Raw genomic sequence first — 443,442 nt, 5'->3', positions numbered from 1 at the left:
CGGCGGCGGTGGCGCTCTTCGACCTCGCTTGGCGTCAGGAAGCTGTAGGGCGACCATTCCAGCACATGCGCGATGACGATGCTGTTGTTCTCGGCCCTTGCGCGCGCCATCGCGAAGTCCAGCGCGCGCCGCGCCGTTTCGCTGCCGTCATAGCCGACGACGATCTTGCGTGTCATGTGTCCCTCATCTGTTGGTTCTTGTCCTCGGGTCCATAGCCGAAAGGATAGGCAGGCTAGGGCTAACGGGCCAGAAAAAAGGTCACAGTCCCGTGAATTCAGCACCGCCCTGTTCAGCGCGGGACCGTCTCGGGTCACTTTTGGTCTTTTCAAGCGCGCGACGGGACGTCATATTTCGCGCCATGACTCGGATGCGCCATATCGCCTCGGCCCCTGCGGCACCCAAGGGTGCGCGATTCGCCGTGCGACTCCGGGGTCTGCTGCTTCTTACGCTGCGCTGAGCGGGTCCGCCGGGCCGCCGCTCAGTCAGGTCCTGGCCCGGTATCCCCCACAGACAGAACCGACCTGCGAAAGACAGCACAATGACCCAAGAGAACCGCGTCCTCATCTTCGACACCACCCTGCGCGATGGCGAGCAATCGCCCGGCGCCACCATGTCCCACGCCGAAAAGCTGGAAATCGCCCAGATGCTGGACGAGATGGGCGTGGACATCATCGAGGCGGGCTTTCCCATCGCCTCCGAGGGTGACTTTGCCGCCGTGTCCGAGATCGCGAAACAGGCGCAGAGCGCCCAGATCTGCGGTCTGGCCCGTGCGCAATTCCCCGATATCGACCGCTGCTGGGAGGCCGTGAAACATGCGCGCCGCCCGCGCATCCATACCTTCATCGGCACCTCGCCGCTGCATCGCGCGATCCCCAATCTGGACATGGACCAGATGGCCGAACGCATCCATGCGACCGTCAGCCATGCGCGCAACCTGTGCGACAACGTGCAATGGTCGCCCATGGACGCGACGCGGACGGAACACGACTACCTGTGCCGCGTGGTGGAAATCGCCATCAAGGCGGGTGCCACGACGATCAACATTCCCGACACGGTGGGCTATACCGCGCCCCGCGAAAGCGCCGACCTGATCCGCATGCTGCTGGAGCGTGTGCCGGGCGCCGATCAGATCATCTTCGCCACGCATTGCCACAACGATCTGGGCATGGCGACCGCCAACGCGCTGGCCGCCGTCGAGGCGGGCGCCCGCCAGATCGAATGCACGATCAACGGTCTGGGCGAACGCGCCGGCAACACCGCGCTGGAAGAGGTCGTGATGGCCATGCGCGTGCGCCATGACATCATGCCCTATGACACCGGCATCGACACGACGAAGATCATCGGCATCTCGCGCCGCGTGGCCGCGGTCTCGGGCTTTCCGGTGCAATACAACAAGGCCATCGTGGGCAAGAACGCGTTCCTGCACGAGTCGGGCATCCATCAGGACGGCGTGCTGAAGAACGTCGAGACCTTCGAGATCATGCGCCCCGCCGATATCGGTCTGAACGAAACGAACATCGCCATGGGCAAGCATTCGGGCCGCGCCGCCCTGCGCGCCAAGCTGCGCGATCTGGGCTACGAGGTCGGGGACAACCAGCTCAAGGATGTGTTCGTCCGCTTCAAGGCGCTCGCCGACCGCAAGAAAGAGGTCTATGATGAGGATATCGTCGCCCTCATGCAGGACAGTGCGGCGAATACCGGCGACGATCACCTTCAGGTCAAGCATCTGCGGGTGATCTGCGGCAGCGACGGGCAATCCGCCGACCTGACCCTGATCGTCGGGGGCGAGGAAAAGACTGTTCACGCCACGGGCGACGGGCCGGTCGATGCCTGCTTCAACGCGGTCAAGCAGATCTTCCCGCATCAGGCGCGGCTGAAGCTGTATCAGGTCCACGCCGTGACAGAAGGCACCGATGCGCAGGCCACCGTCAGCGTGCGGATGGAAGAGGACGGCCGCATCGTGAACGGGCAGGCCGCCGACACGGATACGATCCTTGCCTCGGTCAAGGCCTATGTCGGGGCGCTGAACCACCTGATCATGCGCCGCACCCAGGCCGGGACGGACGGCAAGCAGATCAGCATGTATTCGCACTGACCCGGGGGCGGGGGCGTCCTGCCCCCGCCTTCCGCGCCTTGGCGACGGCCTTCGCGCAAGATCGCGCCATAGCGTCAGCCGCGCGCCATCAGGGCTTTTCCCAAGCGGGCTTGGCCTCTATACGGGGCCACGCCGCCACAGGCGATTCAGGGCGACGGCCCTGGCGGAAAGCATTCAAACGGGCATGCCGGGCCAACCGGCGCGAAAAGGATACGGGGCATGGCATTCGGCGGGCTGTTTTCGACCGACATCGCAATCGACCTGGGAACGGCGAACACGCTGGTCTATGTCAAGGGCAAGGGGATCATCCTCAACGAGCCCTCGGTCGTCGCCTACCACGTCAAGGACGGCAAGCGCGTCGTTCTGGCCGTGGGCGAGGATGCGAAACTGATGCTGGGCCGCACGCCGGGCAGCATCGAGGCCATCCGCCCCATGCGCGAAGGCGTCATCGCCGATTTCGACAGCGCCGAGCAGATGATCAAGCACTTCATCAAGAAGGTGTTCAAGCGCACGACGTTTTCCAAGCCCAAGATCATCGTCTGCGTTCCCCACGGCGCGACGCCCGTTGAAAAGCGCGCGATCCGCCAGTCGGTCCTGTCCGCAGGCGCCCGCAAGGCCGGCCTGATCGCCGAGCCGATCGCTGCCGCCATCGGCGCGGGGATGCCCATCACCGAACCCACCGGCTCAATGGTCGTCGATATCGGCGGCGGCACGACCGAAGTCGCAGTGCTGTCGCTTGGCGACGTGGTCTATGCGCGTTCGGTCCGCATCGGCGGCGACCGGATGGACGAGGCGATCATCAACTATCTGCGCCGCAATCAGAACATGCTGATCGGCGAATCGACGGCCGAGCGGATCAAGACCTCGATCGGCACCGCGCGCATGCCCGATGACGGGCGCGGCGCCACGCTGATGGTGCGCGGCCGCGACCTCTTGAATGGCATCCCCAAGGAGATCGAGATCAGCCAGGCCATGGTCGCCGAAGCGCTGGCCGAGCCCGTGCAGGCCATCTGCGAGGCCGTGATGGTCGCGCTGGAAGCCACGCCCCCCGATCTGGCCGCCGACATCGTCGATCGCGGCGTGATGCTGACCGGCGGCGGTGCCATGCTGGGCGAGCTGGATCTGGCGCTGCGCGAGCAGACCGGCCTGTCGATCAGCCTGGCCGACCAGCCGATGAGCTGCGTCGCGCTTGGCACCGGCAAGGCGCTGGAATTCGAAAAGCAGTTGCGCCACGTCATCGACTTCGACAGCTGACCGCCCGTTCCGGGGCAGGGCCATGGCGCATAAGGGACCAGATTACGCAACCCCCGTCCGGCGCATCCTGATCGCCGTGCTGGCGCTTGTGCTTCTGGTCCTGTTCCTGTTCTGGCGCATCGACAGCCCGCGCGCCGAACAGATGCGGGTCGCCATGATCGACCGCATCGTGCCGCGCTTCGAATGGGCGCTGGTGCCGGTCACGCGCGTCAGCCAGATGATCGGCGGCTTTCAGAGCTATGCGCGACTTTACGAGCAGAACCAGGAACTGCGCCGCGAATTGCAGCGCATGTCCGCCTGGAAAGAGGCTGCCGTCCAGCTTGAGCAGGAGAATTCCAAGCTTCTGGCGCTGAACAATGTGCGCATCGACCCCTCGCTGACCGGGCTGACGGGGATGGTGCTGATGGATAGCGGCACGGCGTTCCGGCAATCCGTCCTGCTGAATGTGGGCGCACAGGATGGCGTGGTCGAGGGTTGGGCCACGATGGACGGGCTGGGGCTGGCGGGCCGGATCGCGGGGGTCGGGCGCTCGACCAGCCGGGTGGTGCTGCTGACCGACCCGTCCTCGCGCATTCCGGTGACGGTGCAGCCCAGTGGCGAACGCGCGCTGCTGACGGGCGACAACACGCCCTTGCCGCTGCTGGAATTCATCGAGAACCTGGACAATGTGCGTCCGGGCGACCGGGTCGTGACCTCGGGCGATGGCGGGGTGTTTCCCTCGGGCCTTCTGGTCGGTCAGGTGGCGCAGGGCAGCGACGGGCGGATGCGGCTGTTGATGGCCGCCGATTACGGGCGGTTGGAATTCCTGCGCGTCCTGCGAAGCCACCCGGCCGAGGCCGTGGCCGATGTCGACGCGATCATCCGAGGCGACCGCGCACCGATCGGCCCCGAAATGCCCGCCCCCGACCCCGAGCCGGCATCAGCGGATGCCGCGCCATGATGCAATTGCCGCGCCGCGACTTCGTGACCGGCAGCCTGTTGTTCCTGCTGGCGGTGCTGGTGCTGCTGTTCCTGCGGATGCTGCCCCTGTCGGCCGGGCCGGGCTGGCCGGGGCCGGACCTGCTGCTGGCGCTGTCACTGGTCTGGGTGCTGCGCCGCCCCGACCAGCTTGCCGCGCCGGTCATCGTGCTGGCCGTCCTGATCGAGGACGTGCTGCTGATGCGCCCGCTCGGCCTGTGGCCGATGATCGTGCTTCTGGGCACCGAGGCCGCACGAATACGAGAGCACCGTTGGCGCGACCAGGGTTTTCTGGTTGAGTGGTTGCGCGCGGCTGCGCTGATCGCGGCGATGATCCTGGGATACCGGCTGGTGCAGATCCTGTTCATGCTGCCGGTGCCCGCCCTGGGTCAGGCGATGCTGCAGGTCGTGGCGACGATCGCCGCCTATCCGCTGGTGGTGCTGGCCGCGCGCTGGTTGCTGGGGCTGCGCCGCCCCGGCCGCCCCGATTGAGACGAGGCCGCCGATGAAGAAATCCCCGCGCGAGATCCAGGACAGCAGCCGCACCATCACCCGGCGCGGGCTGATGCTGGGCGGAATCCAGATCGCCACGGCAGGGGCCTTGGCGATGCAGATGCGATCCATGCAGCTGGACCACGCCGAGGAATTCCGGATGCTGGCCGACGGCAACTCGATCAAGATCCGGCTTCTGCCGCCCGCGCGCGGCCTGATCCTCGACCGCAACGGCATCGTGATCGCCGGGAACGAACAGAATTACCGCGTCACCCTGACCCGCGAGGAGGCGGGCGGCGATGTCGAGCCGATCCTGAGACGGCTTGCGCAGATCATCCCGCTCAGCGATGCAAGGATCGAGGAGCTTCTGGAAGAATTTTCCCGCCGCAGCGCGATCACGCCCATCGTGCTGGCCGACCGCCTGTCATGGGAGGAATTCAGCGCCATCGCCGTGAACGCGCCGTCTCTGCCCGGCGTCACGCCGGAATCGGCCCTGTCGCGCGCCTATCCGCGCCGGGGCGATTTCGCGCATGTGATGGGCTATGTCGGTCCGGTCAGCGATTACGACCTGTCGCGGATCGAACAGCCCGACCCGGTGCTGCGCCTGCCCGATTTCCAGTTGGGCAAGATCGGCGTCGAAGGCCGCCTTGAGGAGGTCCTTCGCGGCAAGGCCGGCGCCCGCCGGGTCGAGGTGAACAGCACTGGCCGAGAGATGCGCGAACTTTCGCGCCAAGAGGGTGAACAGGGCGCAACCCTGCAACTGACCGTGGATGCCGCGCTTCAGAACTATGCCGCGCAGCGCATGGGCGAGGAAAGCGCCGCCGCCGTGGTCATGGATTGCGAGACGGGCGAACTGGCCGCGATCTGTTCGTCGCCCAGTTTCGACCCGAACCTGTTCGTGCGCGGGATTTCCAGCCGCGATTACCGGGCATTGATGGATCACGACCACCGCCCGCTGGCCGACAAGACGGTGCAGGGCGTCTATCCGCCGGGCTCGACCTTCAAGATGGTCACGCTGATGGCGGGGCTTGAGGCAGGCGTGATCAATGCCGGCACGCGCTTCTTCTGCCCCGGCCATACCGAGCTGGGCGGGCGTCGCTTTCACTGCTGGCGCCGGGGCGGGCATGGCTCGGTCGATGCGGTCCAGGGCCTCGAGGAAAGCTGCGACGTCTATTATTACGAACTGGCGCAGCGCGTGGGGATCGACCGCATCGCGGAAATGGCGCGGAAGATGGGGCTGGGCGTGCGCCACGACCTGCCCATGTCTGCGGTGGCCGAGGGGATCGCCCCCGACCGCGAATGGAAGATGCGTCGCCACGGCCAGCCCTGGCAGATCGGCGACAGCCTCAACGCCTCGATCGGGCAGGGCTATGTGCTGTCCTCGCCGCTGCAACTGGCGGTGATGACGGCCCGCATCGCCAGCGGCCGTGCTGTCGAACCGCGCCTCATTCGCGCCATCGACGGCGTCCGCCAGCCCGTCCCCGAATGGCCCCCGCTGGAGGGCGTCAGCGCCAACACACTGCGCGTCACGCGGCTGGGCATGGATGCGGTCATGTATGGCAGCCGCGGCACCGCGCGGGCCAGCCGGATCACCCGCGACGAATGGCGCATGGCGGGCAAGACCGGCACCAGTCAGGTCCGCAACATCACCGCCGCCGAACGCGCGCGGGGCGTCATCTCGAACGAACAGCTGCCCTGGAACCGCCGCGACCATGCGCTGTTCGTGGCCTATGCCCCGTTCGAGGCGCCCAAATACGCCATCTCGCTGGTGGTGGAACATGGCGGCGGCGGCTCGACCGCGGCGGCGCCTCTGGCGCGCGACATCCTGCTGTTCGCGCTGAATGGCGGGCTGCCGCCCCTGGACGCCGTGCCCTCTGACCAGCGCGCCGCGATGGAGGCCCGCCATCAGGCCATGGACCTCTTCATCCCCGAGCCTCCCCGCAACGCCCGCACGAGGGTCTGAGCCATGGCCTATCTCGATTACAAGGTCGCCCAGATCCCGACCGGCTGGCGCAAGATCCTGCATATCAGCTGGCCGCTGGTCCTGTTGGTCACGGCGGTCTGCTGCATCGGCTTCGTGATGCTCTATTCCGTCGCAGGGGGGCGTGTGGACCTCTGGGCCGAGCAACAGATGTATCGCTTCGCGGTGGGCATGGTCCTGATGATCGGGCTGGCCTTCGTGCCGATGTGGTTCTGGCGGGGCATCTCGGTGGCGGCCTATGTGGTCTGCTTCCTGATGCTGGTCGCCGTGGACCTGTTCGGCGTGATCGGCATGGGCGCACGGCGCTGGATCGACCTTGGCCCGATCCGCATCCAGCCGTCCGAGCTGATGAAGATCGCGCTCGTCCTGCTGCTGGCGGCCTATTACGACTGGCTGGACATCCGCCGCGTCTCAAGGCCCCTCTGGGTGATCATCCCGGCGATGCTGATCCTTGCGCCGACCGGGCTGGTGCTGATCCAGCCAGATCTGGGCACCTCGATCATGCTGGTCGCGGGGGGCGCGATCGTGATGTTCGCGGCGGGCGTGTCGCTGTGGTACTTCGCCATCATCGCGGGGGCAGGGGTGGGGCTGGTGACGGCGGTCCTGAAAAGTCGCGGCACCGAATGGCAACTGCTCAAGGACTACCAGTTCCGCCGGATCGACACCTTCCTCGATCCCTATGCCGATCCACTGGGCGCGGGCTACAACATCATCCAGAGCCAGATCGCCTTCGGCTCGGGGGGGTGGTCGGGGCGAGGCTTCATGCAGGGCTCGCAATCGCGGCTGAACTTTCTGCCCGAGAAGCATACCGATTTCATCTTCACCGTGCTGGCCGAGGAATTCGGCTTTGTCGGCGCGATCTCGCTTCTGACGCTCTACATGCTGATCCTGGGCTTCTGCCTCTATTCGGCGCTGTCGAACCGAGACCGCTTCGCCAGCCTGATCACGATCGGCATTTCGGGGACCTTCTTCCTGTATTTCGCCATCAACATGGCCACGGTGATGGGGCTTCTGCCCGCCAAGGGCTCGCCCCTGCCGCTGGTCAGCTACGGAGGAACCTCGCTGATGATCCTGATGCTCGGCTTCGGACTGGTCCAGTCCGCCCATGTCCACAGGCCGCGATGATGCGCGTCCGTTTCTCTGCCCGTCCGCAGGCCTGGGATGAATGGGCGCCCGCCCTGCGCGCGGCCTGCCCCGAGATGGTGCTGGAACGCGGCGGAGACCCCGCGGCCTTCGACGCGATCATCTACGCGCCCGGCGGCGACATCGAGGACTTCGCCCCCTACCGGAACACCCGACTGGTCCAGAGCCTCTGGGCCGGGGTCGAACGCATCGTGACGAACCAGACCCTGACGCAGCCGCTTGCGCGGATGGTCGATCCGGGCCTTGCGGCGGGCATGGCGGAATACTGCACCGGCTGGACGATGCGCGCGCATCTGGGCATGGACCGCTACGCCCAGGACGGCATCTGGCGCAATGGCCAGATCCCCCCGCTGGCAGCCGAACGGCCCGTGACGATCCTCGGCATGGGCGAACTGGGCCGCGCCACGGCCCGCCATCTGCGCGCGATCGGCTTCCCCGTCACCGGCTTCAGCCGCAGCGGCCACCCGGTCGAGGGCGTGGCCGTCACCTCCGACCTGCCCACGGCGCTCGCGCAGGCGCAGATCCTGATCGCGCTTCTGCCCGACACGCCCGACACGCGCAACCTGATGGACGCGGCCAGCCTTGGCCTGCTGCCCAAAGGCGCTTGGCTCATCAATCCCGGGCGCGGCACGCTGATCGACGATCACGCGCTCCTCGACGCGCTGGATGCGGGGCACCTGGCCCATGCCGTGCTGGACGTCTTCCGGACCGAGCCGCTGCCCCCCGATCACCCCTTCTGGCATCATGCCGGCGTGACCGTCACCCCCCATATCGCGGCCGAAACAAGGCCCGAAACTGCAGCCCCGGTTGTCGCGGCCAATCTGCGCGCCGCTATGTCAGGCGGACCGATTTCCTGCCTCGTGGACCGTAGCCGAGGATACTGAGGCCCCCGCCCCTTTGCCTTGGTTCAAGTATCCCGGGGGGAATCCCCGGAACGGGGATGGGGGGCAGAGCCCCCCTCTGGCGCGGCCGCACGCGCCGCCGCCAGTTCGGCCGCCCGCGCGATACGGTCCGCCATCTTTTTCTCGCGCCGCCGTTGATAGGCACGAAAGACCGGCACGGTCAGGTAATGCGTCGCTACCGACACCGCCAGACCAAGGATCACCCCGCCCACCCAATAGGGCAGGAAGATCTGTTCGTTGAATTCCCACAACCGGTTCCAATGGGCGGTCTCGGGGCCAAAGATCGACTTGATATTGTGCCACAATTCACCGCTGGCATGGGTGAATTCGCGAAAGATCAGATGGGCCGAGGGCTCGCCCGGCAGGCCCAGGATGCGCCGCCCCAGCCCCACCGCCGCCAGCGCGATAAAGGGAAACGTGACCGGATTGCCGACAAAGGTGGCCAGAAGCGCGGCCAGCACATTGCCCCGGATGATCCAGGCCAGGGCCGCCGCTGACAGGAAGTGAAACCCGAAAAGCGGCGTGAAGGACACAAAGACCCCCGCCGCGACGCCGCGCGCGATGCGGTGCGGCTGGTCGGGCAGACGGCGCAGGCGGTGCAGCACATAAGTCCCGGCCCGGCGCCAGCCGCCGCGCGGATAGACGAACTCGCTGGCAATCTGGCCATAACTCCGAGGCTTCTTGCGCTTGAACACGGACCACCCGTTTCTTGGGACGGACGGCCCGTCGGGGCCGCCTTCAGGGTTTCAGCGCCGGGTCGCGGATCCGCGCCACTTGCGCCACGTCGCTGTCCGCTTCCAGCGCGGTCAGCAGCTTGTGCAGATGTTCGTGATCGCGCAGCTCGACCTCGACCTCGATGCGGTAGAAGTCGGGCTTGCGATCGATGAACTCGAGGTTCGAGATATTCGCCCCCTGCCCGCCGATCAAGCTGCAGATGCGCCCAAGAACCCCGGCATCGTGCCGGATGGTCAGGCTCAGCACCGTGGAATAGGCCGCCGGATGGCGCCCCTCGCGCCATTGCAGATCGACCCAACGCTGCGGATTATCCTCGAATTCGGCCAGGACGGGGCAGTCGATGGCGTGGATCACCACGCCTGCACCGCGATAGGTGATGCCGACGATTCGTTCGCCCGGCAGCGGGTTGCAGCATGGCGCGCGCTTGAAGTTCGCATCCGCCTCCAGCCCCGCGATGGGGCGGCGCGAATCGATCTCGTCATCGTGATCGGCCAGTTCCGGGTAGAGCAGCTCCAGCACTTCCTTGGCCGAGTTCTCGGCGCTGCCGATCCGGGCCAGCAGATCCTCGGCCGAGGGCAGGCCCATCTGCCGCGCCGCCGTCCGCAGCGCCTTGTCGGTGACCTTGCGGCCCACATGCTCGAAGCTGACGCGCACCAGTTCGCGCCCCAGCCGCATGAAGCGGTCGCGGTCCTCCTCGCGCAGGGACCGCCGGATCGCGGCCTTGGCGCGGCCCGTGACCACGATGTCCAGCCAGGTCGATTGCGGCCGCTGCCCCGAGGCCGAGATGATGTCCACCGACTGGCCGTTCTTCAGCCGCGTCCACAGCGGCACGCGGATGCCGTCCACCTTGGCGCCGACGCAGGAATTGCCCAGCCGCGTATGGATCGCATAGGCGAAATCGACCGGGGTCGCGCCCTTGGGCAATTGCAGCACGTCGCCCTTGGGCGTGAAGCAGAAGACCTGATCCTGATACATCTCGAGCTTCACATGCTCGAGGAATTCGTTGTGATCCTCGCTGTCGAAGCGGTCGGTCAGTTGCGCGATCCAGGCGGCGGGGTCCACGGCAAAGGGGTTCCGCGCCCGGACCCCGTCGCGATAGGACCAATGCGCGGCAACCCCGGCCTCGGCCACCTCATGCATCTGGCGGGTGCGGATCTGCACCTCGACCCGCTTGCCGTCGCGGCCCGACACGGTCGTGTGGATCGAGCGGTAGCCGTTCGACTTGGGCTGGCTGATGTAATCCTTGAACCGCCCCGGCACGGCGCGCCAGCGATGGTGGATCACCCCAAGTGCGCGGTAGCAGTCCATCTCGGATGCGGTGATGATGCGGAAACCGTAGATGTCGGACAGGCGCGAGAAGGCAAGCTGCTTTTCCTGCATCTTGCGCCAGACGCTGAAGGGCTTTTTCGCGCGCCCGAAAACGGTCGCGTCGATCCCCTCGCGTTCCAGTTCGACCCGGATATCGGCGGTGATCTGGCCGATGATGTCGCCGCTGTCGCGCTGCATGCCGACGAAGCGGCGGATGATGGAATTGCGCGCCTCGGGGTTGATGACCTTGAAGGCCAGGTCCTCAAGCTCTTCGCGCATCCATTGCATGCCCATCCGCCCCGCAAGGGGGGCGTAGATGTCCATCGTCTCGCGCGCCTTCTTGACCTGCTTTTCAGGACGCATCGACCGGATCGTGCGCATGTTGTGCAGCCGGTCGGCCAGCTTGACCAGGATCACGCGCAGGTCGCGCGACATGGCCATGAACAGCTTGCGGAAATTCTCGGCCTGCTTGGACTGGGCGCTGGACAATTCCAGATTGGTCAGCTTGGTGACGCCATCGACCAGATCGGCGATCTCCTCGCCGAACATCGCCGCGACCTCGGTCTTGGTCGAGCGCGTGTCCTCGATCGTGTCATGCAACAGGGCGGTGATGATCGTGGCATCGTCCAGCCGCATCTCGGTCAGGATGGCGGCGACGGCAATGGGATGAGTGAAATAGGGCTCGCCCGAGTGACGGAACTGCCCTTCGTGCATCCGCATGCCGTATTCATAGGCATCACGGATCAGGGCGGCATTGCTGCGCGGATTGTAGTTCCGCACCAACGCCAGAAGGTCTTCGACGTCGATCATCTTGCTGCCGAAGACCTCTGCTTGCTGTGGTTGTCCCGGTGCCGTCAGCCGCGCTGGTTGGCTTCCAGCATCATGCGAAGCATGCGCTCTTCGGACTCCTCGTCGGCGGGACGGGGGCGATCCACCTCGGCGCCCAGAAGCAGCGCCATCGCGTCTTCCTCGGGCTCGTCCACCTCGATCTGGGTCTGGGTGGATTCGATCATCCGCTCGCGCAGATCATCGACGGGCTGGGTTTCCTCGGCGATCTCGCGAAGCGCGACGACGGGGTTCTTGTCGTTGTCGCGGTCCACGGTGGCAGGGCTGCCCGCCGCGATCTCGCGCGAGCGATGCGCGGCCAGCATCACCAGATCAAACCGGTTGGGAACCTTGTCGACGCAGTCTTCAACCGTAACGCGGGCCATGAATCACCTGTGCAGTTGCGAATCGGATATTCCGGGCGAAACCGGACTAGTGGTCAGCAACGGGGGGAATGTCAAGCAAAAGCCCCCAAATCGCCCGGATCAAGGGGACGCATCCCGGCCAGCCCCTCGGGGCCGAGCGCCGCCAGCATCTGCGACACGCTGGACCCGGTCAGCGGGTGGCGCCAGTCGGGCGCGATCTCGGCCAGGGGGCCGAGGACGAAGCCGCGATCCTGCATCCGGGGATGGGGCAGGATCAGCCTGTCCGGCGCGGTGCGGCCCTGATCCTCGGGGGCAAGGCCGATCCAGTGGCGCAAAGTCGCCTCGTCAGGCAGGACCAGCCCGTCCAGCGCGATCAGGTCCAGATCCAGCACCCGCGCCGACCACCGCCCGGTCGAACGGTCGCGCCCGGCCACGGCCTCGATCGCGTGCAGCCGCGCCAGCAGCGCCTCGGCCGTCAGGCTGGTGCGGATCAGCGCCGCCGCATTGGCGAAATCGGGGCCGGACCCCGGCGGATAGGCGGGCGTCCGCCAGAAGCGGCTGAGCGCCGTGATTGAAATATCGGGTTCGGCATGCAGAATGCCTACGGTCTCGTGCAGCGTAACCACCGGGCCCTGCGCCGACGAGGGGAGGTTCGCGCCCAGGGCGACTATACCAGAAGACAGGTTAACCATTCTCTCCTTCCCGTCCTACAAACCGTGGCCGGGGCATTCGGTCGGGTCCCTCACCCCGACCGCCCCAGGGCTGCCCAACAGCAAGGCTTATTGAAGGCAACACCGCATGTTCTACAAGGATGACCGCCTGGCGATCTTCATAGATGGCGCAAACCTCTATGCAGCGTCCAAGGCTCTTGGCTTTGATATTGATTACAAGCTCTTGAGACAAGAGTTCGACCGCCGTGGCAAGCTGATGCGCGCCTATTACTACACCGCGCTGGTCGATGGCGAGGATTATTCCCCGATCCGCCCGCTTGTCGACTGGCTGCATTACAACGGCTATTGCGTCGTTACCAAGCCCGCGCGCGAATACACGGACGCGCTTGGCCGCCGTAAGGTCAAGGGCAACATGGATATCGAACTGGCCGTGGCCGCCATGGAGCTGGCACCGCGGCTGGATCATGCGGTGCTGTTCTCGGGCGACGGCGATTTCCGGCCGCTGGTCGAGGCGCTGCAGCGGCAGGGGGTGCGGGTCTCGGTCTGCTCGACCATCCGCAGCCAGCCGCCGATGATCGCGGACGACCTGCGCCGTCAGGCCGACAACTTCATCGAGCTGGACGCGCTGCGCGAGATCATCGGCCGCCCTCCGCGCGAGCCCGCCCCGCAAGAGGGCTGAGACAAGACCGCCGCCCCCGGCAACAGGGGCGGCGGATCATGGTGCGGACGGCGGGAATCGAACCCGCACTTCCTTGCGGAAAACAGATTTTCGTACCACTTCGGCTTTCGCCGCCGGGCGCGGATGCGGCCCGTTCGTGGTCTGGACTATCCCTTCGCCATGGCCCGAAGGCTTTAGGCGCCGCCCGTCTAGTCTCTACACCTTCCCCGTTTCCGGGGCTTGGCTCGGGATCGGCACGGGCGCCAAGGCCCAGAGCTTTCCCCGAATTTGAGCGGTTCTGCACCGGGGGTTTCCCCGACCGGGCACTCCAATCGTCAAAGTCTGCTGCGTCTACCGGTTTCGCCACGTCCGCATCGCCTGCCTCATGCCACAGACAAGCGCACGATGCGACAGGAAATTGGCGATCCGGCGCAAGGGCTTGGCGGTCTTAGCCGAAGCTGCGTGTCGGGCGGTCAAAGACCTTGCGGCCCATCAGGCTGCCCACCAGATCGACCATCAGCTTGGCCGTGCGGCCTCTTTCGTCCAGAAACGGGTTCAGCTCGACGAGATCCAGCGAGGTGACAAGCCCGGATTCATGCAGCAATTCCATGACCAGATGCGCCTCGCGGAAGGTCGCGCCGCCGGGCACCGTGGTCCCCACCGCTGGCGCGATCGAAGGGTCCAGGAAGTCCACGTCAAGGCTGACATGCAGCAGCCCGTCCGCCGCCCGCACCCGATCAAGGAAGGCCCGCAGCGGCGCGGTGATGCCCTGTTCGTCCAGGACGCGCATGTCGTTCACGGTGATCTCGGTCGGCTGCATCGCGGCCAGCTCGGCCGGGTCCACGCTGCGGATGCCGAACATGCAGATGTTCTCGCCCGGTATGGGCGCGGGAAAGGGCGGAAAGGGCGCAAAGCCCGGCAGCCCGCTGGCATAGGCCATGGGCGTGCCGTGCAGATTGCCCGATGTGGTCGTCTCGACCGTGTGGAAATCGCTATGCGCGTCCAGCCAGATCACGAAAAGCGGCCTGTCGGCGCGCGCGGCGTGCCGGGCGACCCCGGTCAGGGTTCCCATGGCCAGCGCGTGATCGCCGCCCATGATGATCGGCATGGCCGAGGCCATCGCGTCCTCGGTCGCGCGGGCCAGCGCCTCGGTCCAGGCGATCATTTCGGGCAGGTGATGGACGGCGGGATTGGCGCAGGTCTGGACGCCCACGGGGCCGGGGACGACATCGCCGCGATCCTCGACCTGATGGCCAAGCGCGGACAGGGTTCCGGCAAGGCCCGCCACGCGATAGGCGGCAGGCCCCATGAGGCAGCCGGGGCGGCGCTGGCCTTCATCGACGGGGGCGCCGATCAGGATGCAATGGGTCATCCGGGTCTCCTTTTTGGTTGGCCCGGATGAAAGCGGCCCGGCGGCGGAATGTCCACCGCCGGGGATGGGGTCAGAACTCGGTCGTCAGGCCAAGCCACAGGCGACGGCCTTCGCCGACCGTGTTGTTGGTGGCCATGTCGATGTCGCGGTCCAGCAGGTTATAAACCGCCGCATTGACCGTCGCGCGATCCGACAGGCGGTAATTCGCGCCCAGATCCACCGTCAGGTAGGACCCGTATTCATAGGCGATGACATCCCCGGCCTCGTTGGTGGCATAGGGTCGGCCATTGGTGCCGATCCGCGCGCCCGCCGCGACCTCGCGGCCGTGGTAATTGGCGGCGCCCCACAGGTCCAGCCCGGTGACGGGCGTCTGCCAATCCACCGTGACGCTGGCCGAATGACGCGGCGTCCGCGCCAGAGGCAAGCCCGCAAAGGCGCCGCTGCGCTGTTCGGAATCCACCAGGCTGTACGAGGCCCGGACCGTCACATCCGACGAAGCGTCCCAGTCGGCGGTCAGTTCCACGCCCTGAAGCCGCGCCTCGCCCACGTTGAACCATTCCCACCGGTTATAGCCCTGACCGCCCACGGTGATGCGTTCACCGGTATTGGTGCTTTCGATCTTGTTCTCGAAATCGGTGCGGAAGGCCGTGGCGCCCAGGCTGAAGCCCTGACCCTCATACAGGGCGGCCAGTTCGAAGTTGGTGCTGGTCTCGGGGTCGAGGTCGGGATTCGAGACGATCACCCCCGCGCCGCGCTGCGTGGTGTAGAAATAGCCCGGCACGATCGACCGCACGTCGGGCGCCCGGAACCCGGTCGATACGCCGCCCTTCAGCACCAGATCCGGCGTGGCGTTCCACACGCCGTAAAGGCGCGGCGTGACATGGGAGCCGAATTCCTGGTGGCGGTTCAGGCGCGCGCCCAGGGTCAGGGCGAAGGCGTCGTTGGGCTTCCATTCGTCCTCGGCAAAGATCGCCCATTGCGAGGTGGCAAAGCGATAGGTCACGCCGTCGCCAAGGCCGGGGTTCTGGTCGCGCACCTCGGCCCGGTCGTGCTGCGCGCCAAGGCTCAGCATGTGGCGGCCCTGCCATTCCAGCGGCGTGGTCAGCTTGGCATCGGTGACGGTGTTCGTGACCTTGGGCGCGCGTGTGGCGGGCGACAGACCCACGGCGCCATTGCCCGACGAGGTCACGCGCTGCCCCGTCTCGCGCTGGACCGAAGCCTCAAGCCGCGTCTCGCCCATCCGTCCCGCATAGCTCAGCCGGGCATGGTCGCGCTTGTTTTCCTGCAGGCTGTCATTCTGGCGGGTGCCCCGAAAATCGGTCTCGGGGATGGTGCGGCCGACGCGGCCCAGATCCTCGATCCGGCTGCGCCCGCCCTGCAGGCTGATCTCGTGATCCGTGGCGGGGGTCCAGGTCAGCCGCGCGGACAGGTCGTTCATGTCACGCTCGCGCAGGCCGTCGATCACGCGGGCCTCGCCGCGGTCCAGCTTGCGGCCCCAGACCTGCAGACCCAGCATGTCGGCGATGACCGGGCCGTTGGCATAGAAGGACAGCTGACGGCTCGAACCGTCCTCGTCGCGCTCGGGGATCGTGGTCTCGGCCGTGACCGAGCCGCCCCACCGATCCGCGACGGGCCTGGTGATGATGTTGACCACACCGCCCATCGCGTCCGAGCCGTAAAGCGATGACATCGGCCCGCGCACGATCTCGATCCGCTCGATGGCGGCGGCGGGGGGGATGAAGCTCTGCTCGATCCCCGCGCTGCCATTCGTGCGGCTTTCGCGGGTGGATTGGCGTTTCCCGTCCACCAGGATCAGCGTGTATTGCCCGCCAAGGCCGCGGATGGTGATGTCCTGCTCGTTCGCGGTGCCGGTCGTGGCGACGCCCTGCACGCCGCGCAGCGCGTCGGTCAGGCTGGTGATGTTCCGGCGCTGCAACTCGTCGCCCGATATTACGGTGATGCTGGCGGGGGCGTCCGCGACGTTCTGTTCGAAGCCCGAAGCGGTGATGACGATCTCGTCCAGCAGGAAGGGCTGGCCCTCCTGCGCGGCGGCCAGCGCGGGCGTCAGCGCGACCGTCGCGGCAAGCGTCGTGCGGGTGAGAATGCGGCAAGAGGCCTGGCGCCGGGACGGCGCGGCCAGGGCATGGGCGAAGGGCATGCGATAGGCTCCGGATTATGGGATTTGCATGCCTGGGGCAGGGGCCGAGGGAACAGACCGCATACCTGGGTAATACGCTCGGGATTAAGCCTGCGTTTTAGGGGGAACAACCTGCGCGGCCGAAGCCCGTGGCGGGCTGTTGCGCAAAGGTCACATTCTTGTGCCCAGGCCCAGGGGGGTGCGGGGGGCAGGATGCCCCCCGCCCTGTCGCGGGACGCAAGCGGCGCAAGGCCGCAATCCTCAGCGGCGCACGCCCTTGAAGCGCTCGGCCCAGGTTTCGCGATCCTCGTCGCTGATCTTGGCGAACAGCAGGTCGGGCACGGTGAAGGCATGGCCGGGGCGCAGCGCGGACAGGGCGTCCTGCATGTCGCCGGGCCATTCGGCGCCGGTTGCGCCCATCGCCTCGAGCAGCCGGGCCGAGGCAAAGGGGATGAAGGGCGCCGACAGAACCGCGTAAAGCCGGATCAGGTTCAGCCCCATGCGGACCTGCATCGCGGCCTTGTCGGGATCGGTCTTGAACACCGTCCAGGGCGCAGCCGATTGCAGGTATTCATTGCCCAGAACCCAGATCGCGCGCAGTTCGGATGCGGCCTTGCGGACCTCCATCGCCTGCATGTTGGCGTCATAGGCGGCCAGCCGCGCGGTCAGGGCCGCGATCAGCGCCGCCTCGTCGGCGCCGTAGGCGGGGCCCTCGGGGACGGTTTCGCCGAATTTGGACCGGCAGAACTTGGTGATGCGGCTGACGAAATTGCCCAGAACGTCGGCCAGGTCCTTGTTCACCGATTGCTGGAAATTCTCCCAGGTGAACTCGCTGTCGCCCGACTCGGGGGCGTGGGACAGCAGCCACCAGCGCCAGTAATCCGCCGGCAGGATCTCCAGCGCGTGGTCCATGAAGACGCCGCGGCCCTGCGAGGTGCTGAACTGCCCGCCGTCATAGGTCAGGTAGTTGAACGACTTGATGTAATCGACCATCTTCCACGGCTCGCCCGATCCGATCAGCGTGGCGGGGAAGCTAAGCGTATGGAAAGGCACGTTATCCTTGCCCATGAACTGGGTGTAGGTCACGTCCTCGGCGCCTTCGTCCAGGCGCCACCAGCGGCGCCAGGCGGCGTCATCGGCGCCGGTCGCGTCGGCCCATTCGGCGGTCGCGCCGATATATTCGATGGGGGCGTCGAACCAGACATAGAAGACCTTGCCCTCCATCCCCGGCCATTCGGCATCGCCGCGCTTGACGGGCACGCCCCAGTCCAGATCGCGGGTGATGCCGCGATCCTGCAAGCCGTCGCCGTCGTTCAGCCATTTCTTCGCGATCGAGGTCGTCAGGATCGGCCAGTCGGTCTTGGCGTCGATCCAGGCGGCGATCTCGCCCTTGAGGGCGGATTGGCGCAGATAGAGGTGCTTGGTCTCGCGCACTTCCAGATCGGTCGAGCCCGAAATCGCGCTGCGCGGGTCGATCAGGTCGGTCGGGTCAAGCTGCTTGGTGCAGTTCTCGCACTGGTCGCCGCGGGCCTTGTCATAGCCGCAATTGGGGCAGGTGCCCTCGATGTATCGGTCGGGCAGAAAGCGGTTGTCGGCGTGGGAAAAGACCTGTTTCTCAACCACTTCGCGGATATAGCCCTGATCGGCCAGACGGCCCGCGAAATGCTGGGTCAGGGCGCGGTTGCGGTCGCTGGAAGAGCGTCCGTAATGGTCGAAGGACAGGCCGAAGCCGGCGGCCAGCTGGGCCTGTTCGGCATGCATCCGGGCGCAGTAATCGGCCACGGCTTCGCCGGTCTTGGCGGCGGCCAGTTCGGCGGGCGTGCCGTGTTCGTCGGTGGCGCAGATGAACATGACCTCGTGGCCGCGCGCGCGCAGGTAGCGGGCATAGAGATCCGCCGGAAGCTGGGAGCCGACGAGGTTCCCCAGATGCTTGATGCCGTTGATATAGGGCAGGGCAGAGGTGATCAGGTGGCGGGCCATGGCATGCGTCCTTTGGGGGTCGCGCTTCTCTAGCCCTGTTGCGCGGTGATGAAAAGTGCGGCGCGCGTTGCAGGGGCTGTGCACGCAACGCCCCGGCGCGCGGCGGCGCACGAAAGCCCATGTTTTGCCGGGAAAACCGGCCTCACCTTGCGTCCACTGGGCGTGCACGGGATGTGCACCGGACGTACACCGCTTGCGCGCGTTGCGTGATGTTTCTGCGACGAGGGGCTTGAGGGTTGCGCGGCGCCGGTGCAGCGTGGCGCCGCGACCAGAGGAAAGCCCCGCCATGACACGACCCACGCTGCCCGCCGCGACCCTGATCCTGGGCCTGCTGGTGCCGTTGGCCTGGCTGTCGCTGGGCCTTGCGAGCGGGCAGGATCAGGACGAGCTTTACGGCGAAAGCGGCCCGGTCGAGATGTTCTCGGCCCTATATCTGCTGCTGGCCGGGGTGGCGCTGATGATCCTGCCGGACCGGGCAGCGCGCTGGCATCAGGTGCTGCTGCTGGTCGCGGCCGCCCTGCGAGAGATGGACTGGGACAAGAGCTTCACCGAAAACGGCATCCTGTCGCTGCGCCATTATTCCGGCGCGGCGCCGCTGGTCGAAAAGATCCTTGGCGCGGTCGTCGTGCTGGCCGTGCTGGCGGCCGGGCTGCGGCTGCTCCGGCGCGATCTGGTCCCGTGGCTGGGTGGATTGCGGCGAGGATCGGGCATCGCCTGGCTGTGGCTGGGCGCGATCGTGATGCTGGTTCTGGCCAAGGCGGGCGACGGTCTGGACCGCAAGCTGGCCGGGTTCGGGATCAGCTTGCCCGAGGGCGCGATGGTTCTGATCGCGCGGGGCGAGGAAGTGCTGGAACTGGTCGCATCCGTCCTGATCCTGACCGCCATTGCCGTTCTGGTCGCCCCGGCGCCGCCGCCGCGCTGATCAGCAATCGCTGTCTTTGTCGATCATGCCGGGCTTGTCGCGGTTCTCGCAGGGGGCCGCATCGGGGCGGTTGCCGCCGGGAATCGCGGGACTGGCATCACCTGCGGCGTGATCGGGGGCCTTTGGGTGGCGTTCGGTCCGGGCCGAGGCGCGCACCTGCTGGGTGGGGGTCAGACGGGATTTGTCGGTGGTCATCGCTTGGTCCTCCTGTCCGTGGTCAACCGGCGGGGCGGGGCGATGTTCCAGGCCTGCGGGAAGCGCAAAGGCCGCCCTTGCGGGGCGGCCTTGTTGCATCCGGATAGTGGTGCGGATCAGCGGCGGCGGTCGCGGCGGCTGCTCATCGGCTGGAAGGCGACGCCGACATGGGCCTCGCAATAAGGTTTGCCGGGCTGGCTGGGCAGGCCGCAGAACCAGAACTTGTCGGTGGCCGGATCGCCGATCGGCCATTTGCAGGTGCGTTCGGTCAGTTCCATCAGGGTCAGCTTGCGGGCGCGTTTCTCGACCTCGCGGACCGAGGCGAGGGCCTCGGGGCTGATCTCGTTGGCCGAAGGTTGCGGCGGCAGGGGCTGGCCCGCCGGCACGATGGGACGGCGCGGCACCGGGGTGAAAGGTGCGGGTTCGGCGGCGCGGGGCTCGGGCTTGGGCTCGGGGCGCGGCTCGGCGCGGGCCTCGACCTTGGGCTCGGGGCGCGGCTCGGGCTTGGGTTCGGGGCGCGGTTCGGCGCGAGGCGCCGCAGCTTCGGCGCGCGCGGGCGATTCGGCGCGGGCGGCGGGCTGCTTCTGCGGCTCGGGCGCGGGTTCGGGCTGGGGGTCGTCATTGCGGTTCGACAGGCCCAGGCGATGGACCTTGCCGATCACCGCGTTGCGGGTGACGCCGCCCAGTTCCTTGGCGATGGCGCTTGCCGACTGCCCCTCGGACCACATGCGCTTGAGCGTCTCGACACGTTCATCCGTCCAGGACATGGCTGCCTTTCCGGGCGGGTCTTGCCTGCCGCCCCATCTTGAAACCTGCGATTGGTCCCGCCAGAAACGGGATGCCGAGATTTAGCCGCCGACGCGCAGAAATTCAAGGACCGCCAGATGACAGCCCCAAGCACCGAGAAAAGCCCCCGCGCCCTGCCCCCCGCCGCGCGCGAGATGGGGGTGCGCCGCTTCGGGCGCATGAACTGGCTGGGGCTGTGGACCCTGGCCCGGCGCGAGGTCATGCGCTTCATGGCGGTCTGGCAGCAGACGGTCTTTGCGCCCCTGATGACGGCGGGGCTGTTCGTGCTGGTCTTTGCGCTGGCTTTGGGCGGCGAGCGGCAGGTGATGGGCCTGCCCTATCTGGTCTTTCTGGGGCCGGGCATCCTGATGATGACGGTGATCCAGAACGCCTTTGCCAACAGTTCCAGTTCCATCGTGGCGGCCAAGGTGCAGGGCAATATCGTGGACACGCTGATGCCGCCCCTGTCGGCGGGCGAGTTGCTGGCGGGCTATCTGGCGGGCTCGGTCGTGCGGGCGGGGCTGGTCGCGGCGGTGATCGGCACGGGGATGGTGGCGGTGACGGGGCGGGGCATCGCGCATCCGCTCTGGGCGCTGGCGTTCGTCGTGATGGCGGCCTTGCTGATGGGGGCCCTGGGGATTCTGGCCGGGATCATGGCGCAGAAATTCGACCAGATGGCCGCGATCAGCAACTTCATCGTCACGCCGCTGAGCTTTCTGTCGGGCACCTTCTATTCGGTGCAGGCCCTGCCCGAGCCGTTCAACACGATCTCGCACTGGAACCCGATCTTCTATCTGATCGACGGGGCGCGTTACGGCGTGACCGGGGTCAGCGATTCGCCCCCCTTGCGTGGGCTGATCGTCTGCGCTGCGGTGCTGGCGGTGGTGCTGTATCTGGCCTGGCGCTGGCTGAAGACGGGCTATCGGATGAAGCCCTAGCGGCGGCGCTGCCGGTCGCGCCAGACCAGCAGGCCCGCCCCCGCGACAAGCATGGCCGCGCCGATCAGGCTGACCCCGTCGGGCAGGACGCCAAAGACCCAGAGGTCGAACCCCGCCGCCCAGACCAGCGTCAGATAGAAGAACGGCGCGACGAAGCTGGCATCCGCCCGCCGCATCGCCGCAAGGTTCAGCGCCTGCCCGCCCGCCATGATCAGCCCAAGCGCCGCCAGCGCGGCCCATTGCGCGGGGTTGGGCGCGGCCCAGATCGTCAGCGCCGCCACCGTCGCGATCACCGCGCCCATGCCGTTGTTCACAATGAGGATCTGCAAACGCCCCTCGCGCGCGGTGAGGCGCTTGATGAAGATCGCCTCGAGCCCCATCGCGGCGGCGGCGCCAAGGGCCAGGAACGCGGCGGGCTGGATCGCGCCGGTCGGGCGCAGCAGGATCGCGGCGCCGATCAGGGCGATCACGGCGGCGCCCCAGCGGACGGGGCCGACGCGTTCGCCCAGCAGGGGGATGGCCAGCATCATGGTGAAGACCGGCGACAGGAAGCTGATCGCGGTCGCATCGGGCAGGGGCATCTGTGCGACGGCGGCGAACATCAGCGTGATCCCGCCCCAGCCGCAGAGCGTGCGCGCCAGATGCGTTCCCCAGGCGGGCCGCGTCAGGACCGGCCGCATCACCGCCAAGGCCAGCGCGATCCCGGCCAGCGCAAAGCCGAACCGCCCGAAGCTGACCATCAGCGGCGGCAGCGCGGGGCCAAGCGCGCCCGTCCCGATCGCCTTGGCGATCAGCGAGGTCGCGGCAAAAAGTGCGGTCGCGGCCACCATCAGGGCGGCGGTCACGCGGCGGTCGGGCTGATGTTCACCGGATGTTTCCATGCGCGCAGACTTGGCCGCGCCGCCCGGCAGGGTCAACCGCCCGGCAGAGGCAATTACCGCTTGCGTGTCGCGCCCGTCACGCGCATCTTCGCAGCCATGAACAAGCGACGCGCCCGTATCATCCGACGCTGATGCGACCCCTCGACGGTCCGCATCCCCGCTTGCCTGCCCCTTTCCCATCGCTGCAAAGGCCCTGCCCATGACCACGCCCGCGATTCCGCATGTCCTGCCGACCTATAACCGCGCCAACCTGGCCTTTGAACGAGGCGAGGGCGCATGGGCGATCACCGCCGACGGCACGCGCTATCTGGATCTGGGCGCGGGGATCGCGGTGAACGCGCTTGGCCATGCCCATCCGGCGCTGGTCCGGGCGCTGACCGAACAGGCGGGGCGGATCTGGCATGTCTCGAACCTCTACCAGATCCCCGAGCAAGAGCGTCTGGCCGACCTGCTGGTCGAACACACCTTTGCCGACACGGTCTTTTTCACCAATTCCGGGACCGAGGCCGCGGAACTGGCCATCAAGATGGTCCGCAAATACTGGGACCACGCGGGCGATCCCGACCGGACCGAGATCCTGACCTTCGAGGGTGCCTTTCACGGCCGCTCGACCGGCGCCATCGCAGCGGCGGGATCGGAAAAGATGACCAAGGGCTTCGGCCCGCTGATGCCGGGCTTCCGCACGCTGCCCTTCGGCGATCACGACGCCCCGCGCGCCGCCGCCAGCAACCGCACCGCCGCGATCATGGTCGAGCCGGTGCAGGGCGAGGGCGGCATCCGCGTGCTGCCCGATGCCTGCCTCAAGGGCCTGCGCGAGATCTGCGACGCGACCGGCGCGCTGCTGGTCCTTGACGAGGTTCAATGCGGCATGGGCCGGACGGGGCGGCTTTTTGCGCATGAACATGCGGGCATCGCCCCCGACATCATGATGGTCGCCAAGGGCATCGGCGGGGGCTTCCCGCTTGGCGCGGTGCTGGCCACGGCGGATGCGGCTGCGGGTATGACCGCCGGCACGCATGGCTCGACCTATGGCGGCAACCCGCTGGCCTGCGCGGTGGGCGAGGCGGTCATGCGGATCGTCGCAGACCCCGCCTTTCTGGCCGAGGTGAACCGCAAGGCCGCGCTCTTCCGCCAGAAACTCGAAGGCCTGGTCGCGGCCCATCCCGAAACCTTTGAATCCGTGCGCGGCCAGGGCCTGATGCTGGGCCTCAAATGCCGGACCGCCCCTGCCGATCTCGTGCGCGCGGCCTATGACCAGCACCTGCTGACCGTGCCCGCCGCCGATAACACGCTGCGCCTCCTGCCGCCCCTCAACATCGAGGACGCAGAGATCGCCGAGGCCGTCGAACGCCTCGACCGCGCCGCCGCCAGCCTCGCCGCCTGAAGACGGGGGCGCCGCCCGCGCCCCCTGCCTCTTTCTTCTTCAGAAAAATATCCCGGGGAGTCGCGCGTCAGCGCGACGGGGCAGAGCCCCCCTTTTCCCGACCTTCCGCCCCTTGACCCCGGCCTCCGGGCAGGGCTTGCTGTCACAAAACGCTGAAAGCCGGAACGATGACGCATTTTCTCGATATCCACACCACCGACCGCGCTGCCCTGCGCGCCATCATCGACAATGCCCGCGCGATGAAGACCGCCCGTCAGGGCCGCCCGCGCGGCATGCCCGATGACGAACAGCCGCTGGCAGGCCGGATGGTGGCGCTGATCTTCGAGAAACCCTCGACCCGCACCCGCGTCAGCTTCGATGTGGGCGTGCGGCAGATGGGGGGCCAGACGATGGTGCTGTCGGGTTCGGAAATGCAGCTGGGTCACGGCGAGACGATCGCGGACACCGCCCGCGTCCTGTCGCGCTATGTCGATCTGATCATGATCCGCACCTTCGAAGAGGCCACGCTGCACGAGATGGCCGAATATGCCAGCGTGCCGGTGATCAACGGGCTGACGAACCGCACCCATCCCTGCCAGATCATGGCCGATGTGATGACCTTCGAGGAACATCGCGGCGACATCGCGGGCCGCAAGGTCGTCTGGTCGGGCGACGGCAACAACGTCTTTGCCAGCTTCGCCCATGCGGCGGGGCAGTTCGGCTTCGACCTGACCTTCACCGGCCCGCGCCCTCTGGACCCCGAACAGGAATGGCTGGACTACGCCGCAGCCCAGGGCCGTCCCGTCACCATCGAGCGCGATCCCGAACGCGCGGTGATCGGCGCCGATCTGGTCGTGACCGATACCTGGGTCAGCATGCACGACCCGCAATCGGCCAAGGAGCGCCGCCACAACCAGCTGCGCGGCTACCAGATCAACGAGGCACTGATGGCGCGCGCCAAGCCCGATGCGCTGTTCATGCATTGCCTTCCCGCCCATCGCGAGGACGAGGTGACCAGCGCGGTCATGGACGGGCCGAACTCGGTCATCTGGGACGAGGCCGAAAACCGCCTGCACGCGCAGAAGGCGATCATGCGGCATTGCCTGGGCGTCTAGGCCGCCCCGGCGCCGTGTGCCTGGGACCAGAACGGCGTCAGCACCCCGGTGTCGTCAGCGTCTCGCAGGCGTTCGCATGCGGCATGGAACAGGGCCTGCCGCCCTGACAGCGTGTCCGAGACCTGCCTGATGCGCGACTGGAACGGGTCGGCGCGGGGGCGGAAGTCGCGGGCGGCCTCGGCCTCGATGGCGGCGATGGCGGTTTCGGCCTCGGCGCCAAGGCCCCCCGCGCCGCCGCTGCGCGCGCGCAGGAAGCCTGACAGCCAGCCGGGCAGGGCGTCATAGCCCACGATATCGGTCTGGGGCGCGGGGACGCACCATTTGCGCGCGAAGTCCAGCACGAAGCGGCTGCGCCGGTCCAGCCAAGCCTCCAGCGCGCCGGGGGCGACGGGGCGGAACCGCGCCTCGATCACGCGATAGGCGCGGGCCAGCAGCGCCGGATCGTGGCGGAAATAGATCTGCGTCAGCGGCACGTCATGGGCCTTGAGGATGTCGCCGTGGCGGCCCAGTTCCTCGAGCGCCCACCACGAGGTCAGGATCATCAGCGGGTCGCGCAGCATGATCAGCCGGTGGATGCCGGGGCCGGGCGCATAGGTCGGGTCGGTCAGGTCGAAATCATGCGATTTGACCATCCTCAGGCCGGGGTGTCCCGCGCCCTGTTCCTGCGGCAGCGGCGTCAGGCGGCAGGGAAAGGCGCGGCAGCAGCCGGGCTCTTGGTACCATTCGCAAAAGCGGAAGCCCGGCCCAAAGACCCGCGACAGCCGCGATTCAAGGAAATGCAGCCCCGAGCGCGGCAGCGACTTGGTTTCCAAGAGCAGCGGCATGTCGCGCCCGGCCTGCCAGCCGGGCAGGGCCTCGGCCAGCCGCGCCAGATGAGGGGCGGATGCGGCATGGCGCCCGGTGGGCGGGTGGGGCAAGCGGGCGCGGGCGCGGCCAAGGGCCTCGGCGGCGAGGCGGTCTGCATCGGGGGGCGTCGCGCCATCCGCCAGCAGCGCGGCGGCGCGGCGGGCAAGAACGCCTGCGCCGCCCTCGTCACGCGCCAGCAGGGCGGCCTCGGCCAGGGCATCCAGCGCGCCCGAACTCAGCGCCGCCGCCGCCCGGTCGCGCGGGCAGCCCCAGCCGATGGCCAGTGTCAGCAGGCGGCGGGCCTTGTCCTGCGCCCCGTGCCGCGCCTGCGCCACCGCCAGAGCCAGTGCCAGATGCGCGCGGTCGGGTGCGTCTTGCAGCAGCGCGGTCAGCATGTCCGGGCGCTGATCCTGCAGCGTCGCCTCTGGCAGGCGCCATTCGGCAAGGCTGGGCCAGTCGCCGCGCGCCAGAGCCGCCCGGATCAGGTCGAACTGCCCCGGATCAGCGGTCATGCCTTGCCTCCGTCGCCGGAGGGGTCACAGCCGGATCAAGGACCAGTAGGCCGCGCAGCAGGTCGATCTGCCCCTCGGCGCGCAAGAGCTGGTCGCGCATCGCGGCCACGCGCATCGCGGCATCGTCGCGCGCGGTGTCGCGTTCGGACTGGGCCTTGGCCAGAGCCTCGCGCAGCCGGGTCAGTTCGGCCTGCGCCTGAGCTTGGGCCTCGTCGCGCGCGGTGTCGCGTTCGGACTGGGCTTTGGCCAGGGCCTCGCGCAGCCGGGTCAGTTCGGCCTGCGCCTGAGCTTGGGCCTCGTCGCGCGCGGTGTCGCGTTCGGACTGGGCCTTGGCCAGAGCCTCGCGCAGCCGGGTCAGTTCGGCTTGGGCCTGAGCTTGGGCCTGCGCCTGCGCCTCGGCCTGAGGGGCGGAGGCGGGTCGTTGGGCCAGTGTGGCGCGGGCCGCAGCCAGCGCCTGCCGCAAGCGATGGATGGCCGGTTTCGTGGCCAGCAGCCAGGGGCGGTCGGGGTCGTCCTGCGGGCCTTCGGACGGGATCAGGGTGAAGCCCCCGGCGGTCAGCATCTGCGCCAGGTCCGACAGGGGGGCCGCGCCCTCGTGCAGGGGCTCGCGGCCCTCGCGCAGCAGCAGCGCGTCCAGCCGTGCCAGCGCGCCGGTCTGCGCCAGCCGCCGCAGCAGCGCCAGCGCCCGGCCCGGCGCTTCGAGGCACAGCACCACCGCGCGGCCTTCGGGGCCTGCGGCCTCGTCGATTGCGTCGGGCAAGGGATCGGGCAGGGGCAGGCTGGCGATATCGCGCGCCGTCACCGGGTCGCGCCCCAGAAGGCGCAGGCCGGGAAACAGGCGCAGCAGCGCGGGCGCGGGGGCGCCAAGCCCGTCCAGCGGCGCGAAGCTGGTGCGGTGCAGCACCTGCGGGCCTGCTGCGGCGGCCATCACGGCCTGTTCCAGCAGCACCAGCCCTGCGGGGGCGGGGCGGCCGGACAGCGCCGCCACGGCCTGCGGGTCGGCCAGAACAAGGCGCAGGCTGTCATCGGGGCCAAGCCGGTCCAGCAGCCCCGCCTCGCCCATGCCGCCCGAGACGACGACATGGGTGATGTCCAGCGCCTGCGCGCCCCTGTCACGGGTCAGGTGTGCGCGAAGATGGTCAAGAGCGTGGTTCGGCATGGCCCGGCTTTCTGGCGAGATCGTCATGGGGGATCGGTGGGGGCGCGATCAGGGGCGAAGGCGGCGACGCAGCCAGCGCAGGGGCGCCGTCACGCGATAGGAGTTCGAGCGGTAGAAGCGGTCAAGCTCGGCGCGGGTCGCGTCGCGGTCGCGGATGGCCTGATCGGCGCGGGCGCGGGCGCGGGCGACGGTGGCGCGGCTGTCCTCGGCGCTGGTCTCGGCCTTGTCGATCCGCGCGGCGATGGCGATGTTCTGGCGGGCCATGGCCTCCAGCTCCTCGCGCCCCGAGGCGCAGCGGGCTTCCAGCAGGGCGATGGTCGCGGCGTCGCGGCGTCGCGCGGCGGCTCTGTCGGCGGCGTGGTCGCGGGCGGTTTCGAGATCCAGCGGATCGGTCAGGGGCGCGGGCTGAAGGGCGCTGCGCTCGGCCATCAGCGCCTGTTCAAGCGCGCCAAGCGCCGGGTCGCGGTCGATCAGGTGGCGCGCCAGCAGGATCAGCAGCGCATCGGGCAGCGCGGGGGCGGGCAGGGGCAGGGGTTGCGCGGCCAGCCCCAGCATCGCGGTCAGCGCCTGCGGATGGGCCAGCGCCTCTTGCGCGATCAGCAGATGCGTGTTCGCGCGGTCGGCCCGGCGCGCGGCCAGCGCGGCCTCGGCGGTTGCTGCCAGGGCGGGCAGGGCGGCCTGCACCGGCATCTGGGCCAGCGACGCGGCCAGCGTCAGGACCGGCTGGCCGATGAGGACAAGGCGCCGCCCCTGCGGCAGGGCGGATTGAGACAGCGCGAGGCGCAGCGTCTCGGTCGCGGGGCTGTCATCGGCGCAAAGCACGGCTGCCGGGGGGGTGGGTGTGGCGGGGATGGGCGATGGCACGGGCGCGGCAACCTTTGCTGGCGCGGCCAGAGGCGCGCTGGTGTGAGTGGTCGGGCAGGCTTAGCAAAGACGGGCGCCTTGCGACAAGGCTTTGCGGCAAGGCTGTGTTGCGGGCGGGTGCGCCGGGGGGGGCTCTGGCCTTGGCGGCGGGGCGGGGATAAGGTCGGCGCGGCCTTCATCGGGGCCGGGTTCAGGGAGCGGCGAGGATGCGCGGCAGGATCAGGGTCTTTGTCTCGGGCCGTCACAAGGCGCGGATGCCGGTCAGCTATGCCGCGCTGGCGCCGCTGTTTGCCGACCGGATCGAGGTCGTGGACCGGCCCGATCAGGCGGATCTTTACCTTTTCGCGCATGTGCTGGATGTGGCCGAGGCGCCTTTGGCCGTGGTCGAGGACTGGCGCGCGCGGCGGGTGCCGGTGGTGCTGCTGTCCGAGGAGCCGTTCTGGGATACGATCTGGAACCGCCGCCCCACCGCGCCGCGCCGGGTGGTGGACGGGTTGCATGGCGCCCTGCCGGTGGTGCAGATCAACCACCAGACCAGCGATGTCTTTCGCTTTGGGCAGATCCCCTATTACCTGCTGACCCATCACCGTTTCGCCACGACCTATGCCGCGCGCTTTGCCCGCAATGCGCGGCTGTCGGCATCGGGGCTGCGCGCGCGCCTGAAGGCCGCGCCCCGCGATCTGTGCTTTCTGTTCGAGCGTCGCCCCGAGCCGTATCACAATGCGGGCTGGCCCGAGGCGGGGTTGTTCGGCCTCTGCGCCTGGCGGACGGCGCTGGCCGAGGCCTGCACCACGGGCCGGGTCGAACGTCTGGGCGCAAGCTGGCAGGGCGGGCCAAGCCGCTTTGGCCTGACGAACTGGTATGCCGACAAGATGGCGCGGCTGGACGGGCGCGCGCGGATCATGGGCGCGATCGAGAACACGCATCAGCCCGATTACCTGACCGAAAAGCTGTTCGACGCGCTGGCGAACCTGTCGCTGCCGCTCTACTGGGCGCAGCCCGGTCATCGGCTGGCCGAGTTCGACCTGCCCGAGGGGTCGTGGGTCAATCTGGCGGGATTGGAGCCGGGCGAGGCCGCGCAGCGTGTGGCCGATCTGATCCGCAAGCCCTTCAGCGACGAGCGGATCGAGGCGCTGCGCGAGGCGCAGGTGGTTCTGGCCGCCCGGCTGGGTCGCCCCGAGCCGTGGCTGGCCGAGCGCGCGCGCCTGGCCCATGCGCTGCCCCGCGCGCTGGAGGCGGTGCTGGAGGCGCCGCGCTCAGCGGATGCCGAGGCGGTCGAGCAGGGGGCCGCGTTCGGCGCGTAGGCTTTCGCGCAGGGCGGGCGGCGTGTGGTCCAGCCAGAAGCGCGCGGCATGGGCATGCAGCGCGGGCTGGTGCTCGGGCGGCAAATGCGCCTGGATCCAGTCGGCCAGACCCCAGACAAAGGCGTTGAGGGCCTCTGCCATGGCGGGCTTGCCGCCAAGGGCGATCTCGGTCGCAAGCGCGTCCAGAACCGGGAACAGGCGCAGCCTTTCGGCGGTGTGCCGGTTGGTCAGGCGGTTGCCCTTGGGGCGCACGACATGCACCACGCCGATCCGGTCGCTGGCCAGCACCCGGTCGGCCAGCAGAAAGCTGCGCCAGTGCAGTTCGACATCGTTATGCACCATCAGGGGCGTGCAGCCGATGCCCTTGTCGCGCAGAAAGGCGGTGCGGTAGATCTTGTTCCACGGGTAATTCGCCGTCTGCACCAGCAGCGCGGCCTGCGCCTCTGAAACAGGGTTCAGCGCGCCATGCGCCAGCCCCGCCTGCCGCCACAGCCTGTCGTCGAAGGGGCGCTGGCCCCAGAGCCGTTCCTGATCGCCGCGCGTGTCGTGATGCTGGAAGATGCAGAAATCGGCGCTGCGGGCTGCGGGGTCATGGGCCAGATCGCGCGCCAGATGCCCCAGATCGGGCAGCACCATGTCATCGGCATCCAGAAAGATCACATGCGGCGCCGTGACCAGCGTCAGGCCCAGATTGCGCGCGGCCCCGGCGCCAAGGGGCGTGGCGTGGCGCAGGATGCGAAGCCAGCCGGGGGGCATGGCCTCGGCCTCGGGTCCGGCGGCGCGCAGCAGGGCCGCGCGGCGAAGGGGCGGGGACGAGGCGTCGTCGATCACCACCACCTCGGTCACCGGACCCGACCGGGTCAGCGCCGCCAGCAGCGGGGCCAGCGTCGCCGCGTCGTTGTGGCAGGCGATGACGGCGGCCAGCGCCAAGGGGGCGGCTGCGCTCATGCGGTCAGGATCGCAAGATCGTGCAGGTGCAGGTCCAGCGCCCGGCAGGGCAGGAACAGCACCAGTTCGCGCCATGGCGCCTGCATCGGCAGGGCGTTCTGGCTGGGCAGGTGGATCAGGTCGTGATGGGTCGCGGCCTGGTCATGGGCCAGCCAGTGCCGGGGCAGGAAATGGTCGCGAAAGCCGCCATCGGGTTTGCCCGAGCGCAGGCAGGCGCGGATCAGCACCTCGTCGGGGGCGACGGCGCGGGCGGCAAGGCCCAGAAAGCGCAGGCCCGACAGGTCGGGCAGGTCCAGCGCCAGATGCAGCCCCAGCCATGCGCCGGGCGCCGTGGGGCGCAGCGCCAGTTCCAGCAACCGCCCGGAGGGCGAGCGCCAGTCGCCCGCCATCTGCATGGCCGGATCGGCATTCAGGGCCAGCCCCGCGCAGAAGGGGGTGTGTTTGTCGCTGGTCGCGCCCTGGGCCGGGGCATCCAGAAAGGCGTGGAAGGCGGCGGGATGGGCGAGGCTCATGCGGTGTTTCCTTGCGATGCGGCGGGGGCCGGTTCGGCGGGTGGCAGCCCGGCAAGGTCGCGGAACAGCGCCTCGTAGCGCAAGGCCTGTGTCATGAAGGACAGCATCCCTTCGGCATGGGCGCGGCAATCCAGCGCCATGCGCTGCGCGGCCTGCGGCCCGAGCGACAGAAGCGCGGCCATGGCGCGGGTCAGCCCCTCGACATCGCCCACGGCGGCGGTCTGGCCGGTCTTGCCGTCGATCACCAGATCGGGGATGGCGCCGGTGCGGAAGCCCGCCACCGGCACGCCGCAGGATATCGCCTCGGCTGTGGTGTTGGAAAAGGTTTCCTCAAGCGACGGCACCACGACCAGATCGGCGCAGGCATAGGCGCGGGCCAGCGTCGCGTTGTCGTGGATATAGCCAAGCGCCTTGCGCTCGAACGGGATCGAGGCGGTGGCGGGGGTGTCGTTGCCGACCAGCATGACAAAGGGCGCGGGGCCGGAATGGCGGCGGGCCAGACGTTTCATCGCCTCGGTGATCTCGCGGTAGCCCTTGACCTCGCTGGAGAACGAGGGGACGTAGCCGATGATGGGCCGGTCCTGCGGCAGGCCGAATTCGGCGCGGCAGGCGGCGCGGTCCTGCGGGCGGAAGATGTCGGTCTCGATCGAGTTGGGGATCAGTTCGATCCGGCAGTCGCGGAAGAACGGCGCGCGGCGCAGGATGTCCTGCGTGTGCCGCGACAGCGCCACAAGCGTCAGGTTGGCGAAGTCGTAGCCGCTGCGCTTCATCGCCAGCAGCGAGGCCGGATAATCGCCATGGCCATCCGCGATCTGCGGACAGGCGGCGCAGTCGCGCAGCCAGCCCTCGCAGCCGTGGAAATAGTGGCAGCCGCCGGTCAGGGGCTGCATGTCGCGCACGGTCATCACCACCGGCTTGCCGCTGCGTGTCAGCGCGGCGACATTGCCCGCCGACAGAAAGCGCGCGTGCCAGTGCAGGTTGATGATGTCATAGGGCTGGACCATCCGCAGCAATTCGGTGTCGGTGATGTGGTCGTCATTGACGGAAAAGATCGTCAGCCCTTGGCGCGGGGCGCGTTGCAGGCGGTCCCATTGCCGGCCATCGCCCGAGGGGTGCGGCACGACCGTCACATCGGGCTGGGCGCCCTCGTCGGGAACCTTGGCAAAGAGGCGCGGCCTGACCGAGGTCTGGCGCAGCCCGCGATGCAGCCGGTAGGCCGCATAGCCCGCCCCCTGCCGCGTGCTGGTCGAGATCAGCGCCACCTTCAGCGCGGGCGACGCGGTCAGCCGGTCGATCAGCGCGGTCAGCCCGTCGATGCGCGCCTGTGGCGAAAAGCGCGCCAGCCGGTCCAGCGCATAATCGCGGTTGTCGGCAAAGGCGCTGCCGTCGCGCCACAGGTCGATCATGGCGCGGGCCAGCGCATCGGCATCGCCATGCGGCACGATCCGGGCAAAGCGGGTCTCGGCGCCGATCACCTCGGGCAGACCGCCCGCATCGGTGGTGATGACCGGCAGCCCGGCCACGATGGCCTCGAGCGGCGCCACGCCGAAGGTTTCGGATTTCGGAGCAGGCCCCGCGCTGTAGGTCGAGGGATGCACGAACAGGTCGAAGCCCGCGTAGAAATCGGGCCGGGCCGAGAAATCGACGAAGGGTTCCAGCGTGACATGCGCCTCTAGCCCCAGCCGGGCGATCTGCGCCGTCAGGGCGGGCTTTTCGTGATCGCCCATGCCATAGACGATGGTGAGATGGGCGTCCGTGGTGGCCTCGGCCCGGAACCGGGCGAAGGCGTCGATCAGAGCGGCATGCCCCTTCCAGTCGATCAGCCGCCCCACGGCCAGCAGCCGCAGCGTCCGGTCGCGGTGGTAGAAGCCGCCGGTCTTGCGGTGCTGGAAGAAGCGGTCGTTTACGCTGTTGGGCAGCAGATGGATGCGGTCCTCGGGGATGCCGCGCGCGATCATATGGTCGCGCAGGTAATCCGACACGGCGGTGAAGGCCGCGTCGGGGCGCTGGGCGAAGACATTCAGCACGTGGTCGGTGTAATCGGGCTTGTCGCCCAGCATGAACACGTCGATCCCGTGGCACATGGCGATGGTGGGGATCGTGTGGCCAAGGCCGCGGATGCGGTCAGCCCATTTCCATTCGTTCAGCGCGAAATGCCCGATCACCACGTCGGGGCGCAGCCGTTCGAGGATGTGGCGATAGATCAGCCGCGCGACGGGTTCGGGATGGTCGGCCCAGTGGACCTGGATCGCCTTGGCGAAGGGGCGTTCCTCGGGCAGTTTCGCGTGTTCGAACAGGACGAAGTTGTCGGTATCGGGCAGCGCGTCGAGCTGGTTGACCAGATCGTAGATGAAGGTTTCCGAGGGTGCCGAGAACACCGTGACCACATGCAGGATCGTCCGGCGGGCGCCCTGTTTGCGGCGGTCGAGGATCGCGTCGATGCGCGTCAGGTGATCGGCCAGCGTGCCGTCCTTGGTCTCGACCTGGAGGCAGCCTGCGCCGATGCCCAGCAGATCGGCCAGCCGGACCAGATCGCGCAGGACCGGGCCTGCCGCCTCGGTGCGCGAGACGCGGAAATTCGCGCGCTGGCCCAGGCAATAGGCCACATAGGCGGCCAGCGCCCCGATCAGCGCCGGATCGCCCAGATGCCGCGACGCCAGATCGGCCAGCGCCCCGGCACGGGCCTTGTTGAAGCGGAACATGTAGATCGCCTCGGCCTCGGCTGGCGTCAGCGCGGGAAAGAGCAGCCGGTAGCTGTCGGCCATCTCTCGGATGAAAAGCTGGCGGTGCGTCTCGGACTGGCCCGAGGAGAGCCCGCCGTCGGACAGGGTGAACAGCGGGCGGTTCAGCGGCAGGAAGGACTCGCCCGCCAGAAAGGCGCGGCGCATCCAGATCGCGTCGCTGACGATGCGGCGATCCTCGTGATAGGGGCCGATGCGGTCCTGCACGGCGCGCGGTGTCAGGAAGGTATTGTGGCAGATGTTGAGATGGCCAAAGGCCAAACCCTCGCTGGCGGGCAGGGTCCGCAGGGGTTGGCCACCCGCAATGTAGTCGGTATGCACGATCCCGCCCGGCGCTTCGGCATGCCGGGCCAGCGCGGCCTCGATGAAATCGGGTTCGTAGAAATCGTCCGAGTTCAGCAGGCAGATGAAATCGCCCTGCGCCGCCGCGATGCCCTTGTTCATCGCGCTGTAGATGCCGCCATCGGGTTCCGAGACGACATAGGCCAGGTGGTCGGCATTGGCGCGCAGGATGTCCAGCGTGGCCGCGTCGCTGCCGCCGTCGATGATGATGTGCTCGACATGGGGCCAGGTCTGGGCGCGCACGGAATCGATGCAGCGTTGCAGCGTGTCGGGGTTGTTGAACAGCGCAGTCACCACCGTCACCAGCGGCTCGTCCGCCGGGTCATGGGGCGGGCGTGTCGGGTCGAGGCGGGTGCCGGTCTCAAGCCAGCGCGCGCCGGTCACGTCGGGCAGGCGGTCGAACAGGCCCGCCCGAAAGCCCGAGGCCTGCCCGTAGAACCAGCGGTCCGGTGCCAGCGCGCCTGCCGGGTCGCTGACGGGTGCGGGGCCTTGCAGTGCCGCCAGCCGGGCGCGCAGCCGGGTCAGCTGGCTGCGGCTGCGGTCATCGGCGCGCGGGTCGGGCAGGGTGCTGGTCACGTGGCGTCATCCGTTCTGGTCTGCGGCGCGGGTTCGGTCGCCCCCTCCATAGGCGGGGTTGCGCGGGTTGGGCAAGATCGCAACCCAGAGCGGTGGCAATACGCGCGGCATTGTGCTTGAAGATCGGCCTAGCACGCCAGAGGCCGGAGCCGACATGCAGAACCCGACGACCCCCGCCCCTTTTGACCTGATGCCCGACCTGATGCGCGGCGAGGCCGGGGGGCTGGCCATTGCTTGCGCCCTGGACGGGGTGCCGCCCGAGGATCTGGCCCGGACCGGGCTGCGGCCGGTGGCTCTGGCCGATCTGTTGGCCGGGACGGGACCGGGGGTGATCCTGATGGATCCGCCGGTGGTCGCGCTGGCGCGGACCTTGGTCGAGGCGGCGCCCGAGGCTGCGCTGGCCCTTTGGGTCGAGGCTGCGCGCGCATTGCTGGCGGGCTATCGCCCCCGGCGCGCGCGGCTGATGCTGCTGGATGTGGCGCGGATCGGGGATGAGGCCGTGGCTGCGCGTCTGGGGCTGCGGCTGCCCTTGCGGATGCCCGTGCGGATGCCGGACGTGTCGGCGGCGGCGCTGCTGGCGGCGGGGCGGCTGATCGGCGCGGATGCCGGGGCGCGCGCGCTGGCCGAGGAGCTGGAGGCCGCGATGATCGCGGCGCCCGCGCCCGAGGCGGTCTGGCTGGCCGCGCAGACCTGCGCCATGATCGAGGAAGTCACCCTGCTGCGCGCCCTTAACGTGGCGCAGGAGGCCGAGATCGAGCGTCTGGGTCGCGCGCGGCTTGCCGATGCGCTGGCCCGGCCCGCCACGCCGGCTGTTGCGCCTGCCGTCACGCCTGCCGCTGATCCCGCGCGGCTGAGGGCGTTGGAGGGGCGTGTTGCCGAACTGGAGGCCGAGTTGGCGGGGGTTTACGGGTCGCGGTCGTGGCGGATCACCGCGCCGCTGCGCGACGCCCGTCGCGCTCTGGGCCGCTGAGCGAGGTCGGATCTGGCCGAATGCGCGGCCCTGTCCTGTAAAGCGGGCCATCTCAGGCGGGGCATCTCAGGCGGGGCCATGCAAAACGCGGCGAGCCTTGGCCCACCGCGCGTTCATTCCGGGGTGGGGCGCCTCAGCCGATGGCGGCGGCGCGGACCTCGTCGTCGATTGCGCCCAGATATTGCGCGAAGTTGTCGCAGAACATCTGCACCAGCTTGCGGGCCTGCGCGTCATAGGCCGCCGCGTCGGCCCAGGTCTGGCGCGGGTCCAGCAGACGGTCCTCGACGCCCGGCACGCTGACGGGAACCTCGAAGCCGAAATTGGGGTCCTTGCGGAACTGCACGTCGTTCAGGCTGCCGTCCAGCGCCGCCGCCAGCAGGGCGCGGGTCGCGGCGATGGGCATGCGCTTGCCGGTCCCGAAGGCACCGCCGGTCCAGCCGGTATTGACCAGCCAGCAGGACGCGCCGTGCTGGGCGATCTTTTCCTGCAAGAGCTTGCCGTAAACCTCGGGGCGGCGGGGCATGAAGGGCGCGCCGAAGCAGGTCGAGAAGGTGGGGACGGGCTCGGTCACGCCGACCTCGGTGCCCGGCGTCTTGGACGTGAAGCCCGACAGGAAGTGATACATCGCCTGCGCGGGCGTCAGCCGCGCGATGGGCGGCAGGACGCCGTAAGCGTCGCAGGTCAGCATGATGACGTTCTTCGGATGCCCGCCGAGGCTGGTCGCCGAGGCGTTCGAGATCGCGTCCAGCGGATAGGCGCAGCGCATGTTGTCGGTGATCGAGTTGTCCTCGAAATCCAGCTCCAGCGTGTCGGCGTCGAAGACCATGTTCTCGATCACGGTGCCAAAGCGCGAGGTGGTCGCGTAGATCTCGGGCTCGGCCTTGGGCGAGAGGTTGATCGTCTTGGCGTAGCAGCCGCCCTCGAAGTTGAAGATGCCCTTGTCGGACCAGCCATGTTCGTCGTCACCGATCAGCACGCGCGAGGGATCGGCCGAAAGGGTCGTCTTGCCGGTGCCGGACAGGCCGAAGAACACCGCGCTGTCATCGGGGTTGCCCGGCGCGTGGTTGGCGCTGCAATGCATCGGCATGATGCCCTTTTCGGGCAGCAGGTAGTTCAGCAACGTGAATACCGATTTCTTGTTCTCGCCGGCATAGGCGGTGTTGGCGATCAGGATCAGCTTCTTGTCGAAGTTGAGCGCGATCACGGTTTCCGACCGGCAGCCGTGGCGGGCCGGATCGGCCTTGAAGCCGGGGCAGTTGATGATCGTGAAATCGGGGGTGAAGCTGGCCAGTTCCGACGCCTCGGGGCGGCGCAGCAGGTGACGGATGAACAGGCCGTGCCAGGCCAGTTCGGTCACGACGCGCACGTCCAGGCGGTTGTCGGCATCGGCGCCGCCGAAGAGATCCTGCACGAAATAGTCGCGGCCCTTCATGTGGGCCAGCATGTCGGCATGCAGCAGATCGAACGCCTCGGGGGACATCGGCTTGTTGTTGTCCCACCAGATCGAATTCTCGACCGAAGGCGTGCGGACGACGAACTTGTCCTTGGGCGAGCGGCCCGTATGGCTGCCCGTCGAGACGAGGAAGGCGCCGCCGAGGCCCAGACGACCCTCGCCGCGCGAGACGGCCTGGGTGATCAGGGCGGGTTCCAGCAGGTTGTAATAGACCTGGCCCAGCCCCTCGATGCCTTGATCCTCAAGCCGGCAATTGGGGTTCACGCGCGTCGTCATGTTCTCGGGGCTCCGTGGCTGTGAATTGGACCGCGACGTTTCGCGGCGCAGCAAGGCGGCTATAACACGGGCGAAAAGCGAGGAAACAAGTCAGCGCAAACGGTTAGCGCCAACATCGAATGTTATCGCAAACGAGCAGAAATCTGGCGGAAATTCGCGCGGAATTAACCAATCAAGGTGCAGATTGGGAAAGGGGTGATTCGCATGGTCCAGTTGCACGCAAGCACCGTGGCGCTGCAGGGGCGCGGGTTGATCATTCTGGGACCTTCGGGTTCGGGCAAGTCCAGCCTGGCGCTGGAACTGATGGCGGTGGGGGCCGTGCTGGTTGCCGATGACCGCACCGACCTGCGGGCGGAGGCGGGGCGGCTGATCGCCTCGGCCCCGGCCGGGATCGCCGGCCGGATCGAGGCGCGGGGGCTGGGCATCCTGGCCGCCGAGGCCGCGCCTGCGGCGGTGACGCTGGCCTGCGATCTGGGCGCGGCCGAGGATATGCGCCTGCCGCAATGGCGGCATGCGGAATGGCTGGGGGTGCGGGTTCCGCTTGTCTTGGGGCCGTATCGACCGCATCTTTGTGCTGCGCTGCGGCAGATGCTGCTGGCAGGGCGGCTGGACTGAGGGGCGCTGTTTGCCGAAAGGGATGCCATGACGGACGCCACCGAGAATGACACCGGCACGCAGAGGCTGGTTCTTGTCACCGGACCTTCGGGGGCCGGGCGCTCGACCGCGATCAACGTGCTCGAGGATCTGGGCTTCGAGGCGATCGACAACCTGCCGCTGTCGCTGATCCCGCGGCTGCTGGACGGCCCGGCGCGGCCCACGCCGCTGGCGCTTGGGCTGGATGTTCGGAACCGCGATTTCTCGGCCTCGAACGTGATCGAGCTGATCGACCGGCTGACCCGCGCGCCGGGTTTCCTGCCCGAGGTCCTGTATCTGGACTGTGCCGCCGACGTGCTGGTGCGCCGCTACAACGAGACGCGGCGCCGCCATCCGCTGTCGCCCGACCGTGCGCCCCTTGCGGGCGTTCTGGCCGAGATCGACCTGCTGGCGCCGATCCGGGCGCGGGCCGATGTGCTGGTCGATACCAGCGACCTGTCGCCCCATGACCTGCGGGCGGAACTGGGGCGCTTTTTCGACATGCGCGCGGTCTCGCGGCTGAGCGTGTCGCTGCATTCGTTCAGCTACAAGCGCGGCGTCCCGCGCGGGCTGGACCTGATGTTCGATTGCCGCTTTCTGTCGAACCCGCATTGGCAGGCCGATCTGCGGCCCCTGACCGGGCTCGACCCGCGCGTTCAGGCCCATGTCGAGGCCGATCCCCGATTCGCGGAATTCTTCGAACGGACGCGCGATCTGGTGCGCTTCTTGCTTCCTGCCCATATGGAAGAGGGCAAATCGCATCTCTCGGTGGGCTTTGGATGCACCGGCGGGCAACACCGTTCCGTCACTTTGGTTGAAAAGATGGCCGTTTCGCTTGCAGAGGCGGGGTGGCCGGTGTCAATAAGGCACAGGGAACTTGAGCGGCGGATCAACGCTGTGCCCCTTGAAGGCGATGCGGCGCCCAACGCCGAGGCAGGACCGGACAAGAGGCGGGCATGACGATGTCGCACGCAGGACGTGGTGGAACGCGTTGATTGGAATTGTGATCGTAGCGCATGGCGGGCTGGCCCGGGAATATCTCTCGGCGGTCGAGCATGTCGTCGGGCCCCAGGCGGGCATCGCCGCCGTCGCGATCGAGGATGATCACGACCGCGCCGCCAAGACGGCGGAAATCAAGGCCGCCGCGAATGCGGTCGATCAGGGCGAGGGTGTCGTCGTGGTGACGGACCTCTTCGGCGGCTCGCCCTCGAACCTGTCGCTGCCTGCCTGCGCCGTGCAGGACCGCGCGATCCTCTATGGTGCCAACCTGCCGATGCTGGTCAAGCTGGCCAAGTCGCGCCACCTGCCCGTGTCCGAGGCCGTGGCCTTCGCCAAGGAGGCCGGGCGGAAATACATCAACTCCTACAATGTCCCCCCTGAGGCGGCGTCCGATCTGGGGCGTATCGCACGATGAGCGACGTGATCACCCGCGAGCTGACCATCATCAACGTCAAGGGCCTGCACGCGCGGGCCAGCGCAAAATTCGTCGATCTGGTCGAACGCCATGACGCGCAGGCCCTGGTCTCGAAGGACGGGATGGAGGTTTCGGGCGATTCCATCATGGGATTGCTGATGCTGACCGCCCCGCGCGGCAGTAGCATCACGGTGACGACGCGCGGCCCCGAGGCTGCGGCGCTTGCCGACGCGCTGGAGGCGCTGGTGGGGGATTATTTCGGCGAAGGCATGTAGTGGCCGAACGCCGGTCCTACCATCACGGCAACCTGCGCCAGGCGCTGGTCGAGGCCACCGCCGCGCTGATCGAGGAACAGGGCCCGCAGGCCTTTACGCTGACCGAGGCCGCGCGCCGGGCGGGTGTGTCCGCCGCCGCGCCCTATCGCCACTTCAAGGGCCGCGAGGATCTGCTGGAAGAGGTCGCGCGGCAGGGTTTCGTCGAATTCGCCGGGCGGCTGGAGGCTGCCTTCGATGCGGGCAGGCCGCGCGCGCTGACGGCCTTTTTGCGGATGGGGCAGGCCTATCTGGATTTCGCCCGCGACCGGCCCGGCTATTACATGGCGATGTTCGAATCCGGCCTGTCGATCGCGGGTAATGCCGATCTGGCCGCCGCGTCCGAACGTGCGCAGCGCGTGCTGGTCGAGGGGGCCGAGGCCCTGGCCGAGCGCCTGCCAGAGGACAGGCGCCCCCCGGCGCGCATGGTCGCCAACCACATCTGGGCCTTGAGCCACGGCGTGGTCGAACTGTTCGGCCGCGGCAGGCCGGGCAGCCGCAGCCCGGTGTCTCCATCCGAGATGCTGGAAAGCGGCGCCATCGTCTATCTGCGCGGGCTGGGCCTGATCCCCGAGTGATTTTTCGCCACGATCCTCTTGACGCGAGCCATGGGGCCTTCCATCTATGTAAATGTGATTAACATTAACATCGGAGACAAGAGATGAGCATGGGCACGCAGGCGCTGCCTCCGGTTCCCGCCGGGACGCGCTTTTCGGACTTTCTTCTGCGGGGTCGGGACTGGCTGGACGGGCATGGCCGCAAGGCCTGGATCGCCGCCATGATCCTGGGTTTCATCGCCTTTTGGCCGATCGGCCTGGCCTTCCTGTTCTACATGATCTGGAGCAATCGCATGTTCGGATGCAGCAAGCGCAGCAAGGCGCCCCGCTATTACGCCCCTACCACCGGCAATTCGGCCTTTGACGCCTATCGCGAACAAACGCTGAAGCGGCTGGAGGACGAGCACCGCGAATTCATGGATTTCCTGGAAAAACTGCGCGAGGCCAAGGACAAGGCCGAGTTCGACCAGTTCATGGAAAAGCGCGACGCCAAGGCGGATGCCTGACAATCGCCGCGGGGCCGGGTCGCCGGCCCCGCACCAATGCTCCTAGCGCGTCGGAACCGGCGTCTCGCCTCGGTAATCGTAGAAGCCGCGACCGGTCTTGCGGCCCAGCCAGCCGGCCTCGACATATTTGGTCAGCAACGGGCAGGGGCGATATTTCGTGTCGGCCAGCCCGTCATGCAGGACGTTCATGATGGCAAGGCAGGTGTCCAGCCCGATGAAATCGGCCAGTTCCAGCGGCCCCATCGGGTGATTGGTCCCCAGCTTCATCGCAAGGTCGATGGACTGGACCGAGCCGACCCCTTCGTAAAGCGTATAGACCGCCTCGTTGATCATCGGCATCAGGATGCGGTTCACGATGAAGGCGGGGAAATCCTCGGCCGTGGCGGGAGTTTTGCCCAGTTTCTCGACCACCGCCAGCAGGGCCTGATAGGTCGCGTCGTCGGTGGCGATGCCGCGGATCAGTTCGACCAGCTGCATGACCGGCACCGGGTTCATGAAGTGGAAGCCCATGAATTTCTCGGGGCGGTCGGTGCGGCTGGCCAGACGCGTGATCGAGATCGAGGATGTATTCGAGGTCAGGATCGTCTCGGGCTTCAGATGCGGCAGAAGGTCGGCAAAGATCGCCTGCTTGACCGTCTCGCGTTCGGTCGCGGCCTCGATCACCAGGTCGGACTGGCCCAGATCGGCAAGCTGCGTCGTGGTGCGGATCCGGGCCATCGCAGCGGCCTTGTCAGCGGGGGTGATCTTCTCGCGGCTGACCTGCCGGTCGAGATTGCGGTCGATCAGCGCCACGGCCTTGTCCAGCGCTTCGGCGCTGATATCGGTGAGCAGCACGTCATAGCCCGACTGCGCGAAGACATGGGCGATGCCGTTGCCCATCTGTCCTGCACCGATCACCCCAACCGTTTGAATCGTCATTGATGCCCCCCCGGTGTCTGACTTGGCACGACGATAGGCGCCGTGCTGCGCTGCCGCAACGCAAAACCGCCCCCGTGACGCAAGGGTGCGTTGCGGGGGCGGCTGTTCCTGCATCCGGGCGGGAAGGGGGGCGCTGCCCCCCGTCGCTGCGCGACTCCCCCCGGGATATTTTCGTGAAGAAGAGCTCAGAGCTTCTCGGTCAGTTCGGGGATCGCGGTGAAGAGATCGCCCACCAGGCCGTAATCGGCGACCTGGAAGATCGGGGCTTCCTCGTCCTTGTTGATCGCCACGATGACCTTGCTGTCCTTCATCCCTGCAAGGTGCTGGATCGCGCCCGAGATGCCGACGGCGACATAAAGGTCGGGGGCGACGACCTTGCCGGTCTGGCCGACCTGCCAGTCGTTCGGGGCGTAGCCCGAATCGACGGCCGCGCGGCTGGCGCCGACGGCGGCGCCCAGTTTGTCCGCAAGGCTTTCGATGATGGCGAACTGCTCTTTCGAGCCGAGGGCGCGGCCGCCCGAGACGACGCGCTTGGCCGAGGTCAGCTCGGGCCGGTCGCTTTGCGCGACCTCGTCCGAGAGCCATTTCGACAGCGCCGGGTCGTCCGCCAGCGTTGCGTCGGAGACCGGGGCGGCGGCGCCTTCGCCGGCGGCATCGAAGCTGGCGGTGCGGATCGTCATGACCTTGATGCGGTCGCCCGATTTCACGGTCTGGATCGCGTTGCCGGCGTAGACCGGGCGGTCGAACGTATCCGCGTCGATCACCGCCGAGACATCCGAGATGACCATGACATCCAGAAGCGCCGCGACGCGGGGCATGACGTTCTTGGCATCGGTCGTCGCCGGGGCCGCGATGTGGCTGTAATCGCCCGACAGGCCCGCCAGCAGCGCCGCCGTCGGTTCGGCCAGGCGGTGGCCGTAGCGCGCATCCTCGGCGACCAGCACGCGGCTGACGCCCGCGATGGTGGCTGCCGCATCGGCTGCGCCGCGCGCTGAGGCGCCCGCGCAGAGCACTGTCACATCGCCGAGCGCCTTGACCGCGTTCACTGCCTTGGCCGTCGCGTCGCGGTTCAGTTCGCCATTCGTGACTTCGGCCAGAAGAAGAACAGCCATCACACCACCCCCGCTTCTTTCAGTTTCGACACAAGCTCATCGACCGAGCCGACCTTGATCCCGGCCTTGCGGCCCTCGGGTTCGCGCGTGCTGACCACGGTCAGGCGCGGGGTCGTGTCCACGCCGTAATCGGCGGCGGTCTTTTCATCGAGCGGCTTTTTCTTGGCCTTCATGATGTTGGGAAGGCTGGCATAGCGCGGCTCGTTCAGGCGCAGGTCGGCGGTGACGATGGCGGGCAGTTTCACCTCGATCGTCTGAAGGCCGCCATCAACCTCGCGCGTGACATGGGCCATGTCGCCCGCGATCTCCAGCTTGCTGGCGAAGGTCGCCTGACCCCAGCCCAGCAGCGCGGCCAGCATCTGGCCCGTCGCGTTCATGTCGTTGTCGATGGCCTGCTTGCCCGCGATCACCAGGCCCGGCTGTTCGGCGTCGATCACGGCCTTGAGGATCTTGGCGACGGCGAGGGGTTCGATGTCCTGATGCACGTCATCGGCGGCCACGACCAGGATCGCGCGGTCCGCGCCCATGGCCAGCGCCGTGCGCAGCGTTTCGGCGGCCTGCTTGACACCGATCGAGACGGCCACGATTTCCGAGGCCGCGCCCTTTTCCTTGAGCCGGATCGCCTCTTCGACCGCGATCTCGTCGAAGGGGTTCATCGACATCTTCACGTTCGCCAGATCGACACCGGAACCGTCCGCCTTCACGCGGGCCTTCACGTTGTAGTCGATCACGCGCTTGACTGGCACGAGAACCTTCATCGGCCTCTCTCCCTTGGTTGCGTCATCTGTCGAACGGGAAGGTAGAGGCGGAAATCGCCCGATAACAGGGCAAAAATGACGCAAGACGCAGCGTTTGCGACCAGCAGGGGGCCGGTCGCGGCGCTAACGGCTGGCGCCGGGCACCCAGAGGATATCGCCCTGGCCGTTGTCATTGGCCACGCGCGAGGCGACGAACAGCCAGTCGGACAGGCGGTTCAGATAGCGGATCGCCGCGCCGTTCACATCGCCGCCCGCCAGCAATTCCGTGGCGCGGCGTTCGGCCCGGCGCGCGACCGTGCGCGACAGGTGCAGATAGGCGGCCAAGGCCGAGCCGCCGGGCAGGATGAAGCTGCGCAAGGGTTCGAGATGGGCATTCATGGCGTCGATCTCGGTCTCGAGGCGCGTCACCTGTGCGTCGATGATCCGCAGCACCGGGTAGCCCGCCTGATCGTCCGCCGCCATGTTCGGCCGCGACAGGTCCGCGCCAAGGTCAAAGAGGTCGTTCTGGATCACCGCGATGCGCTGCGCCATCTCGCCCGTCGCGTGCTGGCGGCAGAGGCCGAGCGTCGCGTTCAGCTCGTCCACGGTGCCGTAGGCCTCGACGCGGGGGTCGTGCTTGGCCACGCGGCTGCCATCGGACAGGGCCGTGTCGCCCTTGTCGCCGGTGCGGGTATAGATGCGGTTCAGGACGACCATCAGCGCGCCCTCCACCACACGAAGAGCAGCAGGACCGCAATCGCCGCGGCCTGTGCGTAGAGGCGCCAGCGCATCATGCGGTTGCCGTGCTTGCGGTTGAACTCTCCGCCCTTGGCGAAGCCGCCGATGCCGGTGAGCAGGATCGCCATGACCACTCCGATCGAGATGATGGTCACGAGAAACAGGGGTTTGTCTGCCATGGGGGACCGCCTTTCGCGGGCCAACCTAGTTCCGCCGCGCGAACCAGTCCAGTGCGCGGGTCGGCAGAAGCCGCCTTGCGAGACCGGAAATCCGCGTCGGCGCCGTGACATAATAGCGCGGCGCGGGGTCGCGTGCGGTCAGGGCGGCCAGAATCCGGTCGCTGACGGCCGAGGGCGGCAGCTCGAATCGGTCCTTTCCCGGCGGGCCATAAAGGCGTTTCAGCAGGCTGGCGCGATACTGGTCGGCGCGGGGGCTGGCCTGCCAGTCCACCCATCGTTCGAAATGCGGGATCGCGTTCTCGCGGATGCGGCTGGTGATCGGGCCGGGCTCGATCAGGATGACGCGGACGGGGGTGCCGTGCATTTCAAGGCGCAGGACATCGGTCAGCCCCTCCAGCGCGAATTTCGTCGCGACATAGGGGCCGCGCCAGGGGATGCCCACGAGGCCCAGGACCGAGCTGATGTTGACGATCCGCCCGCCCCCCTGGCGGAAATGCGGGATCAGGTGGCGGGTCAGGTCATGGGTGCCGAACAGGTTCACCTCGAAGATGGCGCGCAGGGCGCCGCGCGGCATGTCCTCGACCGCGCCGGGCAGGGCGAAGGCCGCATTGTTGACCAGCGCGTCCAGAGGTCCGGCCTTCAGCACCGCCTCGGCGCAGGCGGCCACGCTGTCCTCGCAGGCCAGATCGAGGGGCAGGCACTCCATCCCCTCGGCCCGGCGGGCGGCGATGTCCTCGGGGCGGCGGCAGGTGGCTGTGACCTGCCAGCCCTCGGCTTGCAGGCGGCGCGCGGCATCCAGTCCGATGCCGGACGAGCAGCCCGTGATCAGCACCCGTCCGGGCTGCCTCATTGCGGTTGATCGCTGACGAATTGCGCCGAGACATAGCCCGTCTGGCCGCCCGGCGCGCGGACATTGACCCAGCCGTCCTGCGCGGGGGCCAGCGGCTCCAGCCGCGTGCCGCCGTCAAGGCCGGTCACCACGCTTGCGCTGCCATTGGGCGCGGAACGCATGTTCAGGCGGCTGGCCGTGACCCAGAGGGCGGGGCTGTCCGACGCGGCGGGGGCGGGCGTGTCGGCCTGCGGCGCGCGGCCCGCGAATTCGGGCGAGGCTTCCAGCGCGGGGCCGGGAAAGCGGGGTGCCTGTTCGGGCGTCTGCTGCGGCTGGGGCAGGGGCTCGGCGGCCTGCTGCGGCTGGGGCGCGGCTTCGGGTTGGGGCGTCGGTTCGGGCTGGGGTGTCGGTTCGGGCAGCCTGACCGCGACAGGCTCGGGCACGCTGCGTTCGGCGCGCAGGTCCTCGCCGCCCAAGAGCATCATCGCGGCATAGATCCCTGCCATCGTGGCCAGAAGAAGAAAGGACAATCTGAACATCACCGGCGCATTCCCCCGTCGTCGCGGCGACCTTAGCCGCCCCGTCCCCCAACGCCAAGCGCGCGGTCCCGTTCCGCGCCCGGCCATCGGCGCTTTTCGATCTGGACCGGGCGCGCGCCGCGCCCTATCCAAGGGCCATGTCAGACGATCCGATTTCCGACCCCGCCGAAGGTGCCGCCAAGGGCACGATGTCAGAGCCGCTCAGCCGCGCGATCGGCGAGCGTTACCTGACCTATGCGCTGTCCACGATCATGCACCGCGCGCTGCCCGACGCCCGCGACGGGCTGAAGCCGGTGCATCGCCGCATCCTTTACGCGATGCGCGAACTGCGGCTGGCGCCGAACGGGCCGTTCCGCAAATCGGCCAAGATCACCGGCGACGTGATGGGGAACTACCACCCCCACGGCGATGCGGCGATCTATGACGCGATGGCGCGTCTGGCGCAGGATTTCGCCATGCGCTACCCGCTGGTGGACGGCCAGGGGAACTTCGGCAACATCGACGGCGACAACCCCGCCGCCGCCCGCTACACCGAGGCCCGCCTTGCCGCCGCATCCGAGGCGCTGATGGACGGTCTGGCCGAGGATTCGGTCGATTACCGCGCCAATTACGACGGCACGCTGACCGAACCCGTGGTGCTGCCCTCGGCTTTCCCGAACCTCTTGGCCAATGGCGCCTCGGGGATCGCGGTGGGGATGGCCACGAACATCCCGCCCCACAACCTGCACGAGGTCGTGGATGCCTGCCTGCATCTGATCAAGTCGCCCGACGCCCGCGACGACACGCTGGCCGCGCTGATCAAGGGCCCCGACTTCCCCACCGGCGGCGTTCTGGTCGAGACCGCCGAAAGCATGGCCGAGACCTATCGCACCGGCCGCGGTGCCTTCCGTCTGCGCGCGCGCTGGTCGGTCGAGGATCTGGGCCGCGGCCAGTGGCAGGTCGTCGTCACCGAGATCCCCTATCAGGTGCAGAAATCCAAGCTGATCGAGCGGCTGGCCGAGCTGATCCAGATCCGCAAGATCCCGATTCTGGCCGATATCCGCGACGAATCCGCCGAGGATGTCCGCATCGTGCTGGAGCCGAAATCCCGCAGCGTGGACCCCGATCAGCTGATGGGTGCGCTGTTCAAGACCAGCGATCTGGAGATCCGTTTCAACCTGAACATGAACGTCCTGATCGACGGCCGCGTGCCCAAGGTCTGTTCCCTCAAGGAGGTTCTGCGCGCCTTTCTGGACCACCGCCGCGAGGTTCTGGTGCGGCGCTCGAACTACCGGCTGGGCAAGATCGCCGCCCGGCTCGAGGTGCTGGAAGGCTATCTGATCGCCTATCTGAACCTTGATCGCGTGATCGAGATCATCCGCACCGAGGATGACCCCAAGGCCGTGATGATGGCCGAATTCGCGCTGAACGAGGTGCAGGTCGAGGCGATCCTGAACATGCGCCTGCGCGCGCTGCGCAAGCTCGAGGAGATCGAGCTGCGCGCCGAACGCGACGCCCTGCTTGAGGAACGCACCGCGTTGGAGGCGATGCTGGCCGATGAGGGCGCGCAATGGGCGCGCATCACGGACGAGCTGAAAGGCGTGCGCGATGCTTTCGGCAAGTCCCACCCCGAGGGGCAGCGCCGCACCACCATCGCCGAGGCCGCCGAGACGCCCGCGATCGACCTCGATTCGATGATCGAGCGCGAGCCGCTGACCGTGATCCTGTCGAAGATGGGCTGGATCCGCGCGATGAAGGGCCACCAGCCGCTGGATGCCGAACTCAAGTTCAAGGATGGCGACGGGCCGGGCTTTGCCCTTCATGCCGAGACGACCGACAAGCTGATCGTCTTTGCCTCGAACGGGCGGTTCTACACGCTGCCCGCCGTGGGCCTGCCCGGCGGGCGCGGCATGGGCGAGCCCCTGCGCCTGATGATCGACCTGCCCAACGAGGCCGAGATCATCACCGTCTTTCCCTGGCGCGAGGGGGTCCGCTATCTGGTCGCCTCGAAGGCGGGTGACGGGTTCGTCGTGGGCGCCTCGGACATCCTCGCGCAGACGCGGTCGGGCAAGCAGGTGCTGAACGGCGATGCGCTTCTGTGTCGGCCTGTGAAGGGCGATCATGTCGCCGTCGTGGGTGACAACCGCAAGCTGCTGGTCTTCCCGCTGGACGAATTGCCCGAGATGGCGCGCGGCAAGGGCGTGCGGCTGCTCAAGTTCAAGGATGGCGGGCTGTCGGACGCGGTCTGCCTGAGCCTGGCCGAGGGGCTGTCCTGGCCGATGGGCGGGGGCAAGACCCGGCACGAACCCGACCTGACCGAATGGCTGGGCAAGCGCGCCACGGCGGGCCGCATGGCGCCGCGCGGCTTCCCGCGCGACAACCGCTTCGCATGACGTGAACAGGGGCGGGCCGACGGCTTTCGCCCCCTGTTTTCGCCCGCCCTTCACGCCATTGCCACAGTGCCGCCGGGGCCTTGCGCGAAGGGCACAACCTGCCCTTGATTTTTCCCCGGTGCCCTTATAGATCGCAGCGCACGTCAAATCCGGGGCCGTCTCAGCCATGCCCCGTGGTATCCAGGAGGCCCAGATGGCAAAGGCAAAGTTTGAACGGACGAAACCGCACGTCAACATCGGCACGATCGGTCACGTTGACCACGGCAAGACGACGCTGACGGCTGCGATCACGAAGTATTTCGGCGAGTTCCGCGCCTATGACCAGATCGACGGCGCGCCCGAAGAGAAGGCCCGCGGGATCACGATCTCGACCGCGCATGTGGAATACGAGTCCGAGTCGCGCCACTACGCGCACGTGGACTGCCCGGGCCACGCCGACTACGTGAAGAACATGATCACCGGTGCCGCCCAGATGGACGGCGCGATCCTGGTCGTGAACGCCGCCGACGGCCCGATGCCGCAAACGCGCGAGCACATCCTGCTGGGCCGTCAGGTCGGCATCCCCTACATGGTCGTCTACCTGAACAAGGTCGACCAGGTGGATGACGAAGAGCTGCTGGAACTGGTCGAGATGGAAGTGCGCGAGCTGCTGTCCAGCTACGACTACCCGGGCGACGACATTCCGATCATCAAGGGCTCGGCCCTGGCCGCGATGGAAGGCCGCGACAACGCCATCGGCGAGGACTCGATCCGCGCGCTGATCGCCGCCGTCGACAGCTACATCCCGACCCCCGAGCGTGCGATCGACCAGCCCTTCCTGATGCCGATCGAGGACGTGTTCTCGATCTCGGGCCGCGGCACGGTCGTGACCGGCCGTATCGAGCGCGGCGCCGTGAACGTCGGCGACGAACTGGAGATCGTGGGCATCCGCGACACCCGCAAGACCACCTGCACGGGCGTCGAGATGTTCCGCAAGCTGCTGGATCGCGGTGAGGCTGGCGACAACATCGGCGCGCTGCTGCGCGGCGTTGACCGTGACGGCGTCGAGCGTGGCCAGGTGCTGTGCAAGCCCGGCTCGGTGAAGCCGCACACGAAGTTCGAGGCCGAGGCCTACATCCTGACCAAGGAAGAGGGCGGCCGCCACACGCCGTTCTTCGCGAACTACCGTCCGCAGTTCTACTTCCGCACGACGGACGTGACGGGCACCGTGAAGCTGCCGGAAGGCACCGAGATGGTGATGCCGGGCGACAACCTGAAGTTCGAGGTCGAGCTGATCGCCCCGATCGCGATGGAAGAGAAACTGCGCTTCGCCATCCGCGAAGGCGGCCGCACCGTCGGCGCAGGCGTCGTCTCGAAGATCCTCGCCTGATCCTTGGCGACATCAGACAGAGGGGCCGTCCGCAAGGGCGGCCCTTTTTCAATGTGAGGAGGTGTCATGACGCGCCTGGATGCCATTCTGCGCGGGCAGCTCGGGCTGCCTGGATGGGTAAAGGCCGTAGCCACGATGTGGATGCTTTTCGCGATGGCCCCAATCTTTGCAACCTCATTTGGCTTTTGGCCCCTCGTATCGGCACAGGGCTATCCCGGTATCCTCGCCGTGATTTTGCTCTGCGGCATGATTTCCTTCGTGATGTTTCTGGCATTGATGCGGCCGGCGACGCCGAAAACCATGCCCGCTCGTCACCTCGCGGATTTCGGCCGCTTCATGGTGGCATTTCTCATGGCTCTCTTTGCCGGCTACTCTGCGGGCACAGGCACACTTCCGCTGGCCGCAGCCGTGCTGTCAGGGCATCGTGTCGAAGCGGTCGTTACGATTGAGGACGGCAGAGCAGGAAGCACGGCGCGCTGTCGGAACCCCGTGCGTGTTGCCGAAATGCGCCCCCTATTCAGCAGCATTTGCGATCTGTCGTCGCCGCTGCGAGAGCAACTGCAACCGGGGACGCTGGTCGTCGTTTCGGGCTGGGGCATGGGTTCGGCCATCCTTGCGGACGGGGTTCGTCTGGCCGAACGCTGATGGCTGCTATCACCGCTTGACGGATCGTCCGACATTTTGCATAAGCCGCCATCGCCGTCGATCCGCAAGAATCGACGGGTTTCGCACGGGCCGCCCGTCACAAGGGGCGGCCTTGCGATTTATACACGGTCCGATGCTGGCGCCGCGCGGTGCGATGTCAGCCTCTCGACTGGAACTCCCCGCAAGAGGGATGTGACGATGCAAAGTCAGAATATCCGCATCCGCCTGAAGGCGTTTGACTATCGCGTGCTGGACGCCAGCACCCAAGAGATCGTCAACACCGCCAAGCGCACCGGTGCGACCGTTCGCGGCCCGATCCCGCTGCCGAACAAGATCGAGAAATTCACCGTTCTGCGCGGCCCGCACATCGACAAGAAATCGCGTGACCAGTGGGAAATCCGTACCCACAAGCGTCTGCTGGACATCGTCGATCCCACGCCCCAGACCGTGGACGCCCTGATGAAGCTCGACCTCGCCGCCGGCGTGGATGTCGAGATCAAGGTGTAAGGAGGCCATCATGCTGCGTACTGGTGTAATCGCCAAGAAACTGGGCATGACGCGTCTGTTCCTCGAGGACGGCCGCCAGGTCCCCGTTACCGTTCTGCAACTGGACGGTCTGCAAGTCGTCGCTCAGCGCACTGCCGCTGTTGACGGCTATACCGCCGTTCAGCTGGGCGCCGGTGCCGCCAAGGCCAAGCGCACGACCGCCGCGATGCGCGGTCACTTTGCCAAGGCCTCGGTCGCGCCCAAGCGCAAGATCGCGGAATTCCGCGTGGCTGAAGAAAACCTGATCAATGTCGGTGAGGAAATCACGGCTGACCACTACTTCGCGGGTCAGTTCGTGGACATCGCCGGCACCTCGATCGGTAAGGGTTTCGCGGGCGCCATGAAGCGTCACAACTTTGGCGGTCTGCGCGCCTCGCACGGCGTGTCGATCAGCCACCGTTCGCACGGTTCGACCGGCCAGTGCCAGGACCCCGGCAAGGTGTTCAAGGGCAAGAAGATGGCGGGTCACCTGGGTGCCGTCCGCGTCACCACGCAGAACCTGCAGGTCGTCAAGACCGATGCCGACCGTGGCCTGATCATGGTCAAGGGCTCGGTTCCGGGCTCGAAAGGGGGCTGGGTCACGATCAAGGACGCGGTCAAGAAACCGACGCCCGAGAACGTGATCTATCCCGCCGCCCTGAAATCCGCCGCCGAGGAAGCCAAGCGTCTGGCCGAGGAAGCTGCCAATCAGGCCGCTGCCGAGGAAGAAGCCGCCCGCAAGGCCGCCGAGGAAGCCGCAGCCGCCGAGCAGGAGGCCGCGCTGAGCGAGGCCCAGGCTTCGGATGGTGCTGACGCCGCGCCCGAAGGAGACAAGTAATGAAACTCGATGTGATCAAGCTGGACTCCGGCAAGGCCGGGTCGATCGAGCTGGCCGACGAGATCTTCGGGCTGGAGCCGCGCGGCGACATCCTGCAGCGCGTCGTCCGCTGGCAGCGCGCCAAGGCGCAGGCCGGCACGCACTCGGTCCTGGGCAAGTCGGACGTCAGCTACTCGACCAAGAAGATCTATCGCCAGAAGGGCACCGGCGGCGCACGCCACGGTTCCAAGAAGGCCCCGATCTTCCGTCACGGCGGCGTCTACAAGGGCCCGACCCCGCGTTCGCACGCTTTCGACCTGCCCAAGAAGGTCCGTGCGCTTGGCCTGCGTCATGCGCTGTCGGCGAAAGCCACCGCGGGTGAACTGGTCATCGTCGAGGATCTTAACCTCGCCGACGCCAAGACCTCGGCCGTCGCCAAGGCCGTCAAGGAAAACGGCTGGAAGCGCGTTCTGGTCATCGACGGCGCCGAAGTGAACGAGGGCTTTGCCCGTGCCGCCCGCAACCTCGAAGGCGTGGACATCCTGCCGTCGATGGGCGCGAATGTGTATGACATCCTCAAGCGTGACACGCTGGTGATCACGAAGGCCGGTGTCGAAGCTCTGGAGGCTCGCCTGAAATGAGCGCGAAAGCTGAACATTACGACGTGATCGTCAAGCCGATCATCACCGAAAAGGCCACGATGACCTCGGAGAACAACGGTGTTGTCTTCCAGGTCGCCAAGGACGCCTCCAAGCCGCAGATCAAGGATGCGGTCGAGGCCCTGTTCGGTGTCAAGGTGAAGGCGGTCAACACCACCATCACCAAGGGCAAGACCAAGCGTTTCCGCGGTCAGCCCGGTCGCCGCAGCGACGTGAAGAAAGCCTATGTCACGCTGGAAGCGGGCAGCACTATCGACGTGACCACGGGTCTCTGATAGTAGGGCGCGAATCTGCGGCCCCGGTTCATCCGGGGCCGCTGATCTTTTGACTGAAACGGACCATTTCGGTTCAAAGCAACGGAAGACAGAAAGATGGCATTGAAGTCGTATAAACCGACGACGCCTGGCCAGCGCGGGCTGGTTCTGATCGACCGTTCGGAGCTTTGGAAAGGCCGCCCCGTCAAGTCCCTCACCGAGGGTCTGACGAAGAACGGGGGCCGGAACAACACCGGACGGATCACGATGCGCCGCAAGGGCGGGGGCGCCAAGCGCCTGTATCGCATCGTCGATTTCAAACGCACCAAGTTCGACATCGCGGCAGTCGTCGAGCGGATCGAATACGATCCCAACCGCACCGCCTTCATCGCGCTGGTGAAATACGAAGACGGCGAGCAGGCCTATATCCTGGCTCCGCAGCGTCTGGCCGTTGGCGACAAGGTCGTCGCCGGCGCCAAGGTTGACGTGAAGCCCGGCAACGCCATGCCCTTCAGCGGCATGCCGATCGGCACGATCGTCCACAACGTCGAACTGAAGCCCGGCAAGGGCGGCCAGATCGCGCGTTCGGCTGGCACCTATGCCCAGTTCGTCGGCCGCGACGGTGGCTACGCCCAGATCCGCCTGTCCTCGGGCGAGCTGCGCATGGTCCGTCAGGAATGCATGGCGACCATCGGCGCCGTGTCGAATGCCGACCATTCGAACCAGAACCTTGGTAAAGCGGGCCGCAACCGCCACAAGGGCATCCGCCCGAGCGTCCGCGGCGTCGCCATGAACCCGATCGACCACCCGCATGGTGGTGGTGAGGGCCGCACCTCGGGTGGCCGGACGCCGGTCACGCCCTGGGGCAAGGACACCAAGGGCAAGAAGACTCGCAGCAACAAGGCGACCGACAAGTACATCCTGCGGTCGCGTCACGCGAAGAAGAAGGGGCGTTAAGCCATGGCACGTTCTGTTTGGAAGGGCCCCTTTGTTGACGCCTATGTGCTCAAGAAGGCGGAAAAGGCTCGCGAGTCGGGCAAGTCCGACGTCATCAAGATCTGGTCGCGTCGTTCGACCATCCTGCCGCAATTCGTCGGCCTGACCTTCGGCGTCTATAACGGGCAGAAGCACATCCCCGTGAACGTCACCGAAGAGATGATCGGTCAGAAATTCGGTGAATATTCGCCCACGCGCACCTATTACGGTCACGCCGCGGACAAGAAAGCCAAGAGGAAGTAATCGTCATGGGTAAGGAAAACAATCCGCGCCGCGTGGCGGAGAACGAGGCCTTCGCCAAGACGAAGATGCTTCGCACCTCGCCGCAGAAGCTGAACCTCGTGGCTCAGCTGATCCGTGGCAAGAAGGTCGACAAGGCTCTGGCCGACCTGACCTTCTCGCACAAGCGCATCGCTGGCGACGTGAAGAAATGCCTTCAGTCGGCCATCGCGAATGCCGAGAACAACCACGGCCTTGACGTCGATAACCTGATCGTCGCCGAAGCCTGGGTCGGCAAGAACCTGGTGATGAAGCGTGGCCGTCCGCGGGCACGTGGCCGGTTCGGCAAGATCATGAAGCCGTTTTCGGAAATCACCATCAAGGTGCGCCAAGTCGAGGAGCAAGCGTAATGGGTCAGAAGGTCAATCCGATCGGCATGCGCCTCCAGGTCAACCGCACCTGGGACAGCCGCTGGTACGCCGACGACAAGGATTACGGTAACCTGCTGCTTGAAGACCTGAAGATCCGGGACTTCATCCACAAGGAAGCCAAGCAGGCCGGCGTCAGCCGCGTGATCATCGAGCGTCCGCACAAGAAGTGCCGCGTCACGATCCACGCAGCCCGTCCCGGCGTGATCATTGGCAAAAAAGGCGCCGATATCGAGACCCTGCGCAAGAAGCTGGCGAACTTCACCGACAGCGAGCTGCACCTGAACATCGTCGAAGTGCGCAAGCCCGAAGTCGATGCGCAGCTGGTGGCCGAGTCGATCGCACAGCAGCTTGAGCGCCGCGTGTCCTTCCGTCGTGCCATGAAGCGCGCCGTGCAGAACGCGATGCGCATGGGCGCCCTGGGCATCCGTGTGAACGTGGCAGGCCGCCTTGGCGGCGCCGAGATCGCGCGTACCGAATGGTATCGCGAAGGCCGTGTGCCGCTGCACACGCTGCGCGCGGATATCGATTATGCACTGTCCGAAGCCACGACCCCCTACGGGATCATCGGCGTGAAGGTGTGGATCTTCAAGGGCGAGATCATGGAACATGATCCGCAGGCCCGCGATCGTCGCGCCGCCGAGGCTCAGGAAGGCCCTGCGCCCCGTGGCCCGCGCCGCGACCGCGACGCTCGGTAAGGAGTAGAACAGATGCTGCAACCGAAACGGACGAAGTTCCGCAAACAGCACAAGGGCCGCATCCACGGCGAAGCCAAGGGCGGGTTCGACCTGAACTTTGGCTCGTTCGCCCTGAAGGCGACCGAACCCGAGCGTGTGACCGCGCGCCAGATCGAGGCGGCTCGCCGCGCGATCACGCGCCACATGAAACGTCAGGGCCGCGTCTGGATCCGGATCTTCCCGGATGTCCCGGTCTCGTCGAAGCCCACCGAGGTTCGGATGGGTAAAGGCAAGGGCTCGGTCGATTTCTGGGCCGCCCGCGTCCACCCGGGCCGGATCATGTTCGAGATCGACGGCGTCAATGACGTCATCGCCCGTGAGGCCCTGCGCCTTGGTGCGATGAAACTGCCGATCAAGACGCGCATCGTCGCCCGCGAAGACTGGTGATTTCCCGGCCTCGCAAGGGGCCAGGACGCTGACGGACCCCGCCGGGAAACCGGCGGGGTTTCGCATTGGGGCCACGCGCCCCTAAAGGGGTTGCCAAACGGGCTTTCGGCCTGTATGGGCAGGCCTTCATCACGAAACTCCACCGGAATCAGGGTGGCCCTGTGAAACAGGGGCTCTCCGGTGATGTTGAAAGGAAGACGCGTCATGGACGCCAAAGAACTGAAGTCGAAGACGCCCGACCAGCTGAAAGACCAGCTGGTTGCGCTGAAGAAAGAGGCCTTCAACCTGCGCTTCCAGCAGGCCACCGGGCAGCTTGAAAGCACCGCGCGCATGCGCGCCGTCCGCCGCGACGTTGCTCGCGTCAAGACGATCCTGAACCAGAAAGCGGCCGAAGCCGCGGCGTCGAACTGAGGAGGCCCGGTCCATGCCCAAACGTATCCTGCAAGGCCGTGTCGTCTCGGACAAGAACGAGCAGACCGTGACCGTCCTGGTCGAGCGCCGCTTCAAGCACCCGCTGCTGCAAAAGACGGTTCGCTCGTCCAAGAAATACCGCGCGCATGACGCGCAGAACCAGTTCAAGGTCGGTGACACCGTTCGCATCATCGAATGCGCGCCGATCTCGAAGACGAAACGCTGGACTGTCCTGACGGACGAAGCGGCTACCGCGTAAGTCCATCATCACAGATCAGAAATGATCGAAACCCTGGGGCTGCGACAGGCAGTCTCCAAAGGTCGGGAGAAACCAAATGATCCAGATGCAGACCAATCTGGATGTTGCTGACAACTCCGGCGCTCGCCGGGTTCAGTGCATCAAGGTCCTGGGTGGTTCGCACCGTCGCTATGCGTCGGTGGGCGACATCATCGTCGTGTCCGTCAAGGAAGCCATCCCGCGGGGCCGGGTCAAGAAAGGTGACGTCCGCAAGGCCGTCGTCGTCCGCACCGCGAAAGAGGTCACCCGTGAAGACGGCACCTCGATCCGCTTCGATCGCAACGCCGCCGTCATCCTGAACAACCAGGGCGAGCCGGTCGGCACCCGTATCTTCGGGCCGGTCGTGCGAGAGCTGCGTGCGAAGAACTTCATGAAGATCATCTCGCTTGCTCCGGAGGTGCTGTAATGGCTGCCAAGCTGAAAAAGGGCGACAAGGTCGTCGTGCTGGCCGGCAAGGACAAGGGCAAGCAGGGTGAGATCACGGCCGTGTTCCCGAAAGAGAACAAGGCTGTCGTGGACGGCATCAACATCGCCATCCGCCACCAGCGCCAGACCCAGACCAGCCAGGGCGGCCGCATGCCGAAGGCGATGCCGATCGACCTGTCGAACCTCGCGCTGATGGACAAGAACGGCAAAGCGACGCGCGTCGGCTTCCGCGAGGAAGACGGCAAGAAGGTCCGCTTCGCCAAGACCACGGGAGACGTGATCTGATGCTGGACGCAACCAAATACACGCCGCGTCTGCGCCAGCAGTTCCGCGACACGATCCGCGCCGCGCTCAAGGAAGAGTTCGGCTACAAGAACGACATGCAGATCCCGCGTCTGGACAAGATCGTCCTGAACATGGGCGTCGGCGAGGCCGTCAAGGACACCAAGAAGGTGAAGCAGGCGGCTGAAGAGCTGTCGCTGATCGCCGGTCAGAAGGCCGTCATCACGCATGCCAAGAAGTCGATCGCCGGCTTCCGCGTCCGTGAGGAGATGCCGCTTGGCTGCAAGGTCACGCTGCGCGGCGACCGCATGTACGAGTTCCTGGATCGCCTGATCAACATCGCGCTGCCGCGCGTCCGCGACTTCCGCGGCGTGAAGGCGACCTCGTTCGATGGCCGTGGCAACTACGCCATGGGCCTGAAAGAGCACATCGTGTTCCCGGAGATCAACTTCGACAAGGTCGACGAAGTTCTGGGGATGGACATCATCATCTGCACCAACGCGAAGACCGACGCGGAAGCGAAAGCGCTGTTGAAGCATTTCAACATGCCGTTCAGCGCCTGATCGCGGAGGGAAAGAAGATATGGCAAAGAAATCGATGGTCGAGCGCGAGAAGAAGCGCGAGCGCCTGGTCCAGAAATACGCGGCGAAGCGCGCTTCGCTGAAAGAAGTCATCAACGACCAGTCCCTGCCGATGGAAGAGCGGTTCAAGGCTTCGCTGAAGCTGGCCGAACTGCCGCGCAACTCGTCGGCGACGCGTCTGCACAACCGGTGCCAACTGACCGGTCGTCCGCATGCGTATTACCGCAAACTGAAACTGTCGCGGATCATGCTGCGCGAGCTCGGCTCGCAAGGTCAGATCCCCGGCCTGGTCAAGTCCAGCTGGTAAGGGGGCACACAAGATGATGAACGATCCTCTCGGCGATATGCTGACCCGCATCCGCAACGCTCAGATGCGCGGCAAATCGACCGTCCGCACCCCGGCCAGCAAGCTGCGCGCCTGGGTCCTGGATGTGCTGAAAAGCGAAGGCTACATCCGCGGCTATGACGAAGTGACGACCGAATCCGGCCATAAAGAGCTGGAAATCGGTCTGAAATACCACGACGGCACTCCGGTTATCCGCGAGCTGTCGCGTGTCTCGAAGCCTGGCCGCCGCGTTTACGCCGGCGCCAAGGAAATCCCGCAGGTCCGTCAGGGTCTGGGCGTCTCGATCGTCTCGACCCCCAAGGGCGTCATGTCGGATGCAGCGGCTCGCAACGCCAATGTTGGCGGCGAAGTCCTCTGCACCGTGTTCTAAGGAGGGCGGAATGTCTCGGATTGGTAAGAAGCCGGTCGAACTGCCCAAGGGCGTGACGGCCGAGATCAAGGGTCAGACCATCGAAGTGAAAGGGCCGAAAGGCACCCGCAGCTTCACGGCGACCGACGATGTGGACCTGGTCCTCGAAGAGGGCTCGGTTTCGGTGAAGCCGCGCGGCACGTCCAAGCGTGCCCGCCAGCAATGGGGCATGACCCGCTCGATGATCGAGAACCTGACCGTGGGCGTGTCCACCGGGTTCAAGAAAGAGCTGGAAATCCAGGGCGTCGGCTACCGTGCCAACATGCAGGGCAATGTCCTGAAGCTGGCTCTGGGCTATTCGCATGACGTGAACTTCGAGGTGCCCGAGGGCGTCACGATCACGGCCCCGAAGCAGACCGAAATCGTTGTGGAAGGCATCGACCAGCAGCTTGTTGGTCAGGTTGCAGCGAACATCCGCGAGTGGCGCCGCCCCGAGCCCTACAAGGGCAAGGGCATCCGCTACAAGGGCGAGTTCGTCTTCCGCAAGGAAGGCAAGAAGAAGTAAGGGGCGCGAGAAATGGCACTGAAAAAGCAAGAGCTGTTCCAGAAGCGCCGCCTGCGCGTTCGGAACAAGCTGAAAGCGATGTCGAACGGCCGTCCGCGGCTTTCGGTTCATCGTTCGTCGAAGAACATCTCGGTTCAGATCATCGACGATCTGAACGGCGTGACCGTGGCTTCGGCCAGCACGCTGGAGAAGGATTTCGGCCTGGTCGGCAAGAACAACGTCGAAGCCGCAGCCAAGATCGGCGCCGCGATTGCCGAGCGTGCGAAAGCCGCCGGCGTCGAGGAGGTCGTGTTCGACCGCGGCGGCTTCATCTTCCACGGCAAGGTGAAGGCTCTGGCCGACGCTGCCCGTGAAGGTGGCCTGAAGTTCTGATCTTGCGGGCGGCGTCTTCGGGCGCCGCCCCGATGATCCGGGGATGGCTCTTGCGGGTGTCCACCAGGATCGGATGAAACGGCCGCCCGACGGGCGCGCCACCATATGAAGGAATGCCTTATGGCAGAACGTGACAACCGCCGGGGCCGCCGCGAAGAGCGCGAGGAAACCCCGGAGTTCCAGGATCGCCTTGTCGCGATCAACCGCGTGTCGAAAACGGTCAAGGGTGGCAAGCGCTTCGGCTTTGCGGCTCTGGTTGTCGTGGGCGATCAGCGCGGCCGCGTCGGTTTCGGCAAGGGCAAGGCCAAAGAAGTGCCGGAAGCCATCCGCAAGGCGACCGAGCAGGCCAAGCGCAACATGATCCGCGTCCCGCTGCGCGACGGCCGCACGCTGCACCATGACATCGAAGGCCGCCACGGCGCGGGCAAGGTGATCATGCGCACCGCCGTTCCGGGTACCGGTATCATCGCAGGCGGCCCGATGCGCGCCGTGTTCGAGATGCTGGGCGTTCAGGACGTCGTCGCCAAGTCGCAGGGTTCGCAGAACCCCTACAACATGATCCGTGCGACGCTTGATGGCCTGAAGAAGGAATCGAGCCCCCGTTCGGTCGCGGCACGCCGCGGCAAGAAAGTGGCCGACATCCTGCCGCAGGACAACAAGCCGGCTCAAGAAGCCGTCGAAGCGTAAGGAGACAGGCGCATGGCAACCATCGTCGTCAAGCAGATCGGCAGCCCGATCCGCCGCCCCGCCATCCAGCGTGAGACGCTGAAAGGTCTGGGCCTGAACAAGATGAACCGCACCCGCGAGCTGGAGGACACGCCTTCGATCCGCGGCATGGTCGCCAAGATCCCGCATCTGGTGACGATCATCGAGGAAAAGGCCTGATCCATCGGGCCTGACCTGAAAACGCCCCGCAGCGATGCGGGGCGTTTTTCGTTTCCGATCCGGCTGAGGAATCAGTCTCGGTCGCGGCAGGCATAGACCGCACCGCCGACCGCCACCAGGCTGATCGCGGCGCCCGCAACCAGCGCCGGACTGCCCGCCGCCGTCGCCGCCGCCCCGCCAAGCGAGGTCAGCGCGCTGGACACCGCATTGCCGCTGCCGCTGAGGATCACGGCACCCGACCCGTCTGGCAGCGCCTCGAGCCCCGCCATCGCGCCGCGCCCCGCCGCCGATGTCAGCGACCCCGCGACCGACCGCGTGTGGTTTACCCGTTCGCAGAGCGAGGCCCTGCGCGCCTCGCACCGGCCCCAGGCGTCGCGTTCGCCCAGATCGTAGCCCATCACGGAATTCGTCGCCTCGTCGAAGCGCAGGCAGAAGGGGCGGCGCTGGTCGTCCGACAATTCCGGCGTCAGTGCGCGCATGACGACATAGCTGGGGCAGTCATGCGCGCCCCAACGCGTGGCCAGCCGCTCGCGCCGGCTGAAATTGCGCGACAGGCCCGGCTCGGCCGTGTCATAGCCCAGCACCGTGTCGCGGTCGTTGATCCGCGCGGTGCAAAGCGTCGGCTCGCCCGAGGCCGAGGTCGCGCCTAGCGCGGCAAGCGTCAGGGCGGCGGAGAAAAGGGTAAGGCGCATGGTGAACCCCTAGGGCAATCTGAGCGTCTGACTTACCGGCGCCCGCGGGCGGCTCAAGACACAAGACGGTGTGCGCGTCGCGGGACCCGGCTTGAAAGGCGGGCGCGCTTTGGGTATAGGCGGCCGGTGCGCCAAGGGGCGTGCAAGAACAAGCAAGAGAAGCCGCGTCCGCCCTGTTCGCTTCGGGGGCGTGTCCGGCAAAGGAGAAGCGATATGAAACTGCATGAAATCCGCGACAACGAAGGCGCGAATCGCAAGAAGAAACGCGTTGCGCGTGGTCCCGGCTCCGGCAAGGGCAAGACCGCCGGCCGTGGTATCAAGGGCCAGAAATCGCGTTCGGGCGTCGCGCTGAACGGTTACGAAGGCGGCCAGATGCCGCTGTATCGTCGTCTGCCCAAGCGCGGCTTTACCGCGCCGAACGCCAAGACCTTCGCCGTGGTGAACCTGGGCCAGATCCAGGGCTTCATCGACGCGGGCAAGATCGACGCCAAGGCCGAACTGACCGAAGACGCGCTGGTCGCTTCGGGTCTGGTGCGCCGCAAGCTGGACGGCATCCGTCTGCTGGCCAAGGGCGAGCTGAAGGCCGGTCTGACCATCACCGTCACCGGCGCGTCGAAAGCCGCCGTCGAAGCGGTCGAGAAGCTGGGCGGCAAGGTGCAACTGCCTGCCGAAGCAGCGGCGGCCGAATAAGCTGTTGAACGGGGCGCGACTGCCCCATAGATAGCATTCAGGTTTTCTGGCGCCGCCGGTCCCCGGAAATGGGTCGGCGGCGCTGTCATGACACGGGACGGACTTCATATGGCGTCAGCCGCAGAACAGATGGCCGCGAACCTCTCCTGGGGTCAGCTTGGCAGGGCCACGGAACTTCGCCAGCGGATCTGGTTCACGATCGGGCTTCTGATCATGTATCGGGTCGGGACCTACATCCCGGTTCCCGGCATCGACGGGGCCGCGCTGCGGACCTTCATGGAGCAGGCCCAGACCGGCATCGGCGGCATGTTGTCGATGTTCACCGGCGGCGCGCTTGGCCGGATGGGCGTCTTCGCCCTGGGGATCATGCCCTATATCTCGGCCTCGATCATCGTGCAGCTGCTGACCTCGATGGTTCCCTCGCTTGAACAGCTCAAGAAAGAGGGCGAGCAGGGCCGCAAGAAGATCAACCAATATACCCGCTATGGCACCGTGCTTCTGGCGCTGTTCCAGGCCTATGGTCTGGCGCGCAGCCTCGAGGCGGGCGGTCTGGCGCATGACCCCGGCCTGTTCTTTCAGGCCTCGGTCGTGATCACGCTGGTCGGCGGCACCATGTTCCTGATGTGGCTGGGCGAGCAGATCACCGCGCGCGGCGTCGGCAATGGCATTTCGCTGATCATCTTCGTCGGCATCCTGGCCGAGATCCCGGCCGCGCTGGCGACCTTCTTCCAGCAGGGCCGCACGGGCGTCATCTCGACGCCGGTGATCCTGTTCGTGATCTTCGGCCTGATCGGCATCATCGCTTTCGTGGTCTTCATGGAGCGCGCGCTTCGCAAGATCCGCATCCAGTATCCCCGGCGCCAGGTCGGCATGAAGGTCTATGACGGCCAGTCCAGCCATCTGCCGGTCAAGGTGAACCCGGCGGGCGTGATCCCGGCGATCTTTGCCAGCTCGCTTCTGCTGCTGCCGATCACGATCTCGACCTTCTCGGGCAACGAGACGGGTCCGGTCATGTCGCTGGTTCTGGCCTATTTCGGCCCCGGACAGCCGCTTTACCTGCTGTTCTTCGCAGCCATGATCATCTTCTTCACGTATTTCTATACGCAGAACGTGTCGTTCAAGACCGATGACGTGGCCGAGAACCTGAAGAACCAGGGCGGGTTCATTCCCGGCATCCGTCCGGGCAAGCGGACGCAGGATTACCTGGATTACGTCGTCAACCGCATCCTGGTGATCGGCTCGGCCTATCTGGCGGCGGTCTGTCTTCTGCCCGAGGTGCTGCGCGACCAGTTCTCGATCCCGGTCTATCTGGGGGGCACGTCGGTGCTGATCGTGGTCTCGGTCACGATGGACACGATCAACCAGGTCCAAAGCCATCTTCTGGCCCACCAATACGAGGGTCTGATTGAGAAATCCCAGCTGCGTGGTAAACGTAAGCCGGGAACCGCGAAGCCGCGGCGCGCACCGTCGCGCCGCTGAGCGGAAAACGACAGATCAGCCCGGAACGGGTAGCTGAGGGGGACAGCCATGACGATCAACATCATTCTTCTCGGGCCTCCGGGTGCGGGCAAGGGCACGCAGGCCAAGCGCCTTGTGGACGAGCGGGGCTTGGTCCAGCTGTCCACCGGCGACATGCTGCGCGCCGCCCGTTCCTCGGGGACCGAGATGGGCAAGCGCGTGGCCGAGGTCATGGACCGGGGCGAGCTTGTCACCGATGAGATCGTCATCGGTCTGATTCGCGAGCAGCTTGAAAAGGGCGGCAAGGGCTTCATTTTCGACGGCTTCCCCCGCACGTTGGCCCAGGCCGACGCGCTTGGCGCGCTGCTGGCCGAGACGGGCAACAGCCTGGACGCGGTGATCGAGCTGCGTGTCGATGACGAGGCCCTTGTCGGTCGTATCGTCAAGCGCGCCGAGCAATCGGCCGCTGCGGGCGAACCCGTGCGCCGTGACGACACGCCCGAGGTCTTTTCGGACCGTCTTCGTGAATACTACAAGAAGACTGCCCCTCTGATCGGTTATTACTATGCCAAGGGCGATCTGCGGTCGGTCGACGGGATGGCGGCGATGGACGAGGTCGCCTCGCAGATCGCTTCGATTCTGGACCATTCCTGACGGGCAGGGTTGACGTTCGGCCTGCCGGACATTAACGGTCAGCATCTCGCAAGAGAATCACCCGCATCACGCGAGTGGCCCATCGATTGGCCCGAAGGCTAGGCTTTCGGGCCTTGCGTTGTGAAAAAAGGTTCCGGCGTTACGGAACCGCAACTGAAAAGGATAACGCGTGGCACGTATTGCTGGCGTCAACATTCCGACGGGGAAACGCGTCCCCATCGCTCTGACCTACATCCACGGCATCGGTGACATGTTCGCCGAACAGATCTGCGAAGCGACCGGCATTGACCGCACGCGCCGCGTGAACGAGCTGTCGGATGCCGAAGTTCTGTCGATCCGCGAATACATCGACGCAAACCTGACCGTCGAAGGCGACCTGCGCCGCGAAGTCCAGATGAACATCAAGCGCATGATGGATCTGGGTTCGTATCGCGGTCTGCGTCACCGTCGCGGCCTGCCGGTTCGCGGCCAGCGCACCCACACCAATGCCCGCACCCGCAAGGGCCCGGCCAAGCCGATCGCCGGCAAGAAGAAGTAAGGGGGCAGCGACATGGCACGTGACAAGACCCGCATGAAGCGCAAGGAACGCAAGAACATCGCCGCTGGCGTTGCTCATGTGAATTCGAGCTTCAACAACACCAAGATCCTGATTTCGGACGTCCAGGGCAACGCGATTGCGTGGTCCTCGGCTGGGACGATGGGCTTCAAGGGTTCGCGCAAATCGACCCCCTATGCCGCGCAGATGGCCGCCGAAGACGCGGGCCGCAAGGCGCAGGAACACGGCGTCCGCACGCTGGAAGTCGAAGTTCAGGGCCCTGGCTCGGGCCGCGAATCGGCTCTGCGCGCTCTGGCCGCGGTTGGTTTCAACATCACGGCCATCCGTGACGTGACGCCCATCGCCCATAACGGCTGCCGCCCGCCCAAACGTCGGCGCGTCTGATTTCGGATCATCAATGACCGGTTCGCGCGTCCTTTCGCGCGGGCCGGATTTTCGCATTTAACCTCGGGCGTTTCCGGCCACGGTCATGGGTCGGGAACAGGTATGGAGGCAAACCCATGATCCACAAGAATTGGGCCGAACTGATCAAGCCGACCCAGTTGGTCGTCAAGCCGGGCGCCGATGCGACCCGGACCGCGACCCTGGTCGCCGAACCGCTCGAGCGGGGTTTCGGCCTGACGCTCGGGAATGCGCTGCGCCGTGTGCTGCTGTCGTCGCTGCAAGGCGCCGCCATCACCTCGGTCCAGATGGACAACGTCCTGCACGAATTCAGCAGCGTCGCCGGTGTCCGCGAGGACGTGACCGACATCGTGCTGAACCTCAAGGGCGTGACGCTGAAGATGGACGTCGAAGGCCCCAAGCGCCTGACGCTCTCGGCCAAGGGCCCGGGCGAGGTCAAGGCTGGCGACATCCAGGAAACCGCTGGCATCACGATTCTGAACCGCGAGCACGTCATCTGCCATCTGGATGACGGGGCTGAGCTGAACATGGAGCTGACCGTTCAGACGGGCAAGGGTTATGTCGCCGCCGACAAGAACCGCCCCGAGGATGCGCCCATCGGCCTGATCCCGATCGACGCCATCTTCTCGCCGGTCAAGCGCGTCAGCTACGAGGTCCAGCCCACCCGCGAGGGCCAGGTTCTGGATTACGACAAGCTGACCATGAAGATCGAGACGGACGGCTCGCTGACCCCTGAGGACGCCGTGGCCTATGCCGCGCGCATCGTTCAGGATCAGTTGTCGGTCTTCGTCAACTTCGACGAGCCCGAATCGGCGACCCGCCAGGACAGCGACGACGGTCTGGAATTCGATCCGCGCCTGCTGAAGAAGGTCGACGAGCTGGAGCTGTCGGTCCGTTCGGCCAACTGCCTGAAGAACGACAACATCGTCTATATCGGCGACCTGATCCAGAAGACCGAGGCCGAGATGCTGCGGACCCCGAACTTCGGCCGCAAGTCTCTGAACGAGATCAAGGAAGTGCTTTCGGGCATGGGCCTGCATCTCGGGATGGACGTGGTCGATTGGCCGCCGGAGAACATCGAGGATCTGGCCAAGCGTTTCGACGACCAGTTCTGATCTTTCGGCGGGGGCTTCGGTCCCCGCCACCCGGGCATCCCGCCCCAAGGAGAGCGGCCCGCACGCATGGGCTGCCGGACAAAGCAAAAGACGTCATAGGAGATTATCATGCGTCACGCCCGTGGCTACCGCCGCCTCAACCGCACCCACGAACACCGCAAGGCGCTGTTCGCCAACATGGCCGGCTCGCTGATCGAGCACGAGCAGATCAAGACGACCCTGCCCAAGGCCAAGGAACTGCGTCCGATCGTCGAGAAGCTGATCACGCTGGCCAAACGCGGCGATCTGCACGCCCGCCGTCAGGCCGACGCTCAGCTGAAGCAGGACATCCACGTCGCCAAGCTGTTCGAGGTTCTGGGCGAGCGTTACAAGGACCGTCAGGGCGGCTACGTTCGCATCCTGAAGGCCGGTTTCCGCTATGGCGACATGGCGCCGATGGCGATCATCGAGCTGGTTGACCGCGATCCCGAGGCGAAAGGCGCTGCCGACCGTGCGCGTCTGGACGCCGAGATGGCGGCCGACGACGAATAAGCGATCTGCCGCAACCGGCATTGCATGGCCCCGTCAGTTCGCTGGCGGGGCTTTTTCGCGTCTGAATGGGCCTTTTGCGCGTGAATCTTATTTGAGCATACATAAATACGGGCACTGATTAACGAACGCTGACGCTACGTCATGAAAGAATTGTTTTCTTGCGATGGCGCTTTGCTGTTAACGCGCTGGAAACAAAATTCAGCCATGCTATTTTCCAGGTTGACGCATTCGAAAGCAATTTGTCTAAAAAGCCATGTCCCCACGCGCCGATATCAACGCCGGACTGACGAAACTGGGCAGGTTTGCCCAGTCCGGTTATTTTGTCGGTCTGCATATTCGTTTCGCCGCGCCGCTGATGCAGTTTCAGACCTACGCGCAGGAATGGTCCGATTTCTATTCCCAGAACGGTTATGCGCTGCGTGACCCAACGATTGCCTGGGGCTTTTCGACGGTCGGGTCCTGCCGCTGGTCTGCCTTGCCCATCCCTGACCCGTTCAACATCCTGGCTGATGCCGCGAATCACGGCTTGACCTTTGGGGTGACGGTTTCGCATGGGCCGATCAGCTCGCGCACCATCGCCAGTTTCGCTCGCGCCGACCGCGAGTTCACGGATGCCGAGATCGCCGAGATCGAGGCGACAGTCAGGCTGCTCCATGATATTACCGAGCCGCCCGAGAGCCTGACCAAGGCTCAGAAAGAAGCCCTTCGCTGCATCGCGCAGGGCGACCGGCACGCAGCAGCGGCGGCCAAGCTTGGAATTACGGAAAGCGCATTCAAGGCAAGGTTGATTTCCGTGCGTGAGCGTCTGAACGCCCGCACCACTGCCGAGGCGCTGCAAAGGGCCAAGGAATACCGCTTGTTGTAGCCGACTTGCCCGGTCGTTCCGCGACGCGTGAAGGTCCCCTCTCACTCCAGGAGAAGCCTCGATGCAGATGACCACTCTCTCTTTTGCCAATTTGCACAACCATGGCGAGTTGTTCGCAAACCTTTTTCGCGCACGAAAGCAAAGTTTCATCGTCCAGAAGAACTGGGACCTGCCCGAGGTCGATGACATGGAGTTCGACCAGTATGACACGCCGCAAAGCCGCTGGATCGCGATTCACGACATGGGTACCGTTCTGGCCGGCATCCGCCTGACGCCCACCACCGCGCGCTGCGGCATCTACAGCTACATGATCCGCGACGCGCAAGAGGGGATCCTGGGTGGCTCGATCCCGCAGGATCTGCTTTACGCGCCCGCGCCGGTCGATCCCCATATCTGGGAATGTTCGCGCGTGTTCGTCAGTCACGCCATCCCGCAGGTCTATCGCCGCAAGGTGCATTTCAAGATGGTCGAGGCGATGACCTCGTCTGCGCGCGAACAGGGCGCCACGCGGCTGATCGCGCTGACCGGGGCGAACTGGCCGCGCTGGTATGGCCGCTGCGGGCTGACCGCCGAGGCGCTTGGCCCGATCCTTTGGATCGACGATGGCGAATTCCAGTGCGTCTCGATCGACCTGACCGACAAGATGCACTGATCGCGGGGGGTGTTCGGCGGGGCAGGGGGCGCCTAGACTGGCGCCATCATGCCCGATCTGTTCGACTCGCCCTCTGCCACCCCGCCCGAAGCGCCGCGTCCGCTGGCTGACCGCATCCGCCCCGCGCGCCTGTCCGAGGTGATCGGCCAGACGCGCATTCTGGGCGCGGATGGGCCGCTTGGGTCCATGCTGGCGGCGGGCAGCCTGTCCTCGCTGATTCTTTGGGGGCCGCCGGGCGTGGGCAAGACCACCATCGCGCGGCTTCTGGCCGACGAGACGGATCTGGCCTTTGTCCAGATCAGCGCGATCTTCACGGGCGTGCCAGAGCTGCGCAAGGTGTTCGAGGCCGCCCGCCTGCGCCGCCAGCAGGGCAAGGGCACGCTGCTTTTCGTCGATGAGATCCACCGTTTCAACAAGGCGCAGCAAGACGGCTTTCTGCCGCACATGGAGGACGGCACGATCCTTCTGGTCGGCGCCACGACCGAGAACCCGTCCTTTGAACTGAACGCCGCGCTTCTGTCGCGCGCGCAGGTCATCGTGTTGGAACGCCTGTCCTTGGCCGAGCTGGAATTGCTGGCGCAGCGGGCCGAGCGTGAGCTGGGCCGCAAGCTGCCCCTGACGCCCGAGGCGCGCGACGCGCTGCTGGGCATGGCCGATGGCGACGGTCGCGCCATCCTGAACCTGATCGAACAGGTGGCGGCGTGGAAGACCGCCGCGCCGCTGGACACTGACGCCATGGCGCAGCGCCTGATGCGGCGGGCGGCGAAATACGACAAGTCGGGGGACGAGCATTACAACCTGATCTCGGCGCTGCACAAATCGGTGCGGGGCAGCGATCCGGATGCCGCGCTCTACTGGTTCGCCCGGATGCTGGAGGGGGGCGAGGACCCGCGCTATCTGGCGCGCCGCATCACCCGCATGGCGGTCGAGGATATCGGCCTCGCGGATCCCGCCGCCGCGCGGCACTGTCTGGACGCCTGGGCCCTCTATGAGCGTCTGGGCAGCCCCGAGGGCGAGCTGGCGCTGGCGCAGGCGGTGATCTATCTGGCGCTGGCGCCGAAATCCAACGCGGGTTACGCCGCCTACAAGGGCGCACGGGCCGAGGCGCGCCGCACTGGCAGCCTGATGCCGCCCGCCCATATCCTGAACGCGCCGACCAAGCTGATGAAGGAACAGGGCTACGGCGCGGGCTATGCCTATGACCATGATGCCGAGGACGGGTTCAGTGGCCAGAACTATTTCCCCGACGGCATGAAGCGCCCGGTTCTCTATCTGCCGGTCGAGCGTGGGTTTGAACGGGAACTCAAGCGGCGGCTGGACTGGTTCGTCAGCCAGCGGCTCAAGCGGGGCGGTTGACTTTGGCCCCGCCGCGCCACAAACCCGGACGATGATGAACCCTTATCTTCAGGTCGCCGTCGGCGCGGCAATCGGCGGCATGTGCCGCCTTGCGTTCTATCGCTCGCTGCCCGCGCATTGGGTGGCGATGGGCGGTGCGACGCTTGCGGTGAACGTGATCGGCAGCTTCGTGATGGGGCTTGGCTTCGCGCTGGTCGTGCAACGGTTGGGGCAGGATTTCGCGCCCTTCCTGCTGGCCGGTCTGCTGGGCGGGTTCACCACCTTTTCCTCTTTTTCGCTGGATGTGGTCGCAATGTGGGAGCGGGGCGAGGCCGTCGCGGCGGTGGTCTATATCGCCGCCTCGGTCGTCCTGTCGATCCTCGCGCTGATCGCGGGTCTGGCTGTCGCAAGGAGCGTGCTGGCATGAGCGGCGTGCAGATGATCCGCGTGGGTCTGGACGAGGGCGAACAGCGCCTCGACCGTTGGTTGAAGAAGCGGTTTCCGCACCTGTCGCAGGGGGCCGTCGAAAAGATGTGCCGCACCGGGCAGCTTCGCGTGGACGGGGGCCGGGTCAAGGCCGCAACGCGCCTCGAGGCGGGACAGGAGGTCCGTGTGCCGCCCCTGCCCGAGGCCGCGCCCGCAGCGCCCCGGATCAGCCGGGGGCCGCGCATCCCCGAAAGCGATCAGGCCATGATCCAGGCGGCCGTCCTGTGGAAGGACGAGCATGTGATCGCGCTGAACAAGCCCCCGGGCCTGCCCAGCCAGGGCGGCAGCGGGCAGGGCAGCCGCCATGTGGACGGGCTGACCGGCGCGCTGATGTTCGGCTTCAAGGACCGGCCCAAGCTGGTGCATCGCCTGGACAAGGACACGTCGGGCGTGCTGCTGCTGGCGCGCACCGACCGCGTGGCCCGCGCCCTGTCCGAGGCGTTCCGCGCCAAGACCACGCGCAAGATCTATTGGGCCGTGGTTGCGGGCGTGCCGCATCCGCGCATGGGAACGGTGCGCTACGGTCTGGTCAAGGCGCCCGGCCACGGACGCGGCGGCGAGGGCGAGAAGATGATCGCCGTCCATCCCCGCGACATCGACACGACCGAGGGCGCCAAGCGCGCCACCACCGATTACGCCGTGCTTGACGCGCTTGGCTCGCGCGCCAGCTGGTGCGCGCTGGTGCCGATCACGGGCCGCACCCATCAGTTGCGCGCGCATATGGCCGAACTGGGCCATCCGATCGTGGGCGACGGCAAGTATGGCGGATCGGGGCAGGAAAACCTTGGCGATGGCTGGGGCGCGCAACTGGGCGGAGAGATCAGCCGCAAGCTGCATCTGCATGCGCGCTCGATCAGCTTCGATCACCCGATCACCAAGAAGCGCATCACCCTGACCGCGCCCCTGCCCGAGCATATGCAGCGGACGTGGAAAACGCTTGGCTGGCACGAGAACGACGTGCCCGACGATCCCTTTGCGGAGGTCGAATGAGGCTGGTCGTCTTCGACGTGGACGGGACGCTGGTGGACAGCCAGCATCACATCATCCGCGCGATGACCGACGGTTTCGCCGCCGCCGGGCTGGAGCCTCCGCCCCGGGACGAGGTTCTGGGCATCGTCGGCCTGTCGCTGCCGGTCGCTGTGGCGCAGCTTCTGCCTCTGGCCGATCTGCCGACGCAAGCGCGGGTGGTCGAGGCTTATCGCGCCTCTTACATGCAGGCGCGCAGCGAACGCGCGGCGCCGCTTTATCCCGGCGCGCTGGATTGTCTGGACCGTCTGTCGGCACGCGACGATCTGCTGCTGGCCGTGGCCACGGGCAAGTCGCGGCGGGGGCTGGATGCGGTGATCGCCGCGCATGGGTTGCAGGGCCGCTTTGTCAGCCTGCAGACGGCGGACGGGCATCCGTCGAAGCCGCATCCCTCGATGCTGCTTCAGGCCCTGGCCGAGGCCGGATGCGAGGCGCGCGCGGCGCTGATGGTCGGCGATACCAGTTTCGACATCCAGATGGCCCGCGCCGCCGGGATGCCTGGCTGGGGCGTGACCTGGGGCTATCACCCGGCGCAGGCGCTGAATGCTGCGGGCGCGGCGCTGATCGTCGAGGATTTCCACAACCTGACAGAGGCAATCGAGGATTGGGCTTCATGAGCGAATGGAAGGCGCGGCGCTTCTGGAAAGCGGTTTCGATCCGCGACACCGAGGGCGGGCACGAGGTCTATCTGGATGATCGTGCGCTGAGAACGCCGGGAAAGCTGCCGCTGATCCTGCCGACCGCCGCCCTGGCCGAAGCGCTGGCGCAGGAATGGCAGGCCCAGGGCGATCTGATCCAGCCTCAGACGATGCCGCTGACCCGCGCGGCGAATTCCGCGATCGAAAGGGTTTCGACCCAATTCGAAGCCGTTGCGGACATGCTTGCCCAATATGGAGGCACGGATCTGCTGTCTTATCGGGCAACCGAACCGGCCGCGCTGATCGCGCTGCAGGCTGATTCGTGGGATCCTCTGCTGGACTGGGCGCGCACCGAACTGGGCGTCGTTCTGAGGGTCACGCAAGGGGTGATTCCCGTCGCGCAGGACCCCGCCGACATGGCCCGTTTACGCGCGTTGCTGAGTGATTTTGACGCGTTCGGCCTGACGGCGCTGCATGATCTGGTCACCTTGCCCGGCTCGTTGATCCTGGGTCTGGCGGTCGTGCGTGGCCATCTGAATGCCGACCAATCCTTCGCTTTTTCCCGCATCGACGAGGAATTCCAGGCCGCGCGATGGGGCCGCGACGAGGAGGCCGACGAGGCCGCCGAGGCCCGCCGCCTGTCCATGATTTCAGCAGAGAGACTTTGGCACCTTTCGCGGGTCGGTTGAAAGCGTTTGCCAAAGCGTCACGAGTTCTTGACGCATGGCTTTGTATCGGCACAATAACGCCTATGGGACCGCCCTCCGGGGCGGTTTCGCACAAGAAGGGTCGGCAACGATCCGCTTTGCGCCTTTCGCGGCCAAGGCTTCGGGGCGCTCCAACACAGAGGTAGATATGACAAAAACGGTTTTCCTGGGGACGGTAGCCGCAGCGAGCCTGATCGCCGGCATGAGCCTGGCGCAAGAGGGCTCGACGCTTGCTCAGGTCAAGGAGCGGGATGAACTGAATTGCGGCGTGAACACCGGTCTCGTCGGCTTTGCCGCACCGGACGCCAACGGCAACTGGACCGGCTTTGACGTCGCTCTGTGCCGCGCTGTGGCTGCCGCCGTTCTGGGCGATGGCAACAAGGTGCGCTTCGTGCCGACCACCGGTCAGACCCGCTTCACCGCACTGGCCTCGGGCGAGGTTGACGTTCTGGCGCGCAACTCGACCTGGACCTTCTCGCGCGATACCGACCTTGCGCTGGATTTCCTGGGCGTCAACTACTACGACGGTCAGGGCTTCATGGTTCGCAAGGACCTGGGCGTGACCTCTGCCAAGGAACTGGACGGCGCCACCGTCTGCATCCAGACCGGCACCACGACCGAGCTGAACCTGGCCGATTACTTCCGCGCCAACGGCATGAACTACACGCCCGTCAACATCGACAGCAATGCCGAGGGCGAGCAGCAATACATGGCCGGCGCCTGTGACGCCTACACGACCGACGTGTCGGGCCTTGCCGCGACCCGCGCCGCCTTTGCCGATCCGGAAAACCACGTGATCCTGCCCGAGATCATCTCGAAGGAACCGCTTGGGCCGGCCGTTCGCCATGGCGACAACAACTGGGGTGACATCGTCCGCTGGACCCTGAACGCGCTGATCGCCGCCGAGGAATACGGCGTCACCTCGCGCAACATCGAGGAGCTGGTGCGTTCGTCCAACAACCCGGAAGTCCAGCGCCTGCTGGGTACCAGCGACGATCTGGGCGCCATGATCGGCCTCGACGCCGAATGGGCGCGTCGCGCGATCCTGGTCGGCGGCAACTACGGCGAAATCTTCGCCGCCAATATCGGCGAGCAGACCCCGATCGGTCTGGCGCGCGGGCTGAACGCCCAGTGGACCCAGGGCGGCCTGCTCTACGCGCCCCCGTTCCGCTGATTGCGGCATGACCGGGATCAGGGCCTTCGGGCCCTGGTCCCACGCCCGACAAGGGCGGTGATCTTCAAGAATTCGCCCGCAAGACACATACGGCGCAAAGCCGAGACGCGGGTCAACAGGGGTTTATTCAGATGACGGATGTCTCGGCGCCGGGCAACCCGCCGTTCCGGTTGAGCATGCTGATCTATGATCGGCGCTACCGCTCGCTGACCTTCCAGGTGATCGTTTTCATTCTTGTGATGGCGGGGCTCTGGTGGCTGGTGGACAACACCATCAAGAACCTTGCCCTGCTGGGCAAGAACTTCAACTTCGGCTTTCTGTTCCAGCGCGCGGGCTACGACATCCCGCAGACGCCCATCCCCTATACTTCGGACGACACGCATTTCCGCGCGGCCACCGTCGGACTGCTGAACACGCTGATCGTGGCCATCCTGGGCTGCATCGCGGCGACCTTCCTGGGCATCATCGTCGGCGTGGCCCGCCTGTCGAAGAACTGGCTGTTCGCCCGCCTGATGACCGTCTTCGTCGAGATCTTCCGCAACATGCCGCTGCTGCTGTGGATCCTGATCATCTATGCGATCTTCACCGAGATCCTGCCCACCCCCGCCGCCTATCGGGGCGAGGATGCGGCCTGGTCGATGATCTTCTTCGATCACGTGGCGCTGACCAACCGCTACACCGCACTGCCCACGATGGCGATGACCAATGATCCGGGCAGCCTGGACCTTGGCGCGCGCATCACCTTCAACTGGGCCACCATCACCTTTGCCTCGGTCCTGATCCTGGGCCTGTTCGTCCGCCGGATGATCCGCAACTGGGCACAATCCGTGCAGGACCGCACCGGCGACCGTCCGACGACATGGTGGATGAGCGTTGCGGTCATGACCGTGCCGTCGCTGCTGCTGATCTGGTATTTCGGCCTGCATCTGGTCGCGCCCGAACTGACCGGCTTCAACTTCACCGGCGGGCTGAATGTGTCCAATGCGCTGATCGCGCTGTGGCTGGCGCTGACGCTCTATACCGCCGCCTTCATCGCCGAGATCGTGCGCGCGGGCATCCTTGCCGTCAGCAAGGGCCAGACCGAGGCCGCCTATGCGCTTGGCCTGCGTCCGAACCGCACGATGAACCTGGTGATCCTGCCGCAGGCGCTGCGGGTGATCGTGCCGCCGCTGATCTCGCAATACCTGAACCTGACCAAGAACAGCTCGCTGGCGATCGCGGTCGGCTATATGGACCTGCGCGGCACGCTTGGCGGCACCACGCTGAACCAGACCGGCCGAGAGCTGGAAGCCATCGTCCTGATGATGCTGGTCTATCTGGTGCTGAGCCTGCTTATTTCCGGCGCGATGAACATCTTCAACGCCCGCGTCAAGCTGAAGGAGCGCTGAGATGAGCGAAACCGGCGCACAAACCGTCGCCTATGTCCGCGACACGATGCTGCCCCCGGCCCCCGCGCCCGAGGCACAATCCGGCGCGATCAAGTGGCTGCGCGAGAACCTGTTCTCGGGGCCCGTCAACACGATCCTGACGCTGCTGGGCATCGGCATCGTCTATTTCCTGTTCATGACCTTCTGGGACTGGTTCGCCCATTCCGTCTGGAACGCGGGCAGCCTGAACGAATGCCGCGAGATCATCGCCGCCACCTGGGGCGAGGGCGCGCGCGGGGCCTGCTGGGCCGTGATCCGCGAACGCTGGAACCAGTATGTGTTCGGCTTCTACCCGCAGGACCTGTATTGGCGCCCGACCATGACGATGGGCCTGATGATGGTGGCGCTGGCCCCGGTGCTTTTCGCGCCCGAGATCCGCATCCGCCGCGTCCTGCTGGTCATCACGGCCGCCGTCACGCTGGTCTCGATGATCGCGCTGTCGGCACCCACGGGCTGGCTGCTCTTTGCGGCGATCGTGCTGATCGGCGGGCTCTGGATCTCGGAACGCAACGTGCTGTGGCTGCTGCCCTTCTCGGTCCTGTTCCCGCTGCTCGGGGTCTGGCTTCTCTGGGGCGGCAGCCTCTGGGGTCCGATCTTCGTGCTGGTCGGCCCGGTCCTCGGCTACCTGGCCTATCGCGCGATGCTGCGCGTGCTGCCGGCGGCCTCGGTCATCGTGGCGATCATCGTCACGCTGCTCTTCTGGCTGACGCTGGCGGGCGAGGCGGCGCGCGACGCGGAAAACCTGCTGTCGCTGTCGATCCAGTCGGTCCGGTCGGACCGGTTCGGGGGCTTCCTTCTGTCGGTCACGATCGGCGTTTCGGGCATCGCGCTGTCGCTGCCCCTGGGCATCATGCTGGCGCTGGCGCGGCAATCGGACATGTTCCTGATCAAATCGCTCTCGGTCGTCTTCATCGAGTTCATCCGCGGCGTCCCGTTGATCACGCTGCTTTTCGTGGCATCGCTGCTTCTGAACTACTTCCTGCCGCCGGGCACGACCTTCGACATCATCCTGCGGGTCATCATCATGGTGACGCTGTTCGCCGCCGCCTACATGGCCGAGGTGATCCGCGGCGGCCTCGCCGCCCTGCCCAAAGGTCAGTACGAGGCCGCGGACGCCCTTGGCCTCGACTACTGGAAGGCGCAGCGCCTGATCGTGCTGCCGCAGGCGCTGAAGATCTCGATCCCCGGCATCGTCTCGACCTTCATCGGGATGTTCAAGGACACGACACTGGTGACGTTCGTTGGCCTCTACGATCCGCTCAAGTCTATGTCGGACGCGGTGCGCGCCTCGACCGACTGGAAGGGCATCTACTGGGAGCCCTACATCTTCGTCGGCGCCATCTTCTTTCTCATCTGCTTCGGCATGTCGCGTTACTCGATGTATCTCGAACGCCGCCTGCAACGCGACCACAGGTAAGGACCACCCATCATGGAAACCATCGAACGTCAGATCGACCGCAGCCACATGACGGTCAGCGACGAGGTCGCCATCGACATCCGCGCCATGAACAAGTGGTACGGCAGCTTCCACGTCCTGCGCGACATCAACCTGACCGTCCACCGGGGCGAACGGATCGTCATCGCGGGTCCCTCGGGTTCGGGCAAATCGACGCTGATCCGCTGCATCAACCGGCTCGAGGAACACCAGGCCGGCGACATCGTCGTGGACGGCGTGGCGCTGACCAGCGACATCAAGAACATCGACAAGGTCCGCTCCGAAGTCGGCATGGTGTTTCAGCACTTCAACCTGTTCCCGCATCTGACGGTGCTGGAAAACTGCACGCTTGCCCCGATCTGGGTCCGCAAGATCCCGCGCAAACAGGCCGAGGAAACGGCGATGCGCTTCCTCGAAAAGGTCAAGATCCCGGAACAGGCGCACAAATATCCGGGCCAGCTCTCGGGCGGCCAGCAGCAGCGCGTCGCCATCGCGCGCTCGCTCTGCATGCAGCCCCGGATCATGCTCTTCGACGAGCCCACCTCGGCCCTCGACCCCGAGATGATCAAGGAGGTCCTCGACACCATGATCCAGCTCGCCGAGGAAGGCATGACCATGCTCTGCGTCACGCACGAGATGGGCTTTGCCCAGGCCGTGGCCAACCGGGTGATCTTTATGGATCAGGGCCAGATCGTCGAGCAGAACAACCCGACCGACTTCTTCAACAACCCGCAATCGGAACGCACCAAGCTGTTCCTCAGTCAGATCCTCGGCCACTAGGACCAAGGGCGAAGATCAACGCCACGAAAAGACGGCCCCCGCCTGACCGCGGGGGCCGTTCTGCATTTTGCCTTGGTTCAAATATCCCGGGGGGTCCGGGGGGCTGGCCCCCCGGCCTCGCCCTCAGGCGCGCCCGTCGAAGCGGACGAAATCCATCACGCTGCCCTCGCCGGGCCTGATCTGCGACCAGTCCTCGATCTGAAAATCCACGACCAGCGTAGCCGCCGTGGGATAGCGCCGGAAATCCGGGTCCAGCGGCGGCCGCGATGGCAGCATCGCGGCGAATTCCGAAATCCCCGGATTATGCCCCAGCATCATCACCGTCTGGTGGCTGGCGGTGCGCAGCACGGCCATCATCCGCTCGGCTCCGGCATGATAGAGCGCGGGCTCAAGCCGCAGAACGGGGCGCGTGCCAAGAGCGGTTCGGACAACGCCCTCCCAGGTTTCGCGCGTGCGGGCAGAGGTCGAGCACAGAACCTCCTCCGGCTCATAACCCCGGCTGGCCAGCCAATCCCCAAGCGCGCGGGCCGATCGCTGGCCGCGGGCGTTCAGGGGGCGGTCATGGTCCTCCAGCGCGGGGTCGTCCCAAGCCGATTTGGCGTGGCGGGTCAGGATCAACCTGCGGTATCCAAGCGGAGTCATCTGGGCGCTGCCCCCTTCCCATGCGGTTCACCGCCAGCCTGCCACAGGGTCCGACGGGGCCGCAAGCCCCGCCATCGGGCCTAGAGCCCGGTATCGCCCTGACGCAATCCGCGCGGCTTGACGCGAGGCTCGGTCGATCGGATCAGCGAACCCGCGCCATGTTCGGTGAACAGCTCCAGCAGGCAGGCATTCGGCACGCGCCCGTCCAGGATCACGACGGCCCGGACGCCGTCCTCCAGCGCCTTCAGCGCGGTCTCGGTCTTGGGGATCATCCCGCCGGCGATCTGGCCATCCTCGATCATGGCGCGCACCTGGTCGGGGTGCAGCTGCGTCACCACTTCGCCCGAGGCGTCCTTGACGCCCGCCACATCGGTCAGCAGCAGCAACCGGTCCGCCTGTAGCGCGCCCGCGATGGCGCCCGCAGCGGTGTCGCCGTTCACATTGAAGGTCTCGTTATCCTCCATCCCCGTGGCGACGGGGGCGATGACCGGGATCATCCCGGCGCTGTAAAGGTCGCGGATGATCTGCACGTTCATCTCGATCGGGCGGCCGACGAAGCCCAGTTCGGGATCGTCCGCCTCGCAGACCATCATGTCGTCGTCCTTGCCGGAAATACCGACCGCGCGCCCGCCCGCATCGTTGATCGCCTGCACGATCCGCTTGTTGACCAGACCCGACAGGACCATCTCGACGACCTCGACGGTCTCCTTGGTGGTGACGCGCTTGCCACGGACGAAGCGGCTTTCGATGCCCAGCTTGCCAAGCAGGTCGTTGATCATCGGGCCGCCGCCATGGCAGACGACCGGGTTCATGCCGACCTGCTTCATCAGCACGATGTCGCGGGCGAATTCGGCCATCGCCTCGTCATCGCCCATCGCATTGCCGCCGAACTTGACGACGACGACCGCGCCCGAATAGCGCTGCAGATAGGGCAGGGCCTCCGACAGGGTGCGGGCGGTGGCGATCCAGTCACGGTTCATGGTCTGTCTTCTCATCCTCAAGGCCCCAAGCTGACGGGCGGACCCTAGGACGCGAGGCCCGATCAGTCCAGCCCGGCAATGATCGCGCGCAAGGTGGCGATGCCGTGGCCCTTTTCCGAAGAGGTGACGACAATCTCAGGATAGGCGGCGGGGTGTTTCTGCAGCGCCTCCTCGACCTGGGCCAGAACCGGTTTCAGCGCGCTCGGCCCCAGCTTGTCGGTCTTGGTCATCACGACCTGGAACGGCACGGCCGACTTGTCCAGAAGCTTCATGATCTCGTGATCGACATCCTTAACGCCGTGGCGCGAATCGATCAGGCAGAAGGCCCGGCGCAGCGTCGGCCGCCCGGCCAGGTAGTTCTTCAGCAGCGCCTGCCATTTCGCGACGACCGCGACCGGCGCCTTGGCGAAACCGTAGCCGGGCAGGTCCACCAGGTAGGATTTCTCGCCCAAGGTGAAATAGTTGATCTCTTGCGTGCGGCCCGGCGTGTTCGAGGCGCGGGCGATGCCCTTGCGGCCGGTCAGGGCGTTGATCAGGCTGGACTTGCCGACATTGCTGCGCCCGGCGAAACAGACCTCGGGGCGGTCGGCGGGGGGCAGGCCGTCCATCGCGACCACGCCCTTGAGGAAATCGACGGGGCCTGCAAACAGCAGGCGCGCGGCCTCGGCGGTCTCGGCGTCGGGTTCGGCGGCGATGGGAAAGGCGACCTTCATGGCGTGACCTCGTCTCCGATGCGGATCTCGCCCCCGGTCACGACCTCGGCGAAAATGCCGAAATCCGTATGTCCATAGAGGCGGTCCAGGGTTTCGACCATGTCGCCGTCGCGCTGGCCGGTTGTGGTGTCGGCGGATGTCGCGTCGCAGCGTCCGACATGGTCGGTCACGCGCAGCTCGACCCCGCCGATGCGGATGACACGGCCGATCCAGTCACGCTCGGCCCAGGGGCCCGCGCCTTCGATCCACAGGTTGCCGCGCCAGCGTTGCGTGCCAAGGCTGCGGCCCGTGCGGCTTTCCAGATCGGCCAGGCTGTCCAGCGACAGGATCGAGATCCACGGCCATTTCTGGTCGGTCCAGATCGCCGCTCCGCGCACCAGGCGCGTCGGCGCTGGCGCATGGGCAGGCCAGAGGGGGCGCAGCCAGTCGATCAGGGCGGGGCCGTCGGTTTCGGGATCAATGCTGATCTGTCCGGCCTGAGGGTGGCGCAGCACCAGCAGGCCATCCTGCCAGCCGCCCTCGATGGCTTGCAGCGGCAGCGAGGACACCCCGCGCATAAAACAGGTCTTGGGCAGCCAGCGATCCGGCTGCCCCTGGGTCTGGCTGGTGATGGCATGGCGTTCGCCGGCCTCGGTCAGCACGGCCCATTCCCGATCGCCCGGCAGGCGCCGCGCGGGCGCCAGCGTTACGGCGTCCAGCCCCTCTCCGCCGACCGACTTGATCGGATGGCGGCGGATCAGGGCCAGCCGCGCGGTCACTTGCCCTTGCCCTCGCGGGCCTTGGCGCGTGACGGGATCGAGGCGCGGATGTTGCCGAAGAAGTCCGGCCGGTGCCCGTGCATCGACATGATCGTGTATTGCTGGATGATCGTGATCACGTTGTTCGTCACCCAGTAGAGCACGAGGCCCGAGGCGAAGCCGCCCAGCATGAACATGAACACCCAGGGCATCCAGGCAAAGATGGTCTTTTGCACCGGATCGGTGGGGGCCGGGTTCAGCTTCTGCTGCATCCACATGCTGACGCCAAGCGCGATGGCCAGCGCGGGCAGGGTCAGCGAATGCAGCAACGTGCCTTGCGCGGGAACGCCGATGGGCAGCAGGCCGTAGAGGTTCAGCAGGCTCGACGGATCGGGCGCCGAAAGGTCCTGGATCCAGCCGAACCAGGGCGCGTGGCGCAGTTCGATCGTGACGAAGATCACCTTGTAGAGCGAGAAGAAGATCGGGATCTGCAAGAGGATCGGCAGGCAGCCCGCGGCGGGGTTCACCTTTTCGCGTTTGTAAAGCTCCATCACTTCTTTCTGGAACTTCATGCGATCGTCGCCGGTGCGGGCCTTGATCTCCTCCATCTGCGGCTGCAGTTCCTTCATCTTGGCCATCGAGATGTAGGATTTGCGCGCCAGCGGGAAGACCAGGGTCTTCAGCACGAAGGTCAGCGCGATGATCGCCCAGCCCATGTTGCCGATGATCCCGTGCAGCCAGTGCAGCAGCTGGAAGATCGGCTTGGTGAGGAAATAGAACCAGCCCCAGTCGATCGAGTCGACAAAGCGCTGGATGCCCTGCTCGCGCTCGTAGCCGCGGATGACCTCCCAGACCTTGGCGCCGGCGAACAGGTAGCTTTCGGCGGTCAGCTGCGTGCCGGGCGCGACCGTCTGCATCGGAAAGCGTGCTTCGGTCTGGTAGATGTCGGCGCCCTCGGCGTATTTCACGACGGCGGTGAAGGCCTGACCGGGCGCGGGGGCCAGCGTGGTCATCCAGTATTTGTCGGTGAATCCGACCCAGCCATTGTCGCTGACCTCGAAGACCTCGGCCCGGCCCTCGCGCGCTATCGGGTCCAGCTCGGCGATGTCGCGGTATTTCTTTTCGACGAGGCTGCCATCGACCATGCCGACGACACCCTCGTGCAGGATGAAGAAGTTCTGCGTGTCGGGAAGGCCGTGGCGCGCGATGATCCCGTAGGGCGCGGCCGAAAAGGCGGCGCTGCCGCTGTTCTCGAGGCTTTGGCCGACGGTGAACAGGTAATTCTCGTCCAGCGCGAAGGTGCGGCGGAAGATCTGGCCCGCGCCATTGTCCCAAGCCAGCGTCACGGGCTGGCCGGGGGCCAGCGTATCGCCCGATTCCAGCGTCCAGACCGTCGCCGGGCCGGGTACCAGTTCCGCCGAGACGCCCGGTCCGGGGGTCCATCCATAGACGGCATAATAGGGCTTGGTCAGGTTGACGCTGATACGGTCATCCGCCGTGGCAGACGAGGGCGACAGCAGACGCACCTCGGGCGAGCCTTCGTCCAGCGTCTCCTTGTAGCGGGTCAGCATCAGGTCGTCGATCCGCCCGCCCAGAAGCGAGATCGAGCCTTCCAGCGCCTCGGAGCGGATCGCGACGCGGCCAAGCGGCTCGGCGGGCTCGTCCGTGGCGGCCAGGTCCGCCGGGGCGGCCTCGCCCACCGGCACCGCAGGCGCCAGCGGCTGGTCGCCGATGCCCTGTTCAGCCAGAGGCTGGCCCGAGGGCTGGTCCGAGACGGGTTCGGGCGCAAAGACCGTGTACCAGACCAGGATCACCAGGAACGACAGGACCGTCGCCAGGATCAGATTTCTGTTGTTGTCTTCCATGCCGTCACCACTGTCATCGCGTCAGTCGCGCCGGTTCAACAGAAGCGACCCCCAAAGGTCAAGCAGATTTGCCGCGACGCGCAGTCACGCAAGGCTGCCGCGGCGGCCCCGAGGCCGGTTTCAGCCCAAGAGCCGCCCGATGCTGCGCCCGTTCGCGGCCTGGCGCGCCAGATAGGCGGCCACCTCCTCCAGCGGCATGGGGCGGGCGATGGCGTGGCCCTGCACCTCGTCGCAGCCCATCTGGGCGAGGAAGGTGTATTCCTCGCGCGTCTCGACCCCCTCGGCCAGGGCGGCGATGCCCAGGCGTTCGGCCAGCGCCAGGATGGCCAGGATCATGCGCTGCTGGGCGGGATCGATGTCACAGCCGGTGACGAAGCTGCGGTCGATCTTGATACGCTGCACGCCGAATTGTCGAATCGCGTCAAGGCTTGCATAGCCCGTGCCGAAATCGTCCAGATCGATGTGGCAGCCCGCGCGCGCCAGCGCCATCAGGTTGCGACGTGCTTCGGCATTGCTGGTGATCGGGCCGACGGTCTCGAGAACCTCGATCGTCAGGCGCTCGGGACGCAGGTCGTGGCGATCAAGCTCCCACAGGATGCCGGCGGCGAAATCCGGGTTGGCCAGTTCACAGTTCGAGATGTTCAGCGCGACGCAGGGCACGTCCCAGCCCGCCCGGTCCCATGCCTTGAGCGCGCGCAGCCCCTGATCGAGGATCGCCAGCGTCAGCGCGCCGTGATCTTCGACCGACATGCGTCCGAAAAACGCGCCGGGCAGCAGCAGACCGCGTTCGGGGTGGTTCCAGCGGGCCAACAGCTCGAATCCGCGCACCGCACCGGTGTTGCAGCAGACCTGCGGCTGGAAATAGGCCTGGATCTGACCGGCGGCGGCGGCTTCGGCAACGCTGGCGCCACGGCCGCCCGTTGTCAGCGCAGGATCATAGGGAAACAGCGTTACCCGGCCAAGCGCGTCGTCGGTCAGCGTCTCGAAACGCTGGCGGGCATTTTCGGTCATCTCAGCCAGATCGGGCAGGGGCGCACCCTCGGCATGGATCAGCACGCCGGTCAGCACCGGCAGGATGTCGCGCCCCGAAACCGCGATGGGCGTCTGCGCCTGATCCAGCAGTCGCCGCGCGACACCGATCGCATCCAGATCGTCGCGTCCCGACAGCAGCACCGCAAAGAGGCCGGGGGCGATGATTTGCACCGGGTCCTCGGGGCGGGTCGCCCGGCTCAGCGTCATCGAGAGCCGCACCACCAGATGCCCCATCGCGGCCTTGCCCAGATGGTCGGCAAGCGGTTCGGCATTTTCCAGCCTCAGAAGCAGCAGGCTGCGGCTGCCCTCGACCGGGGCGGCAGAGGCGGACCGGCCCAGCATGATCCGCAGTGGCGACAGAAGACGAGAAAATCTTTCGAACATGCCGGGCCTTTCACACAACCACCGGGGATCGTGTTTAGGCCGGAATGTTTGCCGTTCCGTTAATGTTCACCCGGATTCGGACGCAGGACCGGCGGTTTTACCGCCTCATTCGTCCTTTCACCGGGGAAAAGGCCCGAAAAATCGAACAAGCCGCTGTCCAGCAGATGCGAGGGGCGCACATTCATCAGCGCCCGGAACATCACCTGACGACGGCCCGGGCTGCGTGATTCCCACTCGTCCAGCATCCGCTTGACCTGCACGCGCTGAAGACCCTCCTGACTTCCGCAGAGATCGCAGGGAATGATCGGATAGTTCATCGCGCGCGAGAATCGCTCGCAATCGGCCTCGGCCACATAGGCCAGCGGGCGCAGCACGGTCAGGTCACCCTCTTCGTTCAGCAGCTTGGGCGGCATCGCGGCCAGCCTGCCACCGTGGAAGAGGTTCATGAAAAACGTTTCCAGAATGTCGTCGCGGTGATGCCCCAGAACGACCGCAGAACAGCCCTCTTCGCGGGCGATCCGGTAAAGGTTGCCGCGCCGCAGCCGCGAACACAGCGCGCAATAGGTCCGGCCTGCCGGCACCTTTTCCTTCACGATGGAATAGGTGTCCTGATATTCGATCCGGTGGGGCACGCCGCGCGCCGCCAGGAATTCGGGCAGGACCGTCGCCGGAAAGCCGGGCTGACCCTGATCCAGGTTGCAGGCCAGCAACTCGACGGGCAAGAGCCCGCGCCACTGCAATTCATGCAGTACGGCCAGCAGCGCATAGCTGTCCTTGCCGCCCGACAGGCAGACCAGCCAGCGATCGCCGGGCCGGATCATGCCGTAATCCTCGATCGCGGCGCGGGTCTCGCGCACGAGGCGCTTGCGCAGTTTGCGGAATTCGGTCGTGTCCGGGGCGCCTGCGAAAAGCGGATGGATCTCGGTCTCGTCGGAATCGTCCAGCATCACGGCGCTTTCTTCTGTTGGTGCGCGCAGGCGCGGTCATGGTCGGGATCGGCGCCCGGAACCGGGTCGTAGCCATGCCCGCCCCAGGGGTGGCAGCGGCAGATCCTGCGCGCGGTCAGCCAGCCGCCACGCAGCCCGCCATGCCGCGCCAGCGCGTCCAGCGCATAGGCCGAACAGGTCGGCTGGAACCGGCAGCCATGCCCCACCCAGGGCGAGGCGACCAGCCGGTAGGCCCGCACCGGCAGGGCCAGGGCGCGCGCCAGCGGCGTCATGCGTGGATCTTTCGCAGCGCCCGGCCCAGATCGTCGCAGAGCGCGTCAAAGGGGCGGGTCGCGGTAGCCTCGGGGCGGCCGACAAGGACGTAATCCCAGCCGGAACGGGCCAAGGCGGGCAGAACGTGGCGCGCGGCCTCGCGCAGGCGGCGCTTGGCACGGTTGCGGGCAACCGCATTCCCGATCTTCTTCGAGCAGGTGAACCCGATCCGCGGCGGCCCGTCATCATCCCGCGCGCGGGCCTGCAACAGGAAGCCCGGCATGCCCTGACGGCGTGCGCGGGCAGCGGCCAGAAAATCGGCGCGCTTGGTCAGGATGGGCGGCAGGCGGCGCTCGCGAACGCGAAATGCCGCCGTGCCGACATCCCCTGGCTGCGGATCAGCGATGGGATGGGGCAGAGGCGGCATGTCGACAGCCTTGTTCTGGCGGGTTATCCCCGCCGGGCGCAATGTCAGGCCGACAGGCGCTTGCGGCCCTTGGCGCGGCGGCGGTTCAGCACCAGACGGCCGCCTTTGGTGGCCATGCGGGCGCGAAAGCCGTGACGGCGCGCACGAACGAGGTTCGAAGGTTGGAAAGTGCGCTTCATGGTCGGTCTCCGGGTCGTAACTTGCGGGTGACGCGGGGACGGGAGGCGGTGCATACCGACACCCCGCGCAAACGCGCCGGTCATTCGAAGCCCGCCACCTAATGCAGAAGCCCCCCCCCGTCAACCCGAGTCTGGGCCATCGCGCCGAAAAGGCCGCGCGCCCGTTCCCGACGGTCACATTTTGGCGTTCATCCCTTGTGCGGGGGTGACAAGGAACCGTGGCATCATCACATTCGTTTGAACAGGATTGCCCGAACCGCTGGCTGACAACCGGGCGGCATGACAGCATAACCCCGGATCACATGCGACTGAACACGATCTCTGGCCGATTCGCTTTGCTGACGATGATGTTCGTCATCCTGGCAGAGCTTTTCATCCTGCTGCCCTCGCTGGCCGCGTTCCGGCTGGATCATCTGGAATCGCGCCTTGAACGGGCGCAGATCGCAAGCCTTGCGCTGCTGGCCACCGACGAATCGCTTGCCGCCGACCTTGAGGCCGAGCTGCTTCAGAATGCGGGCGTCTTCAACGTCGTCCTGCGGCGCAACGACATCCGCCAGCTTGTGCTGTCGTCGCCCATTCCGGGGCCTGTGACCGCCACCTATGACCTGCGCGACGACGGCGTGGTGCAATCCATCGACGACGCGCTGGCGACGCTGTTCCGGCGCGACAACCGGGTGATCCGGGTGATCGGCGCGCCGGTGAACCAGGCCGGCCAGCTGATCGAGATCACGATGGAGACCGCCCCCCTGCGCGAGGCGATGATCGATTATGCGCTTCGGCTGCTGGTCGTGTCGGCGGCCTTCTCGATCCTGACGGCGGCGCTTCTGTTCATTGCGGCGCAGCGCCTGATCCTGGTGCCGATCCGCCGTGTGATCAGCCATATGTCGGCCTATGCCAAGGCGCCCGAGGATGCGCGCCACATCATCACCCCCGATGCCCGTCTGGTCGAGCTGCACGAGGCCGAGACTGCGCTGCAATCCATGCAGAAGACCGTCACCTCGTCGCTGAAGCAGAAGGAACGGATGGCGCAGCTGGGGCAGGCGGTCGCCAAGATCAGCCACGACCTGCGCAACATCCTGACCACCGCGCAGATCTTCGCCGACAGGCTTGAGGACAGCGCCGACCCCAAGGTGCGCCGCGCCGCGCCCAAGCTGGTGAACTCGATCACCCGGGCGGTGAATCTCTGCGAGACGACGCTAGCCTTCGGCAAGGCCGAGGAACCCTCGCCCACGCTGTCGCGCTTCAACCTGGCGAAGCTTGCCGCCGAGGTGGTCGAGGCCGAGAGCCTGGCCGGAGAGGCCGCAGGCAAGGTCGAGTTCCTGACCGATATCCCGCCCAGCCTGACCATCCGCGCCGACCGCGACCAGCTTTACCGCGTGTTGTCGAACCTGGTGCGCAACGCGCGGCAGGCGATCGAGGGCGCGAACCAGACCGGCACGGTCGAGATCGGCGCGGGCGAGAATGACAGTGACTGGTGGATCAGGATCGGCGATACCGGACCGGGACTGCCCAGCAAGGCGCGCGAATACCTGTTCCAGCCCTTCACCGGCGGCGCGCGCAAAGGCGGCACGGGGCTTGGCCTCAGCATCGCGGCCGATCTGGTGCGCGGCCATGGCGGTCGGCTGGAACTGATCCGCAGCGACGAAGAGGGCAGCCAGTTCTGCATCCTGATCCCGCGCGACATGGCGATCCTGCCGCTCCGCAGTGAGTTGGCGCCGACCGGCTGAGCCTGGGTTTCCCCCGCCCGACGCTTTTTTCCGGGGCGGGTGATTTTTTGTGGTTTTTGCCCTTGCGCTCCTCCGGCGTGACCGTTAGTTCACCGCCTCAAGACGGACCCGTAGCTCAGCTGGATAGAGCACCAGACTACGAATCTGGGGGTCGGGCGTTCGAATCGCTCCGGGTCCGCCATTTCCCAACCATCGCAGTATAGTCGCGCCCTTGGGGCGCCGCGCATCAGCGCCCGATGCGTCGGTTCAACGCCGTTGCGATGCCGGGGATGAAGGGCACGATCAGAAAGATCCGCACGATGTGGAAGGCCGTGATCAGCGCCACGTCCAGGCCCAGATATTTCGCGGTCAACGCCATCTCGGTCACGCCTCCGGGGGCGGCGCCCAGGACCAGATTCTCCCAGTTGAGGCCAAGGATGCGGGCCAGCACGAAGGCCACGATGGTCGTCAGCGCCACGAACAGCAGGGTCGAGACGATGCTGGCCCCGATCATCCGCCCGGCCGAGGCAAAGAGGCTGCGCCGAAAGCTTGATCCCAGCCACGTCCCCAGCAGCACCTGCGCCGCGCCCAGAACCACCGGCGCAAAGGGGGCGGGCGTGATCCCCGCCGCTGTCAGCCCCGCCGATCCGGCCAGCGCGCCGAGGAAAAAGGGGTTCGAGATGCCCAGCCGCCGGAAGATCAGCGCGACGGCGACTGCCACGGCAAGCAGGATGACCGACCCCACGGGATCGAACGGCCCGACGATGCCCGGTCCACGGTCGGGCCAGCCCTCATAGGCATAGATCGCCAGCGGCACGACGACCACGATCGCGGCGATCCGCAGCGTCTGGGCGAAGATGATCGGGCCGACGGCCTGGCGCAGACGTTCCGCGATCACGGCGGCCTCGACCGGGCTGGTGGGGATCGTCGACAACAGCGCGGGCACCCCGCCCATCCCCGACATCCGCGCCAGCGCCATCGCCGCGACAGCCGCGCAGAGCCACGTCGCCAGCGCCATCCCGACCAGCAGCGGCGCCAGCGAGACCAGCACCGCCAGCGCGGCAGGCGAAAAGGCCAGACCCACCTGCGCCGCGACGATGATCTGGCCGACAGGCCGCGTGCGGACGGGCACCTCGAACCGGGTGAAACCGGCAAGATAGAGGATCGCGGTGAAGATCAGCGGCCCGATCATCCAGGGCAGGGGCGCACCCATCCGGCTGAGCAGCGCACCGCCAAGGATCGCCCAGAGATAGATCGCCAGAGGCTCGACCGCTTGTCTCGCACGCATGGTCATGGCTCCTCCTTCGCTCGACAGCATCGGCGCCCGATGTTTTTGCATCAAGTGCAAAAGCGGGCTGCGGCCATGCGCCGGCCTCGGGCGGCGGGCAACACCTGCCGGCTTTTGGCCGCGCTGCACGGGACGCATCCCGGCGCGGTCGGGCATTGACGATGCCGGCCGACCTGGCGTGAACCCATGGGCGCGATCGGGCGTTGTTGCCCCGCGTCCCCTGCTGCTAGGCTGGCGGCACGCCGATGTCATCGGACCAGAAGGGGGAAGGGGATGCAGTTTCTCGCCAAGGCCGCCACCGCCGTGGGTGGAGCCGTCGCGCTGATGCGCCGGATGGGCGCGCCGGATCAACAGGCCATGGGCCCGCGCCCGGAGATCCCCGAAGCGCGCAAGCAGGGCATCATGACGCTGAAGATGCCCGCCGCGCATGGCTGGGTCGACGGCCACGTTCCGACTGCCGCGCCGGGGCTGCGCGTCAACGCCTTTGCCACCGGGCTGGACCATCCCCGCTGGATCGAGGTCCTGCCCAATGGCGACGTGCTGGTCGCCGAATCCAAGGAACAGCCCGGCCCGCCGAAGAAGCTGATGGACCATGCCGCGCAGGCCGTGATGCGCCGCGCCCGCGCCATCGGCACCAGCGCCAACCGCGTGACGCTGCTGCGCGACGCCGATGGCGACGGTGTGGCCGAGTTCCGCACCCCCTTCGTCCAGAACCAGAACCAGCCCTTCGGCATGGCGCTGGTGGGCGAGCGCTTCTATCTGGGCAATACCGACGGCGTCCGGGTATTCGACCACAAGCCGGGCGAGACGGCGTTGCAGGGCGAGGGGCGGCGTCTGGTCTCGTTCAAGCCGCATGGCCACTGGACGCGCAGCCTGCTGGCCTCGCCGGACGGACGCAAGCTCTATGCGGGCGTGGGCTCGCTGAGCAACATCGCCGATGACGGGATGGAGGTCGAGGAAGGCCGCGCCGCAATCTGGGAACTGGACCTTGAGACGGGCGACGCGCGCATCTTCGCATCCGGCCTGCGCAACGCGGTCGGCATGGCATGGGAGCCTGTGACCGGCGCGCTCTGGACGGTGGTGAACGAACGCGACGGGCTGGGCGACGAGACGCCGCCCGATTACCTGACCTCGGTCCGGGACGGGGGCTTTTACGGCTGGCCCTATTGCTATTGGGGCGACACGGTCGATGATCGCGTACCGCAGAACGCCGAGATGGTCGCCCGCGCGATCCGGCCCGATTACGCGCTGGGCGGGCATACCGCGTCGCTGGGCCTCTGCTGGATGCCCGAGGGCACGCTGCCGGGCTTCGGCGAGGGCATGGTGATCGGCCAACACGGATCGTGGAACCGCTCGAAGCTCAGCGGCTACAAGCTGATCTTCGTGCCCTTCGCCCATGGCGCCCCAAGCGGCCCGCCGCGCGACATCCTGTCGGGCTTCCTGTCGGATGACGAAAAGCTGGCCTATGGCCGCCCGGTGGGCGTGGTCGTCGGCGCGGATGGGCGGTCGCTCTTGATGGCCGACGATGTGGGCGACGTGATCTGGCGGGTGACGGCGGCCTGAGGCGGCTTGAACCTGTCGCCCATTTCCGGCAGGTGCGGCGCCGACAGACGCGCCGCCTGTCGGACAGCCCCCGGTGGACCCGCATGACGACGACCGATCAGCCCAGTCTCGCAGAAAACGCCCGGCTTTCCGTGGCGCCCATGATGGACTGGACCGACAGCGCCTGCCGCCGGTTCCACCGGCTGCTGTGCCGCCACGCGCTGCTTTACACCGAGATGGTGACCGCCCCTGCCGTGATCCATGGCGACCGCGCGCGGCTGCTGGATTACGATGCCGCCGAGCATCCCGTCGCGCTGCAACTGGGCGGGTCCGACCCGGCCGAACTGCGCGAGGCGACCCGCATCGCCGCCGATTGGGGCTATGACGAGATCAACCTGAATGTCGGCTGCCCCAGTGACCGCGTGCAATCGGGCTGTTTCGGCGCAGTGCTGATGAAGACGCCCGAACTGGTGGCCGAATGCGTGGCGACGATGCAGGCGGTCAGCCCGGTCGAGGTGACGGTGAAATGCCGCATCGGCGTCGATGATCAGGACCCCCACGAGGTGCTGCCCGATTTCGTGGCGACGATGCGCGCGGCGGGGATCAGGCGCATGACGATCCATGCCCGCAAGGCGTGGCTGCAGGGCCTCAGCCCGCGCGAGAACCGCGAGGTGCCGCCGCTGGATTACGATCTGGTCCACGCCATGAAGCGCGCCTTTCCCGACATGCACCTGTCGATCAATGGCGGCATCGCGGATATGGACACGCTGCGCGACCAGTTGACCCATATGGACGGCGTGATGGTGGGCCGCGCAGCCTATCACCAGCCCTGGGCGATCCTTGGCGCGGCGGATGCGCTGTGGGGCGCGACGCCGCCCTTTGCCGACCCGGTCGAGGCCGCGCAGGCGATGCGGCCCATTATCCTTGATCATCTGGCGCAGGGCGGACGGCTGCACCACTTCACCCGGCACATGCTGGGGATCTTCCACGGCTTGCCCGGCGCGCGGGGCTGGAAGCGCACACTCTCCGAGGGCGCCTCGAAGGGCGGGATCGAGGTCTATGACGCCGCCCTCGCGCAGGTTCAGGCCGCCCGCATCGAGGCGCTGGCTTCCGCCGCGACGCCGGGCTAGTCACGCCCCATGAGCGAATTGATCCCTGCCGTCATCGGCCTTGCCGCGACCGGAGCCTTTGCGGGCATTCTGGCCGGCCTTCTGGGGGTCGGGGGCGGCATCGTGCTGGTCCCGGCCTATTTCTACGTCTTCACGCTGGCGGGCTTCGGCGGGGCGGGCGTCATGCAGATCGCGCTGGCAACGTCGCTGGCGACGATCATCGTGACCTCGGCGCGGTCGGTCATGGCCCATCACCGCAAGGGCGCGGTCGATTGGGACATCCTGCGCGGTTGGGCGCCCGGCATCGCGCTTGGCGCGGGCATCGGCGCGCTGACTGTGGGCGCCCTGCGGACCGAAACGCTGCAGATCATCTTTGGCGTCATGATCTCGGTCATCGCGATCTATATGGCGGTGTCGCGCCCGAATTGGCGGCTGGCCGATCAGATGCCGGGGGGCCTCTGGCGCTGGATCTTCTCGCCCTTCACGGGTTTCGTGTCGGTGCTGCTGGGGATTGGCGGCGGCAGCATCGGCGTGCCGCTGATGACGCTGCATGGCCGCCCGATCCACCGGGCGGTGGCGACGGCGGCGGGCTTTGGCGTGCTGATCGCGGTGCCCTCGGTCGCGCTGTTCCTGTTCATGCCGACGGCCAACGCGCTGCCCTATACGCTTGGCTCGGTGAACCTGCCCGCGTTCTTCCTGACCATCGCCATGACGCTGATCACCGCGCCGATGGGCGCGGCGCTGGCGCATCGCACCGACCCCAAGCGGCTGAAGCGCTATTTTGCGATCTTCCTGCTGCTGGTCGGCCTGAACATGCTGCGAAAGGCGCTGATGGGCTAGGCGCGTTCGGCGGCCTTTGCCTCGTTCCACAGGCGGTCCATTTCCGCAAGGTCGCTGTCCTCGGGGCGGCGGCCGGTGGCGGCCAGAGCGGCCTCGATGGACTGAAAGCGGCGGGTGAACTTGGCGTTGGCGCGGCGCAGGGCGGCTTCGGGATCGACCTTCAGATGCCGCGCAAGGTTCGCCATGACGAACAGAAGATCGCCGAACTCCTCCTCCATCGCCTCGGGTCCAAGGCTGTCGCGGGCCTCGACCAGTTCGGCGGCTTCCTCGGTGATCTTCTCCAGCACGTCGCCCGCATCGGGCCAGTCGAACCCCACCCGCGCGGCGCGGTTCTGCAATTTCAACGCCCGCGTCAGCGCGGGCAGGCCAAGCGCCACCCCGTCCAGCGTGCCGCGTTCGGCCTTGCCGGCGCGCTCGACGGCCTTGATCGCCTCCCAGTCCTTGACCTGCTGCTCGGCCGACTTGTCGCGGGATTCGTCGCCGAAGACATGGGGATGGCGAAAGATCAGCTTGTCGCTGATCGCGGCGGCACAATCGGCGAAATCGAACATCCCGGCCTCATGCGCCATCTGGGCGTGAAAGACGACCTGCAACAGCAGATCGCCCAGCTCTCCGGGCAGCTCGTCCCAGGCCTGACGCTGGATCGCGTCCTCGACCTCGTGCGCCTCTTCGATCGTGTAGGGCGCGATCGAGGCGAAGTCCTGCTCGATATCCCAGGGGCAGCCGGTCTTGGGGTCGCGCAGGGCGGCCATGATGCCCAAGAGGCGGGTGATCTCGGCTTCGGGGTCGCGTGCGGCGGCCATTGCAATTCCCATCGGCAAGAGGACAATGGCCCCCGACTGCCACACAGAAAGGCGCAAGTCCACATGCCCGTCCTGAACCGCATCGCCGATTTCGCCCCCGAGATGACGGCATGGCGCCGCCACCTGCACCAGCATCCGGAACTGGGCTTCGACTGCCACCAGACCGCCGCTTTCGTGGCCGAACGCCTGCGCGAATTCGGCGTGGACGAGATCCACGAGGGGATCGGCCAGACCGGCATCGTCGCGATCATCAACGGGCAGGCCCCTGGCCCGACGATCGGACTGCGCGCCGACATGGACGCCCTGCCCATGGACGAGGCGACGGGCGCCGAATGGGCCTCGACCGTGCCGGGGCGGATGCATGCCTGCGGCCATGACGGCCATACGACCATGCTTCTGGGCGCCGCGCGCTATCTGGCCGAGACGCGCAATTTCGCGGGCCGGGTCGCGCTGATCTTCCAACCCGCCGAGGAAGACGGCGGCGGCGGCGATGCGATGGTGCAGGACGGCATCATGGACCGCTTCGACATCGCCCGCGTCTTTGCGCTGCACAACAATCCCGGCCAGCCCGAGGGCAGTTTCCAGACCACGCCCGGCCCGATCATGGCGGCGGTGGACCGCTTCGACATCCACATCAAGGGACGCGGCGGGCATGGCGCGCTGCCGCATCTGACCGCCGATCCGGTCGTGGCCGCCGTGGCGGTGGTGCAGGCGATCCAGACGATCACCAGCCGCAACCACCACGCGCTGGAGGATCTGGTCGTCTCGGTCACGCAGATCCATACCGGCAGCGCCGACAACGTGGTGCCGGACAATGCCTGGATCTGCGGCACGGTCAGGACCTTCGCGCCGCATGTGCGCGACATGGTGCGCCGCCGCATGACCCAGATCTGCGACGGCGCCGGCATGGCCCACGAGGTCGAGATCGTCCTTGACTACCAGCAGGGCTATCCGGCGACGGTGAACGATGCCGACCAGACCGAATTCGCCGCCGAGACTGCGCGCGAGATCGCGGGCGAAGCGCGCGTCGATGCCGAAGCCGGGCGCGAGATGGGGGCCGAGGATTTCAGCTACATGTTGAACGCCCGCCCCGGCTGCTACCTGTTCCTGGGCCAGGGCGAGGGGCCGGGCGTCCACAACGCGGCCTATGATTTCAACGATGCCGTGGCGCCGGTCGGCGCCAGCTTCTTCGCGCGGCTCGTGGAACGCGGCCAGCCGCTGCACCCCGAGGATGCCTGACTTCGTCTGACGCGCGTTCACAAAGCCGTTTGCGGGCCTTGCCACGGGGCGGGGTGGCGCTTTCTTGCCAAGGGCGGGCGGCGCGGCTAGGTTGCGCGCCAATCCAGACAGGGGCGCCGCCATCGGGGCGCTGTCCCGACAGACGAAAGGATCGTGCATGTTCGTGACCCCCGCCTATGCCCAGGCCGCCGGAGGCGCTGGCGCCGGTGCTGCCTTTGCGCAGTTCATTCCCCTGATCCTGATCTTCGCGATCATGTACTTCCTGATGATCCGCCCGCAGCAGAAACGCCTGCGCGCGCATCGCGACATGGTCGGCGCGCTGAAAAAGGGCGATCATGTCGTCACCCAGGGCGGCATTCTGGGCAAGGTCACCACCGTGCGCGACGACGAGCTCGAGGTCGAGATCTCGCAGGGCGTCCGCATCCGCGTCGTGCGCAGCACCATCGCGCAGGTCGTCAGCAAGACCGAGCCTGTCGCCGCGAATTCCTGAAAGGCTTAAGCCCAAATGCTTCAGATCGACCGCTGGAAGCGCATCCTGATCCTCGGGATCTGCCTTCTCGGGCTGCTATACGCGATGCCCAACGCCTTTTACGCCCGCGTCGAGGCGCATAATGATGCCATGGCCCGGATCGAGGCCACCGGCGTCACCACGCCCGAATTGCAGGCGGCGGCGGAAGGCTGGCCGAACTGGCTGCCCTCCAGTCTGGTCAATCTGGGGCTTGACCTGCGCGGCGGCGCGCATCTCCTGGCCGAGGTTCAGGTCGAGCAGGTCTACAAGGGCCGCGTCGATGCGATCTGGCCGGAACTGCGCCGCGCGCTGGCCGCCGAACGCGAGACGGTCGGCGCCATCCGCCGCGTCGAGGCGCCCGAGGGCGTGCTGGCCGTCGAGATCGGCAACCCCGACCAGATGGCCCGCGCGCTGGACATCGCTCGCAGCTTTTCCACCCCCGTCACCACGCTGACCGGTGCGGGGCAGCAATCGCTGGCCATCGCCTCGGACGGGGCGGTCATGCGGATACAATTGTCGGATGCCGAAAAGGCGCTGACCGACGACCGCACCATACAGCAATCGCTGGAGATCATTCGCCGCCGCGTCGATGAGGTCGGCACCCGCGAGCCGACCATCATGCGTCAGGGCGAGGACCGCATCCTGATCCAGGTGCCCGGCATCGGCTCGGCCGATGAGCTGAAGGCGCTGATCGGCACGACGGCGCAACTGACCTTCAACCCGGTCCTCGGATCGACCTCGGACCCCGAGGCCGCGCCGGGCGTGGGCCAGATCATCGCGCCCTCGCTGGACAATCCCGGCCTCTACTACATCCTCGAGGACAGCCCCGTCGTCACCGGCGACGATCTGGTCGATGCCATGCCCGGCACCGACGAGAACGGCCAGCCCTCGGTCAATTTCCGCTTCAATCCGACCGGCGCGCGGGCCTTCGGGGCCTATACTTCGGCCAATATCGGCCAGCCCTTCGCCATCGTGCTGGACAACGAGGTCATCTCGGCCCCGGTCATCCGCTCGGCCATCACCACCGGGTCGGGGCAGATCTCCGGCTCGATGAATTTCGATCAGGCCAGCCAGCTTGCGATCCTGCTGCGCGCGGGCGCCCTGCCTGCGGAACTGGAGTTTCTTGAGGAACGCACCGTCGGCCCCGAACTGGGGCAGGACAGCATCGACGCGGGCAAGGTCGCGGCCAGCGTCGGTTTCGCGGCGGTGATCCTGTTGGTCGTCATGTCCTACGGCATCTTCGGCGTCTTCGCGTCGATCGCGCTGGCGGTGAACATGGCGATCCTGTTCGCGCTGCTGTCGGTCATCGGCGCCACGCTGACCCTGCCGGGCATCGCGGGCATCGTGCTGACCATCGGCATGGCGGTCGATGCCAATGTGCTGGTCTTTGAACGCATCCGCGAGGAATTGCGCACCGCCAAAGGCCCCGCCCGCGCCATCGAGCTGGGCTACGAAAAGGCGATGTCGGCCATCGTGGACGCCAACATCACCACCCTGATCGTCGCGGCGATCCTGTTCGTGTTGGGGTCCGGCCCGGTCAAGGGCTTCGCCGTCACGCTGAGCCTCGGGATCATCACGTCGGTCTTCACGGCGCTCTTCGTCACGCGCCTTCTGACCATCCTGTGGTTCGAGCGCGCGCGCCCGAAAACGATCGAGGTGTAACATGGCCTTCCGTCTCAAACTGGTCCCCTCGGAAACGCGCATCGACTTCTTCCGCTGGCAAAAGCTGACCTTCGGCCTGTCGGCCCTGATGATGATCGCCTCGGTGATCGTGCTGTTCGTGAACGGGCTGAATTTCGGCATCGACTTCCGCGGCGGCACCACCATCCGGACCGAGGCGACCCAGCCCGTCGATGTCGGCGCCTATCGCGCGGCCCTGTCGGGCATGGAACTGGGCGACGTGGCCATCACGCAGGTCTTCGATCCAAGCTTCCGCGATGACCAGCATGTCGCGCAGGTCCGCATCAGCGCGCAGGACGGCGTCGAATCCGTGACCCCCGAGACGATCCGCGCCATCGAGGCCGCGTTGCAGCAGGTCGAGCCCTCGATCACCTTCGCCGCGGTCGAATCGGTCGGGCCCAAGGTTTCGGGCGAGCTGATCCAGACCGCGATCTACGCGGTCCTCGCGGCGCTGGTGGCGATCTCGATCTACATCTGGCTGCGCTTCGAATGGCAGTTCTCGGTCGGCGCGATCGTGTCGCTGGTCCATGACGTGCTGATCACGATGGGCGTTTTCGCGCTGTTCCAGATCCGCTTCGATCTGGCGACGGTGGCGGCGCTCTTGACCATCGTGGGCTATTCGATCAACGACACCGTCGTCGTGTTCGACCGCCTGCGCGAGAACCTGATGAAGTACAAGAAGCGCGCCCTGCGCGAGCTGATGAACCTGTCCGTGAACGAGACGCTGTCGCGCACGGTCATGACCTCGGGGACCACGCTTCTGGCGCTGATCGCGCTTCTGGTTCTAGGCGGCGACGTGATCCGCGGCTTCGTCTTCGCGATCACCTTCGGCATCCTGATCGGGACCTATTCCTCGATCTACGTGGCCAAGAACTTCGTGCTGTGGCTGGGCGTCAAGCGCAACTGGGACAAGAACGACCCCGAGACCCAGGAAGGCCGCAAGAAGCGCGTGAAATCGCCCTTCGAGGGCGCCGAGGAGGTCTGATGGCCCTCAGCCCCAGCGATTTCGGCGGTGCCGCCATCATCGAGGGCTACGGCCCCGGCTTCTTCCGCGTCGCGGGTCAGGTGATCCAGGGCGCGGTTCTGGTCGAGGGCGATCAGGGCCAACCCTGGGACGGCCTGTCGGACGAGGCCGCGCTGATGGCTCTGGCGGGCCGCGTCGATGTGCTGTTTCTGGGCACCGGCGCCCAGCCCGCCTATCCGCCGCGCGGCCTCTTCGACCGCCTGGCCGAGGCGGGTATCCGCGCCGAGGCGATGCCCTCGCCCAACGCCGCGCGCACCTACAATGTCACCCGTTCCGAAGGCCGCCGCGTCGCCTGCGCGCTTCTGCCGCTGTGAGGCATCTGGCCGTCCATGACCTGACCGTCTCGCGCGGCGGGCTGCGGGCGGTCGAGGGCGTCAGCTTCACGCTGGACGCGGGCGAGGCGCTGATCCTGCGCGGCCCGAACGGCATCGGCAAGACGACGCTTCTGCGCTGCATCGCGGGGCTTCAGGCTCCCGTCGCGGGCCGGATCGACGCAGCCGAGGACAGCGTCGCCTATGCCGCCCATGCCGACGGGCTGAAACCCGCGCTGAGTGTGGCCGAGAACCTGACCTTCTGGTCGCGCGTCTTCGGCGGTAAGCCCGTCGAGCCCGCCTTGGCCGCGATGGACCTGACCGCGCTGGCCGACCGCCCGGCGGGCGCGCTGTCGGCAGGCCAGAAACGCCGTCTGGGTCTGGCGCGGCTGCTGGTGACGGGCCGCCCGCTCTGGGTGCTGGACGAGCCGACCGTGTCGCTGGACGCAGCCTCGGTCGCGGCCTTCGGCGTGGTGATCCGTGCGCATCTGGCGCTTGGCGGCGCGGCGCTGATGGCCACCCATATCGACCTTGGCCTGTCCGAGGCGCGGGTGCTGGACCTCACCCCCCTCCGCGCCCAACCCGGAGCCGTGGCCCGCCCCGCCAGCTTCAACGAGGCCTTCGGATGAGAGGGGGCGCGATATGCTGGCGCTTCTGACGCGCGATCTGCGGCTGGCTGTGCGCGCGGGCGGCGGCTTTGGCCTTGGCGTCGGGTTCTTCCTGATCCTGTCGGCTCTGGTCCCGTTCGGGGTCGGTCCCGACCGTGCCGCATTGGCGCCTGTCGCGCCCGGCATCCTGTGGGTCGGCGCGCTCTTGGCCTGCCTTCTGTCGCTGGACCGCATCTTTGCGCTGGACCACGAGGATGGCAGCCTCGACCTGCTGGCCACCGCCCCCCTGCCGCTGGAGGGCGCAGTGGCGGTCAAGGCGCTGGCGCATTGGATCACCACCGGCTTGCCGCTGGTTCTGGCCGCGCCGCTCTTTGGCGTGCTGCTGCAATTGCCGCCCGCCGCGATGCCCTGGCTGGTCCTGTCGCTGCTGATCGGCACGCCCGCCTTGTCGATGCTGGGCGCCTTCGGGGCGGCGCTGACGGTGGGCTTGCGCCGGGGGGGGCTGCTTTTGTCGCTCTTGGTGCTGCCGCTCTATATCCCTACGCTGATTTTCGGCGCCGAGATCACCCGCCGCGGCGCCGAGGGCGCGGCGGTGGTCACGCCGCTGGTCTTTCAGGCCGGGATCACGCTGGCGGTCCTGGCGCTGATACCTTTCGCCGCAGCCGCCGCGCTGAGGGTCAATCTGCGGTGAGCGGGCTTGAGCCGCCATTCCGCCTTGGTTAGGGGAACCTCATGTCGATCTGGGAATATGCCAACCCCGCCAAGTTCATGCGCACGACCGACCGGCTGCTGCCCTGGGTCGTGGGCGGCGCCGTCGTGCTGTCTGTCACGGGCGTCGTCTGGGGCTTTCTGACGCCCGACGATTTCCGGCAGGGCTCGACCGTCAAGATCGTGTTCCTGCACGTCCCGGCCGCGATGATGGCGATCAACATCTGGGTGATGATGCTGGTCGCCTCGCTGATCTGGATCATCCGCCGCCACCATGTCAGCGCGCTCGCCGCCAAGGCCGCCGCCCCCATCGGCGCCGTGATGACGCTGATCGCGCTGGCCACGGGGGCGCTGTGGGGCCAGCCGATGTGGGGGACCTGGTGGGAATGGGATCCGCGCCTGACCTCGTTCCTGATCCTGTTCCTGTTCTATCTGGGTTATATCGCGCTCTGGGCCGCGATCGACGATCCCGACAGCGCGGCCGACCTCACCGGGGTCCTGTGCCTTGTCGGCTCGGTCTTCGCGCTGCTGTCGCGCTATGCGGTCCTGTTCTGGAACCAGGGCCTGCATCAGGGCGCCAGCCTATCCGTCCAGTCGGGCGAGCGGATGAGCCACGTCTATCGTTACCCGCTTTATACCGCGATGGTGGGCTTCGGCCTGCTGTTCCTAGCGCTGTTGCTGATCCGCACGCGCACCGAAATCCGCAGGCGGCGCCTTGCCGCGCTGCAAGCCCGCGAGATGCGCGCATGATCGATCTGGGGAAATACGCGTTCGCCGTGGTGGCATCCTACGGCGTCTCGCTGGCGCTGCTGGGCGGGCTGATCTGGCAGACGGTCGCTGCCAATACCCGCGCGCGCCGGGCGCTGGAAGACCACGAGAAAGGGAAGAAGAATGGCTAGGCTCTCGCCGCTTGTCGTCCTGCCGCCCGCGATCTTCGCCGGGCTGGCCGCCATGTTCCTCTGGGGCATGAACCGCGAAAACCCCGGCGAGAACCCCTCGGCCCTGGCCGGACGCGAGGCACCCGCCGTGCCCGTCCAGACCCTGCCCGACAAGGTGCAGCTGACCGATGCGATGCTGCGCGAGCCGGGCGTCAAGCTGGTGAATTTCTGGGCCAGCTGGTGCCCGCCCTGCCGCGTCGAACACCCGGTCCTGATGGATCTGTCGCAAGAGCTTCCCGTCTATGGCGTGGCGCTGCGCGACAATCCCGACAATGCGCTGGCCTTTCTGGCCGAGGGCGGCGACCCCTACCACGCCATCGGAGACGATCCGCGCGGCCGCACCGCCATCGACTGGGGCGTGACCGCCCCGCCCGAGACCTTCATCGTCGACGGCAATGGCCGGATCCTCTACCGCTTTGCCGGTCCCATCGTCGGCGCCGACTACGAGAACCGCTTCCGCCCCGAACTGGACCGCGCCCTGGCGGCCGAGGCGCAGTAACCCGCCGCCCGCAAAACCGGGGGTTGTAAACCCTGTGCCCTGCCTTCAGGATTGCATGAAATGCAATCTCATGGGGGCAAGGATGAGACAGGTTCTGGTTCTGGCGCTGCTTCTGGGCAGCGCGGGCGTGGCGGCGGCGCAGCAGGCGACCGATGCGATCACCCCCGAAGGCGCCTCGGGCACCGAGGTCACGTCACGCGGCTTCGGCCCCCTGACCGAGGCCGCGCAAGAGGCCCTGGCCGACAAGGCCGCCGGCCGGGTGGCGCGCGGCACCGACTGGATGGTCAGCGCAGCGCATCCGCTGGCGGTCGAGGCAGGCGCGCGTGTCCTGCGCGAGGGCGGCAATGCCGCCGATGCGATGGTCGCCGTGCAGATCGTTCTGGGCCTGGTCGAGCCGCAAAGCTCGGGTCTTGGCGGCGGCGCCTTCCTCGTCTGGTATGACGCCGCGACGGGTGAGGTGACGACGCTGGACGGCCGCGAGACCGCCCCCCTGCGCGCCACGCCGACCCTGTTCCAGAACGACGAGGGCGAACCTCTCGGCTTCATGGAGGCCGTCGTGGGCGGCCGCTCGGTCGGCACGCCCGGCACGCCGCGCCTGCTGGAGGTCGCGCATCAGAAGTGGGGCCGCGCCGATTGGGCCAGCCTGTTCGATGACGGCATCCGTCTGGCGGATGAGGGCTTTTCCGTCTCGCCGCGTCTTGCCACGCTGGTCGCGGGCGAGGGCGACGCGCTGTCGCGCTATCCGGCAACGGTGGATTACTTCTTCCCCGAAGGCCAGCCCGTGGCCGAAGGCGCGATGCTGACGAACACCGCCTATGCCGACACGCTGCGCGCCTTGGCCGAGGGCGGGGCTGACGCCTTCTATAGCGGCGAGATCGCGCAGGCCATCGTCGATGCGGTCACGGGGGCCGAGGACAATCCCGGCGTGCTGGCTCTGGACGATCTGTCGATCTACCGGGTGGTCGAGCGTCCGGCGATCTGCGTCGAATACCGCGCGCATGATGTCTGCGGGATGGGGCCGCCCTCGTCGGGGGCGCTGACCGTGGGGCAGATCCTCGGCATGCTGGGCGGCTATGATCTGGCCGGGATGGGCGCCGACAGCCCCGAGGCCTGGCGCCTGATCGGGGACGCCTCGCGGCTGGCCTTTGCCGACCGGGGCCGCTTCATGGCCGACAGCGATTTCGTGCCCATGCCGACCGAGGGGCTGATCGACCCCGCCTATCTGGCCGAACGCGGCGCGCTGCTTTCGGGCGATGACAGCCTGCCCGAGGTCGCGCCCGGCAATCCCGGTTGGAGCCATGCGATGCTGTGGGGTCAGGACAGCGCGCTGGAACTGCCCTCGACCACGCATATCTCGATCGTGGACGGCGACGGCAATGCCCTGTCGATGACCACCACCATCGAGAACGGCTTCGGTTCGCGCGTGATGGCGGCGGGGTTCCTTTTGAACAACGAGCTGACCGATTTCAGCTTCGAGACGCATGACGCCTCGGGCTATCCGATCGCCAATGCCATCGCCCCGGCCAAGCGGCCCCGGTCTTCGATGGCGCCGACCATCGTGCTGCGCGACAGCGCGCCGGTCATGGTGATCGGCTCGCCGGGCGGCAGCCGGATCATCGGCTACGTCGCCCGCGCCATCATCGCGCATCTGGACTGGGGCATGGACATCCAGCAGGCGGTCGCGGCGCCCAATCTGGTCAACCGCTTCGGCCCGATGGATGTCGAGCCCGGCCTGCCCGAGGCCCTGACCGAAGGTCTGGCCGCGATGGGGTTCGAGCTGAACGAGACCGCGCTGACCTCGGGCCTGCACGGCATCGTTATCACCCCCGAAGGGCTTGAGGGCGGCGCCGATCCCCGCCGCGAAGGCATCGCCATCGGCGGCTGAGCCGCCGTCAGGGCGCCGTCATTCGGCGGCGCCCGACAATTCCATGATGACCGCCCATTCCGCGTCGCTGACGGGCTGGACCGACAGGCGGGTGTTGTTCACCAGCACCATGTCCTTCAGGCGCGGCTCGGCCTTGGCTTCCTCAAGGCTTACGGCGCGCGGCAGCTTGCGGACCGCGCGCACATCCACGCATTCCCATTTCGGATCGGCCGAGGTGCTGTCGGGATGGGCCTCGGCGATGACCTCGCAGATGCCCACGGCCTCCTTGCCGATATTGCTGTGATAGAACAGACCCAGATCGCCGAGCTTCATCGCGCGCATCATGTTGCGCGCCTGATAGTTCCGCACGCCGTCCCATTCCTCGCCCCGTTCGCCCTTGGCGACCAGATCGTCCCAGCCAAAGACATCGGGTTCGGATTTGAAAAGCCAGTAGGCCATCAGCCGATCACCTTCTTCCATTCGACGATCTCGACCGACTGGAACAGGCCCGCATGGGCATAGGGGTCGGCCTCGGCCCAGGCATCCGCAGCGGCCCGGTCCGCGCAATCGAGGATCACCAGCGAACCCGCCATCTCGCCGCCCTCGATCAGGGGGCCGGCCTGGGCGACGATGCCGCTGTCCCTGATATGGGCCAGATGCGCCTCGCGGGTGGCAAGGCGGATGGGAAGGGCGCCGGGCTTGTCCCGGCAGATCACGGCGAACAGGGGCATCATTCCTCCTTCAGGGGGCGGCTCAGCAGATGGGTCATCGCCTTTTCGACGGAAATCGCGCCCGTCGCAAGCCGTGCGACCATGGCGCTGATCGGCAGGTCCAGACCCTCGGCCTCGGCCATGCGGGCCAAGGCCTGCGCGGTCGCGGCGCCTTCGACCGTGGTTGCGGCGTCGAAGTCCTGCGCCGCCCCAAGCGCCGCGCCAAAGCGGAAATTGCGCGACTGCGCCGAGGTGCAGGTCAGCGTCAGATCGCCCAGCCCCGACAGGCCGGTCAGCGTCTCGGGGCTGGCACCCAGATGGGCGGCCAGCCGCGTCATCTCGGCAAAGCCGCGCGTGATGATCGCCGCGCGCGCGCTGTCGCCCAGACCCGCCCCGATCACCGCGCCTGCCGCGATGGCGATGACGTTCTTCAGCGCGCCGCCCAGTTCCGCCCCGGTCACATCGGTCGTGCGGTAAAGCCGCAGCGTGGGGGTGGACAGCGCCTCTTGCAGCGCGCGGCCCTCGGCGGCATCCGCGCAGGCCAGCGTCAGCGCGGTCGGCAGGCCGCGCGCGATATCGGCGGCGAAGGACGGCCCGGTCAGCACCGCCACAACCGCGCCCGGTGCCCGCGCCGCGATTAGCGCCGAGGGGCCGCGCAAGGTCGCAAGGTCGATCCCCTTGGCGGTGCTGACCAGCCGCTTGCCCGCCAGATCCGCGCCATGCGCCTGCAGAAATCCGCCAAGCGCCTGCGCGGGCAGCGCCAGCAGGATCACGGTTGCCTCAAGCGCGCGGGTCAGATCCTCGGTCGCGCTGACGCCCTCGGGCAGGGTCACGCCCGGCAGGCGCGGGTTCTCGCCCTGCCAGCCGATCCGGCGGCCCCACAAGGTCACCGCGCCGCGTTCCGCCAAGGCCACGGCCAGCGCCGTGCCGAACGCGCCCGCACCCAGAACCGAAATCATGCCTTGGCCCCCTTCTTGCCGCTGCCCAGCATCGGCGCCGCGCTGCGATCCAGCGGCCAGCGCGGACGCGCCGACAGGTCCATCCCGTCGCGGCGCCCGGCGCGGTAAAGCTCGATCCCCGCCCAGGCGATCATCGCGCCGTTATCGGTGCAAAGCCGCAGCGGAGGCGCCAGAAAGCCCGCCCCCGCCTGCGCCGCCACCGCCTGCAAGGCCGCCCGGATCGGCCCGTTCGCGGCCACGCCGCCCGCCACCGCCAGAAGCGGCGCGCCGCTTTCGGCCAGCGCCCGGCGCGACTTTTCGGCCAGAACCTCGGTCACGGCGCGCTGGAAGGCCGCGCACAGATCGCGCCGGTCAGCGGCGCGCAAGCCGCCTGCCTCGGCGATCAGCGCGTCGCGCTGGCGCAGGGCGGCGGTTTTCAGGCCCGAAAAGCTCAGATCGCAGCCGGGCCGGTCCAGCAAAGGGCGGGGCAGGGGGAAACGCTGCGGGTCGCCCAAGGCCGCCTCGGCCTCGACATGCGGGCCGCCGGGCTGGGGCAGGGCCAGCAATTTCGCCAGCTTGTCAAAGGCCTCGCCCGGCGCATCGTCGATCGTGCCGCCCAGCCGGGTGAAATCCTCGGGGCCATGCGCCATCAGGAACTGGCAATGCCCGCCCGAGACCAGCAGCATCAGATAGGGGAAATCCACCCCGTCGGTCAGGCGCGGCGTCAGCGCATGGCCGGCCAGATGGTTCACCCCGACCAAGGGCAGTCCGGCCCCGGCGGCGATCCCCTTGGCACACATCACGCCCGCCATCACGCCCCCGATCAGCCCCGGCCCGGCGGTCACGGCCACGCCGCTCAGGTCGCCCAAACCCAGCCCGGCCTGCGCCAGCGCCTGTTCGACGACCAGATCCAGCCGCTCGGCATGGGCGCGGGCGGCGATTTCCGGCACCACGCCGCCGAAATCGGCATGAAGATCGGTCTGCGAGGCGACGACATTCGACAGGATGCGGCGATCGCCCGTCACGATGGCGGCGGCGGTGTCGTCGCAACTGCTCTCGATGCCCAGAAAGATCAGATCATCCATGCTTGCCCCGAACCCCGGCCTTGCTTACCCATGACGGGCTTGTTCAACTTGGGCCTAGCACCGGCGAGGGAAAGTGCCAATGCCGACCGCGCCGCGCGCCACGCTGCTTCTGACCCGACCGATGCCCGATTCGCGGCGCATCGCGGCGATGCTGCCCGATTGGCCTGTGGTGATCGCGCCCATCCTGCGGATCGAGCCTGTCCCCCATGACGCCGCCGCCCTTCATGCCGCGCCGGGGCTGGTCTTTACCTCGGGCCATGCGGTGGCCAGCGCGGGGCCGGGGCGGGGGCGGCTGGCTTTGTGCGTGGGCTCGCGCACCGGCGATCTGGCCCGCGCCGCCGGTTTTGACGTGCGAGAGGGGGACGGCTTTGCCGAAAGCCTGCTGCCCCTGATCGCTTCCACCGGGGTGTCGCTGGTCCATCCGCATGGCCGCCATCTGGCGCGCCGCCTGCCCGTGCCGGGGGTCGTGGTCTATGACCAGCTGCCCCAACCCCTGACGCCCGAGGCGCTGGACCTGCTGTCGCGCCCCGCGCCGGTGGTGCTGCCTCTGTTCTCTCCGCGTTCGGCGCGGCTTCTGACGGATGCCGTCGCGGGGGCGGTCGCGGCCCTCTGGGTCGTGGCGATCAGCGATGCGGCGCGGGCGGCCTTCGGCGCCCCCGCCGAACGCGCGCTGACCGCCGCCCGACCCGATGCGGCGGCACTGGTCGCGGCAATCGGGCAGATCGCGCGGGCGGAACAAAGCTGATAGCGGGCGGGTTGAGCAGCGGCCCTCCTGCGACTAGGCTGCGCGGGACGCGCCGCGCAGGGCTGTCGCCCTGCCACCGATACGGGGACATGACGTGACGACCAATCAGACGACCGAGGATGCCGCGCCCGGCGCGCGGCCCCAGCCCGCCAAGCCCGGCGTGATCGCCTCGACCGAGATCGGCGCGGGCAAGCCCGCCCAGGCCGGCCAACCCGGAGAGATCCGGCCCATCGATTCCGGCCTCGTCGGCGACGGCTCGGCCGGGCTTTCCGCCGCCACGCCGCGCGATGCCGCCCGTCCCGCCGGTGCTGCCCCGACGTCCCCCACCCCGACGCCGCCCGCGCCCAAGGCCGCCGAATCGCCGAAGGCCGCGCCCGCCCCGCGTCGCGGCGGTTTCCTGCCGCTGGCGCTTGGCGGCGCTGTCGCCGCCGGTCTGGGCGCCGCCGCCGCGATCTGGGCGCTGCCGCATCTGCCGCCCGAATGGCGCCCGGCCACGGCCCCCGCGCCCGCTGCGTCCCAGCAGGCCCCCGCCGTTGACGAGGCCGCGCTGATCGCCGCCGCCGAGGCCGCCGCCCGCGACGCCGCCCGTGCCGCAGCCCTTGACGCGCTGGCTCAGGCGCCCCAGCCTGAAGCCGCCGAAGCGGGCGATCTGCCCGCCGATCTGGCCGCCCGCCTCGAGGCGCTGGAACAGGCCGCAGCCCAGCAGCCCGACGCCCCCGAAGGCGCCGACCCCGAGGCGCTGGCCGCGCTCCGGACGCGCCTTGACGAACAGCAGGCCCGGCTTGACGAACTGGCCGCCCGCCCGGCCTTTGACCCCGAAGCCGCCAGCGCCGTGCAGGCCCAGATCGAAGAGGCCGCGGCCGAGGCCGAACAGCGCCTCGCCGCCGCGCAGGCCGAGGCTGACGCCCTCCAGCAGGCCGCCGCCGAAAGCACCCGCCGCGCCGAGGCCGTCGCAGCCATCGCCGCCCTGCAAGCCGCGCTGGACGAGGGGATCACCCCTGATCAGGCCCGCGACACGCTGGCCGCAGCCGGGCTTGACGCGCCCCAGGCACTGGCCACGCCCGTGCCCAGCCTGGCGCAGCTGCAGGCGGGCTTTCCCGAAGCCGCCCGCGCGGCCCTGCGTGCCAGCCTGACCGCCGCCAGCGCCGAACGTCAGGGCAATCTGGTGACGAACTTCCTGCGCGCACAGACCGGCGCCCGCTCGGTCACGCCCCGCGAAGGCGACGATCCCGACGCGATCCTGTCGCGCGCCGATGCCGCGCTTCAGGCGGGCCGCGTCGCGGATGCGCTGGCCCAGATCGCCGCGCTGCCCGAACCCGCCCTTGCCGCGCCCGCCATGGCTGAATGGCGCGCCGAGGCCGAGGCCCATGCCAACGCGCAGGCGGCCCTGTCCGACCTGTCCCCGGACCAGAACTGAGGCCCGCCCGATGCTGTTGTCCTTCGTGAAAATCCTGTTCTTCTTCGCCGTCGTGCTGGCGCTGGCGCTCGGCGCCACCTGGCTGTCGGAAACCGGGCAATTGCTGCGGATCGAATATAGCGGTGTCGAATACGTGCTGACCCCGGTCAAGGCCGTGGTCGTGCTGGCGATCCTGGCCATCCTCGCCTGGCTGGTGATCCGCCTTCTGGGCCTCTTCGTAGCCTTCCTGCGCTTCCTCGCGGGCGACGAGACCGCGATCAACCGCTATTTCGCCCGTTCGCGCGAACGCAAGGGCTACGCCGCCTTTGCCGAGGGGATGCTGGCCGTCGCCTCGGGCGAGGGCAAGCTGGCGCAGGACAAGGCCGCCAAGGCCGCGCGCTACCTGAACCAGCCGCATCTGACGAACCTTCTGGCCGCGCAGGCGGCGGAAACGGCGGGCGACCGGCAAAAGGCCATCGCCGTCTATCGCGAGCTTCTGGGCGACGACCGCACCCGCTTTGTCGGCATCCGCGGCCTGATGCGCCAGAAACTGGCCGAGGGCGACACCCACAAGGCGCTGCTTCTGGCGCAAAAGGCCTATGCGCTGAAACCCCGCCACAAAGAGGTGCAGGACACGCTGCTGGACCTCCAGACCCGCGAACATGACTGGAAGGGCGCGCGCCGCACCCTCAAGGACAAGAGGGCCCAGGGCGACCTGCCCAAGGATGTGGCGCTCCGCCGTGACGCGGTCCTGGCCCTGCAAGAAGCCAGCGACGTCCTGGCCAAGGGCAATTCCATCAGCGCCCGCGAAGCCGCCATCTCGGCCGCCAAGGCCTCGCCCGACCTGATCCCGGCGGCGGTCCTTGCCGCGCGCAGCTATGTCGCGCAAAAGGATTACCGCAACGCCTCGCGCATCCTCGAAAAGACCTGGAGCGTGCGGCCCCATCCCGACATCGCCGCCGCCTATGCCGAGATCGCGCCCGACGAATCGCGTCAGGCGCGCCTTCGCCGCTTCGACGCGCTGATCCGCAAGAACCCCGATCACGAGGAAACGCGCCTGCTGCAGGCCGAACTGCTGCTGGCGGCCGAGGATTTCCCCGGCGCCCGCCGCGCGCTTGGCGATCTGGCGACGAAACACCCGACGGTGCGGACGCTCTCGATCATGGCCGCGATCGAACGGGGCGAGGGCGCCGATGACAGCGTCGTGCGCGGCTGGCTGACCCGTGCGCTGACCGCCTCTCGCGGGCCGCAATGGTGCTGCGACAAGTGCCAGAACGTGATGCATGCCTGGGCACCGGTCTGCGACAGCTGCAACGGCTTTGACACGCTGACCTGGCGCGAACCCGACGGTCCGCGCGCGACCCCGGCCGCCGCCTCCTCGACGGGGGCCGAGATGCTGCCGCTGCTGGTCGGCGCCTCGGGTGCCGCCCCTGCCACAGCCGAAACCGCGCCCCCTCAAACCGCGACGCCCGAGCCCGCGCAACCGGCTCAGCCGAAACCCGCTCCGCGCGGCATGCCGAATGTGGCTCCGGGCATGGTGCCGCGCGAATCGGATTACGACGATTACGAGCCCGCCCGCACGATCACCGAACCCGGCGCGGGCAACGGCCCGGTCCCCGATCTTGCCGGCAAGGCCGAAGCCTCGCCCAGCCGCGACGCCCCGCCGCTGGTGATCCCCGATGCAGCCCCGGAACCAATGCCCGAACCGAGCCCCGAAGTCGCGCCGCAAAACGCGCCCGACCTCGAACCCCGGATGGTCCGCCCCGACGTGGAACCCCCGGAAGAGGCCGACTGGACCGAGGGCAAGACCCGCCCCTGAGCGGCCATGCCAGAACCCGCCGCGCCCTCGTCCGGGGCGCGGCGACCCGCGCGGCCCGAAACTGCCGCAAGGCGAAAAAATCCGCCCGCGCCCTCTTCCCCCCCGCCACCGAAGGTGCTAATCCGCCCCCCACAGTCTGGACGCCGCTGTAGCTCAGCTGGTAGAGCACGTCATTCGTAATGATGGGGTCGGGGGTTCGAGTCCCTTCAGCGGCACCACTTCCCTCGGGAAGAGACCAGACCACCCACGGGCCGAACCTGCCCGAAAAGCTCTCTGAAAATCCCCCCAAGATTCCCCAGACGCCCGAATTGGCGCGGCGCCCCCTGCGCATTCCGATACTGCGTCCCCCCAAAACCGCAAGATCCCGCCCGCGCCATTGGAAAGGCCGCCCCGCTGATGGCAGGACGGCCCCGATCTTCTTCTTCACGCAAATATCCTCGGGGGGTCCGGGGGCGAAGCGCCCCCGGCACTCGCGGGACGCAACCCGCTCAGACCAGACGCCCTTCCTCCATCGCAGCCCGAACAAAGCCCGCGAACAGAGGCGCCGGCTCGAAGGGCTTCGATTTCAGCTCGGGATGCGATTGCACGCCGATGAACCAGGGATGGTCGGCGTATTCGATCACCTCGGGCAGCTTGCCGTCCGGTGACATGCCCGAGAATTGCAGCCCCGCCGCCTCAAGGCGTTCGCGATAGGCCGCGTCCACCTCATAGCGGTGACGATGCCGGTCCTCGATCTCGGTCGCGCCGCCATAGACCTGCGAGATGCGCGAGCCCTCGGACAGCACCGCCGTATAGGCGCCCAGACGCATCGTGCCGCCCTTGTCATCTCCGACCTTGCGCTTGACGGTGTAGTTGCCCTGCACCCATTCCTTCAGGTGATAGACGACAGGGGTAAAGCGCGTCTTGCCCGCCTCGTGGTCGAACTCCTCGGACCCGGCATCGGGCATCTCGGCCAGATTGCGTGCGGCCTCGATCACGGCCATCTGCATGCCCAGACAGATCCCCAGATAGGGCACCTTCTTCTCGCGCGCATAACGCGCCGCCGCGACCATCCCTTCGGTCCCGCGCTCGCCGAAGCCGCCCGGCACGATGATGCCGTGATAGCCGTCCAAGAGATGCGCGCCCTCGCCCTCCAGCTTCTCGCTGTCCACCCAGTCGGCGCGCACGCGCACCCGGTTGGCCATCCCGCCATGCGTCAGCGCCTCGGCGATGGATTTGTAGGCATCCTCAAGCTGGGTGTATTTCCCGACCACGGCGATGCGGACTTCGCCCTCGGCATTCTCCAGCCGGTCCATCACATCCTCCCATTTCGAGAGGTCGGGCCGCGGCGCCGGGCTGATCTGGAACGCGTCCAGCACCGCCCGGTCCAGACCCGCGCGGTGATAGGCCAGGGGCGCCTCGTAGATCGACTTCAGGTCATAGGCCGGGATCACGGCATCGGGGCGCACGTTGCAGAACAGCGCGATCTTGGCGCGTTCCTTTTCGGGGATCGGATGCTCGGAGCGGCAGACCAGCACGTCGGGGGCAAGGCCGATCGACTGCAATTCCTTGACCGAATGCTGCGTGGGCTTCGTCTTCAGCTCTCCGCTCGCCGCCAGATAGGGCAGCAGCGTCAGATGCATCAGGATGCATTCGCCGCGCGGACGCTCGTGGATGAACTGGCGGATCGCCTCGAAGAAGGGCAGGCCCTCGATATCGCCGACCGTGCCGCCGATCTCGCACAGCATGAAATCGACCTCGTCCCCGCCGATCGCCAGGAAGTCCTTGATCTCGTTGGTGACATGCGGGATCACCTGGATCGTCTTGCCCAGATACTCGCCCCGCCGTTCCTTCTCCAACACGTTGGAATAGACGCGGCCGCTGCTGATGCTGTCGGTGCGCCGGGCCGAGACGCCGGTGAAGCGCTCGTAATGGCCCAGATCCAGATCGGTCTCGGCGCCGTCATCGGTGACGAAGACCTCGCCATGCTCGAACGGGCTCATCGTGCCGGGATCGACGTTCAGATAGGGGTCAAGCTTGCGCAGGCGGACGGTGAAGCCGCGCGCCTGCAACAGCGCCCCCAACGCCGCCGATGCGAGGCCCTTGCCAAGCGAGGACACAACGCCGCCGGTGATGAAGATGTAACGCGCCATGAGGCCCCCGTGATCTGCGATTCGTCTGTCTGCTGGCCGTTGCGAACAACCGGCATCACGGGATTTGGACAATAGCCGATTCGCCCCGTGGCCGCAACGGACCCCAAGTGATGTGGGGCGGATCAGACCGCCCCCAAGTCTTTGTGTCGGTTCAGTTGGCCGGAGGCGGCGCCACCGCATCGCCCGGCGCCACGGGCGCGGTGACCTCGGGCGCGGCAGGCGCAACCGCCTCGGGCGCCGCAGGGGCAACCGGTGCAGCGGCCTCGGGCGCGTCGGGCGCGGGCGGGGTCAGCGGGTTGCCGCCGGTCGCGGGCGGAGGCGTGTAAAGCGGCATGTTCGGCAGCGCCGGCGTCGCGGGCTGGTCGCCCCCCGTCACGCCGATCTGGTCCATGACCGACCCGGTCGAGGCCTGACGCGCCGCGATCACCGTCAGCGCCAGCGAGGTGCAGAAGATCGCCACGCCCAGAATCCACGTCATCCGCGTCAGCGCGTTCGCGGCCTGACGGCCCGACATCACGCCGCCACCACCGCCGCCGCCACCCATGCCAAGACCGCCCCCTTCCGAGCGTTGCAGCAGGACGACCCCGGTCAACAACACGGCAAGGATCAGATGGACGGTCAGGATGACGTTTTCCACGGCTTTCGGCCTTTCATTTGCGGACGCGCCTATCTAGTCACCTGTCGGGGTGATGGCAAGCAAGACTGTCCCGACACCGCCGGGGGGTGACATGACGGCATTGATGATCCAGGGCACCGGCTCGAATGTCGGCAAGTCGCTGCTGGTCGCAGGCCTCTGCCGCGCGGCCCGGCGGCGCGGCATCAGGGTCGCGCCCTTCAAGCCGCAGAACATGTCGAACAACGCGGCCGTGACCCCCGACGGGGCCGAGATCGGTCGCGCGCAGGCCCTTCAGGCGCTGGCCTCGGGGATCGACCCGCAGGCCGACATGAACCCCGTCCTCTTGAAACCCGAGACCGATCGCGGCGCGCAGGTGATCCTGCAAGGCCGCGCCATCGCCCGCGCCGAGGCGCGCGATTACCAGACCCTGAAGCCGCGCCTGCTGGCGGGCGTGCTGGACAGTTTCGCCCGCCTGTCCGCCGCGCACGATCTTGTCATCGTCGAGGGCGCGGGCAGCCCGGCCGAGGTGAATCTGCGCCCCCGCGACATCGCCAATATGGGATTCGCCCGCGCCGCCGGCGTGCCGGTCGTGCTGGCGGGCGATATCGACCGGGGCGGCGTGATCGCCCAGATCGTCGGCACGCAGGCCGTGATCGACCCCCAGGACGCCGCCATGATCCGCGGCTTCCTGATCAACAAGTTCCGCGGCGATCCCAGCCTTTTCGATGACGGCTACCGGATGATCGAGGCGCGCACCGGCTGGCCCGGCTTTGGCGTTCTGCCGTGGTTTCCGGGCGCCCACCGCCTGCCCGCCGAGGATGCGATGGACCTGCGCGGCGGGCGCGGGGATGGCCTGCATGTCGTCTGCCTGACCCTGTCGCGCATCGCCAATTTCGACGATCTGGACCCTCTGGCGGCGGAACCGGGCCTGCGTCTGACCATGCTGCCGCCGGGCCGGGCGATCCCCGGCGATGCCGATCTGGTGATCCTGCCCGGCACGAAATCGACGCTTGGCGATCTGGCCTTTCTGCGCGCGCAGGGCTGGGACATCGACCTTGCCGCCCATCACCGGCGCGGCGGGCATGTGCTGGGCATCTGCGGCGGCTATCAGATGCTGGGCCGCCTGATCGACGACCCCTCGGGCGCGGACGGGCAGGCGGGGCGGGTCGAGGGCTTGGGCCTTCTGGACGTCACCACCCTGATGGCGCCCGACAAGCGCGTGACGCGGGCAGAGGGCAGGGCGCTTGGCCAGCCCGTCTCGGGCTACGAGATCCATATGGGCCGCACCTCTGGCCCCGATTGCGCGCGCCCCTTCGCCCATATCCCCGACCCCGATGGCGCGATCAGCCCCGACGGGCGGGTGATGGGCAGCTATCTGCACGGGCTTTTTTCGGATGACGGGTTCCGGGCGGCCTTTCTGGCGCGTCTGGGCGCGCCCTCGCAGCCGGGCTATGGCGCGGCGGTCGAGGCCGCGCTGGACGATCTGGCCGACCATCTCGAGGCGCATCTGGACGTTCCCGGCCTGCTGGCCGTTGCGCGCTGATCGTTAACGCGGCGCGCGTTGTCGGTGCACGTCCTGTGTACGCGCTGTGCACGGTTTGTGACCTTGTGGTGCTGGACGAAACCGGGCGGGCGCGCTACCTGATGAGCATGGAACACGCAAAGCCGCCCCTGATGCTTTACCTCGCCGCGCCGCGCGGCTTCTGCGCGGGCGTGGACCGCGCGATCAAGATCGTCGAGATGGCGCTTCAGAAATGGGGCGCCCCGGTCTATGTCCGCCACGAGATCGTCCACAACAAGTTCGTGGTCGATCAGCTTCGCGAACAAGGCGCTGTTTTCGTTGAGGAACTTGACGAATGCCCCGATGACCGGCCGGTGATCTTCTCGGCTCATGGCGTGCCGAAGGCGGTGCCGGCCGAGGCGCAGCGCCGCCAGATGGTCTATGTGGACGCGACCTGTCCGCTGGTCAGCAAGGTTCATATCGAGGCCGAGCGTCATCACGCGGCCGGTTTGCAGATGGTGATGATCGGCCATCAGGGCCACCCGGAAGTCATTGGAACCATGGGACAATTGCCCGAGGGCGAGGTGATCCTCGTCGAGGATGTCGGCGATGTCGCCCGCATCGCGGTGCGCGACCCCGAGCGTCTGGCCTTCATCACCCAGACCACGCTGTCGGTCGATGATACCGCCGCCGTGGTCGAGGCCCTTCAGGCGCGCTTTCCCGCCATCGTGGGCCCGGCGAAAGAGGATATCTGCTACGCCACCACCAACCGTCAGGCGGCCGTCAAGGCGGTGGCGCCCCGCATTGACGCGCTGCTGGTGATCGGGGCCGAAAACTCCAGCAATTCGAAGCGTCTGGTCGAGGTCGGACGGGCCGCGGGTTGCGGTTATGCGCAACTGGTGATGCGCGCCGCCGATATCGACTGGCGCGCGCTGGAGGGGATCTCGGCCGTTGGGGTGACGGCGGGGGCCAGCGCGCCCGAGGTGTTGATCAATGAGGTGATCGACGCCTTCCGCGACCGCTACGATGCGACGGTCGAGATCGTCGAGACCGCCATCGAGCGCGTCGAGTTCAAGGTGCCGCGCGTGCTGCGCGAACCCGCGGCCTGAGGGCTGGGCAGAGAGCGCCGGGGCTCTGCCCCGGGCCCCGGGATATTTTCGTGAAGAAGAAGGGGTTTCCGATGAGACTCTATTCCATGCCGTCCTCCGGGAACAGTTATAAGGTGCGGCTGCTGCTTGCCTTGCTGGACTGTGATTGTGAGATGATCGACGTCGAGTATGGCAGCACGGCGCTGGAGGCGGCTCAGCGGGACGGGCGGCTGCCCTTTGGCAAGGCGCCGGTGCTGGAGCTGCCGGGCGGGCGGCTTTTGCCGGAATCGAACGCGATCCTGTGCTGGCTGGGCGAGGGGACGCGGTTCTGGCCTGCCGATGCCGTCGCACGGGCCGAGATGCTGTCATGGATGTTCTGGGAGCAGAACCAGCATGAGGGTGTGATCGCCGTGCGGGCCGCGCTGGCCTGTTATCCGCATCGGGCCGCCGATGCCACGCCCGAGCGGATGGCCGCACTGCTGGAGGCGGGGCATCGGCTGCTGGGTCTTATGGACGCGCATCTGGCGGGGCGGGACTGGCTGGTGGGCGATGCGGTCAGCCTGGCCGATATCTGTCTTTATGCCTATACCCACACGGCGGGCAGCCGGGGCGGGTTCGAGATGGGGCGTTTCCCCGCCGTGACGGCCTGGCTGTCGCGCGTTGCCGCGCTGCCGGGATATGTGGGGCTGGATGGCTGAGCTTTACGCATGGACCGACGGGGCCTGCAGCGGCAATCCCGGCCCCGGTGGCTGGGGCGTGCTGATGCGCGCGCTGGAGGGCGAGACCGTCCTGAAGGAGCGCGAGTTGCAGGGTGGCGAGGCTGCCACCACCAATAACCGCATGGAGCTGATGGCCGCGATCAGTGCGCTGGAGGCTTTGACCCGGCCCAGCACCATCGTCATCGTGACCGACAGCAATTACGTCAAGAACGGCGTCACCCAGTGGATTCATGGCTGGAAGCGCAACGGTTGGAAGACGGCCGACCGCAAGCCCGTGAAGAATGTCGAGCTTTGGCAGAGGCTTGATGCGGCGCAGGCCGCGCACAAGGTCGAATGGCGCTGGATCAAGGGCCATGCCGGCCACGCCGAGAACGAGCGCGCCGATGAGTTGGCGCGCGCCGGGATGGCGCCGTTCAAATGACGCTGGCGGCGCTGGTCATCGTCCTCGATTACGGCTCGGTGCTGATCTTCGCACTGACCGGGGCGCTGGTCGCCAGCCGGGCGCAGCTGGACCCGGTGGGCTTTGTCTTCATGGCCTCGCTGACGGCGGTGGGGGGCGGCACGCTGCGTGACCTGATCCTGAACCGCGAGGCGGTGTTCTGGGTCGCCGATCCGTCCTATGTGCTGCTGGCGGCGGGGGCGGCTCTGGTCGTCTTCTGGACCGCGCATCTGCTGGAAAGCCGCCAGCGCTGGCTGGTCTGGCTGGACAGCGTCGCGCTGGCCGTGGCGGTCGCCGCAGGGGCGGGCGTCGCGATGGAGATGGGATCGCCGCCGATGATCGTGGTCATCATGGGTATCGCCACCGGCACGTTCGGCGGGCTGATGCGCGATGTCGTCGGCAACGAGGTGCCGCTGGTCTTCAAGCAGGGCGAGCTTTACCTGACCGCGGCCTTCGGTGGCGCAGTGGCGGCGGTCATGCTGGACTGGCTGGGCATCGCGCGGGCCGAGGCGCTGATCGCCGGGGCGGTCGTGGTCTGGGTGCTGCGGGCGGGCAGTCTGGCCTTTGGCTGGAAGCTGCCGCTTTACAAGCCGCGCCCCCCGCGGCGCTAGCGCAGCACGGGCGGCCCTGCGCGGCCTGCGTCGATATTCTGGACCCCGGCGCGCAGCCCCTGGCCGATGCGATGGGCCAGTTGCGACCAGGCGCGCGCCGACCAGGGGGGCAGGGTGCGGCGCAAGGCCTCGTCGAACAGCGCCAGCCAGATCTCGAAATGCTCGGGGCGGACATTGCCCGCCGACAGATGCGCGCGCATCGGGCTGCCGTTATAGCCCGCCTTGTGCAGGATCGCGCCCTTCCAGAAGGCGGCGATGCGGTCCTCATGCGCGGGCCAGTCGCCGACATGTTCGGCAAAGACGGGGCCCAGCACCTCGTGCCGGCGCACGGCGGCGTAGAAGACGGCGACCACTCGGGCGATCTCGGGTTCGGTGATGTCAAAGCGCGGGGTCATTTGCCGCATCTGGGCGAGGCGCGGCCCGGTTGCAAGGGGGAACGCGCGGGCTTATGCGGGCTGGACCCGGTCGCAGCCCACCCGGACAAAACAGGAGCATCCGATGGCCCATTACACCGACGCGCTGACCCAGCTTGGCGCCAATACCACCCTGCCGCAATCGCCCGAAGAGGCCGTGCTGGAGCGTGTGCCGAACCCTCAGGCGGGGACGACCTATGTCGTGCGGTTCACCCAGCCTGAATTCACCAGCCTGTGTCCGCTGACCGGCCAGCCCGATTTCGCGCATCTGGTCATCGACTACGTGCCGCGCGACTGGCTGGTGGAATCGAAGTCGCTCAAGCTGTTTCTGGGCAGTTTCCGCAATCACGGCGCCTTTCACGAGGATTGCACGGTGGGGATCGGGCGCCGCATCGCAGACCTGCTGGATCCTGAATGGCTGCGGATTGGCGGCTATTGGTATCCGCGCGGCGGCATGCCGATCGACGTGTTCTGGCAGACGGGTCCGGTGCCTGCGGGTGTCTGGCTGCCGGATCAGGGCGTGCCGAACTATCGCGGGCGGGGCTAGCCCCGCCAGGATCGCAGCGCCAGCAGGCCCGCGTCGATCAGATCGCCCAAGCGCGCCAGCAGATGTTCGGGGGCCGGGGCGTCATCCTCCTGCGCGCGGTCCAGTCGCGCCAGCATCCGCGACAGGCGGCGGTGGTGGAGGCCGGTCCATGCCTGCACCGGGTCCGCGACCAGCCCCGCGAAGGTGGTGACCAGCGAGCCGGCCACGGCCAGCATCACCCCGGTCGCGATGACGTATAGCGGTGACAGTTCGACCGGAAAGGCCCAGTACCAGGCCCGGCCCAGGGTGTCGCCCAGGGCAAAGTCGCGCACCGCCGCGCCATGGGCACGCAGTTCGGCGAACGGCCCGGCGAGGGAAATCAGCCCCGGTGTCGCGCGCTGGAAGAGCAGGATGCCGGTTGCCAGCACGATCAGCGATGTGGTGATCTCGGCCACGGCGTTGCGGGTCTCGACATGGGTGCGGATGGCGCGGGCGATGCGGTCGGGCGAGGCGTCTGGCGCCAGGCCCTGCGCCCGCAGATCGGCCATCAGCGCTGTCAGGTCGGCCGCGATCACCCGCGACATGTCAGACAGCAGGAACACCCGCCGCCCGCGCAGCCAGGCCCCGGCACGCCGCGCGCCAAGCCGCCCGAAGGCCCAGCCCAGCCCCTGCAGGATCAGCGCCACCGGCGCCAGCATCACGTTCAGCGGCGCGCGCAACAGGTCCGCGCCAAGCGCGTGCCGATGCAGCGCCAGCGTGCCCCTCGGCCCGTATCGGCGCGCGACGAAGCGGCGCAGCGCGGCCTCGCGTCGTGTGGTGGGGGTGGAAAGGGGGGCGGGGCGCTGGTCCATGGCGCCCAGTCTAGCGGCGCGCCCGGGACCGCGCCAGCTTCGCCGCTTGCAGCCATGGGCGGCGGTTCCTATAGAGAGCGGATGGATTTTGCGGCGTTCGGATCTCGAATTAGCAGCCCGGCGGTGTGACGTTTCATACCGCCGGGTCAGCCTTGTCCGAACCTCTCTTGAAGGAACGCCCCGATGGCCGACGCCACGACGCCCACCGCCCCCGATTACCGCGACACCGTCTTTCTGCCCCAGACCGATTTTCCCATGCGCGCGGGCCTGCCGCAGCGCGAGCCCGAATGGCTGGAGCGGTGGGCGCGGATCGGGGTCTATGACCGCCTGCGCTCGACCGCGTCGGGGCGCACGCCCTTCGTGCTGCATGACGGTCCTCCTTATGCGAACGGGCATCTGCATATCGGCCACGCGCTGAACAAGACGATCAAGGACATCGTGGTGCGATCGCATCAGATGATGGGCTTCGATGCGCGCTACGTCCCGGGCTGGGACTGCCACGGCCTGCCGATCGAATGGAAGATCGAGGAGAAATACCGCAAGGAAGGCCGCGACAAGGACGCGGTCGATCTGGTCGAGTTCCGCCAGGAATGCCGCCGCTTTGCCGATGAATGGGTCGACATCCAGCGCGACGAGTTCAAGCGCCTTGGCGTCACCGGGGCCTGGGACCGGCCCTATCTGACGATGGACTATCACGCCGAGGCGGTGATTGCCGCCGAGTTCATGAAGCTTGTGATGAACGGCTCGCTCTATCAGGGGTCCAAGCCCGTGATGTGGTCGCCCGTGGAAAAGACCGCCCTGGCCGAGGCCGAGGTCGAGTATCACGACCATACCAGCCACACGATCTGGGTGCGGTTTGCTGTGTTGAACATCGGCAGTATTCCAACGCGTGCCGACGCGCTCAAGGAACGGGAACAAACAGGCCAGTTCCCGGCCGGTCCAAACTTCAAGCTCGATGGCGCCAAGGTCGTCATCTGGACCACCACCCCTTGGACAATTCCTCAGAACCGTGCGGTCGCATTCAACCCGGCCATTGCCTATGGCCTCTATGAGGTGGGTGCGGTGGCTGAGGGTTCGACCGCCGTGGCGGGCGAGCGTCTGGTTCTGGCCGATGCGCTGGCAGCGGGCGTGATGACGCAGGCCAAGGTCACCGAATTCGCGCGGGTCGCGGACGTGACCGCCGACGATCTGGACGGGTTGGTCCTGGCCCACCCCCTGCGCGGGGTCGAGGGCGGTGCTGGCGAGTGGGACTATGACGTCCCCATGCTGCCCGGCGATCATGTGACCGACGAGGCGGGGACGGGTTTTGTCCACACCGCGCCCAGCCATGGCGACGACGATTATCAGCTGGGCCTGCGCTTCAAGCTGCCGATGACCTATAATGTCGAACCGGATGGCAGCTATCGCAAGGACCTGCCGATCTTCGGCGGTCAGGCGATCATCGCGCCGGACGGCAAGGACGGTCCGGCCAATGTCAGCGTCATCAAGCAGCTGGCCTGGGCCGGCGCTCTGCTGGCCAAGGGCAAGATCAAGCACTCCTATCCCCACAGCTGGCGGTCCAAGGCGCCGCTGATCTATCGCAACACGCCGCAATGGTTCGCGGCTATCGACAAGCCGCTGGATGACGGCATGGGCCAGCACGGCGACACGATCCGCACGCGGGCGCTGAACAGTATCGACAAATTGGTGAAATGGTGGCCCCAGACCGGGCGCAACCGCATCCATTCTATGGTCGAGAACCGCCCCGATTGGGTCCTGTCGCGCCAGCGCGCCTGGGGCGTGCCGCTGACCTGCTTCGTCAAGAAGGGGGCCAAGCCCACGGATGACGACTTCCTGCTGCGCGACGCGCGCCTGAACGACCGCATTATCGCGGCCTTCGAGGCGGATGGCGCGGATGTCTGGTACAGCGCGGGCTTCAAGGCGCGGATGCTGGAGGGGATCGCGGACCCCGAGGCCTATGAGCAGGTCATGGACGTGCTGGACGTGTGGTTCGACAGCGGTTCGACCCATGCCTTCGTGCTGCGCGACCGCGAGGATGGCGCGCCGGACGGCATCGCCGATGTCTACCTGGAGGGCACCGACCAGCATCGCGGCTGGTTCCAGTCCTCGCTGCTGCAGGCCAGCGCGACCAAGGGCCGCGCGCCCTATCGCAACGTGCTGACGCATGGCTTCACACTGGACGAGAAGGGCATGAAGATGTCCAAATCGCTTGGCAATACCATCGTCCCGGCCGAGGTGATCAAGCAATACGGCGCCGACATCCTGCGCCTCTGGGTGGCGCAGGCCGATTACAGCGCCGACCAGCGCATCGGCCCCGAGATCCTCAAGGGCACCGCCGACAGCTATCGCCGCTTGCGCAACACGCTGCGGTTCCTCTTGGGGTCGCTGGCCGGGTTCGACGAGGCAGAGCGGATCGATCCCGCCCAGATGCCCGAACTTGAGCAATGGGTCCTGCACCGTCTGGCGCAGCTGGATCATCAGGTCCGCAAGGGTTACGCGGCCTTCGATTTCCAGGGCGTGTTCCAGACCCTGTTCCAGTTCTGCACGGTCGATCTGTCGGCCTTCTACTTCGATGTGCGCAAGGACGCGCTCTATTGCGATGGGGCCGACAGCGTGCGGCGGCGGGCGTCGCGGACGGTGCTGGACCTTCTGTTCCATCGCCTCGTGACATGGCTGGCGCCGATCCTGCCCTTCACGATGGAGGATGTGTGGCTGTCGCGATTCCCGTCCGACGATGACAGCGTGCATCTGCATGACTTCGCGGCCACCCCCGCCGATTGGCTGAATGAGCCGCTGGCCGCGAAATGGGACCATGTGCGCCGCGCCCGCCGCGTGGTGACCGCCGCGCTGGAGGTCAAGCGGACCGACAAGACCATCGGCGCCAGCCTCGAGGCCGCGCCGGTCGTCCATGTCGAGGATGCGGATATGCTTGCCGCGCTGAAATCGGTGGCCTTCGCGGATGTCTGCATCACCTCGGATCTGGTCCTGACCGCCGATCCGGCCCCGGCCGAGGCCTTCCGCATGGCCGAGGCCCCCGGCATCGGCGTCGTCTTCGAAACCGCAGAGGGCGAGAAATGCCAGCGCTGCTGGAAGATCCTGCCCGATGTGGGCAGCCACAAGCACCCCGGCACCTGCGCGCGCTGCGACAGCGTCCTGGGATGAATGACGACGACCTGCGCGAGGCCATCCTTGCGCGGGTCGCCCGGTTGCGCCCCGGCACGACCTGCTGCCCGAGCGAGGTCGCCCGCGCCCTTGCCGCTGATTGGCGCCCGCTGATGGAGCCGCTGCGCCGTGTCGCATTGGAACTTGCCGCCGAGGGGCGCATTGCCGTCATGCAAAAGGGCCGACCGGCCGGACCCGACCCACGCGGTCCGATCCGGCTGGCGCCCGCACAGGAGGATAGTGATGTATCGCCCCGACCCCGCCCGCTATGACCGCATGGAGTACCGCCGCTGCGGGCGTTCCGGCCTGAAGCTGCCCGCGATCAGCCTGGGCCTGTGGCACAATTTCGGCCATGACACGCCGCATCAGACCAAGCGTGACATCTGCCGCACGGCCTTCGATCTGGGCATCACGCATTTCGATCTGGCCAACAATTACGGACCGCCCCCCGGCAGCGCCGAGGAAGCCTTTGGCGAGATCCTGCGCACCGATTTCCACGGCCTGCGCGACGAACTGATCATCAGCTCGAAGGCCGGTTACGACATGTGGCCGGGGCCCTACGGAAACTGGGGCAGCCGCAAATACCTGATCGCATCCTGCGACCAATCGCTGCGGCGGATGGGCGTCGATTACGTGGACATCTTCTATTCCCACCGCTTCGACCCCGAGACGCCGCTTGAGGAAACGATGGGCGCGCTGGACCAGATCGTGCGGTCGGGCCGGGCGCTCTATGCCGGGATCAGCAGCTACAACAGCGCGCGGACGCGGCAGGCGGCGACGATCCTGCGCGATCTGGGCACGCCCTGCGTGATCCACCAGCCCAGTTACAACATGCTGAACCGTTGGGTGGAAAACGACGGGCTGCTGGATACGCTGGAGGATGAGGGGATCGGCAGCATCGTCTTCACGCCCTTGGCGCAGGGGATGCTGACGGGAAAATATCTGGGCGGCATCCCGCAGGACAGCCGCGCCGCGCAGGGCAAGTCGCTGTCACCAGACTGGCTGAGCGATGACATGATCGGGCGCCTGAACGGGTTGAACGATCTGGCGGCCTCGCGCGGGCAGACGCTGGCGCAGATGGCCGTGGCCTGGGTGCTGCGGGGCGGACGCGTCACCAGCGCGTTGATCGGCGCATCGCGGGCCGAGCAGGTGCGCGATTGCGTGGGTGCGCTGGACCGGCGCGACTTCAGCCCCGAGGAACTGGCCCGGATCGACGAACTGACCGCCAGGGGCGACGTGAATATCTGGGCGCAATCCTCGGAAGGGGCGGGCGAGGCGGGCTAGACCAGCCACCACCCCTTGGCGCGGATCTGGTTGCGGATCGCGCGTTCCTGGCGCGGAAGAGGCCGCCCCTCGAACAGGGGGCGGACCTTTTCACGGCCCTTCTGCTGATAGATCAGCTTGCGGGCGGGTTCCCATTCGCGCAGGTGGCGGCGGATCGCCTTGTCGGCCACCGCGTCCTCGAGATGGGCGATCTGCGCCTCGGTACCAAGCGCATAGAGCAGCGGCAGCTTGCGGTAGTGGAACGTGACGTCGCCATCCAGCCCGGCCAGATCGGCGCCCGGCCTGCCGCCGCCAAAGCTGTGGATCACCAGCGGCAGCACGACCTGATCCAGCCAGGGGTCCATCACCTGACAGGCCAGTTCGTCATGCGGATCGTCGCGCAGCGTGCGCGCCCAGTCCAGATAGCGGCGCCCGAACTCGACCGGGTCCTTGCCCAGAAACCAGCCGGCGTTGAAATAGAGATAGCGTTCCCAATGCTCGTCCGGCTGGTCCAGATCGAGGCTGGAATCGAAATCCAGCCCGAAGCGGTCATAGAGCGATTTCCAGATCGCGCCGTAGCCCGGCCCGTAAAGCGGGGGTTGCGGCCAGGTCCCCTCGCGCCGCATCGAGGCCGAGGGTCGCGCGAAATTCGCCGCGATCCCATCCAGCGGGCCGGTGATCAGCGTGTCGGTGTCCAGAAACAAGAACGGCTCGTCCGGGGGCAAGAGCGGCAGGGCCTCGATCTTGTTACCCTGCGGATAGGCCGCGCCGAAGGTGGTCGCGGTGAAGGGCAGGATCTCGGCGCCGAGGTCCGTCAGGATCGCGCGGCCGGCATCCGACAGGGTCGTGTCATGGCCCGCCCAGGCACCTTCGGGGCGTGGTTCGGCCAAAATCGCGCGGCCTCGCCAATCCGGCGAGGACCGGCGCAGGCTGGCCATGAGGATGATCGCCTCGAACTCAAGCCGCCCCGACTGGGCGATGGCCAGAATGTTCGCGTGACCTGACTGGTTCATGGGCGGCAACTCAAGGACTGGTGACATCGGGGTGCAGGATAGGGCGAGCGCCCCTGACACGAAAGCCCCAGAACGCGGAATGCCCGTAAAATCAGCGGCAATCGCGCCGAGATATCAATGATTTCCTGGGGCAGAAGGGGAAGTGGTGGGCGACCCTGGAATCGAACCAGGCATGGGTCTCCCCGGCGGAGTTACAGTCCGCTGCCGCACCTTGCAGCACGTCGCCCGCCGAACGCTTTCGGCATGGGGCGGTGATTAGCGGCCCGCGCCGGGGGCGTCAAGCGCATTTCCGGTGCCTGTCTCGGGGGGTTGCGCGAAATCCGCCTGCGGCGCATTCAGGCAATGACAAAGGAGCGCCGCGATGAACGACAAGACCCGCAAGAGCCAGAAGCCCTCTTGGGTGATCGACAAGGAACGCGCCCGCCGTGCCGCCGCGGCCGAGACGGTCTGGCTGTTCGGCCTGCATGCGGTGCGCGACGCGCTGGCCAATCCCGCGCGCCAGAAGCTGCGGCTGGTCGTGACAGCCAATGCGCTGGCCCGGCTGGGCGATCTGCACGGCATGACGCCCGAGGTGACCGATGCGCGCGTCTTCGACAAGGCCGTGCCGCTGGCGCCCGAAAGCGTCCATCAGGGCGCCGCGCTAGAGGTCAAGCCGCTGCACTGGGGCAGCCTGTCCGAGGTCGCGCTGCGGCAGGCGCCGGGCGAATCGCGTCCGCTGCTGGTCGCGCTGGACCGCGTGACCGACCCGCACAACATCGGCGCGATCCTGCGCTCGGCCGAGGTGTTCGGCGCCCGCGCCGTCATCGCCCCCGCCCGCCATTCCGCGCCCGAGACCGGGGCGCTGGCCAAGACCGCCTCGGGGGCGCTGGAACGCCAGCCCTATCTGCGCGTCCCGAACCTGGCCGAGGCGCTTGTGCAGCTGAAGAACATGGGCTTCATCCTGATCGGCCTGGACGGCACGGGCGACGTGCTGCTGCCCGATCTGCTGGAAACCCTGCCTGGCCGCGCGCTGTGTCTGGTGATGGGCGCCGAGGGGCCCGGCATGCGCGAGCTGACCACCAAGACCTGCGACCACATCGCCAGGATTCCCTTTGCCGCCGATTTCGGATCGCTGAACGTCAGCAACGCGGCGGCTGTCGCGCTGTATGCGGCGGGGCGCTAGGGCGTTGCGCGGGCATCACAACGCTGCGACATGGCGAACCGATCCGTTGAGATTCGCGGGCCGTCCTGCCAAATGAGGGTCAGCCACCATGACCCGAGCCCCGATGCCCAAGCTGATTCCCCTTGCCCTGTCCGGCATCCTGCTGGCTGGCCCGGCCCTCTCGCAGAACTGGGCCCTTGGCGGGCATGATCCGGTCGGCACCGTGCAGGCGGGGCAGGCCGTTCCCGGTCGCAGCGACATCGCGACCATGTGGAAAGGCGAGTTGTGGCATTTCGCTTCGGAAGAGAACCGCGCCCGGTTCGAGGCCGATCCCCGCGCCTTTGCCCCCGCGCTGGACGGCTACTGCCCCGTGGCCCTGTCCGAGGGTCGCCGCGAACGTGGTGATCCGCGCCACTTCGCGGTGATTGGCGGCAACCTCTATCTGCTGGGCTCGACCTCGGCCGAGCGTCGGCTGCGCGAGGCCCCGGCCGAGATCATCGCCCGCGCCCGCGCGGCATGGGGCGGAAACTGATCGTCGCATCGATTCGCGTCACCTTTTTGTGAGGCTGCTGGAACATTTCGGGGGTGATGCACATTTACATCTCAGGGCATGACCTCGGAACGGTCATGTCCGGATCACTGTCCCTCGTTCCGCACTTGCGCCCGGCCAGATTCTGGACCGGGCGCTTTTTCTGTGGCAGCGTTGGCACAACCTTCGGATGTAGGGTGTGGGAGGAAACTGCATGGATCTGTCGATGACCGAGGACGAAGATATCGCCCGCATCGCCCGCGAGGTCCGGGTGATCGCAATGGTGGGGCTTTCGCCCAACGAGGACCGGCCCAGCTGGGGCGTCGCCCGGTTCCTTCAGGCGCAGGGTTACCGCGTCATCCCCGTCAACCCCGGTCATGCCGGCGGCGTCATTCTGGGCGAGACTGTCTATCCGTCGCTGGCCGCGATTCCCGCCGATGCCGGTGTGCAGATGGTGGATGTCTTCCGCCGCTCGGAAGCGGTGTCGGCCATCGTGGACGACGCCTTGGCCCATCTGCCCGACCTGTCGGTGATCTGGACCCAGCTTGGCGTGCGCGATGACGCGGCCGCCGACCGCGCCCGGCGCGCAGGCGTGACCGTCGTGCAGGATCGCTGCCCCAAGATCGAGTTTCCGCGACACGACTGAGCGACGCCCGGCGGGGCAGGGCGCCTGCGATGCGGCACCCGGCGATACCGGGAGCCGCTTCGGTTATCCGCTTGACGCCGCTGCGGCGAGCTTCTAATCAGACGCGACCGCAGGGGTATAGCTCAGTTGGTAGAGCATCGGTCTCCAAAACCGAGGGTCGTGGGTTCGAGTCCCCCTGCCCCTGCCAGGTCCTTCCAAGCACCGCTCGTCTTGGCGCACCGCGATCTTGCGGCGCCTGTGGGCCATGGCTCAGCCAAGCGCGATTCCGCAATTCTTGCTGCGATTGACGGCCTCGATCGCCTGCATCTCGCCCTTGAGGCGCGCGACATCCGCCGCCTGTGCGCCATCGCCCCGGATCATGAACAGCGCCGGCCAGAACAGGACTGCGCCGACCCCGACCGCGACCGCATCGTTGCTGGCGCGCTTGTCCTGTGCGCTGAACGCGGCCCTCGCGCGGGCCGATGTCGCCTGGGCCTCGGCCGCGAGCTGCTGACAATTCATCGATTGAAACTGGGTGGGCGAGACATAGGCCGCCCCGATGTCGTCCGACTTGTCGGCACAGGCCGAGAGCGTCATGGCAAGCGCCGAGGCAAGGCCGATCCCGAAATGGCTTCGTTTCATCATGCAACTGGTTCCTTGTGTTGATGCAACGCTCGCATCCTTGGGTCCGGCCGGTTTCCGGCAGCTTAATCGCCACACACCGAATGCCGGGCATTTGAGGGAAATCCCGCCACGCCCGCGCCGCCTTGAAAACCGCGCCTGTCCCCGCTAGATGATGCCCAGCAATCGAGGAGCCTGAGCCGTGGCCAATCCCGTCCAGTTCATCAACCAGGTCCGCGCCGAGGCGGCCAAGATCACCTGGCCGACGCGCCGCGAGGTCATCACGACCACGATCATGGTCTTCATCTTCGCCTCGCTGACCAGCCTGTTCTTCTTTCTGGTCGATCTGGCGATCCGCACCGGCCTGACGCAGGGCCTGCGCCTGATCAGCGGCTGACGCCAGGGGTTGCATTCGCCGGGCGAGGGCGTTAATAGCCCGGGACTGTCCGGCAACCGGCGTGCATCGAATCCGCATGCGCGCCGATTTCGATTTTGGCGGACTTCTTTGGAATTCAACGGGTTGGCGCCGTCCGGGCGCGATTCTCCGGAACACGAGCAGGGGTCGATCGAGACATGGCAAAGCGTTGGTATTCGGTCAGCGTCCTGTCGAACTTCGAAAAGAAGGTCGCAGAGGCGATTCGCCAAGCCGTCGCCGAGAAGGGTCTCGAAGACCAGATCGACGAGGTTCTGGTCCCGACCGAAGAGGTCATCGAGATCCGTCGCGGCAAGAAGGTCACGTCCGAGCGGCGCTTCATGCCCGGCTACGTGCTGGTCCACATGGACATGTCCGACCGCACCTATCACCTGGTCAACTCGATCAACCGCGTCACCGGCTTCCTCGGCGCCCACGGCAAGCCCATGCCGATGCGCGACGACGAGGTGAACGCGATGCTGAACCGCTCGGGGACGGGCGAGCCCGCGGCGCCGCGCAACCTGATCCGCTTCGACGTGGGCGAGAAGGTCAACGTGACCGACGGCCCGTTCGAGGGTTTCTCGGGGATGGTCGAAGAGGTCGACGAGATCTCGTCGCGCGTCAAGGTCACGGTCTCGATCTTTGGCCGGCCGACGCCGGTCGAACTGGAATTCACGCAGGTTAGCAAGACCTCGTGATTGGCTGCGGGAGGTTCGCCCCACGGGGCGGCCGCACCGCTAAATCGGCCCCGTTCGCGGGCTTGATGATGAAGGAGTAGGCCAGATGGCCAAGAAAGTTGTCGGCAGCCTCAAGCTGCAAATCAAGGCGGGTCAGGCGAACCCGTCGCCCCCCGTCGGCCCGGCTCTGGGTCAGCGCGGCATCAACATCATGGAATTCTGCAAGGCGTTCAACGCCAAGACGCAGGAGATGGAGCAGGGCTCGCCCGTTCCCGTGGTGATCACCTATTACGCCGACAAGTCGTTCACCTTCGAGACGAAGACGCCCCCGGCGTCCTTCCTGCTGAAGAAGGCGGCCGGTCTGAAGCCCGTGGGCAAGCGCAACCGCGCCAAGGGTTCGGAAAAGCCGGGCCGTGCCGTCGCCGGCACCGTCACCGTCAAGCAGGTGCGCGAGATCGCCGAAGCGAAGATGAAGGACCTGTCCGCGAATGACGTCGAAGCGGCAATGAAGATCATCGTCGGCTCGGCCCGTTCGATCGGCATCGAGGTGAAAGGCTAAGTCATGGCAAAGCTGTCCAAGAAAAAAGCCGCCGCCCGCGCCGCGTTCGAAGGCAAGACCAACCTGACCGTCGAAGACGCGGTCAAGCTGGTGAAATCCGCCGCTTCGGCCAAATTCGACGAGACCGTCGAGATCGCGCTGAACCTGGGCGTCGATCCGCGCCATGCCGACCAGATGGTTCGCGGCGTCGTGACGCTGCCCGCCGGCACCGGCAAGGATGTCCGCGTCGCCGTCTTCGCCCGTGGCCCCAAGGCTGACGAGGCCAAGGCCGCCGGTGCCGAGATCGTCGGCGCCGAGGACCTGCTGGAGACCATCCAGTCCGGCAAGATCGAGTTCGACCGCTGCATCGCGACCCCGGACATGATGCCGCTGGTGGGCCGCCTGGGCAAGATCCTGGGCCCGCGCAACCTGATGCCGAACCCCAAGGTCGGCACGGTGACGATGGATGTGAAATCGGCCGTCGAAGCTGCCAAGGGTGGCGAAGTCCAGTTCAAGGCCGAGAAGGCGGGCGTCGTCCATGCCGGCATCGGCAAGGTCTCGTTCGACGAGGACAAGCTGGCGCAGAACCTGCGCGCCTTCGTTGATGCGGTCCAGAAAGCCAAGCCCACGGGCGCGAAAGGGACCTACATGAAGAAGGTCTCGATCAGCTCGACCATGGGGCCGGGCGTGTCGGTGGACGTCCTGTCCGCGACCCAGGCCTGAGGCCATTGAGTTTCCCGGCCGCCCTTGCGGGTTGGTCGGGGATGGCGGGGCGCCAGTCGCCCCGTCCTGTCCGAGACGGAGGGTGCGGGGAGACCCGCTTAATTTCCTTCCTGAGATGGGGAAGCATTTTTCCGAAGACCGCGATGCGGCCCTTCGGGTGATCTTGCCCTAGCGGACCCGACCCGCGGCCCCGGCCGTGGGAAAAGTGAGAGCCGGGGGGAAACCCCCAACTTGGAGTGAAACCGTGGATAGAGCACAGAAAGAACAACTGGTCGATGAACTCGGCCAGATCTTCGAAAGCTCTGGCGTCGTGGTGGTTGCCCACTACGAGGGGATGACGGTTGCACATATGCAGGACCTCCGCTCGCGCATGCGCGAAGCCGGTGGTTCGGTTCGCGTTGCCAAGAACAAGCTCGCCAAGATCGCCCTGGAAGGTAAGCCTTGCGCCAGCATCGCCGACTACCTGACGGGCATGACTGTGCTCACCTATTCGGAAGATCCCGTGGCAGCCGCCCGGATCGCCGACAAATACGCCAAGGACAACGACAAGTTCGTGATCCTGGGCGGTGCAATGGGTGACCAGGCTCTGGATCCGGCCGGTGTGAAAGCCGTCGCCTCGATGCCGTCGCGTGAAGAGCTCATCGCTCAGATCGTGTCCTGCATCGGCGCGCCTGCCAGCAACATCGCCGGTGCCATTGGCGCGCCTGCTTCGAACATCGCGAGCATCCTCACGACTCTGGAAGAGCGCGAGGCTGCGTAAGCAACCCTATTCCTTCGTGTGGTCGCTGACCCGATGTTGGAACACTAACTGGAAAGAACGGAAAAATGGCTGATCTGAAACAACTCGCCGAACAAATCGTGGGCCTGACCCTGCTGCAAGCCCAGGAACTGAAGACCATCCTGAAGGATGAGTACGGCATCGAGCCCGCCGCCGGCGGCGCCGTCATGATGGCCGGCCCCGCTGCCGCTGCCGAAGCCGTGGAAGAAAAGACCGAATTCGACGTCGTCCTGGTCGACGCCGGCGCCAACAAGATCAACGTGATCAAGGAAGTGCGCGGCATCACCGGTCTGGGCCTGAAAGAAGCCAAGGACCTGGTCGAAGCCGGTGGCAAGGTGAAAGAAGGCGTGTCGAAGGCCGAAGCCGAAGACTTCAAGAAAAAGCTGGAAGACGCCGGCGCCAAGGTCGAACTGAAGTAATCGGCCCTTGGCCGGTCGCTGAGATCGCATGAATTGGGCAGGGTCCGGGATTTCCCGGTCCCTGCCGAACCTGTCTTGAAGGTCGGTCTGCCGTTCAGACCTCCCTTCAGGGCATGTTCGAGGTTCGGGAGCTTCGCGGTGGGACGCGCGGCACGAATGGAACCTCAACCCTGCATTCGTAGGTGCGTTCCGGGGGCCCCGACCCGGCCGCGCGCGAAGACGAAAGGTGACAAGACCCCATGGCGCAGTCCTATGTCGGCCAGAAGCGCATCCGGCGCTATTACGGCAATATCCGCGAAGTTCTCGAGATGCCGAACCTCATCGAGGTTCAGAAATCCTCGTATGACCTGTTCCTGAACTCGGGCGAGGGCACGGGCCACCACGACGGCGAGGGCATCCAGGGTGTCTTCCAGTCGGTCTTTCCGATCAAGGATTTCAACGAGACGGCTGTTCTGGAATTCGTGAAATACGATCTGGAAAAGCCGAAATACGACGTGGACGAGTGCCAGCAGCGCGACATGACCTATGCGGCGCCGCTGAAGGTCACGCTGCGCCTGATCGTGTTCGATGTCGATGAGAACACCGGCGCCAAGTCGGTCAAGGACATCAAGGAACAGGACGTGTTCATGGGCGACATGCCCCTGATGACGACGAATGGCACGTTCATCGTGAACGGGACCGAGCGGGTCGTGGTCAGCCAGATGCACCGTTCGCCCGGCGTGTTCTTCGACCATGACCGCGGCAAGACGCACAGCTCGGGCAAGCTGCTGTTCGCCTGCCGGATCATTCCCTATCGCGGCTCGTGGCTGGATTTCGAATTCGACGCCAAGGACCTCGTGTTCGCGCGCATCGACCGCCGCCGCAAACTGCCGGTGACGACGCTGCTTTATGCGCTTGGCATGGATCAGGAGGGCATCATGGATGCCTTCTACCAGACGGTGAACTACTCCCTGCGTCGCGAGGGGCGCGAGCAGGGCTGGGTCACCCGCTTCTTCCCCGAGCGCGTGCGCGGCACCCGTCCGGCCTTTGATCTGGTGAACGCCGAGACCGGCGAGGTCATCACCAAGGCTGGCGACAAGGTGACGCCGCGTCTGGTCAAGAAGCTGCTGGATTCGGGCGAGCAGGTGAACCTGCTTCTGCCGTTCGAGCGCATCGTCGGCCGCTTCATCGCCAAGGATATCGTGAACGACCAGACCGGCTTCATCTATGCCGAGGCCGGCGACGAGATCACCGCCGAATACAACAAGGAAGGCGATCTGTCGGGCGGCCTGCTGAAAGTGCTGCTGGACAACGACATCACCGAGGTCCCGGTTCTGGACATCGACCATGTCAATGTCGGCCCCTACATCCGCAACACGATGGCCGCCGACAAGAACATGAGCCGCGACGGCGCGCTGATGGATATCTATCGCGTCATGCGCCCGGGCGAGCCGCCCACCGTCGAGGCCGCGCAGACCCTGTTCAAGAGCCTGTTCTTCGACGCCGAGCGTTACGACCTGTCCGCCGTGGGCCGGGTCAAGATGAACATGCGTCTGGACCTTGACGCGCCGGACACGCAGCGCACGCTGCGCCACGAAGACATCGTGGCCTGCGTTCGCGGCCTTGTGGAGCTGCGCGACGGCAAGGGCGAGATCGACGATATCGACCACCTCGGCAACCGCCGGGTGCGTTCGGTCGGCGAGCTGATGGAGAACCAGTATCGCGTCGGCCTGCTGCGCATGGAGCGCGCCATCCGCGAGCGCATGTCGGGCGTCGAGATCGACACCGTCATGCCGCAGGACCTGATCAACGCCAAACCGGCTGCGGCTGCGGTGCGTGAATTCTTCGGCTCCTCGCAGCTGTCGCAGTTCATGGACCAGACCAACCCGCTGTCCGAAGTGACGCACAAGCGCCGTCTCTCGGCACTTGGGCCGGGCGGTCTGACGCGCGAGCGTGCGGGCTTCGAGGTGCGCGACGTTCACCCGACCCATTACGGCCGGATGTGCCCGATCGAGACGCCGGAAGGCCAGAACATCGGCCTGATCAACTCGCTGGCCACCTTTGCCCGCGTGAATAAGTATGGCTTCATCGAGACGCCCTATCGCAAGGTGATCGAAGGTCAGGTGACCGACGAGGTCGTCTACATGTCCGCGACCGAGGAGATGCGTCACACCGTGGCGCAGGCCAACGCGACGCTGGACGGTGAAGGCCGCTTTGTGGACGAGCTGATCTCGACCCGTCAGGCGGGCGACTTCATGTTGAACCCGGTCGATGCCGTCGATCTGATCGACGTGTCGCCGAAACAGCTGGTCTCGGTCGCCGCCGCGCTGATCCCGTTCCTGGAAAACGACGACGCCAACCGCGCGCTGATGGGCTCGAACATGCAGCGTCAGGCGGTTCCGCTTCTGCGGGCCGAGGCGCCCTTTGTCGGCACCGGCATGGAGGCGACCGTGGCCCGCGATTCGGGTGCGGCGATCATGGCGCGTCGCAGCGGCATCATCGACCAGGTTGACGCGCAGCGGATCGTTGTCCGCGCGACCGAGGATCTGGGCGCGGGCGATGCGGGCGTGGACATCTACCGTCTGCGCAAGTTCAAGCGCTCGAACCAGTCCTCGACCATCAACCAGCGCCCGCTGGTGAAGGTGGGCGAAAAGGTCGTGAAGAACCAGGTCATCGCCGACGGTCCCTCGACCGATCAGGGTGAACTGGCCATCGGCCGGAACGTGGTCGTCGCGTTCATGCCGTGGAACGGCTACAACTACGAAGACTCGATCCTGATTTCCGAGCGGATCCACCGCGACGACGTGTTCACCTCGATCCATATCGATGAATACGAGGTTGCGGCCCGCGATACGAAACTGGGGCCGGAAGAGATCACACGCGACATCCCGAACGTGGGCGAAGAAGCCCTGCGCAATCTGGATGAGGCGGGCATCGTCTATATCGGCGCCGAGGTCGGGCCGGGCGACATCCTTGTGGGCAAGATCACCCCCAAGGGCGAAAGCCCGATGACGCCGGAAGAAAAGCTGCTGCGCGCCATCTTCGGCGAAAAGGCATCGGACGTGCGCGACACCTCGCTGCGTCTGCCGCCGGGTGCTTACGGCACGATCGTCGAGGTGCGCGTCTTCAACCGCCACGGCGTGGACAAGGACGAGCGTGCGCTGCAGATCGAGCGCGAGGAAGTCGAACGTCTGGCCCGTGACCGGGACGACGAGCAGGCGATCCTGGACCGCAACATCTATGCGCGCCTCAAGACGCTGATCCTGGGCAAGACCGCGCTGAAGGGGCCGAAAGGCATCAAGCCGAACAGCGAGATCACCGAGGAACTGCTGGGCACGCTGTCGCGCGGCCAGTGGTGGCAGCTGGCTGTCTCGGAAGAGGACACGGCCAAGGAAGTCGAGGCGCTGAACGGCCAGTACGACACCCAGAAGAAGCTGCTGGAAGCCCGCTTCGAGGACAAGGTCGAGAAAGTCCGTCAGGGCGACGACCTGCCGCCGGGCGTGATGAAGATGGTCAAGGTCTTCGTCGCCGTGAAGCGCAAGCTTCAGGCCGGTGACAAGATGGCCGGTCGCCACGGCAACAAGGGCGTCGTCTCCAAGGTCGTCCCGATCGAGGACATGCCTTTCCTGGCCGACGGCACGCCCGTCGATCTGGTGCTGAACCCGCTCGGCGTGCCGTCGCGGATGAACGTGGGGCAGATCCTTGAAACCCATATGGGTTGGGCATCGCGCGGTCTTGGCATCAAGATCGACGAGGCGCTGGAAGATTATCGCCGCAACGGCGACATGACCCCGGTGCGCGAGGCCATGCGGATCGGCTATGGCGACGAGCTTTATGCCGACACATTCGCGGACATGGACGACGAGACGCTGCGCGAACATGCCGGGACGGTGCGGACGGGTGTTCCCATCGCCACGCCGGTCTTTGACGGCGCCAAGGAAGCCGATGTCAACGACGCGCTGACGCGGGCGGGCTTCGACACCTCGGGTCAGTCGGTGGTCTTCGACGGCCGCACGGGCGAGCAGTTCGCACGCAAGGTCACCGTGGGGATGAAATACGTCCTCAAGCTGCACCACCTTGTCGATGACAAGATGCACGCCCGTTCGACCGGGCCGTACAGCCTGGTCACGCAGCAGCCTCTGGGCGGCAAGGCGCAGTTCGGTGGTCAGCGTCTGGGTGAGATGGAGGTCTGGGCGCTGGAAGCCTATGGCGCCGCCTACACCCTGCAAGAGATGCTGACGGTCAAGTCGGATGACGTGGCAGGCCGGACCAAGGTCTACGAGTCCATCGTCAAGGGCGAGGACAATTTCGAGGCCGGCGTCCCCGAAAGCTTCAACGTGCTGGTCAAGGAGGTCCGGGGTCTGGGCCTCAACATGGAACTCCTGGATGCGGAGGAAGAGGAGTGAGGGCGAAAGCCCTCATCCACCCCCAACGCGCCCTTTCAAGGATTGAAAAATGAACCAGGAACTCGCCACCAACCCGCTGAACCCGCTGGCCCCGCCGCGGCAGTTCGATGAAATCAAGATCTCGCTGGCCTCGCCCGAGGAAATCCTCGCCTGGTCCTTCGGCGAGGTGAAGAAGCCCGAGACGATCAACTACCGCACGTTCAAGCCGGAACGTGACGGCCTGTTCTGCGCGCGCATCTTCGGGCCGATCAAGGACTACGAGTGCCTTTGCGGCAAGTACAAGCGCATGAAGTATCGCGGCCTCGTCTGCGAGAAATGCGGCGTGGAAGTGACCCTGCAAAAGGTCCGCCGCGAGCGGATGGGCCATATCGAACTGGCCGCGCCCGTCGCGCATATCTGGTTCCTCAAGTCGCTGCCCTCGCGCATCGGCCTGATGCTGGACATGACGCTGCGCGATCTCGAGCGGATCCTGTATTTCGAGAACTACGTCGTGATCGAGCCGGGTCTGACCGACCTGACCTATGGCCAGCTTCTGTCCGAGGAAGAATATCTCGACGCGCAGGACAATTACGGTGCCGACGCCTTCCAGGCGGATATCGGCGCCGAAGCCATCCGCGCGATGCTGGCCAATATCGACCTGGCCGCCACCGCCGAGCAGCTGCGCGAGGACCTCAAGGAGGCCACGGGCGAGCTGAAGCCGAAGAAGATCATCAAGCGCCTGAAGATCGTCGAGTCGTTCCTCGAGTCGGGCAACCGTCCGGAATGGATGGTCCTGACCGTGATCCCGGTCATTCCGCCGGAACTGCGCCCGCTGGTCCCGCTGGATGGCGGCCGGTTCGCCACGTCGGACCTGAACGATCTCTATCGCCGGGTCATCAACCGCAACAACCGCCTGAAGCGCCTGATCGAGCTGCGCGCGCCCGACATCATCGTGCGCAACGAAAAGCGGATGCTGCAGGAATCGGTCGATGCGCTGTTCGACAACGGCCGTCGCGGCCGCGTCATCACCGGCAACAACCGTCGCCCGCTGAAGTCGCTGTCGGACATGCTGAAAGGCAAGCAGGGCCGCTTCCGCCAGAACCTTCTGGGCAAGCGCGTGGACTTCTCGGGCCGTTCGGTCATCGTGACCGGTCCCGAACTCAAGCTGCATCAGTGCGGCCTGCCGAAGAAGATGGCGCTGGAGCTGTTCAAGCCGTTCATCTATTCGCGGCTTGAGGCGAAGGGGCTTTCCAGCACCGTCAAGCAGGCGAAGAAGCTGGTTGAAAAGGAACGCCCCGAGGTCTGGGACATTCTGGACGAGGTCATCCGCGAGCATCCGGTTCTGCTGAACCGCGCGCCCACGCTGCACCGTCTGGGCATCCAGGCCTTCGAGCCGATCCTGATCGAGGGCAAGGCGATCCAGCTGCACCCGCTGGTCTGTTCGGCCTTCAACGCCGACTTCGACGGCGACCAGATGGCCGTGCACGTTCCCCTCTCGCTGGAAGCCCAGCTTGAGGCGCGCGTCCTGATGATGTCCACGAACAACGTTCTGTCGCCCGCCAACGGCGCGCCGATCATCGTTCCATCGCAGGACATGGTTCTGGGCCTCTACTACACGTCGATGAGCCGCGACGGCATGAAGGGCGAGGGCATGGCCTTCGCCAATGTCGACGAGGTCGAGCACGCCCTTGCCGCAGGCGAGGTGCATCTGCACGCCAAGATCACCGCGCGGATCAAGCAGATCGACGAGAACGGCAACGAGGTGCTCAAGCGCTTCGAAACGACGCCGGGCCGCATCCGTCTGGGTGCGCTGCTGCCGATGAACGCCAAGGCGCCCTTCGAGCTGGTCAACCGCCTGCTGCGCAAGAAGGACATCCAGAACGTCATCGACACGGTCTATCGCTATTGCGGCCAGAAAGAATCGGTCATCTTCTGCGACCAGATCATGGGTCTGGGCTTCCGTGAAGCGTTCCGCGCCGGCATCAGCTTCGGCAAGGACGACATGGTCGTTCCCGACAACAAGTGGTCGATCGTCGAGGAAGTCCAGGAACAGGTGAAGGAGTTCGAGCAGCAATATCTCGACGGCCTCATCACCCAGGGCGAGAAGTACAACAAGGTCGTGGACGCCTGGTCCAAGTGCAACGACCGCGTGACCGACGCCATGATGGCGACGATCTCGGCCACCAAGAAGGACGAGAGCGGCGCCGAGATGGAGCCGAACAGCGTCTATATGATGGCCCATTCCGGCGCCCGGGGTTCGGTCAACCAGATGAAGCAGCTGGGCGGGATGCGCGGCCTGATGGCCAAGCCCTCGGGCGAGATCATCGAGACGCCGATCATCTCGAACTTCAAGGAAGGTCTGACCGTTCTTGAATACTTCAACTCGACCCACGGCGCGCGCAAGGGTCTGTCGGACACGGCGCTCAAGACGGCGAACTCGGGTTATCTGACCCGTCGTCTGGTGGACGTGGCGCAGGACTGCATCATCCGCGAGCATGATTGCGGCACCGACCGCGCGATCACCGCTTCGGCGGCGGTCAATGACGGCGAGGTGATCAGCCCGCTCTCCGAGCGTGTTCTGGGCCGCACCGCGGCCGAGGATGTGCTGGTTCCGGGCAGCGACGAGATCATCATCCGTGCGAACGAGGTGATCGACGAACGCAAGGCCGACGCGATCGAGCAGGCGGGCGTCCAGACCGTCCGCATCCGCTCGGCGCTGACCTGCGAATCCGAGGACGGGATCTGCGCGCTCTGCTATGGCCGCGATCTGGCCCGCGGCACGCTGGTCAATATCGGCGAGGCTGTCGGCATCATCGCCGCCCAGTCCATCGGCGAGCCGGGCACCCAGCTGACGATGCGGACCTTCCACATCGGCGGCATCGCGCAGGGTGGCCAGCAATCCTTCCAGGGCGCCTCGCACGAGGGGACCGTCCAGTTCCGTAACGAGAACGTCCTGACCAACGCCTCGGGCGAGCATATCGTGATGTCGCGCAACATGCAGCTGCTGATCCTTGACGATCAGGGGCAGGAGCGCGCCAGCCACAAGCTGTTCTACGGCTCGAAGCTGTTCGTGAAGGAAGGCGAGAAGGTCACGCGAGGCCTCAAGCTGTTCGAATGGGACCCCTATACCCTGCCGATCATCGCCGAAAAGGCCGGTATCGCGCGCTTCGTGGACCTGCTCTCGGGCCTGTCGGTCCGCGACGAGACCGACGATGCGACGGGCATGACCCAGAAGATCGTGACCGACTGGCGTTCCGCGCCGCGCGGCAGCGATCTGAAGCCCGAGATCATCATCATGGATGAGAACGGCGAGCCGGTCCGCAACGACCAGGGCAACCCGGTCAGCTATCCGATGTCGGTCGATGCGATCCTCTCGGTCGAGGACGGGCAGGAGATCAAGGCCGGTGACGTGGTCGCGCGGATCCCGCGCGAGGGCGCACGGACCAAGGACATCACCGGGGGTCTGCCCCGCGTGGCGGAACTGTTCGAAGCCCGCCGTCCCAAGGATCACGCCATCATCGCCGAGGTCGATGGCTATGTGCGCTTTGGCAAGGACTACAAGAACAAGCGCCGCATCACTATCGAGCCGTCCGAAGAGGGCACGGCCCCCGTCGAATACATGGTGCCGAAGGGCAAGCACATCCCGGTGCAGGAAGGCGACTTCGTGCAGCGCGGTGACTACATCATGGACGGGAACCCGGCGCCGCACGACATCCTGCGCATCATGGGGATCGAGGCCTTGGCCGACTACCTCATCGACGAGGTGCAGGACGTCTATCGACTGCAGGGCGTGAAGATCAACGACAAGCATATCGAGGTGATCGTTCGCCAGATGCTTCAGAAGATCGAGATCCTCGACAGCGGCGACACCACGCTGCTGAAGGGCGAGCATGTCGAGCGTGACGAGTTCGCCGAGGAGAACGCCAAGGTCGAGGCCCGTGGCGGGCGTCCCGCCCAGGGCGAGCCGGTCCTCTTGGGCATCACCAAGGCGTCGCTGCAGACCCGCAGCTTCATCTCGGCCGCGTCCTTCCAGGAAACGACCCGCGTGCTGACCGAGGCTGCCGTCCAAGGCAAGCGCGACAAGCTGGTCGGTCTGAAAGAGAACGTCATCGTGGGCCGCCTGATCCCGGCGGGCACCGGTGGCGCGACCAGCCGCGTGCGCCGGATCGCGTCCGAGCGCGATGCCAAGGTGATCGAGGCGCGCCGCGCCGAGGCCGAGGCAGCGGCGGCTCTGGCCGCCCCGGTCGAGACCGGCTTTGGCGGCGACAGCGAGGCCTGATCGCCCCTGACATGAAGGAAAAGGCCCGGCCCCGCGCCGGGCCTTTTTCGTTGACGCTGCGGGCGCGGGGGCGCTACCCCGCCAGAAGGGTATTGCGGGGTCAGGGATGCGTATTCAGGTTCTGGGGCTGTGCCGGTTCTCGATGCTGGTTCAGGGCGATTTCCAGACCACGGGCGAGGATCTGGATCGCAACCGCGCGCTGCTTTATGACCCGGCGCGGATGGAACAGCGCATGCGCTGGTTCGAGAACCTCTGCCTGCCGCCCCTGATGTGGCAGCATGATCCGGACTTCACGCTGATCCTTGCCACGGGCGAGGACCTGCCCGAACCCTGGATCAGCCGGCTGCGCGCCATCGCCGAAGCCGTTCCGCAGATCCGGCTGGAACAGGTCGCTCCGGGCCGGCACGCCGAGATCTGCAAGGCCCTGCTGGCGCGCCACACCGAACCGGGCGCGGATGTGGTCGCGCAATTCCGCATGGATGACGACGACGCGGTGGCGCGCGATTACGTGGCGCGGGTCCGGCGCGACTGGCGGCTGGTCGCGCCGATGATGAATGGCAATGACCCCGTCGCGCTGGATTACGGGCGCGGCCTGGTGCTGGAACAGGCGCGCGATGGCGGCCTGTCGCTGCGCTGCGAGCTGACGCATTTCTGGGTGCCTGCGCTGACGCTGTATTTTCCCGGCGGCAAGCCGCGTTCGATCATGAACTACCGCCATGACTGGATGTGGCGCTTCGTGCCGACGATCAGCCGACCCGACGGGCTGATGTGGGTGCGGGGCTTCCATGCCAGCAATGACAGCCCCCGCGATCCTTACGGCCACCGCAGGATCGAGATGTCCGAAGCCGAGATCGAGGCCGCGCTTCTGCGCCGCTTCGGGCTTGGCAAGGCGCAGCTTTTCGGCGCAATCTCGGCGCAGGAGGCGGGCGGCTGAGCCTGCCTTGACCGGATCTCCAACCTCACAGGTCAGCATGGCCCCGCCTCTCGTCTCGCCCCTGCGCCGCGTGCGGCCCGCCTCGATCCGCCCCGAGCCGCTGAAGCCCGGCGACAATCTGCGCGGGGCTGCCTTGATGTCCGCCTCGATGGTGGCGTTCACCTGCAATGACGCGGTGGTCAAGTTCGTGTCGCAGGATCTGCCGCTCTATCAGGTGATCGCGCTGCGGGGGGCGGTGGTGATGGCGCTGATCGCGCTGCTGGCGCAGCGTCAGGGCGGCTTGCGGCTGCGGATCGATCGCGCCGCGCGGCGCCCGATGAGCCTGCGCCTGCTGGGAGAGCTGGGCTCGACATTGCTGTTCCTGAACGCGCTGCAGCATATGGCCATCGGCGACCTGACCGCGATCATGCAGGCGCTGCCGCTTGCGGTGATGCTGGGCGCGGCGCTGTTCTTCGGCGAAAGCCTCGGCTGGCGCAGGCTGACGGCGGTTCTGGTCGGCATGGCGGGGGTGCTGCTGATCCTGCGGCCCGGCTCTGGCGCCTTCGGGATCTGGTCGCTGGTTGCGCTTGGGGCGATGCTGTTGGTCGCGTTGCGCGATCTTTCGACGCGCAGTTTCGGCGCGCAGGTCGGATCGGCCACCATCGCGTTCTATGCCGCCGCCGCCGTCACGGTGATGGGCCTTGTCCTCAGCCTCTTTCAAGGGTGGGAGACCCCCAGCCTGCGCCAGCTTGCGCTTCTGGGCCTGTCGGGGCTGTTCCTGTCGGTCGGCTATGTGACCGCCGTATCGGCCATGCGGATCGGCGAGATCTCGGCCGTGGCGCCCTTCCGCTATACCTCGCTGCTGGCGGCGATCATCCTGGGCCTGCTGGTCTTCGGCGAATGGCCGGATGCCTGGACCTGGGCGGGATCGGCGCTTGTCGTGGGCGCGGGGATCTATACGATCTGGCGTGAAAGCAGGTTGGGGCGGCGCGCATGAAGGTGCAGATGCTGGGTCTGTGCCGCTTTTCCTATGTGGGATTGCGCGGCTACCAGGTCGAACATGCCAGCTACGACGAGCGGCGGGCCTATCTTTACGATCCCGCCCGGCTTGAGCGGCGCTGGCACTGGTTTACGCGGGTCGCCCTGCCGGGCTGGCGCGCGCAGACCGACCTCGATTTCACGCTGGTCGTGATGACCGGCCCGGACCTGCCCGAGCCCTTCATGTCGCGCTTGCGCGATCTGTGCCATGAGATCCCGCAACTTCGGCTGGAACTGGTCCCCCCGATGGAGCGTCACCTTGCCGCCTGCCGCGCGGCCGTCGCGCCGCATCTGGACGCTGCGGCCGATGTGATCGGGCACTTCCGGCATGATGACGACGATGCGGTGGCGCTGGATTACGTTGCCTGCACCCGCGCGGATTTCGCGAAGGTCCGCGACCTCTGGCAGGCCGAGGGAAAGCTGTCGCTGGATTACGGGCGGGGCCTGATGCTCAAGGCCGAGGGCGGTCAGATCGCCATCACCCCGCGTCTGTGTCACAACATGGGCGTCGCGCTGACGATCTTCCTGCGCCCCGACGCGCCCGAGACCGCGCTGCATTACGACCATTCCAAGCTGGCGCAATGGATGCCGGGGGTCCAGATCAACCGGCCTCTGATGTTCATCCGCTCGATCCACGGTGACAGCGACAGCGGCTCGATGGGGCCGGGCCTGCCCTGGGACCTGCCCGAAGACCAGCAGGGCCGCCAGCTGCGGCAGCGTTTCGGCCTGCGTCGCGCCGACCTCAAGCAGATGGCGCGCGACCTGCTTTAGCGCAGGCGGGGCAGGGGTCGGGGCAGGGGGGGGCGCGGTTGACACTCCCCACGATTCCCCATATAGCGCCGCTACCCGGGAGGCGACTGTCCGGGTGCCAGAACCAAATGCGGTCACGATCCGGGCCCTTTCTAGCCCCGATCCTCTGGAATGATGCCCGTCAGCCCTTCATGGGCCGGACGGGTTTGGCATTTTGCGATTCGCGCAGGATGCGGTCGAGAAGTGGCGCAACCGGTTGGTTGCGAGTATTGACAGAGCAAGACGGGGAACCGAATGCCGACGATCCAACAGCTGATCCGCAAACCGCGGCAGCCGAAAGTGCAGCGCTCGAAGTCGCAGCACCTTCAGGGCTGCCCGCAGAAGCGCGGCGTCTGCACGCGCGTCTACACCACGACGCCGAAGAAACCGAACTCCGCTATGCGTAAGGTCGCCAAGGTGCGCCTGACGAATGGCTTCGAGGTCATCTCCTACATTCCGGGCGAAAAGCACAACCTGCAGGAACACAGCGTCGTGCTGATCCGTGGCGGCCGCGTGAAAGACCTTCCGGGTGTCCGTTACCACATCCTGCGCGGTGTGCTGGATACCCAGGGCGTCAAGGATCGTCGTCAGCGTCGTTCGAAATACGGCGCGAAGCGTCCGAAGTAAGGAGAGGCATCAATGTCCCGTCGTCACGCCGCTGAAAAGCGCGATGTCCTGCCCGACGCCAAATTTGGCGATCGCGTGCTGACCAAATTCATGAACAACCTGATGGTTGACGGCAAGAAATCGACCGCCGAGCGGATCGTCTACAACGCGCTTGACCGCGTTCAGACCCGCCTCAAGCGCGAGCCGATCGAAGTCTTCCACGAGGCGCTGGATAACGTGAAACCCTCGGTCGAGGTGCGTTCGCGCCGCGTCGGCGGTGCCACCTACCAGGTTCCCGTCGAAGTCCGCCCTGTCCGCCGCGAGGCGCTGGCGATCCGCTGGCTGATCGCCGCCGCGGCCAAGCGCAACGAAAACACGATGGAAGAGCGCCTTGCGGGCGAGCTGGCCGACGCCGTCAACGGCCGCGGCACCGCCGTGAAAAAGCGCGAAGACACGCACAAGATGGCCGACGCCAACAAGGCGTTCAGCCACTACCGCTGGTAAGGCAAGAGGATTCAGACCATGGCACGCGAATATCCGCTGCAGCGTTACCGCAACTTCGGCATCATGGCCCACATCGATGCCGGGAAAACGACGACGACCGAGCGTATCCTCTACTACACCGGCAAGTCGCACAAGATCGGCGAAGTGCATGACGGCGCCGCGACCATGGACTGGATGGAGCAAGAGCAGGAGCGCGGCATCACGATCACGTCTGCCGCGACCACCACGTTCTGGCAGCGCCAGGAGGATCCCTCGACCGAGGGCACTTCCGAGACCAAGTTCCGCTTCAACATCATCGACACGCCCGGCCACGTGGACTTCACCATCGAGGTCGAGCGTTCGCTGGCGGTTCTGGACGGTGCGATCTGTCTGCTGGACGCCAATGCCGGCGTTGAGCCGCAGACCGAAACCGTGTGGCGTCAGGCTGACCGTTACAAGGTTCCCCGGATCGTGTTCGTCAACAAGATGGACAAGATCGGCGCGGACTTCTTCAACTGCGTCAAGATGATCAAGGACCGCACCGGCGGAACCCCCTGCCCGATCGCTTTCCCGATCGGCGCCGAGGACAAGCTGGAAGGCATCGTCGATCTGATCAAGATGGAAGAATGGGTCTGGAAGGGCGAAGACCTCGGCGCAAGCTGGGTTCGTCAACCGATCCGCGACGAGCTGAAGGACCTGGCCGACGAGTGGCGCTCGAACCTGATCGAGCTGGCCGTCGAGCAGGACGACACCGCGATGGAAGCCTACCTCGAGGGCAACGAGCCCGACGAGGACACCCTGCGCGGCCTGATCCGCAAGGGCACGCTGTCGCTGTCGTTCTTCCCGGTCACCGCCGGTTCCGCGTTCAAGAACAAGGGCGTGCAGCCGCTGCTGAACTCGGTCATCGACTTCCTGCCCTCGCCGCTGGACGTGCCTGCCTATATGGGCTTCGCCCCCGGCGACGAAAGCGAGACCCGCAACATCGAGCGTCGCGCCGATGACGCGCAGCCCTTCTCGGGTCTTGCGTTCAAGATCATGAACGACCCCTTCGTCGGCTCGCTGACCTTCACGCGCATCTATTCGGGCGTGATGAAAAAGGGCGATCAGATGCTGAACGCCACCAAGGGCAAGCGCGAGCGCGTCGGCCGCATGATGATGATGCACTCGATCAACCGCGAGGAGATCGAGGAAGCCTTTGCAGGCGACATCATCGCGCTGGCCGGTCTGAAGGACACGACCACGGGCGACACGCTCTGCGATCCGTCGCAGCCCGTCGTTCTGGAAACGATGACCTTCCCCGAGCCGGTCATCGAGATCGCCGTCGAGCCCAAGTCGAAAGCCGACCAGGAAAAGATGGGCCTTGCCCTTCAGCGCCTGTCGGCCGAAGACCCGTCCTTCCGCGTCGAGACCGACATCGAGTCGGGCCAGACCATCATGAAGGGCATGGGCGAACTTCACCTCGACATCCTGGTCGACCGCATGAAGCGCGAGTTCAAGGTCGAGGCGAATATCGGTGCGCCCCAGGTGGCCTATCGCGAGACGATCAGCCAGCCGGCCGAGATCGACTACACGCATAAGAAACAGACCGGTGGTACCGGTCAGTTCGCGCGCGTCAAGCTGCAGATCACCCCGACCGAGCCGGGCGAGGGCTACTCGTTCGAATCCAAGATCGTCGGTGGCGCGGTGCCCAAGGAATACATCCCGGGCGTCGAAAAGGGCATCAAGTCGGTCATGGATTCCGGTCCGCTGGCAGGCTTCCCCGTGATCGACTTCAAGGTCGCGCTGCTGGACGGTGCGTTCCACGACGTCGACTCGTCGGTCCTGGCCTTCGAGATCGCCTCGCGCGCCGCGATGCGTGAAGGCCTGCGCAAGGCCGGTGCGAAACTGCTCGAGCCGATCATGAAGGTCGAGGTCGTGACGCCCGAAGAATACACGGGTTCGATCATCGGCGACCTGACCAGCCGTCGCGGCATGGTCCGCGGCCAGGACAGCCGTGGCAACGCGAACGTCATCGACGCTTTCGTGCCGCTGGCCAACATGTTCGGCTACATCAACAACCTGCGGTCGATGTCTTCGGGTCGCGCGGTGTTCACCATGCTGTTCGACCACTACGAGGCCGTGCCGCAGAACATCTCGGACGAGATCCAGAAGAAATACGCCTGATCTTGCGGCGGGGCCTCGGCCCCGCTACCCCACACGCATTGACGAACAAGGAGCCATTCCATGGCAAAGGCAAAGTTTGAACGGACGAAACCGCACGTCAACATCGGCACGATCGGTCACGTTGACCACGGCAAGACGACGCTGACGGCTGCGATCACGAAGTATTTCGGCGAGTTCCGCGCCTATGACCAGATCGACGGCGCGCCCGAAGAGAAGGCCCGCGGGATCACGATCTCGACCGCGCATGTGGAATACGAGTCCGAGTCGCGCCACTACGCGCACGTGGACTGCCCGGGCCACGCCGACTACGTGAAGAACATGATCACCGGTGCCGCCCAGATGGACGGCGCGATCCTGGTCGTGAACGCCGCCGACGGCCCGATGCCGCAAACGCGCGAGCACATCCTGCTGGGCCGTCAGGTCGGCATCCCCTACATGGTCGTCTACCTGAACAAGGTCGACCAGGTGGATGACGAAGAGCTGCTGGAACTGGTCGAGATGGAAGTGCGCGAGCTGCTGTCCAGCTACGACTACCCGGGCGACGACATTCCGATCATCAAGGGCTCGGCCCTGGCCGCGATGGAAGGCCGCGACAACGCCATCGGCGAGGACTCGATCCGCGCGCTGATCGCCGCCGTCGACAGCTACATCCCGACCCCCGAGCGTGCGATCGACCAGCCCTTCCTGATGCCGATCGAGGACGTGTTCTCGATCTCGGGCCGCGGCACGGTCGTGACCGGCCGTATCGAGCGCGGCGCCGTGAACGTCGGCGACGAACTGGAGATCGTGGGCATCCGCGACACCCGCAAGACCACCTGCACGGGCGTCGAGATGTTCCGCAAGCTGCTGGATCGCGGTGAGGCTGGCGACAACATCGGCGCGCTGCTGCGCGGCGTTGACCGTGACGGCGTCGAGCGTGGCCAGGTGCTGTGCAAGCCCGGCTCGGTGAAGCCGCACACGAAGTTCGAGGCCGAGGCCTACATCCTGACCAAGGAAGAGGGCGGCCGCCACACGCCGTTCTTCGCGAACTACCGTCCGCAGTTCTACTTCCGCACGACGGACGTGACGGGCACCGTGAAGCTGCCGGAAGGCACCGAGATGGTGATGCCGGGCGACAACCTGAAGTTCGAGGTCGAGCTGATCGCCCCGATCGCGATGGAAGAGAAACTGCGCTTCGCCATCCGCGAAGGCGGCCGCACCGTCGGCGCAGGCGTCGTCTCGAAGATCCTCGCCTGATCTGAAAGCATAGGTCGGATGATCCCTCAAAAGGGGATATCACGATCCGGAAGGCCGCCCCTTGGGCGGCCTTTTGCGTTGGCGCGGCGGCCCTGATCCGTCGCCCGACAGGGCTAACCAGCGCCCGTTGTCGCGCACGCTTCCGCAAGGATGATGCCACTCCAGAGATCGAGCTGATGTGCCGGGTCTTCGCCGGACAGCACGTGGCGGGGTGAGGAATTTGGCCTCGCTTCTGCGATCCGCCTGCACCATTCATCTGCGCTAGGATCAGCAGCGGCGATCACGGGCCATCCCGTCCAAATGTCGGGAAAAACCGGCCTGTCGTCGTCCGCTACTACCCACCGCACCGCCGCTTGGGCTAGCTTGTCAGGTGGAAGGTATGGAGGGCGCATATGGCGAAATACATCCACTCGATGATCCGGGTTCTGGACGAGGCGAAATCCGTCGATTTCTACGATCGCTGCTTCGGGCTGAAGGTCGCCGAGCGACTGGACTTTGACAGCTTCACGCTGATCTATCTGGCCAATGGCGAAAGCGGGACCGAACTTGAGCTGACGGTCAACAAGGGCCGGACCGAGCCCTATGATCTGGGCGACGGCTATGGGCATGTCGCCTTTTCGGTCGATGATGTCGATGCGACCCATGCTCGGCTGATCTCCGAGGGGTTCGAGCCGCGCAAGCTGGTCGATTTCGCACCCGGTGGCGAGGTGATCGCCCGCTTCTTCTTCATCAAGGATCCCGACGGATACGAGATCGAGGTGCTGCAGCGGCACGGCCGCTACAAGTGACCTCAGGCGGTTTCACAAAGCCAGCGCGACAGGCGCCATGTCTTGGTTGGGCAACCAGAGGCTGACCCCCGGCGGACCCATCGCGGGCGCGATGGTGGTCGGCAATCGCTGACCCGCGAATGATACGGCCCGGCAGAGCGATCTGCCGGGCCGTTTTCGCATCAGGCCTGTGCGGCGGCTCGATTCACGCCGCCTTGGGCGATGCGCGACATGTGGACGTCGCCGCCGCGGGTGTTTTCCAGACAATCGCCCAGTGCCGCCGCGTCGCCTTGAAGCCCCAGCCGGTTGGCAAAGGCCGCAACGCAGCCATAGCCCGCGATCGCGTAATGGGTCAGGCGCTGATACTGGGTGATGATCGCAGCGTCGCGGGTGTCGTCATCGGCGATGTCTGCCTCCAGCGCGTGTTTGCGGGCTTCGGTCACAAGACCCTCCATCCCTTTGCAATGCTCGCCATCGGCGGCGACATTGTGGCGCTGGCACAGCTCGGCCAGGATGTCCTTGCCACGCTCGATCCCCTCGGCGCCGGCTTCCAGCGCGGCCTTCAGCTCGGGGTCGGTGGCGATGCGGGCCAGTTCCGCCGTGACCGGGCGCGATTGGTCGCAGGCCGAGTAAAGGTCCTGAAGCTGGTCCAGGTAAAGGTCCTGCAGGTTGTTCATGCTCATGTCGGCCTCCTTGGCATTGTCGGTTCAGTCGGGGACCAACACGCCGCCGCCCGGCATGTTCCCCGCGAAGATGCACGCCTCTGCGGCATTCCGCCGGGACGGCTTGACTCTGCCCCAAGGGCGGGTCAGCACTGGCGCCCCGGCCCAAGACGAAACCGCAGATCATGCCAACGGAGAGGCAGGACATGTTCGCCTGGTTCGAAAGACGCATCGACCCCTATCCCGCCGACCCGCCCGCGATGCCGCCGCGCAGCCTGTGGCGCTTTGTGCTGCATTACAGCCGGGGCGCGCTGCCCTGGCTGGTGCTGCTGGCGCTTGGCTCTGCCGCCATCGCCCTGATCGAGGTGATGCTGTTCGCCTGGCTGGGCGAGCTGATCGACCGGCTGTCGGACACGCCGCGCGAGCTGTTCTGGGCGCAGGAGGGCGCGCGCGTTGCGCTGATGGCGGTGGTGCTGCTGCTGGTCATGCCGGCGCTGAACCTGGTCAGTTCGCTGATCCTGCACCAATCACTGATGGGCAATTTCCCGCAGCGCATCCGCTGGCAGGCCCATCGCTACCTGTTGCGCCAGTCCATCGGCTATTTCCAGGACGAGTTCGCGGGCCGCATCGCACAGCGCCTGATGCAGACGGCGCTGGCCGTGCGCGAAGTCGCGATGAAGATCATGGATGTCGGCAGCTATGTGCTGATCTACTTCCTGGGCGCGCTGGCCCTGGCGGCCAGTCAGGACTGGCGACTGGCGCTGCCCTTCCTGTTCTGGGTGATCGGCTACGGGGTGCTTCTGTGGCAGATCGTGCCGCGCCTTGGCCGGGTCGCTGAACAGCAGGCCGATGCCCGCAGCGCCATGACCGGGCGGATCGTGGACAGCTACACCAACATCGCGACCGTCAAGCTGTTCTCGCATTCCGACCGCGAGGAACGCTGGATGCACGAGGGGATGGACCGGTTCCTTGGCACCGTGCATCGGCAGATGCGCCTGTCGGCCATTCAGGACATAACACTGAACGTGTTGAACGTGACGCTTCTGGCCTCGGTCGCGGGGCTTGGGCTGTGGCTCTGGTCGCAGGACATGATCGCGGTGGGCGCGGTGGCCATCGCCGTGCCGCTGGCGATGCGGCTGAACAACATGTCCCACTGGATCATCTGGGAATTCGCCGCGCTTTTCGAGAATATCGGCACGGTCCGCGACGGCATCTCCAGCCTGGCCCTGCCGCGCGAGGTGCGCGATGCGCCCGATGCGCGGCCTCTGGTGCCGGGGCCGGGCGCGGTGCGCTTCGATGACGTGACCTTCCGCTATCATGGCCCGCAGGGCGGGCGGCCGATGCCGGTTCTGGACAACCTGACGCTGGACATCCGGCCGGGCGAGCGTGTCGGTCTGGTGGGCCGGTCGGGTGCGGGGAAATCCACGCTGATCAACCTGCTTCTGCGCTTTCACGACATCGAATCCGGGCGCATCACCATCGACGGTCAGGACGTGTCGCGCGTGACGCAGGACAGCCTGCGCGCGGCCATCGGCGTGGTGACGCAGGACAGCTCGCTTCTGCACCGCTCGGTGCGCGAGAACATTGCCTATGGTCGCCCCGATGCGACCGACGACCAGATCGCGCAGGCCCTGCGCATGGCCGAGGCTGACGGCTTCGTCCCCTCGCTGTCGGACAGTCACGGGCGGCGCGGGCTGGAGGCACATGTGGGCGAACGTGGCGTCAAGCTGTCGGGCGGCCAGCGCCAGCGCATCGCCATCGCGCGGGTGGCCCTGAAGGACGCCCCGATCCTGATCCTGGACGAGGCGACCAGCGCGCTGGACAGCGAAGTCGAGGCCGCGATCCAGTCCCGGCTGGAAACGCTGATGCAGGGCAAGACCGTCATCGCCATCGCGCACCGCCTGTCGACCATTGCGGCGATGGACCGGCTGATCGTCATGGATCAGGGCCGCATCATCGAACAGGGCAGCCATGCAGAATTGCTGGCGCAGGGCGGGCTTTACGCCCGGCTCTGGCAGCGACAATCGGGCGGCTTCCTGACAATGGACGACGCGATCAGCGCCTGAACGAAAAAGGCCCCGCCGAGGCGGGGCCTTGTCGTGCGTGGCGCCGCTTACTGCGCTAGCAGGTCCGTGATGCGCCGGACCGAGGCGCGGCGGTTCTCGCGGATGTCACCTTCGGCGCGGATCAGCAGGAAGCGTTCGCCGTAGCCCTGCGTGACCATGTTCTCCGGCGGCACGGCGAAGTATTCGGCCAGCGCCAGCGCCACGGATTCCGCGCGGCGATCCGACAGCGCGAGGTTATAGGCCTCGGAGCCGACGGTATCGGTGTGACCCTCGATCAGGAAGATCTCGCGCGGATTGGCGCGGACCTGTTCCTGAATGATCCGGCCAAGCGTCGCAAGCTGCTGCGCCTGATCGGGCCTGATCGCGGCCGAGCCCGTGTCAAAGGTGATCCCGTCGATATTCACTGGCGCGACCAGGGCCCGCACCTCGGGGATGTTGCGGATCTGTGACAGGGTGAAGCGGCGGTCGACATTCGCCTCGCGCTGCAGGGCGGCGCGCAGTTCGTCCTCGTTCAGGCCGGTCTGCGACGGCACGGGGGCAGGGGCGGGCAGGGCGGTCACATCGACGGCCTGCACATCGGATTCGTCGATCAGCCGCGTCGTCGTGCCATCAGCCGAAATCAGCGTGCGGCGAAGCACCTGAAGGTTCGCGTCGCGGATCGTGACGACCCGGCTGCCATCGGCGCGGGTGACGATGGTGCGCGACGAGCCATCATCGAAATTCTCGGTCGTCACGGTCGAGCCGGGCTGACGCAGCAGCGCCACGTCGTCTCGGATCACCTCCTGGCTGCCATCGGCGCGCGTGACGACGACCCGGTCCGGCGCGCTCAGCGCGACCTGGCGGTTGTTGGCCAGAACCGAGCCGACGGCGACCGCGCCCAGACCCAACAGCAGCGCGCGCGCCAGATCATTGTCGCGGCCCGAACCGCCCGATGGCGCGGCCTGCCCCGACAGGGCGTCGCGCAGGTTGGTCTGGAAATCCTCGGACGACGAGCGGGCCGTGTCCTCGGTCACCTGCTGTTCGGTCACCTCGCCGCTGCCCTCGGCGGCTTCCAGCGCCGAGGCGCTGCTGGGCGCGGCGGCCTCGGCGGCTTCGCGCGCGGCCTCGGTCACCTCGCTGCCTTCCTCGGCGGCGCGCAGGACCATCTCGCCATCCTGCACGCGGTACATCTGCGTCGGCGCGGGCGCGAGGCGGTATTCGCCCCTGTCATTCGTCTCGATCACCACGCCGCGGGGTGTCTGCGCGCGACCGTCGCAGGGCGCGGAACCTCCGCCGATGCAGGTCAACGACGAGACGGCCAGCCCGGCCGCGACCTCTTCGTTCAGAACGCGGGCGAGGCCCGGCAGAACCTCAGCCCGGTCGCGCTGGATCTGCCCCGTCGCCAGCCGGACATTGTCATCGCCCTGTTCTTGCACGCCAAGCGATTGCGCCAGCGATTCCGCAAGGCCGGTGACGTTCTCCTCCTGCTCTTGCGCCGTGTCGGCCAAGGCGTCGGCCAGTTCGTCGCGGCTGGGCAGGTCAGCGGTCTCGGCGCCGGTGACACGGCTCAGCGCATCGCTCAGAGTACCAGAGGCTTCGGCATTATCGTCGGGATCTTGGGCTTCCTCAGTCGCGGGCCGAGGTTCCGGCTCGGGCGTGGATTCCGGCTCTGGTTCCGCCACGGCTTCGGCCTCCGGCTCGGGTTCCGCCGCCACGTCCTGCGGGGCCTCGGCCTCGGGCTCAGGCTCGGGCTGGGCCTCTGCGACCGGCGCTTCTGGCTCGGCCTCGGCATTCAGGTCAGCCCCATCCTGCGGTTCGGCGTAGAAATCGTCGCCCTCGGCCAGCACGATCTGGCCGGTTTCGGACAGCGCGACCTCCAGCCCGCCCGGCGTCACTAACGCGACCCCGTCGGCACAGGGGCGCTCGGCGCCATCGGCGCAGGTCAGGTCGTCGGCCTCAAGTCCCGCCTCGCGCTCGGCTTCCAAGGCGGCGGCGTCCTCGGGGCGGGTCTCGGCCTGCAATTCGGCGCGGGACGCCGCCTCGGCGTCGGACAGCCGCCATTCGGCCATGGCAAGCTGCGGCACCAGCAGCGAAAGGCAGGCCGCAACGGCCGTCGTGTTGTGGATGATCCGTCGCATGGGAACTCTCCTACCTTGCGGGACATATTCCTGGCGGTTTAACAGCCCTTTAGGAAATCGGTTCCCCAATTCACCGTGACCGCTGCGTGAAGGGCAGGACATCGCGCGGCATTGCGCCGAGGCCGCCATGGGCCTAATCCTGTTTCCGACCATCGAGGAGGACCGGACATGCTGCAGAAACTCAAGGCAAAGGATCGCCCGGATCTGGCGCGTTTCGACTGGGAAGACCCGTTCCGCCTGTCCGACCAGCTGACCGAGGAAGAGCGGATGCTGCGCGACGCCGCGCGCGCCTATGCCCAGGACAAGCTGCAACCCCGCGTGATCGCCGCCTACCGGGACGAGACGACCGACCCCGCCATCTTCCGCGAAATGGGCGAGATGGGTCTTCTGGGCGTCACGATCCCCGAGGAATATGGCGGCATCGGCGCGTCTTACGTCGCCTATGGCCTCGTCGCCCGCGAGGTCGAGCGCGTGGATAGCGGCTACCGCAGCATGATGTCGGTGCAATCCTCGCTGGTGATGTATCCGATCTACGCCTATGGCAGCGAGGAACAGCGCCTGAAATACCTGCCGAAACTCGCCTCGGGCGAATGGATCGGCTGTTTCGGCCTGACCGAACCCGATGCCGGATCGGACCCGGCCGGCATGAAGACCGTGGCGAAGAAAACCGCCGACGGCTACCGGATCTCGGGGTCGAAGATGTGGATCTCGAACTCGCCCATCGCGGATGTCTTCGTCGTCTGGGCCAAGTCCGAGGCGCATGGCGGCAAGATCCGCGGCTTCATCCTCGACAAGGGCATGCCCGGCCTGTCAGCGCCCAAGATCGGCGGCAAGCTGTCGCTGCGCGCCTCGATCACCGGCGAGATCGTGATGGACGGCGTCGAGGTCCCGGATGACGCGCTCCTGCCGAATGTCGAGGGGCTGAAGGGCCCCTTCGGCTGCCTCAACCGCGCGCGCTACGGCATCAGCTGGGGCGTGATGGGCGCGGCCGAATTCTGCATGCACGCCGCCCGTCAATACGGGCTTGACCGCCATCAGTTCGGCAAACCCTTGGCGCAGACCCAGCTGCACCAGCTGAAGCTGGCCAACATGCTGACCGACATCACCCTTGGCCTGCAAGGCTCGCTGCGCGTCGGCCGCCTGCTGGACGAAGGCGACGCTGCCCCCGAGATGATCTCGATCGTCAAGCGCAACAATTGCGGCAAGGCGTTGGACATCGCGCGGCTTGCCCGCGACATGCATGGCGGCAACGGCATCTCCGAGGAATACCAGGTCATGCGCCACATGGCGAACCTGGAAACGGTGAACACCTACGAGGGCACGCATGACGTCCATGCCCTGATCCTCGGCCGCGCGATCACCGGGCTTCAGGCGTTTTTCTAAGCCGCGCGCCGGGCGATCCGACGAGGGGCAGGGCAGCCGCCCTGCTCCTTTCGCGGCTTTCACAGGCACAGGGCATCGGGCGTCAGACGCGCTGCCAAGCCCTCTTTGTCGCGTGTCCCCCGCTGCTCCGGCGTCCGCCTTTGCGGGCATTCGGGCTGACCACTGCTAGCGGCGCAGCCCGAACGCTCTGCGGCAGGTTTCTTCGAAGGTCGCGGGCGAGGACAAAGCCGCCTCCCAAACGGCCCGATCCGCTATGCTTCGGGTGACCGGCTGCTCGCCAGATCTTCGATACGAGATAAGGAGCATAGGGTCGAACCAGTCTGGCTCAGGATCCACCCTAAAACGCTGCCAGGCAGAGCAGACGGATTGGTCCGGGTAAACCGCGACGGACCTGACATGTCTCAATACAGGCGATGCGCCTTGCGTAAAGGTCGTTTGCGTCTGGCAGACCACGACCCTGTCAAGGGTGTCGCAGATCGCGGGATGCTTCCGGCTGAACCGGACGATCTCGTCCCATGGCGTGCTTTTTCTCCATCGAGGCTCTAGGCTCAGCCGTTCAAGCGCCCGTTCGTTCCTGACGGACTCCCTGTCGCTCAGATACTTGGGGGCGGGCAGGCAGCAGGCTGACAACGCGGTCGTCATCGCCATAAGCGCCAAGACGCCGATCAAAAAGCCTCGGCCCGCGCGGCCGATCCTTACCACAGTTGCCACGCTTCCCAATCCTGTCGTCCCCCGCAAGCGTCAAGGCCAGAGACGAGGCTATCCGTGCGGTCGCGGTCCGGCAAGGTGCCGCATCAGCCCTTCTTCTTCACGAAAATATCCCGGGGTGAGGCCCCGCAGGGGCCGAGGGGCAGCGCCCCTCGAACCCGGTCGGCTCAGACGCCTTCGCCCACAAAGGCTTTCTCGACGACGAATTCGCGCGGGTCCGAATTCGCACCCTCGTTCATGCCGAACCCCTCCAGAACTGCCTTCACATCGACGTTGAAAGCCAGGCTGCCGCAGATCATCGCGCGGTCCTCGGCCGGGTTGATCGGCGGCAGGCCCAGATCGGCCAGCACCTTGCCCGAGGTCAGGTTGTCGGTGATCCGGCCCATCAGCGGCGATTCCTCGCGTGTGGTGGTCGGGTAATACAGCAGCCGCTCTGCGAAACCTTCGCCGTAGATCTCGGTCAGCAGCGGGTCGTGGCGCAGGTTCTCGACCAGTTCGCGGCCGTAATTCAGCTCGTCCGCGGTGCGGCAGGTATGCATCATGATGACCTGCTCGAACCGCTCATAGGTCTCGGGGTCGCGCATCAGGCTGGCAAAGGGCGCAAGGCCGGTGCCGGTGGCCAGGAACCACAGCCGCTTGCCGGGCAGCAGAGCGTCCAGCACCAGCGTCCCCACGGGCTTGGGGCGCAGGATGATCTGGTCGCCGGGCTTGATGTGCTGCAGGCGCGAGGTCAGCGGCCCGTCCGGAACCTTGATGGAATAGAATTCCAGTTCATCGTCCCAATTGGGCGAGGCGATGGAATAGGCGCGCAGGATCGGCTTGCCGTTGTCGTCGGGCAGGCCGATCATCACGAACTCGCCCGACCGGAAGCGCAGCGAAGCAGGCCGCGTCACCCGGAACGAGAACAGGCTGTCGGTCCAGTGCTTCACCGAGGTCACGGTCTGCGCGTCGGGAAGCGTCTTTTTCGGGGCGGCCTCAGGCGCGGCTTGGGTCACGGGCAGGTCCAGCGTCATGGTGAATTCCTTCGCGTCTTCTAGTCGATGGGGCAGCGGGGCGAAAGCCTCAGCCTGCAAGCTGCGCCCGATGGTCCCAGGCCTTCCAGTCGGCCCGCGCCAGCCATTGTGCTTCGGGCTGGCGGGCGGCGATGTCGGGGGCGACCTCGACCTCGTCAAAGCCCACGCGGCGGGCCATGGCGTATTGGTCCGCGATCAGGCGTCCGGTCGCGCGCAGGCGGCCCTTGTAGCCCAGTTCGCGCAGCCGCCGCGCAAGCGAAAAGCCGCGCCCGTCATTGAAGGCGGGAAAGGCAATGCCGATCAGCGGCTGGTCCAGGTGATCGGCCAGCGAGGAAGGCGCCGTGTCGGGCGCCAGGATCAGCGCGGGCTGATCCTCGATCGGGTGGAAACCGTCATCGCGGGCCAGGACGGGCTGGCTGTTCAACTGCTCGCTCATGCCGAGACCTTTCCGCGGACCATGCGCCCGCCAATGAAGTGGATGCCGCATTCGGATTTCTCCTGACCGCGCCAGCGGCCCGAACGCGGGTCTTCGCCCGGCGCCACCGGCGAGGTGCAGGGCGCGCAGCCGATCGAAGGGTAGCCCTGTGCCACCAGCGGATGTCGTGGCAGGCGGTTCTCGATCATGTAATCCTGCACGTCCTCGGGGCGCCAATGGGCCAGCGGGTTCACGCGCAGGCGGGCGGGGCGCTCGGGCTCGAAGAATTCCAGCGCGGCGCGCTGGCCGTTCTGGAACCGCTTGCGCCCGGTGATCCAGGCGTCATAGCCCGACAGGACGCGTTCCAGCGGCACCGTTTTGCGGAAATCGCAGCAGGCATCGGGGTTCGTCTTGTGCAGCGTGCCGTCCGGGTCGTGGGCGGCGATCTCGGCATCGCTGGCGGTGATGACCTGCACATTGGTCAGGCCCAGCTTAGCCGAGACCTCGCGCTGATAGGCCAGCGTCTCGGGGAACAGCATCTGCGTGTCGATGAACAGGACCGGCAGGCCCGGCGCGACCACGCTGACCATGTGCAGCAGCACGACCGATTCCGCCCCGAAGGACGAGACCAGCGCCACCCGCCCCAGATCGGGGTCGCTGACCGCGCGGCGCAGGACCTCGATCGCCGCGTGATGGCGATAGCGGTCGTTCAGCCGCGCGGCGCGCGTATCGAGGTTGCCGTCAAGCATCGGCCTGCGCCGGGTAGAGCGCCGCCTTGAACGGCGCCGGGCCAAGCCTGCGATAGGCGTCGATGAAACGTTCGGACGCGTCCTGCCGCACGTCAAGATAGGCGCGCAGCAGGCGGTCGATGGCCGGGACGACCTCTTCCGCCGGGAAGCCCGCGCCTGCGCGTTCACCGATGGCCGGGATGTCATAGGCATCGCCGCCAAGCGTGATCTGGTAGTTCTCGACGCCCGCACGGTCCAGGCCCAGGATGCCGATATGGCCCAGGTGGTGATGCCCGCAGGCATTGATGCAGCCCGAGATGCGGATGTTCAGGTTGCCGATCTCTTCCTCCAGCCCGGCGGCGCGGAAATGGTCCGCGATTTCCTCGGCGATGGGGATGGAACGCGCGGTGGCCAGCGCGCAGTAATCCATGCCGGGGCAGGCGATGATGTCGCTGGTCAGCCCGGCATTGGCGGTGGCCAGACCGGCCTCGCGCAGCGCCGCATACAGCGCCGGCAGGTCCGATTTGTGGACATGCGGCAGCGCCACGTTTTGGTCATGCATCACGCGCAGGTCGTGATGGCCATAGCGTTCGGCCAGATCGGCCAGCAGGCGCATCTGTTCCGCGCTGGCATCGCCCGGCGTCTGGCCCGGCGCCTTGAAGGTCACGACGACGCTGGCATAGCCGTCCACGCGGTGCGGGTGCAGGTTGGTGTCGGACCAGCTGCGGAAGGCGGGGTTCGCCTGACGCTCGGCCTCGTAGCCATCCACCGGGGCGTTGCGGAACGAGGGCGCGCGGAAGCGGTCCTTGAAGATCGCCAGCGCCTCGCGGTCGGCGCCGTGGAAGTCGCGGCGGCGGGCCAGGAATTCTTCCTCGATCTCGGCGCGCATCGTGTCCAGACCGCGTTCCAGCACGGTGATCTTGATGCGGGCCTTGTACTTGTTGTCGCGGCGGCCCGACAGGTTGTAGGTTGCGATGATCGCCTCGACGTAGGGCAGCAGGTCCTCTTCGGGCAGGAAGTCGCGGACGACCTGACCCAGCAGGGGCGTGCGGCCCAGACCGCCGCCGATCCAGACCTCGAAACCGGTCTTGCCGTCGCGTTCGACCAGGCGCAGCCCGATGTCATGGGCCGCGATGACCGCACGGTCCTTGGCGCCGCTGGAAATGGCGATTTTGAACTTGCGCGGCAGGAACTGGAACTCGGCATGGTCGGTGGACCAGCTGCGCAGCAGTTCCGCATAGGGGCGGGGGTCCGCGACCTCGTCAAAGGCGGCGCCGGCGAAGGCGTCGGTGGTCACGTTGCGGATCGTGTTGCCGCTGGTCTGGATGGCGTGCATCCCGACCTCGGCCAGCGCGTCCAGCATGTCGGGGATGTCCACCAGCTTGGGCCAGTTGAACTGGATGTTCTGGCGGGTGGTCCAGTGGCCGTAGCCCTTGTCATAGGTTTCGGCCAGATGGGCGAGGGTCCGCATCTGGTCGGGGCTGATCGTGCCATAGGGAATGGCGATCCGCAGCATGTAGGCATGCAGCTGCAGATAGACGCCGTTCATCAGGCGCAGGGGGCGGAACTCTTCTTCCGTCAGGCTGCCGTCCAGGCGTCGTTCGACCTGGGCGCGGAACTCGGCCGCTCGGTGGCGCACATATTCGGTTTCGACGGGGCGGACGTCAAACATGGGCGGTTTCCTTCGCCTGAATGCCGTGGAAATAATTCGAGGGGCCGCGCTGGCGGAAGGCCTCGCGGAAATGCACCGGCTCGGGGCCGTTCGGACCGCGACGGGCCTCGACCAGATAGGGGCCGACGACCAGATTGGCCTGGCCTATCGCCTTGAGCAGCGCCAGTTCCGCGATCGCCTCGTCCTCGAAGATCGTGGCGCGGGCGGGGTCCGGGGTCCAGCCATCCTCGCACATCCAGACGTTATGCCCTTCGCGCAGGTCATTGGCGGTGATGACACCGGGTCGGGCGGCCGTCGGGGTGAAGGCTTTGCTCATGATGCGGACCTCGTGATTGCTGCTCTCTATATAGAATTTTGTTCTGGATTCTTGCGAGTGGTCGCGCAAAATAAGGATGAACGCAGCGCGGGTGCCATCATGCCGGAACCGATTTCCCCAGAAGCGGCCTCTGGCCAAACGCCCGTCCGGCTGGACGAGGTGGACCGCAAAATCCTGTCCCTGCTGCAACAGGATGCCAGCCTGTCGCTGGACCAGATCGCGGACCGTGTGGGGGCGTCAAAGACCCCCGTCTGGAACCGAATCCGCAAGCTGCGCGAGGCGGGCGTGATCCGGCGGCAGGTCGCCATTCTGGACCCCGAGGCCTTGGGGCTGGAGGCCTGCTTCTTCGTGCTGATCCGCACCAGCGAACATGACAAGGACTGGGCCGCCCGCTTTCTGCGCGCCCTGCGCGAGCGTCCCGAGGTCGTCGAGGCGCACCGGCTGGCGGGCGATATCGACTATATCCTCAAGGTGCAAGTCAGGAACGCGCGGGCCTATGACCGTTTCTACCAGTCGCTGATCGGCGAGGTGAAGATCCACAACGTCACCGCGCTTCTGTCGATGGAGGAGATCAAGGCCTCGAGCGCGCTTCCCATTCCCGACGCGGCGGGTTAGATCGCCCGCATGGGCAATCCGGTGATCTGGCACAAGCAGACCTGTTCGACCTCGCGTTGGGTGCTGGGGGTCTTGCGCGATGCGGGCCTTGCGCCCGTGGTGCGCGATTACATCGGTGATCCCCCGTCCGAGGCCGAGTTGCGCGACGTGCTGGCCCGGCTGGACCTGACCGCGCGCGGCCTGATCCGCCGCAAGGGGACGCCCTTTGCCGATCTGGGGCTGGGCGACCCGGACCTGTCCGAAGATGCGCTGATCGCCGCGATGGCCGCGCATCCGATCCTGATCGAGCGGCCCGTGGTTCTGGCCGCGCATGGCGCGGTCCTCTGCCGCCCGAAAGAGCGCGTTTTCGATCTGTTTCCCCAGGCGAAGCCGGTCTAGTCGCTGCGTCAAGTTTTTTCGCAGCGGGGCCTCCGCAGCGATCGGCGGAAAAGTTCCCTCGAACTTTTGGCACTGGCGGAAAGCCGCGCATGGTTTCAGGCCGGGCTTGGCGAATGGCATCCCCTCGGGCCAAGGTCGCGGCGATAGTGATCCCGACAAAGAACAAGCGCCACAAATGACGCCCATCAAGACCCGGATTTCCGCCCTCCGCGCCGCCCTGGCCGTGATGCTTCTGCTTGGCGTGGCCGCCTGCGCGACCCCGGATGCCGGCGGTTCGGCCCCCGGCGCCTATGCGGGCCAGTCGATGAGCCTGCTGCCCCATCGTCAGGAAATGGCCATCAGCCAGGCCGCCGCCAAGCGCGCCCAAGGCCAGCGCGTCTGGTGCGTGCCCTTCGCGCGGGACCTGAGCGGGATCAACCTTCGCGGCAATGCCGGGACCTGGTGGAATGCGGCCTCTGGCGTCTATGCGCGCGGGAACAAGCCACAAGTTGGCGCGGTGATGGTGTTCTCGGCCGGGCGCAACCTGCGCGTCGGGCATCTGGCGGTCGTGTCCGAGGTCGTGAACCCGCGCGAGATCCGCGTTGACCACGCGAATTGGGTGCGCAACCGCGTCACCCTGCGCCAGCGGGTCGTGGACATCTCGCCCCGCAATGACTGGTCGATGGTGCGCGTCGAAAGCGTGCCCGGCACGCTTGGGCGGCCCTATGCGATCAGCGGCTTCGTCTATAACCAGCCGCTGACCCGCGCGCAGGGGGTCTGATCGCAGGGTCTGATCGCAGGGTCAGAACGGGGCGCCTCAGGGCGCCCTTATTCGTCCACCACGTTCAGGATCTGCGGCAGGGCCGGGCAGGGCAGCAGCTGGTTCTTCGCCACATCGGCCAGCGTGTGATTGTGCAGGAACACATAGACATGCGCCGACAGGCTTTCCCACAGCCGGTTCGACAGGGTCTGCGCGCGCGAGCCCGACACCCCGCCCGAGGCGCCCGCGCCGACATGCATCGCGCTGACCGTCTCGTCCACGGCTTCGAGGATCTCGGCCACGCGGATCGTCTCGGGGGCGCGGGCCAGCCGGTAGCCGCCGCCCGGACCCCGGACCGAGGCCACCAGCCCGGCCCGGCGCAGGCGAACGAAAAGCTGTTCGAGATAGGGCAACGAGATGTCCTGACGCCGCGAAATCTCGGACAGCGAGGTCAGTTCCTCGCTTTTGGCGATGGCCAGATCGACCAGCGCAATGATCGCGTAACGGCCCTTGGTCGAAAGTTTCATCCCGTCCTCCCGGTTTGGCTGGCGCTGTCACCGCGAGACGGCATTCCTGCCTGCCCGTGTTGACGCGCTTGGCTAAGGCGCGCTATGCCCGGCCTCAAAGGTTTCTCGTGCTGGCCGCAGGCTTGCCCAAGGCACCCGTCTAGAAGCCCCGCGCCGATGCGTCAAGAAACCCGGACCGCCCTGTAAAGGAAGACCATGCCAGAGCTGATTTTCCCCGGCCCCGAAGGCCGCCTCGAAGGCCGTTACCACCCCCAGCCCGGCAAGCCCGACGCCCCCATTGCCATCGTCCTGCACCCCCACCCCCAATATGGCGGCACGATGAACAACCGGGTCGTCTATAACCTGCATTACGCATTCCACCGGCTGGGCTTCACGGTCATGCGCTTCAACTTCCGGGGTGTGGGCCGCAGCCAGGGCGAGTTCGATCAGGGCATCGGCGAGCTGTCCGACGCGGCCTCGGCGCTGGATTACCTGCAGGCGATGAACCCGAATTCCAAGCATTGCTGGGTGGCGGGCTTCAGCTTCGGCGCCTGGATCGGGATGCAGCTGCTGATGCGCCGCCCCGAGATCACCGGCTTTATCAGCGTGGCGCCGCCCGCGAACATGTATGACTTCAGCTTTCTGGCGCCTTGCCCGTCCTCGGGGCTGATCGTGAACGGCACTGCCGACCGCGTGGCGCCGCCGAAGGACACGCAGAGCCTGGTCTCGAAGCTGCGCGAGCAGAAGGGGATCACCATCACGCATGAGGAGATCGAGGGCGCGGATCACTTCTTCCGCGACGACGAGACCCACATGAAGCCGATGATCGATCTGGTGCAGACCTATGTGCGCCGCCGCCTGACCGAATCGACGCGCTGAGCCGAGGGCGCCGGGGCTCTGCCCCGGACCCCGGGATATTTGGACCAAGGCAAAGGACAGGGCCGTGCTGGACGGGACGATGGCATTTCTGTGCGAGGCGGACCGGCTGAAATCGGTCGATCGCGCGAATGTGCTGATGGATCTGTCGCGGCCCGAGAACAGCGCCGAGCACAGCTGGCATGTCGCGCTTTACGGGCTGGTCTTCGGGGCCAGCGACCGCGCGCTGGCCATGATCCTGCTGCATGATCTGGTCGAGATCGATACCGGCGATCATCCCATTCATCTGTCCCATGATGCCGCGCGCGTGGCCGAGGCCGAGGCACGGGCCGCCGGGCGGCTGTTCGGCCTGCCGGATGGCGGCGCGGTGCTGCATGCGCTATGGGCCGAGTTCGAGGCCGCCGACAGCCCGGATGCGCGTTTCGCCAAGCGCATGGATCATGTGCAGCCGCTGTTTCAGGTGCTGCAGGCGGCGCGTCCCTTGCCCGATCATGTCGCGATCGTGCGCGACAATCTGGATCGCGGGCGGGCGGCTCGGCTGACTGTGGAATGGCCCGAGGTTGTGGGTGCGGCGCGGTCTCTTTTGTCGGGGCGCGAGGTCGGGCAGGGCGACCTGGCCCGGCGGCTGGCCTTTCTGGCCGAGGCGGACCGGCTGAAATCGGTCCTGCGCGCGAACCGTCTGGTCGATGGAAGCCGCCGAGAGAACACCGCCGAACATAGCTGGCATCTGGCGCTATACGCGCTGGTGCTGGCTGGTCTGGCTCCGGCGGTGGATATCGGGCGCGTGATCCGGATGGCGCTGATCCATGATCTGGTCGAGATTGATGTCGGCGATGTGCCTTTGCATTCGGCCGGCGGTCTGGCGCATGGCGCACCCGAACGGCGCGCCTCCGAGGAGCGGGCCGCGCAGCGCCTGTTCGGCCTGTTGCCCGAGCGGCAGGGGCGGGCGCTGATGGCGATGTGGCAGGAATTCGAGGCCGCCCGCACGCCCGAGGCCATCTTTGCGAAGGGCCTGGACCGGTTTCAGCCCGCCTTTCAGAACCTGGCATCGGGCGGGGTGGGCTGGCGCGAATACAGCGTCACGCTGGATCAGGTGCGGGGACGGGTCGGCCCGGCCGTCCGGCTGGCCTCGGCGCCGCTTTGGGATTGGCTGGACGAACGCCTCGTGGCGCATTTCGCCTGACGCCGCAGCGTAGCATACCACGGCATACCGGCTTTCCAAACCCGGACTTTCTGGCTATAGCCCGGTCATCGAATCCAACGCCAAGGGGGCTGCCATGTCGAAGATCAAGGTCGAAAACCCCGTCGTCGAGCTCGACGGCGATGAAATGACCCGGATCATCTGGGACTTCATCAAGCAGAAGCTGATCCTCCCCTACCTGGATGTCGACCTGAAATACTACGACCTGGGCATCGAGGAACGCGACCGCACCGACGACCAGATCACCGTTGATGCCGCCGAGGCGATCAAGCGCTACGGCGTCGGCGTCAAATGCGCCACCATCACCCCCGACGAGCAGCGCGTCGAGGAATTCGGCCTCAAGAAGATGTGGCGTTCGCCCAATGGCACGATCCGCAACATTCTGGGCGGCGTGATCTTCCGCGAGCCGATCATCTGCAAGAACGTCCCGCGGCTGGTGCCGGGCTGGACCCAGCCCATCGTGGTCGGCCGCCACGCCTTTGGCGACCAGTACCGCGCCACCGATTTCCGCTTCCCCGGCAAGGGCAAGCTGACGATCAAGTTCGTGGGCGAGGACGGCGAGACGATCGAGCATGAGGTGTTTCAGTCGCCTTCGGCCGGTGTCGCCATGGCGATGTACAACCTGGATGATTCGATCCGCGACTTTGCACGCGCCTCGCTGAACTATGGCCTGATGCGGAAATATCCGGTCTACCTGTCCACGAAGAACACGATCATGAAGGCCTATGATGGCCGCTTCAAGGACATCTTCCAAGAGGTCTACGAGGCCGAGTTCGAGGACCAGTTCAAGAAAGCCGGCATCCATTACGAACACCGCCTGATCGACGATATGGTGGCCAGCGCCATGAAATGGTCTGGCGGCTATGTCTGGGCCTGCAAGAACTATGACGGCGACGTGCAGTCGGACACCGTCGCGCAGGGCTTCGGCAGCCTCGGGCTGATGACCTCGGTGCTGATGACACCGGACGGCAAGATCGTGGAATCGGAAGCGGCCCACGGCACCGTGACGCGCCATTACCGCGAGCATCAGAAGGGCAATGCGACCTCGACCAACTCGATCGCGTCGATCTTTGCCTGGACGGGCGGCCTGAAGCACCGCGCGACGCTGGACGACAACGCCGCGCTGATGAACTTCGCCCAGACGCTGGAAAAGGTTACCGTGCGCGCCGTGGAAGACGGCCACATGACCAAGGACCTTGCCCTTCTGGTCGGCCCCGACCAGAAGTGGCTGACCACGATGGGCTACCTGGAAAAGGTCGACGAATATCTGAACAAGGCCTTGGCCTGATCTGACAAAGGGGGCCGGGCCAACGCCCGGCCCCTTTCATTTGGCCCTTCTTCTTCACGCAAATATCCCGGGGGAATCGCCCGGAACGGGCGATGGGGGCAGCGCCCCCTTTCTTTGGCGGCCAAGCTGCGCTATGGCCCGGCCATCCCAGCACAGGAGCCGCAGATGAAAGCCGCTGTCGTCACTTTCCCCGGATCGAATTGCGACCGTGACCTGGCGGTTGCGCTGGAACAGGCCGGCGCCGATGTGCAGCGCGTCTGGCACAAGGACAGCGCCCTGCCCGAGGGGCTGGATCTGGTCGCGGTTCCGGGCGGTTTCTCCTATGGCGATTACCTGCGCTGCGGCGCCATCGCGGCCCATTCGCCCATCGCGGCCGCCCTGCGCGCCCATGCCGAACGCGGCGGTTATGTGCTGGGCATCTGCAACGGCTTTCAGGTGCTGACCGAACTGGGCCTTTTGCCCGGCGCGCTGATGCGGAATGCGGGCCTGACCTTCCTGTGCAAGCCCGCCACCCTGCGGGTCGAGACCACCGACAGCGCCTTTACCGTCGGGTATCAGGCGGGCCAGCAGATCAGCGTGCCGGTCGCCCATCACGACGGCAATTACCAGATCGACGCCGAGGGGCTAGCCGCGCTGCGCGATCAGGACCGGATCGCCTTTACCTATGCGCCTGCCATCAATGGCTCGGTCGCCGATATCGCGGGCGTGGTGTCGGCCAATCGCCGCGTTCTGGGGATGATGCCCCATCCCGAGCGCGCCGCCGACCCGGTGCTGGGCGCCACGGATGGCGCGGCGCTGTTCGCCGGGTTGGTCGGGCGCCTCGCACTGGCGTGAGGGTCGCGCCGCGCCCGCGTGCTTGAGCGCGGGGCGCGTTGGGCGTAGATTGCGCCAATTCTGCCGCGATGTCACAAGGCTGGCGCGGCGTGCGTGATCGGATGGACCGGCGCTTGGATATTGGCGAAGACATCGAGGACGACAGCCCGGCCCTTCGCATCGGGCGGCGCTGGTCGGTGCTGTGGCTGCGCGCGGGGCTAGTGCTTCTGCTGGCGGCGGCGGGCGCCTCGATCTGGTTCACCAATGCCTGGCTGACCGAGCGTTTCTCGGAAAACATCCGGGTCCGGTCGGAACTGCGTCTGGCGCTGTATAGCGGCAACCTGATGTCGGAATTGCAGCGCAATTCCGTCGTGCCGCTGCTGCTGGCGCGCGATCCGGCGCTGATCGGGGCGCTGACGGGCAACGATTTCTCGACCACGTCGGCGCGGCTGATGACCGCGCAGAAGGAAATCGGCGCGGCCTCGATCCGGCTTCTGGACGGGTCGGGCAGGGTGGTCGGCTCGACCGACCGCTACCAGATCGGCGCCAACATGTCCGCCGCCCCCTATTTCGTCGAGGCGCTGCGGTCGCGCGATACGGTCTTTACCGTGTCGGAACAGGCATCGGGCGCTTACGATTTCAGCTATTCCCGCGCGGTCGTGGCCGATGGGCGCACGCTTGGCGTGATCGTGGTCGGCGCGGACCTGACGCGGCTGGAACGGTCATGGGCGGGCATTTCCGACGCCGTCGCCGTGACCGACAGCGAAGGCCAGATCATCCTGACGACCGAACCGCGCTGGCGCGGCCTGACCCTGTCCGAGGCGCTGGCGGTCAGGTCCGCGCCTTCGGCCATCCAGCGGGCCTTTCAGGTGACGGCCGACTGGACCAGCCAGCCCGCCGACGCCTATCTGCTGGGCCGCGCCGTGATGCGGTCCGAGGCGCGGGTGCCCTTTCGCGGCTGGCGGATGATCAGCTTCACCGCCTATTCCTCGGTGCGCGAGCGCGTGAACGCGATCCTTGCGCTGCAGATCATGGGCTTTGCGATCCTGCTGGCGGGCGCCTTCTGGATGCTGTCGCGGCGCGCCCGGCTGCAATCGCAGGCCTATATGCGCGAATCCGCGGACCTGCGCGCCCTGAACGCCCGCCTTACGCGCGAGATTGCCGAACGCGAGCGGGTGCAGAAGGAACTGCGCGTGGCCGAGCAGACCATGCAGCAATCCTCGAAGCTGGCGGCCTTGGGCGAGATGTCGGCGGGCGTCAGCCACGAGCTGAACCAGCCTCTGGCCGCGATGAAGACCTATCTGGCGGGCGCGCGGCTCTTGCTGCAGCGGGGCCGCCCCGAGGAGGCGCTGTCCAGTTTCCAGCGCATCGACGATCTGATCGACCGGATGGGCGCGATCACGCGGCAGCTGAAATCCTATGCCCGCAAGGGCGGCGAGGCGTTCGAGCCGGTGGACCTGCGCGCGGCGCTGAGCAGCGCGCTGACCATGATGGAGCCGCAGCTTCGGACCCGCCCCATCCGCATCATCCGCAACGTCCCGCGCGAGCGGGTGATGGTGCTGGCCGACCGTATCCGGCTGGAACAGGTGCTGATCAACCTGCTGCGCAATGCCGTCGATGCCCTGCGCGACCGGCGCGACGCGCGGATCGAGATCAGCGTCGAGGCGGGCGCTCACGCCTATGTGTCGGTGCGCGATAACGGGCCGGGTGTCTCTGACCTGGAAAAGCTGTTTGAACCCTTCTGGACGACCAAGAAGCCGGGCGAGGGAACCGGGCTGGGCCTTGCGATTTCATCCTCCATCGTGGCGGATTTCGGGGGCCGGCTGACCGCGCATAACGAAACCGAAGGCGGCGCGGTGTTCCGCGTCGAGTTGCCGCTGCATGTGCCGGGCCGACCCCGGCAGCCGCTGGCGGCCGAATAGAGCAGGAAGAGAGGATCGCAGATGTCCCGCAAGCTGAAGATCGCCATCGTGGACGATGAACCGGACATGCGCGAATCGATCAGTCAATGGCTGGTCCTGTCGGGGTTCGAGACCGAGACCTATGCCAGCGCCGAGGACGCGCTGAAGGTGATCGGCCCGGACTGGCCCGGCGTGGTGGTCAGCGACATCCGCATGCCCGGCATGGACGGGATGGCGTTCCTGAAACGGCTGATGGGGCTGGACAGCAGCCTGCCCGTCATCATGATCACCGGCCATGGCGATGTGCCGATGGCGGTCGAGGCAATGCGGATCGGCGCCATGGACTTTATGGAAAAGCCCTTCAATCCCGACCGCATGACCCAGCTTGCCAAGAAGGCCACGCAGATGCGCCGCATGACCCTGGACAACCGCGCCCTGCGCCGCGACCTGTCCGAGGGCCAGCAGGTCATGTCCAAGCTGATCGGCACCAGCCCGGTGGTCGAGCGTCTGCGCGAGGACATTCTGGATCTGGGCCAGGCCGATGGCCATGTGATGATCGACGGCGAGACCGGCACCGGCAAGACGCTGGTCGCCCATGCGCTGCATGCCGTGGGGCCGCGCGCCTCGAAGAAGTTCGTGCCGATCTCTTGCGCGGCCTATGACGACGAGACGCTGGCGGCGCGGCTGTTCGGCCCTCTGGATGACGGCTTGCCCGCCGTCGAAGAGGCGCGGGGCGGCACGCTGTGCCTCGAGGATGTCGAGGCCATGTCCGAGCCGCTGCAGGCGCGTCTGCTGGCCTTCATCAGCGATCAGGGCACGCCCGCCGAGACGCGGATCATCGCCATCAGCAATGCCCGCGGCGAAGGGCGCCGGGCCGAAGATTCGCTGCGGCCAGACCTGTTCTACCGCCTCTCCGCGCTGAAGATCACGCTGCCCCCGCTGCGCGCGCGGGGCGAGGATATCCTTGTCCTCTTCACCCGCATGACCGAGCAGTTTTCCGAGGAATACGGCTGCGAGCCCCCTCAGGTCAGCGCGCAAGAGGCCGCGCAGCTTTTGCAGGCGCCCTGGCCCGGCAATATCCGCCAGCTGATCAATGTGGCGGAACGCGCGGTGTTGCAAAACCGGCGCGGCTCGGGCTCGATCGCGTCCTTGTTGATGGCGGATGGCGACGAGACGCCCGAGGCGACCACGACCGAAGGCAAGCCGCTGAAGGAATATGTCGAAAGCTTCGAGAAGATGCTGATCGACAACACGATGCGCCGCCACAAGGGCAGCATTGCCGCCGTGATGGAGGAATTATGCCTGCCGCGTCGGACCCTGAACGAGAAGATGGCGAAATACGGCCTTCAGCGCGGCGATTACCTGTAGGCACCCGCGTGGCTCCGTGATACATTCCTGTGCGCGAATGTATCACGGAGAATGACCATGACCTGCAATGTCGGCGGCCTTGACCGCATCCTGCGTCTGGTTCTGGGGCTGGCGCTTCTGGCGGGCTTCGTGCTGAACAGCGGCTCTGACCTGCGGTGGCTCTATCTGCTGGGCATCGTGCCGCTGGCCACCGGCGCGGTGCGGTTCTGCCCGCTCTACACGCTGCTGGGCGTCAATACCTGCGCTCCGCGCGAAGGTCGCTGACGCCGGGACTACGGCGAAGGGATGGCCTTGGGGCCAGCGGGCTTGCCATGGGCGGATGCGCCTTGTAACGGGCAATCCGCAGCAGGAGTCACCCCATGAGCGCAGCGAACGACAAGACGCCCCATCCCCGCACGCAGGCGGTCCATCACGGCAGCCGGCGCAGCCAGTATGGCGAGATGGCCGAGGCGATCTTTCTGACCCAGGGCTTCGTCTATGACAGCGCCGAAGCCGCCGAGGCGCGCTTTCAGCAGACGGGCCCGGACGAGTTCATCTATGCCCGCTACGGCAACCCCACCAGCCGCATGTTCGAGGACCGCATCGCCGCGCTGGAAGGGACCGAGGACGCATTCGCCACGGCCAGCGGCATGGCCGCGGTCAACGGCGCGATGTTCGCCATGTGTAAGCCCGGCGATCACGTCGTGGCAGCGCGGGCGCTGTTCGGGTCGTGTCTTTACGTGCTGGAGCTTCTGGCGAAGTTCGGGGTCGAGGTCAGCTATGTCGATGGCACCGACCTTGACCAGTGGCGCGCCGCGATCCGTCCCGGCACGCGGGCGGTGTTCTTCGAAAGCGTCTCGAACCCCACGCTCGAGGTGATCGACCTGCGCGCCGTGGCCGATCTGGCCCATGCGGCGGGGGCGACGGTCGTCGTGGACAACGTCTTTGCCACGCCGGTCTTTTCCCGCGCGGTCGAGCAGGGCGCCGATGTCGTGGTCTATTCCGCGACCAAGCATATCGATGGCGGCGGGCGCGCGCTGGCGGGCGTGATCTGCGGCACGCGTCATTTCGTGCGCGAGGTGGTCGAGCCCTATCTGAAGCATACCGGCGGCGCGATCAGCCCCTTTCACGCCTGGATCATGCTGAACGGGTTGCAGACGATGGACCTGCGCGTGCGCGCCCAGGCCGAAAGCGCGGCTGCGGTGGCGGCGGCGCTGCATGGCGATCCGCGGCTCAGCCGGGTGATCTATCCGGGCCTGCCCGACCATCCCCAGCACGATCTGGCGATGGCGCAGATGGGGTCGGGCGGCACCATGATCGCCTTCGAGGTCGCGGGCGGCAAGGAGGCTGCTTTTGCGGTGCTGAACCGGCTGCGGATCATCCGCATCTCGAACAACCTGGGCGATGCGAAATCCATCGCCACGCATCCGGCGACCACGACGCATCAGCGTCTTTCGGATGCCGACAAGGCGCATCTGGGCATCACGCCCGGCCTTGTGCGTCTGTCCATCGGTCTGGAGGATGCCCGCGACCTGATCGACGACCTGTCTCAGGCGCTTGGCTGAGTGCATCATTATGTCGCGCGCTCACGTGCCTGTGTTTCGCGCGGCAGCCCTTATCAACGGCCGCGACTGATCTATATCAATCCGACATCGCCGGAGGTACCATGACAGAGATCCGTCCCCTGACCGCCGCCTATCCCGCCTTGGCCCGCCATTACGACGACGGCTTCACCGTCGATCAGGCCTACAAGGACAGCCTGCCCGACCTGCAGAACGGGCCTGCCAGCCTGATCGTCGGCGCCCATGCCCCCATCCAGCATGTCGGGATCTCGAATTTCCGGCTGCCGATCCGCTATCTGACGCGCCCGGATGCGGGCGGTGCCGAGGGCGAGATCACGCTGGAGACCAGCGTGACCGGCAGCGTCAGCCTGGAAGCCGACCGCAAGGGCATCAACATGTCCCGGATCATGCGGTCCTTCTATGGCCATTCCGAGACGCTGTTCAGCCTGTCGGTGCTGGAAGCCGCGCTGGAGACCTACAAGACCGATCTGGACGCGCTGGATGCCCGCATCCAGATGAAGTTCTCGTATCCGATGAAGGTGGACAGCCTGCGGTCCGGCCTGTCGGGCTGGCAGTATTATGACGTCGCGCTTGAGGTGGTCGAGCAGAACGGCCAGCGCCTGCGCAACATGCATCTGGATTACGTCTATTCCTCGACCTGCCCCTGTTCGCTGGAATTGTCGGAACATGCCCGCCAGACGCGCGGGCGGCTTGCGACGCCGCATTCGCAGCGTTCCATCGCGCGCATCTCGCTGGTGATGGCGGGCCCCGAGCGGCTGTGGATCGAAGACGTGATCGAGTTGTGCCGCCGCGCCGTGCCGACCGAGACGCAGGTCATGGTCAAGCGCGAGGACGAGCAGGCCTTTGCCGAACTGAACGCCGCGCATCCGATCTTTGTCGAGGATGCGGTGCGTGCCTTTGCGGGACAGCTGATGGCCGACAGCCGCGTCGGAGATTTCCGCGTGGTGGCCAGCCATCAGGAATCGCTGCATTCGCATGACGCGGTCAGCCTGCTGACGCGGGGTCCGACCTTTGCCCAGGTCTCGCTGGACCCGATGACCTTCGCGGGCCTGCGCGCCTGATCGCGTCCCGCCACGGCGGGGGGCCAGCCCCCCGCACCCCCCGCCGGGGGCGCTTCGCCCCCCGGACCCCCTGACGCACCGGGCCTCATGGGGTCCAGTTATGGAACGGATGGCGAACGTCGGGCTTTCCTTGCCCGTGTTGCGCACTTATGGTGGCGGGATGAAGCATCAGGACGATTCCGACGATCTGGCGGCCGTGCCGCTGTCGCGCCGAGCCATCGCGGCACGGCCCGCCCCCTATCTGGAGGGGTTGAACGCCTCGCAACGAGCGGCGGTCGAGGCGCTGGACGGACCGGTCCTGATGCTGGCCGGGGCGGGGACGGGCAAGACCCGCGCGTTGACAACGCGGATCGCGCATCTTCTGATGCTCGGCCGCGCGCGTCCCTCGCAGGTGCTGGCCGTGACCTTCACCAACAAGGCCGCGCGCGAGATGAAGGACCGCATCGCCCGGCTTCTGGGCGAGACGGTCGAGGGGATGCCGTGGCTGGGCACCTTCCATTCGATCAGCGTCAAGATCCTGCGCCGCCATGCGGAACTGATCGGGAACGGGCAGGTGCATCTGAAGCCCTCGTTCACGATCCTTGATACGGATGACCAGATCCGTCTGCTGAAGCAGTTGATCGCGGCCGAGAATATCGACGAAAAGCGCTGGCCCGCGCGGCAGTTGGCGCATCTGATCGACGGCTGGAAGAACCGTTGCCTGACGCCTGCCAACCTGCCGCGCGGCGAGGGAGAGGCGTTCGACGGCCATGGCGGCAAGCTTTACGCCGCCTATCAGGACCGGCTTCTGACGCTGAACGCCGCCGATTTCGGCGACCTGCTTATGCATTGCGTGACGCTGTTCCAGGCGCATCCCGACGTGCTGCGCCAATGGCAGGAGCGGTTCCGCTATATCCTGGTGGACGAGTATCAGGACACCAACATCGCGCAATACATGTGGCTGCGCCTGCTGGCGCAGGGGCATCGCAACATCTGCTGCGTGGGCGATGACGACCAGTCGATCTATGGCTGGCGCGGCGCCGAGGTGGGCAACATCCTGCGCTTCGAAAAGGATTTTCCGGGCGCCGAGGTGATCCGGCTGGAACAGAACTACCGCTCGACCCCGCAGATCCTTGGGGCGGCCTCGGGGTTGATCGCGGCGAACCGGGGGCGGCTGGGCAAGACGCTGTGGACCGATGCCGAGCCGGGCGAGAAGGTGCGCCTGATCGGGCATTGGGACAGCGAGGCCGAGGCGCGCTGGATCGGGGACGAGATCGAGGCCTTTCAGGGCGGGCACCGCGCCGCGCTTGGCCGGGTCAGCCTGAACGACATGGCGATCCTTGTGCGCGCCTCGCACCAGATGCGGGCCTTCGAGGATCGCTTCATGACGATCGGGTTGCCCTATCGCGTGATCGGCGGCCCCCGCTTCTACGAGCGGCAGGAGATCCGCGATGCGATGGCCTATTTCCGGCTGGCGGTCAGTCCCGAGGACGATCTGGCCTTCGAGCGGGTGGTGAACACGCCCAAGCGCGGCCTTGGCGACAAGGCGGTGCAGACGATCCAGCGCCTTGCGCGCGATCACGGCCTGTCCTTGCTGGCGGCCGCGAAACTGGCCGTGGACGAGGGGCATCTGGGCGGCAAGGGCGGCGCCAATCTGCGTGACTTCGTGGGCCTGATGGGGCGGTCGCATATGGCGGTGCGCGACGGGGCGGGCCATGTCGAACTGGCCGAGCGCATTCTGGACGAATCCGGCTATACGGCGATGTGGCAGAACGACAAGTCGCCTGACGCGCCGGGGCGGCTGGACAACCTCAAGGAACTGGTCAAGGCGCTGGAGGAGTTCGAGAACCTTCAGGGCTTTCTGGAACATGTCGCGCTGGTCATGGACCGCGACGAGGGCGAGCAGGTCGAGCAGGTCAGCATCATGACCCTGCATGCCGCCAAGGGTCTGGAATTCCCGGTCGTCTTTCTGCCGGGATGGGAGGACGGGCTGTTCCCCAACCAGCGCGCCATGGACGAACAGGGCACGCGGGGGCTGGAGGAGGAACGGCGGCTGGCCTATGTCGGCATCACGCGGGCCGAGCGGCTGGCCACGATCAGCTTTGCGGGCAACCGGCGGATGTATGGGCAATGGCAAAGCTCCATGCCGTCGCGCTTTGTCGATGAACTGCCCGAGGAACATGTCGAGGTGCTGACCCCGCCCGGCCTTTACGGCGGCGGCTACGGCGCGGCGATGGCGGCGGCGGGCAGCGTGCAGATGCATGACCGAGCGGCCAAGGCGGATGTCTACAACTCGCCCGGCTGGAAGCGGATGCAGGCACGCGCGTCAGAACGTCAGTCGCCTGTCGGACGGGTTCCGGTCACGATCGACGCGGCCTCTTCGGCGCGGTTCTCGGTGGGTGACATGGTGGTCCATGCCAAATTCGGCGAGGGCCGGATCATGGGCATCGCCGAGGACACGCTGACCGTCCAGTTCGATGCGGGCTTCAAGAACGTGAAGGCGTCCTATGTTCAGCCTGCGGGCGGGGACGACGTGCCGTTCTGAGCCTTGCGCGCGGGGTCGGTGATGCGCTTCAGGCTGGCCGCCAGACCGCGTGGATTGCTGCGCGCGCGGCGCAGGGCTGCGGCATATTCGGCGGTGATGTCGGCCTGCGGGTTGTCCTCGGCCAGGCGCAGCAGGCGGAAATGGATCTGGGCCACGCGCTCGTAATAATCGACGAAGGCGTAGTTGATCGCGGCCCCGGTCGCCGCGCCAAGGACCGGCACGGCCTGCGCCCCCAGCTTGGTCGTCAGCTTCGAGGCAAAGCCGCTGGCAAAGCGCGAGATCAGCGCCGAGACCGCCTGACCGTTGGACAGCACGCGGTTGGCAAGGAACGATTTGGCGGCGGCATCGCCCGCCTCGCCGGGTTCGCCGTATTGAAAGACCGACAGGCATTCCAGCCGCACCTGCGGGTCGGTCGTGTCGAAACCGTGCTGGCGCGCGACCTTCTGGATGGCGTTGAAGATCACCGTGGTCGAGGCGATCAGGTCCGGTACGATCCCCGCCAGCCCGAACCAGCCCCCCGTCGCGCCCGAGATGACCGCCGCCGCGCGGTTCGCGATCAGGGGCGCCTGGCGGACGACGCTGATCCGCTCGGTCCGGCCCGACAGCTCGTAAAGCTGGGTGAAGGCGCTTTCCAGCACCTTTTCCAGCGCGATGGGCGACAGGCCCAGAACCGTGGTTGCGGCGCCTTCGGTCAGGCGGCCTACGGCCTCGACCCCGCGCATCAGCAGGCCACGGCTTTGCAGTTGCGATGCGGCCAGCCGGTCCAGTTCGGCTTGCAGCGGCGCCTTGGGGTCGATGGGCAGGGTCATGGTCGCTCCTGTGCAGATGACCTTGATGTGGGAAGCTGGAGGGGCGGGGTCAATCGGCCCATTCGGGGTCGGTGGTAAAGGCGATGGTCAGCCAGCGGTCGGGGCTTTCGCCGCCGATCGCCTCGCCGACTTCGTCGCGGATGGCGTCCCATTCCTCTAGCTTGCGGGCGGGGGCGCCTGCGGGGACGATGAAGAACAGCTCGATCTGGCGGCCACGGCCGACGCGGGCGACATAGGCGCGGTGGTCCAGAAAGCCGTGCCTGGCGGCGATTTCGGCGGCGATCTGGTCGATCTGCGCCTTCATCTCGGGCGGGGTGATCAGCAGGATGTCGGACAGGGCGCGCCGGATGTCGGGGATCGGCAGCGGCAGCAGCACAAGACAGACCAGCGCCAGGATCGCGGGGTCCACATAGGGCGACAGGGGTTCAAGCGGCGTTCCCTGGATCAGCCAGCCAAAGACAAAGGCCGCCAGCAGAGCGCCGGTCAGCCCCGCCGACATGGTCCAGCCCTTCACGTCCAGCGCGACGAAGCCCGACCCGATGCGGCGGTTCGCGCGCCGGTTCCGGATCGCCATGCCAATGGCCACGATCAGGACGATGGCGGCGTAGATCATGGCCTGCCCGAAATCCAGATAACGGCCGCCGGTCAGCAGGCTGTTCACCGCCGTCACCAGCGCGTAAAGCGCAGCCCCCGTCAGCAGCACGCCGCTGACCCCCAGCACGATGGGCTCCAGATGCCAGAACCCCATCGTAAAGCGGTGCGCCAGCCGCGCCTGCCTGCGTTCGGCCATGGTCGCGGTGATCAGCATCGACACGATCAGCGCCACCGTCGTCATGCTGGCATCGATCAGCGAATAGATCCCGTCGAAGATGATCGAGGACGCCCCGCTGGCCAGCCCGAACCCGATGCCGACCAGGGCCAGCACGAAGGTCATCGCGATGGAAAAGCGCAAGACGCTCTGTTCGGTGGGGTGGGGGCGGATCATGATGGTCTTCTCTGGTTCTCGGGCGTCGAACGCCTTGGGGCGCCGGGCGGTTTCCGGTGCCTGCCGCAAAGGCGTGCGATGTCGCATTTTGTCGTGATCTGCCGCAAGCCATCTTGAGTGACGGCGCGGCCTTGGCCATTCTGCCCCAAGTCCCAGCAGGAGTCACCATGCCCCCTGAAGCGCCCCGCTCTGGTCGTTATTCGGTCTTTGCCATCGCCCGCGAGGCGCTGCGCCAGCACACAGGCTGGAAACGCGCCTGGGCCAGCCCCGAGCCCAAGGGCCGCTACAAGGTCATCGTCGTCGGCGCGGGCGGGCACGGTCTGGCGACGGCCTATTACCTCGGCCGGAACTTCGGCATCACCGACGTCGCGGTGATCGAAAAGGGCTGGCTTGGCGGCGGAAATACGGGCCGGAACACGACGATCATCCGGTCGAACTATCTGCAGGACCCCTCGGCCGCGCTTTATGAAAAGGCGCGCAGCCTCTACGAGACGCTGAGCCAGGACCTGAACTACAACATCATGTTCAGCCCGCGCGGCCTAATCATGCTGGCCCAGACCGAACACGAGGTCCGGGGTTACAAGCGCACCGTCTATGCCAACAACCTGCAGGGGGTCGCCACCGAATGGCTGGACCCGCAGCAGCTGAAGGCCAAGGTGCCGATCATCAATCTGGACGGGCCGCGCTATCCGGTTCTGGGCGGCCTCTATCAGGCACGCGGCGGCACGGCGCGCCATGACGCGGTGGCCTGGGGCTATGCGCGCGCCTGTTCCGACATGGGCATGCACATCATCCAGAACTGCGAGGTGACCGGGGTCGAGACCGAGGCCGGGCAGGTCCGCGCCGTCAACACCTCGAAGGGGCGCATCGGCTGCGAGAAGCTGGCGATCGTGGTCGCGGGCCATTCCAGCCAGCTGGCCCAGATGGCCGGGTTCCGCCTGCCGATCGAAAGCGTCGCCCTGCAGGCGCTGGTTTCCGAACCGATCAAGCCCTGCATGGATGTCGTCGTGATGGCCAACACCGTCCACGGCTACATGTCGCAATCCGACAAGGGCGAGATGGTGATCGGCGGCGGCACCGACGGGTTCAACAACTTCACGCAGCGCGGGTCGTGGCAGCATGTCGAGGAAACCGTCCGCGCCCTGATCGAGACCTTCCCGATGATCTCGCGCCTCAAGATGCTGCGCCAATGGGGCGGAATCGTGGACATGACGGGCGACCGCTCGCCCATCCTGTCGGCCACGCCTGTGGGCGGGGTCTTCGTGAATTGCGGCTGGGGCACCGGCGGGTTCAAGGCGATCCCCGGTTCGGGCTGGGCCATGGCGGAACTGGTCGCCAAGGGCACGCCGGGACCCTTGGCTGCCGAGTTTGGGCTGAACCGTTTCCGCGAGGGGCGTTTCATCGACGAATCCGTGGCCGCTGGCGTGGCGCATTGACAGGCGCTGCAAATGGGACGCGTTGACGTGGCGGAGCCTTGCTGATGGGGATTTTTCCGGGAACTTCCGGGGGGTCTTGGGCCTTGGTTGGTCGGATGACTGACCGAAAGGGACCATCATGGCTGACCGCAACAACAACGGGCTGTATCTCATCATCGGCGGCATCGTCGTCGTGGTGGCGCTGCTGTTTTTCTTCATGTCCGGCAGCGACACCGGCACGGGCACCGTGGACACGACCTCGCCCGCAGCGACGACCGCACCCGCGGCCGATCCCGCCACGACCGGCGGTGACACGGTCATCATCGACGCCTCGCCCGACACCGCAGACGCGGACGCCGCGCCCGGCGCCGGTGTCGAGCCCGCTCCCGCGGGCGACCCTGCCACCGCTCCCGCCCCGGCGAACTGACACACCCAGGCATCGCGCCCTTGCACCCTTGGGCGCAACGGCGACGATCGAGCAGAAGCGTCCCGGATGGCCCCGCCATCCGGGCGTCTTTGCATGTCCGCCTGCCCGCCAGGTCCCTTCTCTCTGCCAAGCAAGGACGCGCCCATGCTGATTCTGACCTGTCCATATTGCGGCGTCGCCGCCGAAGAGACCGAGCTTCATCCGGGCGGCGAGGCGCATCTGAAACGTGTGGGCCCGGGCGGCAGTGACGAGGATTTCGAGGCCTATCTGTTCGCGCGCAAGAACCCCAAGGGCGTGCATTTCGAACGCTGGCGCCATGCCTATGGCTGCGGCAAGTGGTTCCTTGCCGCGCGCTGCACCGCCACCCTTCAGGTCTTTGGCACCTACAAGGCCCAGAACCCCCATCCGCCGGCCGAGATCGTCGAGGCGATCCGCGCCCATCGCCCCGAATGGCAACCCGACTGGACAGCCACGAAAGCCCAAGCCGAAAGCGCCGCCGAATGACCCGCACGCCTCCGTTCCGCCTGGCCCAGGGTGGCCGCCTGATCGACCGCGCCTTCCAGATCCCGTTCCGCTTCGATGGCCGCCATCTGCGCGGCGTGACGGGCGACACGCTGGCCTCGGCGCTGCTGGCCAATGGCCAGATGCTGATGGGCCGGTCCTTCAAGTATCACCGCCCGCGCGGCCCCATCGCCTCGGGCGCCGAGGAACCGAATGCGCTGTTGTCCCTGGGGCAGGGCGGGCGGTTCGAGCCGAACCAGCGCGCGACCACCACCCCCCTTGTCGCAGGCATGGTGACGCGCAGCCAGAATTGCTGGCCCAGTCTTGATGCGGACCTGATGGCGGTGAACAACTGGCTGTCGCCGCTGTTTCCGGCGGGTTTCTATTACAAGACCTTCATCCATCCGCGCCCCTTCTGGAAGCACCTGTTCGAGCCGGTGATCCGGCGCAGCGCGGGCCTTGGCGCCGCCCCGACCGAGGCCGATCCCGACCGCTATGAACAGGCCTACGCCTTCGCCGATCTGGTCGTCGTGGGGGGCGGTATCGCCGGCCTGACCGCGGCGCGCGAGGCCGCGGCCTCTGGGCAACGGGTGATCGTGCTGGAACAGGCCCCGCATTGGGGCGGACGCACGCCGACGGACCATCCGGGCGGACAGGCCGCCATCGACGCGCTGCTGGCCGACCTGTCGGCGCGCGAGAACGTCACGCTGCGGCGCAACACGATGGCCACCGGGCTTTACGACCACGGCTATCTGATCGCGCGTGAGGCGATCGCGGATCATGACCCGAACCTTGGCCTGCCGCGCCAGCGCCTGTGGCGCATCCGCGCGGGCCATGTCGTCACCGCCACTGGCGCGCTGGAACGGCCCCTGTCCTTTGCCTGCAACGACGTGCCGGGCGTGATGCTGGCCAGCGCGGCGCGCGACTTCATCACCGATTACGGCGTCGCGCCCGGTCAGAGCATCCTCGTTGTCACCAACAACGACGACGCCTATCGTACCGCGCTGGCGGCGCGCGCGGCGGGCCTTGATGTGCCCGCGATCATCGATGCGCGTCCCCTGGCCGACGGCGCCTTGCCGCAGGCCGCGCGCGAGGCGGGCATCCGCGTCCTGACCGGGACCGGCATCGCCAAGGTCAAGGGCGGCAAGCATGTCGAGGCCGCCGCCATCTGCGACCAGTCCGGCGAGGGTCGCGTGCTGGAAACCATCGCCTGCGACGTGATCGCCATGTCGGGCGGCTGGTCGCCGGTCGTGCATCTGTGGTCCCATTGCGGCGGCAAGCTGGTCTGGGACGATCAGGCCGCGATGTTCCGCCCCGATGCCGACCGCCCGCCCCTTGGCGCGGACGGCAAGGGCAACGTCACCGTCACGGGCGCGGCCAATGGCGATCTGGCCTGCGCGGGCGATCTGGAACAGCCCGAGGGCGCGACCATGCCCGTCTGGGTCATGCCCGCCCGCGCGCCTTACAAGCTGCGCACCAAGATGTGGCTGGATTTCCAGAACGACGTGAAGGTCAGCGATGTCGAACTGGCCGCGCGCGAGGGCTATGCCTCGGTCGAACATACCAAGCGCTACACCACGTTGGGGATGGCGACCGATCAGGGCAAGGTCAGCAACATCAACGGCCTGGCGATCCTGTCGGCGGCGCTGGACCAGCCGATCCCACAGACCGGCACGACGACCTTCCGACCGCCCTACACGCCGCTGACGCTGGCCACCATCGCCGCCGAGGCCAAGGGCGAGGCGTTCCAGCCCCTTCGCAAGACCCCGATCCACGGCTGGCACGAGACGCGCGGCGCCAGCTTCGAACCCGTCGGCCAATGGCGCCGCCCCTATTGCTATCCGCAGGGCGCCGAGGATCGCCACGCCGCCGTCAACCGCGAGATCCTGGCCGTGCGCGGCGGCGTCGGCACGCTGGACGCCTCGACGCTTGGCAAGATCCTGGTCAAGGGGCCGGATGCCGGGCGCTTCCTCGACATGCTCTACACGAACATGATGTCCACGCTGCCGGTCGGCAAATGCCGCTATGGGCTGATGTGCAACGAGAACGGCTTTCTGATGGATGACGGCGTCGTCGCGCGCCTGTCCGAGGATAGTTGGCTGTGCCACACCACCACCGGGGGCGCCGACCGCATCCACGGCCATATGGAGGATTGGCTGCAATGCGAATGGTGGGACTGGAAGGTCTATACCGCCAACCTGACCGAGCAATTTGCCCAGATCGCGGTGGCAGGCCCCAAGGCCCGCGCCCTGCTGGAACGGCTGCCGGGCAATATCGACCTTGCCGCGCTGCCCTTCATGCAATGGGCCGAGGGCGAACTGGCCGGCATCCCCGCCCGCATCTTCCGCATCAGCTTCTCGGGTGAACTCAGCTACGAGATCGCCGTCCCCGCCGGACGCGGGCTGGAACTCTGGCAGATGCTCCACCGCGAGGGCCGCGATTTCGCCGTCACGCCCTATGGGACCGAGGCGATGCACGTGATGCGCGCCGAGAAGGGCTTCATCATGATCGGGGACGAGACCGACGGCACGATCATCCCTCAGGATCTGGGCCTCGACTGGGCGATCTCGAAGAAAAAGCCCGACTATATCGGCAAACGCGCGCAGAAGCGGCTGCACATGACCGACGGCAACCGCTGGAAACTTGTCGGCATCGAAAGCCTGTCGGACAAGGTCATCCCCGACGGCGCCCATGCCGTGGCCGAGGGCACGAACGCCAACGGCCAGCGCAAGGTGCAGGGCCGCATCACCTCCAGCTACCATTCGCCGACCCTCGGCAAGCCGATCGCCATGGCGCTGGTCCGGCACGGGCCCGCGCGGATGGGGCAGGTGCTGGATTTCCCGATGCCCTCGGGCGAGGTCATGCAGGGCCGCATCTGCGACCCGGTCTTCTACGACAAGGAAGGGAGCCGCCTGAATGGCTGAGATCCTCGCACAGGTCGCCCGCATCGAAGGGCTGGCCATGATCACGATCCGCGCCGACCTCGACCGCGCGGGCGACGCCCTGGCCGAGGCCACGGGCCTTCCCATGCCCGACCCGACCGGCATCACCACGGACGGTACGCGCAGCCTTGGCTGGATGTCGCCGGACGAGCTTCTGCTGATCCTGCCGCAGTCGGCAAAGACCGAAGCCCTTCACCTTCTCGACCAGGCGCTGACGGGCGAACATGCGCTGGTGGCGGACATGTCGGATGCGCGCGCGGTCTTCGACGTGACCGGTCCCCGCGCCGATGACGTCATCGCCAAGCTGGCCCCTGTCGATCTGCCCCATCTCGCGCCCGGCACGCTGCGCCGCAGCCGCGCGGCGCAGACGGCGGCCGCCTTCTGGCGTATCCCCGGCGGCCTCAGGGTGATCGGCTTTCGTTCCACGGCGGACTATCTCGGCCTCATCCTCTCCGAGGCCGCCCGCCCCGGCACCGGCCTCGCACCCCGCTAGGATTTGCCTTGGTGCAAATATCCTCGGGGGGTGAATTGGCCGCAGGCCAAGAGGGGGGCGGAATGCCCCCCTTTCCCCCTCACGACAGGGAACCGCGACTGCGGCATCGCGTTGACCCGGCGAATGCGGGCCACCCCTTGCTTTAGCCCCGGCAATGCGGGACTGTGCGCCCGGAAAAGATTCCAACCCCTTGAAAGGACCGGATCATGGCATTCACGCTTCCCGATCTTCCCTATTCCCACGACGCGCTGGCCGACGGCGGCATGTCGCGCGAGACGCTGGAATTTCACCACGACAAGCATCACAAGGCCTATGTGGACAAGCTGAACGAGCTGGTCCAGGGCACCGAATGGGACGGCAAGTCGCTGGAGGACATCGTCAAGGGCACCTACCAGCCCGGCGCGGTCGCGCAGAACGGCATCTTCAACAATGCCAGCCAGCACTGGAACCACGCGCAGTTCTGGGAAATGATGGGCCCGAACCCCGGCGCCATGCCCTCGGAACTGGAAGCCGCGATCAAGGACAGCTTCGGCTCGGTCGAGGATTTCAAGAAGAAGTTCACCGAGGCCGGCGTCGGTCAGTTCGGTTCCGGCTGGGCCTGGCTGGTCAAGGATACCGATGGCGGGCTGAAGATCACCAAGACCGAGAACGGTGTGAACCCGCTCTGCTTCGGCCAGACCGCGCTGCTGGGCTGCGATGTGTGGGAGCACAGCTATTACATCGACTTCCGCAATGCGCGCCCGAAATACCTCGAGAACTTCCTCGACAAGCTGGTGAACTGGGAAAACGTGGCCTCGCGCCTCTGATCCCCGCGCCGCGACGCCAAGGCCCGCCCCACAGGCGGGCCTTTTTCATGGGTCGCTTGCGGGTGCGCACAAGCGAACGTCATGGCGCGGGCGGGCTGCGCCATTGGCATTTCGCCCGCGCGCGGTATAAGACGGCCTGCAAACCGATTTTTCTCGCACGAAGGCGGCCATGGCCAACCAGAACGACAGCTTCATCGACGAGGTCACCGAGGAACTGCGCCGCGACCGGCTTTACGGCGCCTTTCGTCGTTACGGCTGGATCGGCATCGCCGTGATCCTGCTGATCGTCGGCGGTGCGGGCTGGCGCGAATACAGCCGCGCGCAGGAGCGAAACAGCGCCGAGACCTGGGGCAACGCGATCCTTGCCGCCGAGGACAGCGGCGACCCCGCCGCCCTGCTGTCGGTCGAGCCTGCGGGCCGGGAAGGGCGCGCGACGCTGGCACGTCTGCTGGCGGCTTCGGCGCAGGTCGAGGCTGGCGACCGTGAGGCCGCCATCGCCACGCTGCGCGAGACCTCGGCCGAGGGCGGGGCGCTGTCGGAACTGGCGCAGCTGAAGCTGGTGATGCTGGCCGGGCCCGACATGGACGCTTCGGAACGCGACGCGATTCTGACCCAATTGTCCCGCGCGGGCGCCCCGTTCGAGCTGCTGGCTCTGGAACAGAAGGCCGTGGCGCTGGTCGGTGCGGGCCGGGCCGAGGATGCGCTGACCCTGATCCGCCAGATCCAGCAGAAGGACGGCCTCAGCGAAGCCTTGCGCCGCCGTCTGTCCGAGATGATGATCGCCCTTGGCAGCGAACCCGAGCCGCAGCTTGTCTTGCCTTCGGGCGTCGTGAACTGATCCGCGCCACCGCGCGACATCCAACGAAGGGAGAGCCAGAGGCATGAGCCCCAATCTGCGATATTCCGTGCTGATTCTGGCCGCTCTGGCTCTGTCGGCTTGCGACCGCGAGGTGATCCTGCCCGGCGAAAGGCTTGACCCTCTGGCCGTGACCTCGCCTGACGGGCCGGCCTTCGACGGCGCGGCGGGCATCACCACGACCGCGCTGAACCTTGCCGCGCCTTCGGTCAATGCCGAATGGACGCACCGGGCGGGCAATGCCGCGCATCAGCCGGGCCATGTCGCGCTTGGTCAGGGCACCAGCCGCATCTGGTCGGCGCCGATCGGGCAGGGCGACTCGCGCCGCCACCGCATCGTGGCCGAGCCGATCCTGGGCGGCGGTCTGATCTTCACGCTGGACAGCCGCGCGGGGGTGACCGCGACCGCGCTGAATGGCGGACGCGTCTGGACGACCGACGTCACCCCCGCGCTTGAGGCCAGCGACAGTGCCTCGGGCGGGGGGCTCGCTTATGAGGCCGGGCGCGTCTATGTCACCACCGGCTTTGGCGAACTGGTCGCGCTGGATGCAGCCTCGGGCGGGGTGCTGTGGCGCCAGCGCGTGGGCGCGCCGGTCGGTGGCGGCCCGGCGGTGCAGAACGGCGTCGTTTATGTCGTCGCCCGCAACAATGTCGGCTGGGCCGTGCGCGCCACCGATGGCCGCGTCTTGTGGCAGACGGGCGGCACGCAATCGGGTTCGGGCGTCATGGGCGTCTCGGTCCCCGCCGTGCAGGGCGGGCAGGTGATCTTTCCGCTGTCCTCGGGCGAGCTGCTGGCCGTGGACCGCGACAGCGGCGAGACGAACTGGAACACCCAGGTCGCGGGCACCCGTCCGGGCCGCAGCATCGCGGTGATCCGCGACATGACCGGCGATCCGGTGATCCAGGGCAGCCGCGTCTATGCCGGAACCTCGGCGGGTCGCATCCAGGCGGTCGATCTGGCCACCGGGCTGACCGAGTGGTCGTCGCGCGACGGGGCGAACAGCCCGGTCGTCGTGGCGGGCGGGTCGGTCTTTGCCGTGAACGATCAGGCCGAACTGATCCGTCTGGACGCCGCAACCGGCGGCGTGATCTGGCGCCGCGCCATGCCCTATTACACCACCGACCGGGTGCGCCGTCAGGACCGCATCCATGCCCATTACGGCCCGATCCTTGCGGGGGGGCGCTTGTTCGTCGCCTCCAGCGACGGGCTGCTGCGCGTCTTTGACCCGGCCTCGGGCACGCTGGTCGCGCAGGCCGAAATCCCCGGCGGAGCCGCCGCCGCACCGGTCGTTGCCGGTCAAACCCTTTATGTCGTTGCACGCAACGGCCAGTTGCACGCGTTCAGATGACATTCACACTCGCCATCGTCGGCCGGCCCAATGTCGGCAAATCCACCCTGTTCAATCGGCTTGTCGGCAAGCGTCTGGCGCTGGTCGATGACCAGCCCGGCGTCACCCGCGACCTGCGCGAAGGCGCGGCCCGGCTGGGCGATCTGCGCTTTGTCGTAATCGACAGCGCCGGTCTGGAAATGGCCGAGGATGACAGCCTTCAGGGCCGCATGCGCCGCCTGACCGAACGCGCCGTGGATGAGGCCGATATCTGCCTCTTCGTGATCGACGCGCGGGTCGGTGTGACCGCCGCCGACGAATATTTCGCCGACATCCTGCGCCGCCGGTCCAAGCATGTGATCGTCGCCGCCAACAAGGCCGAGGGTCGCGCAGGCGAATCCGGCGCGCTGGAGGCCTATGGGCTGGGCCTTGGCGAACCCTTGCGGATCTCGGCCGAACATGGCGAGGGGTTTGACGATCTCTATTCGGTGCTCATGCCGCTGGCCGACCAGATCGAGGCCGAGCGTCCGGCGCCCATCGCCGCCGAAACCGATGTGGACCTGTCCGAAGCCGATGCCGAAACCGGCGAGGGCGCGGATGACTGGCGCCCTTCGGCGCAGCGTCCGCTGCAACTGGCGGTGATCGGGCGGCCCAATGCGGGCAAGTCCACGCTGATCAACAAGATCCTGGGCGAAGATCGCCTGCTGACCGGCCCCGAAGCCGGGATCACCCGCGATTCGATTAGCGTCACGACCGAGTTCATGGGCACGCCCATGCGGATCTTCGATACGGCGGGGATGCGCAAGCGCGCCAAGGTCACGGACAAGGTAGAAAAACTTTCCGTGGCAGACGGTCTGCGCGCCGTCCGCTTTGCCGAGGTGGTCGTCGTGCTGCTGGACGTGAATATCCCGTTCGAGCAGCAGGACCTGCGGATCGCCGATTTCGCCGAGACCGAGGGCCGCGCCGTGGTCGTCGCCGCGAACAAATGGGATCTGGAGGAGGACAAGCCCCAGAAGCTGAACGAGCTGCGCGCCAATTTCGAACGCCTGCTGCCGCAGCTGAAGGGCGCGCCTCTGGTCACGGTCTCGGCCCGGACGGGCAAGGGGCTGGACCGGCTGCATTCTGCCGTGCTGAAGGCGCACGAGGTCTGGAACCGCCGCATCTCGACCGCGCGGCTGAACCAGTGGCTGAGCGTGATGACCGAAAGCCACCCGCCCCCTGCGCCGGGCGGGCGCCGCATCCGGCTGCGCTACATGACGCAGATCAAGACGCGCCCCCCGGCCTTTATCGTCAAGGCGACGCATACCGATCAGATTCCAGACAGCTATCAGCGTTACCTGATCAACGGGCTGCGCGCGGATTTCGACCTGCCGGGAACGCCGATCCGGCTGACCTTCCGCGATCAGGGGGTCAACAACCCCTACAAGGCCAAGGCCGACAAGATCAATCAGTCGGGCGCGCTGTCCAAGCACAAGAACCGCCAGCGCCCCAAGGGCTGACGGTCAGGACGCCGCGCGCACCAGAACCACCGCCATTGCCGCGATCCCGAGCGTGGCCGAAATCGCGGTCAGCGGGTCAGAGCCCATCGTGCTGACGGCCATCGCGCAGAAGGCCCAGATCAAGGCGGCGGAATAGCCGATGGCCGGTCCGATCCAGGCCTGCGCCGCCGCCCCGATCGCCGCTGCGGGCAGGACCGCCAGCGCTGCCGAGGCCGCCATGCTGAGGGGGGTCAGAGTAGCGGCCGTCATGGCCATCCCCGCCGAGGACAGGGCCGTCAGCCAGCCCGCCAGAAAGCCGATGGCGGGCCGGTGCCGCCCCACCGCGCGCCTTGCCGCGATCAGCGCGGCTATGGTCGCCGCCGCCAATCCCAGCACCAGAAGCACGGGTTGCCCCATCGCGATCCAGGGCATGATCGCCGCGAGGATCAGCGCGGGGATGATCGCCGTGGTGACGCCCACGCCCTCGGATGGTTCGAGCCATTGGCCGACCAGATCCAGCGCCACCATCGCCCAGAGCGCCAGCAGCAGCGCCCACATGACGCCGCTGTCGGGCGCCAGATAGGCGCGGATCACCGAGGCCTCGGACCCCGGCCAGCGGTCGGGCAAAAGCACGGCCTGCGACACCCCCGAAACGAGGAATAGCGCCGATGCGCCGCTGTGCAGAAGGGTCCGAAACCGTGCCATATCCCCGAACGCGCCGCCGCCCACGCCGGTTGCGCGGGGGCGCCGCTTTGTCTCAGGCCAGCGCGCCCTCGGTCGTCAGGCAGGTCGCGCCGCCCAGATAGCGCGACAGGGCGGCGGGCAGAGTCACCGATCCGTCGGCCTGCTGGCCATTTTCCAGCACCGCGATCAGCGTGCGCCCCACGGCCAGGCCCGAGCCGTTCAGCGTGTGGACGAATTCGGGCTTGCCGCCGCCTTCGGGGCGATAGCGGGCATTCATGCGGCGGGCCTGATAATCGCCGCAATAGCTGACGCTGCTGATCTCGCGATAGCGGTTCTGACCGGGCAGCCAGACCTCGATATCATGGGTGATGCGGGCGCCCGCGCCCATGTCGCCGGTGCACAGGACGATGGTGCGATAGGGCAGGTCCAGCGCCTCCAGCACGGCTTCGGCGCAGCGGGTCATGCGCTCATGCTCGGCCAGACCGGTTTCGGCATCGGTGATCGAGACCATCTCGACCTTTTCGAACTGATGCTGGCGCAGCATGCCCGTCGTGTCGCGGCCCGCGCTGCCCGCCTCGGACCGGAAGCATTGGCTGTGGGCGACCATGCGACGGGGCAGGGCGGCGTGATCCAGCAGATCGCCGTTCACGGTGTTGGTCAGCGTCACCTCGGAGGTCGGGATCAGCCACCAACCCTCGCGCGTCTGATAGCTGTCCTCGCCGAATTTCGGCAGCTGGCCGGTGCCGACCATCATGTCCTCGAGAACCAAGACCGGGGTCCAGGTTTCCTCAAGCCCGTGCTGATCGACATGCAGGTCCAGCATGAACTGCGCAAGCGCGCGGTGGATGCGCGCGACCGCGCCTTTCAGCACGACGAAGCGGCTGCCCGACAGCTTGGCGCCGGTCTCGAAATCCAGACCCGCGCGGGCGCCGGGGATCTCGAAATGCTCGACCGGGGTGAAATCCAGCGCGCGGGGGCTGCCCCAACGGCGCAGTTCGACGTTGTCGTCTTCGTCGGCGCCGTCCGGCACCCGGTCCAGCGGCAGGTTGGGGATGCCCAGCAGCAGGTCGCGCAGATCGGCGTCAAGCGCCTCGGCCTCGGCGCTCATGCGGGCGATGTCGGCCTTCTTTTCGGCGACCAGCGCACGGAGGCGTTCGAATTCGGCATCGTCGCCGCGCGCCTTGGCGGCGCCGACTTCCTTGCTGGCGCGGTTCTGTTCGGCCTGCGCGGTCTCGGCGGCGCTGATCCGGGCGCGGCGTTCGGCATCCAGCGACAGGATCTGCGCGGTCAGGCCCGACAGGCCGCGCCGGTTCAGCGCATGTTCAAAGGCCTCGGGGTTTTCGCGGATCGCACGAATGTCATGCATGGGGCACCTTCACGGCTCGGGTCATCGGTGACGCCTGCCTAGCGCATGACGGGCCGGACAGAAAGCCCGGCCCCGGTTCATGCCCCGATTATCGCGGCGATTGCGTCCGCGGCGCCATCAGCGCGCGCAGAACAGCCGATACATCAGCGCGACCACCTCGGCCGCGCGGGGGTCCGCGACCGAATAGTAACGCGCCTTGCCGTCGCGGCGGCATTCGACCAGCCCCTCGGCCCGCAGGCGGGCAAGCTGCTGGCTGACGGCGGCCTGACGCTGGCCCAGCAGGGTTTCCAGCTCGCCCACGGTCTTTTCGCCGCCGGTCAGGTGGCACAGGATCATCATCCGACCCTCATGCGCGAGGGCCTTCATGAAGGCGCTGGCCTCTGCCGCGCGGGCCACCATCTCGGCAAGCTCGCGGTCGCGCGTCACAGGCTCTGCGTCGTCCAGAGAACCGGCCGTCCCGGACATCTCCATCATTTCGATCACCCTTGTCATGACCGCGCGCCATGCGCAGTCTGGCCTGTCTGTTTCAGTAAGGCTTTCAGCGTCGCGTGGAAATGGTCTTTTCCGTCGTAACCCTCGAACCGGCCCAATTCCGCGCCCTGCCGCAGCAGGATGAAGGTGGGCGTAATGCGGGGCTGCCCGTCCAGCAGCAGCCCGTCGGGATAGGGGCCGTCCAGATCGACCAGCAGCAGCGGCATCAGCCCCGCGCCCTGGCGCGCCAGATCGGGCGCGGTCTCGGCCAGCCATGCGGCCGAGGCCGGGCAATCGCGCGAGGTGACGGCCATCAGCCGCAACCCCTTATGCCCCGGATCCGAGGCCAGCGCGGGCCAGCCCGCCAGCATCAGCCCCGCGCCGAGGATCAGCATGCGGCGGTTCGGCGCCGGGGGGTGGTCGGGGCGGGGCATGGCGGTGATCCTGCGGTGTTGACCCCTGAAATGGGAACGCGCCGGGCTTCGTGCAAGCCGGCGGGCACGGGGGATTGCCCGCACCGCGCCGCTGGTCCAATCTCGGGCCGCGCCCTTCAGCGGGCGTCAGCCATGCGAGGGCCGATGACGGACGACCTGCTTGACCCGCTTTGCAAGGGCGATCGCCGCGCCCTGTCGCGTGCGATCACGCTGGTCGAATCCACGCGCGCCGACCACCGCGCCCGCGCGCAGGGCCTGCTGGCGGCGCTGCCCGAACGGCAGGCCCTGCGGATCGGGCTGTCGGGGACGCCCGGCGTCGGCAAATCGACCTTTATCGAGGCGTTCGGCCTGATGCTGACCGGGCAGGGGTTGCGGGTGGCGGTGCTGGCGGTCGATCCGTCCTCGGCCCGGTCGGGGGGCTCGATCCTGGGCGACAAGACGCGGATGGACCTGCTGTCGCGCGATCCCGCGGCCTATATCCGGCCCTCGCCCTCGGGGGCGACGCTTGGCGGGGTGGGCCGCCGCACGCGCGAGGCGATCCGTCTGTGCGAGGCCGCCGGCCATGACGTCATCCTGGTCGAGACCGTCGGCGTCGGCCAGTCCGAGACGCTGGTGGCCGAGATGACCGATCTGTTCGTGCTGCTGCTGGCGCCTGCGGGGGGCGATGAATTGCAGGGCGTCAAGCGCGGCATCATGGAAAGCGCCGACCTGATCCTGGTGAACAAGGCGGACGGAGAACTTCTGTCGCCCGCGCGCCGGACGGTGGCCGATTACGCGGGCGCGCTGCGGCTGCTGCGAAAGCGCCCGCAGGACGCGCCGGGCTTTCCCAAGGCGCTGCCCGTCTCGGCCGCCACGGGCGACGGGCTGGCCGATGCCTGGGGGCAGATGCAGGCCCTGACCGATTGGCGCCGGGCCGAGGGGCATTTCGCCGCCAACCGCGCCACCCAGTCCCGCCAATGGTTTCAGGCCGAACTGCGCGCCGCCCTTCTGGCCCGGATCGAGACGCCCGAGGCCCGCGCCCGCATCACGGCCCTTGGCGAACAGGTGGCCGCCGGGGGGGTGCTGCCCGGCGCTGCTGTCGAGGCCATGCTGGACTGGCTGGACGCGCCGCGCGTGCCCGCATGAATGCGCTGCCCGATCCTGACGCCCGCAGCCCCGGCGAATCGGCCATGATGGCGGGGACAGGAGGCACCATGCGCGACTTGACCGATCACGACAGCCTTTATGCGGCGCTTCTGGCGCGCGATCCCGCCGATGACGGGCGTGTCTGGGTGGGGGTGGCCACGACCGGCATCCTCTGCCGCCTGACCTGCCCCGCCCGCAAGCCGCGCCCCGAGAATTGTCGCTGGTTCGACGATCCGGCGGCGGCGCTGGCGCAGGGCTTCCGCCCCTGCCGCCGCTGCGATCCTTTGGACGAGGGGGCGCCGGTCGTGGCCGATCTGCTGGCCGCGCTGCAGGCCGATCCGGCGCGGCGCTGGTCCGAGGCCGATCTGGTCGCGCGCGGGCACGACCCCTCGACCGTCAGGCGGCTGTTCCGCCGCCGCTTCGGGCAGAGCTTTCTGGCGATGGCCCGCGCCGAAAGGCTGCGTCAGGGGGTGGCGATGCTGAAGCAGGGGGCGCCGGTGATCGAGGCGCAGCTGGATGCGGGCTTCGAATCGGCCTCGGGGTTCCGGGCGGCGTTCCGGCGTCTGTTCGGCCATGCGCCCCGGCAGATGCAGGGGCAGGGCGGCGCGCTGGCCGACTGGATCGACACGCCTCTTGGCGCCATGATCGTGATTGCTGATGACGACCACCTGCACCTTCTGGAATTCGTCGAGCGCAAGGCGCTGGTGGCGGGTCTGGCGCGGATCTCGGCCCTTCTGGGCGGGCGGATCGGGCTGGGGCGGACGCAAGTGACCGACCGGACCGAGGCCGTTCTGGCCGATTATCTGGCCGGGCGCGGGGTGGCGCCCGACCTGCCGGTGATGCTGCATGGCACTGATTTTCAACGCAAGGTCTGGCAGGAGCTGCGCCGCATCCCGCCCGGCGAGACGCGCAGCTATTCCGATCTGGCCCGCGCCATCGGCGCCCCACGCGCGGTTCGTGCGGTCGCGGCGGCCAATGCCGCCAACCGGCTGGCGCTGGTCGTGCCCTGCCATCGGGTGATCGGGGCGGATGGGCGGATGCAGGGCTATGCGGGGGGCCTCTGGCGCAAGGAAAGGCTGATCGCGCTGGAGGCCGAATGGGCGGCGAATCTGTCCGCCAAGGGTTGACGAGCCCCCCGGCTTGGCTGTATCCACCCGCGAACGGAATTCCGGGCGCTGCCTCGCGGCGCCCTTTCACATTGGGACGGACCCCGCCGGTCCTCCCGCATAGCTGAGACGAAGGAACACACCATGTCGCGCGTCTGCGAACTGACCGGCAAAGGCCCGATGAGCGGTAACAATGTCAGCCATGCCAACAACAAGACCCGTCGCCGGTTCCTGCCGAACCTGAACGACGTCACGCTGATGTCGGAAAAGCTGGGCCGCGGCTATTCGCTGCGCATCTCGGCCGCCGCGCTGCGTTCGGTCGATCATCGTGGCGGGCTGGACGCCTTCCTGGCGAAAGCCAAGGACACCGAGCTGTCGGACCGCGCGCTGAAGATCAAGCGCGAGCTGTCCAAGGCCGAGACCGCGCAGGCCTGATCGCCGCGCCGTTCCGGACCGACCCGGCCCCGCCTTTGGCGGGGTCTTGTCGTTTGTGCCGTCCCGTCCGCGTTGATCCGCCGCGACGCAATGGCTGATGACGCGGGCCGCGCATCGGGTTAGATCGGTACCATGTCGCGTCCGCTTGCCGCATTTCTGATTCTGATCGTTGCGCTGACCAGCATCGGGCTGGGTTCGGCGCGCGGCACCGTGCGGATCGGCGACGAGGTCGTCCTTTGCACCGGCCACGGGGTCGTCGTCACGCGGCTGCCCGCCGATCCCGACAGGTCCCGGGCGCATCTCTGCCCCGACATGGCCCTGTCGCTTATGGTGGCAACCGCCGCGCCCGATGCTGCACTTCCGGCCCGCGCGGCCCTGCCGCAGGCGCTGCCGCCTGCCTCGCTTGGTTCCGTCACCGCCGCCGCGACGCGGCAGGTGCGCGTCAGGGGACCGCCAGCCGGGGCCTGATCCCCGACCGGAAACACCCTGACACACCAAGGATAAGACCATGACGAAACTTGCCTTTTTCGCGGGCGCGATCGCCCTTGCCCCGCTTGCTGCGCTGGCCCATGACGGAATGCATGTGAACGACGCCTATGCCCGCAGCGCCAATCCGATGACCGGCGCCATCTTCATGGAGCTGGAGAACCACCGCGAGGTTGACTGCACGCTGGTCTCGGTCGCCTCGGACGCGGCCGAGCGGGTCGAGCTGCACACCCATCTGGAAGAAGACGGCGTGATGAAGATGGTGCATGTCGAAGAGGGCCTGCCGATCCCTGCGGGCGAGACGCGGCTGCTGGAGCGGGGCGGCGATCACGTCATGCTGCTGGGCCTGACGCAGCCTCTGGCGGATGGCGACGTGGTGCGCCTGTCGCTGGATTTCGGCGATTGCGGCACCGAGGAGGCCGAGGCGGTCGTCGATAACCAGCGCATGGGCCGCGCCCATGGCCATGACCACGGTCACGGTCATGACAAGGACGAACACGCGGGTCACTGACCCCGCACGAACCGGGTCCGGCCTGTGCCGGACCCGTCTGTCCGCATCAGCCCGCGCGGCGCAGGCGCAGCGCGTTGCCGATCACGCAGACCGAGGACATGGCCATCGCCCCCGCCCCCAGCATGGGCGAGAGGGCGGGGCCTCCGAACGGGACCAGAACGCCCATCGCCACCGGGATCAGCGCGGTATTGTAGGCAAAGGCCCAGAACAGGTTCTGCCGGATGTTGCGCATCACCGCGCGCGACAGGCGCAGCGCCCGGACCACACCCGCCGATTCGCCCGAGATCAGCACCGCATCCGCCGCCTCGATGGCGATGTCGGTGCCGCTGCCGATGGCCAGTCCGGTCTCGGCGGCGGCCAGGGCCGGGGCGTCGTTGATCCCGTCACCGACAAAGACCGTGTCGGCGCCCATCGCGCGGATCTCTTGCAGCTTCTGCTGCGGCGACAGGCCGGCTTTGACCTCGTCCAGGCCCAGTTCCGCGCCGACCGCCTGCGCGGTGGCGGGCACGTCGCCCGACAGCATCACCGTCCGCAGGCCCATCGCGCGCAGGGCCGCGACGGTCGCCTTGGCATCCGGGCGCACCCTGTCCGACAGGGCAAGGCTGGCGACATGGCGGCCATCGACCGCCAGATGCACCGGCGTTGCGCCCTTGCGGGCGGCGGCCTCGGCCTGATCCAGCAGGGTGGGCGCGGTGGCGATGCCTGCCTCGGTCAGGGCCGTCGCGTTGCCGATCAGCAGCGACAGGCCATCCACCTCGGCCGTCAGGCCGCGCCCTGCCTCGGCCCTGACGCTTTCGGCGCGGGGCAGGGGCAGGGCGCGGGCCTCGGCCTCTTGCAGGATCGCGCGGGCGAGGGGGTGTTCGGACTGCGCCTCGGCTGCGGCCATCAGGGTCAGGGCGCGATCCTCGGTCAGGCCCTCGGTCCAGATCCCGGTGACCGAGGGGCGGCCAAGCGTCAGCGTGCCGGTCTTGTCGAAGCCGATCACCCGGGCCGAGGCCAGCTTTTGCAGCGCATCGCCCCGGCGGAACAGAACCCCCAGCTCGGCGCCGCGCCCGCTGCCGACCATGACCGAGACCGGCACGGCCAGCCCCATTGCGCAGGGGCAGGCGATGATCAGCACGGCCACCGCCGCCACGATCGCCTCGGCCAGTCCCGGCCCGAAGGCCAGCCACAGCGCCAGCGTCAGCGCCGACAGCGCCATGACCACCGGCACGAAGATGCGCGTCACCCGATCAACCAGCGCCTGAACCGGCAGGCGCGTGGCCTGCGCCGATTCCACCATGGCGACGATGCGCGACAGCACCGTGTCGGCGCCCGTGGCCTGCACCCGGTAGGTCAGCGCCGCGCCGCCGTTCAGCGTGCCGCCCGTCACCGCATCGCCGGGCGCCTTAAGCACGGGCAGCGGCTCTCCGGTCAGCATGGATTCGTCGATATGGCCCTGACCTTCGGTCACGATCCCGTCCAGCGCCACACGTTCGCCCGGTTGCAGAAGGACCAGATCGTCGGGCCTCAGGGACGCGGTCGGCACCAGGACCGGCTTGCCGTCGCGGATCAGGCGGGCCTGATCGGGGGCCAGTTCGATCAGGCGGCGGATCGCCTCGCCTGCCTTGCCGCGTGCGCGGGCCTCCAGATAGCGGCCGGTCAGGATCAGTGTGGCGATGACAGCGGCGGCCTCGAACCAGACATGGCGCGAGGCCTCGGGGACCAGCCCCGGCGCCAGCGTCACGACCGACGAGAACAGGAACGCCGCCCCCGCGCCAAGCGCCACAAGGCTGTTCATCTCGGGCGCGCCGCGCAGCAGGGCCGGGATGCCCGTGGTGAAGAAGCGCCGTCCCGGCCCGGCCAGCACCGCCGCGGTCAGCGCCATCTGGATCAGCCACAGCGCCTGCTGGCCCACCAGCCCGTGCAGCCAGTGGTGAAAGGCCGGGACCGCATGGCCGCCCATTTCCAGCACGAAGACCGGCAGGGTCAGCAGACCCGCCCGCAGCGCATCGGCACCCAAGGCGCGGGCCTCGGTGTCATGGACCGGGGCCTTGGCCTCGGCGCTGCCTGCGGGCCGGGCGGGATAGCCCATCCGCGTGATCCTGTCGGCCAGATCCGCCGCCGAAGCCAAAGGCGCATGGCTGATCGTCGCCGCGCGGGTGGCGAGGTTCACCTGCGCCTCGGCGATGTCGGGGCTGGCCTCCAGCGCGCGCTGGATGCGGGCCGCGCAGGCGCCGCAGGTCATGCCCTCGATCTCGATCCGGGTGGTGGTCAGTTCGGCAGGATAGCCCGCGCGGGTCAGTGCGTCCTGCACCTGCGCCAGCGTCGCGCCGTCCAGCCGCAGATGGGCATGGCGGGTCATGGGGTTCACGCTTGGCTCGATCACGCCGGGCAGGGCGGCCAGCGCCTTGGTCGCACGCGAGGCGCACCCCCCGCAAGAGATGCCGCGCAGGGGAAGGTCGATGATGTCGGTCTGGGTCATGGTCATGTCCGCTGAGAAGGGCCGGGAAGGGCGGGCTTTCTCAGGCGGCGGGCGGAGCCTGCGGATGCGCGGGCGCGGCGCGTGGCGGGAAGGGGGCACGGGACGGGCGGGCATCGCGCGTGGGGCGGCGCGGCGCCTGCGTCTGGGGGTGGCTGGCCGGGCGCAGGCAGCGGCAGGCGCGATCGCCACGACCACGGCACAGATGCCGGGGGCGGGTCTCCGCGCGACGGGGCGCCTGAACGGGCGCGCTCTGGTGGCCTGCACAACACATGCCCTTCAGATGTGCCTCGGATGCCTTTGCGTCAAGCGCCTTCTTCGCCGCCGAGTTGCGCGCACCCCCCTTTCGGGGCTATTCTGGGGCAACGGAATGATACGGGATGCCGCCATGAACCGCCGCCAGATGTTGCTGTCCACCCTGCCGCTGCTGGCTGTGCTGGCCCTGCCCTCGGGCGCGCTGGCGCAGGCCGCAGACCCCTATGCCCCGACCGAGGTCGCCATCCGCGACGATTTCGAGGTGGGCAGCATCGTCGTCGTCAGCCGCGACTTCTTCCTTTATCACGTCATCGCGCCGGGCCGGGCGATCCGCTACGGCGTCGCCGTGGGCCGGGACGAGCTGGTCTGGAAGGGCAAGGCCACGATCGGGCGCAAGGTCGAATGGCCCAGCTGGCGCCCCACCCCCGAGATGATCGCCCGCAACCCCGCCGCCTACGAGAAATACAAGGATGGCATGCCAGGCGGCCCGCAGAACCCGTTGGGGGCGCGGGCGCTGTATCTGTATAACGAGCGCGGGCAGGACACGGCGATCCGCATTCACGGCACGACCGAGCCGGGCTCGATCGGGCGGGCTGTCTCGAATGGTTGCCTCAGGATGCGCAACGAGGCCGTGATGAGCCTCTTTGACCGCGTTCCCATCGGCACGCCGGTTTATGTGTTCTGACATAGTGACCGCCTGACCGGAAAAGGCCCCGGCGGCAGCGCCGGGGCCTTTTTCGTTCCGGATGGTCGGTGCTGTTCCCTGGGGAACAGCTGAGGGGGCGCGCATGACGCAGAAAGGGCGGGCAGAGAACGGTCCGGTGCCGGTCCGTTGCCTGCCGCAGGTCGAAACGCCTGTCTGCATTGTGTCAATGGTGTCTGTTTTCCGGTCCCTCGGGGCAAGCTCTGTGCCCCACACTCACTTCTCCCGGGGGCCGGTTCCGGAGCGTTCGCAGGCGGAGTGTCCTGTGCCCCAGTGATTGCGGGGGCAGGTGACGGTTGGGCGTGGCGGGGTCAAACGCCACGCCCGGACCGTTCCCGGGTCACGGGGCGGCGGGCTCGCCCTCGCTGAGGCGGGACAGGATTTCGATATCGCAGACCAGCACATTACCCTCGCGCCGGATCGCGCCGGCCTGGGTCAGCGCGCCGAAGGCCAGATTGATCTTGGGCCGCGAGGCGCCGAGGATCGCCGCGATCTCGCCCTGGTGCAGGTCCAGCCGCAGGCGCCTCTGCGGTCCTTTGCCCGGCGCGCGGGCCAGCGCATGCAGCAGGAACCGCACCAGTCGCGCCTGCAGATCGTAAAGCGCGATGGATTCCATCTGGAAATTCGTCTGGCGCAGATGGGCGGCCAGATGACGCGCCAGCGCCAGCCCCAGATCGGCATGACGGCGGGCCAGGTCCTCGAACCGGGGGCGGGTCAGCGTCAGGCAGGTCGTGTCGGCCAGCGCCGTCGCGTCGGCGGAACGCGGCTGGCCGTCCAGCACCGCCATCTCGCCCAGGATATCGCCGGGGCCAAGCGTGGTCAGCGCGATCTCGCGGCCCTGAGGGCTGGCCAGCGACAGCCGTATCCGCCCGCGCGCAATCGCCAGAAGCACGTCGCCCGGATCGCCGCGCGAAAAGATCAGCGTCCCGGCAGGCCAGCGCAGCGGCAGCATGGTGCGCGACAACTCGGCCAGGGTTTCCGGCTCCAGCCCCGCGAACAGGCGGCAGCCACGCAGGACGCGCAGGCGCGTCTCGGCGGTGTCGGGCTGATCCTCGGGCTGGGTCATGCGGGGGTGCTGTGGGGCTGTGATCGCAGGGCGGACGATACTGCGCGCGCCCCGGTCCAACAACCGCGATCTGTTCCGCGCGGAACAGACAGGCGCGCGGTCCGGGCGCAGGGTGGTGACATCAAGGCCCGCTGCCAGGGCCAAGGCCAACAGGAGGACACCATGCTTCCCGACCCCTCGATCATGTCACACCTGATGAAAACCTACATGCCCGATGCGGCTGACCAGCCAAAGCCCCGCAAGGCCTGGTCCCTGCGCCTGTCGGCCGGGTTCAGCGCAGCCATCCGCGCCGTAGGGAGCCTGCGCGCCCACATCTCCCGCCGCCGCAGCGACGCCGCGCTGGAGGCCGAGATCGAGCGTCTGGCCGGCCTTTCGCCGCATCTGCTGCCCGATATCGGGCTTGACCTCCAGGGCCGCGATCTGGTCGAGCTCGCGCCGCAGCCCCGCCCGGACGCGCCCGCGCCCGTGATCGCCCCGGCCCCCGCCCGCCCGCGCGCCGGTCGCCCGCGTGCCACCGCTGCCGTTCAGGCGGCCCCCGGCGTCCGCAACGCCCCCGCCGCCTAGAGCGCCGCGATCACGACAGGCTCGGCGACGCCCTTGAGCGTCTCGTTGCGCGTCCGGGCCGCCGACAGGTCGCGCCCCGCCGCCTGCCACGCGGTGGCCGAGGCCAGAACCTCGCCCGGTGCGGCGGCGGCGGCGATGCGGGCCAGCACGTTCACCTCCAGCCCGAAGGCGCTGATCCCTTGAATGCGCCCGCCCGCGCCTGACACCGTCCCCATGAAGACCTCGCCCGTATGGATGCCGACGCCGACAGGCGCATCCTCGGGGCGGGTTCGCGTGGCGATCATCTGGCGCGCCAGTTCGCCTGCCTTCATCGCCTTGGCCGCGTGATCGGGGCCGACGAAACCCGGCGGCCAGACCGCAAAGACCGAATCGCCCTGAAATTCCAGCAGAAACCCGTCCGTGCGGTCGAGGATCGTCGCCACATCGTCCCTGAGCGCGCCGACCCGTGCCGCGAATTCGCGGGCCGAGACCTGCCCGGACAGCGCGACCGAATTGCGGATATCGACCATCATCATCGAGATCGGCACCTCGGCCCCGCCCGGAAACGCGTCCAGAAAGGTATCGCAGGCCGTGCAATAACGCGGGTTGCGATCCGAGGCCGCCAGCCCGCGCTTGCGCATGATCCAGCCGCCAAGCCCGCCGAACGGCACCTCGCACAGCTTGCAGCGCGGATGGCCCGGCAGCAGGCGATAGCGCTTCTGCTTGCCGATCAGGACCGGGTGGCCCTTGGCAAAGACCGTGTGCCAAAGCTCGGCGTTGCCTTCGTGCTTTTCCATCATTGGGCCTTTCTATGCCTTGTCAGGCGTCGTCCTTCAGGATCATCGATTTGGGGGTGCGGCTGACCTCGAGGCTGACCTGATCGGGGCGCAGCGCGTCCGGGCTGCTGAGGACCGCGCTGCCGAACAGGAAGCTGGGTCCGGGCATCACGGTCAGCGCGGGCTGGATGCCGCGATAAAGCAGGGTCAGCGGCTTGTCGGGCGTGATCGGATTGGTGCGCGGCAGGCATTGCCGGTGGTCGTGGTGATGGCGCAGCCGGATCGAGGGCGCGGAAAAGACCATCCCCGCCTCAAGCGCGGCATCGTCCAGCCCCTCGGGGCGTTCGCGCAGGCTCAGCACATGGTCGTAATCGGGGCCGAAGGACAGGGTCTGGAACGGGCCCGAATGCAGGCGCGCGGTCTGCAGGTTGGTCAGATGCGCCTCGTCGCCCTTGCCCCACATCAGATAGGTCGCGAATTCCGGCTGGATCAGGTGATGCGCGAAGGGGCGGAACATGACGATCCGGCCGACCTCGACCGTGAAGTCGGTCAGCAGAGGGCGCACGCGGTCGCGGCTCCAGGGGTAGAAGTGGGGGTCTTCCTCGGCGCGGTGGGAAAAGGGCGGCAGGCCCTGGAAGATCTGGGCGCGATAGGACCGGCGGCGCCCGCTGGCCAGTTCGGGAATGGTGAACAGATCGCTTTCATCGTTCGACAGGACAAACCAGTCGCCGGGATGGTGGCGGCGGTGGCGATCCAGCTCGGCCGCGATGGCGGGGGGCAGGATCACCTCGAAGATCAGCTGATACTTGTGTTCCTCCATGTAGAACTGGGTCATGTGGACGGCAAAGACCGTCTTGTGACCGACCAGCGTCATGGCGTGCTGATGGGGGTGGTTCGCCATGCGCGGTGCCATCATCAGGTCGCGCGTCATCGCGTCGTGGCCGTGCCCGCCATGGCCTGCGTGGTCGGGGCCATGCGGGGCGTCGTCGTGGTGGCAATCATGGTCCATCTTGGGGTCCCTTTCCCGTAAGGCCCGTCAGGCCGGGGCGATGCCGTGGCGCGCCATCACCGCCTGCGCGGCGGCGCTGGCCGTGTCCGACAGCGCGTCGCGCAGGCTGCGCAGCACCTGCCCGCCGCCCGCCTGAGACAGCCACGGGTTCTGCGTGGTCGAAATCAGAAAGCCCATCGGCAGGCCGTCTTGCGGATCGCACCCCGCGCGGCGGCAGAAATCGCTGACCAGCGCCTGCCCGTAATGCGCCGGGTCGAATTCCGAGGCGGTCACGAACATCGGCTGCGTCGGCACCGAGCCTCCGTTGAAGGATTGCAGGCTGAGGCGGCGATAGATCAGGTCGTTCATCTCGTTCATCAGGGACGGATCGCGGTTCGGACCCTCGGCCGAGACGAAATTGAACGCATAGGCGGTGATCGTCAGGTCCGGCCCCAGATCGCGGAACAGCGCGAAAAGGTCGTCATCGTCGCGCAGCGCCTCGATCAGATCTGCATCATGCAGGGGCAGGATGTCCTGCCGGATGCGGGCGCGCTGGTCCTCGATCTCGCGCGCGGTGGCGCCCGGTTGGGCCTCGGCGGGCAGGCGCTGAAAGGGGGTGACGGTGAAATCCGGCCCTTCCAGACAGACCAGCATCGCGTAGAAGCGTTTCGCGTTGAACAGGCAGCGCGCCAGCAGATCGCCATAGCCCGAACGGTCGGGGCGGATCACCCGATGCGACAGATAGACCGAGGCCGCCGCCGCGCCGGGCTTGGACCCCTCGATCCCGTAGACGCCGACGGTCGGGTCGATGCCGCCGTGAAAGACGACCGGCGCCTTGAACGAGACCAGATCGCGCATCGCGCCGTTGCGATAGCAGAGCGCCCCCGCCGGATAGGGGACAAAGCCCGATTTGTGCGGATCGACGGTGATCGAATCGGCCCGTGCCAGCGCCTTGAGCTGTCGCCGCACATGGGCCGAGGGCAGAAGGCCTGGCCGGTCCGGCCCCTCGCCCATGATCAGCGCGTGCCAGGCGCGGTCCTCGGGCGGGTGGTCGGGCTGGTGGTTCTTGTGCGGCGCCCTGAGGATCGAGGCGAAATAGCCGCCCCATGCGCCATCGGCATGGATGCTGAACTCCATCCCCAGGGCGCGGTATTCGTCGCGGATCGCAAGGATCTCGGCCAGCGGGTCCACGGCGCTTTCCTCGGTCGAACCCGTGACGGCGGTGACCTGCATCACCGGCTGGCGGGCATCGAGGCAGGCATCCAGCGTGGCGCGCAGGGCGACCATGTCCATCCGCCCCGCCCGATCGACCGGGATCGTGCGCAGCGCGTCGCGGCCCAGCCCGGTCAGCGACATCGCCTTGGGCCAGGAATAATGCGCGGTCGCCGGGGCCAGCAGGACCGGCGGGTCGATGCCGTCCAGATTCAGGCGATGAAAGGCGACAAGGCCCAATGCCTGCACCGAATGGCGGGCCAGCGCGGCCTCGATCGCGGCGGGCGCGATGCCTGCGACATGGGCCACGCGGGGGGCCAGGCCGATCACCTCGTCCAGAGGCAGGTTCATCAGCTGCCAGGGCGACAATTCCAGCAGCCGCGCCCGGTGGCCGTCGGTCAGGCGCAGCGTGACGTTGCGCGCAGGCGCCAGCGCGGCTTCGGCGCGGATCGCGGCGGCCATCGCGGCAGGGAAATACTTGAGGTTGCGCGAGGCCCAGACACTTTCGGCATTGGCCACGCTGCCGTCGCAGGTGATGTGCCCCCAGGGCCTTATCGCGCCCTCGGCCTGATCGCTGGCGGGCGGCAGGGCATAGCCCAGCATCCGGCACAGATCCTCGCCCACCTCGATCTCCAGCAGGGTGGTTGCGGGGCTGGCCTCGGCCGCGACGTTGTTCTGGTTATAGGGCAGGGCGGCAATATAGCCCAGCAGCGCGGGCAGGGTCTGGTCCCAATACATGTGCGACTGGTTGCGGTGGCTGGCCAGCGGGATCGAGCCGTGCAGCCAATGCGTCATCTCGTCCAGTCGGGCGGCGATGAAGGCCTCGGATCGTTCGGTGCGCGGGGTTTCGGCCTCGTCGCGGATGGCGGGATCGCCCGGCATGTAGGCGCGGCGGAAATCCATGTGCTGGCCAAGCGCCCGATGGACCAGCCGCATGAACAGGTCGCCATTCTCGGCCTTGGGACCGATGAACCATGTCTCGGGCGTGTGGTCGCCGGGATGGTCCAGGCTGAGGGCGCGTTGCTTGCGGACATCCGACAGCGCATTCAGCAATCTGCGGTTCTTATGGCGGCGCGCCATGCCTCTGCTCCGTTTCGCTGTCGAATGGCGACAGATTGTCGCCATAAGTCTGCGTTTTTCAAGCGCGATTACGTAGGGGCAGCCTCGGGCAGGCCACGAGCCACCCGGTCGGCCTGTTGCAGCAAGGCGAAGGCGCGGGCGCGGCGGTCGTGAAGCGCCGCGATCCGGCCCCCGGCGGGGTGAAAGCGCGCCCTTTCGCGCGACATGGCGGCCATCGCCTGCCCAAGCGTCGCGGCATGGCCCGAGGTAACCGCGCCCAGCATCGCGGCGCCCAGCAGGACGGGTTCGGGGCAATCCGTGTCCATGACCGGCAGGCCGCTGGCATCGGCCAGCAACTGCTTGACCGCGTCGCTGGCGCCCGCGCCGCCGCTGATCGCGATCAGACGCGGCGCGACGCCCCGGGCGGCCTGAACCTCGATGATCTGACGCAGTCCGTAGCCGATGCCGTAGAGCCCGGCCACGTAGAAGGCCAGCAGGTCGTCCTCGCCCCTGTCCATGCCCAGTCCGGACAGGACCGCCCCGGCATGGGGGTCGGCATGGGGCGCGCGGTTGCCCAGGAAATCGGGCACGACCATGCGGCTGCCCGCCAGATCCACCGCCTGGCTGACATCGGGGCAAAGCGCGGCCAGCCGCGACAGCAGGTGATCCTGGACCGAGGCGCCCCCGGTGCGGATGCCCGCGCTGGCGGGATGGGTGGCGATGATCTGGGCGATGGCCTCTCCGGCCGCCGACTGGCCGCCCTCGGACAGCCAGAGGCCGGGGATCATCGCGGAATGATAGGGCCCCCAGACGCCCGGCACGAAATGCGGACGCGGCGACGAGGCCATCGTGCAGGCCGAGGTGCCGAAGACATAGGCCATCACGGCCTCGGGGCCCGCATCGCGCGCCGCCCCCACGGTGCCCACGCCGCCCGCATGGGCGTCGATCAACCCCGCGCCCACCGGCGTGCCGGGCCGCAGACCCATCGCCTGCGCGGCCTCGGGGGTCAGGCCCGCGCCAAGTGGCGTGCCGGGGTCCACGATCTTCTGGCCGATGCGCGCGAAATCCTCATCGGCCAGCACGCCCAGCCCGATCTGGTCGAAGTAACTGGAATCCCATCGCCGCTCATGCGCCAGGTAGGTCCATTTGCACGTCACCGTGCAGGCCGACCGCGCCAGACTGCCCGTCGCGGCCCAGGTCAGGAAATCGGCCAGATCAAGGAATTGCCCGGCGCGGGCGAAGGCCTCGGGCATCGTTTCGGCCAACCAAAGCAGCTTCGGCGTCTGCATCTCGGGCGAGATGCGGCCGCCGACGTAATCCAGCACCGGATGGCCCATCGCGTTGATCCGCTCGGCCTGATCGGTGGCGCGGTGATCCATCCAGACGATCACGTTGCGCGAAGGATCGCCCGAGGGGCCGATCGCCAGGGGCTGCATGGCGCGGTCCAGCACGACCAGCGAACAGGCCGCGTCAAAGCCCAGACCGGCGACGCGCGCCGGGTCGGTCCCCGCCACGGCCTGCCGCACGCTGGCGCAGACGGCGGCCCAGATCGCGGCGCTGGATTGCTCGACGATGTCGCCGCCCTCGCGCCACATGGGAAAGGGGGTCTTGTGGCTGGCCAGCAGCCTGCCCGCCTGATCGAACAGGCCCGCCCGCGCGCTGCCCGTGCCGACATCGACGCCGATGAACAAAGGCCCGGTCATCACAGATCCACCGCGTTGGGCAGGATCACCAGATCGCGGATGACCACGTTGCGCGGCCGCGTCAGCATGAAGACGACGCAATCGGCGACCTCTTCGGGCTGCATCAGGCTGCCCTCGGCCAGGGCCTGATCCATCTTGGCCTTGGGCCAGTCATCCAGAAGCGCGGTCACCACCGGGCCGGGCAGCACCGCGCCCACCCTGACGCCATGCCCCGACATCTGCCGCCGCAGCGTATGGGTGAAGGCCTGGATCGCGTGTTTCGAGGCGGTATAGACCGGCTCCCACACCACCGGCACGACGCCTGCGATGGAACTGGTCAGGATCACGTCGCCCGAGCCTTGCGCCGCCATATGCGGCAGCACCGCCCGGATCGTGCGGAAGGCTGCATTGATGTTGAGATTCAGCATCCGGTCCCAGGCATCGGGATCGCCGGTCAGCACCTCGCCGCCGACATAGGCGCCGGCATTGGCGTGGAACACGTCCAGTCGCCCGGTCGCGGCCAGAATCTGCGGCAGCATCGCCTCGACGCTGGCGGGATCGGTCACATCCGTCACCACGCCATGCGCGCCCGGACCCAGTTCGTCGCAAAGCGCCGCCAGCCTGTCGCCCGCCCGGTCGATCAGCGCGACCTCGGCCCCCGCCGCAAGGCAGGCCCGCGCGCAGGCCAGCCCGATCCCCGAGGCCGCCCCGGTGATGGCGACCGTCTTTCCGCCCAGTGCGTTCATCTTTCCCCCCGTTCTAGATGCTGGAATAGCCGCCCTCGATCATCATCACGGCGCCGTTCACCAGATCGGACGCCTCTGACGCCAGATACAGTGCCATGTCCGCGATCTCGACCGGCTGGCCGAAGCGGCCAAGCGGCGTGCGCGCGATGAAAGGGTCGCGGCGTTCGGGCGCGGACCAGAGCGCCTCGCCCATCTCGGTCAGCACGACCGTCGGGCAGATCGCGTTGACCTGAACGTTATGGGGCGCGGCCTCGGTCATCAGCGATTTCGTCAGCGCGTTCAGTCCGCCCTTGGACGCGGCATAGGCCGCATGATTGGGCAGGGCGATCACGCCCGTCTGGCTTGAGATGTTGATGATCTTGCCCATCCGCCGTTCCATCATGCCGGGCAGGACCGCCTGCGACAGGATGAAGGGCGCGGTCAGGTTCACGGCCAGCGTGCGCTGCCAATCGGCCGGGTCATAGCCGATGACCGGCCCGGTCAGCGCGATGCCCGCGCTGTTGACCAGAATGTCGATCCGCCCCGTGGCCAGCGCCCGCCGCGCCACGCCCGCCGCGTCATCGGCCAGATCGCCCGTCACCAGATCGCAGGCCCGGTCCGCCTGGCGGATGGTCTTTGACAGATCGTCCAAACGGGCGGCGTCGCGGCCATGCGCCACGATATCGGCGCCCGCATCGGCAAAGACCTCGGCTATGGCGCGCCCGATCCCCGAGGATGCGCCGGTGATCAGCGCGCGCCTTCCGGTCAGGCTGAAGCGTCGGGTCCAGTCGGGCATGGTCACTCCAGGTTCGTGTGGCGGGCGCGCATGGCCTCGGGGGTGACGCCAAGGCGGTCGCGCAGGTCCAGAACCAGCAGTTCCGAGAAGAGCAGCATCAGCACCTCGTAAAGCGAGCCCATCGGCAGGATCGAACCCGCGCCCGCATCGTCGGCCATCGTCTGCGCGGGCAGATGCACGACCAGATCGGCGGCTTGCGGCACCGCGCCCTGCGCCTGCGCGGTCAGGCAGGCGACCTGCGCCCCTGCCTCGCGGGCCGTGGCCACCAGCGAGGCCACCGTGCCGAAATGCCCCGGCCCCGCGCTGACCAGCAGCAGGTCCCCGGGCCCAAGCGGCGGCACGGTCATGTCGCCCACGACATGCGCGTCCAGCCCCAGATGGAACAGCCGCATGGCCAGCGCGCGCATCATCAGCCCCTCGCGCCCGACGCCGTGGCAGGCGATGCGGCCAGCCCCGGTCAGCGCCTGCGACAGGGGCGCGATCCGGGCCAGCACCTCGGGCGCGAGGCCGGGGCGCAATTCGTCCAGCAGGCGGTCGGCAAGCGCGGTCATGGCCTAGTCCATCGTGATCTGGATCTTGACGTCGGTCGGGCGCGCCTCGACCGCGCGGTCAAAGGCGGCGACGGCGTCGTCAAAGGGATAGGTCGCGGTGATCAGCCGCTTGAGGTCGATCCGCCCCGAGCCGATCACCTGAATGGCGCGGTCATACATGTTGGCGTAGCGGAACACGGTCTCCATCCGGATCTCCTTGGACTGGGCCAGGACCAGATCGAAAGGCACCGGATCGACGGGCATGCCAACCCAGACGACGCAGCCCGCAGGGGCCACGGCGCGCAAGGCGGTCTGGATCGCCGGGGCCGCGCCCGCGCATTCAAAGACGACATCCGCGCCCCAGCCGCCGGTCGCATCCGCCACCACCTGCGCGGGGTCGTCGCGGCCTGCGTCGATGGCCGTGATCCCGTCGAACCCGCCGGCGATGGCCAGCTTGTCGGCCACCAGATCGCTGACAAAGACCCGCGCGCAGCCCCCTGCAAGCGCCGCCAGCGCGGTCATCACGCCGATCGGCCCGGCCCCTGTGACCAGCGCCACGTCGCCCGGCCTGATCCGCGCGCGGGCGGCGGCCTGCATGCCGATGGCGAAGGGCTCGACCATCGCGCCCTCGGCCAGCGAGACATGGTCGGGCAGGCGATAGGTGAAGGCGGCGGGGTGGATCACGACGGGCGTCAGGCAGCCATGGATCGGCGGCGTCGCCCAGAACCGGACCGAGGGATCGACATTGTAGACCCCCAGCTTCGACGCTTTCGAGGTCGTGTCGGGGATGCCCGGCTCCATGCAGACCCGGTCGCCCACGGCAAGGCCCGTCACGCCCTCGCCCAGTGCGGTGACGATCCCCGCGGCCTCGTGGCCCAGAACCATCGGAGCCTCGACCACGAAGGGGCCGATCCGGCCATGCGTGTAGTAATGCACGTCGCTGCCGCAGATGCCCACGACCTTGACCGCGATGGCGACCTCGCCGGGGCCGGGCGTGTCGGGCAGGGCGATTTCGCGCAGGGACAGGCGGTTTCGTTCCTCAAGCACCAAAGCGCGCGCCATATTCGACCTCTTGTTCCGGGGCGATCCCGGCTAGACTGTCCGGGACGCAGACCTTAGGGGCCGTTGCCCCTTTGGCCGACGTTACATAAGCACTGACAGGTTTACAAATGTATTCTTGGGGTGCATCAAGGCCAAAACGCGAGGAGGCGTCATGTATCTGGGAATCGACCTTGGCACGTCCGGGGCCAAAGTGCTGGTCATCGACGACGCCCAGGAGATGCAGGCCGAGGCCACGGCCCGCGTCCCCGATCTGGCGCGGTCGGCGCCCCTTTCGGAACAGGACCCGGCCGCCTGGATCGCGGCGGTCGAAGAGGCGCTGGGCCAGATCGCCGGGGATCATCCCGGCCTGCTGGCGCAGGTGCGCGGCGTCGGTCTGTCGGGGCATATGCATGGCGCGGTGCTGCTGGATGCCGACGACCGGGTGCTGCGGCCCTGCATCATGTGGAATGACGGCCGGTCCTCGCGCGAATGCAGCGAATTGTCAGAGGCCGCCGATTTCGAGGGGATCGGCGGCAATCTGGTCATGGCGGGCTTCACCGCGCCCAAGCTGGCCTGGGTCGCCCGGCACGAGCCGGAGATCTTCGCCCGCACCGCGCGGGTGCTGCTGCCAAAGGATTACCTGCGCCTGTGGCTGACGGGCGAACACGTGGCCGAGATGTCGGACGCGGCGGGGACGCTGTGGCTGGACGTGGCCGCCCGGCGCTGGTCGCCCGAATTGCTGCACGCGACCGGCCTGACCGAGGCGCAGATGCCGCGCCTTGTCGAAGGCACCGAGGTCAGCGGCACCCTGCGGCCCGAGATCTGCGCGCGATGGGGCTTTGCCCCCGGCACGGTGGTGGCGGGGGGCGCGGGCGACAATGCCGCCGCCGCCTGCGGGATGGGCATGGTCGAGGACGGGGCCTTTCTGTCGCTTGGCACGTCGGGCGTGGTCTTTGCGCCGAGCGACCAGTTCCGCCCCAACACGCGGCAGGGGGTCCACGCCTTCTGCCATGCCGTGCCGGGGCGCTGGCACCAGATGGGCGTGATCCTGGCGGCAGCCAGCTGTCTGGACTGGCTGGCGGGGATCCTGGGGCGCCCGGTCCCCGAGATGCTGGCCCTGGCCGAAGGGCATGAGGGGCCGTCGCCGGTGCGCTTCCTGCCCTATCTGACCGGCGTCCGGACGCCGCATAACGACCCCACCGCACAGGCCAGCCTGCACGGCATGACCAGCCGCACCGGCGCGCCCGATCTGGTTCTGGCCGTGCTGGAGGGCGTGGGCTTCGCGCTGGCCGATTGCCTTGACGCGCTGCGCGAGGGCGGCACCACCATCACCGAGGCCTATGCGGTCGGCGGGGGCTCTCGGTCGCAGCATTGGTTGCAGATCATCGCGGATATCTGCGGCATCACGCTGCTGATCCCGGAACGCGGCGAATACGGCGCGGCCTTCGGCGCTGCGCGGCTGGGGCAGGCGGCGGTTCTGGGTTACGACCCCGCGCGGTTCGGCAAGCCCGCTGTCAGCCGCCGCGTCTCGCCCGATGCGGCGCGCCACGAAGCCTATGCCACGGCCCATGCCGAATGGCGGGCGCTTTACCGGCGGGGCTGATCCTCGGCCAGAAGGGCGGTCGCGGTGTTCTCGTCCGTGACCAGCGTATTGACGATGCCCGCGCGCAGGGCGGCGCGGATGATCGGCACCTTGTGCGCGCCCCCCGCGGCCAGAATCACGTTCGGCACCTGCCGCAGGTCGTCCAGCGTCAGCCCGATCAGGCGGTTGTTCAGGTCATGCGCGACAGGGTTGCCGTCGGCGTCGAGGATGTTGCCGATGATGTCGCCCACCCCGCCAAGCGCGACCAGTTCTTCGGCCGTCACGTCGCGGGGCAGGGCATCCCTCACCAGAAGCGAGCGTGTCAGGTCGCCCGTGGCCAGCGCCATCGCCTGACAGCCCCGGATCTTGTCCAGCGCCTGCGCGATCACGTCCTGTTCCATGAAGACGCGGCGGCTGGCCGCGCTGCCCGCATAGATCGGCGCCAGAAAGAAGGAATGCTGCGCGTTGCAAAGATCGGCCAGCCGGGTGGTGATCTCGTAGCCGTTCACGTCCGATCCGCGCGCGATCCCGCCCATCACGGAAACGATTTCCAGATCGGGGCGGTTGACCGGCTGCATGAAGCGGGTGGCCAGGTTCAGCGTGTTGCCCCAGGACATGCCGAACCGCGTCACCGCGCGGTCGGCCAGCAACTGGCCCAGATGCCCGCCCAGACCCGCGCTGACCAGCGTCGTCACCGCGCCCGCCCGTTCCGGGCTGGGCACCACGACCGCGCGGCGCAGCGACCAGCGGTCCGCGACCTGCCATTCCAGCGCGGCCGAGGCCGCATAGACGCTGTCGATGCTGACCCGCAGGATGCCGCGCGCGCGCAGATCGGCCAGCCCCTTGTTCACGCGCAGCCGGGTCAGGCCGAAGCGGGCGGCGGCCTCGGCCTGGGTCAGGCCCTCAATCTCGCAGGCATAGGCCAGACGAACCAGCAGTTGTTCTTCCTCGTCGATCTGCTCGATCTTGATCTGGCGTGACATCGACCCTCTCGTTACTTGACTGCGCCCATCGTCAACCCGCGCACAAGCTGTTTAGAGGCGATCAGCGCAAAGATCAGCACCGGAATGACGATCAGCGTCGATGTGGCCATGATCTTGCCATAGGGCAGGTTGTAGCCCTCCATGAAGGACACGGCCATGGCGGGGGCGGTGCGGGCCTCGGACCGGGTCAGGATCAGGCCGAACATCAGTTCGTTCCACGAGAAGATGAACGAGAAGATCGACGACACGGCGACGCCGGGCATGGCCAGAGGCAGGCAGATCTTGCGCATGATGGTGAACTGGGACGCGCCCTCCATCCGGGCGGCCTCGTCCAGGTCATAGGGGATGCCGCGGAACTGGTCGGTCACGATCCAGATGACGATGGGCAGGTTGAAGGTCAGGTAGATCAGGATCAGCGTGATGTGCTTGTCCAGCATCCCGAATTGCCGCGCGATCAGAAAGAAGGGCAGCGCCAGAACGATGGGCGAGACCATGCGGTTGGTGATGAACCAGAACCACAGGTCCTTTTTGCCGCGAAACTCGAACCGGGCCAGCGCAAAGGCCGCAGGCACGCCCAGCACCACCGCCAGCGCCGTGGTCGAGACCGCGATGATCAGCGAGTTCAGCAGCGTGCGCCAAACGCCGTCCACGAACAAAGCCTGCCGGTAATTGTCCAGCGTGGGGGTGAAGACCCAGGCGGGCGGCGATTGCATCGCCACGACCTGCGTCTTCAGCGATGTCGTGACCATCCAGTAGAAGGGAAAGACGCAGACCAGGATGATGAGGCCCAGCAGCGCCAGTTCGACGGCCAGGGAACGGCGGGTCCGGTTCATCCTAGACCTCCTTGTAGAAGAAGCGGATATAAAGCCGCGCCAGAACGATGGTGATGATCAGCAGGATCACGGCCTGCGCCGAGGCCAGCCCCTGATCGAAAACCCGGAACCCCACCCGCTGGATCAGCAGCGAGATCATCTCGGTCGAGTTTCCCGGACCGCCGCGTGTCAGGGTGAACACCATGTCGAACAGCTTCAGCGTGTCGGCGGTGCGCAGGATCAGCACCGCCACAAGGCCCGGCATCAGGAAGGGCAGCTGCACATGGCGCAGGATCGTCCACCAATTGCTGGTCTCAAGCCGCGCGGCCTCTTCGACCTCGCCGGGGACCATGGTCAGCCCGGCCAGAAGGACCAGCGCGACAAAGGGCGTCCATTGCCAGACATCCCAGAACACGATCATCACGAAGGCATTGGTCGAATTGCCGATCCAGTTGATGTTCTGGCCCAGAAGCTGGTTCACCACGCCGAATTGCTGGTTGAACATGACCTGCCCCAGAAGGCCCACCACCGCATAGGTCGTGGCCATCGGCAGGACCAGCCCCAGACGGGTCAGCGTCTTGACCAGCGTCAGGCCCGGCCGGTGCAGCACCAGCGCGATCCCCAGGCCAAGCGCAAGCTGCAAGGGCAGCGAGGTCGCCAGCAGGAAGAAGGTCCGCCCCATCGCCTGCCAGAAGGCCGCGTCGGTCAGGACCGTCTGGTAATTCTCCAGCCCGATGAAGCGGACCTGACGCAGCTTGGTCAGGTTGTAGAAATGCAGCGAGGTCCAGACCGCATAGATCAGCGGCGCGATCCCGATCACGGCAAGCGCGATCACCGAAGGCCCGATGAAGGCCAGAATTGTCTTTCGCGATACCTGCCCGCGCATGGGCCGTCCCCCCTTGGTCGAAAGGCGGGGGCGCCGGAACGCCCCCGCCCGATGCGTTACTGCGCCAGAGGCTTGTCGCCGCTGTAATAGCCCGCGCGTTCCAGCACGGCCTCCATCCGGGTGCCGATCTCGCGGGCGCCGTCCTCGATCGAGACTTCGCCCATCATCATGCGAGTGCCGAATTCCTGAACGATCTCGGTGATTTCGGGCCATTCGGCAAAGCGCGGACGGAATTCGGGAACGCCTTCCTGCCAGCTTTCGACAAGGGCCGGGATGAACTTGAACTGCTCGGCCAGGGCCGGGTCGGCATAGGCCGACTGACGGGCGGGGACGCCGCCGCGTTCCAGATATTCACCCGCATTGGCGGCCGAGGTCGCCCATTGGATGAACAGATAGGCCGCCGCTTGTTCGGCCTCGTCTGCCTGCGACGCCACCGCCAGCGAGAAGCCGCCAAGCGCGGGCTTGCGCCCTGCGGGCCCTGCGGGTTCCGGCGCGACGGCCACGCAATCGGCCACGCGCGAGGTCGCGGGATCGACCATCGTGGTATAGAATGACGACCATTCCGTGATCATCGCCACATCGCCCTGCGAGAAGGCGTTGACGGTTTCCGCGTGGTCCCAGGCCACGATGCCGTCGGGCATGTAGGCCATCAGGTCCTGACGGAATTGCAGCCCTGCCTGGCTTTCGGGCGACAGCAGGTTCGACCGGAAATCGGCATCCAGGAACGACCCGCCGAAGGGCCACAGCATCCGTGCGAAGCTGTCGGCCGATTGCGTCTCGTTGCGCTTGGATTGCAGGGCGAACGCGTATTTGCCGTCCTTGGTCAAAGCGGGGCCGTAGACGTCCATCAGCTCTTGCCAGGTTTCGGGCGGGCCGTCGAAGCCGGCCTCTTCCAGCATGCAGCGGTTGTAGAACAGCAGGCCCGAGTAGTTGTCGAAGGGCAGGCCATAGATCGTGTCGTTCCAGCCGCCGAAGGCGTTCAGCACCAGCGGGAAGAAATCGTCCATGTCCAGCGCCGGATCGACGATGTCGGGGAACCTGGCCTGCACCTCCTCGAGCGGCAGGATCCATTCGTTCTCGGCGAAGTTGCCGATCCAGACCAGGTCGATCAGCGCGATGTCCAGATCGCCCCCGGCCACGAAGTCGCGCACCTGTTCGCCAAGCGCGTTCTCATAGGGGTGGTCGGTGATGTTGACCTTGATCCCGGTCTCTTCTTCGAAGGCGGGCAGCATGGCCTTGATGGCGTCATAGCCGGGCCGCGTCAGGAAGACGACATCGACGGTCGTCCCGGCATAGGGGGCGGCGGCCTCCTTCAGGCTCCATTCCGCCATCGCGCCGGTTGCCGTCGTGGCCGCCAGCGCCGTGGTGCAGATCAGTGTCCGTAGTTTCATGGTGTTTCCCCTCCCTGCGATGAAAGAAGTCGGTTGACATTCTTTTGTCTCGGTAGTCATACAAATGTATGGAAGCGTGGCAAAGTCAACCGAAATCTTGACGAGGCCGCGCAGGATCGGGCAGGGCGGCGCCCGGCGGGAACATCAAGGGGGGACGGGCGATGGCTTCGGTGAAGCTGCGGAATATCAACAAGTTCTACGGCGCGACCCAAGCGCTGTTCGACGTGTCTCTGGATGTCGAGGATGGCAGCTTCGTGGTCTTCGTGGGGCCTTCGGGCTGCGGCAAGTCCACCCTCTTGCGGTCCATCGCGGGGCTTGAAGGGATCGATTCCGGCCAGATCCTGATCGGTGACCGAGACGTGACGCAGGCCGCGCCCGCCGACCGGGGCGTGTCGATGGTGTTTCAGTCCTACGCGCTTTATCCGCACATGACTGTCCGGCAGAACATGGAATTCGGCATGAAGGTCAATGGCGTGGACGCCGCCGAACGCGCCCGCCGCGTGGAACGCGCCGCTGCGATCCTGCAACTGGGCGACTACCTCGACCGCAAGCCAGGCCAATTGTCGGGCGGCCAGCGCCAGCGCGTCGCCATCGGCCGGTCCATCGTGAAAAGCCCCGAGGTCTTTCTGTTCGACGAGCCCCTGTCGAACCTGGACGCCAAGCTGCGCGTGCAGATGCGCGTCGAGCTTGAGGCGCTGCATGGCCAGCTTGGCGCGACGATGATCTACGTCACCCATGACCAGGTCGAGGCGATGACCATGGCCGACCAGATCGTCGTTCTGAATGCCGGCCGGGTCGAACAGGTGGGCAGCCCGATGGACCTGTATCACCGCCCCGATTCGCGCTTCGTGGCGGAATTCATCGGCTCACCCGCGATGAACGTCTTTGAACGCGCGCTTGTGCCGGGCCTGCGCGGGCTGGCCCTGCGCCAGGATGCGGCGGCGATCGGCTGCCGTCCCGAACATCTGCTGATCGGCCCCGAGGGCAGCGGCCAGTTCGATGCGACGATCCGCGTCAAGGAACAGCTTGGCGGCGAGAGCCTGCTTTACGCCGTCGTCTCGGAGGCGCTGACCGTCGTGGTCCGCACCGATGGCGAGGACCAGACCGCGCCGGGCGACCGCGTGGGGATTGCCATTCCGCCCCATCGGCTGCACCAGTTCGACGCCGCCGGACGGGCGCTGCGCTGACGAAAGGAACCGCCCATGTCTCAGGACGCGACAGGCGCCGACACCCGTGCCATGACCCGATTGGTGATCTTCGATTTCGACGGGGTGGTCGTGGACAGTGAGCCCATCTCGCTTTCGACGCTGCGCGACACGCTGGCCCATTTCGGGCTGGACCTGACCATCGACGCGGTGCGCGCGCGGTTTCTGGGCAATTCGGTGCCGCGCATCGCGCAGGCGATCCGGGCCGAGACGGGCCGCGACCAGCCCGGTTTCGCGGCGCATTGGTATGACATGCTCTTTGCGCGGTTCCGGGCGGAATTGCGCGCCATGCCGGGCATCACCGAGCTTCTGGACGCGCTGGACCGGCGCGGTGTGGCCTATTGCATCGCCTCGGGCAGCGCGTATCAGCGGCTGGATGTCTCGCTAGAGGTGACGGGACTTGCGCCGCGCTTTGCGGGCCGGGTCTTCAGCGCCGATCTGGTCTTGCGCGGCAAGCCTGCCCCCGACCTGTTCCTGCTGGCGGCCGAGCGGATGGGGGTGGCGCCGGGCGAATGCTTGGTGGTCGAGGACGCGCCCGCCGGGATCGAGGCCGCGCGCGCCGCCGGAATGCGCGCCCTCGGCTTTGTCGGGGGCGGGCATCTGGCGGCGCTGGCACAGTCGCATGGGGTGCTGCTGACGGAGCGCGGCGCCGAGCGGGTGCTGACCGCTCTGGACGAGGTCACGGCCTCGCTTTGACGCCTCAGAAGCGCTCGGCGCGCAGGACCTCGCAATCGGTGACGCTGACCACGCCGATATGGCGGTCCAGCACGCCGAAGGCCGCGTCCAGCAGCGGTTCAAGCCGTTCGGGGCGGATGATGCAGACGACGTTGATCATGCCGCTGGCACGGCTGACCTGACCTTCGCGGCTCCAGCGGCCCGACCGGCCCGACCCGCCCAGAACCGGCAGGATGGTGAAGCCCGTCACGCCGACCTTTTCCAGCGATTCCGCCAGACGGCGTTCCATCACGGCCTCGATGGTGATTTCCACGCGTTTCGCCTTGTGGGTCTGCATCGTCTCAGCCTCCGAAGATTGCCTGGGCCACAGCCAGATAGATGGGGATTCCGATGGTCAGGTTGAACGGGAAGGTGATGCCCAAGGCCAGCGTCAGATAGACGGCCGGGTTCGCCTCGGGCAGGGCGACGCGCATGGCGGCCGGAACCGCGATATAGGACGCCGAGGCCGACAGCGTCATCATCAGCATGATGCCGCCAACCGACAGGCCCAGCAATCCGCCCGCCACCAGCCCGAGCGTGGCACCCGTCAGCGGCATCAGGATGCCGAAGGCCAGCAGGCCGGGCCGCAACAGGCCGCGCGTGTCGCGCAGCCCGCGCCCCGCGACAAGCCCCATGTCAAGAAGGAACAGGCACAGCACGCCCTGGAAGGGGGCGACGATGAAGGCCTCGATCCGGGCCAGCCCCTCTTGCCCGGTGATCGCGCCGATGGCGAAGGCGCCGATCAGCAGCACGATCGACCCGTTCAGCAGGATCTCGCGCAGCAATTCCGGGTCCATGCCGCTGCCCGATCCGCCCTGCGAACCGGTGCGGGGGTTGCCTGCGCGCGCGACCAGCCAGAGCGCGCTGAGGATGGCGGGGGCCTCCATCGCGGCGGCGACGGCGACCATGTAGCCCTCGAAGACCAGCCCCGAGGCGGTCAGGACGGAACTGGCCGCTACGAAGGTCACGATCGAGATCGAGCCGTAATGCGCCGCGACCGCAGCCGCGTCGATGACCGACAGCCCGGTCATCGTCCGCAAAAGGCCAAAGGCGATGAATGGCAGCACGAAGGACAGGACCAGACCCGCCAGCAATGACAGGATCAGCGTGGCGTCCACCCCATGCGCGGCAACGCTTGCACCGCCCTTGAAGCCGATGGCCAGCAGCAGATAAAGCGACATGCCCTTGGCCACGGCCTCGGGGACGCTGAGATCGGATCGCGCGAAGGCTGCGGCAAAGCCCAATGCGAAGAACAGGATGATCGGCGAGATGAGATTCTCTGCCGCAAGTGCCAGAATGCCGTCCATGATCCCTGCGCCTGTTGTTGCCCGCAGCCCCTGCGGGCCGCGGCGCTACCTTGCGCGAAACGGTTGGGCGATCAAGCCTTTCCTTGGGCGCGCGCGCCGCGCATCGGGCGCTTTTGAAAGGGTGGATGGTGGGTGATGAGGGATTTGAACCCCCGACATCTTCGATGTGAACGAAGCGCTCTACCACTGAGCTAATCACCCGGTGACGCGGCTTCTAGCGCCAGATGCGGAGGGTTGCAAGAGGTTGATCGCGCGGCCCGGACCACTCAGGGCGCGGGGCGGCGCGCGATGACCTCGCTGCCGCGCGCATCGGTTTCGGTGGCGATCCGAGCGCGGCCAAAGGGGGGGCGTCAGCGTCTGGCCTGCCGAAAGCACGACGCCGCGCTGCGCCACGGCCGCCCCGATCACTGGCAGGGCCTTGCCGCGGCCTGCGCCGGTCGGGGCCTGGACGCGTTCGACGAAATCGCGCTTGTGCATGACAAAGGCCATGCGCTGATTGGCGCGAGGGTCGGGCGCTTGGGTCATGACGATCCTCCACGGCGTGGTCGCCCGAAGCGTCGCGTTGCTGCCGCTGCCTTTTCCTGGATGGGGCTTGCCGCAACGAAAAGGGGCCGGGTTCGCACCCGGCCCCTGGATCCGAGGAATCTGGCGTCAATGCGCGACGGACTTGCCCTGCGCGTCACCCTGGTTACGGGCGGCCAGACGGGCGGCTTCGGCGGCCTCTTCGGCGGCCTCGTCCCATTCGACCGGTTCGGGCATCCGGACCAGCGCCTGTTTCAGCACCTCGCGGACATTGCTGACGGGGATGATGGTCAGCCCCTCTTTGACGTTGTCCGGGATCTCGGCCAGATCCTTTTCGTTGTCCTGCGGGATCAGCACCGTCTTGATGCCGCCGCGCAGCGCCGCCAGCAGCTTTTCCTTGAGCCCGCCGATGGCCAGCACATTGCCGCGCAAGGTGACCTCGCCGGTCATGGCGACATCTTTGCGGACCGGAATGCCGGTCATCACCGACACGACCGAAGTCACCATGGCGATGCCCGCCGAGGGCCCGTCCTTGGGCGTCGCGCCCTCGGGGACGTGGACGTGGATGTCGCGGCGGTCGAATTCCGGGGGCTTCACCCCGATTTCCGGCGCCACCGACCGGACGAAGCTGGAGGCCGCGTCGATCGATTCCTTCATCACGTCGCCCAGTTTCCCGGTCGTCTTCATCCGGCCCTTGCCGGGCAGGCGCAGCGCCTCGATCTGAAGAAGATCGCCCCCGACCGAAGTCCAGGCGAGGCCGGTCACGACGCCGACCTGATCCTCTTTCTCGGCAAGGCCGTAGCGGTGGCGGCGGACGCCCAGATATTCCTCGGCCTTTTCGGACGTCACCTCGACGGACTTGACGCGGCCCTTGAGGATCTCGGTCACGGCCTTGCGGGCCAGCTTGGCGATCTCGCGCTCCAGCGACCGCACGCCCGCCTCGCGGGTGTAATAGCGGATTACATGGGTCAGCGCCTCGTCGGTCACGCTGAATTCGCCCTTGCGCAGGCCGTTCGCGGCGATCTGCTTGGGCAGCAGGTGGCCCTTGGCGATCTCGCGCTTCTCATCCTCGGTGTAGCCCGACAGGCTGATGATCTCCATCCGGTCCAGCAGGGGGCCGGGCATGTTGTAGCTGTTGGCCGTGGTCACGAACATCACGTTCGACAGGTCGTATTCCACTTCCAGATAGTGGTCCACGAAGGTCGAGTTCTGTTCGGGATCAAGCACCTCGAGCATCGCCGAGGCCGGATCGCCGCGGAAATCCTGACCCATCTTATCGATTTCGTCGAGCAGGATCAGCGGGTTCGTGGTCTTGGCCTTCTTCAGCGCCTGGATGATCTTGCCGGGCATCGAGCCGATATAGGTCCGACGGTGGCCCCGGATCTCGGATTCGTCGCGCACGCCGCCAAGCGAGATGCGGATGAATTCGCGCCCCGTCGCCTTGGCGATCGAGCGGCCGAGCGAGGTCTTGCCGACGCCCGGAGGACCGACCAGCGTCAGGATCGGGCCTTTCAGCTTCTGGCTGCGCGCCTGCACGGCAAGATACTCGACGATGCGTTCCTTGACCTTTTCCAGCCCGAAATGGTCGGCATCCAGAATGGCCTCGGCGCGCGGCAGGTCCTTGCGGGTGCGCGACTTGATCCCCCAGGGCAGGGCCAGAAGCCAGTCCAGATAATTCCGGCTGACGGTGGCCTCGGCCGACATGGGCGACATGGATTTCAGCTTCTTCAGCTCGGATTCCGCCTTTTCGCGCGCCTCCTTGCTGAACTTGGTCTTGTTGATACGCTCTTCCAGTTCGGTCAGTTCGTTCTGGCCGTCCTCGCCATCGCCAAGCTCCTTCTGAATGGCCTTCATCTGCTCATTCAGGTAATATTCGCGCTGCGTCTTCTCCATCTGGGTCTTGACGCGGGATTTGATCTTCTTCTCGACCTGCAGGACCGACATCTCGCCCTGCATCAGGCCGTAGATCTTTTCCAGACGCTCGGCGATGTCGTCGGTTTCAAGAAGTTCCTGCTTGCGGTCCAGCGGCACGCCCAGATGGCCGGCCACCAGATCGGCCAGCTTGCCGGGTTCGCGCGCCTCGGACACGGCGGCCACGACCTCTTCGGGGATGTTCTTGCGGATCTTCACGTAGCGGTCGAATTCCTCGGCCACGGTGCGGATCAGCGCCTCGGACGCGGCCTCGTCGCCCGGCGATTCCTCAACCGGGTGCGCGATGGCCTCGAAATGGTCGTCATTGGGAACGAAGCCCGCAATGCGCACACGTTCGCGCCCCTCGACCAGCACCTTGACGGTGCCGTCGGGCAGTTTCAGCAATTGCAGCACATTGGCCAGAACGCCGGTCGTGTAGATGCCATCCTCGGACGGCTCGTCCACGGCGGCATCCTTCTGCGCGGCCAGCAGGATGGGGCTGTCGCTTTCCATCACCGCTTCCAGCGCCCGCACCGATTTTTCGCGGCCCACGAAAAGCGGGACGATCATGTGCGGAAACACCACGATGTCGCGCAGCGGCAGAACCGGGTAGGTCGCAGAGGTCAATTCGTTCATCATTCTTCCTTTCCTGCCCGAAGCCGTGGCCCCGTCATGGCGACGCACGGCCCCTGCGTCGAGCCAATCTAAGTCCGCGCCCGCTTTCGTTCAATATGACGCTTCGAATACACGCTATATCCCCCGGCGTCCCTGCGGCCCGTCTTTGCAGGCTTCGTGCCAGCCGGGGCGGGCCGCGATCAGCGCGGGATCACCAGTTCAGCGCGCAGTCCGCCAAGCCGGCCGCCGCGCCCCAGACGCAGCTGGCCGCCATGGGCGCGCGCCACGTCGGCCGCGATGGCAAGGCCCAGCCCCGCGCCCTGCTGCCGGTTGCGCCGCCGCGCCGGGTCCAGCCGCGTGAAGGGGCGCATCACCGCGTCCAGACTGTCCTCGGGGATGCCCGGCCCGTCATCCTCGACCCCGATGCGCAGGCTGCGCGGCCCGAGGGTTGCGTCCAGTTCCACGACCTTGCCGTAACGGGCGGCATTGCCGATCAGATTTTCCAGCGCGCGGCGCAGCATGTCGGCGCGAAAGACGGCGGCGCCGGATGCGTCGCCCTCGAACTGGATCAGGCGGGCGGGCTGGCCCGCGCGTTCGGCATCGGCCAGCACGCTGTCCAGAAAGCCCGCCACGGGGGTCAGGGCGGCGGGGCTGTCCTGCGCCTCGTCGCGGGCATAATCGAGAAAGCCGTCCACCATGCGGTTCATCTCGGAAATGTCGGCCTCCATCGCGGCGACATCCTCGGCATCGGGCGGCATCTCGGGCGAGATCATCGACAGGCTCAGCCGCAGCCGGGTCAGCGGCGTGCGCAGGTCATGGCTGATCCCCGACATCATCAGCTTGCGCTGTTCGTTCTGGCGTTCCAGCCGGTTGCGCATGTCCAAAAAGGCGGTGCCCGCGCTGCGCACCTCGACCGCGCCCGAGGGCCGATAGGGCACGACCCGCCCCTTGCCGTATTCCTCGGCGGCATGGGCCAGGCGGCGGATCGGGCGCAGCTGGTTACGCAGGAAGATCGTCGCGATCCCCGTCATCAGAAGCGAGGTGAAAACCATCAGCACCAGCAACTGATGCGGGTTCGACGCGCTGACGCGGCGCCGGTCGAAATCCAGCGCATAGGGGCCGTGCCGCCCCTGCAGCACGACCAGAACTCGCTTTTCGTCCGTGGCCAGATCGATCGCCTGCAGGCCCGGCACGCCCGCGCGCAGCATCTCGATCACCACCCGCCCCGAAAAGTCATAGGCCCGCCGCCGATCGCCTTGTCGCGGCGCGGCGGGCAGTTGCAGCGTCAGGCCAAGCGCCCCGGCGATGGCGCCGCCGATGATGCGCGCCTCATCTGGCGTGGCGGCGCTTTCGATCCGTTCGGCGACCACAACCAGTTCGCGCACCGTGCTTTCGGTCATCTGGCGCGTCACGCCCTCGAAATGGCGCTGCAAGAACATGACCGAGACGACCAGCGTGACCACGATCACCGGCAGGAACAGGATCAGCGCGGCGCGGGTATAAAGGCCACGCGGCACGAAGCCCGCGAACAGGCCGCCGAATACGCCATCCTCGCGCGGTTTGGTCATGGAAATCCCCCGAATGCGGCCCTAGGCTACCGCCATGCAGGCTGTTGCGAAAGACCTGAAGGTGGTGCTGGCGCCCAACCCCTCGGCCCTGACGGGACTGGGGACCAACACCTATCTGCTGGGCGAAGGCGCCCGGGTCGTGATCGATCCCGGCCCCGATGATCCCGCGCACCTGGAGGCCGTGGTTCAGGCCGCCGATGGCCGGATCGCGATGATCCTGGTGACCCACGCCCATCGCGACCACAGCGCGGGTGCCGCGCGCCTGTCGCGGCTCACCGGCGCGCCGGTGCTGGCCTTTGGCGGTGCGCTTCACGGACGCTCGGCCCGGATGCAGGCGCTGGCCGACCAATCCGTCGGCGGGGGCGAGGGGCTGGATCTGGATTTCACCCCCGACCGGCTGCTGTCCGACGGCGCCGTGATCGACAGCCCCGCCGGCCCGATCGAGGCACTGCACACGCCCGGCCATGCGGGCAGCCATCTGTGCTTTCGGTGGGGGAGGGCGATGTTCTGCGGCGATATCGTGCTGGGCTGGACCTCGACGCTAATTTCGCCGCCCGATGGCGATCTGTCGGACTATCTGCGCTCGATGGCGCGGATCGCGGGGGCAGGGGCCGAGATCCTCCATCCCGGCCACGGTGCCCCAATCACGGCGCCGGCCGCACGGGTCGCCGAACTGCTGGCCCATCGCCGCCTGAGAACCGCACAGATCCTGTCGGCCCTGCACGAAACTCCCGACTCTGCGGCCGGACTGGCGCGGCGTCTCTACGACGTGCCGCCTTCGCTTCTGCCCGCCGCCGAGCGCAATGTCCTGGCCCATCTGATCGCGCTTCACGACATCGGAGCCATTGATTGCCAAGGAGAAATTTCGTTCTCCTGCCGTTTCGCGCCGGCGCGGTGAAAAAAATGCGACAGCCCTCTGGACGCCGTCAGACCCGGTTGCTATACGGCCCCTGTGTTCCGGCGTAGCTCAGCGGTAGAGCAGTTGACTGTTAATCAATTGGTCGTAGGTTCGATCCCTACCGCCGGAGCCAATATCTCACTCATCAGTTAATATCATTAACGTTTCCCTTCGGGGGTCTGTTACTGTCAAACCGGGGTTGGGACACTGCTTCGGTGGTGAAAAGGGCTTCAGTCTCCCATTTGGAGCCCGAAGATGACTGTTTTTCCTCATCTCGCCCGCCGCGACGGCGTCTGATGCTGGCGACGCAAGATCCGATCGCTTCCACGTCTTTATGCGATCAAGGGTGTCTTTGCGCACTACTGATCGGGTTCGTGCGGCTATTTCGTCCCGTGTGTCAAGCGGGGAGAGTGGGCCGATCCTACCAAGAAAATCCACCTTCGCTCTCTTGGCCAAGAGGTATTGCGAGGAAATATTGAGAAATCGTCGGATCGTCAGTTGATATTGAATCCATAGCAAATTTTGATACTGATTGCCTGTCAAGTTAACGCCTCATGGGCACAATATTTTATATGGGCTAAAGCAATTTATCATTAACACGAGGCGGGGCTGCGATATATATTTTCTGAATTTCGGCTGGAAAATATGTGTGGCAATAAGCCGCACCCAGCATTTCGCAAGCCTCGCATCACGCGTGAAATTTGTGCATCCACCGCACCCTGCCCGCAGAAGGCGTGCGCGGGTGCGCGCCCGATCCTCGAAGCCATAAGTTTTCTGCGGTCGAAACCACTATCTGTCAATAGCTTGCATAAATCTGCGGAAGGGCGCGAAACTTTGGTCGCGTCGCGCCGTATTGATCCATGACAGGCCTTAAGCTGCGACCCGGCTCTGGGACGATCGAAGGACCTGTGCGGCGGCAAACATGGATGTAAAGGCGCCGGCAACGGTCGAGACAAGGAGGATCAACAGAAGCGTGCTACGGGTTTCCACGTCGAGGAAGAGCAAGGTGCCGCCCATCACGATCAACGGAACATGTGTTCCGATAAATACGATCAAAAGGATCTTTCCGAGCGGTCCCATACCCAAGCCTCCCCTTTGTTTATGACTGGATGAACAACCGAGTGTAGCGACTTCACAGATAAATCAAGCCAAATCATACTCAGCCGTGACAAATAGTCCGAAAATGACAGGTGCTGGCGAAAGTCAGAAACTCCTTGGCAATATTGCCAATGGATGCAGGAAAAGTTTTGCCTTGTTTTATGCTTCGAATGCGAATCTCGTATATGGTATCCTGATGCGGATGCTGCGGGATCGTCCCGAGGCCGAAGAGGTGATGCAGGAGGTTTTCGTCCGCGTCTGGACCAAAGCCGCGCGCTTTGACCCGGCGCTCGCTTCGGAGCGAACATGGCTTGTTGCGCTGACGCGCAACGCCGCAATCGACCGGTTGCGAAGCGGCAAACGCCGCCCGACCACGGAAGAGATCGACCCCGAGACGGTCTCGGACGCGCCTACCCCCGAGAATGCGACGCTCAGCGCGCAGATCGCATCGGGGCTCGATCAATGCCTGGCTCAGCTTGACCCCTCAAAGGCCAGCTATGTCCGGTTTGCCTATCTTGAAGGTTGGAGTTACGAAGAATTGGCCCGAGCAAGCGGCACCCCTGTGAACACGATGAAGACCTGGCTGCGGCGGTCGCTTCTGCGGCTGCGCGATTGCATGGCCGGGCTGGGGATACGTCATGAATGACCTCGACGATGACGGTTTAGCCGCCGCCGAATACGTGCTGGGGGTGGCCGACATGGCCGACCGCGCGGCCTTCGAGGCGCGGATGCGCGCCAGCCCAGCACTCAGGGCGCTGGTTGCCGAGTGGGAGACGCGGCTTGCCGGAATGAATGCCGCATTCTCTCCCATGCCCGCTCCGGACATGCTGCCTCTGATCGAGGCCCGGCTGTTCGGCGTGGCCACGCAAAAGACCATGAGACAGCGCGCTGCATCGCTGTTGAAAGCGCTGGCGCAGCCGCGCGTGGCCGTGCCTGTCGGCGTTGTCCTCGCGATCAAGGCCGCCGTGATCTGGCTGCTTTTCCTACGCTGAACAAGCGCTTAGGCAGCACGCTGACCAAGCGTGAAACTAGTTAAAATTTTCTGAAACATGTCTGGATCCGCTTCGTAGTCACCGGGGCATGGCGCTTGAGCGCCGTCGCCCCTCGTGTCTCCAGGAGTCGCCGCATGTCGCTTATCAGCAATGACGTTACAGTTCAGAACTACAATGGCTCGCTCGCTTCGGTTTCGCTTCTTTCGCCGGACAGTGCCAACCTTCTGTTGAATCGCTTTGGGGCGACGACAACGACCACCGTCACCGACAATAACAGCCAACTCATCGTGGGCGAAACCGTGACCCTGGGCGACGGCCGCACCGCGACGGTGCTTGGTTCCGGGACCGTGCAGCCGGGGGTGCGGCAGCTGGGCATCACCGTTCCCCTTGGAACCCGCGTCCCTGTCGTGGTCCTGCAATCGGGCAACCAGCTGATTTTCATGTATCCCGAGGGCGCGCCGAACATCCTTGGCACCGTCGCGCTGATCGTGTCGGTCAGCGAGGTGGACTATACCTTCCCCGGCGGCCCGATCTGCTTTGCCGCCGACACGCTGATCGAGACACTGCTGGGGCTTGTCCCCGCTGCAAGCCTGCAACCGGGCATGTCCGTTCTGACCCGCGACAACGGTTTTCAGGAAATCGTCTGGGTCGGCAGCCGCTATCTGTCCGGCAACCTGCTGCGTGCGGGCGAAAAGATGCGCCCGATCCTCATCCGCCAAGGTGCGCTTGGGCCGGACATGCCCTCGCGTGACATGATCGTCTCGCCGCAGCACCGCGTTCTGGTCAATTCGCGCATCATCCTGCGGCTTTTCGACGTGTCCGAGGCGTTGGTTGCCGCCAAGCATCTGGTCGGCCTGCCCGGGATCGAGGAAGCCCCGTGGGAGGCAGGCGTCACCTACACCCACTTCATGTGCGAAAAGCACGAGGTCGTTCTGTCGGAAGGCACCTTCACCGAGAGCCTCTATACCGGCCCCGAGGCGCTGAAGGCGGTCGGCTCGGAAGGCCGGGCCGAGATCCTGCGGATCTTCCCGACGCTGGCCGTGGACGGCAGGGCGACGGCTCCTGCTGCTGCCCGCAAGCTGCTGACGGGGCGCGAAGGGCGCGGTCTGGCGCATCGTCACGTCAAGAACGGCGTGATGCTGCAACAGGGCGCCTGAGCGCATCGCAAAGGTCATGGGGCGGTGCGCCGCCCCTGGCCGATGGGCGCGCCCGCCCCACAAAGCCCGCCACGTGTGCACTCACCGGCGGGCACGGGCCCGTTCCGCGTCGGAGGAAAACCATGCTCTGCACCAGATGCGGCGAGGAAGCCGATCTCGAGACAATCACCTGCGGTGGCTGTGGCGCGCAGTTTCGGCGCAACCCCCTTGGCATCGCATTTGGCATTGCGCTGCTCGTCGCGGGTTTGCGCGGCGGGCAGGCAACCTGGCTGGCGGCGGCGCTGGTCCTGTCCGCATTGGCGGTCCTGGCCCATGCCGTGCCGCGGCGCTGGTATCCCTTTGCGCGATCCGCCCGAATTCGCGCCGAACTGGCCGTTCTGCGCACCGACCGGACCAGCCCGGCGCGGCGGCGATCACGCTGATGTGATCGCCACACGCCGTTCCGCGTGAAGTGAAGCACGCTCGGGCCTCGTAACTCTTCGAGGGACAAACCGGCCGCGCTGTAGGCAGCCGGATTTCCCGCGAAACCAGTCAATTATCCGTTTTCCAAACTGGAGATCTTCATGCGCCTGACCCAGACTTTCGCTGCCTCGGCGGCCCTCGCTCTTTCCACCTTTGCCGCTCATGCGGGGGGCTTCGTTCCGGGCATGGTCGATTCGCCCGTCGTCGTCACGGCCGCCTCGGACGGTATGGCGGCCGGCGACTGGACCGGGGCCTATGGCGGCCTGTCCTTCGGCGGCTCGGACATCACGGCGACGGTCAAGCCCGCAGGCGATCTGGAACTGCCCGGCGATGGCGAGTCGGTCGGCTTCTTCGCCGGCTACAACCACCAGATCGGCAATGTCGTCCTTGGCGCCGAGTTTGATTTCGACACGACAGATTATGTCGTGGGGCGTGACATTCTGGGCAGCGCGGATGCGGTGAAGGTAAACACGACCGCGCGGCTCAAGGGCCGGGTCGGCACGCCCATCGGCGACGGTCTGGTTTATGGCGTGGCGGGCGTGGTCGGGGCCTCGACCAATTCGGTCGTCGGCGCGCTGAACAATTTCGCGGTCAAGGATGGCGTGGGCTATCTGATCGGCGCGGGCTACGATCATCGCGTCTCGAACAACCTGCTGGTCGGGGGCGAGGTGCTTTACCACGAGTTCGACGACGACGTGCTGAATGTCGAGGTCACGACCTTCCGCCTGCGCGTCGGCTATCGCTTCTGATCCGACCCTTCCCGGCGCGGGCCGACCGCGCCGGGACATGCCTTTGGCCCGTCATTCCCCATCAAGCCGCGTGGACCAGTGCGTCATGGCGATCTGAGGCGGAATGCCGCGCGCGACGGTGCGGATCGGCGCGAAGCGGCGCAGCGTGCCCTCGGCCAGTTCCGCGATCAGCGCGTCATGGTCGGCCCGCATCGCCCCCAGCACCCAGTCGCGGATCGCGCTGTTCACTGCCATCGCGAAGGTCTTGCGTTGCGGCCTGCCGTTCAGCGCGTAATGCTGGTCGTCCGACAGAAAGACCGACGACCGCGACCCGGCGCCCAGGTGGAAGAACGCGTCGTCGTAAAGCCCGCCGATGATCGGGTGCGGGTTCCAGCGGTTCGTCCGTTCCAGCCGCAGAAAGTCCCGCCCCTCGCGCGCAAGCTGTTCCAGGATGCCGCTGCCCGTCTCGCCGGGGCGGCGGCTGGGCGAGGCCTCGTCCCGGCTGGCGAAGGACGAGATCCCCTCGCGCCAGAAGCCGCGCGGCATCATCAGGAAGGCGGCAAAGGGGAAATTGTCGGTCAGTTCGGTTCTGACGATGGCGGCGACCGGGACTTGCTGCGACAGCATCGCGCTGTAGGTCCGGTCCCAGCCCGCGCTGACCGGCCATGAATCCATGTCGAAGGTCGCGACGTGATCGCAGCCGTCGCGGAAGGCATGCGACACGAGATGGTCCAGAAAGAAGCTGTGCTCATGCGCGATCCGCATGCCCTTGGTGGCGGGCTCGGGGACCGGCAGGAAGGTTACGTCCAGCCCCTGCAGGACCGCCAGATGGGCGTCGGTGGCGCGGGGGGCGTAGCCGTAGATGCGATAGGGGCCGGTCGTCGTCCGCCTGATCTGTTCGACCACCGAACGGGCCAGGAATTCGCCCCATTCGTCCGCCAGCAGAAAGACGATGCAGATGCCCAGCATCAGCCATCCCTCAGCGCCAGAAGCTGCGAGGCAAGCCCACGCATCTGGATCGTGCAGACATTCGAAGTGCGCAGCAGCAGCTTCAGTTCGGCCAGGTTCAGCCAGTGGAAGCCCTGGTCGGACGGCAGATCGGCATCCGGTGCGGTGAAGATCTCGTATCGGCTGACATCGCGGAAGAAGCGCCCGCCCTCGTCGGATTCGACGGTCCCGATCAGCGTCCGGCCCTGCGGCACGGCCCCCCGCCGGGCGCCCGGATAGTGCAGGAAGGTCGGCGCCACGCCCGAGCCCGAGGCAAGGCCCGCCTCGTGCGCGACCTGGACCAGAACCTCGACGCCCTCGTCATTATGGCGCAGGGCGAGGCCGCAATACCCCTCGCCATGGCTGTTCACCAACGGTTGGCTCCAGCTGCCGACCTCGCGCAGGGCGGCCTGCACCTTGTAGAATTCGACCGAGAAACCCTGCGCGGGCTCGATTTCGTGCAGGCCGGTCCCATCCAGCCGCCAATTCGCCAGACGGTCCAGCGCGACAGGGTCATAGGCCGCCGTCGCCGTGGCAAGATCGGCGTGCAGCCGCCCTAGCCTGTCGGGGCGGACCGGGCGCGACAGGCTGCGCGCGACCGAGGCCGACGCAGGTTCCAGCCCCCGACCGGGCTGCGCGGACCAGTCGGACAGCGCCAGCAGCCCCCGCAGGTCTATGTTCAGGAAGGTGCTGCACGCGATCGCGTCCCGGATCGCATCGGCCGAGGCCCAGACGAAACCCGGCTTGGCCTCCATCGGGCCGTGATATTCGGCAAGGATCAGCCGCTTGCTTTTCATCAGGTAACGCAGGCCCAGATCCGATTGCGTCGTGTCGCCGGTGATTGTGACGCGCGGGTCATGGGTGATGAACGCATCCGCATAGGGCGAACCCGCCCCGCCATGCATCCGCATGTAGTTGGCCGGGGTGGACTGGATCGTGGGGCCAAACTGCACCTCGTCCACGCAGCCCGGCTCGGCGCGGGCCTGGATCAGGAAATGCCGCCGCCCTTCGTGGACGCAGTGCAGAAGGCCCGTGATCGCGGCCTGCGGTTGATAAAGCAGCACCCGCTCGGCGCGCGGCCCGGTCCGGGACCGGACGCCCACGACGGCAAAGAATCCCCGCGACGCATGTTGCAGCGCGCCGTCATGCAGGCCCCAGTCGGCGGCGCTGTCCATGGTGACCTTCTCAACCCTGAAGTTCTTGCTGCTGACCTCGCGGACGGCCTGCAGATCGGCAAGGGTGTTTGCGATCATGGGTAATGGTCTCCTGACGGTGCGGCGATGGCGGCTGCACAAGTGGAGTTGCAAGGCGAAACTGGCGCCCCCGGCAGGACTCGAACCTGCAGCCGTCGGTTTAGAAGACCGGTGCTCTATCCAATTGAGCTACGGAGGCTTCGCCGATTGCTTCCTTAGCGCCCGCCGCCCCCAAAGTCCAAGCCCAATGGCATGCAGCGGCGCATCAGCCGGGCAGGGCGCGGCATTCGGACAGCAGCACGGTTTCCGAACCCTCGGCTCCGTGGGACAGGGTGGCGCTGTCGCCCTTGCCCCAGATCTCGTATCCGGCTGCGTCCTCGCGATAACGCGCGCCCGAGGCCGAGCGGGCGATTCGCAGGACGCGCAGCCCGCCTTCGATCCAGGCGATGGCCCGCGCGTGGTCATCCGGGCCGTTCACATAGATGACGGGCAGCGTCACGCCGCGTTCGCATTCATAGGTGACGGGCAGAAATTCGGGGGTCTCGGCCAAGGCGGCCGGGGGCAGCAGCAGGAACAGGGCGGCAAGGGTAGGGCGCATCGGTGTCAATCCAGCGACAGGGTCATGAAGGTCGAATTCGGGTCGGGCCGGTAATCGCCGAAGGGCGGGCATTCGGCAAAGCCCTCGCTTGCGTAAAGCCTGCGGGCGGCGGCAAAGCTGGGCTGCGCGCCGGTTTCCAGCGACAGCCGCGAGAATCCTCTCTGGCGGGCGATGGCGATCATGTGGCGCAGCAGCAGCCGCGACAGGCCGCGGCCGCGCGTCTCGGCCAGGACATGCATCGACTTGATCTCGGCCAGACCGCCGCCCAGATCCTTGAGCGCGCCCATCGCCTGGGGCTGGTCGCCCTCTCGCAGCACGAAAAACGCGATCTGAGGCGAGACCAGCGCCTCACGCGGCATCATGTGGATCGATTCGGGCGGCGTGTCGGCATGCATCGCCTGGTGGTGGCGCTGAAACAGCAGGTCCAGCGCGGCCCCGGTTGGCGGTTCGGGGCTGATCGTCACGCCCTGCGGCATGGGGGGCAGGGCGGGTTCGGGATGGGTCATGACAGGCCTGTCGGTTGCTGACGCGGCCAGCCTAGTCCCTCGGCGCGACCGGGGCCAGCCCGTCGAAACCCGTCGTCAAAGCACGGGCCAGCCCCTTGCGGCCCCCCGCCCCGCATGGCTACCTTGAGGCCATACCGCAACAGCAGGAACATTCATGCGTATCGGCATCCTCCAATGCGGCCAGTCGCCCGCGCCGCTCAAGGACAGTCTGGGCGATTACCCCGACATGTTCGTCCAGCTTCTGGCGGGGCGCGGCTTCGACTTCACGACCTGGCATGTCGAGGCCATGGACTTTCCCGCCGGCCCCGATGACGCGGATGGCTGGCTGCTGACCGGATCGCGGCACGGCGCCTACGAGGATCACGCCTTCATCCCGCCGCTGGAGGATTTCATCCGCCGCGCCTATGGGGCGGGGGTGCCGCTGGTCGGCATCTGCTTCGGCCATCAGATCATCGCCCAGGCCCTGGGCGGGCGCGTGATGAAATATCCGGGCGGCTGGGCGGTCGGCACGCAGGATTACGATTTCGACGGCGAGACGGTCACACTGAACGCCTGGCATCAGGATCAGGTCGTCGATCTGCCGCCCGGCGCCCGCGTCGTCGCGCGCAATGCCCATTGCGAGGCCGCGGCGCTGGCCTATGACGACCGCGCCTTTACCGTGCAGGCGCATCCCGAATTCTCGGATGCGTTCATCCGCGGGCTGATGGAGACGCGCGCCAAGGGCGTCGTGCCCGACGACCTGCTGCAACAGGCCGAAGGCCTCATGGGCAGGCCCAAGGATTCGCACATAATGGCCGACCGGATCGAGGCGTTCTTCAAGGCGCCCCGCGCCCTGCAGGAGGGCGCAGCATGAGCGACTGGACCCAGAAGGCCCCGCAGGCCGCCCGCGACTTCATGGCGGGCCGCAGGCTCGACGAGGTCGAATGCATCGTCGCCGACATCGCGGGCGTTGCGCGCGGCAAGGCGATGCCCGCCTCGAAATTCGCGCGGCAGGAACGGTTCTACCTGCCCAACTCGATCTTTCTGCAGACGATCACCGGGGGCTGGGCCGACAACCCTTCGGGCGCCTTCACCGAACCCGACATGATCCTGACGCCGGATTACTCGACCGCCACGGCCGCGCCCTGGACCGCTGACTGGACGGTGCAGGTCATCCATGACGTGATGGACCAGCAGGGCAATCCGGTGCCCATCGCGCCGCGCAACGTGCTGAAACGCGTGATGAAGCTCTACGAGGATCGCGGCTGGAAACCCGTCGTCGCCCCCGAGATGGAGTTCTTCCTGGTCGCCCGCAACATCGACCCGAACCAGCCTATCATTCCGCCGATGGGCCGCACGGGCCGTCGCGCGGCGGCGCGGCAGGCCTATTCCATGTCGGCGGTGGACGAATACGGCAAGGTCATCGACGACATCTACGATTTCGCCGAGGCGCAGGGATTCGAGATCGACGGCATCCTGCAAGAGGGTGGCGCCGGTCAGGTCGAGATCAACCTGAACCACGGCGATCCGGTCGCGCTGGCCGACGAGATCTTCTATTTCAAGCGCCTCATCCGAGAGGCCGCTCTGCGCCACGATTGCTTTGCCACCTTCATGGCCAAGCCGATCGAGGACGAGCCGGGCAGCGCCATGCATATCCACCACTCGGTCGTGGACATGGCGACGGGCAGGAACCTGTTCTCGGACGAGCAGGGCCGCGAAACGCCCGCCTTCCTGCATTTCATCGCCGGGATGCAGCGCCACCTGCCCGCCGTGATCGCGCTCTTGGCGCCCTATGTGAACAGCTATCGCCGCTATGTCCCCGACTTCGCGGCGCCGATTAACCTGGAATGGGGCCGCGACAACCGCACCACGGGCCTGCGCGTGCCGATTTCCGGCCCCGAGGCGCGGCGTCTGGAAAACCGGCTGGCGGGGATGGATTGCAACCCCTATCTGGGCATCGCGGCCAGCCTGGCCTGCGGCTATCTGGGCCTGATCGAGGCCGAGAACCCGCGCGCCGAATGTCTGGGCGACGCCTATATGTCCGAGGACGAGCTGCCCTATAACCTGGGCGACGCGCTGGACCTTCTGTCGGAAAGCGAGCGCGTGCGCGAGGTTCTGGGCGCCGATTTCTGCGCCGTCTACGAGGCCGTCAAACGGCTGGAATACAAGGAATTCCTGCAGGTCATCAGCCCGTGGGAACGCGAGCATCTGCTGCTGAACGTATGAACCTGCTGCATCTGAACGACCGTCCCGGCGCCTATCCACCCAGCCTCTATGCCGCCGAGGCGGCGGCGGATGCGCGGCCTTCGCTGAAGGGCGAGGTCCGCGCCGATGTCGCGGTGATCGGGGCGGGCTATACCGGCCTGTCGGCGGCGCTGCATCTGGCGCGGCGCGGCTACCGGGTGGTCGTGCTCGAGGCGCAGCGGGTGGGCTTTGGCGCGTCGGGTCGCAATGGCGGGCAGATCGGCAGCGGCCAGCGGCAAGAGGTTGACTGGCTGGAATCGCGGCTGGGTCCGCAGATGGCGCGCCGCCTGTGGGATCTGGCCGAGGAGGCCAAGGCCCTGACCCGCCAGATCGCCTCCGAGGCGGGCGTTCCGGTCCGCGATGGAATCGCCCATGCCTGCCGCAGTCAGGCCGAGATCGACCATGCCCACCAGATGGCCGAGCATCTGGCCGCCCGCTACGATTATCCCCATGTCGAGGCGCTGGATCGCGACGCGCTGGCCCATGCGCTTGGCAGCGCCGTCTATGCGGGCGGCGATCTGGACCGGGGCGCGGGCCATGTGCAGCCCCTGGCGCTGGTGCTGGGCCTGGCCCGGCTGGCCGAGGCGGCGGGCGCGGTCATCCATGAACGCTCCGAGGTCACGCGGATCGACCACGCCACCCGCGCAGGCGAGGCCAGCCGGATCGCCACCGCCCAAGGCGCGCTGCGCGCGGATCATGTGATCCTGGCCTGCAACGGCTATCTGGGCGGCCTTGATCGCGGCATCGCGGCGCGCGTCATGCCGATCAACAATTACATCGTCGCGACCCGCCCCCTTGGCGATGATTTCCCCGAGATCCTGCCCGAGCGGATCGCCGTGGCCGACACGAAATTCGTAGTCAATTACTGGCGGCTGGACGAACAGCGGCGGCTGGTCTTTGGCGGCGGCGAGACGGTGACCTACCGCTTTCCCGCCGATATCGCCGCCGTCGTGCGCCCGCATCTGCTGGCGGTCTATCCGCAGCTTGACGGGGTCGAGCTGACCCATGCCTGGGGCGGCACGCTGGCGATCACCATGAACCGGATGCCGTGCTTCGCCCGGCCCGCGCCGAATTGCCTGTCGGCCAGCGGTTTTTCCGGTCACGGCGTCGCGCTGGCGCATCTGGCCGGCCGCCTGATGGCCGAGGCCGTGGCGGGGCAGGCCGAACGCTTCGACGTGATGGCCTCGGTGCCGGGGCGGCCCTTTCCGGGCGGCGCGATGCTGCGCCAGCCGCTGCTGGTCGCGGGCATGGCCTGGTATGGGCTGCGCGACCGGCTGGGGTTCTAGGTCCGGGGCAGGCCCATCCGGCCCAGCACCTGATGCCGGATCTGGCCGTTCTCGCGGTCGGTCACGCCCAGAAGCCCGGCGACCAGACGGATCAGGCTTTCCTCGTCCGGGCCGCGCGTGTCGTCGGCATAGGCGACCTCCCACATGGCGGCCAGAACGCCCGCGCGATCCTCCAGCGCGATGCGGTCCTTGATCTGGCGGGTAAAGCGGACGGTGTCGGCGGCCTCGGCCTCGATCTCTTCGGCCTGATGGCGGCGGGCGGCGGCCTCGTCGGGGGTCAGGCCGCGGCGGCAGGCCAGAACGCGGTCGATATGCTGGCGCTCGGCCTCGTCGTAATGATCGTCGGCGCGGGCCACCCGCACCAGAAGCGCGGCGATGGCCAGTTCGGCATCCTCGCCCTGAAGGGGCGAGGCGGGCGGCGTGTCGCCCATCAGGCGGTTGAGAAGATCCCTGAACATCGCGCTACCGGCCTCCGTCAGCGTCGTAGCCTTCGACGATCAGGACATCCGCAGCCGAGACCGGGTTGCGCAGCGCCTTGGCCGCCTGATAGGCGGGGCTGGCATAGCAGGCTCGGGCGGCCTCGATGCTGGGAAACTCGATCACCACGCTGCGGGGGCGGGCCTTGCCCTCGACCACATCCTGCGGCCCGCCGCGCACCAGAAAGCGCGCGCCATATTCGGCGAAGGGTGCCGCATTGGCCGCGCGATAGGCGTCATAGGCAGCGGGGTCGTCTATCGTCACATGCGCGATCCAGTAGCCCTTGGGCATGGTTCCTCCTGACCAGCGGTCCGAACATGATCCGCTGCCGGACAACAGTGACGTCCGCGCGCGCGTTCCGCAACCGTGCGAAATGCCGCCATCAGTAGCGTTGCGGGACGTATAGCTCGCGCGGCAGGACGTCGCGTTCGTAATCGGGGTTGAACACGCGCTCGGGCAGCGAGATCGGGTCGTGCGGCACGTCCTCGTAGGGGATCTGGTCCAACAGGTGGCTCATGCAGTTCAGCCGGGCGCGCTTCTTGTCGTTGCCCGGCACGATGTACCACGGCGCCTCGGGGATGTTCGTGCGTTCGAACATCTCTTCCTTGGCCTTTGTATAGGCCTCCCACCGGACGCGGGATTGCAGGTCCATGGGCGACAGCTTCCACTGTTTCAGCGGGTCGTGGATGCGCATCAGAAAGCGCATCTGCTGTTCCTCGTCGGTGACCGAGAACCAGTATTTCACCAGCCTGATGCCCGACCGCACCAGCATGCGTTCGAATTCGGGCACGTCCTGAAAGAACTGCTCGACCTGATCCTCGGAGGCAAAGCCCATCACGCGCTCGACGCCCGCGCGGTTGTACCAGCTGCGGTCGAACAGGACGATCTCGCCGCCGGCGGGCAGGTGGGGGACGTAGCGCTGGAAATACCATTGCGTCTTTTCGCGGTCCGACGGCGCAGGCAGGGCGACGACACGCGCGACGCGGGGGTTCAGGCGCTGCGTGATGCGCTTGATCGCGCCGCCCTTTCCGGCGCTGTCGCGGCCCTCGAAGATGACGACGACCTTTTCCTTGTGGTGGCTGACCCAGTCCTGCAGCCGGATCAGTTCCGATTGCAGGCGCAGAAGCTCGGTAAAGTAGAGCTTGCGGTCCATCTGGTCGGGGTGATGGCTGCGATAGATGCGCCGGATCTCTTCCGAGAGGACGGCGTCCTCAAGCTCGATCTCGACATCCTCGTCCAGCGTTTCCTGAAGCTCGGCGGCCAGCCAATCCTTGGCGCTGTCGTCCATCCTCGTCTCCTGCGAAGGGTTTGCGGCTTGGTAAGCCCCGATGGTAACGGTTTTGCGTCAGCCCCCGTTGCCCGCGAAAAGCCGCGCGCATTCGGGCGTCATCGCCAGCACCATGCCGCCGCCGCGCGGGCTGTCCACCGTGCCGCACCATTGCCCCGCGGTCGAGAACAGGCTTTTCGTCCCCTGCGCCGGGCGATAGGCGACGCGCCGCCCGTTCACGTCAAAGAGGTTCAGCACGCCCCCCGCATTCGGCGCGTAATAGCCCAGAACATCGCCATGCGCGGTAAAGATCAGCCTGTTCTCGTTCGCCGGGTTCGAGGGCCGGTTCTGCCAGACCGACCCGCCATTCGCCGTGTTCGCGCCCGAATTCCACGAGGCATGGGGCGCGTTGCCGGGCCGGGTCGGGCTGTTGGCCGGATGGCCCGGCCCCAGTTCAAAGGGCAACTGCCCCCGATCAAGGATGATCAGCGCCGCATCCGCTGCAGCCTTCTGCGGCGAAAATGTCACGGCAAGGGCGGCAAGGATGCACAAGAGAGGCGCGGTCATGGCGCCATCCTGCCTGCTGGCGCGGGCTTTGTCAGCCGCGCAATGCATCCGCCACGCGGTCGCGTTCCTCGCGCGTGCCGGGAACGCCCAGACGCAGCCAGCGATCCGACCAGGGGAACCGCCGCGACCAGATCCGGGCGCGGGCCAGCCGGTCCTGCGCGGCCCTTGCGTCGGGCGTAGCATACAGCCGGAAGAGATGCGTTCCGCCGACGCAATCCCAGCTCGCGCGGGCGGCCTGAATGTCCAGCCACAGACCGGCCTCGCTGTGATAGACGATGGTCTCGTCAGCAAAGGCACGGTCGGCCATCGCCAAGGCCCCGATCTCAAGCGCGGGGCCGCTGACTGCCCAGGGGCCCGCGATCTCGCGCAATGCGGCCAGCGTTTCGGGGCGCGCCAGCGCAAAGCCCAGACGCAGCCCGGCCAGACCCCAGAACTTGCCGAAGCTGCGCAGGATCACCGCGTTGTCGGGAATCGCGCGGGCCAGCGACAGGTCGGGGCGCGGATCGGCGAAGCTCTCATCCACGACCAGACGCCCGACATCGGAGGCCAGCCGGGCCAGCGCCACGGGCGGCCATTCGCGGCCATCGGGGTTGTTCGGGTTCACCACGACGGCCAGATCCGCGCCCGCCATCCGCTGCGGATCTTCCACGCGCGTGACCTGCCATCCCGCCGCTGCAAGGCTGGCGCCGTGTTCGTTGTAGCTGGGCCACAGAACCGCCGCCCGACCGGGCCGGTCGAGGCGCGGCAGGGCCTGAATGGCGGCCGTCGCCCCCGCCAAGGGCAGCACGTGATCGGGGGGGCAGCCGAACCAGGACGCGGCCTTTCGAATCAGCCGCGATTCGGCCTCGGCCCCCGGCAGGGCGGTCCAGCTTTGCGCGGTCAGAGGCGGCACCGGCCAGGGATTGCGGTTGATTCCTGTGGACAAGTCGATCCAGTCATCGCCCCCGAACCGGGCCCGCGCCGCGTCCAGATCGCCCCCGTGATCCCGCTTCATCCCTGCGATCCTGCCCTTGGCCCGCTTTATGCACAGACCCTGCTGCTAGGACGCAATCTGTCCACAGGCAATGCGTTAACGAAATTTTACTTTACACCCCTGGGAAAGCCGCACACGATATATGGTAAGAACATTCCGGCGACCCTGCCGCATCTAGCGCGGGCGCCATAGGGTTAGCGGCGGCAGAACCGCATCCGGGCGAAGGACGAGGCAGGCATGGCACAGACCGACCACTACATCGCCAGCGACGAAATCCACCCCATCGACATTGTCGAGGCCGTCGCCACCCATCACGACTGGGATTTCGACCGCGTGGCCGACGACCAGATCGCCATGGTGGTCGAGGGGCAGTGGCGCAGCTATTCCCTGACGCTGGCCTGGTCGCCGCGCGAAGAGGTGCTGCGCCTGATCTGCACCTTTGACATGGACCCGCCCTCGGACCGGATGGCCGAATTGTACGAGACGCTGAACCTGGCCAATGATCAGGTCTGGGATGGCGGCTTCACCTTCTGGGCGCAGCAGCGGCTGATGGTCTGGCGCTACGGGCTGGTTCTGGCGGGTGATGCCATCGCCTCGGCCGAGCAGATCGACCAGATGATCGGCAATGCTCTGACCGCCTGCGAACGCTTCTACCCCTCGTTCCAGCTGGTCGCCTGGGGCAACAGCCGCCCCGCCGCCGCGCTGGACATCGCCTTGGGCGAGACCTACGGTCGCGCCTGACGGGGGCCTTGCCCCCAAGCTGATGCGGGGGAAAAGATGAGCGATTTCGACGACATCAACCGGCGCGGACTGGTCTTGGTCGGGTGCGGCCGGATGGGCGGCGCGATGCTGAAAGGCTGGCTGGCGCGCGGCCTGGAACCCGGCGCGGTCACGGTGATCGACCCGAGGCTTGCCCCCGAATGGCAGGACAAGGGCCTCCGCGTGAACGCGGCCTTGCCCGACGATCCGGCGGTTCTGGTCCTGGCGGTCAAGCCGCAGATGATGGCTGATGCGCTTGGCCAGATGCCGCGCCTTGCGGATACGCTGGTCGTCTCGGTCGCAGCCGGCACCACGATCGCGGCGTTTGAGGCGGCCTTTCCGGGCGCGCCCATCGTGCGGGTGATGCCCAACACGCCCGCGGCGATCGGGCAGGGGATCTCGGCCATGATCGGCAATGCGCGCGCGGGTGACAGTGATTTGGCGCTGGCCGAATTGCTGATGTCCGCCGTGGGCCGCGTCGTCCGGCTGGAATCCGAGGATCAGATGGACGCCGTCACCGCCCTGTCGGGCAGCGGCCCGGCCTATGTGTTCCACATGATCGAGGCGATGGCCGCCGCCGGCGAGGCGCAGGGCCTTGCGCCCGCGCTGGCGCTGGATCTGGCGCGGGCCACCGTCGCCGGGGCGGGCGCGCTGGCCGTGCACGAGGACGAGGACCCCGCGCGGCTGCGCGAGAACGTCACCTCGCCCGGCGGGACGACGGCGGCGGGGCTGCGCGAGCTGATGGACGCCGAACGCGGCCTGCCGCCCCTGATGGCGCGCACCATCGCCGCCGCGACCGAACGCGGCCGCCAGCTTGGCCGGGGACAGGCATGACGATCAGCTTCGACGATTTCCTCAAGGTCGATATCCGCGTCGCCACGATCACCCGCGCCGAACCTTTCCCCGAGGCGCGCAAGCCTGCCATCAAGCTGTGGCTGGATCTGGGCGAGCTGGGCGAACGGAAATCCTCGGCCCAGATCACGCGGCATTACGCGCTCGAAACGCTGATCGGTAAGCAGGTCCTGTGCGTGGTGAACTTTCCGCCGCGCCAGATCGGCCCCGTCCGGTCCGAGGTGCTGGTGCTGGGCGTGCCCGATCCCGATGGCGAGGTCGTGCTGATCCGCCCCGATCTGGACGTGCCGAATGGCGGGAGGCTCTATTGAAGCTGCTGGTGACGCGCCCGATGACCGAACGCGCGACGGCGGCGATCGCGGCGCGCTTCGACGCGACCTTTCGCGGCAATGATCCGCTGACGGAAGCCGAAGCCGCGCAGGCGATGCGCGACTACGACGCGATCATTCCGACGCTTGGCGATGCCTTTAACGCGGCAGCGTTCGACGGGCCGCTGCGCTGCCGGATGCTGGCCAATTTCGGCGCGGGCTACAACCATATCGACATCGCGGCCGCCCACGCGGCGGGCGTGACCGTCACCAACACGCCCGATGTCGTGACCGATGCCACCGCCGATCTGGCGATGACGCTGATCCTGATGACGCTGCGCCGCGCGTCCGAGGGCGAACGCATCCTGCGCGCAGGGGCGTGGCAGGGCTGGAATCCGACGCAGCTTCTGGGCCGTGACGTGACGGGGCGGCGCGTCGGGATCATCGGCATGGGTCGGATCGGCAAGGCCATCGCGCGGCGCTGCCATCTGGGCTTCGGGATGGAGGTGATGTTCTTCAACCGCTCGGCCGTGTCGTCGCTGGACGTGCCCGCGCAGCGTATCCGCGACCTGCATGACCTGCTGCGCGCCAGCGACGTGGCGGTGATCGCCGTGCCGGGCGGGGCGGGGACGCGGGGCATGATCGGGGCGGCGGAACTGTCAGCACTTGGGCCCAACTCGGTCCTGATCAACATTGCGCGGGGCGATGTGGTGGATGAACCAGCGCTGATCGCCGCGCTGGAAACTGGCACCATCGCGGGAGCGGGCCTTGACGTCTATGCCGCTGAGCCGCATGTGCCGCCCGCGCTGATCGCCGCGCCCAATGCCACGCTGCTGCCGCATCTGGGCACCGCCACGGATGAGGTCAGGACCGATATGGCCCTGCGCGCACTGGAGAACCTGATCGCCCATGTCGAGGACCGCCCGCTGCGCGACGCGGTCCTGCCGCCGCGCTAGGGGAACCTGCGCGGCCTGCTTGTCGTTGTTCCCGCATACCACGCAGTAATTGCAGGAGACCGACATGAACTGGGATATCATCCAAGGCAAATGGAAGCAGCTCAAGGGCTCGGCCAAGGAAAAATGGGGCGATCTGACCGATGACGATCTGGACCAGATCGACGGCAACAAGGACCGGCTGGCCGGCAAGCTGCAAGAGAAATACGGCTGGACCAAGGACGAGGCCGAGAAGCACATCGACGACCATTTCCGCGATCGCTGATCGCCGGACATGACGGGAAGGGCGCCCAATGGGCGCCCTTTTTGCTTGTCAGTTGATGCGCTTGCCGGTTTCCCGGTCGAAGAGGTGCAAGGCCTCGGGCCGGTAGCTCAGGCGCAGGGTCGCCGGGATCTCGCCCTCGGGCGGCAGGGCGATGGTCAGCTTTTCGCCGCCGGTCGTGCCGTGGACCAGACGCTGCGCGCCCAGTTCCTCGATGGCCAGAACCTGCATCTCGATGGGGCCGTCCGGCGCAAGGGTCAGGTCCTCGGGGCGGATGCCGACCATGCCCGCATGGGCGGTGCCCGGCAGATGCGGCACGGCGCGGCTGTCGATCAGGTTCATCGCCGGGCTGCCGATGAAGCCCGCCACGAAGGCCGAGGCCGGGCGGCGATAGACCTCTAGCGGCGTGCCGATCTGTTCGACCTTGCCGCCGTTCAGCACGACCAGCCGGTCGGCCAGCGTCATCGCCTCGAGCTGGTCATGCGTCACATAGATCGAGGTCGTGGCCAGCCGCTTCTGAAGCTGCTTGATCTCCAGCCGCATGGCCACGCGCAGTTTCGCATCGAGGTTCGACAGCGGCTCGTCAAAGAGGAACGCGGCCGGTTCGCGCACGATGGCACGGCCCATGGCGACGCGCTGGCGCTGGCCGCCCGACAGGGCGCGGGGCTTGCGGTCGAGGAAGGGGCCGATCTGCAGGATCTCGGCGGCCTCGTTCACGCGGCGATCAATCTCGGCGCGCGGGGTGCCGCGGTTCTTCAGGCCATAGGCCAGGTTCTGGCGCACCGACATATGCGGGTAAAGCGCGTAGTTCTGGAACACCATGGCGATGTCGCGTTCGGCCGGTTCCAGCTTGTTCACGACACGGTCGCCGATGCGGACCTCGCCCTCGGAGATTTCCTCGAGCCCCGCGACCATGCGCAGAAGCGTGGACTTGCCGCAGCCCGAGGGGCCGACCAGCACGATGAATTCGCCATCGGCGATGTCCAGGTTCACGTCGCCCACCGCGCGGCTGCCGCCGGCATAAAGCTTGCCCAGATTGTGAAGGGTGATGGACGCCACGTTATTTCTCCGTCTCGACAAGGCCTTTGACGAACAGGCGCTGCATGAAGATCACCACCAGAACGGGCGGGATCATCGCCAGCATGGCTGTCGCCATGACAAGATGCCATTGCGGCAGACCGTCCACGGCGTCAGCCATGCGCCGGATGCCAGCAACGATTGTGTAATAGTCGGCGCTGGTCGTGATCAGCAGCGGCCAGAGATACTGGTTCCAGCCATAGATGAACAGGATCACGAAAAGCGCCGCGATATTGGTGCGCGACAGCGGCAGAAGGATGTCGCGGAAGAACTTCATCGGGCCCGCGCCGTCGATGCGGGCGGCCTCGGTCAGCTCGTCCGGGATGGTCAGGAAGACCTGCCGGAACAGGAACGTGGCCGTGGCGCTGGCGATCAGGGGGATCGTCAGGCCCGCATAGCTGTTCAGCATCCCCAGATCGGCCACGACCTGGAAGGTCGGAACGATCCGCACCTCGACCGGCAGCATCAGCGTCACGAAGATGCACCAGAAGGCCAGCCCCCGGAAGGGAAAGCGGAAATAGACGATGGCAAAGGCCGACAGGACCGAGATCACGATCTTTCCGACCGCGATGCACATGGCCATGATGAGGCTGTTCAGCATCATGTGGCCGACCGCAGGCGTGCCGCTGGTCGACAGGCCGCTGTCCAGCATGCGGCTGTAATTCTCGACCAGATGCGGGCCGGGCCACATCGGGATCGTGCCCGACATGAAGGCCGTCGGCCCGTGGGTCGAGGCGACGAAGGCCACCCAGACCGGCAGGGCGACGACGCAGACGCCGAAGATCAGCAGAAGATGGGCGGCCAGGTGAAGGCCGGGGCGGTTCTCGATCATCAATAGGCCACCTTCTTCTCGATGAAGCGGAACTGGATCACGGTCAGCACCGTCACGATCAGCATGAGGAATACGGATTGCGCCGCCGACGAGCCCATGTTCTGGCCCACGAAGCCGTCGAAATAGACCTTGTAGACCAGGATGTTCGTGGCTTGGGCGGGGCCGCCGCGCGTCGTGGTGTCGATCACGGCGAAGGTGTCGAACATGGCGTAGACGATGTTGACGACCAGCAGGAAGAAGGTCGTGGGCGACAGCAGCGGAAAGGTGATGTCGAAGAAGCGCCGCACCGGGCCCGCGCCGTCGATGGCGGCGGCTTCGCGCAGGCTGTTCGGGATCGCCTGAAGCCCGGCCAGGAAGAACAGGAAGTTGTAGCTGATCTGCTTCCATGCGCTGGCGATGACCACCAGCGTCATCGCGTCGCCCGGATTGCTGATATGGTTCCAGTCATAGCCCAGCTGGCCCAGCACATAGGGCATGATCCCCACGGTCGGGTTGAAGATGAACCACCACAGGATGCCCGCCACCGCAGGCGCCACCGCATAGGGCCAGACCAGAGCCGTCGTGTAGACGCGCCCCGACCGCAGCATCCGGTCCACCGCCACCGCCAGAAGCAGCGCGAAACCCATCGACAGCAACGTGACCGAGATGGCAAAGACCGCCGTGACCTGCAAAGAGTTCAGGTATTCCGGGCTGTTCAGCAGGCGCTCGAAATTCTCGAAGCCGACGAATGTCGTGCGGATGCCGAAAGCGTCCTGGCGCAGGAAGCTCTGCCGGATGGCCTGGGCGGCTGGCCACAGGAAGAAGATGAATGTGATCACCAGCTGCGGAGCCAGCAGAAGCCAGGGCAGAAGCTGGCTGTTGAATATCGTGCGCTTCATCCGGGTGACGGGCCTTCATGCGGATCGGGGAAAAGTGCCAAGAGGGGCCGCGCGGTGACGCGCGGCCCCTGCAATCATCCGGGGCAGGTTACTGGTTCTGCGCCTGGAATTGTTCGATCAGGTCGTTGCCGCGGGCGACGACCGAATCCAGCGCGCCCTGGGCGTCCTTGGAACCGGCCAGCATCTGCTCGAACTCTTCGTCGATGATGCCGCGGATCTGGACATAGTTCCCGAAACGCAGACCCTTCGAATTCTCGGTCGGCTCGTTCAGGGTGATCTGCTGGATCGAGGTTTCCGCGCCGGGGTTGTTGGCGTAGAAGCCGCGCTCGGTGGACAGGTCATAGGCGGCCTGGGTGATCGGCAGATAGCCGGTCGGCTCGGCCCAGTCGGCCTGCACCTCGGGCTGGGTCAGATAGTCGAAGAACGCGGCGACGGCCTTGTATTCCTCGTCCGATTTGCCCGACAGCACCCACAGCGTGGCGCCCCCGATGATCGAGTTCTGCGGCGCGCCCTCGATATCGTCGTAATAGGGCAGCATGCCAAAGCCCAGATCAAAGCCTTCCGTGTTGGCGATCACGCCCGCGCGGGCGGCCGAGCTGGCCATGTAGATCGCGCATTCCTGCGCGTAGAACGCCGGGGGTGCGTTGTCGCCGCCCACCGGGCCGCCATAGCGGAACAGGCCCTCGTCGGCCCATTGCTTCAGGTTGCCCCAGTGGCGCACCTGCGCCTCGCCGTTCAGGGTCAGGCGCGAATCCAGACCGGCAAAGCCGTTCTCGCCGGTGCCGATGGGCTGGTTGTGCCAGGCGCTGAAGTTCTCGGTCTGGATCCAGCTGATCCACTGGCTGGTGAAGCCGCAGGGCGCCGCGCCGGATTCCATGATCTGGCGGCTCATCTGCTCCAGCTCTTGCCAGGTCCGGGGGGGCTGTTCGGGGTCAAGGCCGGCGGCCTCGAACACGGTCTTGTTGTAATAGAGGATCGGGGTCGAGCTGTTGAACGGCATCGACAGCATGTTGCCGTTCGTGTCGGTGTAGTAGCCCACGACCTGCGGCAGGAAGATCGACGGGTCGAAACCGTCGCCGTGCTCTTCCATCAGTTGATAGACGGGAACGATCGCGCCCTCGGCGGCCATCATCGTGCCGGTGCCGACCTCGAAGACCTGCACGATGGCGGGCTGCTGGTTCGCGCGGAACGCGGCGATCGCGGCAGTCATCGTCTCGGGATAGGTGCCCTTGTAGGACGCCATCACCCGAAATTCGTCCTGGCTGTCGTTGAAGTTCTGCGCGACCTGCTCGAGTTTAGCGCCAAGCTCGCCGCCCATGGCGTGCCACCATTCAACGGTGGTCTGGGCCTGAGCGGCACCAAACGAGGCGATCAGCGCAATCGCGGATGCTGTGCTGTAACGGATCATGTTCCCTCATTCCTCCCCTTTGGGGTTGCGTGACGCGCCCCGCCTATCGGCGTGCTGTGACGGTCCCGCAAAGCCAATGTAACAGTCATGTAAAATTCAGACTATACGGTCAATATTATTCGTTCATGCGCGCGTGTTTTCCTCACGTGAGCGTTTTCTGTGAATGCGAACAAAATCGTCCGCCAAAACGCAAAAAGGCCCGCATCCGTAGGGGATGCGGGCCTGATTTGCCGCCCCTCGGGCGGGGGCGGTCAGGGACAGGGGCGCGTTACGAGGCGGGCAGCAGCACCGCGTCGATGACGTGGATGACGCCGTTCGACTGGTCCACATCGGCGATGGTTACGGTGGCGGCATTGCCGTTCTCGTCGGTGATCTGGACCGAGCCGTCCTCGGCGACCGAGGCGGTCAGCGTGCACCCGCCCACGGTTTCCAGCGCGGCCTCGCCGCCGCCGGCCTCGATCAGTTCGGCCACCTGGGCCGCGTGAACGTCACCGGCGACGACATGGCAGGTCAGGATGGTCTGAAGCTGTTCCAGGTTCTCGGGCTGCAGCAGCGTCTCGACCGTGCCGTCGGGCAGCGCCTCAAAAGCGGCGTTGACGGGGGCAAAGACCGTGAACGGGCCTTCACCGGCCAGCGTGTCCACAAGGCCCGCGGCCTGAACGGCGGCGACCAGCGTGGTGTGGTCGGCCGAGTTCACGGCGTTCTCGACGATGTTGCGCTCGGCAAGCATCTCGGCGCCGCCGACCATCGGATTGGCGTGATTGTCAGCCATGGCCGGCAGGGCCACCATCATGCTGGTTGCAAGGATCGAAGCACCGAGGGTCTTGAAGCGGATGGTCATGATATCCTCCAGTTATGGTGGCGGGCGATCCCTTCGCCCGATGCCCTTATCCACGAGGGCGACGCACCGAAGTTGCCGCGTGGCGATCACACCGTTCTGACATCGGCGTGATCGCCATGGTGCCGTGATGCGGCATGAAAAGACCCGCCCGGGCGCGGCGCCGGGCGGGTCTGGTGTCGGCGGGCAGGCGGCCTTACGAGGCGGGCAGCAGCACCGTGTCAATCACGTGGATGACGCCGTTGGCCTGATCCACATCGGGGATGTTCACCACCGCCGTGGTGCCATTCTCGTCCGAGATCAGCAGCGCGTTGTCACGCTCGCGGATCGAGGCGGTCAGCGTGCAGCCGCCCACCGTCTGCAACTCGGCGCTGCCACCGCCCTGCATGATCATGCGGCCGACAGCGGGCGAGAACGCCTCGGTCGGGACGACGTGGCAGGTCAGGATCGTCTGCAGCGTGGCCAGGTTCTCGGGCTTCAGCAGGTCCTCGACCGTGCCCGCAGGCAGTTTCGCAAAGGCCGCGTTGGTCGGCGCGAAGACGGTGAAGGGGCCTGCACCGGTCAGCGTCTCGGCCAGACCGGCGGCCTGCACGGCGGCGACCAGCGTGGTGTGATCGGCCGAGTTCACGGCATTCTCGACGATGTTGCGGTTGGGAAACATCTCGGCGCCGCCGACGATGCGGTTCTGCGCGATGGCGGGCACGGCCAGCGCGATGCTGGCGGCAAACAGGGCACCGAGTTTCAGGGTCGCTTTACGCATTTGGTTTTCCTCCGTTGGCGGGGTGCGCTTTGCACCCTCTGCCTCCATCCACGGAGCGGGCGCGGCCAAGTTGCCCGCGCCCCGGTTCAGTTCATCACGATGACGTGAGCGGCGCGATGGCGACGACCGGCCCGGTCGCCTGCCCGGTGGGCGAGCCGCCCTCGGGTTCGTTGGACAGCGCGATGCGGATTGCGTCGGACGGGTCCAGACCCTCGGGCAGGGTCATGCGCAGATTGCCCTCTCGCGGGACGAGGCCGATCGAGATGGGGGCCGACCCGTCGGGTTCGATCCACCAGATCTCGTAATCCCGGCCCGCTGCGGGGGGACCGGCTTCCAACGCGATCTCCATCTCGCGGCCATCGACCAGTGCAGCAACGCGCAGCGCCTGATCCTCGGATATCAGTTCGGCGCGATAGTCGGGCGCGGCGGGGGCGGGCGCCTCGCGGCCCGGCAGGCCCGGCAGGACCAGGACCGCGGCCAGGACGGCCACGGCCAGCAGGCCGCCCAGAACCGCCCAGGGGCCGCGCCACCAGCCGCTGGGCGCGGCGGGGTCCTCGGCCAGCGGCGCGGCGATATGTCCCAGCCTTTCGCGGATGCCCTGACGGGCGCGGGCGGGGGCCATGACCGGGGTCAGGTTCTCGGCCATCGCGGCCAGCCGCTCCTGCCAGTCGCGCACAAGCTGGGCAAAGGCCGGATCGGTGGACAGGCGCGCCACGGCGGCCTCGGCTTCGGGGCCGGAGAGCAGCCCAAGCGCCAGCTCGGCGGCCAGCGCCTGATCCTGTTCGTCGGGCGTGAGGGGAAGATCCTCGGTCATTGGCTCACACAATCCTTCAGGCGCAGCAGGCTGCGGCGCAGCCAGCTTCGCACGGTATTGATGGGCATCCCCTCGCGTTCGGCCAGATCGGCATAGGTGACGCCTTCAAGATAGACGGCCCGCACGGCATGGGCCTGCGGCGCGGCCAGCTGGGCCAGACATTCGTCCAGCATCCGCCGTTCCTGCGCGCGAATGGTTGCATGTTCCGGGCTGGGCGCGTCGCAGGGCATGGTCTCGGCCGCCTCGGCGGGGGCGGTGGCGGGGCGCGAACTGCGCGCGCGCAGCCGGTCGATCGAACGGTTGCGCGCGATCGTGATCAGCCAGGTCATCGGCGACAATCCGTTCGAGGCATAGCGCGCGGCGTTCTGCCAGATGCGGATATAGACCTCCTGCAGCGTTTCCTCGGCCTCGGGGCGGTCTTTCAGGACCGACAGGCAGATGGCGTGAAGCTTGGCCGAGGTCGCCTCGTAAAGCCGGTCGAAGGCCTCGCGGTCCCCAAGGGCCACGCGGGCGATCATCTGCTCCAGTTCGGTGCGGCGAACGTCTGTCACGGGCTGTCCGTCCTGTTGTGGAAAGTGGCGCCACCTTATGAAAGGGGGCATGGCGCGTCAACGCGGCCTCCTTGCGCCTTCGGCGGGAATGCGCGATCAATGCGCCGACATGCAGGAAAGGGCCGGACCGATGCTGGACATGAACGCCAAACCCACCGAAGAGATCGACCTGCGCGAAGTGTTCGGTCTGGACAGCGACATGAAGGTCAAGGGCTTCGCTGACCGGACCGAGCGCGTCCCCGAGATCGACAGCACCTACAAGTTCGACCCCGACACCACGATGGCGATCCTGGCGGGCTTTGCCTATAACCGCCGCGTGATGATCCAGGGCTATCACGGCACGGGCAAATCGACGCATATCGAACAGGTGGCCGCGCGGCTGAACTGGCCCTGCGTGCGGGTGAACCTGGACAGCCATGTCAGCCGGATCGACCTGATCGGCAAGGACGCGATCAAGCTGGTCGATGGCAAGCAGGTGACGGTGTTCCACGAAGGCATCCTGCCCTGGGCGCTGCGCAACCCCACCGCCATCGTGTTCGACGAATACGATGCGGGCCGCGCCGACGTGATGTTCGTGATCCAGCGCGTGCTGGAGGCCGACGGCAAGCTGACCCTGCTGGACCAGAACGAGGTCATCACCCCGAACCCCTATTTCCGCCTGTTCGCCACCGCCAACACCGTTGGTCTGGGCGACACGACCGGCCTTTATCACGGCACGCAGCAGATCAACCAAGGCCAGATGGACCGCTGGTCGCTGGTCGCCACGCTGAACTACCTGTCCCACGATGCCGAGGCCGCGATCGTTCTGGCCAAGGTGCCGCAATACAACAACGAGAAGGGCCGCAAGACCATCGGCCAGATGGTGACGCTGGCCGACCTGACGCGCACCGCCTTCATGCAGGGCGACCTGTCCACGGTCATGTCGCCTCGCACGGTCATCGCCTGGGCGCAGAACGCGCGCATCTTCAACAATGTCGGCTATGCCTTCCGGCTGACCTTCCTGAACAAGTGCGACGAGCTGGAGCGTCAGACCGTGGCCGAGTTCTATCAGCGCCTGTTCGACGAAGAGCTGCCCGAAAGCGCGGCCGCCAAGGCACAGTGATGCGCGCGGCGCTGGCGTTTTCGCTGATGGCCGGGCCGGCCTTGGCCCAGCTTGGCGCGGACGAGGCGGCGATCCTGCCGCGCATCCTGTCGGCGGTCACGGTCGAGATCTCGGATGCCCATATCGGCGAGGAACGCGCCATCCTTCTGGCCGACGAGGCCGAGGGGCTGGCCGATCTGGTCATCCTTGCGGGCCATCCCGACGAAGCGGCAGGCCAGCCTGTCGTCGTGGTGCGCGGTCTGGTCTGGGCCGGGCAGATGGCGGGGCAGGGGCCCTTCCTCGATGTCGCGCCGAATGGCAGCCTGCGGGTTCACGCCCAGCAGACCGCCGTCGGTCGCCATGCCTGGGAAGAAACGCTGACCCTTGCCGAACGCGACGGTCAGGTTCTGGTGGCGGGCTATACCTTGTCCAGCTGGGACCGCATCACCGCCGCCACCGGGCGCTGCGACTGGAACCTTCTGTCCGGGCGGTGGGAGTCGGCTTCGGGTGCGCCTGATGCCGATGACGTGACCCTGACGGGCCGCGAGGCGTTGCGCCTGACGCCCGCCGAATGGGCCGCGCGGGGCGGTGCGGCGCCCGATTTCTGCCGCTTTGAGGGTGGCGACTAGGCGCAGCCGCGCCCCCTTGCCTGCGGGCGCCCGTGGTGGTCTATCTTGGTCATGATGAAATCCGACAATCCCGCCGACCCGTTCAAGAAGGCCCTGACCGAGGCCACGCGCGCCCTGTCGGGCGAGGGCGAGCTGAACGTGACCTTCAGCGCCGACCCGGCCGGGGTGACGGGCGACACGATGCGTCTGCCTCTGGTCAGCCGCCGGATGTCGCGCGACGAGGTTCTGCTGGCGCGCGGCACCGCCGATGCGCTGGCGATGCGGATGCGCCATCACGACGCCGCGACCCATGCGCGCTATGCCCCCGCAGGCCCCATGGCGCGAGAGATCTACGAGGCGCTGGAAACCGCCCGTTGCGAGGCATTGGGCGCCCGCGACATGCCCGGCGCGCTGTCCAATATCGACGTGCGGATCGGCGCGGATGCCGACAAGAAGGGCTATGCGCAGATCAAGTCGCCCGCCGACGCGCCCCTGTCGGTGGCGGCGGGTTATGTGCTGCGTCAGGCGGCGACGGGCCGCGCCCTGCCGCCCGGCGCACAGCATGTGGCCGATCTGTGGCGCCCCTTCATCGAGGAACAGGCAGGCGGTGCGCTGGCCGATGTGGACGCGGCGCTGGCCGATCAATCCACCTTTGCGCGCCTGGCCCGGCGGATCATCAGCGATCTGGGCTATGGCGACCAGTTGGGCGAGGACCCGGACGAACCTCAGGAAGACGACGGCGACGATTCCTCGGAAGAGGAAGAGGAATCCGGCGACAACCAGTCGCGCGAGCAGGATGACAGCGACGAGGCCGAGGCCAGCCCCGAACGCAGCCAGGAACAGACCCAGGACGAGCGGCAGGCCCAGGTCAGCATGGACGATGCCTCGGACGAGGAGATGGGCGACGAGGCCGAGATGCCCGAGGCCGAGACCCCGCCCGACCTGCCGCCTCCGGTCAGCGAGGCCAGCGCCGATTACAAGGTCTTTGCCCAGACCTGGGACGAGGAGATCCGCGCCGAGGATCTGGCCGACCCGGCCGAGCTGGAACGCCTGCGCGCCTATCTGGACAAGCAGCTTGACCCGCTGCGTGGCGCTGTCTCGCGGCTGGCCAACAAGCTGCAGCGCCGCCTTCAGGCCCAGCAGAACCGCAGCTGGGAATTCGACAAGGAAGAAGGCGTGCTGGATGCGGGCCGTCTGGCGCGCGTGGTGGCGAACCCGACGACGCCCCTGTCCTTCAAGGTCGAGAAGGACACCGAGTTCCGCGATACGGTCGTCACGTTGCTGATCGACAACTCGGGCTCGATGCGCGGGCGCCCGATCAGCATCGCCGCGATCTGCGCCGACGTTCTGGCCCGCACGCTGGAACGCTGCAGCGTCAAGGTCGAGATCCTGGGCTTCACCACCCGCGCCTGGAAGGGCGGGCAATCGCGCGAGGCGTGGCTGGCCAATGGCCGCCCCGCCCAGCCCGGTCGCCTGAACGATCTGCGCCACATCATCTACAAGCCCGCCGATGCGCCCTGGCGGCGGGTGCGCCCCAATCTGGGCCTGATGATGAAAGAGGGGCTGCTGAAGGAAAACATCGACGGCGAGGCGCTGGAATGGGCGCATAAACGCCTGCTGAAGCGCCCCGAGGCGCGCAAGATCCTGATGGTCATATCCGACGGCGCCCCGGTCGATGACAGCACCCTGTCGGTGAACCCCGCGAACTTTCTGGAACGCCACCTGCGCGACGTGATCGCGATGGTGGAAAAGAAGCGCGCGGTGGAATTGCTGGCCATCGGCATCGGCCATGACGTGACACGCTATTACCAGCGCGCGGTCACGATCACCGATGCCGAGCAACTGGCCGGAGCCATCACCGAGCAGCTGGCCGCCCTGTTCGACAGCGACCCGCGCAAGCGGGCGCGGGTGCTGGGCATGGGGTCGCAGCGCCGCCTCTGACGCGCCCTCCTGCGATCAGAACGCATAGGCCAGACGCAGCCCGCCCCAATGGCGGCCATGAACGAAGATCGGCGCCGAGACGTCCTTCATCATGGCGAACTGCCCGCCGCCCATGTCGCGGCGATAGACCTGCATCAGGAAGGGCGCGGTGGAACGCCCGGCCCCCAGCCCCACGCGATCGTCAAAGATGCGGCGGTTGCGGCAATTGGCCATGTTCCAGACCGGATCGCGCCCCTGCGGCTGGGAAAAGCGGCGGTTATGCGTGGGCAGATAACCGTTGCGATCCACCGCCGCGCAGAACACCGCGCCGGGATTGGCGGCCAGCGCCTCTTCCTGGATGGGGGGGAACAGGCGGTCGGTCACGGGCGTGAAGGCCGCCATGACCTGCGCCGGGTTTGTGCCGGGAATGGGCTGGTAACGTGTGTCGAAAAGCGCCTCGGCCGAGATCTCGCCCCGCTCGACCGCCGCTTCCAGCGCCTGCGACAGGGCGCGGGCGCGGCGCTGCACATCGTCGATCTGGCGCGCGTCGTCGGTCCGCCCGCCAAGCGCATAGGCCGTCTGGATCAACCCCTCGCTTTGCGAAATCAGCCCGCCGACACGGCCCCGCGCCTCGTCCACCGTGCCGGTCTGATGCCGGACCGAGGCCCCGAGCGCGTCGAAGACCGGCCCGAAGGCGTCGACCTCATGGCGCATCCGGCCCGCGCTGTCGCGCATCTCGTGCAGATGGGTGCCGATGATGCCGCTGGATTGCGACACGACGCCAAGGGCGGTTTCCGCCTCGCGCGTCTGGGTCAGGCTGGCCCCGGCCTGTTCCGAGGTCTGGGCCGCCTCGGCCTGAAGGTCGCGCAGCATCACGCCAAGCGACTGGATCGTTTCGGTCACGTCGCGCGCGGCGCTTTCGGTCTGGCCCGACAGGTTCGTCACGGCCTCGGCGATGATGCCGAAGCCGCTGCCGGCGGACCCGGCGCGCACGGCCTCGATCCGGGCGTTGATGGCGAGGATGTTCACCTCGCGTGCGATGCGCAGGATCTCTTGGTTGGATCTGCGGGCTGCGGCCATGGCCTGGTCGATCTGGGCCAGCCGCGAGGCGAAGGTGGCGACCCAGGCGATCACGTCCTGGCTGCTGCCCATCGCTGTCCGCAATTGCCCCGAGGCCCGTTCCAGCGTGCCCGACAGCGATTCGAAATCGCCGCCCAGACGATCGGACAGGTCGATCATCGACAGGCCCGCGGCAGAAAGCCGCCCCGACGCCTGGCTGACCGTTTCCAGCCGCGCGGCCTGATCCTTGGCCGCCTCCAGGACCGAATCGAGGAACCCGGTCACGTCCACGATATCGTGCCCCAGGCGGGTGGCGGCATCTGCAATGGCGTCCAGTTGCCCGTCAGTGTCCGGCATCGCCCCCGGCTGAAATGCGGCTTCGTCAGTCGTCTGTTCAAGCATGATGGCCCACCCTCTGTTCAACCAGAAGGATGTGGCAATATCCGTGCCAGTGTCTACCGGACCTCTCCATTTGCATCGAACGGCTGCCGAATGGAGGGCGCCGCCGGGCACCCCAAGCCGCGCCCCTTGTCGCGGAGGCGGGGGGAACCCCGGCCTTTGCCGCCGCGTTGGCCAGATAACAGAGCGAATTGCGAGCATGACATGTCCCATAACCACGAACCCCCCAAAGCGGCCTCGCGCCACAAGCCCGCGCTGATCGCGATTGCGGTGGCGTTGCTGGCCGCGCTGATCGCCTTCATGGTGTTCCGGCCCGGCGTCGTCGATGACGGCGGCGACGGCATCGCCAACACCGCGCCCCCCGCCAGCGTGCCCACGACCGAAGCCGCCGGCCGCGAGGAAGAGACCGCGCCCCCGGTCACATCCGACGCCCTGACGCCCGAGCCCGCCACGACGGGCGCGCCCATGGACGACCCGGCCACCCCCAGCCCGTAAGGCGCGGGGTACCGGACCTTGTGACATCCTGACGGTTTCGTGACCGCCTTCGCGCGGTGACTTTGCCCTCGGCCTCTGAGATAAACGCAACAAACGTGCGGCAAGCACGGACAGGCGATGATCTCGGACAAGAGGGAACGGGGCAGGATGAAACATCTGGTCAGGCTGCTGCTTGGAGTGCTGATTGTGTCGGTAGCGGTGGCATGTTCCCGAACCCCGCCACGAAGCAGCGCCCCGCAGATCGGACGCGGCGTCATGGAGACCTCGCCCGGACCGGGCGCGAACCCCGCGCTTGGCGATCGCGCCCCCCATCCCTGGAGCGGCGGCTCGCCCTACGTGCATCAGGTCCACGGCATCGACGTGTCGCGCTGGCAGGGCGACATCGACTGGATGCGGGTGCGCAATGCGGGCATCAGCTTCGCCTTCATCAAGGCGACCGAAGGAGGCGATCATGTCGACCCCAATTTCCGCCGCTATTGGGCGCAATCTGCTCAGGCCCGCATTCCGCGGGGGGGCTATCACTTCTACTTCTTCTGCCGCACCGGGGCCGAACAGGCGCGCTGGTTCATTCAGAACGTCCCGCGCGAGGCCGGATCGCTGCCGCCGGTGCTGGACCTTGAATGGACGAACTCGCGCAATTGCCCGCGCCGTCCCCCGGCCAGCGAGATCCACCGCGAGGCGAACATCTTCATGGATATCGTCGGGCGGCATTACGGGCAGCGGCCGATCATCTACACCACCGTAGATTTCTACCGCGAGAACGACATGGGGCGCATGAATGCCGAATTCTGGCTGCGCTCGGTCGCCAATCACCCCAGCGTGACCTATCCCGGGCAGCGCTGGACCTTCTGGCAATATACCGGCACTGGCATCGTCCCCGGCATCCAGGGGGACACTGACATCAACGCCTTTGCCGGCTCGGCTCAGGACTGGGCAAGATGGTTGCAGAGACGCATGGTCAGGTAAGACAGGCACATCGCTGGCTGATGGTGGAATTCGCGGCGCTCTATATCGGGGCGCCGCTTGTCATTGCGCTGGTGCTGCCGCCGGGGCAGTTGTTCACAGCCTTGGCGCTGCTGACCGTCGCTGGCATGGCGCTGCTGTGGCGCACGGGCGGCTTTGAATGGCGGGCGCTGGTGCGCGGCTGGCGGCGGATGCCCTGGCTGGAACTGGCGGGGATCAGCGCGGCCACGCTGGCGGCGGGCTGGATCATCCTGTCGCTGATGCGCCCCGAGGCCCTGTGGTTCCTGCCCCGCAACCGGCCCGACTTCCTTATTGTGCTGTTCCTGCTCTATCCGCTTCTGTCGGCGCTGCCGCAGGAACTGGTCTTTCGCCCGCTGTTCTTTCACCGCTACGGGGCAATCCTGCCGAACGGGCAGGGGGCCATCGCGCTGAATGCTGGGATCTTCGCCTTCGCGCATCTGATGTACTGGTCCTGGATCGTGGCGGCGATGACCTTCATCGGGGGCTGGATCTTCGCGCGCGCCTATCTGCGCCACGGCTTTCCGGCGGCCTTCGTGCTGCATGCCGTGGCGGGAAACCTGCTGTTCGCGATAGGGATGGGTGTCTATTTCTACACCGGCAATGTCACGCGCCCGTTCTGAGCGCCGCGACAATGGTTGACTTCCCGCGCGTCCCGCGTTTTCTGCGGGGGCTGGAAACACGGGGACCAAGATCATGCACGCCTATCGCAGCCATACCTGCGGCGACCTCAAAGCCGCCCATGCCGGGGAAACCGTCCGCCTGTCGGGCTGGGTCCACCGGGTGCGCGACCACGGGGGCGTGCTGTTCGTCGATCTGCGCGACCATTACGGCATGACGCAGGTGCTGGCCGACAGCGACAGCCCGGCCTTTGCCGCGATGGACAAGCTGCGCGCCGAAACGGTGATCCGCATCGACGGCCGCGTGAAGCTGCGCGACGCTTCGCTGGTGAACCCCAAGCTGCCCACCGGCGAAATCGAGGTCTACGCGACCGAGATCGAGGTGCTGGGCCCCGCGGACGAGTTGCCCTTGCCGGTCTTTGGCGATCAGGACTACCCCGAAGAGACGCGGCTGGCCTATCGCTTCCTCGACCTGCGCCGCGAGAGCCTGCACAACAACATCATGCTGCGCTCCAAGGTCGTGCGCTCGATCCGGAACCGGATGTGGGACCAGGGCTTCACCGAGTTCCAGACGCCGATCATCACCGCCAGCAGCCCCGAAGGCGCGCGCGACTTCCTGGTGCCGTCGCGCCTGCATCCGGGCAAGTTCTACGCCCTGCCGCAGGCGCCCCAGCAGTTCAAGCAGCTGATCATGGTCGCGGGCTTCGACAAGTATTTCCAGATCGCCCCCTGCTTCCGCGACGAGGACCCGCGCGCCGACCGCAGCCCCACCGACTTCTATCAGCTGGACATGGAGATGTCCTTCGTCCGGCAAGAGGACGTCTTTGCCACCGTCCAGCCCGTGATCCAGGGCCTGTTCGAGGAATTCGGCGGCGGTCGCCGGGTCGATGCCGACTGGCCGCTGATCCCCTATGCGGAATCGCTTCTGAAATACGGCACCGACAAGCCGGACCTCAGGAACCCGATCGAGATGCAGATCGTCAGCGACCATTTCCGCGGCTCGGGCTTCGCGATCTTCGCCAAGCTCTTGGAGCAGGAAGGCACCGAGGTCCGCGCCATCCCCGCCCCCACCGGCGGGTCGCGCAAGTTCGCGGACCGGATGAACGCCTTTGCGCAATCGCAGGGCCTGCCGGGCATGGGCTACATCTTCTGGCGCAAGGCCGAGGACGGCTCGACCGAGGCCGCCGGTCCCATCGCCAAGGCTCTGGGTGCTGAGAAGACAGAGGCGATCCGCGTGCAGCTGGGTCTGGCCGAGGGCGACGCGGCCTTCTTCCTTGGCGGCAAGCCCGAAGCCTTCGAGGCCGTCGCAGGCCGCGCCCGTACCGAGATCGGCCGCGAGCTGGGGCTGATCGACGAAAACCAGTTCAAATTCGCCTGGATCGTCGATTTCCCGATGTATGAAAAGACCGACGACGGCAAGATCGACTTCAGCCACAACCCCTTCAGCATGCCTCAGGGCGGGATGGAGGCGCTTTCGGGCGATCCGCTCAAGGTGCTGGGTTATCAATACGATCTGGCCTGCAACGGCTACGAGCTGATCTCGGGTGCGATCCGCAACCACAAGCCCGAGATCATGTTCAAGGCCTTTGAACTGGCGGGCTATCCGGCCTCCGAGGTCGAAAAGCGCTTTGGCGGCATGGTCAAGGCGTTCCGCTATGGCGCGCCTCCGCATGGCGGCTGCGCGGCGGGGATCGACCGGATCGTGATGCTGCTGGCGGATGAGCAGAACATCCGCGAGGTCATCATGTTCCCCATGAACCAGCGCGCCGAGGATCTGATGATGGGCGCCCCCAGTGAGCCCACGAACGAACAGCTGCGCGACCTGCGCCTGCGCGTCCTGCCGCGCGAGTGACCCAACGGCAGGGCGCATTCCGTAGCGTCCGCGCCCTGCCAAACCGCTTTTCGCACAAGGATATTGTCGCGTAACATTCCTCCGGGGACGGAGAACAAGAACAGTCCCGGGGAGGAAGCATGAACGACGACGCATCGCCGCCACGTCCGTGGCTGGCGTCCTACGGCACATCCATTCCACACGACCTGCCCGCGCCGCGTTATCGCAGCCTCGCGGATCTGGCCGACCAGACCTGCCGCAAGAACGCGGGCCGGACGGCCTTTACCTGCGTCGTGCCGAACGGGATGAACGGCAGCCTGTCCTATGCGAGGCTGGCCGAGATGTCGGACGCCTTCGCGGCCTTTCTGCGCGTTGATTGCGGTTTGCAGCCGGGCGACCGGGTGGCGGTGCAATTGCCCAACGGGCTGGCCTATCCGATCGCGGCTTTCGGCACGTTCAAGGCGGGCTGCGTTCTGGTGAACACGAACCCGCTCTATACCGCGCCCGAGATGATCCACCAGTTCCGCGACAGCGGCGCCAAGGTGCTGGTCATCGTGGACATGTTCGCCGACAAGCTGGCCGAGGTGATCCCGCAGACCGATATCGGCACCGTGGTTCTGGCGGGCGTGTCCGAGCTGTTCCCGACCCTGCCGAACATGATCGTGCGGGGCGTGCAGAAATACTGGAACCGCGTCCTGCCGCCCGTGCCCGACCTGCCCGCCCGCACGCTGCGGCTGCGCGCGGCGCTGAGCGCGGGCCGCGCGCACAAGGTCGCGGTCGCGGATTACTGGCAGGGCACGGGCCGCGACGATCTGGCGCTGCTGCAATATACCGGCGGCACGACCGGGGTGGCCAAGGGCGCGATGCTGACGCATGGCAATATCCTTGCCAATCTGGATCAGGTCCATGCTGTCTCGGGCGGGGTGATGACGCGCGAGGATTGTGTGCTGACGGCGCTGCCGCTTTACCACATCTTCGCCTTCACCGCGAACCTGATGACCTTTTTCGAACTGGGCGCGCGCAACATCCTGATCCCCTCGCCGCGTCCGGTGCAGAACCTCCAGCGCGCGATCGAGAACTACCCTGTGACCTGGATCACGGGGGTGAACACGCTCTTCAACGGCCTCATGAACGAGGAATGGTTCGCCGCCTATCCGCCGCGTCGGCTGCGCGCGGCCATCGCGGGCGGCACGGCGCTGCATCAGGCGGTGGCGCGGCGCTGGCAGACGATGACCGGCACGCCGCTGGCCGAAGGCTACGGCCTGACCGAGACCGCGCCGCTGGTCAGCTTCAACCCGCTGGACGAGCGCGCGCGCCCCGGTAGCATCGGCTTGCCGGTGCCGGGCTGCGATGTCGTGCTGATGGCCGATGACGGCCAACTGGCCCTGCAGGGCCAGCCGGGCGAACTGGCGGTGCGCGGCCCGCAGGTCATGCGCGGCTACTGGCAGCGCGATGACGAGACAGCCAAGGCAATGCGCGATGGCTGGCTCTTGACCGGCGACGTCGCGGTGATGGACGAGGGCGGCTTCCTGCGGATCGTGGACCGCAAGAAGGATCTGGTGCTGGTCTCGGGCTTCAACGTCTATCCCAACGAGATCGAGGACGTGCTGTCCCTGATGGAGGGGGTGCTTGAATCCGCCGTCGTCGCCATCCCCGACGCCAGGACGGGCGAGGCCGTGCGCGCCTATATCGTTCGCAATCCCGACCACCCGGCCGAGCTGACCGAGGCCGAGATCACCGCGCATTGCCGCAGCCATCTGACCGATTACAAGCGGCCCCGTTCGATCATCTTCCGCGACGAACTGCCAAAATCGCCCATCGGCAAGATCCTCCGCAAGGACCTCAAGGCCGAGATCGCCCGTGAATTCGCCGGAAAGGGTGCGCCATGCTGACGGAAACCGAAACGACGCTGCTCGGGATCATGATGATGGTCATCATGCTGGGCATGGGCTCTTCGATGACCTGGCGCGATTTCCTGATCGCGTTCCGCAAGCCCAAGGGCATTCTGGTCGGGCTGCTGTCGCAATACGTCATCATGCCGTTTCTGGGCTACGCGCTGGCGATGATCCTGGGCCTGCCTCCGGCGATGGCGGTGGGGCTGATCCTGATCGCCTGCATGCCGGGCGGCACGACCAGCAACATCTTCGCCTATTTCTCCAAGGGCGTGCTGGCGCTGTCGATCATGATGACCACCGTCTCGACGCTGGTCGCGGTGGTGACGGTGCCGCTGCTGCTGAGCTTCTATAGCGGTCTGGCCGGGGTGACGGGCGAATATGTCATCCCCGCGGGCAATATCGCGCAGGTTCTGGTGGTGCTGCTGGTGCCGACGGTGCTGGGCATGGTGCTGCGAAAGGTCAACGCCAATGCCGGTGCCACGATCGAGCTTCTGGGGTCTCTGCTGGGCGTGGTCGTCATCCTGTTCCTGATCGGGTCCTGGGTGCCGCGCAATTACGAGATGCTGCTGAACACGGGCCTGCCGGTCTATGTCGCGGCCATCGGGATCGGCCTGACGGGGATGTTGCTGGGCTACTGGATGGCGCGCGCCCTGCGGCAGGACAGCAACCGCGCCCGGACCATCAGCCTTGAGACGGGGATCCAGAACGGGCCGCTGGCGGCGCTGGTGATCACGCTGACCTTCACCGGCACGCAGCAGCAGGAGGTGCTGTTCATTCCAGTTCTCTACAGTCTGTTCATCGTCATCACCTCGTCCTTCGTGACAATGTGGTACCGCCGCAATGCCACGGCCGAGGCGCTGGCGCGGGACGCGGCCAAGATCCGGGTCTGAGCCCTACATTTCGGCTACGCGGGACAGGCGGTCATGGACCATCGTGCTGACCCGCGCGAGGTCGGCCGCCACCGCGTGGCCCGCCTCGTGATCGCGGGCCAGGGCATTGGCCGCCTGCTCCAGCGGCCCGTCATGGGCCGAGCGCGCGACGCCGGCCAGAAAGCGGGCGATATACTCGATCTCGGTCGTGTCGCTGGCCTGGGTCAGCACCTCGGCCACATGGGCCAGATCGTCACGCAGGCCAGACGGGTCGGGCTGGATCATGTCATCGGGCAAAAGCCGCAGTCCGGGTCCGGTCTGTTCGGGCGGCATGGCCGACAGGATCGCCTGCTGGAACCGCGCGAGGCTTTCGACGGGCTTGGGCAGGAACCCGTCCGCGCCGGCGGCAAGGGCCACGTCCTCGGCATCCGGGTCGCCCGAGATGCCCAGGATCACCGGCACGCGATGATCGGCGCGCGCCATCTGGCGGATCAGGTCGGCGCCGTCGCCGTCGGGCAGGCCCAGATCCACGATCACCACGGCGGGCCGATAGGTCTGAAGATGCCGCGCCGCCGAGGCCAGGCAATCCGCGCGGCGAATCCGCGCACCCGAGCGAAGGCAGAGCAGTCGCACCGCCTCGCTGGCGAAACGAGAATCCTCGACCACCAGGACCGTCAGGCCGGTCAAAGGCCGCTTCGGCAACGATAAACGCCACATGGGCAAGGGCTTTTCGACGGCGTGCTGCTGATGTGTCTGCATGGTTCGATCCCCTCAACGGCTTTCCATCAGTAAAGACCCGAATCGCTAATGCGCGGTTAACCGCACCCGGTTTTTCTTTCCCCCGCTCGTCGAAAGGCGTAGAACGCGCGCCAGACGGAGGGAAAGATGATCGGACGCCTGAATCACGTGGCCATCGCCGTGCCGGACCTTGCGGCATCTTCGGCACAATATCGCGACACGCTTGGCGCGGTCGTCCACCCCCCTCAGGACGAGCCCGATCACGGCGTCACGGTGGTCTTCATCGATCTGCCGAACACCAAGATCGAACTGGTCGCGCCGCTTGGCGACGACAGCCCCATCGCGGCCTTTCTGGAACGGAACCCCGCGGGCGGCATCCACCATATCTGTTACGAGGTCGCCGATATCCTGGCCGCGCGCGACCGGCTGAAGGCCGAGGGCGCCCGTGTCCTCGGCTCGGGCGAGCCGAAGATCGGCGCGCATGGCAAGCCGGTGCTGTTCCTGCATCCCAAGGATTTCAACGGCTGCCTGATCGAACTGGAGCAAGTCTGATGAGCCTGACCGGCGGAATCGTCCTTTACGCGTCCCTGTGGTTTCTGACCCTGTTCGTCGTCATGCCGATCGGCCAGCGCAGTCAGGCCGATGCGGGCGAAATCGTGCACGGCACCCATGCCGGCGCCCCGGCGGGCGTGCCCTGGCGGCGCAAGCTGATCTGGACGACGCTGATCACCTCGGCGACCTGGGCGGTGATCGCTTACATCATCTTTGGCGAGATCATCACCCGCTCGGATATCTCGCATCTGGATCAGCTGATCCGCTGACCTTGTGGTAAAGATGCGTGAACGCCGCCGCCGCCAGCAGAGGCAGCGCGATGTTCAGCAGCGGCACGGTCAGGCCCACCGCGACCAGCGCGCCGGTGATCAGGATCGCCCCCGCATGACGCTGGTGCAGGCGGCGCGCCTCAACCTCTGACAGGTGGCGGCGGGCCGCCATCTGGAAGAACTCGCGCCCCAGCAGCCAGCCATTCGCCATGTAGAACATGACCGGCGCCAGCGGGCCAATAAACGGCGTCAGCAGCAGCGCCACGATGCCGATGCCCAGCACCGCCGCCATGACCGCCAGCGATTCCAGCAGCGAATCCATGAAATCCAGCGACACGCCCTGTCGGTCGGGATAGTGCCGCCGCTCGACCTCGGCGGCGACATTCTCGGCGAAGAGGCCCGAGAACAGGGCCGCGACAGGCGCCATCAGGAAGATCCCCATCAACGGAAACAGCGCCAGCGAGCCCCAGGACAGGACCGGGCCGATCTGCACCTCGCCCAGCCAGGGCAGCGCGAGACCGCCCGGCACCATCAGCCGCAGCGCCCAGAAGATCGCCGCCTGAAGCCCGATGAACAGCCCGATCGTCAGCGCCATGCCCGCCAGAACAAGCCGCAGCGTCGCGGGCCGCAGCAGATCCGCCCAGCCAAGCGCAAGGGCATGCAGCGCGCGGATCATTCCAGCCAGCGCGTCTTGGCCTCGATATCCGGGCGGGGGCGGTCGGGCGGGGCGTCACCGCGGCTGCCGATATGGATCAGCCCGGCCACGCGTTCGCCGGGTTCAAGGCCCAAGTGGGCCGTCGCGAAATCCTGGTTCAGCGCGGCGAAACCGGTCAGCCAGCTTGCCCCCCAGCCCGAGGCCAGCGCCGCATTGACCAGCCCCAGACAGACCGCGCCCGCCGACAGGACCTGTTCCCATTCCGGCACTTTGGGGCTTTCGACGGGGCTGTGGATCACCCCCACGATCAGCGGCGATGACAGGGCCGAGGCCGCCTTGTCGGCAGTGGCCTCGTCCTGCCCGGCATCCAGAACCGCCCTGTGCAGGATCGGCGTCAGGCGGTCCAGTACGGGCCGCGTCAGGACCAGAAAGCGCCAGGGTTCCAGCTTGCCGTGATCGGGGGCGCGGGCGGCAAGGGTCAGCAGGCGCATCACCTCGTCCCGGTCTGGCGCGGGTTCGGCCAGAAGTTTGGGCGGATGCGAGCGTCTGGCGGCCAGAAAGGCCATGGCGGCGTCGTTGCGGTTCTGCATGATCGGTTCCTCTTGCAGGGCTCAGGCGGGGCGTTCCAGCCGGTAATTGCCCTCGGGCAGGTTCAGGGCGGCGCGCAATTCGGCCAGCTGATGCATGGTGAAGGTGATGCGGACCACCTCGTCGCCATCGTCGCTCATCTGTTCGATCACCACGCGGTCATCGAAATTCAGGATCACCACATCCTCGTTCAGGGGGCGGGTGTTCGGCTCGGCCTCGTCGATCAGCGTGATCACGGTGGCGTCGAAATCATGCTCGATGGTGAACATCGCTTCCTCCTGTCATGCAGGCCCGACAATCGCGTGATTGCGCGCCGGGCACAAGCGCCGGGGGTTTGCAGGGGCCGACCGCGCGGGATATGCTTGCACCAACAAGAATGACGGCAGGGTCGAGGCAGGTCGATGGGTCTCAGGTTGAACAGGTTTCCGGCGCTGATCCTCGCGGGGCTGCTTGGCCTTGGCGCCTGCGCGCCCATGCCGATGGATGCGCCCGCGCCGGGCGGGCCGGTTCTGGCGCCGGTGGCCACACGCGTGACGCTGCCCCCCGCGGCGACGGCGCATCAGGGCACGCCGGATGCGGCGGCTCGCACCTTCGTTCAGGTCATGCGCCGGATGGAGCCGACCGTGCGCGAGGAGTGCCTGCTGCGCCGGACGCGCCCGATCAGCTGCGACTTCACCTTTGTCGTCGATGACCGCCCTAACCAGGAACCGAACGCCTTTCAGACGGTGGACCGCAACGGCCGCCCGATCGTGGGCTTCACCCTGTCGCTGATCGCCCAGACCCGTAATGCCGACGAGATCGCCTTTGTCGTCGGTCACGAGGCCGCGCATCATATCCTGAACCATCTCGACCGTCGCTCGGGCGCGGCGTCGGCGGCGGCGGTGGTGCTGGGCACGCTGGCCTCGGCCTATGGCGGCGATGCCGGCGCGATCGAGCGCGCGCAGCAGATCGGCGCCAATGTCGGCTCGCGCTACTATTCGCGCGACTGGGAGCTGGAGGCCGATTACCTCGGCTCGATCATCGCGCTGAATGCGGGCTACAACCCGATCAACGGCGCCCGCCTGTTCGAGCGAATCCCCGATCCCGGCAACCATATCCTGGGCACGCATCCCTCGCGCGCGCAGCGGATCGCGCAGGTTTCGCGCGCCGTCGGTGATGTGGAATCGGGGCGCGTCCGCTAGGCGGGGCGTTCGGCCCCATCCGGCAGGAAAGCCGTATCATCCGAACCGACCGGCGCGGGTGCGTTACAGCCAAGGGCGCAATATGGCTGAAAAATGTGGTTGTGGCGCATCGGACGCAAGGCAACCGCAAGATGAAAAAAACTTCTTTCGTTGAAACAAAACCGCTGGCAAGTCGGCGGATTTCTGCTTTACTTCCCGTTAACTGCGATTGCTCGCAGAATTGAATTGACTTTGCACGTGCGGCGACTGCGGCAGGAAGGATAGCGGATGATCGGAGTCGTGGTCTGGGCGAATGCGTCGCGCGAGAAGGCGATCATCTGGTGCGAGGATCAGGCGACGCTCGCTTATCTTCAGGGGCGCACCAATCTTGTCGATGCCGAGGGACGCTGGCCCGAACCGGGCGATCTGGTCGAGCTTGAGACCCAGACCATCGGCAATCTGCGCCATGCGCTGGTCGTGTCGATGCTGTCGGAACAAAGCTGTCCGCAATTGCCGCGCCTGCTGGCCGAGGCACAGCCCGAGCAGCCAGAAGCCCGCTTGCGGGTGGTCAATCTGCGCGACGATCAGAGACAGGTCGTTTCTGCGGGCATGACCTTGCCCCGCATGAGGACAAGCGCGGCGGGCTGAACCCGCCGCCCTTTCTTTCAGACGCCGCGCGCCAGCGCCGCGACGCCGGTCCGCGCCAGATCGACCAGCCCCAGAGGCCGCATCAGATCCGCGAAGGCGTCCAGCTTGTTCGGCGTGCCGACCAGTTCGAACACAAAGCTCTCCAGCGTCGAATCGACCACGTTCGCCCGAAAGATCTCGGCGATGCGCAACGCTTCGACGCGCTTTTCTCCCTGACCACGCACCTTGAACAGGCCCAGTTCGCGTTCGACGGCAGGCCCCTCGACCGTCAGGTCATGAACCTCATGCACCGGCACGATCCGGCCAAGCTGCGCCTTGATCTGTTCGATCACGGCGGGCGTGCCGCGCGTCACCACGGTGATGCGCGAGCGGTGGCCCGCGTGATCGACCTCGGCCACGGTCAGGCTGTCGATGTTGTAGCCGCGCCCGGAAAACAGGCCGATCACGCGGGCCAGCACGCCCGGCTCGTTCTCGACCATGATGGCGAGGGTGTGGCTTTCCTCGATCTGGGCATTGGGGTCGCGCAGGTCATAGGCCGAATGGCTGGACATGCCCTTCTGGATGTTCAAAGCGTTCATGGTTCTGCTCTCTTTCCGGCGGGTCTCAGACCAGCACCGCGCCCTCGGATTCGATCACGCCCTGCGTTTCGGCCTCGCCCAGCAGCATCTCGTTATGCGGCTTGCCGGACGGGATCATCGGGAAGCAGTTCTCGTGCTTCTCGACCAGAACGTCGAGGATGAAGGGTCCGTCATAATCGATCATCTGCTGGATGGCGGCGTCCAGATCCTTGGGGTCGCGCACCTGCGCGCCCGCGCAGCCGAAAGCCTCGGCCAGCTTGACGAAATCGGGCAGGCTGTCCGACCAGGACTGGCTGTAGCGCTCGCCATGCAGCAATTGCTGCCACTGGCGGACCATGCCAAGGCGTTCGTTGTTCAGGATGAACTGCTTGACCGGCAGGCGGAACTGCACCGCCGTCCCCATTTCCTGCATGTTCATCAGCCAGCTGGCATCGCCCGCGACGTTGATGACCAGCGCGTCGGGATGGGCCATCTGCACGCCGATGGATGCCGGCAGGCCATAGCCCATCGTGCCAAGGCCGCCCGAGGTCATCCAGCGGTTCGGCCCCTCGAAGCCCAGATATTGCGCGGCCCACATCTGGTGCTGGCCGACCTCGGTCGTGACATAGCGGTCGTGGTTCTTGGTCAGCGCCTCAAGGCGTTCCAGCGCGTATTGCGGTTTGATGATCGTGTCGCTGTTGCGATAGAACAGGCACTTCTTCGCGCGCCATTCCTCGATCTGCGCCCACCAGCGCGCGAGCCCCTCGGAATTGACCTTGCGGCCGCGCGCCTTCCAGACCTTCAGCAGATCCTCGAGGACATGGCCGACATCGCCCACGATCGGCACGTCCACGCGGACGACCTTGTTGATCGAGGAGGGGTCGATGTCGATATGCGCCTTGACCGAGCCGGGGCTGAAATCGGCGATCCGGCCGGTGATGCGGTCGTCGAAGCGCGCACCGATATTGATCATCAGATCGCAACCATGCATCGCCAGATTCGCCTCATAGAGGCCGTGCATCCCCAGCATCCCCAGCCAGCCTTTGCCCGAGGCAGGGTAGGCGCCCAGCCCCATCAGGGTCGAGGTGACCGGAAAGCCCGTCGCGTCCGCCAGTTCGCGCAGCAACTGGCTGGCGCCGGGGCCGGAATTGATCACGCCGCCGCCGGTATAGAGGATCGGTCGCTCGGCTTGTTCGATCAGTTCGACCAGACGCGTGATCGCGCCCAGATCGCCCTTTTTGACCGGCTGATAGCGGCTTGCCTCGACCTGTTTCGGGCCGACGTAATTGCCGGTGGCGAATTGCACGTCCTTCGGGATGTCGATCAGCACCGGGCCGGGGCGGCCCGAGGTGGCGACATGAAAGGCCTTGTGGATCGTCTCGGACAGTTTGTCGGTGTCCTTGACCAGCCAGTTATGCTTGGTGCAGGGGCGGGTGATGCCGACGGTGTCGGCCTCCTGGAAGCCGTCGGTGCCGATCATGAAGGTCGGGACCTGGCCCGACAGGACGACCAGCGGGATCGAATCCAGCAGCGCGTCGGTCAGGCCGGTCACGGCATTGGTCGCCCCCGGACCCGAGGTCACCAGAACGACGCCCGGCTTGCCCGTGGCGCGGGCATAGCCCTCGGCCATGTGGACCGCGCCCTGTTCGTGGCGCACCAGCACATGGGTGATGTCGTTCTGCTGGAAAATCTCGTCATAGATGGGTAGCACGGCCCCGCCCGGATAGCCGAATACGGTATCGACGCCCTGATCGCGCAGCGCCTCGACCACCATTCTTGCACCCGTCATCGTTCGGGACATCTCTTGCTCCATCACAAATAATCTTGACGCGCCGGATCGGCCAAGGCCCTCCGGCGTCGGCGCAAACTATTGTCGGCCCAAGGCAGGGTCAATGGGGTTGGGTGGAGAAAGTGACGCAGGCGGGCAGAAAATTGAAATAATATTTCGCAGCTTGTCACCGGTCGAATTGCGGCAGGGCGATCCGGGCCACCTGTTCGACGATGGGATCGACCGACAGGGGATGTGCCTCGTCGCCGTGATCCTGCGGGTTTCCGATATCCTGCCATGCGCCGTTCTTGTAGATTTCCAGCGCGCCGAACCGGGCCTTGTAATCCATCTTGCGGCTGCCCGGCACCCAATAGCCCAGATAGACATAGGGCAGACCCGCGGCGCGCGCGATCTCGATATGGTCGAGGATCACATGCGTTCCCAGGCTCGTATGCCGCAGTTGCGGATCGTAGAAGCTGTAGACAAGGCTCAGCCCGTCATCCAGCACGTCCGTCAGGCAGACCGCCGCCAGATGATCGTCGCCCGGCGCGACCGAGGGCAGGGCCGAACCCGCGCAGCGATACTCGATCACCCGCGTCTTGACGGGCGTCTCCTCGATCATCGCGGCGAATTCGAAGATGTCCATGTCGGCCATGCCGCCATCGGCGTGGCGGCTGTCCAGATAGCGGCGGAACAGGTCGAACTGCTCTTCGGTCGCCCAAGCGCTGGTGGCCAGGCGCCGCAAGGCCGCGTTGCGCTGCGCCACCCGGCGCTGTGTGCGCGAGGGTTGAAAATCCGCGACGCGGATGCGGGCCGACATGCAGGCCACGCAGGTCTCGCAGCTGGGGCGGTAGAGGACGTTCTGCGACCGCCGAAAGCCCTGCCGCGACAGGGCGTTGTTCAGTTCGGCCGCGTTCTCGCCCTGCAGGGCGGTGAACAGCTTCCGTTCCGCGCGGCCATGCAGATAGGGGCAGGGCTGCGGCGCGGTGACGTAGAATTGTGGCGCATGGGGCAGGGTATGGCGCATCACGCCCCCTCTCTGGGGCGGATCATCCTGTCGGGGCAGATCCACCGGTCACCGCTCATCATCCCGGAACTGCGCCATCCATTCGACTGTGATTTCCGATGTAAAAGCCTAGCAACGATTCGTATGCAGGCCAAGTCGAGAAAGGGTTAACGGAATGCGGCGGTTTCGGGTTGCCTGATGCGTTGACGCAAGCGCGCCTTTGTGCGGAAACTGCCGCGCATGAGCTTTGCCGAACGCATCACCCGAACCCCCATCGCCCTTGAACCCGCACGCGGTGCCGAAGCCGTGCAGGCCCTTGGCCTGCCACCCGGCCCGTTGGCTGAACTGATCGCGGGGGCTGCCGGTTCCAGCCCCTATCTGGCCGGGCTGATCCGGCACGAGGGCGATTGGCTGCCCGAGGCGCTGGATCATGACGACGTGGTCGCGCGCGAGACGGCCGGGTTCGAGGATCTCGCCCCCGACGATCTGGGCATCGCGCTGCGCCGCGCCAAAAGACGTGTGGCGCTGATGACGGCGCTGGCCGATCTGGGCGGTGTCTGGCCGCTGGAACAGGTCACGGGCGCGCTGTCCGATCTGGCCGATCGCGCTGTGGATCTGGCCCTTCGCGCCCATGTCGCAGCCGAGGCGCGGCGCGGCAAGCTGCCCGAAACCGCATCCGATGCCGGGGGAATCTTTGCGCTGGCGATGGGCAAGGGCGGTGCGCGCGAACTGAATTACAGCTCTGACATCGACCTGATCGTGCTGTTCGACGAGACCGCCTATGCCCCCGATCAGCAGATGGAGGCGCGCGCCGCCCTGATCCGCGCCACCCGCAAGATGGCCGCGACCCTGTCGGACGTGACGGCGCATGGCTATGTCTTTCGCACCGATCTGCGGCTGCGTCCCGACGCCTCGGTCACGCCGGTCTGCATCTCGACGGCTGCCGCTTTGGCCTATTACGAGGCCGAGGGCCGCACCTGGGAACGCGCGGCCTTCATCAAGGCCCGTGCGGCGGCCGGCAACATCGCGGCGGGCGAGCGGTTCCTGCGCGAGCTGCGCCCCTTCGTCTGGCGCAAGCATCTGGATTTCGCGGCGATCCAGGACGCGCATGACATGCGGCTGCGGATCCGCGACCACAAGGGACTTGGCGGACGGCTGGACGTGCCGGGCCACAACATGAAGCTGGGTCAGGGCGGCATCCGTGAAATCGAGTTCTTCACCCAGACGCGGCAGTTGATCGCGGGCGGGCGCGACCCCTCGCTGCGGCTGCGCGACACGGTGGGCGGGTTGCGGGCGCTGGCGGCGCGGGGCTGGGTGCCATCGGACGTGGCCGAGGAACTGATCGCGCATTACCGCGAACACCGCGACATCGAGCATCGCATCCAGATGGTGAACGACGCCCAGACCCACAGCCTGCCGCGCGATCCGCAGGGGCTGGCGGTCATCGCGGCCCTGTCGTCCGAGGGCGATGCCGACGCATGGTCCGCGCGCCTGCATCAGCGGCTGTCGCGCGTCCACCAGCTGACCGAGGATTTCTTTGCCCCCGGCGAGGGCGCGGCCAGCGCCCCCGATCTGTCGGACGAGGCGCGCGCCATCATCGCGCGCTGGCAGGGCTATCCCGCGCTGCGGTCCGAACGCGCGCAGCAGATCTTTCGCCGGATCGAGCCGCAGCTTCTGTCGCGCATGGCCGCCTCGGGCCACCCGACCGAGGCCTTGGCCCGGTTCGACAGCTTTCTGTCGCGCCTGCCCGCCGGCGTGCAGCTTTTCTCGCTGTTCGAGGCCAATCCGCAGCTGATCGAGCTGATCGTGGACATCTGCGGCACCGCGCCCGCGCTTGCCGGTTATCTGGCGCGTCACCCGGCCGTGCTGGACGGCGTGCTGGCGGGCAGCTTCTTCGCCCCCTGGCCGGGCGCCGAAGGTCTGGCGCGCGACCTGTCCTCGGTTCTGGCGGCGACGCTGCGGGCGCCGCAGGGCGGTTATGAACGCGCTTTGGATGCCGCCCGGCGATGGGCGCATGAATGGCATTTCCGCATCGGCGTGCATCATCTGCGCGGCCTGATCGACGCGGACGAGGCGGCCGTCCAATACGCCGATCTGGCGGATGCCTCGGTCGCGGCGCTGTTCCCGGTCACGGGCGAGGATTTTGCGCGCCGACACGGGCCGCCTCCGGGGCGGGGGGCGGTGGTGCTGGGCATGGGCTCGCTTGGGGCGCGGGCGCTGAATGCTGGCTCGGACCTGGACCTGATCGTGATCTATGACGCGGCGGGGGTCGAAGGCTCGGAAGGGCTGCGCCCCTTGGCCGCGCGGCCCTATTACGCGCGCCTGACGCAGGCGATGATCACGGCGCTGTCGGCCCCCACCGCCGAGGGGCGGCTTTACGAGGTGGACATGCGCCTTCGCCCGTCGGGGCGGCAGGGGCCGGTTGCGACCGCGATCCAGAGCTTCGAGAATTACCAGATGACCGAGGCGTGGACATGGGAGCATCTGGCCCTGACCCGCGCCCGTGTTGTGGCCCGGACAGGCGCCGATGCCGACGCGCTGGCGGCCGCGGTCGAGACGTTGCGGATGCGGGTTCTGACCACGCGCGGCGGCGATGCCCGCGTCATGCCCGATCTGGCCGAGATGCGCGCCCGCATCTTCGCTGCCCGCCAGCCCGATGGCCCATGGGAGGCCAAGGTCGGCCCGGGCCGCCTTCAGGATATCGACCTTCTGGCCCAAGCTTGCGCGCTCAGGGCAGGGCAGCCTGTCAGGGCCACGCTGGCGCAATTGCGCGCCGGTCAGCGGGCCGGGCTGCTGGCGGTGGATGCGGCGGGGCGGCTGGCCTCGATCTGGCGCGCCTTGTGGCGTCTGCACGCTTCGGGACGGCTCTTGACCGACCGCGCGCTGGACATGGAGGCGATCGGTCGCGGCGGGCAATCCTTTCTGCTGCGCGAGACCGGGGCGGCGGATCTGGCGGCCTTGCAGGCCAGCCTGGACAGCCATTCGACCGAGGCGCAGGGCTTGATCGACGCCGAAGCACCGGTCGAGGCGCCGACTGTCTAGCCTGCCAGCCGCTGCGCGGTGGGTGCGACTGCTGGGGCGGGCAGAGGGGTGGGATCTGCCACGACCGTGGGGCGGCGTTCGCCGATCTGGCCCAGCAGGGGCAGTTCGACCGTGCCGGGCAGGGGCGCGGGCGCCGTCTCTGCCGCCTCGACATAGAGGCCATGCGCGGTCTTGTCCCAGTAAAAGGGCTTGGTCACGACCTCGTAGATCGCCTTCCACCCGGCAAGGCAGCCTAGCGGGAAATAGAGGTGCATCCCCGGCACCCAGGGCAGCAGATGCCGGTGCTTGGCGCGGCGCACCGCGCGCAGGCCGACGATGATCGACAGCGCCTCGGAGGCGATGAACAGGCCGAACAGAAGCGGGATCGCCCATCCGCCCCACATCCCCTCGAGCGGTGCGCGCAGAGGATGCGGCAGGCCAAGCGCAAGCAGCCAGAAGCTCCACAGGACCGGCGCCAGCAGATATTGCGACAAGGCGCCGAAGAACTGCACCTGAAAGCCCCAGAAGGCCCGCGCGCCAAGCTGACGATACAGCGCGACCGGATCGCGCATATGCACGCCCCAGGTCATCGCATAGCCCTTGAGCCAGCGCGAGCGTTGCTTGACCCAGGGCAGGGCGCGGCAATTGGCCTCTTCGTCGGTGGTGGTCTCGATGATCTGGGTGCGATAGCCGCGCCGGGCCAGACGCACGCCCAGATCGGCGTCCTCGGTCACGTTCCAGCTGTCCCAGGCGCCCACTTCCTCGAGCAGGTGGCGGCGAAAGAACAGCGTGGTCCCGCCCAAGGGCACGACCAGACCCAGCCGCGCCACGCCCGGCAGCAGCACCCGGAACCAGGTCGCGTATTCGATGGTGAAACAGCGCGCCAGCCAGTTGGTGCGGGGGTTGTAGAAGTCCAGCGCGCCCTGAAGGCAGGCCACGTCGGCGGGCGCGAAATGAAAGGCGCGCGCGATCTTGTGCAACTGGTCGGGGTCGGGGCGGTCCTCGGCGTCCCAGATGCCGACGATCTGGCCGCGGCAGAAGTTCAGCGCATAGTTCAGCGCGCGCGGCTTGGTCTTGATCGGCCCGTCCGGCACCCGCACGACGCGGATCCAGTGCGGCAGCTGCGCCCCTTCCAGCGCCCTCGAGGTCACGGCATCGCTCTCTTCGATCACCAGCAGCAGGTCGGTCAGTTCGCGCGGGTAATCCAGCCGCGCCAGCCGGGCGACCAGCTTGCCCGCGACATCGCTTTCCTCGAACAGCGGCACCATGACCGAGATGACCGGCAGGGGGGCATCCATCTCGGGGGGGGTGATTTCGCCGCGCGCGATGGCGCCGGCCAGCCGTCTGTCATCGGCCCGGACGCGCCGCGCGGCGATGGCCGCCATCAGCTTCAGCCCGCTTTGCGTCAGCAGCGTCAGGATCGCCCAAGCGGCCAGCAGCCCCGCCATCGCCACTGGTGCGAGGAACAGCCCCAGCATCACCGCGGTCAGAAGCCCGAGCGCCAGCCGGCTAGTGCGCGCCTGGTTCTGCGTGCGGCAGCTTTCGGCGGCGGGAACACGCGATTCCGCCTCGCGGATCAGGCGGATGCGGCGGGTGTTCAGCACGCCCTCCTGCGCCTGGGCTTCGGTGCAGAGCAACATGCGGACGATGCCGAATTCGGACGGCATGCGCGGCAGAAGGCCTGCGAATTCGTCGGGCCGCGCGGTCGCGATCCACGTGACGCCGCCGATCCGGCGCCATGGCAGGATGCCGTGGGTCAGGCAGAAACCCGCGCCCGCCGCGTCGATCAGGCGGGGATCGCCGGGCGTCTCGGCGGGGTCGATGGTCGTCGTGCGCCATTGCCGCGACAGGGCGCGGGCCAGCGCCTCGGGCGTGACCCAGCCGTGACCCAGCAGGATCTGGCCAAGGCGCGCATTCTCGCGCCGCCGCATGACGGTCGCCTTCAGCAGATTGCCCGGATCGACGGCCCCATCCTCGATCAGGATCTGGCCAAGTGGCGATTCGTGGCGCGGGGCGAGGGTCGGGCCGCCGAACTGGACGCCCTCATCGGCCTGCGAAAGGGCTTCCGGTTCCTGTGCTGCTGCCAAAGATGCCATCGACGAATCCCCGTTGTTTCGTCTGTCGTGGCATGGCGATGTTTAAGAAGCGGTTAAGCGAAGGGGCGGCGTGACCGAAGTCGCGCCGCCCCTGCATCAGGTTCTGTAGCTGTTCCCGTTTCAGCCCCGGCGGTTCTGCATCGATTCCGCAAAACGCTGGAACAGATACAGGCTGTCCTGCGGCCCGGGAGAAGCCTCGGGGTGGTGCTGCACGGAAAAGACCGGGCGATTCTCGACGCGGATGCCGCAATTGCTGCCGTCGAACAGGCTGACATGGGTTTCGATCACGCCCTTGGGCAGGGTCTGCGAATCGACCGCGAAGCCGTGGTTCATCGAGGTGATCTCGACCTTGCCGGTCTCGACGTCGCGCACGGGATGGTTCGCGCCGTGATGGCCGTGGCCCATCTTGACGGTCTTGGCACCAAGCGCCAGCGCCAGCATCTGGTGGCCCAGACAGATGCCGAAGATCGGCAGGTCGCGGTCCAGCAGACTACGGATCATCGGCACGGCATATTCGCCCGTCGCCGCCGGATCGCCGGGGCCGTTCGACAGGAACACGCCCTCGGGCTCATGGGCCAGAACCTCCTCGGCGGTGGCGGTCGCGGGCAGGACGGTCACATCGGCGCCGTAAGCCACCAGCGAGCGCAGGATGTTGCGCTTGGCGCCGTAATCCACCGCGACGACCTTGAACGGCTTGTCGGTCTCGGCGCGGCCGAAACCCTTGGCCCAGTCCCACGCGCCTTCTTCCCAACGATAGCTCTGGGTGCAGCTGACATCGCGCGCCAGGTCCAGACCGACCAGACCCTTCCAGGCGCGGGCCTTGGCGATCAGCGCGGGCAGGTCGAAATTCCCCTCGGGGTCATGGGCCAGGACGACATGCGGCGCGCCCTGCTGGCGGATCGCGCGGGTCAGGCGACGGGTGTCCACGCCGCCGATGCCGATACGGCCGCGCCGTGCCATCCAGACGGTCAGTTCCTCGGTCGCACGCCAGTTCGAGGGCCTGGTCGGGTCCCACCGCACCACCATGCCGGCGGCGACGGGGTCCTGCGCCTCGTCATCCTCGGGGGTGACGCCGGTATTGCCGATATGGGGAAAGGTGAAGGTGACGATCTGGCTGGCATAAGAGGGATCGGTCATGATCTCCTGATAGCCGGTCATCGCGGTGTTGAAGACCAGTTCGGCCACAACCTCTCCGGGGGCGCCGAAGCCCCGGCCGTAAAAGACTGTGCCGTCTGCAAGCACCAGGCAAGCGGTCGGTTTCGTGGCCATGGGGCACCTCTGGTCTGAAATCATCGGGTGAATAGGGGGCGCGCCCCGCAAGGTCAACCCGCCGCAGGGCCTGAGATTGTCGTCAGCTTGAACTGAGGGGCTGCTTGCCTTATGTCGCGCAGGCTCTGGCATGACCAGCATGAAGCAAGGATACCGGATCATGGAACTGCGCGCCCGACTGCAAGACGCCACCAAGCAGGCGATGAAGTCCAAGGACAGCGCCCGTCTGTCCACGCTGCGCCTGATCGGCGCCGCCATCAAGGACCGCGAGATCGCAGCACGGGGCGGAGACGGTGACGGCACCCTGACCGAGGCCGATCTGGTCCTGATCCTGTCCCGCATGGTCAAGCAGCGCCAGGAATCCGCCCGCGCCTATGAGGAAGGCGGGCGCTTGGAACTGGCTGCCAAGGAAGAGCAGGAGATTGGCATCATCCAGGAATTCCTGCCTCGCCAGATGACCGAGGCCGAGACCCGCGCCGCCATTGACGCGGCCATCGCGGATCTGGGTGCGGCTGGGATCCGCGATATGGGCCGGGTCATGGCCGCGCTGAAGGAACGTCATGCCGGGCAGATGGATTTCGGCGCGGCGGGCCCGATGGTCAAGGACCGGCTGCTGGCCTGAAACAATCGGCGCCATGCCGCGTTTCGGGGAGCCAAGCAAAGAGGTTCCCATGGATGCGAATTCCAAGGCGCAGCAACGCGCGGCAGGCGCCGCCCTGTCGGCAAAGCGCGGCGAGACGAAGGTCGGCGACCTTCAGGGCGCATCGCGCGACATGTATGACAGCATGACCGAGGCCGAACTGGAAGAGATGGCCTCGACCGGTCACGACGACCTGCCCGAACACAAGAAAGATGACTGAACGCGAAGGGGCCGGTCACGGCCCCTTCAGTTTGCCGAAGGCGCGGGTCAGCTCGTCACAGAGGGCACGGCGTTCATCGGGGGTCAGGAAGACGCCCAGCTCGATCTCGCGCTGGCCATCGGTCAGGGTCAGGTAGTTCTCGACCGGCCCTTTCCGCAGGCCCGCGCGGACCCAATAGCTGTTGGTCTGCCATTCCCGCACCGGGCGACCCGGATCGCGGCGCGTCACGCGCAGGGTCTGCTGATCCATCACCAGTTCCTCATGCGTCTGGCCGCTGCGATAGGTCTGCTGGATCGCGAACCAGATCCCGCCTACGGCCAGCGCCATGAAGGGCAGAAGCCCCCACAGCACGGCCGTTCCCAGCACCGCCAGAAGTGGCAGCGAGACGAAGGCGACCGTCACGCCGATGAACCAGACGAAGCCCTTGCGCGGCAGCGAACGATGCGGCCACAGGTGCAATTCACGCAAAACGGCCCCGGTTTGATCCGGGGCCGCGTCTTTCCATTCATAGGGCATGAGTATCCCTTGCCTCAGTGCGCGGGGCTGCGATCCCAGTCCTCGCGCTTGGGCAGCTCTTCGAACGTGTGCTCGGGCGGCGGCGAGGGCAGGGTCCATTCCAGCGTGTCGGCATACTCGTTCCAGTAGTTGTTCTCGGTCACGCGCTTGCCGGCGAAGAGGGTGTAGAACACCACGCCGATGAAGAACACGAACGAGGCGAACGACAGGTAGGCACCCCACGAGCTGACGGCGTTCCAGAACGCGTACTCGACCGGATAGTCGATATAGCGGCGCGGCATGCCCTGGCGACCCAGGAAGTGCTGCGGGAAGAAGGTCAGGTTCGCACCGATGAACATGGTCCAGAAGTGCAGCTTGCCCGCCCATTCCGGATACTGACGGCCCGACATCTTGCCGATCCAGTAATAGACGCCGGCAAAGATCGCAAAGACCGCGCCAAGCGACATCACATAATGGAAGTGCGCCACGACGTAGTAGGTGTCATGGTAGACGCGGTCCAGCGGAGCCTGCGACAGGACAACGCCGGTGACGCCGCCCACGGTGAACAGGAACAGGAAGCCGAAGGCCCAGAGCATCGGCGTCTTGAACTCGACCGAGCCGCCCCACATCGTCGCGATCCACGAGAAGACCTTGATGCCCGTGGGCACGGCGATCGTCATGGTGGCCAGCATGAAGTAGGCCTGCTGGGTCAGCGACATGCCGACGGTGTACATGTGGTGCGCCCAGACGACGAAGCCCAGGATCCCGATGGCGGCCATGGCCAGGACCATCGGCAGGTAGCCGAAGATCGGCTTTTTCGAGAAGGTCGCAATGACGTGGCTGATGATGCCGAAGCCGGGCAGGATGATGATGTACACTTCCGGGTGGCCGAAGAACCACAGGATGTGCTGATACAGCACCGGGTCACCGCCACCGGCCGGGTTGAAGAAGTTCGTGCCGAAGTTGCGGTCCATCAGCAGCATGGTGATGGCGCCGGCCAGAACGGGCAGGGCCAGCAGGATCAGCCAGGCGGTGATAAAGACCGACCAGGCGAACAGCGGCACCTTGAACAACGTCATGCCGGGGGCACGCATATTCAGGAAGGTGGTGATGATGTTGATCGCACCGACGATGGACGAGGCACCCGAGACGTGAACGGCGAAGATCGCCAGATCCATCGAATAGCCGCCCTCGTTCGTGGACAGCGGCGGGTAGAGCACCCAGCCCACGCCCGAACCCAGCTGCTGGTTGCCACCGGGGGCCAGCAGCGACGCGATGCCCAGCAGCAGACCGGCCACATAGAGCCAGTAGCTGAGGTTGTTCATGCGCGGGAAGCTCATGTCCGGCGCGCCGATCTGCAGCGGCATGAAATAGTTGCCGAAACCGCCGAACAGCGCCGGGATGACGACGAAGAACATCATCAGGACGCCGTGATAGGTGATCAGCACGTTCCAGAGATGGCCGTTGGGCGTGCATTCGCGACTCGCGTCGGCGATGAAGCGTGCGCCCTCCATGCACATGTATTGCACGCCCGGTTCGTGCAGCTCGAGCCGCATGTAGACCGTGAAGGCCACCGCGATCAGGCCGGCAAGACCGGAGGTGAAAAGGTAAAGAATACCGATGTCTTTGTGGTTAGTGGACATGAACCAGCGGGTAAAGAACCCGCGGGTGTCATGGTGCTCGCCGTGGCCGTGTGCGGCTGCGTCTGCCATACCCGAACTCCCTCAAGATTCCGTCAGGCCGGCCTGGCAGACCGGCATAATCACGCTTTCTTTAGACCAGAGACCCCGACCGGGCAATGCGTCACGATGGTCTGATCGGCCCGATAGCGCCGGAAGGTTGCATCTTTCCGGGGGCGGGGGCCGGGTTTGGCTGCGACGGGACGCCGCAGCCTCTTGTCACTGGGCCGCCGGAGCGTCCGGCGAGACGCTGGTCAGGTAGGCCGCGATGTCCTCTTGCCCGCGATTGAGCTTGAACGTCATCTTCGAGCGCGCCGAGCCGTTGCCCGATTTCTCGCGCACCCAGGCCTGGGGGTCGGTGACATAGGCGGCCATTTCCTCCTCGGTCCAGACGAGGTCGGGATTGGCGGCGGCGGCGGCCAGGATGCCCTCGCCGTAGCGGTAGCCCTCGACCGAGGCGATGGGCTGGCCCATGATGTTCCACAGGTTCGGGCCGGTGACGCCGCCCTTGACGATGTCGTTGCCGTCTGCGTCCTGGATCATGTGGCAGGCGCGGCATTTGCGGTATTCGGATTCACCCGCCGCCGCGTCGCCGGCATGGGCGGCGACGGGAAGGCTGAGGGTTGCGCCCATCAGGGCGGCGATCATGGCTGGTTTCATCTTGTCCTCGCTAGACCAGGAAATGCGGTCTTCCGCAGGGTATCCTACAGGGCGCTGCCGCCGAATCCAGCCACCGATAAGTCGCAGATCCCGTCATTGTGACGCAGGCCGCTATCCCATCACGCGGGCAAAGCTGTCCTGCAGCGCGACATCCAGATCCTGCATCGTCACCGGCAGGCCCAGATCGACCAGGCTGGTGACGCCATGCCCGCTGATCCCGCAGGGCACGATCCCGGCATAATGCGACAGGTCCGGCTCGACATTGATCGAGATGCCATGAAAGCTGACCCATCGGCGCAGCTTGATGCCGATGGCGGCGATCTTGTCCTCGCGCATGGTGCCGTCGGGCAGGGGGGGCTTGTCGGGGCGCGGCACCCAGACGCCCACGCGGCCCGGCCTGATCTCGGCGCGCAGGCCGAACTGCGCCAGCGCGTCGATCACCCAGCCCTCGAGGCCCCCGACAAAGGCGCGGATGTCGCGCCCGCGCCGGTTCAGGTCCAGCATCACATAGGCGACCCGCTGGCCCGGCCCGTGATAGGTGTACTGCCCGCCCCGGCCGGTCGGATGGACCGGAAAGCGGCTGTCCAGCAGGTCGCGCGGGTTGGCGCTGGTCCCGGCGGTATAGAGCGGCGGATGCTCGACCAGCCAGATCGCCTCGGGCGCGCGGCCCTCATGGATGGCGGCGACGCGTTCCTCCATCAGGCGCACGGCCTCGGGGTGATCGGTCAGGCCGGGGGTGACGATCCATTCGACCATGACGCGCCCCTAACGGTAAAGCTGGGCTTCGGCGGGGAAGCTGCGGTCGCGGACGGCGGCGGCATAGGCGGCGATCGCCTCGTCGGCGCGGGGGCCGAGATCGCCGAACTTGCGCACGAAGCGCGGCACCCGGCCTGACAGGCCCAGCATGTCGTCCAGAACGAGGATCTGGCCGTCGCAGCGCGCGCTGGCGCCGATGCCGATGGTGGGGATTGGCACGCTGTCGGTGATGCGGTCGGCAAGCCCCTCGTAGACGCCCTCGACCACGACCGAGAAGGCGCCCGCCTCGGCCACCGCAACCGCATCGGCGACATGCGCGTCCCAGGACGCCTGATCCTTGCCTTGGGTGCGGAAGCCCCCCATGACCAGCGTGGCCTGCGGGGTCAGGCCGACATGCGCCATCACGGGGATGCCGCGTTCGACCAGAAAGCGGATCGTGGGGGCCATGCGCGCGCCGCCCTCCAGCTTGACAGCCGCCGCGCCGGTCTCGGCCAGCACGCGGGCGGCGTTGCGAAAGGCTTGTTCGGGGCTTTCCTCGTAGCTGCCAAAGGGCATGTCGATCACGACCATCGCCCGCGACGAGCCGCGCATCACCGCCTGACCGTGCAGGATCATCATCTCCAGCGTGACGCCGATGGTCGAGGGCAGGCCGTGGACCACCATGCCGAGGCTGTCGCCCACAAGGATGACCTCGGCATGGGCATCGACCAGCGCCGCCATGGGCGCGGTATAGGCGGTCAGCGCGACGATGGGCACCTCGCCCTTGCGGGCGGCGATCTGCGGGACAGTGATCCGCTTGACGGGGGCTTGCGCTGACATGGGCTGGCCTTTCCAGGGATGCGCCGGGGCGCGGGTCAGGGATGCGCCACGCGCTGGTCGATCAGCAGCACGTCGCCGAAGCGGACGGCCAGCAGGATCACCACGGGGCGGGTGGCGTCGGTGACGCGGGACAGGTCGTCGGCGTCGCGGATGTCGATGGACCGGATGTCGGCGCGCGGCTCGGCGCGCAGCGTCTCGCGGATGGCGCGGCGGGCGCGCGCCACGCCCGCGCCCTGGGCGATCAGCGCGGCGCCGCGATCCAGCGCGCGGGCCAGCACGGGTGCGGCGGCGCGATCCTCGGGTGTCAGGCGCTGGTTGCGCGAGGACATGGCAAGGCCGTCACCTTCGCGCATGGTGGGGACGGGCAGGATCGTCACGGGAATGTCCAGATCCCCGACCATGCGGCGGATCAGCGTCAGTTGCTGATAATCCTTTTCGCCGAAGGTCGCCGCATCGGGTTGCACCAGGTTGAAGAGCTTGGTCACCACCGTCGCCACGCCCCGGAAATGGCCAGGTCTGAGCCGGCCCATCAGCATCCGGCCAAGGCCCGCGACCTCGACATGGGTCTGGGCGCCGGGGCGGTAGATGTCGGCGACCTGCGGCAGGAACACCGCGTCGCAGCCCGCGGCCGTAAGCTTGGCCAGATCGCCCGCCTCGTCGCGGGGATAGCGGTCGAGATCCTCGTTCGGGCCAAATTGCGTCGGGTTCACGAAGATCGAGGTGACGACCCGGCCGCCGCCCCGTTCGTCCAGCCAGTCGCGCGCGCGCGCGACCAGCGACAGATGCCCGTCATGCAGCGCGCCCATCGTGGGGACCAGCACGACCTTGCCCCCGGCCCGGCGCCAATCCTGCCGGATCGCCCGCATTTCGGGCGTGCTGCGGATGATCTGCATGGCGCTGTCCTCTGGCCCCCTCGGCGTGGCGCAGAACCTAGCGGCAGGGCCTCGCCGGGGCAAGGTGCCGCACCGCTGCGGTGGTTTGTCGGCGTCACGCAGGGGTGTTCTGACGCGACGTTTCCGTGGTGTTGCGCCGTTCGAACAGGGTTTTCGCGCCGGTCCGTTGTGGCGGGAACCGGTTCGCCTCGACCACATGCCGCAGGGGGGCTTTGCGCCCCCCGTCGCGTTCCACGCGACTCCCCCCCCGCAGGATATTTTTGTGAAGAAGAAGGGCTGGAAAGCAAAAGGCCGGACCTGAACGTCCGGCCTTTTTGTTTTGGAGCGGGCGATGAGATTCGAACTCACGACCCTAACCTTGGCAAGGTTATGCTCTACCCCTGAGCTACGCCCGCACTCCGTACCGTCCGGCTGTTCGCCTTCGGTGAGCGGGGAGATACGAAAGCGCGCGGGGGCTTGCAAGGGCAAAAACGCGCCTCATGCGAAAAAAATCCGGCTTGATCCGGCAGGCGGGCTGGGGTGCCTTGGCGCAGGGTGTTCGAGGGGGGCAGAATGCGCGGCGGTGACAGGCTGGAGGAGTTCCTGCGGGCGGGGCTGGAAGCGGGGCATGGGCCTGAAAGGCTGGCGTCCGTGCTGCGTGAAGCGGGGTGGAGCGAGCGCCGGATCGAGGCCGGGCTGGCCGAATGGCATGTCGAGCCGGGGATGCCGCCCGTGCCGCGCACGGGATCGGGGCAGGCTGGGGCGGGCCCCGCGCTGATGCAGGGCCTGGGTTTTCTGGCGCTGGTCGCGATGTGCTGGCAGCTGGTCCAGCTGGGCTTTCTTCTGGCGGAACATGCGACGCCCGGCCCGGCGCCGGACTGGTCTGGGGCCACGCGGATGCGCTGGCCGATCGCGGTGCTTGTGGTGATGATCCCGGTCTTTTCCGTGCTCCATTTGCGGCGCGATGCCTCGGGCTGGCCGCGGCGCTGGCTGGCGGTGGGTTCGGGCTTTCTGGCGGGGATCGCCTTGCTGGGCAGCGCCGTCGCGGTGGTGCATGCGCTGCTGTCGGGCGATCTGACCGCGCGATTCGCGCTGAAGGCCGCGGTGGTTGTGGTCGTCGCGCTGCTGGCGCTGCTGGTCTATCGGCGAGAGCTGGGCGCGCCGGGCGCCGAGGTCGGGCCGCGCGGCCTGATCGGGCTGGCGCTGGTGATGGTCGTGGCGGGGATCTGGGTTTCGGGCGGGCCGGCGGCAGGCCGGGCCGAGCAGCGTGATCAGGAACGGTGGAGCGATCTGGACGCCATTGCCTTTCAGGCGGTGTGTCTTGCGGGCGAGGGGGTCGCAGTGCCGCCTGTCGTCGCGACCGAGGCCTGCCCTGATCTGCCGAATCTCGTGGATCGGCAGACCGGCGCGCCCTATCGGATCGCGCTGGCGCGGCCGGGGATGGTGCGAATCTGCGCCGAGATGGAGAGCGAGGCGATGGCCCGTCGCCCGTCGCCCGCCGGGCCGGGCTGTCGTGAGGTGATGCTGTCCGACGAGGCCCGGAGGGGGCCGGGGCTGATGCCGCCCGGCGGCGGCATCCTTGCGCCCGATGCCGGTCCGGGCGCTATTCCGCGGCCTTGACGCGCCCCTGCCGCAGCAGCGGGCCAAGATAGCGGCCGGTATGGCTGGCCTCGACCCCGGCGACATGTTCGGGGGTGCCGGTGGCCACGACAAGACCGCCGCCATCGCCGCCCTCGGGGCCGATATCGATGATCCAGTCGGCGGTCTTGACCACGTCCAGATTGTGTTCGATCACGATCACCGTGTTGCCCTGATCGACCAGTTCGTGCAGCACTTCCAGCAGCTTGCGGACATCCTCGAAGTGCAGGCCGGTCGTCGGCTCGTCGAGGATATAGAGCGTTCGGCCCGTCGAGCGGCGGCTGAGTTCCTTGGACAGCTTGACGCGCTGCGCCTCGCCCCCTGAGAGGGTCGTGGCCTGCTGGCCGACCTTGATGTAGCCCAGCCCGACCTGCATCAGCGCGTCCATCTTTTCGCGGATGGACGGGACGGCGGCAAAGAAGGTCTGGGCGTCCTCGACGGTCATGTCCAGCACGTCGGCGATGGACTTGCCCTTGAACTGCACTTCAAGCGTCTCGCGGTTGTAGCGCTTGCCCTTGCAGGTCTCGCAGGTGACGTAGACGTCGGGCAGGAAGTGCATCTCGATCTTGATGACGCCGTCGCCCTGGCAGGCCTCGCAGCGGCCGCCCTTGACGTTGAAGCTGAAGCGGCCCGGCTTGTAGCCGCGCGCCTTGGCCTCGGGAAGGCCCGCGAACCAGTCGCGGATGGGGGTGAAGGCGCCGGTATAGGTCGCGGGGTTGCTGCGCGGCGTCCGGCCGATGGGGCGCTGGTCGATGTCGATGACCTTGTCCAGATGCTCCAGCCCCTTGATCGTCTCGCAGGGGGCAGGGGTCTGGCGCGCGCCGTTCAGGCGAAGGGATGCGGTCTTGAACAGCGTTTCGATGGTCAGGGTGGATTTGCCCCCGCCCGAGACGCCGGTGACGCAGACGAATTTCCCAAGCGGGAAGTCGGCAGTCACGTCCTTGAGGTTGTTGCCGGTCGCCTTGACCACGGTGATCTTCTTGCCGTTGCCCTTGCGCCGTTCGGTCGGCACGGCGATTTCGCGCGCGCCGGACAGGTATTGGCCGGTCAGGCTGGCCGGGTCTGCGGCGATCTCGGCCGGGGTGCCGTGGCTGACCACGGTGCCGCCATGCACGCCCGCCCCCGGCCCCATGTCAAAGACGTAATCGGCGTGGCGGATCGCGTCCTCGTCATGTTCGACCACCAGCACCGAATTGCCCTGATCGCGCAGGTTCATCAGCGTGGTCAGCAGGCGGTCATTGTCGCGCTGGTGCAGGCCGATCGAGGGTTCGTCCAGCACGTAAAGCACGCCGGTCAGCCCGCTGCCGATCTGGCTGGCCAGACGGATGCGCTGGCTTTCCCCGCCCGACAGCGTGCCCGCCGCGCGCGAAAGCGTCAGGTAATCGAGGCCGACATTCACAAGGAAACCAAGCCGTTCGCGGATTTCCTTGAGGATCGCGGCGGCGATCTCGTTCTTCTGTTTCGACAGCTGGTCGGGGGCGGCGCGGACCCAGTCCAGCGCCTCGCGGATCGACAGCTCGACCACCTGCCCGATATGGGCGCCCGCGATCTTGACGGCCAGCGCCTCGGGCTTCAGGCGGTAGCCTGCGCAGGCGCCGCAGGGGCGGTTGTTCTGGTAGCGCTCGAATTCCTCGCGGACCCACTGGCTGTCGGATTCGCGCAGTCGGCGTTCCATGTTGGGGATCACGCCCTCGAAAACGCGGCTGATTTCATAGACGCGGCCGGCATCGTCGAAGCGGAACTTGATCTCGTCCTTGCCCGAGCCGCGCAGGAACATCTGCTGGACGCTGTCGGGCAGGTCCTTCCACGGGGTCTTCTTGTCAAAGCCGTAATGCTTGGCCAGCGCGTTGACGGTCTGGGTCAGATAGGCCGATTTCGACTTGGCCCAAGGGGCGATGGCGCCCTTGTCCACGGACAGCGCCGCGTCGGGCACGACCAGCCGTTCGTCAAAGAACAACTCGACCCCCAACCCGTCGCAGACCGGGCAGGCGCCGAACGGTGCGTTGAAGCTGAACAGTCGCGGCTCGATCTCGGGGATGGTGAAGCCGCTGACCGGGCAGGCGAACTTCTCGGAGAAGGTGATGCGCTGCGGTTCGTCCTCGGCGGTCTCGAGGATGGCAATGCCGTCGGCCAGATCCAGCGCGGTGCGCAGGCTGTCGGCGAGGCGCGTCTCCAGCCCTTCGCGGACGACGATCCGGTCCACGACCACGTCGATGTTGTGGCGGAACTTCTTGTCCAGAGTGGGGGGCTCGTCCAGTTCGAAGAATTCGCCATTCACCTTGACGCGCTGAAAGCCGGATTTCCGCAGCTCGAGGAATTCCTTGCGATACTCGCCCTTGCGGTCGCGCACGATGGGGGCCAGCAGATAGGCGCGCGTGCCTTCCGGCAGGGCCATCGTCCGGTCCACCATGTCCTGCACCTGCTGCGCCTCGATCGGCAGGCCGGTCGCCGGGGAATAGGGCGTGCCCGCGCGGGCGAACAGCAGGCGCAGGTAATCGTAGATCTCGGTGACGGTGCCCACGGTCGAACGCGGGTTCTTCGAGGTCGTCTTCTGCTCGATGCTGATCGCGGGGCTGAGGCCCGAGATGTGATCCACATCGGGCTTGCCCATCATGTCCAGGAACTGCCGCGCATAGGCCGACAGGCTTTCGACATAGCGGCGCTGCCCTTCGGCATAGATCGTGTCGAAGGCCAGCGACGACTTACCCGAACCCGACAGCCCGGTGATGACCACCAGCTTGTCGCGCGGGATGTCCATATCCACGCCTTTGAGGTTATGTTCGCGCGCGCCGCGCACCTCGATGAACTTCTGTTCCATGACCTGTCCCCGGTGATCAGCCGCATGAGATAGGGACGCGCGGGCGAAAAGCAAGTTCCAAATGTGAACGGATAGTGAACGGGACTTGCGCGGCGCTGCGGCTCATGGCGCGCGGGGTGACTGCCTAGTCCTTTTGCCTGTCTTGGCGGAATCATGTCGTCACGTTAACGCGAACTCTTGCGCTGCATTGCAGCGCCGATAAGGTGCTGCGCGACAATGGAAGGGGGCCGGCCATGTTCAAGAAGATCCTGATTGCCAACCGGGGCGAGATCGCGATTCGCGTCATGCGCGCAGCGAACGAGCTGGGCAAGAAGACGGTCGCCGTCTATGCCGAAGAGGACAAGCTGGGCCTGCACCGCTTCAAGGCGGACGAGGCCTATCGCATCGGCGAGGGGCTGGGCCCGGTCGCGGCCTATCTGTCCATCCCCGAGATCATCCGCGTGGCCAAGCTGTCGGGCGCCGACGCGATCCATCCGGGCTACGGGCTTCTGTCCGAGAACCCGGATTTCGTGGATGCCTGCGCCGAGGCCGGGATCACCTTCATCGGACCGCGCGCCGACACGATGCGCGCGCTTGGCGACAAGGCCAGCGCCCGGCGCGTCGCGATCGAGGCGGGCGTGCCCGTCATCCCCGCGACCGAGGTTCTGGGCGAGGATTTCGACGCCATCAAGGCTGAGGCCGCCGAGATCGGCTATCCGCTGATGCTGAAGGCCAGCTGGGGCGGCGGCGGGCGCGGGATGCGCCCGATCAACGGTCCCGAGGAGCTGGTCGAGAAGGTCCGCGAGGGCCGGCGCGAGGCCGAAGCCGCCTTTGGCAATGGCGAGGGCTATCTGGAAAAGATGATCCTGCGCGCCCGCCATGTCGAGGTGCAGCTGCTGGGTGACACGCATGGCGGGCTGTATCACCTCTATGAACGCGACTGCACCGTGCAGCGCCGCAACCAGAAGGTCGTCGAACGCGCCCCCGCCCCCTATCTGACCGAGGCGCAGCGGGCCGAAGTCTGCGCGCTGGCGCTGAAGATCGGGCGGGCGGTCGGCTATCAGAACGCTGGCACGGTCGAGTTCCTGATGGATATGGACAGCCAGCAGTTCTACTTCATCGAGGTGAACCCCCGCGTTCAGGTCGAGCATACCGTGACCGAAGAGGTCACCGGCATCGACATCGTGCAAAGCCAGATCAAGATCGCCGAGGGCGCGACCCTGGCCGAGGCCACCGGCCATGCGCGGCAGGATGACATCACCCTGTCCGGCCACGCGCTGCAATGCCGCGTGACGACCGAGGACCCGCAGAACAACTTCATCCCCGATTATGGCCGTATCACGGCTTATCGCAGCGCCACGGGCATGGGCATCCGTCTGGATGGCGGCACGGCCTATTCCGGCGGCGTCATCACGCGCTATTACGATTCGCTGCTGGTCAAGGTCACGGCCTGGGCGCAGACGCCCGATCAGGCGATCAAGCGGATGGACCGGGCGCTGCGCGAATTCCGCATCCGCGGCGTTTCCACCAATATCGACTTTGTCATCAACCTGTTGAAACATCCGACCTTTCTGGATGACAGCTACACGACGAAGTTCATCGACACGACCGACGACCTGTTCGACTTCAAGAAGCGGCAGGACCGGGCGACCAAGATCCTGACCTATCTGGCCGATATCAGCGTGAACGGGCATCCCGAGACGGCGGGCCGTCCGCTGCCGCCCGCTCAGGCGGCCTCGCCCCAGCCGCCCGCGCCCTTGGCCGAACCCGCGCCCGGCACGCGCCAGCTGCTGGAGGAAAAGGGCGCGCAGGCCGTGGCGGACTGGATGGCCGCGCAGAAGCAGCTCTTGATCACCGACACGACGATGCGCGACGGGCACCAGTCGCTGCTGGCCACGCGGATGCGCTCGATCGACATGATCCGGGTCGCGCCCAGCTATGCCGCGAACCTGCCGCAGCTGTTCAGCGTGGAATGCTGGGGCGGCGCGACCTTCGACGTGGCTTACCGCTTCCTTCAGGAATGCCCCTGGCAGCGGCTGCGCGACATCCGCGCCAAGATGCCGAACCTGATGACGCAGATGCTGCTGCGTGCCTCGAACGGGGTGGGTTACACGAACTATCCCGACAATGTGGTGCAGTTCTTCGTGAAGCAGGCCGCCGAGACGGGCGTGGACGTGTTCCGCGTCTTCGACAGCCTGAACTGGGTCGAGAACATGCGCGTCGCGATGGATGCCGTGGTCGAAAGCGGCAAGATCTGCGAGGGCACCGTCTGCTATACCGGCAACATGCTGGACCCGAACCGGTCCAAGTATGACCTGAAATACTATGTCCGCACCGCGCAGGAGCTGAAGGCCGCGGGCGCGCATGTGCTGGGTGTCAAGGACATGGCGGGCCTCTTGAAACCCGCAGCCGCGCGCATCCTGATCAAGGCGCTCAAGGAAGAGGTCGGCCTGCCGATCCATTTCCACACCCATGACACCAGCGGCATGGGCGGGGCGACGATCCTTGCCGCGGCCGAGGCCGGGGTGGACGCCGTCGATTGCGCGATGGACGCGCTGTCGGGCAATACCAGCCAGCCCACGATGGGCAGCGTGGTCGAGGCGCTGGCCCAGACCGAGCGCGACACGGGCCTCGATATCGGCGCCATCCGTTCGATCAGCAATTACTGGGAACGCGTGCGCGAGGGTTACGCGGCCTTCGAATCGGGCCTGCAATCGCCCGCCTCCGAGGTCTATCTTCACGAGATGCCCGGCGGGCAGTTCACCAACCTCAAGGCGCAGGCGCGTTCGATGGGGCTGGAGGATCGCTGGCATGAGGTGGCGCAAGCCTATGCCGACGTGAACCGCCTGTTCGGCGACATCGTCAAGGTCACGCCCTCGTCCAAGGTGGTGGGCGACATGGCCCTGATGATGGTCGCGCAGAACCTGACCCCCGAGGACGTGGCCGATCCGGCCCGCGAGGTCAGCTTCCCCGATTCGGTCGTGGACATGATGCGCGGCAATCTGGGCCAGCCCCCCGGCGGCTGGCCCGAGGCGATCCAGCGCAAGGTGCTGAAGGGCGAGGCCCCGATCACCGACCGCCCCGGCGCGCACCTGCCGCCCGTGGACCTTGAAGCCGAGCGCGCCAAGCTGTCCCAGATGCTGGACGGCCGCGCCATCGACGACGAGGATCTGAACGGCTACCTGATGTATCCCAAGGTCTTCACCGACTACATGGCCCGCCACGAGATCTATGGCCCGGTCCGCACCCTGCCGACCCGCGCCTTCTTCTACGGGATGGAGCCGGGCCAGGAGGTCAGTGTCGAGATCGATCCCGGCAAGACGCTCGAGGTCCGGCTGCTGACCCTGGGCGACACCGACGAAAAGGGCGAGGTCAAGGTCTTCTTCGAACTGAACGGCCAGCCGCGTCAGGTCCGCGTGCCGAACCGCAAGGCGGGCGGCGGCGCGGCGGCCCGTCCCAAGGCCGATGCCACGAACCCGGCCCATGTCGGCGCGCCCATGCCGGGCGTCGTGGCCTCGGTCGCGGTGATGGCGGGGCAGGTGGTCAGCCAGGGCGACCTGATGCTGACGATCGAGGCGATGAAGATGGAGACCGGCATTCACGCCGAGCGCGAGGGCACCATCAAGGCCGTTCATGTCGCGCCGGGCCAGCAGATCGACGCCAAGGATCTTCTGGTCGAGATCGACTGACGGCGGCCTCGGGGCGCGCCGTTGCGACAACATGTCGGTCCCCTGCGACCGGGGGGCATACTGGAAGACCGGGGCCGAAGGCCCCATAATGAAGGGCATCAGCCGCGATGTGGGCGATGCCCTTCATGCATTCCGGACTGTCCGATGGCCGGGATAATGGTACATTTCGACGCGGAAACAGCTGTTCGCGCCCGTTGACCCGGATGCAAGCCGGGTCTAAACGGCACTCAGCCAACCCGTCGCGGGGAAAGCCAAGATCCCCGCGACCGACAAGGGGATCAAGCCCGTGGAAAATCTTCTGCAGGATTATCTGCCCGTCCTCGTCTTCGCGGGGATGGCTGCTGCGCTCGCGTTGATATTGCTGCTTTCGGCCATCGTGATCGCGGTCCGCAACCCGGACCCCGAGAAGGTCAGTGCCTATGAATGCGGCTTCAACGCCTTTGACGACTCGCGGATGAAGTTCGACGTGCGCTTCTACCTTGTCGCCATCCTGTTCATCATCTTCGATCTGGAAGTCGCCTTCCTGTTCCCCTGGGCCGTCAGCCTGTCGGATATCAGCGATACGGCGTTCTGGTCGATGATGGTGTTTCTGGGCGTGCTGACGATCGGCTTTGCCTATGAGTGGAAGAAAGGGGCCTTGGAATGGGCGTGATGGCTGGGGCGAATACGGCCGGTCCCGACCGCGAGGTCGCGACCGCCGCGCTGAACCGCGAATTGCAGGACAAGGGCTTCCTGCTGACCACGACCGAGGACATCATCAACTGGGCGAGGAACGGCTCGCTGCACTGGATGACGTTCGGCCTGGCCTGCTGCGCGGTCGAGATGATGCATACCTCGATGCCGCGCTACGATCTGGAACGCTTCGGCACCGCCCCGCGCGCCAGCCCGCGTCAGTCGGACCTGATGATCGTGGCGGGCACGCTGACCAACAAGATGGCCCCCGCGCTGCGCAAGGTCTATGACCAGATGCCCGAGCCGCGCTATGTCATCAGCATGGGCTCCTGCGCCAATGGCGGCGGCTATTACCATTACAGCTATTCCGTCGTGCGTGGCTGCGACCGGATCGTGCCGGTCGATATCTACGTGCCGGGCTGCCCGCCGACCGCCGAGGCGCTGCTTTACGGCATCCTGCAACTTCAGCGCCGCATCCGGCGCACCGGCACGCTGGTGAGGTAACGATGGCCGTCTATCCCGATCTCGACGCGCTGGACCAACTGGCCGAACACATCAAGCTGCGCCGCCCCGATCAGGTGATCGACGCGGGCACCGCCCATGGCGAGCTGACCGTGACGGCGACCGCCGCAGGCATCCTTGACCTGATCGAGTTCCTGCGTTCGGACACCGCTTGCCGCTTTTCCACGCTGGTGGACATCACCGCGGTCGATTACCCCGCGCGCCCGCAGCGTTTCGACGTGGTCTATCACCTGTTGTCGATGTACCAGAACCAGCGCATCCGCCTGAAGGTCGCCATCCGCGAGGACGAGATGATGCCCTCGCTGACCGGCATCTTCCCCTCTGCCAACTGGTTCGAGCGCGAGGTGTTCGACATGTTCGGCATCCTCTTCACCGGCCACCCGGACATGCGCCGCATCCTCACGGATTACGGTTTCACCGGCCATCCGCTGCGCAAGGACTTCCCGACGACCGGCTATGTCGAGGTCCGCTATGACGAGACCGAGAAACGCGTCGTCTACGAACCCGTCAAGCTGGTGCAGGAATACCGCCAATTCGATTTCCTTTCGCCTTGGGAGGGCGCGAACTACGTCCTGCCCGGCGACGAGAAGGGGGCCGCGAAATGATGGACGGCGACATCCGCAAGAACCAGTATGATGACGGCACGTCGGATTTCCAGACCGACGAGCAGCGCATCCGCAACTTCAACGTGAACTTCGGCCCCCAGCACCCTGCCGCGCATGGCGTGCTGCGTCTGGTGCTGGAGCTTGACGGCGAGGTTGTCGAACGCGCCGATCCGCATATCGGCCTGCTGCATCGCGGCACCGAAAAGCTGATGGAAAGCCGCACCTATCTGCAGAACCTGCCCTATTTCGACCGGCTGGACTATGTGTCGCCCATGAACCAGGAACATGCCTGGTGTCTGGCGATCGAGCGTCTGACCGGCACGGTCGTGCCGCGCCGCGCCAGCCTGATCCGGGTGCTGTATTCGGAAATCGGGCGCATCCTGAACCACCTGCTGGGCCTGACCACGGGCGCGCTGGACGTCGGCGCGCTGACGCCGCCGCTCTGGGGGTTCGAGGCGCGCGAGGATCTGATGATCTTCTACGAACGCGCGTCGGGTGCGCGGTTGCACGCGGCCTATTTCCGCCCCGGTGGCGTCCATCAGGACCTGCCGCCCGACCTGATCGACGATCTGGAAGCCTGGTGCGAGAAATTCCCCAAGCTGCTGGACGATCTGGACACGCTGCTGACCGAGAACCGGATCTTCAAGCAGCGTCTGGTCGGCATCGGCGTGGTCAGCGAACAGGATGCGCTGGATTGGGGCTTTTCGGGCGTGATGGTGCGCGGTTCGGGCATGGCCTGGGACCTGCGCCGCGCCCAGCCTTATGAGTGCTACAACGAGTTCGACTTCAAGATCCCTGTCGGCACGAACGGCGATTGCTATGACCGCTTCCTGTGCCGGATGCAGGAGATGCGAGAGTCGGTGTCGATCATGAAGCAGGCCATCGCCAAGCTGCGCGAACCGGCGGGGCAGGGCGACGTGCTGGCGCGCGGCAAGCTGACGCCGCCCAAACGCGGCGACATGAAGCGCGACATGGAAAGCCTGATCCATCACTTCAAGCTCTATACCGAGGGCTTCAAGGTTCCGGCGGGCGAGGTCTATGCCGCCGTCGAGGCGCCCAAGGGCGAATTCGGCGTCTATCTGGTCAGCGACGGGACGAACAAACCCTATCGCGCCAAGCTGCGGGCGCCGGGCTTCCTGCATCTGCAATCCATGGACTGGATGGCCAAGGGTCATCTGCTGGCCGACGTGCCCGCGCTGATCGCCACCCAGGATATCGTCTTCGGAGAGGTTGACCGCTGATGCTGCGCCGCCTGCACCCCGTCCAGCCGGACAGTTTCGAATTCACCCCCGCGAACCTGGAATGGGCGCGGGCGCAGATGACCAAGTATCCGGAAGGCCGCCAGCAATCGGCGATCATCCCGGTCCTGTGGCGCGCCCAGGAACAAGAGGGCTGGCTGTCGCGCCCCGCCATTGAATACTGCGCCGAGCTGCTGGGCATGGCCTATATCCGGGCGCTTGAGGTCGCGACCTTCTACTTCATGTTCCAGCTGCAACCCGTTGGAACGGTGGCCAATATCCAGATCTGCGGCACCACGACATGCATGATCTGCGGCGCCGAGGCCCTGATCGAGGTCTGCAAGCGCAAGATCGCGCCCACCCCGCATACGCTGTCGGCTTGCGGCAAGTTCAGCTGGGAAGAGGTCGAATGCCTGGGTGCCTGCGCCAATGCGCCGATGGCCCAGATCGGCAAGGATTATTATGAGGACCTGACGCCCGAAAGCCTCGAGGCGCTGATCGACCGCATGTCGGCGGGCGAGGTTCCTGTGCCGGGCTCGCAGACCGGGCGTTTCGCGTCGGAACCCGCGACGGGGCTGACCAGCCTTGCCGATGCGGCCGGGGCCGAGGCCGCGAATGCCAGCGTGTCGCTGGCCCGCGAACTGGGTGAGACGCTCAAGCGGATCGACGGGACCGAGGTGCCGATCCTGACCAAGTGGCTGGACCGCCAGCGCCCCGAAGCCGCCGCCGATGATCGTGAGGGCGAGAACACCGTCCCCGAGGCTGACCCCAAGCCGTCCGAGGGCAAGCCCGCCGACAAGACCGGGGTCATGGTGCAAGAGGCGCAGGCCTCGTCTGCCGCCCGCCCGGAATCGGCCCGCGAGCCCGAGGGGGTCCGCGATGACGAGGAAGCGGCCCAGAAGGATCAAAAGGACGGGTGATCGGGTCGAGGCCCGGTGACAGGAGAAGGCGATGAACCGCGCAACGCGCAGCACATGCCGGATGATCGGCGCCCTTGGCGGGGCGCTGGTGGTCATGTCGCTTGGGCTGTTCGGTTCGGTCGGCTGGCTGGCCGCCTTGCTTCTGGGTGCGATCCTTGGGGTGATGCTGTCCGGGCTGCTGATCTGGCTGATCTGCGAAGGCGAGACCGGCATGGACGGCGAGGCTTTCGTGCAGGCGATGCCCGCCCCGGTTCGCGCCGCGCCCGCTCCGCCGGTCGTGATTGCGCAGGTCGCGGAACGGTCGGATGACGACCTGATGCGCATCAAGGGCATCGGTCCCAAGGCGCGCGAGGGGCTGGCCGAGATGGGGATCACGCGGTTCGATCAGGTTGCGGCCTGGGATATGGGCCAGATCCGTATGGTGGCCGCGAAGCTTGGGCTTGGTGCCGGTCGTATCCGGCGAGAGGATTGGGTCGGACAGGCCCGCGCGCTGGCGGCGCAGCAGGCGGAGGGCATGCAATGACCCCCGATCAGCGTGACGCGCAGCAGATGCGACTGGTCGGTATCGTGATCGCGGTCACGATGGTGGCCTGGCTGGGCATGCAATTGCTTGGCCGTGAATTTGACTTGGCGGCGCGGTGGGCCTTTCTGGTCGATCTTGCCGCCATCGGCGCTTTTGTCTGGTCGCTGCTGGTGACCTGGCGTATCTGGCGGCGCAGAAATGCGTGACGCCCGGATGAGAGGATCGAGGAACGGATGCTGAAGGACCAGGACCGCATTTTCACCAACCTTTACGGGATGGGCGATCGCAGCCTGGCCGGCGCAAGAAAGCGCGGCCATTGGGACGGCACCGCCGAGATCATCTTGCGCGGGCGGGACAAGATCATCGACCAGATGAAGGCCTCTGGGCTGCGCGGGCGCGGCGGCGCGGGCTTCCCGACGGGTCTGAAATGGTCCTTCATGCCCAAGGAATCGGACGGTCGTCCCAGCTATCTGGTAATCAACGCCGACGAGTCCGAGCCCGCGACCTGCAAGGACCGCGAGATCATGCGCCATGATCCGCATACCCTGATCGAGGGTGCGCTGATCGCCAGCTTCGCGATGAATGCGCATGTCAGCTATATCTATCTGCGCGGCGAATACATCCGCGAGCGCGAGGCCCTGCAGGCTGCGATCGACGAATGCTATGATGCGGGCCTTCTGGGGCGCAATGCCTGCGGCTCGGGCTGGGATTTCGACCTCTACCTGCATCACGGCGCGGGCGCCTATATCTGCGGCGAGGAAACGGCCCTGCTGGAAAGCCTCGAGGGCAAGAAGGGCATGCCGCGCATGAAGCCGCCCTTCCCGGCGGGTGCGGGGCTTTACGGCTGCCCGACCACGGTGAACAACGTCGAATCAATCGCGGTGGTGCCGACGATCCTGCGGCGCGGCCCGGAATGGTTCGCCAGCTTCGGCCGCCCGAACAATGCGGGCGTCAAGCTGTTCGGCCTGACCGGCCATCTGAACGCCCCCTGCGTCATCGAGGAATCGATGTCGATCCCGCTGCGCGAGCTGATCGAAAAGCATGGCGGCGGCGTGCGCGGCGGCTGGTCGAACCTCAAGGCGGTGATCCCCGGCGGCGCCTCTTGCCCGGTGCTGACGGCCGAGCAATGCGAGAACGCCATCATGGATTACGACGGCATGCGCGAGCTGCGGTCGTCCTTCGGCACCGCCTGCATGATCGTGATGGATCAGTCCACCGACGTCATCAAGGCCGTGTGGCGCCTGTCCAAGTTCTTCAAGCATGAAAGCTGCGGGCAATGCACGCCCTGCCGCGAGGGCACCGGCTGGATGATGCGCGTGATGGAGCGTCTGGTCACCGGCGAGGCCGAGGTCGAGGAAATCGACATGCTGCTGGACGTGACCAAGCAGGTCGAAGGTCACACGATCTGCGCGCTTGGCGATGCGGCCGCCTGGCCGATCCAGGGCCTGATCCGCAATTTCCGCGGCGAGATCGAGGATCGGCTGAAGGCCAAGAAGACCGGGCGCATGGGCGCGCTGGCGGCGGAATGATCGCAAGGGCGGCATATCACGCGGCGCGCACGCGCTCGTGTCGGGCGAAAACCCGGTCCGGTGCTTATGTGGGGGCTCGAACCCACCGAAAGGACCGTGCCATGTTTCGCCCGCTGATCGCTGCCGCCCTGCTGGCCGCCACCCCCGCCGCCGCGTTGGAGCCTCTGTCCGAGAACGCCTATGTCAATGACCGCCTCGTTCAGGCGCGTGTGGCCGACATGCTGCGCCGGGGCTGCCCCACGCTGGACGCGCGCATGGTCCGCGCCTTCCGCGAGGCCCGCGCGCTCAAGCGTCATGCGCTGGATCAGGGCTATAGCGAGGCGCAGATCGACGCGTTTCTGGACGATCGGGAACAGCGCCAGCGCATCTATTCAGAGGCCGACCGCTACATGCGCGCCAATGGCGTGGTGAACGGCCAGCCCGACACGTTTTGCCGCCTCGGGCGGGACGAAATCGCACGGCAGACGATCGCGGGATCGCTGCTGAGTGCCAGGTAAGGATGGAATCATGGCAGAATTGCGGACAATCAGGATCGACGGCAACGATATCGAGGTCGATCCCAACCTGACCCTGATCCAGGCCTGCGAACAGGCCGGGATCGAGATTCCGCGTTTCTGCTATCACGAGCGTCTGTCCATTGCGGGCAATTGCCGCATGTGCCTGGTCGAGGTCGTGGGCGGCCCGCCCAAGCCCGCCGCAAGCTGCGCGATGCAGGTCAAGGACCTGCGCCCCGGCCCCGATGGCGCGCCCTCGGAGATCCGCACCAACAGCCCGATGGTCAAGAAGGCCCGCGAGGGGGTGATGGAGTTCCTGCTGATCAACCACCCGCTGGATTGCCCGATCTGCGACCAGGGCGGCGAGTGTGACCTGCAGGATCAGGCGATGGCTTACGGCGTCGATTTCAGCCGCTACCGCGAGCCCAAGCGCGCCGCCGAGGAGCTGAACCTTGGCCCGCTGGTCGAGACGCACATGACCCGCTGCATCAGCTGCACCCGCTGCGTGCGCTTCACGACCGAGGTCGCGGGCATCAGCCAGATGGGCCAGACCGGTCGCGGCGAGGATAGCGAGATCACCAGCTACCTGAACCAGACGCTGGCCTCGAACCTTCAGGGCAACATCATCGACCTTTGCCCGGTCGGTGCGCTTGTCTCGAAGCCCTATGCCTTCACCGCCCGCCCGTGGGAGCTGACCAAGACCGAGACCATCGACGTGATGGACGCGCTTGGCAGCAATATCCGCGTGGACACCAAGGGCCGTGAAGTCATGCGGATCCTGCCGCGCAACCATGACGGCGTGAACGAGGAATGGCTGTCGGACAAGTCGCGCTTTGTCTGGGACGGCCTGCGCCGTCAGCGTCTTGACCGCCCCTATATCCGTGAAAACGGCAAGCTGCGTCCGGCCTCGTGGCCCGAGGCGCTGTCGGCGGTGGCCGCCGCGATGCAGGGCCGCAAGGTCGCCGGGCTGATCGGCGATCTGGCCTCGGTCGAGGCTGCGTTCAGCCTCAAGACCCTGATCGAGGGCTTGGGCGGTTCGGTCGAATGCCGCACCGATGGCGCGAAACTGCCCGAGGGGAACCGTTCGGCCTATGTCGGCAACGCGCAGATCGCCGATCTGGACGACGCGGCCTTCGTCACGCTGATCGGCACCAATCCCCGCGACGAGGCGCCGGTGCTGAACGCCCGCATCCGCAAGGCCTGGGCGCGCGGCGCGGATATCACGCTGGTCGGCGAGCCGGTGGATCTGACCTATGACTACACCCATGCGGGCAATGACCGCGCGGCGCTGGCGAAGCTGCTGGCCGATGCCAAGCCGCAGGACAAGCCCGGCGTCGTGATCCTGGGGCAGGGCGCCCTGCGCGAAGCCGACGGCGCCGCCGTTCTGGCCCATGCGATGGCCCTTGCCGAAGCGACCGGCGCGCGCCTGCTGGTGCTGCATCTGGCCGCCTCGCGCGTGGGTGCGATGGATGTGGGTGCGGTCACGCGGGGCGGGCTGCAAGCCGCCATCGAGGGCGCGGGCGTGGTCTATAACCTGGGCGCCGACGAGGTCGAGATCGCGGCCGGTCCGACGGTCATCTATCAGGGCAGCCACGGCGACCGGGGCGCGCATCGTGCCGACATCATCCTGCCCGCCGCCTGCTATACCGAGGAAATGGGCCTCTTCGTCAACACCGAGGGCCGTCCTCAGCTGGCCATGCGCGCCAACTTCGCGCCGGGCGAGGCAAAGGAAAACTGGGCCATCCTGCGCGCGCTGTCGGCCGAACTGGGCCAGACCCTGCCCTGGGACAGCCTGGCGCAGCTGCGCCGCAAACTGGTCGAGGCCGTACCGCACCTGGCCGAGGTCGATCAGGTCGTCGAAAGCGACTGGCAGCCCGTGGCGATGGCCGATCTGGGCAGGGCGAGCTTCGTCTATCCGGTGCGCGACTTCTACCTGACCAACCCGATCGCGCGCTCGTCGCCGCTGATGGGGGAATTGTCGCGGATGGCGGCGGCGCGCAACGCGCCCGCCCTTGCGGCCGAGTGATCGTCATGGCGCGCCCTGCTCGCCAGACCTGGATGCGCGGCGCCCTGCTTCTGGGGGCGCTGTCGCTTGCGGCCTGCGCCGACAAGACCCAAGGCGGGGACGGCAGCGAACGTCCGCGCGCCAAACCCGCCGAGGTCACGGCGCTTCTGCCGGGCGGGGGTGCGGATGTCGAACGCCTCAGCCGGGCGCGGATTTCGACCAAATCGGGCGAGATCCTGATTCTCGAACCCGATGGCAGCGTGACCACCATGTCGCTGGACAGCCCCGAAGGCCGCGATGCCTTCATGGTGACGCAGGCCGATCTGGACGCGCTGAACGCGAATCTGGATCTGGACCTGTCGGCGCTGGTCGCGCCGGACATGCCGCGCCGTCAGACCGCGCAGGAACGGGCGCTTGAGGAATTCGCCGCCCGCTCCCAGCCTGCGCTTCCTGTGCTGCGCCCCGGAATCGAGATCAGTGAAGACGATTTCATCGCCGCCCGCGTGGACAATCTTAACGCCGAGGGCGGCAAAGATCTGGTCGAGGTGACCGCCAATCTGCGTGAAGGGGTGGACGCCGATATCGGCTTTGCGTATGCCACCTGCGCATTGGCTGGCTGGGCTGACAGGAACGGGATCGCCTATGGGCGCCATATCCGCACCCTGTCCGCCACCCGGAACGGCAAGCTTCTGGTCGGCTCGGCCTTCACCCTGTCGGGTGACAGACCGCTTGGGCTGCGGGTGATGGAAACGAAAGAGACCTTGCGCGAGTGCGAGGCACGCGGCATTCCCGCGGCGTAGGAACAGGGACAGGCGATCATGGCTGAATTCTGGCAATCTTCCTGGGGCATCGCGTTGATCCTGCTGGCGCAGGGTCTGGCAATCATCGCCTTCGTGATGCTGTCGCTGGTCTATATGGTCTATGGCGACCGCAAGATCTGGGCCGCCGTCCAGATGCGGCGCGGCCCGAACGTCGTCGGCCCCTGGGGGCTGCTGCAGACCTTTGCCGACGCGCTGAAATTCGTCGTCAAGGAAATCGTCGTGCCCGCGGGCGCGGACCGCTTCGTCTTCTTCCTGGCGCCGTTCCTGTCGATGACGCTGGCGCTGCTGGCCTTTGTCGCGATTCCCTTCGCGCCGGGCTGGGTCATGGCTGACCTGAACGTCGCGATCCTGTTCATCTTCGCCGTCTCCTCGCTCGAGGTTTACGGCGTGATCATGGGCGGCTGGGCCTCGAACTCGAAATACCCGTTCCTTGGCTCGCTGCGTTCGGCCGCGCAGATGATCAGCTACGAGGTCTCGCTTGGCCTCATCATCATCGGCGTGATCATCTCGGCGGGCTCGATGAACCTGACCGCCATTGTCGAGGCGCAGCGCGGCGCGGGCGTCCTGTCCTGGTTCTGGCTGGCGCATCTGCCGATGCTGGCGCTGTTCTTCATCTCGGCCCTGGCCGAGACCAACCGCCCGCCCTTCGACCTGCCCGAGGCGGAATCGGAACTGGTCGCGGGCTTCATGTCGGAATATTCCTCGACCGCCTATCTGCTGTTCATGGCGGGCGAATACATCGCGATCTGGCTGATGTGCGCGCTGATCTCGCTGCTGTTCTTCGGCGGCTGGCTGTCGCCCATCCCGGGCCTGCCGGACGGCGCGATCTGGATGTTCCTCAAGATGGTGTTCTGGTTCTTCATGTTCGCCATGGTGAAGGCCATCGTGCCGCGCTATCGCTACGACCAACTGATGCGCGTGGGCTGGAAGGTGTTCCTGCCGCTGTCGCTGGCCTGGGTGGTGCTGGTCGCCTTCCTCGCCCGCTTCGAGGTCGCCGGTGGCTTCTGGGCCCGTTGGGCCGGGATGTGATCCCGATGATGCAAGACGCCAGGGTCCAGTCACCCAAGCAAGGAGAGCAAGTCTGATGGCTTTCGACATCGCACGCGCCACCAAGTATTTCCTGCTGGTGGACTTCTTCAAAGGGTTCGGGGTGGGGATGAAATATTTCTTCGCGCCCAAGGCCACGCTGAACTATCCCCACGAAAAGGGCCCGCTTTCGGCCCGTTTCCGGGGCGAGCACGCGCTGCGCCGCTATCCCAACGGCGAGGAACGCTGCATCGCCTGCAAATTGTGCGAGGCGATCTGCCCCGCGCAGGCGATCACCATCGACGCCGAGCCGCGCGACGACGGCTCGCGCCGGACCACGCGCTACGACATCGACATGACGAAATGCATCTATTGCGGCTTCTGCCAGGAAGCCTGCCCGGTCGATGCCATCGTCGAGGGGCCGAATTTCGAATTCGCCACCGAGTCGCGCGAGGAACTGTATTACGACAAGCAAAAGCTGCTTGATAACGGTGCGCGGTGGGAAGCCCAGATCGCGCGCAACCTTGCGATGGATGCGCCCTACCGATGACCGACCCATTCCGCCAGATGTTCCAGCAGATGCTTGCCCAGGGGCAGGAGATGGCGCGGGCCTTCAATCCCGCGCTGGAGCATCTGGACCTGCGCGCCTTCGAGAAGATGTTTCCGACCATGCCGGCCGACATGCTGGAAATGTGGTTCGGCAAGACCTTCAACCGTGACGGGCTGGACGCCAAGACCCGGCTTCTGGTCACCATCGCCGCGCTGACGGTTCAGGGCGCCCATGCCGAGCCGCAGCTGCGCCTGACCATCCGCCACGCGATCGAGGCCGGCGCCAAGCCGCGCGAGATCGCCGAGGTGATCTGGCAGATGGGCATGTTCGGCGGCCTGCCCGCCATGCAGAAGGCGCTGGAAATCGCCCAGGGCGTCTTTACCGAATCCGAAGGGAGCGAGACCGCATGATCACTTTCGCCTTCTACCTGTTCGCGATCACGGTCTGCCTGTCGGGCATCATGGTCGTGATGGCCCGCCATCCGGTCCACTCGGTCCTGTGGCTGATCCTGGCCTTCATCTCGGCGGCGGGTCTGTTCATCCTGCTCAGCGCCGAATTCGTGGCCATGCTGCTGATCATCGTCTATGTCGGCGCGGTCGCGGTGCTGTTCCTGTTTGTGGTGATGATGCTGGATGTCGATTTCGGCAGTCTGAAATCCGAACTGGTGCGCTATGTGCCGGTGGGCGGGCTGATCGCGCTGGTCCTTCTGGCCGTGCTGGCCATCGCCTTCGGCGACTGGCAGAGCGCCGACGATGCGCTGGCCATGCGCGCCGTGCCGGTCGAGGCCGGTGTGCAGAACACCTCGGGCATCGGCATGGTGCTTTACGATCAGTATATCCTGCCCTTCCAGGTGTCGGGTCTGATCCTGCTGGTGGCGATGATCGGTGCGATCACGCTGACCATGCGCCACCGCCGCGACATCAAGCGCCAGGACGTGCTGGCCCAGATGCACCGCGACCCCGCCAAGGCCATGCAGTTGCGCGACGTGAAGCCGGGGCAGGGGCTCTGACGCCCCCGCCGACCGCCAGAGAATATCAACGGGTGTAAGACCCGGAGGGACAGAACAGATGATCGGATTGTCACATTACCTGATCGTGGGGGCGGTTTTGTTCGTCACCGGGATCTTCGGCATCTTCGTGAACCGGAAGAACGTCATCGTCATCCTGATGTCGATCGAGCTGATGCTTCTGGCGGTCAACATCAACTTCGTCGCCTTTTCGGCGCATCTGGGCGACCTGACGGGTCAGATCTTCACCCTGTTCGTCCTGACGGTGGCCGCCGCCGAGGCTGCGATCGGCCTTGCCATCCTGGTTGTGTTCTTCCGCAACCGCGGCTCGATCGCGGTGGAAGATGTCAACGTGATGAAGGGGTAAGCAGACATGGCGCAATTCATCCTTTTCGCGCCCCTTCTGGGCGCGCTGATCGCGGGCTTCGGCTGGCGCCTGATCGGAGAGCGGGGCGCGCAGGTGCTGACCACCGCGATCCTGTTCGCCGCCGCCGCCGCAAGCTGGTTCGTGTTCCTGACCTTCGACGGCCAGCTTCAGCGCATCCCGGTGCTGGACTGGATCGTTTCGGGCGATTTCAGCAGCGACTGGTCGATCCGTCTGGACAGGCTGACCGCAATCATGCTGATCGTGATCACTTCGGTCTCGGCGCTGGTTCACCTCTACAGCTTCGGCTACATGGCCCATGATGAGAATTTCGGCGATGACGAGCCCTACCGGGCGCGCTTCTTCGCCTATCTCTCGTTCTTCACTTTCGCCATGCTGATGCTGGTCACGGCCGACAACCTCCTTCAGATGTTCTTCGGATGGGAGGGCGTGGGCGTCGCCTCGTATCTGCTGATCGGTTTCTACTTCAAGAAACAGTCGGCGGGCGCGGCCGCAATGAAGGCCTTCATCGTCAACCGCGTGGGTGATTTCGGCTTTCTGTTGGGCATCTTCGGGATCTGGTGGCTGACCGGCTCGATCCAGTTCGACGAGATCTTCGCGCAGGTTCCCGCGCTGGCCACGACTGAAATGACGTTCCTTTGGCGCGATTGGAACGCGGCGAATGCGCTGGCCGTGCTGCTGTTCATCGGCGCCATGGGCAAGTCGGCGCAGCTTTTCCTGCACACCTGGCTGCCCGACGCGATGGAAGGCCCGACCCCGGTGTCGGCGCTGATCCACGCCGCGACCATGGTGACGGCGGGCGTGTTCCTCGTTTGCCGCATGTCGCCGCTTTACGAATTCGCGCCCGAGGCGAAGGCCTTTATCGTCATCGTCGGCGCGACCACGGCGTTCTTCGCGGCAACGGTCGGTCTGGTGCAGAACGACATCAAGCGCGTGATCGCCTATTCGACCTGTTCGCAGCTGGGCTACATGTTCGTGGCCGCAGGGGTGGGCGTCTATTCCGTCGCCATGTTCCACCTGTTCACGCATGCCTTCTTCAAGGCGATGCTGTTCCTGGGCGCGGGTTCGGTGATCCACGCCATGCATCACGAACAGGACCTGCGGAATTACGGCGGCCTGCGGAAAAAGATTCCGTTCACTTTCTGGATGATGATGATCGGCACGCTGGCCATCACCGGCGTCGGCATTCCGCTGACCTATTACGGATTTGCGGGCTTCCTGTCGAAGGACGCCGTGATCGAAAGCGCCTTCGTCGCCAGCGGCTATGCCTTCTGGATGCTGGTGATCTCGGCGCTGATGACCAGCTTCTATTCGTGGCGGCTGATGTTCCTGACCTTCTTCGGCAAGCCGCGTGGCGATCATCACGCCCATGACCATGCCCATGAGGGGCCGCGCGTGATGACCATTCCGCTGCTTGTGCTGTCGGTCGGCTCGGTTCTGGCGGGCATGATCTGGTACAACGTGTTCTTCGGCAAGGAAGACCAGGTCCGCGCCTTCTTCGGGATGGAGCCCGCGGCCCATGCCGAGGCCCATGACGCCGGACATGACACGGACCACGCCACCGACGCGGCGCCCGGAGAGGTCGAGACCGCCGGGCACGAGGTTGCCGAAGCCCCGCCCCTCGTCGTGGGTCCGGGCGCGATCTACATGCACCCCGACAACACGGTCCTGCATGACGCGCATTACGTGGCCAAATGGGTCAAGCTGTCGCCCTTTGTCGCCATGCTGATCGGCTTTGCGCTGGCCTGGCTGATGTATATCCGGTACCCCGAGGCGCCGGCCAAGCTGGCCGCCCAGCAGCGGGGGCTGTACCAGTTCCTGCTGAACAAGTGGTATTTCGACGAGATCTACGACTTTCTGTTTGTCCGTCCCGCGCGTTGGCTGGGTGCCAAGCTGTGGACGGGCGGCGATCGGGCGGTTATCGACGGCGCGATCAACGGGCTTGCCATGGGTCTGATCCCGCGGCTGACCCGCTTTGCCGGGCGGGTTCAGTCCGGCTATGTCTTCCACTACGCCTTTGCGATGGTTCTGGGCATCGTGGGCTTGCTGATCTGGGTGATGATGCGGGGCGCGCACTGACATGACGAACCTTCTTTCGATCATCACCTTCCTGCCGATTGTCGCGGCGGGCATCCTGGCCCTGTTCCTGCGTGGCGACGATGCCGCCGCGCAGAAGAACGCCAAATGGCTGGCGCTGATTGCGACCAGCGCGACCTTCCTGATCTCGCTGTTCCTGCTGGCGGGGTTCGATCCCTCGGATACGGGCTTCCAGTTCGTCGAGGATCACGCCTGGATCATGGGCCTGCGCTACAAGATGGGCGTGGACGGCATCTCGATCCTGTTCGTGATGCTGACCACCTTCCTGATGCCGCTGACCATCCTGTCCTGCTGGGACGTCAAGCACCGGGTGAAGGAATACATGATCGCCTTCCTCGTGCTGGAAGGCCTGATGATCGGCGTCTTCACGGCGCTGGACCTGATCCTGTTCTACCTGTTCTTCGAGGCGGGCCTGATCCCGATGTTCCTGATCATCGGCATCTGGGGCGGCAAGGAGCGCATCTACGCGAGCTTCAAGTTCTTCCTCTATACCTTCATCGGCTCGGTCCTGATGCTGGTCGCCATGATCGCCATGGCGCGCACCGCAGGCACCACGGATATCGAGGCGTTGCTGGCCTTCGACTTCCCCTCGGACACGATGCGGGTTCTGGGGATGACGGTGATCGGCGGCATGCAGACGCTGCTGTTTCTGGCCTTCTTCGCCAGCTTCGCGGTCAAGATGCCGATGTGGCCGGTCCATACCTGGCTGCCCGACGCACACGTTCAGGCGCCGACCGCCGGGTCGGTCGTGCTGGCCGCGGTGCTGCTGAAGATGGGCGGCTACGGCTTCATCCGCTTCAGCCTGCCGATGTTCCCGGTGGCATCGGACCTGATGCAGCCCTTCGTTCTGTGGCTGTCGGCCATCGCCATCGTTTATACCTCGCTGGTGGCGCTGGCGCAGTCCGACATGAAGAAGCTGATCGCCTATTCGTCGGTCGCCCATATGGGTTACGTCACGATGGGCATCTTTGCGGCCAACCAGCAGGGGCTGGACGGTGCGATCTTCCAGATGCTGTCGCACGGCTTCATCTCGGGCGCGCTGTTCCTGTGTGTGGGCGTGATCTACGACCGGATGCACACGCGCGAGATCGACGCCTATGGCGGTCTGGTGAACCGGATGCCGGTCTATGCGCTGGTCTTCATGTTCTTCACCATGGCCAATGTCGGCCTGCCGGGCACCTCGGGCTTTGTGGGCGAGTTCCTGACCCTGCTGGGTGTCTTCCGCGCGAATACCTGGGTGGCCTTTGTCGCGGCGACCGGCGTGATCCTGTCGGCGGGCTATGCGCTGTGGCTTTACCGCCGCGTGACGATGGGGGCGCTGATCAAGGAAAGCCTGAAGACGATCAGCGACATGACCCCGCGCGAGAAATGGATCTTCGTGCCGCTGATCGCCATGACCCTGATCCTGGGCGTCTATCCGCGCCTGGTGACCGATATCACCGGCCCGTCGGTCGAGGCGCTGCTGGTGAATTTCCACGACGCCCTGCCCGCCGAGGCAGTGGCAAGCGACGATCTGGCGCAAGCCACCGTCAGCCATTGAGGACAGTTTGATGACCGGAATCGATTTCTCCACCATCCTGCCCGAGCTTTGGCTGGCCATCTACGCGCTGGCCGCGCTGATGGCGGGCGCCTATTTTGGCAAGGACCAGATCGCGCGTCCGATCCTGTGGGCCAGCGTTCTGGCGCTGATCGTCACCGCCTTCTACATCGGCGTGACCGAGCGTCCCGATCAGGTCTCGTTCTTCGGCATGTTCGCCGATGACGCCTTTGGCCGCTTTGCCAAGGTGACGCTGCTGCTGTCGGGCGCGGCCGTGCTGGCCATGAGCGCCGATTACATGGACCGCCACAACCTGCTGCGCTTCGAGTATCCGATCCTGATCGTGCTGGCCTCGCTTGGCATGATGCTGATGGTCTCGGCCAGCGACCTGCTGACGCTGTATATCGGGCTCGAACTGCAATCGCTGTCGCTCTATGTCGTGGCCTCGATCCGCCGCGACAGTGCGAAATCCTCCGAGGCGGGTCTGAAATACTTCGTGCTGGGCGCGCTCAGCTCGGGCGTGCTGCTTTACGGCGCTTCGCTGGTCTACGGTTTCGCGGGCACCACGAATTTCGCTGGCATCCTGCAGGTCGTTTCGGCGGGCGAGTTGTCCACCGGCCTGCTGTTCGGTCTGGTCTTCCTGCTGGTCGGCTTGGCCTTCAAGGTCTCGGCGGTGCCGTTCCACATGTGGACGCCCGACGTCTATGAAGGCTCGCCCACGCCGGTCACGGCCTTCTTCGCCACCGCGCCCAAGGTCGCGGCCATGGCGCTGCTGGCGCGGCTGATGTTCGACGCCTTCGGTAATGTCATCGCGGACTGGACGCAGATCATCGCCCTCCTTGCGGTTCTGTCGATGTTCCTCGGCTCGATCGCCGGGATCGGGCAGCGCAACATCAAGCGGCTGATGGCCTATTCCTCGATCGCGCATATGGGCTTTGCGCTGGTCGGTCTGGCCGCAGGCACGGCGGTCGGCGTGCAGGCGATGCTGCTGTATATGGCTATCTATGCGGTGATGAACGTGGGCAGCTTCGCCTTCATCCTGTCGATGGAGCGTGACGGCCGCCCGATCACCGATCTGGACAGCCTGAACCGTTTCGCCTCGGCCGAGCCGCTGAAGGCGATGGCGGTGCTGCTGCTGATGTTCAGCCTGGCGGGCGTTCCGCCTCTGGTGGGCTTCTGGGCGAAATACGGCGTGCTGACGGCGGCGGTCGATGGCGGGCTGGCATGGCTGGCCGTGGCCGGTGTGATCGCCTCGGTGATCGGCGCGTTCTATTACCTCCGCATCGTCTATTACATGTATTTCGGCGCCGAGACCGAGGGCCTGTCCTCGCGCATGGGTGCCGTGCAATATGCCGCGCTGATCGTTCCGGCCTTTGCGCTGCTGCTGGGCTCGATCACGCTTATGGGCCTCGATGACGCCGCGGCGGTCGCTGCGGAATCGCTGGTCGGCGCGATGACGGCTGCGGGTGAGTAACGCGCCCCTGTCCGCCTGGCCCGAGGGCGTGGCGCGTCACGTCCTCGACCGCGTGGACAGCACCAATGCCGAGGCGCTTCGCATGGCGCCGCACCTCTCTGGCCCGACCTGGATCATGGCCCGCCGTCAAGAGGCCGGTCGCGGTCGTCGCGGCAGGCCATGGGCCGATCCACGAGGCAATTTCGCGGCCACGCTGCTGCTGCGTCCCGAAGGTGGCGCGGCGCAGGCGGCTTTGGCGTCGTTCGTGGCGGCGCTGGCGGTGCATGACGCGGTGCGGACGCTGTGTGGCCCGCAGGCCTCCTTGTCGCTGAAATGGCCCAACGATGTGCTGCTGAATGGCGGCAAGCTGTCGGGCATCCTGCTGGAAAGCAGCGGCTCGGGGCTGGGTGTCGTCGCGTTGGCCGTGGGCATCGGCATCAACCTGACGGATGCGCCCGAGCCTGCCCAGGTCGAGGTCGGCGCGGTCCGCCCGGTCAGTCTTGCAGGGGAAACGGGCATCGCCCCCAGCCAGGACGAGATGCTGGACGCGCTGGCCGCGGCCTTCGACCATTGGTGGCGCCAGCTTCAGACCTACGGCTTTGCGCCGGTCCGCAACGCGTGGCTGGCCCGCGCCGCCAAGCTGGGCGAGACATTGACCGCGCGACATGGAACCGGCCAGACCGTCGGCAGGTTCGAAGGCATAGACGAGACCGGCGCGCTGATCCTGATGACCTCGCGGGGCAGGGTGACCATCGCCGCCGCCGACATCCATTTCGGAGAGGTGTGACTTGCTGCTCTGCATCGACACCGGCAACACGAACACGGTCTTTTCGATCTGGGACGGCGCCCGCTTCGTCGCGCATTGGCGCATCAGCACCGATCACCGGCGCACGGCGGACGAGTATTTCGTCTGGCTGAGCACGCTGATGCAGCTGACCGGGCGCGACGGGCTGAAGGTCGACGCCTGCATCATCAGTGCCACGGCGCCGCGCGTGGTCTTCAACCTGCGGGTTCTGTGCAACCGCTATTTCGACACGCGTCCGCTGGTCGTGGGCAAGCCCGATTGCCTGCTGCCCGTGCCCCCGCGCGTGGACGAGGGCACGACCGTCGGTCCCGACCGGCTGGTGAACACGGTCGGCGCCTTCGACCGGCACGGCCCCGATCTGGTCGTGGTGGATTTCGGCACCGCCACCACCTTTGACGTGGTGGACACGGACGGCGCCTATATCGGCGGGGTGATCGCGCCCGGCGTGAACCTGTCGCTGGAGGCGTTGCATATGGGCGCGGCCTCGCTGCCTCATGTCGATGTGACCATGCCCGCGCGCGTGATCGGCACGAATACGGTTGCATGTATCCAGTCGGGCGTGTTCTGGGGCTATGTGGGCCTTGTTGACGGCATTGTGCGCCAGATCCGGGCCGAGCGCGACCGACCCATGAAGGTGATTGCAACCGGAGGGCTGGCGCCGCTGTTCGATCAGGGGTTTGACCTCTTCGACGCAATCGAGGACGATTTGACGATGCACGGGCTGAGGCTCATTCACGACTACAACAAGGAGATGGGCAATGGCTGACCGCCTGATCTATCTGCCGCTTGGCGGCGCGGGCGAAATCGGCATGAATGCCTATGTCTATGGCTATGGCCGACCCGGAAAAGAGCGCCTGATCCTCGTCGATCTGGGCGTGACCTTCGGGGACATGGATTCAAGCCCCGGCATCGACCTGATCATGCCCGACCTCACCTGGCTGCAGGAGAACCGCGACCGGCTGGACGCGATCTTCGTCACCCACGGTCACGAGGACCATATCGGCGCGATCGCCCATCTCTGGGGGCGGCTGGATGTTCCGATCTATGCGCGCGCCTTCACCGGCCGGCTGGTCCGGCTGAAGATGGAGGAACACGGCCTGCCCGCCGAGGCGGTCAACATCGTTTCCGCGCGCCCCGACGTGACCGAGGCCGGGCCGTTCCGCGTGCAATATGTGCCGATCAGCCACTCGATCCCCGAAAGCTCGGCGCTGATCATCGACACGCCCGCCGGGCGCATCCTGCATACCGGCGATTTCAAGCTGGATGTCAGCCCCGTCGTGGGCGAGGCCTTCGACCCGATGATCTGGCAGGAGATCGGCGCCGAGGGTGACGGGGTCAAGGTTCTGGCCTGTGACAGCACCAACATCTTCTCGACCCATCCGGGCCGTTCGGAATCGCTGCTGGCGACGCCGATCCTGGAATGGGTCATGGGGCAAAAGGGCATGGTCGTCGCGACCACTTTCGCCAGCAACATCGCGCGGCTGAAAACGCTGGCCGATGCGGCCCGCGCCTCGGGGCGCAAGGTCTGCCTGCTGGGCCGCGCCATGCGCCGCATGGTGGCGGTGGGTCTTGAGACCGGCGTTCTGACCGATTTCCCCGACACGATCGGCCCCGACGACGCCGCGCGCCTGCCGCGCCACGAGGTTATGCTGATCGTCACCGGCAGCCAGGGCGAGCGTCGCGCCGCCAGCGCGCAATTGTCGCGCGGGCGTTATCTGGGTCTGTCGCTGCAGGAAGGGGACAGTTTCCTCTTCAGCTCGCGCACCATCCCGGGCAATGAACGCCCCGTCGGCCGCATCATGAACGCGCTGAGCGAACTGGGCGTCGAGGTCTTTGACGCCGATGACGGGCTCTATCACGTCTCGGGCCATGCCAACCGCCCGGATATCGAGGCGATGCATGATCTGCTGAAGCCGCGCATCGTCATCCCGATGCATGGCGAGCATCTGCACCTGCGTGAGCATGTGATGTTGGCCCGCGGCAAGGGCATGGCGGCCGAGGTCGTGGTGAACGGCACGATGGTCGAGCTGACCGGCGATGCGCCTCGCGTCGTCGATCAGGTGGAATCGGGCAAGCTGTATCTGGACGGCACCGTCCTGATCGGCGCGATGGACGGGGTCGTCCGCGACCGCATCCGCATGGCGCTGAACGGTCACGCGCTGGTCAGCGTCATCGTGGACGAAGACGACAACGCCCTGCCGGATGCCTGGGTCGAGTTGATGGGCCTGGCCGGGCGCACGCGCGCGGGCCAGGATCTGGCCCGCCATATCGAGGGCGAGTTGTCCGAGTTCCTGGAACGCGCCGATGCCCGCACCGTGCGCGACGATTCCAAGATGGACGAGGCATTGCGCAAGATCACCCGCCAGGTCGCCATGGAGGAGATCGGCAAGAAACCCGAGGTGACGGTGATCATCAGCCGCCTGATGGCCGACTGAGACCACGCTCGTTTTTGCGTCCCGCGAGGGCCGGGGGGCCAGCCCCCCGGACCCCCCTTGGCACCGCCAAGGCCGGGGCGGTGCGCCCGAAGGGCTGCGCGAAGGCTTGCAACCGGCGGCGTCATGCGGCAATCCCCCGCCATGAGCGACGAGACCAAATCAGCCTTTGACCCGAACCCGCCGCGGCGCAATTTCTACGGCCGCCGCCATGGCAAGACCCTGCGCCAGAGCCAGAAGGGCTATCTGTCCGAGGATCTGGGCGATCTGCGTCCGCGCGGCATCACGGTCCAGGACAATCCCGACCGCACGCCCATCGATCCGCAGGCGATCTTTGGCAATGACCGCCCGATCTGGCTGGAGGTCGGCTTTGGCGGTGGCGAGCACATGGTCCACATGGCTGCGACCTATCCGGGCATCAACATCATCGGCTGCGAGCCCTTCATCAATGGCGTCGCCATGCTGCTGGGCAAGATCAGGGCGGCGGGGGTGGGCAATGTCAGCGTCCATCCCGGCGATGCGCGCGATCTGATGGATGTGCTGCCCGATGCCAGCATCGAGCGCGCCTTCCTGATGTATCCCGATCCCTGGCCCAAGGCGCGCCACCACCGCCGCCGCTTCGTCACGCCCGAGCATCTGCTGCCTCTGGCGCGGGTGATGAAGCCGGGCGGGGTGTTCCGCGTGGCCAGCGATATTCCCGACTATATCCGCCAGACGCGGGAAGAGGTTCCCCCGGCGGGCTTCACGCTGACCGATGACACGGACCGCCCGTGGGATGACTGGATCAGCACCCGCTACGAGCAGAAGGCCCTGCGCGAAGGGCGGGCGCCCCATTACGTCACGTTTCGCCGCATATGAAAAAGGCCCGCAAGCGCGGGCCTTTTCTCATTCAACGGTGACGGATTTTGCCAGGTTTCGGGGCTGGTCCACATCGGTGCCTTTGGCGACGGCGGTGTGATAGGCAAGATACTGCATCGGCACCGCATAGAGCATCGGCTGGAACACGCCTCCGCCCTGCGGCAGCGCCAGACTGGCCGTCACCCCTTCGCCCGCCGCCTCGATCCCGGCCGCATCCGAGATCAGCAGGACGCGGCCGTGGCGGGCCATCACCTCCTGCATGTTCGAGATCGTCTTGTCGAATAGCGCGTCATGCGGCGCCAGAACCACCACCGGCACATCGCCGTCGATCAGTGCGATGGGGCCGTGCTTCAGCTCGCCCGAGGCATAGCCCTCGGCGTGGATGTAGCTGAGTTCCTTGAGCTTCAGCGCGCCCTCCAGCGCCACCGGATAAAGCGCCCCGCGCCCCAGATAGAGGACGTCGCGCGCCTGAGCCAGCCATTCGGCCTGCACCCGGCACTCATCCGACAGGGCCAGCGCCTGCGCGATCAGCGCGGGCACCGCGCGCAGTTCGCGCAGATGCGCCGCAAGGGCCGCATCGTCGATCCGGCCCCGCGCATGGGCCGCCGCCAGTGCCAGAACCGCCAGAACCGCCAGCTGGCAGGTGAAGGCCTTGGACGAGGCCACGCTGACCTCGATCCCCGCCAGCGTCGGCAGCGCCAGATCCGCGTCGCGCGCGATGGCCGAGGTGCCCACGTTCACCAGACCCACGCTGCGCGCCACGCGGCCCCGCGCGTAATGCAAGGCGGCCAGCGTGTCCGCCGTCTCGCCCGACTGGCTGATGGCCACGAACAGACTGCGATCCGACAAGGGCGGCTCGCGGTAGCGGAATTCCGAGGCCACGTCGATGTCGCAGGGCAGGCCCGCAAGCTGTTCGAACCAGTATTTCGCCACATGCCCCGCCAGATGCGCCGTGCCGCAGCCGACCAGCGTGATCCGGTCGATGGACGCGAAATCCAGCCCCTCGGGCAGCACGATCCGGTCGCCCTTGAGGTAATGGTTCAGCACATTGCCGATCACCGCGGGCTGTTCGGCGATCTCCTTGGCCATGAAATGACGGTAGCCGCCCTTGTCGATCGCGGTCGAGCCGACATCGATGCGGGCCGTGGCGCGATGCGTCTGATGGCCCGCCGCGTCCCAGATCTGGACGCCCGCGCGGGTCAGCACCGCATGGTCGCCATCCTCCAGATAGGTGATGCGGTCGGTGAAGGGCGCCAGTGCCACCGCGTCGGAACCCAGAAACATCTCGCCCGTGCCGTGGCCGATCGCCAGCGGGCTGCCCTTGCGCGCGGCGATCATCAGGTCAAGCTCGCCCTCGAAGAGGAAGGCCAGCGCGAAGGCGCCTTCGAGCCGCGCCAGCGTCGCCCGCGCGGCCTCAAGCGGGGTCTTGCCCTGATCGAGGTGATGCCCGGTCCAGAGCGCGACCGTCTCGGTATCGGTCTGCGATTGCGGCTGGATGCCGAGCGATTCCAGCTCGGCGCGCAGGTCGCGGAAGTTCTCGATGATCCCGTTATGAACCACGGCCACGCGGCCAAAGCGGTGGGGATGGGCGTTCACCTCGGTCGCGGCGCCGTGGGTGGCCCACCGCGTATGGCCGATGCCCGAATGGCCGGGCAGAGGCTCGTGGACCAGCCGGTCGCCAAGGTTCACCAGCTTGCCCACCGCGCGCCGCCGGTCCAGCCGACCCGAGGCATCGACCGTCGCCACCCCCGCGCTGTCATAGCCGCGATATTCAAGCCGCTTCAGCGCCTCGACCAGCAGCGGAGACACTTCGTGGTCGCCCAGAATGCCAATGATGCCGCACATCAGCGGGCCTCCTTCCTGGCGCGGAGCGCGGCCATCAGGCGGAGCGCCAGGCCGGGCTTGGTCGCCTGTTTCGCGCGGCTGATGGCCAGCGCGCCGTCAGGCACATCCTCGGTGATGGTGCTGCCCGAACCGGTCATTGCATCGGCGCCGACATGGACGGGCGCGACCAGCATCGTGTCGCTGCCGATGAAGGCGCGCGGGCCGATCGTGGTGCGGTGCTTCATCACGCCGTCGTAATTGCAGGTGATCGTGCCCGCGCCGATATTGGTGTGCTCGCCCACATGGGCGTCGCCCAGATAGGTCAGGTGGCCGACCTTGACGCCTTCGGCCAGCACGCTGTTCTTGATCTCGACGAAATTGCCGACATGGACATCGCCGCCCAGTTCCGCGCCGGGGCGCAGGCGGGCGAAGGGACCGACCGTGGCGCCTGCGCTGACATGGCAGCCTTCCAGATGGCAGAAGGGCAGGATCTCGGCGCCCGATTCCACCGTGACGCCGGGGCCGAAGACGACGTTCGGGCCGATCACCGCATCACGGCCGATCACCGTGTCCAGCGCGAACCAGACGCTGCCGGGATCGGTCAGGGTCACGCCATCCTCAAGCGCGCGGGCGCGGGCGCGGGCCTGGAACAGGGCCTCGGCGCGGGCGAGTTCGGCGCGGGTGTTGATGCCGAGCGTTTCCTCTTCGTCGCAGGTCACGACATCGGCGCGCAGGCCTTCGGCGCGGGCCAGCGCCACCAGATCCGTCAGGTAGTATTCGCCCGCCGCGTTGTCATTGGTCAGGCGCGGCAGAAGCTGGCGCAGAAGGCTGGCTGGCATCGCCATCACGCCGGAATTGCACAGCGCGATCTGACGGGTGGCGGCGTCCGCATCCTTCCATTCGACGATGCGTTCCAACCCGCGCGAGGTCACGACGAGGCGGCCATAGCGGCCCGGATCCTCGGCCTCGAAGCCCAGCACGACCAGATCGGCGGGGTGGCTGGCCAGGGCCGCCAGCGTATCCTGAGCTATGAAGGGGGTGTCACCATAGAGGATGATCACGCGGCCCTCGAACCCTTCCAGTGCGGGCAGGGCCTGACGGACGGCATGGCCGGTGCCAAGCTGTTCGGCCTGAAGCGCGGTCGCAGCCTCGGGGTCGAGCTTTGCCAGCGCCTTGCCCACGGCCTCGGCGCCGTGGCCGGTGACGACGACGATCTGTTCGGGATCGAGGCTGCGTGCGGCTGCCAGTGCGTGACCGACCAGCGGCACCCCACCCAGACGATGCAGCACCTTGGGCAGGTCCGATTGCATCCGGCTGCCCTGACCCGCCGCCAGAATCACCACCGCCACCGCATCTTCGGTCATGCCCTGCCCCTTCGCCTGTTTGCTTTTTGTCATGGGCGTTCTAATCGGGGCGGGGGGCGCTGGCTAGGTCTGGCGCATTCACCTTTGTTTTCGGATCGTTTCGGAGGATGCAGATGGCGGGAACGGTGGTCTTTGACCTGGACGGGACGCTGGCCGATACGTCGGGCGATCTGGTCGCGGCGGCCAATGCCTGCTTTCGCGCGCGGGGCATGGGCGACCTGCTGGACCCCGTGGCGGATGCGCTGATCGCCTTTCACGGTGGGCGCGCGATGCTGCGGGCGGGCTATGCGCGGATGAGCGCCGAGATGCTGCTGCCGCCCGGCGCCGAGGATGAGGATTATCCCCGCCTGCTGGGCCATTACGGCGAGGCGATCGCGGTGCATACGCGGCTTTATCCGGGCGTCGAGGCGGCTTTGGACCGGCTGGAGGCCGCGGGCCACAGGCTGGCCGTCTGCACGAACAAGCCCGAGGCCCTGGCCGAGACCCTGCTGCGCGAGCTTGGCCTGAGGGACCGGTTCGGCGCGATGATCGGGGCGGACACGCTGCCCGTGCGCAAGCCCGACCCGCGGCCCTATCAGGCGGCGGTCGAGGGTGCGGGCGGGGTCGTCGAGCGTTCCTTTCTGGTGGGTGATACCGAGACGGATCGCCGGACTGCGGCGGCGGCGGGCGTCAGGGTGGCGCTGGTCTCGTTCGGGCCGGAGGGCAGGGCGATCGAGCGTCTGGCGCCCGAGGCGCTGCTGGATCATTACGACGCATTGCCCGATCTGGCGCGCGACTGGCTGGGCTAAGGAGGGGGGCGCTGCCCCCCATCGCGCAAGCGCGATTCCCCCCGGGATATTTGAACCAAGGCAAAGGCGGGATGCCTTTGCCCTGGGTGGGATCACTCGGCCTCGTTCGCGGGCTTGGCGTTGAGGTGGCCGTAATTCTGGGCGCCGATCGTGTCGTAGAGGCCGATCTGCGTTTCGAGGAAGTCGATATGGCCTTCCTCGTCGGCGATCAGCTCCTCGAAGAGGTTCTTGCTGACGTAATCGCCGACGCTGTCGCAATAATCGCGCGCCTCGATATAGAGGGTGCGGGCGTCGTGTTCGGCGGCGAGGTCTGAATCCAGCGTTTCGCGGAGGTTCTGGCCGATTCGCAGCGGGTCGAGCTTTTGCAGGTTCGGGTGGCCTTCGAGGAAGATGATGCGCTGGATCAGCTTGTCGGCGTGGTGCATCTCCTCGATGGATTCCTCGCGCGATTTCGCGGCGATGCGGCCGAAGCCCCAATCCTCCTGCAGGCGGTAATGCAGCCAGTACTGGCTGACCGCGGTCAGTTCAGACCGCAGCGCGGCGTTCAGATATTCGATGACCTTGGCGTCGCCCTTCATGGGTGGCTTCCTTCTTGCTGTCTGTCCGGGGCCGCAAAATCGGCGGTGCAACCCCCAGCTTATCGCAAGCACGCATGGTGTCCAGAAAGAGCGGCATGCAACCGCCGCAATCGGCGCGTTTCCCAAGGGCGTGGTAGATCTTGCCCGGAGTGATGATCGTCTGCGGGTCTGCGGCGCGCATCCAGTCGATGGCGGCGTGGATGTCGTGATCCGAAATCTGCGTGCAGTGGCAAACGATCATGGCGGGCTCCTGTCGGGGTAGAAACTGACTGATTTTGTCGGTTGTGTAAAGGCCGAGTTTTTTACTTGGAGATCACGGCTGCTTGACGGAGCGGCGCGGAGAACGCAGAAGCGGGCGCATGAAACTGTCCGATTTCGATTTCGACCTGCCCGATGAGCTGATCGCGACCCGGCCCGCGCGTCCGCGCAGTTCGGCCCGGCTGCTGCATGCCGAGGGCGGGGCTGTCGCCGACCGCCGTGTCAGGGATCTGCCTATGGTGCTGCGGCCCGGCGATCTGCTGGTGCTGAACGATACGCGCGTCATCCCCGCGCGGCTGAACGGCACGCGCACGCGGCCGACGCCGCAGGGCGATGCAGTGGCCGGGATCGAGGTCACGCTGCTGGAGCCCTCTGCCGAGGGCTGGCAGGCGCTGGCCAAGCCCTTGCGCAAGCTCAGGCAGGGCGAGGTGATCCAGTTCGGCGATGACCTCTCTGCCACGGTGGCCGAGATCGGCGAGACCGGGCTGCGGCTGGTGTTCGATGCCGAGGGCGATGCCTTTGACGCGGCGCTGCGGCAGGTGGGGGCGATGCCGCTGCCGCCTTATATCGCGTCGCTCCGTGCCCCGGACGAGCAGGATCACGAGGATTACCAGACCGTCTGGGCCGCCCAGAACGGCGCGGTCGCAGCGCCCACGGCCAGTCTGCATTTCGACCAGCCGCTGCTGGAGGCGCTGGCTGCGCGCGGGGTCGAATTCGTGCATGTCACGCTGCATGTCGGCGCGGGCACCTTCCTGCCGGTCAAGGTCGAGGACGTGACCACCCACAAGATGCATGCCGAGCGTGGCTTCATCACGCCCGAGGCCGCCGGCCAGATCAATCGCGCCAAGGCCGAAGGGCGGCGCGTGATCCCGGTGGGCACCACCGCGTTGCGGCTGATCGAATCTGCGGCGACGGGACCGGGGCAGGTCGCGCCTTTTGACGGGGCCACCGACATCTTCATCTATCCCGGCTTTCAATTCCGTGTGACGGACGGGCTGATGACCAATTTCCATCTGCCCAAATCGACCCTGATGATGCTGGTCTCGGCGCTGATGGGTGCGGAAAAGATCATGGATCTCTATGGACATGCCGTCCGCGAGCGTTATCGTTTCTTCAGCTATGGCGACGCGTCGCTGCTGATCCCGTAAGCTCGCTTCGGGGCTGGCCCATCGTCGCCAGAGGCTTTAGGGCAGTCGATCTGACCCTTTTACGCCCCTGACGACGAGGCCGCCATGATCTCGGTTCTGCGCACCACCTGGCCCCTTCTTTTGGGTATTCTGTTGCTGATGGTCGGCAACGGGATGCAGGGCACGCTGCTGGGCATCCGGGGCGACATCGAGGGCATCCCGACCTTTCTGATGTCGCTGGTCATGTCGGCCTATTTCGGCGGCTTCCTGCTGGGCAGCCTGCTGGTGCCGGACCTGATCAAGCATGTCGGCCATGTGCGGGTCTTCGCGGCGCTTGGCTCGCTGATCTCGGCGGGTCTGGTCCTGTTCGCGGTCGAGCCGCACTGGATCAGCTGGTCGCTCTTGCGCTTTCTGATCGGGTTCTGCTTCTGCGGGGTCTATGTCACGGCGGAAAGCTGGTTGAATGCGGGTTCGACCAACGAGAACCGGGGTCAGTCGCTGTCGGCCTACATGATCGTGCAGCTTCTGGGCATCGTGGTGGCGCAGGCGCTGCTGAATGTGGGCGATCCGGCGGGCTATCTGCTGTTCATCATCCCCTCGGTGCTGGTCTCGCTGGCCTTCACGCCGATCCTTCTGTCGGCCCAGCCCGCCCCCCAGTTCGAGACGATCAAGCGGATGTCGTTCGGCCGTCTTTACCGCGCCTCGCCGCTTGGCTGTGTGGGGATTTTCCTGATGGGGGGCGTTTTTGCGGCGCTTTCGGGCATGTCCTCGGTCTGGGGGGCGATGATCGGGTTGTCGGTGGCGCAGATCAGCCTGTTCGTGGCCGCGATCTATGCGGGCGGGCTGGTGCTGCAATACCCGATCGGCTGGATCTCGGATCGTTATGACCGGCGCAAGCTGGTGCTGATCCTGTCGGCCATCGGCGGCCTTTGCGGGCTGATGGTGATCGCCGCGCAGCCGGGAACGGTCGGGCTGATCATTGCCGGGGCGGTCATGGGGGGCGTTGCCAATCCGATCTATGCGCTGCTTCTGGCCTACACGAACGATTATCTTGATCAGAGCGACATGGCCTCGGCCTCGGCGGGGCTCTTGTTCATCTACGGCATCGGCAGCATGGGCGGACCGGTCATCACGGGTTGGCTGATGGGCGCGATCGGGCCGGACGGCTACTGGGTCTATATGGGCGTTCTGCTGGCCGCGCTGACCGCCTATGCCGCTTGGCGCACGACGCAGCGCCGCGCGCTGACGCCCGACGAACAGGGCAGCTTTGCCATCATCACCCCAAGCGCCACCCCCGTCGCGGTCGAGATCGTGCTGGACGAGGCCCAGTCGGACAACGCCCCGAACACCGCATGAGCGTCGATGGCAGCGCCGTCCGAGGGCGCGCTTGCCGCCTGCGCGCAAATGGTTTAACGCTGAACTATCTTTCAGGCAGCGGGGAATGTCATGGCCCAGAGTTTCGACATGGTGGTGATCGGCGCCGGACCGGGCGGTTATGTGGCCGCGATCCGGGGTGCGCAGCTGGGCCTCAAGGTGGCCTGCATCGAGCGCGAGCATCTGGGCGGGATCTGCCTGAACTGGGGCTGCATCCCGACCAAGGCGATGCTGCGCTCGGCCGAGGTCTATCACCTGATGCACCGCGCCAAGGATTTCGGGCTGAAGGCCGACGGGATCGGCTATGATCTGGATGCCGTGGTGAAACGCTCGCGCGGGGTGGCCAAGCAGCTGTCCGGCGGGATCGGACACTTGTTCAAGAAGAACAAGGTTACGGTCATCATGGGCGAGGCGAAGCTGGCCGGCAAGGGCAAGGTCTCGGTCAAGACCGACAAGGGCACCGAGGAGATCACCGCGAAATCCATCGTGCTGGCCACCGGCGCCCGCGCCCGCGAGCTGCCGGGGCTCGAGCCCGACGGCAAGCTGGTCTGGAACTACAAGCACGCCCTTGTGCCGCCGCATATGCCCAAGAACCTGCTGGTCATCGGGTCGGGCGCCATCGGCATCGAGTTTGCCAGCTTCTTCAACACGCTTGGCGCCAAGACCACCGTGGTCGAGGTCATGGACCGCGTCCTGCCCGTCGAGGATGCCGAGATCAGCGCCTTTGCGAAAAAGCAGTTCGTCAAGCAGGGCATGACGATCATGGAAAAGGCCGCGGTCAAGAAGCTGGACCGCAAGGGCGCGACCGTCACCGCGCATATCGAGGTCGGCGGCAAGGTCGAGACGCAGGATTTCGACACGGTCATCTCGGCCGTGGGCATCGTGGGCAATACCGAAGGTCTGGGTCTGGAAGAAGCCGGGATCAAGGTCGACCGCACCCATGTCATCACTGATGAATATTGCCGCACCGGGGTCGAGGGCGTCTATGCCATCGGCGATCTGGCAGGCGCTCCCTGGCTGGCGCACAAGGCCAGCCACGAGGGCGTGATGGTCGCGGAACTGATCGCGGGCAAGCATCCCCATCCGATCAAGCCGGGCAGCATCGCGGGCTGCACCTATTGCCATCCGCAGGTCGCGTCGGTGGGTCTGACCGAGGCCAAGGCCAAGGAACAGGGCTACGACATCAAGGTCGGACGTTTCCCCTTTGTCGGCAACGGCAAGGCCATCGCGCTGGGCGAACCCGAGGGCATGGTCAAGACCGTCTTCGACGCCAAGACCGGCGAATTGCTGGGCGCCCACATGGTCGGCGCCGAGGTGACCGAACTGATCCAGGGCTATGTCATCGGCCGCCAGCTTGAGACGACCGAACAGGACCTGATGGAGACGGTCTTCCCGCATCCGACCCTGTCCGAGATGATGCACGAGGCGGTTCTGGACGCCTATGGCCGCGCGATCCATTTCTGATCGCGGCCGATGATCGTCGTGACGGGGGGCCTTGCGCCCCCCGTTTGCATTTCCGCGTTCAGTTCGCCGGGGTCAGCGTGGTGATCCCGACCGCCGCCGCCCGCGCCAGCGCCGGGTCCAGCGACATGCCCACATATTCACCCCGCCGCCACAGCCGCGACAGGTCGTCGTAATGGCGCGACAGCGGATGGCCCGACTGCCCGGTCGAGATGATGAAGACCGAAGAATCGGGATCGGCCAGATCAAAGACGCCCCGGAAGGTCGCGCCATCCTCGGCGGCAAAGGGCTGGGACCCGCGTCCGAAAAGTCCGCTGCGCGCCACGGTGAAATCCCCGCCCGAGACCGATTGCGTGATGTTCGTGATCCAGCCCAGAGCGGGCAGGTTGCCCAGCCCGGGATGGATATGGCGCGCCTCGTGCCGGTCGCCCCATCGCCAGCTTTCCACATCGGGGCCAAAGCGCGCGGTCAGGTCCTGAATCGCGCGGTCCAGCGATTGCCGCGCGATGGTCACGCAATCCTCGGTCGCCGCGCTCTGGACGATGTCGCACCAGCGCGCGGCGCCGTTGGCATTGCGGAAGGCGGCCTCGATGAAGGCCGGTTGCAGGCTGTGGATGTCGTCGGCCAAGGGGCCGATCTCGTCCCGGATCAGGCGGTCCTGCAGCGCGCCCATCCACGCGGAATAGATCAGCGGTTCGGGCAGATGCTCGTTCATGGCGCCGTCCCATTCCGCCAGCAGCGCCAGCGCGTCCTGACGCTGGCGTTCGGGCGTGCCCGGCGCGGCAGGATCGCCGGTGAACCACAGATCGGCGCCCACCACGGGCAGCAGCGCGCGTGCCGCAGGGCTGACGATGTCCAGTTGCGCGGCGATGAAGCTGTCGCGCGAATGGACCTCGCGGTCGCCCAGCAGACGCGCCAGCCGCGACCGCCTCGGGTCCTGCCGGTCCGGTCCCTCGGTCGCCAGCGCCATGCCGCTTTCGGGCTGGACCGGCGTATCGGCCAGTTGCGTCAGGCCCGCCCAATCGGCCGTTTGCAGCCAGCCCGGCGCGGGCAGCAGCCCGGCGGTGGGGTGGTCGGCCCCGCGCTGCGGCAAGGCGCCCGCCATCAGCGAATGGACTGCATCATCCGAGGCCAGCAGCACGTTCAGCGCGGGGGCGACCAGCGGGCGCAGCGCATCGGCCGCGCGGTCGGCGTCGGAACTGCGCATCAGCGCCATCAGCGCCGACATGCTGGCATCTTCAGGCGTCAGGCCGGTCCAGCGCAGCGCGGCGACATGGCCGATCGGCACGACATCGCGCAGCCCCGCCTCCAGCCCCGGCACGACGGGGCCGTTGCGGGTGTCGCGCAGGGTGATGGTCTGATCCTCGCCGTCCAGCACGCGGATCAGCTCGCGCCGGGTCTCGAAATCCAGCCAGCCCTCGGGGCCCCGATAGCGGTTCGGATTGCCCGGCTGGACCTCTTCGATGACGATATCGGCGTCGTCCAGCCCCGCGGGCGTCAGCGCCCAGGCAAGCTGCGGGTTGCGCCCCGTCAGGACCAGCGGCATGCCGGGGATCGTCGCGCCGATCACCCCGCCCGAGGACAGCTCCAGCCGCGCCAGATAGAACAGCGACGGCGCCGTCAGGCGGCCATGCAGATCGCCCGCCAGCAGCGCGCCCTCGCCAATGGTGCGGCGGGGAGCGGCGGCAAAGGCGGTCGCGCCAAGCGACAGGCCGGGGCGCAGATAGGTCAGGGGCGCGCGCAGGGCGTCACGGTCGCTGCGCCGCTCGGGATTGGCAAAGCGGGCCTCGGGGAAGATGTCGGCATAGGGCGCGGCGGGCCGGGGCAGGCCGGCCCGCGCCACGATGTCGGCGCCATGCTGCGGCCAGGCCAGAGACAGGCGCGCGCGCAGGATCTCGTCCGAGGCCGCATCGGTCATGCTGGCCGCATAGAGTTTGAGGATCGCCAGCGAATCGGCGGGCTGCCAATAGGCGATCTGGTCGGAAAACAGGAAGAATTCCGGCGCGCCGCGTCCCCGCGCGCCCTCGTTCACGATGCGGATCCACTGGTTCACCCCAGCCGCGTAGGCGGCCAGCGCCTCGCGGGTGGGCTCGTCCTGCACCTCGACCGAGCGGCGGGCCAGCGCATAAAGCCCCAGCCGCCGCATCAGATCGTCCTGCGGCAGGGCGCGGGGGCCGTGGATCTCGGCCAGGCGGCCCTGCGCGGTGCGGCGCAGCAGCGTCATCTGGAACAGCCGGTCCTGTGCATGGGCAAGGCCAAGTGCGAAGAACACATCCGCATCCGTCTCGCCGAAGATATGCGGCACGTTCTCGGTCGAACGCACGATCTCGACCGGGGCCGAGATGCCCTCGACCCGGTGGCTCGTCGCGTAATCGGGCAGCGAGCGGACGGCGAAATACCAGGTCAGCACCCCCGCCAGCACCGCCAGAACCAGAAGGCCCACGGTCAGCCGCAGCAGCCAGCGAAACAGGGTCAGCATCGGGGGGTGGTCCTTGGGGCTGAGGGTCGGCTGTCGGGCGGCAAGGGATTGACCCCGCCGCGCTTCGGGTGATGCTGTGGTCCATAAGCCAGCGCGCGGGTCATTTCAACGCAGGCGGGCGCGCGGGCAGGATCACGGCAACGAGGGTGCGACATGGCGAAGACGGCGTTTCTGGGCTTGGGGGTGATGGGCTTTCCGATGGCGGGGCATCTGATGCGCGCGGGCCATGCGGTGACGGTCTATAACCGCAGCCCCGCCAAGGCCGAGGCCTGGGTCGCCCAGCATGGCGGCGCCCATGCGCCCACCCCGCGCGAGGCGGCGGCGGGGGCCGATTTCGTGATGGCCTGCGTGGGCAATGACGACGATCTGCGGCAGGTCTGTCTTGGCCCCGATGGCGCATTCGCGGGCATGGCGCCGGGCGCGGTCTTTGTCGATCACACCACGGTTTCGGCCAAGGTCACGCGCGAACTGGCCGAGGCCGCGCGTCAGGCCGGTCTGGGCTACGTGGATGCGCCGGTCTCTGGCGGGCAGGCGGGGGCCGAGAACGGGCAGCTTTCGGTCATGTGCGGCGGCACCCCCGAGGATTACGCGAAGGCCGAGCCCGTGATCGACGCCTATGCCCGGATCTGCCGCCGGATGGGCGACGCGGGCGCGGGGCAGATGGCCAAGATGTGCAACCAGATCGCCATTGCCGGGCTGGTTCAGGGCCTGTCGGAATCGCTGGCCTTTGCCGAACGCGCGGGTCTGGACACGGACCTGCTGGTCGAGGTGATCAGCCAGGGCGCCGCCGGAAGCTGGCAGATGGCCAACCGCCACCAGACCATGGCCCAGGGCCATTTCGACCATGGTTTCGCGGTGGACTGGATGCGAAAGGATCTGGGCATCTGCCTTGAGACCGCCGACGAGATCGGCGCCTCGCTGCCCGTCACCGCGCTGGTGGATCAGTTCTATCACGAGGTTCAGCGCATGGGCGGGGGACGGTGGGACACGTCCTCGCTGATCGCGCGGTTGCGGCGGTAATATTCCGCCTGCGGAATGTGAGTTGATCGAGGTCAAGGCGGCGCGCCCCGCCCTGACCGATCCTGCCTTGCGGCGATCCCGCCGCAGGAGAGGATGAATGAGCTACACCGACAAGATCGACGCCATGCGTGGCGAGTTGCGCGCGCTGAACAAGGCCATGCCCGAGGCGACGCGCGCCTTTGGCGCGCTGACCAAGGCCGCCAAGGATCAGGGCGTGCTGTCGGTCAAGGAAAAGGAGTTCGTGGCGCTTGGCTCGGCCCTTGGGCAGCGCTGCGAGCCCTGCATCAACTTCCACGTCGAGGCGCTGATGAAGGCGGGCGGAACGCGCGAGGAATTGTGCGATGTGCTGGCCATGTGCATCCAGATGGGTGGTGGTCCGGCGCTGATGTATGCCGGTCACGCGCTGGCGTGCTGGGACGAACTGGCCGCGTCTGCGCCCGCCTGAACCTGCGCCAGCACGAACAGGCGCAGCGCGGTGGCCAGCCCGACCTCGGGCGGGCGGGCGCGGTCGATCTGGCCGATCAGGCAGGCCCGCGTCTGGCCCGCCAGCTGCGCCTGCTGGTCCAGCGCGCGCCAGAACGCATCCTCGAGCGAGACCGAGGTTGCATGCCCTTCGATCGTGACCGAGCGTTTGCGCGGCGCGGTCATGGGTGGCAGGTCAATCATCGCGGCGGTGATCCTGATGCAGCTTGGCCACGCGGCGGGCCTCGGCCTCACGGGCCTCGCGCAGGGCGCGGGGTTCGCCATGTCTGGCGGCATTGGCGTCGCCCGCCGCGCGGGCCTCGTCGCGGGCGCGGTTCTTGCGGAACTGCCGCAGGTTGATCGGCTTGGTCATGGCCATGGCCTTGCTGTGCAAAAGGGCGCGCCAATCTGGCGCGCCCTTGCCTTGATGGTCAAGAGGGATCAGCCCTTGGGGCTGATCATGTCCTCGGGGCGCACGACGCGGTCGAAGGTCTCGCCATCGACGAAGCCCAGATTGATCGCCTCTTCGCGCAGCGTGGTGCCGTTCTTGTGCGCGGTCTTGGCGACCTTGGTGGCGTTGTCATAGCCGATGGTCGGCGCCAGCGCCGTCACCAGCATCAACGATTCGCGCATCAGCTGGTCGATGCGTTTCACGTTGGCCTGCGTCCCCACCACCATGTTGTCGGTGAAGCTGGAGGCCGCATCGCCCAGAAGCTGCATGGATTGCAGCACGTTGTAGGACATCATCGGGTTGTAGACGTTCAGCTCGAAATGGCCCTGCGAGCCTGCGAAGCCCACGGCGGCGTCATTGCCCATGACATGGGCGCAGACCATGGTCAGCGCCTCGGCCTGGGTCGGGTTCACCTTGCCCGGCATGATCGACGATCCGGGCTCGTTTTCCGGCAGGATCAGTTCGCCCAAGCCCGAACGGGGGCCAGAGCCCAGCAGGCGCATGTCGTTGGCGATCTTGAACAGGCTGCCCGCGACCGTCTTCAGCGCGCCCGAGAACATGACCATCGCGTCATGCGCGGCCAGCGCCTCGAACTTGTTCGGCGCGGTGACAAAGGGCAGGTCGGTGATCTTGGCAATTTCCGCCGCGATGGCCGTGTCCCAGCCCTTCTTGGTGTTCAGGCCGGTGCCGACGGCCGTGCCGCCCTGCGCCAGTTCATAGATGTCGGGCAGGCAGGCTTTCACCCGCTCGATACCCTTGCGGACCTGATGGGCATAGCCGCCGAATTCCTGGCCAAGCGTCAGGGGCGTCGCATCCTGCGTATGGGTGCGGCCGATCTTGATGATGTCCTTGAATTCCTCGGACTTGGCTTCCAGCGCCCCGGCCAGCTTCTCCAGACCCGGCAGCAGCGTGTCGCGGGCCAGCATGCCGATGGCCACATGCATCGCGGTCGGGAAGGTGTCGTTCGAGGACTGGCCCATGTTGCAGTGATCGTTGGGGTGGACGGGCTTCTTCGAGCCCATCTCGCCGCCCATGATCTCGATGGCGCGGTTCGAGATCACCTCGTTGGCGTTCATGTTCGACTGCGTGCCGGACCCGGTCTGCCAGACGACCAGCGGGAAGTTGTCGTCGAACTTGCCCTGAAAGACTTCCATCGCGGCCTGTTCCATGGCGTCGGCCAGATCGGCGGGCAGGTCGCCATTGGCGCGGTTCACCCGCGCGGCGGCTAGCTTGATCGCGCCAAGCGCGCGGATGATCGGGACCGGCTGGCGTTCCCAACCGATGGGAAAGTTGATGATCGAACGCTGCGTCTGCGCACCCCAGTATTTCGAGGCGTCAACCTCGAGCGGGCCGAAGCTGTCGGTTTCGGTGCGGGTCTTGGTCATCGGGTCGCTCCCTCACGGTTTCGCGCGTGGTTTAACGGGTCAGGGCTTTGGGTGCAATTCGTATGCGACGGTATGCCGTCGCTAACATCACCCCTCCATCGCGCGGATCGCGGCGCGCAGGGCTGGCATTTCGCTGTCGGGCAGGGGCAGGATAGGGCGCTGGGGATCGGCCTCGGTCAGGTCCATCAGGCGCGCGGCGGCATGGGCGACGCGCAGGCTGCCATGACGGCGGAACAGATCCCAGAGCGGCTGGAACCGGTCCTCGGTCGCGGCGGTGCCCTGCGCGTCGCCCGCCTGCGCTGCGCAGGACAGCGTCAGCGTCATGTCCGGCCAAAGCCCCGCCGCCACGCTGAACCACGCATCGGCCCGGTCCAGCAGCGCGCGCGTGCAGCCCCAGTCGCCGCTATAGCCGATCACGAAGCCTTCGGGCAAAGCCGGGCGCAGGGCCGCGACCTCGTCGGCGATGCTGCCTTGCGCGGGCAGGGGCATCTTGATCGCAGCGACATGGGGCAGGGCGGCGAGGCGCGCGATCAGGGCGTGCGACATCGTGACATGGGTGGTCGAGGGGTTGTTGTAGATGCACAAGGGCAGGCCGCCCGCATCCGCCACGGCGGCAAAATGGGTGGCGATCTCATCCTCGGTCAGGGGGGTGTAGCTGACCGGGGCCAGCAGCAGCCCGTCCGCGCCCGCATCCGCCGCATGGCGGGCCAGCGCCACGCTGTCGCGGGTGGTCAGCGCGCCGACGCCGACGATCACCGGCACGCGGCCGCGCGCGACGTCCAGTGCGATCTCCAGCGTGCGGCGGCGTTCGTCTGTCGTCAGATAGGCATAGCTGCCGGTGCTGCCCAAAAGGCCGATGCTGTCCACGCCGGCACGAACCAGCCGGGTCAGGATCCGGCGCAGATCGGCCTCGATCACGCGGCCATCGGGCGTGGCGGGGGTGATGGGAAAGGCCGAGAGGCCGCGCATGACCGACATGGGATTTCCTTTGCTGAACCGGGCCGCATCAAGCCCGTTCGGACGCGATCAGGCAAGCCCTTTGGGCCGGCGAAAGGGCGACGAGGCCGGATGCCAGGCCAGCACGACCAGCATCGCCGCGATCACGGCCAGAATCGCGCCTCCGACCCAGCCCTGCGGCGTCAGCATGACCTGATGCATGATCCGCCCCGGAACCAGCGTGAAGGCCCCCGCACCGACCAGCGCCAGCCAGACGAGGCTGAGCACCGCGCTGCGATGCGCGGCGACGCGGCCCGCGCGGGCGCTGCGGATGATGACCCAGCACGTGGACAGCGTCAGCACCGACAGCAGGTGGATGGGCGAGAACGGCCCCAACAGGCGGATTTCGTGGATGAAAAGCGCGGTCGAGGCTGTCAGCACCATCGCCGCCAGCCAGATCCGTCCCAGCAGGCGGTGACGCCGCGTGCCCTTTCGCCCCAGAAGCAGGACAGGCGCCAGGATGATCGCGGGCAGCACCGCGGCGACATGCAGGCGGACCGGAAGCGATGCCTCGATCAGCGGCTGCAGGTCCATTGCGTGGCCCTATTTGCGCCAGCGGTCCAGACGCACGACCTCGCCCCCGCCCGAGGGGGGCGTGTCGTCGCCGTCATCCTCGGCATCCAGCTCGTATTCGGCGTCCTCGTCTTCGTCGTCTTCGTCGTCTTCGTCGTCGCTGTCCTGCGTCTCGAAGCGCAGGCCGAACTCGACCGAAGGGTCCACGAAGGTGCGCAGCGAATCAAAGGGGATGCGCAGCGGCTCGGGCGAATTGCCAAAGTTCAGCGTGATGGTGAAGCCCTCGTCATCCACGGTCAGGTTGTCGAACCAGTGCTGGATGACGATGGTCATTTCCTCGGGATAGCGGGCGCGCAGCCAATCGGCCATCTGCACATCGGGGTCGCGCGTGTCGAAGGTGATGAAGAAATGGTGTTCGCCCGGCAATCCCTCGTCCGCGATCTTGCGCAGCACCTCGGCGATCAAGCCCTGCATCGCGCGATGCATCATCCCGCCATAATCGATTCCGGCACGCGCCATGTGATCACCCTTCCTGTCTTGGCGCCAAGCATAGGGATATGGGCGGGGATGAAAAGAGGCGATGAGGAAGGGAAAATGCAGGATTACATGGCAAATCACCTTACGCCTTGATCTGTCAAAGGAACCGTTTTCCAGCGGTTTAGCCAAAAACCGTGAACGTCGCCAGAACATCACGGCCAACTGTAAAACGGATTTCAGCGGCCTGCCGGGCAGGGGGCGCGCATGAACGAGGTTTATCAGGCTAGCCCTATAAAACGCCGCCGCGCGACTGTGGACGAGATGGAGGACCGCGCGCGCTTCCTGATCGACTACGCAGAGCGTCATGGCCCGGTCACTGTCAGGCAGCTTTTCTATGCGGCTACGGTGGCGGGCGTTCCGGGCATCGACAAGTCAGAAGGCGGCTACGCAAAGGTTCAGGTGCAGGTGTTGGATCTGCGCCGGGCAGGACGGCTGCCTTACCATGCAATTTCTGACTCGACCCGCTACATGCGCAAGCCCCGGACCTATGACGGATGGGAGGCCGCTTTAAGCGACACCGCCCGGCTTTACCGCAAATCCCTCTGGTCGAATAGCGACGAGGCCGTGGAGATCTGGCTTGAGAAATCGGCCTTGGCGGGCGTCATCTATCCCGTGACGTCCGAGTATGACGTGCCGCTAATGCCGACAGGAGGCTATTCGTCCGAAACCTTCGCCTATGGCGCCGTGAACAACCTGCAAGGGTCTGGCAAGACCTTGGTGATCTACGCGCTGTATGACTTCGACCGATCCGGCCAAGATGCGGCGCTATCGCTGCAAGAGAAGGTGGAGCGGTTCGGGCAGGAATATGACGTTCCCGTGCGCTTCAAGCAGCTGGGCCTGTCATACGAGCAGGTCGAGGCCTTGGGCCTTCCTACGCGCCCGGCAAAGCGCACCAGCATTGCAGACCAGCGGTGGCCCTATGACTTCGCAGCCGAGCTAGACGCCATCCCGCCCGACACGATCCGGCAGTTGGTCAAGGATGCCATCGAACATCATCTGCCCGCGTGGGAGCTGGAATACCTGCGTGAGGTCGAGGCCGAGGAACGCAGCATGTTGCTGCGGATTGCATGTGCCGGGCAGGAGGATCTGACCTATGGGGCGTGACCGCAGGAACGAGGCCAAGGCCGAACACTTCACAAAGATGATCCGCAACACCATGGAGACGCCCGCATGGCGCGCCCTAAGCACCACGGCGCAGGCGCTTTACCCATGGCTCAAGATGGAATGGAAAGGCCCCCAGGCGAACAACAACGGCAAGATCAGCCTGCCGGTTCGTGAGGCGGCCAAGGCGCTGGGCGTCAATCTCAAGACAGCGGGCCGGGCGTTCCACGACCTACAGGCCAAGGGCTTCATTGTCCTGACGTCCTTCGGACGGATGGGGACGGAAGGCAAAGGCGCACCCCCGACCTACGAGCTGACAGAGCTGGCAACGCCTGGGGGCGAGGGCCACGCAGGCAGCAAGCTCTACCTGCACTGGCAAGAGGGCCATGACTTCCCAGTGCGCGCCCATGCGCCAAGCAATCCGACAGGGCGCAACGGTTTATTGAGTGACGAGTCAAAAAACGAAATCCCGTCCCCAAAAACGGGACGTGTCGTCCCCATAAACGGGACGAAAACGCGCCGACCAGTCCCCAAAACTGGGACGAGCCGTCCCCAAAACTGGGACGAAACCAGCATGTTTTGACCCCCTGCCAGTCCCCAAAACGGGGACATCCTTATCTACCACTACCCCTAGCTTGAGAGGCTTAGAGCATGACAACCGACCACGAGTTCACGATCACCAAGGTGAACATCATCGACGGCCAGCCGAATGATCGCGGCACCCGCTTGCTGGCGACCTTCACCCTGCGCATCGCAGGCCTGGGCGTGACTGGCTGCTGTCTGACCGAACGCGACGGCATTGCGCGGGTCCAAGGCCCGATTGGCAAGACGGCTGGCGGCCATAGTGCCGTGACGACGATCCTTGACCCGACCCTGTTCCGGGCCGTCACCCGCCGCGCGGCGCAGGCATACACCGGACTGACTGGCCGCGAGGTTTCCGATGAATGACCAGATCCAAGAGGGCAGCGTGGTTCGCCTCAACAGCGGCGGCCCGGAGATGACAGTGTGTGACGTGGTGCCAACGATGAACCTGTGTCGCTGCGTCTGGTTCGCGGGCAGCAACGTGATGCGCGAGGACTTCCGCGTCACGACCCTGCGCATCGTATCCCAGGACCGGAAGCCGTGGGTGCTGCCATGACGGGCGGGGGTGGTCGTCAACTTTCGGACTATCTCGGGGACCGGCGCGGGGGCAAACGCGCAATATCGGCCCGAATTGGGGATTTCGGCGGCGCAGGTGATCCGCTTCACGGCGCCCCGCCTCTGGACCCGTGGCGGCTGGACGAGGTGCTGGAACCGCCCCCGACTGGCAAGCTCTGGGGCCTTCCTACCATCGCGGCGGCGCTTGGTGTGAGCGTGGCGACCGCGAGGCGCTGGGCGAGGAAGCCGGGCGTGCCGATCTACCAACCGGACGGGGCAGGCGCGCATTTCGCTTTCCTGTCCGAGTTGCGCGCGTGGCTGCGTGGCCGTCGCGCGGGACAGTGATAGGATTTGCTAGGTATTTCTATGGTTTGGCATCTGATAGGGCAGAATAGGCGACGTTATTCTGAGCCGTATGAAGCTGCTCAACCTTTTCCGTCGCCCGCCTTCCGAAAGCAAGGCCCTTTCTGCGCCCGATGCCGCTCTGCTGGAGCTGTTCGGCGCTGTCCCGACCGCCTCGGGCTTGGCCGTTGGCGAGGCCATGGCGTTGCGTGTGCCTGCGGTTTCCGCCGCGATCAGGGCGATTTCAGAGGCTGCTGCAACCCTTGACTGCGGCGTTGTCGCACTAGAGGGCAATGCCGAGCGGCCCGCGCCCGATCATCCGGCCCATGCGCTGCTGTCCGGGCAGGCCAATGGCTGGACGTCATCTTTCGAGTTCATCCGCGATCTGACCGCAGCGGCGCTAGTGCGCGATGCTGGCGGGCTGGCTTGGGTGAACCGCGTGAACGGTCGCCCGTTCGAGCTGATCACCATGGCGCCGGGGATTATCCAGGTCGAGTTCGACCAGATCACCCAGGAACCGCGCTACACGGTCGATAACCGGCCCGAGGATCGGGCGAACATCGTTCACTTGCGCGGCCCGTTCGGTCGATCCCTTCTGTCGCTGGCGCGTGAGGCCATCGGAACGGCGGTGCTTCTGGACAACCACGCGGCAGAGCTGTTCCGCAACGGTGCGCGACCGGGCGGGGCGCTGAAATTCCCCAAGGGCATGGCCGAGGATGCGGTGCGCAAGGCGCGTGACGCATGGCGGGCAGCGCATGAGAACGGCGCGCGTGGCAAGACGGCCATCTTGTTCGACGGTGCCGAGTTCGAGGCCTTCCAGCTTGCCAGCACCGACGCGCAATTCCTTGAGAACCGCAAGTTCCAGATCCTTGAGATCGCCCGCGCCTTCCGCGTCCCGCCTTCGATGCTGTTCGAGCTGGACCGGGCGACGTGGAGCAACACCGAACAGATGGGGCGCGAGTTCCTGAGCTACTGTCTGGAGCCTTGGCTGCGCAGCCTTGAGGGCGCCTTGGGGCGGGCTTTGCTGTCCGATGCCGAGCGGGGGCGTTTTGCGGTTCGCTTCGACCGTGATGACCTGACGCGCGCCGATCTGGCGACCCGCGCCACGACGATTAACAGCCTGATCGCCAGCCAGACGATCAACCCCAACGAGGGGCGTGAATGGCTTGGCCTGTCCCCGCGCGAGGGCGGCGATCAATTCCTTAACCCGAACATCACCACGGCCCCGCCGCAAGGAGGCGATGAATGACGACCAATCCGACCCATGCCGAGCCGATCCACGGGGACCGCAAGCCGGTTCTGGCAATCATCGTGCGCAATGCCGTGATGGCCCGGACGTCCCGCGACGAAATCCGCAAGCAGATCGAGGCCGCCTTTCCCGGCGTCCCCGTGATCTTCACCGACGCTGGCACCGAGATCGAGCTGATCCATGCAGTTGAATGACATTCTGGCCGAGTCGCAGGACCATGACCGGGGGCGCGACCTTGAGCTTGCCGATCCCGTCACCGGCAAGCCCTGCGGCATCACGCTTCGCATCGCAGGCCCTGACAGCGAGACGCAGCACCGGGCGCGCTTGCAGTTCACCGACGAACTGGCGGCGATGGCGGATGCCGATGGCCGCGTGACCGCCCGCGACCGCGAGAAGGCCCGGCTGAACATGCTGGCGCGCTGTGTCCTGGGTTGGGAGATCACCGAGGACGGCCAGCCCGTCCCCTTCACCCATGCCAATGTCCTGCGGCTGCTGAACGCGGCGCTGTGGGTGCAGGCGCAGGTTGACGCCTTCGCGGCAGACCGGGCCGCTTTCCGGGGGGCTGACCGATGACAACGCATGTCGAGTGCAAGGCCAGCTTTACGGTTGACGAAACGGGCGTTGTGGAGGGCATCGCATGGCCCTTTGGCACCCCTGACCGGGTTGGCGACCTGATCGAGAAAGGCGCGTTCGCCAAGGCCCTGCCGCCTTTGCCGATGCTGGCCTTTCACGACCAGCGGGACGCGGTTGGCGTCTGGGAAGAAATCACCGAGGCCGAGGACGGCCTGCGCGTGAAGGGACGCCTTCTGATCGAGGACGTGCCGCGCGCCCGCGAGCTTCGGGCGCTGATCCGCGAGAAGGCCGTGGGCGGTCTGTCCATTGGCTTCACGACGACCAAGGCCGCACCCCGGCAGGGTGGCGGGCGTGTCATCGCGGATCTGAACCTTCTGGAAATCTCGCTTGTCGCGGTGCCTGCGCACCCCGGCGCGCGCATCACCGCAGCAAAAGCCTTCGAGGCGAACGAGGATACCATGACTGAAAACACCAACACCCCCGATCTGGCGCCGCTTGAGGCCAAGATGGGCGCGCTGGCCGAGCGTCTGGACGCGATGGAGGCCAAGGCCAACCGACCGGCAGGCAAGGCCGAGGACAAGGCGCTGTCCGACGAAACCAAGGCATTCGGCTACTACCTGCGCCAAGGCCCGAACGCCCCGGCTGACGAGCTGAAAGCCCTGACCGTCAACAGCGACCCGAGCGGCGGCTACATGGCGCCCCCGGAGATGGCGGCAGAGTTCATCCGCGATCTGGTCGAGTTCAGCCCGATGCGCAGCGTTGCCAGCATCCGCGCCACGGCTGCGCCTTCGGTCGTCTATCCGACCCGCACCAGCATCACGAACGCCAAATGGAAGGGCGAGACGCAGGACCGCGAGGCTTCGGAACCGGCCTTCGGGCAAACCGAGATCCCCGTGCGCGAGATCAACACCTTTGTCGAGGTCAGCAACCAGCTTCTGGCCGACAGCGGCGGCGATGCCGAACGCGAGGTGCGCTTGGCTCTGGCCGAGGACTTCGGGCAGAAGGAAGCGGCAGCCTTCGTGAACGGTTCGGGCGTTCTGGACCCCGAGGGCCTGATGACCCATGCGGCCATCGAATACACCCCGAACGGCCATGCCACGAACCTGTCGGCTGATGCGCTGATCACCCTGCTTTATGCCCTGCCTGCGACCTATCGCAACGCGGGCGCCTGGGGCATGAACGCCAGCACCCTGGCGACGATCCGCAAGCTCAAAGATGGCGACGGTCGGTTCCTGTGGCAGCCGTCCTATGCGGCGGGCCAGCCCGAAACCATCCTTGGCCGTCCCGTGGTCGAGATGATCGACATGCCCGACCCCGCAAGCGGCGCCTTCCCGATCATCTACGGCGATTTCTCGGGCTATCGGATCGTGGACCGCGTGAGCCTGTCGGTTCTGGTCGACCCCTATTCCCGCGCCACCAACGGCATCACCCGGTTCCACGCAACCCGCCGCGTGGGCGGTCGTGTGATCCAGGCCGCCAAGTTCCGCAAACTTCGCATGGCGACCAACTGAGAGGGCAACGGCAATGCGTGATCTTTACTCGAACCTGAATGCCGAGCTGGCCCTTGCCCCTGCGGTGCAGGCGGCGGCCACGACCGGCCCGGCGATTGACCTGCAATCGGCCATCGGCGTGACCTTCATTGTCACGACCGGCGCCATCGCAGGTTCCGGCGACTTCGGCCTTGTGATCCAGGAAAGCGACACGACCGAGCCGGGCGACTTCACGGCTGCACCGGCAGCCCTTGTCGATAGCGATGCCCCGGCCACGCTGGAGGCGAACGCGGCCTATCGTCTGGGCTATGTCGGCTTCAAGCGGTATGTCCGACTGTCGCTGACCAAGGCGGGCGGCACCAGTGTTGCGGCTGGCGCTGTCGCGGTCCTGAAAGCTCTGGATCGGCCCTGATGCCGGTTCGCGCGCCCCGGATCTGTTCATGCGGCAAGGTGATCGCCTCTGGCGAGGCCTGCCCGTGCCAGATCCGGCGCGCGGCTGAACGGAAGGCCCGCCACGACCAGCGGCGGCCCAATAGCAGCCAGCGGGGATACACGAGAGATTGGGAGAAGGCCCGCGCGGCTTTCCTGCGGTCGCATCCCTTCTGCGCCTTCTGCGGCGCCCCGGCAGCCCTTGTCGATCACATCATCCCGCACAAGGGCGACCAGCTTCTGTTCTGGGACAGGAACAACTGGTCGCCCCTCTGCACCCCCTGTCATTCGGGCGCCAAGCAAAGGCTGGAGCGCCGCGTCAAGAAGGAAACGAGTTAATGACCATCTACGCGACCAACGGCGCGCGCATCTTCATCGGCGGCGCGCTTTCCGCGAAAAGCACGGACTTTGTGGAGGCCGATTTCACCAGCCAGACCTGGGTTGAGGTTGGCGAGGCCGAGGGCCTGGGTTCGGCGGGCGATACGTCTGCGGAAATCACCTTCGACGGCATCACGTCTGGCAGGACGCGCCGCCTCAAGGGGACGCGCAACGCTGGCACGATGGAGCTTGTCTTTGGCAATGATCCGACCGATCCGGGCCAGATCGCGCTTGTGGCAGCCGAGAAGGCCAAGGGCGATTATGCGTTCCGCATCGTCCTGACCGACGCCCCGCAAGGCGGCAGCCCGTCCGAACGCATGTTCGTGGCGCAGGTTGGCAGCACGGTCGAGCAATTCGACAGCGCCAACAACGTGATCAAGCTGAACGCCACGCTCTGGATCAACTCGAACATCGTGCGCAAGGCAGCGGGCGCTTCGGGTGGCGGCAGCTGATGCTTCTGCCGGTCGCAGGTTCCCGCATCTTCATCGCGGATCATCCGAGGGCGTCAACCAATCCCGGCCCGATCCCTTCCGGGGGTTGGGTGGAGATTGGCGAGGCCGAGGCCCTTGGAATGCTTGGCGGTGAATGGGAAAGCATGGATTGGCATTACATGGCGACGGGCGAGAATGCCCCGCCCGTGTATGAGGTCGTGAAGGGCGTTCCGCGCCCCAAGACCATGCAGCTCATGTTCGGCGCCGATCCTGCCGACCCCGGCCAGCTGATCATCTGGCGCGCCTTCGCCCGGACCGAGGCATACCCCTTCCGGCTTGTCTTTTCCGATGGCGTGACTGTCCGCGAATGGTTCGCCCTGGTGATGTCCTGTGGCGAGGTCTTTGACGAGGCCAACGGCGTGATCCGCCTGCAAGCCGAGTTCAAACCCTGCACCCCCTTCATCGGAGGCCAAAGCAATGGTTGAGCCTGTCGTGACGTTGGACGATCTGCGCCAGCATCTGGCCCTGACAGCCGATCAGGACGCTGACGATCTGCTGATCCAGGGCAAGCTGGACGCGGCGCAAGACCTGATCGAACGCCATCTGGGCTATGGCCTGCTGGAGAGGTTCGAGACGGTTCACGCGGTCCCGCCTGCGATCCGCGAGGCGATCCTGCAACTGGCTGCGTGGTGGTATGAGAACCGCGAGGCCGTGACCGATCGGGGCGCACCGCTTCCCTTTGGCGTGAGTGACATTATCGCCAGCTACCGGGAATGGAGCTTCTGATGGCGGATGATGGCGGTCTGGCCCGGTTCCAGCGGCGTATGGCGGCCATTCCCGTGGCAGCACGGGCAGCCGTTCAGCCTGCGCTGATGAAGGGTGCCGAGGAGATCGCAGCATTGCAGCGCGGCCTTGCGCCCCGTGACGAGGGCAAGCTGATCGAGAGCATCACCGTCACCGGCCCCGGCCAGACGACGCCCCCATATTCGCAGCCGGGCGGTTCGACCGTGGTTCCCGAGAACATGGCGATGATCACGGCGGGCAATACCGATGTTCGCTATCCGCATTTGCAGGAGTTCGGCACCAGCCATCACGCCGCGCAACCGTTCTTCTGGCCCGGCTTCCGTCTGGGCCGAACCCGCGCGCTGAACAGGATCAAGCGCGCGGTCGGTAAGGCAATCCGCGAGGCCCGGCCATGACGCCCGAGATCGAGGTTCAGAAAGCAATTCGCGCCCGCCTGATCGGCAACCCCGCGATCATCGCCATGGTCCCGGCGTCCAACGTGCTGGACACCCACGGGCGCCCGTCCCGGCTTCCGGCCATCATCATGGGCGACAGCCAGTCTGTCGATGCAGGGACCAGCCTGCGCCGCACCCATACGCGCGTCTATCACACGCTGCATCTGTGGGCGCGTGAGACGTCCATGGAGAGCGTGAAGCACCTTGCAGCCCTGATCCATGCCGAGATGCGCAAGGGCCGTCTGGCGCTGTCTGGCGGGCTGCATTGTGCCGATCTGAAAACGGCGGGCAGTCGCTTTCTGCGCGACCCTGACGGGCTGCACGCGCATGGCGTGGTGACGGTCGAGGTTCTGGTTTCGGAGGTTCCGGCATGATGCGTTCCGGCAAGCTGATCGAGACAATCCGCATCGAGACCCCCCAGGACAGCGTGAACGATTACGGCACGCCGACGACCGGCTGGACGCCCCGCGCAACCGTGCGCGCCGAACGGATCGACCAGACGACCGAGGAATACATGCGCAGCCATGGCGCCAGCGACGAGGAAGCCGTGAGCTTCCGCATCCGGCATCTGGACAGCGTGGCGAATGCCGACCGGGTGATCTGGAAGGGCCAGCCGTTCGAGATCCGGCAGATCACCCCCATTGGCCGCCGCAAGGGGCTGGAACTGCGCTGCGTGAGGGTGACGCCATGAAGGGGACCAAGCCGGAACTGCGCAGCGATCCCGGCGCCTTGGGGGACGTCCTGACCGCGCCCGGCTGGCTTGCCGATGAAGCCCGCGACGAATGGGACCGGGTGATGCCGGTTCTGGCCGCCCGCCGCATCCTGACCGATGCCGACCTTGGCGGGCTGGAAAACTACTGCATCTGCATTGGGCGCATCCGGCAGATGGAGGCCGAGATACAGGGCAACCCGGACCCCGAGCTTATGCTGAAACTGATCAGGGTGCAGGACAAGGCCATGGCATCCGCGCGCCAGCTGGCAGCCGAGCTTGGCCTGACGCCTGTCAGTCGGTCGCGCCCGGCCATGCGTGACGATGAAGGGGGCGAGGATGACGACATCGTTTGATCACCCTGGCATCGCACCGACCTTTCCGCATTGGATCTATGACGGTTCGGAAATCCCCGATCCGCAGGGGTTCGGGGAACGCGCGGTGCAATGGCTGCGCAAGCTCAAGCATCCCAAGAGCGGCAAGGCCTTTCAGCTTGACCCGTGGCAGGAACGCATTGTGCGCCGCATCTACGGCCCGCGCCACGAGGACGGCAGCCGCATCGTCAAGACGGCGGTGATCCTTGTTCCCCGAGGCAATCGCAAGACCAGCCTTGCGGCGGCGCTGGAGGCCCTTCACACGGTCGGACCCGAGCGGCAGCCGGGGGGCGAGGTGATCAGCGCGGCGGCGGATCGCAAGCAGGCCCGGATCGCCTATGCCGAGCTTCTGGGCCTTCTGACCGCGCATCCCGGCATCGCACCGCATGTGCGGCCCAAGGATTACCGCAACCGGATCACCTTTCCCAAGATCGGCAGCTTCTGCGAGGCGATCAGCGCGGATGCAGGGACGCAGCACGGGCGCACCCCCTGCTTTGTGCTGGCCGATGAACTGCACGCATGGAAGAAGCGCGACCTGTGGGACGTGCTGCGTTCCGGCCTTCCCAAGACGCGGGGCAGCCTTCTGGTCGTCGCCACGACTGCCGGGCGCGGGCAAGAGAACATCGCCTGGGACATTGTGGAGGATGCGCGCCGGGTGGCACGCGGCGAGGTTGACGATCCGTCAATCCTGCCGGTCCTGTTCGAGGCGAAAGCCGATGCCGACTGGACCGATGAAACCCTGTGGCATCTGGTCAACCCCGGCCTGCGCCATGGCTATCCCGATCTTGAAGGCCTGCGCCAGCTTGCGCGCGAGGGGCAGAGGCGACCGGGCGACCGAGAGGCGTTCCGACAGCTTCATCTGAACGTCTGGCTGGATCACGCCACGACGCCCTTTGTCGAAATGCAGGTTTACGACGAGGGCGCGGCGCCGGTCGATCTGGACGCGCTGGAAGCCTCGGGCGCCGAATGCTGGCTGGCGGTTGACCTGTCCAGCAACAGTGATTTGACCGTTATCGTCGCATGTTGGCGTGACGGTTCCGATGGCTTCCAAGTCTGGCCTTGGTTCTTCTGTCCCGAGGACAATTTGCGCGACCGTGAGGAACGGTCACAGGTGCCATACACGATCTGGGCGCAGGACGACCTGATCACCGCCACGCCCGGCAACGTGGTCGATTTCCGCGCGGTGGAGGATCAGGTGCGCGAGTTGTGCGCCCGGTTCAACGTGGCCGAGATCGCCTTTGACCCGCACCTTGCGCGCAACATGCTGAACAATCTGGCCGAGGACGGCTTTCCTGCGGTCGAGATGCGGCAGGGTTGGGCGACGATGGCGCCAGCCGTGAAAGAGCTGGAGCGGGCAATTCTCGGGCGCCGGTTCCGCCATGGCGGGCATCCCGTCCTTCGCTGGAATTTCTCGAACATCGAATGCCGCACCGACCCGGCAGGCAACGTCACGTTTCACAAGGGCAAGTCGCGCGACAAGATCGACGGCGCGGTTGCGGCGGCCATGGCGGTGGCGCGGTGCGCGGCCAATGAAGGCGGCATGACCACGAACGCGCCCTGGTTCACCGATGACCTTTGGATTGCATAAGGAGGCGCCATGAACGCGCAAGTAGGGGCTGATGAACGCCTTGTGGTCGCGCTGGAAGCCCGCGTTAGCGAGTTCGAGCGCCGGATGAAGCAGGCCGAACAGCGCGGTTCCCGATCCTATCGTGAGCTGCGCCGGAACAGCCAGACCGCAACGCGGCAGATGGAAGCCGACATGCTGCGCGCGACCAGTTCGATGAATACCGCGCTGGCGACGACTTCGGCCAAGATCGGCAGCTTCGGTAAGGCCTTTCTTGGCAGCTTCGCGGTCGGTGCTGTCGGTGCGCTTGGCGCCGGGCAGTTGGCAAGCAGCATTCGCGGGACCGTGGCCGAGCTGTCCGGGCTTGCCAAGGTCGCGGATCGCATCGGCATCGGGACCGAGGCCCTGCAAGGTCTGCAACGCGGGTTCGATCTGTCTGGCGTGGCCGCAGAGGATCTGAACAAGGCGCTGGAAATCTTCACCCGCAACATCGGGCAGGCCGTGAACGGGGCAGGCCCCCTGTCGCAATCTCTGGACCAGTTCGGGATTTCGGTTCGCAATTCCAACGGCGAAATCAAGTCGCAGCTGGAGCTGTTGAAAGAGGTGGCAGACGTCATGCGCGCCCTGCCTTCGGATGCGCAGCGGATGGATCTGGCAACCAAGGCCTTCGGGCGCGGCGGTGCTGCCATGGTCAACGCCATGCGCGAGGGTGGCGACAGCATTGACGCGATGATGGATGCTGCCCGTGAGGCGGGGGTGGTGATCGAGGATGATCTGATCCGCCGCGCCGAAATCCTGGACGACAAGTTTGCCGAGCTGTCCCGTAGCGTGGGAACCTGGATCAAGAGGCTTCTGGTTGGCGTGGCCGATGCAGCGGTGGCCCTGACCGATTTCCGCGACGACCTAGACAGCATCTTTGCGACCCCCGAGGAAGCCCGCGCCATTCTGGGCGATGACCTGGCCGACGCGCTGGCCGCCAACCGTGATCTGGTCGATGCCAATGCCGAGGCCCTGGGCCGCCTGAACGGGCAATATGTGACCTTGGCAGAGGAAGCCCGTGGTGCGGGAATGGAGATGCGCAGCGCCATCGGCACGCTGGACAGTTGGGGATACGACGAGATTGCCGACGCCCTGCGGGCCGCGACGGAAGAAATGGACCGGCTGGCCGAGGCCTTCCAGCGTGGCGAGATTTCGGGCGAGGAACTGACCGAGGCGCTGGCAGCGGTTGAACAGCAAGCCAGCGAGGCCTTGGCCCAACTGGACGCCACGGACAGGGCGAGCTTCAACGGGGTGATTTCCCGGCTTGGCCGTCTGGGCGGCGTTATCGCCTCTGTCACCGCGCTTGCATTGGGCCTTCGTGATGCCCTGGCCGAGACGGCGGGCGTTTCTGCGGATCAACAGCGTGGCGAGGCGATGCGCCAGCGCGAGGCGGCAGAACGGGCGTCCATGCAGAGCCTTGAGGCCCTGCGCCGGGCTAACCAGGACTTTCTTGCAACTGAACAGGCACGCAACAGCGCCAGCGCCGAACAGCTGCGCCTGCAACGCGAGATCGAGGCGGTGATGCGCCGGGCCGAGGAAGCCGGGGCAAGCATCACCCGATCCGAGGCCGAGCGTCTGGCCCGCGCGGCGCTGGATGCCGACGCGGCCCGTTCCGGCAGCCGTGGCGGATCTGGTCGGTCTGGCCGTGCCTCTGGCGGTTCCGGGCGCGGTGCTGCCGATGATGGCGAGTTCGACAAGCTGATGGACCAGACACGGCAGCGGATCGCTGCGCTGGAGGCGGAGGCGGCCAGCCTTGTGGCGGCGGCTACCAGCGGGCGCGAATATGCCGACGCGCTGGAGTTCGCCCGCAAGCGTGCCGAGCTGCTGCACGCGGCCCAGCGGGACGGGCGCGATCTGACGCCCGAGCTTCGGGCCGAGGTGGACGCCTTGGCCGAGGCCTACATGACCGCAGGGCTGGAAGCCGAGGACGCCGCACGGCGGATGCGCGAGATACAGGAACAGACTAAGCGTGGCGCCGATGCGCTGGAGGATATCTTCGGTGCCGTCCTGCAAGGGTCCGACAATGCGCGGCAGGCGGTGATCCGGCTGCTGGCCGAGATCGCCCGCATTCGGATGATGCGCGCGCTGTTCGCCCTGCCGGGCTTCGGTTCGGTCGCAAGCGGCCTTGGCAATATCCTGACCCCGCCGACGATCCCCGGCTTTGCCAATGGCGGCGATCACGCAGGCGGGTTGCGCGTGGTGGGCGAACGCGGCCCCGAGATCGAGGCGACCGGCCCGGCGCGATACTGGACCGCCGACCAGACCAAGCGCATGTTGGGCGGCTACAAGTTCGGCGGCGGGGGTGGCGGTGCAGGCGGCGGGACAACCCGCGTCAAGGTCGATCTGTCGCCTGACCTGATCGGCAAGGTGATCGAAAGCAGCCGGGAACAGACGGTCGAGATCGCACATACGGCCATGCGGCAGGGGTTCGAGCAATACGACCGCACATTGCCGCGCAAGATGGATCACTTCATGCGCTACCGCAGGGACAGGCTTGATTGATGGAACGGTTGAAAGAACAGCTCTGCACGGCCCTGCGTGGCCTTCTGCGGCAGGAACGCCCCAAGGTGCCGGAAGGAGGGGACACCCTGCTGATGGCCTTCCTGGAGCTGTCTCGGGCGCGGTCCTATCACACCCACGGCCCAAACCCGATTTCCTGGGAAGCTCTGGCTGCGTGGTCGAGGATCATGCGCCAGCCGCTTGAGCCGCATCATGCCGAGATCATAATGGCGCTGGATGCGGTCTGGATGGAGGACGCCACGCGGCGCATGGCGGCCCCTGCCGGAATGAACGTCGCCCGACCGTCCACAACGCCCCTGTCGCCCGAGCTGTTCGACGCGATCATGGGGGCGTAGGTCACATCACTGCATTCCGAAAGCAAAGGCCCCCGGCGATGCCGAGGGCCTTACAGCACTGGTCAAGAGCTTGCTTTCGCCCGGACTGACCAGTGGCCCTTGGTAGGGTCTTAATGCGGATGCCGAAGCAGCGCCGCGACACGATCAAGATGGTACCTTAGAGGTGATCTGTCAACTGGCTTAATCCCAAGCCGTGCAACACGCAACGCTGTATCATCGTGATCATGCCGGTGGGGAGAGGTCGCATTTGATATATCCGCCGACCACTCCTGTCCTTACCTAATCTAAGGAGATCAAGTCGGTGGAACCCTGCCGCATAGACCATGTCACCCTTCACCCAGCGTTCACGATTGCCCCATTTGGGGGGAAGCTGGAAGGGTATCACGATCTTGGCATGGTAGGGCATCTCTTGTTCCGGTGGGGTAGTGCTGAGAGGCACAATGGTGCAAAGCCCAAACCTGTTTTCAACGGCGGGCGATATCACGACTGCGAGCCGCCGCTTGACCATTTCTGGGGTTCTGAACCCGTCGTCAAAATTGGCGACAACGAGGCAGCCGATGGGCGGGGCGAACTCTAAGGGCATTTTTTTTTAATCTCTTAGGATGCGAAGGGACGATAGGGTTCGAAAAGCGTTCGATCGCAGGTTAAGGCCGGTCACGTCCGCGATGGATTGCCTCATATGTTTGTCGCCAACGCTCATCGAGTTTGCCTGCTGGGCCATCTTCTAGCCGGAACGGGTGCAGTTTAAGGAGGTCACGAGGGAAATCCTCCAGCTGCAGCAAATCTATTAATATGACCATCCTCTGGTAAGCATAGGCTTCGACTGCTCGCGTGGGCATGCCATATCCAATTACCGCTCTAATTTTCGATGCCCCTTGGCACCCATCAGCTATCCTGTCGATATCGTCGATTGTGAGGTCGGCCATGGATCGCTGGCAGACGACGAGGATACTCAAAACGCCTCGGGAGACACTGAAGTTAAACCCTTCGTTTTGCAGATACCTTTTGAAATGAACGGTCCAGCCATAATCTTCGAAAACTGCTTGGACCCCTCGCTCGAATACATCCTCGGTTCTTCGCTCGGGAAATCGTTCGCTCAGGGCCGCGACGATTTCGGCGTTCATGCTGCGGTTGTTCGCATCGGCGGCGGCCTTGATCCGGTCGCGCATGCCGTCAGGCAGCCGAACAATGAAGCGATCCTGCTTCTCACTCGGGTAGGGTTCTCGGTCGGCCATCGCGCCCTCCAGGTCTGCCAGTGCCAGTTAGCCACATATATGCCAAGTCGCAACTGATGCCGACTTGACACCAAGGCGCCGCGAAGCTACTTCTGGTGGCATCAACTTGGCATAAGGAGGATGAATGGCTTACCCAAGCGAGACGGCGGAGAAGTTCATCGTTCGCCTGCCAGATGGCTGGCGGGCTGCGATAAAGGAGAGGGCGGCGCGCAATCGGCGTTCAATGAACCAAGAGGTTCTGGCGGCGCTGGAAAGCGTGGTGCGCGATGCTGCGGAGGTGCGCGGCAATGCGGACAACGCAGCCTGAAACGAAACAGGCCGAGCGGTGCGCCAACACCAACCCGGCCCTGACCAATCCCAACACTCACGAAAGGAAGGTTTCCATGAATATGGAGCAAACCACGCCGATGATCAACCTGCCCGTCGCGGCGGCTGGCGGCGTCACCATGTCGTCGCGCGAGATCGCAGAGCTGTGCGAAAAGCAGCACCAGCACGTTCGGCGGGACATTGAGGCCATGTGCGCAGCCCTGCAAATCGATCCGTCCAGTTTTGGACGCATCTATAAAGACGCCCGCAACCGAGACCAAGCCGAATACCGACTGCCCAAAGACCTGACCCTTACGCTCGTCTCGGGCTACAACGTGGTCTTGCGCAAGCGCATCATCGACCGTTGGCTTGAGCTGGAAGGGCAGAGGCGCCCGGCTGCTATCGACGTGCGCGATCCCGGCCAGCTTGCCCTGATCGCCAGCCAGCTGATCGAGGTCACGCAGGAACAGGCCAAGCGGATCGATGCGATGCAGCACACGGTTCAGGCCCATGAACGCCTGTGCGAGGCGGAAGGCAGCTTCTGCATCACCGACGCGGCCAAGACGCTGGGCATCGCGCCGGGGACCATGTTTGACTGGCTGCACAATCATCGCTGGATCTTCAAGCGTGACGGGTCAAAGGGATGGCTGGCCTATGCTGACCGGCTGGCGGCTGGCGTGATGGAGCATCGCGTCATCACTGGCACCCGCCCGGATGGCAGCGAATGGATCGGCACCCAGGTCCGTGTGACCGCGAAAGGCCTTTCCGCCTTGGCAAAAGTCATCGTTCCGACCGCCAAGCTGATCGGAGGGACCGCGCAATGAACGCAGCTCTGACAAACCCCGCCGCAGCCCTGCGCCTTCCGCATGGCGTGCCCGACAGGCTGGCCCTGTTTGCCGAATGGACCGGCGCCCCGCTCTTTCCTGCCGATCAGGTGGTCGAGGAATGCGACGGCGGCCAGACCTTCACGATCAGCTTCCTCCGATATTGCAGCGATAACGGCGCATCCATTGATTGGCTTTGGCTTGGCGACGAGCGCGGCTTGGTCGTCGGCTTCCACAAAAACACGAAAGGAATGAGCCAATGAACGAGAACGAGTGGGTGGCGAAAGTGTCCGGGCTTGTCGGCAGACTGGATGCGACCGAACAGATGATCTTCATGGCGGCCCTGCGGGCGCTGGCAAACAAGGAGTTCACGGTCGATCAGTTCACCGAATGGGCTGGCAGCCGGATCGAGCGCCATCGCGCGGGCGAGGTGCTGCATCTGTCCGATCTGGAGACGGGGGCTGCTGCCTGATGAAGCGCCGCGCGGTTTATGGTGATCGTCCCCCGGCCTATCCTTCCAAAGAGGAATTGGCAGCCGAGCTTTGCTTTAGCGAAAGCACGGTGGACAGCTATGTATCGCGCGGCCTTTTGCCCAAACCCCGCCGCATCGGCGGTTCGGTGCGGTGGTGTTGGGCAGAGGTCGAGGCCCATTTGGGCCGTGATGCGCAACAGGCGGCAGCGGCTAGCCCCTTCATCGAGGCGCTGCGCAATGCCACCTAACATCAGCCTGCCACGGGGCGTTCATCGGGTCCGATCCCGTGGCAAGGATTACTATTACTTCCAACCGGGGCGCGGGACAGATCATGCTGGCCCGCGCGTCAAACTTCCTGACGATCCCCGTTCCCCCGAGTTCTGGGCGGCGCTGCGGCAGGTGCAAGGCGCCCCTATGCCGACCGATACCATCGGCGCCCTAATCGATGCCTACATGGCCGCATGGCCCGGCCTGCGGCGTAAGCTGGCCCCTTCCACGCAGGATCAATACCGCCGCTATCTGGAGGTTGTGCGGGGCATCTGGGGCAATCTGCCTGCCGAGGATTTGCGTCCTGCGGACGTGGAAGCCCTGATGGAAAAGATCGGGGCAGAGAAGCCGGGCAGGGCGAACAACATCCTCTTTGCGCTCCGGGCGATGACCGGATGGGCGCGCGGCCCGCGTGGCCTGCTGGCATCCGATCCGACGCACGGCGTTGGCGTGTTTCAGTCCGATGATGGACACAAGCCCTGGACCGACGACCAGTTGGCATTTGCCGAGAATAACCTGACCGGCATGTTGCGCCGCGCGTTCTTCCTGTCCCGCTATACCGGCCAGCGGATCAGCGACGTGGTGCGCCTGGGCTGGACCGATGTTGACGGGGACACCCTGACCCTGCGCCAGAAAAAGACCGGAGTTCAGCCGGTCTGTCCGATCTTCCCCGAGCTGGCCCGCGAAATGGCGACGTGGGAGAGGCGGCCCGGCCCCTTCCTGCTGCAAGAGACCGGCAGGAACGTGGGCAAGCCCGTGACGACGAACCAGCACTGGAAGGTGTTTGAGGCGGCGCGCAAGGAACATGCCGAGCTGCGCCCCTGCGTCTGGCATGGCCTGCGCGCCAATGCCGTGATCCGACTTCGTCAGGGCGGAATGACCGCTTTGCAGATCAGCACGACCATCGGCCTGTCGGTGGAAATGGTCGAACGATACAGCCGCTACCAGGACCGGAAAGCGGCAGCCAAGGCGGTCTTGAGGGAATTTCGAGAACGCAAACTGTAAAATTCTGGAAAACTGGAAACCAGTTAGCCAGTGAAATCAAACTGCTAGGAGGCAGGGAATGAAGTGCAGGATTCTGTTGCCAGGCTCCTGCGGGCCCCGCCTTACGCTGCTAGGCGCAAGGGCTTAGGTTTCGATCTCTCGAACTGCTTACGCAGCCAGAGCGACCGGAGCACGGTTGTCGTTGGCAACTGTACAATTTGCACCGATATCGGTGGTAGCTCACCGAGACAAAGCAAACCCCTTTAGACGTTCGTCGATCCTGTTTCGGCCCCATTGTCCCCCAACGAGGGTGATCTGGTGGAGCCGCCGGGTACCGCCCCCGGGTCCGATCCGCTTATTACGAGCGCGTTTATGTCCATAGTCCGGGTTGCCCCGAACAGGGTCAACATAGGCGCGCGCCGCTTCGCCCGCAAGGGGGCGCGCCTTGCGGAAAATCGTTCCAATCGGTGTCTGTGGTGGCGGCGCGCTTGCGGCTGCGCTATCCCTTCGGGCAGGAGGACACCATGCGATCACTGTTCCATCTTGCCATCCATGTCACCGATCTGGACGAGGCGCGCGCCTTTTATGGCGGCGTACTTGGCTGCACCGAGGGGCGCTCGGCTCCGACATGGGTCGATTTCGACTTTTTCGGCCACCAGCTTTCGCTGCATCTGGGCCAGCCCTTCGCCACAGACCGCACCGGGCATGTCGGCGAGCATCGCGTGATGATGCCCCATTTCGGCGCCGTCCTGCCGCTGGCGGATTGGCTGGCCCTGGCCGACCGTCTGGCCGCGCATGGCGTCGCCTTCGACATCCCGCCGGTGATCCGGTTCGAGGGCGAGCCGGGCGAACAGCGCACGATGTTCTTCACCGATCCAAGCGGCAACCCCATCGAGATCAAGGGCTTCCGCGACTGGCAAGGAGTTTTCGCCGCATGAGTGATTTCGTCATTCCCGCCCCCGAACAGGCTTTCGTTCCCGTCGAGGGCGGCGGCCGCTTTCCGGTGCGGCGCATCTTCTGCGTGGGGCGCAATTATGCCGACCACGCGCGAGAGATGGGCCATGAACCCGCCGATCCGTTCTTTTTCGGCAAGCCGGCCGATGCCGTTCTGACGGGGGGCGCCGACATGCCCTATCCGCCCGCGACGCAGGATCTGCATTTCGAGGCCGAGCTGGTCGTGGCCCTCTCTGGCGGCGGGCGCGACATCGCCCCCGAGGATGCGGCGGCGATGGTCTGGGGTTACGCAGCAGGCATCGACTTCACCCGCCGCGACCTTCAGGCCGAGGCCAAGGAAAAGGGCCGCCCTTGGGACATGGCCAAGGGGTTCGACAATTCGGCGGTCTGCGGGATGCTGCATCCGGTGTCGGAAACCGGGCTGCTTGAGACGGGCTCGATCCGACTGTCGGTCGATGGCGCGGTGCGCCAGCAGGGGGACCTGTCGCAGATGATCCTGCCCGTCCCGCAGATCATCGCGCATCTGTCGCGGCTGGTCGCGCTGGCGCCCGGTGATCTGATCTACACGGGCACGCCCGCCGGTGTTGCCGCCTGCGCGCCCGGCCAGAAGCTGCTGGTCGAGATCGACGGCCTCAGCCCGCTGACCACCCGCATCGTCTGAAGGATTCAGCGCCGCCCGGATCTGGGCGGCGCTGAACCAGATCAGGCGGCAGCGCGGATCGCGGGCGCGTCAGCCTCGATCAGGGCGGCGTGAAGGGCGCGGATCGCGTCGGCCATCTGCTCTCGTTCGGTGATGAACTGCACATCGACCTGACGCGGACCCTGACTGGCCGCGATGGCGGACAATCCGGCCTCGGCCAGCGCGTTCAGGCCGCGGTTCAGAACCGACAACCCGTCCAGATCGCGCCCCACCGCCGCAACCATCGCGACAGCCCGCAGTCCGACCTGCGCCGAAGGATAGCGTTCCTCCAGATCGCGGGTCACGCGGCGCAGCAGCTTGAGGCTGGCATCGACGTAATGCGTGATCGTGTTCGCGTTCGAGACCTTGGACACGATGCGGACATTGTGGCGCGTCAGCACCTCGATGATCGCGGCGTCGTAGCCCTTGACCCCGACCATGTCCTGTTCGAACAGCTCCAGCGCGTAAAGCTCCAGCCCCGTGACGATCTCGACGGCGGCCTTTTCGGGCGCGCAATCGTCGATCAGCGTGCCGGGATCGTCGGGCTGAAAGGCGTTGGTGACGCGCAGGGCGACGCCCGATTGGCGCAGGGTCTTGGCGGCCTTGGGGTGGATCGCCTCCATGCCCAGATTGGACAACTGGTCGGCCACGTCGTAATTCGTGCGCCCCAGCTTGCGGACCGCCTGTTCGCCCACCAGACGCGGATCGGCCGAGGACAGGTGGAATTCCTTGTGGATGATCGCCTCGCGCGCACCCGTCAGCGCGGCCAGACGCGAAAAGGTCACTTCGGAATAGCCCCGGTCGAATTCGCGCATCAGCCCCTCGCGGCACTGGGCGTAACCGGTGACGATGGGCATTTCGCTGGCCGGATCGACAGCCGCCATCGCGGCGGTGATGCGCTGGTCCAGGTCAACCTCGTCTTGATCGCGCCAGCCCGACAGATCGACGAAGCGCGCCGCGATGCCCGCCCGTTGCAGCATCAGCGTGGTGACAAAGGCCGAATGCGCCTCGCCCAGACCGGACAGAAGCTCGCGCATCTGCAGCATGTGTTCCGACAGACGGAAATGGCCGTAGGAACACAGGCGTTGCAGGTCGATCAGGCAGTTGCGCGCCCCTTCCAGTCGGTCGCGGACAAAGGCATCGGCGCGTTCCAGATCGGCGGGGTGGTCCAGCACATCGGCATGGGCCGCCCGCATCGCGTCCTGCACGCGGTCCAGCGCCGCCAGCCAGCCGTGATCGCCCTCGCCGCTGGCAAAGGCGGCATAGACGCCCGGCTCGCCGGATTTCTTGTGCTCCAGCAGCAGGTTGGTGATGCCGCCAAAGGCCGAGACGACAAAGACGCGGCCATAGGGCGAGGCGGGATCGCGGATCAGCAGGCTGTCACGCAGCGCGCCGATGCGCGACATGGTGGTGCCTCCGATCTTCTCGACGGTATGGCTGGCTCTGGTCATGCGGTTTCCTCGGCGGGGGCGTAGCTGCCATCCTCGCGATGCACCTCGGTTCCGGTCACGGGCGGGTTGAAGCAGCAGGCAAAGACCAGCGTTTCCTCGCAGCGCAGGACGTGCTTGTCGTGCTTGTCCAGCGCATACATCACGCCGGGCGCGATCGGATGCACCTCGCCCGTGGCCAGATCCTCGATCGAGCCCTTCCCCGAGATGCAATAGACGCTTTCGAAATGGTGCTTGTAGTGGAACGTATGCTCGGTTCCGCCGCCAATCGTGGTGATGTGGAAGGAAAAGCCCATTCCGTCATCGGCCAGCAGCATCCGCACCGAATTCCAGTGCTTGTCGGAAACCGAGCGGTCGGTGTTTTTCAGGTCGTGGAAATTGCGAACGATCATAAGGTCACTCCGCTGCGATGGCGTTGTCGGACAAGGTGGCGCGGGTCGCGGCCTCGAGGATGTCGAAGCCCTTGTCGAACAGCGCGTCGGGTGTGGTCAGGGGGGCCAGAACCTTGACCACCTGATCCTCGTTGCCCGAGGTCTCGATGATCAGGCCGCCCTCATAGGCGCGCTTGCAGATCGCACCCGCCAGCTCGCCCGAGCCGACATCGACGCCGCGCATCAGCCCGCGCCCCTTGAGGTAGGCGCCGGGGACCATCGCGGCGATGGCGCCCAGGCGGCGCTCGATCAGGGCGGCGCGGCGGGTCAGGTCGGTCTGGAAGGCATCGTCCGACCAGAATTTCTCGACCGCGACGCGGGCCGTCACGAAGGCATGGTTGTTGCCGCGAAACGTTCCGTTGTGCTCGGCCGGGCCGAACAGATCGTGCTGCGGACGCACCAGAACCATCGCCAGCGGCAGCCCGAAGCCCGAGATCGACTTGGCCAGCGGCACGAGGTCGGGGGTCACGCCCATCTCCTCGAACGAGAAGAAGCGCCCGGTCCGGCCGCAGCCCGCCTGGATGTCGTCGATGATCAGCAGGGCGTCATGGTCGCGCGCGATCCGGGCCACGCGCTGGACGAATTCCGGCGAGGCCGCGTTCAGCCCGCCCTCGCCCTGCACCAGTTCCAGCATGATCGCGGCGGGCGCGTCGATCCCGCCCGAGCGGTCGGACAGCATCTGTTCCAGCAGCGCGGCGCTGTCCACGCCATCGGCATAGCCGTCATAGGGCATACGCGTGACGCCCTGCGTGTCCATGCTGGCGCCGCCACGGTGATAGCCGTTCCCGGTCGCAGCCAGCGCGCCCATGGTCACCCCGTGAAAGCCGTTGGTGAAGGCGATGATATTCGTCCGGCCCGTCGCCTTGCGCGCCATCTTCATCGCGGCCTCGACCGCGTTGGCGCCGGTGGGGCCGGTGAACATGACGCGGTGATCCATGCCACGCGGCGTCAGGATGTGCCGCTCGAAGGCGTCAAGGAACCGCGCCTTGGCGTCGGTGTGCAGGTCCAGACCGTGGGCGATGCCGTCTGCGGTCAGGTGGTCGATCAGCGCGGCCTTCATGTCGGGGTCGTTGTGGCCGTAATTCAGAGACGAGCAGCCGGCCAGAAAGTCGATATGCTCGCGCCCCTCGGCGTCGCGCATGATCGAGCCTTGCGCACTGGTGAAGATCGCGGGGATGCCCCGGCAATAGGAACGCGCCGCGCTTTCGCGACGGGTGAAGATGTCGGTGTCGTCAATGCTTTGGGCCATGTCTTTGGGCATGTGATGTCCTTTTGCGGCGATGCCGCGTCTGATGGGGATTGTTCAGGCCGCGCGCAGGGCGCTGGCGCGGCGCGCCACCGGGGGCAGGGGGATCGTGACCAGATGCTCGGTCGCATGCCGCCCGCCGAAATGCTCGGCGCGGGTGTAATGCGGGCGGGCCTTGATCTCACCGCCCAGATGGCGGGCCAGGCTGCGGAACAGCGCCCAGCTGGCCTGATTGTCCCGCGTGATGGTGGTGCGAAGCTGGCGCGCGTCGCGGCAGGCCTCGCGCCGGACCAGATCGTGCAGCATCCGCCGCCCGAGGCCCAGCCCGCGCGCCTTGGGGCTGACCGCCACCTGCCAGATGAACAGAGCATCTTCGTTCGGGATCATGTGCCCCGAGATCCAGCCCAGAACCTCTCCCTCGCGCTCGGCCAGGATGCAGGTTTCCGAGAAGTGCTCGGCCTGAACGAGGTTGCAGTAAAGCGAGTTCTCGTCCAGCGGCTTGCAGGCGCGGATCAGCGCCCAGATGGCGGGTCCGTCCGTAGGCTCGGGCTTGCGCAGCCGAAGGGTGCGGTCGGTCCGGTCGTCAAGCGGCAGGTCTCGCGGCATGGGCTCTGTCCTCTTTTGCTTAGGCATACTAAATAACTGGCGCGTGAGCTGGTTTCAAGTTTGGGGCGATTTTGCGCAAATTTGGCCAATTTATGAAATGGAATTCACGACTCTGGCGCTGAGATCGGCCAGCAATCGCTGGGAATGCTTCGATAGGCGAATTATCGCCGATTGGCCAGAATTGCTTTGTGAGTCGAAGCGATGCTACAAGGCGGGATGACTGACGCCATCCCTTTGGCGCGCACCGACGCGGCGCTGATCGCGCTGCGTCGCATCCTGCGCGCGACCGAGCAATATGAACGCGAACTGGCGCAGGCGGCGGGGCTGACGCCCGCCAAGCTGCGCGTGCTTCAGATCCTGTCGGCCGAGACCGGGCGGCAGGCGCCGCCTTCGAGGCTGGCGGGGCGGATGGGGGTCAGTCAGGCCACGGTGACGGCGCTGGTCGATCAGCTGGAAAAGCGCGGTTACGTTCTGCGCGAACGCTCGGTCGCGGACCGGCGGCAATTGCTGGTCCGGCTGACCGAGGCCGGGGCCGAGGCGCTGGCCCAGGCGCCCGATGCGTTGCAGCAGAACTTCGTCCAGGGCTTTCAGGCCCTGCATGATTGGGAACAGGCGATGCTGGTCGCCAGTCTGGAACGCGTCGCGGCGATGCTGAATGCCAGCGGCATCGACGCATCGCCGGTCCTGACGCTGGGAGAGATCGGCCGCCCGCGCGGCTGATCGCTCAGCCCTTCTGGCCCCAGGGGCCGTGGGGGGCGTTCTGCCCGTCGAGGCGTTCGAAGCCGTGGGCGCCGAAGAAATCGCGCTGCGCCTGGATCAGGTTCGCGGTGCCGCGCGCGGTGCGGGCCATGTCGAACCAGATCAGCCCCTGCGCCAGCGCGGGCAGGCCGTGGCCCGCGCCGATCCCCGCCGTCACCACCGCCCGCAGATCGGGAACGGCCCGGCGCAAGAGGTCCGCGAAGAAGGGCGCCATGACCAGATTGCGCGACGGGTCCTCGGCCAGGGCCTCGGCCATGTCGTTCAGCATGGCCGAGCGGATGATGCAGCCCGCCCGCCAGACGCGTGCGATCTGCGGCAGATCCAGCGTCCAGCCGAAGCGCGCCGAGGCGGCCTCGATCATCGCAAAGCCCTGCGCGTAGCACAGGATCTTGCCCGCGATCAGCGCCTGTTCCAGCCCCTCGGGGGCGATGGACACCGGGCCGGGTGCGGCGCCGAACAGCGCCTGACCGGCCTGTCGCTCGGGAAGCCGGGCCGAGAGGTTGCGCGCCATCACGGCGGCCTCGATCACCGGGATGGGGGCTGCGATGTGCTGCGCCTCGATCGCGGTCCAGCGGCCTGTGCCCTTCTGGCCCGCGCGGTCCAGGATCACGTCGGGCATGGCCTGCCCGGTCAGCGGGTCGGTCGCGGCGGTGACGGCGGCGGAAATCTCGATCAGGTAGGATTGCAGCGCGCCCTGGTTCCAGCGCGCGAAGACCTCAGAGATCGAGGCCGCGTCCTGTCCCATCCCGTCGCGCATCAGGCCGTAAACCTCGGCGATCATCTGCATGTCTGCATATTCGATGCCGTTATGGACCATCTTCACGAAATGGCCCGCGCCCGCATCGCCCATCCGGGCGGCGCAGGGGGTGCCATCCTCGGCGCGGGCGGCGATGGCCTCCATGATCGGGGCGATGCGCGCCCAATCCTCGGCCCGGCCCCCGCCCATGATCGCGGGGCCGTGGCGCGCGCCCTCTTCCCCGCCCGAGACGCCCATGCCCAGAAAGCGGAACGGCAGCCCCGCCGCCGAGCGGCGGTTCGTGTCGTGGAAATCGGCATTGCCCGCGTCGATCACCAGATCCTCGGGGTCGAGCAGCGGTGCAAGCGCGTCAAGCTGGTCATCGACGGCCTGCCCGGCGGGCACCATCAGGATGATCGCGCGCGGGCTTTCGATGGCGGCGACCAGGTCGGCCAGGGTCTCGGTCGGGATCACGCGTGGCGCCAGATCGCCTGCCTCGGCGTGGAAGCGGTGCGTCACCTCGGTCGTGCGGTTCCAGACCGCGATCCGGCTTGCCTTTTCGGCGATGTTCAGCGCCAGCGCCGCCCCCATCGTGCCCAACCCGATCAGCCCGATTCCCGCCTTTTCCATGCTGCGCAATCCCCCAGAGTTTCGTTCCGGGGATGTTTACGCTAACGATACCGCGCTGTCACGGGGGCGCGTTCCGTGACGCATCCGCGCGGGTCTCGGCCACGCGAATCAGGGTCTGAAGCCCGGTCGCCACATGGCGGCGTTCGTCGCCGGTGACGCCCCATACATCCAGCTGGCAGATGATCAGCGTGCGGCCCGGCTTGATGACACGACCCGTCGCCTCGAGGTGATCGCCCTGCGCGGGGCTGAGCAGGTTCAGCTTGAACTCGCTCGTCAGCACGTTGAAGCCCGGCGGAAACAGCGTGAAGGCTGCGTAGCCGCCTGCGCTGTCGGCGATGGCCGCGGTGCCGCCCGCGTGGAAATAGCCGTGCTGCTGCGTCAGGTGCGGGCCTGCGGGCAGATGCAGCGTCACCTGGCCTGGGGCGATGGCGGCGATCCGCGCCCCCAGATGGGCCATGAGGCCCTGGGCCGCGAAGCTGGCCAACAGCCGGGCGCGGATCTGGGGGTCGATGGGGTCGGTCAAGGCGGCCTCCCTTTGCGGACCGGGGGCAGTCTGGCGCGGATCGGGACCGGTGGAAAGGGCCGGCAGGGGCAAATGCGAAACTGCCGGCAGGCAATGCCCGACCGGCAGTCCGCCGGACCCGAGGGTCCGGCCGCGCCCCGCCGAAGGCAACACCGCAAGGCGGGGCTCGGGTTCCTGGCACTTGCGTGCCACCTCTCACGGAACAGCCAAGATGTGCCGGTGCGCCGCGTGCATGAAAAGTCGGGGAAACCCCACCTCTGGCGCGGATCAGGGGCGCGGTCAGGTCAAGGGCTGGCTGTGCATCACGCGCGGGAACAGTTCATGCGCGACATGGGCGCGCAGGATGGCCTGCGCGGTGGTCTGTGCGCCAAGCGCCTCGCGGGCCAGGCGCATGTGCTTTTCGACCGTGGCCGGGGTCACGCCGATGATCGTGGCGATCTCGCCCACGGTCTTGCCGGCCGAGCGCCATTCCAGCACCTCGCGCTGGCGTGGGGTCAGCAGCGGCTGGCCGCTGTTGCGCGGGATCGTGGCCAGCCGCAGATGCGCGACCCGGCAGATCAGGACCGCCTCGCGCCCCCGTTCACGCCAGAGCGCGTCCAGTTCCTCGGGGGTGGCGCCAAGGCGCGGGTTCAACAGGACCGCGCCCGTCCAGCGCATGACCTGGCCGCGCAGGCTGACGACCTGGACGGCCCCGAGCCCGTGATGGCGCGCGATCTCGAACTCCGGGGGGCGAGACGCGCCGACGGCTTCAATCGTCCGGCGCAGGTCCCGGAACGAGATCGTGCCATCGTTCCGATCAACCCATTCCGCCCATTGCGGGGTGCGACCGGCGCGCGGGCGCAGCATCTCCTGCTGCATGGTTTTGGGGATGTTGGTGATGAGCACGTCCTGATGATGCCGCGACTGGCTGGGCAGGGCGGCGAGAAAGCGTGCGGTGTAGAACGCGTTCTCGAATCCCTGACCTTTCATCGCGTCGAGAAAGAACCCGCGGAGCGTGTCGATATCCGGCGCGCGGGCGATTTTTTGAAGGTGGTCGATGGGCATGAAATCTCGATTTCAATTATATCTTTCGCAATAAATTCATTGGTAATCGGGAAGCGGGACATGCCAAGCGGAAACTTGGGGCGCGATGAAGAAAATCCCCGGGGATTGCTGGACGCTGGCCGTGCCGTCATGGCAATGATGCGGGCGCAGCAACAGCGGATCGCGGGCGGGGGCCGACGGACATGCCATTCACAATCGCCATCGACGGGCCTGCGGCCTCGGGGAAAGGCACGATCGCGCGGGCGATCGCGCGGCATTTCGGCTTTCACCATCTGGATACGGGTCTGCTTTACCGCGCGACCGGCGCCATCGGCGGCGATCCTGTCCAGGCCGCGCGCGCCCTGCGCCCGGCCGATATGGAGCGCGGCGATCTGCGCAGCGCCGAGGCCGGGCAGGCCGCGAGCCGCGTCGCCGCCATTCCCGAAGTGCGCGAGGCGCTGGTCGATTTCCAGCGCCGCTTCGCCATCCAGGAGCCGGGCGCGGTGCTGGATGGACGTGACATCGGCACGGTGATCTGCCCCGGTGCCGCGCTGAAGCTCTATGTCATTGCCTCGGACGAGGTGCGCGCGGCGCGGCGCGCGGCCGAGCTGGGCGCCGACCCCGCGCGGATTCTGGTCGAACTGCGCGAGCGCGATGCCCGCGACAGCGCCCGCGCGACGGCGCCCCTGCGACCTGCCGAGGATGCCGTGATGCTGGATACGAGCGCGCTGAGCATCGAGGATGCCGTCGCGTGCGCCATTGCCGAGGTCGCGCGGGTCCGAGCCGGGTAAGGGGGCTGCCGCCCCCTCCTGGCCGTGCCGGCCAGTTCACCCCCGCGGATATTTTCGTGAAGAAGAAGGGGTTTCAGGGGGCGATGATCTCGAATCGGATCACGTCGACCATGCCGCGATCGGTGATCTTGAGCGCGGGGATGACCGGCAGGGCCAGGAAGGCCAGTTGTAGGAAGGGTTCCTCGAGTGTGGTGCCGAGGCTGCTTGCGGCGGCGCGCAGGGCGATGAGGTTCCTGTGGACCGCCTCGAACGGGCCCAGGCTCATCAGGCCTGCCACGGGCAAGGGCAGTTCCGCGAGAATTCGGCCGCCCTGGGCCACGACGAAGCCGCCCTCGATCTGGGTCAGGCGGTTCGCGGCCAGCGCCATGTCTGCGTAATCGGTGCCGACCACCGCGATATTGTGGTGGTCGTGACAGACGGTCGAGGCGATGGCGCCGCGTTCCAGCCCGAAGCCGCGCACGAATCCGGTGGCGATGTTGCCGTTCTTGCCGTGCCGCTCGATCACGGCGATGCGGCAAAGGTCGCGGGCCGGGTCGGGGCGCTTGTCGCCATCCTCGGGCGGGATGTCGATACTCAGGTGTTCGGTGATGATCTTGCCCTCGATGATGCCGATCACCGGGGTCTGGACGCGGTTGCCGGTGGCGCGGAAATCCTGCGGCGCCAGCCGGGGCGCGCGGACCGAGGCGCGGGCGATGGGCTCAAGCGCCGGGCGGGTGGCGAAGGCCGCGTCATCGACCACGCGCCCGCCCGCAAGGACAAGCCGCGCCCGGCAGGTCGTCAGATCGTCCAGCGCCACGATGTCAGCGCGCAGGCCCGGCGCGATCAGGCCGCGATCCTTCAGCCCGAACGCCTCGGCCGCCGACAGCGAGGCCGCGCGATAGGCGGCCAGCGGTGGCGTGCCAAGCGCGATCAGGCGGCGGATCATGTGGTCCAGATGCCCCTGTTCGGCGATGTCCAGCGGGTTGCGGTCATCCGTGCAGAGGCAGAGATAGGGGCTGGTCGTCTCGGTCAGGATCGGGGCCAGCGCGTCCAGATCCTTGCTGACCGAGCCTTCGCGGATCAGCACGCGCATGCCCTTGCGCAGCTTTTCCAGCGCCTCGGCGGCGGTGGTGGCCTCGTGTTCGGTGCGGATGCCCGCGGCGATATAGGCGTTCAGGTCCAGCCCGGTCAGCTGCGGGCAATGGCCGTCGATATGGCCGCCCTGAAACAGGCGCAGCTTGGCCATCGCGGCGGGGTCGCGGTGGATCACGCCGGGATAGTTCATGAATTCGGCCAGGCCGATGGACGAGGGGTGGCCCATGACCTGCGCCAGATCGGCGGCCTCGATCCGGGCGCCCGCGGTCTCCATCTCGGTCGAGGGCACGCAGGAGGAAAGCTGCACCCGCAGGTCCATCAGCAGGCATTCGGACGCCTTCTGGAACCAGCGGATGCCGTCGAGGCCCGCGACATTGGCGATCTCGTGCGGGTCGCAGATCGCGGTGGTGACGCCGCGCGGCGTCACGCAGCGGTCGAATTCATGCGGCGTGATCAGGCTGCTTTCGACATGCAGATGCGTGTCGATGAAGCCGGGCACCAGCGTCAGCCCCGTCACGTCGATGATGCGCGCGCCGTCATATTCGCCGATCCCCGCGATGCGGTCGCCTGCAATGGCGACGTCGCCTTGCACCATCGTGCCGGTGATCAGGTCAAAGACCTGCCCGCCGCGCAGGACGATATCGGCGGGCGCGTCCCCGCGAGCGATGGCGATGCGGCGTTCAAGCGGGTCCATGGGCACCTCTGGGTTGTCTGGGACAGGAAAGCCTGCGCGCGGGCCGGCGTCCAGAGGCGCGGCGCCGCGGGCGGGCGCGTTTCGCGCCCTTGGCCCGGAACTGCCCGCCGGATATGCGTCAGGGATTCCAGCGCAGGAAGTTGGCGATCAGGCGCAGGCCGACGGTCTGAGATTTCTCGGGGTGGAACTGGGTGCCCACGATGTTGTCGCGCCCCACCACCGCCGTCACCGGTCCGCCGTAATCGACATGGGCCAAGAGATGCGCGGGGTCCGCCACCTGGAACTGCCAGGAATGCACGAAATAGGCGTGATCGCCCGTCGCGATGCCCTCCAGCACCGGATGGGGGTGGTCGATGACCAGATCGTTCCAGCCCATATGCGGCACCTTGAGGCCGGGGGCGCCGATGGCGCGGATCTCGCCTGCGATCCAGTTCAGGCCGGGGGTCTCGCGGTATTCGTGCCCCGTTGTGGCCAGCATCTGCATGCCGACGCAGATCCCCATGAAGGGCACGCCGCGCGTCAGGACCGCGTCGCGGATCGCCTCGGCCATGCCGTCCACCTCGCCCAGGGCCGCGCGGCAGGCGGGGAAGGCCCCGTCGCCGGGCAGCACGATGCGGTCGGCGCGGGCGGCCACCTCGGGGTCGGAGGTCACGATCACCTCGGCGCCCGCGTCGCAGCCCATCAGCTGGAACGCCTTTTCGGCCGAATGCAGGTTGCCGCTGTCGTAATCGACCAGCGCGACCCGCATCACAGCGCCCCCTTGGTCGAGGGCAGCACGCCCGCCATGCGGGGGTCGGGCTCGACCGCTTCGCGCAGCGCGCGGGCCACGGCCTTGAAGGCGGCCTCTGCGATATGGTGGCTGTTCAGGCCGTGGATGCGGTCCACATGCAGCGTGATGCCGCCATGCGTTGACAGCGCCTGGAAGAACTCGCGCACCAGTTCGGTGTCGAACGTCCCGATCTTTTCCGACGGGAAATCGACGTTCCAGACCAGATAGGGCCGCGCCGACAAGTCCAGCGCCGCCCGCACCAGCGAATCGTCCATCGCCAGCAGGAAATTCCCGTAGCGGCGGATGCCCTTCTTGTCGGCCAATGCCGCGACCAGCGCCTGGCCGATGGCGATGCCGGTATCCTCGACCGTGTGGTGGTCGTCGATATGCAGATCGCCCTTGGCGCGGATGGTCATGTCGATCAGCGAATGCCGTGACAGCTGGTCCAGCATGTGGTCGAAGAAGCCCACGCCCGTCTGGTTGTCGTAGATCCCGGTGCCGTCAAGGTTCAGCGTCACCTCGATCTGGGTCTCGGATGTGGTACGGGTGATCGTGGCCTTGCGCATGGGGTGTCCTTGTCTCGCCTGCGGGCCTTATAGGCCCAGCCCGGCCCCGCGCCAAGACGGGGTGTTCCGACCCAAACGGGGAACCGTCGGGGGCCGGGCGGCATTTTGTTCCCGGATCAATGGTTAATTCTGCGTGAGCATCGCGGCACTTCGCCCCGGAACACGCGTATCCAACGAAAGGGACAGGATGTCTGACACGAAAAACGACCCCGGAGGACGGCGCGGCCATCGCGGCCAGCCCGGAGACCGCCAGCGCGAGGCCGAGGCCCTTGCCGGGCGCCACAAGCCCGCCCCGGAACCGGCGCCCGAGCCCGCGGTGGAACCGCTGCCCGAACCCGAAGGCCCCACCGCCATCATCGAGACCGATTACACGATCGGTCAGGACAATATCGAGGGCAAGGGCGCGGTCCCTTTCGACATCCACAACCCCGTTTTCGGCATCTCGGCGCTGGCGGTCGTGGCCTTCACGGCGGTCACGCTGCTGTTTCCCGACCAGATGGAGCCGTTCTTCAGCGGATTGCGCGACACGCTGACCTCGCGGATGGACTGGTTCTTCCTGTTGGCGGGCAATGTCTTCGTGCTGCTGTGCCTGGCGCTGATCGTGTCGCCTCTGGGCTCGGTCCGGCTGGGCGGTCCGGATTCGACGCCCGATTTCAGCCTGTCTGGCTGGTTTGCGATGCTCTTTGCGGCAGGCATGGGAATCGGGCTGATGTTCTACGGCGTCAGCGAACCCCTGGGCCACTTCGAGGCCGCCCTGGCCGGCCCCGCGCTGGAGGGCGGCGCGCGCGTGGACTGGGCACCGCTTGGCGGGGCTGCGGGCGACGCGGCCGCGGCGGAACGGCTGGGCATGGCCGCGACGATCTTTCACTGGGGTCTGCACCCTTGGGCGATCTATGCGGTCGTCGCGCTGGCGCTGGCGCTGTTTGCCTATAACAAGGGCCTGCCGCTGACGCTGCGATCCGTCTTTTACCCGATCCTCGGGGAACGGATCTGGGGCTGGCCGGGCCATGTCATCGACATCCTTGCCGTGCTGGCGACGATCTTCGGGCTGGCGACATCGCTCGGCCTCGGGGCCGAACAGGCGACGGCTGGGCTGGCCTACCTGTTCGGCGCGGCCAATGACGACTGGATGCGCGTCGGGCTGATCGTGGCGATCACGCTGGTCGCGGGCGTCTCTGTCGTGATGGGCGTCGAAAAAGGCGTCAAGCGCCTGTCCGAGGCGAACATGGTCCTGGCCCTGATCCTGCTGGTCTTCGTCATCGTGATCGGGCCGACGGTGGCGATCCTCGGCGGGTTCTTCCGCAATCTGGGCGCCTATGCGGCCGAGCTTGTGCCCCTGTCCAACCCGTTCGGGCGCGACGACGACAATTTCCGGCAGGGCTGGACGGCCTTCTACTGGGCATGGTGGATCAGCTGGTCGCCCTTTGTCGGCATGTTCATCGCGCGCGTCTCGCGCGGGCGGACGGTGCGGCAATTGCTGACGGCCGTGCTGATCGTGCCCTCGCTGATCTCGGTCCTATGGATGACGGCGCTTGGCGGCACGGCGATCTCGCTGACGCAGGACGGCTTTGCGGGCATCCTCGACGCGCCTCTGGAATTGCAGCTGTTCGAGATGCTGGGCCAGCTGCCGCTGGCCGCGATCACCTCTGTCGTGGGGATCGTGCTGGTGCTCGTGTTCTTCATCACCTCGTCGGATTCGGGCTCGCTGGTGATCGACACGATCGCGGCGGGGGGCAAGGTGAACGCCCCCGTCCCGCAGCGCATCTTCTGGGTGGGCATCGAGGGCGCGGTGGCCATCGCACTTCTGCTGGGCGGCGGTCTGGTCGCGTTGCAGGCGATGGCGGTTTCGACCGGGCTGCCCTTTACGCTGGTGCTTCTGGGCGCCTGCTATGCGGTGGTCAGCGGCCTTCGGGCCGAGCGGCGCGAATTGTCGTGAACACGGGCAGGGCGGGCGGGGATGGACCTGCCCGCCCTGCCCATGCTTGTCTTGTCCCGTCGCCTCATGCGACAACCGGGCCATAGCAGATACGGGACCGATGCCGCCATGACCGAAATCTCAGCCAGCGAACGCAGGCTTTCCGCCGCGCTCGACCGCATCGACCAGCTTCTCGAGGCCGGGACGGCGCGGCCCCGTGCGGGCGACGATCCAAGCCTTGGGCAGCTTGAGACGGCCCTATCCGAGACCGAGGCCCGCCTGCGCGAGGCGCAGGACGGTGCCGCGCGGCTGTCTGCGGCCAATGACGAGCTGGCGGCGGCGAACCGCCTGCTGATCGAGGCGGCCGAGACCGGCGGCGTCACCCGCGACGAGGCGCTCGAGGCGCTGCAGGCCGAGATCACCGCCCTGCGCGCCGCCCGCGAGGCCGAGATCGCGCAGATGGCCGAGATCATGGCCGAACTGGGGCGCCTGCTGCCCGCCGACACCGTCCCTGTTACCGCCGACATGCCCAACCCCGACAAGGAAAGCTGACATGGCCGAGGTCGAATTCACCATCGGACACAAGGAATACCGCGTCGGCTCTGCCGATGGCGAAGAGGCGCTTCTGGCCCGCGCCGCCCAGATCCTGGACGGAGAGGCGCAGCAGATCCTGTCGCAGGCCGGGCGCGTGCCCGAACCGCGCCTGCTGCTGCTGGCGGGGCTGATGCTGGCCGACCGCCATGCCGCGCTTGAGGAAAAGCTGGAAAAGGCCGAACGCCAGATCGCGCGGCTTCAGGCCAACCCGCCCCGCGTCGAGGTGCCGGTCGTCCCCGCCGATCTGCGCGAGGCGATGGCCGAACTGGCCGCCCGCGCGGAATCGCTGGCCGAACGTCTGGCCGAACAGCAGGGCGCCTAGCCCGCGCCCAGAAACGCGGCCAGCGTCTCGGCTACGGCTTCGGGCGCGTCGGCATGCAGCCAATGGCCCGCATCCTTGATCGTGACGACGCGCGCCTGCGGGAAGTGGGCGCGCAAGGCGGCCTCGCCCTCGCGGGTGACGTAATCGGACCGCGCGCCCCGGATCGCCAGGACCGGCCCGTCGAAACTGGCCTGCGGAACGCCCTCGGGCCAGCCCACGATGCCCGGCATATGCGCCCGCAGCGCCGCGAGGTTCAGCCGCCAGCCCGGCGGCTGGCGCGACAGGTCGAGGCTTTGCAGCAGAAAGGCGCGGGTGCCGCGATCCTCGATCCGGTCGGCCAGCGCGCGATCGGCCTGTCCGCGCCGCTCGATCCCGGTCAGGTCCAGACCTTCCATCGCGTCGATGTTCGGGGTCTGGTCATGGCCGTAAGCCACCGGCGCGATGTCCATGACGACCAGCTTGCGCACCAGTTCGGGCCGCTTCAGCGCCAGCACCATCGCCGCCTTGCCGCCCATCGAATGCCCGACCAGATCGGCGCACCCGCCCAAAGCCTCGATCATCTCGGCCAGATCGGCGGCCAGCGCGGTGTAGGAGGCGTCCGGATCATGCGGGCTTTCGCCGTGATTGCGCAGATCGACGCTGACCACGCGGCGGCCCTCGGCCAGCCGGCGCGCCTGTGCGCCAAGGTTGCGGGCCTGGCCGAACAGGCCGTGGACCAGAAGGACGGGCAGGCCGGCATCATCCCCGGCAGTGACATGATTCAGCTTCATTCCGACAGGTTAGAGCGTCTGGCGCGCCGCCGCCATCCCGTCTATCGTGCCGCCATGAGCAACGCGCCCCATTCGTTCGAGGATATCCGCCGGATGGCCGATGACGTGGCCGACCTGATGGTCTCGCGGCTGGGCGGCGGCGCGCGCGGTGAAAGACCCACGCTCGAGCAGATGATGCAGCGGCGCGGCGGCGCGCTGCCCGGGCGGCTGCGCCGTCAGGGCTGGCGCCTGGCGCGGGCCGACCGGCTGGCGTGCCAGCCCCGCATCGCGCGGCAGTTGCCGCTGGCGGCGCTGGCGCGCGACCATGCCGCCCTGTCGGCGCATCTGCGCCCCTTGGGCGAGTTGTCGCGCGTGCAGGGCCGGGTTCTGGGCCTGACCGCGAAACTGGTTCTGGCGCTGCTTCTGATCGGGGCAGGCGCGGTCTGGCTGATGGTGCAGCGCGGCCACATCTGAGGCATTGCACGCCGTGCAAGGTCCGGCCCGCCGCGCGGCCCCTTGCCCTTGGCCGTCCAAGCTGGTGTGAGGGCGGGAAAGCCCCCGCAGAAGGACCAGCCCATGACCGACACCCCCAGCCGCGATCTGCGCCCCGCCATTCTGGCGCTGGCGCTTGGCGCATTCGCCATCGGCACGTCCGAGTTCTCGGCGATGGGGCTGCTGCCCTTCTTTGCGGGCGATCTGGGTCTCAGCGAATCGCAGGCGGGGCATGTGATCAGCGCCTATGCGATCGGGGTCGTGGTGGGGGCGCCGATCACCTCGATGATGGGTGCAAAACTGCCGCGCAGGCGCTTTCTGGCGGCGCTGATGGCGTTCTATGGGGTGATGAACCTTGCCGCCGCCGTGATGCCGGGCTTTGCCTCGCTGACGGGGGCGCGGTTTCTGGCCGGCCTGCCGCATGGCGGTTTTCTGGGCGTCGCGATGCTTTATGCCGCCGATGCGCTGCCCTTGGGCCAGAGGGCGCGGGGCGCGGCGCAGGTGATCCTGGGGCTGACGGTGGCCAACATCGTCGGCGTGCCGCTGGCGGGCTGGATGGGGCAGGTGATCGGCTGGCGTTGGGGCTTTGCGATGCCCGGCGCGATCGCGCTGGCCTCGGCCTGGGCGATCCTGCGGCTGGCGCCGCGTGTCGGCGGCAACCCCCATGCGCGGCCCTGGGACGAACTGGCCGCCCTGTCCAATCCGCGCGTCCTCTGGACGCTGGCGGTGGGGGCGATCGGCTTCGGGGGGCTGTTCTCGGTCTATGCGTTCATGACGGCCGCGATCCTGGCGACGACCGAGGCGCCGCCCTATGTGATCCCGCTGACGCTGGCGGTCTTCGGCATCGGCGGCACGCTGGGGACATGGGCGGCCGGGCGCTACACCGAATGGCTGGGCACCGACCGGGCCGCTTACCTCAGCCTGGCGGCGATGGCGGTGACGCAGGGCTTCGCCGCGCTGGTCGTGGGAAGCTGGCCGCTGATGGTCGTCTCGTCCTTCCTGATCGCGGCGGGGGCGGGGCTTGTGATCCCGCTTCAGACCCGCCTGATGGAGGTCGCGGGCCGCGCCCAGAACATGGCCGCCGCGATGAACCACGCGGCCTTCAACGCGGCCAATGCGCTTGGGCCGTTCCTTGGCGGGCTGGCGCTGGCGGCGGGCTGGGGCTGGCGCGCGCCGGGTGTCGTCGGCATCGCGCTTACGGCTGCGGGCGCTCTGGTGCTGACACTTGCGCGGCGGCAGGAGCGGAAAGCTCGGGCGCGGGCAGCGACCTCAGGATGACCTGCCGCGAGGTCGAGGCGAATTCCCGCCGCCACGTCACGAAGACGACGACCGCCGTGCCCGCCATCAGCCCCCAGGGTCCGGCCAGCCAGGTCAGCGAGCCAAGCGCGAAATAGACGCTGCGAAGCCCGGCATTGAAGTTGCGCGCCGCCGTGATGTTCAGGTCCGCCGCCTGCATCGCGCGGTCCAGCGCCACCGGATCGTCGGGCCGGTTCGGCACCGAGGCCATCGCCACCGCGCAATAGCCGAACAGACGGTGCGCCCAGACGAACTTCAGGAAGGCGTTCACCACGAAGAACATCGTGACCAGAAGGCGCATCTCGTAGCCGGTGCCCGCGACGGATTCGATCTCGAATTCGCGCACGATGCCGCGCAGCCTTTCGCCATTGCCGATCAGCGCCAGCAGGCCGCCCGTGGCGATCATGCAGGCGCTGGCGAAGAACGCCGTCCCCTCGCGCAGGCTGGCCAGAATGTTGCCGTCAAAGATGCGGTTGTCGCGGCCCACGAATTGCCGCATCCACTCGCGCCGGAACCGCGTCATCAGCACCGAGACCGAGGGCCGCCCCGCAGGCGGGCTTTCCGTCAGCCAGCCGATGCCGATCCAGGCCGCGAAAAGCAGCGTCACCGCGATCAGGTCGGGCAAAGCCAGGCGGCTGTCCAAAAACGACTGAAACATCATCTGTTCGTTCTATGCGGCAAGCCTGCCGCTTGAAAAGGGGCCATGGCTGGCACTAACCTTGCGACGGCGCGCCTGCCTGCCGGTGCGGCACGCCGCGAGGAGGAACCATGATCCAGCTACCCCAGCCAGATCCCGGCGTGCTGTCGCGCCGTGCGGCGATCATCGCCGCGCTGAACGACGCGCTGCCCGGCGCGGTGATCGATGATCCCGCCGAGACGCGCGCCTATGAATGCGACGCGCTGACGGCCTATCGCTGCTCGCCTCTGGCCGTGGTGCTGCCGCGTTCGACCGAAGAGGTGTCGCGCCTGATGCGGCTCTGTCACGACCTGCGCGTGCCGGTGGTGCCGCGCGGGGCGGGGACCAGCCTTGCGGGTGGCTCGATGCCGACCGAGGATGCGGTGGTGATCGGCCTTGCCCGCATGACCGAGGTTCTGGAAATCGCCCCCGAGGATCGCATGATCCGCGTGCAGGCCGGGCGCACCAATCTGGCCGTGTCGGGCGCGGTGGATCATCTGGGCTTCTTCTACGCGCCCGATCCCTCCAGCCAGCTGGCCTGTGCGATCGGCGGCAATATCGCGATGAACTCGGGCGGCGCGCATTGCCTGAAATACGGGGTCACGACGAACAACCTTCTGGGCGTCACGCTGGTCCTGATGGACGGCTCGGTCGTCGAACTGGGCGGCCCGATGGGCGAGGCGCCGGGGCTGGACCTTCTGGGCGTCGTCTGCGGATCGGAAGGCCAGCTTGGCATCGTGACCGAGGCCAGCCTGCGTATCCTGCCCAAGCCCGCCGGGGCGCGCCCGGTCCTCGTGGCCTTCGACGCGACCGAAACGGCGGGGGCCTGCGTCGCCGCGATCATCCGCGCGGGCGTCCTGCCGGTGGCCATCGAGTTCATGGACCGCCCCTGCATCCTGGCGACCGAGGCCCATTCAGGCGCGGGCTATCCCGATTGCGAGGCGCTGCTGATCGTCGAGGTCGAGGGCACGCCCACCGAAATCGACGAGCAACTGGCGTTGATCCGCGACATCGCCCTGCGCTTCGATCCGATCGAATTCCGCGAAAGCCGTTCCGAGGACGAGGCGCGGCGCATCTGGCTGGGCCGCAAATCCGCCTTCGGCGCGATGGGCAGCCTGGGCGATTACATCTGCCTTGACGGCACGATCCCCGTGAACGCGCTGCCGCAGGTTCTGGCAGGCATCACCGACCTGTCGCGCCGCTATGGGTTGGCTGTGTCGAACGTCTTTCATGCGGGCGACGGCAACATGCATCCGCTGATCATCTTCGACGCCAACACGCCCGGCGATCTGGACCGGGCCGAGGCTTTGGGCGCCGAGATCCTGCGCCTCTGCGTGGAAATGGGCGGCTGCCTGACCGGCGAACACGGCGTCGGCATCGAAAAGCGCGACCTGATGCATGTGCAATTCTCAGCCCCCGACCTCGAGGCGCAGATGCGTGTCAAGGATGCCTTCGACGCGCATTGGCTGCTGAACGCGGCCAAGGTCTTTCCGCTGGACGCCTCGGCCCCGCGCCGGGAACGCCGCCTGAACAGGCCCGCCGATGCGGCCTGAGTCCGAGGCCGACCTGGCCCAGATCATCCGCGAGGCGCGCGCGCCCCTGTCGATCACCGGCGGCGCCACCCGCCGCTGGCCGGGCGAGGGCGCGGCCGCGCCCCTCGACACGACGGGGCTCACGGGCGTCACGCTCTACGAACCCGAGGCGCTGACCCTGACCGTCCGCGCCGGAACGCCCCTTGTCGTCGTGCAGGACACGCTGCGCGCCGAGGGGCAGATGCTGGGCTTCGAACCTTCGGGCGCGCCCGGCTCGACCATCGGCGGGGTGGCCGCGACCAATGCCGCCGGTCCCCGCCGCCTGCAGCTGGGCGCGGCACGCGACGCGCTTCTGGGCATCCGCATGATCGACGGCGAGGGCAACATCATCCGCAATGGCGGGCGGGTGATGAAGAACGTGACCGGCTACGATCTGGTCAAGCTGATGGCGGGCAGCCGGGGACGGCTGGGCGTGCTGACCGAGCTGACCTTTCGCACGGCGCCGATCCCGCCCGTCCGCATCACGCTGAGCCTGCCCGATCTGGATGCGCCCGTCGCGATCCCGGCCCTGGCGCTGGCGCTTGGCGGCGCGTGGGACGTGTCAGGCGCGGCCTGGCTGCCCGATCGGGGCGCACTATTGCGGCTAGAGGGGCTGGCAGGCTCGGTCGCCGAACGCGCGGCTTCGCTGACCGAACGCCTCGGCGCTTACGGCCGCGTCATCCGAACCGAGGACGACCCGTGGCCGCTTCTTCTTCACTCAAATATCCACGATCCCGCCCTCGACACCTGGCGCATCCTCTGCCGCCCGTCCGAAGCCCCTTCGATCCTGGCCCGCCTGCCGCAGCCCCTGTCGCTGGATTGGGGTGGCGCGCTGATTCATGTCGCGCTGCCTGCTGGCATCACGCCCGATCTGCCGCGCTTCATGGGCCATGCGCGCCGCATCACGGGCGCAGCGCCCGGGCTGATCCCGGCCACCGATCCGGTGACGCAGCGGCTGAATACCGACCTTCGCGCGCGTTTCGACCCTCGCGGCATCTTCGAGGGATGTGACTGATGCAAACCCATTTCACGCCCGAGCAACTGACCGATCCGCTGGTCGCGCGCTCGAACATGATCCTGCGGACCTGTGTGCATTGCGGTTTCTGCACCGCGACCTGCCCGACCTATCAGGTGCTTGGCGACGAACTCGACAGCCCGCGCGGCCGCATCTACCTGATCAAGGACATGCTGGAATCGGGCCGTCCGGCCGATGAACGAACGGTCAAGCATATCGACCGCTGCCTCGGCTGCCTCAGCTGCATGACGACCTGCCCCTCGGGCGTGCATTACGCGCATCTTCTGGAACATGCGCGCGAGCATATCGAGGCCACCTATCGCCGCCCCTGGCGCGAACGCGTGCTGCGCCGGGTGCTGAAGCTGGTTCTGCCCCATCCGGGCCGCTTCCGACTGGCGCTGCTGGGCGCCCGCATCGCGCGGCCTTTCGCGGCGCTGATGCCTGACCGCCGCCTGCGCGCCATGATCTCGATGGCGCCGAAGGAGATCCCCCCCGTCAGCCGCAACGATGACGGCCAGACTTTCCCCGCCATCGGGCCGCGCAGGGCGCGTGTGGTGCTGATGATCGGCTGCGCGCAGCGGGCGCTGAACACCGACATCAACGATGCGACGATCCGTCTGCTGCGCCGGGCGGGCTGCGATGTGGTGATCCCGCAATCATTCGGCTGCTGCGGCGCGCTGACCCTGCATATGGGTGACGAGGCCGACGGCAAGGCCCGCGCCCGCGACAGCATCGCCCGCCTGCTGGCCGCCGAGGCCGAAGGCCCCGTCGATGCGGTCATCATCAACACCTCGGGCTGCGGCACCACGCTCAAGGATTACGGACATCTGTTTGCAGGCGACCCGCTGGAGGCCGAGGCGCGGCGCGTCTCGGCCCTGTCGCGCGACGTGACCGAGTTTCTGGACGGGCTGGGTCTGCCCGAGGCACGGACGACCGAGGGGCAGGGGATGCGCGTGGCCTATCACTCGGCCTGTTCGCTTCAGCACGGCCAGAAGATCCGCAGCGCGCCCAAGGATCTGCTGACCCGCGCAGGGTTCCAGGTGGCCGAGCCTGCGAATGCGCATCTCTGCTGCGGCTCGGCGGGGACCTACAACATCCTGCAACCCGAGCTGTCGCAGGAGCTCAAGGCGCGCAAGGTCGCCTCGCTTCAGGCGGTCGCGCCGCAGGTGATCGCGGCGGGCAATATCGGCTGCATGATGCAGATCGGCAGCGGCACGGACCTGCCCGTGGTGCATACGGTCGAGCTGCTGGACTGGGCCACGGGCGGGCCGAGGCCCCGCGCGCTGGCGCCCGCCTGAGGGCTCTTGAAGCCGCCTTTTGCGCGCCTAGATCAAGAATGGCGGTGGCCATGACGGCACCGTCCTTTCCGCCCGCCCGGTTGCCGGGGGGCAAAGATCGCATCGCTTGAAGAAGGATGAGACCATGCGCAATCTGGACCTGACGCCGCTTTACCGTGCCTCGGTCGGCTTCGACCGGCTGGCCGATATGATGGACCGCGCCCTGACGGCAGACGTCGCGGCGCCGACCTATCCCCCCTACAATATCGAGAAAACCGGCGAGAACAGCTACCGCATCTCGATCGCCGTGGCGGGCTTTTCCGCTGACGACCTGAATGTCGAGATGCGCGATGGCGCCGTGATCGTCTCGGCCCGCAAGGCCGACGATGACGAGGGCCGCACCTATCTGCATCGCGGAATCGCCACCCGCGCCTTCGAGCGCCGCTTTACGCTTGCCGATCACGTGCGGGTCAAGGGTGCGAGCCACGTGGACGGAATGCTGCATATCGATCTGCTGCGCGAAGTGCCCGAGGCGCTGAAACCCCGCCGCATCGAGATCGCCAAGAGCGGCAGGGCCGTGAAGCAGCTGGACGCGTAAGGCTGACGGCCGTGCCTGCCGATCGCGGGCAGGGGGGCGCTGCCCCCCATCCGGCCTTGCCGGATTCCCCCCGGGATATTTGAACCAAGGCAAAGGGCAGGCGCCCGGAGGGGCCTTGGCCCCGACTGCCTTCGCGGCCCCTCGATGGGGCCGGGGAGGCAAGTCCCCCGCTACTGCGCGCGGCGGGCCTCGAGAAGCGACTTCACCACCAGCGCGACCAGCGCGATCAGGGTCAGGACCGAGGCCGCGGCGAAGGCGCCGACCGCGTTCAGATCGTTGAACAGAAGTTCGACATGCAGGGGCAGCGTGTTGGTCTGGCCGCGGATATTGCCCGACACGACCGAGACGCCGCCGAATTCGCCCACCGCGCGCGCCGTGCAGAGGACCGCGCCGTAAAGCAGCGCCCATTTGATGTTCGGCAGCGTCACCCGGCGAAAGACCTGCCACCCCGAGGCGCCGAGCGTCACCGCCGCCTGTTCCTGTTCGGTCCCCTGCGCCTGCATCAGCGGCAGCACCTCGCGTGCGACGAAGGGTGCGGTGACGAACATCGTCACCAGCACGATCCCCGGCAGCGCGAACATCACCTGAAGCTCGTTGGCCTGTAGCCACGGCCCCAGCAGCCCCTGACGTCCGTAGAGCAGCAGGTAGCAGATGCCAGCGATGATGGGCGAGATCGAGAAGGGGATCTCGATCATCGTGACAAGGATTCCGCGTCCGGGGAAGCGGTGCTTGGCCACCGCCCAGGCGGCGGCGATCCCGAAGGCGACGTTCAGCGGCACCACGATCAGCGCCACGATGCTGGTCAGCCAGATCGCGTGCAGTGTCATCGGGTCCAGGATGTTGGATGCATAGACCTGCCATCCCTGACCGAAGGCGCGCGCGAAGATATAGGCCAGCGGTGCGGCGACGACGAGGATCGTCAGGATCGCTGCGATGGCCACCAGCGCCTTGGCGCCGGGGCTGGCGGGGCGGGTGGCGGCGCTCATTTCAGGGCCTCGCGGTGGCGGGCTGCCCAGTTCTGCAGCAGGTTCGAGGCGACCAGCAGGATCAGCGCGAAGCCCAGCAGCACCAGAGCGATGGCGGCCGCGCCGTTATAGTCGAACTCCTCCAGCCGGATATAGGCCAGCAGCGCTGCGATCTCGGTCTGGAAGGGCAGGTTGCCCGCGATGAAGACGATAGCGCCGAATTCGCCGAGCGAACGGGCAAAGGCCGTCGTGCACCCGGCCAGCCATGCGGGCAGGATCGCGGGAAAGACCACGCGGGCAAAGATCTGCCAGGGCCGCGCGCCAAGCGTTTCGGCGGCGGCTTCCAGCGACTGGTCCAGATCCTCGAGCACCGGTTGGACCGTGCGGACCACGAAGGGGACCGAGGTGAAGGCCATGGCCAGTGCGATGCCCCAGATCGTGTAGACGACCGGGATGCCTGCCGGGTGCAGGACCTGCCCGAACCAGCCATTGGCCGAGAAGAGCGCCGTAAGTGACAGCCCCGCCACCGCCGTGGGCAGCGCGAAGGGCACGTCCATCAGCGCATCAAGGAGCCGCTTGCCCGGAAAGTCGTAGCGCGTCAGCACCCAGGCCATCAGAAGGCCGTAGATCGCATTGAAAACCGTGGCGATGGCCGCCGCGATCAGCGTGATGCGGAACGCCGCCACGGCCCGATCGCCGCTGACGATCGCCCAGAAGCGGGCGGGGCCGATCTCGGCCCCTTTCAGGATCAAGGCGGCGATCGGGATCAGCACGATCAGCACCAGATAGAGCAGCGTCGTGCCGAGGCTCAGCGTGAAGCCCGGCAGGACGCGTTTGGCGCGGATCGGGGCGGCGGCCGTGATCATTGATTGACGAAGACCTGATCGAGGATGCCGCCATCGGCCAGATGTTCGGCACGCACCGCGTCCCAGCCGCCGAAGATCTCATCGACCGTGACCAGTTCGACCTCGGGGACGCTGCCCGCGAATTCGGCCGCAACGGTTTCGTTGGTCAGGCGATAGTCGAAGTCGGCAAGGATGCGCTGCGCGTCAGCCGAATAGAGCCAGTCCAGATAGGCGGTCGCAACCTCGGCCGAGCCGTTGCGTTCGGCGTTCTGGGCCACCACCGCGACCGGAAAGGCCGCGAAGACGCTGATCGAGGGGGTCACGCGTTCAAAGCCCTGCGCCTCGTATTCCTGGGCGATCTGGGCGGTCTCGGCCTCGAAGGTCACCAGCACGTCGCCGATGCCGCGTTCGGCAAAGGTCTGGGTCGCGGCGCGCCCGCCCGTGTCGAAGACCGGCACGTTGGCAAAGATCTGGCGCACGAAGTCCTGCGTCGCCTCGTGATCGCCGCCATTCCGGGCCAGGCCGTAGGCATAGGCGGCCAGATAGGTGTAGCGCGCATTGCCGCTGGTCTTGGGGTTCGGAAAGACCGGGGCCACGTCCTCGCGGGCCAGGTCGTCCCAATCCTCGATGCCCTTCGGGTTGCCCTTGCGGACGAGGAAGGCCGGCAGCGAGTAATAGGGCGAGGCGCCGTTCGGCAGCGCGTCGCGCCATTCGGCGGGCACGAGGCCGCCCTCGGCCAGCACGTCGATATCGGTCTCCTGGTTGAAGGTCACGACATCGGCGGCCAGCCCTTCAAGGATGGCGCGGGCCTGACGGGACGAGCCGCCATGGCTCTGGTCGATGGTGACGGTGCGGCCCGTTTCCGCTTGCCAATGTTCGGCAAAGGCGGGGTTCAGCGCCTCGAACAATTCGCGGGCGATGTCGTAGCTGACATTCAGCAGGCGGTCCTGGGCTGCGGCGGGGGCGGCAAGGGTCAGGGCCAGCGCGGTGGCCAGAAGTGGCGTCTTCATCGGGCGATCTCTTTCGTGCGGTTTTCGGATTGGGGCGCGGGCGCGGCCTCGCGGCGGCTGGCGGGGAAAAGGGCGGCGGCCTCGATCCGCAGCGTTACCGCATCGCCCTGGTGCAGGGGTGCGGTGCCGCGGCGGGGCATCACGGCCTCGGCTTCGGGCAGGTCGGGATGGGACAGGGCGACGCGCAGCTCGGCCCCGGTCGAGACGACCTGTGCCACCCGCCAGGGGCTTGCGGCATCGGGCATGACGCGGATGTCGGCGGGGCGGGCGAACAGCGTGGCGGACCCGTCGGGCAGGGCGCGGCGGGGCAGGGCGGTCAGGTCAAGACCCACCCCAAGGGCGCGGCCCTGCGTCAGCGTGACCGGCAATTCCACGGTCGCGCCCATGAAGCGCGCGACAAAGGGTGTGGCGGGGTGGTCGTGGATCTCGTCGGCATGGCCGACCTGGGCGATGCGTCCCTCGCCCATGACCACAACGCGGTCGGCCAGTTCAAAGGCCTCTTCCTGATCGTGGGTGACGAAGATCGTCGTCGATCCGGTCGCCTCGTGAACCCCGCGCAGCCAGCGGCGCAGGTCGCGCCGGATCGCCGCGTCCAGCGCGCCGAAGGGTTCGTCCAGCAGCAGCAGGCGCGGCTGGATCGCCAGCGCCCGACCAAGGGCGACACGCTGGCGTTGCCCGCCTGATAGTTGCGCGGGATAGCGGTCGGCCAGATGCGAAATCTGCAGGAAGCCCAGCAATTCATCGACCTTGGCGGCGATGACGGCCTTGCCGGGGCGTTCGGCGCGCGGGCGCACGCTCAGGCCGAAGGCCAGATTGTCGCGCACGCTCATATGCGGGAACAGGGCGTAATGCTGAAAGACGAAGCCCACGCGCCGGTCGCGCGCGGCCAGTTGCAGCCAGTCGGCGCCGTTCACCTGCAAGGCCCCGGCATCGGGCCATTCCAGCCCGGCGATGATCTTTAGCAGCGTCGTCTTGCCGGACCCCGACGGCCCCAGCAGCGCGACCAGTTCGCCTGGCGCGATCTCAAGGTCGATGCCGCGCAGGACTTCGGTCTTCTGGAACCGCTTGGTCATCGCGCTGATGGTGATGGACATGGCGCCTCTCCGATGCTGTCCGGATGCAGCTAGAGCGGCCCCCGCGCGCGGACAAGGGCGCCGCCTTCGCGCGCGCAAGAGGGCGGGCGAATATCGGACCAACCGCGGGCGCGCGCGCCCGGTCAATGTTGTGGCAGGCGGGCGCGGTGTGGAACTAAGTTCCGCCATTCAGCCCATCAAAGGGCAGGTGTCCTTATTAAACCGCGCGAGCGACGGGGAACCGGAAAGTCATTCCGATCCTCAGCCCAGGGTCAGGTTGCTGATGCTGGCCCTCAGCCGGGTCGCGGTGTCATCGCTGTCGGCCGAGACGGCGACGCCCACCAGCGCCTCGGGCGCCTGCCCGAAGGCGCGGGCATGGTCGCGCCCCAGATCGGTCGTGACGCTGCCTTCGCCCGTTCCCGCCGGGCGCTGCACGATGGTGAAGCCGCGCCCGCGCATATAGGGGCTGGGCAGGATGGTGCCGGCGGCGTGATTGCCGCCCCAGACATGCATCACCACCCGCGCCGAGCGGTTCGACAACAGCCGCTGCGGGCTGGTGCCGGGGCGCAGCCTCTGGGCCGAGGCCGCGTCCATGAAGATGAAATACAGCGCGATGTTGCGGTCGTCGCCGCCTTTGCGCGACAGGTCGGTAGGCGGGACGCTTTCGCCGACGGCCCAGTTCCAGCGCGCCTGCCGCGCGCCGCGCAGCGAGGCGTCAAGCCCGCGATAGATCAGCGAGGAACTCTGGTCGGCCGCGATGCCCAGCCGCGTGCCCTCCAGCGCGTAGCGCGTCGCGGCAAGGCGCGGAAAGGTCAGCGCCTGCCAGCTTGCGTCAAAGGGCAGGGCGGCGGCCTGTGCGCGCGCGACCAGCGGCGCGGCCATCGCGGCGCCAAGGACGGCCAGGGCCATGCGTCGTTTCATCGGGTGCCTCCGTATCTGTCTTATGTTAGATACGCCCGCCAACCGCCTGCCGTGTCACCATCACGGCAAAGTGACGGGCCTCGTGAAAGGAAGACGACATGCGGACCATCCTGCTCGGCGGCGGCCATGCCCATATCGGCGTCCTGCGCCTCTGGGCCGAACGTCCGTCGCGCCGCCCCGGGGGGCCGGTCCTTCTGGCCGATCCGGGGCCGGGCGCGTGGTATAGCGGCATGCTGCCCGGCCATGTCGCGGGCCATTATCCGGCAGGCGCGCTGACGATCGACCTGCCGCGCCTGTGCGACCGGGCCGCCGTGACGCGGATCGAGGCCGCCGCCGACGCCGTCGATCCCGTGCGGCGGCGCATCAGGATCGGCGGCGCATGGCAGGATTTCGACCTTCTGTCGCTGGACATCGGCGTTCATGCCCGGATGGAGGCGCTGCCGGGCTTCGCGGATCACGCGCTGGCGGTCAAACCTCTGGGCGCCTTCGCTGCATCCTGGGCGCGGTGGCTGGCCGATGCGCCGCCCGCGCCGCGCGTGGCGGTGATCGGCGCGGGTCTGGGTGGGGCCGAGATCGCGCTGGCCATGGCGCACCGCCTTGGCCCCGCCGCGCACGTCACGGTGATCGAGGCAGGCGCCCGGCCTCTGCCGGGTCTTGGCGCGCGGGCGCGGGGGATGGTGCTGGCGGCGCTGGACCGGCGCGGCATCGCGGTCCTGACCGGCACCCCCGTCGCGCGGATCGAGGCAGGCGCCCTGCATCTGTCGGATGGCCGCGTCCACGGGGCCGATCTGATCGTGGGCGCGGCAGGCGCGCGGCCCCATGGCTGGCTGGAGGGGTCGGGCCTGACCGATGCACGCGGCTTCGTGCCGGTCGGCCCCACATTGCAGCATCCCGAATATCCGCATGTTCTGGCGGTGGGGGACTGCGCCGAGATGCTGGCCAGCCCCCGCCCCAAGGCGGGCGTTCATGCCGTTCGTCAGGGGCCTGTTCTGGCGCATAACCTCGCCGCGCTTGCCGCAGGCCGCGACTTGCGCGCCCACCATCCGCAGCGCGATTTCCTCAAGCTGGTTTCCCTGGGCGAGCGTCGGGCGATTGCGCTCTGGGGCGGGCTGGCGCTTGGCGGTGCGAGCGGCAGTGCGCTGTTGTGGCGGCTGAAGGACAGGATCGACCGGGGCTTCATGGCGCGCGGGCGCTGCTAGTCCAGCGCGACCACCGGCCCGCCCGCAGCCGCCGCGTCCTGCGGATCATGCGAGACCATCAGGACCGGCACCCCCCGCGCGGCGGCATGGTCGAAGACAAAGCGCCGGATCTCGTCGCGCAGGGCCATGTCCAGCTTGCCGAAAGGCTCGTCCAGCAGCAGCGCCTCGGGCGCGGCCAGCAAAGTCCGCATCAGCGCCGCGCGCGCCCTCTGGCCGCCGGACAGGGTGGCCGGATCGCGGGGGCCAAGGCCCGCCAGACCGGCCTCGGTCAGGGCCTCCTCGACCGCCTGCGCGCGGGCGGCACGGCCCCGGATGCGGGGATCCAGGCCAAAGGCCAGATTGCCCGCAAGGCTCAGATGCGGGAACAGCAGCGCGTCCTGGAACATCAGCCCGATGCGGCGGCGTTCGGGCGGCAGGCCGGTCAGGTCGCGCCCGTTCAGCGTGATCCGGCCCGACAGCGCGAAACCGGGCGCAAGGCTGCCGCCGATCGCGTCCAGCAGCGTCGATTTGCCGACCCCGGACGGCCCCATCACGGTCGTCACCGATCCGGGCGCCACGTCCAGCGTCAGGCCCCGGATCAGGGGGGCGCCGTCGGGGCGGGCGATGGTCACTTGCTCAAGGATCAGGCTCATCGAAAGGCTCCGGCAAGGGCGCGGCGGTCGCGGTGCCACCATGCGGGGATCACGAAGGCGCAGGCATAGGCGACAAGCGGCACCAGCGCCTGAAGGCTGGCATAGACGCCCGAGACGCGCCGGTCGGACCCCGATGCCAGCGTCACGGCCTCGGTCGTCAGGGTGGCCACGCGGCCCGCGCCCAGATACAGCGTCGGCAGGTATTGCGCCACCGACACGGCGATGCCGATGGCCCAGGCCGTCAGCAGGGGGCGCAGCAGGACGGGCAGGCGCACCGCGACCAGCCGCCGCCACGGCCCCGCGCCAAGCGCCGCCGCCGTCCGCATCAGGCGCGGGTCCACCGCCCGCCACGGCCCCGACAACGACAGAAGCACATAGGGAAAGACGAACAGCATCTGCCCCATGCCCACTGCCAGCAGATCGGCCTCAAGCCCCGCGCGCAGAAAGACGACGTTCAGCCCGTAGAGGAACCCGATCTGCGGCACCAGCAGCGGCAGCAGGATCAGCCATTCCGCCCGCAGCCGCGCGGGCGCGGCCTGAAGCCATGCGACAGCCAGCGCCAGCGACAGGCTGGCCGTCGCCCCCGCCAGCAGCACCGAGGTCGTCAGCGCCCGCCGCCAGCCCGGCGCGGCCATGGACCAGGCGTTCAGCGACCAGGTCTCGGGCAGGATCTGCGGAAAGGACCAGCGAAAGGCCAGCGACCAGATCGCCAGCGCGGCCATCGCCAGCAGCCCCGCCGCCATCAGCACAAGCCCGGCAATGGCGGCCAACCGCAACAGCGCGGCCGCCAGCCAGCCCGGCGCGCGGGCCGGACCGCGCCCGCCGCGTGCCAGCCAGACCGGCCCAAGGCGCGCGGCCAGACGCTCGGCCCCCCAGGCGGCGGCGATGACCGCGCCCGCCAGTCCCGCCTGAAGGATCGCCCCCGCGGATGCGGGCAGGATCATCGCCAGATCGGGGCTGGCGAACCAGCGCGTGACCGCGACCCCCAGAACCGGCGGATTGGCCGGGCCGAGAATGATCGCCATATCCACATTCGAGACCGAATAGACCAGCACCACCCAGAAGGGCAGGCGCAGCATCGGCCAGATCGCGGGCAGGATCAGCCGCAGCCAGACCGCCCCCGGCCCGTAGCCAAGCGCGCGCCCCATCGCCATGATCCGCGCCAGCGGCACCTGCCCAAGCGCGGCCAGGATCACCAGCATCAGGAAGGGGATCTCCTTGACCATCAGCCCGAGCATCAGCGCCATGCCCAAGGGGTCGTTGACGCTGGCAATGCCGGGCGGGCGCGTCCAGTCCATCAGCGGCGCCAAGGCCCGCGCGATCCAGCCCGAGGGCGCCAGCAAAAAGGCCATGCCGATGGCCAGCGCCGCATGCGGCACCGCCAGGAACGGCGCCAGCCAGCGCGCGGCCCGCGCCCCCGACAGCCGCCCCTGCAAGGCCAGCACCAGGGCCAGCGCGATCAGCAGCGACAGGATCGCGGCCCCCAGCCCGCTGACCAGCGACAGCCGGATGCTGCCGCCCAGACCGGGCAGGGCGAAAAGCTGACGCCAGGGGTCCAGCGACAGCGTTTCGCGGCCAAGGGCGGGCATGATGCCAAAGGCCGCCCGCCCGGTCTGCCACAGCCCAAGCGCGACCGGCGCGACCAGCGCGGCCAGGATCAGCGCGGGAACGGCCCTCATTGCGTGTAGCGGCGCGACCATTCCTCGGTCAGCAGGGTCATCCAGCTGGCATGGGGTTCAAGCAGCGTCGGGCCCAGATCCTCCAGCCGGGGCAGGGACTCGGCGGTGGGCAGGGCGTCGAAACGCGCCTGCGCCTCGCCGTCCAGACGGGCGGGATCAAGAACCGAGAACGAGCCCAGGACTGTGATGTCCTGCATATGCGCCTGCGCCTCGGGCGAGATCAGGAAATCGGCCACGACCTTGGCGCCCGCCTTGTTCGCCGCGTTGTAGGGGATCGCCACGAAGCTGACATTGCCGATCATTCCGCCCTCGGTCACGAAGACGCGGGCGGTGTCGGGCAGAAGCCCCTCGGCGATGGCGGCGGCGGTCGAGGCCGGGTCGAAGGACATCGCGATGTCGATCTCGCCATCGTTCAGCAATTGCTGCTGGATGCCCTGGTTTTCGGGCAGGGTGCGCCCCTCGCGCCAGAGGTTCGGGCGCAGCGCGTCATACCACGCCCACAGGGGCGCGGTGGTGGTCTCGAAGGCCTCGGGGGTGGCGGGTTCCTGCAGCAGCGCCGGGTCGGGCGCCAGTTCGACCAGCGCCTGTTTCAGGAAAGTCGCGCCCATGAAGTTCGACACGGCGGGATGCGTCATGCGGCCCGGATTGGCCTCGGCCCAGGTCACGAATTCGGCCATGCTGCGGGGCGGTTCGGGGGCGCGTTCGCTGTCATGGACGAAAACGAAGCGCGCCAGCCGCCAGGGGCTTTCCATCCCCTCGACCGGGACGGTGAAATCGACCGAGGCCGGCGCCTCGGGCGACAGGTCCACAAAGCGCGCATTGGGCAGGTCCGCCACAAAGGGGCCGTGCAGAAGGCCCTGTTCCTTCATCGCCAGAAAGTTCGGCCCGTTGATCCAGATCAGGTCCACGGCCCCGCCCTCATCCCGGCCCGCGGCTTTTTCGGACAGGACGCGGGTCACGGCCTCGGCGGTGTCCGACAGCTTGACCTGCGTGACGGTGACACCGTAACGCTCACTCGTCTGGGCGCTGACCCATTCGATGAAGGCGTTGGTGCGCGTATCCCCGGCCCAGGCGTGCCAGAACACGTTCTGGCCGCGCGCCTCGTCCAGAACGGCCTGCCAATCGGCGGTTTCGGCATGCAGAGGGGCGGCAAGGCCGAGGCCAAGGGCCAGGGCCAGCGTTCGGGCTGGGATCATCGGTCACTCCTGTCGATGCGGTCGGTCGTTTTCGGGGGAAAAGGCCAGCCAGCCCTGATGCCAGCGCGTCAGCGTGGTCATCAGGCAGGCGGCGGCGAACAGATAGGCCAGCGTGGCGAAGCCGGCGGGCCAGAGGCAGATCAGCACGAAGACGGCGATAGTCTCGGCGCCCTCGGTCAGTCCGCCAAGGTAATGGATGCCTTTGGGGCCGTGGCGCGAGGGGATCGGGCCGCGCCGGGCGGCAATCGCGGCAAAAGCCAGAAAGGACGAGCCCGTTCCCACGAAGGCCGCGATCAGCACAGCGGCGGGAAGGGCCTGATCGGGCTGGCCGATGGCGAAGCCAAGGGGAAACAGCGCGTAGAAGACGAAATCCAGCGCGATATCCAGGAAGGCGCCGCGATCCGTGGGGCGGCCCTGCCGCGCGATGGCGCCATCCAGCCCGTCGGCCAGGCGGTTGCCCAGCAGCAGCACCAGCGCCACCAGATAGGCCTGCATCGCCAGCGCCGCGACCGCGCCCAGCCCGATGACGAAGCCCAGGATCGAGACGTGATCGGCGCAGATCCCCGCCCGCGCCATGCGCCCGGCGACCGGCGCCAGCATGCGCCGTTGCAGCGGTTGCAGGGCCGCGTCGATCATGTGCGCCTCCAGCTGTGATAGCGCGCCAGCAGCGCCAGCAGGCGTGGGCTCAGGCGCGCGCGGCGCCATTGCCCGGCCAGATTGCGGTTGGCCTCGGACCAGGTGGGATAGGGCAGGACGGTGGACAGCATCTTCGACAGGCCCAGCCCGTTCTGCATCGCCAGCGCGAAGGGGGCCAGCATCTCGCCCGCTTCGGGGGCGATGATCGTGACGCCCAGAACCTTGTCGCGGCCCTTGGCGGTCACGACCTCGACCATGCCGCCGGTCGCGCCCTCGGCGATGGCGCGATCCAGTGAGGCCAGCGGATAGCGTGTCACCTCATGCGCGACGCCGCGCTTTTCGGCCTCGTGCGCGCCAAGGCCCATGCGGGCGATCTGGGGGTCGGTGAAGGTCACTTGCGGCATCGCCTCGGGCTTGCCCCTGAGGCGCCAGAGATCGCCGAAAAGCGCGTTCAGCGCCGCCTGCGCGCCCTGATGGCCTGCCGCATGGGTGAATTGCCACGGCCCCGCCACGTCGCCCGCCGCGAGGATATGCGGCCAGATCGTCTGAAGGTGGTCGTTCGTGTCCACCGTTCCGCTGATCGGGATGCCCAGCTTGTCGAGACCCAGCCCCTCGATCCGGGGCTTGCGGCCGACCGCCACGAGGATCTCGTCGCAGGGCAGGCGGCTTGTCGTGCCGTTCTCGTCGATCTCCAGCCAGCGCTCGGCGCCATCCGCCCCGGCCGCCAGCGCGCGCGCCCCGGTCCGCAGCGTCACGCCATCCGCCACCAGCGCGTCGGCGATGATGCGCGCGGTCTCGTCGCCCTCGCGCGGCAACAGGCGGGGCGCGGCCTCGATGACGGTCACGGCCGATCCCAGCCGCGCCATGGCCTGCGCCAGTTCCAGCCCGATCGGCCCGCCCCCCAGCACCAGAAGGCGCGGCGGAACGCTGCCGCGCGCGGCCAGCCTGTCCCAGAGCGTCTCGGAGGTCAGCGCGCCGGCCTCGGCCAGTCCGGGCAGGTCGGGCATCACCGGCGAGGCACCGGTCGCAAGGATGATCGCACGGCCGGTCAGGCGCAGCGTCACGCCGTCGGGCAGCTGAATATCGACGGTCCAGGGATCGGCCAGCCTTGCCCGGCCCGCGATCACCTCGACGCCCAGACTGCGGTAACGCTCGGGGCTGTCATGGGGGGCGATCGTCCCGATGGCGGCGTTGACGCGGGCCATGACCGCCGCGAAATCCACCGCGACCGGGCCCGCCGTGATGCCCATGCGGGTGGCGTTGCGGGCGCTGTGGGCGGCCTTGGCGCTGGCGATCAGCGCCTTCGACGGGACGCAGCCCGTGTTCAGGCAATCGCCGCCCATGCGCTCGGCCTCGACCAGCGTGACCCGCGCCCCGGCCGAGGCCGCGACATTGGCCGCCACCAGCCCCGCCGAGCCCGCGCCGATGACGATCACGTTGCGGTCGAAACTGGCCGGCCGGTCGGCGCTGCGCTCAAGCTGGCGCCGTTTCCAGCGGCCAAGCGCCCAACGTGCGATCCACGGAAAGACTGCCAGCGCGACAAAGGATGCGATCATCGCGGGCGACAGCACGTCCGATGGGCTTTCGATGCGCGCAAGCTGCCTGCCCGCATTCACATAGATCGCCGTCGCGGGCAGCATCCCGACCAGGCTGACCCAGGCATAGGTCCAGACCCGGATCGGCGTCAGACCCATCAGCAGGTTCACCGCGAAGAAGGGCAGCGCCGGGATCAGCCGCAGCGAGAACAGGTAGAACGCCCCGTCGCGCCTGAGGCCGGACTCGATCCCCTCGGCCCGGTCGCCCAGCCGCGCCCTGACCCGGTCGCGCAGCAGGTGACGCGCGGCCAGAAAGGCCAGCACCGCGCCAAGCGTCGAAGCCAGCGAGACCACCGCCACACCCGCGGCCAGCCCGAACAGCGCGCCCGCGCCAAGCGTCATCCAGACCGCCAGAGGCAGCGACAGCGCCGCCACCGCGACATAGGCCAGGAAGTAAAGCACCAGAACCAGAACAGGCCGCTCGGCCCGCAGCGCCTCGGCCGAGGCCACCAGTTCGCGGATGCGCTCGGGTTGGCTGATCAGCGGCCAGAGCCACCAGCCCAGGGCCAGCGCGGCGACCAGCGCCAGCAGGATGGCCAGGTTCGTCCGGGTCTTGTGCGTCATGCGTCTGGTCGCCCCCTTGCTCGACGGCCCCGACATGAGATCAGCACCGCCTGTGAAAGCAGTTACGGGCCAGCGACCCCTTTTGGTACGCGATCACGAGAACGTGAGCCTTGCGGCTAGCGTGCCATCATCCGTGGGTGGATGCCCTGGCCGGTCAGGTGGTCGCGCAGGCCCTGTGCCATGGCGACCGCGCCGGGGGTGTCGCCATGCAGGCAGATCGTGTCGATCCGGCAGGGGATCTGCCGCCCGCTTTCCGCGATGATCGCGCCCGCGCGCAGCATCCGTTCGATGCGGGGGCCAATTTCGGCCACGTCATGCAGCACCGCGCCGGGCTGGCCGCGCGGTACCAGCGTCGCGTCATCGCGATAGGCGCGGTCGGCGAAGATCTCGTTGGCGTGGCGCGCGCCCAGTTCCTGGGCCACGGCCTGCATCGGGGTCGCGGCCAGAACGACCAGGATGATGTCGGGGTCCACGCGCAGCGCGGCCTGATAGCAGGCGCGGGCGATGGCGGGGTCCTCGCTGGCCATGTTCGACAATGCGCCGTGCAGCTTGAGATGCCGGACCTCGGCGCCCACGGATCGTGCGATGCCCTGCGCGGCGCCAAGCTGCCATGCGATCAGGTTGCCCAGTTCCTCGGCCGACAGGGTCATGCGGCGGCGGCCAAAGCCCTGAAGGTCGGCAAAGCCCGGATGCGCGCCGATCCCGACGCCGCGCGCCGCCGCCAGCCGCATCGTCGCCGCCATCACCGAAGGATCGCCCGCATGGGCACCGCAGGCGATGTTTGCCGAGGTCACGATCTCCAGCAGCGCCGCGTCGTCGCCCATCGTCCAGGGGCCGAAACCCTCGCCCATATCCGCGTTCAGATCGACCTGCATCTAATCCGCCTCGTCCCCGCGCACCACGCCCGAGATCAGAGAGTAGGCCAGAAGGTCCGGCATGGTCGAGGGGTCGCGGATCAGCGGCCCGGTCCGTGCCCGCGCCTCGCGCAGCAGGACATCCTCGGGGCGGTGGGCGGCGCGGGCCTCGGCCAGCGTCAGGTGCTGAAAGCGCAAGGCCGCGCCGGGCGGGGTCTGGGCCAGACGCGGCAGGTCGTCGGGCATGACCGTGCCGATCCGGGGATAGCCGCCGATGGTCTGGCATTCGGCCATCAGCACGGTCGGCACGCCGTCGCCCGCCATCTGCACGTCGCCCGGCCCGATCACGTCCGAGGCCAGCCCCCCCGACAGTTGCCGCGCGCCCTCGGCCCGGAAGGGGCGCGGGCCGTCCAATGCCACGGCCTGACGGTTGCTGCGGGGCGCGCGGAGAAAGGTCGCGGCCAGAAAGGCGGCCCGTTCCTCGGCTGTGAAAAGATCGGTTTGAGGCCCGTCGATCAGCCGCAGCGTGCCGCCCGCGAAGCGCGGCAGAGGGCGGATCAGGCGCGGGCTGCGCTGCGGCGCGGGGTCGGGGCCGCAGGGCAGGACCGCGCCCGCCGCAAGGGGCGCGCCGATGCCGATGTTCAGATGCGCCGCCCGGCTGCCCAGCCAGTCCGGCCCCGCGATCCCGCCCGCAGGCGTCAGATAGCCCAGCATCCCCTGTTCGGCGGGACCGATGGTCAGGACCTCGCCGGGCCCAAGCAGCAGCGTGGCGTGCCAGGGGACGGGGCGGCCATCCAGCGTGGCGCGCATCGGCGCCCCGGTCAGCGCCAGCCACAAGGGCGCCTCGGCCTGAAAACGGCCGCCCGCGCCCGCCATCTCGATCGCGGGCAGGGGGGTGGGGCTGGCCAGCAGGGCGGCGGCCTCGATCAGGGCCAGCCGGTCCATCGCGCCGCCGCGCGACAGGCCCCGCGCCAGATGGCCGGGCCGCCCCATGTCCTGAACGCTCAGCAGGCCCGAAACCGCGCTCAAGGTCAGCGCGCTCATGGCACGACCTCGCAGATCGCGCCGCCCATGCCGCCCGGCTCGGCGCTCAGCGCCGCGATGCGGTCGGCGGGGGCGGGGGCCAGCCGGATCGCGTCGCCGGGGGCCAAGGGCATCGGCTCGGCCCTGTCGGGCCAGAAGCTGCGAAAGGCCATCCGCCCGACCTGCCGCCAGCCGGTGGGCGAGGGATTGCCGAAGATCACGATCTGGCGCAGCGCCACCACCACCGCACCCGCAGGCACTTCGGGCACCAGTTCGGGCAGGCGCGGCAGGTTCCAGCCCTCGGGCAGCAGGCCCAGATAGGGCTGGCCGGGCGCGAAGCCGATGGCCAGCACGGCCAGATCGGTGTCGCAGATCTGCGCAACGGCCTGATCGTGCGTCAGGCCCAACTGCCGGGCGATGGGCGCCAGTTCCGGCCCCTCGGCCCCGCCAAAGGCGGTGGGCAGGGTCCAGCGGCGGCGCGGTCTGGGCGGGGCGGCATCGGCCAGCGCGGCGCGGGCGCGGGTCATCAGATCGGCCTCGAGCATCGGCGTGATGCGCGCGGGATCAAGGCGCAGCAGGCACGAGACCAGCGCGGGCGCGATCTCGACGGTGCCTGCGGGCGGGCGGTCGGACAGATCGGCGGCCAGACGCCGCGCCGCCGCCATCGCCTGCGGGTCGGGCGACAGCGAAAACCGCACCAGCAGCCCGTCCAGCCCGTGGGGCAGGATCTCGGGGCTTTGCGAGGCGCGCGGGTGATCGATCATCGGGCCAGTGTGGCCAGCCGCGCGGGGGTTGCAAGCCCCTGCCGGCTAGTCGCGGGCGGTAATCCCCAGACCGGCAAGCGTGCGGGAGATACGCTCTTTTACCTTGAAGAACCCCGCCGTCGCCTGCGGCCAGAAGGCCCTGTCCCAGTCGCGCGACCAGTGGCGCAGGCTCAGGCCCGCCCCCTCCAGCGCGGGGGCGGCGCAGTCCAGCCAGTCGCGCAGCGGCCCCTGCGGCAGATGCGGCGTCACGATCTGGCGCGCACCGCAGGATTGCGCGGCCCCGATCAGCGCGTCGGGCGCATCGGCGCGGATCGCCTGCGCAGGTATGCCCGCCCGCGCGGCGGCATCGGCCAGCGCGCCAGCCTCGAAGGCCAGCACATGATCCGCGACGGCGCGGGGCGACCTCAGATGCCCCGAGGCCAGCGTCACCGCGCCCCTGATGTCATGGGCGGACAGACCGAAATCCTCGGGGCAGCCATCCTCGGCGGTGATCAGCAGCAGCGCGGGCAGGCGCGGATCGGGGGCGGGGCCGGGCGGAGCCAGATGCGGGCGGGGCAGGCCCTCGGGCTCGGTATGGTCCAGCGGGGTTATGCCCTGGGCCAGCTGCGACGGGTCGGGGTTGTGGCGGCCCTCGGTGAAGCGGGCGATGTTCTCGGCGGTGGCCTCGTAAGCCTTGCCGCGCGTGTGCAGCCCCGCGACCCACCGCCAGCCGAGCGTGTTCGAGGAGGGGCAGCCGTCGATCAGGTGCCGCAGGAAGAAATCCGCGCCCACCCGCCAAGGCAGCCCGAGCGTGAAGATCCAGATCGAGGCGAACCACATCCGCGCGTGATTGTGCAGATAGCCCGTTTCGCGCAGTTCGTTCGCCCAGGCATCCATGCAGGCGATGCCGGTGCGGCCTGCCTCGGCGGCGTCGATGCGCGCGGCCAGCGCGGGGTCGCGCGCTGCGGCGGCCAGATCGACGGCAAGCCCGCTGCGATAAGCCGCCCAGATCGCGGGGCGCTGTTCCAGCCAGCCCTTGAAATAGCTGCGCCAGACGACCTCTTGCACGAATTTCTCGGCGCCGCCGGCATGGGTCTGGACCGCGCGGGCCACGACCTCTTGTTCGGTCAGCAGGCGGTGCCGGATCCAGGGCGACAGGCCCGACACGCCCTGATGCCGCCCCGGCCCCAGATCGTGATTGCGCCGGGCGGCGTAGTGGCGCCCCATGCGGGGCGTGAAGGCGTCCAGCCGGGCAAGGGCTTCGGCGCGGGTGGGTAGGGGCTGGCTCATGCTGGGGTCTCGGTTGCGTTCGGGCGTTCCATCATCCGCATCGGTGCAGGCTTGCGCAAAGGGCGCAAAGGTCGCAGGGAACCCCGGCGCCGGCATGGGGTTGGGTGGCAGACCCCGTTCACGCCGGACAAGGAAATGAGGATGCGCAATCACCTGAAGGGAAGCGTCGCGGTGCTGACCCTGCTGGGCGGCCCCGCCATCGCGCAACAGGCCGAGGGGGTGGTGGTCGAGACCTGCGCCCCGGTCGTGACCGTCACCCAGACCCCGCCCGAGATCCGCATCACCATCCCCGACGACCCTGCGGCCGATCCGCAGGTCGTGGTCCTGCAGGCGCCCCCGGTCGTGCAGGTCGTGCAATGCCCGCCGGTCGTCACCGGCGCCGAGGCCCAGATCACCGAGGCCGAGGCCGAGATCGTCGTGAACGCCGCCGAGTCGGCGGAACTGGTCGTGACCCGCATGGATGCGACGGGACAGGCCGCGGGACAGGCGACGGATCAGCAGGCCGCCGACGAAGCCAGCACCGGGCTTGTCACCAACGATGCGACAGACGCTGAAGCCGCGGCCGACGCGACGGGCGATCAGGCCGCGCAGGCGCCCGCCGGTCTGGTGGGCGAGGATGAGGTTGCAGCCGAGGGCGCGGCGGATGCCGATGCCGACCAGCCGACCGAGGCCGCCCCCGAGGCCGCGCCCGAAGCCCCCGGCTTGCAGACGACCAATACGCAGGCGACCGACATGCAGACGGCCGGGACTGCCGCAACCCAAGACGCCGAAGATGAAGCCGGGGCGACGGGCGGCTCGCCCGGCGGACCCAGCAGCGCAGGGCAGCCCCCCGCCGAGTCGGCCGAAACGCCCCCCGCAACCACGCTGAACACGCAGGCCGAGGCCACCGACGGCCCCGTCTCCGAGGGGATGGAGGTCGAACAGGACCAGTCCGACGGCATCATCGCGCCCGCGCCCGGGGCGACCACACCAGCTGAAACCCCCACCGCGCCCGAAACTGCGCCCGAAACTGCGCCCGAAACCGCGCCGGAAACTGCTCCGGCGGCCGATCCGGTCACCGATATGCCGGACACCCCCCAAGGCCAGCCCCTGCTGCGAGAGGGGAACGCCGCGCTGACCCCCGACGAGGCGCTGGCCGGGGATCTGGAAGGCGCCGATGTGGTCGCCAGCGATGACGAGGTCGTGGGCCAGATCGGGTCGGCGGATCCTGCATCGGGCATGATTCTCGTGGGCGTTGGCGGTTTCCTCGGTCTTGGCGAACATGACCTGATGCTGCCGATGGACGAGGTCTCGTTCCAGCGCGATGCCGACGGGGTGCTGCGCGCCTATCTGGCCGTGCCATCGGACGCGGTCAGGGCGATGGCCGACCAGCAGGCAGGCGAGGCGGCGCAATAAACGAAGCCAGCCGCGCGCGCCGATCTTTTTTGGCGCGCGCTCTTGACGGGGGCAGGCGCTCTGCGTAAACCCCCCTCACTCCGGCAGGCGATGCAAGCCGGGGGATGAGTTGGGCGGTTGTAGCTCAGTTGGTTAGAGTACCGGCCTGTCACGCCGGGGGTCGCGGGTTCGAGCCCCGTCAACCGCGCCACAACTCATTCATTCGCCGGAAGAAAAGCGCGGTTGTAGCTCAGTTGGTTAGAGTACCGGCCTGTCACGCCGGGGGTCGCGGGTTCGAGCCCCGTCAACCGCGCCACTTCTTCCCCCGATATCCCCGATCACGACATTCCCCTTGGCCGACAAAGCCGCTATCAGGGGCGCGAACGTCTTATCGGAGGATGTGATGACGGATATGGTCCAGGCCCGGCAATTGATCGAAGCCCTCGGCACGGCTGCCCGCGAGGCGGCGGTGGTTCTGGCCCAGACCCCAGCCCCCGCGAAAGAGGCCGCGCTGATTGCCGCCGCCGATGCCGTCATCGCGCAGCAGGACGCGATCCTGCGCGCCAACGAGGCCGATCTGGCCCATGGCCGCGACAAGGGCCTGTCTGATGCGATGCTGGACCGGCTGCGGCTGGACGCGCCGCGCCTTGAGGCGATCGCGAAAAGCCTGCGCGAGGTCGCGGCCCAGCCCGACCCGGTGGGGCAGGTCATCGCGGAATGGGACCGGCCCACGGGCCTGCATATCCGCCGCGTCCGCACGCCCATCGGCGTGATCGGCGTGATCTATGAAAGCCGCCCCAACGTCACCGCCGATGCGGGCGCGCTGGCGCTGAAATCCGGCAATGCCGTGATCCTGCGCGGCGGTTCGGAAAGCCTGCATTCCAGCGCCGCGATCCATGCCTGCATGGTCCAGGGCCTGCGCGTGGCGGGCCTGCCCGAACCCGCGATCCAGATGGTGCCCACGCGCGACCGCGCGGCGGTCGGCGCCATGCTGGGCGCGCAGGGGTTGATCGACGTGATCATCCCGCGCGGCGGCAAGGGCCTTGTGGGCCTTGTGCAATCCGAGGCGCGCGTGCCGGTCTTCGCCCATCTGGAAGGCATCTGCCACGTCTATGTGGACGGCGCCGCCGATCCCGAAAAGGCGCGGCGCGTGGTGCTGAACGCCAAGACCCGGCGCACCGGCATCTGCGGTGCGGCCGAATGCCTGCTGATCGACCGCGCCTATCTGGCGCGCCACGGCGACCATCTGATCCGCGACCTGATCGCAGCGGGCGTCGAGGTCCGGGCCGAGGGCGAATTGCAGATCGACGGCACCGCTCCGGCGCAACCCGATGATTTCGGGCGCGAGTTTCTGGACATGATCATCGCCGCCCGCCCCGTGGACGGGATCGAGGGCGCCATCGCCCATATCCGCCGACATGGCAGCCAGCACACCGAATCGGTCATCACCGAGGATCAGGCCGTGGCCGACCGCTTCTTTGCCGGGCTGGACAGCGCGATCCTGATGCACAACGCCTCGACCCAGTTCGCGGATGGGGGTGAATTCGGGATGGGCGCGGAAATCGGCATCGCCACCGGCAAGATGCATGCCCGCGGCCCGGTGGGCGCCGAACAGCTGACCAGCTTCAAGTATCTGGTCACTGGCGACGGCACGACCCGGGCCTGAGCGGCGTCAAAAGACGATCTCGGCGCCCCTCTCGTCGATCTCGGCCCGCAGGCTTCGGCCTGCGGCGCCTGCCGCCTCGGCCAGCAGGGGGAACTGCACCTCGGACGGCTGGGGCGCGCGGGGCACGCCCGCCCCTGTCAGCCAGGCCCAGAGGTCCGCATCAATCCGCGCCCGGTCGCATTCCGCCACGATCCGCCAGCCCGGCATCACCCGCAGCGCCAGAACCCGCGCGCCCCAGGGCATGCCGGTTTCCAGGCACATCAGCGCCAGCAGCAGCATCCGCACCTCGGCCCGCGCGAAATCGCCCCCCGCATCCAGTGTGACCGCCAGCCGCCCCGAGCCGGTGACGCCCTCGACCAGCCGGGTCAGGTCGCCCAGGCTGATGCGCTGATCGCCCGCCGCCAGGCCAAACGCCATCCGATAGGCCTGGATGCGCGACCGGGCCGAGGCGACCGCATCCGCGATCAGCGCCATTTCCGGGCTTTCGCCCAGTCCGGGGAAATCGGGCGACATCTGCAACAGCTCGACCCCGTTGCCGATCGCGCCAAGCGGCGAAACCAGATCATGACAGAGCCGCGCGCCCACCAGCCCCGCCAGATCCGCGGAAGCCATCGCGTTTGACCGCGCGCTCATGTCTGATACCCTACGCTGGCCGAACAAAAGGACGCCGCCGTGAACGACATTCTGGAACCGGGCATGATCGTGCGCCATCCCCAGGCCCCCGAATGGGGCGAGGGGCAGGTCCAGTCGCGCATCGGCGACCGCATCACGGTGAATTTCGCCGAAGCGGGCAAGCAGGTGATAGACGGCCGGCGCGTCATGCTAGAGGTTGTGCGGTTCAACGACATGTAATCCTCGGGTATTTTTCCGGGCGAGTGTGCAACCGCAAGTTGTCCCGCGCAAGCCCCTGCCGCCGGGTCGCGGCAAGTTCTGTTGCAATGAGGGGCCGCTTTACCTAGAACCGCCCGCAAGCCGCCAAGACCGTCCCCGAAACAGACCGGACCTGCCCGTGAACCGTGCCGACCCCGCCTTTTTCCAGATCCGTCTGGCCAAGTCCCCGCAGGACCTCCTGGCGGCGCAGCGCCTGCGTTATCGCGTCTTTGTCGAGGAACTGGGCGGCGACGGCGATCTGGTCGATCACGACCAGCGGCTGGAACGCGACGAATTCGACCCGGTCGTCGATCATCTCTGCCTGATCGACACCCGGCGCGACGCCGAGGCGCTGGATCATGTGGTCGGCGTCTACCGCCTGCTGCGGGGAGACCGGGCGGCGGCATTCGGGCGCTTCTACTGCGACGGCGAATATGACCTGACGCCTTTGCGCGCCTCGGGGCGGCCGGTGCTGGAACTGGGCCGGTCCTGCGTCGATCCCGAACAGCGGGGCGGGGCGGCGATGTTCCTGATGTGGAACGCGCTGGCCGATTACGTTCTGGACCACGGGATCGAGATCCTGTTCGGCGTGGCCAGCTTTCACGGCACCGACATCCCGATGCTGGCGCCCTCGCTGGCCTGGCTGCACCATCACCATCTGGCGCCCGCCGATCTGCGCCCGGTTGCCCGCCCCGAGGGGTTTCAGCGCATGGACCTGATCGCCCCCGACCGGCTGGACCGGCGCGAGGCGATGCTGGGGATGCCCGCTCTGATCAAGGCCTACCTGCGCCTTGGCGGCACGGTGGGCGAGGGGGCCTTCATCGACCGCGCCTTCAACACGACCGACGTGTTCCTGATGATGGACACCGCCGCCATGTCCGCGAAGCACCGCGAATTCTACGAAAGCCGCCGGCAGACCGCATGAGCGCCGCCGCCCCGCCGACCGCGACCGAGGCGTCAATTGCCCGCGAGGCGACATGGCGCGAGGGGGTGCCGCCGCCTCTGCCGGGTCCACAAGGCGCGGGCGATTGGTGGCGCGTGATCCGGCGCGGCCTGCCCGCCATCCTGATCCTGCTGCTGGGTGTCCTGCTGATCCTGCCCCTGCGCGGGGTTGAACGTCTGTTCCACGGCCCCCGCCGCCCCTGGACGGGGCCGCATGTGCAGGTCGTCTGCCGCCTTGTCCTGGCGGTCATGGGCATCGGCTGGCAGCGCCATGGCCGCGCCATGCGGCAGCCCGGCGCCATCGTCGCCAACCATTCCAGCTGGCTCGACATCCTGGTGATGAACGCCGCCGCCCCGGTCTTTTTCGTCAGCAAGGCCGAGGTCGCGGGCTGGCCCGGCATCAACATCCTGACCCGCGTGACGAACACCCATTTCGTCACCCGCGACCCGCGCCTGGCCCGCCAGCAGGCGCAGGAATTCAGCGACCGGCTGCGCGCGGGCCACAGGCTTCTGTTCTTCCCCGAGGGCACCTCGACCGATGGCCGCCGGGTTCTGTCGTTCAAGCCGACGCTGTTTCAGGCCTTTCTGGATGATGGCCTGCCCGCCGATCTGGCGATCCAGCCGATGAGCGTGGCCTATCACGCCCCCGAAGGCCGCGATCCGCGTTTCTACGGCTGGTGGTCGGACATGGAACTTGGCCCCCATCTGCTGACGGTGCTGGCCGCGCCCCGGCAGGGCCGCGTGACCGTCCGGCTGCATCCGCCCGTGCCCGTCGCGGGCGAGACGCGCAAGACGCTGGCGCAAAAGACGCAGGAAGCCGTGCGCGCGGGGCTGGCCTCTGATATCCTGACCTGATCCGCCGCGCCCCACGCGGCGCGTCCGACAGGCAGGAGGAATGATGACCCGCTTCGCCGCGCCCATCGCCGAACAGATCTGGGACATGAAATACCGGCTGAAGGACGCCGACGGCCGCCCCCTCGATGCCAGCGTCGAGGATAGCTGGCGCCGCGTCGCCCGAGATCTGGCCCGGATCGAAGCCGACCCCGCGCTGTGGGAGGACCGCTTCTATCATGCGCTCGAGGATTTCCGCTTCCTGCCTGCGGGCCGGATTCTGGCGGGCGCCGGGACGGGGCGGTCGGTCACGCTGTTCAACTGCTTTGTCATGGGGACCATCCCCGACAGCATGGCCGGCATCTTCGAGGCGCTGAAAGAGGCTGCGCTGACCATGCAGCAGGGCGGCGGGATCGGCTATGACTTCTCGACCATCCGGCCGCGCGGGGCGCCGGTGGCGGGGGTGGCGGCGGATGCCTCGGGGCCTTTGTCCTTCATGGATGTCTGGGACGCGATGTGCCGCACGATCATGTCGGCGGGCTCTCGGCGCGGCGCGATGATGGCGACGATGCGCTGCGATCACCCCGACATTCAGGACTTCATTGCCGCCAAGGCCGACAGCGCGCGACTGCGGATGTTCAACCTGTCGGTGCTGGTGACGGACCCGTTCATGCAGGCCGTGCGCGAGGACGGCCCCTGGGATCTGGTGTTCGAAGGCCGCGTCTTCCGAACGGTCCCGGCGCGCGATCTTTGGGACCGGATCATGCGCGCGACCTATGATTATGCCGAGCCGGGCGTGATCTTCATCGATCGCATCAACGCCCAGAACAACCTGCATTACGCCGAGACCATCGCCGCGACGAACCCTTGCGGCGAACAGCCCCTGCCGCCCTATGGCGCCTGCCTTCTGGGTTCGGTCAACCTGTCGCGGCTGGTCCGCGCGCCCTTCGCGCCGGACGCGGCGCTGGACATGCACGCGCTGGACGATCTGGTGCGCGTGGCAGTGCGGATGATGGACAATGTCGTTGATGCCTCGCGCTTTCCCTTGCCCCAGCAGGCGGCCGAGGCGCAGGCCAAGCGCCGCATCGGGCTGGGGGTGACGGGTCTGGCCGACGCGCTGGCCATGCTGGGCCTGCGCTACGGCGCCCCCGAGGCGGTCGAGGCCACGCGGCGCTGGATGAAGGCCATCGCGCGGTCGGCCTATCTGGCCTCGGTCGAACTGGCGCGCGAAAAGGGGCCGTTCCCGCTGTTTCAGGCAGACGCCTTCCTGGCCTCGGGCTTCATGGCGCGGATGGACGATGATGTCCGGCAGGCGGTGGCCGAACACGGCATCCGCAACGCGCTCTTGACTTCGATCGCGCCGACCGGGACGATCAGCCTCTATGCGGGCAACGTATCCTCGGGGATCGAGCCGGTCTTTGCCCACACCTACCGCCGCAAGGTCCTGCAAAAGGACGGCACAAGGACCGAGGAAGAGGTCGTCGATTACGCCGTCCGCCTGTGGCGCGACCTGCATGGCGACGCGCCCTTGCCCGATCATTTCGTCGACGCCCAGACCCTTGCGCCGCGCGACCATGTGGCGATGCAGGCGGCGGCGCAGGAATGGGTGGACAGCTCGATTTCCAAGACGATCAACTGCCCCGAGGATATCGGCTTTGACGACTTCAAGGACGTCTATCTGGCGGCCTGGGATCTGGGCTGCAAGGGCTGCACGACCTATCGCCCGAACGCGGTGACGGGCAGCGTCCTGTCGGTCCTGCCTGCCACCCCCGACCGGCCCCCCCTTGTGGCCGAGCCCCTGGCCCGCCCGCCCGCGCTGGAAGGCGCGACCTACAAGCTGAAATGGCCCGATTCCGCGCATGCCATCTACATCACGATCAACGACATCCTTCAGGACGGCCAGCGCCGCCCCTTCGAGATCTTCATCAATTCCAAGAACATGGAGCATTTCGCCTGGACCGTGGCGCTGACGCGGATGATCTCGGCGGTGTTCCGGCGCGGCGGCGATGTCAGCTTCGTGGTCGAGGAACTCAAGGCCGTCTTCGACCCGCGCGGCGGCGCCTGGATGGGCGGGCGCTACGTCCCCTCGATCCTCGCCGCGATCGGCGGGGTGATCGAGCGCCACCTGATCGCCACGGGCTTTCTGGCGGGCGAGGGGCTGGGCCTCAAGACCGATCCGCGCGCCGAACTCTCGGACCCGCCCCGCGACCCCGCTTGTCCCTCCTGCGGCCAATACGGGATGCGCATGGTCGAGGGCTGCCTGACCTGCCCCCATTGCGGCCATTCGAAATGCAGCTGATCGCGCGACGTGGTCGCGGCGGGCCTTGTCGGCACGTGTCAGGCTACCCCGCGCATTGGCCCGGAACCCTTGTGCGGGGGGTGGGGGTTCCTATCTCTCAGAGGGCAACCGCCCGACATGGCAGGAGAATGACGATGGACGTGCAACGCGAATTGCTGATCGAGCAGCGTGTCGCCAACGAGGCGCGCTCGCCCCTGATCGCCTATCTGCTGCTGATCTTCCTGTGGGGCTTCGGCGTCCACCGCATGTATCTGGGCCGCTGGATCAGCGGGCTGTTCATGCTGGCGGTCTGGGGGATCGGCTGGCTGCTGACCCCGATCCTGATCGGTTGGCCCGCCGTCGCCTTCGTCGCGCTGTGGTGCGTGGTGGACCTGTTCCTGATCCCGGGGATGATCCGCGCGGATCGGGAGGATATTCGGAGAAGGTTGAGGTAGGAGTAACGCGATGGCCGCCGCAGGCAGGCTACCTACCGCTCAATCAACCTTGACCACGGTGTCCTTATAGAGCTCTTGCATCACAGTTTCATCGTCCTTCGTAAACGGGCGAACAGAACGCCTTGATACGAGCAGCGCTGCAGTTTCCGCCTGCCTGTACAATCGGATAGCATCCCAGAAGTTTTCGGAAAACTTGGCCAAGTCACTTTCGTGGCCTTCATCGCGTCTTGCGATAGCCCAAGCGTCGCAAACTCTGTCTATGGCTTCACGTGCCGGCTTTATTGTTGAGGCGGGAGCGTAGAGCATCAAGTTATTGAAGCACGATTTTAGAGAGCTCATCTCTCGGTCGCAGCGTTCGAAGTCGCCCGATCTGACTGCGCTCTGGAATTTGCTCAAACTGTCAAAGAAATCGCGAAGCGCTGCGCGTTCCTCCAAGCTTATCTGTAACAAACGGTCTTGGTGTTTTTGCCAAGGGTACGCAACAAAGGCGATAAGCAAAGCCGCCCACGCGCCCACAACCGCGCCGATGGCTTCCACTGGCAAAAACACCATAAGCAGCACCGCGGCTACCGTTATCAGGCTGCCTCTCGCAAAATAATATATCGACTCTCGAAGCCGCATAAAGCTACCTGCTCAACCCACCACTCACACTCGGGACATCCCCGGCTGCAAATCCGTAATGCCGCAGCCAGCGCAGGTCGCTCTCAAAGAACGCACGCAGATCGGGAATCCCGTATTTCAACATCGCGATCCGGTCGATCCCCATGCCGAAGGCAAAGCCCTGCCATTGCGTCGGGTCGATCCCGCCCGCGCGCAGGACGTTGGGATGGACCATGCCTGAACCCAGGATTTCCAGCCAGGCATTGCCCTCGCCGATCTTCAGCTGGCCGCCCTCCCACGAGCAGCGGATATCCACCTCGGCCGACGGCTCGGTAAAGGGGAAGTGCGAGGCGCGGAAACGCAGTTCGACCTGATCCACCTCGAAGAAGGCGCGGCAGAATTCTTCCAGCGTCCATTTCAGCTGCGCCATGGAAATGTCGCGGTCGATGGCCAGACCCTCGATCTGGTGGAACATCGGCGTATGCGTCTGGTCCATGTCCATCCGATAGACGCGGCCCGGCGCGATCACGCGGATCGGCGCGCCGTGTTCCTGCATCGCGCGGATCTGGACGGGGCTGGTATGGGTGCGCAGGACATGCGGCGGGCGGTCGTCGCCGGGGGCGCGGTGCATGAAGAAGGTGTCATGCTCCTGCCGGGCGGGATGTTCGGGCGCGATGTTCAGCGCGTCGAAGTTGAACCAGTCGCTTTCGACCTGCGGGCCTTCGGCCACGGCGAAACCCATATCGGCGAAGATCGCCGTCACCTCGTCGGTGACCTGGCTGATCGGGTGGATGCTGCCCTGACGGCGCGGGCGACCCGGCAGCGTCACGTCCAGCCATTCCTCGCGCAGGCGGGCGTCCAGCGCGGCATCCTCAAGCGCCAGCTTGCGGGCGCGGAGCGCGGCGTCGATCTCGTTGCGGATCTCGTTCAGGGCCTTGCCGGTGGTCTGGCGTTCCTCGGGGCTCATCCGGCCCAGCTCGCGCATCTTCAGGCTGATCTCGCCCTTCTTGCCAAGCGCGCCGAGGCGCACATCCTCTAGCGCGTTCGGATCGGCGGCGGCCGAGATGCGGTCAAGCCATTGCTGGCGCAGGGGGATCAGATCATCCATGTCGGGCCTCATTCCAGTTGCGCCCGCGTTAGCATGGGCGCGCGCGCGGGAAAAGCCTAAGCCGGGCGCGGCGTGGCGCGCAGCCAGACCCCGCCATGCGGGCGCAGCGTCAGGATCATGCGCGGCTGGGGCAGGCGGCCCGGCACCGGATCGAAACGGAACCGCGACAGCAGCGTGGCCAGGATGATGACGGCCTCTTGCAGGGCGAAGCTGGCGCCGATGCAGATGCGCGGCCCGGCGCCAAAGGGCAGGAAGGCATAGCGGTCGGGCACGGTCAGGAAACGGTCGGGATCAAAGGCGTCGGGGCGGTCCCACAGCAGATGATGGCGGTGCAGCGCGTAAATGGGCATCATCACCGTGTCGCCGGGGCGCACCTCGCGCCCGCAGAGCCGGTCATGCGCCTGCGCCGTGCGCGACAGGAACGCGGCCGGAGGGTAAAGCCGCAGCGTCTCGTTGACGATGCGCAGCGTCAGGGGCAGGGCGCCCAGATCGCGCGCCTCGGCCACGCGCCCGCCAAGGGCGGCGCGGGCCTCGGTTGCGGCGCGTTCCTGCACCTCGGGGTCGTGGGCGCAGAGATACAGCGCCCAGGCCAGGGTCAGGGCGGTCGTCTCGTGGCCCGCCACGATGAAGGTCAGCAGGTTGTCGCGCAATTCGTCGCGGTTCATGCGGCGGCCCGTTTCCGGGTCCTGCGCGTCCAGCAGCAGGTCCAGGAGGTCGGGCGGCCCCTGATCGCGCGCGGTCTCGGCGCGGGCGGCGATGGCACGGTCGGCCAGCCCCTTCATGCGCCTGAGCCCCGGCCCCGAGAACAGCCGCCCCGGACGCGGCAGCCAGCCGGGCAGCCCGATCACATCCATCAGCGAGATGCGGGCCGTCTGCGCGATATAGCCCTCGATCGCGTGATGGACGGCGTCGCGGTCGAACACCCCCGCCCCCCCGCCCGAAAAGGTCACGTCCGAGATCACCTCGAACGTGGCGGCGATGGTCTCGGCGAACAGATCGACGGGACCATCGGCGGCGGCAAGCCTGCGGCTGGAGGCTTCGGCGGCGGCGCCCATGATCGGGCCAAGCGCCTCGACATGGCGTTGGGCAAAGGCGGGGGCGGCGGCGCGGCGCTGCCAGCGCCAATGCGCGCCCTCGGCCACGAACATGCTGTCGCCGATGGCGGGGTTCAGGATCAGCTTGGTCGTGGTGGATTTCGGGTAATCGTCCACCCGTTCCTTGAGGATGCGGCGCAGCGACTGGGGGTCCATGACCATGTGCCATCGCAGGCCCGTCTTGCCCGAGACGATGGGCTGGCGCGTGGCGATGGCGGGGATCAGTTCAAGCAGGTTGCGCCTTGCGGTGGCGACCGTGCCCATGATGCCCAGAGGGCGCACGGCCAGCGGCACCTTGACGGGATCGGGGCGGGGCAGGTCGAACATGGGGCGCGGCTCCTTTGACCCGCAATCTGGGCGCTGGCGTTCTCCGGATCAACCCGCGCCCCGTCCGCCCCGATGTCGCAGCCCGCAGATGCGCGCCCGGGCGGTGCACATCCGGTGCACAGATCGTGCACGCCGCCTGCATCGTCTGTGCCGCCCATTCTGAACGAAAAAGGGGCCCTGCCGCGCAAGGCCCCCGTGATCGGGTCACAGCCGGAAGGACGCGCCTATTCCACCCGCTCGAACCGGTCAAAGACCAGCCCGATGGCGCGGATCGGGCCGCGCGGCTGATCCATGCGGCCGACGTCCAGAACCGCCATCCGGTAGAGGCCCGGCTCCAGCAGGACCGGCCCCAGCCGCGCATCCGTGTTCTCGCCGCCATCGTCATCGACGGCGACCTGCGCGCCGTTCGGGCCGAACAGGACAAGCTTGCTGTCCACCCCGGTCGCGCTGCCGAAGGCATCGACGATCAGCACGCTCGGGCGTTCGATGGTCAGGGCCAGCCATTGCGCCGTGCCGTCATGCAGCAGCACCGTCTCGCGGTCGCGGGTCAGGTCGATATCCTGCATCGGATAGCCCGATCCGGCGGGGGGCGCCATCTCGCCCCGGCCCCAGGCGGCGCGCAGATAGCTGTCGCGGTCCAGAACCTCGGCCGAGACGTCGATGACACCCTCGCGCGCCGACAGGGGCGCCACGCCGATGCAGTATTCGCCCGCCGCCAGCGGCGTCAGGAAATCCAGCCGCGAATTCAGCCCGTCGGCATCGTCGTTTTCCGCGATCAGGCTGCCCGTGCCGTCAAAGAGCTTCAGATAGGGATCAAGCTCGGCGCTGGTGGCGCGCAGCGTGATCGCGCCGGGCGCATCAAGCGCAAAGCGCAGATAGGCGACCTCGGCCCCGGTCTGGCGGCTGACGCGACCCGAGGCCAGCGCGGCGTCCAGCGGCCCGTCGGTCAGGGCCTCGGCCTCGGTCTCGGGGCGGCAATCCGCGATGCTCAGGTCGGGCGGCGCGGCCAGAAGGGCGGGCTGATCCTCGCGGCTGATCTGAACCGCCGCGCGGATGGCTGGATCGCCGACCGGAACCATTTGGACACAATAGGTGCCGGGCTCCAGCACCGTCTCGATCCGCGAATTCAGGCCGCCCATCGCGTCGTCATTCTCGGCCAGAACGCGGCCTTCGGGGGTGGCCAGCACCAGCGAGGGATCGCCGCCGCCGATGGCTTCGGCCTCGATCCGCAGGGACTGCGCCTCGCCTTCGACGACAAAGGCGTGCCAGCCCCGGCTGCCTTCGACGGATTCGACCTCGACGCGCAGCGGGGTCTCGACGGTGTTCACCGTGCTGGCGTCGGCGTCGGCGGCGAACCACTGCGCCGGATCGCCCGAGCAGACAGGCCCGTCGCCCTGGGCAAGCGCGGGAAGCGCGGACAGGCCGCCAAGGCCGATGGCAAGAGGTAAAAGCACTTTCATGGGAACACCCTGGGGTCACGATACGCGCGCAAGGTGGCACCGCAGGGCAGGCGCGGCAAGTTCGATCTTTGGCCGCAAAACATGCCGATCCGGCTTGACCCGCGCGCGCGCCCGCGCTTGAAGGCAGCAAAGCCATGCCCGCCCCTTGCGGGCCGGAACCGGAAGGCACGCGTCATGAAGTTCACCCTCTCCTGGCTCTCCGAGCATCTGGACACCACCGCGACCCTGGCCCAGATCGCCGAGGCGCTGACCGATCTGGGCCTTGAGGTCGAAGAGATCGTCGATCCCGCCGCCAAGCTGGGCAGCTTCACCCTCGCCCGGATCGAGGACGCGCAGCAGCATCCCGATGCCGACCGCCTGCGCGTCTGCCGCGTGATGACCGACGAGGGCGAAAAGCAGATCGTCTGCGGCGCGCCCAATGCGCGGGCGGGCATCACCGTGGTTCTGGCCAAGCCCGGCGATTACGTGCCCGGCATCGACACGACGCTTGGCGTGGGCAAGATCCGCGGCGTGGAAAGCCACGGCATGATGGCCAGCGAACGCGAGCTGGAACTGTCCGAGGAACATGACGGCATCATCGAACTGCCCTCGGGCGAGGTGGGCCAGCGCTTCGTCGATTGGCTGGCGCAGAACGCGCCCGAGAAGATCGACCCGATGATCCACATCAAGATCACGCCGAACCGCCCCGACGCGCTTGGTGTGCGCGGCATCGCCCGCGATCTGGCCGCGCGGGGCCTTGGCACGCTGAAGCCCGCCCCCGAGGCGCGGATCGAGGGCGCCTTCCCTTGCCCCATCGGCGTGACCATCGCCCCCGAGGTTGCCGCCAAGGCACCCTTCTTCGCGGGCCGGGTGGTGCGTGGGGTCACGAACGGACCGTCGCCCGAATGGCTGCAAAAGCGCCTGCGCGCCATCGGGTTGCGCCCGATCAACGCGCTGGTGGACATCACGAACTTCTTCACCTTCGACCTGAACCGCCCGCTGCATGTGTTTGACGCGGCCAAGGTGACGGGCAACCTGACGCTCCGCGCCGCACGCGCGGGCGAGGAACTGGTCGCGCTGGACGACAAGACCTATGCCCTGCCCGAAGGTGCGGTGGTGATCTGCGATGATCACGGCCCCGAAAGCATCGCGGGCATCATGGGTGGCGCGGCCTCGGGCGCGTCCGAGACCACGACGGATGTCTTCATTGAGGCCGCCTGGTTCGACCCGATCGCCACCGCCACGACGGGCCGCGCGCTGAAGATCAACAGCGATGCGCGCTACCGCTTCGAACGCGGCATCGACCCGGCCTTTACCCTGTTGGGGCTGGAACTGGCCACGCGGATGGTGCTGGACCTCTGCGGGGGCGAGGCGTCTGAGGTCGTGACCGCAGGGGCGCTGCCCGACACGGGCCGGGCCTATCGGCTGGACCCCACGCGCACCTCGCGCCTGGTCGGCATGGACATCCCCGAGGACACGCAGCGCCGCACGCTCGAGGCGCTTGGCTTCCGGCTGGAAGGCGATATGGCGCATGTGCCGTCCTGGCGCCCCGACGTGCTGGGCGAGGCCGATCTGGTCGAGGAAATCGCCCGCATCGCCAGCCTGACCAGGCTTCAGGGCAAACCCCTGCCGCGCCCGCGCGCGGGCGTGCCGCAGCCGGTCCTGACGCCGCTGCAACAGCGCGAAAAGGCCGCGCGTCGCATGGCTGCCTCGCTTGGCTACAACGAATGCGTGACCTATAGCTTCATCGACCACAAGGCCGCGACGCTGTTCGGCGGCGGCTCGGATGCCGTGCGCGTCGAGAACCCGATCAGCAGCGAGATGACGCATCTGCGCCCCGACCTGCTGCCCGGCCTGCTGGCGGCGGCGGCGCGCAATCAGGCGCGCGGCTTCGCCGATCTGGCGCTGTTCGAGCTGGGCCCCGTCTTTTCGGGCGGCGAGCCGGGCGAGCAATCCTTGCGTCTCAGCGGGCTTCTGGTCGGCCAGATCGCGCCGCGCGATCCTTTCGGCAGCCGCCGCAAGGTGGATCTCTATGACGCCAAGGCCGATGCCGAGGCGGTGCTGGCGACCATCGGCGCCCCCGCCAAGGCCCAGATCAACCGCAAGCTGGACGGCTGGTGGCATCCGGGCCGGTCGGGCAATATCGCGCTTGGGCCGAACGTGCTGGCGACGTTCGGCGAGGTCCATCCCCGCATCCTGCGCGAGATGGACGTGAAGGGTCCGGCCGTGGCCTTCACCATCCATCTGGCCGCGATCCCCTTCCCCAAGACGCGCACGCCCACGCGCCCCGCGCTGGAGCTGTCGGGCTTCCAGGCGGTCGAGCGTGACTTCGCCTTTGTCACCGCCCCCGAGGTCGAGGCCCTGACGCTGGTCAACGCCGCGCTTGGTGCCGACAAGGCGCTGATCCGGCAGGTCAGCGTCTTCGACCAGTTCACCGGTCTTGAAGGCGGCGCGAAGTCCATCGGCCTGACCGTGCGGATGCAGGCCGCCGACAAGACCCTGACCGATGCCGAGATCGAGGCCGTCGCCGCCAAGGTCGTCGAAAAGGTCCAGAAGGCCACCGGCGCGACCCTGCGCGGCTGATCGCGGGGGCCTTGTGCCCCCGCCACTCTTGCCTCTGGCGCTGCGTCAGCCGTTGAACGATCTGGTTCGGCATGTTTTTTGTCGACAGGATTGAACCGGATCGGCCCGGCCTGCGTTCCTGCGGAACGCCGGCGCCAACGCGCCGCGGGACGAGGCAGGAGTGGACGTGGACAAGAGACTGGATCTGGTGATCGCGGCGTTGATCGCCGCCTTTGTTGCTGCCGTATTCATGCTGGACCTGCTCTATCCCCTGGGGACGGCGGTCTGGCTTCTCTACGTGGTGCCGCTTGGCCTTGCGCTGGTCGCGCGCTGGCCGCTTCTGCCGCCGGTCGTGTCGGGACTGGTCTGTCTGTTGCTTGTCGTGGGCTTCGTCGTCAGCGATTCGGGCGTCGGCTTCGGCCTTGCGGTCGCCAACCGGGTGATGGCGGGGGTGATCTTTGTCGCGCTCGGGGTGCTGGGATACGGGCTGATCATGAACCGGGCGCGGCTGGCGCGGGCCGATTGGGTCAATCTGGGCCAGATCGCCGCCTCGCGCGCCATTCAGGGCGAGATGCCTCCGGCGCGTCTGGCGCATCAGATGCTCGAGGCGCTGGCCGAACGGGTCGATGCCCGCGCTGCCGTCGCCTATGCGCGCAACGGGCGCGGCTTCGTGCGGCTGGCCAGCTGGGGCACGGATGACGCGTTGATCCCCGAGCGGATCGAGGACGGGCAGGGCCATCTTGCCCGCGCCGTCGCCAGCGACCAGCCCTTGCGCATTGACATGGCCCCGGACGAGGCGCTTGGTTGGTCCTCGGGTCTGGCGCGGGGGCGGACGGCCAGCACGGTGCTGGTGCCGCTGCGTGATGGGCAATTGGTCAACGGCGTGCTGGAATTCGGCCTGGACCGTGCCGCGCCCGACCGGGCGATGGACCTGTTCGAACGGCTGTCCGACAAGCTGGGGATCGCGCTGCGCGGCGCGCAATACCGCGACCAGCTGCACGAATTGCTTGAGGAAACGCGCCGCCAATCCGAAGAATTGCGCAGTCACGGCGAGGAGCTGGCCGCCACGAACGAGGAACTCGAGGAACAGACCCGCGCCTTGCAGGACAGCCAGCGCCGGCTTGAGGAACAACAGGCCGAGCTTGAGAACCAGAACACCCGGCTGGAAACCCAGACGCAGGAACTGGAAGAACAGCGCGACGCGCTGGCCCGCTCGCGCCGGATGCTCGAGGATCAGGCCGAGGCCCTGGCCCGCGAAAGCCGCTATAAATCCGAATTCGTCGCCAACATGAGCCATGAACTGCGCACGCCGCTGAACGCGCTGCTGATCATGTCGCGGCTTCTGGCCGAGAATCGAGGCGGCACCCTGACCGAGGAACAGGTCCGTTGGGCCGAGACGATCCAGTCCTCGGGGCAGGATCTTCTGGCGCTGATCAACGACATTCTGGACCTGTCCAAGATCGAGGCCGGCAAGGTCGAGGTCGCCCTGGACGAGGTCGATCCCGGTCATGTCGCCCACCGCATCATCCGCGCCTTCGAGGCCGAGGCCCGGCAAAAGGGCCTGGACCTGACCGCCGAGGTCGCGCCCGATCTGGGGCCGCTTCACACGGACGGGCAGCGGCTGGAACAGGTTCTGCGCAATTTCGTGTCGAACGCCCTGAAATTCACCGAGCGTGGCCGCATCACGCTGCGCATCGCCCGCGCGCCGCAGGGCGTGGCCTTTTCGGTCGAGGATACTGGCATCGGCATCGCCCCCGACCAGCAGGAGGCCGTCTTCGAGGCGTTCCGGCAGGCCGACGGCACCATCTCGCGCAAATATGGCGGCACGGGGCTTGGCCTGTCGATTTCGCGCGAATTGGCCGATCTGCTGGGCGGGCGCCTGACGCTGGACAGCCGCCCCGGTCGCGGCAGCACCTTCACGCTGATCCTGCCCGAACGCGCCCCGCGAGGCGAGGCCCGCGCGGCCGCGCCCGCCCTGCCGCAACCGGCCTCGGCCGCGGCCTTGCCGGTGGCGCAATCGCCCGCCCTGGGGGTGGTCGATGGGGTCGAGGATGACCGCGACCTGATCCGCGAGGGCGAGCGCGTGATGCTGGTGGTCGAGGACGACCCGGCCTTTGCGCGCATCCTGTGCGATCTGTCGCGCGAACTGGGCTTCCGCTGCATCTGCGTCTCGCGCGCCGACGAGGCCGTGGCCGCCGCGCGTCATTACCTGCCCCATGCAATCGTGCTGGACATGGGCCTGCCCGACCATTCCGGCCTGTCGGTGCTGGACCGCCTGAAACGCGACGTCTCGACCCGGCACATTCCCGTCCATGTCGTCTCGGCCGAAGACTACACCAAGCAGGCCCTGTCGCAGGGCGCGATCAGCTACATGCTGAAGCCGGTCCAGCGCGACGAGCTGTCCCGCGCCATCCGCAACCTTGAAAACCGGCTGGAACAGCGCATGCGCCGAGTGCTGATCGTCGAGGACGACCCCGCCCAGATGGAGGGGCTCAAGGCGCTGCTGGCCAGCGATGAGGTCGAGGCGATCGGCGCGGGCACCGCCGCCGAGGCTCTGCGGATCTGCCGCGCCGAGACGGTCGATTGCATCGTGCTGGACCTGACGCTGCCCGACGCCTCGGGCCTCGACATGCTGGAACGGCTGGACGGCGACGGGCTGGGGGCCTTTCCGCCGGTCATCGTCTATACCGCCCGCGCCCTGACCGAGGCCGAGGAACAGCGCCTGCGCCGCTATTCCAAGTCGATCATCATCAAGGGCGCGAAATCGCCCGAGCGGCTGATCAACGAGGTGACGCTGTTCCTGCATCAGGTGGTCAGCGACCTGCCGGAAAAGCAGCGCGAGATGCTGGCCGCGTCCCTGAACCGCGACGCGCAGCTGGAAGGCCGCCGCATCCTGGTGGTCGAGGACGACATCCGCAACGTCTATGCCCTGACCGGCGTCTTCGAGCCGCATGGCGCCCATGTCCAGATCGCCCGCAACGGCCGCGAGGCGCTGGAGGCGCTTGGCCGCGTCAATGACGGCGCCGCGCCCCGGATCGATCTTGTCCTGATGGACGTGATGATGCCCGAGATGGACGGCCTGACCGCCACCCGCGAGATCCGCAAGATCGACCGCTGGAAGACGCTGCCCGTCATCATGCTGACCGCCAAGGCCATGGCCGAGGATCAGAACCAGTGCCTTGCCGCGGGGGCGAACGATTACCTGCCCAAGCCGCTGGACGTGGACAAGCTCTTGTCGCTGACCCGCGTGTGGATGCCGCGATGAGTGTCCTTCCCGTTCTGCCCGCGCCGCCCGATGCGATCGAGCTTGACCTGTTCCTTGATGCGCTGCACCGCTGCCATCACTACGATTTCCGGTCCTATTCCCGCAATTCGCTGATGCGCCGGGCGGATCTGGCGCGCGAGCGGCTGGGCTACGACACGCTGTCGGAATTGCAGGGGCGGCTGCTACGCGATGCCTCGATCCTGCCCGACATCATCGACGCAATGACGGTACAGGTCAGCGAGTTCTTCCGCGATCCCGACTATTTCCTTGCGTTGCGCCGGGACGTGCTGCCGCATCTGCGGACCTTCCCCTCGATCAAGGTCTGGGTGGCGGGCTGCGCGGATGGCGAAGAGCTTTATTCGCTGGCGATCATGCTGGACGAAGAGGGGCTTCTGGACCGCACCCTGTTCTACGCGACCGAGATCAACCGCCGCGCCCTGGCGCGCGCCGAGGCCGGGATCTATCCCATCGACCGCATGGCGCTGTTCTCGCAGAACTACCAGCGGGCGGGGGGGCGCGGATCGCTGTCGGACCATTACACCGCCGCCTATGGCCGCGCGGCTTTTCACCGGCGGCTCAGGGCGCGCACCGTCTTTACCGAACACAATCTTGCCACCGATCAGGTCTTTTCCGAGGTGCAGCTGATCTCTTGTCGCAACGTGCTGATCTATTTCGACAACAGCCTGCAACAGCGCGCCATCGGCCTCTTTGCCGAAGCCTTGGCGCGCGGCGGTTTTCTGGGCCTCGGCCTGCATGAGACGCTGCGCTTTTCGTCCCATGCGGGGGCGTTCTCGGCCTTTGACGAAACCCAACGGATCTGGCGTCGGACGGCGCAGGACGTGACCCATGCCTGACAATCCCATCCGCTTCCTGATCGTGGACGACACCACCCAGAACATCATGGCGCTCGAGGCGTTGCTGCGCCGCGACGGTCTGATCATCGACAGCGCCGGATCGGCGGCGCAGGCGCTGGAGCTGATGCTGGTCAACGAATACGCGCTGGCCTTCCTCGACGTGCAGATGCCCGGCACCGACGGCTATGAGCTGGCCGAACTGATGCGGGGCACCGAACGTACCCGCAGCGTGCCGATCATCTTCGTCACCGCCGCCGAGATGGACGAAGCCCGCCGCTTCCGGGGCTACGAGGCGGGGGCGGTCGATTACATCTTCAAGCCCATCGACCCGTTGATCCTGAAATCCAAGGCCGAGGTGTTCTTTCGCATCGGCCGTCAGGCGCGCGAACTGGAACGCCAGCGCGACGAGATGCAGGCCATCGCGCGGCTGCGCGACCGGGCCATGGCGCGGCTGCGGGCACATGCCGACAATTCCCCGCTGGCGCTGGTCGAATGCGACAGCGATCTGGTGATCCGGGCATGGTCTGCGGGCGCCGAGCGCGCCTTTGGCTTCACGCCCGATCAGGTGCTGGGACGCCATGCCTCGGGCACGGGCTGGATCGATCCCGAGGCCTGCGCCCAGCTTGCCGCATGGTTCGACTGCGACGGCGAGACACCGCCCCGTTTCTCGACCGAGATCAAGGTCCGCCACGCCGAAGGCCAGCGCGTCGCCTGCGAGCTTTACGGCTCGATCCTCTGCGACGAGGGCGAGATGTATTCCCTGTCGTTGCAGATCCTCGACATCACCGAACGCCGCCACGCCGAGGAGGTGCGCTCGTTGCTGATCGGAGAGCTGAATCACCGCATCAAGAACACGCTGGCCAATGTGCAATCCATCGCCCGGCAGAGCCTGCGGCAATCCGACAGCCTGGCGGCCTTCGAGACCAGCTTTACCGGGCGCCTTCAGGCGCTGGCGCGGGCGCATTCGATCCTGTCGGATGCGACCTGGTCCAGCGCGCCCCTGGACCAGCTGATCGACGACCAGATCCGCGCGGGCACGCTGGATGGCGACCGGCTGCACCGCAGCGGCCCGCCCGTCGAACTGGCCCCCGACATGATGCTGCGCCTTGCGCTGACGCTGCACGAACTGGGCACCAATGCGGCCAAATACGGCGCGCTTTCGACGCCCGAGGGGCGGGTGGATCTGGACTGGACCTGCCAGTCCGGCTGTCTGACCCTGACCTGGCGCGAAACCGGCGGCCCGCCTGTCACCGCCCCTGACCGCGCGGGGTTCGGCACCACGCTGATCGGCGCGGCGGGTTCAGGCGACGCCAATGCCGCCCGCGCCGATTGGCGCCCCGAAGGCGTCGTCTGGACGATCCGCATGACCGAGGGCGTGACGCCCCTGACCCGCGAGACCGCCCCCGAGGCCGCACCCGCCCAGCCCCCGCCCGCCACCGCGCAGGGGATCGAGGGATGCCATGTCCTTCTGGTCGAGGACGAGCCTCTGGTCGCGATGGATCTGCGCTTCGAGCTTCAGGACGCGGGCGCCCGGCAGGTGACGATCGCCCGCAGCGTCCCCGAGGCGCGCGATCTGGTCGCCAGCCACAGCTTCGATCTGGCGCTGCTGGACGGCAATCTGGGCGGCCAGCCGGTGGACGAGGTGGCCGATGCGCTGGCCCGCCAGTCCGTGCCGTTCTGCTTCGTCTCGGGCTATGGGCGCGAGCATCTGCCGCCCGGCCATGACGACGCGCCTCTGATCGAAAAGCCTTTCCGGCCCGATGCGCTGCGCGCGGTTCTGGCGCAGATGCTGGCCCGCAGCGCCCGGCCCGGGGTCCAGGTCTGAGACGGAAGTGCTGCGTGTGAAAAGGACAGTGATCCTGTCATTTTCGCGCCCGCCGGACGTCTGTCCGCGCCCCGTAGCCCGACCGGAACGCGCGTTCCCCGTCGCCCCGCGCGGCGCGGACAGGGTTCGCGCGGCGCGGCCTTTCGTCGCCTGATCGGGGCTGATCCGGGGTTGAACCCGCCTGCGATCTGGGCGATGCCCCCCGCCTCGCAACCGCAAGGATAGATCCATGTCCGGCAGCGCCGACCCGGCCCCCGCCATCCTGTTCGACAATCTGGGCAAGTCCTACCCCAAGGCCGGGGGCGCGTTTACTGCGCTTCAGGATGTGTCGCTTTCGGTGCCCAAGGGCAGCATCACCGGCATCATCGGCCGGTCGGGCGCGGGCAAGTCCACGCTGTTGCGGATGGTGAACGGGCTCGAACGCCCCTCGCAGGGCCGGGTTCTGGTCGAGGGTCAGGATGTCGGGCAGGCGCGCGGCGCCGCCCTGCGGCGCATCCGGCGCGATGTCGGGATGATCTTTCAGCACTTCAACCTGCTTGCCTCGCGCAATGTGCGCGACAATGTCGCCCTGCCGCTCGAGATCGCGGGCCTGCCGGGCGGCCAGATCCGCGCCCGCGTGGCCGAGCTGATCGAGCAGGTCGGTCTGGGCGCGCTGGCCGACCGCTACCCTGCCGAATTGTCGGGCGGCCAGAAGCAGCGCGTGGGCATCGCGCGCGCGCTTGCCACCGGCCCCAAGGTGCTTCTGTCGGACGAGGCGACCAGCGCGCTGGACCCCGAGACGACGCAGACCGTGCTGGACCTGCTGGCGCAGATCAACCGCGATCTGGGCCTGACGGTGCTGCTGATCACGCATGAGATGGCCGTCCTGCGCGACATCGCCAGCCACATGGCGGTGATCGAGGCCGGCCGCATCGTCGAGGCCGGTCCGACCTATGACATCTTCGCCCGGCCCGCCCATCCCACCACGCGGCGCTTTCTGGCGGGCGTCACCGGCGCGACGCTGCCCGCCTTCGTCGCGGAACGGCTGGCGCCCCAGCCTCCGGGCGATCCGGTGATCCGCGTCACCTTCGCCGGGACGCATGCGACCGACCCGATGCTGGCCCGTCTGGCCACCGATCTGGGCATCGGCGCCAACATCCTCGGCGGCACGATCGAAGAGATCGGCACACGCCCCTTCGGCAATCTGCTGATCTCGGTCCCCGAGGCCCGTGGCGCCGAGGCCCGCGCCTTTCTGGAACAACACGGGCTGACCACGGAGGTTCTGGGCCATGTCCGCTAACCTGATCCCGATCCTATGGGACGCCACGCTGCAGACGCTTTACATGGTGGCGATCTCGTCGCTGCTGGGCGCGCTTGGCGGCCTGCCTCTGGGCGTGTTCCTGGCCTGCTCGCAACGCGGCGAACTGCTCAGCGCGCCCTGGGTCAACAAGATCCTCGGGCTGGTAGTGAACGCCACCCGCTCGGTCCCGTTCATCATCCTTGTTGTGGCGATCATCCCCTTCACCCGTGCCATCGTCGGCACCTCGATCGGCACCAACGCGGCCATCGTGCCGCTGACGCTGGCGACCATCCCCTTTGTCGCCCGCCTGGTCGAGAACGCCATCCGCGAGGTCGATGCAGGCCTGATCGAGGCCGCCCGCGCGATCGGCGCCACGCCCCTTCAGATCATCCGCAAGGTCCTGATCCCCGAGGCGCTGCCCGCCATCACGCTTGGCCTGACCCTGGCCGTTGTCAGCCTGATCGGCTATTCCGCGATGGTCGGCGCCGTGGGCGGGCAGGGCCTTGGCGATCTGGGCATCCGCTACGGATACCAGCGTTTCATGCCCGAGGTCATGGCCGCCGTCGTCATCATCCTGATCGTCATGGTGCAGCTGGTCCAGTCGCTTGGCGAATGGATTGCGTCGCGCGTCGATCGTCGCGCGCCCCGCAACCGTGGCGCGTGAAGTTCCGCTTTTCCGCAGACAAGAAAGGACAAATCCCATGCTGCGACTGACCACATTCGTCTCGACGCTGGCGCTTTCCGGCGCGGCGCTGGCCGACAGCATCACCGTCGGCGTCACCCCCGGCGAGCACGGCGAGATCATGGAGAAGGTGGCCGAGATCGCCGCCCCCCTCGGTCTGGACATCCGGGTCATCGAGTTCTCGGATTACGTCGTGCCGAACCAGGCGCTGGCCGACGGCGATCTGGATGCCAACAGCTTCCAGCACCGCCCCTATCTGGAAAACCAGATGAAGGATCGCGGCTTCGGTCTGGTCGAGGTCGCCACCACGATCACCACCCCGATGGGCGTCTATTCGGCGCGGATCGAGGATCTGGCCGACCTGCCCGACGCCGCGCAGGTCGCCATCCCGAACGATCCCACCAATGGCGGCCGCGCGCTGCTGATCCTTCAGGATCTGGGCCTGATCACCCTGACCGAGGGCACCGGCCTCGTGCCCAGCCCGCTGGACATCGCCGACAATCCGCGCGGCCTGCGTTTCCTCGAACTGGACGCGGCGCAACTGCCCCGCGCGCTTGAGGATGCGGATGCGGCGGTGATCAACACGAATTTCGCGCTGGCCGCCGGTCTGTCCCCGCGCGAGGATTCGATCGCGATGGAAAAGGCCGACAGCCCCTATGTGAACATCATCGTCGTGCAAGAGGGCCGCGAGGCCGAGCCCTGGGTCCAGACGCTGATCCAGGCCTATCAATCGCCCGAGGTGAAAGCCTTCATCGAGGACAGCTATGACGGTGCGGTGATCACCTCGTGGTAAGATCGCGGGCCGCCCCGACCGGGCGGCCCCTCTCCGTCAGGCGTTGTACGGCGCCCGCCAGCGCGAACAGGACCAGCCCCATCGCCGCCAGCAGCGCAAGGGCCGCGAACATCAGATCGGTCTGGCCGCGCCCGTTCGCCATCAGCATCAGGTAGCCAAGCCCACGGCTGGACCCGACCCATTCGCCCACGATGACCGCAAAGGGCGCATAGACCGCCGCCAGCCGCAGCCCCGACCCAAGCGCAGGCAGCGCATGAGGCAACTGGATCAGCCAGAGCCGCCGCATGGGCGTGGCCCCCATCGCGCGGGCCAGATCGTCCAGTGCGGCAGGCGGCCGCATCAGCGCGTCGAACAGCACCGATGCGACCGGGAAATAGACGACCAGCGCCACCATCACCACCTTGCTGGGCGCGCCATAGCCCAGCCACAGCGTCACGACCGGCGCCAGCGCAAAGACCGGGATCGCCTGCGCCACGACCAGTATCGGCCGCATCATGGCCCGCGCCACGGGTGAAAGCGCCAGGTTCAGCGCCGTCACCAGCCCAAGCACCACCCCCGCCAGCAGCCCCGCCAGAAGATTGCCGCTGGTGAAACGCGCATGTTCGGCCAGCATCGCGGCATTGCCGACCAAGGCCGCCCCCACCCTCCCCGGACCGGGAAGGATGAAATGCGGCACATCCGTCACCCAGACCAGCGCCTGCCACAGCGCCAGCAGCACCACGGGAACGGCGATCAGGCTCAGACGGCGCATGGTCGGGACAGGGCCTTGAAGAATGCGGCCTGCGCGGCCAGAACCTCGGGCGCATCAAGGGGGCGTGGCGCAGCCCCGCCGGGCAGGGGCAGGGGGCGGCTGCCCTCGTGCCCGATCAGCCAGGCGCGGTCGGCCAGACGCGCGGCTTCCAGCGGATCATGGCTGATCAGGATCACGATCCGCCCCGCCAGCAGCCGCGCGGCCAGATCCTGCATCGCCGCCCGCGTCCCCGCATCCAGCGCCGAGAACGGCTCGTCCAGAACCACGACCGCCGCCTCCTCGATCAGGGTCCGTGCCAGCGCCACCCGCTGCCGCTGCCCGCCCGACAATGCGTCGGGCCGCCGCGCCTCAAGCCCCTCCAGCCCGACCAGCGCCAGCAAGGCCCGCGCCCGGTCGCGGTCCGCCCGCTCACCCCGCAGCCGCGCACCGATGCAGACGTTGTCCAGCGCGCTGGCCCAGGGCAGCAACTGGTCCGCCTGAGCCATCAGCGCGACCCGGCCGGCTGGCACATCCAGGCGCCCCTCAAACCGCGCCGAGACGGGCAACCCCGCCACCAGCCGCCCAAGCGTCGATTTCCCCACGCCGGACGGCCCCATCAGACAGGTCCAGCCGCCCGGCTGGCAGGCAATATCCAGTCCCCGCGCCAGGACCGCATCGCCAAGCCACAGATCCCCCCGGATCAGAACCGCCCCCGCCTCTTTGCCTTGGTCGGCAAATATCCCGGGGGGAGTCCGCAGGACGGGGGGCAGCGCCCCCCTGCCGCTTTCGTCCGGGCGCGCGCTCACGTCCGGTCCAGCCCCATCTGCCAGAACCCGACCTCAAGCTGCGTCGCCTGACGGAAATGCCGTTCCAGCATCGCGGCGCGCGGCAGCAAGGGCCAGTCCGGCCCCAGCCGCGCCTCCAGCGCCGCGTCGATCAGCGCGCCGACATCGTGGCAGACCTCCTGGTAATCCGGCCCCCCATAGGTCGCCGTCCACTCGCCATAAGGGCCGCCGCTATCGGCATGGATCAGCCCGATCTCGCCATAACCAAAGACGCAGGGCGCCAGCGCGGCCAGCAGGTCCAGCATATCCCCCGCATAGCCGGTCGCCTGGACATAGCGCGTATAGGCCATGTTGGCGGGCGATTCCGGGGTCGCTTGCAGCATCTCTTCGGTGATCCCCTCGCGGCCGCAGATCTCGACATGCAGGGGCATCTCGCCGTTCAGCAGGCCATGCGCGATGGACGAGGCCAAGGCCATTTCCGACATCCGGTCGGATTTGGCGAAGACCAGCGCCCAGGACCGCGCGAAATGCAGCAGAAAGACGTAATCCTGCCGCAGGTAATGCAGGAAACTGTCGCGCGGCAGGCTGCCTGCGGCCAACTGCTTCACGAAGGCATGGTCGATATAGGCGTCCCAATGGGGCGCCGCCGCCTGCCGCCACAGCGCGAAGGCGCGGCCGTAATCGGGGGTCATGGCGCCACCTCGTTCACGTCGATGGCCAGATCGGCCAGGGCAAGCCCGCCCGGCGTCGCGCCGCGCTCGGCCAGAAACGCCTCGAAACGCAGATAGCGGCCCGCATCCAGCGCCGCCGGGCGGCTGGAGAAACGCGGCCAGGTATCTGACCAGGCGGCGTCGTTCAAGGGCGTCTGCAATTCCGACGCGGTGTCCGAAAAGATTTTCCACGCCTCGTCGGGTCGGTTCTTCATGAAATCGGTCGCCCGCGCCGTGGCCTCGAGAAAAGCGCTGATCGCCTCGCGGTCCATGCGGTCAGGATTGGCGATGTAGATCAGTTCGTCATAGGCGGGGATGCCATGCGCCTCGGGATAGAGGCAGCGGCCCTCGCGGCCCTCCAGCCGCAGCTGGTTCAGCTCGAAATTGCGGAAGGCGCCGATCACGCCATCGACCTGCCCCGACATCAGCGCAGGCGAGATAGACCAGCCGATGTTGATCTGTTCCACATCGCCCGGCTCAAGCCCGTCACCCGCCAGCATGGCGTCCAGCATCACCTCTTGGACGCCGGCCACGGCAAAGCCCACCTTGCGGCCCGCCAGATCGGCAGGCGTTTCGATCTTGCTTTCGGCCAGCACGACAAGGCAGGTCAGCGGCGTCTCGATCAGGGTGCCGACGCGGATGACCGGCAGGTCCTGATGGCGCGACAGGTGCAGTTGCGGCTGATAGCTGATCGCCAGATCGGCGCGGCCTGCCGCCACCATGCGCGGCGGATCGTTCGGGTCCGAGGGGGTCACGACCTCGACCGCCAGTCCGGCATCGGCGAAATAGCCCAGTTCCTCGGCCAGCACGATCGGCGCATGGTCGGGGTTCACGAACCAGTCCAGCATCAGCGTCAGGTTCGTTTCGGCATGGGCGGCGGTCGCTGCGGGGGCGGCCATCAGGGCCAGGGCAAGGATATGTCGCATGGGTCCTCAGTCGTTCAGGGCCAGAAGGGCGATCTGCCCCGGCCAGATGGATTGCAGGTCGCGCCCCGCATTATGGGCGCGCAGGCCCGTGCGGCAGGCCAGCACGACGCGGGCGCCGTCGGGCGGGTCCAGAAGGGTGATGCGCTCGGGCGGCAGGTGGCGGGCATCCGGGCGAAAGGGCGCGGATTCGGTGCGCAGATCGACCAGCAGATCGCCCGGCGCGATCTGGCTTAGCGCGATGAAGGGCAGGGGCGCGTCCGGTTCCGGCGCGCGGTCGAAGCGGAAGCCGCCCATCCGCCACGAGGCGGCGTCCATGCTGACCAGCCGCCCCAAGGGCGAGGGCTCCAGCCCCAGCAGGACCGCCAGCGCCATCTGCGCCTGAAGCGCGCCGATCATGCCGACGACCGGCCCCATCACCCCCGCCGTGGCGCAGGTCGCACCGCGCAGGGGCAGGTCGGGAAAGACCGCGCGCAGGCTGGGCGCACCGCCGCAGCAGCCAAGCGCATAGCCCGACAGCGCCAGCGCCGAGGCCGCGATCAGCGGGCGGCCAGCCTGCAGGCAGGCATCCGACAGCGTCAGGCTGACCGCGAAAGTGTCGGCGCAGTCCAGCACCACATCGGCCTCTGCGACCAGATCGGGCGCATTGGCGGGGGTCAGCCAGTCGGTGACGGCGTTGACCGTGACCTCGGGGTTCAGCGCGGCCAGTTGCGCCGCCGCCGCCTGCGCCTTGGGCTGGCCGATCTGGCGCATCGCGTAAAGCGGCTGGCGGTGCAGGTTGGTTTCCTCGACCCGGTCGCCATCGACCAACGTGATGCGGCCCACCCCCGCGCCTGCCAAGTATTGCAGCGCCGGGCAGCCCAGCCCGCCCGCGCCCACGACCAGCACATGCGCCTGCGTCAGCCGTTCCTGCCCCGAAGCGCCCAGTTCCGGCAGCACCATCTGGCGGGCATAGCGGTTCATGGCGCCACCGCCAGCCAGTCGCGCATCCGGCCCTCGGGGTCAGGGTTCAGGGTGATGTCGGTCACGGCAGAAACCACATCGGCCCCCGCCGCCAGTGCCAGCGCGCCGCGTTCCGGGGTCAGCCCGCCGATGGCGACCAGCGGCGTGGCACCGACCAGCGCCTTCCATTCGGTCACGCGGTCCAGACCCTGTTCGTGCCATTTCATCTTTTTCAGGATCGTCGGCCAGACCGGTCCAAGCGCCACGTAATCCGGCGCCAGCGCCAGCGCGCGGTCCAGTTCGGCGTGGTCATGGGTCGAGACGCCAAGCCGCAGTCCCGCGCGGCGGATGGCGGGCAGGTCGGCCTCGTCCAGATCCTCTTGTCCCAGATGCAGCCATTCGGCGCCTTCCTCGATGGCGATCTGCCAGTGGTCGTTCACGACCAGCGCCGCGCCATGCGCCCGCGCCAGCGCCAGCCCGCGCCGAATCTGGTCGCGCAGGTCATCGGGCGCGCGGTCCTTCAGGCGCAGTTGCACCAGCCGCACGCCCAAGGGCAGGGCGCGTTCCAGCCAGGCCACGTCGTCGAAGATCGGGTAGAAACGGGGCAAGCTCACAGCCAGGCCTTTCCGATAAGGGGGGTCGAGGGGGCGGCCATCTCGCGCGGCTCCATCGGGTCGGCGGCGCGGGCCAGCGCGCCTGCCTGCACGGCAAGGCCGAAGGCGCGGGCCATCGCCTCGGGGTCGCCCGCCTGCGCCACGGCGGTGTTCAGCAGCACCGCGTCAAAGCCCATCTCCAGCGCGTCGGCGGCGTGGCTGGGCAGGCCGATGCCTGCGTCGATCACCATCGGCACATCGGGGAAGGCCGCGCGCAGCATCCTGAGGCCGTAGCGGTTGTTCAGCCCCAGCCCCGACCCGATCGGCGCGCCCCAGGGCATCAGCACCTTGCAGCCCGCGTCCAGCAGGCGCCCGGCCAGAACCTGATCCTCGGTCGTGTAGGGGAACACCTCGAAGCCCTCGGCGGCCAGGGTCTCGGCGGCCTCCAGCAGGCCGAACGGGTCGGGCTGGAGCGTGTCGGCATGGCCGATCACTTCCAGCTTGATCCAGTTCGTCTCGAAGACCTCGCGGGCCATGCGGGCGGTGGTGACGGCCTCGCGCGCGCTGTGGCAGCCGGCGGTATTGGGCAGGACATGCACGCCCAGTTCGCGGATCAGCGACCAGAAGGCTTGGCCCTGACCTGCCTCGCGCCGCAGCGACACCGTGGCGACCGACGCGCCGCTGGCCCGGAATGCGGCCTGCAGGACAGCGGGCGAGGGGTATTGCGCGGTCCCCAGCATCAGCGGCGAGGACAGGCTGATCCCGTAGAAATCGCGCATCTCACCCTCCCTGCATGGGTGCCAGAACCTCCAGCCGGTCGCCCTCGCGCAGCGCCTGCGTCCCGCGCGCGCCCGAGGGGACGAAATCGCCGTTCAACGCCGTGGCGACGCGGGCCTCGGCCCAGCCCAGTTCGGTCAGAGCATCGGCCACCGTGGTCGCGGCGATGTCGCGGGGAGTTCCGTTGACCTCAATCCTCATGGAGCAATTCTCCCTTGCTGCGGTCGATCAGGTAATCGGCGGCTTGCCGCGCCAGCAGCGGTGCCATCAGGTAGCCGTGGCGGAAAAGGCCGTTCAGATGCAGCACCCGCCCGCGCAGGACCACGCGGGGGATGTTGTCGGCGAAGGCCGGGCGCAGGTCGGCGCCCATCTCGACCACGCTGGCCTCGGCAAAGCGGGGGTCAAGCGCATAGGCGGCGGATAGCAATTCCAGCGCGGATCGCGCCGTGACGGGCGCGCGGCTGGTGCTTTCGATCTGCGTCGCGCCCAGCATGAACAGGCCCCCCGCGCGCGGCACGATGTAAAGCGGGTGGCGCGGATGCAGCAGCCGCACCGGGCGGGTCAGCGTGATCTCGGGGGCGTGCAGCACGGCCATCTCGCCGCGCACGCCGCGCAGTCCGGGCAGGGTGGCGGCAAGGCCGCGCGCGTCGATGACGGGGCCGGGGATGGCCTCGGGGGTGGCCTCGGCGCGTTCTATGGCGATGCCCTGCGCGGCAAGGGCCGCGACCAGATCGGCCAGCGCGCGGCGGGGGTCCAGATGCGCCTCGGACGGGAAGAACAGGCCCGCGCGGTGATGCGACAGGTCCGGTTCCAGATCGCCCGGCGCGCAGGTCTGGTGGTCGGTGCTGCGCCGGGCAAAGCGGGTCAGCTCGGCCCGGTCGCGGTCCAGCGCGACGACCAGCGTGCCGCGATGGATGACGGGGGTGATGGGCGCCCAGGCCGCGGCGGCCTCGGCGCCGAGGCGGGTGATGATCGGCTCGGCGGTGACGCCCTCGCAATGGGGGGCCAGCATCCCGCCCGCCCACCACGAACAGCCATGCTGCCCCGGAGGCCCGTTGCGGTCGATGAGACGCGGGCGAAGGCCCCGCCGCGCCAGCTCATGCGCCGCGAACAGGCCCGCAACGCCCGCGCCGATGATCGTGACGTCAGCCATCGGACCAGACCGCGTGGAAGTGATGCACCGGGCCGTGACCATGGCCCACCGCCAGCCCGTCCGCCGCGGCGATCGCCCCTTGCAGGTAGCGATGTGCGACGCCCACGGCCAGCGGCAGGTCCAGCCCCTGCGCCAGCCCGGCGGCGATGGCGGCGGATAGCGTGCAGCCCGTGCCGTGCGTATTGCGCGTGGCCTGCCGGGGCGCGGTCAGGCGGGTCACGCCCTCGGGCGTGACCAGGAGGTCGGTGCAAACGGCCCCCTCGGCATGGCCGCCCTTCATCAGCACAGCCTGTGCACCAAGCGTGCACAGGGCGGCAGCCTGACGCGCCATCTCGGCCTCGGATGTGGCGGGGGCGCAGCCCAGCAGGCGCGCGGCCTCGGGCAGGTTCGGGGTCAGCAGGTGGGCGCGGGGCAGCATCACCTCGCGCAGCGCGCCTATAGCGGCGTCTGGCAGCAGCGCATCGCCCGATTTCGCCACCATCACCGGGTCGAGGACGACGGGCATCCCGCGCCCCTCCAGCCCCTCGGCCACGGTGCGGATCGCCTGCGCGTCGCCCAGCATCCCCAGCTTGACCGCGCGGATGTCCAGATCGTCGAACACCGCCCGCATCTGCGCCGCGATCATCGCCGGGCTGGCCGGCTCGACCATCGTGACGGCGCGCGTGTTCTGCGCGGTCAGCGCGGTGATCACGCTGGCGCCGTAGACGCCAAGCGCCGAGAACGCCTTCAGGTCGGCCTGTATCCCGGCGCCTCCGCCGGAATCCGAGCCTGCAATGGTCAGGGCGATGGCGGTCACGCGTCTCCTCCTTGCTATCGGTCGGGACATAAGGGGAGGGGGGGCGATACGCGGGGGCAGCGCGCGGGCTGCGTCGTGATGCACCGTTCCCTCCGCCGGTATGACCCGGATCAGGTTCGATGGGTTGGCGTGAAGCCTCTCAGCCTGTTTCCAGGCACCCCAACGGTTTGGCCAGACGCTAGATCAGCATCCATCGGGGCGCAAGGGGGCAAACGAGGCAATCGGGACACAGGGCGCGCGTGGCCGATCTGGTAGGCCGTGGATAAGACTACCCAATCCCTGCGGGCCTGCCTATAGTGCCGGTGTATTGCCGGACCAGAGGGACCATCCATGCGCTGCCCATTCTGTGGACATGCCGATACGCAGGTCAAGGACTCGCGCCCGGCCGAGGATAACGTGGCGATCCGTCGCCGCCGCCTTTGCCCCGGTTGCGGGGGCCGCTTCACCACCTATGAACGCGTGCAGCTGCGCGATCTGGTCGTGGTGAAATCGAACGGACGCCGCGAGGATTTCGACCGCGACAAGATGGCCCGGTCCATCCGCATCGCCATGCAGAAACGCCCGGTCGAGCCTGACCGGATCGAACAGATGATCAGCGGCATCGTGCGGCGGCTGGAAAGCACGGGCGAGACCGACATCCCCTCGAAGATGATCGGCGAGATCGTGATGGAGGCGCTGTCGCGGATCGACAATGTGGGCTATGTTCGTTTCGCCAGCGTTTACAAGAACTTCCAGGACGCGGACGATTTCGACAAGTTCGTCTCGGAACTGCGCCCCGGCGCCGCGTCCGAGTAATCCGCGGCGTGACCGCCCCCGAGGATGACATCCGCCACATGCGCCATGCCCTGCGCCTTGCCGCGCGGGGTCTGGGCAATGTCTGGCCGAACCCGGCGGTGGGCTGCGTCATCGTCAGGGACGGGCGCGTCGTGGGGCGCGGCTGGACCCAGCCCGGCGGGCGCCCCCATGCCGAACGCATGGCGCTGGATATGGCGGGCGAGGCCGCACGCGGCGCCACCGCCTATGTGACGCTTGAGCCTTGCGCCCATCATGGCCGCACGCCGCCCTGTGCCAGCGGGCTGGTCACGGCGGGCATCGCGCGCGTCGTGTCGGCCATGACCGACCCTGATCCGCGCGTCTCGGGGGCGGGCCATGCGATCCTGCGCGAGGGCGGCATCGCCCTGACCGAAAACGTGCTGGCGCCCGAGGCGGCCTGGCTTCAGGCAGGGTTCCTCAGCCGCCTGATGCGGGGGCGGCCCTTCGTGACGCTGAAGCTTGCGACCAGTTTCGACGGGCGCATCGCCATGCCGGATGGTGAAAGCCGCTGGATCACCGGCCGCGAGGCGCGGCTGCATGTCCATGCGATGCGCGCCAGCCATGACGCGGTGATGGTGGGCGCCCGGACGGCGCGGGCCGATCTGCCGCATCTGAACGTGCGCGGCATCGCCACGCCGCGCCAGCCGGTGCGCGTGGTGCTGACGCGCGGCTCGCCGCCGCCGATGCCGCCCGAGGATGAAACTCACGGCCCCCTGTGGTTCCTGCAGGGCGAACTGCCCGAGATCATGCGCGATCTGTCACAGCGCGGTATCACGCGGCTTTACTGCGAGGGGGGCGGCGTTCTGGCCGCTGACCTGCTGCGGGCGGGGCTGGTCGATCAGGTGATGGGCTACACGGCCGGTCTGGCCCTTGGCGCGGCGGCCCGGCCCGCCATCGGGGCGACCGACTGGCCCTGCCTTGCCGCAGCCCCGCGTTTCCGTCTGGTCGAGACGCGGCGTCTGGGCAATGACCTGTTCCATCGCTGGACGCCCGGCGCGCCTTGACGGGCGCATGAAAAAGCCCGCGACAAGGCGGGCTTTTCGGTCAGTGACGCGTCATTCCCACTCGATCGTGCCCGGCGGCTTCGAGGTGATGTCATAGGTGCAGCGGTTGATGCCCTTGACCTCGTTGATGATCCGCGTCGCGGTCTCGCCCAGGAATTCGTGGGTAAAGGGGTAGTAATCCGCCGTCATCCCATCGACCGAGGTCACGGCGCGCAGCGCGCAGGCGAAATCATAGGTGCGCCCGTCGCCCATCACGCCCACCGTGCGGACCGGCAGGATCGCGACGAAGGCCTGCCAGATCTCGTCATAAAGGCCGTGCTTGCGGATCTGGTCGATGAAGACCGCATCCGCCTTGCGCAGGATCTCCAGCTTTTCGCGGGTGATCTCGCCGGGGCAGCGGATGGCGAGGCCGGGGCCGGGGAAGGGGTGGCGGCCGATGAAGCTTTCGGGCAGGCCCAGTTCGCGGCCCAGTTCGCGGACCTCGTCCTTGAACAGCTCGCGCAGCGGCTCGACCAGCTTGAGGCCCATCTTTTCGGGCAGGCCGCCGACATTGTGGTGCGACTTGATCGTGACCGAAGGCCCGCCCGAGAAGCTGACGCTTTCGATCACGTCGGGGTAAAGCGTGCCTTGCGCCAGGAAATCCGCGCCGTCGATCTGACTTGCGTATTTCTGGAACACGTCGATGAACAGACGACCGATGGTCTTGCGCTTGACCTCGGGGTCGCTGACGCCTTCCAGCGCGCCCAGGAACAGGTCGCTTTCGTTCGCGTGGATCAGCGGGATGTTGTAATTGTCGCGGAACATGGCCACGACCTGCTCGGCCTCGTTCAGGCGCAGAAGGCCGTGATCGACAAAGACGCAGGTCAGCTGATCGCCGATGGCCTGATGGATCAGGACCGCCGCGACCGAGCTGTCGACCCCGCCAGAGAGGCCGCAGATCACCTTGCGGTCGCCCACCTGCTCGCGGATCTTGCGGATCGCCTCGTCCTTGTAAGAGGCCATCGTCCAGTCGCCGGTGAAGCCCGCCAGCCGGACGAAGTTTTCCAGCATGCGGCGGCCGTTCGGGGTGTGATGCACCTCGGGGTGGAACTGCACGGCGTAAAAGCGCCGCGCCTCGTCCGCGATCATCGCAAGGGGGGCGTTGGGCGAGGTGCCGATGGCCTCGAAGCCGGGCGCCAGACGGGTCACGCGGTCGCCATGGCTCATCCAGACTTCTTCGCGGCCCGTTTCGAACAGACCGGCGAAGATGCCGTCGCCCTTGTGGCCCGCAGCCGGGGCGATGAAGGCGCGTCCGTATTCGGCATGGTGGCCCGCCTCGACGGCGCCGCCAAGCTGTTCCATCATCACCTGCTGGCCGTAGCAGATGCCGAAGACCGGAACGCCCAACTCGAACACCGCCTGGGGTGCGCGGGGGCTGCCCGGCTCGGTCACACTGGCCGGGCCGCCGGACAGGATGATCGCCTGCGGCGCCATCTCGCGCAGCGCCGCATCGGTCAGCAGGTTGAAGGGGCGGATTTCGCAATAGACGTTCAGCTCGCGCAGACGTCGCGCGATGAGCTGGGTCACCTGGCTGCCGAAATCGATGATCAGAAGGCGCTGATGCTGTGTCATGGCCCGCCTTTAAGCGCGCCACCCGCTTCGCGCAAGCCCCCAGAGGGCCGCCGGCGCAGGATGCGCCGCGGCTGTGGCGGTCGCGTTCTGCCCGCAATGACGGCACCGTGAACACCGTGCCGTCGGTGCACCTGCCATTCGCGCTAAACTGTCGCCTCTGCAGCCGTAATGGGGCCGGGTAGTTAGCAGGAGCGGCACATGCGCGGAACGGAACTGACAAGCACGATCGACGACATCGCGCGGCGGGTGGACAGCTTTGGCAGACTGAACGACAAGGTGGCGATGCAGTCGCATATCCTTGCGGTGAACTCGATGATCGAGGCCGCACGCGCGGGCCATCACGGGCGGGGCTTCTCGGTCGTGGCGGCCGAGATGAAGATGCTGTCCGGCCAGACCAAGGACAATGCCGACCAGTTCCGGCAGGACGTGCTGAGCTATGTGCAGTCGGCCTCGAAGACGGCGGCGAACCTGACCGGCGCGCTGCTCGAGGCGTCCGAACGGGCGATGATCGAAAAGGCGCATGTGCTGGTGCAGCTGATCGTGCGCAACCTGTTCGAGCGCACCGCCGATGTGCGCTGGTGGGCGACCGATCCCGGCTTTTGGGAGGCGCTGGCCCGGCCCGATCAGGCCTTGCTGGCCCGCGCGCAGCAGCGGCTGGCGACCATCCACCGCTATTACACCGTCTATCTGGATCTGGTCCTGACCGATATGGAGGGCCGGGTGGTCGCCAGCGCGACGGATGGCGTCGTGCCGGGCGGGCGGCACCTGCCCATCGACGCCCGCGACTGGTTCGACCGCGCGGCGATTCTGGCGACCGGCCACGAATATGCGGTGTCCGATGTCTACGAAAGCAGCATCCATGGCGGGCGCAAGGTTCTGGTCTATGCAACCCCGGTCCGGCGCGAGGGCGACCCCGAGGCCGAGCCGATCGGCGTGCTGGCCGTCTACTTCGATTGGCAGAAGGAGGCGCAGATGATCGTCCGCGACGAGGCCGCCTTCACCGACGAGGAATGGTCGACGCGGCGCGTGCTGCTGTTGGATGCCGAGCACCGCATCATCGCCGACTCGCACGAGCGCGATTTCCTGACGCGCCTGCCGCTTGGATCCGAGGAGGATCGGACCGGCTGCCTGCAGATGCCGGACGGCGCGCGGCTCTGCTTTGCCCGGACCCTGGGATACGAGGATTACGACGGTCTCGGCTGGTATGGCGCGGTGATCGACTACAGCCCCGCCTGAGGCGATCCGCAGCCCCCTCTGCCATGCGCGACCGCGTGCGGATGGCGGGGGGGTCTTAAGACCAATGTGCAATTTCCAAGCCCCTCTCGCGCTGTTGATACTGCCGGTATGTCTGTTCTGCCGTGCCGTCACCGTCGCCCGGTCCAGCCCGGCCCCTTGGGAGGAGAGAGGATGAACAAGTTCGTAATGGCCGCCTGCATCGGCATCATGGCGGCGCCCGGCGCGTTCGCACAGGTGACCGAGGAGGATCTGCTGAACGACCAGACGATCACGACTCAGGTCGTGACCAACGGCATGGGCCGTGACTGGCAGCGCTACAGCCCGCTGGACCAGATCAACCGCGAGACGGTGCAGAACCTGTTCCCGGCATGGTCCTTCAGTTTCGGCGGCGAACGCCAGCGCGGCCAGCAATCGCAGCCGCTGATCTATGACGGCGTGATGTATGTGACCGGCTCCTACAGCCGCGTCTTCGCGCTGGACGTCAAGACCGGCCGCAAGATCTGGCAATATGACGCCCGCCTGCCCGAGGGCATCCTGCCCTGCTGCGACGTGATCAACCGCGGCGCGGCGATCTATGGCGACAACATCTATTTCGGCACGCTGGACGCGCGCATCGTCGCGCTGGACCGCAAGACCGGTGCCGTCGTCTGGAACAAGCGCATCGCCGATTACCGCGAGGGTTACAGCTACACCGCCGCGCCGCTGATCGTGAACGGGCTGATCATCACCGGCAATTCCGGCGGTGAGTTCGGCATCGTCGGCGCCGTCGAGGCCCGCGACGCCGAGAACGGCGAGCTGGTCTGGCGCCGCCCCGTGATCGAGGGTCACATGGGCGAGCTGAACGGCGAAGAAAGCACCATGACCGGCACGGTCAATGCCAGCTGGCCCGGCGACATGTGGAAGACCGGCGGCGGCGCGCCCTGGCTGGGCGGCAGCTATGACGCCCAGACCGACACGCTGATCTTCGGCACGGGCAACCCGGCCCCCTGGAACAGCCACCTGCGCGAGGGCGACAACCTCTATGCCGCCAGCCGCATCGGCCTTGACCCCGCCACGGGCGAGATCAAGTGGCACTTCCAGACCACCCCCTGGGAGGGCTGGGATTTCGACGGCGTGAACGAGGTCGTGCCCTTCACCGACGCCAACGGCAATGGCCGCCTGGCCACGGCGGACCGCAACGGCTTCTTCTACGTGCTGGACCGCGAGGATGGCAGCTTCGTGGACGCCATGCCCTTCGTGAAGGACATCACCTGGGCCAGCGGCATCGACGAGAACGGCCGCCCGATCTACAACCCCGAGAACCGTCCGGGCAATCCCTCGGCCTCGGCCGACGGGCAAAAGGGCGAGGTTGTCTGGGCCGTGCCGGGCTTCCTTGGCGGCAAGAACTGGCAGCACATGGCCTATTCGCAGCGCACGGGCTATTTCTACGTGCCCTCGAACGAATGGGGCATGGATATCTGGAACGAGCCGATCACCTATCGCCAGGGCGCGGCCTATCTGGGCGCGGGCTTCACCATCAAGCCGCTGTTCGAGGATCACATCGGCTCGCTGAAGGCGATCGACCCGAACACGATGGAGATCAAGTTCGAGGTTCCCAACGGCGCGCCGCTCTGGGGTTCGACCATGGCAACGGCGGGCGGTCTGGTGTTCTACGGCACGCCCGAAGGCTATATCCAGGCGATCAACGACGAGACGGGCGAGGTTCTCTGGCAGTTCCAGACCGGCTCGGGCGTGACCGGCCAGCCCGTCACCTGGCAGGACGAGGACGGCGTGCAATGGCTGTCGGTCGTGTCGGGCTGGGGCGGGGCCGTGCCGCTCTGGGGTGGTGAGGTCGCGCAGGAGGTGTCCTACCTGAACCAGGGCGGTTCGGTCTGGACCTTCCGTATCCCCGATCAGCTTCTGGCCTCGGCCAACTGATCGCGTCATCCGCGACACTGCGAAACCCGGCCCTTGCGGCCGGGTTTTTCGCATCCCTCCCCCGCCGAAAGTCGAATAGGCAGGCCCCGCCCGGCAGGCTTAGCCTTGACGCATGATGTCGCTGCTTCGCCTTGTGCTGCTGCTGATCGGCCTGCTGCCCCTTGAGGCGCGGGCCCAGGCCCTGTCGGCCGACGAGATGCTGTCCTATGTCCCGCCGCCCTTTGCCCTGGGCGAGGCGCTGAACGATCAGGGTCTTTACCGCGTGCTGAATTCGGGGGGCGCGCCTGCGGGCTACGCCTTCACCACACAGCCATACGCGCCGCTGCCGGGCTTTGCCGGCGCGCCGGTCAATGTGGTCGTGGTGCTGGACCGCGAGGGCACCATCGTCACCGTGAGGCTGGTCCACCATAACGAGCCGATCTTCGTCTCGGGCATGGGCGAGGGGCCCTTCCGCGAGTTCTTCGAGCAATATGCGGGCAAGTCGATCTGGTCGCCCATGACCATCGGCACGCCCTATGGCGGCGCTGACAGCGGCTCGGCGCTGGTGCATCTGGACGGGGTGACGAAGGCCACGGCCTCGGTCCGGATCGCGCATGAATCGATCATGGCCGCCGCGCATTCGGTCGCGCGCGAGCATTTGCAGGGCCGCGTCGCCGCCCCCGCCGCGCGCCCCGATTTCGACCATGCCGAGACGCTGACATGGGACGACCTGATGGCGCAGGGGCTGGTCAGCCACCTGCGTGTCAGCAACGCCCAGATCGACGCGGCCTTTGCCGGCACGCGTTGGGCGCAATCGGACCCCGAGGCGCGCGCCCGGCCCGATGACCCCTATCTGGACCTGTGGCTGGTCGATGTGACGCCGCCCGCTCTGGCCCGCGCGGCGCTGGACCAGACCACCATCGACCAGATGGACCGCTTTCGCGGCGTAGCGCCGACGGACGAGTTCCTGTTGCTGATCGATGCGGGGCGGCACGGGCTGGTCAGCGAGGATTTCGTCCGCAACACCGCCCCCGACCTGATCAAGGCCGAACAGGGCGGCTTGCCCATCGCGCTGCGCGATGCCGATTTCCTGGTCGATCTGGCGCCCGGCGCGCCCGAAGGCACCGCGCTGATCCTGCGCACCGACCGCAGGCTGGGCTTCAACCCCGCCGAGCCCTTTACCCTGCTGGTCGAGGCCGTGCGCGAACATGGCTACATCACCCCCGAGATCGGCCGCGTGGAACTGACGCTGGACCACCAGACCGACGAGCGGTTCTTCATCCGCGAGGTGCCGCCCGTTCCCGTACCGCCCTGGCTTGAGGCGCTTCAGAACCGGCAGGCCGATCTGATCGTGCTGGCCTTCGGGCTGGCGGCGCTGGTCTGGGCGCTTGGGGCGCGGATGAACCGGCTGGCGGGGTGGCGCCATTTCACGCCCGCGCGCCTGCTGATCCTGGCGGTTGTGACGGGCTTCGTGGGCTTCTGGGGGCAGGGGCAATTGTCCATCGTGACGCCTCTGGCGGCGCTCCGCAGCGCGGTCGAGGGGGGCAGCTATGCCTTCCTGCTTTACGACCCGTTCTCGCTGATGGTCTGGGCGGCGGCGGGTCTGGGCTTCGTGCTGTGGGGCAGGGGGCTGTTCTGCGGCTGGCTGTGCCCGTTCGGGGCGCTACAGGAATTCGCCCATCATCTGGGCCGGGCGCTGCGGCTGCCGCAGATCAACCCCTCGGGCCGGTGGGACCGGCGGCTGAAATCGCTGAAATACGTCGCGCTGGCCGGTCTGGTCGCGCTGGTCTTTCTGGCGCCGCAGCATGTCGACAAGGCCGCCGAGATCGAGCCCTTCAAGACCGCGATCACCGTCCACTTCCAGCGCGAATGGTATTTCGTGGCCTATGCCCTGTTCTGGCTGGCCCTGGGCATGGTGCTGTTCAAGGGCTTTTGCCGCTATCTCTGCCCGCTTGGGGCAGTCATGGCGGTCGGTGGGCTGTTGCGCGGGCGCGACTGGATCGCGCGGCGCGCCGAATGCGGCAGCCCGTGCCAGCTGTGCCGCGTGAAATGCAGCTATGGCGCCATCGAGAAAAGCGGCAAGATCGATTATTCCGAGTGTTTCCAATGCCTCGATTGCGTGGCGATCCATGATGACAGCAAGCGCTGCGTGCCGCTGGTGCTGGCGGCAAGGCGCGCCGGGCGGTCCGGGGCGCGGCCCCCGGTCCTTGTCCCCCAACCGCAGGAGGCCAGCGCATGAACAGGCTGTCGCGGCGCCGCTTTCTGGCGATCTCGGCGGCAGCCGGGCTGACCGGTTCGGCCGGTGCCGCGCCTCAGCCGCGCGTCACATGGCGCGGCGTGGCGCTTGGCGCGGAAGTCAGCATCACGCTGGATGGCCCCCCCGAGGTGACGCGCCCGGCCCTGGCCCGCGCCCGCCACGAGATCGAGGCCTACGAGGCCCGCTTCAGCCTGTTCCGCCCTGTCTCCGACCTGTCGCGGCTGAATGCGGCGGGGAATCTGCCGGATCTGGACGCGCGCTGGCAGGCGATGCTGAACCTGTGCGACCGCTTGCACCGCGCGACAGGCGGGCGGTTCGATCCGACGATCCAGCCGCTCTGGCTGGCCCATGCGACCGGCGGCGACATCCGCGCGGCTGAGGCGCTGGTCGGTTGGGACAGGGTTGTCCTGCCCGTAGCGGGGCGGCGCGGCCTGCATCTGGGCGCGGGGCAGGCGCTCAGCCTGAACGGGATCGCGCAGGGGGCGGCCAGCGACGCGGTGCGGCAGGTCCTGCGCGATGCCGGGCTGACGCGGCTCTGCGTCGATATCGGCGAGACCGCGACGGCGGGCGGCCCGTGGCGGATGGGCGTTCTGGACCCTGAACAGGGGCGCTTTGGTCGCGTCACCCTGCGCGATGCGGCGCTGGCGGTGTCCAGCCCCGGCGCGCTCAGCGTGGCGCCCGGCATCTGTCATATCCTGAACCCGCGCGGCGCTGCGGGGCCGCTATGGTCCAGCGTGGCGGTGGTGGCGGATGATGCGGCCTTGGCGGATGGGCTGTCCACGGCGGCCTGCCTGATGGCCGCGGACGAGATCGCGGCCGCGGCCGCGCGACTGAACGGGGTGCGCGAGGTGCTGCTGCTGAACGGCGACGGCAGGGTGGAACGCATCCGCACGGCCTGAACCGCAAGGCCCGCAAATGAAAGGGGGGCGCCGTGGCGCCCCCCTTATCCGTTCCGCGCGCCGGTCAGCGTTCGGGCACAAGCCCGCGCGGGGCGAAGCGCAGAACCAGCAGCAGGACCGCCCCCATCGCGATAAAGCGCATATGCGGCGCGCTTTCCAGCAGATGCGCCTTGAGCGGGCCATCGGCCATCGGGCCCGTCAGAAGCGCGATCAGGGCCGGGCCCCAGACCTCGGCCTTGATCCAGAGGAACCAGATCAGCACCGCGCCCAGCACGGCGCCCCAGTTGTTGCCCGAGCCGCCGACGATCACCATCACCCAGATCAGGAAGGTGTAGCGCAGCGGGTTATAGCTGGTCGGCGCCAGTAGCCCGTCCAGCGTCACCATCATCGCGCCCGCGATGCCGATGACCACCGAGCCCAGGATGAAGACCTGAAGGTGACGCCCGGTGACGTTCTTGCCCATCGCCTCGGCCGCGGTCTCGTTGTCGCGGATGGCGCGCATCATGCGACCCCAGGGCGATTTCAGCGCCAGTTCCGCCAGCAGGATGATGGTCAGCAGCACGACAAGGAACAGCGACATGTAGCTGAGCTTGACCCAGATGCCCGAAGCCTCGGCCACGGGCAGGCCCCAGCCTGCAGCGAAGTCCACGAATTCGGGGTTGCGCTGCAGGTCGATCTCATACGCGACGGGGCGCGGGATCGAGGTGACGTTCATGACGCCGCGCGCCAGCCATTCCTCGTTGCGCATGACCGCGACGACGATCTCGCCGATGCCGAGCGTGGCGATGGCCAGATAATCCGACCGCAGCCCAAGCGCGACCTTGCCGATCGCCCAGGCAGCGGCGGCGGCAAAGAGGCCGCCCACCAGCCACGAGGTCAGAACCGGCATCCCGAGCCCGCCGATATTGCCGTGGCGGGCGGGGTTGTTCGCCTCGATCGCGATGACGGCCGGGTCGAACAGGTTGCGGAACAGGAAGAAGCCCGCGATCAGCACCAGCGCGACCAGCCAGCCCTTGCGCCAGCGGGTATAGACGATCTTCGCGGCCGCAAGGATGCCGATGCCCACCAGCAGCGACAGGATCAGGCGCGGCCCGCCCGCATCCCATGCCCCCTCGACCGGGGGTAGCGAGACCAGCACCGGGGCAAGGCCGCCAATGGCCAGAAAGCCCACGACGCCCACGTTGAAGAGGCCCGCATAGCCCCATTGCATGTTCACCCCAAGCGCGACGATCGCCGAGATGAGGCCCATGTTCAGGATCGCAAGCGCCGTGTTCCAGCTGCCCGAGAACATGCTGTTCCTGACCGTGCCCTCCAGCACGAACAGGACGGCCAAGATCGCCAGCACGATCGGCGCGCGCCAGGGGCTGGAGGCTGCGGCTTGACGGTTCGTTGCCATGATCGTCCCCTCCTCAGACCGACTTGCCGCGGAACAGGCCCGTCGGCTTGAACAGCAGCACCACGATCAGGATCACGAAGCTGACGGCGAATTTGTATTCGGTGCCCAGAAGCTGCATCAGGTTGCCCTGGCCGGGATCATACCAGGGCGCGATGTAGCTGACCACGCGCACCCAGGGGTAGGTCACGGCGACCTCGGAAAAGGCCACGAGGAACCCGCCCGCGATGGCGCCAAGCGGATTGCCCAGGCCCCCCACGATGGCGGCGGCGAAGATCGGCAGCAGGATCTGGAAGTAGTTGAAGGGCCGGAACGACTTGTCCAGACCATAGAGCGTGCCCGCGATCACCATCAGCCCCGCCGCGATGATCCAGGTCAGGCGCACGACGCGTTCGGGGTCGATCCCCGACAGCAGCGCCAGATCTTCGTTGTCGGAATAGGCGCGCATCGCCTTGCCCGAGCGCGTGCGGTTCAGGAACCAGAACAGCGCCACCATCACCGCGAAGGCCAGCACCACCGTCAGCGCCTGGGTCGAGCGCAGCGCCAGACCCTCGGCCAGGCCCGTCATCTCGCGGAAGGTGCGCACGTCGATGATGAAGCGCGCGCCGTCGTCGAAGCGCTGTTCGTTCACGCCGATCAGCAGGCGCGTCAGGCCGTTCATCACGAACATCACGCCCACCGAGGCCATCACGAAGATGATCGGCGCGGCCTTCTGCTTGCGGTAGAAGCGATAGACCGCGCGGTCGGTGCCCAGGACCAGCAGCGCCGTCAGCGCGATGGCCAAGGGCAGCGCCAGAAGCGCGGTCGGCAGCGGGAAGATCGAGACGCCAAGCGCCTGAAGCCCCCAGGTCAGCAGGATCACGATGGCCGTGCCAAAAGCCATCGTGTCGCCATGGGCGAAGTTGGAAAAGCGCAGGATGCCGTAGATCAGCGTGACGCCAAGCGCGCCAAGCGCAAGCTGCGCGCCATAGGCTGCGGCGGGGATGAACACGAAGTTCAGAAAGACCACGAGGCCGTTCAGGATGTCCATGGCTCAGCCCCCCAGGAAGGTGCGGCGCACCTCGTCATTCTGCATCAGTTCCTTTCCGGTGCCCGTATGCGCATTCGCGCCCTGCACCAGCACATAGGCCTTGTCGGCGATCATCATCGCCTGACGTGCGTTCTGTTCCACCATCAGCACGGGCATCCCGCCGCGTGCGATGGCGATGATCCGGTCGAAAAGCTCGTCCATGACGATGGGGCTGACGCCCGCCGTGGGTTCGTCCAGCATCAGGACCGAGGGCTGGGTCATCAGCGCCCGTCCCACCGCGACCTGCTGGCGCTGACCGCCCGACAATTCGCCCGCTGCCTGCTTGCGCTTGGCGGCGACGGCGGGGAACAGGTCATAGACCTGCTCCATCGTGGCGCGGATGTCGTCCTTGCGGATATAGGCGCCCATTTCCAGGTTCTCTTCGACGCTCATCGAAGGGAAGATGTTGTTCACCTGCGGCACGAAGCCCATCCCGGCCTTCACCCGGTCCTGCGGGTTCAGCGCGGTGATGTCGCGCCCGCCCAGCCGCACGCTGCCCTGACGCAGGTTCAGCATGCCGAATACGGCCTTCATCGCGGTGGACTTGCCCGCGCCGTTCGGGCCGACGATCACGGCGATCTGGCCCTTTTCCACGGCGATGGTGCAATTGTGCAGGATGTCCGCGCCCTTGCCGTAGCCGCCGGTCATGTTCTCGCCGATCAGGAAGGGATCGCCGGGGCGGCCCTCGCCCACGGGGCCGGAACGGCGGGTGCCGTCGATCGTGCCGCGCCCCGCAGGGTTCACGACCGACAGGTCGCGGTTGCCGCGATTGCCGAAAACTGCGTCCTGATCGCTCATCCCACCATGTCCTTGTTCTTGAGACCGGTGCCCAGATAGGCCTCGATCACGGCCTCGTTCTGCATGATGTCCTTCGCGCTGCCCTTGGCCAGCACCTTGCCCTCGGCCATGACGATCACCGGGTCGCAGAGCTTGCCGATGAAATCCATGTCATGCTCGATCACGCAGAAGGTGTAGCCGCGTTCCTTGTTCAGCCGGATGATCGCGTCGGCAATGGTCATCAGCAGCGTGCGGTTCACGCCCGCGCCGACCTCGTCCAGAAAGACGATCTTGGCGTCCACCATCATGGTGCGGCCCAGTTCCAGCAGTTTCTTCTGCCCGCCCGACAGGTTCCCGGCCAGTTCGTCCGCCAGATGGCGGATGGTCAGGAACTCAAGCACCTCGTCGGCCTTTTTCCGCAGGGCGCGTTCCTCGGCCCTGATGCGGCCGCGCTGGAACCACGTTTTCCAGATCGTCTCGCCCGATTGCGCGCCGGGAACCATCATCAGGTTCTCGCGCACCGTCATCGAGGCGAACTCATGCGCCAGCTGGAAGGTCCGCAGAAGGCCCTTGTGGAACAGCTCGTGCGGGGGCAGGCCGGTGATGTCCTCGCCATCCATCACGACGCGGCCCGATGTGGGGGGAAGCACGCCCGCGATGACGTTGAAAAGGGTGGACTTGCCCGCGCCGTTCGGCCCGATCAGCCCGGTGATCGAGCCGGTCTCGATCGTCAGGCTGGCGCCGTCCACGGCGCGAAAGCCGCCGAAATGTCTGTGAAGGTCCTCGACCTTGATCATCTGTCGCTTCCCTGTTGTCCCTTGCGGGAGAAAGCCGGCCGCATTCGCGGCTCGTATGATTGCAAAATGGCCCGGCACCGCGAGGGGCGCCGGGCCTGTCATGGTCCCGAAGGATCAGCGGAAGCCGATCGTCTCGATCTTGCCGTCCTTGATCTCGATCTCGCGGAAGCTGCCGCCGGCCTCGCCCGCGCCGATCAGCTCGACCGCGGTCGCGCCGACATAATCGACCTCGCCGCCGCCCGCGATGATTTCCAGCGCCTTGGCCAGTTCGCCGGGCAGGATCGGCTCGCCGGGGGCGTTGGCCACGTCCATGATGTGGGTCTTGTATTCGGCCGGATCGCTGCTGCCCGCCTTGGCCATCGCCAGAAGCATCAGCGCGGCGGCGTCATAGGCCTCGCCCGAATAGACGCCGGTGCCGTCGAAGCCCGCTTCCTCGGCCAGGGCCAGGAACAGGTCGCGGCCCTCGCCCTCGGCGGCGGGGTTCTGGCCGAAGCTGCCGCTGATCTCGGCGCCGAAATTGGTTTCCAGCGCGCCGCCGACCATGCCGTCGGGGAAGACGAAGGTTTCAAAGGCGCCGGTATCCAGCGCGGCACGCACCACGCCCGAGCCGCCCTGATCGACATAGCCCGCCACGACCAGCGCATCGCCGCCCGCCGCCGCCAGTGCCGCGACCTCGGCCGAATAGTCGGCCTTGCCGTCGTCATGGGGCGCGTTCACGGTGACGGTGCCGCCCGCTTCCTGGAAGGCCGCCGCGAAGCTGTCGGCCAGGCCCTTGCCGTAATCGTTGTTGGTATAGGTCACGGCGACGCTGTTCAGGCCGCGTTCCATGATGATCGCGGCCATGACCTGACCCTGACGCGCATCCGAGGGCGCGGTGCGGAAGAACAGGCCGTCATCCTCGATCGTCGAGAGGGCCGGCGAGGTGGCCGAGGGCGAGATCATCACGATCCCGTTCGCCTTGGCGACGTTTTCCAGCGAGGCGATGGTCTCGCCCGAGCACATGCCGCCGACGATGCCGCGCACGCCTTCGGCCGAGATCAGGCGCTCGACCGTGGCGGTGGCGGCGGCGGCGTCGATGCAGGTCGAATCACCGCGGACCGGAACGACGGTGGCGCCGCCCAGCAGCAGACCCGAATCCGACACTTCCTTCATCGCCAACTCGGCGCCCGATGCCATCGCGGGCGACATCGATTCCAGCGGTCCCGTAAAGCCGAGCGAGATGCCCATCTTGATGTCTTCCGCACCGGCGGCACCGGCGATCAGCGCACCGGCGGCGGATGCGAGGAGAAGCTTTTTCATTCTGTAGACTCCCAGTTGGAACATTGTCCTGCAGGCAAGTTAGAAGCAGCCTGCTGAAAAGGGAAGCATGATCAAAGCTGATATTCGTCTGCCCCTGCGGCAGTTTCCCGCGCCGGGGGGACGACTGCGCGGCATGAAAAAGGCCCCCGTGCGGGGGCCTTCGGGTGCCGTTTGCGCCTGCGGGCGGGATCAGCTTTCCGCGACCACCTGGCGGCGGGCCTCGTCCATCAGCTCGGCCATCTTGGCGCGGATGGTCGCGGCATCGGCATGGCCGGTCAGGTCGGCCTCGACCTTGCGAAACACGTCCTCTTCGCCCGGCTCGTCGAAATCGGCGCTGACGACGCTCATGGCATAGGCGCGGGCATCGTCGCCCGTCTTGCCCAGCAGCCCGGCCGCCCATTCGCCCAGCAGGCGGTTCCGGCGGGCCTCGGCCTTGAAGCGCAAATCGGCGTCATGGGCGAATTTCGCCTCGTAGGCGCGTTCCCGGTCGTCGAACGTGGACATCTGAACCCTCCTGCATATGTGCTGCAAAAGATATGCCCCCGCGCCACGATGCCTTCAAGCCTCGTGTATTGCCCAAGCGGGGCATTCTGGGATAAGGCGCCACTTTGGGGACATGCGAAAGGACGGTCGGCTGATGGCACCGCGGCGCAAGAAAGTTTACGAAGGCAAGGCCAAGATCCTTTACGAAGGCACCGAGCCGGGCACGCTCATCCAGTATTTCAAGGATGACGCCACCGCCTTCAACGCGCAGAAGAAGGCCACGATCGAGGGCAAGGGCGTGCTGAACAACCGCCTGTCCGAGTTCTTCATGCAGGGCCTGACGAATATCGGCGTCCCCAACCACTTCATCCGCCGCGTCAACATGCGCGAGCAGCTGATCCGCCAGGTCGAGATCATCCCGCTGGAGGTGATCGTGCGCAACTTCGCCGCCGGGTCGCTGTCCAAGCGGCTGGGGCTGGAAGAGGGCACGATGCTGCCGCGCCCCATCGTCGAATACAGCTTCAAGAATGACGAGCTGGGCGATCCGATGGTCAGCGAGGAATACATCATCGCCTTCGGCTGGGCCACGCAGCAGGATCTGGACGACATCGTGTCGCTGGCGCTGCGCGTCAACGACTTCCTGTCGGGCGTGTTCTACGGCGCGGGCATCAAGCTGATCGACTTCAAGATCGAGATCGGCCGTGTCTGGGACAACGACTTCATGCGCCTGATCGTCGCCGACGAGATCAGCCCAGACAGCTGCCGCCTGTGGGACGTCAAGACCGGCCAGAAGCTGGACAAGGACGTGTTCCGCCGCGATCTGGGCAACCTGACGGATGCCTATACCGAGGTGGCGCGCCGTCTGGGCCTGATGCCCGCCAACACGACCAGCCTCAAGCCGACCGCGATCAACTAAGGAGCCCCGCCATGAAAGCACGCGTCACCATCATGCTGAAGGACGGCGTTCTCGACCCGCAGGGCGAGGCGATCCGCCATGCGCTTGGCGGGCTGGGTCACAAGGACGTCACCGGCGTGCGCCAGGGCAAGCTGATCGAGCTGGACCTGGCCGCCACCGACGCCGAGGCCGCCCGCGCCGAGGTCGCCCGGATGTGCGAGGGCCTGCTGGCCAATACCGTGATCGAGAAATACTCGATCGAGATTGCCTGAGCCTTCGACTGACGCTGCGGCAACCTGCTCTTATCGGCAGGTTGCCCGCGCTACCCCGTTGCAAAAGGCGCGCGATTGTCGCCCAATGTGCGGATGATGCAGACAGAATCCGTTCCCTCCGAACCCGGCCAGCCCGGCGCCGCCCCGGTCATAGAGATCCGCGACCTGCGCAAGGCCTATGGCCCGCTCGAGGTGCTCAAGGGCGTGTCGATGACGGCTCCGCGCGGCCATGTGATCAGCCTGATCGGGTCATCCGGGTCGGGCAAGTCCACGCTGCTGCGCTGCTGCAACCTGCTGGAAAACAGCCAGTCCGGCGAAATTCTGTTCCAGGGCGAGGCCGTGCGCTGGAAAGGGCAGGGCGCATCGCGCGCCCCCGCCGACCGCGCGCAGGTCACGCGGATGCGCACGAACCTGTCGATGGTGTTCCAGCAGTTCAACCTGTGGTCCCACATGACGATCCTGCAAAACGTCATGGAGGCCCCGGTCAGCGTGCTGCGCGAGGATCGCGCCGTGGTCGAGGAACGCGCCCGTGCCCTGCTGGCCAAGGTCGGGATCGGTGACAAGGCCGATGCCTGGCCTGCCCAGCTTTCGGGTGGCCAGCAGCAGCGCGCCGCCATTGCGCGCGCGCTCTGCATGCAGCCCGACGCGCTGCTGTTCGACGAACCGACCAGCGCGCTGGACCCCGAGCTTCAGCAAGAGGTCGTGCGCGTCATCAAGGATCTGGCCGCCGAGCACCGCACCATGATCATCGTCACCCATGACATGCGGCTGGCCGCCGATGTCAGCGACCACGTCCTGTTCCTGCATCAGGGCGTGATCTGCGAAGAAGGCCCGCCTGAAAGCCTGTTCGGGAATCCGCAGACCGATCGTCTGCGGCAGTTTCTGTCAGCCTCGATGGCCGAATAATCACCAACAGGAGAAAACCGAATGAAGACGCTGACGCTTGCCGCCGCCGCCCTTGCGCTGACCGCCGGGCTGACCTCGGCCCAGACCATCCGCATGGGGACCGAGGGCGCCTATCCTCCGTACAACTTCATCGACGACGCGACGGGCGAGGTCACGGGGTTCGAGATCGAGCTGGGCAACGCGCTGTGCGAACGCGCCGGGCTGGAATGCACCTGGGTCAGGAACGACTGGGATTCGATCATCCCGAACCTGGTGTCCGCGAACTATGACACGATCATGGCCGGCATGAACATCAACGAGGACCGCAAGCAGGTCATCCAGTTCACCCAGGCCTACACGCCCGCCATGCCCTCGGCCTACGCGGCGCTGTCGGCGGATGCCGATGTCGAGGGCGGCGTGGTCGCGGCCCAGACCAACACGATCCAGGCGGGCCATGTCGCCGAGACCGGCGCCACGCTTCTGGAATTCCCCACCCCCGACGAGACCATCGCCGCCGTCCGCAACGGCGAGGCCGATGCGGTCTTTGCCGACAAGGACTTCCTGGCGCCCATCGTCGCCGAATCGAACGGCCAGCTGGTCTGGGTCGAGGGTTTCGACACCGTTCCCCTGGGCGAGGGCATCGGCATGGGCCTGCGCCAGTCCGACAACGACCTGCGCGAGACCTTCGACGCCCAGATCACCGCGATGAAGGAGGACGGCAGCCTGAACGAGATGATCCGCAAGTGGTTCGGCGAGGATGCGCTGATCTTCGAATGATCCGTTGATCTGACCCGCCGCCGCGCGCTCTGACGCGCGGCGGCCCGTTCGGGGTGGCCGATGTTTTCCTATTGCTCTGATCCCTCGCAACTCGAGGGCATGGTCTGGATGTCATGCTACCTGACCTCGGGGACGCATCTGCTGTTCTATGCCAGCTTCGGGACGGTGTTCCTGCTGCTGGCGCTGACCGCGCCCACCGCGCTTGCGCTTGGCTATGCGGGGGCGCTGGCCTCGCGGTCGCAGATCGCGCCCCTGCGGTGGTTCGGCAAGACCTACACCTCTATGGTGCGCGGCATCCCGGACGTTCTGTTCTTCCTGTTCGTGCCGATCGCGCTGGATCAGGGGCTGGAATGGCTGCGCCACCAGATTCTGTGCGACAGCGACGCGCCGGTCCGACAGGGCAACGATTTCGTCGTATGTCCCGCCGCCAAGCTGCCCCTGAGCAATGCCGCCGAATGGGTCCACAACGCCTATGGCCTGACACTGGCGGTGATCGCCTTTTCCGTCGTCTTCGGCGCCTTCGCGGCAAACGTGCTTTCCGGCGCGATGCAGGCCGTCCCCCGCGCCCAGCTTGAGACCGCCGAGGCCTACGGCATGACCCCCCGGCAGGTCACGCGCCGCGTGCTGGTGCCGCAGATGTGGATCTATGCGCTGCCCGGCCTGTCGAACCTGTGGATGATCCTGATCAAGGCGACGCCCCTGCTGTTCATCCTTGGGATCGAGGACGTGGTCTATTGGGCGCGCGAACTGGGCGGGGCCAAGACCTCGGCCTTTACCTATCCGCATCCGGATTGGCGGCTTTACTATTTCCTCGCGCTGCTGGTCTTCTACCTGCTGATGACGGCGGTGTCGGAGCGCGTGCTGGGCCGCTTCACGCGCCGGCTGTCGCGCGGTCAGGCGACGCTTGGCGGCGAGGCCCTGCGCAAGGAGGCCGCCGCATGAGCTGCGCGCAGACCATCATCGACTACGGCCTGCGCTCGATCGGCATCGGTGAAAGGCTGCTGCCGCGCGCCGATTACACGCTCTGCCAGCAATTCACGCTGATCGGATCGGGGCTGATCTGGAACCTTTATTTCGCGGTCCTGGCGCTGGCCTTCGGCTTCGTGCTGGCCAATCTGCTGGCGCTTGGCAAGGCCAGCCGGAACCCTTGGCTGAACCGCCCCTCGGACGCATTCATCTTTGTGTTCCGGGGCAGCCCGCTCTTCATCCAGTTCTTCCTGGCCTACGAATTGCTGGTCCTGCTGCCCCGCGCCGGGATCGAGATCTTTGGTTTCACGGTCCAGACAAGCTGGATGACGCGCGCCTGGGCTGGGGCGCTGATCGTGCTGATCCTGAACACCGCCGCCTATTCCGCCAACATCTTCCACGGCGCCCTGATGTCGGTGCCGCGCGGCGATGTCGAGGCCGCGGACGCCTATGGCATGACCGGCTGGACCCGGTTCCGCCGGGTGATCTGGCCCTCGATGATGCGGCTGGCCTGGCCCAGCTACACGAACGAGGCAATCTTTCTGTTCCACGCCACGACGCTGGTCTTCTTCTCGGGCTTTCCGGCCTTTCAGCAACAGGGCGACGCGCTTTACTACGCGCGCTACTTCGCGGACCGGACCTTCAACCCCTTTGTCGCCTATCCCATCGCCGCGCTTTATTTCGTGCTGGCGACCTTGGCTTTGATCTGGCTGTTTGGCAGGGTCAACCGGCGGCTGAACCGCCATCTTCCGGGCGCCGTCAGGCGCCTGCGTTACCGCCCCCTGCTGATGAGATGAGATCATGGACTGGCTGAATGAGCATCCCGAGGTCAAGACGATCCGCGTCGCCGCTGCCGACCTGAACGGCGTCGCGCGCGGCAAGCGTATCCCGGCGCGCTATGCCAGCAAGCTTCTGGATGAGGGGACCAAGTTTCCCTATTCCGTGCTGAACCTCGATATCTGGGGCGAGGACGTAGAGGACAGCCCGCTTGTCTTTGAATCCGGTGATCCCGACGGGCTGCTTCTGCCGACCGAGCGGGGCTTTCTGCCGATGCCCTGGCTGGACGCACCGACGGCGTTGCTGCCCCTGTGGATGTTCCACCCCGACGGCCGCCCCTACGAGGGTGATCCGCGTCAGGCGCTGGCGCGGGTGGTGGATCGCTACAAGGCCGCAGGGCTCGTCCCCGTGGTGGCGACCGAGCTTGAATTCTTCCTGATCGACGACAGCGGCCGACAATTGCGCGTGCCGCCCAGCCCCCGTTCCGGCAAGCGTCGCACCGGCGGTGAAGTCCTGTCGCTGCGCGCGCTGGACGCGTTCGACCAGTTCTTCACCACGCTTTACGATGCCTGCGAGTCGATGGACATTCCGGCCGACACCGCGATCTCGGAAGCCGGGCCGGGCCAGTTCGAGATCAACCTGATGCATCAGGCCGATCCGCTGAAGGCCGCCGATGACACATGGCTGTTCAAGATGCTGGTCAAGGGCATCGCGCGCCAATACGGCTTTGCGGGCAGCTTCATGGCCAAACCCTACGAGACATTCTCGGGCAACGGTCTGCACATGCATTTCTCGATCCTGACCGAGGACGGGCGCAACATCTTCGACAATGGCGGCGAAGAGGGGACCGAGGCGCTGCGCCATGCGGTCGGCGGCTGCCTGCGCGCCATGCCCGGCTCGACCCTGCTTTTTGCCCCGCACGAGAACAGCTATGACCGTCTGGTCCCGAACGCCCATGCCCCCACCGGCATCGGCTGGGCCTACGAGAACCGCACCGCCGCCATCCGCATCCCCTCGGGCCCGCCGCGCTCGCGCCGGATCGAGCATCGCGTGGCCGGTGGCGACGTGAACCCCTATCTGACCATCGCGGCCATTCTGGGCGCGGCGCTGAACGGCATCCAGGACGGGATCGAGCCGCCCCCCGCCTTCAAGGGCAACGCCTATGACAAGAACCTCGCGCAGTTGCCCGGCGACTGGGGCGCCGCGATCGAGGCCTTCGGCGCCTGCCCCGAGATCCGCCGCATCTTCCCCGATCATCTGGTCGAAAACTACCTGATGACCAAGCGGCAGGAACTGCACTACATGGCGGAATTGTCCGACGAGGAGACAGTCGAACTGTATCTCGACACGGTCTGATTGTAGCACCCACCGAAAAACTACCATTATGCGGTGGTCGCTGCCATTTTGGCACGCATAAAACTGCCTCTATTTTGCGCGTCAACTTCGATTTAGACATATTGTCAGTAGCTTAGCCGACTTCAAGCAAGAGGACTTCGTTCCAGCGCCTCCAGGATCGCATCTCCCGGCTCCGTGCTTGACGCCTGCGGAGCGAGAATCCATCACTTCCTCCTGACCCGGGTCCTTCTGAAACCAGCGTTTGTGCTCCACGGCCGAACGCCTCCGGCCGCGGACGTGCGGCTGGTTCACGCGAGGACCGCCCATGACCACCTTTCCCTTCATCAAGGCCACCTTCCCCGACGCCGAAGATGGCGAACGTCGTGGCGCTGCTGAAGAACCCCGATGCATCTGGATCGTGATAAATTTCGAACGCATCATTCTGCCAGGAGATGAAGAAGGTGAAAGGACCACCGCCAAAAGGCAAGAAGCCCAGAAAAAGCCTTCTTGAACGCATGCGAACCGCAAATCCCGAGGGAGCGGCGCTGCTTGATCAGCACCGAGCGCAGGCTGATCTCGCCTTGGCTCTGCGCTCAATTCGCAAGGCCGCCGGGATGGATCAGGCTGACGTCAGACGCGCATCTGAAGAGCTCGGCCGGCCACTGACGCAGTCGGTCATCTCAAGCTTGGAAAGTCCAACGGCGGCTTTGCCCAACCTCGACGGGATTGTGCGTTACGCGGCAGCTTGCGGCGCCAGGGTTGAGCTGTCGTTCATAATGGATCAGGACGACGACAGCGGCGCATGCAGGATAGTGTTGTCCTGACGGGCACGTCGCAGCACAAGCGTTGGCCAGCGTATAGCCGTTGACCCTGCGAACTTGACGCCACCCGGTTCATGACGTCAGCAACTACCAGGCTTGCTCGCGGGCGCTGTTCCACCGGCTCCGCCCGTCGGCGTAGGCCAGCGCCCAGTTTGCTGCAACTGACGCTGGGAGTTCTGAGGCCCAACCCGCTCCTCGTGACGCGAAGGGCGGAGAGCTGCCGTGGGGCGCGCGGGCGTCGTAACAAACGCCATTCCCGATAGCAGTCGTTGAAATCGCTTGGCTCGCAGCTTCGAACAGCCAGAGCGCGTGACAGTCTTTACGCGATCCTTACGCGCTTGTGCGGTTTCCCGAATGGCACCCTTACGCCTTGTGCGGCGATCCCTGTCCCATCTGGGCAAACAGGAGATCGTCCATGCTCGACATCATCTATCTCGCGCTCGGCGCGGGCGGGTTCGCGGCTCTGATGCTGTGCGTCCGCGCGCTGGCGCGTCGTTGAGGGGGGGAATCATGCTCGACCTCATCCTCGGCCTTGCCGTTGCGGCGGGGCTTCTCGTGTATCTCGGGGCGGCACTGATCCGTCCCGACCGGTTCTGAGGGGGGCACACCATGGGACCGGATATCCTCGTTTTCGGGCTCTTTGCAGCGGTCACCGTCGCATTGGCCTGGGGCCTCGCGGCCTACATGCATCGCGTTTACGCCGGCGAGCGGGTCTTTCTGTCGCCCATCCTCGCGCCGGTGGAGCGTGCTTTCTACGCCATGGCCGGGGCCCCGTCTGACCGCAGCCAGGGTTGGCAGGGCTACTCCTTGTCGGTGCTGGCCTTCAACCTCGCGGGCTTCGTCCTGCTCTACACGATCCTCAGGCTGCAGGGCGTGACGCCCTGGAACCCGCAGGACACTGCGCCGATGTCGCCGGATCTGGCCTTCAACACCGCGATCAGCTTTGTCACCAATACCAACTGGCAGGCCTATGGCGGCGAAAGCCAGCTGTCGTATTTCAGCCAGATGGTCGGCCTGACGATGCAGAACTTCGTCTCGGCCGCCACCGGCATGGCCGTCGCGGTCGCCGTCATCCGCGGTTTCGTCGCGCGCGGCACCGGCCAGATCGGCAATTTCTGGGTCGATCTGACCCGGACCGTTCTTTACGTCCTGTTGCCGCTCGCCATCCTCGGCGGTCTGGTCCTCGTCTGGCAGGGCGTGCCGCAAACGTTGGCCGACTATCCGACCGCACTTACGCTCGAAGGCGCCGAGCAGGTCATCGGCCAGGGCCCGGCGGCCAGCCAGATCGCGATCAAGCAGCTTGGCACCAACGGCGGCGGCTTCTTCTCGGTCAATTCGGCCCATCCGCTGGAAAACCCGACGATCCTGTCGAACATGGTGCAGGCGCTTTATATCATGCTGATCCCTGTCGCCTTCTGCTTCCTCTTCGGACGGATGGTGGGCGACCGCCGGCAAGGCCTCGCCATCTTTGCGGCCATGGGCATCCTGTTTCTCGCCGGTCTGGCCGTGATCTACGGCCAGGAGGCCGCGGGCAACCCGGCCATCGTCGCCGCCGCAGATGTCGCGGGCGGCAACATGGAGGGCAAGGAGACCCGTTTTGGCATCGCCCTTTCCGCGCTATGGGCGCAGGCGACCACGGCGGCGTCCAATGGGTCGGTCAACAGCATGCATGACAGCTTCATGCCGCTGTCGGGCCTTGTCATGCTTATCAACATGCAGGTGGGCGAGGTCATCTTCGGCGGCGTCGGCGCGGGGTTCTACGGGATGCTTCTCTATGTCGTCCTGGCGGTGTTCCTGGCAGGCCTCATGGTGGGCCGCACACCAGAATATCTCGGCAAGAAGATCGAAGGGCGAGAGGTAACGCTGTCGGTGATCGCCTTCCTGTCGATGCCGGTCGGCATCCTTGTCTTCGGAGCACTTGCGGCCAGTGTGCCCTCGGCGCTGACGGCGGTGCAGGATGCGGGGCCGCACGGGCTGTCTGAGATCCTCTATGCCTATTCGTCGGCCACCGGCAACAACGGCTCGGCCTTTGCGGGCTATGGCGCGGGGCATCCGTTCCACACGACCCTGCAGGGCATAGCCATGCTCTTGGGCCGCTTCGCCTTCATCGTGCCGATGCTGGCCGTGGCAGGCGCGCTGGCGCTGAAAACCCCGGCCCCTGCGACGGCGGGCACCTTCCCGACGCATACGCCGCTCTTCGTGGTGCTGCTGATGATCACGGTCCTGATCCTCGGCGCGCTGACCTTCTTCCCGGTTCTGGTCCTGGGTCCGATCGCCGAGCAGGTCTCGCTGATCGCCGGGCAGACCTTCTGAGGGGATATCCCATGTCGAAAGAAACCTTACCCGTGCCGACGTTGAAGAGCCTCGCCCCTGCGGCGACGCGGCAGTCGCTGGCCAAGCTCGATCCTCGCGCGCTCCTGCGCAACCCGGTGATCTTCGCCACCGCCATCGTCGCCGTGATGGTGACGGTGCTGGGCCTGCGCGACCTCGTGGCCGGGGCTGCGACCGCGGGCACCGCGCTTCAGATCGCCTTCTGGCTCTGGGCCGCGGTCTTCATCGCCAACTTCGCCGAGGCCTTGGCCGAGGGCCGGGGCCGCGCGCGGGCCGACAGCCTGCGCGCCACAAAGACGGATACCGAGGCCAAGCTTCTGGCAGGGCCCAAGGTCGTGCGGACGGACTACAAGACCGTCTCCTCCACCACCCTGCGCAAGGGCCAGTTCATCCTGGTCGAGGCGGGCGACATCATCCCCGCCGATGCCGAGGTGGTCGAGGGCGTGGCGAGCGTCGACGAAAGCGCCATCACCGGCGAAAGTGCCCCGGTGATCCGCGAGTCCGGCGGCGATTTCAGCTCCGTCACCGGTGGCACGCGCATCGTGTCGGATTGGCTGGTGCTGCGCGTCGTGGCTGACCCCGGCAAAAGCTTCCTTGACCGCATGATCGCGCTGGTCGAGGGGGCGGAGCGGCAGAAGACCCCCAACGAGATCGCGCTGAACATCCTGCTGGCCGGTCTGACGCTCATCTTCCTTCTGGTCGTGGTGACGCTGGAACCCTTCGCGGTCTTCTCCGGCATCTCCATCCCGGTGGTGTTCCTTGCCGCGCTGTTCGTCACGCTGATCCCCACGACCATCGGCGGGCTTCTGTCGGCCATCGGGATCGCGGGCATGGACCGGCTGGCGCGGGCCAATGTCGTGGCCAAATCGGGCCGCGCGGTCGAGGCGGCTGGCGATGTCGATGTGCTGCTCCTCGACAAGACGGGCACGATCACCTTCGGCAACCGTATGGCCGATGCGCTGATCCCGGCCTCAGGCGTGCGGGAAAAGGACCTCGCCGATGCGGCCCTTGCCGCAAGCCTTGCCGACGACACGCCCGAAGGGAAATCGCTGCTCGAGCTTGCGCGCAAGCTGGGCGGCGCAGCGACAAAGACCCGGATCGAAGCCGAAATCGCGTTCTCCGCACAGACGCGCCTGTCCGGGGTCGACCTCGAGGACGGCACGCAGATCCGCAAAGGTGCGGTCGATGCGATCCTCAAGCACACGGGCGCCAGGATCGACGCGGGGCTTGCGGCGGCGGTCGACAGCATCGCGCGCTCGGGCGGCACGCCCCTTCTGGTTTCGGTCGATGACAAGGTGCTGGGTGCCGTGCATCTGAAGGACATCATCAAGCCCGGCGTCCGGGACCGCTTTGCCGAGCTGCGCGCCATGGGCATCCGCACTGTGATGATCACGGGCGACAACCCCCTGACCGCCGCCGCCATCGCGGCCGAAGCGGGCGTGGACGATTTCCTTGCGGAAGCCACACCCGAGGCCAAGCTCGACCTGATCCGCAAGGAACAGGAAGGGGGGCGCCTCGTCGCCATGTGCGGCGATGGGTCCAACGACGCGCCCGCACTGGCGCAGGCCGATGTCGGCGTCGCGATGAATTCCGGCACGCCCGCAGCCAAGGAGGCGGCGAACCTGATCGACCTCGACAGCGACCCGACCAAGCTGATCGAGGTGGTTCTGGTGGGCAAGCAACTGCTGATCTCGCGGGGCGCGCTCACGACGTTCAGCCTTGCCAATGACGTGGCGAAATACTTCGCCATCCTGCCCGCGCTGTTCGTCGCGGCCTATCCGGGCCTTTCGGGGTTGAACGTGATGGACCTCGGTAGCCCGGAAAGCGCCATCCTCTCGGCCGTGATCTTCAATGCCTTGGTGATCTTCGCGCTGATCCCACTGGCGTTGCGCGGTGTGGCCTATGTGCCTGCCTCGGCGGCGGCGCTCCTCAGGCGCAACCTCACGATCTACGGCCTTGGCGGCCTGATCGTGCCCTTTGTCGGGATCAAGGCCATCGACCTGGCCGTGAACGCCCTGAACCTCGTGTGACGGAGACAGACGATGATGGATCACCTCAGACCCGCGCTTGTCATGATCGGCCTGATGACGGCGCTCACCGGCCTTGCCTATCCGCTGGCGATGACGGGGCTGGCGCAGGCCGCTTTCCCTACGCAGGCCAACGCCAGCCTGATGATGCGCGACGGGCAGATCGTCGGCTCGGCGCTGGTGGCGCAGGATTTCGACCTGCCGCACTATGCCCACCCGCGCCCCTCGGCCAATGTCTACGATGCAGCGGCTTCGGGTGCGTCGAACCTCGGGGCGACCAGCGCCATCCTGCTGGCCGACATCTCCGACCGCGCGGCGGCCTATCGGCAGATCAACGGCACCACACAGGTGCCCATCGACGCTGTCACCGCCTCGGGCAGCGGGCTCGACCCGCATGTCTCGGTCGAGAACGCCCTGCTGCAGGCCCGCCGCATCGCCGAGGCGCGGGGCGTGCCCGTGGCCGATGTGCGTCGCGTGATCGACGCGCTTGCCGAGGGCCCGTGGCTTGGGCTGTTCGGCGAGGCCCATGTCAACGTGCTGCGCCTGAACCTCGCCCTTGACGACGCCTTCCCGCTGTCGCCCCCTGAGGGCGAGGCCGTCGAGGGATGAGTGCATGAGCGACACCGAGCGCCGCCCGGAACCGGAGGCCCTGCTGGCCGAGGCGGAAAAGGAAGGCCGTGGGCGGCTCAAGATCTTTCTGGGCGCCGCCCCGGGCGTCGGCAAGACCTATGCCATGCTCGAGGCCGCGCGGCGACGCGCGGCCGAAGGCGTGGACGTGGTCGCCGCCGTGGTGGAAACCCATGGCCGCGCCGAGACCGAGGCGATGCTTGCGGACCTCGAGGTGTTGCCCAAGCGCCCGCTCTATTACCGGGGCCGCATTCTACACGAGATGGACCTCGACGCGCTCTTGGCGCGGCGGCCCCGGATCGCGCTGATCGACGAACTGGCCCACAGCAATGTCGAGGGCAGTCGCCACGAGAAACGCTGGCAGGATGTCGAGGAGGTTCTGGCCGCAGGCATCGACGTGCTGACGACGCTCAATGTCCAGCACCTCGAGACGCTGAACGACCGGGTCGCCCGCATTTCGGGCGTGCGGGTGCGCGAAACGGTGCCCGATGCCATCCTCGAAAAGGCCGACGAGGTGGAACTGGTCGACCTGCCGACCGAGGAACTGATCGAACGGCTGCGCGCGGGCAAGGTCTATGTGCAGGACCAGATCGCGCGGGCGGTGCAGAACTTCTTTTCCAAGGGCAACCTTACCGCGCTGCGCGAACTGGCCATGCGGGCCGCTGCCGACCGGGTGGATGCGCAGTTGCAGGAACACATGCGCGCCAATGCCATCGACGGGCCTTGGCCCGCGCAGGAACGCATCCTTGTGGCCGTGAACGAGGCACCGGTGGCGCGCACCCTGATCCGCACCGCCAAGCGCATGGCGGACCGGGCGCGGGTGGGCTGGATCGCCGTCACCGTCACCTCGCCCCAGTCCGAGGCCCTGACCGAGGTCGAGAAGGACGCCGTGGCGGGCGCGCTGCGGCTGGCCGAGCGGCTGGGCGCCGAGGTGGCGACCCTGACCGCCAGCGGGCCGGTGGCCGACGAGATCCTCGAGCACGCGCGCCGCCGCAACGTCAGCCGCATCCTGGTCGGGCGGGCCCGGCGAAGGCCGGCTCTCGCGCGGCTCTGGCGCGAAGACGTGGCCCGCGACCTGGCCGATGCCGCGCGGGATTTCGAGGTGACGCTGGTTACCGACCCCAAGGAGGAAGACCGTCCACCGACCCTGCGCCGCGTGACCGGCATCGAGCGCGACCCGCTCGCCTATGGATGGGCCGTCGCTGCCGTTGCGATCTGTGCGGGCCTGTCGGCGCTGACCGACACGGTCCTGCCTGTGCCCTCGCTGTCGCTGATCTTCATGACCGGGGTGATCGCGACGGCGGTGCGCTTCGGCCTTTGGCCCTCGATCCTTGCGGCGGTGCTGAGCTTTTTCTCCTACAATTTCTTCTTCACGGATCCGCGCCTGACCTTCCACATGATCCAGCAAGATCAGATCCTGACCCTGACTCTGTTTCTTGCGGCCTCCTTTCTAACCGGAAACCTCGCCGCGGGCCTGCGCAAGCGCGCCATCGCCGAGCGCGACATCGCCACGCGCACAGCACTGCTCTACGATTTCGCGCGTCAGGCCGCCGGTGCTGCCGCCCCCGAGGAGGTGCTGCGCGCCGCTGCCGCCCATGTGGCGGGCGCGCTCGGTTGCGAAACCGTGCTGCTCGTGCAGGGCGCGGGCGGGCGGCTTGCCATCGCCGCCGCCGAACCGGGTCTCGACCGGCTGGCGCTGCGCGAGATGTCGGCGGCCGAATATGCCTGGGACAAGGGCGAGGAAGCGGGCCGCGGATCGGGAACCCTTTCGTCCAGCCGGTGGCTGTTCCTGCCGATCACCGGCGCGGAGCGACGGCTGGCGGTTCTGGGCATCGCCTATGGCGACGACAGGCATTTCTCGCCGGTCGACCGCCGCCTACTCGACACGCTGGTCGATCAGGTGGCCCTGGCGCTGGAACGCACCGAGCTGCAGCGCGATCTCGAACAATCCCGCGTCAGTTCCGAGGCAGAACGCCTGCGCACGGCGCTTCTGTCGTCGGTCAGCCATGATCTGCGGACCCCGCTCGTCTCGATCATCGGTGCGGCCTCCTCGCTCGCCGATACGGACATGGCCCTGTCCGAGGCGGCGCGGGCCGACATGGCCGAAACGATCCGCGACGAAGGCGAACGGCTGGACCGCTACATCCAGAACCTGCTCGACATGACCCGGCTGGGCTATGGCGCGCTCAAGCTCAAGCGCGTGCCCTCGGACCTGCGCGAGATCGCAGGCGGCGCGCGGGCGCGGTTGCGGGGTGCGCTCCGCGGGCATCAGGTCCAGGTCGATGTGCCCGAAGGGGCTGCCCCGGTTCTGGTCGATCCGCTGCTCATCGAACAGGTGATGATGAACCTGCTGGACAATGCCGCCAAATACGCGCCCGAAGGGAGCAAGATCACGGTCTCCGCCCGGACCGCTGGTCCCGCGATGGAACTTGCCGTGGCCGACGAGGGGCCAGGCATTCCGCCCGCCGCCCGCGGCCGCGTCTTCGACATGTTCTTCCGGGTGAACGAAGGCGACATGCAGCGTGCGGGAACCGGTCTGGGCCTTGCCATAGCCCGCGGGATCGTCGAAGCCCATGGCGGCACTATCCGCGCCGAACCCGCCCGGCCCGACGGCAGCGGCACACGGATCGTGCTGACCCTGCCGCTGGCCAATCCGGAACACCCTGAATGACCGCCTCCGCCCGCATCCTCATCATCGACGACGAGGCCCCGATCCGCCGCTTCCTGCGCGTGGCGCTCGAGGCCGGGGGGCATCACGTCACCGAAGCAGCCACCGGGCGCGCAGGGATCGAGGCTGTCGCCCTGACCTCGCCCGAGGTGGTGATCCTCGATCTTGGCCTGCCCGATATGGACGGACGCGCGGTGCTGCGCGACTTGCGCGGCTGGTCGCAGGTGCCCGTGCTGATCCTGTCGGTGCGCGCGGACGAGGCCGAAAAGGTCGCGCTCCTCGATGCGGGCGCGCAGGATTACGTCACCAAACCCTTCGGGGTGCGCGAGCTTCTGGCGCGCCTGCGCGGCCTGTTGCGCGACCGGACAGCGGGCGACCCGCAAGGGGCCATCCTGCGCATCGCCGACCTCGAGATCGACGCGGCCGCCCGCACCGTGACAAAGGCGGGCGAGCCCCTGAAGCTGACCCGCAAGGAGTTTGACCTGCTTTGGGTTCTGACCTCCAACGCCGGGCGTCTGGTGACGCAGGGCATGGCGCTCGAGCATGTCTGGGGCAAGGCGCACACCGAGGACAGCCAGTATCTGCGTGTTTTCGTCCGGCAGTTGCGCGCCAAGATCGGGGACGATGCGGGCAACCCGCGCTACATCTTCACCGAACCGGGTGTGGGGTATCGCTTTGCAGAGAGCTGATCGGGAAGTCCGCGCCGAAATATTGTGATCAGGCACATCTTTGGCCTCCGCTTCGCGATGACCGCTTTCGGAAAATCCGCCATGCTACGAGGAAAGCGAGATGATTGGCATGCCATCGGCCGACCGGCGCATTGTGCGCCGGTCGAGAAAATTGATCAGAGGTCGATGCCCTCTGACAGGGACAATGCATCCTCGATATCGACGCCGAGGTAGCGCACCGTGCTGTCTATCTTGGTATGCCCCAGCAGCAGCTGGACCGCGCGCAGGTTGCCGGTCTTCTTGTAGATCTGCGCGACCTTGGTCCGTCGCATGGAATGCGTGCCGTAGGCGCTCGGCTCCAGGCCGAGCGACGTCACCCAGCCCCGGACGATCCGGGCATACTGTCTCGTGGAAAGGTGCGGGCTGCCATGGATCCGGCTGGGCCACAGGAACTCGCGGCCAATCATCTCCGCGTCGCCGATCCAGCGCTCGAGGGAAACTCTCGTGGTCTCGGTGATCTCGAACCGGACAGGCTTCCCGGTCTTGCTCTGGATCATCGAGGTCCGCTCCTTGACGCGCCCGGCAGCAAAGACATCGCGGACCCGGAGGCCGACGAGGTCGCAGCCGCGAAGCTTGCTGTCGACCGCCATGTTGAACAACGCGAGGTCGCGCGCGTTGCCTGCCATCTCGAGACGGACGCGAATGGACCAAACATGCCTCGGCATAAGCGGACGTTTCTGACCGATGATGCGGCCCTTGTTCCAAGGAACGCGGACAGGGCTGAGGACGGGAAGAAGTTCGACGGACATGGGACTACCTCCTGTCCACCGTGCCCACCCTTCTTCGGCCTTGCCGACGGGGGCAGAATATCACGACTCAGGGGGCGTTGTCCTCGCGCAGGGCGGAAAGCCGTCATCTCATATTTCCTTGGCGCGTCGCACCACCGCAAGCCGTTGCGGTTGATGAGGATAATGCCGCTCGGCACACGCAGATCGTTAACCCGCGGTCGGCCATGGCTCTTGGGGAAGTAGGGGCGAAGGCGCACCATTTGCGCTTCGGTTAGCCAGAACAAGTTGCTCATCGATCAGGTCTCCTTGCGAAGCCTGAATCACGCAAGGACCATGAGATCAATGGGTCTGGAGCCTAGCCTTATTCATTCCTTTATATCCAAACACGCTGCATACTGACTAGACGCCTGTAAAGAAATTCTATCTAAATTAGGGTGGTCTAACTCAACGAAGCACAATAGCTCGGCCAGCGAACCGTGACCGGAACCGCTTAACAGTATTGATACGGTTTCCCGTATAGTTCCCAAGGGGTCTGTAGCCCCCATCTGCATTGCGTAGTTATAAATTGTATAAGCATGGTATGAAGCAAACCGTTCTTCACCCATTTCGCTGATGTACGGGGTGGATACAATCAAGTGATCTACATTGCGCATCTCTTCATCGATATGATGCTCCCTGTAGATAAACATTTGCACTCCCAATAATGCCATATGCTCAACGTCTGGCAGTGGGAGGTCGAGATGTGGAGTGAGATGCGGAACAGGATTAATGTGGTTGCTTACATAAATTGCGTCGAGCAAATTACATGGCTCGCCTTCATATCCAATTGCACCCCCGGCATTAATAATTGAGAAATTACAGCCGGCCTCGGAAAGTGCAAAGGTCGGAAAAAATATAGATAATAGCCCCGCCAAAGGCAAAAATGATGATATATATAATTTCATGCACAGCCTCTCACGTTTCACATCGGTCATTGGGTTGCTATAATTAGCCGACATTCCCCAAGTGGCCTGCCGCTTGGCGGCAAGATCACCTGACTGTGCCCGCTGAACAAGCGTTTTTCGCCCCGAGCGGCGTCTGCGGTCGCGCATATGGGTTGCTGCGGACGGAAAGCCCGGTCGAGCAACATACCTAACGAGGCTCGGTCCGCAGGTCCGCCAC

General features: G+C 67.0%; 455 protein-coding genes, 10 tRNA genes, 1 other RNA gene, 1 pseudogene and 1 riboswitch (1 of these 468 only partly in view). Of the genes and pseudogenes, 284 read left to right on the top strand and 183 right to left on the bottom strand.

Going from position 1 to position 443,442, the window contains the following annotated elements; genetic code table 11:
- Positions 1-176, bottom strand: the beginning of a protein-coding gene (locus ACTZWU_RS08215) for a universal stress protein (protein ID WP_444736863.1). Its footprint begins 259 nt before the window's first position; only the first 176 of its 435 coding nucleotides appear in the window; its start codon is at positions 174-176; its stop codon lies beyond the left edge, outside the window.
- Positions 177-538: 362 nt separating this feature from the next.
- Between ACTZWU_RS08215 and ACTZWU_RS08210 the strand changes: the two genes are divergently transcribed.
- The 7 genes from ACTZWU_RS08210 to ACTZWU_RS08180 all read left to right on the top strand — a co-directional run bounded on the left by ACTZWU_RS08210 (position 539) and on the right by ACTZWU_RS08180 (position 8,806).
- Entirely contained in the window at positions 539-2,095 is a 1,557-nt protein-coding gene (locus ACTZWU_RS08210) for a 2-isopropylmalate synthase (RefSeq protein ID WP_444736862.1), read from the top strand.
- A gap of 219 nt (positions 2,096-2,314) precedes the next feature.
- The gene (locus ACTZWU_RS08205) at positions 2,315-3,349 is read left to right on the top strand and encodes a rod shape-determining protein (RefSeq protein WP_444736861.1); all 1,035 of its coding nucleotides are present in this window, start codon (positions 2,315-2,317) and stop codon (positions 3,347-3,349) included.
- A 22-nt stretch (positions 3,350-3,371) separates the two neighbouring features.
- Positions 3,372-4,289 (top strand): rod shape-determining protein MreC, encoded by a 918-nt coding sequence (mreC, locus tag ACTZWU_RS08200; RefSeq protein WP_444736860.1) that lies wholly within the window; start codon positions 3,372-3,374, stop codon positions 4,287-4,289.
- On the top strand, positions 4,286-4,798 hold the full coding sequence (locus ACTZWU_RS08195; protein WP_444736859.1) for a rod shape-determining protein MreD: 513 nt from the start codon (positions 4,286-4,288) through the stop codon (positions 4,796-4,798). The genes mreC and ACTZWU_RS08195 overlap by 4 nt, the downstream gene beginning before the upstream one ends.
- Before the next feature lie 13 nt (positions 4,799-4,811).
- A complete protein-coding gene (gene mrdA / locus ACTZWU_RS08190; protein WP_444736858.1) occupies positions 4,812-6,761 on the top strand; it encodes a penicillin-binding protein 2 in 1,950 nt (649 codons plus the stop codon).
- 3 nt (positions 6,762-6,764) lie between these two features.
- Entirely contained in the window at positions 6,765-7,904 is a 1,140-nt protein-coding gene (rodA, locus tag ACTZWU_RS08185; protein ID WP_444736857.1) for a rod shape-determining protein RodA, read from the top strand.
- The gene (locus ACTZWU_RS08180; RefSeq protein ID WP_444736856.1) at positions 7,904-8,806 is read left to right on the top strand and encodes a 2-hydroxyacid dehydrogenase; all 903 of its coding nucleotides are present in this window, start codon (positions 7,904-7,906) and stop codon (positions 8,804-8,806) included. Before rodA ends, ACTZWU_RS08180 begins: the two co-directional genes overlap by 1 nt.
- 23 nt (positions 8,807-8,829) lie before the next feature.
- Here the strand turns inward: ACTZWU_RS08180 and ACTZWU_RS08175 are convergent, their stop codons facing one another.
- From ACTZWU_RS08175 to folK, 4 genes are all read right to left on the bottom strand, one after another.
- Complete coding sequence (locus ACTZWU_RS08175) at positions 8,830-9,519, bottom strand: DUF2062 domain-containing protein (RefSeq protein ID WP_444736855.1); 690 nt, start codon at positions 9,517-9,519, stop codon at positions 8,830-8,832.
- A gap of 43 nt (positions 9,520-9,562) precedes the next feature.
- Positions 9,563-11,677, bottom strand: coding sequence for a RelA/SpoT family protein (locus ACTZWU_RS08170; RefSeq protein ID WP_444736854.1), 2,115 nt, complete (start codon positions 11,675-11,677; stop codon positions 9,563-9,565).
- Between the two features lie 44 nt (positions 11,678-11,721).
- A complete protein-coding gene (gene rpoZ / locus ACTZWU_RS08165; protein ID WP_444736853.1) occupies positions 11,722-12,078 on the bottom strand; it encodes a DNA-directed RNA polymerase subunit omega in 357 nt (118 codons plus the stop codon).
- A gap of 71 nt (positions 12,079-12,149) precedes the next feature.
- Positions 12,150-12,749, bottom strand: a complete 600-nt coding sequence (folK, locus tag ACTZWU_RS08160) for a 2-amino-4-hydroxy-6-hydroxymethyldihydropteridine diphosphokinase (RefSeq protein ID WP_444736852.1) — start codon at positions 12,747-12,749, stop codon at positions 12,150-12,152.
- A gap of 106 nt (positions 12,750-12,855) precedes the next feature.
- Between folK and ACTZWU_RS08155 the strand changes: the two genes are divergently transcribed.
- On the top strand, positions 12,856-13,407 hold the full coding sequence (locus ACTZWU_RS08155; RefSeq protein ID WP_444736851.1) for a LabA-like NYN domain-containing protein: 552 nt from the start codon (positions 12,856-12,858) through the stop codon (positions 13,405-13,407).
- A gap of 427 nt (positions 13,408-13,834) precedes the next feature.
- Here ACTZWU_RS08155 and rocF read toward each other — a convergent pair whose 3' ends face one another.
- From rocF to metG, 3 genes are all read right to left on the bottom strand, one after another.
- Positions 13,835-14,758 carry an arginase gene (gene rocF / locus ACTZWU_RS08150; RefSeq protein ID WP_444736850.1) on the bottom strand — a complete coding sequence of 308 codons (924 nt, stop codon included), beginning with the start codon at positions 14,756-14,758 and terminating at the stop codon, positions 13,835-13,837.
- Between the two features lie 70 nt (positions 14,759-14,828).
- A complete protein-coding gene (locus ACTZWU_RS08145) occupies positions 14,829-16,916 on the bottom strand; it encodes a TonB-dependent receptor domain-containing protein (RefSeq protein ID WP_444736849.1) in 2,088 nt (695 codons plus the stop codon).
- Between the two features lie 240 nt (positions 16,917-17,156).
- Entirely contained in the window at positions 17,157-18,875 is a 1,719-nt protein-coding gene (gene metG, locus ACTZWU_RS08140) for a methionine--tRNA ligase (RefSeq protein WP_444736848.1), read from the bottom strand.
- Positions 18,876-19,161: 286 nt separating this feature from the next.
- Between metG and ACTZWU_RS08135 the strand changes: the two genes are divergently transcribed.
- Positions 19,162-19,797, top strand: a complete 636-nt coding sequence (locus ACTZWU_RS08135) for a hypothetical protein (protein ID WP_444736847.1) — start codon at positions 19,162-19,164, stop codon at positions 19,795-19,797.
- Here the strand turns inward: ACTZWU_RS08135 and ACTZWU_RS08130 are convergent, their stop codons facing one another.
- Positions 19,798-19,992 carry a hypothetical protein gene (locus tag ACTZWU_RS08130; RefSeq protein ID WP_444736846.1) on the bottom strand — a complete coding sequence of 65 codons (195 nt, stop codon included), beginning with the start codon at positions 19,990-19,992 and terminating at the stop codon, positions 19,798-19,800.
- Between the two features lie 116 nt (positions 19,993-20,108).
- On the bottom strand, positions 20,109-20,759 hold the full coding sequence (locus tag ACTZWU_RS08125; protein ID WP_444736845.1) for a GcrA family cell cycle regulator: 651 nt from the start codon (positions 20,757-20,759) through the stop codon (positions 20,109-20,111).
- Positions 20,760-20,876: 117 nt separating this feature from the next.
- Between ACTZWU_RS08125 and ACTZWU_RS08120 the strand changes: the two genes are divergently transcribed.
- Complete coding sequence (locus ACTZWU_RS08120) at positions 20,877-21,716, top strand: ABC transporter permease (protein ID WP_444736844.1); 840 nt, start codon at positions 20,877-20,879, stop codon at positions 21,714-21,716.
- On the opposite strand, the gene ACTZWU_RS08115 is transcribed toward ACTZWU_RS08120, so the two are convergent.
- Positions 21,713-22,597, bottom strand: coding sequence for a DMT family transporter (locus tag ACTZWU_RS08115; protein ID WP_444736843.1), 885 nt, complete (start codon positions 22,595-22,597; stop codon positions 21,713-21,715). The genes ACTZWU_RS08120 and ACTZWU_RS08115 overlap by 4 nt on opposite strands.
- A gap of 199 nt (positions 22,598-22,796) precedes the next feature.
- Here ACTZWU_RS08115 and ACTZWU_RS08110 point away from each other — a divergent pair, with 199 nt between their 5' ends.
- Together ACTZWU_RS08110 and argF are read left to right on the top strand one after the other, a co-directional pair.
- The gene (locus tag ACTZWU_RS08110) at positions 22,797-23,981 is read left to right on the top strand and encodes an aspartate aminotransferase family protein (protein WP_444736842.1); all 1,185 of its coding nucleotides are present in this window, start codon (positions 22,797-22,799) and stop codon (positions 23,979-23,981) included.
- Between the two features lie 167 nt (positions 23,982-24,148).
- The gene (argF, locus tag ACTZWU_RS08105) at positions 24,149-25,075 is read left to right on the top strand and encodes an ornithine carbamoyltransferase (RefSeq protein ID WP_444736841.1); all 927 of its coding nucleotides are present in this window, start codon (positions 24,149-24,151) and stop codon (positions 25,073-25,075) included.
- On the opposite strand, the gene ACTZWU_RS08100 is transcribed toward argF, so the two are convergent.
- Genes ACTZWU_RS08100 through ACTZWU_RS08090 form a run of 3 tightly spaced genes read right to left on the bottom strand, consistent with a single transcriptional unit; the run spans position 25,072 to position 28,456 of the window.
- Positions 25,072-26,433: a hypothetical protein gene (locus ACTZWU_RS08100; protein WP_444736840.1), complete on the bottom strand. Its 1,362-nt coding sequence runs from the start codon at positions 26,431-26,433 to the stop codon at positions 25,072-25,074. The genes argF and ACTZWU_RS08100 overlap by 4 nt on opposite strands.
- A complete protein-coding gene (locus ACTZWU_RS08095; protein WP_444736839.1) occupies positions 26,423-27,592 on the bottom strand; it encodes a hypothetical protein in 1,170 nt (389 codons plus the stop codon). Before ACTZWU_RS08095 ends, ACTZWU_RS08100 begins: the two co-directional genes overlap by 11 nt.
- Before the next feature lie 48 nt (positions 27,593-27,640).
- Positions 27,641-28,456: a hypothetical protein gene (locus ACTZWU_RS08090; RefSeq protein WP_444736838.1), complete on the bottom strand. Its 816-nt coding sequence runs from the start codon at positions 28,454-28,456 to the stop codon at positions 27,641-27,643.
- Positions 28,457-28,662: 206 nt separating this feature from the next.
- Between ACTZWU_RS08090 and ACTZWU_RS08085 the strand changes: the two genes are divergently transcribed.
- Entirely contained in the window at positions 28,663-29,760 is a 1,098-nt protein-coding gene (locus ACTZWU_RS08085) for a glycosyltransferase family 10 domain-containing protein (protein ID WP_444736837.1), read from the top strand.
- On the opposite strand, the gene ACTZWU_RS08080 is transcribed toward ACTZWU_RS08085, so the two are convergent.
- The 3 genes from ACTZWU_RS08080 to ACTZWU_RS08070 are packed head-to-tail and all read right to left on the bottom strand — an operon-like array spanning position 29,713 to position 34,879.
- Positions 29,713-30,708 (bottom strand): glycosyltransferase, encoded by a 996-nt coding sequence (locus ACTZWU_RS08080; RefSeq protein ID WP_444736836.1) that lies wholly within the window; start codon positions 30,706-30,708, stop codon positions 29,713-29,715. The two genes, ACTZWU_RS08085 and ACTZWU_RS08080, sit on opposite strands and share 48 nt — an antisense overlap.
- Positions 30,705-31,220, bottom strand: coding sequence for a hypothetical protein (locus ACTZWU_RS08075; RefSeq protein WP_444736835.1), 516 nt, complete (start codon positions 31,218-31,220; stop codon positions 30,705-30,707). Before ACTZWU_RS08075 ends, ACTZWU_RS08080 begins: the two co-directional genes overlap by 4 nt.
- The gene (locus ACTZWU_RS08070) at positions 31,217-34,879 is read right to left on the bottom strand and encodes a glycosyltransferase (RefSeq protein WP_444736834.1); all 3,663 of its coding nucleotides are present in this window, start codon (positions 34,877-34,879) and stop codon (positions 31,217-31,219) included. Before ACTZWU_RS08070 ends, ACTZWU_RS08075 begins: the two co-directional genes overlap by 4 nt.
- Positions 34,880-35,033: 154 nt before the next feature.
- Here ACTZWU_RS08070 and ACTZWU_RS08065 point away from each other — a divergent pair, with 154 nt between their 5' ends.
- A complete protein-coding gene (locus ACTZWU_RS08065; protein ID WP_444736833.1) occupies positions 35,034-35,849 on the top strand; it encodes a hypothetical protein in 816 nt (271 codons plus the stop codon).
- 133 nt (positions 35,850-35,982) lie between these two features.
- Here ACTZWU_RS08065 and ACTZWU_RS08060 read toward each other — a convergent pair whose 3' ends face one another.
- Complete coding sequence (locus ACTZWU_RS08060) at positions 35,983-37,578, bottom strand: phosphoenolpyruvate carboxykinase (RefSeq protein WP_444736832.1); 1,596 nt, start codon at positions 37,576-37,578, stop codon at positions 35,983-35,985.
- 204 nt (positions 37,579-37,782) lie between these two features.
- Between ACTZWU_RS08060 and ACTZWU_RS08055 the strand changes: the two genes are divergently transcribed.
- From ACTZWU_RS08055 to ACTZWU_RS08030, 6 genes are all read left to right on the top strand, one after another.
- Complete coding sequence (locus ACTZWU_RS08055; RefSeq protein WP_444736831.1) at positions 37,783-38,193, top strand: HPr kinase/phosphorylase; 411 nt, start codon at positions 37,783-37,785, stop codon at positions 38,191-38,193.
- A gap of 27 nt (positions 38,194-38,220) precedes the next feature.
- Entirely contained in the window at positions 38,221-39,171 is a 951-nt protein-coding gene (gene rapZ / locus ACTZWU_RS08050; RefSeq protein ID WP_444736830.1) for an RNase adapter RapZ, read from the top strand.
- Positions 39,172-39,202: 31 nt separating this feature from the next.
- On the top strand, positions 39,203-39,625 hold the full coding sequence (locus ACTZWU_RS08045; protein ID WP_444736829.1) for a PTS sugar transporter subunit IIA: 423 nt from the start codon (positions 39,203-39,205) through the stop codon (positions 39,623-39,625).
- Complete coding sequence (locus ACTZWU_RS08040) at positions 39,622-39,900, top strand: HPr family phosphocarrier protein (protein ID WP_444736828.1); 279 nt, start codon at positions 39,622-39,624, stop codon at positions 39,898-39,900. Before ACTZWU_RS08045 ends, ACTZWU_RS08040 begins: the two co-directional genes overlap by 4 nt.
- Positions 39,900-40,514 carry a TetR/AcrR family transcriptional regulator gene (locus ACTZWU_RS08035; RefSeq protein WP_444736827.1) on the top strand — a complete coding sequence of 205 codons (615 nt, stop codon included), beginning with the start codon at positions 39,900-39,902 and terminating at the stop codon, positions 40,512-40,514. Before ACTZWU_RS08040 ends, ACTZWU_RS08035 begins: the two co-directional genes overlap by 1 nt.
- Positions 40,515-40,603: 89 nt before the next feature.
- Positions 40,604-40,999 carry a DUF2852 domain-containing protein gene (locus tag ACTZWU_RS08030; RefSeq protein ID WP_444736880.1) on the top strand — a complete coding sequence of 132 codons (396 nt, stop codon included), beginning with the start codon at positions 40,604-40,606 and terminating at the stop codon, positions 40,997-40,999.
- A 42-nt stretch (positions 41,000-41,041) separates the two neighbouring features.
- Here ACTZWU_RS08030 and ACTZWU_RS08025 read toward each other — a convergent pair whose 3' ends face one another.
- The 7 genes from ACTZWU_RS08025 to ACTZWU_RS07995 all read right to left on the bottom strand — a co-directional run bounded on the left by ACTZWU_RS08025 (position 41,042) and on the right by ACTZWU_RS07995 (position 46,051).
- The gene (locus tag ACTZWU_RS08025; protein WP_444736826.1) at positions 41,042-41,917 is read right to left on the bottom strand and encodes a 3-hydroxybutyryl-CoA dehydrogenase; all 876 of its coding nucleotides are present in this window, start codon (positions 41,915-41,917) and stop codon (positions 41,042-41,044) included.
- Between the two features lie 185 nt (positions 41,918-42,102).
- Positions 42,103-43,029, bottom strand: coding sequence for an electron transfer flavoprotein subunit alpha/FixB family protein (locus tag ACTZWU_RS08020; protein WP_444736825.1), 927 nt, complete (start codon positions 43,027-43,029; stop codon positions 42,103-42,105).
- The gene (locus tag ACTZWU_RS08015; protein WP_444736824.1) at positions 43,029-43,787 is read right to left on the bottom strand and encodes an electron transfer flavoprotein subunit beta/FixA family protein; all 759 of its coding nucleotides are present in this window, start codon (positions 43,785-43,787) and stop codon (positions 43,029-43,031) included. Before ACTZWU_RS08015 ends, ACTZWU_RS08020 begins: the two co-directional genes overlap by 1 nt.
- A 123-nt stretch (positions 43,788-43,910) precedes the next feature.
- Positions 43,911-44,483, bottom strand: coding sequence for a cob(I)yrinic acid a,c-diamide adenosyltransferase (locus tag ACTZWU_RS08010; RefSeq protein ID WP_444736823.1), 573 nt, complete (start codon positions 44,481-44,483; stop codon positions 43,911-43,913).
- A complete protein-coding gene (locus ACTZWU_RS08005; protein WP_444736822.1) occupies positions 44,483-44,683 on the bottom strand; it encodes a twin transmembrane helix small protein in 201 nt (66 codons plus the stop codon). The genes ACTZWU_RS08010 and ACTZWU_RS08005 overlap by 1 nt, the downstream gene beginning before the upstream one ends.
- Before the next feature lie 25 nt (positions 44,684-44,708).
- On the bottom strand, positions 44,709-45,533 hold the full coding sequence (locus ACTZWU_RS08000) for an SDR family NAD(P)-dependent oxidoreductase (RefSeq protein WP_444736821.1): 825 nt from the start codon (positions 45,531-45,533) through the stop codon (positions 44,709-44,711).
- Positions 45,530-46,051, bottom strand: coding sequence for an SH3 domain-containing protein (locus ACTZWU_RS07995; RefSeq protein ID WP_444736820.1), 522 nt, complete (start codon positions 46,049-46,051; stop codon positions 45,530-45,532). Before ACTZWU_RS07995 ends, ACTZWU_RS08000 begins: the two co-directional genes overlap by 4 nt.
- Before the next feature lie 137 nt (positions 46,052-46,188).
- Here ACTZWU_RS07995 and parC point away from each other — a divergent pair, with 137 nt between their 5' ends.
- The 23 genes from parC (at position 46,189) to rpmD (ending at position 59,974) form a co-directional block, all read left to right on the top strand.
- Positions 46,189-48,423, top strand: coding sequence for a DNA topoisomerase IV subunit A (gene parC / locus ACTZWU_RS07990; RefSeq protein WP_444736819.1), 2,235 nt, complete (start codon positions 46,189-46,191; stop codon positions 48,421-48,423).
- A 193-nt stretch (positions 48,424-48,616) separates the two neighbouring features.
- On the top strand, positions 48,617-49,792 hold the full coding sequence (tuf, locus tag ACTZWU_RS07985; protein WP_444736724.1) for an elongation factor Tu: 1,176 nt from the start codon (positions 48,617-48,619) through the stop codon (positions 49,790-49,792).
- A gap of 66 nt (positions 49,793-49,858) precedes the next feature.
- Positions 49,859-50,437: a hypothetical protein gene (locus tag ACTZWU_RS07980; RefSeq protein ID WP_444736818.1), complete on the top strand. Its 579-nt coding sequence runs from the start codon at positions 49,859-49,861 to the stop codon at positions 50,435-50,437.
- Between the two features lie 198 nt (positions 50,438-50,635).
- The gene (gene rpsJ, locus ACTZWU_RS07975) at positions 50,636-50,944 is read left to right on the top strand and encodes a 30S ribosomal protein S10 (RefSeq protein WP_042247848.1); all 309 of its coding nucleotides are present in this window, start codon (positions 50,636-50,638) and stop codon (positions 50,942-50,944) included.
- A gap of 10 nt (positions 50,945-50,954) precedes the next feature.
- Positions 50,955-51,800 (top strand): 50S ribosomal protein L3, encoded by an 846-nt coding sequence (gene rplC, locus ACTZWU_RS07970; RefSeq protein ID WP_444736817.1) that lies wholly within the window; start codon positions 50,955-50,957, stop codon positions 51,798-51,800.
- Complete coding sequence (gene rplD / locus ACTZWU_RS07965) at positions 51,800-52,420, top strand: 50S ribosomal protein L4 (protein ID WP_444736816.1); 621 nt, start codon at positions 51,800-51,802, stop codon at positions 52,418-52,420. Before rplC ends, rplD begins: the two co-directional genes overlap by 1 nt.
- Positions 52,417-52,713, top strand: a complete 297-nt coding sequence (locus tag ACTZWU_RS07960) for a 50S ribosomal protein L23 (RefSeq protein WP_444736815.1) — start codon at positions 52,417-52,419, stop codon at positions 52,711-52,713. Before rplD ends, ACTZWU_RS07960 begins: the two co-directional genes overlap by 4 nt.
- 96 nt (positions 52,714-52,809) lie before the next feature.
- Complete coding sequence (rplB, locus tag ACTZWU_RS07955; RefSeq protein WP_444736814.1) at positions 52,810-53,649, top strand: 50S ribosomal protein L2; 840 nt, start codon at positions 52,810-52,812, stop codon at positions 53,647-53,649.
- A gap of 3 nt (positions 53,650-53,652) precedes the next feature.
- A complete protein-coding gene (rpsS, locus tag ACTZWU_RS07950; RefSeq protein ID WP_303365297.1) occupies positions 53,653-53,931 on the top strand; it encodes a 30S ribosomal protein S19 in 279 nt (92 codons plus the stop codon).
- Positions 53,932-53,936: 5 nt separating this feature from the next.
- On the top strand, positions 53,937-54,317 hold the full coding sequence (gene rplV, locus ACTZWU_RS07945; RefSeq protein WP_347414792.1) for a 50S ribosomal protein L22: 381 nt from the start codon (positions 53,937-53,939) through the stop codon (positions 54,315-54,317).
- Positions 54,317-55,033, top strand: coding sequence for a 30S ribosomal protein S3 (rpsC, locus tag ACTZWU_RS07940; RefSeq protein ID WP_444736813.1), 717 nt, complete (start codon positions 54,317-54,319; stop codon positions 55,031-55,033). The genes rplV and rpsC overlap by 1 nt, the downstream gene beginning before the upstream one ends.
- A 12-nt stretch (positions 55,034-55,045) precedes the next feature.
- Positions 55,046-55,459, top strand: coding sequence for a 50S ribosomal protein L16 (gene rplP / locus ACTZWU_RS07935; RefSeq protein WP_444736812.1), 414 nt, complete (start codon positions 55,046-55,048; stop codon positions 55,457-55,459).
- A 204-nt stretch (positions 55,460-55,663) separates the two neighbouring features.
- Positions 55,664-55,870 (top strand): 50S ribosomal protein L29, encoded by a 207-nt coding sequence (gene rpmC / locus ACTZWU_RS07930; RefSeq protein WP_444736811.1) that lies wholly within the window; start codon positions 55,664-55,666, stop codon positions 55,868-55,870.
- 13 nt (positions 55,871-55,883) lie between these two features.
- On the top strand, positions 55,884-56,129 hold the full coding sequence (gene rpsQ / locus ACTZWU_RS07925; protein ID WP_444736810.1) for a 30S ribosomal protein S17: 246 nt from the start codon (positions 55,884-55,886) through the stop codon (positions 56,127-56,129).
- Between the two features lie 76 nt (positions 56,130-56,205).
- Positions 56,206-56,574, top strand: a complete 369-nt coding sequence (gene rplN, locus ACTZWU_RS07920; RefSeq protein ID WP_090746457.1) for a 50S ribosomal protein L14 — start codon at positions 56,206-56,208, stop codon at positions 56,572-56,574.
- Entirely contained in the window at positions 56,574-56,879 is a 306-nt protein-coding gene (rplX, locus tag ACTZWU_RS07915) for a 50S ribosomal protein L24 (RefSeq protein ID WP_444736809.1), read from the top strand. The genes rplN and rplX overlap by 1 nt, the downstream gene beginning before the upstream one ends.
- Positions 56,879-57,439 (top strand): 50S ribosomal protein L5, encoded by a 561-nt coding sequence (gene rplE / locus ACTZWU_RS07910; protein ID WP_444736808.1) that lies wholly within the window; start codon positions 56,879-56,881, stop codon positions 57,437-57,439. The genes rplX and rplE overlap by 1 nt, the downstream gene beginning before the upstream one ends.
- Positions 57,440-57,458: 19 nt before the next feature.
- Positions 57,459-57,764 carry a 30S ribosomal protein S14 gene (gene rpsN, locus ACTZWU_RS07905; protein ID WP_444736807.1) on the top strand — a complete coding sequence of 102 codons (306 nt, stop codon included), beginning with the start codon at positions 57,459-57,461 and terminating at the stop codon, positions 57,762-57,764.
- 16 nt (positions 57,765-57,780) lie between these two features.
- Positions 57,781-58,173, top strand: coding sequence for a 30S ribosomal protein S8 (gene rpsH, locus ACTZWU_RS07900; RefSeq protein ID WP_444736806.1), 393 nt, complete (start codon positions 57,781-57,783; stop codon positions 58,171-58,173).
- A 10-nt stretch (positions 58,174-58,183) separates the two neighbouring features.
- Positions 58,184-58,717 (top strand): 50S ribosomal protein L6, encoded by a 534-nt coding sequence (gene rplF, locus ACTZWU_RS07895; RefSeq protein ID WP_444736805.1) that lies wholly within the window; start codon positions 58,184-58,186, stop codon positions 58,715-58,717.
- A gap of 12 nt (positions 58,718-58,729) precedes the next feature.
- Positions 58,730-59,089 (top strand): 50S ribosomal protein L18, encoded by a 360-nt coding sequence (gene rplR, locus ACTZWU_RS07890; protein WP_444736804.1) that lies wholly within the window; start codon positions 58,730-58,732, stop codon positions 59,087-59,089.
- Between the two features lie 120 nt (positions 59,090-59,209).
- Positions 59,210-59,776, top strand: a complete 567-nt coding sequence (rpsE, locus tag ACTZWU_RS07885; protein ID WP_444736803.1) for a 30S ribosomal protein S5 — start codon at positions 59,210-59,212, stop codon at positions 59,774-59,776.
- Between the two features lie 12 nt (positions 59,777-59,788).
- Positions 59,789-59,974: a 50S ribosomal protein L30 gene (rpmD, locus tag ACTZWU_RS07880; RefSeq protein WP_103173018.1), complete on the top strand. Its 186-nt coding sequence runs from the start codon at positions 59,789-59,791 to the stop codon at positions 59,972-59,974.
- Positions 59,975-60,045: 71 nt separating this feature from the next.
- Here rpmD and ACTZWU_RS07875 read toward each other — a convergent pair whose 3' ends face one another.
- Positions 60,046-60,666: a hypothetical protein gene (locus ACTZWU_RS07875; protein ID WP_444736802.1), complete on the bottom strand. Its 621-nt coding sequence runs from the start codon at positions 60,664-60,666 to the stop codon at positions 60,046-60,048.
- 213 nt (positions 60,667-60,879) lie between these two features.
- Here ACTZWU_RS07875 and rplO point away from each other — a divergent pair, with 213 nt between their 5' ends.
- The 18 genes from rplO (at position 60,880) to ACTZWU_RS07785 (ending at position 76,597) form a co-directional block, all read left to right on the top strand.
- Positions 60,880-61,356: a 50S ribosomal protein L15 gene (rplO, locus tag ACTZWU_RS07870; RefSeq protein WP_444736801.1), complete on the top strand. Its 477-nt coding sequence runs from the start codon at positions 60,880-60,882 to the stop codon at positions 61,354-61,356.
- Between the two features lie 108 nt (positions 61,357-61,464).
- A complete protein-coding gene (gene secY / locus ACTZWU_RS07865; protein ID WP_444736800.1) occupies positions 61,465-62,835 on the top strand; it encodes a preprotein translocase subunit SecY in 1,371 nt (456 codons plus the stop codon).
- Positions 62,836-62,883: 48 nt separating this feature from the next.
- A complete protein-coding gene (locus ACTZWU_RS07860) occupies positions 62,884-63,468 on the top strand; it encodes an adenylate kinase (RefSeq protein WP_444736799.1) in 585 nt (194 codons plus the stop codon).
- Positions 63,469-63,637: 169 nt separating this feature from the next.
- Positions 63,638-64,006, top strand: coding sequence for a 30S ribosomal protein S13 (gene rpsM / locus ACTZWU_RS07855; protein ID WP_119885002.1), 369 nt, complete (start codon positions 63,638-63,640; stop codon positions 64,004-64,006).
- A 12-nt stretch (positions 64,007-64,018) separates the two neighbouring features.
- The gene (rpsK, locus tag ACTZWU_RS07850) at positions 64,019-64,408 is read left to right on the top strand and encodes a 30S ribosomal protein S11 (protein ID WP_444736798.1); all 390 of its coding nucleotides are present in this window, start codon (positions 64,019-64,021) and stop codon (positions 64,406-64,408) included.
- 116 nt (positions 64,409-64,524) lie between these two features.
- Positions 64,525-65,541 (top strand): DNA-directed RNA polymerase subunit alpha, encoded by a 1,017-nt coding sequence (locus tag ACTZWU_RS07845; protein ID WP_444736797.1) that lies wholly within the window; start codon positions 64,525-64,527, stop codon positions 65,539-65,541.
- A gap of 108 nt (positions 65,542-65,649) precedes the next feature.
- Positions 65,650-66,072, top strand: coding sequence for a 50S ribosomal protein L17 (rplQ, locus tag ACTZWU_RS07840; RefSeq protein WP_444736796.1), 423 nt, complete (start codon positions 65,650-65,652; stop codon positions 66,070-66,072).
- A 253-nt stretch (positions 66,073-66,325) separates the two neighbouring features.
- Entirely contained in the window at positions 66,326-66,937 is a 612-nt protein-coding gene (locus ACTZWU_RS07835; RefSeq protein WP_444736795.1) for an autoinducer binding domain-containing protein, read from the top strand.
- 61 nt (positions 66,938-66,998) lie between these two features.
- Entirely contained in the window at positions 66,999-67,589 is a 591-nt protein-coding gene (locus tag ACTZWU_RS07830; RefSeq protein ID WP_444736794.1) for an acyl-homoserine-lactone synthase, read from the top strand.
- 48 nt (positions 67,590-67,637) lie between these two features.
- On the top strand, positions 67,638-68,945 hold the full coding sequence (locus ACTZWU_RS07825) for a replication-associated recombination protein A (protein ID WP_444736793.1): 1,308 nt from the start codon (positions 67,638-67,640) through the stop codon (positions 68,943-68,945).
- Between the two features lie 34 nt (positions 68,946-68,979).
- Positions 68,980-69,351: a fluoride efflux transporter FluC gene (locus tag ACTZWU_RS07820; RefSeq protein ID WP_444736792.1), complete on the top strand. Its 372-nt coding sequence runs from the start codon at positions 68,980-68,982 to the stop codon at positions 69,349-69,351.
- Positions 69,348-70,400 (top strand): RluA family pseudouridine synthase, encoded by a 1,053-nt coding sequence (locus tag ACTZWU_RS07815; protein WP_444736791.1) that lies wholly within the window; start codon positions 69,348-69,350, stop codon positions 70,398-70,400. The genes ACTZWU_RS07820 and ACTZWU_RS07815 overlap by 4 nt, the downstream gene beginning before the upstream one ends.
- On the top strand, positions 70,397-71,053 hold the full coding sequence (locus ACTZWU_RS07810) for an HAD-IA family hydrolase (protein WP_444736790.1): 657 nt from the start codon (positions 70,397-70,399) through the stop codon (positions 71,051-71,053). The genes ACTZWU_RS07815 and ACTZWU_RS07810 overlap by 4 nt, the downstream gene beginning before the upstream one ends.
- Positions 71,050-71,763, top strand: coding sequence for an ATP12 family chaperone protein (locus ACTZWU_RS07805; RefSeq protein ID WP_444736789.1), 714 nt, complete (start codon positions 71,050-71,052; stop codon positions 71,761-71,763). The genes ACTZWU_RS07810 and ACTZWU_RS07805 overlap by 4 nt, the downstream gene beginning before the upstream one ends.
- Positions 71,764-71,929: 166 nt before the next feature.
- Positions 71,930-72,955 carry an amino acid ABC transporter substrate-binding protein gene (locus ACTZWU_RS07800; protein WP_444736788.1) on the top strand — a complete coding sequence of 342 codons (1,026 nt, stop codon included), beginning with the start codon at positions 71,930-71,932 and terminating at the stop codon, positions 72,953-72,955.
- Positions 72,956-73,086: 131 nt separating this feature from the next.
- Positions 73,087-74,343, top strand: coding sequence for an amino acid ABC transporter permease (locus tag ACTZWU_RS07795; protein ID WP_444736787.1), 1,257 nt, complete (start codon positions 73,087-73,089; stop codon positions 74,341-74,343).
- A gap of 1 nt (position 74,344) precedes the next feature.
- A complete protein-coding gene (locus tag ACTZWU_RS07790) occupies positions 74,345-75,799 on the top strand; it encodes an amino acid ABC transporter permease (RefSeq protein WP_444736786.1) in 1,455 nt (484 codons plus the stop codon).
- 12 nt (positions 75,800-75,811) lie between these two features.
- Positions 75,812-76,597, top strand: a complete 786-nt coding sequence (locus ACTZWU_RS07785) for an amino acid ABC transporter ATP-binding protein (RefSeq protein WP_444736785.1) — start codon at positions 75,812-75,814, stop codon at positions 76,595-76,597.
- Positions 76,598-76,720: 123 nt separating this feature from the next.
- Here the strand turns inward: ACTZWU_RS07785 and ACTZWU_RS07780 are convergent, their stop codons facing one another.
- The 10 genes from ACTZWU_RS07780 to rpmH form a co-directional block, all read right to left on the bottom strand.
- Positions 76,721-77,239 carry a SixA phosphatase family protein gene (locus ACTZWU_RS07780; protein ID WP_444736784.1) on the bottom strand — a complete coding sequence of 173 codons (519 nt, stop codon included), beginning with the start codon at positions 77,237-77,239 and terminating at the stop codon, positions 76,721-76,723.
- Positions 77,240-77,319: 80 nt separating this feature from the next.
- A complete protein-coding gene (gene argB / locus ACTZWU_RS07775; RefSeq protein ID WP_444736783.1) occupies positions 77,320-78,219 on the bottom strand; it encodes an acetylglutamate kinase in 900 nt (299 codons plus the stop codon).
- 62 nt (positions 78,220-78,281) lie between these two features.
- On the bottom strand, positions 78,282-78,932 hold the full coding sequence (yihA, locus tag ACTZWU_RS07770) for a ribosome biogenesis GTP-binding protein YihA/YsxC (protein WP_444736782.1): 651 nt from the start codon (positions 78,930-78,932) through the stop codon (positions 78,282-78,284).
- Complete coding sequence (locus ACTZWU_RS07765; protein ID WP_444736781.1) at positions 78,929-79,690, bottom strand: MOSC domain-containing protein; 762 nt, start codon at positions 79,688-79,690, stop codon at positions 78,929-78,931. Before ACTZWU_RS07765 ends, yihA begins: the two co-directional genes overlap by 4 nt.
- Positions 79,687-81,534 (bottom strand): membrane protein insertase YidC, encoded by a 1,848-nt coding sequence (yidC, locus tag ACTZWU_RS07760; protein ID WP_444736780.1) that lies wholly within the window; start codon positions 81,532-81,534, stop codon positions 79,687-79,689. Before yidC ends, ACTZWU_RS07765 begins: the two co-directional genes overlap by 4 nt.
- 120 nt (positions 81,535-81,654) lie before the next feature.
- Positions 81,655-82,950: an EAL domain-containing protein gene (locus ACTZWU_RS07755; protein WP_444736779.1), complete on the bottom strand. Its 1,296-nt coding sequence runs from the start codon at positions 82,948-82,950 to the stop codon at positions 81,655-81,657.
- Between the two features lie 59 nt (positions 82,951-83,009).
- Positions 83,010-83,897, bottom strand: a complete 888-nt coding sequence (gene ttcA, locus ACTZWU_RS07750) for a tRNA 2-thiocytidine(32) synthetase TtcA (RefSeq protein WP_444736778.1) — start codon at positions 83,895-83,897, stop codon at positions 83,010-83,012.
- On the bottom strand, positions 83,897-84,169 hold the full coding sequence (gene yidD / locus ACTZWU_RS07745) for a membrane protein insertion efficiency factor YidD (protein ID WP_444736777.1): 273 nt from the start codon (positions 84,167-84,169) through the stop codon (positions 83,897-83,899). Before yidD ends, ttcA begins: the two co-directional genes overlap by 1 nt.
- Positions 84,166-84,576 carry a ribonuclease P protein component gene (gene rnpA, locus ACTZWU_RS07740; RefSeq protein WP_444736776.1) on the bottom strand — a complete coding sequence of 137 codons (411 nt, stop codon included), beginning with the start codon at positions 84,574-84,576 and terminating at the stop codon, positions 84,166-84,168. The genes yidD and rnpA overlap by 4 nt, the downstream gene beginning before the upstream one ends.
- Before the next feature lie 44 nt (positions 84,577-84,620).
- Entirely contained in the window at positions 84,621-84,755 is a 135-nt protein-coding gene (gene rpmH, locus ACTZWU_RS07735; protein WP_042247969.1) for a 50S ribosomal protein L34, read from the bottom strand.
- A gap of 302 nt (positions 84,756-85,057) precedes the next feature.
- Between rpmH and ACTZWU_RS07730 the strand changes: the two genes are divergently transcribed.
- Positions 85,058-86,482, top strand: coding sequence for a sensor histidine kinase (locus ACTZWU_RS07730; protein WP_444736775.1), 1,425 nt, complete (start codon positions 85,058-85,060; stop codon positions 86,480-86,482).
- A 104-nt stretch (positions 86,483-86,586) separates the two neighbouring features.
- Positions 86,587-86,663, top strand: a tRNA-Arg gene (locus ACTZWU_RS07725).
- Between the two features lie 45 nt (positions 86,664-86,708).
- On the opposite strand, the gene ACTZWU_RS07720 is transcribed toward ACTZWU_RS07725, so the two are convergent.
- Positions 86,709-87,755 (bottom strand): AbrB family transcriptional regulator, encoded by a 1,047-nt coding sequence (locus tag ACTZWU_RS07720; protein ID WP_444736774.1) that lies wholly within the window; start codon positions 87,753-87,755, stop codon positions 86,709-86,711.
- Between the two features lie 267 nt (positions 87,756-88,022).
- Between ACTZWU_RS07720 and ACTZWU_RS07715 the strand changes: the two genes are divergently transcribed.
- The 3 genes from ACTZWU_RS07715 to ACTZWU_RS07705 all read left to right on the top strand — a co-directional run bounded on the left by ACTZWU_RS07715 (position 88,023) and on the right by ACTZWU_RS07705 (position 91,240).
- On the top strand, positions 88,023-89,312 hold the full coding sequence (locus tag ACTZWU_RS07715; protein ID WP_444736773.1) for a PQQ-dependent sugar dehydrogenase: 1,290 nt from the start codon (positions 88,023-88,025) through the stop codon (positions 89,310-89,312).
- A gap of 83 nt (positions 89,313-89,395) precedes the next feature.
- Positions 89,396-90,421, top strand: a complete 1,026-nt coding sequence (dusA, locus tag ACTZWU_RS07710) for a tRNA dihydrouridine(20/20a) synthase DusA (RefSeq protein WP_444736772.1) — start codon at positions 89,396-89,398, stop codon at positions 90,419-90,421.
- 9 nt (positions 90,422-90,430) lie between these two features.
- Positions 90,431-91,240: a sulfite exporter TauE/SafE family protein gene (locus ACTZWU_RS07705; protein WP_444736771.1), complete on the top strand. Its 810-nt coding sequence runs from the start codon at positions 90,431-90,433 to the stop codon at positions 91,238-91,240.
- Here ACTZWU_RS07705 and mazG read toward each other — a convergent pair.
- Positions 91,237-92,043: a nucleoside triphosphate pyrophosphohydrolase gene (gene mazG / locus ACTZWU_RS07700; protein WP_444736770.1), complete on the bottom strand. Its 807-nt coding sequence runs from the start codon at positions 92,041-92,043 to the stop codon at positions 91,237-91,239. The two genes, ACTZWU_RS07705 and mazG, sit on opposite strands and share 4 nt — an antisense overlap.
- A 63-nt stretch (positions 92,044-92,106) precedes the next feature.
- Here mazG and ACTZWU_RS07695 point away from each other — a divergent pair, with 63 nt between their 5' ends.
- The 11 genes from ACTZWU_RS07695 (at position 92,107) to ggt (ending at position 101,443) form a co-directional block, all read left to right on the top strand.
- The gene (locus ACTZWU_RS07695) at positions 92,107-93,282 is read left to right on the top strand and encodes a M20 aminoacylase family protein (RefSeq protein WP_444736769.1); all 1,176 of its coding nucleotides are present in this window, start codon (positions 92,107-92,109) and stop codon (positions 93,280-93,282) included.
- Positions 93,283-93,439: 157 nt separating this feature from the next.
- Complete coding sequence (gene yajC / locus ACTZWU_RS07690) at positions 93,440-93,772, top strand: preprotein translocase subunit YajC (RefSeq protein WP_444736768.1); 333 nt, start codon at positions 93,440-93,442, stop codon at positions 93,770-93,772.
- Positions 93,773-93,787: 15 nt separating this feature from the next.
- A complete protein-coding gene (gene secD, locus ACTZWU_RS07685; RefSeq protein ID WP_444736767.1) occupies positions 93,788-95,452 on the top strand; it encodes a protein translocase subunit SecD in 1,665 nt (554 codons plus the stop codon).
- 1 nt (position 95,453) lies between these two features.
- Positions 95,454-96,455, top strand: coding sequence for a protein translocase subunit SecF (gene secF / locus ACTZWU_RS07680; protein ID WP_444736766.1), 1,002 nt, complete (start codon positions 95,454-95,456; stop codon positions 96,453-96,455).
- Positions 96,455-96,808 carry an Mth938-like domain-containing protein gene (locus tag ACTZWU_RS07675; protein ID WP_444736765.1) on the top strand — a complete coding sequence of 118 codons (354 nt, stop codon included), beginning with the start codon at positions 96,455-96,457 and terminating at the stop codon, positions 96,806-96,808. Before secF ends, ACTZWU_RS07675 begins: the two co-directional genes overlap by 1 nt.
- Positions 96,805-97,434: a heme ABC exporter ATP-binding protein CcmA gene (gene ccmA / locus ACTZWU_RS07670; protein ID WP_444736764.1), complete on the top strand. Its 630-nt coding sequence runs from the start codon at positions 96,805-96,807 to the stop codon at positions 97,432-97,434. Before ACTZWU_RS07675 ends, ccmA begins: the two co-directional genes overlap by 4 nt.
- A gap of 13 nt (positions 97,435-97,447) precedes the next feature.
- The gene (gene ccmB / locus ACTZWU_RS07665; protein ID WP_444736763.1) at positions 97,448-98,104 is read left to right on the top strand and encodes a heme exporter protein CcmB; all 657 of its coding nucleotides are present in this window, start codon (positions 97,448-97,450) and stop codon (positions 98,102-98,104) included.
- A gap of 41 nt (positions 98,105-98,145) precedes the next feature.
- Positions 98,146-98,871, top strand: a complete 726-nt coding sequence (ccmC, locus tag ACTZWU_RS07660) for a heme ABC transporter permease CcmC (RefSeq protein WP_444736762.1) — start codon at positions 98,146-98,148, stop codon at positions 98,869-98,871.
- Positions 98,868-99,020, top strand: coding sequence for a heme exporter protein CcmD (gene ccmD, locus ACTZWU_RS07655; RefSeq protein WP_444736761.1), 153 nt, complete (start codon positions 98,868-98,870; stop codon positions 99,018-99,020). The genes ccmC and ccmD overlap by 4 nt, the downstream gene beginning before the upstream one ends.
- Positions 99,013-99,558 (top strand): DsbE family thiol:disulfide interchange protein, encoded by a 546-nt coding sequence (locus ACTZWU_RS07650; RefSeq protein ID WP_444736760.1) that lies wholly within the window; start codon positions 99,013-99,015, stop codon positions 99,556-99,558. The genes ccmD and ACTZWU_RS07650 overlap by 8 nt, the downstream gene beginning before the upstream one ends.
- 82 nt (positions 99,559-99,640) lie before the next feature.
- Entirely contained in the window at positions 99,641-101,443 is a 1,803-nt protein-coding gene (gene ggt, locus ACTZWU_RS07645; RefSeq protein ID WP_444736759.1) for a gamma-glutamyltransferase, read from the top strand.
- Between the two features lie 18 nt (positions 101,444-101,461).
- On the opposite strand, the gene ACTZWU_RS07640 is transcribed toward ggt, so the two are convergent.
- From ACTZWU_RS07640 to tsaD, 4 genes are read right to left on the bottom strand one after another with little or no spacing between them, the layout of a single operon-like run.
- Positions 101,462-101,881, bottom strand: a complete 420-nt coding sequence (locus ACTZWU_RS07640; RefSeq protein WP_444736758.1) for an EVE domain-containing protein — start codon at positions 101,879-101,881, stop codon at positions 101,462-101,464.
- Positions 101,881-102,156 (bottom strand): YciI family protein, encoded by a 276-nt coding sequence (locus tag ACTZWU_RS07635; RefSeq protein WP_444736757.1) that lies wholly within the window; start codon positions 102,154-102,156, stop codon positions 101,881-101,883. Before ACTZWU_RS07635 ends, ACTZWU_RS07640 begins: the two co-directional genes overlap by 1 nt.
- Complete coding sequence (locus ACTZWU_RS07630; protein WP_444736756.1) at positions 102,153-103,091, bottom strand: NAD(P)H-dependent glycerol-3-phosphate dehydrogenase; 939 nt, start codon at positions 103,089-103,091, stop codon at positions 102,153-102,155. Before ACTZWU_RS07630 ends, ACTZWU_RS07635 begins: the two co-directional genes overlap by 4 nt.
- On the bottom strand, positions 103,088-104,155 hold the full coding sequence (gene tsaD / locus ACTZWU_RS07625; protein WP_444736755.1) for a tRNA (adenosine(37)-N6)-threonylcarbamoyltransferase complex transferase subunit TsaD: 1,068 nt from the start codon (positions 104,153-104,155) through the stop codon (positions 103,088-103,090). The genes ACTZWU_RS07630 and tsaD overlap by 4 nt, the downstream gene beginning before the upstream one ends.
- A 79-nt stretch (positions 104,156-104,234) precedes the next feature.
- Here tsaD and ACTZWU_RS07620 point away from each other — a divergent pair, with 79 nt between their 5' ends.
- From ACTZWU_RS07620 to ACTZWU_RS07605, 4 genes are all read left to right on the top strand, one after another.
- Positions 104,235-104,900: a uroporphyrinogen-III synthase gene (locus ACTZWU_RS07620; protein ID WP_444736754.1), complete on the top strand. Its 666-nt coding sequence runs from the start codon at positions 104,235-104,237 to the stop codon at positions 104,898-104,900.
- A gap of 94 nt (positions 104,901-104,994) precedes the next feature.
- Complete coding sequence (locus ACTZWU_RS07615; RefSeq protein WP_444736753.1) at positions 104,995-106,317, top strand: hypothetical protein; 1,323 nt, start codon at positions 104,995-104,997, stop codon at positions 106,315-106,317.
- A 10-nt stretch (positions 106,318-106,327) separates the two neighbouring features.
- On the top strand, positions 106,328-108,115 hold the full coding sequence (locus ACTZWU_RS07610; RefSeq protein WP_444736752.1) for a heme biosynthesis HemY N-terminal domain-containing protein: 1,788 nt from the start codon (positions 106,328-106,330) through the stop codon (positions 108,113-108,115).
- 142 nt (positions 108,116-108,257) lie between these two features.
- Positions 108,258-108,333 (top strand) — tRNA-Thr (locus ACTZWU_RS07605).
- 270 nt (positions 108,334-108,603) lie between these two features.
- Here the strand turns inward: ACTZWU_RS07605 and ACTZWU_RS07600 are convergent.
- Positions 108,604-110,247, bottom strand: coding sequence for a CTP synthase (locus ACTZWU_RS07600; RefSeq protein WP_444736751.1), 1,644 nt, complete (start codon positions 110,245-110,247; stop codon positions 108,604-108,606).
- Between the two features lie 151 nt (positions 110,248-110,398).
- Positions 110,399-110,884, bottom strand: coding sequence for a preprotein translocase subunit SecG (gene secG, locus ACTZWU_RS07595; protein WP_444736750.1), 486 nt, complete (start codon positions 110,882-110,884; stop codon positions 110,399-110,401).
- 91 nt (positions 110,885-110,975) lie between these two features.
- Between secG and ACTZWU_RS07590 the strand changes: the two genes are divergently transcribed.
- From ACTZWU_RS07590 to ACTZWU_RS07570, 5 genes are all read left to right on the top strand, one after another.
- A complete protein-coding gene (locus tag ACTZWU_RS07590) occupies positions 110,976-112,406 on the top strand; it encodes a cobyric acid synthase (RefSeq protein ID WP_444736749.1) in 1,431 nt (476 codons plus the stop codon).
- A gap of 107 nt (positions 112,407-112,513) precedes the next feature.
- Positions 112,514-113,473, top strand: coding sequence for a 4-hydroxy-3-methylbut-2-enyl diphosphate reductase (ispH, locus tag ACTZWU_RS07585; protein ID WP_444736879.1), 960 nt, complete (start codon positions 112,514-112,516; stop codon positions 113,471-113,473).
- Between the two features lie 71 nt (positions 113,474-113,544).
- Positions 113,545-114,150 carry a glutathione S-transferase family protein gene (locus ACTZWU_RS07580; RefSeq protein WP_444736748.1) on the top strand — a complete coding sequence of 202 codons (606 nt, stop codon included), beginning with the start codon at positions 113,545-113,547 and terminating at the stop codon, positions 114,148-114,150.
- Positions 114,143-114,592, top strand: coding sequence for a ribonuclease HI (rnhA, locus tag ACTZWU_RS07575; protein WP_444736747.1), 450 nt, complete (start codon positions 114,143-114,145; stop codon positions 114,590-114,592). The genes ACTZWU_RS07580 and rnhA overlap by 8 nt, the downstream gene beginning before the upstream one ends.
- Positions 114,589-115,221: a trimeric intracellular cation channel family protein gene (locus ACTZWU_RS07570; protein WP_444736746.1), complete on the top strand. Its 633-nt coding sequence runs from the start codon at positions 114,589-114,591 to the stop codon at positions 115,219-115,221. Before rnhA ends, ACTZWU_RS07570 begins: the two co-directional genes overlap by 4 nt.
- Here the strand turns inward: ACTZWU_RS07570 and ACTZWU_RS07565 are convergent.
- The gene (locus tag ACTZWU_RS07565; RefSeq protein WP_304617296.1) at positions 115,218-115,616 is read right to left on the bottom strand and encodes a group III truncated hemoglobin; all 399 of its coding nucleotides are present in this window, start codon (positions 115,614-115,616) and stop codon (positions 115,218-115,220) included. The genes ACTZWU_RS07570 and ACTZWU_RS07565 overlap by 4 nt on opposite strands.
- A 103-nt stretch (positions 115,617-115,719) precedes the next feature.
- Between ACTZWU_RS07565 and queF the strand changes: the two genes are divergently transcribed.
- The gene (gene queF / locus ACTZWU_RS07560) at positions 115,720-116,181 is read left to right on the top strand and encodes a preQ(1) synthase (protein ID WP_444736745.1); all 462 of its coding nucleotides are present in this window, start codon (positions 115,720-115,722) and stop codon (positions 116,179-116,181) included.
- Here the strand turns inward: queF and ACTZWU_RS07555 are convergent.
- Positions 116,178-117,011, bottom strand: coding sequence for a DUF6635 family protein (locus ACTZWU_RS07555; protein ID WP_444736744.1), 834 nt, complete (start codon positions 117,009-117,011; stop codon positions 116,178-116,180). The genes queF and ACTZWU_RS07555 overlap by 4 nt on opposite strands.
- A gap of 183 nt (positions 117,012-117,194) precedes the next feature.
- Between ACTZWU_RS07555 and ileS the strand changes: the two genes are divergently transcribed.
- From ileS to mgrA, 3 genes are read left to right on the top strand one after another with little or no spacing between them, the layout of a single operon-like run.
- On the top strand, positions 117,195-120,173 hold the full coding sequence (gene ileS, locus ACTZWU_RS07550) for an isoleucine--tRNA ligase (RefSeq protein ID WP_444736743.1): 2,979 nt from the start codon (positions 117,195-117,197) through the stop codon (positions 120,171-120,173).
- Positions 120,170-120,445, top strand: coding sequence for a DUF3253 domain-containing protein (locus ACTZWU_RS07545; RefSeq protein WP_444736742.1), 276 nt, complete (start codon positions 120,170-120,172; stop codon positions 120,443-120,445). Before ileS ends, ACTZWU_RS07545 begins: the two co-directional genes overlap by 4 nt.
- A complete protein-coding gene (gene mgrA, locus ACTZWU_RS07540; protein ID WP_444736741.1) occupies positions 120,414-121,457 on the top strand; it encodes an L-glyceraldehyde 3-phosphate reductase in 1,044 nt (347 codons plus the stop codon). The genes ACTZWU_RS07545 and mgrA overlap by 32 nt, the downstream gene beginning before the upstream one ends.
- Here mgrA and ACTZWU_RS07535 read toward each other — a convergent pair.
- A complete protein-coding gene (locus tag ACTZWU_RS07535) occupies positions 121,454-122,449 on the bottom strand; it encodes a hypothetical protein (RefSeq protein ID WP_444736740.1) in 996 nt (331 codons plus the stop codon). The two genes, mgrA and ACTZWU_RS07535, sit on opposite strands and share 4 nt — an antisense overlap.
- Positions 122,450-122,592: 143 nt before the next feature.
- A tRNA-Tyr gene (locus ACTZWU_RS07530) sits at positions 122,593-122,676 on the bottom strand.
- 134 nt (positions 122,677-122,810) lie between these two features.
- Between ACTZWU_RS07530 and rlmB the strand changes: the two genes are divergently transcribed.
- The 4 genes from rlmB (at position 122,811) to ACTZWU_RS07510 (ending at position 124,952) form a co-directional block, all read left to right on the top strand.
- Entirely contained in the window at positions 122,811-123,611 is an 801-nt protein-coding gene (gene rlmB, locus ACTZWU_RS07525; protein WP_444736739.1) for a 23S rRNA (guanosine(2251)-2'-O)-methyltransferase RlmB, read from the top strand.
- An 88-nt stretch (positions 123,612-123,699) separates the two neighbouring features.
- Entirely contained in the window at positions 123,700-124,122 is a 423-nt protein-coding gene (locus ACTZWU_RS07520) for a YHS domain-containing (seleno)protein (protein ID WP_444736738.1), read from the top strand.
- A gap of 211 nt (positions 124,123-124,333) precedes the next feature.
- Positions 124,334-124,765, top strand: a complete 432-nt coding sequence (locus ACTZWU_RS07515; RefSeq protein ID WP_444736737.1) for a CoA-binding protein — start codon at positions 124,334-124,336, stop codon at positions 124,763-124,765.
- Between the two features lie 111 nt (positions 124,766-124,876).
- Positions 124,877-124,952: transfer RNA gene (locus ACTZWU_RS07510), tRNA-Trp, on the top strand.
- Positions 124,953-125,014: 62 nt separating this feature from the next.
- Here the strand turns inward: ACTZWU_RS07510 and ACTZWU_RS07505 are convergent.
- A complete protein-coding gene (locus ACTZWU_RS07505) occupies positions 125,015-125,389 on the bottom strand; it encodes a hypothetical protein (RefSeq protein ID WP_444736736.1) in 375 nt (124 codons plus the stop codon).
- Between the two features lie 178 nt (positions 125,390-125,567).
- On the opposite strand from ACTZWU_RS07505, the gene secE reads away from it, so the two are divergent.
- The 16 genes from secE to ACTZWU_RS07425 all read left to right on the top strand — a co-directional run bounded on the left by secE (position 125,568) and on the right by ACTZWU_RS07425 (position 145,571).
- Positions 125,568-125,762 (top strand): preprotein translocase subunit SecE, encoded by a 195-nt coding sequence (gene secE, locus ACTZWU_RS07500; protein WP_304617288.1) that lies wholly within the window; start codon positions 125,568-125,570, stop codon positions 125,760-125,762.
- A gap of 176 nt (positions 125,763-125,938) precedes the next feature.
- Positions 125,939-126,475 (top strand): transcription termination/antitermination protein NusG, encoded by a 537-nt coding sequence (nusG, locus tag ACTZWU_RS07495; RefSeq protein ID WP_444736735.1) that lies wholly within the window; start codon positions 125,939-125,941, stop codon positions 126,473-126,475.
- Positions 126,476-126,560: 85 nt separating this feature from the next.
- Positions 126,561-127,013 (top strand): 50S ribosomal protein L11, encoded by a 453-nt coding sequence (gene rplK, locus ACTZWU_RS07490; protein WP_304617286.1) that lies wholly within the window; start codon positions 126,561-126,563, stop codon positions 127,011-127,013.
- Between the two features lie 3 nt (positions 127,014-127,016).
- Positions 127,017-127,715, top strand: a complete 699-nt coding sequence (rplA, locus tag ACTZWU_RS07485; RefSeq protein ID WP_444736734.1) for a 50S ribosomal protein L1 — start codon at positions 127,017-127,019, stop codon at positions 127,713-127,715.
- Between the two features lie 244 nt (positions 127,716-127,959).
- Positions 127,960-128,475 carry a 50S ribosomal protein L10 gene (rplJ, locus tag ACTZWU_RS07480; RefSeq protein ID WP_444736733.1) on the top strand — a complete coding sequence of 172 codons (516 nt, stop codon included), beginning with the start codon at positions 127,960-127,962 and terminating at the stop codon, positions 128,473-128,475.
- A gap of 65 nt (positions 128,476-128,540) precedes the next feature.
- The gene (rplL, locus tag ACTZWU_RS07475; protein ID WP_444736732.1) at positions 128,541-128,912 is read left to right on the top strand and encodes a 50S ribosomal protein L7/L12; all 372 of its coding nucleotides are present in this window, start codon (positions 128,541-128,543) and stop codon (positions 128,910-128,912) included.
- A gap of 239 nt (positions 128,913-129,151) precedes the next feature.
- Positions 129,152-133,297, top strand: a complete 4,146-nt coding sequence (gene rpoB / locus ACTZWU_RS07470; protein WP_444736731.1) for a DNA-directed RNA polymerase subunit beta — start codon at positions 129,152-129,154, stop codon at positions 133,295-133,297.
- 49 nt (positions 133,298-133,346) lie between these two features.
- On the top strand, positions 133,347-137,555 hold the full coding sequence (gene rpoC / locus ACTZWU_RS07465) for a DNA-directed RNA polymerase subunit beta' (protein ID WP_444736730.1): 4,209 nt from the start codon (positions 133,347-133,349) through the stop codon (positions 137,553-137,555).
- Positions 137,556-137,661: 106 nt separating this feature from the next.
- Positions 137,662-138,489, top strand: a complete 828-nt coding sequence (locus ACTZWU_RS07460) for a putative rhamnosyl transferase (protein ID WP_444736729.1) — start codon at positions 137,662-137,664, stop codon at positions 138,487-138,489.
- Positions 138,490-138,526: 37 nt separating this feature from the next.
- Positions 138,527-139,465, top strand: coding sequence for a DMT family transporter (locus ACTZWU_RS07455; protein ID WP_444736728.1), 939 nt, complete (start codon positions 138,527-138,529; stop codon positions 139,463-139,465).
- Entirely contained in the window at positions 139,462-140,277 is an 816-nt protein-coding gene (locus ACTZWU_RS07450; protein ID WP_444736727.1) for a glycosyltransferase, read from the top strand. The genes ACTZWU_RS07455 and ACTZWU_RS07450 overlap by 4 nt, the downstream gene beginning before the upstream one ends.
- A gap of 273 nt (positions 140,278-140,550) precedes the next feature.
- The gene (gene rpsL / locus ACTZWU_RS07445; protein ID WP_022705687.1) at positions 140,551-140,922 is read left to right on the top strand and encodes a 30S ribosomal protein S12; all 372 of its coding nucleotides are present in this window, start codon (positions 140,551-140,553) and stop codon (positions 140,920-140,922) included.
- 12 nt (positions 140,923-140,934) lie between these two features.
- Positions 140,935-141,405 carry a 30S ribosomal protein S7 gene (rpsG, locus tag ACTZWU_RS07440; protein ID WP_444736726.1) on the top strand — a complete coding sequence of 157 codons (471 nt, stop codon included), beginning with the start codon at positions 140,935-140,937 and terminating at the stop codon, positions 141,403-141,405.
- Positions 141,406-141,423: 18 nt separating this feature from the next.
- Positions 141,424-143,547, top strand: a complete 2,124-nt coding sequence (fusA, locus tag ACTZWU_RS07435; protein WP_444736725.1) for an elongation factor G — start codon at positions 141,424-141,426, stop codon at positions 143,545-143,547.
- A 60-nt stretch (positions 143,548-143,607) separates the two neighbouring features.
- The gene (gene tuf / locus ACTZWU_RS07430) at positions 143,608-144,783 is read left to right on the top strand and encodes an elongation factor Tu (protein ID WP_444736724.1); all 1,176 of its coding nucleotides are present in this window, start codon (positions 143,608-143,610) and stop codon (positions 144,781-144,783) included.
- A gap of 392 nt (positions 144,784-145,175) precedes the next feature.
- On the top strand, positions 145,176-145,571 hold the full coding sequence (locus tag ACTZWU_RS07425; RefSeq protein ID WP_444736723.1) for a VOC family protein: 396 nt from the start codon (positions 145,176-145,178) through the stop codon (positions 145,569-145,571).
- A 161-nt stretch (positions 145,572-145,732) separates the two neighbouring features.
- Here ACTZWU_RS07425 and ACTZWU_RS07420 read toward each other — a convergent pair whose 3' ends face one another.
- A complete protein-coding gene (locus ACTZWU_RS07420; RefSeq protein WP_444736722.1) occupies positions 145,733-146,233 on the bottom strand; it encodes a YciE/YciF ferroxidase family protein in 501 nt (166 codons plus the stop codon).
- Between the two features lie 185 nt (positions 146,234-146,418).
- On the opposite strand from ACTZWU_RS07420, the gene ACTZWU_RS07415 reads away from it, so the two are divergent.
- Positions 146,419-148,278: an ABC transporter ATP-binding protein gene (locus ACTZWU_RS07415; protein ID WP_444736721.1), complete on the top strand. Its 1,860-nt coding sequence runs from the start codon at positions 146,419-146,421 to the stop codon at positions 148,276-148,278.
- A gap of 47 nt (positions 148,279-148,325) precedes the next feature.
- Here ACTZWU_RS07415 and ACTZWU_RS07410 read toward each other — a convergent pair whose 3' ends face one another.
- A complete protein-coding gene (locus ACTZWU_RS07410) occupies positions 148,326-150,395 on the bottom strand; it encodes an OmpA family protein (RefSeq protein WP_444736720.1) in 2,070 nt (689 codons plus the stop codon).
- Between the two features lie 168 nt (positions 150,396-150,563).
- On the opposite strand from ACTZWU_RS07410, the gene ACTZWU_RS07405 reads away from it, so the two are divergent.
- Entirely contained in the window at positions 150,564-151,778 is a 1,215-nt protein-coding gene (locus ACTZWU_RS07405) for an acyl-CoA dehydrogenase (RefSeq protein ID WP_444736719.1), read from the top strand.
- Between the two features lie 875 nt (positions 151,779-152,653).
- Here the strand turns inward: ACTZWU_RS07405 and ACTZWU_RS07400 are convergent.
- The 5 genes from ACTZWU_RS07400 to ACTZWU_RS07380 are packed head-to-tail and all read right to left on the bottom strand — an operon-like array spanning position 152,654 to position 156,630.
- A complete protein-coding gene (locus ACTZWU_RS07400; protein ID WP_444736718.1) occupies positions 152,654-153,499 on the bottom strand; it encodes a ferredoxin--NADP reductase in 846 nt (281 codons plus the stop codon).
- A gap of 49 nt (positions 153,500-153,548) precedes the next feature.
- Entirely contained in the window at positions 153,549-153,935 is a 387-nt protein-coding gene (locus ACTZWU_RS07395; protein WP_444736717.1) for a DUF934 domain-containing protein, read from the bottom strand.
- A complete protein-coding gene (locus tag ACTZWU_RS07390; protein ID WP_444736716.1) occupies positions 153,932-154,663 on the bottom strand; it encodes a phosphoadenylyl-sulfate reductase in 732 nt (243 codons plus the stop codon). Before ACTZWU_RS07390 ends, ACTZWU_RS07395 begins: the two co-directional genes overlap by 4 nt.
- Positions 154,656-156,314, bottom strand: coding sequence for a nitrite/sulfite reductase (locus tag ACTZWU_RS07385; protein WP_444736715.1), 1,659 nt, complete (start codon positions 156,312-156,314; stop codon positions 154,656-154,658). Before ACTZWU_RS07385 ends, ACTZWU_RS07390 begins: the two co-directional genes overlap by 8 nt.
- Positions 156,307-156,630 (bottom strand): DUF2849 domain-containing protein, encoded by a 324-nt coding sequence (locus tag ACTZWU_RS07380; RefSeq protein ID WP_444736714.1) that lies wholly within the window; start codon positions 156,628-156,630, stop codon positions 156,307-156,309. Before ACTZWU_RS07380 ends, ACTZWU_RS07385 begins: the two co-directional genes overlap by 8 nt.
- 99 nt (positions 156,631-156,729) lie before the next feature.
- Here ACTZWU_RS07380 and ACTZWU_RS07375 point away from each other — a divergent pair, with 99 nt between their 5' ends.
- The 3 genes from ACTZWU_RS07375 to ACTZWU_RS07365 all read left to right on the top strand — a co-directional run bounded on the left by ACTZWU_RS07375 (position 156,730) and on the right by ACTZWU_RS07365 (position 158,383).
- Positions 156,730-157,245, top strand: a complete 516-nt coding sequence (locus ACTZWU_RS07375; protein ID WP_444736713.1) for an Lrp/AsnC family transcriptional regulator — start codon at positions 156,730-156,732, stop codon at positions 157,243-157,245.
- A 21-nt stretch (positions 157,246-157,266) separates the two neighbouring features.
- Complete coding sequence (gene arsC / locus ACTZWU_RS07370; protein WP_444736712.1) at positions 157,267-157,623, top strand: arsenate reductase (glutaredoxin); 357 nt, start codon at positions 157,267-157,269, stop codon at positions 157,621-157,623.
- Positions 157,624-157,798: 175 nt separating this feature from the next.
- Entirely contained in the window at positions 157,799-158,383 is a 585-nt protein-coding gene (locus ACTZWU_RS07365; protein ID WP_444736711.1) for a CHAP domain-containing protein, read from the top strand.
- 47 nt (positions 158,384-158,430) lie between these two features.
- Here the strand turns inward: ACTZWU_RS07365 and iscR are convergent, their stop codons facing one another.
- Positions 158,431-158,889 (bottom strand): Fe-S cluster assembly transcriptional regulator IscR, encoded by a 459-nt coding sequence (gene iscR, locus ACTZWU_RS07360; protein WP_444736710.1) that lies wholly within the window; start codon positions 158,887-158,889, stop codon positions 158,431-158,433.
- A gap of 195 nt (positions 158,890-159,084) precedes the next feature.
- On the opposite strand from iscR, the gene ACTZWU_RS07355 reads away from it, so the two are divergent.
- From ACTZWU_RS07355 to ACTZWU_RS07310, 10 genes are all read left to right on the top strand, one after another.
- The gene (locus tag ACTZWU_RS07355) at positions 159,085-159,747 is read left to right on the top strand and encodes an alpha/beta hydrolase (RefSeq protein ID WP_444736709.1); all 663 of its coding nucleotides are present in this window, start codon (positions 159,085-159,087) and stop codon (positions 159,745-159,747) included.
- 64 nt (positions 159,748-159,811) lie between these two features.
- A complete protein-coding gene (locus ACTZWU_RS07350) occupies positions 159,812-160,927 on the top strand; it encodes an HD domain-containing protein (protein WP_444736708.1) in 1,116 nt (371 codons plus the stop codon).
- A gap of 94 nt (positions 160,928-161,021) precedes the next feature.
- A complete protein-coding gene (locus tag ACTZWU_RS07345) occupies positions 161,022-162,233 on the top strand; it encodes an NADP-dependent isocitrate dehydrogenase (RefSeq protein WP_444736707.1) in 1,212 nt (403 codons plus the stop codon).
- Between the two features lie 165 nt (positions 162,234-162,398).
- Positions 162,399-163,067, top strand: a complete 669-nt coding sequence (purQ, locus tag ACTZWU_RS07340; protein ID WP_444736706.1) for a phosphoribosylformylglycinamidine synthase subunit PurQ — start codon at positions 162,399-162,401, stop codon at positions 163,065-163,067.
- A gap of 185 nt (positions 163,068-163,252) precedes the next feature.
- Positions 163,253-164,968, top strand: coding sequence for a sensor histidine kinase (locus ACTZWU_RS07335; RefSeq protein ID WP_444736878.1), 1,716 nt, complete (start codon positions 163,253-163,255; stop codon positions 164,966-164,968).
- Between the two features lie 21 nt (positions 164,969-164,989).
- A complete protein-coding gene (locus ACTZWU_RS07330; RefSeq protein WP_444736705.1) occupies positions 164,990-166,315 on the top strand; it encodes a sigma-54-dependent transcriptional regulator in 1,326 nt (441 codons plus the stop codon).
- A 57-nt stretch (positions 166,316-166,372) separates the two neighbouring features.
- Entirely contained in the window at positions 166,373-166,579 is a 207-nt protein-coding gene (locus ACTZWU_RS07325) for a YgaP family membrane protein (protein WP_444736704.1), read from the top strand.
- A 95-nt stretch (positions 166,580-166,674) separates the two neighbouring features.
- Positions 166,675-167,859, top strand: coding sequence for an O-succinylhomoserine sulfhydrylase (gene metZ / locus ACTZWU_RS07320; protein ID WP_444736703.1), 1,185 nt, complete (start codon positions 166,675-166,677; stop codon positions 167,857-167,859).
- A 101-nt stretch (positions 167,860-167,960) separates the two neighbouring features.
- Positions 167,961-168,938: a GTP cyclohydrolase FolE2 gene (gene folE2 / locus ACTZWU_RS07315; RefSeq protein ID WP_444736702.1), complete on the top strand. Its 978-nt coding sequence runs from the start codon at positions 167,961-167,963 to the stop codon at positions 168,936-168,938.
- A 160-nt stretch (positions 168,939-169,098) separates the two neighbouring features.
- The gene (locus ACTZWU_RS07310) at positions 169,099-171,462 is read left to right on the top strand and encodes an ATP-dependent helicase (protein WP_444736701.1); all 2,364 of its coding nucleotides are present in this window, start codon (positions 169,099-169,101) and stop codon (positions 171,460-171,462) included.
- On the opposite strand, the gene ACTZWU_RS07305 is transcribed toward ACTZWU_RS07310, so the two are convergent.
- Both ACTZWU_RS07305 and ACTZWU_RS07300 read right to left on the bottom strand, forming a co-directional pair.
- Positions 171,429-172,271, bottom strand: a complete 843-nt coding sequence (locus ACTZWU_RS07305) for an EcsC family protein (protein ID WP_444736700.1) — start codon at positions 172,269-172,271, stop codon at positions 171,429-171,431. The two genes, ACTZWU_RS07310 and ACTZWU_RS07305, sit on opposite strands and share 34 nt — an antisense overlap.
- A gap of 49 nt (positions 172,272-172,320) precedes the next feature.
- Positions 172,321-173,256, bottom strand: a complete 936-nt coding sequence (locus ACTZWU_RS07300; protein WP_444736699.1) for a cation diffusion facilitator family transporter — start codon at positions 173,254-173,256, stop codon at positions 172,321-172,323.
- 167 nt (positions 173,257-173,423) lie between these two features.
- On the opposite strand from ACTZWU_RS07300, the gene ACTZWU_RS07295 reads away from it, so the two are divergent.
- The 9 genes from ACTZWU_RS07295 (at position 173,424) to der (ending at position 183,522) form a co-directional block, all read left to right on the top strand.
- Positions 173,424-174,692, top strand: a complete 1,269-nt coding sequence (locus ACTZWU_RS07295; RefSeq protein ID WP_444736698.1) for a sarcosine oxidase subunit beta family protein — start codon at positions 173,424-173,426, stop codon at positions 174,690-174,692.
- Positions 174,693-174,810: 118 nt separating this feature from the next.
- Positions 174,811-175,098: a hypothetical protein gene (locus tag ACTZWU_RS07290; RefSeq protein ID WP_444736697.1), complete on the top strand. Its 288-nt coding sequence runs from the start codon at positions 174,811-174,813 to the stop codon at positions 175,096-175,098.
- A gap of 144 nt (positions 175,099-175,242) precedes the next feature.
- Complete coding sequence (locus tag ACTZWU_RS07285; RefSeq protein WP_444736696.1) at positions 175,243-175,602, top strand: sarcosine oxidase subunit delta; 360 nt, start codon at positions 175,243-175,245, stop codon at positions 175,600-175,602.
- Entirely contained in the window at positions 175,599-178,523 is a 2,925-nt protein-coding gene (locus ACTZWU_RS07280) for a sarcosine oxidase subunit alpha family protein (RefSeq protein WP_444736695.1), read from the top strand. Before ACTZWU_RS07285 ends, ACTZWU_RS07280 begins: the two co-directional genes overlap by 4 nt.
- Positions 178,516-179,034: a sarcosine oxidase subunit gamma gene (locus ACTZWU_RS07275; protein ID WP_444736694.1), complete on the top strand. Its 519-nt coding sequence runs from the start codon at positions 178,516-178,518 to the stop codon at positions 179,032-179,034. The genes ACTZWU_RS07280 and ACTZWU_RS07275 overlap by 8 nt, the downstream gene beginning before the upstream one ends.
- Before the next feature lie 206 nt (positions 179,035-179,240).
- Positions 179,241-179,840, top strand: a complete 600-nt coding sequence (locus ACTZWU_RS07270) for a superoxide dismutase (RefSeq protein ID WP_444736693.1) — start codon at positions 179,241-179,243, stop codon at positions 179,838-179,840.
- A gap of 169 nt (positions 179,841-180,009) precedes the next feature.
- Entirely contained in the window at positions 180,010-180,678 is a 669-nt protein-coding gene (locus ACTZWU_RS07265; RefSeq protein WP_444736692.1) for a tetratricopeptide repeat protein, read from the top strand.
- 43 nt (positions 180,679-180,721) lie between these two features.
- Positions 180,722-182,044 carry an outer membrane protein assembly factor BamB family protein gene (locus ACTZWU_RS07260; RefSeq protein WP_444736691.1) on the top strand — a complete coding sequence of 441 codons (1,323 nt, stop codon included), beginning with the start codon at positions 180,722-180,724 and terminating at the stop codon, positions 182,042-182,044.
- The gene (gene der / locus ACTZWU_RS07255; protein WP_444736690.1) at positions 182,041-183,522 is read left to right on the top strand and encodes a ribosome biogenesis GTPase Der; all 1,482 of its coding nucleotides are present in this window, start codon (positions 182,041-182,043) and stop codon (positions 183,520-183,522) included. Before ACTZWU_RS07260 ends, der begins: the two co-directional genes overlap by 4 nt.
- 3 nt (positions 183,523-183,525) lie before the next feature.
- Here the strand turns inward: der and ACTZWU_RS07250 are convergent, their stop codons facing one another.
- The 4 genes from ACTZWU_RS07250 to ACTZWU_RS07235 all read right to left on the bottom strand — a co-directional run bounded on the left by ACTZWU_RS07250 (position 183,526) and on the right by ACTZWU_RS07235 (position 186,456).
- Complete coding sequence (locus ACTZWU_RS07250; RefSeq protein WP_444736689.1) at positions 183,526-184,206, bottom strand: hypothetical protein; 681 nt, start codon at positions 184,204-184,206, stop codon at positions 183,526-183,528.
- A gap of 52 nt (positions 184,207-184,258) precedes the next feature.
- Positions 184,259-185,551: a serine--tRNA ligase gene (gene serS / locus ACTZWU_RS07245; RefSeq protein ID WP_444736688.1), complete on the bottom strand. Its 1,293-nt coding sequence runs from the start codon at positions 185,549-185,551 to the stop codon at positions 184,259-184,261.
- 117 nt (positions 185,552-185,668) lie between these two features.
- Entirely contained in the window at positions 185,669-186,016 is a 348-nt protein-coding gene (locus tag ACTZWU_RS07240; RefSeq protein ID WP_444736877.1) for an ArsR/SmtB family transcription factor, read from the bottom strand.
- Between the two features lie 23 nt (positions 186,017-186,039).
- Entirely contained in the window at positions 186,040-186,456 is a 417-nt protein-coding gene (locus ACTZWU_RS07235; RefSeq protein ID WP_444736687.1) for a SoxS protein, read from the bottom strand.
- A gap of 144 nt (positions 186,457-186,600) precedes the next feature.
- On the opposite strand from ACTZWU_RS07235, the gene meaB reads away from it, so the two are divergent.
- The 5 genes from meaB to ACTZWU_RS07210 all read left to right on the top strand — a co-directional run bounded on the left by meaB (position 186,601) and on the right by ACTZWU_RS07210 (position 190,119).
- Positions 186,601-187,581 carry a methylmalonyl Co-A mutase-associated GTPase MeaB gene (gene meaB, locus ACTZWU_RS07230; RefSeq protein ID WP_444736686.1) on the top strand — a complete coding sequence of 327 codons (981 nt, stop codon included), beginning with the start codon at positions 186,601-186,603 and terminating at the stop codon, positions 187,579-187,581.
- Between the two features lie 68 nt (positions 187,582-187,649).
- Positions 187,650-188,708, top strand: a complete 1,059-nt coding sequence (locus tag ACTZWU_RS07225; RefSeq protein WP_444736685.1) for a bifunctional transcriptional activator/DNA repair enzyme AdaA — start codon at positions 187,650-187,652, stop codon at positions 188,706-188,708.
- 123 nt (positions 188,709-188,831) lie between these two features.
- Positions 188,832-189,122 carry a 50S ribosomal protein L28 gene (rpmB, locus tag ACTZWU_RS07220; RefSeq protein WP_444736684.1) on the top strand — a complete coding sequence of 97 codons (291 nt, stop codon included), beginning with the start codon at positions 188,832-188,834 and terminating at the stop codon, positions 189,120-189,122.
- Positions 189,123-189,254: 132 nt separating this feature from the next.
- Positions 189,255-189,590 carry a hypothetical protein gene (locus tag ACTZWU_RS07215; RefSeq protein WP_444736683.1) on the top strand — a complete coding sequence of 112 codons (336 nt, stop codon included), beginning with the start codon at positions 189,255-189,257 and terminating at the stop codon, positions 189,588-189,590.
- Between the two features lie 40 nt (positions 189,591-189,630).
- Positions 189,631-190,119 (top strand): copper chaperone PCu(A)C, encoded by a 489-nt coding sequence (locus ACTZWU_RS07210; RefSeq protein WP_444736682.1) that lies wholly within the window; start codon positions 189,631-189,633, stop codon positions 190,117-190,119.
- A 46-nt stretch (positions 190,120-190,165) separates the two neighbouring features.
- On the opposite strand, the gene ACTZWU_RS07205 is transcribed toward ACTZWU_RS07210, so the two are convergent.
- Complete coding sequence (locus tag ACTZWU_RS07205; RefSeq protein ID WP_444736681.1) at positions 190,166-192,589, bottom strand: heavy metal translocating P-type ATPase; 2,424 nt, start codon at positions 192,587-192,589, stop codon at positions 190,166-190,168.
- Between the two features lie 379 nt (positions 192,590-192,968).
- On the opposite strand from ACTZWU_RS07205, the gene ACTZWU_RS07200 reads away from it, so the two are divergent.
- On the top strand, positions 192,969-193,520 hold the full coding sequence (locus ACTZWU_RS07200) for a L,D-transpeptidase (RefSeq protein ID WP_444736680.1): 552 nt from the start codon (positions 192,969-192,971) through the stop codon (positions 193,518-193,520).
- 358 nt (positions 193,521-193,878) lie between these two features.
- Here ACTZWU_RS07200 and ACTZWU_RS07195 read toward each other — a convergent pair whose 3' ends face one another.
- On the bottom strand, positions 193,879-194,604 hold the full coding sequence (locus ACTZWU_RS07195; protein WP_444736679.1) for a Crp/Fnr family transcriptional regulator: 726 nt from the start codon (positions 194,602-194,604) through the stop codon (positions 193,879-193,881).
- A 162-nt stretch (positions 194,605-194,766) separates the two neighbouring features.
- Between ACTZWU_RS07195 and ACTZWU_RS07190 the strand changes: the two genes are divergently transcribed.
- Positions 194,767-195,168 carry a hypothetical protein gene (locus tag ACTZWU_RS07190; protein ID WP_444736678.1) on the top strand — a complete coding sequence of 134 codons (402 nt, stop codon included), beginning with the start codon at positions 194,767-194,769 and terminating at the stop codon, positions 195,166-195,168.
- Here the strand turns inward: ACTZWU_RS07190 and ACTZWU_RS07185 are convergent.
- The 8 genes from ACTZWU_RS07185 to ACTZWU_RS07150 all read right to left on the bottom strand — a co-directional run bounded on the left by ACTZWU_RS07185 (position 195,165) and on the right by ACTZWU_RS07150 (position 203,977).
- Positions 195,165-195,944, bottom strand: a complete 780-nt coding sequence (locus ACTZWU_RS07185; RefSeq protein ID WP_444736677.1) for an adenylate/guanylate cyclase domain-containing protein — start codon at positions 195,942-195,944, stop codon at positions 195,165-195,167. The two genes, ACTZWU_RS07190 and ACTZWU_RS07185, sit on opposite strands and share 4 nt — an antisense overlap.
- A gap of 22 nt (positions 195,945-195,966) precedes the next feature.
- Positions 195,967-196,932, bottom strand: coding sequence for a hypothetical protein (locus ACTZWU_RS07180; RefSeq protein WP_444736676.1), 966 nt, complete (start codon positions 196,930-196,932; stop codon positions 195,967-195,969).
- Positions 196,933-196,959: 27 nt separating this feature from the next.
- Positions 196,960-199,203: a pyridoxal phosphate-dependent decarboxylase family protein gene (locus tag ACTZWU_RS07175; protein ID WP_444736675.1), complete on the bottom strand. Its 2,244-nt coding sequence runs from the start codon at positions 199,201-199,203 to the stop codon at positions 196,960-196,962.
- Positions 199,204-199,271: 68 nt separating this feature from the next.
- Complete coding sequence (locus ACTZWU_RS07170) at positions 199,272-200,885, bottom strand: FGGY-family carbohydrate kinase (protein WP_444736674.1); 1,614 nt, start codon at positions 200,883-200,885, stop codon at positions 199,272-199,274.
- Entirely contained in the window at positions 200,885-201,610 is a 726-nt protein-coding gene (locus ACTZWU_RS07165) for an SDR family oxidoreductase (RefSeq protein ID WP_444736673.1), read from the bottom strand. Before ACTZWU_RS07165 ends, ACTZWU_RS07170 begins: the two co-directional genes overlap by 1 nt.
- A 13-nt stretch (positions 201,611-201,623) precedes the next feature.
- A complete protein-coding gene (locus ACTZWU_RS07160; protein ID WP_444736672.1) occupies positions 201,624-202,385 on the bottom strand; it encodes an SDR family NAD(P)-dependent oxidoreductase in 762 nt (253 codons plus the stop codon).
- A 2-nt stretch (positions 202,386-202,387) separates the two neighbouring features.
- A complete protein-coding gene (locus ACTZWU_RS07155; protein WP_444736671.1) occupies positions 202,388-202,936 on the bottom strand; it encodes an SIS domain-containing protein in 549 nt (182 codons plus the stop codon).
- Between the two features lie 3 nt (positions 202,937-202,939).
- Positions 202,940-203,977, bottom strand: a complete 1,038-nt coding sequence (locus ACTZWU_RS07150; RefSeq protein WP_444736670.1) for an NAD(P)-dependent alcohol dehydrogenase — start codon at positions 203,975-203,977, stop codon at positions 202,940-202,942.
- 151 nt (positions 203,978-204,128) lie between these two features.
- Here ACTZWU_RS07150 and xylB point away from each other — a divergent pair, with 151 nt between their 5' ends.
- Entirely contained in the window at positions 204,129-205,559 is a 1,431-nt protein-coding gene (xylB, locus tag ACTZWU_RS07145) for a xylulokinase (protein ID WP_444736669.1), read from the top strand.
- Here xylB and ACTZWU_RS07140 read toward each other — a convergent pair.
- Genes ACTZWU_RS07140 through ACTZWU_RS07125 form a run of 4 tightly spaced genes read right to left on the bottom strand, consistent with a single transcriptional unit; the run spans position 205,544 to position 209,610 of the window.
- Positions 205,544-206,521 (bottom strand): sugar-binding transcriptional regulator, encoded by a 978-nt coding sequence (locus ACTZWU_RS07140; RefSeq protein WP_444736668.1) that lies wholly within the window; start codon positions 206,519-206,521, stop codon positions 205,544-205,546. The two genes, xylB and ACTZWU_RS07140, sit on opposite strands and share 16 nt — an antisense overlap.
- 11 nt (positions 206,522-206,532) lie before the next feature.
- Complete coding sequence (locus ACTZWU_RS07135; RefSeq protein ID WP_444736667.1) at positions 206,533-207,354, bottom strand: carbohydrate ABC transporter permease; 822 nt, start codon at positions 207,352-207,354, stop codon at positions 206,533-206,535.
- Position 207,355: 1 nt separating this feature from the next.
- Positions 207,356-208,219 carry a carbohydrate ABC transporter permease gene (locus tag ACTZWU_RS07130; RefSeq protein WP_444736666.1) on the bottom strand — a complete coding sequence of 288 codons (864 nt, stop codon included), beginning with the start codon at positions 208,217-208,219 and terminating at the stop codon, positions 207,356-207,358.
- Between the two features lie 56 nt (positions 208,220-208,275).
- Complete coding sequence (locus tag ACTZWU_RS07125; RefSeq protein WP_444736665.1) at positions 208,276-209,610, bottom strand: ABC transporter substrate-binding protein; 1,335 nt, start codon at positions 209,608-209,610, stop codon at positions 208,276-208,278.
- A gap of 161 nt (positions 209,611-209,771) precedes the next feature.
- Between ACTZWU_RS07125 and ACTZWU_RS07120 the strand changes: the two genes are divergently transcribed.
- Both ACTZWU_RS07120 and ACTZWU_RS07115 read left to right on the top strand, forming a co-directional pair.
- Positions 209,772-210,797, top strand: a complete 1,026-nt coding sequence (locus ACTZWU_RS07120; protein ID WP_444736664.1) for an ABC transporter ATP-binding protein — start codon at positions 209,772-209,774, stop codon at positions 210,795-210,797.
- A gap of 15 nt (positions 210,798-210,812) precedes the next feature.
- Positions 210,813-211,511 carry an HAD family hydrolase gene (locus ACTZWU_RS07115; RefSeq protein ID WP_444736663.1) on the top strand — a complete coding sequence of 233 codons (699 nt, stop codon included), beginning with the start codon at positions 210,813-210,815 and terminating at the stop codon, positions 211,509-211,511.
- 4 nt (positions 211,512-211,515) lie between these two features.
- On the opposite strand, the gene ACTZWU_RS07110 is transcribed toward ACTZWU_RS07115, so the two are convergent.
- The 5 genes from ACTZWU_RS07110 to ACTZWU_RS07090 all read right to left on the bottom strand — a co-directional run bounded on the left by ACTZWU_RS07110 (position 211,516) and on the right by ACTZWU_RS07090 (position 217,452).
- A complete protein-coding gene (locus tag ACTZWU_RS07110) occupies positions 211,516-211,827 on the bottom strand; it encodes a P-II family nitrogen regulator (protein ID WP_444736662.1) in 312 nt (103 codons plus the stop codon).
- 4 nt (positions 211,828-211,831) lie between these two features.
- On the bottom strand, positions 211,832-212,836 hold the full coding sequence (locus tag ACTZWU_RS07105) for a sodium-dependent bicarbonate transport family permease (protein WP_444736661.1): 1,005 nt from the start codon (positions 212,834-212,836) through the stop codon (positions 211,832-211,834).
- A gap of 126 nt (positions 212,837-212,962) precedes the next feature.
- Positions 212,963-213,037 (bottom strand) — tRNA-Val (locus ACTZWU_RS07100).
- Between the two features lie 450 nt (positions 213,038-213,487).
- Positions 213,488-215,905: an endopeptidase La gene (gene lon, locus ACTZWU_RS07095; RefSeq protein ID WP_444736660.1), complete on the bottom strand. Its 2,418-nt coding sequence runs from the start codon at positions 215,903-215,905 to the stop codon at positions 213,488-213,490.
- Positions 215,906-216,084: 179 nt separating this feature from the next.
- On the bottom strand, positions 216,085-217,452 hold the full coding sequence (locus tag ACTZWU_RS07090) for an ATP-binding protein (RefSeq protein WP_444736659.1): 1,368 nt from the start codon (positions 217,450-217,452) through the stop codon (positions 216,085-216,087).
- 34 nt (positions 217,453-217,486) lie between these two features.
- Between ACTZWU_RS07090 and ACTZWU_RS07085 the strand changes: the two genes are divergently transcribed.
- From ACTZWU_RS07085 to ACTZWU_RS07055, 7 genes are all read left to right on the top strand, one after another.
- A complete protein-coding gene (locus ACTZWU_RS07085; protein ID WP_444736658.1) occupies positions 217,487-218,350 on the top strand; it encodes an MBL fold metallo-hydrolase in 864 nt (287 codons plus the stop codon).
- A gap of 58 nt (positions 218,351-218,408) precedes the next feature.
- Positions 218,409-218,483: transfer RNA gene (locus tag ACTZWU_RS07080), tRNA-Asn, on the top strand.
- A gap of 1,050 nt (positions 218,484-219,533) precedes the next feature.
- The gene (locus ACTZWU_RS07075; protein WP_444736657.1) at positions 219,534-220,094 is read left to right on the top strand and encodes a sigma-70 family RNA polymerase sigma factor; all 561 of its coding nucleotides are present in this window, start codon (positions 219,534-219,536) and stop codon (positions 220,092-220,094) included.
- On the top strand, positions 220,087-220,440 hold the full coding sequence (locus ACTZWU_RS07070; protein ID WP_444736656.1) for a hypothetical protein: 354 nt from the start codon (positions 220,087-220,089) through the stop codon (positions 220,438-220,440). Before ACTZWU_RS07075 ends, ACTZWU_RS07070 begins: the two co-directional genes overlap by 8 nt.
- A gap of 134 nt (positions 220,441-220,574) precedes the next feature.
- Positions 220,575-221,597, top strand: coding sequence for a Hint domain-containing protein (locus tag ACTZWU_RS07065; RefSeq protein ID WP_444736655.1), 1,023 nt, complete (start codon positions 220,575-220,577; stop codon positions 221,595-221,597).
- A 122-nt stretch (positions 221,598-221,719) separates the two neighbouring features.
- A complete protein-coding gene (locus ACTZWU_RS07060) occupies positions 221,720-222,019 on the top strand; it encodes a hypothetical protein (protein ID WP_444736654.1) in 300 nt (99 codons plus the stop codon).
- A gap of 141 nt (positions 222,020-222,160) precedes the next feature.
- Positions 222,161-222,808 carry an outer membrane protein gene (locus tag ACTZWU_RS07055; RefSeq protein ID WP_444736653.1) on the top strand — a complete coding sequence of 216 codons (648 nt, stop codon included), beginning with the start codon at positions 222,161-222,163 and terminating at the stop codon, positions 222,806-222,808.
- A 51-nt stretch (positions 222,809-222,859) separates the two neighbouring features.
- Here ACTZWU_RS07055 and ACTZWU_RS07050 read toward each other — a convergent pair whose 3' ends face one another.
- From ACTZWU_RS07050 to ACTZWU_RS07030, 5 genes are all read right to left on the bottom strand, one after another.
- Entirely contained in the window at positions 222,860-223,756 is an 897-nt protein-coding gene (locus tag ACTZWU_RS07050; protein ID WP_444736652.1) for a hypothetical protein, read from the bottom strand.
- Positions 223,756-225,027, bottom strand: coding sequence for an NDP-hexose 2,3-dehydratase family protein (locus ACTZWU_RS07045; RefSeq protein WP_444736651.1), 1,272 nt, complete (start codon positions 225,025-225,027; stop codon positions 223,756-223,758). The genes ACTZWU_RS07050 and ACTZWU_RS07045 overlap by 1 nt, the downstream gene beginning before the upstream one ends.
- A 62-nt stretch (positions 225,028-225,089) precedes the next feature.
- A tRNA-Arg gene (locus ACTZWU_RS07040) sits at positions 225,090-225,166 on the bottom strand.
- A gap of 66 nt (positions 225,167-225,232) precedes the next feature.
- On the bottom strand, positions 225,233-225,565 hold the full coding sequence (locus tag ACTZWU_RS07035) for an MliC family protein (protein ID WP_444736650.1): 333 nt from the start codon (positions 225,563-225,565) through the stop codon (positions 225,233-225,235).
- A 5-nt stretch (positions 225,566-225,570) separates the two neighbouring features.
- Complete coding sequence (locus ACTZWU_RS07030; protein WP_444736649.1) at positions 225,571-226,071, bottom strand: GNAT family N-acetyltransferase; 501 nt, start codon at positions 226,069-226,071, stop codon at positions 225,571-225,573.
- A 154-nt stretch (positions 226,072-226,225) separates the two neighbouring features.
- Between ACTZWU_RS07030 and ACTZWU_RS07025 the strand changes: the two genes are divergently transcribed.
- From ACTZWU_RS07025 to ACTZWU_RS07015, 3 genes are read left to right on the top strand one after another with little or no spacing between them, the layout of a single operon-like run.
- Entirely contained in the window at positions 226,226-226,924 is a 699-nt protein-coding gene (locus ACTZWU_RS07025; RefSeq protein ID WP_444736648.1) for a type 1 glutamine amidotransferase, read from the top strand.
- The gene (locus ACTZWU_RS07020; protein ID WP_444736647.1) at positions 226,921-228,276 is read left to right on the top strand and encodes a glutamine synthetase family protein; all 1,356 of its coding nucleotides are present in this window, start codon (positions 226,921-226,923) and stop codon (positions 228,274-228,276) included. Before ACTZWU_RS07025 ends, ACTZWU_RS07020 begins: the two co-directional genes overlap by 4 nt.
- Positions 228,273-229,580: an NAD(P)/FAD-dependent oxidoreductase gene (locus ACTZWU_RS07015; protein ID WP_444736646.1), complete on the top strand. Its 1,308-nt coding sequence runs from the start codon at positions 228,273-228,275 to the stop codon at positions 229,578-229,580. The genes ACTZWU_RS07020 and ACTZWU_RS07015 overlap by 4 nt, the downstream gene beginning before the upstream one ends.
- Here ACTZWU_RS07015 and ACTZWU_RS07010 read toward each other — a convergent pair.
- From ACTZWU_RS07010 to cobD, 5 genes are all read right to left on the bottom strand, one after another.
- A complete protein-coding gene (locus tag ACTZWU_RS07010; protein WP_444736645.1) occupies positions 229,577-230,038 on the bottom strand; it encodes a tellurite resistance TerB family protein in 462 nt (153 codons plus the stop codon). The two genes, ACTZWU_RS07015 and ACTZWU_RS07010, sit on opposite strands and share 4 nt — an antisense overlap.
- 4 nt (positions 230,039-230,042) lie before the next feature.
- Positions 230,043-230,348, bottom strand: a complete 306-nt coding sequence (locus ACTZWU_RS07005; protein WP_444736644.1) for a DUF1330 domain-containing protein — start codon at positions 230,346-230,348, stop codon at positions 230,043-230,045.
- 91 nt (positions 230,349-230,439) lie between these two features.
- On the bottom strand, positions 230,440-231,345 hold the full coding sequence (gene ppk2 / locus ACTZWU_RS07000; RefSeq protein WP_444736643.1) for a polyphosphate kinase 2: 906 nt from the start codon (positions 231,343-231,345) through the stop codon (positions 230,440-230,442).
- A gap of 57 nt (positions 231,346-231,402) precedes the next feature.
- A complete protein-coding gene (locus tag ACTZWU_RS06995; protein ID WP_444736642.1) occupies positions 231,403-231,891 on the bottom strand; it encodes a hypothetical protein in 489 nt (162 codons plus the stop codon).
- 31 nt (positions 231,892-231,922) lie between these two features.
- On the bottom strand, positions 231,923-232,885 hold the full coding sequence (cobD, locus tag ACTZWU_RS06990) for a threonine-phosphate decarboxylase CobD (protein ID WP_444736641.1): 963 nt from the start codon (positions 232,883-232,885) through the stop codon (positions 231,923-231,925).
- 216 nt (positions 232,886-233,101) lie between these two features.
- Between cobD and ACTZWU_RS06985 the strand changes: the two genes are divergently transcribed.
- From ACTZWU_RS06985 to ACTZWU_RS06965, 5 genes are all read left to right on the top strand, one after another.
- Positions 233,102-233,605 carry a YbjN domain-containing protein gene (locus tag ACTZWU_RS06985; RefSeq protein ID WP_444736640.1) on the top strand — a complete coding sequence of 168 codons (504 nt, stop codon included), beginning with the start codon at positions 233,102-233,104 and terminating at the stop codon, positions 233,603-233,605.
- Positions 233,606-233,641: 36 nt separating this feature from the next.
- The gene (gene proC, locus ACTZWU_RS06980; RefSeq protein WP_444736639.1) at positions 233,642-234,457 is read left to right on the top strand and encodes a pyrroline-5-carboxylate reductase; all 816 of its coding nucleotides are present in this window, start codon (positions 233,642-233,644) and stop codon (positions 234,455-234,457) included.
- On the top strand, positions 234,454-234,786 hold the full coding sequence (locus ACTZWU_RS06975; RefSeq protein WP_444736638.1) for a tRNA-binding protein: 333 nt from the start codon (positions 234,454-234,456) through the stop codon (positions 234,784-234,786). Before proC ends, ACTZWU_RS06975 begins: the two co-directional genes overlap by 4 nt.
- On the top strand, positions 234,783-235,739 hold the full coding sequence (locus ACTZWU_RS06970) for a 2-hydroxyacid dehydrogenase (RefSeq protein ID WP_444736637.1): 957 nt from the start codon (positions 234,783-234,785) through the stop codon (positions 235,737-235,739). The genes ACTZWU_RS06975 and ACTZWU_RS06970 overlap by 4 nt, the downstream gene beginning before the upstream one ends.
- A 64-nt stretch (positions 235,740-235,803) precedes the next feature.
- On the top strand, positions 235,804-236,001 hold the full coding sequence (locus tag ACTZWU_RS06965) for a CsbD family protein (RefSeq protein WP_444736636.1): 198 nt from the start codon (positions 235,804-235,806) through the stop codon (positions 235,999-236,001).
- Positions 236,002-236,049: 48 nt separating this feature from the next.
- On the opposite strand, the gene ACTZWU_RS06960 is transcribed toward ACTZWU_RS06965, so the two are convergent.
- From ACTZWU_RS06960 to ACTZWU_RS06925, 8 genes are all read right to left on the bottom strand, one after another.
- A complete protein-coding gene (locus tag ACTZWU_RS06960; RefSeq protein WP_444736635.1) occupies positions 236,050-237,057 on the bottom strand; it encodes a sn-glycerol-3-phosphate import ATP-binding protein UgpC in 1,008 nt (335 codons plus the stop codon).
- Position 237,058: 1 nt separating this feature from the next.
- Positions 237,059-237,907, bottom strand: a complete 849-nt coding sequence (ugpE, locus tag ACTZWU_RS06955) for a sn-glycerol-3-phosphate ABC transporter permease UgpE (RefSeq protein ID WP_444736634.1) — start codon at positions 237,905-237,907, stop codon at positions 237,059-237,061.
- Complete coding sequence (ugpA, locus tag ACTZWU_RS06950; RefSeq protein ID WP_444736633.1) at positions 237,907-238,785, bottom strand: sn-glycerol-3-phosphate ABC transporter permease UgpA; 879 nt, start codon at positions 238,783-238,785, stop codon at positions 237,907-237,909. The genes ugpE and ugpA overlap by 1 nt, the downstream gene beginning before the upstream one ends.
- 88 nt (positions 238,786-238,873) lie before the next feature.
- Positions 238,874-240,193, bottom strand: coding sequence for a sn-glycerol-3-phosphate ABC transporter substrate-binding protein UgpB (gene ugpB / locus ACTZWU_RS06945; protein WP_444736632.1), 1,320 nt, complete (start codon positions 240,191-240,193; stop codon positions 238,874-238,876).
- A 268-nt stretch (positions 240,194-240,461) separates the two neighbouring features.
- Complete coding sequence (locus ACTZWU_RS06940) at positions 240,462-241,034, bottom strand: fasciclin domain-containing protein (RefSeq protein ID WP_444736631.1); 573 nt, start codon at positions 241,032-241,034, stop codon at positions 240,462-240,464.
- A 193-nt stretch (positions 241,035-241,227) separates the two neighbouring features.
- On the bottom strand, positions 241,228-241,791 hold the full coding sequence (locus tag ACTZWU_RS06935; protein ID WP_444736630.1) for a fasciclin domain-containing protein: 564 nt from the start codon (positions 241,789-241,791) through the stop codon (positions 241,228-241,230).
- Between the two features lie 94 nt (positions 241,792-241,885).
- Positions 241,886-242,605 carry an anti-sigma factor gene (locus tag ACTZWU_RS06930; RefSeq protein ID WP_444736629.1) on the bottom strand — a complete coding sequence of 240 codons (720 nt, stop codon included), beginning with the start codon at positions 242,603-242,605 and terminating at the stop codon, positions 241,886-241,888.
- Positions 242,602-243,156: a sigma-70 family RNA polymerase sigma factor gene (locus ACTZWU_RS06925; protein ID WP_444736628.1), complete on the bottom strand. Its 555-nt coding sequence runs from the start codon at positions 243,154-243,156 to the stop codon at positions 242,602-242,604. The genes ACTZWU_RS06930 and ACTZWU_RS06925 overlap by 4 nt, the downstream gene beginning before the upstream one ends.
- Positions 243,157-243,286: 130 nt before the next feature.
- Between ACTZWU_RS06925 and cobS the strand changes: the two genes are divergently transcribed.
- From cobS to cobT, 3 genes are read left to right on the top strand one after another with little or no spacing between them, the layout of a single operon-like run.
- Entirely contained in the window at positions 243,287-244,258 is a 972-nt protein-coding gene (gene cobS / locus ACTZWU_RS06920) for a cobaltochelatase subunit CobS (protein WP_444736627.1), read from the top strand.
- The gene (locus ACTZWU_RS06915; protein ID WP_444736626.1) at positions 244,258-244,866 is read left to right on the top strand and encodes a hypothetical protein; all 609 of its coding nucleotides are present in this window, start codon (positions 244,258-244,260) and stop codon (positions 244,864-244,866) included. The genes cobS and ACTZWU_RS06915 overlap by 1 nt, the downstream gene beginning before the upstream one ends.
- A 51-nt stretch (positions 244,867-244,917) precedes the next feature.
- Positions 244,918-246,786, top strand: coding sequence for a cobaltochelatase subunit CobT (gene cobT / locus ACTZWU_RS06910; RefSeq protein ID WP_444736625.1), 1,869 nt, complete (start codon positions 244,918-244,920; stop codon positions 246,784-246,786).
- Positions 246,787-246,801: 15 nt separating this feature from the next.
- Here the strand turns inward: cobT and ACTZWU_RS06905 are convergent, their stop codons facing one another.
- Positions 246,802-248,226 carry a methyl-accepting chemotaxis protein gene (locus ACTZWU_RS06905; RefSeq protein WP_444736624.1) on the bottom strand — a complete coding sequence of 475 codons (1,425 nt, stop codon included), beginning with the start codon at positions 248,224-248,226 and terminating at the stop codon, positions 246,802-246,804.
- Between the two features lie 201 nt (positions 248,227-248,427).
- Here ACTZWU_RS06905 and ACTZWU_RS06900 point away from each other — a divergent pair, with 201 nt between their 5' ends.
- From ACTZWU_RS06900 to ACTZWU_RS06875, 6 genes are all read left to right on the top strand, one after another.
- A complete protein-coding gene (locus ACTZWU_RS06900; protein ID WP_444736623.1) occupies positions 248,428-248,718 on the top strand; it encodes a hypothetical protein in 291 nt (96 codons plus the stop codon).
- Between the two features lie 255 nt (positions 248,719-248,973).
- Complete coding sequence (locus ACTZWU_RS06895) at positions 248,974-249,684, top strand: glycoside hydrolase family 25 protein (RefSeq protein ID WP_444736622.1); 711 nt, start codon at positions 248,974-248,976, stop codon at positions 249,682-249,684.
- Positions 249,657-250,322 (top strand): CPBP family intramembrane glutamic endopeptidase, encoded by a 666-nt coding sequence (locus ACTZWU_RS06890; protein WP_444736621.1) that lies wholly within the window; start codon positions 249,657-249,659, stop codon positions 250,320-250,322. Before ACTZWU_RS06895 ends, ACTZWU_RS06890 begins: the two co-directional genes overlap by 28 nt.
- A gap of 73 nt (positions 250,323-250,395) precedes the next feature.
- Positions 250,396-252,171: an aspartate--tRNA ligase gene (gene aspS / locus ACTZWU_RS06885; protein WP_444736620.1), complete on the top strand. Its 1,776-nt coding sequence runs from the start codon at positions 250,396-250,398 to the stop codon at positions 252,169-252,171.
- Between the two features lie 119 nt (positions 252,172-252,290).
- The gene (locus ACTZWU_RS06880; protein WP_444736619.1) at positions 252,291-254,042 is read left to right on the top strand and encodes an AMP-binding protein; all 1,752 of its coding nucleotides are present in this window, start codon (positions 252,291-252,293) and stop codon (positions 254,040-254,042) included.
- Positions 254,036-254,935, top strand: a complete 900-nt coding sequence (locus ACTZWU_RS06875; protein ID WP_444736618.1) for a bile acid:sodium symporter family protein — start codon at positions 254,036-254,038, stop codon at positions 254,933-254,935. The genes ACTZWU_RS06880 and ACTZWU_RS06875 overlap by 7 nt, the downstream gene beginning before the upstream one ends.
- Before the next feature lie 3 nt (positions 254,936-254,938).
- Here the strand turns inward: ACTZWU_RS06875 and ACTZWU_RS06870 are convergent, their stop codons facing one another.
- Positions 254,939-255,673 (bottom strand): response regulator, encoded by a 735-nt coding sequence (locus ACTZWU_RS06870; protein ID WP_444736617.1) that lies wholly within the window; start codon positions 255,671-255,673, stop codon positions 254,939-254,941.
- A gap of 126 nt (positions 255,674-255,799) precedes the next feature.
- On the opposite strand from ACTZWU_RS06870, the gene mce reads away from it, so the two are divergent.
- The gene (mce, locus tag ACTZWU_RS06865; RefSeq protein WP_444736616.1) at positions 255,800-256,204 is read left to right on the top strand and encodes a methylmalonyl-CoA epimerase; all 405 of its coding nucleotides are present in this window, start codon (positions 255,800-255,802) and stop codon (positions 256,202-256,204) included.
- Complete coding sequence (locus ACTZWU_RS06860; protein WP_444736615.1) at positions 256,204-256,473, top strand: DUF1467 family protein; 270 nt, start codon at positions 256,204-256,206, stop codon at positions 256,471-256,473. Before mce ends, ACTZWU_RS06860 begins: the two co-directional genes overlap by 1 nt.
- Here the strand turns inward: ACTZWU_RS06860 and ACTZWU_RS06855 are convergent.
- Genes ACTZWU_RS06855 through ACTZWU_RS06845 form a run of 3 tightly spaced genes read right to left on the bottom strand, consistent with a single transcriptional unit; the run spans position 256,430 to position 257,985 of the window.
- Positions 256,430-257,149: an EI24 domain-containing protein gene (locus ACTZWU_RS06855; protein ID WP_444736614.1), complete on the bottom strand. Its 720-nt coding sequence runs from the start codon at positions 257,147-257,149 to the stop codon at positions 256,430-256,432. The genes ACTZWU_RS06860 and ACTZWU_RS06855 overlap by 44 nt on opposite strands.
- On the bottom strand, positions 257,146-257,718 hold the full coding sequence (locus tag ACTZWU_RS06850; RefSeq protein ID WP_444736613.1) for a nitroreductase family protein: 573 nt from the start codon (positions 257,716-257,718) through the stop codon (positions 257,146-257,148). Before ACTZWU_RS06850 ends, ACTZWU_RS06855 begins: the two co-directional genes overlap by 4 nt.
- 21 nt (positions 257,719-257,739) lie before the next feature.
- Positions 257,740-257,985: a hypothetical protein gene (locus ACTZWU_RS06845; RefSeq protein WP_444736612.1), complete on the bottom strand. Its 246-nt coding sequence runs from the start codon at positions 257,983-257,985 to the stop codon at positions 257,740-257,742.
- Between the two features lie 144 nt (positions 257,986-258,129).
- On the opposite strand from ACTZWU_RS06845, the gene ACTZWU_RS06840 reads away from it, so the two are divergent.
- Together ACTZWU_RS06840 and ACTZWU_RS06835 are read left to right on the top strand one after the other, a co-directional pair.
- Positions 258,130-258,897, top strand: coding sequence for a M48 family metallopeptidase (locus tag ACTZWU_RS06840; protein ID WP_444736611.1), 768 nt, complete (start codon positions 258,130-258,132; stop codon positions 258,895-258,897).
- A gap of 267 nt (positions 258,898-259,164) precedes the next feature.
- On the top strand, positions 259,165-259,524 hold the full coding sequence (locus ACTZWU_RS06835; RefSeq protein WP_444736610.1) for a hypothetical protein: 360 nt from the start codon (positions 259,165-259,167) through the stop codon (positions 259,522-259,524).
- Positions 259,525-259,541: 17 nt separating this feature from the next.
- Here the strand turns inward: ACTZWU_RS06835 and ilvN are convergent, their stop codons facing one another.
- The 3 genes from ilvN to ACTZWU_RS06820 all read right to left on the bottom strand — a co-directional run bounded on the left by ilvN (position 259,542) and on the right by ACTZWU_RS06820 (position 262,876).
- On the bottom strand, positions 259,542-260,102 hold the full coding sequence (gene ilvN, locus ACTZWU_RS06830) for an acetolactate synthase small subunit (RefSeq protein WP_444736609.1): 561 nt from the start codon (positions 260,100-260,102) through the stop codon (positions 259,542-259,544).
- 25 nt (positions 260,103-260,127) lie between these two features.
- Positions 260,128-261,882, bottom strand: a complete 1,755-nt coding sequence (locus ACTZWU_RS06825; protein ID WP_444736608.1) for an acetolactate synthase 3 large subunit — start codon at positions 261,880-261,882, stop codon at positions 260,128-260,130.
- 154 nt (positions 261,883-262,036) lie between these two features.
- A complete protein-coding gene (locus ACTZWU_RS06820) occupies positions 262,037-262,876 on the bottom strand; it encodes an arginyltransferase (protein ID WP_444736607.1) in 840 nt (279 codons plus the stop codon).
- 219 nt (positions 262,877-263,095) lie between these two features.
- Here ACTZWU_RS06820 and ACTZWU_RS06815 point away from each other — a divergent pair, with 219 nt between their 5' ends.
- Entirely contained in the window at positions 263,096-265,897 is a 2,802-nt protein-coding gene (locus ACTZWU_RS06815; RefSeq protein ID WP_444736606.1) for a [protein-PII] uridylyltransferase family protein, read from the top strand.
- Here the strand turns inward: ACTZWU_RS06815 and ACTZWU_RS06810 are convergent.
- Positions 265,894-267,972, bottom strand: coding sequence for a glycosyltransferase (locus ACTZWU_RS06810; RefSeq protein WP_444736605.1), 2,079 nt, complete (start codon positions 267,970-267,972; stop codon positions 265,894-265,896). The genes ACTZWU_RS06815 and ACTZWU_RS06810 overlap by 4 nt on opposite strands.
- A 120-nt stretch (positions 267,973-268,092) precedes the next feature.
- The gene (carA, locus tag ACTZWU_RS06805) at positions 268,093-269,241 is read right to left on the bottom strand and encodes a glutamine-hydrolyzing carbamoyl-phosphate synthase small subunit (protein WP_444736604.1); all 1,149 of its coding nucleotides are present in this window, start codon (positions 269,239-269,241) and stop codon (positions 268,093-268,095) included.
- Between the two features lie 160 nt (positions 269,242-269,401).
- Between carA and ACTZWU_RS06800 the strand changes: the two genes are divergently transcribed.
- Together ACTZWU_RS06800 and ACTZWU_RS06795 are read left to right on the top strand one after the other, a co-directional pair.
- The gene (locus ACTZWU_RS06800; RefSeq protein WP_304616281.1) at positions 269,402-269,863 is read left to right on the top strand and encodes a GatB/YqeY domain-containing protein; all 462 of its coding nucleotides are present in this window, start codon (positions 269,402-269,404) and stop codon (positions 269,861-269,863) included.
- Positions 269,864-269,912: 49 nt separating this feature from the next.
- A complete protein-coding gene (locus tag ACTZWU_RS06795) occupies positions 269,913-270,101 on the top strand; it encodes a DUF3008 family protein (RefSeq protein WP_444736603.1) in 189 nt (62 codons plus the stop codon).
- 15 nt (positions 270,102-270,116) lie between these two features.
- On the opposite strand, the gene ACTZWU_RS06790 is transcribed toward ACTZWU_RS06795, so the two are convergent.
- The 7 genes from ACTZWU_RS06790 to ACTZWU_RS06760 all read right to left on the bottom strand — a co-directional run bounded on the left by ACTZWU_RS06790 (position 270,117) and on the right by ACTZWU_RS06760 (position 275,798).
- The gene (locus ACTZWU_RS06790) at positions 270,117-270,617 is read right to left on the bottom strand and encodes a DUF2244 domain-containing protein (protein WP_444736602.1); all 501 of its coding nucleotides are present in this window, start codon (positions 270,615-270,617) and stop codon (positions 270,117-270,119) included.
- A 14-nt stretch (positions 270,618-270,631) separates the two neighbouring features.
- A complete protein-coding gene (locus tag ACTZWU_RS06785) occupies positions 270,632-272,308 on the bottom strand; it encodes a cytochrome c oxidase subunit I (RefSeq protein ID WP_444736601.1) in 1,677 nt (558 codons plus the stop codon).
- Positions 272,309-272,494: 186 nt separating this feature from the next.
- The gene (locus ACTZWU_RS06780) at positions 272,495-272,935 is read right to left on the bottom strand and encodes a c-type cytochrome (protein ID WP_444736600.1); all 441 of its coding nucleotides are present in this window, start codon (positions 272,933-272,935) and stop codon (positions 272,495-272,497) included.
- Positions 272,936-273,046: 111 nt separating this feature from the next.
- Positions 273,047-273,691 carry a lipoyl(octanoyl) transferase LipB gene (lipB, locus tag ACTZWU_RS06775; protein ID WP_444736599.1) on the bottom strand — a complete coding sequence of 215 codons (645 nt, stop codon included), beginning with the start codon at positions 273,689-273,691 and terminating at the stop codon, positions 273,047-273,049.
- Positions 273,692-273,700: 9 nt separating this feature from the next.
- Positions 273,701-274,510: a 3-methyl-2-oxobutanoate hydroxymethyltransferase gene (panB, locus tag ACTZWU_RS06770; protein WP_444736598.1), complete on the bottom strand. Its 810-nt coding sequence runs from the start codon at positions 274,508-274,510 to the stop codon at positions 273,701-273,703.
- Positions 274,511-274,545: 35 nt separating this feature from the next.
- Entirely contained in the window at positions 274,546-275,403 is an 858-nt protein-coding gene (gene panC / locus ACTZWU_RS06765) for a pantoate--beta-alanine ligase (RefSeq protein WP_444736597.1), read from the bottom strand.
- A gap of 320 nt (positions 275,404-275,723) precedes the next feature.
- A tRNA-Gly gene (locus ACTZWU_RS06760) sits at positions 275,724-275,798 on the bottom strand.
- Positions 275,799-275,955: 157 nt separating this feature from the next.
- Between ACTZWU_RS06760 and ACTZWU_RS06755 the strand changes: the two genes are divergently transcribed.
- On the top strand, positions 275,956-277,002 hold the full coding sequence (locus ACTZWU_RS06755) for a DUF5671 domain-containing protein (protein WP_444736596.1): 1,047 nt from the start codon (positions 275,956-275,958) through the stop codon (positions 277,000-277,002).
- Here the strand turns inward: ACTZWU_RS06755 and uvrA are convergent.
- Positions 276,986-279,838, bottom strand: coding sequence for an excinuclease ABC subunit UvrA (gene uvrA, locus ACTZWU_RS06750; RefSeq protein WP_444736595.1), 2,853 nt, complete (start codon positions 279,836-279,838; stop codon positions 276,986-276,988). The genes ACTZWU_RS06755 and uvrA overlap by 17 nt on opposite strands.
- A gap of 233 nt (positions 279,839-280,071) precedes the next feature.
- On the opposite strand from uvrA, the gene pyc reads away from it, so the two are divergent.
- From pyc to trmB, 24 genes are all read left to right on the top strand, one after another.
- Positions 280,072-283,506 (top strand): pyruvate carboxylase, encoded by a 3,435-nt coding sequence (gene pyc / locus ACTZWU_RS06745; protein WP_444736594.1) that lies wholly within the window; start codon positions 280,072-280,074, stop codon positions 283,504-283,506.
- Between the two features lie 334 nt (positions 283,507-283,840).
- Positions 283,841-284,158 (top strand): NADH-quinone oxidoreductase subunit A, encoded by a 318-nt coding sequence (locus ACTZWU_RS06740; protein WP_444736876.1) that lies wholly within the window; start codon positions 283,841-283,843, stop codon positions 284,156-284,158.
- Complete coding sequence (locus ACTZWU_RS06735) at positions 284,149-284,682, top strand: NuoB/complex I 20 kDa subunit family protein (protein WP_219830336.1); 534 nt, start codon at positions 284,149-284,151, stop codon at positions 284,680-284,682. The genes ACTZWU_RS06740 and ACTZWU_RS06735 overlap by 10 nt, the downstream gene beginning before the upstream one ends.
- 2 nt (positions 284,683-284,684) lie before the next feature.
- On the top strand, positions 284,685-285,305 hold the full coding sequence (locus ACTZWU_RS06730; protein WP_444736593.1) for an NADH-quinone oxidoreductase subunit C: 621 nt from the start codon (positions 284,685-284,687) through the stop codon (positions 285,303-285,305).
- Positions 285,302-286,546, top strand: a complete 1,245-nt coding sequence (locus tag ACTZWU_RS06725) for an NADH-quinone oxidoreductase subunit D (protein WP_444736592.1) — start codon at positions 285,302-285,304, stop codon at positions 286,544-286,546. Before ACTZWU_RS06730 ends, ACTZWU_RS06725 begins: the two co-directional genes overlap by 4 nt.
- Positions 286,546-287,463, top strand: coding sequence for an NADH-quinone oxidoreductase subunit NuoE (gene nuoE / locus ACTZWU_RS06720; protein ID WP_444736591.1), 918 nt, complete (start codon positions 286,546-286,548; stop codon positions 287,461-287,463). The genes ACTZWU_RS06725 and nuoE overlap by 1 nt, the downstream gene beginning before the upstream one ends.
- A gap of 31 nt (positions 287,464-287,494) precedes the next feature.
- Positions 287,495-287,986: a hypothetical protein gene (locus tag ACTZWU_RS06715; RefSeq protein WP_444736590.1), complete on the top strand. Its 492-nt coding sequence runs from the start codon at positions 287,495-287,497 to the stop codon at positions 287,984-287,986.
- Positions 287,983-288,192 (top strand): DUF5337 domain-containing protein, encoded by a 210-nt coding sequence (locus ACTZWU_RS06710; protein WP_444736589.1) that lies wholly within the window; start codon positions 287,983-287,985, stop codon positions 288,190-288,192. The genes ACTZWU_RS06715 and ACTZWU_RS06710 overlap by 4 nt, the downstream gene beginning before the upstream one ends.
- Positions 288,193-288,219: 27 nt before the next feature.
- Positions 288,220-289,515: an NADH-quinone oxidoreductase subunit NuoF gene (nuoF, locus tag ACTZWU_RS06705; RefSeq protein ID WP_444736588.1), complete on the top strand. Its 1,296-nt coding sequence runs from the start codon at positions 288,220-288,222 to the stop codon at positions 289,513-289,515.
- 101 nt (positions 289,516-289,616) lie between these two features.
- The gene (locus tag ACTZWU_RS06700; protein WP_444736587.1) at positions 289,617-290,012 is read left to right on the top strand and encodes a DUF5333 domain-containing protein; all 396 of its coding nucleotides are present in this window, start codon (positions 289,617-289,619) and stop codon (positions 290,010-290,012) included.
- Between the two features lie 10 nt (positions 290,013-290,022).
- Positions 290,023-292,035 carry an NADH-quinone oxidoreductase subunit NuoG gene (nuoG, locus tag ACTZWU_RS06695; RefSeq protein ID WP_444736586.1) on the top strand — a complete coding sequence of 671 codons (2,013 nt, stop codon included), beginning with the start codon at positions 290,023-290,025 and terminating at the stop codon, positions 292,033-292,035.
- Between the two features lie 5 nt (positions 292,036-292,040).
- A complete protein-coding gene (locus tag ACTZWU_RS06690) occupies positions 292,041-292,814 on the top strand; it encodes a hypothetical protein (RefSeq protein ID WP_444736585.1) in 774 nt (257 codons plus the stop codon).
- 18 nt (positions 292,815-292,832) lie between these two features.
- Complete coding sequence (gene nuoH / locus ACTZWU_RS06685) at positions 292,833-293,864, top strand: NADH-quinone oxidoreductase subunit NuoH (RefSeq protein WP_444736584.1); 1,032 nt, start codon at positions 292,833-292,835, stop codon at positions 293,862-293,864.
- A gap of 55 nt (positions 293,865-293,919) precedes the next feature.
- Positions 293,920-294,411: an NADH-quinone oxidoreductase subunit NuoI gene (gene nuoI / locus ACTZWU_RS06680; protein ID WP_304616264.1), complete on the top strand. Its 492-nt coding sequence runs from the start codon at positions 293,920-293,922 to the stop codon at positions 294,409-294,411.
- Complete coding sequence (locus tag ACTZWU_RS06675; protein ID WP_304616265.1) at positions 294,408-294,821, top strand: carboxymuconolactone decarboxylase family protein; 414 nt, start codon at positions 294,408-294,410, stop codon at positions 294,819-294,821. The genes nuoI and ACTZWU_RS06675 overlap by 4 nt, the downstream gene beginning before the upstream one ends.
- Entirely contained in the window at positions 294,818-295,420 is a 603-nt protein-coding gene (locus tag ACTZWU_RS06670; RefSeq protein WP_444736583.1) for an NADH-quinone oxidoreductase subunit J, read from the top strand. Before ACTZWU_RS06675 ends, ACTZWU_RS06670 begins: the two co-directional genes overlap by 4 nt.
- Positions 295,421-295,478: 58 nt before the next feature.
- Entirely contained in the window at positions 295,479-295,784 is a 306-nt protein-coding gene (gene nuoK, locus ACTZWU_RS06665) for an NADH-quinone oxidoreductase subunit NuoK (protein ID WP_304616267.1), read from the top strand.
- 6 nt (positions 295,785-295,790) lie between these two features.
- Positions 295,791-297,881, top strand: a complete 2,091-nt coding sequence (gene nuoL, locus ACTZWU_RS06660) for an NADH-quinone oxidoreductase subunit L (RefSeq protein ID WP_444736582.1) — start codon at positions 295,791-295,793, stop codon at positions 297,879-297,881.
- Position 297,882: 1 nt separating this feature from the next.
- Positions 297,883-299,439 carry an NADH-quinone oxidoreductase subunit M gene (locus ACTZWU_RS06655; protein WP_444736581.1) on the top strand — a complete coding sequence of 519 codons (1,557 nt, stop codon included), beginning with the start codon at positions 297,883-297,885 and terminating at the stop codon, positions 299,437-299,439.
- A gap of 10 nt (positions 299,440-299,449) precedes the next feature.
- Positions 299,450-300,910: an NADH-quinone oxidoreductase subunit NuoN gene (gene nuoN / locus ACTZWU_RS06650; RefSeq protein ID WP_444736580.1), complete on the top strand. Its 1,461-nt coding sequence runs from the start codon at positions 299,450-299,452 to the stop codon at positions 300,908-300,910.
- 7 nt (positions 300,911-300,917) lie between these two features.
- Positions 300,918-301,676 carry a biotin--[acetyl-CoA-carboxylase] ligase gene (locus tag ACTZWU_RS06645; protein WP_444736875.1) on the top strand — a complete coding sequence of 253 codons (759 nt, stop codon included), beginning with the start codon at positions 300,918-300,920 and terminating at the stop codon, positions 301,674-301,676.
- Between the two features lies 1 nt (position 301,677).
- On the top strand, positions 301,678-302,460 hold the full coding sequence (locus ACTZWU_RS06640) for a type III pantothenate kinase (RefSeq protein WP_444736579.1): 783 nt from the start codon (positions 301,678-301,680) through the stop codon (positions 302,458-302,460).
- Positions 302,453-304,129, top strand: a complete 1,677-nt coding sequence (locus ACTZWU_RS06635) for a ribonuclease J (RefSeq protein WP_444736578.1) — start codon at positions 302,453-302,455, stop codon at positions 304,127-304,129. The genes ACTZWU_RS06640 and ACTZWU_RS06635 overlap by 8 nt, the downstream gene beginning before the upstream one ends.
- Positions 304,130-304,270: 141 nt before the next feature.
- Entirely contained in the window at positions 304,271-304,984 is a 714-nt protein-coding gene (gene trmB / locus ACTZWU_RS06630) for a tRNA (guanosine(46)-N7)-methyltransferase TrmB (protein WP_444736577.1), read from the top strand.
- A 27-nt stretch (positions 304,985-305,011) separates the two neighbouring features.
- Here the strand turns inward: trmB and glmS are convergent, their stop codons facing one another.
- Positions 305,012-306,829 carry a glutamine--fructose-6-phosphate transaminase (isomerizing) gene (glmS, locus tag ACTZWU_RS06625; protein ID WP_444736576.1) on the bottom strand — a complete coding sequence of 606 codons (1,818 nt, stop codon included), beginning with the start codon at positions 306,827-306,829 and terminating at the stop codon, positions 305,012-305,014.
- Positions 306,829-308,172: a bifunctional UDP-N-acetylglucosamine diphosphorylase/glucosamine-1-phosphate N-acetyltransferase GlmU gene (glmU, locus tag ACTZWU_RS06620; RefSeq protein ID WP_444736575.1), complete on the bottom strand. Its 1,344-nt coding sequence runs from the start codon at positions 308,170-308,172 to the stop codon at positions 306,829-306,831. The genes glmS and glmU overlap by 1 nt, the downstream gene beginning before the upstream one ends.
- Positions 308,173-308,285: 113 nt before the next feature.
- Here glmU and ACTZWU_RS06615 point away from each other — a divergent pair, with 113 nt between their 5' ends.
- On the top strand, positions 308,286-308,960 hold the full coding sequence (locus ACTZWU_RS06615; protein ID WP_444736574.1) for an HAD-IA family hydrolase: 675 nt from the start codon (positions 308,286-308,288) through the stop codon (positions 308,958-308,960).
- A 92-nt stretch (positions 308,961-309,052) separates the two neighbouring features.
- Here ACTZWU_RS06615 and bfr read toward each other — a convergent pair whose 3' ends face one another.
- Complete coding sequence (bfr, locus tag ACTZWU_RS06610) at positions 309,053-309,538, bottom strand: bacterioferritin (protein ID WP_304616277.1); 486 nt, start codon at positions 309,536-309,538, stop codon at positions 309,053-309,055.
- Positions 309,486-309,779: a (2Fe-2S)-binding protein gene (locus tag ACTZWU_RS06605; protein ID WP_444736573.1), complete on the bottom strand. Its 294-nt coding sequence runs from the start codon at positions 309,777-309,779 to the stop codon at positions 309,486-309,488. Before ACTZWU_RS06605 ends, bfr begins: the two co-directional genes overlap by 53 nt.
- A gap of 118 nt (positions 309,780-309,897) precedes the next feature.
- On the opposite strand from ACTZWU_RS06605, the gene queA reads away from it, so the two are divergent.
- The 3 genes from queA to lpdA all read left to right on the top strand — a co-directional run bounded on the left by queA (position 309,898) and on the right by lpdA (position 313,761).
- Positions 309,898-310,944, top strand: a complete 1,047-nt coding sequence (gene queA, locus ACTZWU_RS06600) for a tRNA preQ1(34) S-adenosylmethionine ribosyltransferase-isomerase QueA (RefSeq protein ID WP_444736572.1) — start codon at positions 309,898-309,900, stop codon at positions 310,942-310,944.
- Positions 310,945-311,028: 84 nt separating this feature from the next.
- Entirely contained in the window at positions 311,029-312,279 is a 1,251-nt protein-coding gene (locus tag ACTZWU_RS06595) for an MFS transporter (protein WP_444736571.1), read from the top strand.
- A gap of 90 nt (positions 312,280-312,369) precedes the next feature.
- A complete protein-coding gene (lpdA, locus tag ACTZWU_RS06590; RefSeq protein ID WP_444736570.1) occupies positions 312,370-313,761 on the top strand; it encodes a dihydrolipoyl dehydrogenase in 1,392 nt (463 codons plus the stop codon).
- A gap of 58 nt (positions 313,762-313,819) precedes the next feature.
- On the opposite strand, the gene ACTZWU_RS06585 is transcribed toward lpdA, so the two are convergent.
- The gene (locus tag ACTZWU_RS06585) at positions 313,820-316,237 is read right to left on the bottom strand and encodes a penicillin acylase family protein (RefSeq protein ID WP_444736569.1); all 2,418 of its coding nucleotides are present in this window, start codon (positions 316,235-316,237) and stop codon (positions 313,820-313,822) included.
- 153 nt (positions 316,238-316,390) lie between these two features.
- Here ACTZWU_RS06585 and ACTZWU_RS06580 point away from each other — a divergent pair, with 153 nt between their 5' ends.
- Complete coding sequence (locus tag ACTZWU_RS06580; RefSeq protein WP_444736568.1) at positions 316,391-317,257, top strand: NAD(P)-dependent oxidoreductase; 867 nt, start codon at positions 316,391-316,393, stop codon at positions 317,255-317,257.
- A gap of 97 nt (positions 317,258-317,354) precedes the next feature.
- Entirely contained in the window at positions 317,355-317,702 is a 348-nt protein-coding gene (locus ACTZWU_RS06575) for a carboxymuconolactone decarboxylase family protein (protein WP_444736567.1), read from the top strand.
- On the opposite strand, the gene ACTZWU_RS06570 is transcribed toward ACTZWU_RS06575, so the two are convergent.
- From ACTZWU_RS06570 to ACTZWU_RS06545, 6 genes are all read right to left on the bottom strand, one after another.
- Positions 317,654-317,923, bottom strand: coding sequence for a ribbon-helix-helix domain-containing protein (locus tag ACTZWU_RS06570; protein WP_444736566.1), 270 nt, complete (start codon positions 317,921-317,923; stop codon positions 317,654-317,656). The two genes, ACTZWU_RS06575 and ACTZWU_RS06570, sit on opposite strands and share 49 nt — an antisense overlap.
- Positions 317,916-318,092 carry a DUF4169 family protein gene (locus tag ACTZWU_RS06565; protein ID WP_444736565.1) on the bottom strand — a complete coding sequence of 59 codons (177 nt, stop codon included), beginning with the start codon at positions 318,090-318,092 and terminating at the stop codon, positions 317,916-317,918. The genes ACTZWU_RS06570 and ACTZWU_RS06565 overlap by 8 nt, the downstream gene beginning before the upstream one ends.
- A gap of 68 nt (positions 318,093-318,160) precedes the next feature.
- On the bottom strand, positions 318,161-319,555 hold the full coding sequence (gene fumC, locus ACTZWU_RS06560; RefSeq protein ID WP_444736564.1) for a class II fumarate hydratase: 1,395 nt from the start codon (positions 319,553-319,555) through the stop codon (positions 318,161-318,163).
- Between the two features lie 87 nt (positions 319,556-319,642).
- Positions 319,643-320,533, bottom strand: coding sequence for a dihydrodipicolinate synthase family protein (locus tag ACTZWU_RS06555; RefSeq protein ID WP_444736563.1), 891 nt, complete (start codon positions 320,531-320,533; stop codon positions 319,643-319,645).
- A 48-nt stretch (positions 320,534-320,581) separates the two neighbouring features.
- Positions 320,582-321,085, bottom strand: coding sequence for a DUF2306 domain-containing protein (locus ACTZWU_RS06550; protein ID WP_444736562.1), 504 nt, complete (start codon positions 321,083-321,085; stop codon positions 320,582-320,584).
- Positions 321,086-321,094: 9 nt separating this feature from the next.
- Complete coding sequence (locus ACTZWU_RS06545; protein WP_444736561.1) at positions 321,095-321,583, bottom strand: SspB family protein; 489 nt, start codon at positions 321,581-321,583, stop codon at positions 321,095-321,097.
- 222 nt (positions 321,584-321,805) lie between these two features.
- Here ACTZWU_RS06545 and ACTZWU_RS06540 point away from each other — a divergent pair, with 222 nt between their 5' ends.
- The 21 genes from ACTZWU_RS06540 (at position 321,806) to ACTZWU_RS06440 (ending at position 335,510) form a co-directional block, all read left to right on the top strand.
- Positions 321,806-322,705 carry a hypothetical protein gene (locus ACTZWU_RS06540; protein WP_444736560.1) on the top strand — a complete coding sequence of 300 codons (900 nt, stop codon included), beginning with the start codon at positions 321,806-321,808 and terminating at the stop codon, positions 322,703-322,705.
- Positions 322,695-323,285, top strand: coding sequence for a hypothetical protein (locus tag ACTZWU_RS06535; RefSeq protein ID WP_444736559.1), 591 nt, complete (start codon positions 322,695-322,697; stop codon positions 323,283-323,285). Before ACTZWU_RS06540 ends, ACTZWU_RS06535 begins: the two co-directional genes overlap by 11 nt.
- A gap of 68 nt (positions 323,286-323,353) precedes the next feature.
- The gene (locus ACTZWU_RS06530) at positions 323,354-323,650 is read left to right on the top strand and encodes a hypothetical protein (protein WP_444736558.1); all 297 of its coding nucleotides are present in this window, start codon (positions 323,354-323,356) and stop codon (positions 323,648-323,650) included.
- Positions 323,643-323,840, top strand: coding sequence for a YodC family protein (locus tag ACTZWU_RS06525; protein ID WP_444736557.1), 198 nt, complete (start codon positions 323,643-323,645; stop codon positions 323,838-323,840). The genes ACTZWU_RS06530 and ACTZWU_RS06525 overlap by 8 nt, the downstream gene beginning before the upstream one ends.
- Before the next feature lie 146 nt (positions 323,841-323,986).
- Positions 323,987-324,184 (top strand): helix-turn-helix transcriptional regulator, encoded by a 198-nt coding sequence (locus tag ACTZWU_RS06520; protein WP_444736556.1) that lies wholly within the window; start codon positions 323,987-323,989, stop codon positions 324,182-324,184.
- Between the two features lie 70 nt (positions 324,185-324,254).
- Positions 324,255-325,430, top strand: coding sequence for a phage portal protein (locus ACTZWU_RS06515; RefSeq protein WP_444736555.1), 1,176 nt, complete (start codon positions 324,255-324,257; stop codon positions 325,428-325,430).
- Positions 325,427-325,624, top strand: a complete 198-nt coding sequence (locus ACTZWU_RS06510; protein WP_444736554.1) for a hypothetical protein — start codon at positions 325,427-325,429, stop codon at positions 325,622-325,624. Before ACTZWU_RS06515 ends, ACTZWU_RS06510 begins: the two co-directional genes overlap by 4 nt.
- Positions 325,611-326,003, top strand: coding sequence for a hypothetical protein (locus ACTZWU_RS06505; RefSeq protein ID WP_444736553.1), 393 nt, complete (start codon positions 325,611-325,613; stop codon positions 326,001-326,003). The genes ACTZWU_RS06510 and ACTZWU_RS06505 overlap by 14 nt, the downstream gene beginning before the upstream one ends.
- Positions 326,000-327,514 (top strand): phage major capsid protein, encoded by a 1,515-nt coding sequence (locus tag ACTZWU_RS06500; RefSeq protein ID WP_444736552.1) that lies wholly within the window; start codon positions 326,000-326,002, stop codon positions 327,512-327,514. Before ACTZWU_RS06505 ends, ACTZWU_RS06500 begins: the two co-directional genes overlap by 4 nt.
- Before the next feature lie 13 nt (positions 327,515-327,527).
- A complete protein-coding gene (locus ACTZWU_RS06495) occupies positions 327,528-327,905 on the top strand; it encodes a hypothetical protein (protein WP_444736551.1) in 378 nt (125 codons plus the stop codon).
- Positions 327,905-328,261 carry an HNH endonuclease signature motif containing protein gene (locus tag ACTZWU_RS06490; protein ID WP_444736550.1) on the top strand — a complete coding sequence of 119 codons (357 nt, stop codon included), beginning with the start codon at positions 327,905-327,907 and terminating at the stop codon, positions 328,259-328,261. Before ACTZWU_RS06495 ends, ACTZWU_RS06490 begins: the two co-directional genes overlap by 1 nt.
- On the top strand, positions 328,261-328,752 hold the full coding sequence (locus ACTZWU_RS06485; protein WP_444736549.1) for a hypothetical protein: 492 nt from the start codon (positions 328,261-328,263) through the stop codon (positions 328,750-328,752). Before ACTZWU_RS06490 ends, ACTZWU_RS06485 begins: the two co-directional genes overlap by 1 nt.
- A gap of 89 nt (positions 328,753-328,841) precedes the next feature.
- Positions 328,842-329,216 carry a hypothetical protein gene (locus ACTZWU_RS06480; protein ID WP_444736548.1) on the top strand — a complete coding sequence of 125 codons (375 nt, stop codon included), beginning with the start codon at positions 328,842-328,844 and terminating at the stop codon, positions 329,214-329,216.
- Complete coding sequence (locus ACTZWU_RS06475) at positions 329,209-329,517, top strand: head-tail connector protein (RefSeq protein WP_444736547.1); 309 nt, start codon at positions 329,209-329,211, stop codon at positions 329,515-329,517. Before ACTZWU_RS06480 ends, ACTZWU_RS06475 begins: the two co-directional genes overlap by 8 nt.
- A complete protein-coding gene (locus tag ACTZWU_RS06470) occupies positions 329,517-329,930 on the top strand; it encodes an HK97-gp10 family putative phage morphogenesis protein (RefSeq protein WP_444736546.1) in 414 nt (137 codons plus the stop codon). The genes ACTZWU_RS06475 and ACTZWU_RS06470 overlap by 1 nt, the downstream gene beginning before the upstream one ends.
- Positions 329,927-330,343 (top strand): DUF3168 domain-containing protein, encoded by a 417-nt coding sequence (locus ACTZWU_RS06465; RefSeq protein ID WP_444736545.1) that lies wholly within the window; start codon positions 329,927-329,929, stop codon positions 330,341-330,343. The genes ACTZWU_RS06470 and ACTZWU_RS06465 overlap by 4 nt, the downstream gene beginning before the upstream one ends.
- A complete protein-coding gene (locus ACTZWU_RS06460) occupies positions 330,340-330,660 on the top strand; it encodes a phage head closure protein (RefSeq protein ID WP_444736544.1) in 321 nt (106 codons plus the stop codon). The genes ACTZWU_RS06465 and ACTZWU_RS06460 overlap by 4 nt, the downstream gene beginning before the upstream one ends.
- Positions 330,657-331,034 (top strand): phage terminase small subunit P27 family, encoded by a 378-nt coding sequence (locus tag ACTZWU_RS06455; protein ID WP_444736543.1) that lies wholly within the window; start codon positions 330,657-330,659, stop codon positions 331,032-331,034. Before ACTZWU_RS06460 ends, ACTZWU_RS06455 begins: the two co-directional genes overlap by 4 nt.
- Positions 331,018-332,640 (top strand): terminase large subunit, encoded by a 1,623-nt coding sequence (locus ACTZWU_RS06450; protein ID WP_444736542.1) that lies wholly within the window; start codon positions 331,018-331,020, stop codon positions 332,638-332,640. The genes ACTZWU_RS06455 and ACTZWU_RS06450 overlap by 17 nt, the downstream gene beginning before the upstream one ends.
- Before the next feature lie 9 nt (positions 332,641-332,649).
- Positions 332,650-335,157 carry a hypothetical protein gene (locus tag ACTZWU_RS06445; RefSeq protein ID WP_444736541.1) on the top strand — a complete coding sequence of 836 codons (2,508 nt, stop codon included), beginning with the start codon at positions 332,650-332,652 and terminating at the stop codon, positions 335,155-335,157.
- A complete protein-coding gene (locus ACTZWU_RS06440; RefSeq protein ID WP_444736540.1) occupies positions 335,157-335,510 on the top strand; it encodes a phage tail assembly chaperone in 354 nt (117 codons plus the stop codon). Before ACTZWU_RS06445 ends, ACTZWU_RS06440 begins: the two co-directional genes overlap by 1 nt.
- A gap of 157 nt (positions 335,511-335,667) precedes the next feature.
- On the opposite strand, the gene ACTZWU_RS06435 is transcribed toward ACTZWU_RS06440, so the two are convergent.
- Together ACTZWU_RS06435 and ACTZWU_RS06430 are read right to left on the bottom strand one after the other, a co-directional pair.
- Positions 335,668-336,093 carry a type II toxin-antitoxin system PemK/MazF family toxin gene (locus ACTZWU_RS06435; RefSeq protein WP_444736539.1) on the bottom strand — a complete coding sequence of 142 codons (426 nt, stop codon included), beginning with the start codon at positions 336,091-336,093 and terminating at the stop codon, positions 335,668-335,670.
- A 61-nt stretch (positions 336,094-336,154) separates the two neighbouring features.
- Positions 336,155-336,745, bottom strand: a complete 591-nt coding sequence (locus ACTZWU_RS06430; RefSeq protein ID WP_444736538.1) for an Arc family DNA-binding protein — start codon at positions 336,743-336,745, stop codon at positions 336,155-336,157.
- 124 nt (positions 336,746-336,869) lie between these two features.
- Between ACTZWU_RS06430 and ACTZWU_RS06425 the strand changes: the two genes are divergently transcribed.
- The 6 genes from ACTZWU_RS06425 (at position 336,870) to ACTZWU_RS06400 (ending at position 339,619) form a co-directional block, all read left to right on the top strand.
- Positions 336,870-337,052 carry an Arc family DNA-binding protein gene (locus tag ACTZWU_RS06425; RefSeq protein WP_444736537.1) on the top strand — a complete coding sequence of 61 codons (183 nt, stop codon included), beginning with the start codon at positions 336,870-336,872 and terminating at the stop codon, positions 337,050-337,052.
- Entirely contained in the window at positions 337,033-337,875 is an 843-nt protein-coding gene (locus ACTZWU_RS06420; RefSeq protein ID WP_444736536.1) for a phage antirepressor KilAC domain-containing protein, read from the top strand. Before ACTZWU_RS06425 ends, ACTZWU_RS06420 begins: the two co-directional genes overlap by 20 nt.
- Complete coding sequence (locus ACTZWU_RS06415; RefSeq protein WP_444736535.1) at positions 337,872-338,138, top strand: hypothetical protein; 267 nt, start codon at positions 337,872-337,874, stop codon at positions 338,136-338,138. Before ACTZWU_RS06420 ends, ACTZWU_RS06415 begins: the two co-directional genes overlap by 4 nt.
- On the top strand, positions 338,135-338,347 hold the full coding sequence (locus tag ACTZWU_RS06410; RefSeq protein WP_444736534.1) for a hypothetical protein: 213 nt from the start codon (positions 338,135-338,137) through the stop codon (positions 338,345-338,347). The genes ACTZWU_RS06415 and ACTZWU_RS06410 overlap by 4 nt, the downstream gene beginning before the upstream one ends.
- Positions 338,347-338,595: a helix-turn-helix transcriptional regulator gene (locus ACTZWU_RS06405; RefSeq protein ID WP_444736533.1), complete on the top strand. Its 249-nt coding sequence runs from the start codon at positions 338,347-338,349 to the stop codon at positions 338,593-338,595. Before ACTZWU_RS06410 ends, ACTZWU_RS06405 begins: the two co-directional genes overlap by 1 nt.
- 166 nt (positions 338,596-338,761) lie before the next feature.
- Complete coding sequence (locus tag ACTZWU_RS06400) at positions 338,762-339,619, top strand: tyrosine-type recombinase/integrase (protein WP_444736532.1); 858 nt, start codon at positions 338,762-338,764, stop codon at positions 339,617-339,619.
- Positions 339,620-339,681: 62 nt separating this feature from the next.
- On the opposite strand, the gene ssrA is transcribed toward ACTZWU_RS06400, so the two are convergent.
- Positions 339,682-340,036: a transfer-messenger RNA gene (gene ssrA / locus ACTZWU_RS06395) on the bottom strand.
- An 86-nt stretch (positions 340,037-340,122) separates the two neighbouring features.
- On the opposite strand from ssrA, the gene ACTZWU_RS06390 reads away from it, so the two are divergent.
- Together ACTZWU_RS06390 and ACTZWU_RS06385 are read left to right on the top strand one after the other, a co-directional pair.
- Positions 340,123-340,536 (top strand): VOC family protein, encoded by a 414-nt coding sequence (locus tag ACTZWU_RS06390; RefSeq protein WP_444736531.1) that lies wholly within the window; start codon positions 340,123-340,125, stop codon positions 340,534-340,536.
- Positions 340,533-341,213: a fumarylacetoacetate hydrolase family protein gene (locus ACTZWU_RS06385; protein WP_444736530.1), complete on the top strand. Its 681-nt coding sequence runs from the start codon at positions 340,533-340,535 to the stop codon at positions 341,211-341,213. Before ACTZWU_RS06390 ends, ACTZWU_RS06385 begins: the two co-directional genes overlap by 4 nt.
- Positions 341,214-341,254: 41 nt before the next feature.
- On the opposite strand, the gene ACTZWU_RS06380 is transcribed toward ACTZWU_RS06385, so the two are convergent.
- From ACTZWU_RS06380 to ectA, 4 genes are read right to left on the bottom strand one after another with little or no spacing between them, the layout of a single operon-like run.
- Complete coding sequence (locus tag ACTZWU_RS06380; RefSeq protein WP_444736529.1) at positions 341,255-342,682, bottom strand: aspartate kinase; 1,428 nt, start codon at positions 342,680-342,682, stop codon at positions 341,255-341,257.
- Positions 342,679-343,071 (bottom strand): ectoine synthase, encoded by a 393-nt coding sequence (locus tag ACTZWU_RS06375; RefSeq protein ID WP_444736528.1) that lies wholly within the window; start codon positions 343,069-343,071, stop codon positions 342,679-342,681. Before ACTZWU_RS06375 ends, ACTZWU_RS06380 begins: the two co-directional genes overlap by 4 nt.
- A 4-nt stretch (positions 343,072-343,075) precedes the next feature.
- On the bottom strand, positions 343,076-344,371 hold the full coding sequence (ectB, locus tag ACTZWU_RS06370; protein WP_444736527.1) for a diaminobutyrate--2-oxoglutarate transaminase: 1,296 nt from the start codon (positions 344,369-344,371) through the stop codon (positions 343,076-343,078).
- Positions 344,372-344,413: 42 nt separating this feature from the next.
- Complete coding sequence (ectA, locus tag ACTZWU_RS06365; protein ID WP_444736526.1) at positions 344,414-344,962, bottom strand: diaminobutyrate acetyltransferase; 549 nt, start codon at positions 344,960-344,962, stop codon at positions 344,414-344,416.
- A gap of 216 nt (positions 344,963-345,178) precedes the next feature.
- Here ectA and ACTZWU_RS06360 point away from each other — a divergent pair, with 216 nt between their 5' ends.
- Positions 345,179-345,682 carry a MarR family winged helix-turn-helix transcriptional regulator gene (locus ACTZWU_RS06360; protein WP_444736525.1) on the top strand — a complete coding sequence of 168 codons (504 nt, stop codon included), beginning with the start codon at positions 345,179-345,181 and terminating at the stop codon, positions 345,680-345,682.
- Between the two features lie 4 nt (positions 345,683-345,686).
- Here ACTZWU_RS06360 and gndA read toward each other — a convergent pair whose 3' ends face one another.
- From gndA to ACTZWU_RS06345, 3 genes are all read right to left on the bottom strand, one after another.
- The gene (gndA, locus tag ACTZWU_RS06355; protein WP_444736524.1) at positions 345,687-347,087 is read right to left on the bottom strand and encodes an NADP-dependent phosphogluconate dehydrogenase; all 1,401 of its coding nucleotides are present in this window, start codon (positions 347,085-347,087) and stop codon (positions 345,687-345,689) included.
- Positions 347,088-347,145: 58 nt separating this feature from the next.
- Positions 347,146-347,610 (bottom strand): PaaI family thioesterase, encoded by a 465-nt coding sequence (locus tag ACTZWU_RS06350; protein WP_444736523.1) that lies wholly within the window; start codon positions 347,608-347,610, stop codon positions 347,146-347,148.
- Positions 347,611-347,889: 279 nt separating this feature from the next.
- Positions 347,890-348,654, bottom strand: a complete 765-nt coding sequence (locus ACTZWU_RS06345) for a helix-turn-helix transcriptional regulator (protein ID WP_444736522.1) — start codon at positions 348,652-348,654, stop codon at positions 347,890-347,892.
- Positions 348,655-348,836: 182 nt separating this feature from the next.
- On the opposite strand from ACTZWU_RS06345, the gene ACTZWU_RS06340 reads away from it, so the two are divergent.
- The gene (locus ACTZWU_RS06340; protein WP_444736521.1) at positions 348,837-349,424 is read left to right on the top strand and encodes a (d)CMP kinase; all 588 of its coding nucleotides are present in this window, start codon (positions 348,837-348,839) and stop codon (positions 349,422-349,424) included.
- A 73-nt stretch (positions 349,425-349,497) separates the two neighbouring features.
- Here ACTZWU_RS06340 and ade read toward each other — a convergent pair whose 3' ends face one another.
- The 3 genes from ade to hisB form a co-directional block, all read right to left on the bottom strand.
- Positions 349,498-351,192 (bottom strand): adenine deaminase, encoded by a 1,695-nt coding sequence (gene ade, locus ACTZWU_RS06335; RefSeq protein WP_444736520.1) that lies wholly within the window; start codon positions 351,190-351,192, stop codon positions 349,498-349,500.
- A gap of 118 nt (positions 351,193-351,310) precedes the next feature.
- On the bottom strand, positions 351,311-351,940 hold the full coding sequence (gene hisH / locus ACTZWU_RS06330) for an imidazole glycerol phosphate synthase subunit HisH (RefSeq protein ID WP_444736519.1): 630 nt from the start codon (positions 351,938-351,940) through the stop codon (positions 351,311-351,313).
- Positions 351,940-352,527 carry an imidazoleglycerol-phosphate dehydratase HisB gene (hisB, locus tag ACTZWU_RS06325; protein ID WP_444736518.1) on the bottom strand — a complete coding sequence of 196 codons (588 nt, stop codon included), beginning with the start codon at positions 352,525-352,527 and terminating at the stop codon, positions 351,940-351,942. Before hisB ends, hisH begins: the two co-directional genes overlap by 1 nt.
- Before the next feature lie 187 nt (positions 352,528-352,714).
- Between hisB and ACTZWU_RS06320 the strand changes: the two genes are divergently transcribed.
- The 3 genes from ACTZWU_RS06320 (at position 352,715) to zapA (ending at position 355,358) form a co-directional block, all read left to right on the top strand.
- Positions 352,715-354,463, top strand: a complete 1,749-nt coding sequence (locus ACTZWU_RS06320) for a BCCT family transporter (protein WP_444736517.1) — start codon at positions 352,715-352,717, stop codon at positions 354,461-354,463.
- Between the two features lie 108 nt (positions 354,464-354,571).
- Positions 354,572-354,994 carry a hypothetical protein gene (locus tag ACTZWU_RS06315; protein WP_444736516.1) on the top strand — a complete coding sequence of 141 codons (423 nt, stop codon included), beginning with the start codon at positions 354,572-354,574 and terminating at the stop codon, positions 354,992-354,994.
- Between the two features lies 1 nt (position 354,995).
- Positions 354,996-355,358 carry a cell division protein ZapA gene (gene zapA, locus ACTZWU_RS06310; RefSeq protein WP_444736515.1) on the top strand — a complete coding sequence of 121 codons (363 nt, stop codon included), beginning with the start codon at positions 354,996-354,998 and terminating at the stop codon, positions 355,356-355,358.
- Here zapA and ACTZWU_RS06305 read toward each other — a convergent pair.
- Positions 355,355-356,128 carry an alpha/beta fold hydrolase gene (locus ACTZWU_RS06305; RefSeq protein ID WP_444736514.1) on the bottom strand — a complete coding sequence of 258 codons (774 nt, stop codon included), beginning with the start codon at positions 356,126-356,128 and terminating at the stop codon, positions 355,355-355,357. The two genes, zapA and ACTZWU_RS06305, sit on opposite strands and share 4 nt — an antisense overlap.
- On the opposite strand from ACTZWU_RS06305, the gene ACTZWU_RS06300 reads away from it, so the two are divergent.
- Positions 356,114-356,581 carry a hypothetical protein gene (locus ACTZWU_RS06300; protein WP_444736513.1) on the top strand — a complete coding sequence of 156 codons (468 nt, stop codon included), beginning with the start codon at positions 356,114-356,116 and terminating at the stop codon, positions 356,579-356,581. The genes ACTZWU_RS06305 and ACTZWU_RS06300 overlap by 15 nt on opposite strands.
- A gap of 102 nt (positions 356,582-356,683) precedes the next feature.
- Positions 356,684-357,877 (top strand): MFS transporter, encoded by a 1,194-nt coding sequence (locus tag ACTZWU_RS06295; RefSeq protein WP_444736512.1) that lies wholly within the window; start codon positions 356,684-356,686, stop codon positions 357,875-357,877.
- Here the strand turns inward: ACTZWU_RS06295 and ACTZWU_RS06290 are convergent.
- The gene (locus ACTZWU_RS06290) at positions 357,795-358,553 is read right to left on the bottom strand and encodes a DUF599 domain-containing protein (protein WP_444736511.1); all 759 of its coding nucleotides are present in this window, start codon (positions 358,551-358,553) and stop codon (positions 357,795-357,797) included. The two genes, ACTZWU_RS06295 and ACTZWU_RS06290, sit on opposite strands and share 83 nt — an antisense overlap.
- Positions 358,554-358,663: 110 nt before the next feature.
- Here ACTZWU_RS06290 and ACTZWU_RS06285 point away from each other — a divergent pair, with 110 nt between their 5' ends.
- From ACTZWU_RS06285 to ACTZWU_RS06270, 4 genes are all read left to right on the top strand, one after another.
- Positions 358,664-360,124: an FAD-linked oxidase C-terminal domain-containing protein gene (locus tag ACTZWU_RS06285; RefSeq protein ID WP_444736510.1), complete on the top strand. Its 1,461-nt coding sequence runs from the start codon at positions 358,664-358,666 to the stop codon at positions 360,122-360,124.
- Positions 360,114-361,157 (top strand): FAD-binding protein, encoded by a 1,044-nt coding sequence (locus ACTZWU_RS06280; protein WP_444736509.1) that lies wholly within the window; start codon positions 360,114-360,116, stop codon positions 361,155-361,157. Before ACTZWU_RS06285 ends, ACTZWU_RS06280 begins: the two co-directional genes overlap by 11 nt.
- Positions 361,157-362,455 (top strand): glycolate oxidase subunit GlcF, encoded by a 1,299-nt coding sequence (gene glcF, locus ACTZWU_RS06275; protein ID WP_444736508.1) that lies wholly within the window; start codon positions 361,157-361,159, stop codon positions 362,453-362,455. Before ACTZWU_RS06280 ends, glcF begins: the two co-directional genes overlap by 1 nt.
- 124 nt (positions 362,456-362,579) lie before the next feature.
- Positions 362,580-363,032, top strand: a complete 453-nt coding sequence (locus ACTZWU_RS06270; RefSeq protein WP_444736507.1) for an Hsp20 family protein — start codon at positions 362,580-362,582, stop codon at positions 363,030-363,032.
- Positions 363,033-363,202: 170 nt separating this feature from the next.
- Here the strand turns inward: ACTZWU_RS06270 and cysW are convergent, their stop codons facing one another.
- The 5 genes from cysW to ACTZWU_RS06245 all read right to left on the bottom strand — a co-directional run bounded on the left by cysW (position 363,203) and on the right by ACTZWU_RS06245 (position 367,846).
- Complete coding sequence (gene cysW, locus ACTZWU_RS06265; RefSeq protein ID WP_444736506.1) at positions 363,203-364,018, bottom strand: sulfate ABC transporter permease subunit CysW; 816 nt, start codon at positions 364,016-364,018, stop codon at positions 363,203-363,205.
- On the bottom strand, positions 364,015-364,863 hold the full coding sequence (gene cysT, locus ACTZWU_RS06260; RefSeq protein WP_444736505.1) for a sulfate ABC transporter permease subunit CysT: 849 nt from the start codon (positions 364,861-364,863) through the stop codon (positions 364,015-364,017). The genes cysW and cysT overlap by 4 nt, the downstream gene beginning before the upstream one ends.
- Positions 364,860-365,852: a sulfate ABC transporter substrate-binding protein gene (locus tag ACTZWU_RS06255; protein ID WP_444736504.1), complete on the bottom strand. Its 993-nt coding sequence runs from the start codon at positions 365,850-365,852 to the stop codon at positions 364,860-364,862. Before ACTZWU_RS06255 ends, cysT begins: the two co-directional genes overlap by 4 nt.
- A complete protein-coding gene (locus ACTZWU_RS06250) occupies positions 365,849-366,946 on the bottom strand; it encodes a sulfate/molybdate ABC transporter ATP-binding protein (RefSeq protein ID WP_444736503.1) in 1,098 nt (365 codons plus the stop codon). Before ACTZWU_RS06250 ends, ACTZWU_RS06255 begins: the two co-directional genes overlap by 4 nt.
- A 240-nt stretch (positions 366,947-367,186) precedes the next feature.
- Positions 367,187-367,846 carry a DUF3047 domain-containing protein gene (locus ACTZWU_RS06245; protein WP_444736502.1) on the bottom strand — a complete coding sequence of 220 codons (660 nt, stop codon included), beginning with the start codon at positions 367,844-367,846 and terminating at the stop codon, positions 367,187-367,189.
- 98 nt (positions 367,847-367,944) lie between these two features.
- Between ACTZWU_RS06245 and ACTZWU_RS06240 the strand changes: the two genes are divergently transcribed.
- Positions 367,945-369,045, top strand: coding sequence for an FAD-dependent oxidoreductase (locus ACTZWU_RS06240; protein ID WP_444736501.1), 1,101 nt, complete (start codon positions 367,945-367,947; stop codon positions 369,043-369,045).
- Here the strand turns inward: ACTZWU_RS06240 and ACTZWU_RS06235 are convergent.
- From ACTZWU_RS06235 to ACTZWU_RS06195, 9 genes are all read right to left on the bottom strand, one after another.
- Positions 369,042-369,677 carry an ATP-binding cassette domain-containing protein gene (locus ACTZWU_RS06235; RefSeq protein ID WP_444736500.1) on the bottom strand — a complete coding sequence of 212 codons (636 nt, stop codon included), beginning with the start codon at positions 369,675-369,677 and terminating at the stop codon, positions 369,042-369,044. The genes ACTZWU_RS06240 and ACTZWU_RS06235 overlap by 4 nt on opposite strands.
- Positions 369,674-371,356 (bottom strand): ABC transporter permease, encoded by a 1,683-nt coding sequence (locus ACTZWU_RS06230; protein ID WP_444736499.1) that lies wholly within the window; start codon positions 371,354-371,356, stop codon positions 369,674-369,676. Before ACTZWU_RS06230 ends, ACTZWU_RS06235 begins: the two co-directional genes overlap by 4 nt.
- The gene (locus ACTZWU_RS06225) at positions 371,353-372,552 is read right to left on the bottom strand and encodes an ABC transporter substrate-binding protein (RefSeq protein WP_444736498.1); all 1,200 of its coding nucleotides are present in this window, start codon (positions 372,550-372,552) and stop codon (positions 371,353-371,355) included. The genes ACTZWU_RS06230 and ACTZWU_RS06225 overlap by 4 nt, the downstream gene beginning before the upstream one ends.
- Before the next feature lie 3 nt (positions 372,553-372,555).
- Positions 372,556-373,188, bottom strand: coding sequence for a CDP-alcohol phosphatidyltransferase family protein (locus tag ACTZWU_RS06220; RefSeq protein ID WP_444736497.1), 633 nt, complete (start codon positions 373,186-373,188; stop codon positions 372,556-372,558).
- Entirely contained in the window at positions 373,185-375,347 is a 2,163-nt protein-coding gene (locus tag ACTZWU_RS06215) for an FAD-dependent oxidoreductase (protein ID WP_444736496.1), read from the bottom strand. The genes ACTZWU_RS06220 and ACTZWU_RS06215 overlap by 4 nt, the downstream gene beginning before the upstream one ends.
- A gap of 116 nt (positions 375,348-375,463) precedes the next feature.
- Positions 375,464-376,222 (bottom strand): LamB/YcsF family protein, encoded by a 759-nt coding sequence (locus tag ACTZWU_RS06210; protein WP_444736495.1) that lies wholly within the window; start codon positions 376,220-376,222, stop codon positions 375,464-375,466.
- On the bottom strand, positions 376,223-377,245 hold the full coding sequence (locus ACTZWU_RS06205) for a biotin-dependent carboxyltransferase family protein (protein ID WP_444736494.1): 1,023 nt from the start codon (positions 377,243-377,245) through the stop codon (positions 376,223-376,225).
- Positions 377,242-377,988 (bottom strand): 5-oxoprolinase subunit B family protein, encoded by a 747-nt coding sequence (locus tag ACTZWU_RS06200; protein WP_444736493.1) that lies wholly within the window; start codon positions 377,986-377,988, stop codon positions 377,242-377,244. The genes ACTZWU_RS06205 and ACTZWU_RS06200 overlap by 4 nt, the downstream gene beginning before the upstream one ends.
- A gap of 45 nt (positions 377,989-378,033) precedes the next feature.
- The gene (locus ACTZWU_RS06195) at positions 378,034-379,257 is read right to left on the bottom strand and encodes an FAD-binding domain-containing protein (protein ID WP_444736492.1); all 1,224 of its coding nucleotides are present in this window, start codon (positions 379,255-379,257) and stop codon (positions 378,034-378,036) included.
- A gap of 141 nt (positions 379,258-379,398) precedes the next feature.
- On the opposite strand from ACTZWU_RS06195, the gene ACTZWU_RS06190 reads away from it, so the two are divergent.
- The 4 genes from ACTZWU_RS06190 (at position 379,399) to ACTZWU_RS06175 (ending at position 382,297) form a co-directional block, all read left to right on the top strand.
- Positions 379,399-380,652 (top strand): hypothetical protein, encoded by a 1,254-nt coding sequence (locus ACTZWU_RS06190; RefSeq protein WP_444736491.1) that lies wholly within the window; start codon positions 379,399-379,401, stop codon positions 380,650-380,652.
- Positions 380,653-380,765: 113 nt separating this feature from the next.
- Positions 380,766-380,842, top strand: a tRNA-Asp gene (locus ACTZWU_RS06185).
- Positions 380,843-380,870: 28 nt separating this feature from the next.
- A tRNA-Asp gene (locus ACTZWU_RS06180) sits at positions 380,871-380,947 on the top strand.
- An 87-nt stretch (positions 380,948-381,034) separates the two neighbouring features.
- Positions 381,035-382,297: a glutamate-5-semialdehyde dehydrogenase gene (locus ACTZWU_RS06175; RefSeq protein WP_444736490.1), complete on the top strand. Its 1,263-nt coding sequence runs from the start codon at positions 381,035-381,037 to the stop codon at positions 382,295-382,297.
- A 6-nt stretch (positions 382,298-382,303) separates the two neighbouring features.
- Here the strand turns inward: ACTZWU_RS06175 and ACTZWU_RS06170 are convergent, their stop codons facing one another.
- Entirely contained in the window at positions 382,304-382,930 is a 627-nt protein-coding gene (locus ACTZWU_RS06170) for a histidine phosphotransferase family protein (protein ID WP_444736489.1), read from the bottom strand.
- Positions 382,931-382,969: 39 nt separating this feature from the next.
- Here ACTZWU_RS06170 and ACTZWU_RS06165 point away from each other — a divergent pair, with 39 nt between their 5' ends.
- From ACTZWU_RS06165 to ACTZWU_RS06145, 5 genes are all read left to right on the top strand, one after another.
- Positions 382,970-383,149: a DUF3553 domain-containing protein gene (locus ACTZWU_RS06165; protein WP_304616591.1), complete on the top strand. Its 180-nt coding sequence runs from the start codon at positions 382,970-382,972 to the stop codon at positions 383,147-383,149.
- 157 nt (positions 383,150-383,306) lie between these two features.
- Complete coding sequence (gene olsB, locus ACTZWU_RS06160) at positions 383,307-384,092, top strand: L-ornithine N(alpha)-acyltransferase (protein ID WP_444736488.1); 786 nt, start codon at positions 383,307-383,309, stop codon at positions 384,090-384,092.
- On the top strand, positions 384,089-384,964 hold the full coding sequence (olsA, locus tag ACTZWU_RS06155) for a lyso-ornithine lipid O-acyltransferase (protein WP_444736487.1): 876 nt from the start codon (positions 384,089-384,091) through the stop codon (positions 384,962-384,964). Before olsB ends, olsA begins: the two co-directional genes overlap by 4 nt.
- Positions 384,965-385,007: 43 nt before the next feature.
- Positions 385,008-387,239: an adenosylcobalamin-dependent ribonucleoside-diphosphate reductase gene (locus ACTZWU_RS06150; RefSeq protein ID WP_444736486.1), complete on the top strand. Its 2,232-nt coding sequence runs from the start codon at positions 385,008-385,010 to the stop codon at positions 387,237-387,239.
- 134 nt (positions 387,240-387,373) lie between these two features.
- A complete protein-coding gene (locus ACTZWU_RS06145) occupies positions 387,374-387,673 on the top strand; it encodes a TM2 domain-containing protein (RefSeq protein ID WP_444736485.1) in 300 nt (99 codons plus the stop codon).
- A gap of 39 nt (positions 387,674-387,712) precedes the next feature.
- Here the strand turns inward: ACTZWU_RS06145 and ACTZWU_RS06140 are convergent, their stop codons facing one another.
- The 4 genes from ACTZWU_RS06140 to ACTZWU_RS06125 form a co-directional block, all read right to left on the bottom strand.
- On the bottom strand, positions 387,713-388,234 hold the full coding sequence (locus ACTZWU_RS06140; RefSeq protein WP_444736484.1) for a hypothetical protein: 522 nt from the start codon (positions 388,232-388,234) through the stop codon (positions 387,713-387,715).
- 64 nt (positions 388,235-388,298) lie between these two features.
- Entirely contained in the window at positions 388,299-389,381 is a 1,083-nt protein-coding gene (gene pheS / locus ACTZWU_RS06135; RefSeq protein ID WP_444736483.1) for a phenylalanine--tRNA ligase subunit alpha, read from the bottom strand.
- A 56-nt stretch (positions 389,382-389,437) separates the two neighbouring features.
- Positions 389,438-390,802 (bottom strand): cytochrome P450, encoded by a 1,365-nt coding sequence (locus tag ACTZWU_RS06130; RefSeq protein ID WP_444736482.1) that lies wholly within the window; start codon positions 390,800-390,802, stop codon positions 389,438-389,440.
- 224 nt (positions 390,803-391,026) lie between these two features.
- A complete protein-coding gene (locus ACTZWU_RS06125; RefSeq protein WP_444736481.1) occupies positions 391,027-392,262 on the bottom strand; it encodes a DVUA0089 family protein in 1,236 nt (411 codons plus the stop codon).
- A gap of 174 nt (positions 392,263-392,436) precedes the next feature.
- Here ACTZWU_RS06125 and pheT point away from each other — a divergent pair, with 174 nt between their 5' ends.
- From pheT to ACTZWU_RS06090, 7 genes are all read left to right on the top strand, one after another.
- Positions 392,437-394,824, top strand: a complete 2,388-nt coding sequence (gene pheT / locus ACTZWU_RS06120) for a phenylalanine--tRNA ligase subunit beta (protein ID WP_444736480.1) — start codon at positions 392,437-392,439, stop codon at positions 394,822-394,824.
- A gap of 166 nt (positions 394,825-394,990) precedes the next feature.
- Entirely contained in the window at positions 394,991-398,068 is a 3,078-nt protein-coding gene (locus tag ACTZWU_RS06115) for a response regulator (RefSeq protein ID WP_444736479.1), read from the top strand.
- The gene (locus tag ACTZWU_RS06110) at positions 398,065-398,922 is read left to right on the top strand and encodes a CheR family methyltransferase (protein WP_444736478.1); all 858 of its coding nucleotides are present in this window, start codon (positions 398,065-398,067) and stop codon (positions 398,920-398,922) included. Before ACTZWU_RS06115 ends, ACTZWU_RS06110 begins: the two co-directional genes overlap by 4 nt.
- The gene (locus ACTZWU_RS06105; RefSeq protein ID WP_444736477.1) at positions 398,915-400,747 is read left to right on the top strand and encodes a response regulator; all 1,833 of its coding nucleotides are present in this window, start codon (positions 398,915-398,917) and stop codon (positions 400,745-400,747) included. Before ACTZWU_RS06110 ends, ACTZWU_RS06105 begins: the two co-directional genes overlap by 8 nt.
- A 229-nt stretch (positions 400,748-400,976) precedes the next feature.
- Complete coding sequence (locus ACTZWU_RS06100) at positions 400,977-402,026, top strand: methionine ABC transporter ATP-binding protein (RefSeq protein ID WP_444736476.1); 1,050 nt, start codon at positions 400,977-400,979, stop codon at positions 402,024-402,026.
- Positions 402,016-402,690: a methionine ABC transporter permease gene (locus ACTZWU_RS06095; RefSeq protein ID WP_444736475.1), complete on the top strand. Its 675-nt coding sequence runs from the start codon at positions 402,016-402,018 to the stop codon at positions 402,688-402,690. Before ACTZWU_RS06100 ends, ACTZWU_RS06095 begins: the two co-directional genes overlap by 11 nt.
- A gap of 37 nt (positions 402,691-402,727) precedes the next feature.
- The gene (locus tag ACTZWU_RS06090; protein ID WP_444736474.1) at positions 402,728-403,501 is read left to right on the top strand and encodes a MetQ/NlpA family ABC transporter substrate-binding protein; all 774 of its coding nucleotides are present in this window, start codon (positions 402,728-402,730) and stop codon (positions 403,499-403,501) included.
- Here ACTZWU_RS06090 and ACTZWU_RS06085 read toward each other — a convergent pair.
- From ACTZWU_RS06085 to thiD, 10 genes are all read right to left on the bottom strand, one after another.
- Positions 403,488-404,252, bottom strand: a complete 765-nt coding sequence (locus tag ACTZWU_RS06085; protein ID WP_444736473.1) for an ABC transporter permease — start codon at positions 404,250-404,252, stop codon at positions 403,488-403,490. The genes ACTZWU_RS06090 and ACTZWU_RS06085 overlap by 14 nt on opposite strands.
- Positions 404,240-404,935 carry an ABC transporter ATP-binding protein gene (locus tag ACTZWU_RS06080; RefSeq protein ID WP_444736874.1) on the bottom strand — a complete coding sequence of 232 codons (696 nt, stop codon included), beginning with the start codon at positions 404,933-404,935 and terminating at the stop codon, positions 404,240-404,242. Before ACTZWU_RS06080 ends, ACTZWU_RS06085 begins: the two co-directional genes overlap by 13 nt.
- A gap of 98 nt (positions 404,936-405,033) precedes the next feature.
- Entirely contained in the window at positions 405,034-405,708 is a 675-nt protein-coding gene (locus ACTZWU_RS06075; RefSeq protein WP_444736472.1) for a TenA family protein, read from the bottom strand.
- Positions 405,705-406,652, bottom strand: coding sequence for an ABC transporter substrate-binding protein (locus tag ACTZWU_RS06070; RefSeq protein ID WP_444736471.1), 948 nt, complete (start codon positions 406,650-406,652; stop codon positions 405,705-405,707). Before ACTZWU_RS06070 ends, ACTZWU_RS06075 begins: the two co-directional genes overlap by 4 nt.
- Positions 406,653-406,658: 6 nt before the next feature.
- The gene (locus ACTZWU_RS06065) at positions 406,659-407,612 is read right to left on the bottom strand and encodes a ThiF family adenylyltransferase (RefSeq protein ID WP_444736470.1); all 954 of its coding nucleotides are present in this window, start codon (positions 407,610-407,612) and stop codon (positions 406,659-406,661) included.
- Positions 407,609-408,205, bottom strand: coding sequence for a thiamine phosphate synthase (locus tag ACTZWU_RS06060; RefSeq protein ID WP_444736469.1), 597 nt, complete (start codon positions 408,203-408,205; stop codon positions 407,609-407,611). The genes ACTZWU_RS06065 and ACTZWU_RS06060 overlap by 4 nt, the downstream gene beginning before the upstream one ends.
- Positions 408,202-408,963 (bottom strand): thiazole synthase, encoded by a 762-nt coding sequence (locus tag ACTZWU_RS06055; protein ID WP_444736468.1) that lies wholly within the window; start codon positions 408,961-408,963, stop codon positions 408,202-408,204. The genes ACTZWU_RS06060 and ACTZWU_RS06055 overlap by 4 nt, the downstream gene beginning before the upstream one ends.
- Before the next feature lies 1 nt (position 408,964).
- Complete coding sequence (gene thiS, locus ACTZWU_RS06050) at positions 408,965-409,162, bottom strand: sulfur carrier protein ThiS (RefSeq protein WP_444736467.1); 198 nt, start codon at positions 409,160-409,162, stop codon at positions 408,965-408,967.
- Entirely contained in the window at positions 409,152-410,114 is a 963-nt protein-coding gene (locus ACTZWU_RS06045) for an FAD-dependent oxidoreductase (protein WP_444736466.1), read from the bottom strand. The genes thiS and ACTZWU_RS06045 overlap by 11 nt, the downstream gene beginning before the upstream one ends.
- Positions 410,107-410,940, bottom strand: coding sequence for a bifunctional hydroxymethylpyrimidine kinase/phosphomethylpyrimidine kinase (gene thiD / locus ACTZWU_RS06040; RefSeq protein ID WP_444736465.1), 834 nt, complete (start codon positions 410,938-410,940; stop codon positions 410,107-410,109). The genes ACTZWU_RS06045 and thiD overlap by 8 nt, the downstream gene beginning before the upstream one ends.
- 40 nt (positions 410,941-410,980) lie before the next feature.
- Positions 410,981-411,082: riboswitch (TPP riboswitch) on the bottom strand.
- A gap of 158 nt (positions 411,083-411,240) precedes the next feature.
- Between thiD and nrdR the strand changes: the two genes are divergently transcribed.
- Both nrdR and ribD read left to right on the top strand, forming a co-directional pair.
- Entirely contained in the window at positions 411,241-411,705 is a 465-nt protein-coding gene (nrdR, locus tag ACTZWU_RS06035; RefSeq protein WP_444736464.1) for a transcriptional regulator NrdR, read from the top strand.
- 38 nt (positions 411,706-411,743) lie between these two features.
- A complete protein-coding gene (ribD, locus tag ACTZWU_RS06030) occupies positions 411,744-412,727 on the top strand; it encodes a bifunctional diaminohydroxyphosphoribosylaminopyrimidine deaminase/5-amino-6-(5-phosphoribosylamino)uracil reductase RibD (protein ID WP_444736873.1) in 984 nt (327 codons plus the stop codon).
- Between the two features lie 51 nt (positions 412,728-412,778).
- On the opposite strand, the gene guaA is transcribed toward ribD, so the two are convergent.
- Positions 412,779-414,338, bottom strand: coding sequence for a glutamine-hydrolyzing GMP synthase (guaA, locus tag ACTZWU_RS06025; protein ID WP_444736463.1), 1,560 nt, complete (start codon positions 414,336-414,338; stop codon positions 412,779-412,781).
- A 198-nt stretch (positions 414,339-414,536) separates the two neighbouring features.
- Here guaA and ACTZWU_RS06020 point away from each other — a divergent pair, with 198 nt between their 5' ends.
- The 4 genes from ACTZWU_RS06020 (at position 414,537) to ACTZWU_RS06005 (ending at position 420,626) form a co-directional block, all read left to right on the top strand.
- Positions 414,537-415,574, top strand: coding sequence for a methyl-accepting chemotaxis protein (locus tag ACTZWU_RS06020; protein WP_444736462.1), 1,038 nt, complete (start codon positions 414,537-414,539; stop codon positions 415,572-415,574).
- Between the two features lie 171 nt (positions 415,575-415,745).
- Complete coding sequence (locus tag ACTZWU_RS06015) at positions 415,746-417,491, top strand: PQQ-dependent methanol/ethanol family dehydrogenase (RefSeq protein WP_444736461.1); 1,746 nt, start codon at positions 415,746-415,748, stop codon at positions 417,489-417,491.
- Positions 417,492-417,603: 112 nt separating this feature from the next.
- Positions 417,604-419,709 carry a 4Fe-4S binding protein gene (locus tag ACTZWU_RS06010; RefSeq protein WP_444736460.1) on the top strand — a complete coding sequence of 702 codons (2,106 nt, stop codon included), beginning with the start codon at positions 417,604-417,606 and terminating at the stop codon, positions 419,707-419,709.
- Positions 419,706-420,626 carry an FAD:protein FMN transferase gene (locus ACTZWU_RS06005; RefSeq protein ID WP_444736459.1) on the top strand — a complete coding sequence of 307 codons (921 nt, stop codon included), beginning with the start codon at positions 419,706-419,708 and terminating at the stop codon, positions 420,624-420,626. Before ACTZWU_RS06010 ends, ACTZWU_RS06005 begins: the two co-directional genes overlap by 4 nt.
- Before the next feature lie 64 nt (positions 420,627-420,690).
- Here the strand turns inward: ACTZWU_RS06005 and ACTZWU_RS06000 are convergent, their stop codons facing one another.
- The 6 genes from ACTZWU_RS06000 to ACTZWU_RS05975 all read right to left on the bottom strand — a co-directional run bounded on the left by ACTZWU_RS06000 (position 420,691) and on the right by ACTZWU_RS05975 (position 426,465).
- Positions 420,691-422,022: a branched-chain amino acid ABC transporter permease gene (locus tag ACTZWU_RS06000; protein WP_444736458.1), complete on the bottom strand. Its 1,332-nt coding sequence runs from the start codon at positions 422,020-422,022 to the stop codon at positions 420,691-420,693.
- 13 nt (positions 422,023-422,035) lie between these two features.
- Positions 422,036-423,049, bottom strand: coding sequence for a branched-chain amino acid ABC transporter permease (locus tag ACTZWU_RS05995; RefSeq protein WP_444736457.1), 1,014 nt, complete (start codon positions 423,047-423,049; stop codon positions 422,036-422,038).
- Positions 423,050-423,052: 3 nt separating this feature from the next.
- Positions 423,053-423,886 carry an ABC transporter ATP-binding protein gene (locus tag ACTZWU_RS05990; protein ID WP_444736456.1) on the bottom strand — a complete coding sequence of 278 codons (834 nt, stop codon included), beginning with the start codon at positions 423,884-423,886 and terminating at the stop codon, positions 423,053-423,055.
- Positions 423,883-424,662 carry an ABC transporter ATP-binding protein gene (locus tag ACTZWU_RS05985; protein WP_444736455.1) on the bottom strand — a complete coding sequence of 260 codons (780 nt, stop codon included), beginning with the start codon at positions 424,660-424,662 and terminating at the stop codon, positions 423,883-423,885. The genes ACTZWU_RS05990 and ACTZWU_RS05985 overlap by 4 nt, the downstream gene beginning before the upstream one ends.
- A 114-nt stretch (positions 424,663-424,776) precedes the next feature.
- Entirely contained in the window at positions 424,777-425,961 is a 1,185-nt protein-coding gene (locus tag ACTZWU_RS05980; protein WP_444736454.1) for an ABC transporter substrate-binding protein, read from the bottom strand.
- Positions 425,962-426,150: 189 nt separating this feature from the next.
- Positions 426,151-426,465, bottom strand: a complete 315-nt coding sequence (locus tag ACTZWU_RS05975) for a DUF1476 domain-containing protein (protein WP_444736453.1) — start codon at positions 426,463-426,465, stop codon at positions 426,151-426,153.
- Positions 426,466-426,598: 133 nt separating this feature from the next.
- On the opposite strand from ACTZWU_RS05975, the gene purC reads away from it, so the two are divergent.
- From purC to ACTZWU_RS05900, 15 genes are all read left to right on the top strand, one after another.
- Complete coding sequence (gene purC / locus ACTZWU_RS05970) at positions 426,599-427,360, top strand: phosphoribosylaminoimidazolesuccinocarboxamide synthase (protein WP_444736452.1); 762 nt, start codon at positions 426,599-426,601, stop codon at positions 427,358-427,360.
- 11 nt (positions 427,361-427,371) lie between these two features.
- On the top strand, positions 427,372-427,611 hold the full coding sequence (gene purS / locus ACTZWU_RS05965; RefSeq protein ID WP_444736451.1) for a phosphoribosylformylglycinamidine synthase subunit PurS: 240 nt from the start codon (positions 427,372-427,374) through the stop codon (positions 427,609-427,611).
- 96 nt (positions 427,612-427,707) lie between these two features.
- Positions 427,708-428,517: an ABC transporter ATP-binding protein gene (locus tag ACTZWU_RS05960; protein WP_444736450.1), complete on the top strand. Its 810-nt coding sequence runs from the start codon at positions 427,708-427,710 to the stop codon at positions 428,515-428,517.
- Between the two features lie 21 nt (positions 428,518-428,538).
- Positions 428,539-429,273, top strand: a complete 735-nt coding sequence (locus ACTZWU_RS05955; protein ID WP_444736449.1) for a transporter substrate-binding domain-containing protein — start codon at positions 428,539-428,541, stop codon at positions 429,271-429,273.
- A gap of 60 nt (positions 429,274-429,333) precedes the next feature.
- Positions 429,334-430,215: an ABC transporter permease gene (locus tag ACTZWU_RS05950; RefSeq protein ID WP_444736448.1), complete on the top strand. Its 882-nt coding sequence runs from the start codon at positions 429,334-429,336 to the stop codon at positions 430,213-430,215.
- Complete coding sequence (locus tag ACTZWU_RS05945) at positions 430,212-431,036, top strand: ABC transporter permease (protein ID WP_444736447.1); 825 nt, start codon at positions 430,212-430,214, stop codon at positions 431,034-431,036. Before ACTZWU_RS05950 ends, ACTZWU_RS05945 begins: the two co-directional genes overlap by 4 nt.
- A gap of 4 nt (positions 431,037-431,040) precedes the next feature.
- Positions 431,041-432,372: a glutamine synthetase family protein gene (locus ACTZWU_RS05940; protein ID WP_444736446.1), complete on the top strand. Its 1,332-nt coding sequence runs from the start codon at positions 431,041-431,043 to the stop codon at positions 432,370-432,372.
- A 304-nt stretch (positions 432,373-432,676) separates the two neighbouring features.
- The gene (locus ACTZWU_RS05935; protein ID WP_444736445.1) at positions 432,677-432,862 is read left to right on the top strand and encodes a hypothetical protein; all 186 of its coding nucleotides are present in this window, start codon (positions 432,677-432,679) and stop codon (positions 432,860-432,862) included.
- On the top strand, positions 432,804-433,175 hold the full coding sequence (locus tag ACTZWU_RS05930; RefSeq protein ID WP_444736444.1) for a hypothetical protein: 372 nt from the start codon (positions 432,804-432,806) through the stop codon (positions 433,173-433,175). The genes ACTZWU_RS05935 and ACTZWU_RS05930 overlap by 59 nt, the downstream gene beginning before the upstream one ends.
- 351 nt (positions 433,176-433,526) lie before the next feature.
- Positions 433,527-433,769 (top strand): K(+)-transporting ATPase subunit F, encoded by a 243-nt coding sequence (gene kdpF, locus ACTZWU_RS05925; RefSeq protein WP_444736443.1) that lies wholly within the window; start codon positions 433,527-433,529, stop codon positions 433,767-433,769.
- A gap of 12 nt (positions 433,770-433,781) precedes the next feature.
- Entirely contained in the window at positions 433,782-435,485 is a 1,704-nt protein-coding gene (gene kdpA, locus ACTZWU_RS05920; protein ID WP_444736442.1) for a potassium-transporting ATPase subunit KdpA, read from the top strand.
- A gap of 11 nt (positions 435,486-435,496) precedes the next feature.
- Positions 435,497-437,533: a potassium-transporting ATPase subunit KdpB gene (gene kdpB / locus ACTZWU_RS05915; protein WP_444736441.1), complete on the top strand. Its 2,037-nt coding sequence runs from the start codon at positions 435,497-435,499 to the stop codon at positions 437,531-437,533.
- A gap of 12 nt (positions 437,534-437,545) precedes the next feature.
- Positions 437,546-438,139 (top strand): potassium-transporting ATPase subunit KdpC, encoded by a 594-nt coding sequence (gene kdpC / locus ACTZWU_RS05910; RefSeq protein WP_444736440.1) that lies wholly within the window; start codon positions 437,546-437,548, stop codon positions 438,137-438,139.
- A 4-nt stretch (positions 438,140-438,143) separates the two neighbouring features.
- Positions 438,144-440,828 carry a DUF4118 domain-containing protein gene (locus ACTZWU_RS05905; RefSeq protein WP_444736439.1) on the top strand — a complete coding sequence of 895 codons (2,685 nt, stop codon included), beginning with the start codon at positions 438,144-438,146 and terminating at the stop codon, positions 440,826-440,828.
- Entirely contained in the window at positions 440,825-441,514 is a 690-nt protein-coding gene (locus ACTZWU_RS05900) for a response regulator (protein WP_444736438.1), read from the top strand. The genes ACTZWU_RS05905 and ACTZWU_RS05900 overlap by 4 nt, the downstream gene beginning before the upstream one ends.
- A gap of 155 nt (positions 441,515-441,669) precedes the next feature.
- On the opposite strand, the gene ACTZWU_RS05895 is transcribed toward ACTZWU_RS05900, so the two are convergent.
- The 3 genes and pseudogenes from ACTZWU_RS05895 to ACTZWU_RS05885 form a co-directional block, all read right to left on the bottom strand.
- Complete coding sequence (locus tag ACTZWU_RS05895; RefSeq protein ID WP_444736437.1) at positions 441,670-442,302, bottom strand: tyrosine-type recombinase/integrase; 633 nt, start codon at positions 442,300-442,302, stop codon at positions 441,670-441,672.
- Positions 442,303-442,412: 110 nt separating this feature from the next.
- Positions 442,413-442,574: pseudogene (locus tag ACTZWU_RS05890) on the bottom strand (transposase); the annotation flags it as partial.
- Positions 442,575-442,646: 72 nt separating this feature from the next.
- Positions 442,647-443,442, bottom strand: a 796-nt coding sequence (locus ACTZWU_RS05885; protein ID WP_444736436.1) for a hypothetical protein, incomplete at its 5' end; no start/stop codon positions are given.

This window comes from Paracoccus sp. NSM (assembly GCF_052379855.1).
Lineage (GTDB): Bacteria > Pseudomonadota > Alphaproteobacteria > Rhodobacterales > Rhodobacteraceae > Paracoccus.
Note: the sequence above shows the minus strand (reverse complement) of the source record. Positions and strands in the feature narration are given on the sequence as shown.

Coding starts and splice junctions, on each gene's coding strand:
- ACTZWU_RS08210 (WP_444736862.1), top strand. CDS start 539: ATGACCCAAGAGAACCGCGTCCTCATCTTCGACACCACCCTGCGCGAT.
- ACTZWU_RS08205 (WP_444736861.1), top strand. CDS start 2,315: ATGGCATTCGGCGGGCTGTTTTCGACCGACATCGCAATCGACCTGGGA.
- mreC (WP_444736860.1), top strand. CDS start 3,372: ATGGCGCATAAGGGACCAGATTACGCAACCCCCGTCCGGCGCATCCTG.
- ACTZWU_RS08195 (WP_444736859.1), top strand. CDS start 4,286: ATGATGCAATTGCCGCGCCGCGACTTCGTGACCGGCAGCCTGTTGTTC.
- mrdA (WP_444736858.1), top strand. CDS start 4,812: ATGAAGAAATCCCCGCGCGAGATCCAGGACAGCAGCCGCACCATCACC.
- rodA (WP_444736857.1), top strand. CDS start 6,765: ATGGCCTATCTCGATTACAAGGTCGCCCAGATCCCGACCGGCTGGCGC.
- ACTZWU_RS08180 (WP_444736856.1), top strand. CDS start 7,904: ATGCGCGTCCGTTTCTCTGCCCGTCCGCAGGCCTGGGATGAATGGGCG.
- ACTZWU_RS08170 (WP_444736854.1), bottom strand. CDS start 11,677: ATGATCGACGTCGAAGACCTTCTGGCGTTGGTGCGGAACTACAATCCG.
- rpoZ (WP_444736853.1), bottom strand. CDS start 12,078: ATGGCCCGCGTTACGGTTGAAGACTGCGTCGACAAGGTTCCCAACCGG.
- folK (WP_444736852.1), bottom strand. CDS start 12,749: ATGGTTAACCTGTCTTCTGGTATAGTCGCCCTGGGCGCGAACCTCCCC.
- ACTZWU_RS08155 (WP_444736851.1), top strand. CDS start 12,856: ATGTTCTACAAGGATGACCGCCTGGCGATCTTCATAGATGGCGCAAAC.
- rocF (WP_444736850.1), bottom strand. CDS start 14,758: ATGACCCATTGCATCCTGATCGGCGCCCCCGTCGATGAAGGCCAGCGC.
- ACTZWU_RS08145 (WP_444736849.1), bottom strand. CDS start 16,916: ATGCCCTTCGCCCATGCCCTGGCCGCGCCGTCCCGGCGCCAGGCCTCT.
- metG (WP_444736848.1), bottom strand. CDS start 18,875: ATGGCCCGCCACCTGATCACCTCTGCCCTGCCCTATATCAACGGCATC.
- ACTZWU_RS08135 (WP_444736847.1), top strand. CDS start 19,162: ATGACACGACCCACGCTGCCCGCCGCGACCCTGATCCTGGGCCTGCTG.
- ACTZWU_RS08130 (WP_444736846.1), bottom strand. CDS start 19,992: ATGACCACCGACAAATCCCGTCTGACCCCCACCCAGCAGGTGCGCGCC.
- ACTZWU_RS08125 (WP_444736845.1), bottom strand. CDS start 20,759: ATGTCCTGGACGGATGAACGTGTCGAGACGCTCAAGCGCATGTGGTCC.
- ACTZWU_RS08120 (WP_444736844.1), top strand. CDS start 20,877: ATGACAGCCCCAAGCACCGAGAAAAGCCCCCGCGCCCTGCCCCCCGCC.
- ACTZWU_RS08115 (WP_444736843.1), bottom strand. CDS start 22,597: ATGGAAACATCCGGTGAACATCAGCCCGACCGCCGCGTGACCGCCGCC.
- ACTZWU_RS08110 (WP_444736842.1), top strand. CDS start 22,797: ATGACCACGCCCGCGATTCCGCATGTCCTGCCGACCTATAACCGCGCC.
- argF (WP_444736841.1), top strand. CDS start 24,149: ATGACGCATTTTCTCGATATCCACACCACCGACCGCGCTGCCCTGCGC.
- ACTZWU_RS08100 (WP_444736840.1), bottom strand. CDS start 26,433: ATGACCGCTGATCCGGGGCAGTTCGACCTGATCCGGGCGGCTCTGGCG.
- ACTZWU_RS08095 (WP_444736839.1), bottom strand. CDS start 27,592: ATGCCGAACCACGCTCTTGACCATCTTCGCGCACACCTGACCCGTGAC.
- ACTZWU_RS08085 (WP_444736837.1), top strand. CDS start 28,663: ATGCGCGGCAGGATCAGGGTCTTTGTCTCGGGCCGTCACAAGGCGCGG.
- ACTZWU_RS08080 (WP_444736836.1), bottom strand. CDS start 30,708: ATGAGCGCAGCCGCCCCCTTGGCGCTGGCCGCCGTCATCGCCTGCCAC.
- ACTZWU_RS08075 (WP_444736835.1), bottom strand. CDS start 31,220: ATGAGCCTCGCCCATCCCGCCGCCTTCCACGCCTTTCTGGATGCCCCG.
- ACTZWU_RS08065 (WP_444736833.1), top strand. CDS start 35,034: ATGCAGAACCCGACGACCCCCGCCCCTTTTGACCTGATGCCCGACCTG.
- ACTZWU_RS08060 (WP_444736832.1), bottom strand. CDS start 37,578: ATGACGACGCGCGTGAACCCCAATTGCCGGCTTGAGGATCAAGGCATC.
- ACTZWU_RS08055 (WP_444736831.1), top strand. CDS start 37,783: ATGGTCCAGTTGCACGCAAGCACCGTGGCGCTGCAGGGGCGCGGGTTG.
- rapZ (WP_444736830.1), top strand. CDS start 38,221: ATGACGGACGCCACCGAGAATGACACCGGCACGCAGAGGCTGGTTCTT.
- ACTZWU_RS08040 (WP_444736828.1), top strand. CDS start 39,622: ATGAGCGACGTGATCACCCGCGAGCTGACCATCATCAACGTCAAGGGC.
- ACTZWU_RS08030 (WP_444736880.1), top strand. CDS start 40,604: ATGGGCACGCAGGCGCTGCCTCCGGTTCCCGCCGGGACGCGCTTTTCG.
- ACTZWU_RS08025 (WP_444736826.1), bottom strand. CDS start 41,917: ATGACGATTCAAACGGTTGGGGTGATCGGTGCAGGACAGATGGGCAAC.
- ACTZWU_RS08020 (WP_444736825.1), bottom strand. CDS start 43,029: ATGGCTGTTCTTCTTCTGGCCGAAGTCACGAATGGCGAACTGAACCGC.
- ACTZWU_RS08015 (WP_444736824.1), bottom strand. CDS start 43,787: ATGAAGGTTCTCGTGCCAGTCAAGCGCGTGATCGACTACAACGTGAAG.
- ACTZWU_RS08010 (WP_444736823.1), bottom strand. CDS start 44,483: ATGGTCGTCCTGAACCGCATCTATACCCGCACCGGCGACAAGGGCGAC.
- ACTZWU_RS08005 (WP_444736822.1), bottom strand. CDS start 44,683: ATGGCAGACAAACCCCTGTTTCTCGTGACCATCATCTCGATCGGAGTG.
- ACTZWU_RS08000 (WP_444736821.1), bottom strand. CDS start 45,533: ATGAGGCAGCCCGGACGGGTGCTGATCACGGGCTGCTCGTCCGGCATC.
- ACTZWU_RS07995 (WP_444736820.1), bottom strand. CDS start 46,051: ATGTTCAGATTGTCCTTTCTTCTTCTGGCCACGATGGCAGGGATCTAT.
- parC (WP_444736819.1), top strand. CDS start 46,189: ATGTCAGACGATCCGATTTCCGACCCCGCCGAAGGTGCCGCCAAGGGC.
- tuf (WP_444736724.1), top strand. CDS start 48,617: ATGGCAAAGGCAAAGTTTGAACGGACGAAACCGCACGTCAACATCGGC.
- ACTZWU_RS07980 (WP_444736818.1), top strand. CDS start 49,859: ATGACGCGCCTGGATGCCATTCTGCGCGGGCAGCTCGGGCTGCCTGGA.
- rpsJ (WP_042247848.1), top strand. CDS start 50,636: ATGCAAAGTCAGAATATCCGCATCCGCCTGAAGGCGTTTGACTATCGC.
- rplC (WP_444736817.1), top strand. CDS start 50,955: ATGCTGCGTACTGGTGTAATCGCCAAGAAACTGGGCATGACGCGTCTG.
- rplD (WP_444736816.1), top strand. CDS start 51,800: ATGAAACTCGATGTGATCAAGCTGGACTCCGGCAAGGCCGGGTCGATC.
- ACTZWU_RS07960 (WP_444736815.1), top strand. CDS start 52,417: ATGAGCGCGAAAGCTGAACATTACGACGTGATCGTCAAGCCGATCATC.
- rplB (WP_444736814.1), top strand. CDS start 52,810: ATGGCATTGAAGTCGTATAAACCGACGACGCCTGGCCAGCGCGGGCTG.
- rpsS (WP_303365297.1), top strand. CDS start 53,653: ATGGCACGTTCTGTTTGGAAGGGCCCCTTTGTTGACGCCTATGTGCTC.
- rplV (WP_347414792.1), top strand. CDS start 53,937: ATGGGTAAGGAAAACAATCCGCGCCGCGTGGCGGAGAACGAGGCCTTC.
- rpsC (WP_444736813.1), top strand. CDS start 54,317: ATGGGTCAGAAGGTCAATCCGATCGGCATGCGCCTCCAGGTCAACCGC.
- rplP (WP_444736812.1), top strand. CDS start 55,046: ATGCTGCAACCGAAACGGACGAAGTTCCGCAAACAGCACAAGGGCCGC.
- rpmC (WP_444736811.1), top strand. CDS start 55,664: ATGGACGCCAAAGAACTGAAGTCGAAGACGCCCGACCAGCTGAAAGAC.
- rpsQ (WP_444736810.1), top strand. CDS start 55,884: ATGCCCAAACGTATCCTGCAAGGCCGTGTCGTCTCGGACAAGAACGAG.
- rplN (WP_090746457.1), top strand. CDS start 56,206: ATGATCCAGATGCAGACCAATCTGGATGTTGCTGACAACTCCGGCGCT.
- rplX (WP_444736809.1), top strand. CDS start 56,574: ATGGCTGCCAAGCTGAAAAAGGGCGACAAGGTCGTCGTGCTGGCCGGC.
- rplE (WP_444736808.1), top strand. CDS start 56,879: ATGCTGGACGCAACCAAATACACGCCGCGTCTGCGCCAGCAGTTCCGC.
- rpsN (WP_444736807.1), top strand. CDS start 57,459: ATGGCAAAGAAATCGATGGTCGAGCGCGAGAAGAAGCGCGAGCGCCTG.
- rpsH (WP_444736806.1), top strand. CDS start 57,781: ATGAACGATCCTCTCGGCGATATGCTGACCCGCATCCGCAACGCTCAG.
- rplF (WP_444736805.1), top strand. CDS start 58,184: ATGTCTCGGATTGGTAAGAAGCCGGTCGAACTGCCCAAGGGCGTGACG.
- rplR (WP_444736804.1), top strand. CDS start 58,730: ATGGCACTGAAAAAGCAAGAGCTGTTCCAGAAGCGCCGCCTGCGCGTT.
- rpsE (WP_444736803.1), top strand. CDS start 59,210: ATGGCAGAACGTGACAACCGCCGGGGCCGCCGCGAAGAGCGCGAGGAA.
- rpmD (WP_103173018.1), top strand. CDS start 59,789: ATGGCAACCATCGTCGTCAAGCAGATCGGCAGCCCGATCCGCCGCCCC.
- ACTZWU_RS07875 (WP_444736802.1), bottom strand. CDS start 60,666: ATGCGCCTTACCCTTTTCTCCGCCGCCCTGACGCTTGCCGCGCTAGGC.
- rplO (WP_444736801.1), top strand. CDS start 60,880: ATGAAACTGCATGAAATCCGCGACAACGAAGGCGCGAATCGCAAGAAG.
- secY (WP_444736800.1), top strand. CDS start 61,465: ATGGCGTCAGCCGCAGAACAGATGGCCGCGAACCTCTCCTGGGGTCAG.
- ACTZWU_RS07860 (WP_444736799.1), top strand. CDS start 62,884: ATGACGATCAACATCATTCTTCTCGGGCCTCCGGGTGCGGGCAAGGGC.
- rpsK (WP_444736798.1), top strand. CDS start 64,019: ATGGCACGTGACAAGACCCGCATGAAGCGCAAGGAACGCAAGAACATC.
- ACTZWU_RS07845 (WP_444736797.1), top strand. CDS start 64,525: ATGATCCACAAGAATTGGGCCGAACTGATCAAGCCGACCCAGTTGGTC.
- rplQ (WP_444736796.1), top strand. CDS start 65,650: ATGCGTCACGCCCGTGGCTACCGCCGCCTCAACCGCACCCACGAACAC.
- ACTZWU_RS07835 (WP_444736795.1), top strand. CDS start 66,326: ATGTCCCCACGCGCCGATATCAACGCCGGACTGACGAAACTGGGCAGG.
- ACTZWU_RS07830 (WP_444736794.1), top strand. CDS start 66,999: ATGCAGATGACCACTCTCTCTTTTGCCAATTTGCACAACCATGGCGAG.
- ACTZWU_RS07825 (WP_444736793.1), top strand. CDS start 67,638: ATGCCCGATCTGTTCGACTCGCCCTCTGCCACCCCGCCCGAAGCGCCG.
- ACTZWU_RS07820 (WP_444736792.1), top strand. CDS start 68,980: ATGAACCCTTATCTTCAGGTCGCCGTCGGCGCGGCAATCGGCGGCATG.
- ACTZWU_RS07815 (WP_444736791.1), top strand. CDS start 69,348: ATGAGCGGCGTGCAGATGATCCGCGTGGGTCTGGACGAGGGCGAACAG.
- ACTZWU_RS07810 (WP_444736790.1), top strand. CDS start 70,397: ATGAGGCTGGTCGTCTTCGACGTGGACGGGACGCTGGTGGACAGCCAG.
- ACTZWU_RS07805 (WP_444736789.1), top strand. CDS start 71,050: ATGAGCGAATGGAAGGCGCGGCGCTTCTGGAAAGCGGTTTCGATCCGC.
- ACTZWU_RS07800 (WP_444736788.1), top strand. CDS start 71,930: ATGACAAAAACGGTTTTCCTGGGGACGGTAGCCGCAGCGAGCCTGATC.
- ACTZWU_RS07795 (WP_444736787.1), top strand. CDS start 73,087: ATGACGGATGTCTCGGCGCCGGGCAACCCGCCGTTCCGGTTGAGCATG.
- ACTZWU_RS07790 (WP_444736786.1), top strand. CDS start 74,345: ATGAGCGAAACCGGCGCACAAACCGTCGCCTATGTCCGCGACACGATG.
- ACTZWU_RS07785 (WP_444736785.1), top strand. CDS start 75,812: ATGGAAACCATCGAACGTCAGATCGACCGCAGCCACATGACGGTCAGC.
- ACTZWU_RS07780 (WP_444736784.1), bottom strand. CDS start 77,239: ATGACTCCGCTTGGATACCGCAGGTTGATCCTGACCCGCCACGCCAAA.
- argB (WP_444736783.1), bottom strand. CDS start 78,219: ATGAACCGTGACTGGATCGCCACCGCCCGCACCCTGTCGGAGGCCCTG.
- yihA (WP_444736782.1), bottom strand. CDS start 78,932: ATGAAGGTCGCCTTTCCCATCGCCGCCGAACCCGACGCCGAGACCGCC.
- yidC (WP_444736780.1), bottom strand. CDS start 81,534: ATGGAAGACAACAACAGAAATCTGATCCTGGCGACGGTCCTGTCGTTC.
- ACTZWU_RS07755 (WP_444736779.1), bottom strand. CDS start 82,950: ATGTTCGAAAGATTTTCTCGTCTTCTGTCGCCACTGCGGATCATGCTG.
- ttcA (WP_444736778.1), bottom strand. CDS start 83,897: ATGCTGGACGATTCCGACGAGACCGAGATCCATCCGCTTTTCGCAGGC.
- yidD (WP_444736777.1), bottom strand. CDS start 84,169: ATGACGCCGCTGGCGCGCGCCCTGGCCCTGCCGGTGCGGGCCTACCGG.
- rnpA (WP_444736776.1), bottom strand. CDS start 84,576: ATGCCGCCTCTGCCCCATCCCATCGCTGATCCGCAGCCAGGGGATGTC.
- rpmH (WP_042247969.1), bottom strand. CDS start 84,755: ATGAAGCGCACTTTCCAACCTTCGAACCTCGTTCGTGCGCGCCGTCAC.
- ACTZWU_RS07730 (WP_444736775.1), top strand. CDS start 85,058: ATGCGACTGAACACGATCTCTGGCCGATTCGCTTTGCTGACGATGATG.
- ACTZWU_RS07720 (WP_444736774.1), bottom strand. CDS start 87,755: ATGACCATGCGTGCGAGACAAGCGGTCGAGCCTCTGGCGATCTATCTC.
- ACTZWU_RS07715 (WP_444736773.1), top strand. CDS start 88,023: ATGCAGTTTCTCGCCAAGGCCGCCACCGCCGTGGGTGGAGCCGTCGCG.
- dusA (WP_444736772.1), top strand. CDS start 89,396: ATGACGACGACCGATCAGCCCAGTCTCGCAGAAAACGCCCGGCTTTCC.
- ACTZWU_RS07705 (WP_444736771.1), top strand. CDS start 90,431: ATGAGCGAATTGATCCCTGCCGTCATCGGCCTTGCCGCGACCGGAGCC.
- mazG (WP_444736770.1), bottom strand. CDS start 92,043: ATGGCCGCCGCACGCGACCCCGAAGCCGAGATCACCCGCCTCTTGGGC.
- ACTZWU_RS07695 (WP_444736769.1), top strand. CDS start 92,107: ATGCCCGTCCTGAACCGCATCGCCGATTTCGCCCCCGAGATGACGGCA.
- yajC (WP_444736768.1), top strand. CDS start 93,440: ATGTTCGTGACCCCCGCCTATGCCCAGGCCGCCGGAGGCGCTGGCGCC.
- secD (WP_444736767.1), top strand. CDS start 93,788: ATGCTTCAGATCGACCGCTGGAAGCGCATCCTGATCCTCGGGATCTGC.
- secF (WP_444736766.1), top strand. CDS start 95,454: ATGGCCTTCCGTCTCAAACTGGTCCCCTCGGAAACGCGCATCGACTTC.
- ACTZWU_RS07675 (WP_444736765.1), top strand. CDS start 96,455: ATGGCCCTCAGCCCCAGCGATTTCGGCGGTGCCGCCATCATCGAGGGC.
- ccmB (WP_444736763.1), top strand. CDS start 97,448: ATGCTGGCGCTTCTGACGCGCGATCTGCGGCTGGCTGTGCGCGCGGGC.
- ccmC (WP_444736762.1), top strand. CDS start 98,146: ATGTCGATCTGGGAATATGCCAACCCCGCCAAGTTCATGCGCACGACC.
- ccmD (WP_444736761.1), top strand. CDS start 98,868: ATGATCGATCTGGGGAAATACGCGTTCGCCGTGGTGGCATCCTACGGC.
- ACTZWU_RS07650 (WP_444736760.1), top strand. CDS start 99,013: ATGGCTAGGCTCTCGCCGCTTGTCGTCCTGCCGCCCGCGATCTTCGCC.
- ggt (WP_444736759.1), top strand. CDS start 99,641: ATGAGACAGGTTCTGGTTCTGGCGCTGCTTCTGGGCAGCGCGGGCGTG.
- ACTZWU_RS07640 (WP_444736758.1), bottom strand. CDS start 101,881: ATGGCCTACTGGCTTTTCAAATCCGAACCCGATGTCTTTGGCTGGGAC.
- ACTZWU_RS07635 (WP_444736757.1), bottom strand. CDS start 102,156: ATGATGCCCCTGTTCGCCGTGATCTGCCGGGACAAGCCCGGCGCCCTT.
- ACTZWU_RS07630 (WP_444736756.1), bottom strand. CDS start 103,091: ATGATTTCGGTTCTGGGTGCGGGCGCGTTCGGCACGGCGCTGGCCGTG.
- tsaD (WP_444736755.1), bottom strand. CDS start 104,155: ATGGATGATCTGATCTTTCTGGGCATCGAGAGCAGTTGCGACGACACC.
- ACTZWU_RS07620 (WP_444736754.1), top strand. CDS start 104,235: ATGCCGACCGCGCCGCGCGCCACGCTGCTTCTGACCCGACCGATGCCC.
- ACTZWU_RS07610 (WP_444736752.1), top strand. CDS start 106,328: ATGCTGTTGTCCTTCGTGAAAATCCTGTTCTTCTTCGCCGTCGTGCTG.
- ACTZWU_RS07600 (WP_444736751.1), bottom strand. CDS start 110,247: ATGGCGCGTTACATCTTCATCACCGGCGGCGTTGTGTCCTCGCTTGGC.
- ACTZWU_RS07590 (WP_444736749.1), top strand. CDS start 110,976: ATGACGGCATTGATGATCCAGGGCACCGGCTCGAATGTCGGCAAGTCG.
- ispH (WP_444736879.1), top strand. CDS start 112,514: ATGGAACACGCAAAGCCGCCCCTGATGCTTTACCTCGCCGCGCCGCGC.
- ACTZWU_RS07580 (WP_444736748.1), top strand. CDS start 113,545: ATGAGACTCTATTCCATGCCGTCCTCCGGGAACAGTTATAAGGTGCGG.
- rnhA (WP_444736747.1), top strand. CDS start 114,143: ATGGCTGAGCTTTACGCATGGACCGACGGGGCCTGCAGCGGCAATCCC.
- ACTZWU_RS07570 (WP_444736746.1), top strand. CDS start 114,589: ATGACGCTGGCGGCGCTGGTCATCGTCCTCGATTACGGCTCGGTGCTG.
- ACTZWU_RS07565 (WP_304617296.1), bottom strand. CDS start 115,616: ATGACCCCGCGCTTTGACATCACCGAACCCGAGATCGCCCGAGTGGTC.
- queF (WP_444736745.1), top strand. CDS start 115,720: ATGGCCCATTACACCGACGCGCTGACCCAGCTTGGCGCCAATACCACC.
- ACTZWU_RS07555 (WP_444736744.1), bottom strand. CDS start 117,011: ATGGACCAGCGCCCCGCCCCCCTTTCCACCCCCACCACACGACGCGAG.
- ileS (WP_444736743.1), top strand. CDS start 117,195: ATGGCCGACGCCACGACGCCCACCGCCCCCGATTACCGCGACACCGTC.
- ACTZWU_RS07545 (WP_444736742.1), top strand. CDS start 120,170: ATGAATGACGACGACCTGCGCGAGGCCATCCTTGCGCGGGTCGCCCGG.
- ACTZWU_RS07535 (WP_444736740.1), bottom strand. CDS start 122,449: ATGAACCAGTCAGGTCACGCGAACATTCTGGCCATCGCCCAGTCGGGG.
- rlmB (WP_444736739.1), top strand. CDS start 122,811: ATGAACGACAAGACCCGCAAGAGCCAGAAGCCCTCTTGGGTGATCGAC.
- ACTZWU_RS07520 (WP_444736738.1), top strand. CDS start 123,700: ATGACCCGAGCCCCGATGCCCAAGCTGATTCCCCTTGCCCTGTCCGGC.
- ACTZWU_RS07515 (WP_444736737.1), top strand. CDS start 124,334: ATGGATCTGTCGATGACCGAGGACGAAGATATCGCCCGCATCGCCCGC.
- ACTZWU_RS07505 (WP_444736736.1), bottom strand. CDS start 125,389: ATGATGAAACGAAGCCATTTCGGGATCGGCCTTGCCTCGGCGCTTGCC.
- nusG (WP_444736735.1), top strand. CDS start 125,939: ATGGCAAAGCGTTGGTATTCGGTCAGCGTCCTGTCGAACTTCGAAAAG.
- rplK (WP_304617286.1), top strand. CDS start 126,561: ATGGCCAAGAAAGTTGTCGGCAGCCTCAAGCTGCAAATCAAGGCGGGT.
- rplA (WP_444736734.1), top strand. CDS start 127,017: ATGGCAAAGCTGTCCAAGAAAAAAGCCGCCGCCCGCGCCGCGTTCGAA.
- rplL (WP_444736732.1), top strand. CDS start 128,541: ATGGCTGATCTGAAACAACTCGCCGAACAAATCGTGGGCCTGACCCTG.
- rpoB (WP_444736731.1), top strand. CDS start 129,152: ATGGCGCAGTCCTATGTCGGCCAGAAGCGCATCCGGCGCTATTACGGC.
- rpoC (WP_444736730.1), top strand. CDS start 133,347: ATGAACCAGGAACTCGCCACCAACCCGCTGAACCCGCTGGCCCCGCCG.
- ACTZWU_RS07460 (WP_444736729.1), top strand. CDS start 137,662: ATGCGTATTCAGGTTCTGGGGCTGTGCCGGTTCTCGATGCTGGTTCAG.
- ACTZWU_RS07455 (WP_444736728.1), top strand. CDS start 138,527: ATGGCCCCGCCTCTCGTCTCGCCCCTGCGCCGCGTGCGGCCCGCCTCG.
- ACTZWU_RS07450 (WP_444736727.1), top strand. CDS start 139,462: ATGAAGGTGCAGATGCTGGGTCTGTGCCGCTTTTCCTATGTGGGATTG.
- rpsL (WP_022705687.1), top strand. CDS start 140,551: ATGCCGACGATCCAACAGCTGATCCGCAAACCGCGGCAGCCGAAAGTG.
- rpsG (WP_444736726.1), top strand. CDS start 140,935: ATGTCCCGTCGTCACGCCGCTGAAAAGCGCGATGTCCTGCCCGACGCC.
- fusA (WP_444736725.1), top strand. CDS start 141,424: ATGGCACGCGAATATCCGCTGCAGCGTTACCGCAACTTCGGCATCATG.
- tuf (WP_444736724.1), top strand. CDS start 143,608: ATGGCAAAGGCAAAGTTTGAACGGACGAAACCGCACGTCAACATCGGC.
- ACTZWU_RS07425 (WP_444736723.1), top strand. CDS start 145,176: ATGGCGAAATACATCCACTCGATGATCCGGGTTCTGGACGAGGCGAAA.
- ACTZWU_RS07420 (WP_444736722.1), bottom strand. CDS start 146,233: ATGAGCATGAACAACCTGCAGGACCTTTACCTGGACCAGCTTCAGGAC.
- ACTZWU_RS07415 (WP_444736721.1), top strand. CDS start 146,419: ATGTTCGCCTGGTTCGAAAGACGCATCGACCCCTATCCCGCCGACCCG.
- ACTZWU_RS07410 (WP_444736720.1), bottom strand. CDS start 150,395: ATGCGACGGATCATCCACAACACGACGGCCGTTGCGGCCTGCCTTTCG.
- ACTZWU_RS07405 (WP_444736719.1), top strand. CDS start 150,564: ATGCTGCAGAAACTCAAGGCAAAGGATCGCCCGGATCTGGCGCGTTTC.
- ACTZWU_RS07400 (WP_444736718.1), bottom strand. CDS start 153,499: ATGACGCTGGACCTGCCCGTGACCCAAGCCGCGCCTGAGGCCGCCCCG.
- ACTZWU_RS07395 (WP_444736717.1), bottom strand. CDS start 153,935: ATGAGCGAGCAGTTGAACAGCCAGCCCGTCCTGGCCCGCGATGACGGT.
- ACTZWU_RS07390 (WP_444736716.1), bottom strand. CDS start 154,663: ATGCTTGACGGCAACCTCGATACGCGCGCCGCGCGGCTGAACGACCGC.
- ACTZWU_RS07385 (WP_444736715.1), bottom strand. CDS start 156,314: ATGTTTGACGTCCGCCCCGTCGAAACCGAATATGTGCGCCACCGAGCG.
- ACTZWU_RS07380 (WP_444736714.1), bottom strand. CDS start 156,630: ATGAGCAAAGCCTTCACCCCGACGGCCGCCCGACCCGGTGTCATCACC.
- ACTZWU_RS07375 (WP_444736713.1), top strand. CDS start 156,730: ATGCCGGAACCGATTTCCCCAGAAGCGGCCTCTGGCCAAACGCCCGTC.
- ACTZWU_RS07365 (WP_444736711.1), top strand. CDS start 157,799: ATGACGCCCATCAAGACCCGGATTTCCGCCCTCCGCGCCGCCCTGGCC.
- iscR (WP_444736710.1), bottom strand. CDS start 158,889: ATGAAACTTTCGACCAAGGGCCGTTACGCGATCATTGCGCTGGTCGAT.
- ACTZWU_RS07355 (WP_444736709.1), top strand. CDS start 159,085: ATGCCAGAGCTGATTTTCCCCGGCCCCGAAGGCCGCCTCGAAGGCCGT.
- ACTZWU_RS07345 (WP_444736707.1), top strand. CDS start 161,022: ATGTCGAAGATCAAGGTCGAAAACCCCGTCGTCGAGCTCGACGGCGAT.
- purQ (WP_444736706.1), top strand. CDS start 162,399: ATGAAAGCCGCTGTCGTCACTTTCCCCGGATCGAATTGCGACCGTGAC.
- ACTZWU_RS07330 (WP_444736705.1), top strand. CDS start 164,990: ATGTCCCGCAAGCTGAAGATCGCCATCGTGGACGATGAACCGGACATG.
- ACTZWU_RS07325 (WP_444736704.1), top strand. CDS start 166,373: ATGACCTGCAATGTCGGCGGCCTTGACCGCATCCTGCGTCTGGTTCTG.
- metZ (WP_444736703.1), top strand. CDS start 166,675: ATGAGCGCAGCGAACGACAAGACGCCCCATCCCCGCACGCAGGCGGTC.
- folE2 (WP_444736702.1), top strand. CDS start 167,961: ATGACAGAGATCCGTCCCCTGACCGCCGCCTATCCCGCCTTGGCCCGC.
- ACTZWU_RS07310 (WP_444736701.1), top strand. CDS start 169,099: ATGAAGCATCAGGACGATTCCGACGATCTGGCGGCCGTGCCGCTGTCG.
- ACTZWU_RS07305 (WP_444736700.1), bottom strand. CDS start 172,271: ATGACCCTGCCCATCGACCCCAAGGCGCCGCTGCAAGCCGAACTGGAC.
- ACTZWU_RS07300 (WP_444736699.1), bottom strand. CDS start 173,256: ATGATCCGCCCCCACCCCACCGAACAGAGCGTCTTGCGCTTTTCCATC.
- ACTZWU_RS07295 (WP_444736698.1), top strand. CDS start 173,424: ATGCCCCCTGAAGCGCCCCGCTCTGGTCGTTATTCGGTCTTTGCCATC.
- ACTZWU_RS07290 (WP_444736697.1), top strand. CDS start 174,811: ATGGCTGACCGCAACAACAACGGGCTGTATCTCATCATCGGCGGCATC.
- ACTZWU_RS07285 (WP_444736696.1), top strand. CDS start 175,243: ATGCTGATTCTGACCTGTCCATATTGCGGCGTCGCCGCCGAAGAGACC.
- ACTZWU_RS07280 (WP_444736695.1), top strand. CDS start 175,599: ATGACCCGCACGCCTCCGTTCCGCCTGGCCCAGGGTGGCCGCCTGATC.
- ACTZWU_RS07275 (WP_444736694.1), top strand. CDS start 178,516: ATGGCTGAGATCCTCGCACAGGTCGCCCGCATCGAAGGGCTGGCCATG.
- ACTZWU_RS07270 (WP_444736693.1), top strand. CDS start 179,241: ATGGCATTCACGCTTCCCGATCTTCCCTATTCCCACGACGCGCTGGCC.
- ACTZWU_RS07265 (WP_444736692.1), top strand. CDS start 180,010: ATGGCCAACCAGAACGACAGCTTCATCGACGAGGTCACCGAGGAACTG.
- ACTZWU_RS07260 (WP_444736691.1), top strand. CDS start 180,722: ATGAGCCCCAATCTGCGATATTCCGTGCTGATTCTGGCCGCTCTGGCT.
- der (WP_444736690.1), top strand. CDS start 182,041: ATGACATTCACACTCGCCATCGTCGGCCGGCCCAATGTCGGCAAATCC.
- ACTZWU_RS07250 (WP_444736689.1), bottom strand. CDS start 184,206: ATGGCACGGTTTCGGACCCTTCTGCACAGCGGCGCATCGGCGCTATTC.
- serS (WP_444736688.1), bottom strand. CDS start 185,551: ATGCATGACATTCGTGCGATCCGCGAAAACCCCGAGGCCTTTGAACAT.
- ACTZWU_RS07240 (WP_444736877.1), bottom strand. CDS start 186,016: ATGTCCGGGACGGCCGGTTCTCTGGACGACGCAGAGCCTGTGACGCGC.
- ACTZWU_RS07235 (WP_444736687.1), bottom strand. CDS start 186,456: ATGCCCCGCCCCGACCACCCCCCGGCGCCGAACCGCCGCATGCTGATC.
- meaB (WP_444736686.1), top strand. CDS start 186,601: ATGACGGACGACCTGCTTGACCCGCTTTGCAAGGGCGATCGCCGCGCC.
- ACTZWU_RS07225 (WP_444736685.1), top strand. CDS start 187,650: ATGCGCGACTTGACCGATCACGACAGCCTTTATGCGGCGCTTCTGGCG.
- rpmB (WP_444736684.1), top strand. CDS start 188,832: ATGTCGCGCGTCTGCGAACTGACCGGCAAAGGCCCGATGAGCGGTAAC.
- ACTZWU_RS07215 (WP_444736683.1), top strand. CDS start 189,255: ATGTCGCGTCCGCTTGCCGCATTTCTGATTCTGATCGTTGCGCTGACC.
- ACTZWU_RS07210 (WP_444736682.1), top strand. CDS start 189,631: ATGACGAAACTTGCCTTTTTCGCGGGCGCGATCGCCCTTGCCCCGCTT.
- ACTZWU_RS07205 (WP_444736681.1), bottom strand. CDS start 192,589: ATGACCATGACCCAGACCGACATCATCGACCTTCCCCTGCGCGGCATC.
- ACTZWU_RS07200 (WP_444736680.1), top strand. CDS start 192,969: ATGAACCGCCGCCAGATGTTGCTGTCCACCCTGCCGCTGCTGGCTGTG.
- ACTZWU_RS07195 (WP_444736679.1), bottom strand. CDS start 194,604: ATGACCCAGCCCGAGGATCAGCCCGACACCGCCGAGACGCGCCTGCGC.
- ACTZWU_RS07190 (WP_444736678.1), top strand. CDS start 194,767: ATGCTTCCCGACCCCTCGATCATGTCACACCTGATGAAAACCTACATG.
- ACTZWU_RS07185 (WP_444736677.1), bottom strand. CDS start 195,944: ATGGAAAAGCACGAAGGCAACGCCGAGCTTTGGCACACGGTCTTTGCC.
- ACTZWU_RS07180 (WP_444736676.1), bottom strand. CDS start 196,932: ATGGACCATGATTGCCACCACGACGACGCCCCGCATGGCCCCGACCAC.
- ACTZWU_RS07175 (WP_444736675.1), bottom strand. CDS start 199,203: ATGGCGCGCCGCCATAAGAACCGCAGATTGCTGAATGCGCTGTCGGAT.
- ACTZWU_RS07170 (WP_444736674.1), bottom strand. CDS start 200,885: ATGACCGGGCCTTTGTTCATCGGCGTCGATGTCGGCACGGGCAGCGCG.
- ACTZWU_RS07165 (WP_444736673.1), bottom strand. CDS start 201,610: ATGAACGCACTGGGCGGAAAGACGGTCGCCATCACCGGGGCGGCCTCG.
- ACTZWU_RS07160 (WP_444736672.1), bottom strand. CDS start 202,385: ATGCCCGACTGGACCCGACGCTTCAGCCTGACCGGAAGGCGCGCGCTG.
- ACTZWU_RS07155 (WP_444736671.1), bottom strand. CDS start 202,936: ATGACCGCGCTTGCCGACCGCCTGCTGGACGAATTGCGCCCCGGCCTC.
- ACTZWU_RS07150 (WP_444736670.1), bottom strand. CDS start 203,977: ATGGCGCGCGCTTTGGTGCTTGAGGAACGAAACCGCCTGTCCCTGCGC.
- xylB (WP_444736669.1), top strand. CDS start 204,129: ATGTATCTGGGAATCGACCTTGGCACGTCCGGGGCCAAAGTGCTGGTC.
- ACTZWU_RS07140 (WP_444736668.1), bottom strand. CDS start 206,521: ATGTCACGCCAGATCAAGATCGAGCAGATCGACGAGGAAGAACAACTG.
- ACTZWU_RS07135 (WP_444736667.1), bottom strand. CDS start 207,354: ATGAACCGGACCCGCCGTTCCCTGGCCGTCGAACTGGCGCTGCTGGGC.
- ACTZWU_RS07130 (WP_444736666.1), bottom strand. CDS start 208,219: ATGCGCGGGCAGGTATCGCGAAAGACAATTCTGGCCTTCATCGGGCCT.
- ACTZWU_RS07125 (WP_444736665.1), bottom strand. CDS start 209,610: ATGAAACTACGGACACTGATCTGCACCACGGCGCTGGCGGCCACGACG.
- ACTZWU_RS07120 (WP_444736664.1), top strand. CDS start 209,772: ATGGCTTCGGTGAAGCTGCGGAATATCAACAAGTTCTACGGCGCGACC.
- ACTZWU_RS07115 (WP_444736663.1), top strand. CDS start 210,813: ATGTCTCAGGACGCGACAGGCGCCGACACCCGTGCCATGACCCGATTG.
- ACTZWU_RS07110 (WP_444736662.1), bottom strand. CDS start 211,827: ATGCAGACCCACAAGGCGAAACGCGTGGAAATCACCATCGAGGCCGTG.
- ACTZWU_RS07105 (WP_444736661.1), bottom strand. CDS start 212,836: ATGGACGGCATTCTGGCACTTGCGGCAGAGAATCTCATCTCGCCGATC.
- lon (WP_444736660.1), bottom strand. CDS start 215,905: ATGAACGAATTGACCTCTGCGACCTACCCGGTTCTGCCGCTGCGCGAC.
- ACTZWU_RS07090 (WP_444736659.1), bottom strand. CDS start 217,452: ATGACCAAACCGCGCGAGGATGGCGTATTCGGCGGCCTGTTCGCGGGC.
- ACTZWU_RS07085 (WP_444736658.1), top strand. CDS start 217,487: ATGCAGGCTGTTGCGAAAGACCTGAAGGTGGTGCTGGCGCCCAACCCC.
- ACTZWU_RS07075 (WP_444736657.1), top strand. CDS start 219,534: ATGACAGGTGCTGGCGAAAGTCAGAAACTCCTTGGCAATATTGCCAAT.
- ACTZWU_RS07070 (WP_444736656.1), top strand. CDS start 220,087: ATGAATGACCTCGACGATGACGGTTTAGCCGCCGCCGAATACGTGCTG.
- ACTZWU_RS07065 (WP_444736655.1), top strand. CDS start 220,575: ATGTCGCTTATCAGCAATGACGTTACAGTTCAGAACTACAATGGCTCG.
- ACTZWU_RS07060 (WP_444736654.1), top strand. CDS start 221,720: ATGCTCTGCACCAGATGCGGCGAGGAAGCCGATCTCGAGACAATCACC.
- ACTZWU_RS07055 (WP_444736653.1), top strand. CDS start 222,161: ATGCGCCTGACCCAGACTTTCGCTGCCTCGGCGGCCCTCGCTCTTTCC.
- ACTZWU_RS07050 (WP_444736652.1), bottom strand. CDS start 223,756: ATGCTGGGCATCTGCATCGTCTTTCTGCTGGCGGACGAATGGGGCGAA.
- ACTZWU_RS07045 (WP_444736651.1), bottom strand. CDS start 225,027: ATGATCGCAAACACCCTTGCCGATCTGCAGGCCGTCCGCGAGGTCAGC.
- ACTZWU_RS07035 (WP_444736650.1), bottom strand. CDS start 225,565: ATGCGCCCTACCCTTGCCGCCCTGTTCCTGCTGCTGCCCCCGGCCGCC.
- ACTZWU_RS07030 (WP_444736649.1), bottom strand. CDS start 226,071: ATGACCCATCCCGAACCCGCCCTGCCCCCCATGCCGCAGGGCGTGACG.
- ACTZWU_RS07025 (WP_444736648.1), top strand. CDS start 226,226: ATGCGTATCGGCATCCTCCAATGCGGCCAGTCGCCCGCGCCGCTCAAG.
- ACTZWU_RS07020 (WP_444736647.1), top strand. CDS start 226,921: ATGAGCGACTGGACCCAGAAGGCCCCGCAGGCCGCCCGCGACTTCATG.
- ACTZWU_RS07015 (WP_444736646.1), top strand. CDS start 228,273: ATGAACCTGCTGCATCTGAACGACCGTCCCGGCGCCTATCCACCCAGC.
- ACTZWU_RS07010 (WP_444736645.1), bottom strand. CDS start 230,038: ATGTTCAGGGATCTTCTCAACCGCCTGATGGGCGACACGCCGCCCGCC.
- ACTZWU_RS07005 (WP_444736644.1), bottom strand. CDS start 230,348: ATGCCCAAGGGCTACTGGATCGCGCATGTGACGATAGACGACCCCGCT.
- ppk2 (WP_444736643.1), bottom strand. CDS start 231,345: ATGGACGACAGCGCCAAGGATTGGCTGGCCGCCGAGCTTCAGGAAACG.
- ACTZWU_RS06995 (WP_444736642.1), bottom strand. CDS start 231,891: ATGACCGCGCCTCTCTTGTGCATCCTTGCCGCCCTTGCCGTGACATTT.
- cobD (WP_444736641.1), bottom strand. CDS start 232,885: ATGAAGCGGGATCACGGGGGCGATCTGGACGCGGCGCGGGCCCGGTTC.
- ACTZWU_RS06985 (WP_444736640.1), top strand. CDS start 233,102: ATGGCACAGACCGACCACTACATCGCCAGCGACGAAATCCACCCCATC.
- proC (WP_444736639.1), top strand. CDS start 233,642: ATGAGCGATTTCGACGACATCAACCGGCGCGGACTGGTCTTGGTCGGG.
- ACTZWU_RS06975 (WP_444736638.1), top strand. CDS start 234,454: ATGACGATCAGCTTCGACGATTTCCTCAAGGTCGATATCCGCGTCGCC.
- ACTZWU_RS06965 (WP_444736636.1), top strand. CDS start 235,804: ATGAACTGGGATATCATCCAAGGCAAATGGAAGCAGCTCAAGGGCTCG.
- ugpE (WP_444736634.1), bottom strand. CDS start 237,907: ATGATCGAGAACCGCCCCGGCCTTCACCTGGCCGCCCATCTTCTGCTG.
- ugpA (WP_444736633.1), bottom strand. CDS start 238,785: ATGAAGCGCACGATATTCAACAGCCAGCTTCTGCCCTGGCTTCTGCTG.
- ugpB (WP_444736632.1), bottom strand. CDS start 240,193: ATGATCCGTTACAGCACAGCATCCGCGATTGCGCTGATCGCCTCGTTT.
- ACTZWU_RS06940 (WP_444736631.1), bottom strand. CDS start 241,034: ATGACCATCCGCTTCAAGACCCTCGGTGCTTCGATCCTTGCAACCAGC.
- ACTZWU_RS06935 (WP_444736630.1), bottom strand. CDS start 241,791: ATGCGTAAAGCGACCCTGAAACTCGGTGCCCTGTTTGCCGCCAGCATC.
- ACTZWU_RS06930 (WP_444736629.1), bottom strand. CDS start 242,605: ATGACCGAGGATCTTCCCCTCACGCCCGACGAACAGGATCAGGCGCTG.
- cobS (WP_444736627.1), top strand. CDS start 243,287: ATGCTGGACATGAACGCCAAACCCACCGAAGAGATCGACCTGCGCGAA.
- ACTZWU_RS06915 (WP_444736626.1), top strand. CDS start 244,258: ATGCGCGCGGCGCTGGCGTTTTCGCTGATGGCCGGGCCGGCCTTGGCC.
- cobT (WP_444736625.1), top strand. CDS start 244,918: ATGATGAAATCCGACAATCCCGCCGACCCGTTCAAGAAGGCCCTGACC.
- ACTZWU_RS06905 (WP_444736624.1), bottom strand. CDS start 248,226: ATGCTTGAACAGACGACTGACGAAGCCGCATTTCAGCCGGGGGCGATG.
- ACTZWU_RS06900 (WP_444736623.1), top strand. CDS start 248,428: ATGTCCCATAACCACGAACCCCCCAAAGCGGCCTCGCGCCACAAGCCC.
- ACTZWU_RS06895 (WP_444736622.1), top strand. CDS start 248,974: ATGGAGACCTCGCCCGGACCGGGCGCGAACCCCGCGCTTGGCGATCGC.
- ACTZWU_RS06890 (WP_444736621.1), top strand. CDS start 249,657: ATGGTTGCAGAGACGCATGGTCAGGTAAGACAGGCACATCGCTGGCTG.
- aspS (WP_444736620.1), top strand. CDS start 250,396: ATGCACGCCTATCGCAGCCATACCTGCGGCGACCTCAAAGCCGCCCAT.
- ACTZWU_RS06880 (WP_444736619.1), top strand. CDS start 252,291: ATGAACGACGACGCATCGCCGCCACGTCCGTGGCTGGCGTCCTACGGC.
- ACTZWU_RS06875 (WP_444736618.1), top strand. CDS start 254,036: ATGCTGACGGAAACCGAAACGACGCTGCTCGGGATCATGATGATGGTC.
- ACTZWU_RS06870 (WP_444736617.1), bottom strand. CDS start 255,673: ATGCAGACACATCAGCAGCACGCCGTCGAAAAGCCCTTGCCCATGTGG.
- mce (WP_444736616.1), top strand. CDS start 255,800: ATGATCGGACGCCTGAATCACGTGGCCATCGCCGTGCCGGACCTTGCG.
- ACTZWU_RS06860 (WP_444736615.1), top strand. CDS start 256,204: ATGAGCCTGACCGGCGGAATCGTCCTTTACGCGTCCCTGTGGTTTCTG.
- ACTZWU_RS06855 (WP_444736614.1), bottom strand. CDS start 257,149: ATGATCCGCGCGCTGCATGCCCTTGCGCTTGGCTGGGCGGATCTGCTG.
- ACTZWU_RS06850 (WP_444736613.1), bottom strand. CDS start 257,718: ATGCAGAACCGCAACGACGCCGCCATGGCCTTTCTGGCCGCCAGACGC.
- ACTZWU_RS06845 (WP_444736612.1), bottom strand. CDS start 257,985: ATGTTCACCATCGAGCATGATTTCGACGCCACCGTGATCACGCTGATC.
- ACTZWU_RS06835 (WP_444736610.1), top strand. CDS start 259,165: ATGATCGGAGTCGTGGTCTGGGCGAATGCGTCGCGCGAGAAGGCGATC.
- ilvN (WP_444736609.1), bottom strand. CDS start 260,102: ATGAACGCTTTGAACATCCAGAAGGGCATGTCCAGCCATTCGGCCTAT.
- ACTZWU_RS06825 (WP_444736608.1), bottom strand. CDS start 261,882: ATGTCCCGAACGATGACGGGTGCAAGAATGGTGGTCGAGGCGCTGCGC.
- ACTZWU_RS06820 (WP_444736607.1), bottom strand. CDS start 262,876: ATGCGCCATACCCTGCCCCATGCGCCACAATTCTACGTCACCGCGCCG.
- ACTZWU_RS06815 (WP_444736606.1), top strand. CDS start 263,096: ATGAGCTTTGCCGAACGCATCACCCGAACCCCCATCGCCCTTGAACCC.
- ACTZWU_RS06810 (WP_444736605.1), bottom strand. CDS start 267,972: ATGGCATCTTTGGCAGCAGCACAGGAACCGGAAGCCCTTTCGCAGGCC.
- carA (WP_444736604.1), bottom strand. CDS start 269,241: ATGGCCACGAAACCGACCGCTTGCCTGGTGCTTGCAGACGGCACAGTC.
- ACTZWU_RS06800 (WP_304616281.1), top strand. CDS start 269,402: ATGGAACTGCGCGCCCGACTGCAAGACGCCACCAAGCAGGCGATGAAG.
- ACTZWU_RS06795 (WP_444736603.1), top strand. CDS start 269,913: ATGGATGCGAATTCCAAGGCGCAGCAACGCGCGGCAGGCGCCGCCCTG.
- ACTZWU_RS06790 (WP_444736602.1), bottom strand. CDS start 270,617: ATGCCCTATGAATGGAAAGACGCGGCCCCGGATCAAACCGGGGCCGTT.
- ACTZWU_RS06785 (WP_444736601.1), bottom strand. CDS start 272,308: ATGGCAGACGCAGCCGCACACGGCCACGGCGAGCACCATGACACCCGC.
- ACTZWU_RS06780 (WP_444736600.1), bottom strand. CDS start 272,935: ATGAAACCAGCCATGATCGCCGCCCTGATGGGCGCAACCCTCAGCCTT.
- lipB (WP_444736599.1), bottom strand. CDS start 273,691: ATGGTCGAATGGATCGTCACCCCCGGCCTGACCGATCACCCCGAGGCC.
- panB (WP_444736598.1), bottom strand. CDS start 274,510: ATGTCAGCGCAAGCCCCCGTCAAGCGGATCACTGTCCCGCAGATCGCC.
- panC (WP_444736597.1), bottom strand. CDS start 275,403: ATGCAGATCATCCGCAGCACGCCCGAAATGCGGGCGATCCGGCAGGAT.
- ACTZWU_RS06755 (WP_444736596.1), top strand. CDS start 275,956: ATGCGCGGCGGTGACAGGCTGGAGGAGTTCCTGCGGGCGGGGCTGGAA.
- uvrA (WP_444736595.1), bottom strand. CDS start 279,838: ATGGAACAGAAGTTCATCGAGGTGCGCGGCGCGCGCGAACATAACCTC.
- pyc (WP_444736594.1), top strand. CDS start 280,072: ATGTTCAAGAAGATCCTGATTGCCAACCGGGGCGAGATCGCGATTCGC.
- ACTZWU_RS06740 (WP_444736876.1), top strand. CDS start 283,841: ATGGCTGCTGCGCTCGCGTTGATATTGCTGCTTTCGGCCATCGTGATC.
- ACTZWU_RS06735 (WP_219830336.1), top strand. CDS start 284,149: ATGGGCGTGATGGCTGGGGCGAATACGGCCGGTCCCGACCGCGAGGTC.
- ACTZWU_RS06730 (WP_444736593.1), top strand. CDS start 284,685: ATGGCCGTCTATCCCGATCTCGACGCGCTGGACCAACTGGCCGAACAC.
- ACTZWU_RS06725 (WP_444736592.1), top strand. CDS start 285,302: ATGATGGACGGCGACATCCGCAAGAACCAGTATGATGACGGCACGTCG.
- nuoE (WP_444736591.1), top strand. CDS start 286,546: ATGCTGCGCCGCCTGCACCCCGTCCAGCCGGACAGTTTCGAATTCACC.
- ACTZWU_RS06715 (WP_444736590.1), top strand. CDS start 287,495: ATGAACCGCGCAACGCGCAGCACATGCCGGATGATCGGCGCCCTTGGC.
- ACTZWU_RS06710 (WP_444736589.1), top strand. CDS start 287,983: ATGACCCCCGATCAGCGTGACGCGCAGCAGATGCGACTGGTCGGTATC.
- nuoF (WP_444736588.1), top strand. CDS start 288,220: ATGCTGAAGGACCAGGACCGCATTTTCACCAACCTTTACGGGATGGGC.
- ACTZWU_RS06700 (WP_444736587.1), top strand. CDS start 289,617: ATGTTTCGCCCGCTGATCGCTGCCGCCCTGCTGGCCGCCACCCCCGCC.
- nuoG (WP_444736586.1), top strand. CDS start 290,023: ATGGCAGAATTGCGGACAATCAGGATCGACGGCAACGATATCGAGGTC.
- ACTZWU_RS06690 (WP_444736585.1), top strand. CDS start 292,041: ATGGCGCGCCCTGCTCGCCAGACCTGGATGCGCGGCGCCCTGCTTCTG.
- nuoH (WP_444736584.1), top strand. CDS start 292,833: ATGGCTGAATTCTGGCAATCTTCCTGGGGCATCGCGTTGATCCTGCTG.
- nuoI (WP_304616264.1), top strand. CDS start 293,920: ATGGCTTTCGACATCGCACGCGCCACCAAGTATTTCCTGCTGGTGGAC.
- ACTZWU_RS06675 (WP_304616265.1), top strand. CDS start 294,408: ATGACCGACCCATTCCGCCAGATGTTCCAGCAGATGCTTGCCCAGGGG.
- ACTZWU_RS06670 (WP_444736583.1), top strand. CDS start 294,818: ATGATCACTTTCGCCTTCTACCTGTTCGCGATCACGGTCTGCCTGTCG.
- nuoK (WP_304616267.1), top strand. CDS start 295,479: ATGATCGGATTGTCACATTACCTGATCGTGGGGGCGGTTTTGTTCGTC.
- nuoL (WP_444736582.1), top strand. CDS start 295,791: ATGGCGCAATTCATCCTTTTCGCGCCCCTTCTGGGCGCGCTGATCGCG.
- ACTZWU_RS06655 (WP_444736581.1), top strand. CDS start 297,883: ATGACGAACCTTCTTTCGATCATCACCTTCCTGCCGATTGTCGCGGCG.
- nuoN (WP_444736580.1), top strand. CDS start 299,450: ATGACCGGAATCGATTTCTCCACCATCCTGCCCGAGCTTTGGCTGGCC.
- ACTZWU_RS06635 (WP_444736578.1), top strand. CDS start 302,453: ATGGCTGACCGCCTGATCTATCTGCCGCTTGGCGGCGCGGGCGAAATC.
- trmB (WP_444736577.1), top strand. CDS start 304,271: ATGAGCGACGAGACCAAATCAGCCTTTGACCCGAACCCGCCGCGGCGC.
- glmS (WP_444736576.1), bottom strand. CDS start 306,829: ATGTGCGGCATCATTGGCATTCTGGGCGACCACGAAGTGTCTCCGCTG.
- glmU (WP_444736575.1), bottom strand. CDS start 308,172: ATGACCGAAGATGCGGTGGCGGTGGTGATTCTGGCGGCGGGTCAGGGC.
- ACTZWU_RS06615 (WP_444736574.1), top strand. CDS start 308,286: ATGGCGGGAACGGTGGTCTTTGACCTGGACGGGACGCTGGCCGATACG.
- bfr (WP_304616277.1), bottom strand. CDS start 309,538: ATGAAGGGCGACGCCAAGGTCATCGAATATCTGAACGCCGCGCTGCGG.
- ACTZWU_RS06605 (WP_444736573.1), bottom strand. CDS start 309,779: ATGATCGTTTGCCACTGCACGCAGATTTCGGATCACGACATCCACGCC.
- queA (WP_444736572.1), top strand. CDS start 309,898: ATGAAACTGTCCGATTTCGATTTCGACCTGCCCGATGAGCTGATCGCG.
- ACTZWU_RS06595 (WP_444736571.1), top strand. CDS start 311,029: ATGATCTCGGTTCTGCGCACCACCTGGCCCCTTCTTTTGGGTATTCTG.
- lpdA (WP_444736570.1), top strand. CDS start 312,370: ATGGCCCAGAGTTTCGACATGGTGGTGATCGGCGCCGGACCGGGCGGT.
- ACTZWU_RS06585 (WP_444736569.1), bottom strand. CDS start 316,237: ATGCTGACCCTGTTTCGCTGGCTGCTGCGGCTGACCGTGGGCCTTCTG.
- ACTZWU_RS06580 (WP_444736568.1), top strand. CDS start 316,391: ATGGCGAAGACGGCGTTTCTGGGCTTGGGGGTGATGGGCTTTCCGATG.
- ACTZWU_RS06575 (WP_444736567.1), top strand. CDS start 317,355: ATGAGCTACACCGACAAGATCGACGCCATGCGTGGCGAGTTGCGCGCG.
- ACTZWU_RS06570 (WP_444736566.1), bottom strand. CDS start 317,923: ATGATTGACCTGCCACCCATGACCGCGCCGCGCAAACGCTCGGTCACG.
- ACTZWU_RS06565 (WP_444736565.1), bottom strand. CDS start 318,092: ATGACCAAGCCGATCAACCTGCGGCAGTTCCGCAAGAACCGCGCCCGC.
- fumC (WP_444736564.1), bottom strand. CDS start 319,555: ATGACCAAGACCCGCACCGAAACCGACAGCTTCGGCCCGCTCGAGGTT.
- ACTZWU_RS06555 (WP_444736563.1), bottom strand. CDS start 320,533: ATGTCGGTCATGCGCGGCCTCTCGGCCTTTCCCATCACCCCCGCCACG.
- ACTZWU_RS06550 (WP_444736562.1), bottom strand. CDS start 321,085: ATGGACCTGCAGCCGCTGATCGAGGCATCGCTTCCGGTCCGCCTGCAT.
- ACTZWU_RS06545 (WP_444736561.1), bottom strand. CDS start 321,583: ATGGCGCGTGCCGGAATCGATTATGGCGGGATGATGCATCGCGCGATG.
- ACTZWU_RS06540 (WP_444736560.1), top strand. CDS start 321,806: ATGAACGAGGTTTATCAGGCTAGCCCTATAAAACGCCGCCGCGCGACT.
- ACTZWU_RS06535 (WP_444736559.1), top strand. CDS start 322,695: ATGGGGCGTGACCGCAGGAACGAGGCCAAGGCCGAACACTTCACAAAG.
- ACTZWU_RS06530 (WP_444736558.1), top strand. CDS start 323,354: ATGACAACCGACCACGAGTTCACGATCACCAAGGTGAACATCATCGAC.
- ACTZWU_RS06525 (WP_444736557.1), top strand. CDS start 323,643: ATGAATGACCAGATCCAAGAGGGCAGCGTGGTTCGCCTCAACAGCGGC.
- ACTZWU_RS06515 (WP_444736555.1), top strand. CDS start 324,255: ATGAAGCTGCTCAACCTTTTCCGTCGCCCGCCTTCCGAAAGCAAGGCC.
- ACTZWU_RS06510 (WP_444736554.1), top strand. CDS start 325,427: ATGACGACCAATCCGACCCATGCCGAGCCGATCCACGGGGACCGCAAG.
- ACTZWU_RS06505 (WP_444736553.1), top strand. CDS start 325,611: ATGCAGTTGAATGACATTCTGGCCGAGTCGCAGGACCATGACCGGGGG.
- ACTZWU_RS06500 (WP_444736552.1), top strand. CDS start 326,000: ATGACAACGCATGTCGAGTGCAAGGCCAGCTTTACGGTTGACGAAACG.
- ACTZWU_RS06495 (WP_444736551.1), top strand. CDS start 327,528: ATGCGTGATCTTTACTCGAACCTGAATGCCGAGCTGGCCCTTGCCCCT.
- ACTZWU_RS06490 (WP_444736550.1), top strand. CDS start 327,905: ATGCCGGTTCGCGCGCCCCGGATCTGTTCATGCGGCAAGGTGATCGCC.
- ACTZWU_RS06485 (WP_444736549.1), top strand. CDS start 328,261: ATGACCATCTACGCGACCAACGGCGCGCGCATCTTCATCGGCGGCGCG.
- ACTZWU_RS06475 (WP_444736547.1), top strand. CDS start 329,209: ATGGTTGAGCCTGTCGTGACGTTGGACGATCTGCGCCAGCATCTGGCC.
- ACTZWU_RS06470 (WP_444736546.1), top strand. CDS start 329,517: ATGGCGGATGATGGCGGTCTGGCCCGGTTCCAGCGGCGTATGGCGGCC.
- ACTZWU_RS06465 (WP_444736545.1), top strand. CDS start 329,927: ATGACGCCCGAGATCGAGGTTCAGAAAGCAATTCGCGCCCGCCTGATC.
- ACTZWU_RS06460 (WP_444736544.1), top strand. CDS start 330,340: ATGATGCGTTCCGGCAAGCTGATCGAGACAATCCGCATCGAGACCCCC.
- ACTZWU_RS06455 (WP_444736543.1), top strand. CDS start 330,657: ATGAAGGGGACCAAGCCGGAACTGCGCAGCGATCCCGGCGCCTTGGGG.
- ACTZWU_RS06450 (WP_444736542.1), top strand. CDS start 331,018: ATGACGACATCGTTTGATCACCCTGGCATCGCACCGACCTTTCCGCAT.
- ACTZWU_RS06445 (WP_444736541.1), top strand. CDS start 332,650: ATGAACGCGCAAGTAGGGGCTGATGAACGCCTTGTGGTCGCGCTGGAA.
- ACTZWU_RS06440 (WP_444736540.1), top strand. CDS start 335,157: ATGGAACGGTTGAAAGAACAGCTCTGCACGGCCCTGCGTGGCCTTCTG.
- ACTZWU_RS06435 (WP_444736539.1), bottom strand. CDS start 336,093: ATGCCCTTAGAGTTCGCCCCGCCCATCGGCTGCCTCGTTGTCGCCAAT.
- ACTZWU_RS06430 (WP_444736538.1), bottom strand. CDS start 336,745: ATGGCCGACCGAGAACCCTACCCGAGTGAGAAGCAGGATCGCTTCATT.
- ACTZWU_RS06425 (WP_444736537.1), top strand. CDS start 336,870: ATGGCTTACCCAAGCGAGACGGCGGAGAAGTTCATCGTTCGCCTGCCA.
- ACTZWU_RS06420 (WP_444736536.1), top strand. CDS start 337,033: ATGCGGACAACGCAGCCTGAAACGAAACAGGCCGAGCGGTGCGCCAAC.
- ACTZWU_RS06415 (WP_444736535.1), top strand. CDS start 337,872: ATGAACGCAGCTCTGACAAACCCCGCCGCAGCCCTGCGCCTTCCGCAT.
- ACTZWU_RS06410 (WP_444736534.1), top strand. CDS start 338,135: ATGAACGAGAACGAGTGGGTGGCGAAAGTGTCCGGGCTTGTCGGCAGA.
- ACTZWU_RS06405 (WP_444736533.1), top strand. CDS start 338,347: ATGAAGCGCCGCGCGGTTTATGGTGATCGTCCCCCGGCCTATCCTTCC.
- ACTZWU_RS06400 (WP_444736532.1), top strand. CDS start 338,762: ATGCCGACCGATACCATCGGCGCCCTAATCGATGCCTACATGGCCGCA.
- ACTZWU_RS06390 (WP_444736531.1), top strand. CDS start 340,123: ATGCGATCACTGTTCCATCTTGCCATCCATGTCACCGATCTGGACGAG.
- ACTZWU_RS06385 (WP_444736530.1), top strand. CDS start 340,533: ATGAGTGATTTCGTCATTCCCGCCCCCGAACAGGCTTTCGTTCCCGTC.
- ACTZWU_RS06380 (WP_444736529.1), bottom strand. CDS start 342,682: ATGACCAGAGCCAGCCATACCGTCGAGAAGATCGGAGGCACCACCATG.
- ACTZWU_RS06375 (WP_444736528.1), bottom strand. CDS start 343,071: ATGATCGTTCGCAATTTCCACGACCTGAAAAACACCGACCGCTCGGTT.
- ectB (WP_444736527.1), bottom strand. CDS start 344,371: ATGCCCAAAGACATGGCCCAAAGCATTGACGACACCGACATCTTCACC.
- ectA (WP_444736526.1), bottom strand. CDS start 344,962: ATGCCGCGAGACCTGCCGCTTGACGACCGGACCGACCGCACCCTTCGG.
- ACTZWU_RS06360 (WP_444736525.1), top strand. CDS start 345,179: ATGACTGACGCCATCCCTTTGGCGCGCACCGACGCGGCGCTGATCGCG.
- gndA (WP_444736524.1), bottom strand. CDS start 347,087: ATGGAAAAGGCGGGAATCGGGCTGATCGGGTTGGGCACGATGGGGGCG.
- ACTZWU_RS06345 (WP_444736522.1), bottom strand. CDS start 348,654: ATGCCCATCGACCACCTTCAAAAAATCGCCCGCGCGCCGGATATCGAC.
- ACTZWU_RS06340 (WP_444736521.1), top strand. CDS start 348,837: ATGCCATTCACAATCGCCATCGACGGGCCTGCGGCCTCGGGGAAAGGC.
- ade (WP_444736520.1), bottom strand. CDS start 351,192: ATGGACCCGCTTGAACGCCGCATCGCCATCGCTCGCGGGGACGCGCCC.
- hisH (WP_444736519.1), bottom strand. CDS start 351,940: ATGCGGGTCGCGCTGGTCGATTACGACAGCGGCAACCTGCATTCGGCC.
- hisB (WP_444736518.1), bottom strand. CDS start 352,527: ATGCGCAAGGCCACGATCACCCGTACCACATCCGAGACCCAGATCGAG.
- ACTZWU_RS06320 (WP_444736517.1), top strand. CDS start 352,715: ATGTCTGACACGAAAAACGACCCCGGAGGACGGCGCGGCCATCGCGGC.
- ACTZWU_RS06315 (WP_444736516.1), top strand. CDS start 354,572: ATGACCGAAATCTCAGCCAGCGAACGCAGGCTTTCCGCCGCGCTCGAC.
- zapA (WP_444736515.1), top strand. CDS start 354,996: ATGGCCGAGGTCGAATTCACCATCGGACACAAGGAATACCGCGTCGGC.
- ACTZWU_RS06300 (WP_444736513.1), top strand. CDS start 356,114: ATGATTCAGCTTCATTCCGACAGGTTAGAGCGTCTGGCGCGCCGCCGC.
- ACTZWU_RS06305 (WP_444736514.1), bottom strand. CDS start 356,128: ATGAAGCTGAATCATGTCACTGCCGGGGATGATGCCGGCCTGCCCGTC.
- ACTZWU_RS06295 (WP_444736512.1), top strand. CDS start 356,684: ATGACCGACACCCCCAGCCGCGATCTGCGCCCCGCCATTCTGGCGCTG.
- ACTZWU_RS06290 (WP_444736511.1), bottom strand. CDS start 358,553: ATGTTTCAGTCGTTTTTGGACAGCCGCCTGGCTTTGCCCGACCTGATC.
- ACTZWU_RS06285 (WP_444736510.1), top strand. CDS start 358,664: ATGATCCAGCTACCCCAGCCAGATCCCGGCGTGCTGTCGCGCCGTGCG.
- ACTZWU_RS06280 (WP_444736509.1), top strand. CDS start 360,114: ATGCGGCCTGAGTCCGAGGCCGACCTGGCCCAGATCATCCGCGAGGCG.
- glcF (WP_444736508.1), top strand. CDS start 361,157: ATGCAAACCCATTTCACGCCCGAGCAACTGACCGATCCGCTGGTCGCG.
- ACTZWU_RS06270 (WP_444736507.1), top strand. CDS start 362,580: ATGCGCAATCTGGACCTGACGCCGCTTTACCGTGCCTCGGTCGGCTTC.
- cysW (WP_444736506.1), bottom strand. CDS start 364,018: ATGAGCGCCGCCACCCGCCCCGCCAGCCCCGGCGCCAAGGCGCTGGTG.
- cysT (WP_444736505.1), bottom strand. CDS start 364,863: ATGATCACGGCCGCCGCCCCGATCCGCGCCAAACGCGTCCTGCCGGGC.
- ACTZWU_RS06255 (WP_444736504.1), bottom strand. CDS start 365,852: ATGAAGACGCCACTTCTGGCCACCGCGCTGGCCCTGACCCTTGCCGCC.
- ACTZWU_RS06250 (WP_444736503.1), bottom strand. CDS start 366,946: ATGTCCATCACCATCAGCGCGATGACCAAGCGGTTCCAGAAGACCGAA.
- ACTZWU_RS06245 (WP_444736502.1), bottom strand. CDS start 367,846: ATGAAACGACGCATGGCCCTGGCCGTCCTTGGCGCCGCGATGGCCGCG.
- ACTZWU_RS06240 (WP_444736501.1), top strand. CDS start 367,945: ATGCGGACCATCCTGCTCGGCGGCGGCCATGCCCATATCGGCGTCCTG.
- ACTZWU_RS06235 (WP_444736500.1), bottom strand. CDS start 369,677: ATGAGCCTGATCCTTGAGCAAGTGACCATCGCCCGCCCCGACGGCGCC.
- ACTZWU_RS06230 (WP_444736499.1), bottom strand. CDS start 371,356: ATGAGGGCCGTTCCCGCGCTGATCCTGGCCGCGCTGGTCGCGCCGGTC.
- ACTZWU_RS06225 (WP_444736498.1), bottom strand. CDS start 372,552: ATGATCCCAGCCCGAACGCTGGCCCTGGCCCTTGGCCTCGGCCTTGCC.
- ACTZWU_RS06220 (WP_444736497.1), bottom strand. CDS start 373,188: ATGATCGACGCGGCCCTGCAACCGCTGCAACGGCGCATGCTGGCGCCG.
- ACTZWU_RS06215 (WP_444736496.1), bottom strand. CDS start 375,347: ATGACGCACAAGACCCGGACGAACCTGGCCATCCTGCTGGCGCTGGTC.
- ACTZWU_RS06210 (WP_444736495.1), bottom strand. CDS start 376,222: ATGCAGGTCGATCTGAACGCGGATATGGGCGAGGGTTTCGGCCCCTGG.
- ACTZWU_RS06205 (WP_444736494.1), bottom strand. CDS start 377,245: ATGAGCGCGCTGACCTTGAGCGCGGTTTCGGGCCTGCTGAGCGTTCAG.
- ACTZWU_RS06200 (WP_444736493.1), bottom strand. CDS start 377,988: ATGATCGATCACCCGCGCGCCTCGCAAAGCCCCGAGATCCTGCCCCAC.
- ACTZWU_RS06195 (WP_444736492.1), bottom strand. CDS start 379,257: ATGAGCCAGCCCCTACCCACCCGCGCCGAAGCCCTTGCCCGGCTGGAC.
- ACTZWU_RS06190 (WP_444736491.1), top strand. CDS start 379,399: ATGCGCAATCACCTGAAGGGAAGCGTCGCGGTGCTGACCCTGCTGGGC.
- ACTZWU_RS06175 (WP_444736490.1), top strand. CDS start 381,035: ATGACGGATATGGTCCAGGCCCGGCAATTGATCGAAGCCCTCGGCACG.
- ACTZWU_RS06170 (WP_444736489.1), bottom strand. CDS start 382,930: ATGAGCGCGCGGTCAAACGCGATGGCTTCCGCGGATCTGGCGGGGCTG.
- olsA (WP_444736487.1), top strand. CDS start 384,089: ATGAGCGCCGCCGCCCCGCCGACCGCGACCGAGGCGTCAATTGCCCGC.
- ACTZWU_RS06150 (WP_444736486.1), top strand. CDS start 385,008: ATGACCCGCTTCGCCGCGCCCATCGCCGAACAGATCTGGGACATGAAA.
- ACTZWU_RS06145 (WP_444736485.1), top strand. CDS start 387,374: ATGGACGTGCAACGCGAATTGCTGATCGAGCAGCGTGTCGCCAACGAG.
- pheS (WP_444736483.1), bottom strand. CDS start 389,381: ATGGATGATCTGATCCCCCTGCGCCAGCAATGGCTTGACCGCATCTCG.
- ACTZWU_RS06130 (WP_444736482.1), bottom strand. CDS start 390,802: ATGTTCGACCTGCCCCGCCCCGATCCCGTCAAGGTGCCGCTGGCCGTG.
- ACTZWU_RS06125 (WP_444736481.1), bottom strand. CDS start 392,262: ATGAAAGTGCTTTTACCTCTTGCCATCGGCCTTGGCGGCCTGTCCGCG.
- pheT (WP_444736480.1), top strand. CDS start 392,437: ATGAAGTTCACCCTCTCCTGGCTCTCCGAGCATCTGGACACCACCGCG.
- ACTZWU_RS06110 (WP_444736478.1), top strand. CDS start 398,065: ATGAGTGTCCTTCCCGTTCTGCCCGCGCCGCCCGATGCGATCGAGCTT.
- ACTZWU_RS06105 (WP_444736477.1), top strand. CDS start 398,915: ATGCCTGACAATCCCATCCGCTTCCTGATCGTGGACGACACCACCCAG.
- ACTZWU_RS06100 (WP_444736476.1), top strand. CDS start 400,977: ATGTCCGGCAGCGCCGACCCGGCCCCCGCCATCCTGTTCGACAATCTG.
- ACTZWU_RS06095 (WP_444736475.1), top strand. CDS start 402,016: ATGTCCGCTAACCTGATCCCGATCCTATGGGACGCCACGCTGCAGACG.
- ACTZWU_RS06090 (WP_444736474.1), top strand. CDS start 402,728: ATGCTGCGACTGACCACATTCGTCTCGACGCTGGCGCTTTCCGGCGCG.
- ACTZWU_RS06085 (WP_444736473.1), bottom strand. CDS start 404,252: ATGCGCCGTCTGAGCCTGATCGCCGTTCCCGTGGTGCTGCTGGCGCTG.
- ACTZWU_RS06075 (WP_444736472.1), bottom strand. CDS start 405,708: ATGACCCCCGATTACGGCCGCGCCTTCGCGCTGTGGCGGCAGGCGGCG.
- ACTZWU_RS06070 (WP_444736471.1), bottom strand. CDS start 406,652: ATGCGACATATCCTTGCCCTGGCCCTGATGGCCGCCCCCGCAGCGACC.
- ACTZWU_RS06065 (WP_444736470.1), bottom strand. CDS start 407,612: ATGAACCGCTATGCCCGCCAGATGGTGCTGCCGGAACTGGGCGCTTCG.
- ACTZWU_RS06055 (WP_444736468.1), bottom strand. CDS start 408,963: ATGCGCGATTTCTACGGGATCAGCCTGTCCTCGCCGCTGATGCTGGGG.
- thiS (WP_444736467.1), bottom strand. CDS start 409,162: ATGAGGATTGAGGTCAACGGAACTCCCCGCGACATCGCCGCGACCACG.
- ACTZWU_RS06045 (WP_444736466.1), bottom strand. CDS start 410,114: ATGGCTGACGTCACGATCATCGGCGCGGGCGTTGCGGGCCTGTTCGCG.
- thiD (WP_444736465.1), bottom strand. CDS start 410,940: ATGTCCCGACCGATAGCAAGGAGGAGACGCGTGACCGCCATCGCCCTG.
- nrdR (WP_444736464.1), top strand. CDS start 411,241: ATGCGCTGCCCATTCTGTGGACATGCCGATACGCAGGTCAAGGACTCG.
- ribD (WP_444736873.1), top strand. CDS start 411,744: ATGCGCCATGCCCTGCGCCTTGCCGCGCGGGGTCTGGGCAATGTCTGG.
- guaA (WP_444736463.1), bottom strand. CDS start 414,338: ATGACACAGCATCAGCGCCTTCTGATCATCGATTTCGGCAGCCAGGTG.
- ACTZWU_RS06020 (WP_444736462.1), top strand. CDS start 414,537: ATGCGCGGAACGGAACTGACAAGCACGATCGACGACATCGCGCGGCGG.
- ACTZWU_RS06015 (WP_444736461.1), top strand. CDS start 415,746: ATGAACAAGTTCGTAATGGCCGCCTGCATCGGCATCATGGCGGCGCCC.
- ACTZWU_RS06010 (WP_444736460.1), top strand. CDS start 417,604: ATGATGTCGCTGCTTCGCCTTGTGCTGCTGCTGATCGGCCTGCTGCCC.
- ACTZWU_RS06005 (WP_444736459.1), top strand. CDS start 419,706: ATGAACAGGCTGTCGCGGCGCCGCTTTCTGGCGATCTCGGCGGCAGCC.
- ACTZWU_RS06000 (WP_444736458.1), bottom strand. CDS start 422,022: ATGGCAACGAACCGTCAAGCCGCAGCCTCCAGCCCCTGGCGCGCGCCG.
- ACTZWU_RS05995 (WP_444736457.1), bottom strand. CDS start 423,049: ATGGACATCCTGAACGGCCTCGTGGTCTTTCTGAACTTCGTGTTCATC.
- ACTZWU_RS05990 (WP_444736456.1), bottom strand. CDS start 423,886: ATGAGCGATCAGGACGCAGTTTTCGGCAATCGCGGCAACCGCGACCTG.
- ACTZWU_RS05985 (WP_444736455.1), bottom strand. CDS start 424,662: ATGATCAAGGTCGAGGACCTTCACAGACATTTCGGCGGCTTTCGCGCC.
- ACTZWU_RS05980 (WP_444736454.1), bottom strand. CDS start 425,961: ATGAAAAAGCTTCTCCTCGCATCCGCCGCCGGTGCGCTGATCGCCGGT.
- ACTZWU_RS05975 (WP_444736453.1), bottom strand. CDS start 426,465: ATGTCCACGTTCGACGACCGGGAACGCGCCTACGAGGCGAAATTCGCC.
- purC (WP_444736452.1), top strand. CDS start 426,599: ATGGCACCGCGGCGCAAGAAAGTTTACGAAGGCAAGGCCAAGATCCTT.
- purS (WP_444736451.1), top strand. CDS start 427,372: ATGAAAGCACGCGTCACCATCATGCTGAAGGACGGCGTTCTCGACCCG.
- ACTZWU_RS05960 (WP_444736450.1), top strand. CDS start 427,708: ATGCAGACAGAATCCGTTCCCTCCGAACCCGGCCAGCCCGGCGCCGCC.
- ACTZWU_RS05955 (WP_444736449.1), top strand. CDS start 428,539: ATGAAGACGCTGACGCTTGCCGCCGCCGCCCTTGCGCTGACCGCCGGG.
- ACTZWU_RS05950 (WP_444736448.1), top strand. CDS start 429,334: ATGTTTTCCTATTGCTCTGATCCCTCGCAACTCGAGGGCATGGTCTGG.
- ACTZWU_RS05945 (WP_444736447.1), top strand. CDS start 430,212: ATGAGCTGCGCGCAGACCATCATCGACTACGGCCTGCGCTCGATCGGC.
- ACTZWU_RS05940 (WP_444736446.1), top strand. CDS start 431,041: ATGGACTGGCTGAATGAGCATCCCGAGGTCAAGACGATCCGCGTCGCC.
- ACTZWU_RS05935 (WP_444736445.1), top strand. CDS start 432,677: ATGACCACCTTTCCCTTCATCAAGGCCACCTTCCCCGACGCCGAAGAT.
- ACTZWU_RS05930 (WP_444736444.1), top strand. CDS start 432,804: ATGAAGAAGGTGAAAGGACCACCGCCAAAAGGCAAGAAGCCCAGAAAA.
- kdpF (WP_444736443.1), top strand. CDS start 433,527: ATGGCACCCTTACGCCTTGTGCGGCGATCCCTGTCCCATCTGGGCAAA.
- kdpA (WP_444736442.1), top strand. CDS start 433,782: ATGGGACCGGATATCCTCGTTTTCGGGCTCTTTGCAGCGGTCACCGTC.
- kdpB (WP_444736441.1), top strand. CDS start 435,497: ATGTCGAAAGAAACCTTACCCGTGCCGACGTTGAAGAGCCTCGCCCCT.
- kdpC (WP_444736440.1), top strand. CDS start 437,546: ATGATGGATCACCTCAGACCCGCGCTTGTCATGATCGGCCTGATGACG.
- ACTZWU_RS05905 (WP_444736439.1), top strand. CDS start 438,144: ATGAGCGACACCGAGCGCCGCCCGGAACCGGAGGCCCTGCTGGCCGAG.
- ACTZWU_RS05900 (WP_444736438.1), top strand. CDS start 440,825: ATGACCGCCTCCGCCCGCATCCTCATCATCGACGACGAGGCCCCGATC.
- ACTZWU_RS05895 (WP_444736437.1), bottom strand. CDS start 442,302: ATGTCCGTCGAACTTCTTCCCGTCCTCAGCCCTGTCCGCGTTCCTTGG.